The organism is Leifsonia sp. 21MFCrub1.1 (assembly GCF_900107895.1).
GTDB classification, from domain to species: Bacteria; Actinomycetota; Actinomycetes; order Actinomycetales; family Microbacteriaceae; genus Leifsonia; species Leifsonia soli.
This window is the reverse complement of sequence record NZ_LT629867.1, coordinates 114811-567872: the sequence shown is the minus strand read 5'-3', so window position 1 is coordinate 567872 and position 453062 is coordinate 114811. Positions and strand designations below refer to the sequence as shown.

The 453062-nt window shown below is 70.6% G+C and carries 416 protein-coding genes and 1 tRNA gene (2 of these 417 only partly in view); 198 read left to right on the top strand and 219 right to left on the bottom strand.

Annotation, left to right across the window (positions count from 1 at the left end; translation table 11 throughout):
- Nucleotides 1-282, top strand: partial view of an alpha/beta hydrolase gene (locus BLW09_RS02575; RefSeq protein WP_231947016.1) — the final stretch only. 1620 nt of this gene lie to the left of the window's left edge; 282 of the gene's 1902 nt are visible here — the last part of the coding sequence; its start codon lies beyond the left edge, outside the window; it ends in the stop codon at nt 280-282.
- An 89-nt stretch (nt 283-371) separates the two neighbouring features.
- Entirely contained in the window at nt 372-1091 is a 720-nt protein-coding gene (locus tag BLW09_RS02570; RefSeq protein ID WP_231947014.1) for a hypothetical protein, read from the top strand.
- A 214-nt stretch (nt 1092-1305) separates the two neighbouring features.
- Here BLW09_RS02570 and BLW09_RS02565 read toward each other — a convergent pair whose 3' ends face one another.
- Entirely contained in the window at nt 1306-2043 is a 738-nt protein-coding gene (locus tag BLW09_RS02565) for a C40 family peptidase (protein WP_231947013.1), read from the bottom strand.
- Between the two features lie 257 nt (nt 2044-2300).
- On the opposite strand from BLW09_RS02565, the gene BLW09_RS02560 reads away from it, so the two are divergent.
- The 4 genes from BLW09_RS02560 (at nt 2301) to BLW09_RS02545 (ending at nt 5629) form a co-directional block, all read left to right on the top strand.
- Nucleotides 2301-3125, top strand: coding sequence for a cytochrome c oxidase assembly protein (locus BLW09_RS02560; RefSeq protein ID WP_089908062.1), 825 nt, complete (start codon nt 2301-2303; stop codon nt 3123-3125).
- Nucleotides 3126-3193: 68 nt separating this feature from the next.
- A complete protein-coding gene (locus BLW09_RS02555) occupies nt 3194-4588 on the top strand; it encodes an LLM class flavin-dependent oxidoreductase (RefSeq protein ID WP_089908059.1) in 1395 nt (464 codons plus the stop codon).
- A 98-nt stretch (nt 4589-4686) separates the two neighbouring features.
- The gene (locus BLW09_RS02550) at nt 4687-5205 is read left to right on the top strand and encodes a hypothetical protein (RefSeq protein ID WP_089908056.1); all 519 of its coding nucleotides are present in this window, start codon (nt 4687-4689) and stop codon (nt 5203-5205) included.
- A gap of 22 nt (nt 5206-5227) precedes the next feature.
- A complete protein-coding gene (locus BLW09_RS02545; RefSeq protein WP_089908053.1) occupies nt 5228-5629 on the top strand; it encodes a VOC family protein in 402 nt (133 codons plus the stop codon).
- A gap of 22 nt (nt 5630-5651) precedes the next feature.
- Here BLW09_RS02545 and BLW09_RS02540 read toward each other — a convergent pair whose 3' ends face one another.
- A complete protein-coding gene (locus BLW09_RS02540; protein ID WP_089908050.1) occupies nt 5652-7436 on the bottom strand; it encodes a DHA2 family efflux MFS transporter permease subunit in 1785 nt (594 codons plus the stop codon).
- A 58-nt stretch (nt 7437-7494) separates the two neighbouring features.
- Here BLW09_RS02540 and BLW09_RS02535 point away from each other — a divergent pair, with 58 nt between their 5' ends.
- On the top strand, nt 7495-8259 hold the full coding sequence (locus tag BLW09_RS02535) for an alpha/beta hydrolase (RefSeq protein ID WP_089908048.1): 765 nt from the start codon (nt 7495-7497) through the stop codon (nt 8257-8259).
- Here BLW09_RS02535 and BLW09_RS02530 read toward each other — a convergent pair.
- Both BLW09_RS02530 and BLW09_RS02525 read right to left on the bottom strand, forming a co-directional pair.
- Nucleotides 8256-9101, bottom strand: a complete 846-nt coding sequence (locus BLW09_RS02530) for an MBL fold metallo-hydrolase (protein WP_089908045.1) — start codon at nt 9099-9101, stop codon at nt 8256-8258. The two genes, BLW09_RS02535 and BLW09_RS02530, sit on opposite strands and share 4 nt — an antisense overlap.
- Nucleotides 9102-9187: 86 nt before the next feature.
- Nucleotides 9188-9847, bottom strand: coding sequence for a fasciclin domain-containing protein (locus BLW09_RS02525; RefSeq protein ID WP_089908042.1), 660 nt, complete (start codon nt 9845-9847; stop codon nt 9188-9190).
- Nucleotides 9848-9974: 127 nt separating this feature from the next.
- Between BLW09_RS02525 and BLW09_RS02520 the strand changes: the two genes are divergently transcribed.
- A complete protein-coding gene (locus tag BLW09_RS02520) occupies nt 9975-11522 on the top strand; it encodes a molybdopterin-dependent oxidoreductase (protein ID WP_089908039.1) in 1548 nt (515 codons plus the stop codon).
- 43 nt (nt 11523-11565) lie between these two features.
- On the opposite strand, the gene BLW09_RS18860 is transcribed toward BLW09_RS02520, so the two are convergent.
- Nucleotides 11566-11730 (bottom strand): hypothetical protein, encoded by a 165-nt coding sequence (locus tag BLW09_RS18860; protein WP_157696892.1) that lies wholly within the window; start codon nt 11728-11730, stop codon nt 11566-11568.
- A gap of 116 nt (nt 11731-11846) precedes the next feature.
- A complete protein-coding gene (locus tag BLW09_RS02515; protein WP_089908036.1) occupies nt 11847-12404 on the bottom strand; it encodes a GNAT family N-acetyltransferase in 558 nt (185 codons plus the stop codon).
- Nucleotides 12405-12514: 110 nt separating this feature from the next.
- On the opposite strand from BLW09_RS02515, the gene BLW09_RS02510 reads away from it, so the two are divergent.
- From BLW09_RS02510 to BLW09_RS02490, 4 genes are all read left to right on the top strand, one after another.
- Complete coding sequence (locus BLW09_RS02510; RefSeq protein WP_089908033.1) at nt 12515-12895, top strand: ArsR/SmtB family transcription factor; 381 nt, start codon at nt 12515-12517, stop codon at nt 12893-12895.
- Nucleotides 12892-13893, top strand: coding sequence for a cation diffusion facilitator family transporter (locus BLW09_RS02505; protein ID WP_231947011.1), 1002 nt, complete (start codon nt 12892-12894; stop codon nt 13891-13893). Before BLW09_RS02510 ends, BLW09_RS02505 begins: the two co-directional genes overlap by 4 nt.
- A 7-nt stretch (nt 13894-13900) precedes the next feature.
- The gene (locus BLW09_RS02500) at nt 13901-14497 is read left to right on the top strand and encodes a cation transporter (RefSeq protein WP_089908030.1); all 597 of its coding nucleotides are present in this window, start codon (nt 13901-13903) and stop codon (nt 14495-14497) included.
- A gap of 244 nt (nt 14498-14741) precedes the next feature.
- Nucleotides 14742-15488, top strand: a complete 747-nt coding sequence (locus BLW09_RS02490) for a DedA family protein (protein ID WP_089908028.1) — start codon at nt 14742-14744, stop codon at nt 15486-15488.
- On the opposite strand, the gene BLW09_RS02485 is transcribed toward BLW09_RS02490, so the two are convergent.
- The 4 genes from BLW09_RS02485 to BLW09_RS02470 all read right to left on the bottom strand — a co-directional run bounded on the left by BLW09_RS02485 (nt 15447) and on the right by BLW09_RS02470 (nt 19360).
- A complete protein-coding gene (locus tag BLW09_RS02485; protein ID WP_089908025.1) occupies nt 15447-16304 on the bottom strand; it encodes a transglutaminase family protein in 858 nt (285 codons plus the stop codon). The genes BLW09_RS02490 and BLW09_RS02485 overlap by 42 nt on opposite strands.
- Nucleotides 16301-17227: an alpha-E domain-containing protein gene (locus BLW09_RS02480; protein WP_018192252.1), complete on the bottom strand. Its 927-nt coding sequence runs from the start codon at nt 17225-17227 to the stop codon at nt 16301-16303. Before BLW09_RS02480 ends, BLW09_RS02485 begins: the two co-directional genes overlap by 4 nt.
- Nucleotides 17221-18912 (bottom strand): circularly permuted type 2 ATP-grasp protein, encoded by a 1692-nt coding sequence (locus tag BLW09_RS02475; RefSeq protein WP_089908021.1) that lies wholly within the window; start codon nt 18910-18912, stop codon nt 17221-17223. Before BLW09_RS02475 ends, BLW09_RS02480 begins: the two co-directional genes overlap by 7 nt.
- A 76-nt stretch (nt 18913-18988) precedes the next feature.
- Nucleotides 18989-19360 (bottom strand): cupin domain-containing protein, encoded by a 372-nt coding sequence (locus tag BLW09_RS02470; protein WP_089908016.1) that lies wholly within the window; start codon nt 19358-19360, stop codon nt 18989-18991.
- Between the two features lie 58 nt (nt 19361-19418).
- Between BLW09_RS02470 and BLW09_RS02465 the strand changes: the two genes are divergently transcribed.
- A complete protein-coding gene (locus tag BLW09_RS02465; protein WP_089908013.1) occupies nt 19419-20942 on the top strand; it encodes an ATP-dependent DNA ligase in 1524 nt (507 codons plus the stop codon).
- A 273-nt stretch (nt 20943-21215) separates the two neighbouring features.
- On the opposite strand, the gene BLW09_RS02460 is transcribed toward BLW09_RS02465, so the two are convergent.
- From BLW09_RS02460 to BLW09_RS02430, 7 genes are read right to left on the bottom strand one after another with little or no spacing between them, the layout of a single operon-like run.
- Nucleotides 21216-22313 (bottom strand): Lrp/AsnC family transcriptional regulator, encoded by a 1098-nt coding sequence (locus BLW09_RS02460; protein WP_231947009.1) that lies wholly within the window; start codon nt 22311-22313, stop codon nt 21216-21218.
- Nucleotides 22244-23152 carry an alpha/beta fold hydrolase gene (locus BLW09_RS02455; protein ID WP_089908007.1) on the bottom strand — a complete coding sequence of 303 codons (909 nt, stop codon included), beginning with the start codon at nt 23150-23152 and terminating at the stop codon, nt 22244-22246. Before BLW09_RS02455 ends, BLW09_RS02460 begins: the two co-directional genes overlap by 70 nt.
- A gap of 37 nt (nt 23153-23189) precedes the next feature.
- Complete coding sequence (locus BLW09_RS02450; protein ID WP_089908004.1) at nt 23190-24362, bottom strand: M24 family metallopeptidase; 1173 nt, start codon at nt 24360-24362, stop codon at nt 23190-23192.
- A gap of 14 nt (nt 24363-24376) precedes the next feature.
- The gene (locus tag BLW09_RS02445; RefSeq protein WP_089908000.1) at nt 24377-25273 is read right to left on the bottom strand and encodes an ABC transporter permease; all 897 of its coding nucleotides are present in this window, start codon (nt 25271-25273) and stop codon (nt 24377-24379) included.
- Nucleotides 25270-26232, bottom strand: coding sequence for an ABC transporter permease (locus BLW09_RS02440; protein WP_018192260.1), 963 nt, complete (start codon nt 26230-26232; stop codon nt 25270-25272). The genes BLW09_RS02445 and BLW09_RS02440 overlap by 4 nt, the downstream gene beginning before the upstream one ends.
- Before the next feature lie 20 nt (nt 26233-26252).
- Entirely contained in the window at nt 26253-27869 is a 1617-nt protein-coding gene (locus tag BLW09_RS02435) for an ABC transporter substrate-binding protein (protein ID WP_089907997.1), read from the bottom strand.
- Complete coding sequence (locus BLW09_RS02430) at nt 27869-29077, bottom strand: dipeptidase (RefSeq protein ID WP_089907995.1); 1209 nt, start codon at nt 29075-29077, stop codon at nt 27869-27871. Before BLW09_RS02430 ends, BLW09_RS02435 begins: the two co-directional genes overlap by 1 nt.
- Before the next feature lie 164 nt (nt 29078-29241).
- Here BLW09_RS02430 and BLW09_RS02425 point away from each other — a divergent pair, with 164 nt between their 5' ends.
- The 6 genes from BLW09_RS02425 (at nt 29242) to BLW09_RS02400 (ending at nt 35283) form a co-directional block, all read left to right on the top strand.
- Nucleotides 29242-30249: an ABC transporter ATP-binding protein gene (locus BLW09_RS02425; protein ID WP_089907992.1), complete on the top strand. Its 1008-nt coding sequence runs from the start codon at nt 29242-29244 to the stop codon at nt 30247-30249.
- Nucleotides 30233-31300, top strand: a complete 1068-nt coding sequence (locus BLW09_RS02420; protein WP_089907989.1) for an ABC transporter ATP-binding protein — start codon at nt 30233-30235, stop codon at nt 31298-31300. Before BLW09_RS02425 ends, BLW09_RS02420 begins: the two co-directional genes overlap by 17 nt.
- A 199-nt stretch (nt 31301-31499) precedes the next feature.
- Complete coding sequence (locus BLW09_RS02415; protein WP_089907986.1) at nt 31500-32480, top strand: Gfo/Idh/MocA family protein; 981 nt, start codon at nt 31500-31502, stop codon at nt 32478-32480.
- A 120-nt stretch (nt 32481-32600) separates the two neighbouring features.
- On the top strand, nt 32601-33347 hold the full coding sequence (locus tag BLW09_RS02410) for a 3-hydroxybutyrate dehydrogenase (RefSeq protein ID WP_089907983.1): 747 nt from the start codon (nt 32601-32603) through the stop codon (nt 33345-33347).
- Nucleotides 33344-34234, top strand: a complete 891-nt coding sequence (locus tag BLW09_RS02405) for an alpha/beta hydrolase (RefSeq protein ID WP_231947008.1) — start codon at nt 33344-33346, stop codon at nt 34232-34234. Before BLW09_RS02410 ends, BLW09_RS02405 begins: the two co-directional genes overlap by 4 nt.
- Nucleotides 34231-35283 (top strand): alpha/beta hydrolase, encoded by a 1053-nt coding sequence (locus BLW09_RS02400; protein WP_089907977.1) that lies wholly within the window; start codon nt 34231-34233, stop codon nt 35281-35283. The genes BLW09_RS02405 and BLW09_RS02400 overlap by 4 nt, the downstream gene beginning before the upstream one ends.
- 115 nt (nt 35284-35398) lie before the next feature.
- Here the strand turns inward: BLW09_RS02400 and BLW09_RS02395 are convergent, their stop codons facing one another.
- The gene (locus BLW09_RS02395) at nt 35399-36007 is read right to left on the bottom strand and encodes a TetR/AcrR family transcriptional regulator (RefSeq protein WP_089907974.1); all 609 of its coding nucleotides are present in this window, start codon (nt 36005-36007) and stop codon (nt 35399-35401) included.
- A 78-nt stretch (nt 36008-36085) separates the two neighbouring features.
- On the opposite strand from BLW09_RS02395, the gene BLW09_RS02390 reads away from it, so the two are divergent.
- The 7 genes from BLW09_RS02390 to gap all read left to right on the top strand — a co-directional run bounded on the left by BLW09_RS02390 (nt 36086) and on the right by gap (nt 43752).
- Nucleotides 36086-37120 carry an agmatine deiminase family protein gene (locus tag BLW09_RS02390; protein ID WP_089907970.1) on the top strand — a complete coding sequence of 345 codons (1035 nt, stop codon included), beginning with the start codon at nt 36086-36088 and terminating at the stop codon, nt 37118-37120.
- Nucleotides 37117-38832 carry an amidase gene (locus BLW09_RS02385; RefSeq protein ID WP_089907967.1) on the top strand — a complete coding sequence of 572 codons (1716 nt, stop codon included), beginning with the start codon at nt 37117-37119 and terminating at the stop codon, nt 38830-38832. Before BLW09_RS02390 ends, BLW09_RS02385 begins: the two co-directional genes overlap by 4 nt.
- Before the next feature lie 219 nt (nt 38833-39051).
- Nucleotides 39052-39672: a M15 family metallopeptidase gene (locus BLW09_RS02380; RefSeq protein WP_089907964.1), complete on the top strand. Its 621-nt coding sequence runs from the start codon at nt 39052-39054 to the stop codon at nt 39670-39672.
- An 84-nt stretch (nt 39673-39756) separates the two neighbouring features.
- Nucleotides 39757-41190, top strand: a complete 1434-nt coding sequence (gene argG, locus BLW09_RS02375) for an argininosuccinate synthase (RefSeq protein WP_089907962.1) — start codon at nt 39757-39759, stop codon at nt 41188-41190.
- A gap of 45 nt (nt 41191-41235) precedes the next feature.
- On the top strand, nt 41236-41667 hold the full coding sequence (locus BLW09_RS02370; protein ID WP_089907959.1) for a MarR family winged helix-turn-helix transcriptional regulator: 432 nt from the start codon (nt 41236-41238) through the stop codon (nt 41665-41667).
- Nucleotides 41664-42608 carry a GlxA family transcriptional regulator gene (locus BLW09_RS02365; RefSeq protein WP_089907955.1) on the top strand — a complete coding sequence of 315 codons (945 nt, stop codon included), beginning with the start codon at nt 41664-41666 and terminating at the stop codon, nt 42606-42608. Before BLW09_RS02370 ends, BLW09_RS02365 begins: the two co-directional genes overlap by 4 nt.
- A 145-nt stretch (nt 42609-42753) precedes the next feature.
- A complete protein-coding gene (gene gap / locus BLW09_RS02360; RefSeq protein ID WP_089907953.1) occupies nt 42754-43752 on the top strand; it encodes a type I glyceraldehyde-3-phosphate dehydrogenase in 999 nt (332 codons plus the stop codon).
- A 21-nt stretch (nt 43753-43773) separates the two neighbouring features.
- Here gap and BLW09_RS02355 read toward each other — a convergent pair whose 3' ends face one another.
- Together BLW09_RS02355 and BLW09_RS02350 are read right to left on the bottom strand one after the other, a co-directional pair.
- Nucleotides 43774-44748: a diacylglycerol/lipid kinase family protein gene (locus BLW09_RS02355; RefSeq protein WP_231947007.1), complete on the bottom strand. Its 975-nt coding sequence runs from the start codon at nt 44746-44748 to the stop codon at nt 43774-43776.
- 48 nt (nt 44749-44796) lie between these two features.
- Nucleotides 44797-46116: a serine/threonine-protein kinase gene (locus tag BLW09_RS02350; protein WP_089907947.1), complete on the bottom strand. Its 1320-nt coding sequence runs from the start codon at nt 46114-46116 to the stop codon at nt 44797-44799.
- A 97-nt stretch (nt 46117-46213) separates the two neighbouring features.
- Here BLW09_RS02350 and BLW09_RS02345 point away from each other — a divergent pair, with 97 nt between their 5' ends.
- The 3 genes from BLW09_RS02345 (at nt 46214) to BLW09_RS02340 (ending at nt 47210) form a co-directional block, all read left to right on the top strand.
- Nucleotides 46214-46705: a MarR family winged helix-turn-helix transcriptional regulator gene (locus tag BLW09_RS02345; RefSeq protein WP_089907945.1), complete on the top strand. Its 492-nt coding sequence runs from the start codon at nt 46214-46216 to the stop codon at nt 46703-46705.
- A gap of 69 nt (nt 46706-46774) precedes the next feature.
- A complete protein-coding gene (locus tag BLW09_RS19030; protein WP_167552371.1) occupies nt 46775-46939 on the top strand; it encodes a hypothetical protein in 165 nt (54 codons plus the stop codon).
- A gap of 16 nt (nt 46940-46955) precedes the next feature.
- On the top strand, nt 46956-47210 hold the full coding sequence (locus BLW09_RS02340; protein ID WP_089907943.1) for a DUF6458 family protein: 255 nt from the start codon (nt 46956-46958) through the stop codon (nt 47208-47210).
- A 74-nt stretch (nt 47211-47284) separates the two neighbouring features.
- On the opposite strand, the gene BLW09_RS02335 is transcribed toward BLW09_RS02340, so the two are convergent.
- A complete protein-coding gene (locus BLW09_RS02335) occupies nt 47285-48682 on the bottom strand; it encodes an aminotransferase class V-fold PLP-dependent enzyme (protein ID WP_089907940.1) in 1398 nt (465 codons plus the stop codon).
- A gap of 122 nt (nt 48683-48804) precedes the next feature.
- Between BLW09_RS02335 and BLW09_RS02330 the strand changes: the two genes are divergently transcribed.
- A complete protein-coding gene (locus BLW09_RS02330; protein ID WP_089907936.1) occupies nt 48805-49680 on the top strand; it encodes a phosphotransferase in 876 nt (291 codons plus the stop codon).
- Nucleotides 49681-49737: 57 nt separating this feature from the next.
- Here BLW09_RS02330 and BLW09_RS02325 read toward each other — a convergent pair whose 3' ends face one another.
- From BLW09_RS02325 to BLW09_RS02310, 4 genes are all read right to left on the bottom strand, one after another.
- The gene (locus tag BLW09_RS02325; protein WP_089907933.1) at nt 49738-50517 is read right to left on the bottom strand and encodes a TRIC cation channel family protein; all 780 of its coding nucleotides are present in this window, start codon (nt 50515-50517) and stop codon (nt 49738-49740) included.
- A gap of 98 nt (nt 50518-50615) precedes the next feature.
- Nucleotides 50616-50948, bottom strand: coding sequence for a DUF7882 family protein (locus tag BLW09_RS02320; RefSeq protein ID WP_089907930.1), 333 nt, complete (start codon nt 50946-50948; stop codon nt 50616-50618).
- Between the two features lie 81 nt (nt 50949-51029).
- Complete coding sequence (locus BLW09_RS02315) at nt 51030-52121, bottom strand: fatty acid desaturase family protein (protein ID WP_089907927.1); 1092 nt, start codon at nt 52119-52121, stop codon at nt 51030-51032.
- Between the two features lie 164 nt (nt 52122-52285).
- Entirely contained in the window at nt 52286-52492 is a 207-nt protein-coding gene (locus tag BLW09_RS02310) for a cold-shock protein (RefSeq protein WP_018192289.1), read from the bottom strand.
- 440 nt (nt 52493-52932) lie between these two features.
- Here BLW09_RS02310 and BLW09_RS02305 point away from each other — a divergent pair, with 440 nt between their 5' ends.
- Complete coding sequence (locus tag BLW09_RS02305; RefSeq protein WP_089907923.1) at nt 52933-54186, top strand: hypothetical protein; 1254 nt, start codon at nt 52933-52935, stop codon at nt 54184-54186.
- Between the two features lie 126 nt (nt 54187-54312).
- On the opposite strand, the gene BLW09_RS02300 is transcribed toward BLW09_RS02305, so the two are convergent.
- The 10 genes from BLW09_RS02300 to essB form a co-directional block, all read right to left on the bottom strand.
- Nucleotides 54313-55683 (bottom strand): NAD-dependent succinate-semialdehyde dehydrogenase, encoded by a 1371-nt coding sequence (locus BLW09_RS02300; RefSeq protein ID WP_089907919.1) that lies wholly within the window; start codon nt 55681-55683, stop codon nt 54313-54315.
- Nucleotides 55684-55817: 134 nt separating this feature from the next.
- On the bottom strand, nt 55818-56393 hold the full coding sequence (locus BLW09_RS02295; protein ID WP_231947005.1) for a hypothetical protein: 576 nt from the start codon (nt 56391-56393) through the stop codon (nt 55818-55820).
- 89 nt (nt 56394-56482) lie between these two features.
- A complete protein-coding gene (locus BLW09_RS02290) occupies nt 56483-57058 on the bottom strand; it encodes a hypothetical protein (protein WP_231947003.1) in 576 nt (191 codons plus the stop codon).
- 73 nt (nt 57059-57131) lie between these two features.
- A complete protein-coding gene (locus BLW09_RS02285) occupies nt 57132-57698 on the bottom strand; it encodes a hypothetical protein (RefSeq protein ID WP_231947002.1) in 567 nt (188 codons plus the stop codon).
- Nucleotides 57695-59689: an alpha/beta hydrolase gene (locus BLW09_RS02280; RefSeq protein WP_231947200.1), complete on the bottom strand. Its 1995-nt coding sequence runs from the start codon at nt 59687-59689 to the stop codon at nt 57695-57697. The genes BLW09_RS02285 and BLW09_RS02280 overlap by 4 nt, the downstream gene beginning before the upstream one ends.
- Nucleotides 59686-60042, bottom strand: a complete 357-nt coding sequence (locus BLW09_RS02275) for a hypothetical protein (protein ID WP_089916541.1) — start codon at nt 60040-60042, stop codon at nt 59686-59688. The genes BLW09_RS02280 and BLW09_RS02275 overlap by 4 nt, the downstream gene beginning before the upstream one ends.
- Complete coding sequence (locus BLW09_RS02270) at nt 60039-60305, bottom strand: hypothetical protein (protein WP_089907910.1); 267 nt, start codon at nt 60303-60305, stop codon at nt 60039-60041. Before BLW09_RS02270 ends, BLW09_RS02275 begins: the two co-directional genes overlap by 4 nt.
- Nucleotides 60306-60465: 160 nt before the next feature.
- Nucleotides 60466-60921 carry a DUF4176 domain-containing protein gene (locus tag BLW09_RS02265; protein ID WP_231947000.1) on the bottom strand — a complete coding sequence of 152 codons (456 nt, stop codon included), beginning with the start codon at nt 60919-60921 and terminating at the stop codon, nt 60466-60468.
- A gap of 2 nt (nt 60922-60923) precedes the next feature.
- Nucleotides 60924-65393: a type VII secretion protein EssC gene (essC, locus tag BLW09_RS02260; protein ID WP_231946999.1), complete on the bottom strand. Its 4470-nt coding sequence runs from the start codon at nt 65391-65393 to the stop codon at nt 60924-60926.
- Nucleotides 65390-66523 carry a type VII secretion protein EssB gene (essB, locus tag BLW09_RS02255; RefSeq protein WP_089907904.1) on the bottom strand — a complete coding sequence of 378 codons (1134 nt, stop codon included), beginning with the start codon at nt 66521-66523 and terminating at the stop codon, nt 65390-65392. Before essB ends, essC begins: the two co-directional genes overlap by 4 nt.
- Before the next feature lie 102 nt (nt 66524-66625).
- Between essB and BLW09_RS02250 the strand changes: the two genes are divergently transcribed.
- Nucleotides 66626-69442, top strand: a complete 2817-nt coding sequence (locus BLW09_RS02250) for a hypothetical protein (RefSeq protein ID WP_089907900.1) — start codon at nt 66626-66628, stop codon at nt 69440-69442.
- A 42-nt stretch (nt 69443-69484) separates the two neighbouring features.
- On the opposite strand, the gene BLW09_RS02245 is transcribed toward BLW09_RS02250, so the two are convergent.
- From BLW09_RS02245 to BLW09_RS02235, 3 genes are read right to left on the bottom strand one after another with little or no spacing between them, the layout of a single operon-like run.
- Nucleotides 69485-69751: an EsaB/YukD family protein gene (locus BLW09_RS02245; protein ID WP_089907897.1), complete on the bottom strand. Its 267-nt coding sequence runs from the start codon at nt 69749-69751 to the stop codon at nt 69485-69487.
- A complete protein-coding gene (locus BLW09_RS02240) occupies nt 69744-70235 on the bottom strand; it encodes a hypothetical protein (RefSeq protein WP_157696890.1) in 492 nt (163 codons plus the stop codon). Before BLW09_RS02240 ends, BLW09_RS02245 begins: the two co-directional genes overlap by 8 nt.
- A 31-nt stretch (nt 70236-70266) precedes the next feature.
- Nucleotides 70267-70557 (bottom strand): WXG100 family type VII secretion target, encoded by a 291-nt coding sequence (locus BLW09_RS02235; protein WP_089907891.1) that lies wholly within the window; start codon nt 70555-70557, stop codon nt 70267-70269.
- A 188-nt stretch (nt 70558-70745) separates the two neighbouring features.
- Here BLW09_RS02235 and BLW09_RS02230 point away from each other — a divergent pair, with 188 nt between their 5' ends.
- Nucleotides 70746-70931 (top strand): hypothetical protein, encoded by a 186-nt coding sequence (locus BLW09_RS02230; RefSeq protein WP_089907888.1) that lies wholly within the window; start codon nt 70746-70748, stop codon nt 70929-70931.
- A gap of 235 nt (nt 70932-71166) precedes the next feature.
- Here BLW09_RS02230 and BLW09_RS02225 read toward each other — a convergent pair whose 3' ends face one another.
- Both BLW09_RS02225 and BLW09_RS02220 read right to left on the bottom strand, forming a co-directional pair.
- On the bottom strand, nt 71167-72168 hold the full coding sequence (locus BLW09_RS02225; RefSeq protein ID WP_157696889.1) for a hypothetical protein: 1002 nt from the start codon (nt 72166-72168) through the stop codon (nt 71167-71169).
- A 196-nt stretch (nt 72169-72364) separates the two neighbouring features.
- Nucleotides 72365-74407, bottom strand: a complete 2043-nt coding sequence (locus tag BLW09_RS02220; protein ID WP_089907882.1) for a DEAD/DEAH box helicase — start codon at nt 74405-74407, stop codon at nt 72365-72367.
- Between the two features lie 266 nt (nt 74408-74673).
- On the opposite strand from BLW09_RS02220, the gene BLW09_RS02215 reads away from it, so the two are divergent.
- Together BLW09_RS02215 and BLW09_RS02210 are read left to right on the top strand one after the other, a co-directional pair.
- On the top strand, nt 74674-76227 hold the full coding sequence (locus BLW09_RS02215) for a phytoene desaturase family protein (RefSeq protein ID WP_089907879.1): 1554 nt from the start codon (nt 74674-74676) through the stop codon (nt 76225-76227).
- Nucleotides 76228-76229: 2 nt separating this feature from the next.
- Nucleotides 76230-76670, top strand: a complete 441-nt coding sequence (locus tag BLW09_RS02210; protein ID WP_231946998.1) for an SRPBCC family protein — start codon at nt 76230-76232, stop codon at nt 76668-76670.
- A 37-nt stretch (nt 76671-76707) separates the two neighbouring features.
- Here BLW09_RS02210 and BLW09_RS02205 read toward each other — a convergent pair whose 3' ends face one another.
- A complete protein-coding gene (locus tag BLW09_RS02205; RefSeq protein ID WP_018192313.1) occupies nt 76708-77139 on the bottom strand; it encodes an Hsp20/alpha crystallin family protein in 432 nt (143 codons plus the stop codon).
- 182 nt (nt 77140-77321) lie between these two features.
- Here BLW09_RS02205 and BLW09_RS02200 point away from each other — a divergent pair, with 182 nt between their 5' ends.
- Complete coding sequence (locus BLW09_RS02200; protein ID WP_089907873.1) at nt 77322-77927, top strand: Dps family protein; 606 nt, start codon at nt 77322-77324, stop codon at nt 77925-77927.
- Between the two features lie 102 nt (nt 77928-78029).
- Complete coding sequence (locus tag BLW09_RS02195) at nt 78030-78524, top strand: GNAT family N-acetyltransferase (RefSeq protein ID WP_089907870.1); 495 nt, start codon at nt 78030-78032, stop codon at nt 78522-78524.
- A gap of 6 nt (nt 78525-78530) precedes the next feature.
- On the opposite strand, the gene BLW09_RS02190 is transcribed toward BLW09_RS02195, so the two are convergent.
- On the bottom strand, nt 78531-79289 hold the full coding sequence (locus BLW09_RS02190; protein ID WP_089907867.1) for an IclR family transcriptional regulator: 759 nt from the start codon (nt 79287-79289) through the stop codon (nt 78531-78533).
- A gap of 101 nt (nt 79290-79390) precedes the next feature.
- On the opposite strand from BLW09_RS02190, the gene hutH reads away from it, so the two are divergent.
- From hutH to hutI, 3 genes are all read left to right on the top strand, one after another.
- On the top strand, nt 79391-80923 hold the full coding sequence (gene hutH, locus BLW09_RS02185) for a histidine ammonia-lyase (RefSeq protein WP_089907864.1): 1533 nt from the start codon (nt 79391-79393) through the stop codon (nt 80921-80923).
- 93 nt (nt 80924-81016) lie between these two features.
- The gene (gene hutU, locus BLW09_RS02180) at nt 81017-82699 is read left to right on the top strand and encodes a urocanate hydratase (RefSeq protein WP_089907861.1); all 1683 of its coding nucleotides are present in this window, start codon (nt 81017-81019) and stop codon (nt 82697-82699) included.
- A complete protein-coding gene (gene hutI / locus BLW09_RS02175) occupies nt 82696-83853 on the top strand; it encodes an imidazolonepropionase (protein WP_089907858.1) in 1158 nt (385 codons plus the stop codon). The genes hutU and hutI overlap by 4 nt, the downstream gene beginning before the upstream one ends.
- Nucleotides 83854-83944: 91 nt before the next feature.
- On the opposite strand, the gene BLW09_RS02170 is transcribed toward hutI, so the two are convergent.
- The 3 genes from BLW09_RS02170 to yczR all read right to left on the bottom strand — a co-directional run bounded on the left by BLW09_RS02170 (nt 83945) and on the right by yczR (nt 89992).
- Nucleotides 83945-84841 (bottom strand): arginase family protein, encoded by an 897-nt coding sequence (locus BLW09_RS02170; protein WP_089907856.1) that lies wholly within the window; start codon nt 84839-84841, stop codon nt 83945-83947.
- A gap of 108 nt (nt 84842-84949) precedes the next feature.
- Nucleotides 84950-88363: an efflux RND transporter permease subunit gene (locus tag BLW09_RS02165; protein ID WP_089907853.1), complete on the bottom strand. Its 3414-nt coding sequence runs from the start codon at nt 88361-88363 to the stop codon at nt 84950-84952.
- A gap of 150 nt (nt 88364-88513) precedes the next feature.
- Complete coding sequence (gene yczR, locus BLW09_RS02160; protein ID WP_089907850.1) at nt 88514-89992, bottom strand: MocR-like transcription factor YczR; 1479 nt, start codon at nt 89990-89992, stop codon at nt 88514-88516.
- A gap of 64 nt (nt 89993-90056) precedes the next feature.
- Between yczR and yczE the strand changes: the two genes are divergently transcribed.
- Nucleotides 90057-90950: a membrane protein YczE gene (yczE, locus tag BLW09_RS02155; RefSeq protein ID WP_089907847.1), complete on the top strand. Its 894-nt coding sequence runs from the start codon at nt 90057-90059 to the stop codon at nt 90948-90950.
- An 80-nt stretch (nt 90951-91030) separates the two neighbouring features.
- On the opposite strand, the gene BLW09_RS02150 is transcribed toward yczE, so the two are convergent.
- Nucleotides 91031-91792, bottom strand: coding sequence for a MerR family transcriptional regulator (locus tag BLW09_RS02150; RefSeq protein WP_089907844.1), 762 nt, complete (start codon nt 91790-91792; stop codon nt 91031-91033).
- Between the two features lie 83 nt (nt 91793-91875).
- On the opposite strand from BLW09_RS02150, the gene BLW09_RS02145 reads away from it, so the two are divergent.
- On the top strand, nt 91876-92610 hold the full coding sequence (locus BLW09_RS02145) for an MBL fold metallo-hydrolase (RefSeq protein WP_089907841.1): 735 nt from the start codon (nt 91876-91878) through the stop codon (nt 92608-92610).
- A 33-nt stretch (nt 92611-92643) separates the two neighbouring features.
- Here the strand turns inward: BLW09_RS02145 and BLW09_RS02140 are convergent, their stop codons facing one another.
- The 4 genes from BLW09_RS02140 to BLW09_RS02125 form a co-directional block, all read right to left on the bottom strand.
- Entirely contained in the window at nt 92644-94806 is a 2163-nt protein-coding gene (locus tag BLW09_RS02140; RefSeq protein WP_089907839.1) for an APC family permease, read from the bottom strand.
- Between the two features lie 233 nt (nt 94807-95039).
- The gene (locus BLW09_RS02135; protein WP_089907836.1) at nt 95040-95669 is read right to left on the bottom strand and encodes a PadR family transcriptional regulator; all 630 of its coding nucleotides are present in this window, start codon (nt 95667-95669) and stop codon (nt 95040-95042) included.
- Complete coding sequence (locus BLW09_RS02130; RefSeq protein WP_089907832.1) at nt 95666-96499, bottom strand: DUF4097 family beta strand repeat-containing protein; 834 nt, start codon at nt 96497-96499, stop codon at nt 95666-95668. Before BLW09_RS02130 ends, BLW09_RS02135 begins: the two co-directional genes overlap by 4 nt.
- Before the next feature lie 314 nt (nt 96500-96813).
- On the bottom strand, nt 96814-97656 hold the full coding sequence (locus BLW09_RS02125; RefSeq protein WP_172824163.1) for a LysR family transcriptional regulator: 843 nt from the start codon (nt 97654-97656) through the stop codon (nt 96814-96816).
- A gap of 103 nt (nt 97657-97759) precedes the next feature.
- On the opposite strand from BLW09_RS02125, the gene BLW09_RS02120 reads away from it, so the two are divergent.
- Nucleotides 97760-98515 (top strand): SDR family oxidoreductase, encoded by a 756-nt coding sequence (locus BLW09_RS02120; protein ID WP_089907825.1) that lies wholly within the window; start codon nt 97760-97762, stop codon nt 98513-98515.
- A gap of 4 nt (nt 98516-98519) precedes the next feature.
- Complete coding sequence (locus tag BLW09_RS02115; protein WP_089907822.1) at nt 98520-99560, top strand: IS481 family transposase; 1041 nt, start codon at nt 98520-98522, stop codon at nt 99558-99560.
- Nucleotides 99561-99949: 389 nt separating this feature from the next.
- Here BLW09_RS02115 and BLW09_RS02105 read toward each other — a convergent pair whose 3' ends face one another.
- The 4 genes from BLW09_RS02105 to BLW09_RS02090 all read right to left on the bottom strand — a co-directional run bounded on the left by BLW09_RS02105 (nt 99950) and on the right by BLW09_RS02090 (nt 103267).
- Nucleotides 99950-100933, bottom strand: coding sequence for a hypothetical protein (locus tag BLW09_RS02105; protein WP_157696888.1), 984 nt, complete (start codon nt 100931-100933; stop codon nt 99950-99952).
- A gap of 253 nt (nt 100934-101186) precedes the next feature.
- Nucleotides 101187-101366, bottom strand: coding sequence for a hypothetical protein (locus BLW09_RS02100; RefSeq protein ID WP_089907816.1), 180 nt, complete (start codon nt 101364-101366; stop codon nt 101187-101189).
- Between the two features lie 184 nt (nt 101367-101550).
- Entirely contained in the window at nt 101551-102132 is a 582-nt protein-coding gene (locus BLW09_RS02095) for an antibiotic biosynthesis monooxygenase (protein ID WP_089907813.1), read from the bottom strand.
- 88 nt (nt 102133-102220) lie between these two features.
- Entirely contained in the window at nt 102221-103267 is a 1047-nt protein-coding gene (locus BLW09_RS02090; protein WP_089907810.1) for a LacI family DNA-binding transcriptional regulator, read from the bottom strand.
- Between the two features lie 324 nt (nt 103268-103591).
- Here BLW09_RS02090 and BLW09_RS02085 point away from each other — a divergent pair, with 324 nt between their 5' ends.
- Genes BLW09_RS02085 through BLW09_RS02065 form a run of 5 tightly spaced genes read left to right on the top strand, consistent with a single transcriptional unit; the run spans nt 103592 to nt 109899 of the window.
- On the top strand, nt 103592-104845 hold the full coding sequence (locus BLW09_RS02085) for a sugar ABC transporter substrate-binding protein (protein WP_089907807.1): 1254 nt from the start codon (nt 103592-103594) through the stop codon (nt 104843-104845).
- A 14-nt stretch (nt 104846-104859) separates the two neighbouring features.
- Nucleotides 104860-106020, top strand: a complete 1161-nt coding sequence (locus BLW09_RS02080) for a carbohydrate ABC transporter permease (protein ID WP_089907804.1) — start codon at nt 104860-104862, stop codon at nt 106018-106020.
- Nucleotides 106017-106928, top strand: coding sequence for a carbohydrate ABC transporter permease (locus tag BLW09_RS02075; RefSeq protein ID WP_089907801.1), 912 nt, complete (start codon nt 106017-106019; stop codon nt 106926-106928). The genes BLW09_RS02080 and BLW09_RS02075 overlap by 4 nt, the downstream gene beginning before the upstream one ends.
- A complete protein-coding gene (locus tag BLW09_RS02070) occupies nt 106925-107668 on the top strand; it encodes a peptidase E (protein WP_089907798.1) in 744 nt (247 codons plus the stop codon). The genes BLW09_RS02075 and BLW09_RS02070 overlap by 4 nt, the downstream gene beginning before the upstream one ends.
- Nucleotides 107665-109899, top strand: a complete 2235-nt coding sequence (locus BLW09_RS02065) for a glycogen debranching N-terminal domain-containing protein (protein ID WP_089907795.1) — start codon at nt 107665-107667, stop codon at nt 109897-109899. The genes BLW09_RS02070 and BLW09_RS02065 overlap by 4 nt, the downstream gene beginning before the upstream one ends.
- A gap of 77 nt (nt 109900-109976) precedes the next feature.
- On the opposite strand, the gene BLW09_RS02060 is transcribed toward BLW09_RS02065, so the two are convergent.
- On the bottom strand, nt 109977-111050 hold the full coding sequence (locus BLW09_RS02060) for an NAD(P)-binding domain-containing protein (protein WP_089907792.1): 1074 nt from the start codon (nt 111048-111050) through the stop codon (nt 109977-109979).
- A gap of 143 nt (nt 111051-111193) precedes the next feature.
- On the opposite strand from BLW09_RS02060, the gene BLW09_RS02055 reads away from it, so the two are divergent.
- On the top strand, nt 111194-111427 hold the full coding sequence (locus BLW09_RS02055; RefSeq protein ID WP_089907789.1) for a DUF3073 domain-containing protein: 234 nt from the start codon (nt 111194-111196) through the stop codon (nt 111425-111427).
- Nucleotides 111428-111519: 92 nt separating this feature from the next.
- Here the strand turns inward: BLW09_RS02055 and BLW09_RS02050 are convergent, their stop codons facing one another.
- The 8 genes from BLW09_RS02050 to BLW09_RS02015 all read right to left on the bottom strand — a co-directional run bounded on the left by BLW09_RS02050 (nt 111520) and on the right by BLW09_RS02015 (nt 119563).
- Nucleotides 111520-112134: a response regulator transcription factor gene (locus BLW09_RS02050; RefSeq protein ID WP_089907786.1), complete on the bottom strand. Its 615-nt coding sequence runs from the start codon at nt 112132-112134 to the stop codon at nt 111520-111522.
- Entirely contained in the window at nt 112131-113297 is a 1167-nt protein-coding gene (locus BLW09_RS02045; RefSeq protein WP_089907783.1) for a sensor histidine kinase, read from the bottom strand. Before BLW09_RS02045 ends, BLW09_RS02050 begins: the two co-directional genes overlap by 4 nt.
- A 31-nt stretch (nt 113298-113328) precedes the next feature.
- The gene (locus tag BLW09_RS02040; RefSeq protein ID WP_089907781.1) at nt 113329-114072 is read right to left on the bottom strand and encodes an ABC transporter permease; all 744 of its coding nucleotides are present in this window, start codon (nt 114070-114072) and stop codon (nt 113329-113331) included.
- Complete coding sequence (locus BLW09_RS02035; protein WP_089907778.1) at nt 114069-114992, bottom strand: ABC transporter ATP-binding protein; 924 nt, start codon at nt 114990-114992, stop codon at nt 114069-114071. Before BLW09_RS02035 ends, BLW09_RS02040 begins: the two co-directional genes overlap by 4 nt.
- A 68-nt stretch (nt 114993-115060) precedes the next feature.
- Entirely contained in the window at nt 115061-116317 is a 1257-nt protein-coding gene (locus BLW09_RS02030) for a Calx-beta domain-containing protein (RefSeq protein WP_089907775.1), read from the bottom strand.
- 60 nt (nt 116318-116377) lie between these two features.
- A complete protein-coding gene (gene purM, locus BLW09_RS02025) occupies nt 116378-117499 on the bottom strand; it encodes a phosphoribosylformylglycinamidine cyclo-ligase (RefSeq protein WP_089907772.1) in 1122 nt (373 codons plus the stop codon).
- A 43-nt stretch (nt 117500-117542) separates the two neighbouring features.
- Nucleotides 117543-119114 (bottom strand): amidophosphoribosyltransferase, encoded by a 1572-nt coding sequence (purF, locus tag BLW09_RS02020; protein WP_089907769.1) that lies wholly within the window; start codon nt 119112-119114, stop codon nt 117543-117545.
- A gap of 29 nt (nt 119115-119143) precedes the next feature.
- Complete coding sequence (locus BLW09_RS02015; RefSeq protein ID WP_089907766.1) at nt 119144-119563, bottom strand: hypothetical protein; 420 nt, start codon at nt 119561-119563, stop codon at nt 119144-119146.
- 100 nt (nt 119564-119663) lie between these two features.
- Between BLW09_RS02015 and BLW09_RS02010 the strand changes: the two genes are divergently transcribed.
- From BLW09_RS02010 to BLW09_RS01985, 6 genes are all read left to right on the top strand, one after another.
- The gene (locus BLW09_RS02010; RefSeq protein ID WP_231946997.1) at nt 119664-120062 is read left to right on the top strand and encodes a hypothetical protein; all 399 of its coding nucleotides are present in this window, start codon (nt 119664-119666) and stop codon (nt 120060-120062) included.
- A 44-nt stretch (nt 120063-120106) separates the two neighbouring features.
- Complete coding sequence (locus tag BLW09_RS02005; protein ID WP_231946996.1) at nt 120107-120472, top strand: hypothetical protein; 366 nt, start codon at nt 120107-120109, stop codon at nt 120470-120472.
- Nucleotides 120473-120498: 26 nt separating this feature from the next.
- Nucleotides 120499-120873 carry a hypothetical protein gene (locus BLW09_RS02000; RefSeq protein ID WP_231946995.1) on the top strand — a complete coding sequence of 125 codons (375 nt, stop codon included), beginning with the start codon at nt 120499-120501 and terminating at the stop codon, nt 120871-120873.
- A 137-nt stretch (nt 120874-121010) separates the two neighbouring features.
- On the top strand, nt 121011-122087 hold the full coding sequence (locus BLW09_RS01995) for an Mbeg1-like protein (RefSeq protein ID WP_089907759.1): 1077 nt from the start codon (nt 121011-121013) through the stop codon (nt 122085-122087).
- Nucleotides 122088-122106: 19 nt separating this feature from the next.
- Nucleotides 122107-122469, top strand: a complete 363-nt coding sequence (locus BLW09_RS01990; protein ID WP_089907756.1) for a hypothetical protein — start codon at nt 122107-122109, stop codon at nt 122467-122469.
- Nucleotides 122466-122813 (top strand): hypothetical protein, encoded by a 348-nt coding sequence (locus BLW09_RS01985; protein ID WP_089907753.1) that lies wholly within the window; start codon nt 122466-122468, stop codon nt 122811-122813. Before BLW09_RS01990 ends, BLW09_RS01985 begins: the two co-directional genes overlap by 4 nt.
- Here the strand turns inward: BLW09_RS01985 and BLW09_RS01980 are convergent.
- Nucleotides 122807-123163 (bottom strand): sterol carrier family protein, encoded by a 357-nt coding sequence (locus BLW09_RS01980; protein WP_089907750.1) that lies wholly within the window; start codon nt 123161-123163, stop codon nt 122807-122809. The two genes, BLW09_RS01985 and BLW09_RS01980, sit on opposite strands and share 7 nt — an antisense overlap.
- A gap of 68 nt (nt 123164-123231) precedes the next feature.
- On the opposite strand from BLW09_RS01980, the gene purD reads away from it, so the two are divergent.
- A complete protein-coding gene (gene purD, locus BLW09_RS01975; protein WP_089907747.1) occupies nt 123232-124488 on the top strand; it encodes a phosphoribosylamine--glycine ligase in 1257 nt (418 codons plus the stop codon).
- An 86-nt stretch (nt 124489-124574) separates the two neighbouring features.
- Here the strand turns inward: purD and BLW09_RS01970 are convergent, their stop codons facing one another.
- The gene (locus tag BLW09_RS01970; protein ID WP_089907745.1) at nt 124575-125819 is read right to left on the bottom strand and encodes an FAD-binding protein; all 1245 of its coding nucleotides are present in this window, start codon (nt 125817-125819) and stop codon (nt 124575-124577) included.
- A gap of 179 nt (nt 125820-125998) precedes the next feature.
- Here BLW09_RS01970 and BLW09_RS01965 point away from each other — a divergent pair, with 179 nt between their 5' ends.
- From BLW09_RS01965 to BLW09_RS01945, 5 genes are all read left to right on the top strand, one after another.
- On the top strand, nt 125999-126445 hold the full coding sequence (locus tag BLW09_RS01965) for a DUF6325 family protein (protein ID WP_089907742.1): 447 nt from the start codon (nt 125999-126001) through the stop codon (nt 126443-126445).
- Between the two features lie 10 nt (nt 126446-126455).
- Entirely contained in the window at nt 126456-126815 is a 360-nt protein-coding gene (locus tag BLW09_RS01960; protein WP_089907739.1) for an SHOCT domain-containing protein, read from the top strand.
- 43 nt (nt 126816-126858) lie between these two features.
- Nucleotides 126859-127761: a phosphoribosylaminoimidazolesuccinocarboxamide synthase gene (locus tag BLW09_RS01955; protein ID WP_089907736.1), complete on the top strand. Its 903-nt coding sequence runs from the start codon at nt 126859-126861 to the stop codon at nt 127759-127761.
- Between the two features lie 79 nt (nt 127762-127840).
- Nucleotides 127841-128539 carry an RraA family protein gene (locus BLW09_RS01950; protein WP_089907733.1) on the top strand — a complete coding sequence of 233 codons (699 nt, stop codon included), beginning with the start codon at nt 127841-127843 and terminating at the stop codon, nt 128537-128539.
- A gap of 64 nt (nt 128540-128603) precedes the next feature.
- Nucleotides 128604-129503, top strand: a complete 900-nt coding sequence (locus BLW09_RS01945) for a VOC family protein (RefSeq protein WP_197682049.1) — start codon at nt 128604-128606, stop codon at nt 129501-129503.
- A 79-nt stretch (nt 129504-129582) separates the two neighbouring features.
- Here the strand turns inward: BLW09_RS01945 and BLW09_RS01940 are convergent, their stop codons facing one another.
- On the bottom strand, nt 129583-131313 hold the full coding sequence (locus tag BLW09_RS01940; RefSeq protein WP_089907729.1) for a DHA2 family efflux MFS transporter permease subunit: 1731 nt from the start codon (nt 131311-131313) through the stop codon (nt 129583-129585).
- Between the two features lie 10 nt (nt 131314-131323).
- Nucleotides 131324-131902, bottom strand: coding sequence for a PadR family transcriptional regulator (locus BLW09_RS01935; protein WP_089907726.1), 579 nt, complete (start codon nt 131900-131902; stop codon nt 131324-131326).
- A 97-nt stretch (nt 131903-131999) separates the two neighbouring features.
- Between BLW09_RS01935 and BLW09_RS01930 the strand changes: the two genes are divergently transcribed.
- Nucleotides 132000-132521, top strand: coding sequence for a gamma carbonic anhydrase family protein (locus tag BLW09_RS01930; protein ID WP_089907723.1), 522 nt, complete (start codon nt 132000-132002; stop codon nt 132519-132521).
- 14 nt (nt 132522-132535) lie between these two features.
- On the opposite strand, the gene BLW09_RS01925 is transcribed toward BLW09_RS01930, so the two are convergent.
- From BLW09_RS01925 to BLW09_RS01910, 4 genes are read right to left on the bottom strand one after another with little or no spacing between them, the layout of a single operon-like run.
- On the bottom strand, nt 132536-133141 hold the full coding sequence (locus BLW09_RS01925) for a uracil-DNA glycosylase (RefSeq protein ID WP_231946994.1): 606 nt from the start codon (nt 133139-133141) through the stop codon (nt 132536-132538).
- A 9-nt stretch (nt 133142-133150) separates the two neighbouring features.
- Nucleotides 133151-134314, bottom strand: coding sequence for an alcohol dehydrogenase catalytic domain-containing protein (locus BLW09_RS01920; protein ID WP_089907718.1), 1164 nt, complete (start codon nt 134312-134314; stop codon nt 133151-133153).
- Nucleotides 134311-135222 (bottom strand): phosphonatase-like hydrolase, encoded by a 912-nt coding sequence (locus BLW09_RS01915; RefSeq protein WP_089907715.1) that lies wholly within the window; start codon nt 135220-135222, stop codon nt 134311-134313. Before BLW09_RS01915 ends, BLW09_RS01920 begins: the two co-directional genes overlap by 4 nt.
- Nucleotides 135223-135247: 25 nt before the next feature.
- Nucleotides 135248-136405, bottom strand: a complete 1158-nt coding sequence (locus BLW09_RS01910; protein WP_089907712.1) for a TIGR03364 family FAD-dependent oxidoreductase — start codon at nt 136403-136405, stop codon at nt 135248-135250.
- Between the two features lie 200 nt (nt 136406-136605).
- On the opposite strand from BLW09_RS01910, the gene kynA reads away from it, so the two are divergent.
- From kynA to purQ, 6 genes are read left to right on the top strand one after another with little or no spacing between them, the layout of a single operon-like run.
- Nucleotides 136606-137466, top strand: coding sequence for a tryptophan 2,3-dioxygenase (gene kynA, locus BLW09_RS01905; protein WP_089907709.1), 861 nt, complete (start codon nt 136606-136608; stop codon nt 137464-137466).
- The gene (locus tag BLW09_RS01900; RefSeq protein WP_089907706.1) at nt 137463-138548 is read left to right on the top strand and encodes a hypothetical protein; all 1086 of its coding nucleotides are present in this window, start codon (nt 137463-137465) and stop codon (nt 138546-138548) included. The genes kynA and BLW09_RS01900 overlap by 4 nt, the downstream gene beginning before the upstream one ends.
- Entirely contained in the window at nt 138545-139819 is a 1275-nt protein-coding gene (locus BLW09_RS01895; protein ID WP_089907703.1) for a kynureninase, read from the top strand. The genes BLW09_RS01900 and BLW09_RS01895 overlap by 4 nt, the downstream gene beginning before the upstream one ends.
- Nucleotides 139812-140699 (top strand): PaaX family transcriptional regulator, encoded by an 888-nt coding sequence (locus BLW09_RS01890; RefSeq protein WP_089907700.1) that lies wholly within the window; start codon nt 139812-139814, stop codon nt 140697-140699. The genes BLW09_RS01895 and BLW09_RS01890 overlap by 8 nt, the downstream gene beginning before the upstream one ends.
- Before the next feature lie 50 nt (nt 140700-140749).
- Nucleotides 140750-141010, top strand: coding sequence for a phosphoribosylformylglycinamidine synthase subunit PurS (purS, locus tag BLW09_RS01885; RefSeq protein ID WP_172824161.1), 261 nt, complete (start codon nt 140750-140752; stop codon nt 141008-141010).
- The gene (gene purQ, locus BLW09_RS01880; RefSeq protein ID WP_089907693.1) at nt 141010-141708 is read left to right on the top strand and encodes a phosphoribosylformylglycinamidine synthase subunit PurQ; all 699 of its coding nucleotides are present in this window, start codon (nt 141010-141012) and stop codon (nt 141706-141708) included. Before purS ends, purQ begins: the two co-directional genes overlap by 1 nt.
- A 2-nt stretch (nt 141709-141710) precedes the next feature.
- Here the strand turns inward: purQ and BLW09_RS01875 are convergent, their stop codons facing one another.
- From BLW09_RS01875 to BLW09_RS01865, 3 genes are all read right to left on the bottom strand, one after another.
- Complete coding sequence (locus tag BLW09_RS01875) at nt 141711-142076, bottom strand: TfoX/Sxy family protein (protein WP_089907690.1); 366 nt, start codon at nt 142074-142076, stop codon at nt 141711-141713.
- Nucleotides 142077-142151: 75 nt separating this feature from the next.
- Entirely contained in the window at nt 142152-144005 is a 1854-nt protein-coding gene (locus BLW09_RS01870; protein ID WP_089907687.1) for a glycoside hydrolase family 3 protein, read from the bottom strand.
- Nucleotides 144002-146239: a beta-galactosidase gene (locus tag BLW09_RS01865; protein ID WP_089907685.1), complete on the bottom strand. Its 2238-nt coding sequence runs from the start codon at nt 146237-146239 to the stop codon at nt 144002-144004. The genes BLW09_RS01870 and BLW09_RS01865 overlap by 4 nt, the downstream gene beginning before the upstream one ends.
- Before the next feature lie 165 nt (nt 146240-146404).
- Between BLW09_RS01865 and BLW09_RS01860 the strand changes: the two genes are divergently transcribed.
- The 9 genes from BLW09_RS01860 to BLW09_RS01820 all read left to right on the top strand — a co-directional run bounded on the left by BLW09_RS01860 (nt 146405) and on the right by BLW09_RS01820 (nt 157656).
- Nucleotides 146405-147430: a LacI family DNA-binding transcriptional regulator gene (locus BLW09_RS01860; protein ID WP_231946992.1), complete on the top strand. Its 1026-nt coding sequence runs from the start codon at nt 146405-146407 to the stop codon at nt 147428-147430.
- A 75-nt stretch (nt 147431-147505) separates the two neighbouring features.
- Nucleotides 147506-149182: an ABC transporter substrate-binding protein gene (locus BLW09_RS01855; RefSeq protein WP_089907679.1), complete on the top strand. Its 1677-nt coding sequence runs from the start codon at nt 147506-147508 to the stop codon at nt 149180-149182.
- 10 nt (nt 149183-149192) lie between these two features.
- Entirely contained in the window at nt 149193-150185 is a 993-nt protein-coding gene (locus BLW09_RS01850; protein ID WP_089907677.1) for an ABC transporter permease, read from the top strand.
- The gene (locus BLW09_RS01845) at nt 150182-151090 is read left to right on the top strand and encodes an ABC transporter permease (protein ID WP_089907674.1); all 909 of its coding nucleotides are present in this window, start codon (nt 150182-150184) and stop codon (nt 151088-151090) included. Before BLW09_RS01850 ends, BLW09_RS01845 begins: the two co-directional genes overlap by 4 nt.
- Nucleotides 151091-151092: 2 nt before the next feature.
- Nucleotides 151093-152709: an ABC transporter ATP-binding protein gene (locus BLW09_RS01840; protein WP_231946990.1), complete on the top strand. Its 1617-nt coding sequence runs from the start codon at nt 151093-151095 to the stop codon at nt 152707-152709.
- Between the two features lie 52 nt (nt 152710-152761).
- Nucleotides 152762-153325, top strand: a complete 564-nt coding sequence (locus BLW09_RS01835; RefSeq protein WP_231946988.1) for an RNA polymerase sigma factor — start codon at nt 152762-152764, stop codon at nt 153323-153325.
- Complete coding sequence (locus tag BLW09_RS01830) at nt 153322-154128, top strand: hypothetical protein (protein WP_089907665.1); 807 nt, start codon at nt 153322-153324, stop codon at nt 154126-154128. Before BLW09_RS01835 ends, BLW09_RS01830 begins: the two co-directional genes overlap by 4 nt.
- A gap of 66 nt (nt 154129-154194) precedes the next feature.
- A complete protein-coding gene (purL, locus tag BLW09_RS01825) occupies nt 154195-156513 on the top strand; it encodes a phosphoribosylformylglycinamidine synthase subunit PurL (protein ID WP_089907662.1) in 2319 nt (772 codons plus the stop codon).
- Nucleotides 156514-156609: 96 nt separating this feature from the next.
- Nucleotides 156610-157656: an alpha/beta hydrolase gene (locus BLW09_RS01820; RefSeq protein WP_089907659.1), complete on the top strand. Its 1047-nt coding sequence runs from the start codon at nt 156610-156612 to the stop codon at nt 157654-157656.
- A 12-nt stretch (nt 157657-157668) separates the two neighbouring features.
- Here the strand turns inward: BLW09_RS01820 and BLW09_RS01815 are convergent, their stop codons facing one another.
- The 3 genes from BLW09_RS01815 to BLW09_RS01805 form a co-directional block, all read right to left on the bottom strand.
- Nucleotides 157669-159432 carry a DUF4434 domain-containing protein gene (locus tag BLW09_RS01815; RefSeq protein ID WP_172824160.1) on the bottom strand — a complete coding sequence of 588 codons (1764 nt, stop codon included), beginning with the start codon at nt 159430-159432 and terminating at the stop codon, nt 157669-157671.
- Nucleotides 159433-159559: 127 nt separating this feature from the next.
- A complete protein-coding gene (locus BLW09_RS01810) occupies nt 159560-161062 on the bottom strand; it encodes a DUF4127 family protein (RefSeq protein WP_157696887.1) in 1503 nt (500 codons plus the stop codon).
- 13 nt (nt 161063-161075) lie between these two features.
- Nucleotides 161076-161858 (bottom strand): GntR family transcriptional regulator, encoded by a 783-nt coding sequence (locus tag BLW09_RS01805; protein ID WP_089907650.1) that lies wholly within the window; start codon nt 161856-161858, stop codon nt 161076-161078.
- A 111-nt stretch (nt 161859-161969) separates the two neighbouring features.
- Between BLW09_RS01805 and BLW09_RS01800 the strand changes: the two genes are divergently transcribed.
- From BLW09_RS01800 to BLW09_RS01780, 5 genes are read left to right on the top strand one after another with little or no spacing between them, the layout of a single operon-like run.
- Nucleotides 161970-163256 carry an ABC transporter substrate-binding protein gene (locus tag BLW09_RS01800; RefSeq protein WP_089907647.1) on the top strand — a complete coding sequence of 429 codons (1287 nt, stop codon included), beginning with the start codon at nt 161970-161972 and terminating at the stop codon, nt 163254-163256.
- A complete protein-coding gene (locus BLW09_RS01795) occupies nt 163256-164179 on the top strand; it encodes a carbohydrate ABC transporter permease (protein WP_089907644.1) in 924 nt (307 codons plus the stop codon). Before BLW09_RS01800 ends, BLW09_RS01795 begins: the two co-directional genes overlap by 1 nt.
- A complete protein-coding gene (locus tag BLW09_RS01790) occupies nt 164160-165062 on the top strand; it encodes a carbohydrate ABC transporter permease (protein WP_089907641.1) in 903 nt (300 codons plus the stop codon). Before BLW09_RS01795 ends, BLW09_RS01790 begins: the two co-directional genes overlap by 20 nt.
- A complete protein-coding gene (locus tag BLW09_RS01785) occupies nt 165043-165768 on the top strand; it encodes an N-acetylmannosamine-6-phosphate 2-epimerase (protein WP_197682048.1) in 726 nt (241 codons plus the stop codon). Before BLW09_RS01790 ends, BLW09_RS01785 begins: the two co-directional genes overlap by 20 nt.
- Entirely contained in the window at nt 165768-166712 is a 945-nt protein-coding gene (locus BLW09_RS01780; RefSeq protein WP_089907639.1) for an ROK family protein, read from the top strand. The genes BLW09_RS01785 and BLW09_RS01780 overlap by 1 nt, the downstream gene beginning before the upstream one ends.
- Here the strand turns inward: BLW09_RS01780 and BLW09_RS01775 are convergent.
- Complete coding sequence (locus tag BLW09_RS01775; RefSeq protein ID WP_089907636.1) at nt 166709-167629, bottom strand: DMT family transporter; 921 nt, start codon at nt 167627-167629, stop codon at nt 166709-166711. The two genes, BLW09_RS01780 and BLW09_RS01775, sit on opposite strands and share 4 nt — an antisense overlap.
- A 124-nt stretch (nt 167630-167753) precedes the next feature.
- On the opposite strand from BLW09_RS01775, the gene BLW09_RS01770 reads away from it, so the two are divergent.
- From BLW09_RS01770 to BLW09_RS01735, 8 genes are all read left to right on the top strand, one after another.
- Nucleotides 167754-168638, top strand: a complete 885-nt coding sequence (locus BLW09_RS01770) for a LysM peptidoglycan-binding domain-containing protein (protein ID WP_089907633.1) — start codon at nt 167754-167756, stop codon at nt 168636-168638.
- Nucleotides 168639-168749: 111 nt separating this feature from the next.
- Nucleotides 168750-169937: an LLM class flavin-dependent oxidoreductase gene (locus tag BLW09_RS01765; protein ID WP_018192380.1), complete on the top strand. Its 1188-nt coding sequence runs from the start codon at nt 168750-168752 to the stop codon at nt 169935-169937.
- Nucleotides 169938-169990: 53 nt separating this feature from the next.
- Nucleotides 169991-170683, top strand: a complete 693-nt coding sequence (locus BLW09_RS01760; RefSeq protein WP_089907630.1) for a CE1759 family FMN reductase — start codon at nt 169991-169993, stop codon at nt 170681-170683.
- Nucleotides 170684-170803: 120 nt separating this feature from the next.
- Nucleotides 170804-172282, top strand: a complete 1479-nt coding sequence (locus tag BLW09_RS01755) for a glycosyltransferase (RefSeq protein WP_089916530.1) — start codon at nt 170804-170806, stop codon at nt 172280-172282.
- 98 nt (nt 172283-172380) lie between these two features.
- On the top strand, nt 172381-173091 hold the full coding sequence (locus tag BLW09_RS01750) for an ABC transporter ATP-binding protein (protein ID WP_089907627.1): 711 nt from the start codon (nt 172381-172383) through the stop codon (nt 173089-173091).
- Nucleotides 173088-174419, top strand: a complete 1332-nt coding sequence (locus BLW09_RS01745) for an FtsX-like permease family protein (RefSeq protein WP_089907624.1) — start codon at nt 173088-173090, stop codon at nt 174417-174419. The genes BLW09_RS01750 and BLW09_RS01745 overlap by 4 nt, the downstream gene beginning before the upstream one ends.
- Before the next feature lie 143 nt (nt 174420-174562).
- Nucleotides 174563-176260: a glycan biosynthesis hexose transferase WsfD gene (gene wsfD / locus BLW09_RS01740; RefSeq protein WP_089907621.1), complete on the top strand. Its 1698-nt coding sequence runs from the start codon at nt 174563-174565 to the stop codon at nt 176258-176260.
- On the top strand, nt 176232-178490 hold the full coding sequence (locus BLW09_RS01735) for a LuxR C-terminal-related transcriptional regulator (protein WP_089907618.1): 2259 nt from the start codon (nt 176232-176234) through the stop codon (nt 178488-178490). The genes wsfD and BLW09_RS01735 overlap by 29 nt, the downstream gene beginning before the upstream one ends.
- A 25-nt stretch (nt 178491-178515) precedes the next feature.
- On the opposite strand, the gene BLW09_RS18850 is transcribed toward BLW09_RS01735, so the two are convergent.
- The 7 genes from BLW09_RS18850 to BLW09_RS18840 form a co-directional block, all read right to left on the bottom strand.
- Complete coding sequence (locus BLW09_RS18850) at nt 178516-178848, bottom strand: hypothetical protein (protein WP_157696886.1); 333 nt, start codon at nt 178846-178848, stop codon at nt 178516-178518.
- 191 nt (nt 178849-179039) lie between these two features.
- Nucleotides 179040-180116, bottom strand: coding sequence for a non-hydrolyzing UDP-N-acetylglucosamine 2-epimerase (gene wecB, locus BLW09_RS18845; protein WP_157696885.1), 1077 nt, complete (start codon nt 180114-180116; stop codon nt 179040-179042).
- Complete coding sequence (locus BLW09_RS01725) at nt 180113-180754, bottom strand: hypothetical protein (RefSeq protein ID WP_157696884.1); 642 nt, start codon at nt 180752-180754, stop codon at nt 180113-180115. The genes wecB and BLW09_RS01725 overlap by 4 nt, the downstream gene beginning before the upstream one ends.
- A gap of 117 nt (nt 180755-180871) precedes the next feature.
- Nucleotides 180872-181798, bottom strand: coding sequence for an Ig-like domain-containing protein (locus BLW09_RS01720; protein ID WP_089907613.1), 927 nt, complete (start codon nt 181796-181798; stop codon nt 180872-180874).
- Nucleotides 181791-183275, bottom strand: a complete 1485-nt coding sequence (locus tag BLW09_RS01715) for a glycosyltransferase family 2 protein (RefSeq protein WP_089907610.1) — start codon at nt 183273-183275, stop codon at nt 181791-181793. Before BLW09_RS01715 ends, BLW09_RS01720 begins: the two co-directional genes overlap by 8 nt.
- Nucleotides 183272-183913, bottom strand: a complete 642-nt coding sequence (locus BLW09_RS01710) for an exosortase/archaeosortase family protein (RefSeq protein ID WP_089907608.1) — start codon at nt 183911-183913, stop codon at nt 183272-183274. The genes BLW09_RS01715 and BLW09_RS01710 overlap by 4 nt, the downstream gene beginning before the upstream one ends.
- Nucleotides 183913-184107 (bottom strand): hypothetical protein, encoded by a 195-nt coding sequence (locus BLW09_RS18840; RefSeq protein ID WP_172824159.1) that lies wholly within the window; start codon nt 184105-184107, stop codon nt 183913-183915. Before BLW09_RS18840 ends, BLW09_RS01710 begins: the two co-directional genes overlap by 1 nt.
- Nucleotides 184108-184512: 405 nt before the next feature.
- Here BLW09_RS18840 and BLW09_RS01705 point away from each other — a divergent pair, with 405 nt between their 5' ends.
- The 4 genes from BLW09_RS01705 to BLW09_RS01690 all read left to right on the top strand — a co-directional run bounded on the left by BLW09_RS01705 (nt 184513) and on the right by BLW09_RS01690 (nt 191106).
- The gene (locus BLW09_RS01705) at nt 184513-187089 is read left to right on the top strand and encodes a helix-turn-helix transcriptional regulator (RefSeq protein WP_089907605.1); all 2577 of its coding nucleotides are present in this window, start codon (nt 184513-184515) and stop codon (nt 187087-187089) included.
- A gap of 87 nt (nt 187090-187176) precedes the next feature.
- Nucleotides 187177-189849, top strand: a complete 2673-nt coding sequence (locus BLW09_RS01700) for a helix-turn-helix transcriptional regulator (RefSeq protein WP_157696882.1) — start codon at nt 187177-187179, stop codon at nt 189847-189849.
- 17 nt (nt 189850-189866) lie between these two features.
- Nucleotides 189867-190181, top strand: coding sequence for a chorismate mutase (locus BLW09_RS01695; protein WP_089907599.1), 315 nt, complete (start codon nt 189867-189869; stop codon nt 190179-190181).
- Between the two features lie 4 nt (nt 190182-190185).
- A complete protein-coding gene (locus BLW09_RS01690) occupies nt 190186-191106 on the top strand; it encodes an SDR family NAD(P)-dependent oxidoreductase (RefSeq protein WP_089907596.1) in 921 nt (306 codons plus the stop codon).
- 73 nt (nt 191107-191179) lie between these two features.
- Here the strand turns inward: BLW09_RS01690 and BLW09_RS01685 are convergent, their stop codons facing one another.
- Nucleotides 191180-191473, bottom strand: coding sequence for a hypothetical protein (locus BLW09_RS01685; RefSeq protein ID WP_089907593.1), 294 nt, complete (start codon nt 191471-191473; stop codon nt 191180-191182).
- Nucleotides 191474-191564: 91 nt separating this feature from the next.
- Between BLW09_RS01685 and BLW09_RS01680 the strand changes: the two genes are divergently transcribed.
- Nucleotides 191565-192851 carry a GNAT family N-acetyltransferase gene (locus tag BLW09_RS01680; RefSeq protein WP_089907590.1) on the top strand — a complete coding sequence of 429 codons (1287 nt, stop codon included), beginning with the start codon at nt 191565-191567 and terminating at the stop codon, nt 192849-192851.
- Between the two features lie 67 nt (nt 192852-192918).
- Here BLW09_RS01680 and BLW09_RS01675 read toward each other — a convergent pair whose 3' ends face one another.
- Both BLW09_RS01675 and BLW09_RS01670 read right to left on the bottom strand, forming a co-directional pair.
- Entirely contained in the window at nt 192919-194271 is a 1353-nt protein-coding gene (locus tag BLW09_RS01675; RefSeq protein ID WP_089907587.1) for an MFS transporter, read from the bottom strand.
- A gap of 81 nt (nt 194272-194352) precedes the next feature.
- Entirely contained in the window at nt 194353-195639 is a 1287-nt protein-coding gene (locus BLW09_RS01670) for an adenylosuccinate synthase (protein WP_089907584.1), read from the bottom strand.
- Nucleotides 195640-195758: 119 nt separating this feature from the next.
- Between BLW09_RS01670 and BLW09_RS01665 the strand changes: the two genes are divergently transcribed.
- From BLW09_RS01665 to BLW09_RS01645, 6 genes are all read left to right on the top strand, one after another.
- Nucleotides 195759-196421, top strand: a complete 663-nt coding sequence (locus BLW09_RS01665; protein ID WP_089907580.1) for a TetR/AcrR family transcriptional regulator — start codon at nt 195759-195761, stop codon at nt 196419-196421.
- Nucleotides 196418-197116, top strand: a complete 699-nt coding sequence (locus tag BLW09_RS01660; RefSeq protein WP_089907577.1) for a hypothetical protein — start codon at nt 196418-196420, stop codon at nt 197114-197116. Before BLW09_RS01665 ends, BLW09_RS01660 begins: the two co-directional genes overlap by 4 nt.
- Nucleotides 197113-198966, top strand: coding sequence for a YhgE/Pip domain-containing protein (locus BLW09_RS01655; RefSeq protein WP_089907573.1), 1854 nt, complete (start codon nt 197113-197115; stop codon nt 198964-198966). The genes BLW09_RS01660 and BLW09_RS01655 overlap by 4 nt, the downstream gene beginning before the upstream one ends.
- 91 nt (nt 198967-199057) lie before the next feature.
- A complete protein-coding gene (locus BLW09_RS19025) occupies nt 199058-199222 on the top strand; it encodes a hypothetical protein (protein ID WP_172824158.1) in 165 nt (54 codons plus the stop codon).
- A 67-nt stretch (nt 199223-199289) separates the two neighbouring features.
- Nucleotides 199290-200129 (top strand): metallophosphoesterase family protein, encoded by an 840-nt coding sequence (locus tag BLW09_RS01650; RefSeq protein ID WP_089907570.1) that lies wholly within the window; start codon nt 199290-199292, stop codon nt 200127-200129.
- Nucleotides 200126-200527: a DUF3052 family protein gene (locus BLW09_RS01645; RefSeq protein WP_089907566.1), complete on the top strand. Its 402-nt coding sequence runs from the start codon at nt 200126-200128 to the stop codon at nt 200525-200527. Before BLW09_RS01650 ends, BLW09_RS01645 begins: the two co-directional genes overlap by 4 nt.
- Here the strand turns inward: BLW09_RS01645 and BLW09_RS01640 are convergent.
- Nucleotides 200524-201159, bottom strand: a complete 636-nt coding sequence (locus BLW09_RS01640; protein ID WP_089907563.1) for a TrmH family RNA methyltransferase — start codon at nt 201157-201159, stop codon at nt 200524-200526. The genes BLW09_RS01645 and BLW09_RS01640 overlap by 4 nt on opposite strands.
- 95 nt (nt 201160-201254) lie before the next feature.
- Between BLW09_RS01640 and BLW09_RS01635 the strand changes: the two genes are divergently transcribed.
- A complete protein-coding gene (locus tag BLW09_RS01635; RefSeq protein ID WP_018192399.1) occupies nt 201255-202052 on the top strand; it encodes an HAD-IIA family hydrolase in 798 nt (265 codons plus the stop codon).
- A 28-nt stretch (nt 202053-202080) separates the two neighbouring features.
- Nucleotides 202081-202632 (top strand): DUF4303 domain-containing protein, encoded by a 552-nt coding sequence (locus BLW09_RS01630; RefSeq protein WP_089907559.1) that lies wholly within the window; start codon nt 202081-202083, stop codon nt 202630-202632.
- 36 nt (nt 202633-202668) lie between these two features.
- On the opposite strand, the gene BLW09_RS01625 is transcribed toward BLW09_RS01630, so the two are convergent.
- Together BLW09_RS01625 and pyrE are read right to left on the bottom strand one after the other, a co-directional pair.
- A complete protein-coding gene (locus tag BLW09_RS01625; RefSeq protein WP_089907555.1) occupies nt 202669-205488 on the bottom strand; it encodes a hypothetical protein in 2820 nt (939 codons plus the stop codon).
- Nucleotides 205488-206042, bottom strand: a complete 555-nt coding sequence (gene pyrE / locus BLW09_RS01620; RefSeq protein WP_089907552.1) for an orotate phosphoribosyltransferase — start codon at nt 206040-206042, stop codon at nt 205488-205490. Before pyrE ends, BLW09_RS01625 begins: the two co-directional genes overlap by 1 nt.
- Nucleotides 206043-206153: 111 nt before the next feature.
- Here pyrE and BLW09_RS01615 point away from each other — a divergent pair, with 111 nt between their 5' ends.
- The 6 genes from BLW09_RS01615 to BLW09_RS01590 all read left to right on the top strand — a co-directional run bounded on the left by BLW09_RS01615 (nt 206154) and on the right by BLW09_RS01590 (nt 210994).
- Nucleotides 206154-207002: an exodeoxyribonuclease III gene (locus BLW09_RS01615; protein WP_089907549.1), complete on the top strand. Its 849-nt coding sequence runs from the start codon at nt 206154-206156 to the stop codon at nt 207000-207002.
- A gap of 13 nt (nt 207003-207015) precedes the next feature.
- Nucleotides 207016-207468 (top strand): DUF6264 family protein, encoded by a 453-nt coding sequence (locus BLW09_RS01610; RefSeq protein WP_231946987.1) that lies wholly within the window; start codon nt 207016-207018, stop codon nt 207466-207468.
- A 96-nt stretch (nt 207469-207564) separates the two neighbouring features.
- Nucleotides 207565-208446 (top strand): ABC transporter ATP-binding protein, encoded by an 882-nt coding sequence (locus BLW09_RS01605; RefSeq protein ID WP_089907546.1) that lies wholly within the window; start codon nt 207565-207567, stop codon nt 208444-208446.
- Nucleotides 208447-208558: 112 nt separating this feature from the next.
- Entirely contained in the window at nt 208559-209596 is a 1038-nt protein-coding gene (locus tag BLW09_RS01600; RefSeq protein ID WP_089907543.1) for an aliphatic sulfonate ABC transporter substrate-binding protein, read from the top strand.
- Between the two features lie 9 nt (nt 209597-209605).
- Nucleotides 209606-210418 (top strand): ABC transporter permease, encoded by an 813-nt coding sequence (locus BLW09_RS01595; RefSeq protein ID WP_089907540.1) that lies wholly within the window; start codon nt 209606-209608, stop codon nt 210416-210418.
- Between the two features lie 108 nt (nt 210419-210526).
- Nucleotides 210527-210994 (top strand): SRPBCC family protein, encoded by a 468-nt coding sequence (locus tag BLW09_RS01590; RefSeq protein ID WP_089907537.1) that lies wholly within the window; start codon nt 210527-210529, stop codon nt 210992-210994.
- A gap of 163 nt (nt 210995-211157) precedes the next feature.
- Here BLW09_RS01590 and BLW09_RS01585 read toward each other — a convergent pair whose 3' ends face one another.
- Both BLW09_RS01585 and BLW09_RS01580 read right to left on the bottom strand, forming a co-directional pair.
- Nucleotides 211158-212594, bottom strand: coding sequence for an APC family permease (locus BLW09_RS01585; protein ID WP_089907533.1), 1437 nt, complete (start codon nt 212592-212594; stop codon nt 211158-211160).
- A 75-nt stretch (nt 212595-212669) separates the two neighbouring features.
- Nucleotides 212670-213566 (bottom strand): SDR family NAD(P)-dependent oxidoreductase, encoded by an 897-nt coding sequence (locus tag BLW09_RS01580; RefSeq protein ID WP_089907530.1) that lies wholly within the window; start codon nt 213564-213566, stop codon nt 212670-212672.
- 286 nt (nt 213567-213852) lie between these two features.
- Here BLW09_RS01580 and BLW09_RS01575 point away from each other — a divergent pair, with 286 nt between their 5' ends.
- Genes BLW09_RS01575 through BLW09_RS01565 form a run of 3 tightly spaced genes read left to right on the top strand, consistent with a single transcriptional unit; the run spans nt 213853 to nt 217093 of the window.
- A complete protein-coding gene (locus BLW09_RS01575; protein ID WP_089907527.1) occupies nt 213853-215298 on the top strand; it encodes a DUF6421 family protein in 1446 nt (481 codons plus the stop codon).
- Complete coding sequence (locus BLW09_RS01570; protein ID WP_089907524.1) at nt 215295-216026, top strand: SDR family NAD(P)-dependent oxidoreductase; 732 nt, start codon at nt 215295-215297, stop codon at nt 216024-216026. Before BLW09_RS01575 ends, BLW09_RS01570 begins: the two co-directional genes overlap by 4 nt.
- Nucleotides 216023-217093: a threonine aldolase family protein gene (locus tag BLW09_RS01565; protein ID WP_089907521.1), complete on the top strand. Its 1071-nt coding sequence runs from the start codon at nt 216023-216025 to the stop codon at nt 217091-217093. The genes BLW09_RS01570 and BLW09_RS01565 overlap by 4 nt, the downstream gene beginning before the upstream one ends.
- A 188-nt stretch (nt 217094-217281) precedes the next feature.
- On the opposite strand, the gene BLW09_RS01560 is transcribed toward BLW09_RS01565, so the two are convergent.
- The 5 genes from BLW09_RS01560 to BLW09_RS01540 are packed head-to-tail and all read right to left on the bottom strand — an operon-like array spanning nt 217282 to nt 222364.
- On the bottom strand, nt 217282-218199 hold the full coding sequence (locus BLW09_RS01560; RefSeq protein ID WP_231946986.1) for a glycoside hydrolase family 43 protein: 918 nt from the start codon (nt 218197-218199) through the stop codon (nt 217282-217284).
- A 17-nt stretch (nt 218200-218216) separates the two neighbouring features.
- The gene (locus BLW09_RS01555; RefSeq protein ID WP_089907518.1) at nt 218217-219185 is read right to left on the bottom strand and encodes a glycoside hydrolase family 43 protein; all 969 of its coding nucleotides are present in this window, start codon (nt 219183-219185) and stop codon (nt 218217-218219) included.
- Between the two features lie 2 nt (nt 219186-219187).
- The gene (locus tag BLW09_RS01550) at nt 219188-220084 is read right to left on the bottom strand and encodes a carbohydrate ABC transporter permease (protein WP_089907516.1); all 897 of its coding nucleotides are present in this window, start codon (nt 220082-220084) and stop codon (nt 219188-219190) included.
- Nucleotides 220081-221058, bottom strand: a complete 978-nt coding sequence (locus tag BLW09_RS01545) for a carbohydrate ABC transporter permease (protein ID WP_089907513.1) — start codon at nt 221056-221058, stop codon at nt 220081-220083. Before BLW09_RS01545 ends, BLW09_RS01550 begins: the two co-directional genes overlap by 4 nt.
- The gene (locus tag BLW09_RS01540) at nt 221051-222364 is read right to left on the bottom strand and encodes an ABC transporter substrate-binding protein (protein ID WP_089907510.1); all 1314 of its coding nucleotides are present in this window, start codon (nt 222362-222364) and stop codon (nt 221051-221053) included. The genes BLW09_RS01545 and BLW09_RS01540 overlap by 8 nt, the downstream gene beginning before the upstream one ends.
- 206 nt (nt 222365-222570) lie before the next feature.
- On the opposite strand from BLW09_RS01540, the gene BLW09_RS01535 reads away from it, so the two are divergent.
- From BLW09_RS01535 to BLW09_RS01525, 3 genes are all read left to right on the top strand, one after another.
- Nucleotides 222571-223581: a LacI family DNA-binding transcriptional regulator gene (locus BLW09_RS01535; protein ID WP_089907505.1), complete on the top strand. Its 1011-nt coding sequence runs from the start codon at nt 222571-222573 to the stop codon at nt 223579-223581.
- A 51-nt stretch (nt 223582-223632) separates the two neighbouring features.
- The gene (locus BLW09_RS01530; RefSeq protein WP_089907502.1) at nt 223633-225420 is read left to right on the top strand and encodes a glycoside hydrolase family 2 protein; all 1788 of its coding nucleotides are present in this window, start codon (nt 223633-223635) and stop codon (nt 225418-225420) included.
- A gap of 75 nt (nt 225421-225495) precedes the next feature.
- Nucleotides 225496-225918: a hypothetical protein gene (locus BLW09_RS01525; protein WP_089907498.1), complete on the top strand. Its 423-nt coding sequence runs from the start codon at nt 225496-225498 to the stop codon at nt 225916-225918.
- Nucleotides 225919-225946: 28 nt separating this feature from the next.
- On the opposite strand, the gene BLW09_RS01520 is transcribed toward BLW09_RS01525, so the two are convergent.
- The 9 genes from BLW09_RS01520 to BLW09_RS01485 all read right to left on the bottom strand — a co-directional run bounded on the left by BLW09_RS01520 (nt 225947) and on the right by BLW09_RS01485 (nt 231932).
- Entirely contained in the window at nt 225947-226699 is a 753-nt protein-coding gene (locus BLW09_RS01520) for a GNAT family N-acetyltransferase (RefSeq protein ID WP_089907495.1), read from the bottom strand.
- A gap of 186 nt (nt 226700-226885) precedes the next feature.
- On the bottom strand, nt 226886-227923 hold the full coding sequence (locus tag BLW09_RS01510; protein ID WP_089907489.1) for a hypothetical protein: 1038 nt from the start codon (nt 227921-227923) through the stop codon (nt 226886-226888).
- Nucleotides 227910-228539 (bottom strand): ABC transporter ATP-binding protein, encoded by a 630-nt coding sequence (locus BLW09_RS01505; RefSeq protein WP_157696881.1) that lies wholly within the window; start codon nt 228537-228539, stop codon nt 227910-227912. The genes BLW09_RS01510 and BLW09_RS01505 overlap by 14 nt, the downstream gene beginning before the upstream one ends.
- A complete protein-coding gene (locus tag BLW09_RS01500) occupies nt 228527-229627 on the bottom strand; it encodes a peptidoglycan-binding domain-containing protein (RefSeq protein ID WP_157696880.1) in 1101 nt (366 codons plus the stop codon). Before BLW09_RS01500 ends, BLW09_RS01505 begins: the two co-directional genes overlap by 13 nt.
- A gap of 49 nt (nt 229628-229676) precedes the next feature.
- Nucleotides 229677-230159: a hypothetical protein gene (locus tag BLW09_RS18835; RefSeq protein WP_157696879.1), complete on the bottom strand. Its 483-nt coding sequence runs from the start codon at nt 230157-230159 to the stop codon at nt 229677-229679.
- Nucleotides 230156-230512 carry a hypothetical protein gene (locus BLW09_RS01495; protein ID WP_089907484.1) on the bottom strand — a complete coding sequence of 119 codons (357 nt, stop codon included), beginning with the start codon at nt 230510-230512 and terminating at the stop codon, nt 230156-230158. Before BLW09_RS01495 ends, BLW09_RS18835 begins: the two co-directional genes overlap by 4 nt.
- A 138-nt stretch (nt 230513-230650) precedes the next feature.
- Nucleotides 230651-231133: a hypothetical protein gene (locus BLW09_RS01490; protein ID WP_089907482.1), complete on the bottom strand. Its 483-nt coding sequence runs from the start codon at nt 231131-231133 to the stop codon at nt 230651-230653.
- Nucleotides 231130-231486 (bottom strand): hypothetical protein, encoded by a 357-nt coding sequence (locus BLW09_RS18830; RefSeq protein WP_157696878.1) that lies wholly within the window; start codon nt 231484-231486, stop codon nt 231130-231132. The genes BLW09_RS01490 and BLW09_RS18830 overlap by 4 nt, the downstream gene beginning before the upstream one ends.
- 98 nt (nt 231487-231584) lie before the next feature.
- Complete coding sequence (locus BLW09_RS01485) at nt 231585-231932, bottom strand: GNAT family N-acetyltransferase, cg3035/Rv0428c family (protein ID WP_197682047.1); 348 nt, start codon at nt 231930-231932, stop codon at nt 231585-231587.
- Between the two features lie 37 nt (nt 231933-231969).
- On the opposite strand from BLW09_RS01485, the gene BLW09_RS01480 reads away from it, so the two are divergent.
- Nucleotides 231970-232284: a hypothetical protein gene (locus BLW09_RS01480; protein WP_089907480.1), complete on the top strand. Its 315-nt coding sequence runs from the start codon at nt 231970-231972 to the stop codon at nt 232282-232284.
- A 98-nt stretch (nt 232285-232382) separates the two neighbouring features.
- Here BLW09_RS01480 and galU read toward each other — a convergent pair whose 3' ends face one another.
- The 5 genes from galU to BLW09_RS01455 form a co-directional block, all read right to left on the bottom strand.
- Nucleotides 232383-233453: a UTP--glucose-1-phosphate uridylyltransferase GalU gene (galU, locus tag BLW09_RS01475; RefSeq protein WP_089907478.1), complete on the bottom strand. Its 1071-nt coding sequence runs from the start codon at nt 233451-233453 to the stop codon at nt 232383-232385.
- Nucleotides 233454-233550: 97 nt separating this feature from the next.
- Nucleotides 233551-234951 carry a UDP-glucose dehydrogenase family protein gene (locus tag BLW09_RS01470; protein WP_089907476.1) on the bottom strand — a complete coding sequence of 467 codons (1401 nt, stop codon included), beginning with the start codon at nt 234949-234951 and terminating at the stop codon, nt 233551-233553.
- A gap of 21 nt (nt 234952-234972) precedes the next feature.
- Nucleotides 234973-236448 carry a glycoside hydrolase family 26 protein gene (locus BLW09_RS01465; RefSeq protein WP_089907474.1) on the bottom strand — a complete coding sequence of 492 codons (1476 nt, stop codon included), beginning with the start codon at nt 236446-236448 and terminating at the stop codon, nt 234973-234975.
- Nucleotides 236441-237973: a glycosyltransferase family 2 protein gene (locus BLW09_RS01460; RefSeq protein ID WP_089907472.1), complete on the bottom strand. Its 1533-nt coding sequence runs from the start codon at nt 237971-237973 to the stop codon at nt 236441-236443. Before BLW09_RS01460 ends, BLW09_RS01465 begins: the two co-directional genes overlap by 8 nt.
- 443 nt (nt 237974-238416) lie before the next feature.
- A complete protein-coding gene (locus BLW09_RS01455; protein ID WP_089907470.1) occupies nt 238417-238818 on the bottom strand; it encodes a DUF7144 family membrane protein in 402 nt (133 codons plus the stop codon).
- Between the two features lie 170 nt (nt 238819-238988).
- Between BLW09_RS01455 and BLW09_RS01450 the strand changes: the two genes are divergently transcribed.
- Nucleotides 238989-239579 (top strand): nitroreductase family protein, encoded by a 591-nt coding sequence (locus tag BLW09_RS01450; protein ID WP_089907468.1) that lies wholly within the window; start codon nt 238989-238991, stop codon nt 239577-239579.
- An 80-nt stretch (nt 239580-239659) separates the two neighbouring features.
- Here the strand turns inward: BLW09_RS01450 and BLW09_RS01445 are convergent, their stop codons facing one another.
- A complete protein-coding gene (locus tag BLW09_RS01445) occupies nt 239660-240724 on the bottom strand; it encodes a zinc-dependent alcohol dehydrogenase family protein (RefSeq protein ID WP_089907466.1) in 1065 nt (354 codons plus the stop codon).
- A gap of 70 nt (nt 240725-240794) precedes the next feature.
- Nucleotides 240795-242948 (bottom strand): ATP-dependent Clp protease ATP-binding subunit, encoded by a 2154-nt coding sequence (locus tag BLW09_RS01440; RefSeq protein ID WP_089907464.1) that lies wholly within the window; start codon nt 242946-242948, stop codon nt 240795-240797.
- A gap of 150 nt (nt 242949-243098) precedes the next feature.
- On the opposite strand from BLW09_RS01440, the gene BLW09_RS01435 reads away from it, so the two are divergent.
- Nucleotides 243099-243461, top strand: coding sequence for a hypothetical protein (locus tag BLW09_RS01435; protein ID WP_197682046.1), 363 nt, complete (start codon nt 243099-243101; stop codon nt 243459-243461).
- 9 nt (nt 243462-243470) lie between these two features.
- Nucleotides 243471-243815 (top strand): hypothetical protein, encoded by a 345-nt coding sequence (locus BLW09_RS01430; RefSeq protein WP_089907463.1) that lies wholly within the window; start codon nt 243471-243473, stop codon nt 243813-243815.
- Between the two features lie 31 nt (nt 243816-243846).
- Here BLW09_RS01430 and BLW09_RS01425 read toward each other — a convergent pair whose 3' ends face one another.
- Nucleotides 243847-244428 (bottom strand): dihydrofolate reductase family protein, encoded by a 582-nt coding sequence (locus tag BLW09_RS01425; protein ID WP_089907461.1) that lies wholly within the window; start codon nt 244426-244428, stop codon nt 243847-243849.
- A gap of 89 nt (nt 244429-244517) precedes the next feature.
- Here BLW09_RS01425 and BLW09_RS01420 point away from each other — a divergent pair, with 89 nt between their 5' ends.
- Both BLW09_RS01420 and BLW09_RS01415 read left to right on the top strand, forming a co-directional pair.
- On the top strand, nt 244518-245147 hold the full coding sequence (locus BLW09_RS01420; protein WP_089907460.1) for a MerR family transcriptional regulator: 630 nt from the start codon (nt 244518-244520) through the stop codon (nt 245145-245147).
- Nucleotides 245144-246085, top strand: coding sequence for a hypothetical protein (locus BLW09_RS01415; protein ID WP_089907458.1), 942 nt, complete (start codon nt 245144-245146; stop codon nt 246083-246085). The genes BLW09_RS01420 and BLW09_RS01415 overlap by 4 nt, the downstream gene beginning before the upstream one ends.
- Nucleotides 246086-246184: 99 nt before the next feature.
- On the opposite strand, the gene BLW09_RS01410 is transcribed toward BLW09_RS01415, so the two are convergent.
- Entirely contained in the window at nt 246185-247711 is a 1527-nt protein-coding gene (locus BLW09_RS01410; RefSeq protein WP_089907456.1) for an APC family permease, read from the bottom strand.
- Between the two features lie 258 nt (nt 247712-247969).
- On the opposite strand from BLW09_RS01410, the gene BLW09_RS01405 reads away from it, so the two are divergent.
- On the top strand, nt 247970-248875 hold the full coding sequence (locus tag BLW09_RS01405) for a glycerophosphodiester phosphodiesterase (protein WP_089907454.1): 906 nt from the start codon (nt 247970-247972) through the stop codon (nt 248873-248875).
- Nucleotides 248876-248888: 13 nt separating this feature from the next.
- On the opposite strand, the gene BLW09_RS01400 is transcribed toward BLW09_RS01405, so the two are convergent.
- The 3 genes from BLW09_RS01400 to BLW09_RS01390 all read right to left on the bottom strand — a co-directional run bounded on the left by BLW09_RS01400 (nt 248889) and on the right by BLW09_RS01390 (nt 253169).
- Nucleotides 248889-250025: a class I SAM-dependent methyltransferase gene (locus tag BLW09_RS01400; protein WP_089907452.1), complete on the bottom strand. Its 1137-nt coding sequence runs from the start codon at nt 250023-250025 to the stop codon at nt 248889-248891.
- 62 nt (nt 250026-250087) lie between these two features.
- On the bottom strand, nt 250088-251479 hold the full coding sequence (locus tag BLW09_RS01395) for an APC family permease (RefSeq protein WP_089907450.1): 1392 nt from the start codon (nt 251477-251479) through the stop codon (nt 250088-250090).
- 67 nt (nt 251480-251546) lie between these two features.
- Complete coding sequence (locus BLW09_RS01390) at nt 251547-253169, bottom strand: amidohydrolase (RefSeq protein WP_089907448.1); 1623 nt, start codon at nt 253167-253169, stop codon at nt 251547-251549.
- A gap of 83 nt (nt 253170-253252) precedes the next feature.
- On the opposite strand from BLW09_RS01390, the gene BLW09_RS01385 reads away from it, so the two are divergent.
- Nucleotides 253253-253933, top strand: coding sequence for a TetR/AcrR family transcriptional regulator C-terminal domain-containing protein (locus BLW09_RS01385; protein WP_089916520.1), 681 nt, complete (start codon nt 253253-253255; stop codon nt 253931-253933).
- A gap of 7 nt (nt 253934-253940) precedes the next feature.
- Here BLW09_RS01385 and corA read toward each other — a convergent pair whose 3' ends face one another.
- Nucleotides 253941-254912 carry a magnesium/cobalt transporter CorA gene (gene corA / locus BLW09_RS01380; protein ID WP_172824157.1) on the bottom strand — a complete coding sequence of 324 codons (972 nt, stop codon included), beginning with the start codon at nt 254910-254912 and terminating at the stop codon, nt 253941-253943.
- Nucleotides 254913-254989: 77 nt separating this feature from the next.
- Here corA and BLW09_RS01375 point away from each other — a divergent pair, with 77 nt between their 5' ends.
- Nucleotides 254990-256372: an alpha/beta hydrolase gene (locus BLW09_RS01375; protein ID WP_089907444.1), complete on the top strand. Its 1383-nt coding sequence runs from the start codon at nt 254990-254992 to the stop codon at nt 256370-256372.
- Between the two features lie 49 nt (nt 256373-256421).
- On the opposite strand, the gene BLW09_RS01370 is transcribed toward BLW09_RS01375, so the two are convergent.
- On the bottom strand, nt 256422-257609 hold the full coding sequence (locus tag BLW09_RS01370) for a glycine C-acetyltransferase (protein ID WP_089907442.1): 1188 nt from the start codon (nt 257607-257609) through the stop codon (nt 256422-256424).
- Nucleotides 257610-257611: 2 nt separating this feature from the next.
- Nucleotides 257612-258655 carry an L-threonine 3-dehydrogenase gene (gene tdh, locus BLW09_RS01365; protein ID WP_089907440.1) on the bottom strand — a complete coding sequence of 348 codons (1044 nt, stop codon included), beginning with the start codon at nt 258653-258655 and terminating at the stop codon, nt 257612-257614.
- Between the two features lie 273 nt (nt 258656-258928).
- Between tdh and BLW09_RS01360 the strand changes: the two genes are divergently transcribed.
- Complete coding sequence (locus BLW09_RS01360) at nt 258929-259666, top strand: cysteine hydrolase family protein (protein ID WP_089907438.1); 738 nt, start codon at nt 258929-258931, stop codon at nt 259664-259666.
- A gap of 216 nt (nt 259667-259882) precedes the next feature.
- A complete protein-coding gene (locus BLW09_RS01355; RefSeq protein WP_089907436.1) occupies nt 259883-261571 on the top strand; it encodes an alkaline phosphatase family protein in 1689 nt (562 codons plus the stop codon).
- 101 nt (nt 261572-261672) lie between these two features.
- Here BLW09_RS01355 and BLW09_RS01350 read toward each other — a convergent pair whose 3' ends face one another.
- The 11 genes from BLW09_RS01350 to BLW09_RS01300 form a co-directional block, all read right to left on the bottom strand.
- Entirely contained in the window at nt 261673-262086 is a 414-nt protein-coding gene (locus BLW09_RS01350; protein ID WP_018192448.1) for a heat shock protein transcriptional repressor HspR, read from the bottom strand.
- Between the two features lie 2 nt (nt 262087-262088).
- Nucleotides 262089-263081: a DnaJ C-terminal domain-containing protein gene (locus tag BLW09_RS01345; protein ID WP_089907434.1), complete on the bottom strand. Its 993-nt coding sequence runs from the start codon at nt 263079-263081 to the stop codon at nt 262089-262091.
- A gap of 126 nt (nt 263082-263207) precedes the next feature.
- Nucleotides 263208-263882 carry a nucleotide exchange factor GrpE gene (locus BLW09_RS01340; RefSeq protein WP_089907433.1) on the bottom strand — a complete coding sequence of 225 codons (675 nt, stop codon included), beginning with the start codon at nt 263880-263882 and terminating at the stop codon, nt 263208-263210.
- Nucleotides 263883-263884: 2 nt separating this feature from the next.
- A complete protein-coding gene (dnaK, locus tag BLW09_RS01335; RefSeq protein ID WP_089907431.1) occupies nt 263885-265747 on the bottom strand; it encodes a molecular chaperone DnaK in 1863 nt (620 codons plus the stop codon).
- Nucleotides 265748-265913: 166 nt separating this feature from the next.
- Complete coding sequence (locus BLW09_RS01330; protein ID WP_231946985.1) at nt 265914-266759, bottom strand: siderophore-interacting protein; 846 nt, start codon at nt 266757-266759, stop codon at nt 265914-265916.
- A gap of 51 nt (nt 266760-266810) precedes the next feature.
- A complete protein-coding gene (locus BLW09_RS01325) occupies nt 266811-267338 on the bottom strand; it encodes an AAA family ATPase (protein ID WP_089916515.1) in 528 nt (175 codons plus the stop codon).
- 17 nt (nt 267339-267355) lie between these two features.
- Nucleotides 267356-267985: a pyridoxal 5'-phosphate synthase gene (locus BLW09_RS01320; protein WP_089907429.1), complete on the bottom strand. Its 630-nt coding sequence runs from the start codon at nt 267983-267985 to the stop codon at nt 267356-267358.
- Nucleotides 267986-268051: 66 nt separating this feature from the next.
- Nucleotides 268052-269152 carry a hypothetical protein gene (locus tag BLW09_RS01315; RefSeq protein WP_089907427.1) on the bottom strand — a complete coding sequence of 367 codons (1101 nt, stop codon included), beginning with the start codon at nt 269150-269152 and terminating at the stop codon, nt 268052-268054.
- Nucleotides 269149-269751, bottom strand: a complete 603-nt coding sequence (locus BLW09_RS01310) for an ABC transporter ATP-binding protein (RefSeq protein WP_089916512.1) — start codon at nt 269749-269751, stop codon at nt 269149-269151. Before BLW09_RS01310 ends, BLW09_RS01315 begins: the two co-directional genes overlap by 4 nt.
- Nucleotides 269752-269762: 11 nt before the next feature.
- The gene (locus BLW09_RS01305; RefSeq protein WP_157696877.1) at nt 269763-270554 is read right to left on the bottom strand and encodes a peptidoglycan-binding domain-containing protein; all 792 of its coding nucleotides are present in this window, start codon (nt 270552-270554) and stop codon (nt 269763-269765) included.
- A gap of 297 nt (nt 270555-270851) precedes the next feature.
- Nucleotides 270852-271442, bottom strand: a complete 591-nt coding sequence (locus tag BLW09_RS01300; RefSeq protein ID WP_089907423.1) for a hypothetical protein — start codon at nt 271440-271442, stop codon at nt 270852-270854.
- A 504-nt stretch (nt 271443-271946) separates the two neighbouring features.
- On the opposite strand from BLW09_RS01300, the gene BLW09_RS01290 reads away from it, so the two are divergent.
- Complete coding sequence (locus BLW09_RS01290; RefSeq protein WP_089907420.1) at nt 271947-272678, top strand: GTP pyrophosphokinase; 732 nt, start codon at nt 271947-271949, stop codon at nt 272676-272678.
- 4 nt (nt 272679-272682) lie between these two features.
- Here BLW09_RS01290 and BLW09_RS01285 read toward each other — a convergent pair whose 3' ends face one another.
- The gene (locus BLW09_RS01285; RefSeq protein WP_089907418.1) at nt 272683-273648 is read right to left on the bottom strand and encodes a hypothetical protein; all 966 of its coding nucleotides are present in this window, start codon (nt 273646-273648) and stop codon (nt 272683-272685) included.
- Between the two features lie 146 nt (nt 273649-273794).
- On the opposite strand from BLW09_RS01285, the gene BLW09_RS01280 reads away from it, so the two are divergent.
- On the top strand, nt 273795-275225 hold the full coding sequence (locus BLW09_RS01280; RefSeq protein WP_089907416.1) for an MFS transporter: 1431 nt from the start codon (nt 273795-273797) through the stop codon (nt 275223-275225).
- A 6-nt stretch (nt 275226-275231) separates the two neighbouring features.
- Here BLW09_RS01280 and BLW09_RS01275 read toward each other — a convergent pair whose 3' ends face one another.
- From BLW09_RS01275 to BLW09_RS01265, 3 genes are all read right to left on the bottom strand, one after another.
- Nucleotides 275232-275591: a cupin domain-containing protein gene (locus BLW09_RS01275; RefSeq protein ID WP_089907414.1), complete on the bottom strand. Its 360-nt coding sequence runs from the start codon at nt 275589-275591 to the stop codon at nt 275232-275234.
- Nucleotides 275591-276316 (bottom strand): alpha/beta fold hydrolase, encoded by a 726-nt coding sequence (locus tag BLW09_RS01270; RefSeq protein WP_089907412.1) that lies wholly within the window; start codon nt 276314-276316, stop codon nt 275591-275593. The genes BLW09_RS01275 and BLW09_RS01270 overlap by 1 nt, the downstream gene beginning before the upstream one ends.
- A gap of 150 nt (nt 276317-276466) precedes the next feature.
- Nucleotides 276467-277165 carry a MarR family winged helix-turn-helix transcriptional regulator gene (locus tag BLW09_RS01265; RefSeq protein ID WP_231946983.1) on the bottom strand — a complete coding sequence of 233 codons (699 nt, stop codon included), beginning with the start codon at nt 277163-277165 and terminating at the stop codon, nt 276467-276469.
- Between the two features lie 55 nt (nt 277166-277220).
- On the opposite strand from BLW09_RS01265, the gene BLW09_RS01260 reads away from it, so the two are divergent.
- Complete coding sequence (locus tag BLW09_RS01260; RefSeq protein ID WP_089907411.1) at nt 277221-278126, top strand: MarR family winged helix-turn-helix transcriptional regulator; 906 nt, start codon at nt 277221-277223, stop codon at nt 278124-278126.
- Entirely contained in the window at nt 278123-278674 is a 552-nt protein-coding gene (idi, locus tag BLW09_RS01255) for an isopentenyl-diphosphate Delta-isomerase (protein ID WP_089907409.1), read from the top strand. The genes BLW09_RS01260 and idi overlap by 4 nt, the downstream gene beginning before the upstream one ends.
- An 87-nt stretch (nt 278675-278761) precedes the next feature.
- Here idi and BLW09_RS01250 read toward each other — a convergent pair whose 3' ends face one another.
- The 4 genes from BLW09_RS01250 to BLW09_RS01235 form a co-directional block, all read right to left on the bottom strand.
- Entirely contained in the window at nt 278762-279508 is a 747-nt protein-coding gene (locus BLW09_RS01250; protein WP_089907407.1) for a glycoside hydrolase family 16 protein, read from the bottom strand.
- A 10-nt stretch (nt 279509-279518) separates the two neighbouring features.
- Nucleotides 279519-280046, bottom strand: a complete 528-nt coding sequence (locus BLW09_RS01245; protein WP_089907405.1) for a hypothetical protein — start codon at nt 280044-280046, stop codon at nt 279519-279521.
- A gap of 26 nt (nt 280047-280072) precedes the next feature.
- Nucleotides 280073-280675, bottom strand: a complete 603-nt coding sequence (gene dcd, locus BLW09_RS01240) for a dCTP deaminase (protein ID WP_018192463.1) — start codon at nt 280673-280675, stop codon at nt 280073-280075.
- A gap of 66 nt (nt 280676-280741) precedes the next feature.
- Nucleotides 280742-281008 (bottom strand): hypothetical protein, encoded by a 267-nt coding sequence (locus BLW09_RS01235; RefSeq protein WP_089907404.1) that lies wholly within the window; start codon nt 281006-281008, stop codon nt 280742-280744.
- A 131-nt stretch (nt 281009-281139) separates the two neighbouring features.
- Between BLW09_RS01235 and BLW09_RS01230 the strand changes: the two genes are divergently transcribed.
- From BLW09_RS01230 to BLW09_RS01220, 3 genes are all read left to right on the top strand, one after another.
- On the top strand, nt 281140-281538 hold the full coding sequence (locus BLW09_RS01230) for a DUF7144 family membrane protein (RefSeq protein WP_089907402.1): 399 nt from the start codon (nt 281140-281142) through the stop codon (nt 281536-281538).
- A gap of 17 nt (nt 281539-281555) precedes the next feature.
- Nucleotides 281556-281822 (top strand): hypothetical protein, encoded by a 267-nt coding sequence (locus BLW09_RS01225; protein WP_089907399.1) that lies wholly within the window; start codon nt 281556-281558, stop codon nt 281820-281822.
- A gap of 74 nt (nt 281823-281896) precedes the next feature.
- Nucleotides 281897-282424, top strand: coding sequence for a DUF1269 domain-containing protein (locus BLW09_RS01220; protein ID WP_089907398.1), 528 nt, complete (start codon nt 281897-281899; stop codon nt 282422-282424).
- On the opposite strand, the gene BLW09_RS01215 is transcribed toward BLW09_RS01220, so the two are convergent.
- The 4 genes from BLW09_RS01215 to BLW09_RS18815 all read right to left on the bottom strand — a co-directional run bounded on the left by BLW09_RS01215 (nt 282406) and on the right by BLW09_RS18815 (nt 287185).
- Entirely contained in the window at nt 282406-283887 is a 1482-nt protein-coding gene (locus BLW09_RS01215) for a beta-propeller fold lactonase family protein (RefSeq protein ID WP_231946981.1), read from the bottom strand. The genes BLW09_RS01220 and BLW09_RS01215 overlap by 19 nt on opposite strands.
- Nucleotides 283888-284649: 762 nt before the next feature.
- On the bottom strand, nt 284650-285795 hold the full coding sequence (locus BLW09_RS18825) for a hypothetical protein (RefSeq protein WP_157696876.1): 1146 nt from the start codon (nt 285793-285795) through the stop codon (nt 284650-284652).
- A gap of 155 nt (nt 285796-285950) precedes the next feature.
- Entirely contained in the window at nt 285951-286127 is a 177-nt protein-coding gene (locus BLW09_RS18820; protein WP_157696875.1) for a hypothetical protein, read from the bottom strand.
- 428 nt (nt 286128-286555) lie between these two features.
- Nucleotides 286556-287185, bottom strand: a complete 630-nt coding sequence (locus tag BLW09_RS18815) for a hypothetical protein (RefSeq protein ID WP_157696874.1) — start codon at nt 287183-287185, stop codon at nt 286556-286558.
- 174 nt (nt 287186-287359) lie between these two features.
- Between BLW09_RS18815 and BLW09_RS01205 the strand changes: the two genes are divergently transcribed.
- Nucleotides 287360-287433: transfer RNA gene (locus BLW09_RS01205), tRNA-Gly, on the top strand.
- A gap of 92 nt (nt 287434-287525) precedes the next feature.
- On the opposite strand, the gene BLW09_RS01200 is transcribed toward BLW09_RS01205, so the two are convergent.
- The 3 genes from BLW09_RS01200 to BLW09_RS01190 all read right to left on the bottom strand — a co-directional run bounded on the left by BLW09_RS01200 (nt 287526) and on the right by BLW09_RS01190 (nt 289556).
- A complete protein-coding gene (locus BLW09_RS01200; protein WP_089907393.1) occupies nt 287526-288413 on the bottom strand; it encodes a hypothetical protein in 888 nt (295 codons plus the stop codon).
- Between the two features lie 133 nt (nt 288414-288546).
- Nucleotides 288547-289104 (bottom strand): GNAT family N-acetyltransferase, encoded by a 558-nt coding sequence (locus BLW09_RS01195; protein WP_089907391.1) that lies wholly within the window; start codon nt 289102-289104, stop codon nt 288547-288549.
- A gap of 26 nt (nt 289105-289130) precedes the next feature.
- The gene (locus tag BLW09_RS01190; RefSeq protein WP_089907389.1) at nt 289131-289556 is read right to left on the bottom strand and encodes a VOC family protein; all 426 of its coding nucleotides are present in this window, start codon (nt 289554-289556) and stop codon (nt 289131-289133) included.
- Between the two features lie 96 nt (nt 289557-289652).
- On the opposite strand from BLW09_RS01190, the gene BLW09_RS01185 reads away from it, so the two are divergent.
- Entirely contained in the window at nt 289653-291512 is a 1860-nt protein-coding gene (locus BLW09_RS01185; protein WP_231946979.1) for a DUF2207 domain-containing protein, read from the top strand.
- Here BLW09_RS01185 and BLW09_RS01180 read toward each other — a convergent pair.
- Entirely contained in the window at nt 291509-294337 is a 2829-nt protein-coding gene (locus tag BLW09_RS01180) for an HAD-IC family P-type ATPase (RefSeq protein ID WP_089907385.1), read from the bottom strand. The genes BLW09_RS01185 and BLW09_RS01180 overlap by 4 nt on opposite strands.
- A gap of 118 nt (nt 294338-294455) precedes the next feature.
- Between BLW09_RS01180 and BLW09_RS01175 the strand changes: the two genes are divergently transcribed.
- The 3 genes from BLW09_RS01175 (at nt 294456) to BLW09_RS01165 (ending at nt 296386) form a co-directional block, all read left to right on the top strand.
- On the top strand, nt 294456-294779 hold the full coding sequence (locus BLW09_RS01175) for an ArsR/SmtB family transcription factor (protein ID WP_089907383.1): 324 nt from the start codon (nt 294456-294458) through the stop codon (nt 294777-294779).
- On the top strand, nt 294776-295171 hold the full coding sequence (locus BLW09_RS01170) for an SRPBCC domain-containing protein (protein ID WP_089907380.1): 396 nt from the start codon (nt 294776-294778) through the stop codon (nt 295169-295171). The genes BLW09_RS01175 and BLW09_RS01170 overlap by 4 nt, the downstream gene beginning before the upstream one ends.
- 63 nt (nt 295172-295234) lie before the next feature.
- Nucleotides 295235-296386: a mandelate racemase/muconate lactonizing enzyme family protein gene (locus BLW09_RS01165; protein WP_089907378.1), complete on the top strand. Its 1152-nt coding sequence runs from the start codon at nt 295235-295237 to the stop codon at nt 296384-296386.
- Nucleotides 296387-297453: 1067 nt separating this feature from the next.
- On the opposite strand, the gene BLW09_RS01160 is transcribed toward BLW09_RS01165, so the two are convergent.
- The 8 genes from BLW09_RS01160 to BLW09_RS01125 form a co-directional block, all read right to left on the bottom strand.
- Nucleotides 297454-300159 carry an FAD-binding and (Fe-S)-binding domain-containing protein gene (locus BLW09_RS01160; RefSeq protein WP_089916506.1) on the bottom strand — a complete coding sequence of 902 codons (2706 nt, stop codon included), beginning with the start codon at nt 300157-300159 and terminating at the stop codon, nt 297454-297456.
- Nucleotides 300160-300259: 100 nt separating this feature from the next.
- Nucleotides 300260-301906 (bottom strand): ABC transporter ATP-binding protein, encoded by a 1647-nt coding sequence (locus tag BLW09_RS01155; protein ID WP_089907376.1) that lies wholly within the window; start codon nt 301904-301906, stop codon nt 300260-300262.
- The gene (locus tag BLW09_RS01150) at nt 301903-303078 is read right to left on the bottom strand and encodes a serine hydrolase domain-containing protein (RefSeq protein WP_089907375.1); all 1176 of its coding nucleotides are present in this window, start codon (nt 303076-303078) and stop codon (nt 301903-301905) included. Before BLW09_RS01150 ends, BLW09_RS01155 begins: the two co-directional genes overlap by 4 nt.
- Nucleotides 303075-304298, bottom strand: coding sequence for an anhydro-N-acetylmuramic acid kinase (locus BLW09_RS01145; protein WP_089907373.1), 1224 nt, complete (start codon nt 304296-304298; stop codon nt 303075-303077). Before BLW09_RS01145 ends, BLW09_RS01150 begins: the two co-directional genes overlap by 4 nt.
- The gene (gene murQ, locus BLW09_RS01140; protein ID WP_089907371.1) at nt 304298-305230 is read right to left on the bottom strand and encodes an N-acetylmuramic acid 6-phosphate etherase; all 933 of its coding nucleotides are present in this window, start codon (nt 305228-305230) and stop codon (nt 304298-304300) included. Before murQ ends, BLW09_RS01145 begins: the two co-directional genes overlap by 1 nt.
- A complete protein-coding gene (locus BLW09_RS01135; protein WP_231946977.1) occupies nt 305230-306123 on the bottom strand; it encodes an ABC transporter permease in 894 nt (297 codons plus the stop codon). Before BLW09_RS01135 ends, murQ begins: the two co-directional genes overlap by 1 nt.
- The gene (locus BLW09_RS01130; protein ID WP_089907369.1) at nt 306120-307097 is read right to left on the bottom strand and encodes an ABC transporter permease; all 978 of its coding nucleotides are present in this window, start codon (nt 307095-307097) and stop codon (nt 306120-306122) included. Before BLW09_RS01130 ends, BLW09_RS01135 begins: the two co-directional genes overlap by 4 nt.
- Nucleotides 307098-307152: 55 nt before the next feature.
- Complete coding sequence (locus BLW09_RS01125; protein WP_089907367.1) at nt 307153-308700, bottom strand: ABC transporter substrate-binding protein; 1548 nt, start codon at nt 308698-308700, stop codon at nt 307153-307155.
- Between the two features lie 227 nt (nt 308701-308927).
- Between BLW09_RS01125 and BLW09_RS01120 the strand changes: the two genes are divergently transcribed.
- Nucleotides 308928-309809 (top strand): MurR/RpiR family transcriptional regulator, encoded by an 882-nt coding sequence (locus BLW09_RS01120; RefSeq protein ID WP_089907366.1) that lies wholly within the window; start codon nt 308928-308930, stop codon nt 309807-309809.
- A 47-nt stretch (nt 309810-309856) separates the two neighbouring features.
- Here BLW09_RS01120 and BLW09_RS01115 read toward each other — a convergent pair whose 3' ends face one another.
- Nucleotides 309857-310345, bottom strand: coding sequence for a GNAT family N-acetyltransferase (locus BLW09_RS01115; protein ID WP_089907364.1), 489 nt, complete (start codon nt 310343-310345; stop codon nt 309857-309859).
- An 87-nt stretch (nt 310346-310432) separates the two neighbouring features.
- Here BLW09_RS01115 and BLW09_RS01110 point away from each other — a divergent pair, with 87 nt between their 5' ends.
- Nucleotides 310433-311233, top strand: coding sequence for a class I SAM-dependent methyltransferase (locus BLW09_RS01110; RefSeq protein ID WP_089907362.1), 801 nt, complete (start codon nt 310433-310435; stop codon nt 311231-311233).
- Between the two features lie 64 nt (nt 311234-311297).
- Here the strand turns inward: BLW09_RS01110 and BLW09_RS01105 are convergent, their stop codons facing one another.
- From BLW09_RS01105 to BLW09_RS01090, 4 genes are all read right to left on the bottom strand, one after another.
- Complete coding sequence (locus BLW09_RS01105; RefSeq protein ID WP_089907360.1) at nt 311298-315182, bottom strand: DUF7927 domain-containing protein; 3885 nt, start codon at nt 315180-315182, stop codon at nt 311298-311300.
- Nucleotides 315183-315381: 199 nt separating this feature from the next.
- Nucleotides 315382-315933, bottom strand: coding sequence for a VanZ family protein (locus tag BLW09_RS01100; RefSeq protein ID WP_089907358.1), 552 nt, complete (start codon nt 315931-315933; stop codon nt 315382-315384).
- Between the two features lie 84 nt (nt 315934-316017).
- A complete protein-coding gene (locus BLW09_RS01095; protein WP_089907356.1) occupies nt 316018-316419 on the bottom strand; it encodes a hypothetical protein in 402 nt (133 codons plus the stop codon).
- A 143-nt stretch (nt 316420-316562) separates the two neighbouring features.
- The gene (locus BLW09_RS01090) at nt 316563-317321 is read right to left on the bottom strand and encodes an SDR family oxidoreductase (protein WP_089907354.1); all 759 of its coding nucleotides are present in this window, start codon (nt 317319-317321) and stop codon (nt 316563-316565) included.
- A gap of 199 nt (nt 317322-317520) precedes the next feature.
- Between BLW09_RS01090 and BLW09_RS01085 the strand changes: the two genes are divergently transcribed.
- The 6 genes from BLW09_RS01085 (at nt 317521) to BLW09_RS01060 (ending at nt 324143) form a co-directional block, all read left to right on the top strand.
- Nucleotides 317521-318933: a DHA2 family efflux MFS transporter permease subunit gene (locus BLW09_RS01085; RefSeq protein WP_231946976.1), complete on the top strand. Its 1413-nt coding sequence runs from the start codon at nt 317521-317523 to the stop codon at nt 318931-318933.
- 91 nt (nt 318934-319024) lie between these two features.
- Nucleotides 319025-319786, top strand: coding sequence for an SDR family oxidoreductase (locus BLW09_RS01080; RefSeq protein ID WP_089907352.1), 762 nt, complete (start codon nt 319025-319027; stop codon nt 319784-319786).
- A gap of 9 nt (nt 319787-319795) precedes the next feature.
- Nucleotides 319796-320686 (top strand): RNA polymerase sigma-70 factor, encoded by an 891-nt coding sequence (locus BLW09_RS01075; RefSeq protein WP_089907350.1) that lies wholly within the window; start codon nt 319796-319798, stop codon nt 320684-320686.
- Between the two features lie 94 nt (nt 320687-320780).
- On the top strand, nt 320781-322130 hold the full coding sequence (locus tag BLW09_RS01070) for an NAD(P)/FAD-dependent oxidoreductase (protein ID WP_089907348.1): 1350 nt from the start codon (nt 320781-320783) through the stop codon (nt 322128-322130).
- Nucleotides 322130-323779, top strand: coding sequence for a cytochrome bc1 complex cytochrome b subunit (qcrB, locus tag BLW09_RS01065; protein WP_089907345.1), 1650 nt, complete (start codon nt 322130-322132; stop codon nt 323777-323779). Before BLW09_RS01070 ends, qcrB begins: the two co-directional genes overlap by 1 nt.
- Nucleotides 323733-324143 (top strand): siderophore-interacting protein, encoded by a 411-nt coding sequence (locus tag BLW09_RS01060; protein WP_157696873.1) that lies wholly within the window; start codon nt 323733-323735, stop codon nt 324141-324143. Before qcrB ends, BLW09_RS01060 begins: the two co-directional genes overlap by 47 nt.
- 71 nt (nt 324144-324214) lie before the next feature.
- Here the strand turns inward: BLW09_RS01060 and ykgO are convergent, their stop codons facing one another.
- A complete protein-coding gene (gene ykgO, locus BLW09_RS01055) occupies nt 324215-324337 on the bottom strand; it encodes a type B 50S ribosomal protein L36 (RefSeq protein WP_089907341.1) in 123 nt (40 codons plus the stop codon).
- Between the two features lie 65 nt (nt 324338-324402).
- A complete protein-coding gene (locus BLW09_RS01050; RefSeq protein WP_089907339.1) occupies nt 324403-326043 on the bottom strand; it encodes a helix-turn-helix transcriptional regulator in 1641 nt (546 codons plus the stop codon).
- A gap of 155 nt (nt 326044-326198) precedes the next feature.
- Between BLW09_RS01050 and BLW09_RS01045 the strand changes: the two genes are divergently transcribed.
- Nucleotides 326199-326930, top strand: a complete 732-nt coding sequence (locus BLW09_RS01045) for an alpha/beta fold hydrolase (protein ID WP_089907337.1) — start codon at nt 326199-326201, stop codon at nt 326928-326930.
- A gap of 75 nt (nt 326931-327005) precedes the next feature.
- Nucleotides 327006-327728, top strand: a complete 723-nt coding sequence (locus tag BLW09_RS01040) for an SDR family NAD(P)-dependent oxidoreductase (RefSeq protein WP_089907335.1) — start codon at nt 327006-327008, stop codon at nt 327726-327728.
- A gap of 78 nt (nt 327729-327806) precedes the next feature.
- On the opposite strand, the gene BLW09_RS01035 is transcribed toward BLW09_RS01040, so the two are convergent.
- The 6 genes from BLW09_RS01035 to BLW09_RS01010 are packed head-to-tail and all read right to left on the bottom strand — an operon-like array spanning nt 327807 to nt 330135.
- The gene (locus BLW09_RS01035; protein WP_089907333.1) at nt 327807-327977 is read right to left on the bottom strand and encodes a CsbD family protein; all 171 of its coding nucleotides are present in this window, start codon (nt 327975-327977) and stop codon (nt 327807-327809) included.
- A gap of 47 nt (nt 327978-328024) precedes the next feature.
- On the bottom strand, nt 328025-328654 hold the full coding sequence (locus BLW09_RS01030) for a hypothetical protein (protein WP_089907331.1): 630 nt from the start codon (nt 328652-328654) through the stop codon (nt 328025-328027).
- Entirely contained in the window at nt 328651-329223 is a 573-nt protein-coding gene (locus BLW09_RS01025) for a hypothetical protein (RefSeq protein WP_089907329.1), read from the bottom strand. Before BLW09_RS01025 ends, BLW09_RS01030 begins: the two co-directional genes overlap by 4 nt.
- The gene (locus BLW09_RS01020) at nt 329220-329537 is read right to left on the bottom strand and encodes a hypothetical protein (protein WP_089907328.1); all 318 of its coding nucleotides are present in this window, start codon (nt 329535-329537) and stop codon (nt 329220-329222) included. The genes BLW09_RS01025 and BLW09_RS01020 overlap by 4 nt, the downstream gene beginning before the upstream one ends.
- On the bottom strand, nt 329534-329725 hold the full coding sequence (locus BLW09_RS01015; RefSeq protein ID WP_089907326.1) for a hypothetical protein: 192 nt from the start codon (nt 329723-329725) through the stop codon (nt 329534-329536). The genes BLW09_RS01020 and BLW09_RS01015 overlap by 4 nt, the downstream gene beginning before the upstream one ends.
- The gene (locus BLW09_RS01010) at nt 329722-330135 is read right to left on the bottom strand and encodes an Asp23/Gls24 family envelope stress response protein (protein WP_089907324.1); all 414 of its coding nucleotides are present in this window, start codon (nt 330133-330135) and stop codon (nt 329722-329724) included. The genes BLW09_RS01015 and BLW09_RS01010 overlap by 4 nt, the downstream gene beginning before the upstream one ends.
- A 190-nt stretch (nt 330136-330325) precedes the next feature.
- Between BLW09_RS01010 and BLW09_RS01005 the strand changes: the two genes are divergently transcribed.
- The 5 genes from BLW09_RS01005 to BLW09_RS00985 all read left to right on the top strand — a co-directional run bounded on the left by BLW09_RS01005 (nt 330326) and on the right by BLW09_RS00985 (nt 334121).
- Nucleotides 330326-330889, top strand: coding sequence for an RNA polymerase sigma factor (locus tag BLW09_RS01005; protein WP_089907322.1), 564 nt, complete (start codon nt 330326-330328; stop codon nt 330887-330889).
- Complete coding sequence (locus BLW09_RS01000; RefSeq protein WP_089907320.1) at nt 330886-331482, top strand: Asp23/Gls24 family envelope stress response protein; 597 nt, start codon at nt 330886-330888, stop codon at nt 331480-331482. The genes BLW09_RS01005 and BLW09_RS01000 overlap by 4 nt, the downstream gene beginning before the upstream one ends.
- A complete protein-coding gene (locus BLW09_RS00995) occupies nt 331479-331835 on the top strand; it encodes a hypothetical protein (RefSeq protein WP_089907318.1) in 357 nt (118 codons plus the stop codon). Before BLW09_RS01000 ends, BLW09_RS00995 begins: the two co-directional genes overlap by 4 nt.
- A 157-nt stretch (nt 331836-331992) precedes the next feature.
- On the top strand, nt 331993-333021 hold the full coding sequence (locus BLW09_RS00990; RefSeq protein ID WP_231946975.1) for a TerC family protein: 1029 nt from the start codon (nt 331993-331995) through the stop codon (nt 333019-333021).
- 284 nt (nt 333022-333305) lie between these two features.
- Complete coding sequence (locus BLW09_RS00985) at nt 333306-334121, top strand: Abi family protein (protein ID WP_157696872.1); 816 nt, start codon at nt 333306-333308, stop codon at nt 334119-334121.
- Nucleotides 334122-334147: 26 nt separating this feature from the next.
- Here the strand turns inward: BLW09_RS00985 and BLW09_RS00980 are convergent, their stop codons facing one another.
- Nucleotides 334148-335491 (bottom strand): low temperature requirement protein A, encoded by a 1344-nt coding sequence (locus BLW09_RS00980; protein WP_089907314.1) that lies wholly within the window; start codon nt 335489-335491, stop codon nt 334148-334150.
- A gap of 57 nt (nt 335492-335548) precedes the next feature.
- Nucleotides 335549-336424 carry a LysR family transcriptional regulator gene (locus BLW09_RS00975; protein ID WP_089907312.1) on the bottom strand — a complete coding sequence of 292 codons (876 nt, stop codon included), beginning with the start codon at nt 336422-336424 and terminating at the stop codon, nt 335549-335551.
- A 93-nt stretch (nt 336425-336517) separates the two neighbouring features.
- Here BLW09_RS00975 and BLW09_RS00970 point away from each other — a divergent pair, with 93 nt between their 5' ends.
- Nucleotides 336518-337780 carry an MFS transporter gene (locus tag BLW09_RS00970; RefSeq protein ID WP_089916498.1) on the top strand — a complete coding sequence of 421 codons (1263 nt, stop codon included), beginning with the start codon at nt 336518-336520 and terminating at the stop codon, nt 337778-337780.
- A 9-nt stretch (nt 337781-337789) separates the two neighbouring features.
- Here BLW09_RS00970 and BLW09_RS00965 read toward each other — a convergent pair whose 3' ends face one another.
- Both BLW09_RS00965 and BLW09_RS00960 read right to left on the bottom strand, forming a co-directional pair.
- Entirely contained in the window at nt 337790-338839 is a 1050-nt protein-coding gene (locus BLW09_RS00965) for an LCP family protein (RefSeq protein ID WP_231946974.1), read from the bottom strand.
- Nucleotides 338840-339005: 166 nt separating this feature from the next.
- Entirely contained in the window at nt 339006-340055 is a 1050-nt protein-coding gene (locus BLW09_RS00960; RefSeq protein WP_089907308.1) for an aldo/keto reductase, read from the bottom strand.
- 85 nt (nt 340056-340140) lie between these two features.
- On the opposite strand from BLW09_RS00960, the gene BLW09_RS00955 reads away from it, so the two are divergent.
- Nucleotides 340141-340704 carry a TetR/AcrR family transcriptional regulator gene (locus tag BLW09_RS00955; RefSeq protein WP_089907307.1) on the top strand — a complete coding sequence of 188 codons (564 nt, stop codon included), beginning with the start codon at nt 340141-340143 and terminating at the stop codon, nt 340702-340704.
- Nucleotides 340705-340731: 27 nt separating this feature from the next.
- Here the strand turns inward: BLW09_RS00955 and araA are convergent, their stop codons facing one another.
- The 6 genes from araA to BLW09_RS00925 form a co-directional block, all read right to left on the bottom strand.
- Nucleotides 340732-342249 carry an L-arabinose isomerase gene (gene araA, locus BLW09_RS00950; protein ID WP_089907305.1) on the bottom strand — a complete coding sequence of 506 codons (1518 nt, stop codon included), beginning with the start codon at nt 342247-342249 and terminating at the stop codon, nt 340732-340734.
- Entirely contained in the window at nt 342249-342965 is a 717-nt protein-coding gene (locus BLW09_RS00945; RefSeq protein WP_089907303.1) for an L-ribulose-5-phosphate 4-epimerase, read from the bottom strand. Before BLW09_RS00945 ends, araA begins: the two co-directional genes overlap by 1 nt.
- Nucleotides 342962-344638 carry a xylulokinase gene (locus tag BLW09_RS00940; protein WP_089907301.1) on the bottom strand — a complete coding sequence of 559 codons (1677 nt, stop codon included), beginning with the start codon at nt 344636-344638 and terminating at the stop codon, nt 342962-342964. Before BLW09_RS00940 ends, BLW09_RS00945 begins: the two co-directional genes overlap by 4 nt.
- Nucleotides 344639-344842: 204 nt before the next feature.
- Complete coding sequence (locus tag BLW09_RS00935) at nt 344843-345856, bottom strand: LacI family DNA-binding transcriptional regulator (RefSeq protein WP_231946973.1); 1014 nt, start codon at nt 345854-345856, stop codon at nt 344843-344845.
- Between the two features lie 51 nt (nt 345857-345907).
- A complete protein-coding gene (locus BLW09_RS00930; RefSeq protein ID WP_157696871.1) occupies nt 345908-346300 on the bottom strand; it encodes a hypothetical protein in 393 nt (130 codons plus the stop codon).
- On the bottom strand, nt 346297-352368 hold the full coding sequence (locus BLW09_RS00925) for a DUF7507 domain-containing protein (RefSeq protein WP_157696870.1): 6072 nt from the start codon (nt 352366-352368) through the stop codon (nt 346297-346299). The genes BLW09_RS00930 and BLW09_RS00925 overlap by 4 nt, the downstream gene beginning before the upstream one ends.
- A gap of 205 nt (nt 352369-352573) precedes the next feature.
- Here BLW09_RS00925 and BLW09_RS00920 point away from each other — a divergent pair, with 205 nt between their 5' ends.
- The gene (locus BLW09_RS00920) at nt 352574-353320 is read left to right on the top strand and encodes an SDR family oxidoreductase (RefSeq protein ID WP_231946972.1); all 747 of its coding nucleotides are present in this window, start codon (nt 352574-352576) and stop codon (nt 353318-353320) included.
- A gap of 84 nt (nt 353321-353404) precedes the next feature.
- On the opposite strand, the gene BLW09_RS19235 is transcribed toward BLW09_RS00920, so the two are convergent.
- The gene (locus tag BLW09_RS19235; protein ID WP_269457902.1) at nt 353405-353530 is read right to left on the bottom strand and encodes a hypothetical protein; all 126 of its coding nucleotides are present in this window, start codon (nt 353528-353530) and stop codon (nt 353405-353407) included.
- A gap of 110 nt (nt 353531-353640) precedes the next feature.
- Between BLW09_RS19235 and BLW09_RS00915 the strand changes: the two genes are divergently transcribed.
- From BLW09_RS00915 to BLW09_RS00900, 4 genes are all read left to right on the top strand, one after another.
- The gene (locus tag BLW09_RS00915) at nt 353641-354927 is read left to right on the top strand and encodes an APC family permease (RefSeq protein ID WP_089907292.1); all 1287 of its coding nucleotides are present in this window, start codon (nt 353641-353643) and stop codon (nt 354925-354927) included.
- Nucleotides 354924-355289: a UBP-type zinc finger domain-containing protein gene (locus BLW09_RS00910; protein WP_089907290.1), complete on the top strand. Its 366-nt coding sequence runs from the start codon at nt 354924-354926 to the stop codon at nt 355287-355289. The genes BLW09_RS00915 and BLW09_RS00910 overlap by 4 nt, the downstream gene beginning before the upstream one ends.
- Before the next feature lie 67 nt (nt 355290-355356).
- Nucleotides 355357-356226 (top strand): hypothetical protein, encoded by an 870-nt coding sequence (locus BLW09_RS19135; RefSeq protein WP_089907288.1) that lies wholly within the window; start codon nt 355357-355359, stop codon nt 356224-356226.
- Nucleotides 356227-356445: 219 nt separating this feature from the next.
- Complete coding sequence (locus BLW09_RS00900) at nt 356446-358044, top strand: helix-turn-helix domain-containing protein (protein WP_089907286.1); 1599 nt, start codon at nt 356446-356448, stop codon at nt 358042-358044.
- Nucleotides 358045-358061: 17 nt separating this feature from the next.
- Here BLW09_RS00900 and BLW09_RS00895 read toward each other — a convergent pair whose 3' ends face one another.
- The gene (locus tag BLW09_RS00895) at nt 358062-358679 is read right to left on the bottom strand and encodes a hypothetical protein (protein WP_089907284.1); all 618 of its coding nucleotides are present in this window, start codon (nt 358677-358679) and stop codon (nt 358062-358064) included.
- A gap of 173 nt (nt 358680-358852) precedes the next feature.
- On the opposite strand from BLW09_RS00895, the gene BLW09_RS00890 reads away from it, so the two are divergent.
- The 4 genes from BLW09_RS00890 (at nt 358853) to BLW09_RS00875 (ending at nt 363901) form a co-directional block, all read left to right on the top strand.
- Entirely contained in the window at nt 358853-360454 is a 1602-nt protein-coding gene (locus BLW09_RS00890; protein WP_089907283.1) for a helix-turn-helix domain-containing protein, read from the top strand.
- 155 nt (nt 360455-360609) lie between these two features.
- Nucleotides 360610-361047, top strand: a complete 438-nt coding sequence (locus tag BLW09_RS00885; protein WP_089907281.1) for a hypothetical protein — start codon at nt 360610-360612, stop codon at nt 361045-361047.
- 221 nt (nt 361048-361268) lie between these two features.
- Entirely contained in the window at nt 361269-361736 is a 468-nt protein-coding gene (locus BLW09_RS00880; protein WP_089907279.1) for a hypothetical protein, read from the top strand.
- A 47-nt stretch (nt 361737-361783) separates the two neighbouring features.
- Nucleotides 361784-363901: a sigma-70 family RNA polymerase sigma factor gene (locus tag BLW09_RS00875; RefSeq protein ID WP_172824155.1), complete on the top strand. Its 2118-nt coding sequence runs from the start codon at nt 361784-361786 to the stop codon at nt 363899-363901.
- A gap of 1080 nt (nt 363902-364981) precedes the next feature.
- Here the strand turns inward: BLW09_RS00875 and BLW09_RS00870 are convergent.
- The 12 genes from BLW09_RS00870 to BLW09_RS00815 all read right to left on the bottom strand — a co-directional run bounded on the left by BLW09_RS00870 (nt 364982) and on the right by BLW09_RS00815 (nt 384974).
- Nucleotides 364982-372532: a DUF5979 domain-containing protein gene (locus BLW09_RS00870; protein ID WP_231946971.1), complete on the bottom strand. Its 7551-nt coding sequence runs from the start codon at nt 372530-372532 to the stop codon at nt 364982-364984.
- A 172-nt stretch (nt 372533-372704) separates the two neighbouring features.
- Nucleotides 372705-373496, bottom strand: coding sequence for an energy-coupling factor transporter transmembrane component T (locus tag BLW09_RS00865; protein ID WP_089907273.1), 792 nt, complete (start codon nt 373494-373496; stop codon nt 372705-372707).
- The gene (locus tag BLW09_RS00860; RefSeq protein ID WP_231946969.1) at nt 373493-375319 is read right to left on the bottom strand and encodes an ABC transporter ATP-binding protein; all 1827 of its coding nucleotides are present in this window, start codon (nt 375317-375319) and stop codon (nt 373493-373495) included. The genes BLW09_RS00865 and BLW09_RS00860 overlap by 4 nt, the downstream gene beginning before the upstream one ends.
- 285 nt (nt 375320-375604) lie before the next feature.
- Nucleotides 375605-376594, bottom strand: a complete 990-nt coding sequence (locus BLW09_RS00855; protein WP_089907269.1) for an NADP-dependent oxidoreductase — start codon at nt 376592-376594, stop codon at nt 375605-375607.
- 111 nt (nt 376595-376705) lie between these two features.
- The gene (locus tag BLW09_RS00850; RefSeq protein WP_089907267.1) at nt 376706-378130 is read right to left on the bottom strand and encodes an NtaA/DmoA family FMN-dependent monooxygenase; all 1425 of its coding nucleotides are present in this window, start codon (nt 378128-378130) and stop codon (nt 376706-376708) included.
- Nucleotides 378127-379842 (bottom strand): dipeptide ABC transporter ATP-binding protein, encoded by a 1716-nt coding sequence (locus BLW09_RS00845; RefSeq protein ID WP_231946968.1) that lies wholly within the window; start codon nt 379840-379842, stop codon nt 378127-378129. The genes BLW09_RS00850 and BLW09_RS00845 overlap by 4 nt, the downstream gene beginning before the upstream one ends.
- The gene (locus BLW09_RS00840) at nt 379839-380750 is read right to left on the bottom strand and encodes an ABC transporter permease (protein WP_089907265.1); all 912 of its coding nucleotides are present in this window, start codon (nt 380748-380750) and stop codon (nt 379839-379841) included. The genes BLW09_RS00845 and BLW09_RS00840 overlap by 4 nt, the downstream gene beginning before the upstream one ends.
- Nucleotides 380747-381784 (bottom strand): ABC transporter permease, encoded by a 1038-nt coding sequence (locus BLW09_RS00835; protein WP_089907263.1) that lies wholly within the window; start codon nt 381782-381784, stop codon nt 380747-380749. The genes BLW09_RS00840 and BLW09_RS00835 overlap by 4 nt, the downstream gene beginning before the upstream one ends.
- On the bottom strand, nt 381762-383402 hold the full coding sequence (locus BLW09_RS00830; protein WP_089907261.1) for an ABC transporter substrate-binding protein: 1641 nt from the start codon (nt 383400-383402) through the stop codon (nt 381762-381764). Before BLW09_RS00830 ends, BLW09_RS00835 begins: the two co-directional genes overlap by 23 nt.
- A gap of 183 nt (nt 383403-383585) precedes the next feature.
- Nucleotides 383586-384134 (bottom strand): hypothetical protein, encoded by a 549-nt coding sequence (locus tag BLW09_RS00825; RefSeq protein ID WP_089916491.1) that lies wholly within the window; start codon nt 384132-384134, stop codon nt 383586-383588.
- Between the two features lie 73 nt (nt 384135-384207).
- Nucleotides 384208-384522 carry a hypothetical protein gene (locus BLW09_RS00820; RefSeq protein WP_089916489.1) on the bottom strand — a complete coding sequence of 105 codons (315 nt, stop codon included), beginning with the start codon at nt 384520-384522 and terminating at the stop codon, nt 384208-384210.
- Between the two features lie 32 nt (nt 384523-384554).
- Complete coding sequence (locus tag BLW09_RS00815; protein ID WP_157696869.1) at nt 384555-384974, bottom strand: hypothetical protein; 420 nt, start codon at nt 384972-384974, stop codon at nt 384555-384557.
- A gap of 217 nt (nt 384975-385191) precedes the next feature.
- Between BLW09_RS00815 and ligD the strand changes: the two genes are divergently transcribed.
- Complete coding sequence (gene ligD / locus BLW09_RS00810) at nt 385192-386430, top strand: non-homologous end-joining DNA ligase (protein WP_089907258.1); 1239 nt, start codon at nt 385192-385194, stop codon at nt 386428-386430.
- 4 nt (nt 386431-386434) lie between these two features.
- Here the strand turns inward: ligD and BLW09_RS00805 are convergent, their stop codons facing one another.
- A complete protein-coding gene (locus tag BLW09_RS00805; RefSeq protein WP_089907256.1) occupies nt 386435-387889 on the bottom strand; it encodes an MFS transporter in 1455 nt (484 codons plus the stop codon).
- Nucleotides 387889-388326, bottom strand: coding sequence for a MarR family winged helix-turn-helix transcriptional regulator (locus BLW09_RS00800; protein ID WP_231946967.1), 438 nt, complete (start codon nt 388324-388326; stop codon nt 387889-387891). Before BLW09_RS00800 ends, BLW09_RS00805 begins: the two co-directional genes overlap by 1 nt.
- Nucleotides 388327-388378: 52 nt before the next feature.
- Here BLW09_RS00800 and BLW09_RS00795 point away from each other — a divergent pair, with 52 nt between their 5' ends.
- Both BLW09_RS00795 and BLW09_RS00790 read left to right on the top strand, forming a co-directional pair.
- The gene (locus BLW09_RS00795) at nt 388379-388933 is read left to right on the top strand and encodes a cysteine hydrolase family protein (protein ID WP_089907252.1); all 555 of its coding nucleotides are present in this window, start codon (nt 388379-388381) and stop codon (nt 388931-388933) included.
- 32 nt (nt 388934-388965) lie between these two features.
- Nucleotides 388966-389502, top strand: a complete 537-nt coding sequence (locus BLW09_RS00790) for an MOSC domain-containing protein (RefSeq protein WP_089907250.1) — start codon at nt 388966-388968, stop codon at nt 389500-389502.
- Between the two features lie 13 nt (nt 389503-389515).
- Here BLW09_RS00790 and BLW09_RS00785 read toward each other — a convergent pair whose 3' ends face one another.
- Entirely contained in the window at nt 389516-390421 is a 906-nt protein-coding gene (locus BLW09_RS00785) for an esterase/lipase family protein (RefSeq protein WP_089907248.1), read from the bottom strand.
- A gap of 80 nt (nt 390422-390501) precedes the next feature.
- The gene (locus BLW09_RS00780) at nt 390502-391527 is read right to left on the bottom strand and encodes an aldo/keto reductase (protein WP_089907247.1); all 1026 of its coding nucleotides are present in this window, start codon (nt 391525-391527) and stop codon (nt 390502-390504) included.
- A 158-nt stretch (nt 391528-391685) separates the two neighbouring features.
- On the opposite strand from BLW09_RS00780, the gene BLW09_RS00775 reads away from it, so the two are divergent.
- Nucleotides 391686-392324, top strand: coding sequence for a TetR/AcrR family transcriptional regulator (locus BLW09_RS00775; protein WP_089907245.1), 639 nt, complete (start codon nt 391686-391688; stop codon nt 392322-392324).
- Nucleotides 392325-392360: 36 nt separating this feature from the next.
- On the opposite strand, the gene BLW09_RS00770 is transcribed toward BLW09_RS00775, so the two are convergent.
- On the bottom strand, nt 392361-392741 hold the full coding sequence (locus tag BLW09_RS00770; protein WP_089907243.1) for a MerR family transcriptional regulator: 381 nt from the start codon (nt 392739-392741) through the stop codon (nt 392361-392363).
- A 57-nt stretch (nt 392742-392798) separates the two neighbouring features.
- Here BLW09_RS00770 and BLW09_RS00765 point away from each other — a divergent pair, with 57 nt between their 5' ends.
- Nucleotides 392799-394010 (top strand): MFS transporter, encoded by a 1212-nt coding sequence (locus BLW09_RS00765; protein WP_089907241.1) that lies wholly within the window; start codon nt 392799-392801, stop codon nt 394008-394010.
- 301 nt (nt 394011-394311) lie between these two features.
- Nucleotides 394312-395301 (top strand): diacylglycerol/lipid kinase family protein, encoded by a 990-nt coding sequence (locus BLW09_RS00760; protein ID WP_231946966.1) that lies wholly within the window; start codon nt 394312-394314, stop codon nt 395299-395301.
- Here the strand turns inward: BLW09_RS00760 and BLW09_RS00755 are convergent.
- A complete protein-coding gene (locus BLW09_RS00755; protein WP_089907235.1) occupies nt 395291-396301 on the bottom strand; it encodes a hydroxyacid dehydrogenase in 1011 nt (336 codons plus the stop codon). The two genes, BLW09_RS00760 and BLW09_RS00755, sit on opposite strands and share 11 nt — an antisense overlap.
- A 149-nt stretch (nt 396302-396450) precedes the next feature.
- On the opposite strand from BLW09_RS00755, the gene BLW09_RS00750 reads away from it, so the two are divergent.
- From BLW09_RS00750 to BLW09_RS00730, 5 genes are all read left to right on the top strand, one after another.
- On the top strand, nt 396451-398472 hold the full coding sequence (locus BLW09_RS00750; protein ID WP_157696868.1) for a heparinase II/III domain-containing protein: 2022 nt from the start codon (nt 396451-396453) through the stop codon (nt 398470-398472).
- Complete coding sequence (locus BLW09_RS00745; RefSeq protein WP_089907231.1) at nt 398469-399593, top strand: substrate-binding domain-containing protein; 1125 nt, start codon at nt 398469-398471, stop codon at nt 399591-399593. The genes BLW09_RS00750 and BLW09_RS00745 overlap by 4 nt, the downstream gene beginning before the upstream one ends.
- Nucleotides 399594-399623: 30 nt before the next feature.
- A complete protein-coding gene (locus BLW09_RS00740; RefSeq protein WP_231946965.1) occupies nt 399624-401636 on the top strand; it encodes a right-handed parallel beta-helix repeat-containing protein in 2013 nt (670 codons plus the stop codon).
- 134 nt (nt 401637-401770) lie between these two features.
- Nucleotides 401771-402433, top strand: coding sequence for an SGNH/GDSL hydrolase family protein (locus BLW09_RS00735; RefSeq protein WP_089916484.1), 663 nt, complete (start codon nt 401771-401773; stop codon nt 402431-402433).
- Nucleotides 402430-403107: a GntR family transcriptional regulator gene (locus BLW09_RS00730; protein ID WP_089907229.1), complete on the top strand. Its 678-nt coding sequence runs from the start codon at nt 402430-402432 to the stop codon at nt 403105-403107. The genes BLW09_RS00735 and BLW09_RS00730 overlap by 4 nt, the downstream gene beginning before the upstream one ends.
- Here the strand turns inward: BLW09_RS00730 and BLW09_RS00725 are convergent.
- The 8 genes from BLW09_RS00725 to BLW09_RS00690 all read right to left on the bottom strand — a co-directional run bounded on the left by BLW09_RS00725 (nt 403095) and on the right by BLW09_RS00690 (nt 411641).
- A complete protein-coding gene (locus tag BLW09_RS00725; protein ID WP_089907227.1) occupies nt 403095-403937 on the bottom strand; it encodes an amidohydrolase family protein in 843 nt (280 codons plus the stop codon). The genes BLW09_RS00730 and BLW09_RS00725 overlap by 13 nt on opposite strands.
- Complete coding sequence (locus BLW09_RS00720; protein WP_089907225.1) at nt 403913-404854, bottom strand: aldo/keto reductase; 942 nt, start codon at nt 404852-404854, stop codon at nt 403913-403915. The genes BLW09_RS00725 and BLW09_RS00720 overlap by 25 nt, the downstream gene beginning before the upstream one ends.
- Complete coding sequence (locus BLW09_RS00715) at nt 404824-405615, bottom strand: ribonuclease activity regulator RraA (protein WP_089907223.1); 792 nt, start codon at nt 405613-405615, stop codon at nt 404824-404826. The genes BLW09_RS00720 and BLW09_RS00715 overlap by 31 nt, the downstream gene beginning before the upstream one ends.
- On the bottom strand, nt 405612-407561 hold the full coding sequence (locus BLW09_RS00710) for a hypothetical protein (RefSeq protein WP_089907220.1): 1950 nt from the start codon (nt 407559-407561) through the stop codon (nt 405612-405614). The genes BLW09_RS00715 and BLW09_RS00710 overlap by 4 nt, the downstream gene beginning before the upstream one ends.
- A 2-nt stretch (nt 407562-407563) precedes the next feature.
- Nucleotides 407564-408520 (bottom strand): carbohydrate ABC transporter permease, encoded by a 957-nt coding sequence (locus tag BLW09_RS00705; protein ID WP_089907219.1) that lies wholly within the window; start codon nt 408518-408520, stop codon nt 407564-407566.
- Nucleotides 408520-409452, bottom strand: a complete 933-nt coding sequence (locus BLW09_RS00700) for a carbohydrate ABC transporter permease (protein WP_231946964.1) — start codon at nt 409450-409452, stop codon at nt 408520-408522. The genes BLW09_RS00705 and BLW09_RS00700 overlap by 1 nt, the downstream gene beginning before the upstream one ends.
- 25 nt (nt 409453-409477) lie before the next feature.
- Nucleotides 409478-410737 (bottom strand): ABC transporter substrate-binding protein, encoded by a 1260-nt coding sequence (locus tag BLW09_RS00695; protein ID WP_089907215.1) that lies wholly within the window; start codon nt 410735-410737, stop codon nt 409478-409480.
- 151 nt (nt 410738-410888) lie between these two features.
- The gene (locus tag BLW09_RS00690) at nt 410889-411641 is read right to left on the bottom strand and encodes a GntR family transcriptional regulator (RefSeq protein ID WP_197682045.1); all 753 of its coding nucleotides are present in this window, start codon (nt 411639-411641) and stop codon (nt 410889-410891) included.
- 196 nt (nt 411642-411837) lie between these two features.
- On the opposite strand from BLW09_RS00690, the gene BLW09_RS00685 reads away from it, so the two are divergent.
- The 15 genes from BLW09_RS00685 to BLW09_RS00615 all read left to right on the top strand — a co-directional run bounded on the left by BLW09_RS00685 (nt 411838) and on the right by BLW09_RS00615 (nt 429385).
- Nucleotides 411838-412917 (top strand): substrate-binding domain-containing protein, encoded by a 1080-nt coding sequence (locus BLW09_RS00685; RefSeq protein WP_089907213.1) that lies wholly within the window; start codon nt 411838-411840, stop codon nt 412915-412917.
- A 33-nt stretch (nt 412918-412950) separates the two neighbouring features.
- Nucleotides 412951-414459, top strand: coding sequence for a sugar ABC transporter ATP-binding protein (locus tag BLW09_RS00680; RefSeq protein ID WP_089907211.1), 1509 nt, complete (start codon nt 412951-412953; stop codon nt 414457-414459).
- The gene (locus tag BLW09_RS00675) at nt 414456-415463 is read left to right on the top strand and encodes an ABC transporter permease (RefSeq protein WP_089907209.1); all 1008 of its coding nucleotides are present in this window, start codon (nt 414456-414458) and stop codon (nt 415461-415463) included. The genes BLW09_RS00680 and BLW09_RS00675 overlap by 4 nt, the downstream gene beginning before the upstream one ends.
- The gene (locus BLW09_RS00670) at nt 415460-416506 is read left to right on the top strand and encodes an ABC transporter permease (RefSeq protein ID WP_089907208.1); all 1047 of its coding nucleotides are present in this window, start codon (nt 415460-415462) and stop codon (nt 416504-416506) included. Before BLW09_RS00675 ends, BLW09_RS00670 begins: the two co-directional genes overlap by 4 nt.
- Nucleotides 416499-417371, top strand: a complete 873-nt coding sequence (lsrF, locus tag BLW09_RS00665) for a 3-hydroxy-5-phosphonooxypentane-2,4-dione thiolase (RefSeq protein ID WP_089907206.1) — start codon at nt 416499-416501, stop codon at nt 417369-417371. Before BLW09_RS00670 ends, lsrF begins: the two co-directional genes overlap by 8 nt.
- A gap of 1 nt (nt 417372) precedes the next feature.
- Nucleotides 417373-419037: a glycerol-3-phosphate dehydrogenase/oxidase gene (locus BLW09_RS00660; protein WP_089907204.1), complete on the top strand. Its 1665-nt coding sequence runs from the start codon at nt 417373-417375 to the stop codon at nt 419035-419037.
- Nucleotides 419034-420527, top strand: coding sequence for an FGGY-family carbohydrate kinase (locus BLW09_RS00655; protein ID WP_089907202.1), 1494 nt, complete (start codon nt 419034-419036; stop codon nt 420525-420527). Before BLW09_RS00660 ends, BLW09_RS00655 begins: the two co-directional genes overlap by 4 nt.
- The gene (locus BLW09_RS00650) at nt 420524-422479 is read left to right on the top strand and encodes an SDR family NAD(P)-dependent oxidoreductase (RefSeq protein ID WP_089907200.1); all 1956 of its coding nucleotides are present in this window, start codon (nt 420524-420526) and stop codon (nt 422477-422479) included. Before BLW09_RS00655 ends, BLW09_RS00650 begins: the two co-directional genes overlap by 4 nt.
- Nucleotides 422480-422603: 124 nt before the next feature.
- Nucleotides 422604-423614 (top strand): aldo/keto reductase family protein, encoded by a 1011-nt coding sequence (locus tag BLW09_RS00645; protein ID WP_089907199.1) that lies wholly within the window; start codon nt 422604-422606, stop codon nt 423612-423614.
- Between the two features lie 373 nt (nt 423615-423987).
- Complete coding sequence (locus BLW09_RS00640; protein ID WP_089907197.1) at nt 423988-424323, top strand: DUF4190 domain-containing protein; 336 nt, start codon at nt 423988-423990, stop codon at nt 424321-424323.
- A 134-nt stretch (nt 424324-424457) separates the two neighbouring features.
- Complete coding sequence (locus BLW09_RS00635) at nt 424458-425909, top strand: basic amino acid/polyamine antiporter (RefSeq protein WP_331712808.1); 1452 nt, start codon at nt 424458-424460, stop codon at nt 425907-425909.
- Nucleotides 425910-425930: 21 nt separating this feature from the next.
- The gene (locus BLW09_RS00630; RefSeq protein ID WP_089907191.1) at nt 425931-427187 is read left to right on the top strand and encodes an arginine deiminase; all 1257 of its coding nucleotides are present in this window, start codon (nt 425931-425933) and stop codon (nt 427185-427187) included.
- A gap of 265 nt (nt 427188-427452) precedes the next feature.
- On the top strand, nt 427453-427908 hold the full coding sequence (locus BLW09_RS00625; RefSeq protein WP_089907189.1) for a hypothetical protein: 456 nt from the start codon (nt 427453-427455) through the stop codon (nt 427906-427908).
- 56 nt (nt 427909-427964) lie between these two features.
- The gene (locus BLW09_RS00620) at nt 427965-428405 is read left to right on the top strand and encodes a MerR family transcriptional regulator (protein WP_089907186.1); all 441 of its coding nucleotides are present in this window, start codon (nt 427965-427967) and stop codon (nt 428403-428405) included.
- Nucleotides 428402-429385 (top strand): NAD-dependent epimerase/dehydratase family protein, encoded by a 984-nt coding sequence (locus tag BLW09_RS00615; protein ID WP_089907184.1) that lies wholly within the window; start codon nt 428402-428404, stop codon nt 429383-429385. Before BLW09_RS00620 ends, BLW09_RS00615 begins: the two co-directional genes overlap by 4 nt.
- Nucleotides 429386-429425: 40 nt before the next feature.
- Here the strand turns inward: BLW09_RS00615 and BLW09_RS00610 are convergent, their stop codons facing one another.
- Nucleotides 429426-429986 (bottom strand): hypothetical protein, encoded by a 561-nt coding sequence (locus BLW09_RS00610; RefSeq protein WP_157696867.1) that lies wholly within the window; start codon nt 429984-429986, stop codon nt 429426-429428.
- Between the two features lie 129 nt (nt 429987-430115).
- On the opposite strand from BLW09_RS00610, the gene BLW09_RS00605 reads away from it, so the two are divergent.
- Nucleotides 430116-430661 (top strand): AAA family ATPase, encoded by a 546-nt coding sequence (locus tag BLW09_RS00605; protein ID WP_089907180.1) that lies wholly within the window; start codon nt 430116-430118, stop codon nt 430659-430661.
- Nucleotides 430662-430722: 61 nt separating this feature from the next.
- Here the strand turns inward: BLW09_RS00605 and BLW09_RS00600 are convergent, their stop codons facing one another.
- Complete coding sequence (locus BLW09_RS00600; RefSeq protein ID WP_089907178.1) at nt 430723-436782, bottom strand: DUF11 domain-containing protein; 6060 nt, start codon at nt 436780-436782, stop codon at nt 430723-430725.
- A gap of 187 nt (nt 436783-436969) precedes the next feature.
- Here BLW09_RS00600 and BLW09_RS00595 point away from each other — a divergent pair, with 187 nt between their 5' ends.
- The 3 genes from BLW09_RS00595 (at nt 436970) to BLW09_RS00585 (ending at nt 439832) form a co-directional block, all read left to right on the top strand.
- The gene (locus BLW09_RS00595) at nt 436970-437701 is read left to right on the top strand and encodes a hypothetical protein (RefSeq protein ID WP_157696866.1); all 732 of its coding nucleotides are present in this window, start codon (nt 436970-436972) and stop codon (nt 437699-437701) included.
- A 68-nt stretch (nt 437702-437769) separates the two neighbouring features.
- Nucleotides 437770-438237: a hypothetical protein gene (locus BLW09_RS00590; RefSeq protein ID WP_157696865.1), complete on the top strand. Its 468-nt coding sequence runs from the start codon at nt 437770-437772 to the stop codon at nt 438235-438237.
- 59 nt (nt 438238-438296) lie between these two features.
- A complete protein-coding gene (locus BLW09_RS00585; RefSeq protein ID WP_089907173.1) occupies nt 438297-439832 on the top strand; it encodes a sigma factor in 1536 nt (511 codons plus the stop codon).
- A gap of 481 nt (nt 439833-440313) precedes the next feature.
- On the opposite strand, the gene BLW09_RS19130 is transcribed toward BLW09_RS00585, so the two are convergent.
- Entirely contained in the window at nt 440314-441090 is a 777-nt protein-coding gene (locus BLW09_RS19130) for a YbhB/YbcL family Raf kinase inhibitor-like protein (protein WP_197682044.1), read from the bottom strand.
- A 342-nt stretch (nt 441091-441432) separates the two neighbouring features.
- Between BLW09_RS19130 and BLW09_RS00570 the strand changes: the two genes are divergently transcribed.
- The gene (locus BLW09_RS00570) at nt 441433-441705 is read left to right on the top strand and encodes a hypothetical protein (RefSeq protein WP_089907169.1); all 273 of its coding nucleotides are present in this window, start codon (nt 441433-441435) and stop codon (nt 441703-441705) included.
- A gap of 41 nt (nt 441706-441746) precedes the next feature.
- On the opposite strand, the gene BLW09_RS00565 is transcribed toward BLW09_RS00570, so the two are convergent.
- The 3 genes from BLW09_RS00565 to BLW09_RS00555 all read right to left on the bottom strand — a co-directional run bounded on the left by BLW09_RS00565 (nt 441747) and on the right by BLW09_RS00555 (nt 444175).
- The gene (locus BLW09_RS00565) at nt 441747-442196 is read right to left on the bottom strand and encodes a hypothetical protein (protein WP_157696864.1); all 450 of its coding nucleotides are present in this window, start codon (nt 442194-442196) and stop codon (nt 441747-441749) included.
- 30 nt (nt 442197-442226) lie between these two features.
- The gene (locus tag BLW09_RS00560; RefSeq protein WP_157696863.1) at nt 442227-443156 is read right to left on the bottom strand and encodes a L,D-transpeptidase; all 930 of its coding nucleotides are present in this window, start codon (nt 443154-443156) and stop codon (nt 442227-442229) included.
- Nucleotides 443157-443290: 134 nt separating this feature from the next.
- Nucleotides 443291-444175 carry an RNA polymerase sigma factor gene (locus tag BLW09_RS00555; protein WP_089907164.1) on the bottom strand — a complete coding sequence of 295 codons (885 nt, stop codon included), beginning with the start codon at nt 444173-444175 and terminating at the stop codon, nt 443291-443293.
- A gap of 213 nt (nt 444176-444388) precedes the next feature.
- Between BLW09_RS00555 and BLW09_RS00550 the strand changes: the two genes are divergently transcribed.
- Nucleotides 444389-447520: an HAD-IA family hydrolase gene (locus BLW09_RS00550; RefSeq protein ID WP_157696862.1), complete on the top strand. Its 3132-nt coding sequence runs from the start codon at nt 444389-444391 to the stop codon at nt 447518-447520.
- 75 nt (nt 447521-447595) lie between these two features.
- A complete protein-coding gene (locus BLW09_RS00545) occupies nt 447596-447784 on the top strand; it encodes a DUF1918 domain-containing protein (RefSeq protein WP_089907160.1) in 189 nt (62 codons plus the stop codon).
- A gap of 264 nt (nt 447785-448048) precedes the next feature.
- On the opposite strand, the gene bsh is transcribed toward BLW09_RS00545, so the two are convergent.
- The 5 genes from bsh to BLW09_RS00520 all read right to left on the bottom strand — a co-directional run.
- Entirely contained in the window at nt 448049-449026 is a 978-nt protein-coding gene (gene bsh / locus BLW09_RS00540; protein ID WP_089907158.1) for a choloylglycine hydrolase, read from the bottom strand.
- Nucleotides 449027-449127: 101 nt separating this feature from the next.
- Complete coding sequence (locus BLW09_RS00535) at nt 449128-449532, bottom strand: carboxymuconolactone decarboxylase family protein (protein WP_089907156.1); 405 nt, start codon at nt 449530-449532, stop codon at nt 449128-449130.
- Nucleotides 449523-450032, bottom strand: coding sequence for a MarR family winged helix-turn-helix transcriptional regulator (locus tag BLW09_RS00530; RefSeq protein WP_197682043.1), 510 nt, complete (start codon nt 450030-450032; stop codon nt 449523-449525). The genes BLW09_RS00535 and BLW09_RS00530 overlap by 10 nt, the downstream gene beginning before the upstream one ends.
- A 10-nt stretch (nt 450033-450042) precedes the next feature.
- Nucleotides 450043-450900, bottom strand: coding sequence for an MBL fold metallo-hydrolase (locus tag BLW09_RS00525; RefSeq protein ID WP_089907154.1), 858 nt, complete (start codon nt 450898-450900; stop codon nt 450043-450045).
- 43 nt (nt 450901-450943) lie between these two features.
- Nucleotides 450944-453062 carry the 3' portion of an alpha-galactosidase gene (locus BLW09_RS00520; RefSeq protein WP_089907152.1) on the bottom strand. 74 nt of this gene lie beyond the right edge of the window, so 2119 of the gene's 2193 nt are visible here — the last part of the coding sequence; the start codon falls outside the window, past its right edge; its stop codon occupies nt 450944-450946.

Here is a 453062-nt window from a genome sequence, read left to right as displayed (position 1 = left end):
GTCGCCTTCTCACCCGCCGGCACCCTGGCCCCGGCCGCGGTCATCCGCGGGGCCCAATCGTTCTCCTCCGAGGGCACAACCCTCCCCAACGGCGACCGGCTGAAGCAGACCAGGGGCCATAGCGCCCTCGGAGAAAACCACGACGGGTTCAACTTCCTCAACGGGTACGCCCCCGAAGGTCACGGCTACCTCGACCCCAAAACCGAGGCGCTCTACAACGCCGCGCTCACCACGACCGGCCACCCCGGCGAAGTCGTCGGCGGATTGAGGCCCACCCGATGACTCACGAAGCCAGCGCGATGAGTCGAATCGCGAGAATCTGCGCTGCCACGGCGATCGCCGCGGCAACCGTGTCATTGATAGGAGGATGCATGCCCATACCTGCGCTCAGTGGCCCGGCCCCACAATCACCGGGCGCCCCGCAGAAGACGATCACCCAATTGCTCACCCAATGGGCCGACCTCACCAACGCCGCCATCGCCGCCACCGGCGACACCCAGAACTGGAAGGAGGACGTCCCACTGGACAAGAGCCGCACCTGGGACCCCGCCGCCGAGAACGTGGGTCTCGCTCCATGCCACACCCGGGGATCGGACGACGCATCTCAAGTACAGGCGGTCGTCTACCACGCACCGTTCGAGCCTGACCCGCACCCGATCGCGGACACACTCACCGCCTACTGGGAAAGCCAGGGCTTCACCGTCACCAGAACCGTTGACTGGACCAACCCCAGCGGCGAGCAGTCCGTCCTCCTCCGTGCCGAACGACCTGACGGCGTCTTCTACGGACTCGACGCCTCCACCGGCCTCGTCGCCATCGACGTCTACACCGAATGCTCCGCCCACCCCTCGATCGATGCCTGGGCGGAGAAGCGGCTGCAGAAGCGGTTCGACCAACTGCACGACACGCCGACGCCCACCCCGTCGGCGTCGTCCCTCGGGCAGGGCTCAGCCGACAGGGGAAACCAGACGGCCGCCGCAACGATCAGCGACCCCTCAGACCTGTTGCGCGAACACCGCGACGACCCAGACAAAGACAGCTCTCCCCCGGCGACGGACCGCACCACGAACGACTACGGCTGGATGTGGTGACCGCCTTCACTACCGTCGGTCGCCCAGGCGATGTCACCGGCGGGCTGAGGCCCACCCGATGAACCACATATCCAACGGGTCAAGCCGCGGATGCCGAGCCCGCGGTGGCACGGTGATCAGCGCAGCGGCCGTGTCATTGAGCTAGGAAGAGGACCGCGAACGCGTGGCCGACGTCCTGCGCGCGCTCGGCATCGACGGCGGGACCTCCTGACCGTCAGGGCAGCAGGCGCGTGAAGTGGTGGGGGACGCCCTGCCAGACGGTCGTGATCTCGACCGGGCGGCCCTCCTCCGGCGCCTGGATGAGCACCCCGTCGCCGAGATAGATCGCGATGTGCTCCTCGTCGTCGAACACCACGAGGTCGCCCGGCTGCGCTTCGCTCTCGCTGATCGGGCGGCCCGCGTCGTCCTGCAGATGGACCAGGTGCCCGAGGGGGATGCCGACCGCCGCGTACGAGACCATCACCAGGCCCGAGCAGTCGATGCCCGAGTGGTCCGCGCCGTCGAGCACATACGGGTCGCCCAGATAGCTGAGCGCCGTCGCGACGATCTTCTCGCGCACGCCGCCGACGGCGAGCGCCGACACGATCGCTCCCGCCGCACGCTCGCCCGCCGCACCGCCGTGCCCGGCGATGATGCCGGCGACCGCCGAAGCGACCGGGTCGTCGCGATCGACGCGGGCGGAGGCGACGATCGCCGAGACGGTCATCGTCTGGTGGGACGCGCGACCGGATGCCGCCGCCGTCACGATGTCGATGGGCTCCGCCATGGCAGGCGGCGCCATGGCGATGCCGGCGAGGAGCGCGATGGTCGCACCGGAGGCGCCGAGCGCGACGCCGCGGCGCGAGTCTCCGCGGGAGGGCCGGGCGCCGACCGCCCGTCGGCGGCGTGAGCGCCCGGCGGTGCGCTCCGCGCGTTCCTGCTCCAGAGCCCGCCGTCGTTCGCCGCCCGTCATCCAGACCTCGCCCGTGTCACGACCCGCACCCCATCGCCCGATGTCCGCGCGACCGGGATCGAGCCTAGGTGGGCGCGCGGCGCCTCCCCCGGGAGTCCTCTGAGTCGGGCTGATGTTCCTCTCAGACGGAGCACACCGGGCGGAATGCCGGGCACGGCCGGGATGAGAATGGGCACGCCCGCCACCGATCGGAGCCGCTCACGCCCCCCGTCGCCGTCTTCCTCACCACCTGGTCGTTCGACCCTGCCGCAGCCGGCCTGCTCGCCGCTGCCGCGCTCCTCTACCTCGGCGGGGTCCTCCGCCTCCGCCGGAACGGCCGCCGCTGGCCGCTCCGGCTGACGGCGGCGTTCCTCGTCCTCGGCCTCGGGTCGTACGCGGTCATCTCGTTCGGGTTCCTCGGCGCCGAGAGCACCGACCTGCGCTGGGCGTTCACGACCAGGATCGCGCTGCTGCTCTTCGTCGTGCCTGCGTTCCTCGCGCTCGGCCGGCCCGTCGCCCTCGCGCGCGTGGCGCTCGGGCCGGCCGGGCGCCGGCGCACCGACCGGGTCATGCGATCCTGGCCGGTGCGCACGTTCGGCAACGCCATCGCCGCCCCGGTGTTCGCGTGCGCGGTGTTCCTCGTGTTCCTCACGCCCCTCGCCGCGGTCCTGCGCGACTCCGTCTGGTCCGAGTGGACGATCTCGGTCCTGACCCCGCTCGTCGGCCTGCTGCTGGTGCTGCCGATCGTCGCGCACTCCGTCGTCCGCACCGGTTTCTTCATCACCGTGGAGTTCCTGCTCGCTTTCGTCGAGCTGGTGCTGGACGCGATCCCCGGCCTGCTGCTGCGTCTCAACGACGGCATCCTGGATCACGCGCCGGCGATCGTCGCGCGGACGCCGTTCTGGTTCCCCTCCCCGCTCCACGACCAGCACCTCTCCGGCGACCTGCTCTGGTTCATCGCCGAGGTCGCCGACGTGCCCGTGCTGGTCCTGCTGTTCGTCCGGTGGATGCGCCTGGAGCGCACCGAAGGCAAGCGCTACGACGACCTCAGCGACGACGAGCTCGCGGAGCTGACCCGGCAGCACCTCCGCCAGAGGGGCTGAGCCGAGCCAGCGTTACGCCCGATGACGGACCGCGTGCGGCCCCGGCGCGGTTCGCTCATCCTGGACCCATGACCAGGCAGATCCGCTTCAACGCGTTCGACATGAACTGCGTCGCCCACCAGTCGTCCGGCATGTGGCGGCATCCCGAGGACCAGGCGTGGCGCTACAAGGACCTCACCTATTGGACCGAACTCGCGAAGCTGCTGGAGCGCGGGAACTTCGACGGCATCTTCATCGCGGACGTGCTGGGCACCTACGACGTGTACGGCGGCAGCAACGAGGCCGCCATCCGCCACGGCGCGCAGGTGCCGGTGAACGACCCGATCCTGCTGGTCTCCGCGATGGCGCTGGTGACCGAGAACCTCGGCTTCGGCATCACGGCGGGCACGGCCTACGAGCACCCCTACCCGTTCGCGCGGCGCATGTCGACGCTCGACCACCTGACCAACGGCCGCGTCGGCTGGAACGTCGTCACCGGTTACCTTCCCTCGGCCGCCCGCAACATGGGCCACGACGACCAGCTGCAGCACGACGACCGCTACGACCACGCCGACGAGTACCTCGAGGTGCTCTACAAGCTGTGGGAGGGCTCCTGGGAGGACGACGCGGTCATCCGCGACCGGGAGTCCGGTGTCTTCACCGACCCGTCGAAGGTGCACGAGATCGGCCACCGCGGCACGCACTTCACGGTGCCGGGCATCCACCTCTCCGAGCCGAGCCCGCAGCGCACGCCGGTCATCTACCAGGCCGGGGCGTCCAAGCGCGGGATCGCGTTCGCCGCAGAGAACGCGGAGGCGATCTTCGTCGCCGCCTCCACCAAGGAGGGCCTGAAGGCGACGGTCGGCAAGCTGCGCGATGCCCTGGAGGCGGCCGGCCGCGACCGCTACTCCGCCCGCATCTACACGCTGCTGACGATCATCACTGACGAGACCAGCGAGAAGGCGCAGGCGAAGTTCCAGGACTTCCTGCAGTACACCAGCGACGAGGGCGCGCTCGTCTTCATGTCCGGCTGGATGGGCGTCGACCTCTCGCAGTACGACCTGGACGAGCCGATCGGCAACGTCGACAGCAACGCCATCCAGTCGGCTGTGGCGAACTTCCAGCGGCCGAACGAGGACGGCGGCGAGTGGACGGTGCGCGACATCGGCCGTAACGGCGCCATCGGCGGGCTCGGGCCGTTCATCGTGGGGTCGGCCGTCGAGATCGCCGACCAGCTGCAGGAGTGGGTCGAGGAGACCGACGTCGACGGCTTCAACCTGGCCTACGCCATCACGCCGGGAACTTTCGAGGACATCGTCGAGTTCGTCATCCCGGAGCTGCGGAAGCGCGGCGCCTACCCGGAGGAGTACGCGCCGGGGACGCTGCGCAACAAGCTGCACGGCGCGGGCGACCGGCTGCCGGAGACGCACCGCGGAGCCCGGTACAAGGTGACCCCGTCGGTCCCCGCCTCCCCGGTCGTCTGAAGGTCAGGAGACCGTCGCTCCTCTAGCCTGGCTAGCGATAGGCTGAGATGGACACGCGGTCCCCCACCGCGCGCACGGTGGCGACCGAAAGGCGGGCCATGACGGACACTGCTGCGATCCAGGACCAGCTGCGCGAGCTGCTCGACGGCGAGCGCGGGCTGAAGGAGCTGCTCGGCGCGAACCCCGACTGGCTTCCCGTGCTGATCCGTCAGCTGGAGCTCGCCGTCGGCGACCACCGGATCATCTACCTGGGCGCCGCCATCGCGTCGGGTCTGTCCACCGTCACCCTGCGCGTCGGGATCTTCACCGATCACACCGTCGTCGCCGCCGAGGTCGTCGACGACAGCACACCGGGAGCGCAGGTCGTGACCCGCGTCGAGAGCCGCGCCGGACTGCTCCGCTTCGAGCTGTCCGGCGGGACGGAGAACGACAACAGCAACGAGTCGTCGTGGCAGGGCGGCTTCCGCGTCCGGGCGTTCTACCGCTCCGGTCTGGTCGTCACCGTTCCCGCCAACATCGTCGACACCGAGGCGAAGCGCGTCTCCGTGCACGCCGTGCTCGACGGCATCCGTGCCGACCTGCAGGCGCACCCGCCGTCGTCCGTGCAGGACGACTGAGCATCCCGGGCCGGGAGGAACCATGATCTCGTCAGCGGTCGCCCTCAGCTATCGCGACGCCCCGGCTGCGATCGCCTGGCTCGAAGCGCTCGGATTCGATGTCCTGCAACTGCAGTCCGGCGAGAACGGCTTCGTGCTGCACAGCGAACTGCGCTGGGCCGACACGGTCGTGATGGTGGCATCGAACGATGCGGCCTACCAGGTCCCCCCGCTCGTCGGGGTCTCCACCGGGATCGGCCTGTACCTCGTCACCCAGGACGTCGACGGGATGTTCGCGCGCGCCGTCGACGCCGGTGCGAGGGTGGTCTTCCCGCCCGAGGACACGGACTGGGGCAGCCGCCGCGCACGCGTGCTCGACCCCGGCGGCCGGGAGTGGAGCTTCGGGTCGTATCGCCCCGGCGAGCAGTGGAGCGCCTCCGCCTGAGCGGGGTCGCCCCGGGTGAGCGTCACCCCTGCGCGAGGTCGCGGAAGAACCGGGTCAGCAGCGCCCGCGAGCGGTGATCGAGCCGGGAGGCCACCGCGCGGGCGCCGTCCAGGTCGGGGTCCGCCTCCAGGGCGTCCGCGAGCTGCTGCACCATGAGGGCGATGTCGTCCGCGGTGTGCTCTGCCCGTGCGTCCGCATCGCCCGCCCCATCCGCCTCGGCCGCCTCTGTTCCGTCGCCCGGCCGCCGGGCGCCGCTGCCCAGGGACACCGTCGCCAGCAGGCCGACGACCAGGAACCCGGCCGCGGCGAATGCCGCCCATCGCGTGCCGTCGCTGAACGCCTCCTTCGCGTCCGCGGCGACGGGAGCCGTCCGCGGGTCCTGCTCCAGCCCGGCGATCGCGGCCCCGGAGCTGTCGACCACCGCCGACACGAGCTGGTCGCGCTGCGCGGCCGGAACACCCCGATCGTCGAGCCGGGCGTCGAACACCGCCGTCGCCGTGGCGAACAGCACGGTCCCGAGCACGGCGATGCCCAGGGCGGAGCCGATCTGGCGCGCGGTGCTCGTGGTGCCGGAGCCCTGCCCGCTCTGCTCGACCGGCACATCCCGTAGCACCACGCCCGTGAGCTGCGCGGTCGCGAGCCCGACGCCGAAGCCATAGACGAAGAGGAAGGGGATGAGCGCACCCCACGGGGTGGTGGACGAGATGACGAACCCGAGGCCGGCGACCCCGACGATCTCGGCGACCAGGCCGACGCGGACGATCGTCACGGGGGCGATCCTGTTGCCGAACGCGCCGGCGAAGCCGCTCGCGAGAAAGGACCCGATCGCGAGCGCGAGCAGGATGAGGCCGGTGTCGAGCGCGCTGTAGCCGAGCACGTTCTGCAACCAGATCGGGAGCGCCAGGATGATGCCGAACTCGCCGAGCGAGACGATCGTCGCGGCGATGTTGCCGTTGCGGAACGAGGGGATGCGGAAGAGGTCGAGCGCCAGCATGGTGCTGCGGCCCGCCCGGATGCGCGCGCGTCCCCGCAGGACGAACAGCACTCCCCCGAGGACCGCCACGGCGAAGGCGATCGGCACGGGCGAGAGGTCGAACGGCCAGCGCCAGTCGCCGATCTCCGGTCGCGTGTCCACGAGCCACCAGCCGTAGGTCCGCCCCTCGATGAGCCCGAAGACGAGGCTCGCGGAGGTGACGACCGAGAGCAGCGCGCCCACCCAGTCCACGCTGCGCGCCGCCCGGGTGTCGCGGGACTCCGGCACCGTCGCGAGCACGCCGACGACGATGAGGATCCCGAGCGGGATGTTGATGCCGAACGCCCAGCGCCACGAGAACGCCGTCGTCAGCCAGCCGCCGAGCAGCGGGCCGAGCGCCGTCATGCCGCCGATGGTCGACCCCCAGACCGCGAAGGCGATCGCGCGCTCCTTCCCGCGGAAGTTCGCGTTGATGAGGGAGAGGGTGGTCGGCAGGACCATCGCACCGCCGACGCCCTGCAGCAGCCGTGCCCCGATCAGGAAGGCGCCCGTCGGAGAGAAGGCCGCGGCCACCGAGGCCAGCGTGAAGATCGTCACACCGAGCAGCAGCATCCGACGGCGTCCGAACCGGTCGGCCAACGTCCCGAACACGAGCAGGAGGGCGGCGAACACGAGCGTGTACGACTCCTGCACCCACTGGACGCCGGTCGACCCGATGTGGAGCTCGTCGACGATGGAGGGGATGGCGACGTTGACGATCGTCGAGTCGACGATGATGAGCGCGACGCCGATGCTGATGAAGACCAGCCCGGCCCAGCGGGTACGTGGGGACATCAAAACTCCCTTGCCTGGAGATTAGTCAGCAAGCTTATGGTCAGGTTACGCTGGATTCGTGAGCCGGTCCAGCAGAACCCGTCATCGCGTCCGGAACGCCGTCGTCGCGGTGCTCGGCGTCGTCCTCCTCGTGGTGATCGGCTTCCTCGCCTGGGCGTCGACGCCGATGATGGGTGAGCGCTCAGCCGCGCTCATGGCCTGGCGCGACCCGGCCGTCCGCATCCACGACGCCGGCGACGCCGTCGTGATGGAGCCGACCGGAACGGCCTCTGGCGACGGCCTGGTCTTCGTCCCCGGCGCGCTCGTCGACCCGTACGCCTACCTGAACAAGCTCTCCGGCGCCGTCGCCGAGACGGGCCTCACCGTCGTCATCACCAAACCGACACTCAACCTGGCGTTCTTCGACCAGCGCCCGCTCTCGACGTTCACCCGGCACGCCCAGCAGGTGACCGACTGGTACGTGGGCGGCCACTCCCTCGGCGGGGTGCGCGCCTGCCAGCTGGCCGAGCAGCCGGGCGTGACCGGCCTCATCCTGTTCGGCTCGTACTGCGCGAACGACCTCAGCGGCACCGACCTGCGGGTGCTGTCGATCGGAGGCACTCGGGACGGTCTGAGCACCCCAGCCAAGATCGCGGCCGGTCGCCCGCTGCTGCCCGACGACGCCAGGATGGTGCAGATCGCGGGCATGGACCACGCCCAGTTCGGCGACTACGGCGAGCAGCCGGGCGACCGGCCGGCCACCATCGACGACGAGACGGCCCGCGCCCGGCTGACGCAGGCGCTCAGCGCCTTCCTGCGGGACGACGGATCGGGCGGCCGCTAACCGACGGGCGATCCGTCCGCCGACCACTCCGCCGACCACTCCCCGGCCACGACCCTCCCGCTCCGCAACTCGGGGAAGTGCGCGCCGACACCCGTCGTACCCGGTTCCGCCAGCTGGGCCCACAGGGCCTGACGCGTGCGCTCGGCGATGGCGGCGTCCACGTCGCCCATCGAGCGCCAGCCGTCCTCGGCCATCTGCTGCGGGATGGTGATGGAGTCGCCCAGCAGGAGCAGCCGCTCTCCGCCCGACTCGGCCACCACCGCCAGGTGACCGGGCGTGTGACCCGGCGCAGGGACGGCACGCACGCCGGGTGCGACCACGACGTCGGTCTCGACGGGACGCAGCGCCGGGGTTCCTTCGGCGGCCCGGAATCCGGCCTCGATGTGCGGGGCCATCTCGCCCGGGCCGTTCACGAAGTGCGCCCACTCGGCCGCCCCGAACCAGACCCGGGCGTTCGGGAAGATCGGCCGGGCGTCCCTGCCGAACAGCCAGCCGACGTGGTCCAGGTGGAAGTGCGTGATCACGACGTCGGTGATCTCCGCCGGGGCGACGCCCGCGGCGTGCAGACCGGTGAGCAGCTGACCGCCGACGAGCATCATCCCGTCCGGCATCGGGTCGAGCGCAGGGCCGAGGCCCGCATCCACCAGGACGACCGGTGCGGGAGCGTCGGTGCCGGTCTGCTCCTGCCGGATCAGGAAGCACCCGATCGGGAGCCACGCCGCCCCGTCGCGGTCGAAGACATCCGGCCGTTCGGTACCGGAGACATGGTCGCCGAAATAGCTCGGCCGCGCGACGAACGCGCCGTCGGAGATCGCATCCACTCGGAGTCCGCCTACCCGCATGGAGGCAGCTTACGGGGGCACGACAGACGACGCGGCCGTGCAGCGGGATGCTGCACGGCCGCGTCGGGACGGGCTGATGCCGGGACTTACTTGGCCGGGGGCATCAGGACCGAGTCGATCAGGTAGACGGTGGCGTTGGCCGTCTTGACGCCGCCGCAGATGACGTTGGCGTCGTTGACCTTCATCGAGTCGCCGGAGCCGCTGACAGTCACGTCAGAGCCCTCGACGGTCTTGTGGGTGCCGTCGATCTCGGAGGGCGAGAGCTGCCCGGGCACCACGTGGTACGTGAGGATCGAGGTCAGCGTGGCCGTGCCGGCGTCGGTCTTCAGCGTCTCGATCGTCGCGGGGTCGATCTTCTTGAACGCGTCGTCGACCGGGGCGAAGACGGTGAAGTCGCCGCCGTTCAGGGTGTCGACCAGGTTGACCTGGGGGTTGAGCTTGCCCGAGACGGCTGCGACGAGCGTCGTCAGCAGCGGGTTGTTGCTCGCCGCGGTGGCCACCGGGTCCTCGGCCATGCCGGAGACGGAGCCGGCGCCCGACGGGACCTGCTTGGCGTAGGCCGCGCAGCCGGGGCCGACGAGGTCGGCGGCCGGGTCCATCTTCGAGGCGGACGGGGTGGACGAGCTCATGGAGCCGGAGTCGCTCGAGCCGGAGCTGGAGCTGCCCGAACCCGAGGAACAGGCGGTGAGGGTGAGGGCGGCTGCGGCCAGGATGGCTGCCGCTGCGAGACGAGCTGTGGATCGCATGGTTCTTCTCCTTCGAGGGATGGTGACGATCGTTGCGGCCGCCGCGGGGCGGTCATCAGGGGTTCGGCCCCGGCGGCGAATCGGATTGGAAGCAATCCGCGGAGCCTCTCCGCCCCGAACTCCAGGCATGTCAGCGAAGAAGAGAATCGGCACCATCGCCCTGGCCGCACTCGCCGGGGCGGTGAGCGGTGGCGTGTTCCTCGGGGCGGCCGAACTGGTGGCTCTGCTGACGGTGCGCGACGCGAGCCCGATCGTCGCCGTCGGCTCGTTCGTGATCGACATCGTTCCGCGCTGGGCGAAGGAGCTGGCGATCGAGCTGTTCGGGTCGAACGACAAGCTGTTCCTGCTGGCGAGCCTCGGCTTCGCGGTGTTCGTCGCTGCCGCCGTCGCCGGTGTGCTGGAGCTGTGGCGGCGCGGGGTGGGTGTCGCGCTGTTCGCGGTCGCCGGTATCGCGGCCGTCGTCGCGACGCTGACGCGCGCGGGCGCCAGCCCGTTCGGCTTCCTGCCGTCCGCGGTGGGAGCGGTGGCGGGAGCCGTCGTGCTGCGGCTGCTGATCGGCCGGCTGCACGCCTGGCGCGGCGGCACCGCCGGGTCGGAGGCGGCGGGTGTCGACCGCCGCCGGTTCCTGGTGCTCACGTCGGTCGCAGCGGCAGGAGCGCTGGTCGCCGGGGTCGGCTCACGCCTGGGGTCCGCTGCCACGTCCTCCATCGCAGCGGTGCGCTCGGCGCTGCGGCTGCCGGCGCCGGCCTCCCGGCTGACGGTGCCCGCCGGGGCGGAGCTCGACGTCCCGGGGATCAGCCCGCTGTTCACCCCGAACACGGACTTCTACCGGGTGGACACGGCCCTCACGGTCCCGTCGGTCGACCCGGCGACCTGGCGTCTCACCATCGACGGGATGGTCGAGAAGCGCGTCGAACTGAGCTTCCAGGACCTCGTCGACATGCGCCCGTCGGAGTACGGCGTCACCCTCACCTGCGTGTCGAACGAGGTCGGCGGCAATCTCGTGGGCAACGCGCGCTGGCTGGGCGTCCCGGTGCGCGACATCCTTGCCCTCGCCCGGCCGCGACGGGGAGCCGACATGGTGCTGTCGCGCAGCGTCGACGGCTTCACCGCCAGCACGCCCCTCGACGCCCTCACCGATGACGGCCGCGATGCGATCCTCGCGATCGGCATGAACGGCGAGCCGCTGCCCCTCGAGCACGGCTTCCCGGTGCGGATGGTCGTCCCCGGTCTGTACGGCTACGTGTCGGCGACCAAGTGGCTGACCGAGCTGAAGGTGACGACGTTCGCCGCCGACCAGGCGTACTGGACCCCGCGCGGCTACAGCGCGAAGGCCCCGATCAAGCTCTCCAGCCGCATCGACACCCCGCGCGTGGACAAGCCCCTCTCCGCGGGCCCGACGAAGATCGCCGGTGTCGCCTGGGCGCAGACGGTCGGCATCCGCACCGTCGAGGTGCGGATCGACGGCGGCGACTGGCAGCAGGCGAAGCTCTCGACGCCGATCAACGCCGACACCTGGGTCCAGTGGTCCCTGGACTGGGACGCGACGGCGGGCAGCCACACGCTCGCCGTCCGCGCCACCGACCGGGCGGGCCGCGTGCAGGAGCAGAAGCGCACCCCGATCGCACCGGACGGATCGACGGGCTGGCAGCAGACGCTGGTGCGAGTGGCGTGAGCCCCGCCGGCCGCCGCCATTCCGCCGGGCACCCGCGCGCGGCCTAGGAGCGCCCGGTCTCCGGCGACGACGACGTCTGGATCAGCTGCGCAGGATCGTCGGAGGCGGCCATGGCGCGGTAGCGGACCCACGACGCGAGCTGATGGGCGGTCGGGGTCCGTCCTTCGTGGACGGCCGCAGCGATCTCGTTGGCGTAGAGATCCCGCATCTCCTCTGCCTGACGGCGAAGTGGCACTGTGTCCTCCCTGAGGTTCAGCCCGTCCGGGCCCGTCCGGTCGTGCCGTCGCACGAACCGCCTCCCCCTATCATCGCCGACGGGCGCGATCACCCCATCCGGCGTGGCTCGTCGTCCCAGGGAACGGGCGTCGTCGTGCCCTCCCGCCAGTCGTGACGGAGGATCGCGTAGGCGACGGAGGCGACGGGCCGCCCACCGGCCACCGGCCAGGCCTCGCGGTAGTGCGCTTCTTTGACCCACCCGCACCGGAGGAACACCCGCCGCATCGCGACGTTGTCCTCCCTCGTCTGGCCCTCCAGACGGTCCACGTCCGCCCTGGTGCCGAACACGTGGTCCGTCGTCGCGCGCAGGGCGAGCGTGCCGAGCCCCCGACCGCGTGCCCGCCCGTCGATCCGGAGATCGACCAGCGGCGTCGGGTCGCTCAGATCCTCCAAGCGGACGGTCCCGATCCGCTCGCCGCCCGGTCCTTCGAGCCAGAACGCCTCGTGGTCGTCATCGCCGTACGCGCCTGCATCGATCGCAGCGAGCACCGCCGCGCGATCGGGCCGCGTCACGACATGGAAGGGGAAGTCATTGCCCGTCAAGAAGCTGACGAGGGCCTCGCGATCCGGCCCGTACGGATCGAGCGGACGCAGCGAGACGGTCATCCGCGCACTCTATCGTCCGCGGCGGGAGGCCGCGCGACATGCGGACAGCTCATTGGGCCCGCTCGCCCGCGGAGCTTGACCGTCCGTCAGGCGCGGGCTTTAATCTGCATATGCATGCAGATAAGCCGATATGCGGGCGCCTTCCGGACAGTCAGTACGTCGAGCTCGCCGTCGAGGTGTTCGCCATGCTGGCGGACGCCACGCGCGTTCGGATCGTACTGGCGCTGCGGGATGCCGGCGAGCTGTCCGTGAACCATCTCGCGGACATCCTCGACAAGCAGCCCGCGGCGGTGTCTCAGCATCTGGCCAAGCTGCGGCTGGCCAGGATCGTCGCCACCCGGCAGGACGGCCAGCGCGTGTTCTACCGGCTGGAGAACGAGCACGTCAGCCGGCTCGTGAGCGATGCGATCTTCCAGGCCGAGCACTCGCTCGGGGGCATCCCGCGGCACCACCATCCGGCAGCGTCGGCAGAGGACGAGGCGACCGCATGACCTCCGAGACGCACACGCACCACGACCACGACCACGACCACCATCACCCGACCGGGTTCCGGGGCATTGTGCACGGCCTGTTCGTCCCGCACTCGCACGACGCGGCCGATTCGATCGACGACGCCATGGAGGCGAGCGTGGAGGGGGTCCGCGTCCTCAAGATCAGCCTGCTCGTGCTGCTCGCGACCACGCTGCTGCAGGCCGTCATCGTCGCGTTCAGCGGGTCGGTCGCCCTCCTGGCGGACACGGTGCACAACTTCTCGGACGCCCTGACCGCCGTCCCGCTCTGGGTCGCCTTCGTGCTCGGCCGTCGGGCCGCCTCCCGCCGCTACACCTACGGCTACGGGCGTGCGGAGGATCTGGCCGGGCTGTTCATCGTCGCCGTCGTCGCACTGTCCGCCGTCGTGGCCGCCTGGCAGTCGATCGACCGGCTGTTCCATCCGCATCCACTGGAGAACCTGGGCTGGGTGGTCGTCGCCGGTCTCATCGGGTTCGCCGGAAACGAGGCGGTCGCGGTCTATCGCATCCGGGTCGGCCGGCGCATCGGATCCGCGGCCCTGGTCGCCGACGGCGTCCACGCCAGGATCGATGGCTTCACATCCCTTGCGGTGGTCCTGGGCGCGCTGGGGGTGATGCTCGGCTTCCCCCTCGCCGACCCGATCGTCGGGGTGCTCATCTCGGCCGCGATCGTCGTCCTGCTCTGGGGCACCGTCCGCAGCATCGGCAGGAGGCTGCTCGACGGCATCGAGCCGCACCTGGTCGACCAGCTCGAGCACGCGCTGGCCGGGACGCCCGGCGTCGTCGCGGTGCCGCGCGTGCAGCTGCGCTGGATCGGCCATCGGCTGCACGGAAGCGCCGAGCTCGAGGTCGACGCGGTGAGCCTGAGCGACGCCCGGCGGATCGCGGAAGCGGCCCGCGCGCATGCCAGGGAGCACCTGGGCACCCTCGACGACCTTCACCTGCAGGTCGCGCCGGGCGGCGCGCCGGGACGGACGTGACCCGGCGATGAACACCACGGCGAACCCCGGCACCCGGACGGCGCTCGTCCGGGCGGGCATCGGCCTGGAGGCGGTCACCCTCGGCTGGAACATCGTCGGCGTGGTGGTCCTGGCCGCCGCGGCCTTCGCCAGCACGTCGGTCGCCCTGCTCGGGTTCGGCCTCGACAGCCTCATCGAGATCGGCGCCAGCATCGTGGTGATCTGGGAGCTCACCGGTTCCGCGGAGCGACGACGGCGCGTCGCCCTGCGGTCGATCGGCGTCGCGTTCGTGCTTCTCGGCGCCTATCTGCTCGTCCAGGCGATCGTGACGCTGGCGGCGGGTCACCGCGCCACACCGAGCCCGCTGGGCGTCGGCTGGACGGCCGCGACAGCGATCGTCATGTTCCTCCTGGCGTTCGGGAAGGCGCGGGTCGGCCGGCGCCTCGCCAACCCGGTGCTGATGGCCGAAGGGCGCGTCACGCTCGTCGACGGCATCCTGGCCACCAGCGTCCTGCTCGGCATCGGCCTCGACGGGCTGCTCGGCTGGTGGTGGGCCGACCCGGTCGCCTGCCTCGTCATCGTCGTCTACGCCGCGCGCGAGGCTGTCCACATCTTCCGGGAGTGACCGTGCCCGAGTGGATGTGGACCGTCATCGGAGTGCTCGTCGCGCTGGTCGCGATGTGGATCGCACTCGTCGTCGTCCTGCTCGTCCAGCACCGGCGGGCCTCGCGAGCCTCGTGGCTCTCGCGCGCGTGGCGCGCCCGCCCGCGCAGGAGCCGCCGGACCAGCACCCTCCGGCGTGACGCGCGGGCTGGGAGGCCGCCGCGCATCCACCCTTCTCCCACCACGTCACGGGTAGCCTCGTCGCCATGACAGGACAGCTCATCGCCCTGCCCGTCGGCGCGTCGCCGCTGCAGACGCAGACCGACCCCTCCGAGCTCGGCGGCATCGCCGGACTCGCCGCCCGGATCATGACCGCCCTCGGCGAGATCGGGGTCGGACTCTGCTCCCTGGCGGAGGTGGTGTTCCCGCCGATCCCGAGCGAGGTGATCCTGCCGTTCGCCGGGTTCCTCGCGTACCAGGGATCGCTGAACGTGGTGCTGGTGCTGCTCGCGGCGACACTGGGCAGCTTCGCAGGGGCCGCCCTCCTCTACGTCCTCGGGCGGCGAGTGGGCGAAGAGCGCGCCGTCCGGCTGCTGTCGCGGCTGCCGCTCGTCGAGGAGGAGGACTTCCGGAAGGCCGCCGACTGGCTCACCCGGCACGGACGCGGGGCCGTCTTCTTCGGCCGGCTCGTCCCGCTGGTCCGGAGCCTGATCTCGCTCCCGGCGGGTGCGACGCGGATGCCGTTCGGCCGGTTCGCCGCGTTCACCCTCGCGGGGACGCTGCTGTGGAACGCGCTCCTCGTGGGCGCCGGGTTCGCGCTCGGCACGCAGTACCACCTGGTCGAGCGCTACACCGAGTACATCGACATCGTGGTGTACGCCGCGGCCGGCCTGGTTCTCGGCTGGCTGGTGCTGCGCCGCATCCTGCGTCACCGCGGAACACGACGGGATGCCGGCCCGTCGCGCGCAGACTCACGCCTCGCGAGTGATGGAGACCGAGACGAACAGTTCTGACCCACTGCCGCCCGCGTAGACGCCCCGCAGGGGTGTGACGTCGGTGTAGTCCCGGCCGTGGCCGACGCGCACGTGACGGTCGCCGATGGGGATGCTGTTCGTCGGGTCGTAGCCGTGCCACCCGCCGCAGAACCACTCCACCCACGCGTGCGACTCCCCGACGACGGTCTCCCCGACGGCGGCGTCAGCCTGGGGATGCAGATAGCCCGAGACGTAGCGTGCGGGGATCCCCACCGAGCGGAGCGCCCCGACCGCGACGTGCGCGATGTCCTGGCAGACCCCGCTCCGCGCGTCCCAGGCCTCGGCGGCAGCGGTTCGAACGCCGGTCACTCCGCTCACGTACTCCATCTCGGACGACACTGCTGCGACGATCGCCTGGGCGGCGGCGCAGGGTCCGTCGACGTCGGGTCCCAGGCCTGCCACGACGGATCCGGCGAGCTCGGCGAGGGAGGGCGGCGGAGCGGTGAGCGCCGTCTGACGGAGCTGCTCGACGCACGCGGCGGACCTCGGGACGACGGCGGCGAGCTCCTCCCAGCCGACAGCCGAGGTGGGGTGCTCCGCCTCGAGCACCTCGACGAGACTGCTCGCCGTGATCGTCAGTTCGCTGTGCGGGGCGAGCACATCGAATGCCAGGACCCTGGTGCCCCAGTAGTCCGTGTACTGGTGGTGGGAGGAGACCGGCTGCACATCGAGGGACGAGTGGAGCACGAGCTGCCGGGAGCCGGAGACGGGGAGCATGCGCGCCTCGTTGTACGAGGCGGTCACGTCGCCGTCGTAGCGGTAGCCCGTCGAATGCACGATCCTGAGCCGTTTCACGCCCTGTCCCCCGTCCAGCTCGGCGCAACGCTCTCGGGGAAGTAGCGCATGGCGACCGCCGTCGTCGCCGCGCTCGTCGCGTCCTGGATGGCCGACATGAAGGCCGGGAGGTCGTCGAGAACGTCGGCCACCGGCCGGAACTCGAGCTCGCTCCGCACCTGCCCGAGCATCCGTGCCGCCTGATCGGAGACCCCGACCCGCTCGAGTCTCGGCTCGATCTCGCGCAGACTGTCCACCGCGCGCGCCACCGAGTAGAGGATCGATCGCGGGAAGAGCCTGTCGTGAAGGAGGAACTCCGCCGCGTTCCTCGCGGACGGCACTCCGCGATACGTCCGCAGGTACGCCTCGTAGGCGCCGCAGGAGCGCAGGAGGGTCGTCCAGCTCGGCCCGCTCGCCTCGGTCAGCGACCGGGTCGCGAGCAGGCGTGCCGTCATGTCTGCCCGCTCCAGGCTGCGGCCGAGGGTGAAGAAGTGCCAGGCCTCGTCGCGGCTCGCCCCGGACTCCATCAGCCCGACGGCGAGGGCCGCCCGCTCTCGCACCCAGCTGAAGAACTCGTGCACCTTGTCGCTGGTCACCCGTCGCGGCATCCGTGCGGTCGTGGTGTTGAGGCACTCCCAGAGTTCGGTCGAGATGATCTCGCGGGCGCGCCGGGCGTTCTCGCGCGCAGAGGCGAGCGAATAGACGATGGATGCGGGCGCCGCGCGGTCGACCGCCAGGATGCGGAGCACGTCCTCCCGGACGATCGCGGACTCCGGCGCCGGGCTGCCCATGACGCTGAGGAGCGATCGGCACGCGGTGTCCTCGTCGATCCACGGGTCTTCGAGGAGGAGTTGCAGGTGAACGTCGAGGATGCGGGCCGTGCCGTCGCTCCGCTCGATGTAGCGGCCGATCCAGAAGAGCGAGGAGGCGATGCGACTCAGCACGAGGTGACCTCCTCCGGGACGCCCTGCTGCTGCTGTTGCTGTTGTTGCTGCTGATCGGAGCGCGGCGCGTCCTCCGCGGAGTGGTCGGGCACGTGCTGAGCGGAGACACCCGGCCCCGCCGCCTGCTCGGCGACGATTCCCGCCACCCGGGAGGCCCCCTCCACCGCATCGCCGGGGCGCGGCTGACCCGAACGGTCGGCCGTCCCGTCGGCCACCGGGGCGCCGACCACCCAGGTATCCTTCGATCCGCCGCCCTGGCTGCTGTTGACGACCAGCTGGCCCTCGGCGAGGGCGACACGGGTGAGACCTCCCGGGAGGACCCAGATGTCTCGGCCGTCGTTGACGGCGAACGGGCGGAGGTCGACGTGCCGCGGACGCATCCCGTCGTCGACCAGAGTGGGGATGGTCGACAACTGCACGACCGGCTGGGCGATCCACCCGCGCGGGTCGGCGGCGAGACGTGCGCGGAGGTCGGCGAGCTCTGCGCGGGAGGCGTCCGGCCCGATCACGAGGCCCTTGCCGCCGGAGCCGTCGACCGGCTTGACGACGAGCTCGTCGAGCCGGTCGAGCACCTCGGCGAGCGACTCCGGTTCCTCCAGGCGCCAGGTGTCGACGTTGGGGAGCACCGGCTCCTCGGCGAGGTAGTAGCGGATGAGGTCGGGCAGGTACGTGTAGACGAGCTTGTCGTCGGCGACGCCGTTGCCGACGGCGTTGGCGATCGTCACATTCCCGAGGCGCGCGGCCAGCATCAGGCCCGGCGTGCCGAGGACGGAGTCGACGCGGAACTGAAGCGGATCGATGAAGTCGTCGTCGATCCGCCGGTAGATCACGTCGACCTTCTGGGGTCCCGACGTGGTGCGCATCCACACGTGACCCCCCGAGCAGAACAGGTCGCGCCCCTCGACCAGCTCGACCCCCATCAGCCGGGCGAGGAGGGTGTGCTCGAAGTAGGCGGAGTTGTAGACGCCGGGGGTCAGCACGACGACGTTCGGGTTCTCCATGCCGTCGGGGGCGCTCGCCCGGAGCGCCTGGAGCAGCCGATACGGATAGTCGCCGACCGGGCGCACCCTCATCGAGGTGAACAACTCGGGGAGCGTCTGGGCCATCACGCGCCGGTTCGAGATGACATAGCTGACGCCGCTCGGGATGCGGACGTTGTCCTCGAGAACGCGCCACGCTCCGACCTCGTCACGGATCAGGTCGATGCCCGACACCTGGATCCGGACGCCGTTGGCCGTCGTGATCCCGGCCGCCGCCCGATGGAAATGCGCCGACGAGGTGATCAGCCCCGCCGGGATGACGCCGTCACGGACAGCGTTCTGGTCGCCGTACACGTCGCTCAGGAATGCCTCGAGCGTGCGGACGCGTTGCCTGACTCCCGCCTCGACGTGGGCCCACTCGTCCTGCTCGATCACCCGCGGGACGGCATCAAGCGGGAACGGCCGCTCCTCGCCGGCGAAGTCGAAGGTCACGCCCTGCGCGAGGTACGACCTGGCCAGCGCCTCTGTCCGCCCCCGCAATTCCTCCTGGGTGAGCGAGGCAAGGGCCGCGAACAGCTCGCGATAGGCCGGGCGGATGCCGCCCTCGGATGCTGCCGTGTCCGCGAACATCTCGTCGAAGGGGGCGCTGCCGCCCTGACGCCTGCCGGACGCCGCGGTCGTGTATCCGCCGAACAGCTCGCCCATGGCCAGACGCTATCGGCGGCGCGTTTCGCCCGCGTTTCGGCGGTGTTGCGAGTGTTTCGACTCCGTCCGCGGCCGATCAGGCCTCGTCGGCGAGCTCGCGCAGCTCGACCGTCCGCTCGCCGGGCCGGTCCCCGGTGTTGACGGTGCCCTGCGGCTCCACCATGACGACGAGCGCGTCCTCGTCGGCCTTCGGGCAGTGCTCGACGCCGCGCGGCACCACGAACACGTCGCGTGGGCCGAGCTCCACATCCCCGTCGCGCAGCTGGATCGTGAGCCGTCCCTCGATCACGAGGAACAGCTCGTCCGTCTCGGGATGCGCGTGCCAGACGAACTCGCCGCGCAGCCGGGCGACCTTCACGTCGTAGTCGTTGACGCTCGCGAGGCGGTGCGGCTGCCACGGCTCCGGGATGAGGGCGAAGGCGGCGTCGAGGTTGTGGACCTGGTTCATGTCGTCAGCCTAGATCCGACCCGCCGGCGACGTCGGAGGCGGGTGGTTGGATGGGGGCGTGCTCCTCGACACGCTCGTCACGACGGCCGAGACCGTCGCATCCACGCGGTCCCGGCTGGCGAAGGTGGATGCGCTCGCGGCGCTGCTCACCCGCCTCGAACCGGACGAGATCGCACCGGCCGTCGGGTTCCTCGTCGGCAAGGCGCGGCAGGGGCGCGTCGGCGTCGGCTGGCGCGGGCTCGCCGGCGCGATGGGCGAACCCGCGGCGGAGGCCTCGCTGACCGTCGACGATCTGGATGCGCTGCTCGACCGGCTCGCCGCCCTGTCGGGATCCGGCTCGGCCGGGGAGCGCAACCGCATCCTCCGCGACTTCACCGCGCGGGCCACCGCGCGTGAGCAGGACTTCATCGCCCGCGTGCTCCTCGGCGAGATGCGGACCGGCGCGCTCGAAGGCGTGCTGACCGACGCGATCGCCCGCGCCGCCGACCGCCCCGGCGACAGCGTGCGCCGCGCGGCGATGCTGTCCGGAAGCCTGGGCGAGACCGCGCGGCTCGCGCTCACCGGCACCGCGGAGGAGCTCGACGCCGTCGGCCTCGTCGTGGGGCGCCCGGTGCTCCCGATGCTGGCGGCCTCCGCGCCCAGCGCCGCGGACGCCCTCGCCACCACCGGAGAGGCCTCGGTCGAGTACAAGCTGGACGGCGCGCGCATCCAGGTGCACCGGCACGGGGACGAGGTGCGCGTCTCCACCCGCAACCTGGCCGACATCACCCACCGCCTGCCCGACGTGGTCGAGGTGGCGCGCCGGCTGCCGGTCCGTGACGTGATCCTCGACGGGGAGACGCTGTCGCTGGATGAGGACGGTGCGCCCCGGCCCTTCCAGGAGACCATGTCGAGATTCGGCGCCGATGCCCTGCGGGAGACGGTGCTGCGCCCCTGGTTCTTCGACATCCTGCACGTCGACGGGCGCGACCTGCTCGACGAGCCGCTCTCGACGCGTCTGGCGGAACTGGAGCGCGTGGCTGTAGAGCACCGCATCCCCGGCGAGGTCACAGCCGACCCCGAGGAGGCGGAACGCGTGTCGCGCGAGGCCATCGCCGCCGGGCAGGAGGGCGTGGTCGTCAAGGCGATCGACTCCCCCTACGCGGCGGGTCGGCGCGGCTCCAGCTGGGTGAAGGTCAAGCCGGTGCACACGTACGACCTGGTCGTCCTCGCCGTGGAGTGGGGGTCGGGCCGGCGCCAGGGGCTGCTGTCGAACATCCACCTCGGCGCTCGCGATCCGGAGGGCGCGTTCGGCGAGCCGGGCGGCTTCGTGATGGTCGGGAAGACCTTCAAGGGCCTCACCGACAAGCTCCTGGCTTGGCAGACGGAGCACTTCCAGGAGATCGAGGTGCGCCGAACCGCCGGGACGGTCTGGGTCGCGCCGACGACCGTCTTCGAGATCGCGATCGACGGTGTGCAGCGCTCCAGCCGCTACCCCGGCGGCATCGCCCTGCGCTTCGCCCGCGTCAAGCGGTACCGCGACGACAAGGACGCCGGCGAGGCCGACACGATCGAGACGCTGCGGGGCCTGCTGCGGGAGTGACCGCCCCGCACGCACCTCACCCTCGGCCCGAAACGGAGGAGTTCCCGGTCCGATCGGCTCGGGAACTCCTCCGTTTCGTGGATTCCGCCGGAGTGTCGGACGGAAACTCCTCCGTTTCCCGCCACCTCGCGGACGGCCGTGGAAAGGGAGGAACTCCCACGGCGACGCGCGGCGTTTCGTCACGAACGGAGGATGCGCGGAGCCGGACGCGCGGGATGTCCTCCGTTTCAGCAGCACCGACGGAGCCGACCGCACTGGACGCAGACGCGAGGGTCACGCCCGCAGCCGCTCCGCCTCGTCGGCGTAGCCCACCTGCGCCCGCCACCACGGCGTCTCGATGAATCCGCGCTTGAGGTACAGCAGCTCCATCGCCCCCGTCCATCCTTCGACCCCGTCGAGCACAGACAGCGTGTGCGAGATGAACTGGTTCAGCTCTGCCACCGAGGGCGTGATGAGCTCGCAGAACAGGGAGTTGTCGTCGAGCAGCGAGGCCAGGTAGCGCACGGCGGGATAGCCGGACAGCTCCTGCGCGACCGCCTCCAGCCGGGACGGCGCGACTTTCACCAGCAGCAGCGTCTCCGCGCCCATCCCGAGCGCGGCAGCGGGGACGAGCGTCAGGATGTCGAGGCAGCGGTTCGCGCGCATGCGGTCGAAGCGGCGCCGCACGCTCGACTCGTTCATGCCCGTCCGGTCGCCGATGGCCTGGAAGGTGACGCGCCCGTCGTCCCGGAGGGCGGCGAGGATGCGGCGGTCGGCCTCGTCCAGGTGGTCCGGCTCGCACATCTCGGCGTCGACCAGCGACGCCTTCTCGTCCTCCTGCGGCAGCTTCATCGTCTCGGCGAAGAGCTGCCGGCTCCAGTCGTGCCGCACCTTGTGGACGTGCATGATCAGGTCGCTGCGCCAGCGCTTGATGCCCGCGATGGATTGCAGCTGCTGGATGAGCTGCGGGTAGTGCGCAGCCCCTCCGGTCACCACGACCTCGGCCATGATGTCGTACTGCCCGGTCACCAGCGTCAGGAAGCGGACGTCGGCGTGCTCCACGAGCGCCGCCGCGACCTCGAGCTGCGTGCCCGGCCGGCAGTTCAGGCGAACCAGGAAGGTGTCGACCTGGCCGGAGCTGCCCAGCGCCGGGACCACGGCGATCCGCACGACGCCGTCCTGCACCAGCTGCTGACCGCGACGGGCGACGGTGGCGGAGGAGCTGCCCACCATGTCGGCGATCGCCGTCCAGCTGGCGCGGCCGTCGTGCTGCAGCGCGACGATGATCCGGCGGTCGAGGTCGTCGAGGGTGTCGAGCGCCTTCACTCGGACGCCGCGCTCCGCACCGGCGGCACCACTTCGTGCAGGAATCCCCGCACCGTGTCCGTCCATGCCTCCGCCTCCTCGATCTGGGGGGAGTGACCCGATTTCTCGAAGATCGCCAGCCGCGCATCCGGGATGAGCGACGCGATCGTCTCCGAGCACGAGACCGGCGTGATCCAGTCGGTCCGCCCGACGGTCACCAGCGTGGGTGCGGTGATCCCCGGGAGCGCCCCCTTGAGATCATAGGTCGGAAGGTTCTTCGAGAAGGCGTAATTGTGCGCTTCGTACCGGTACGGGGTCGCCGCGACCTTCCGCTCGACGGCCTCCGGGTCGTAGACGAAGTCGTACAGCGGGAGGATCTCGCGCCAGCAGTCGCGGAGGTCGTCGTTGTCGCGCACGCGGCCCTCGTCGATGCGGTCGAACTTCTCCATGTCGACGGTCACGCGGTCGGAGGCGAGCGCGTTCTTCCGCGACAGCTCCGAGTGGGAGTTGTCGGCGGCGGTGTCGCGGAGCACCAGGGCGAGCACGCGGTCCGGGTAGCGCGTTGCGTACTCGAGCGACATGAAGCCGCCGTAGGAGCCGCCGGCCATGATGATCCGCTCCGCGCCGATCCACTCGCGGAGCGCGTCGATGTCGGCCGCCCACTGCTCGTGGCTGAACTCGCCGTTGCCCTCGCTCTCGCCCGACCCCCGCGCGTCGAACACGACGACGCGGTACTCGTCCGCCAGGCGTCCGAAGCTGGCGCGCGGCTCGGCGCGCGAGCCGAGGCCCGGCGCCCCGTGGTGGGTGATGATCACCGGCGCGCCCTCCGGTCCGAGCACCTCGACGGCGAGGCGATTGCCGTTGATCTCGACGAACTGCGCGGTGGTGGTCGCTGCGGCGAACTCGGGGGAGACGTCTGTTGTCACGGTGTTCCTTTCGATGGCGGTGCTGTCGTGCGGCGGTTCAGAGATCGATGGTGCAGTGGTCGAGGTCGCGGGGGAAGGATGTCAGCGGCCTCGCGCCGTCCTCCGTGACCAGCATGGAGTCCGAGATGCGGTAACCGGCGTGACCGGGGATGTAGATGCCCGGTTCGTTGGAGACGATCATGCCCGCCTCCAGCAGTGTCGGGTCGCCGTCCTCCAGCCACGGCGGCTCGTGCATCCCCAGCCCGATGCCGTGCCCCTGCCGATGGCGGAGGAACTCGCCGAGTCCCGCCTCGCGGATGACGTCGAGGCAGTCCGCGTTCGCCTGCCGGCATTCGCGGCCGGGCCGGATGGCGGAGGCACCGGTGGCCTGCGCGAGCCGGACGGCGTCGTGGTAGCGGCGCTGGTCGGCGGTCGGCTCGCCGAGGACGAAGGTGCGCTCCCCCTCGACGAAGCGGCCGCCGACCGCGCAGCCGAGCGACAGCATGAAGGTGTCGCCGGGCTGCAAGCGGTAGCCGGACGGCAGGCCGTGCGGGTACGCCGAGTTGGCTCCGGCGTAGACCAGGCCGCCCGCGAGCGGCGACACCACGACGACGTCGTCGTGCTCGGCGTACATCGTCGCGACGCCGACACCGCCGACGTGCGAGGCCAGCTCGGCCTCGCTCGGCAGTTCGCCGCCGGCCGCGACGCGTTCGCGGATGAGCGCGACGCCGGATTCGAGCATCCGGTCGGTGATGCGGGCGGCCTCGGCGTGGAGGGCGATCTCCTCGGGCAGCTTGACGTAGCGCGCCACCGTGACCAGCTCCGTCGGAACGGCCTCGGCCGCGTCGAGCTCGGCGAAGGCGGCGGACTGCCGCTCCCACGTCATCCCGGTCGAGAATCCGACCCGGCCGGCGCGGCCCACCCGGTCGGCGAGCGCGCGGAACGGCGGGACGACACCGGGGAACTCGGGGAACGAGACGACGTCGGCCCGGGCGGACTGGCGTTCCGCGTTCTCCCGCTCCAGTTCGGGGACGAGGAGGACGGTGTCGCCGTCGGCGTCCATCCACACGGCGACGGGCCGTTCGCTCGGGTGGTGGAAGAAGCCGGTCAGATACGCCACGTCCTCCGGCGAGTCGGTCAGCAGCGCGTCGAGCCCCTCGGCGGCGAGCCGCGAGCGGACGCGGTCCTGGATGCGGTCGAGCGCCTCGGCGGTCAGGCGGGTGCGGAACACGGGTCTCCTTCCGGTCAGCGGCGTCGCGACTTGGGGTTGCGCGCGTCGTTGTAGGCGATCGACAGCAGGGTCGCCGAGAGCACGAGCAGCAGGATCGCGATGGACGGGAACAGGGTCAGCCACCACGCGCTCGACATCGCGCCGGACTGCTGCGCCTCGTAGAGGATGCGTCCCCACGACCAGACGTTGGGATCGCCGAGCCCGAGGAACGCGAGCCCCGCCGCCGAGAGCACGGCGCGCGATGCGGTGACGACGACCGAGACGACGATGACGGGGGTGACCGCCGGGACCACGTGCCGCACGATGATCCAGAGCGGGGACGAGGTCATCAGCCGGGCGGCGTCGACGTACGGCAGGCGCACGACGGTCAGCGCCTGCGACCGCACGAGGCGGGTGACCTCCGGCCAGGAGAAGGCGGCGACGACGAGGATGATCGTGGTGGTGCTCGGGCCGACCAGCGCGGCGATCAGGATCATCAGCGGGAGGACGGGGAGCGAGAGCGTCAGGTCGACGACGACGCTGATGAAGCCGTCCAGCCGCCGGAAGTAGGCGCCCGCGACCGCGACGATCGTCCCGACGACGATGGCGATGGCGGACGCGGCCACCGCGACCAGGATGCTCTGCTGCGACCCCCAGACCACCTCGCCGAACACATCCCGGCCGAGGCTGTCGGTTCCGAACCAGTGGGCGCCGCTCGGCGGCGCGAGCACGGGGTCGCCGTAGCTCGGCGGATAGGGCGCGATGAGCGGTGCCGCGATCGCGACGATGGTGAGCACGATGAGCACGCCGAGCGCGAGCATCCCGAGCGGCTCGCGGCGGAACGCCCGCCAGGTCTGCGCGGCCGCACGGCCGTTCTCCAGCGCGACCGGCTCGATGCCGACCGCGGCCTCGGTGACTGCTGCCTGGGTCATGCCTTCTTCACTCTCGGGTCGAGGAATCCGTAGACGGTGTCGGTGATCATGTTCGCCACGACGACGGTGATGGCGAGCATCAGGAACGCGCCCTGCAGCACCGGGAAGTCGAGCTGCGTGACCGCCTCGTAGATCCCGCGGCCGATGCCCGGGTAGGCGAACACGGTCTCGGTGAGCACGGCGCCGCCGACCAGGAACCCGAGCTGGAGCCCGATCAGCGTCGTGGTGGGGAGCAGGGCGTTCCGCAGGGCGTGCTTCCAGAGCACGCGGCGGTACGGCAGCCCGTTGGCGCGGGCGAGGGTCGTGTAGTCCTCCCCCAGCGCGTCGATCAGGGTGGAGCGCATGGTCAGCACGTAGGAGCCGAGCTGCACCAGCATGAGCGAGACGGCGGGCAGGATGAGGTGGCTGGCGACCGAGCCGTACCAGGCCATCCCGTAGGCGTCCTGGTCGTAGGCACCGCCGATCGGCAGCCAGTGCAGCATCAGCCCGAACACGAACAGCAGCAGCACGCCGATGCTCGGCACGAAGATGGACTGGCCGGTCACCCCGACGATCTGCACGACCTTGTCGAGGAAGCGGCCGCGGTGGGAGGCCGCCAGCACCCCGAGCGGGATGCCGACGGCCACCGTGAGCACCAGTGCGGTGCCGGTGAGCAGCAGCGTCCACGGGAGTCGCTGCATCAGCACGTCGAGCACAGGAATCGACTGCGTGAACGAGACCCCCAGGTTTCCCTGGACGAGCTGCCACAGATAGATGCCGTACTGCACGATCAGGGGTTGATCGAGCCCGTACTGCTGGAGCAGGGCCGCCCGCGTGTCCTCGGTCATGTTCGGGCTGGCGACCGCCAGCGCCGGGTCTCCGGGCAGCAGACGCAGCAGGAGGAACGTCACGGTCACGGCGAACCAGATCGTGAGCACACCCCTCCCGAGCCTCGGGAGCAGGAACAGGAACCGGGACACGCGGGTCGGCCTCGCTTTCGTTACTTGCCGGTCGGGTGCGCGCTGGCGACCGAGACCGGGTTGACGATGGACAGCAGCTCGCTGGGCTTCGAGACGAACCCGGTCCACTTGGAGCTGGACGCGAAGTACAGGTTCTGCGTGTACATGATGTTGTCGTACACGTTGTCCCGCACGATCTTCGCGGCCTCCCGCATCAGCTTCACCTTCTCCTTCTTGTCGGTGGTCGCGGTGCCCTGGGCGATCAGATCGTTGAGCTTCGCGTCGTCGACGTAGGTGTAGTTGATGGCGCCTCCGGGGAGGTAGGCGAGCGTCATGTTCGTCACCGGGTCGTCCATGATGGCGAAGTTGCCGGCGTAGATGTCGAAGTCGCCCTTGTTGGTCATCGCCAGGTAGGTGTTCCGCTCGGTGCCCTGAAGCTCGATCGGGATGCCCGCCTTCGCCGCGCTGTCCTTGACGAGGGTCGCCCACTGGGAGGTGACGCTGTCCTGGAGGGAGTAGATCAGCCGGAACTTCACCGGGAACATCCCGTCGGAGCCTGCGGTGTAGCCCGCCTTCTCCATCAGCGAGCGCGCCTCGTCGGTGTCGAAGGAGTACTCCTTGATCGACTTGTCGTAGTAGTCCTTCAGCACCGGCATCAGCGGGCTCGACCCGGTCGAGACGGCCTGACCTTGCAGCACGACCTTGCGGATCGCGTCGTAGTCGACCGCGTGGGCGAGCGCCTGACGCACCTCGAGCTTCGCGAGCGCCGGGTTCTTCATGTTGTAGGTCATGTGGGCGTAGCCCAGTCCGACCGCCTCGGTGACCGTGATGCCGCTCGTCGACTTGAGCTTCGCGACCTGCGCCGGGGGCAGCGCGTTGGCGATCGCATCCACCTCGCCGCTCTGCAGCGCCAGGATCTCGGTGTTGACGTCCGGGAAGACCCGGTAGACGACCTTGGCGGAGAGCGGCGTTCCGCCCTCGACCAGGGGGTAGTCGTCGACGCGGTCGAGCGTGTAGCTCTGCCCCACCTGGACGGCCGACAGCTTGTACGGACCGGCGCTGACCCAGCCGCCGTCCTTGCCGTCGTTCGGGAAGGTGGCGACCGAGTCGGCCTTCTCGAAGACGTGCTTCGGGACGATGTTGCCCCAGAAGCCGATCTCGTCGACGATCGAGGAGTCCGGCTTGGTCAGGGTGAACTCGACCCGCGTCTTCGAGACGGCCTTCGCCGTGTCGAGGTTCGCGAGCTGGCCGTAGAAGGTGCCGGAGGGCTTGTCCTTCTTCACCGCGTTCATCGTCCACGCGACGTCCTCGGCGGTCAGCGGCTGGCCGTCGCTCCACTTCATGTCGTCGCGGATCTCGTAGTACCCGGTGGTGTCGTTGACGTAACCCCACTTGGTGGCGAGCTGAGGCTTCTTCGAGCCGTCGTTCGCGATCTCCAGCAGGTGCGGGTACATCAGGTTGGTGATCCAGTAGTCGCTCCGGCTGTTGCCGACGAGCGGGTTGTAGTTGACGACGTCGGTCGTCGTGGCGATCGTGAGCGTCGCCGAGCCGGCCGTAGCGGTGCTCGCCGCGGGCGGTGCGCTCGGCGCGCACGCGCTGAGCGTCAGGGCTGCGACGGCGAGAGTGGCCGCCGCGACCGCGATCTTCCGTGGGCGCATCAGACCCACACCTCCTTCAGGACCCGAAGAGTGTTGCCACCCACGACGGCGCGGATCTCGTCGTCGGAGTAGTCGTGCTTCACCAGCCAGCCGATGATGTTGTAGAACTCCTCGGCCGGGTTCTCGATCCCGTCGACGTACTCGACCTTCTCGTACTCGACGTGGCCGTGCGCCTGCCCGAGGGACAGGTTGGACGAGAAGGCGTCGTGCAGTCCGACGTGGTCGCCGAACAGGGTGTCCGGTCCGAAGCTGACGTGCTCCAGGCCGACGAGGTCGACGCAGTACTGGAAGTGGTCCATCACCGACTCCAGGGAGTGGCGCGGGTGCTCCGGCGACAGCGTCGTGTGCGGGGCCGCCTCGATGCCGATGACGCCGCCGCGCTTCGCGCACTCGACGATCGTCTCGTCGGTCTTCATGCGGTTGGTCGGCCAGACGCTGCGGGCGCCCGCGTGGGTGATGAAGACGGGCTTCGTGGAGGCCTTGATGGCATCCACCGCCGTCCGGTCGCCCGAGTGGGAGACGTCGATCGCGATGCCGAGCTTGTTCATCCGCTCGACCGCGCGCTCGCCGAAGTACGTGAGCCCGCCGTCGCCGCGCTCCTTGAGGCCGGAGCCGAGGGTGTTCGCCTCCGAGTAGGCGATGCCCATCTGGCGGACGCCGAAGCCGTACAGCACGTCGAGCCGGTCGACCTCGTTCTCGATCATGGTCGACGCCTCGAGCGCGAAGATGTGGGCGATCCGCCCGGTCTCGGCGGCGTACTCGATGTCCTTGATCGTCTCGCCCTTGATGACGAAGTCCTGGTGGGCCAGGTCGGCCATGCGGACGCCGAGGTCGAAGAGCACGTCCTGGTACTTCCAGCCGGCATCGCTCGAGATGCAGCAGGTGCCGTCCATCCCGTTGTCGAACACGGCGGTGAGGCCGGAGCGCGAGAGGCCCTGGTAGCCGGTTGGTTCGCGGCCCTGGCGGATGTGGTCGCGGAGCTGCGTCATGTCTTCGGGGAAGACCTGCACGTGGTCGTGCAGCGAGATGACCGTCGACTCGGCGAGGAGGCGCGTGGTGCGCTCCTTCTGCGCGTCGCTGAGGTCGAGGCCGGCGTACTCGGGCACCCGGTTGATCTGCTTGGCGTAGCGGAACTCGCGGTAGTCCTTGCCGGCCTCCAGGTAGTCGTAGGCCGTATAGCCGGTGTAGCGCGGGGAGGGGTCGAGCACGCTGTCTCCTTCGTCCTGGTGAGGGTTGGCCGCTGCGCAATCAGGCGCAACAGCAGCCAATCTCGCGGATATCCGGCAGCTGTGTCAACATTGATTTGAAAATTCGGCACGGATGTTTCCTGATTGAAACATTCCGGAAACGACTCACATGCGAGGATGTCGACGTGGACACATCGAACGCGCACAGCACCGACGTGCTGCAGGTACGCAATCTCTCCGTGGCCTTCACCGGCGGCGGCCCCGACATCCCCGCGGTCCGCGAGGTCGACCTCCGCGTCGGCCGGGGCGAGTTCGTCGCGCTCCTGGGCGAGTCCGGCTCCGGCAAGTCCGTCACGGCGCGGGCGATCATGGGGCTGGGCGAGGAGAACACCCGCGTCACGGCCGACGTGCTGCGGCTCGGGGACGTCGACCTGCTGTCCATCGGCGAGGAGGCGCGCAGGCGGCTCCGCGGCGAGCGCATCTCGCTCGTCCTGCAGGACGCCCTGTCGGCGCTCAACCCGGTGATGACGATCGGCGACCAGATCGGCGAGCTCTTCCGCGTGCACCGCGGCGCCGGCCGCAAGGAGGCGCGCGCCCGCGCAGCGGAACTCCTCGCGCTCGTCGGGATCCCCGCCCCGGAACGCCGGGTCAACGACTACCCGCACCAGTTCTCCGGCGGCATGCGCCAGCGCATCCTGATCGCCATGGCCATCGCCCTGGAGCCGGAGCTGCTCATCGCGGACGAGCCGACGACCGCGCTGGACGTGACGGTGCAGGCGCAGATCCTCGACCTGCTGGGATCGCTGCGCGACCGGCTCGGGATGGGCGTGCTCCTGATCACGCACGACCTGGGCGTCGTGATGGAGGTCGCCGACCGGGTGGCCGTGATGTACGCCGGGCGGATCGTGGAGTCCGGCGACGCCGACACCGTTTTCGCGCGCCCCGCGCACCCGTACACGGAGGCGCTGCTGCGGTCGGTTCCGCAGGCGGCGCAGCGCGGGTCGGATCTGCTCACCATCCCGGGATCCCCGCCCAGCCCGGCGCGCGTCCCCTCCGGCTGCTCGTTCCATCCCCGCTGCCATCTCGCCGTCGAGGCCTGCCGCAGCATCCGTCCCCCGCTCGAAGAGGTCGCCCCCGGTCGGCGAGCGGCCTGCATCCGATCCGAGGAGCTCATCGGTGAACTCGTCCGCTGACACCCGTTCCGTCATCGACCCGCTCGCCGAGCGCGGGGACGCCCCGGACGCCGAGGTCGTCCTCAGCGCGCAGGGCCTGGTGCGCCGCTTCGCGACAGGGTCGGCTCTGCGGCCCGCGACCGTCTCGGCGGTCGACGGCATCTCGCTCGACCTCCACGCCGGCGAGATCCTCGGCATCGTCGGGGAGTCGGGATGCGGCAAGTCGACGCTCGCGCGCATGCTCGTCGGGCTTGAGCGCCCCGACGGCGGCACCCTCTCGTACCGGGGCACCGACGTGAGCCGCGGACGTCGGCGCGACCGCAAGCGCCTCCGCGAGGGGGTTCAGATGATCTTCCAGGACCCGTACGCCTCCCTCGACCCGCGCATGACGGTGCTCGACATCGTCACGGAGCCGATCGCCGCGGCACACGCGATGAACCGCTCCGCTCGGCGCGCACGGGCCGTGGAGCTGCTGGAGCTGGTCGGGCTCGGCGAGGACATGCTCACCCGGTTCCCGCACCAGTTCTCCGGCGGCCAGCGCCAGCGCATCGGCATCGCGCGCGCCCTGGCGCTCGACCCGGACGTGCTGGTCTGCGACGAACCGGTGTCCGCGCTGGATGTGTCGGTGCAGGCGCAGGTGATCAACCTGCTGGGCGACATCCGCCGCCGGCTCGGAGTGTCGATCGTGTTCATCGCGCACGACCTGTCCGTCGTCCGTCACATCGCCGACCGCGTCGCCGTGATGTACCTCGGCCGCATCGCCGAACTCGGCGAGACCGACGTGCTCTACGAGAGCCCGTCGCACCCGTACACGCAGGCCCTGCTGTCGGCAACGCCGACCGCCACCCGCGAGGGCCGCGGCCGGCTGGCGCAGCGCCGCATCCTCGCCGGCGAGCCGCCGTCGCCGGTGGACCCGCCCTCCGGCTGCCGGTTCAACCCGCGCTGCTGGATGGCGACCGACGAGTGCCGGACGGCGGTCCCCCCGCTGCGCCCGCTGGACGGCCCGGGCATCCCGCTGCGCGAGGTGGCCTGCCACCACGCCGAGGAGGCGGTCGGCATCCCGGTCGCGTGACGCCGCACCATCTCGCACCGCCCCGTCCCCCCCTCCCGCGCCCCCTTCCCTAACCAGCGAGAAGCGGAGGTCCCTAAGCCCATCGCGGCCAGAAACTCCTCCGTTTCTGGCCTCCCAGCGGCGGGTCGCGCCGTTTCTCCTCCCTTCCTGCCGACCGCAGCGGCCGACCGACCGACCGACCCGTCGGTACGATGACCGCATGACGACCTCCTCCCCCGCGTGGGGCATCCTCGGAACCGGCGGCATCGCGGCCGCCATGACCCGCGACCTGCAGCTGGACGGCCACACCGTCGCCGCGGTCGGCTCCCGAACCCCGGAGGCGGCCGCACAGTTCGCCGCCGCGCACGCCGTCCCGCGCTCCCACGGCAGCTACGAAGACCTGGTCGCCGACCCCGACGTCGACGTCGTCTACATCGCGACGCCGCATCCCCAGCACGCCCCCAACGCCCTGCTCGCGCTGGCGGCCGGCAAGCACGTGCTCGTCGAGAAGCCGTTCACGATGAACCAGGCCGAGGCGCAGCGGATCGCGGACGCCGCGCACGCGGGCGGCCTCGTCGCGCTCGAGGCGATGTGGACGCGGTGGCTGCCCCACATGGAGCGCCTTCAGGAGATCATCAGCGACGGCACCCTCGGCGAGCTGCGCTCGGTGGTCGCCCACCACTCCCAGCTCACCAACCCCGACCCGGCCGGGCGGATGCTGAACCCGGCGCTCGGCGGCGGCGCGCTGCTCGACCTCGGCATCTACCCGGTGTCGTTCGCCTGGGATGTGCTGGGGGCGCCGACCCAGGTGCTCGCCCTCTCCACGCCGACCGCGACCGGCGTCGACCGGCAGACCTCCATCCTGCTCGGCTACGAGAGCGGGGCGCAGGCCGCGCTGACCACCGAGCTGGACGCGGCGGGCGACAACAGCGCAACCATCGTCGGGACGGACGCCCGCGTCGAACTCGCCGCGACCTTCTTCGCCTCCACCTCCTTCCGGGTCGTCGACGCGAAGGGCCACGTCATCGAGACGTACGAGTCGCGCATCGACGGACGCGGGATGCAGTACCAGGCGCGCGCGATCGAACGGCTGATCGCGGCGGGCGGCGGAGAGGATGTGCGCCTGCCGCTCTCGCAGTCGGTCGCGATCATGGGCACGCTCGACACCATCCGGGAGCGCATCGGCCTCGTCTACGGCTGAGGCGCGGCCGAGCCGACCGCCGCTCTTCCCCGTTCCCGACGCGCAGCGTTAGAGTGCGCGTGGAGCGCACGGCGATCCGCGGCCCGCGGGCCGCTGGCCCGGCGGGAAGGAGCGTCGACGATGACCGATCTCACGGGGAGGCGCGCGCTGGTCACCGGCGGCGCCAGCGGCATCGGGCTGGCCTGCGCCGAGGCGTTCGCCGCCGCCGGCGCCCGGGTGACGATCGCCGACCTGAACGGCGACGCGGCGCGCGCGGTCGCGGAGCGGCTCGGCGGCGACGCGTGGGAGGTCGACCTGTCGAAGACCGGCGAGCTGGCCGGGGCGGCGGTGGATGTCGACATCCTCGTGAACAACGCCGGCATCCAGCACGTCCGCCCGATCCCCGAGTTCGAGCCGGAGACGTTCGCCCTGATGCTGCGCATCATGGTGGAGGCGCCGTTCCTCCTCATCCGTGCGGCGCTGCCCGGGATGTACGAACGGGGTTTCGGCCGGATCGTCAACATCTCCAGCGTGCACGGACTGCGGGCGTCCGAGTTCAAGTCGGCGTACGTCACGGCCAAGCACGCCCTGGAGGGGCTCTCGAAGACGAGCGCGCTCGAAGGCGGGGCGCACGGCGTCACCTCCAACTGCATCAACCCCGGTTACGTCCGCACCCCGCTCGTGGAGAAGCAGATCTCCGACCAGGCGCGCCTCCACGGCATCCCGGAGGACGAGGTGGTCGAGAAGGTGATGCTGACGGAGGCGTCGATCAAGCGCCTGGTGGAACCGGCCGAGGTGGCCGGCCTGGCGCTGTGGCTCGCGGGAGACGACGCGGGGATGGTGACCGGCGCGAGCTACACGATGGACGGCGGGTGGAGCGCGCGGTGAGCACACGGGCGGGCTACGCGCCGTTCACGGTCCCGGTGGCCGGCGGCGACCTCGCCGGCGGTGTGTGGCACCCGGACGCCGAGGGGATGCCGATCCTCGCCGTCCACGGGATCACCGCCAGCCACCGTGCCTGGCTGCTGACCGCCGACCGCCTGCCGCACCGGCGCCTGATCGCGCCCGATCTGCGCGGGCGCGGGCGCAGCTCCGGCCTCCCCGGACCGTTCGGGCTCGTCCAGCACGCCGACGACCTGGCCCGGGTGCTGGATGCGCTCTCTCTCGACCGCGTCGTCGTCGCCGGCCACTCCATGGGCGCCTTCGTCGCTGTCCGCTTCGCCGAACGCCACCCGGACCGGGTCGAGCGGCTGGTGCTGATCGACGGCGGCCTGCCTCTCCCGCCTCCGGAGGGTGTCGCGCCCGAGGACGTGCCCGCCGTGGTGCTGGGCCCCGCGATCGAGCGCCTGCGGATGCGGTTCGCGTCGCCGGAGGAGTACGAGGCGTTCTGGCGGCGGCATCCGGCGATCGGTCCGTGGTGGAATCCCGCGATCGCCGACTACGTCGCCTACGACCTCGTCGGGGACGCCCCGGAGCTCCGGTCGAGCGCCGACGCCGAGGCCGTCTCCGTGAACGCGCTCGAACTCGACGGGTCCGCCGGCTACGCCGAGGCGCTCGCCTCCCTCCTGCTTCCGATCGACCTCGTGCGCGCGCCCCGCGGCCTGCTGGACGGACCGTCCCTCTACGACCCCGCCGTCGTCGCCGAGTGGCACGAGCGTCTGCCCGGGATGCGCATCCACGAGGCCGACGACGTGAACCACTACACGATCCTGATGACCGATGCCGGACTTCGGCAGGTCCTCCCCGTGCTCGACCCGAAGGAGACACCCCGATGAGTGGAACGCTGCTGCCCGGCATCGACGCCCGCGCCGTCCGCACCTCCCGCTACACCGCCAACGTCCTGGAACGCCCGGCCGCGGGCGACCCGCTCCGCACCGTGCTGTTCGTGCACGGCAACGTCTCGTCGTCGCTGTTCTGGCAGCCGCTCATGCTGTCGCTGCCGGAGGGCGTGCGCACGCTCGCGGTCGATCTCCGCGGGTTCGGCGACAGCGAGACCCTCCCGGTGGATGCGACCCGCGGCGTCCGCGACTTCTCCGACGATGTCGCGGCCGTCGCCGACCAGCTCGGCCTCGGCGCCGTGCACGTGGTCGGCTGGAGCCTCGGCGGCGGCGTGGTCATGCAGCTGCTGCTCGACCGGCCGGACCTCGTCGCGAGCCTGACCCTGGTCTCCCCCGTCTCGCCGTACGGCTTCGGCGGGACGGCCGCCGACGGCAGCCTGCTGAACGCGGATGCATCGGGCACGGGCGGCGGCGGGGCCAACCCGGACTTCGTGGCGCGTCTCGCCGCGGGCGACACCGGCGAGGAGGCGCCCACATCCCCGCGCGCCGTGTACCGCTCCTCGTACGTCGCGCCCGGCTTCGTCTCCGAGTACGAGGACCTCTGGGTGGAGTCGATGCTCTCCACGGCGACCGGGCCCGACAACTACCCGGGGGATTCGACGCCGTCCGAGCACTGGCCGGGGTTCGCGCCGGGCACCCGCGGCATCCTGAACACGCTGGCCCCGACGTACTTCGACACCTCGGGCATCGTGGATGCGCCGGCCAAGCCGCCCATCCTGTGGATCCACGGCGCGGCCGACGCGATCGTCGGCGACGCGTCGTTCTTCGACCTCAACCAGCTGGGCGCCGCAGGCATCATCCCGGGATGGCCGGGCGACCAGGTCGCGCCGCCGCAGCCGATGCTCGCGCAGACGCGGGCCGTGCTCGACCGCTACGCCGCGGCCGGGGGCACCACGCGCGAGGTCGTGTTCGAGGACTGCGGGCACTCCGCCCACATCGAGAAACCGGACGAGTTCCGCGCCGAGCTGCTGGCCTGGATCGGCTGACGCCCCCGTCCCTTCCCCAACCACTCGGCCCGAGTTCCGACATCATGTCACCACTCGGGGCGGATTCAGGCAACGAGTCACGACTCGGCGGCGCAGGGGATTCGGCGGAGCGGATTCAGGCGGCGAGCGTGCCGCGCCGGAGGCCGAGGAGGCCCTCGACGGCGTGCGCCAGGACGGGCCCGCGATCGCCGCCCGCGCCCCAGCGCACCAGGGCCTGCGCGTTGAGGCCGTCGATCATCCCGAGCAGCTGCCACGCGGCCTGCGCCGGGTCGTCCGCGTGGAAGACGCCGGCGGCGACCCCGCGCTCGACGACGTCGAGGAGGAGCGCCTGCCACGCGTCCATCTGGTCGCGCACCGCCGCGGCGAGCGCCTCGTTGCGCCGGCCGAGCGCCCACGCCTCGACCCACACGAGCGTGACGTCGTCGCGCGTGCCGTCCAGCAGCGTGCGCAGCAGCGCAGCGAGCCGGGCCGTCGGGTCGTCCTCGCGGCCGAGGAGGGCGCGCACCTCATCCAGCTCGGCGGCGACGACCGCGGTGAAGGCGGATGCGACCAGCTCGTCCATCACCGGGTGGTAGTGCGCGACCAGGGCGGGAGCGACCCCGGCGCGGCCGGCGACGCCCCGCATGGTCACCGCGATGAGCCCGTCGGCGAGCGCGAGGTCGCGCGCGGCGGCCGAGAGCTCGGCGCGGCGCTCCGCGGGCGGGCGGCGGGGTGCTCTTGACATGGTCCGCCCAGTATAGGTACGGTCGCCTCAGATATTGATCATTCGATCAACAATCGTCGCCGACCGCGGAGGACACCGATGACCTGGCGCATGCCCGCAGAGACCGCACCGCACGAGCGCACCTGGATGGCCTTCCCCCGCACCGGCCTCACGCTCGGCGATGACGCCGCATCGGCCGAGGAGGCGTACGCCGCGTGGACGGCCGTCGCCCACGCCGTCGCGGAGTTCGAGCCGGTCACGATGGTCGTCGACCCGAGCGAGCGCGACCGCGCCCGCCGGATGCTCGGCAGCGACATCGAGCAGGTCGAAGCTCCCCTCGACGAGTTCTGGATGCGCGACTTCGGCCCCACCTTCGTCGTCGACGACGACCGCCCCGGCGTGCTCGGAGCCGTCGACTGGACGTTCAACGGCTGGGGCGACCCCGAGTGGGCGGAGTGGCACAAGTCGGCCGAGATCGCCCGGTTCGTCGCCGAGCGCACCGGCGCCGAGCTGATCAGCTCGCTCCTCGTCAACGAGGGCGGCGGCATCCACGTCGACGGCGAGGGCACTGTGCTGCTGACCGAGACGGTCCAGCTCGACCCGCGGCGCAACCGCTACGCCGACAAGGAGCGTGTTGAGGCCGAGCTCGCCCGCACGATCGGCGCGACGCGCGCGATCTGGCTGCCGCGCGGCCTCACCCGCGACTACGACGACTTCGGGACGAACGGCCACGTCGACATCGTCGCCACCATCCCCGCCCCCGGCCGGCTGCTGCTGCACACCCAGCGCGACCCGGAGCACCCCGACCACCCGGTCTCGCGCGAGCTGCACGCCCTGCTCTCCGGCACGACCGACGCCGCCGGCCGCAGCTGGGACATCATCGACCTGCCCGCCCCCGCCACCCTCCGCGACGAGGAAGGCTTCGTCGACTGGAGCTACGTCAACCACCTCGTCGTCAACGACGGCATCGTCGCCTGCGGCTTCGGCGAGGAGCGCGCGGACGCCGAGGCGACGGAGATCCTCGAGGCGGCGTACCCCGGCCACCGGGTGACGATGGTCGACTCGCGCCCGATCTTCGCGCGCGGCGGCGGGATCCACTGCATCACCCAGCAGCAGCCCGCGGTGAGCGCATGACGTTCGATGTCGTGGAGGCGCCCATCGCCGAACTGCGGCGGGCGCTCGAGGCCGGGGACACCACCAGCGAGGAGCTGGTCACGGCGTACCTCGCACGGATCGATGCGTACGACGCGGCCGGCCCGCGCCTCAACGCGGTCGTGGTCCGCAACCCGGACGCCATCGCGGAGGCCCGCGCCTCCGATCTGCGGCGCTCGCGCGGCGAGACGCTCGGACCGCTCGACGGCATCCCGTACACGGCGAAGGACAGCTACCTGGCACGCGGGCTCACGGCGGCGGCGGGCTCACCGGCCTTCGAGCACCTGATCGCCCAGCGGGACGCGTTCACGATCGAGCGCCTGCGCGCCGGGGGCGCCATCCTGCTCGGGCTCACCAACATGCCGCCGATGGCGAACGGCGGCATGCAGCGCGGCGTGTACGGCCGCGCGGAATCTCCGTACAACGCCGACTACCTCACCGCCGCGTTCGGGTCGGGGTCGTCGAACGGCTCCGGCACGGCCACGGCGGCGAGCTTCGCGGCGTTCGGCCTCGGCGAGGAGACCTGGTCGTCGGGCCGGGCCCCCGCATCCAACAACGCCCTGTGCGCATACACGCCGTCCCGTGGCGTCATCTCGGTGCGCGGCAACTGGCCACTGGTGCCGACGATGGATGTGGTGGTGCCGCACACGCGCACGATGGCCGACCTTCTTGAAGTGCTCGACGTGATCGTGGCCGACGACCCGGAGACCCGCGGCGACTTCTGGCGCGCGCAGCCGTGGGTTCCGATCCCGCGCGCGTCGGAGCTGCGGCCCGTGTCGTACCCCGCTCTCGCCGGAAGCGTCCCGCTGGCGGGGCGGCGGTTCGGGGTGCCCCGGATGTACATCAACGCCGACCCGGAGGCCGGCACCGGCGAGGGCGGACCGGGCGGCCGCGGCGGCATCGGCGGCGCGACGGGCCGGCCGATCGAGACCCGCGCATCCGTCATCGCGCTGTGGGAACGCGCCCGCCGCGACCTGGAGGCGGCCGGGGCGACGGTCGTCGAGGTCGACTTCCCGGCGGTGACGAACTACGAGGGCGACCGGGCCGGCGCGCCGTCCATTGCGACCCGCGGCCTGGTGACCCCCGCGTTCCTCCGGCGCGAGATCGTGGACCTCTCCGCGTGGGCGTGGGACGACTTCCTCGCCGCCAACGGCGATCCGGCCCTCCGCACCCTGGCCGACGTCGACGGCGCACGCATCTTCCCGCACCCCGACGGCGCTCTGCCCGATCGGTACGACGGGTTCGAGGACGACATCGCCGACTACCCCGCCTGGGTGCGGGCGCATCCCGGAACGGCGCTGTCCGGCATCCCGGAGCTCGCCGACGGCCTGCGCGGACTCGAGCAGACCCGGCGCGTCGACCTGGAGGAGTGGATGGACGGGCTCGGTCTCAACGCCGTCGTCTTCCCCGCCGTCGCGGATGTGGGGCCGGCCGACATGGACGTGAACCCGGCGTCCGCCGACCTCGGCTGGCGGAACGGCGTCTGGGTCGCGAACGGGAACCTCGTCCCGCGTCATCTCGGCATCCCCACCGTCACCGTGCCGATGGGGACGATGGACGACATCGGGATGCCCGTCGGCCTCACCTTCGCCGGCCGCGCGTACGACGATTCGGCGTTGCTCGCGCTGGCGTCCGCCTTCGAGCGCCTCGCGCCGCGCCGCACCGCTCCCCCGCGCACGCCCCGCCTCCCTTAGCCGGATACCCTCGCGCGAGCCACTGCGCGAAACCCCGCGCCAGCCCGAGCGTCCTCCACCGCGCACATTCGTCACGAATGGTCGCCATTCGCGCCGAATGGCGACCATTCGTGACGAATGCGGACGGGATCGGCGGGGGCGCGAGGTCGTCCGCTGGGGGGACCCGGATGCGCCCCGAGACGGACGCGAGCGACCGCCCGGCACTGCGAGCGTTGAGGCATGCACCCAACAAAGCGCCTCGTCGGCGTCGCCTCCGCCCTCCTCCTCGCCGTCGCCCTCGCCGGATGCTCGACGACCGGCTCCGGCGCTCTGGCGCAGACGGTGGGCGCTCCGGCGACCGTGCCCGGAGGCGGATCCGCGGGGAGCGGCGGGAGCGGCGGTCCGGGAGCCGTCGGCCTCACCGACGCCGACGGCTACATCCCCGACGGAACCTCCCTCCCCCTCGAGAGCGACCGCCCCGCCGTCGCCCATCTCGACCCGGACCTGCTGGCGGCGCTCCGTCATGCGCAGTCCGCGATGCGGCAGGAGGGCGCCGGCTCCGCCATCACCATCGCCGACGGCTGGCGCTCCGAGCGCTACCAGGAGCACCTGTTCGCCCAGGCGGTGAAGCAGTACGGCAGCGAGGAGGAGGCCGAGAAGTGGGTGAAGCGCGGCAGCGACTCCGCCCACGTCCGTGGCGAGGCGGTCGACATCGCCGACGCCGGGGCGATGGACTACCTCAACCGCTTCGGGGCCGAGTGGGGACTCTGCCAGGTCTACGCGAACGAGGCCTGGCACTTCGAGCTGCGCACGGCGCCCGGCGGAACCTGCCCAGCGCAATCCCTCGACGGCCGCGGCTGACCCCGCCCGCCTCACGATTTGCGCCACATCGCGGTTAGCAGCGGGCGGAAGGGGGCGAGGGAGGCGCGCAGTAAGCTGGATGCCGTGTCCAAGGTTCTGAGCAGTCTGCCCGTCGGTGAACGAGTCGGCATCGCGTTCTCGGGAGGGCTCGACACCTCCTGCGCGGTCGCCTGGATGCGCGAGAAGGGGGCCGTGCCCTGCACGTACACGGCCGACATCGGCCAGTACGACGAGCCCGACATCGACGCCGTCCCCGGCCGCGCGAAGGAGTACGGCGCCGAGATCGCCCGCCTGGTCGACGCCAAGCGCGCCCTGGTCGAGGAGGGCCTGATCGCGCTGCAGTGCGGCGCCTTCCACATCCGCTCTGCGGGCAAGACCTACTTCAACACCACCCCGCTCGGCCGTGCGGTCACCGGCGTCCTGCTGGTGCGCGCGATGATGGAGGACGGGGTCGAGATCTGGGGCGACGGCTCCACCTACAAGGGCAACGACATCGAGCGGTTCTACCGCTACGGCCTCATCGCCAACCCGCGCCTGCGCATCTACAAGCCGTGGCTCGACGCCGCGTTCGTCGAGGAGCTCGGCGGCCGCACCGAGATGAGCGAGTGGCTGGTCGCGCGCGGCTTCCCGTACCGCGACCCGAGCGAGAAGGCGTACTCGACCGACGCGAACATCTGGGGAGCCACCCACGAGGCGAAGCGTCTCGAGGAGCTGGATGCCGGCCTCGACATCGTCGACCCGATCATGGGCGTCGCCGCGTGGCGCGACGACGTCGAGGTCGTCCCCGAGACGGTGTCCGTCCGCTTCGAGGCCGGCCGCCCGGTCGCCATCAACGGCGTGGAGTTCGACGACCCGGTGGCCCTGGTGCTGGAGGCGAACGCGATCGGCGGCCGCCACGGCCTCGGCGCGTCCGACCAGATCGAGAACCGCATCATCGAGGCCAAGAGCCGCGGCATCTACGAGGCGCCGGGCATGGCTCTGCTGCACATCGTCTACGAGCGGCTGCTCAACGCCATCCACAACGAGGACACGGTCGCGAACTACCACAACGAGGGCCGCCGCCTCGGCCGCCTGATGTACGAGGGCCGCTGGCTCGACCCGCAGTCCCTCATGCTGCGCGAGTCGCTGCAGCGCTGGGTCGGCTCGGCGATCACCGGCGAGGTCACCGTGCGCCTCCGCCGCGGCGACGACTACACGATCCTCGACACCACCGGGCCCGCGCTCAGCTACCACCCGGAGAAGCTGTCGATGGAGCGCGTCGGCAACTCCGCCTTCGGCCCCGGCGACCGCATCGGCCAGCTGACCATGCGCAACCTCGACATCGCCGACTCCCGCTCGCGGCTCGAGCAGTACGCGGCGGCCGGGCTCATCGGCGGCCCGACCGGCGCGCTGGTCGGCGAGCTGCAGGAGGGCAGCGCCCGCGCGATCCTCGAGGGCGTCGAGCCGGTGGATGCGGAGCTCTCGCGCGAGATCGACCTCAGCTCCGAGGGCGCAGCGTTCGACTCCGGCACCGACTGAGCGGCGGGCGCCGCGGTGGGCGCCCGACATCCGTACGATGAGGGTATGGATGCCAACCCGGCGGAAGCGGAGGAGCACCGCCCCGAGAACTGGCCGCTCGGCCGGCTGCTCGGCGCTGCCTCCCGTGCCGTCGAGCGCGCCTGGGCGGATGCCCTCGAGCAGCGCGGCCTCACGCACGCCGGCCTGATCGTGCTGCACCTGCTCGAACTCGGCTTCGACTCGCAGTCGGACCTCGCGCGGATGGCGCACGTCGAGCCGCAGACGATGTCGCGCACCGTCGACCGTTTGGAGCGCGAGGGCCTCGTCACCCGCGCTCCCGACCCGGGCGACCGGCGCCGCCATGTCCTCGCCATCACCGACGCCGGACGCTCGGCGTTCGAGGGCGTGCGCGGGCTCGAGGACGAGGTGTTCCCGGCGGTCGACGACCCGGCTGCATTCCGGGCGGCCCTGTTGCAGATCGTCACCGCGCGGCCGTGAGCGCCAACCACGTCGTCGCGGTGCTCGTGCTGGAGGGCGCGAAGCCGCTCGACGTCGGCATCCCGGCGCAGGTGTTCTCGAACCGGCCGAGCATGCCGTACGAGGTGCGGGTGTGCGGACCGGCACCGGGGCTGATCGCCGGCGGCGACGGGCTCTCGTATCACGTGGCGGAGGGCCTGGAGGCGCTGGAGCAGGCCGATACCGTCTTCGTCCCCGGCTATCGCACCCCGGCGACGACCGACCCTCCGGCCGCGGTGGTGGATGCGCTGCTCGCCGCCCACGAGCGCGGTGCACGCCTGGCGGCGATCTCGACCGGCGCGTTCGCCCTGGCGGCGACCGGCCTGCTCGACGGAAAGCGGGCCACGACGCACTGGCACTACACGCACCGGCTGGCCACGCGCTATCCGCTGGTGCGGGTGGATGAGAACGTCCTGTTCGTGGACGAGGGCGACATCCTCACCTCGGCCGGGGCCGCCTCCGGCATCGACCTCTGCCTGCATCTCGTCCGGCGCGATCACGGCGTCGGACTCTCCAACCGCGTCGCGCGCCGTCTGGTCGCCGCGCCGTATCGCAGCGGCGGCCAGGCGCAGTTCGTTCCGCGGAGCGTGCCGGAGCCGCTCGGCGACCTGTTCGCGGAGACGCGGGAGTGGGCGCTGGCGCACCTGGCCGAGCCGCTGACGCTGGAGGCGCTGGCCCGGAACGCGCGGGTGTCCGCCCGCACGTTCTCGCGGCGGTTCGTCGAGGACACCGGCTATACGCCCATGCAGTGGGTCCTCCGCGCCCGCGTCGATCTGGCGCGTGAGCTGCTGGAGCGGTCGGATCTGGGGGTCGACCAGATCGCGGCGCAGGTCGGTCTGGGCACGGCCGCCAACCTCCGGCTGCACTTCCAGCGCATCCTGGGGACATCGCCGACCGAGTACCGGCGCACCTTCTCGGCCTGAGGCCGTGGCGCCTCTGCGGCGTGGCGCGATCCTTGCGCATGCTGGCCTTCCTTCTGGCGGGATGCTTGCGCACCATGTCGTGCCAGCCACTTTCGACCGGCGCGACGAGCCCGGAACATGGATGCGGTCCCACGAAAGGAACAGCATGACCCGCATCGCCATCAACGGTTTCGGCCGCATCGGCCGCAACACCCTCCGCGCCCTCCTGGAGCGCGACTCCGACCTCGAGGTCGTCGCCATCAACGACCTGACCGCTCCGGCCACCCTCGCGCATCTCCTGAAGTACGACAGCTCCCTCGGACGCCTGGGCCGCACCGTCGAGGTCGACGGAGACGCCCTCGTCGTCGACGGCCGCCGCATCCGCGTGCTGGCCGAGCGCGAGCCCGCCGATCTGCCGTGGGGCGAGCTCGGCGTGGATGTCGTCCTCGAGTCCACCGGCCGCTTCACCTCGGCCGACGCCGCCCGTGCGCACATCACCGCCGGTGCGAAGCGCGTGCTGGTGAGCGCGCCCTCCGACGGGGCGGACGTGACCCTGGCCTACGGCGTCAACACCGACGCCTTCGACCCCGCGCAGCACGTCATCGTCTCCAACGCCTCCTGCACGACGAACGCGCTCGCACCGCTGGCGGCCGTCCTGGACGACCTCGCCGGCATCGAGCACGGCTTCATGACCACCGTCCACGCGTACACGCAGGAGCAGAACCTGCAGGACGGCCCGCACCGCGACCTGCGCCGCGCCCGTGCCGCCGCGGTCAACATCGTCCCGACCACGACCGGCGCCGCCAAGGCGATCGGCCTGGTGCTCCCGCAGCTCGACGGAAAGCTGTCGGGCGACTCCATCCGCGTGCCGGTCCCGGTCGGCTCGATCGTCGAGCTGAACACGACCGTCGAGCGCGACGTCACGCGCGACGAGGTGCTCGCCGCCTACCGTGCAGCCGCCGACGGACCGCTGCGCGGCATCCTCGACTACGCGGACGAGCCGCTGGTCTCCAGCGACATCACCGGGCAGCCGGCGTCGTCGATCTTCGACGCGGCGCTCACCCGCGTCGACGGGCGGCACGTCAAGGTCGTCGCCTGGTACGACAACGAGTGGGGCTTCTCCAACCGCGTCGTCGACACCCTGGAGCTCCTGGCCCGTTCCTGATCCCGGTGACGGTGCCGCCGGTCACGTGCCGCGCGGCACCTTCACCGTCAGGCTGGACGGGTCGATCCAGGTGCGGAGAGCCGAGGCGCGCCCGAACAGGTCGCCGTCCAGCTCCACCTCCTCGGCGCGGCTCAGCCGCATCACGAACTCGCGGCCCTTCAGGTAGTTCATCGCACGCACCTCGCGGTCGGCGCCCATGAACCGGCGTCCCACCGTCGTCCGCCGGAGCACGCCGTTCTCCCAGAAGACCTTGACGACGATCTGGAGCCAGCCGATGAACCCCTCCGGCCGCAGGATGACGATGTCGAACTCGCCGTCGTCGACCGCGGCGTCCGGGAGCAGCAGGATGTTCGCGGGCAACGATCCGCAGTTGCCGATGAGGACGGTGTGGGCCCGGGCAGAATGCACACCGGCGCCGTCGAGCCGGTAGCGGATGCGCAGCTCGTTCTTGTCGCGCAGCACCTTCCCCATCGCCTTCACATAGGCGAGCCAGCCGTGGCGCGCCTTGAGGTCGTCGTCGGTGGCGGCGATCATGCGCGCGTCGATGCCGACGCCGGCCATGACGAGGTAGGAATGCCGGCGGATCGGCTCGTCTCCGTTGCGCAGCTCGGCCACACCCACGTCGATGGAGCGGTCGTCGCCGTCCAACGCCGAGTCGAGCGCGTTCTCGACGTCGTCGAGCGTGAGGTCGAGGTTGCGGGCCAGCAGGTTCCCCGTGCCGGAGGGCAGGAGCGCCAGCGGCACACCGGTGCCCTGCAGGGTCTCCGCGACCGTGCGCACCGTGCCGTCGCCCCCGGCGGCGATCACCACGTCGACGCCGCGTCCCAGTGCCTCGCGCGCCTGACCGGTGCCCGGGTCGTCCTCCGTCGTCTCGAGCCAGAGCGTCTCGGCCCAGCCCCAGCGCTTCTCAGCGGCGGCGAGCGCCTCGCGCAGGGCGGGCGCGTCCACCTTCACCGGGTTCACGACGATCGCGGCGGTCCTCGTTTGCTCGGGCATCCCCCGACAGTACCGGCGGATGGGGGGCGGGGGAAGCGGGTCGGAGGGTCAGCCTTTGCCCTTTCCGTTTCCGCTGTTCTTGCCCGGGCCGCCGCCGGGGGTGTCCTTGCCCGGTCCCTTGTCCTTGCCCGGTCCTTTGTCGTTGCCCGGGCCCGCGTCCTCGCTCGGCGACGGCGTCGCGACCGGCTCGGTCGTCGTGGCCGGCGCGACCGTCGTCGGCGGCGCGGTCACGCTGGGCGTCGGACGCGGTGTCGTGTCCGTCTCGGGCTGAGCCGCCGGCGCCATCATCGTGCCGAGCGCGAGCGCCGACGCGGTCACCAGCACGGCGGCCGCCGCCACGCCGCCGGCCAGCAGCCCGCGCCGTCGCGTGCGGGAGGGGGTCGGCGCGCCTGCGCCCCGGGTCGGGAGGATGCGCGTCGGCGCGAGTCCCGCGTCAGCATCGCCTGCGGACGATGCGGCCGCGGGGACGGCCGCAGCGGGCGCGGCCGCAACGGTCGCATCCCCACCGATCGCCGCCGCCACGGTGGGCTCGTCCGGCTGCCAGTCCGCCAGCTGCGGGCCCAGCTCGCGCGCCATCACCGCGACCTCCCAGGCGGTGGGGCGGATCGCCGGGTCTCTCGCGGTCATGGCGGCGAGGAACCCGCGCCAGTCCTCCGGGAGCGACGCCGGGATGCGCGGATCGCGCGCCGAGCGGGCTGCCACCGCCTCCACGGGTGTGCCCGGGAACTCGCGGACGCCGGTCAGCGCTTCGAGCACCACGAGGCCGAGCGAGTAGATGTCGGCGGCCGGTCCCGGCTCCCCGCCGAAGATCTGCTCGGGGCTGAGATACCCGGCGGTCCCGATGACGGTGCCGACCGTGGTGATGCGCTCCGCGCCGATCAGGTGCGCGATGCCGAAGTCGGCGAGCTTCACGACGGAACGACCGCCCGGGACGCTGGCGTCGGACAGCAGGATGTTGCCGGGCTTGAGGTCGCGGTGGACCATGCCGGCTTCGTGGACGACCACGAGCGCCTCCGCGATGCCCACCGCGATCTCGACCGCCTCCTCCGGGGCGAGCGGTCCGCGTTCCAGCCGGCTGCGAAGGTCCTCGCCGTCGACGAGCTCCATCACCAGGAAGCTGGGGGTCGTGTCGCCGTCCGCCGCCAGGTGCGCGTCGTGCAGCGCCACCAGGTGCGGGTGACTCAGCCGCGCGAGCATCGTCGCCTCGGTGCGCCTCCGCGCATCGTCGACGGCTGCGCCGGAGGTGAAGACCTTGACGGCGACCTCGCGACCCAGGCGCCGGTCGTGCGCGCGGAACACGGTCGCCATGCCACCGCGGCCGAGCCTGTCCTCCAGCTCGTACCGGTCGAGAAGTACTCGTTCGTCCACTGCGCGAGCATACGCGCCCGATCCGTGGCCGTGAATCCGCCGACAGTCGGGTCCACCCCCATTGCGCGGAAGCGCGTGAAAGGCATGACTGGAGAAGGTGAAGCACGAACCGGAAACGCCGCGGCCGGACACGGCCGTGCTCGAGGCGTTGCAGGTCTACCGTGCGGCCGAGGCGGCCATGCGCCGCCGTACGGGGGCGGCCATGGGGATCGGCGAGAACGACCTGCTCGCTCTCCGGCTCATCCTCGACAACACGTCCGCCGGCCGTCCGACCTTCGCCAAGGACCTCAGCGCGTACCTGGGCGTCTCGAGCGCATCCACCACCCTGCTCATCGACCGCCTGGTCCGCGGCGGCTTCGTGGAGCGACGGCCGAGCACGGTCGACAAACGCTCCGTCGAGCTCGTCCCGACGCTCGCCGCGCAGGGCGACACCGGCCCGCTGCTGGCGGCAGCGCAGGAGCAGCTCGCGGCCGCGACCGCCGAGCTCAGCCCGGACGAAGCCGAGACGGTCACCCGGTTCCTCACCAAGATGCGGCAGACCGTGGATCGGATCACCGCTGAGCGCGCCGCTAGGCCGAAACGAACCTGAAGTCAAGGGGATTGCTAGGCAAGTGAAGCAGTTGTTGTGTGGAGCGCGTCAAGGAAAGGACACTTCTCCATGAACATCCTGCTCATCATCATCGCCATCATCGCGATCATCCTGCTGCTCACCGGAGGGTTCGTGCAGTCGCTGAACTTCCTCCTGTGGGTGGGAATCATCCTGCTCGTGCTGGCCGTGATCGTCTGGCTGGTGCGACTGCTCACCGGGAGCCGACGGGTCTAGGCCCGGAGGAAGCCGGATGAGCCTCGGCGCTGGCATCTTCCTGGTCGTGGTGGGCGCGATCCTCGCGTTCGCGCTCAACCTCCAGGTCGCCTGGATCGATCTCCACCTGGTGGGCTACATCCTGATGGTTGCCGGCGTCATCGGCATCATCATCGGGATCGTGCTGATCACCCGGCGTCGCACCTCCGTCGCCACCACCCGCACGGCCGTCGATCCTGCGACGGGCGAGCGTGTGACGCGCCGGACGGGCGAGTCGGACGACATCGTCTGACACCCTCCCTTCTGGAAACGACGAAAGACCCCGTGCCACCCGGCACGGGGTCTTTCGTCGTGTGCTGTGGGCGCTCACTCCATCGTGTCGAGGATGCCCACCAGGTTCTCGAAGGTGGTGAGCGGGTTCAGGATGGCGAACCGCGTGTTCGGGCGGCCGGCGTGCGAGCTCGGTGTGACGAATGCGCGCTGCTCCTCCAGCAGACGTGCCGACCAGAGGGAGTAGTCCTCCTTGGTCCAGCCGTCGCGCTCGAACACCACGACCGAGAGCTGCGGCTGCCGCACCAGGCGGAAGCCGTCACGGCGCTCGATCTCCTCGGCCACCCGCTCGGCCAGCCGGATGGATGCGGTCACCGCGTCCCGGTAGGCCGCCGCTCCGTGCGAGGCCAGCGAGAACCAGAACGGCAGCCCGCGGGCACGGCGGGTGAGGTGCGCGGCGTAGTCGGAGGGGCTCCACTCCGTCGTCTCGGTCAGGGTGTCCAGGTACTCGGCGTGCTGCGTGTGAGCGCGCCGCCCTGCCTCCGGGTCACGGTAGATGAGCGCGCACGCGTCGAAGGGCGCGAACAGCCACTTGTGCGGGTCGACGATCACCGAGTCCGCCTGCTCCACCCCGGCGAAACGATCGCGCGCCAGCGGGGACAGCATCCCGGCGAGGCCGTACGCGCCGTCGACGTGCAGCCAGAACGAGAAGTCGGACTTCAGGGCGGCGATCGACGCGATGTCGTCGACGATGCCGAAGTTAGTCGAGCCCCCGGTGGCCACCACCGCGAACACCGCGTCCCCGTACTCCTCGAGCGCAGGGCGCACCGCATCCCCGGTCAGCACGCCGCTCTCCCCCGGTGAGACCGCGACGACGTCGACGTCCATCACACGCGCGGCGGACGAGACGGACGAGTGCGCCTCGGAGCTGCAGACGATCACCCAGCGGCCGGCCGGGTTGCCGCGCTCGGTGCGGGCCGCGTCCCGTGCCGCGACGAGGGCGGAGAGGTTGCCGAGCGTCCCGCCCTGCACGAAGACGCCGCCGGCCGTCGCGGGCAGCCCGAACTCGGCCGCCAGCCAGGCCAGCACCTGGTTCTCGGCGTAGACCGCGCCGGATCCCTCCAGCCAGGATCCGCCGTAGACCGCGCTGGCCGAGACGACGAGGTCGAACGCCGTCGCCGCCTTCGTCGGGGCCGTGGGGATGAACGACAGGTAGCTCGGGTGGTCGGTGGTGATGCAGGCGGGCGCGAGCACGTGCTCGAACAGCGCGAGGGCGCGCTCGGCACCGATGCCGCTCTCCGAGACGGTCTGGCCGGCCAGACGGCGCAGCTCGTACTCCGGCAGCGGCTTGTCGAGCGGGGTGTCCTCGCTGAGGATGCGCCGACGGGAGTAGTCGAGCACCAGGTCGACGAGCTCACGGGTCTCCGGCGTCACCGCGTGCATGCGGTCGTGGGGCTGAGCGGACTGCTGAGTCATGAAACCTCCGGTGGCCATGCTTTCACAAAGAACCCGCATGAGTTTGGCGATGAACGCAACGTCCGTGCGCTTCGCTCTCGTTGACGACGATATCCCGCGTGCCGGCTCGCCGAGACGGGCGGACTGCTACGGTCGAGCGGGTGAGTGACACGCCCGCCGCCGACATCCCCACCGACGCGCAGCTCGTCGCCCGGCTGCTCGCGGAGCAGCATCCCGATCTCGACGGCGAACTCCGGCTCGTCAGCGACGGGTGGGACAACCAGTTGTACCGGCTCGGCGACCGGCTCGCGGTCCGCGTCCCACGGCGTGAGGCCGCCGCGCACCTCATCGAGCACGAGCAGCTCATGCTCCCCGGGATCGCGGAGCGGGTGAGCGTCCGCGTGCCGGTCCCGGTTCGCGTCGGCGTCCCGTCCGCGTCCTTTCCGTGGCCGTGGAGCGTCGTGGAGTGGTTCGAGGGCATCGACGGCGCCTCCGTCGGCGCCGCCGGCCGCGTCGGCCTGGCCGAGCCGCTCGCCCGCTTCATCGGAGAGCTCGCCGTGCCGGCACTCGAAGCGCCGCGCAACCCGGTCCGCGGCGTCCCGCTCGCCTCCCGCCGGGAGGTCGTGGCCACGCGCCTGCGCTCCCTGTCGGGTCGTATGGAGGTGGCCGACCTCGAGCAGGCCTGGCGCGAGGCGCTCGACGCTCCCGCCTGGGACGGGCCTCCCCTGCTGCTCCACGGCGACCTGCACCCCGGGAACCTGCTGCTCGGCCCGGACGGCGAGCTGACGGCCGTCGTGGACTTCGGCGACGTCACCTCCGGCGATCCCGCGACGGACCTCGCCACCGCGTGGCTGACCTTCGACCGGGAGGCGCGCGAGCGGTTCCGCCGGGCGCTCCCGACCACCCCGGACGCGGCGACCTGGGCGCGGGCGCGCGGCTGGGCGGTGGCGATGGCGTCCGCTCTGGCCACCGCCTCCGACGACAACCCGCGCATGGCCGCGCTCGCCCGGCACGCGCTCGCCCAGATCCCGGAGTGAGCACGGCTCCCCGAGTGAGCACGGCTCCCGGAGTGAGCGCCGAGTGGGTGCTCCGGATCAGCCGGCAGGCTCATCGTCGACCGTGAGCCCGAGCATCCTGAGCTCCTCCTGCGATCGACCCGACAGCTTTCGTCCGAGCAGCGGACGCCGGTCCGGGTGGACCTTGAGGCCCTTCGGCCCGCGCGCGAGCGGCTCCTCCCATCCCCGATAGAGTGCCAGCACCCGGAACGTGAACCCGACCAGGAACGCGGCCGCGACGCTCAGCCAGTACGGGACGCCCACCTCCGAGAGCACGATCCAGACGAGGCCGGTGCCGACCGCCGTGGCGACGAACCACTCCCCGCGCACGAACTGCTTGGGGGTGACGCCACTGGTCACGTCGATCAGGTAGCGGCCGGCGGTCGGCGCGATCACGGCGATCGCGAGCGCACCGACGATCGGGTAGCCCGCCTCCGTGGCCTTCTGCGCGCCGATGATGGCGTACCACGGCAGCGAGAACGAGGTCATGAACTGGAAGAGGCCCTCGCGGAACAGCTGGCCTTGCGCGTAGGCGAGCAGGTAGCCGACCACGCCGGCGGTGACGCTGAAGACGAGGTAGGCCGGGTTGACGAAGGCGGACGGCGTCTCGCCGAGGATCACATCCCGGGTGACACCGCCGGCGATCCCGCCGATGACCGCCATCAGCACGATGCCGACGAAGGTGTAGTTGCGGAAGTGGTCGGGCCGTCGGGCGAGCAGCGCGCCGTTCAGGGCGTTGGTGGTCGCCGCGATCAGGTCGATGAGCGTCCCGCCGCCGTACAGCGACCACGTGCCGAAAGAGAGCTCCGTCGGATGCATCCTCGTCCCCTGCCCGCGGCACCGAATGGCCGCAGGCACACGGTAGCGACGCGGGACGGTCGAGCGAGAGACAGCAATCCCCCGAGGCGTGGCCGGGGCTACAGCCCTCGCTCGTGCGTGGACCCGACGACCGGCTGGCCGTCCTCGTCCACCGCGATCAGGCCGGAGGAGCTCGCGGCGGCCGCCGCGAGGCGCTCGACCCAGTCGCGGTCGAGGGCGGGCGGCCGCGAACCGCTGAACCGGAAGCGCAGGGGGATGGACGGGTCGATCCACACGGTCGAGCGGCCGTCGCCGTTCTCGGGGGTCTCACGCCAGCTCAGCGCGAACGACTCCTTGCGGCGCAGCTTCGACACGATCACCACTTCGAGATGGGCGAGCACGCGATCCTCGAACGTGATCATCGTGCTGCTGTCGTACATCATGTATCCCATCGGGCACCTCCAGCCAACACCGTACGCCACGACGCCCGGCTGATGGACGCGCGATGCCCGACGGCACACCGCGCCGTGCGGTCAGGCCCGGCGGTACGCGCCTGCGGCAGGGCAGTCGAACGGGTCGCGGGCCGAGAGGCCGACGCGGTTCAGGTACTGGATGACGATCGTGTACGACCGGACGAGCGACGTCTCGGTGTACGGCACCTCGTTCGCCGCGCAGTGGGCGATGGTGAGCTCGCGAGCGCGCGCCAGGTGCGGGCGGGGCATGCTCGGGAAGAGGTGGTGCTCGACCTGGTGGTTGAGCCCGCCCATGAGGATGTTCATCCACCAGCCGCCGCGGATGTTGCGGGAGGTGCGCACCTGCTTGTCGAGGAAGCTGACGCGCGAGCCCTCGGGCAGCTGCGGCATGCCCTTGTGGTTGGGGGCGAACGAGGCGCCCATGTAGAGGCCGAAGACGGCGAGCTGCACGCCGAGGAACGCGAAGGCGACCCCGACCGGCATCAGCAGGAAGACGGCGCTCAGGTAGATGCCGAAGCGGATGAAGATGGCGGAGAGCTCACGGCCACGGCCCGGGACGGGCGCCTTGCCGAAGAGGGTCCGCAGGGACGTGAAGTGAAGGTTGACACCCTCGAGCAGCAGCAGCGGGAAGAAGAGGTAGCCCTGACGGCGCGTCACCGCGCGCAGGATGCCGGTGGCCCTGGCGGCGTCCGCCTCGGTGAACGAGATGGTGTCGCGGGCGATGTCGGGGTCTTTCCCGATGGTGTTGGGGTTGGCGTGGTGACGCGTGTGCTTCGTCATCCACCAGTGGTAGCTCATGCCGACCATCCAGGTGGCGAGGAACCGCCCGGCGCGGTCGTTGGCCGGGCCGGATTCGAACACCTGACGGTGCGAGGCCTCATGCGCGACGAAGGCGAGCTGGGTGAAGATGATGCCGAGTGCTCCGGCGATCAGCAGGACGAACCACGAGTCGCCCAGGAGGACGATCCCGGCGAACGCTCCGGCGAGAGCGAGGATGAGGACCGCGAACGTGGTGATGTAGAAGCCCCGGCGACGCTCGAGGAGACCCTCGCCGCGAACCTCCGTGAGGAGTTCGCTGTATGTGCTGGTCACTGACGGCCGGCCGGAACGGGGCTTGGTGGTCCGGATCGGACCGAGAAGGGTTGCGGTCACGCGTGACCTCCGCTGTGTCAGACGACTTCCCAGCCGAGGTGTTGGACGTTTCGCCCTAGATTCTCGAAGCATATGCGCCGTTCCTGGGCGCCAGCACCGAGATATGCCCGAAGGGGCTTGGGATCGATGCGGGGCCGGAGAACCGGCCCCGCATCGAGGACCGGTCAGACCGGTCGGATGTTGGATGCCTGGAGGCCCTTGGGGCCGCGGGTCACCTCGTACTCGACCTTCTGATTCTCGGCCAGGTTGCGGAACTCGCCCTGCGACGCGATCTCGCTGAAGTGGGCGAAGACGTCGGCCGTGCCGTCATCCGGGGCGATGAACCCGTAGCCCTTCTCCGTGCTGAACCATTTGACGGTACCTGTGGCCATCGTTTCTTCCTTCTTATTTGGTGTTGGGGACCATGACGGTCCCATTCGCCGCGCAGAGAGCGCGGACGGCTGAGAGAGCCACGACGGAGTAGACCGGTCGCGGCGATTCGACGGAGAGGGAGTGGCCCTCGCCGGAGAGGTGAACGGCTGATGCAGCCGGACGGAGGGTGAGATACTTTTCCTTTTTCGCGGCCGTGGCCGCGGGTACACATGCGCACACTCTCGCGGAGAGGTGCGCTCAATCGGCCCGGTGCGAGACGTCGTCGGCTGACCGGGTTCCCGCAAGACTACAGGACATCGGGCCGGAGTGCGCCAATCCCCCTATTCCGGTCAACGGCGGACTGGATAGTCGGCGGGAAACTGATATTCTTGAAAAGTTTCTGATCGATGCCCATGTCTGAAGCGGCATCCGATCGTCATCACATCATCGAGGGGGAATATTGAGCGACCCGACTGTGCCCGCGGACGACAACGACAAGGCTGCCGAGGGGGCACCGACAGCGCCTGAGCCGACGGCAGCGGAGCAGCCCGCGCCGCCCGCATCCGAGCAGCCCGCGTCGGAGCAGCCCGCACCGCCCGCACCGGAGCAGCCCGCACCGCCCGCACCGGAGCAGCCTGTACCGCCGGTTGCGCCGGAGCAGCAGCCCGCGTACGCCGGGGCGCCCGGCCCGCAGCAGCCGTACGCCGGCCAGCCGAATCCGTACGCACCGCCGGCGGGCGAGAAGAAGAAGCCGGCCGTCCCGCACTGGGTCTGGTGGGTCATCGGCGGCGCCGTCGCCTTCGCCGCCGTCGCGATCGTGGCGATCGTCGTGATCGCGAACCTTCTCGGCGGCGGCGGCGCGAAGGCCGTCGCGCAGGACTACCTGAACGACATCGCCAAGGGGAACGCGTCCGCCGCCAACAAGCTGGCGCGCGTCGACGCCTCCGAGGGGGAGAACTTCCTGCTCACCAACGCCGTTCTCGGCAAGGCGCAGCACATCACGGCGCCCGTCGTGAGCCGCACGCTGTCGAGCCGCAGCTCGGATCTCACCCAGGCGAGCGTGACCTACAAGCTCGCCGGCAAGACGTACCGGGGAACGATCGAGCTCGACAAGGACGACAAGGGCTGGTACGTCAGCCGCGGGCTGACCTACAACCTGCCGTTCGTCTCCTCGAGCATCCCGGGCTACTCGGTGCCCGGGGCCGAGCACTCGCTGACGTCGAAGGACTCCGAGGTCGTCGCCTACCCGGGCGTGTACAGCATCCAGGCGCCGAACAAGTATTACGAGCTGGCCGGCTCCCCGAAGCTGACCGTCGCCGCCGACTCCTACCAGGTGAAGGACCTCAAGCTGACCCCGTCGCAGGCCTACCTCGACGAGGTGCAGAAGCAGGTCGACGCCCACTACGCGGAGTGCGCCACCAAGACGGCGTACTACGACGTGGAGGACTGCGGCATCGACCTCAGCTACCCGAGCAACATGTCCGTGTCGAAGTCCACGGTCGCTGTGACGGTCGACGAGTCGCCGAAGGTCGAGATCAGCGACGATGCGGACTCGTACTACCAGTTCAAGATCGGCCCGGGGAAGTTCTCGGCTGTGATGACGGGCTCCGACTACAGCGGGAACCCCGCGAGCGAGAACCTCACCGGCCAGGCCGGTTACATCAGCGCCGACATCAAGATCGACGACGACAAGGTCGTGGTCACCTTCAACTGACCACGGACGATGAAGGGCCGGGCGTCTCGGACGCCCGGCCCTTTCTCGTTGGCTCTCGCCAGTCGCCTCACCGACCTCGGCGGCAGGCTCCTTCGGTGCGCGGTGGCGTGTCGCTCCGCGCCGCCCTCAGCTCCACTGGGCGCGGATCAGCTTCTTGTTGACGAACTCGTCGGCGCCGAACCGGCCCAGCTCGCGGCCGGACCCCGAGCGCTTCACGCCGCCGAAGGGCAGCTCGGCCCCGTCGGCGAGGACCACGTTGACGAACACCATCCCGGCCTCGATGCGGTCGGCGACGCGCGACGCCTGCTCCTTGTCGGTCGTGTAGAGGTAGGAGCCGAGGCCGAACGGGGTGTCGTTGGCGATGCGCACGGCGTCGTCCTCGTCCTTCGCGCGGTAGACCTGCGCGACCGGGCCGAAGAACTCCTCCTTGGAGGCCGGATTGTCCGGCGTCACGTCGGTGAGCACCGTCGTCTCGAAGAAGGCACCGTTGCGGCCTCCGCCGCGCACCAGCTTGGCGCCGTTGTCGACGGCGCGCTTCACCTGCTCGTCGAGGTTCTCCGCCGCCTTCAGCGACGACAGCGGGCCGAGGGCCGAGTCCTCGCTGGTCGGGTCGCTCGCCTCGACCTCGGAGAGCTTCGCGGTGAACTTCTCCAGGAACGGCTCGTAGAGCTCGTCGATGACGACGAACCGCTTCGCGGCGTTGCAGGACTGGCCGCTGTTGTCGAGGCGCGCGTCCACCGCGTTCTGCACCGCGGCATCCAGGTCGTCGGTCGAGAGCAGGATGAACGGGTCGGACCCGCCCAGCTCCAGCACGACCTTCTTGAGGTTGCGTCCGGCGATCTCGGCGACCTTCGCGCCGGCCCGCTCGGATCCGGTGAGCGAGACGCCCTGCACGCGCGGGTCTGCGATGACCGTCTCGATCTGCGCGTGGCTCGCGTAGATGTTGACGTACGCACCCTCGGGGAACCCGGCGTCGAGGAAGATCTGCTGGATGGCGGCGGCCGACTCCGGGCACTGCTCCGCGTGCTTCAGCAGGATGGTGTTGCCGATGACGAGGTTCGGTCCGGCGAAGCGGGCCACCTGGTAGTACGGGAAGTTCCACGGCATGATCCCGAGGAGCACGCCGAGCGGCGAGCGGCGGACCACGGCAGACCCGTCTCCGTCGAGCAGCTGGATCGGCTCGTCCTTCAGGAACTCGTCCGCGTGGTCCGCGTAGTACTCGTAGATGGCGCCGGCGAAGTCGACCTCACCCAGCGCCTGCTCGACCGGCTTCCCCATCTCGAGCACGATGATGTCGGCGAGCTGCTGCCGACGCTCGACGTGGAGTTCGCCGACGCGGCGGATCAGCGCTGCGCGCTCCTGCACGGTCGTCGACCGCGACCAGGTGCGGAACGTGGTGTCGGCGGCGGCGATCGCCGCCTCCAGGTCGGCGTCGCTGATGGTGTCGAAGGTCTTGACCGTCTCGCCGGTGGCGGGATTGGTCACGGCGTAGCTCATGGCGCTCCTCTTCTTCGCTGAAACGGGTCTGGCCCATCATGACAATACGGCTTCCGAATGGCCTGTGACCCGCCACATCGTCCACGCGCGAGGACGCAGGTCGACACGGCGTACAGCGGGTCTGGACGTACCGGTCACCAGTTCTTCGGCAGCACCGGGTCGTCCGGGTCGATCGGGGCACACCGGCTGTTGCCGTCGAAGTCGGCATAGTTCTCCCCGATCGTGAATACGATCCCGAAGCCGTCCTCGCGTTCCCCCGTCAGGTAGGGCGGGTACGACACGACCTTTCGGGGCGGGTAGATGTGGTTGTCCTCGACGACCTTCGTCGGGAACCCATAGTCCGTCCACAACTTCGCCACCCGCTCCGCCGTCTCCTCCGCACTGAACTTCGTCGGACCCTTGTACTGATTGAAAATGCCCCAGCTCTCCGACTCGGTGCCATCGGCATAGTCACCACACCCGTAGCCCCACCCCATCTCTGGTGCGTTCGGCCACGTATCGGCGACTAGAGCGGTCGCCTCGTCGTACAGGCGCTGGATCTCCAGTTGAACGGCTGCTCGATCGGCTCTATCTTGGTCTTCCACCTGCTGTATCTCCTTCGCGGTCTTCGGCTGTTGCGCGCACCCGACCAGAGTCCCCACGGCCACCAGCGCAGCCAGCGCCACCACGCGCATCACCATGCGATGGCAACGGGCGGTCGTGGGGATCATCGGTGCCCCCCGGGCGGCGTCGGGGACGGTAGCGGCTCCGGGTGCGGCACCCCCTATCCCTTCTAGCGACGCGCCGAGCGAAACACCCATCACCAGTTCTCGGGCCGCCGCGGGTCGTCCGGGTCGACCGGAGCACACCGGCTGTTCCCAACGAAGTCGGCGTAGTTCTCGCCGATCGTGAACTCGATCCCGAAACCGTCCTCGCGAACTCCCGTCAGATACGGCGGATAGGACACCACCTTCCGCGGCGGGTAGATGCGGTTGTCCTCCACCACCTTCGTCGGGAACCCATAGTCCGTCCACATCTTCGCCACCCGCTCCGCCGTCTCCTCCGGACTGGACTTCGTCGGACCCTTGTACTGATTGAAAATGTTCCAACTCTCCGACTCAGTGCCATCGGCATAGTCACCACACCCATAGCCCCACTCCATCTCTGGTGCGTTCGGCCAGGTGTCGGCGACCAACGCGGTGGCCTCGTCATAGAGACGCTGGATCTCGTGTTCGACCGCGGCACGGTCGGCTCTGTCGCTGTCTTCCACCTGTTGGATCTCCTTCACGGTCTTCGGCTGCGGCGCACACCCGACCAAAACCCCCACCGCCAGCAGCGCAGCCAGCGCCACCACGCGCATCACCATGCGATGGCAACGGGCGGTCGTGGGGGTCATCGGCGCCCTCCGGACGGCGTCGGGGAGAGCGGTTCCTTCTCACGGCCCGGCAAAGCGCCGAACAGACCACCGCTCACCAGTTCTTCGGCAGGACCGGGTCGTCCGGGTCGATCGGGGCACACCGGCTGTTGCCGTCGAAGTCGGCGTAGTTCTCCCCGATCGTGAATACGATCCCGAAGCCGTCCTCGCGAACTCCCGTCAGATAGGGCGGGTAGGACACCACCTTCCGCGGCGGGTAGATGCGGTTGTCCTCGACCACCTTTGTCGGGAACCCATAGTCCGTCCACATCTTCGCCACGCGCTCCGCCGTCTCCTCCGGACTGGACTTGGTGGGACCGAAGTACTGGTTGAAGATGCTCCAGGTCTCCGATGGGGTGCCGTCGGCATAGTCACCACACCCGGTCTGCCAGCTCTTGTCAGGCACCGTCGGCCAAGTGTCGGCCACCAGGACCGTCGCCTCGTCATAAAGACGCTGGATTTCGTGTTCGACCGCGGCACGGTCGGCTCTGTCGCTGTCTTCCACCTGCTGGATCTCCTTCGCAGTCTTCGGCTGTGGCACGCACCCGCTCAGCGCCCCTACGACAAGCAGGGCAGCCACGGTGGCACCACGCAGCACAGCGCGGCTGAGCGCGGCGGTCATCGTGCCCCCAACGGAGTAGGGCTCGGGAGCGGTTGCGGGTTCGGCAGGGTCGCGCGGTCCTGCGGGGCACCGCCGGCAGGGATCTCCTGCCCGCGCCCCATCGTCGCCATCGCCGTCGCGTACTGAGCCGAGGTGAGGTTGTCGAGGTAGCTGTAGGAATCAGGATCCCTAGGATCGTTGCCGAAAGGACCGTGCTTCGTGATCCCCTTGAGCTCAACACCGTCGAGAGTGGTGCTCTCGGCTGTGAACGTGTGGGCGCCGAACCCGGGACTGGTGGGGTCGGTGCGCCCGGAGAGGAGCCGCCCGGTGGCGGCCCACTCATCCCGGACGCCCTCGGCCGCATACACTTCCCCGGCTGGCACGTGCAACGCGGCCGCCGACGGGATACTCCCGGCGACACCCGCAGACCCGAGAAGCACCACGTGTCCTGCCGATACGCTTGCCTTCGTGAGGGCGAGGGTGGCGACGTTGGTTCCGTAGGAGTGGGCCACGACCGAGAGCCCGGCCGCGTTCGCCGGCCAGTCCTTCACAGCGGTCAACCCGCGGAGGGTGCTCGCCAAGCGTTCCGCCCCTGCCTTGGCGAGGTCGTTCCGGATGACTCCCAACACATCCAGACTGCCGGGCGGCTCGTAGTCCAGCCAGGACAACACCGCGATCTTGTCGCGGGGGACACCTGATGCTTTCGACTGCTGCTTCCGCATGTTCTCGGCGGCGTTGCCGTATTGTCCGATGTCGTTGGCCGTGGTCCCCATCCCGGGCACCACGACACTGATGTGGTCGGCGGTTTCGAGCAGCCCGGTGCTGATGGCCACCTTCGTACGCTCGCCCGGCTGGTACACGTACAGCTCGCGCGGCGGGGTTCCCGTCGGCCCCTTCCCATAGGCCTTGTCGATCCGGGACAGCGTCTCGGTCAGCTGCTGCGCGGCGGCGAGGCGACTCAGCGCGAGCTGGCGAATCCCGTCGATCGAGGATGTGAGTCCCGGGTCCGCCTTGGCATCGCTCAGGCGCTTCTTCGCGTCCTTGAGGTCGGCGACCAGGCACGTGCGGTTGGCGTCGGACCGCACCCGCGGCGGGACGCCGTCGAGGTTGCCGATCAAGCGCGGAACCGCCTTCGCCCATTCGGTCCGCTGTTTCGCGTCGAGCTTCTTCCACCACGCGGCCGTCTTCTCCGGCGCCGGCGGGTTGTCCCAGAACCGCTGCAGCAGCTCCGGGTGCGCCGCCAGCACCGTCTTCATCTGCGACGGGGACAGATCCTTCAACAGCGATGACAGCTCCTCGGGCGTCGCGGATGTCCAGTCCTTCGACGACAGCGCCGACAGGTAACCGAGAAGCCTCCTCCTGGCCGCCAGCCCCGCTCCGGCACCCACGCCGCTGATCGTGAAGCCGCCCGTGCCGTCGAGCTGGTGCAGGAGGGCGACGGTGTCGCCGATGGCGGACGCGAGCCTCGCGGTGCTGTCCCGGAACAGACCCCGGGTCGCGGAGGCGAAAGCGTGCAGTGCGGTCAGCCGCTCCTCGATCTCGCGAATGTCCTTCTCAAGCTGACCGAGCACCAGCTCCAGCTGACGGCTCTTCACCTCCATCGCATCGCTCCATCCGGGCACCGCGATCGGCAACGTCGCCGCCCGGTCGGTGATCTCGATCAAGCGCTCGGTCGCGTCGCGTTGGTTCGTGGCCGCGGTGAGCTGCGTGGTGAGTTCGGCCTCTTTCAGCACGCCGTACCGGCTGACCTTCGAGTCCTCCCAGATGTACCTGTCGAGGTCTCCCCGAATGGCATCGATCTCCCTCACCGCCGCGGCGATGCAGGGTGCGATGATCTCGGCGAACAACGCGCCGACCGCGGAATAGCCCTTTCCCGACAGCTCTCCGGTATTCAGTCCGGCGAGCAGACGGTCGGACGCTGTCTCCATCGTGTCCAGCACGGATGAAGCGGCCGCGAGATTCGCCGACAGCGCGGCCTTCACGCTGTTCGAGTCGTCCGAGCGGTAGATCATGCCCACGGTGCACCCGCTTTCTCGCGTCTCAGGCGTTCCGACTCCGCCTCCGCGGCCGAACGGATCACCCGGGCGGCCTCTTCTACGAACTCCGATTGCTCCTGGGCGAGTTGTCCGACATAGCGATCGAGCTCGCGATGCGCCGCCAGGCGTTTCTGCACGTCGGGGAGATCAACGCCCAGAGCGACGCCGGCGTCTTCGAACACGAGAGCGTTCTGCCGGATCAGCTGCCGATACTCGTCCCAGTGCTCGTCCACCCGGCTCACCGCCGCCACGTCGTCTGCCATCGCGGCTTCGTGAGCCCTGATCTTCTGCTCCACCTCGATCTGGTGCGGACTCGGGTCCGGCGTCACGCTTCGCCCCACCCTGTTGCGTCTCGCCTGTCGCGACTCTCGATCTCGGCGGCCAGCACAGTCACGTTGCCGCCCTGCCTTCTCACCAGGGACGCCAGGTCGGAGATGCTCGTGAGAACGGCGTTCGCGATGCGCGCTCCGTCGTGCATGCTCGTGACCGTGCTCGATCCGACGATCGCGTGCTGCCCTCTCGCGCTCGTCTCGATGTCAGCGAACGAGGAGACGGCCGCGTGCGCGGCACCGATGTTCGACGCGACCTTCACGAGACCTCCTCTCCGTGATGCTCCGGGACCGGCCCGCGAAGGTCGACGACTCGCCGCTGGGCCTTGCCGAGAAATTCTGCATCGACCGCATCAGTGTAGCAATGATGAACACCAGTATGAATGTCAGTGGCCGGAATCGATGATGCCCCCGACGAGACCGTCACGACACACCGTTACGGCCGGTCGGGTGAACCAAGGCACGGAGTTCGTGGAACGGATCCGCGCGAGACCGTGCCGCTGCGTCACTCTCCTCGACGGCCGAGGCCTCGGGAATGGTCGTGAGCCCTTCGGCGAAGTGACGGGCGCGCGTCATCGGACGTCGGCCGTTCTCCATCTGATCCAAGAGATCTGCGAGAAATCCGGCATCGGCGGCATCGGTGTAGCCGTGATGAACGACGCTCTGGATGTCAGTGGCCAGAACAGGGAAGGTCTCCCGGTCGGGTGCCTCCCCGTACGGATGCGGACCCACCAGATACTTGGGCACGACCTCGTTCCTGGCGTTGTCCGGCCGGAATGCTCCTCGCGCGAGCACCACGTGCAGACCCGTTCCGGTGTCGTCGCCCAATCGGACGATGGAGCCCAAACCGAGGAACTCCTGTGTCATCTCGAGGGTCATCGTCACCCTTCCCCGCGCTGCGCGGTCGGGATGACCACCTGGAACAGTTCGTCATCGGTGAGCGAATACAACACGTTCTTGCCAAGCGACTGCTTTCGCACCGCGAGAGGCAGATTCTCGACGAACCGCTGCGTGGCCAGGTCGCCGCCGAAGAGGATCTGGTCCACGCTCTCCTTCAGGGGCGCTATCAGGGAGAAGCTCCCACTCACCTTCGAGACGTGGTCCAACAGGATCAACTGGACGGTGTCGCTGCCGGTGCCGAGAAGCTCTCTGACCTGATCGGGCGAGAGCATGAGCCTGTCCAGGACATCGATCGCACCGCTGAGTACGATGCACCGACGCTTCTGTGTTCCGTGCTCCACCAGATCCGTGATGGCTCTCTTCACCGCCTCGGCATGCCTTCTCACTTCGGCCTTGCCGACATAGAGACACTCCGTGGCGGAGAGAAGCGGCTTCAGCGCGTCATGGGTGTCGAGGATCACGAGGTCTGAGGGATCGACAGCATTCACGAGACTGTCGATCACGAATGGGTAGATCAGGGCGGCCTGCTTGGCGGTCCCCGGGAAGACAGCCAAGCTCTTGCCCTCGAACAGCCCGAAGCTCTCCGGCTCGGCCGTGCTCTTGTTCAGCCCCAAGAAGAGCGTGTCCCGCGAGGCTCGCTCCGAGACCGTCCCGAACGCCTCCACCGTCAACTCCGCCGGCACCATCGGGATCCGCTCCGGCCGGACACCCGTCCATGCCGCGTCGATCGCGCCGACCTCGCGCTCGAGGGCGTCCAGCACCGCCGCGTCGTCGGCGCCCTCGCACGGCAGGAAGAACTGGATCGCGGTGGGGGTCTCCCGCTGCAGCTGGCCGCGGCCGAGGATCTCGCTCTGCACGACGCGGTCGCGGCCGAACAGCGTCGCGACCTCGTTCTCGTCGTTCAGGTAGAGCGCGATCGCGTTCGGGATGGTGCTGCTCATGTTCATCCGGATCGAGTTGGCCCGATTCGCGGTGAGCACCAGGTAGACGCCCAACGCCGCGCCCTCCCGGAGCACCTGGAGGAGCTGCGTGTCGATGGCCTCCTTGCGCTTGTCCTGCGCCAGCGCGTCGTACCTGTCGACCACGTTCAGGATGGTCGGGAGCGACTCGCCCGTCTTGACCTCGTACTGGGCCCGGGTCGCGACCCCGGCCGAGCGCAGGCGACGCCTGCGGCCGGCGAGCTCGGCGGCGATCCGGTCCATCGCCTTCTGCAGCTTCTCCTCTTCCTCCAGCGTCACGATGTCCGCGACGTGCGGGAGCGGCGCCAGCGGGAGCAATCCGTTGGTGCCGAAATCCAGCAACAGGAACTGCATCTGCTCCGGAGTCTTCTGCCGCGCCAGGTTCAGCACCATCGTCTGCAGCAGCGTCGACGCACCGTAACCCGGGCTGCCGAAGACCGCGGTGTGCCCGGCATCGTCGAGCGCGAACCGGTAGATCTCCTGCGCCTGCCGGCCCGGGATGTCGAGCAGACCGAGCGGGATGCCCGGGCCGGCACCGACCGGCGGGGTCGCGATCCGGCTCCCGAGCGGAGGCAGCCACGGTCTGTCCGGGAGCACGGCGGCGGCCTCCCGCGCGACCCCGGCGATGTGGTCGACCACCGCCTCGAGCTCGCTCACCGTCTCGGCGCGGGACTCCACGGCCGCCTCGTCGCCCGAAAGGTCCTGCGTCCACAGGTCGTATTGGCCGAAGCCGTTGATCAGGTAGATGCGCTCGTCCACCGTCTCCACGTCGGTCCTGTCCGGCTCGTAGGCCGCCCCCGACCACGCCGACTGGAAGAGTTCGTAGATCTCGTTGTTCCCGACCTGGAGGTAGGCGCGGCCCGGCTCGACGATGCTCGCCGCGTCCGGTGTCTTGATGATCTCGTTCGAATCGGAGGCGTCGGCGACCTTGAGAGCGAGCTTGAAGCGGCTGTTCGACCAGATCTGGTCGTTGACCACCCCGCTCGGCTTCTGGGTCGCCAGGATGAGGTGCACCCCGAGTGAGCGGCCGATGCGGGCGGTCGACACCAGCTCGTCCATGAACTCCGGCTGGTTGGCCTTCAGCTCTGCGAACTCGTCGGAGACCAGGAACAGGTGCGCGAGCGGCTTCGTGGGGTACGCGCGGCCGTCTGCACGCACTCCCCCGGCCTTCCCCTGCTTGTAGAGCCGGGTGTAGCCGTTGATGTGGTTCACCTCGAACTGCGCGAAGAGCCGCTGACGCTTCTGGAGTTCCGCCCGGATCGATGCGAGAGCCCTGGCGGACGCGGCGCCGTCGAGGTTCGTGATCGAGCCGAGGAGGTGCGGGAGGCCGGCGAGCAGGTTCGCCATGCCGCCGCCCTTGAAGTCGATGGGGAGGAACCCGACGTCCTCCGGTGCGAAGTTCACCGCCAGCGACAGCAGGAACGACTGGACGATCTCCGACTTGCCCGAACCCGTGGTGCCGGCGACCAGCCCGTGCGGGCCGTGTGCACGCTCGTGCAGGTTGAGTTCGACGATGTCGTCCTTCCCCCGGAGCCCGAGCGGCACCGCGAGGGTCTTCGAGGTGTCCGCGGCCGCCCAGCGCTCCCCCACGCCGAGGTCGCCGACGTCCGTCACGCCGTACAGCTCGAGGAAGGTGACGGCGGTGGGCACGGCGTTCTTCTGCACCTCGACGTGCCGGAGGTTGGAGAGCCGACGAAGCGCACGCTCCAGTCCGTCCGGCGTCTCATACGGCACGAACTCCCGGTCGACGTAGTCCCCCTCGTCATTGACGAGCGTCCCGGCGCTCCGGTTCGCGTAGTCGACCAGGGCGGTCACCGTCTCCGGAAGGAGCTTTCGGTCCTCCGTGCCCCAGATGACGGTCACGCCGAGCTCGCTCAGGTCTTCTGCCAGGTACTCGTTGATCCCGTGTCCGCTGAGGTGCGAGCCATCGAGCACAGTGAACACGTAGTGCGGGAAGAACGCCGGCGTCTCCCGGCCCGCCTGCCGAAGGGACTGCCTCCGCTGCGCGAGGATCTGGGCGAAGCTGTTCAGGACCAGGTCGCGGGTCCTCGCGTCGTGAACGAGCCCGCGGATGTTCAGGCCGTGAAGCGTGACGTGGGGGAGGAACCGCCACCGCCGCCAGTCCGCGCGATAGGACTCCTCGGAGACCAGCGCGATCAGGTTCACCTCGCGGTAGGAGTGGAAGACCGCGGCCTGGAACAGCAGATTCTGCACCGCGGCGGTCACCGTGTCGCCGGACCCGACCAGGCCCACGGTCTGGGCCCGCAGGTTCACCGGCACCGGCACTCCCCGCTGCGTGGCGAACCGTTCGGCCAGCGCGATGACCCGCCGGGCGTCCTCCCCGTCGTCGCGTTCGTCCACGTCGGCCGTGACCGCGACCGCGGAGGGGGCGTCGCCCGTGCCGAGGGAGACCCGCAGGAAGTCTTTGTTGTGCGGCAGCCTCTCGTAGATGCGCGGGTCGTATCGATCGGCCAGCTCCACCAGCGCTGCCGGACTCGGCGCCGCGTAGTCGAGCACCTCCCGCTCCCGCGACGCGTTCCGAGAGAGCGAGGCCGCGACGTTCAGCAGGTAGCGCTCGTACTCGTCGCGCCTCGCCCCGTCGCGCTTGCGACGCTCGCGCCGCTCGCCGATGAACTGGGACAGGGTGAAGCTCGCGGTCAGGAGGCTCAGGATGCCCATCCCCATCATGAGCAGCGGGTTGCGGCCGGAGACCACGCTCGTCACGACGCCCACCGCGACCATGCCGAGCGGCGGGAGGAGCGCTTTCAGGATGCTGTTCTTGTCCGGCTTCTCCGGCGGGTCGATCTTCCGGATGCGGACGGTGCCCGACGGCGGCTCCATCGTGATCCGGGGACTCCGGCGGTAGTCGGGGAAGTCGGGCGGGAACTCCGCCGCCTGCTCCTGGAGGAGGAAAGCCGCTTGGTCGAACTCGACCCGATCCGCGAAGGAGGTCAGCCTCCACTGATCCGGGCGCTTCTCGAGCAGGTACTCCGACGTCAGGACGGCGTCGCCGACACTCGCCCGCCGCACGGCGCCGGCCGCGGGGACGCGTCGGGCGCCGAAATACATCAGGTCGTCGGCGGGCACGAGGGTGAGCTCGTCGCCACGGACCACGACGGTACCGGCGTTCTTCACTCGGGCACCCGCCGAGCCGCTGTCCCCGATCAGGAAGGACGCCCCGCGGTCGAAGACGAGATGCCTGGTCGTGGCGCTGCGCGCATCCACCACCAGGAGGCGGCGGCCGTCGATCTCCGTGACTCCCGCCGGGACGGTACCGCCGTTGACGAACAGCCGGTCGCCGACCACACCGAGCATCAGGTCGTCGCAGACGGCGGACGGACGGTCGGTCGTGAGCGTGATCCGGCCGAACTCCTCGTCGAGCAGGTACACCGTGAAGAGCACGGTCCGCGGGTCGAACCGGTCGTCGACCGGACGCAGCTCGTCATCTTCCTCGACGTCCTCACCGAACGGCGCGTTCGTCACAACGCTCACGGAGTGCTGCCCAGCTCTGCGCTCAGCTCTGCGATCTTCTTGGCGTACTCCGCAAGCAGCTTCTGCTTCTGCGCACCGTCCATCGCGGTGTTGAGCTTCGTGGCCTGGTAGAGGTCGGTGTACGCGAGGAGGGTGAGCTGGTCGTCGCCGACGTTCTGGGCGAGGTTCAGCGCCCGTTCGAGATCGCCCCGCTCCAGGGAGATCCAGTAGTCGAGGGTGTTGTCGTCGGTCTTGGTCGAGATGTTGTTGAGGACCGCCTCCTTCTGAGCGGCGGACAGGTCGGCGAGCTTGACCGAGCTCACAGCGAGGACATACCGCGCGGACTTCGGCAGCTCGGCGGCGGGGTAGTCCCTCAGGTCGGTCAGGGCCTGGCCGTAGTCGCCCACCACGAAGCTGGACTGGGCCGCGATGACGGCCTCGTGCTTCGGGATCGCGACGGCGTACGACGACCAGGTGAACCCCGCGAGGACGACGGCCGTGACGACAGCGGCCGCCCCCAGCATCGTCGTCACCCGGTACCGCCGCCGCGGGAGGCTCAGTGTCCGGCGCGCGGACTCGGCGGCCTCTGCTTCGGCCTCCGCGTCCACCAAGGCGACCACCTCGCCCACGGTCCCGCACGCGACGATCCGCTCACTGAGCGGGTCGCGGAGGGTCGAGGAGCCGTCCACGAGCTTCTCGTAGGGCAGCCGCGGATGGAGGACGCTCAGCACGAGGGCCTTGTAGCCGCGCAGGAAGAGGTCGTCGTCGAAACCCATCGGAGCGAGGATGCCGACAAGCCCGGAGTGGACGGACACCGCTCCCGCTCCGGTCAGTACGACGTTCTCCGGGTGCAGGAACGGCACCGCGAAGCGGTCCGCCGCGGTGCTCAGCGCAGCGAGCCGCTGCGCCGCCTGCAGCTTCGCGAGCCGGGTCTTCGCTTCGCTCGCGACCCGTCGCACGGTACGTGCGCCGGCAGGAACGGTGTAGCTGAGGGCGGCCTGATACTCCTCGGGGCAGTCGTCGGACACCGCGACATGCTGTCGCACGACATCGACCGCCGCCGTCCGGATCTGCGCACCGGTCAGCAAGACCGTCACCTGGTCGCCTGCGCGCTCGAACACCAGGCTGTCCCGCCCGTCGAAAAGTCTCATTCGCCACTCCTCAGGATTGGTCTGTATCCTAGTATAGGGACTGACATACTGCGCTCTGCATGGTTGTTCCAGGCGGTCTCCTCGCTCGATTCCGGAGGTACGGTGCTCAAGAAGATCCTGATCGGACTGGCGACGCTGGGCGTCGCCGGCCTCCTGATCGCCTCCTCCAGCTCGGTCGGTGCGCCCGGCACGAGCGCGGGCCGGAGCGCGCCCGCGATCGCGCTCGTCAACGAGGATGAGCCGGCATCCTTCAACGGCACCGAGTACCTGTTCGGCACGGAGTTCGTCGGTCTCGTCTCGAACGACAGCCGCTACAACTGGCAGGTGGTGTCGCGCGGAGTCGCCGAGAGAGCGTACTCCGACGGGGCGGTGAGCGCGGTCATCGTCCTGCCGCGGTCGTTCACCCACGACATCCTCACCCTGCAGGACATCGACCCCACCCGGGCCGTCATCGACTACCGCGTCTCCCCCGGCGACCAGCTGGCCCGGCAGCGCCTGCAGAACGAGGTCTCCACGATCCTGCACGACTTCAACACTCGGGTGGTGGAGATGTACTTCGCCAGCGTCGCCGCCAATATCTCTGCGGCCCAGGCCGGCATGGAATCGGTCGTCGGACGCTACTCCACGCTCGTCGGGACGCTGGGGAACGACGTCCGACCGCAGCTCACCACGACAAGCGAAGGCCACAAGCGGAGCGAGAGTCTCGCCCAGATCCTGCGCTCGATGAACTCGGCGTGGATCCAGGCGCAGAACGGCTTCACCACATCGACGACCGGCACGCTCACCTCGATCAGCGGGTCGCTCGCCGCCCGGCAGCCCGAGCTCTCGGACTACTTCTCGCTCCAGGAGCAGATCGCGAAGACGAACGTGCTCAACGGCAACACGGCGATCGGCGACCAGGCGACGTCGGACCGGGACTACTACGACCAGGCGTTCGCGGAGCACATCCGGGTGCTGCGATCCGGCGACGGGACCTGGTCGGGTCTCGACGGCCTGTCCTCGGCGGACGCCGGCGGCACACGGACCGGCGCCCTCGCCGAGCTGCAGAAGGCGGTGGCGGGGTACGACGCGCTCGCGGGCGCCTACAACGCGGATGTCGCAGAAATCGCCGGATCGCTCGAGCAGCAGAAGCAGGCCCTCGAGGCGTCCTCCACCCGACTGGCCGAGCTGACGACCCGCCTGTTCTTCGAGTACTTCGGCATCACGGTCGCCATCGACGGCGGGAACTACACGGGGATCGACCCTGCGACCCTCTCGACCGACGCACTCGCGCGGACGGCACTCGCCGAAAGAATCAGCAGGTCCTTCGCGGCGGAATCGTCGACCGCGAGCACCCGGGGTACGTACGAGCAGGAGATCGCAGCACTCGTCTCCCACATCTCCACCGACCAGGCCGCGTACACGCAACTGTTCGAAACGCTGGGGTCAGCCACCGACCTCGATCCGACACTGTACGAGAACCGGCTGGAGCTGATCGAGAGGTACGCATCCGCCAACGGCATCGCCGGCCCGGCGCTCACCGTCCTCCGGACCGCCCCGTCCGAGACCGAGCAGATCGTGACCAAGACCCTTCCCGTCACCGTCCCGGCGGGCCAGAGCGAGCAGGTGGAGATCCAGCTGCCGAACACACTTACGCCGTCGGATGTCACGGTGAGGGTCGCCTCGCCGAGCGCCTCGGAGCCGGGCGCCGACCGGACGACGATCGACCCGACGACGGACGTCGTCACCATCGACAACACGCAGAGGTCGGAGCCGGTCACCGTCGAGCTCGGCTACACCATCGACCTCCACGACCTCGAGGGGGACACGCTCCTGGAGTACACGGCGAAGGACACCGAGACCCGGCCCTCCCCCGAGGTCCGCAGCCTCGGAAGCGATCGCTACCTCCTCATGCCCGCGAGCGCCGCGGCCGGCGCTGTCGCCGCCGACTACCAGGCCACCACGTCGTACCTCTCCGACATCACGGCGGCGGCGAACCTCCTGCGTTTCCTCTACGGGGCGCCCGGCGAGAGCGAGACGGCCTTCGGCGCCGCCGTGCTCGCCGACGGGGAGTTCCGCGACCACAGCGCCGATTCGGTGTACAAGCGCTACGGGGTCGTCCCGGCCGCGACGATCGAGGATCGACTCGACGACCAGGACGTGTCGGATTACCGGGCCCTCGGAATCGACAACATCAACGCCGTCCTGAAACAACTCGGCACCGTGGCGACGGCGCGCGCGGCGATCGACCGGGACAGCACGCGCCTCTCGCAGCTGAACGTGACGCCGTCGTACTTCACCAGCGCGCTCCAGCAGCTCGAGGCCTGGTACGCGGCGGCTCGCACCAGCGTCGACGCCGCCCCGGATCTCTGGGCGCAGAAGTCGAACACCGTCATCCAGCTCACCACCACCGCATGGGACGGCCAGAAGCCCGGCCTGTCGGAGCTGTACCTCGACGAGAAGACAGGTCCGGCGCTCTACAAGACCCTCACCCAGCTCGTCGAGACGTCGAGTCGCAACGCGGAGGCCGTCGCCGCCAGCGCCCGCGCCATCGACGACAACTCGGCGCAGTTCGACGACCTCATCGCCGGGGTGCAGCGCACGCAGGCGGAGACGAACACGCTGCTCGGCACCATGGACGGCACCATCGCCGCCGATAACGACGGTGTCGCGCAGAGCAGTGCGTTCAGCAGCCGCTTCTCCACCGTGCTCGCCAACACCCGGGCGAGCGGCGCGGATCCGGCGAAGATCTACGAGACCTTCGCCAACCCGGTCGCGGTCAAAGACAGCACACCCGCTGCCAACGCCGACCGCGGAGAGGCGTTCGACTACCGGTGGATCGCGATCTTCCTGGCCGGGTCCTTGATCGGCGGCCTCGTCGCGGCGCTCGTGGCGCGGCGGAAGCGCAACCCGAGGAGATCGGAGAACGCCGGGCCGTGAGGGTTGCAGCGCGCAGTCATCGAACGCAGCGCGCTGCCCCCGTCAGTGGAGGCCGGCTGCCGCGGTGACGACCACTTCGAACACGTCGCCGTCGCCGACCGGGAAGTCGCCGATGACGTCGTGCTCACCGAGCGCGATCGGCTTGTCCTTGAGGCGCAGGCGCCACTCCGGGGGCATACGGATGCCGCGCTCGGTGAGCACGGCGTGGATGAGGTCGGACAGGCGCGCGAGGGTCACCGCGGTCGGAACCCGCAGGTCGAGCTGCTGCCCGGTGAACTCGAGGCTGATGTCGATGTGCCGGTCAGGCATGCCTGCTCGCTCTCCGTGACGACCGTCTGAGGCCGAGAAAGGCTGCGAGCCCCGCGAGGGGGGTGGCCGCCACGACGAGAACGACGAGCCAGACATCCGCACCCTGAGGTGCGCTGCGACGTTCGGCGCCAGGAATGGCCTGGTGGGAGTAGTCCTGAAACAGCCGTCCACGCGTTTCGGCGAACTGCTCGGTCGTCGCGGGGCCGGTCGTGCGGTCGAAGGCGAGCTTCTCGCCGGCGCGCGCCAGTGCGTCCTTCGACTGCTCCGCCTGACGGGCTCGGTCCTCCACTTCGGGGAGGAACAGCCGCCCCGTGACGGGGAAGTCCGCGTGTCCCCCCGCACTGATCCCTTCGTTGGAGATGACCTCCGGAATGAGGCGGAGGCTTCCATCGCCTGTGCCGCCGGCACCGGAGCCCGTGTCGGCGCCAGCGCCCGTGGCCGTGCAGGCGAACAGGCCGAGGCCCCCAGCGACGCTGAGGGCCACGGCCGCCGCCCGCATCCGACGGGGCGGACGCTCAGAAGCCGAAACTCTGCGCATCCTGGGCATCGCGCTCCGCAACCGTGTCCGCGTACGAGTTGAGCTGCGTGTGGATGCTCTCGAGGAGCTGCTCGAACTGCTGCACGTTCGTGTAGAGCTGGTCGTACTGGGTCAGGTAGGCCTCGAACGCCGCACCCTTCCACTCCTCGGCGATGGTGCTGTTCATGCTGTTGACCTTCTGAAGCGCGGACTCGATCTCATCCTTCGCAGCGAGATACACCTGCGCCTGACTCTTCAGCTGCTCGGGAGTGACACTGATAATCGCCATGATGGCACCTTTCCTCTGGAACTCATGTTCCGATGCAGAATATCAAGACACCACCGTGACCTCACGGCCGTCTGACCGCAATGAGAACGCACAGAGCTCCCGGGAGTGTCGCTTACTGCGCGAGGGTGAAGAGCACGTCGTCGCCGGGGCGGCCGGCACGACGTCGGCCTCGATCTCGGCGCGGCCGGATGCTGGTGGAGCGCGTCATCGGCCACCGGCGCCAGGCGATCGCGGACGTGCTGGCTGCGATGCCGCCCTCGGAGCGGGCCGCCGCCGCGCAGGCCTTCGGAGCCTTCGCGCGCGCCGCCATCGCCGACCCCGGCGACGACGGGCGCTTCACGCTGCTGCAGCCGGGAGGGCGGCTGCGGAGCTAGCCGTCCTTCCGAAGGGAATGCAACATCACTGACTCTCTATCGACGCGCACTCTTACTCCGGCGGACGCGGCGTAGTCGCTGGCCCAGAAAGTATGCTCCGGGGGCACCCAATGCTGTGGCGAGCACAGCCCTGGGCTCCGCGGAGATCATCACGAGCACAGCCGCAGAGGAGCAGCCGACGAGGACCGCAACGATGAAGTCCTCGATGAGGTAGAACAGCGGTCCCTTGACCTTCTCAGCACTTGACGTCATACATGAGCCCCAGTCCCACGTACGGAATATTCAGCTGAATGCATCGCCCCGCTCTCAGCGCATTCTGTGCCGCGTTCTTGACGATCTGCAGGCCGAGATTCGCGACGGTCGTGCATGCGGCACCCGCAAGACCACCGACGATGCAAAGGTAGGAGAACATCTGTGCCGAATCGGTGAAACGGACGACCTCCTGGGTCTCAGCCTTGCTGTACTTGACCGTGCGTCCCCACAACAGCCAGGTGACAGCAGGATCCGCAACGACGGGGAACGCCGTGGATGGGGTGAAATCGACAACCTGGGTCAGAGTGTCACCCTGGACCTCGTAATGCGTCGGGACGGGATTGCCGAGAGAGTCTTTCGCCCACGGTGCCGCGATGACAGCGCTCAGCCCCCCTGCATCGTCGCCAACGATGGCAGCCCCACTTGCCAGTAGTCGTAGCGAATGCCCTTCCGGAACGCGAATCGGGTAGTCATATCGCTGCGGCGCTGTAGCCGCACTGATGACCGTGTTGATGAGCACCGTGCCATCGCGTTGGACGACCGGGACGGTGGTAGACCCGTTGTTGTTGTCAAACGACACCACACCCGGCTGCTCGACGATTGCGTGATCGGCTCCCCGAGCGAACGGCAAGCCGATGGACATCGCTCGTTCACCCATACCAAGGGTGATACCTGCCGCCGGATCGACCGGCACAGTGACCGCCGTTGTACCTGCCGTGGAATCGATCGCGTTGACCCCTGTGCCCGTCGTCGAGACGCTCGCCGCGGCGGCGACCGTTCCAGGGGCCACTGCCCGCACCACGTCCAGCGGATCTGCTTCTATCGCATCAGCCGGTGCAACGCTCGTGAGAACCACCGCGACTGTGCTCAGCACCGCCGCACCAGCGCCGACAAGGTTTCGTACTCTCATGAGACTCTTCCCGTTCATCATCGAACGGCGACGACTCAGAAGCCTGTCCTCCACCCGGCACACCGGAGAGGTCATTCGTCGTCGATCCGGAGAGAAAACTTCTCTCACCCATTCAGACGCAGGCATCGTCTGAACGTGACGCGTCGCTGTCCGTATCACCGTGACAGGGACGGCGACGCCGTCAATCGGCGGCTCGCGCCCTAACGGACTCCGCCCACCGCGGCCCCACGAATTCGTGGAGTCGACGGTGGGCGGGGGGAAGCCCGCGCGCTTACTGCCCGAGGGTGAGGAGCACGTCGTCGCCGGGGGCGGCCGGCACGAACTCGGCCTCGATCTCGGCGCGGCCGAGGAGGTCGTTCATGCGGCGCTGGCGCTGCTTCGGGATGAGGGTGACGACGGTGCCCTGCTTGCCGGCGCGGCCGGTGCGGCCGGAGCGGTGCAGGTACGTCTTGTACTCGTCCGGAGCATCGGCCTGGATGACCAGGTCGATGTCGTCGACGTGGATGCCGCGCGCAGCCACATCCGTCGCGACCAGAACGTTCACGCGGCCGCTGGTGAGCTGCGCGAGGTTGCGGGTGCGGCGGGACTGGTTCAGGTCGCCGTGGAGGCTGACGGCGGGGATGCCGGCATCCTCCAGCTGGTCGGCCAGCATCTCGGCGAAGGCGCGGGTGCGGGCGAAGACCAGGGTCTTGCCGTCGCGGTCGGCCAGCTGCTCGATGATGGCGCCCTTGTCGCGGTGCTCGATCACGAGCACGCGGTGGTCGATGGTCGAGGACGCCTGGTCCTCGCCCGCGACCTCGTGGACGGCCGGGTCGACGAGGAACTCGTCCACCAGCTTCGCGACGCCCGAGTCGAGGGTCGCCGAGAAGAGCAGCTTCTGGCCACCCTCGGCCGTGTGGCGCAGGATGCGCTGGACCGGCTCGAGGAAGCCGAGGTCGCACATGTGGTCGGCCTCGTCGAGGACGGTGATCTGCACCTCGCTGAGGTCCAGACGTCCCTGCTCGACCAGGTCCTCGATGCGGCCGGGGGTGCCGATCACGATGTCGACGCCGCGCTGCAGCGCACCCACCTGACGACCCTGCGGCACGCCGCCGTAGATCTGGGTGGTGAAGAGGCCGACGCTGCGGGCGATGGGCTGGACGGTGCGGTCGATCTGCAGGGCGAGCTCGCGCGTCGGCGCCAGGATGAGGGCGCGGGGCGCGCGGCCGAGCTGGCGCTTGCCGCCGGACTTGCCGGACTCGGCCCACAGCTGCATGAGGCGCTCCGCGAGCGGCGCACCGAACGCGATGGTCTTGCCGGAGCCGGTTCGGCCGCGGCCGAGCACATCCTTGCCTGCGAGCACGTCGGGAAGGGTCGCCGCCTGGATCGGGAACGGCTTGTCGGCGCCGAGCTCGGCAAGGGCACGCACGATGTTGCCGCCGAGGCCCAGGTCGCCGAAGGTCACACCGTCGACGTCCTCCGCCTGGATGGCGTCCGCCTCGAGGCGCTCGAGAACGACGTCGTCGGTCGGCACGAAGGCCGGCTTCTCGTCGCGCGACGGGTAGAAGTCCGAATCGCGGCGCGGACGCTCGGCCCGGTCGTCGAACTGACGACGCGGGCGGTCGGAGCGGTCGCCGAAGTCGCGACGCGGACGGTCGTCGTACTCACGACGCGGACGCTCGGTCCGGTCGCCGAAGTCGCGACGCGGACGGTCGGAGCGGTCGCCGAAGTCGCGACGCGGACGGTCGTCGTACTCACGACGCGGACGCTCGGCCCGGTCGCCGAAGTCACGACGTGGACGGTCGTCGTACTCACGACGCGGACGCTCCGTGCGGTCGCCGAAGTCGCGACGCGGACGGTCGGTCCGGTCGCCGAAATCACGGCGCGGACGGTCGGTGCGCTCCGTGCGGTCGCCGAAGTCCCGACGCGGACGGTCGTCGTACTCACGACGCGGACGCTCGGTCCGGTCGCCGAAATCACGGCGCGGACGGTCGGCACGGTCGTCGAAGGAGCGGCGCGGGCGGTCGTCGCCGTCGCGGCGGGGACGGTCCTGACGCGGAGCGCGCTCCTCCCACACCCGCTCGGTGCGGCGCGCATCCTTGCCGCGGGGCTCCCAGTTGGGTCGCTCGCCGCGGCCGCGGCCTGCGCTGTCGTCACGGGTGCCGTACGTGGAGCGGCCGCGTGCGGCGCGCTCGTCGGCGCTCCAGCGGGGCTTCTTGCCCGCGGCGGGCTCCTCGGCGCGGTAGCCGCGGTGCTTGGGGCTGGGGTTGCTGCTCTTGGGCGCAGCGCCGCGGGACGGCTTCTGCGATCGTCGGTCGTTGTTGTATCCGGGCATGGATGTTCTTCCTGGGTTCATGTCGAGTGCGCGGCGGCACGCCGCAGCGCACCGGATGAATCCCGGGCGAACTGTGTCCGGGGCCGTTCACGATTGTGTGATCCCTGCCACTGATCGGGGAGGGAACCGGCCCGCTTGACTTACAAACCCATCTGCGCAGATCGCGCAGTGTCAAGAGCCGACTTGTCAACGATAGTGCATGGATGCTGAGAACGGGCTGCCGATCGCCCTCCGTGCGCGTCGAGGGGCGGGGTATACAGGGAGGTATGACAGCCCCCTCCGCGACAAGGCCCTCCGCGAACAGCCTCGACGCCGTCGTGATCGGGTCGGGCCCGAACGGCCTGTCCGCTGCTGTGACGCTCGCCCGCGCCGGCCTCTCCGTGCGCGTCTACGAGCGCAACGCGACCGTGGGCGGCGGCCTGCGCACGGAGGAGCTGACGCTCCCCGGCTTCCGCCATGATGTCTGTTCCGCCGTGCATCCCCTCGCTCTCGCCTCCGGCTTCTTCCGTCGGTTCGGGCTGGAGAAGCGCGTGCCCTTCGTCGTGCCGACCGCGTCGTACGGCAACCCGCTGGCGGGCGGCCGCGTCGCGATGGCGTACCGGGACCTGGAGCGAACCGCCGATGCTCTGGGGGTCGACGGTCCGGCCTGGCGTGCGCTGCTCGGACCGCTGGTCGCCAACGCGGACGCCGTCGCCCAGTTCACCGGATCGCAGTTGCTTCAGCTTCCCCGGCATCCGTTCGTGGCCGCCCGGTTCGGGCTGACCGCCATCGCCCAGGGCGGGCCGTGGTGGGACCTTCCATTCCGGACCGAGGCGCCCGGCGCTCTGCTCTCGGGTGTCTTCGCCCATACGACCGTGCCCCTGCCGAGCGTCGCCGGCGCGGCCGCCGGGCTCACCCTCGCGACCTACGCGCACGCCCGCGGCTGGCCCCTCCCGGTCGGCGGCAGCCAGGCGATCGCCGACGCGATGGTCGCCGACATCGTGGCCAACGGTGGCGAGATCGTGACCGACACCCCGGTCGCGTCGCTCGCCGAGCTCCCGGACTCGCGGATCGTCGTCTTCGACACCCACGTGAAGTCCGCGGTCGACCTGGCCGCCGACCGGCTGCCCGGCAGCTACCTGCGGCGCATCTCCCGGTTCCGCGACGGCAACGGCGTCTTCAAGGCCGACTTCGCGCTCTCCGGCCCGGTGCCGTGGGCGAACCCGGAGCTGAACGAGACGGCCACCGTGCACCTAGGCGGATCGCGTCGCGAGGTCGCTCGTGCGGAGAACGCCGTCGCGTCGGGCCGGACCAGCGATGCTCCGTACGTGCTCGTCTCCCAGCCGTCGCTCTTCGACGGGACGCGGGCGCCCGCGGGGAAGCACGTGCTGTGGACGTACACGCACGTCCCGCGCGGTTCGACCGAGGACCAGACCGAGGCGATCATCCGCCGCATCGAGGAGTTCGCTCCGGGCTTCCGCGATCTCATCCTCGGGACGGCGACCAAGAACGCGGTGCAGATGGAGCAGCACGACCCCAACTACATCGGCGGGGACATCTCCGCGGGCGCGCCGGACTTCGGCCAGCTGGTGGCCCGTCCCGTCCTGTCGGCCGATCCCTGGCGGATGCCGGGTCGCGGGCTGTACCTGGCCTCCTCCTCCGCGGCTCCCGGACCGGGCGTCCACGGCCTCGGCGGCTACTACGCCGCGCGCAGCGCCCTGCGGCACGAGTTCGGCTTCACCCGGATGCCGGACCTCGCCCCCGGGCCCGGCCAGACCATCGCACGGCCCGTCGACGCCCTGCCCGACCCCGCCCATCCCCACGAGCTTCCGGAGCAGTGAACATGTCTGTCAACGTCCGCCGCATGGCCTGCACGCCCGACGAGGTCTTCGCCGTCCTCGCCGACCCCTGGGTGTACCCGACGTGGGTCGTCGGAGCGTCGCGCCTGCGCGCGGCCGACAGCCGGTATCCGGCCGTCGGATCGCGCCTCCACCACTCCATCGGGGTCTGGCCGCTCGTGCTCAACGACGAGACGCGCGTCGACGAGTGGGATCCGCCGCGACGGATGGTGCTCGAGGCGAAGACGCGCCCGTTCGGCTCCGAGCGCGTGATCATCGACGTCAAGCCGCGCGGCGTTGGCTGCGTCGTGCGGATGGAGGAGTTCCCGGACTCGGGGCCGGTGACCCTCATCCCGGACGCCCTGGCCGACGCCATCCTCCACGTGCGCAACGCGGAGGCTCTGCGCCGCCTGGAGTGGGCGGCGCGAGGGCGCGCCGTGCAGTGACGGCGCGCCCTCCTCTCCGGCGCTGACACCGGCCGGATCAGCCGGCCGACACCGCCTTCGTCTCGCTGGAGCCCGACGACTCCACGGCGATCTTGCGCGGCTTCGCCCGCTCGGCCACCGGGATGATGACGCTGAGCACTCCGTTGTCGTACGACGCGGTGATGCCGTCGGGATCGACGTCGTCGCCGATCGTGAACTGCCGCATGTAGGCGCCGTACGGGCGCTCCTGGGCGAGCCAGCGGGCGCCGTCGCGGTCGGCCGCGCTGCGCACCGCCCGGATGGTGAGCAGGTGCCCGTCGACGTCGACGTCGACCGACGCCGGATCGGCGCCGGGGAGGTCGGCGTTCAGGATGTAACGCTCACCCTCGCGGAACAGATCGACCGGCATGATGCGCGGCTGACGGCTGGTGTCGAAGATGCTCTGCGCGATCCGGTCCAGCTGGGAGAAAGGATCGAACGACATGGCCATTGGATGTACCCCTTTCTTCTGGATCACCTGGTGAGAGGCCCTTTGCACTCTCTTTTCGACCACAGATTTTAGCACTCTCCCCCAGGGAGTGCCAAGGTGCTCCGACCCTGTCAACCCGCTTCCGCAGGCTCCGGCATCGGCCTACCGTCCGGGACGTCCGATCGAACGGAAGGGACCCCATCGTGGCCGTTAGCCAGTCCAAGACGAGCACCAAGAGCACCGCGAGCACCAAGAGCACCGCGAAGAAGAGCACCCAGAAGACAGCGCCCGTGCGCCGGACCGCCGCCGTCGGCGTCGCCCCGACCCGCCGTGAGCACGCCGAGCACGGCTTCGTCGCCTCCGCGGAGCTGGCGCGGAACCTCCAGCGCGTGCACGTCGACCTGATCGAGCTGCACCTGCAGGGCAAGCAGGCGCACTGGAACGTGGTCGGACGCAACTTCCGCGACCTGCACCTCCAGCTCGACGAGATCGTCGAAGCGGCGCGTGAGTTCAGCGATGTCATCGCCGAGCGCCTGCGCGCCCTCCACGCGACCCCGGACGGGCGGAGCGCGACGGTGGCGGAGCAGACCAGCCTCCCCGAGTTCCCCAACGGAGAGGTCGACACGACCGAGACCGTCGACCTGATCACCGAGCGCCTCGAAGCGGTCGTCCGCACCATGCGCGACGTGCACGACGACGTGGACGAGGAGGACCCGACCTCCGCGGACCTCCTCCACGCGATCATCGAGCGCCTCGAGCAGTACGCCTGGATGGTGAGCGCCGAGAACCGGACGCCCAGCCGGGTCTGATCGCCGCGCTGGGGCGGGTCGCCGGCCGGGGCGGGTCGCCGGCCGGCCCGCCCTGCGGACACCGGAAACACCGGCGACACACGCCGCCGCTAGCATCGACGCATGCCGATCGAGATCCGCCCGGAGCCGGCGCGCCAGCCGGAGGTCGAGGAGCTGCTGCGGCTGAGCGACGAGTTCGCCTTCGCGCTGTACCCGGCCGAGAGCTGCCACCTGCTGGATGTGTCCGAGCTCGAGCGTCCGGGCGTCACGGTCTTCGTCGCGCGCGTCGACGGGCGTGCGCTGGGGATCGCCGCGCTGGTCGCCGGCGCCCGGCCCGACGCCCTGGCCGATGCCGGTGCCCGCGCCGAGCTGAAGCGGATGTTCGTGCACGAGGACGCGCGGGGTCAGGGGCTCGCGCGCAGCCTCCTCGGCGCGGTCGAGGCCGCGGCCGCCGATGCGGAGATCGCCGAGCTGCGCTTGGAGACCGGTCCGCTGCAGCACGCGGCGATCGCGCTGTACGAGCGCTCGGGCTACGCGCGCATCCCCAACTTCGGGGCCTACGTCGACGATCCGTGGTCGGTCTGCTACGCCAAATCGCTCGCGGTTCCCACCCGCTAGCGGCCGTCAGGTGCCGCGGATGCGGCGCGACAGCTCGGCCGCGGCCTCGCGCACCCGGGCGGCGAGCGCATCCCATCCCTCCTCCGGGACGTTCTCCCGCGGGAAGGTGACCGCGATGCCCGCAGCGGGCCAGCCGGCGTGGTCGCGCACCGACACCGCCACGGAGGCGAAGCCCGGCGTGACGTCGCCGTCCTCCGTCGCGTATCCCCGCTCGCGTGCCTCGGTCACGACGCGTCGCAGCTCGGCGTAGGAGTGCGGGCCGGCGCCCGTGCGGTCCTCGAACGCGCCGGAGTCCGGGTACAGGGCGCGCAACTGCTCGCGCGGAAGGGTCGCCAGCAGCGCCCGCCCGCTCGCCGTGAGGTGGGCGGGCAGCCGCACGCCGACATCCGTCACCAACCGCGGCCGACGCGGCGCCCGCTCCTCCACGATGTAGACGACGTCGCGGCCGTGGAGCACGGCCACATGACCGGACTCGCCGATCGCATCCACCAGCGCGGCCACGATGGGCCGGCCGAGCCTGCTGAGCGGTTGCTGCCGCGAGAACGCGCTCGACAGCTCGTACGCGGCCACGCCCAGTCCGTACCGCCGCGCCTCGGGGAAGTGCAGCACGAAGCCGTGCTCGGTCAGCACGGCGAGCAGGTGGTAGACCGTCGAGCGCGGCAGCCCCAGTGCGGCGGCGATGGCGGCGGCCGGGGCCGGACCGCGCTGGGCTCCGAGGTAGGCGAGCACACGCAGGGTGTTTTCCGCGGCGGGGACCTTGCTCACGCATCCACCCCCGCTCGCGGTCGTCGTCATGTCTGGGATACCGGACACCGAGCAGCCTACAGCTGGAGCGCGAATACCCGGCCCGGGGCGAGGATCGGACCATGCTCCAGACCCAGACCGCAGTCACCGTCGGCGCCGGACCGCTCACCATCGACGACGTGGTCGCCGTCGCCCGTCACGACGCCCGCGTCGAGCTCGACGGCGACGCCCTCTCCGGGGTCGCCGCCTCCCGCGCCATCGTCGACGCCCTCGCCGACGACACCGAGCCGCACTACGGCATCTCGACCGGCTTCGGCGCGCTCGCGACAACGTTCATCCCCGCCGATCGCCGTGCCCAGCTGCAGGCGAGCCTGGTGCGCTCCCATGCGGCAGGCTCCGGTCCGGAGGTCGAGCGCGAGGTGGTCCGCGCCCTCATGCTGCTGCGCCTGTCCACGCTGATGACGGCGCGGACGGGCGCACGCCCGCAGACCGTGGAGACCTACGCGGCGCTGCTCAACGCCGGGATCACGCCCGTCGTCCACGAGTACGGCTCGCTCGGCTGCTCCGGCGACCTCGCGCCGCTCGCGCACTGCGCGCTGGCCGCGATGGGCGAGGGGCACGTTCGGGTCGACGGCGAGCTGGTCGATGCGGCCGACGCCCTCGCCGCCGCGGGGATCGAGCCGGTGGTCCTGGCCGAGAAGGAAGGGCTCGCGCTCATCAACGGCACCGACGGGATGCTCGGGATGCTCGCGCTCGCCATCCACGACCTCCACGGTCTGCTGACCGACGCGGACATCGCTGCGGCGATGAGCGTGGAGGCCCTGCTCGGCACCGACGCGGTGTTCGCCGCCGACCTGCAGCGGCTGCGGCCGCAGGCCGGCCAGGCGATCAGCGCCGCCAACCTGCGCGCCCTGCTCGCCGGCTCCCCGATCGTCGCGAGCCACAAGGGGCCGGAGTGCACGCGGGTGCAGGACGCGTACTCGCTCCGCTGCTCGCCGCAGGTGCACGGCGCGGCACGCGACACGGTCGCGCACGCCGAGCTGGTCGCCGGACGCGAGCTGGCGTCCGCCGTCGACAACCCGGTGCTCACGCTCGACGGGCGGGTCGAGTCGAACGGCAACTTCCACGGAGCACCGGTCGCGTACGTGCTCGACTTCCTGGCAATTGCCGTCGCCGACGTCGCCAGCATGTCCGAACGCCGTACCGACCGCTTCCTCGACCCGGCGCGCAACCAGGGCCTCCCGCCGTTCCTGGCCCACGAGGTCGGCGTCGACTCCGGTCTGATGATCGCGCAGTACACGGCCGCGGGCATCGTCTCCGAGCTGAAGCGGCTGGCCGCACCCGCATCGGTGGACAGCATCCCCTCGTCGGCCATGCAGGAGGACCACGTGTCGATGGGCTGGGCGGCCGCTCGCAAGCTGCGGCGGGCCATCGACGGGCTCGCGCGCGTGATCGCCATCGAGGTGATGACCGCCGCGCGCGGAGCCGACCTGCGCGCTCCGCTGCAGCCCGGCCCCGCGACGGGAGCAGTGATCGCCGCGCTGCGGACCGCCGTCCCCGGTCCCGGCCCCGACCGCCACCTCTCCCCCGAGATCGAGGCCGCCTACGCCCTCGTGACCTCCGGCGCCCTCCGCGCCGCCGCCCACCTCCCGTAACCCCCACCGTCGAGTACGCACAAACTGCACGAAATCAGCGCCGAAACCGTCAGTCTTTGCGGACTCGACGGGGCAACGAAAGGAACGAGAACCATGGATGGAGCCCGACCGGTGCGCGCGGCGCGCGGAGCAGAGCTCAGCGCGAAGAGCTGGCAGACCGAGGCGCCGCTGCGGATGCTGATGAACAACCTCGACCCGGAGGTCGCCGAGCGTCCGGACGACCTGGTCGTCTACGGCGGCACCGGGCGCGCCGCCCGCAGCTGGGAGGCGTTCGACGCGATCGTCCGCACCCTCCGCGACCTCGAGGCCGACGAGACGCTGCTGGTGCAGTCCGGGAAGCCGGTCGGCGTGTTCCGTACGCACGAGTGGGCTCCGCGCGTCCTCATCGCCAACTCGAACCTCGTCGGAGACTGGGCGACGTGGCCCGAGTTCCGCCGGCTGGAGGCGCTCGGCCTGACCATGTACGGCCAGATGACCGCCGGCTCGTGGATCTACATCGGCTCGCAGGGCATCCTGCAGGGCACATACGAGACCTTCGGCGCGGTGGCCCGGAAGCGCTTCGGCGGCTCGCTGGCCGGAACGCTCACCCTGACCGGCGGATGCGGCGGGATGGGCGGCGCGCAGCCGCTCGCCGTCACCATGAACGGCGGCGCCGTGCTCATCGTGGATGTCGACAAGACCCGTCTTCAGCGCCGCGTCGACCACGGCTACCTCGACGTGCTCGCGGACGACCTCGATGACGCGGTCGCGCAGGCGCTGGCCGCGAAGGACGAGCACCGGGCGCTCTCCGTCGGGGTGGTCGGCAATGCCGCAGAGGTCTTCCCCGAGCTGCTCCGCCGTGGCGTGCCGATCGACATCGTGACCGACCAGACCAGCGCCCACGACCCGCTCAGCTACCTCCCGATCGGCTACACCGTCGACGAGTGGCACGAGCGCGCCGCCTCCGATCCCGAACGCTTCACCGACGACGCGCGCCGTTCGATGGCCGCGCAGGTGGAGGCGATGGTCGGCTTCCAGGACGCCGGCTCCGAGGTCTTCGACTACGGCAACTCGATCCGTACGGAGGCGCAGCTGGGCGGCTACGACCGGGCGTTCGACTTCCCCGGGTTCGTGCCTGCGTACATCCGCCCGCTCTTCGCCGAGGGCAAGGGCCCGTTCCGCTGGGCGGCGCTCTCCGGCGACCCGGCCGACATCGCCGCCACCGACCGTGCCGTGCTCGACCTGTTCCCCGACGACGAGCACCTGCGCCGCTGGATCACCCAGGCGGGAGAGAAGGTGCATTTTGAAGGGCTCCCCGCGCGGATCTGCTGGCTGGGATACAAGGAGCGCCACCTGGCCGGACTCCGGTTCAACGAGATGGTGGCGTCGGGCGAGCTGTCCGCCCCGGTCGTGATCGGGCGCGACCACCTCGACTCCGGCTCGGTCGCCTCCCCGTACCGGGAGACCGAGTCGATGGCGGACGGATCGGACGCCATCGCGGACTGGCCCCTCCTCAACGCCCTGCTGAACACGGCGTCCGGTGCGACCTGGGTGTCGATCCACCACGGCGGCGGCGTGGGGATCGGCCGCAGCATCCACGCCGGTCAGGTCGTCGTCGCCGACGGGACACCGCTCGCCGCGGAGAAGATCGAGCGGGTCTTGACGAACGATCCGGGGACGGGCGTCATGCGGCACGTGGACGCTGGCTACGAGCGCGCCGTCGAGGTCGCGGAGGAGCGCGGGTTGCGCATCCCGATGCGCGAGGGTGCGGCCGAGCAGGCGGCGCCGGGCCGATGACCGCGACGCTGGTCACCAGCATCGGCGAGCTGACGACGTTCGACCCGGCGCACCCCGGTCCTCTCGGCCTGGTCCGGGACGCGGCCGTCCTCGCCGTCGACGGCCGGATCGCGTGGACGGGTGCGTCCTCTGCGGCGCCCCGATCGGATGCGGACGCGGTGGTCGACGTCGCGGGTGCTGCCGTGATCCCGGGGTTCGTGGACGCGCACACGCACCTCGTGTTCGCGGGTGACCGGGCGCACGAGTTCGAGGCGCGCATGGCCGGGCGGCCGTATACCGCCGGCGGCATACGGTCTACCGTGGCGGCGACCAGGGAGGCGACCGAGGATGCGTTGCGGACGCGACTGGCCTGGCTCGTGGCGGAGCTGCACGCGCAGGGCACGACGACATTCGAGGTGAAGAGCGGCTACGGCCTGACCGTCGCCGACGAGGAGCGGCTGCTCCGCCTCGCGCGCGAGGTGACCGACGAGACCACGTTCCTGGGTGCGCACGTCGTGCCGGCGGAGTACGCCGACGACGCCGACGCGTACGTGGATCTCGTCACCGGTCCCATGCTCGATGCCTGCGCACCGCACGCCCGCTGGATCGACGTGTTCTGCGAGACCGGAGCGTTCAGCGTCGAGCAGTCGGAGCGCATTCTGCGGGCGGGAGCGGAGCGTGGGCTGGGCGTCCGCGTGCACGCAGCGCAGCTGGGCCCCGGAGGCGGCGTCGCCCTCGCGGTGGAGCTGGATGCGGCGAGCGTCGACCACTGCACCTACCTCACCGACGAGGACGTGGAGCGGCTGGCCGCCTCCCGGACCGTCGCGACGCTGCTGCCGGGCGTCGAGTTCTCGACGCGGCATCCCTACCCGTCCGGACGTCGGCTGCTCGACGCCGGAGCGACCGTCGCGCTGGCCAGCGACTGCAACCCGGGATCGTCGTTCACGTCATCGATGCCGTTCTGCATCGCCCTCGCCGTGCGCGAGCTGGGTCTGACTCCAGCCGAGGCGCTGCGGGCGGCGACACTGGGCGGGGCCGCAGCGCTCCGCCGTGACGACGTCGGCCACCTCCGGCCCGGCGCGCGCGCCGACCTCGCGGTCCTCCGTGCCCCCAGCCACATCCACCTCGCCTACCGCCCCGGCGTCCCGCTCATCGAGTGCACCCTCCGCCTCTGACTCCCGCCCCCACCGTCGAGTCCGCAATCTTTGCACACGACACGCCGCGCCGGCGTCCAAAGTTTGCGGACTCGACGGTGGGGCGGTGGGGTCAGCGAGCGGCGAGGCCGGCGGCGGCCTCGAGGACGAGGAGCGCGGCGAGACGGACGGTGCGCTGGTCGGGGGCGTCGGCGGTCGCATCCACCTCGGCGATGTCGAGCGAGCGGACCAGCGGGGATGCGGCGGCCAGCCGCGCGAAGCGACGCAGCTCCCACGCCGAGAGTCCCCCGGGAACGGACGCCGGGCACCCCGGCGCCACCGAGCGGTCGCAGACGTCCACGTCCAGATCGACGTGGATCGGACCTCCGGCGGCCCCGGCGATCTCCAGCGCCTCCGCCATGATGTCGTCCAGCGGGCGGGTGTGCAGCTCGTCGCGCAGGATCACGGTGATGCCGTAGTCCGCGGCGCGGCGGGCGTACGCGGCCGAGTTGGCGAAGTCGGCGATGCCGATCTGCACGATCCGCCGGCCGTCCAGCCCGGCCTCGATGAGCTCCCGGACCGGGGAGCCGTTCGAGGTGCCGTCCCGCAGGTCGTGATGGGCATCGAGCGTGATGAGTCCCGCCCGGCCGAGGTCGCCACCGACGGACCCGAGCGCGGCCGGAACGGTCAGCGCGTTGTCTCCGCCGACCGCGACCGTCAGCCGCGACCGGGCCGCCGCCTCCGCCATCGCCGCTGTGGCGCGCGCGCGTCCCTCCGGGCCGTCGGGAGAGGGCACATCGCCCGCGTCCGCGAACCGGAGCCCCTCGACCGGCGTGCCCGGCGCGAACGTCGAGTAGCGGCGCAGGGCGTCGCGCACGGCCGCGGGGGTCGCGCCGGCGCCGGTCGCAGAAAGCGAGGTCTCCTGCGTCGGGATGCCGATCAGCGTCAGGTCCGCACCGTCCGGTCCGAGCGGAGGCCAGTCGCCGGCGCGCGGCCACAGCGGGTCGACGGAGAGTCCGAGTGCGCTCATACCCGCGACCCTAGCGACGACCGACACGGATGCCGTGGCCGCCTCAGGCATCCCCGTCTGGGATCCCGGACGGGGACCCCAGACGCGCGTGCCGGACGCGAGCGGCGGTCAGACCTGCGAGCCCCCGGCCGGCCGGGTGAAGACAGGCGGCTGCGGGGCGGAGGACGCATCGGTGCCGCCGGAGCGATCCGGCCCGGCGGGCGCGGGAGTCACAGGCGCGCCACCGCCGCCCTCACCACCCTCGCCGTCGCCCGGGCCGCCACCGGCCGCGGCCTTCGCCGCCTTCCGCGCCGCCTTCCGCTCGCGCCGCCCCTCGACCAGGTTGTAGAGGGTCGGCAGCACGACCAGCGTCAGCACGGTGGACGAGATCAGTCCGCCGATGACGACGATCGCGAGCGGCTGCGAGATGAACCCGCCGTGCCCGGTGAGTCCGATCGCCATCGGGGTCAGGGCCGCGATCGTGGCCAGCGCCGTCATCAGGATGGGCCGGAGTCGTCGCGACGCGCCATGTGCCACGGCGTCCGCCACCGCGAGACCGCGCCGTCGGTACTGGTTCACCAGATCGATGAGCACGATCGCGTTGGTGACGACGATGCCGACGAGCATCAGCAGACCGATCAGCGACGCGACGCCGAGCGGGATGCCCGAGGCCAGCTGCAGCAGGATGGCGCCCGTCGCCGCGAACGGCACCGACACGAGCAGCAGCAGCGGCTGCCGCAGCGAGCGGAACGTCGCCACCATGACGATGTACACGATGAGGATCGCCGCGAGGAGCGCGAGGCCCAGCTGCTGGAACGCGTCGGACTGACTCGACGAGACACCGCCGATCTTCGCGCTCGCCCCGGTGGGGAGCTTCGCGGCCTTCAGCGCGGCGGTCACGTCGGCGTTCGCCGTGGTCAGGTTGTCCGTGGCCGGCGTCGCCGTCACCGATGCGGTCCGGAGTCCGCGCTGGGTGGTGACCGTCGCCGGGCCCTTGACCTCCTTCACGCTGGCGAGCGTGTCGAGCGGCACGACACCGGCCGCCGTCGGGATGGACAGCTGCGCGAGCCCGGCGACGGTGGTCGGCGGGTTGTCGCTCTGCAGGTAGATCTTCAGGGTGGTGTCGTCGATCGCGACGGATCCCGCCTGCGTCGGCTGGACCGCCTGCGAGACGATCGTGCCGACGGCCACCTCGCTGAGTCCTGCGGCCGCGGCCTTGGAACGGTCGACATCCACCGAGACGTAGGGCAGGGAGGCGCTGAGGTTGTCGGTCACCTGCTTCAGCGACGACTTCTTCCGCAGCTGGGCGACCACCGCATCCGTCGCCTTCTGCAGGTCGGCGTTGCTGCTGGCCGAGATGTCCACCTGGATGTCGGTCGATCCGCCGAAGCCGCTCGACGCCGAGAGGGTGATCTCGCCCTGGTCCTTGATGGCGGCCAGCTCGTCCTCGATGGTGTTCTGCAGCTTCTCCTGATCGGCATCCGGGTCGGTCGTGATCGAGAAGGTCGTCCCGCCTCCGCCGCCGGTGAAGGCATCGCGCAGCGAGGAGCCGCTGGAGCCGATGGAGACCTGGACCGTCTTCACGCCCGTGGTGTCGAGCAGCTTCTTCTCGACGACCTTCGCCGCGTCGTCCTTGGCCTGGAGGCTGGCCCCTGGTTCGAGGGTCTGCGTGACGGTGAGGGAGTTCTGGCCGCTCGACCCGAGGAAGTTCGTCTTCAGGAACGGCACGGACAGGAACGTCAGCACCAGCACGACCACCGCAGCGATGATGGTCAGTCCCGAGTGCTTCAGCGTCCACCGGATGATGGGCAGGTAGCCGGCCTGCAACCGCGAGGGATGCTCGAGCTCGTCGACCCCGGACGCGGCCGCCTCCTCCACCGACAGGCCGGCGGCCTCGACGTCCTGACCGCCCTCGTGCTTGTGCGCCTTCGGAGCGCGGAGGAACCAGTAGGCGAGCACCGGCACGATCGTCAGGGCGACGAGCAGCGACGACAGCAGGGCGATCGTGACGGTCAGCGCGAACGGCCGGAACAGCTCACCGGTCACATCCCCCACGAACGCGAGCGGGAGGAAGACGGCGACCGTCGTGATCGTGGATGCGGTGATCGCGCCGGCGACCTCGCGCACGGCCCGGACGATGGTCACCGCCCGGTCCGCACCGGGCACGAGCTGACGTTTGATGTTCTCGATCACCACGATGGAGTCGTCCACCACGCGTCCGATCGCGATCGTCAGAGCACCCAGCGTGATGATGTTGAGGGTGTAGCCGGTCGCCCACATGACGATGAAGGTGATCAGCACGCTGGTGGGGATGGAGATCGCGGTGACGAGCGTCGACCGCACCGACAGCAGGAACACCAGGATGACGATGACCGCCATCGCGAGGCCGAGCAGGCCCTCCTCGGTGAGCGAGTTGATCGACTGCGTGATGAACGGCGCCTGGTCGAAGACGACGGTGATCTTCGTGCCGGAGCCGAGCTTCTTCTCCAGGCTCGGGATGAGGTCGTTGACCGCGTGCGAGACCTCGACCGTGTTGGCGGACGGAAGCTTGGTGACGGCGATCGTCAGGGCGGGCTTGCCGTCGACGCGGGAGAGCGTGGTGGTGGGGTCGTCCGTCTCGGCGACGGTGGCGACGTCGCCGATCGTCGGCGGGGTCGCGGTGGCCGACGCCGCCGCGGCCGCTGCGCCCGTGGCGCCCGCCGCTCCGGCCGCTCCCGCAGCACCGGAGGCGCCCGTCGCGCCGGCAGCGCCGCCCGCACCCACCGCGGCAGCGCCGCTCGACCCTGCCCCGGCCGCACCGGCCGAACGGATCAGCGGCAGCGCGGCGATGTCCTCCACCGACGACAGCTGCGTCCCGGACTGCACGGACAGCGTCTGCCCGTTCTCGGTGATGTCGCCGCCCGGGATGAGCACGCCGTTCTGCTGCAGCGCATCCTTGATCGCGGACGATGAGACGCCGGCCGCGGCGAGCTTCGCCGGGTCCGGCGTGATGGCGATGCGGCGGCCCAATTCGCCGACCAGCTGCGCGTCGTTGACGCCCTTCACATCCTTCACGTCGGGGAGGACGAGCTTCGTGATGTCGTCGCCGAGGGCGCGCTGGTCCGACTTCCCGGTGACCGCGAGCTGGATGACGGGAAGGTCGTCGATGCTGCCGGAGAGCACCTGCGGCTCGACGCCGGACGGCAGCGTCGACTTGATCCGGTTGACCGCCTGATCGATCTTCTGCTCGGCCGTGGCGAGGTCGGTCCCGTAGGTGAACTTCGCGGTGATGATGGACTGGTTGGTGCTGCTGACCGCGCTCGTGCTGTCGAGGTCCGGGACGCCCTGGATGGCGGCCTCGACCGGCGTGCTGACGTCGTTGTTCACGACCTCCGGCGACGCGCCGGGGTAGCTGGAGAGCACCACCAGCTGCGGGAACGAGATCGACGGCGCGAGCTCCTGCTTGAGGTTGGTCAGGGCGAGTCCGCCGAAGACCGCGGCGACGATCGTGACGAGCGCGATCAGGGCACGGTTCTTCATGCTCAGGACAGCGAGGAAGTGCACAGGGTTCCCCTCGGGGACGACGGTTTCAGGACCGCGCCGACGCTGGCGCAGAGGAAGTATGACATCGCGGGGTGGGCGGTTTCTTCATGCCTGGGTACGACATCCCGCTACTCCGCCGGGAGTCCCCGGGCGGAGGGCCCTCGGCCGCGCTCAGACGACGCTGGGGAGCGCCCCGGAGTCGAAGTAGGGCACCGGCTCGTTGGCGGCGACCGCCCAGGCCCGGGCGAGTGCCGTGAACGCGCGCGCGTACTCGTCGGCGGTGTATGTGATCGGGATACGGAGGAAGCGCTCGAACGCCCCGTCGATGCCGAACCGCGGCCCCGCCGCGATAAGCAGACCGTGGCTGCGCGCTGCCAGGGCGAGCGCCGAGCTGACCGGAGCGCCGATCCCGACCCAGGCCGTGAGACCGCCGTGCTGCACGGGCATCGTCCAGTCGGGGAACGTCTCCGCGACCAGCCGCCGGACGGTGTCGCGGCCCTGCCGGAGCTGCTCGCGCCGCTCCTCCATGATCTCGGGCAGCTGCGGGATCATCCGCGCGACGACCAGCTGCTCGAGCACCGGCGTGCCGAGGTCGGTGGACGGCTTCGCGGCGATGAGGCGCTGGATGTGCGAGCGCTCGGCGCGGATCCAGCCGATGCGCAGCCCGCCCCAGAGGGTCTTGCTGGCCGAGCCGATCATGATCACCGGGGCCCCGGTCGCGGCGGAGTCGGCGTAGGCCGGCATCGGCAGGAACTCGCCGATCCGGTCGATGTCGAGCTCCGCCGTCGTCTCGTCGGCGACCACGATCGCACCGTGGCCGGCCGCTGCCGCGAGCACCCGCTCCCGCGTCTCCGGCGACATCGTCGCGCCGGTCGGGTTGTGGAAGTCGGGAATGAGGTACGCCAGCGCCGGATTCGCGCGGCGGAAGGTCTGCTCGATGGCCTCCACATCCCAGCCGTCGGGCTGGTCCTCGATGCGGTGCGGGCCGGACTCCGGCGTGGAGACCGTGATCGGGACGAGGCGTGCGCCCGCCAGGCGGATCGCCTCGATGGCGTGCGGATACGTGGGCACCTCGATGACGACGCGGTCTCCGCGCCCGAGGAACGTGCGGGCGATCAGGGCGATGGCCTGCTGGGCTCCGACCGTCACCAGGATCTGGTCGGCGGTCGTCGGCAGACCGCGCGCGGTGTACCGCTCCGCGATCTCGGCGCGCAGGTGCGGGAGCCCCACCGGGTCGTAGCCCGGGTCCGGCAGGAAGCGCGGCAGCTCCTCGGCGGCCGCACGCGCCGCCGCCGCCAGCGGTGATGCGGCCGGGAGCGACGCCTTGGTGAAGTCCAGCATCCCCTCGCCGCCCACCGCGGGCAGCGGAAGCGCCGGGCCGGGGAGGCGGGCGACACTGCCGGAGCCCCGGACGCTGTCGATGAAGCCGGCCTCGCGCAGCTGCCGGTAGGCGGCCGCGACGGTCGTGCGGCTCAGCTCGAGCTTGCCGGCCAGGTCGCGCTCGGCGGGCAGCCGCGTGCCGATCGGGATGCGGCCGTCCAGCACGAGGAGGCGGATGCGGTCGGCGAGCGCCTGGTAGCCGGCTGCTCCCGTCCGCCAGGTTCCGAGAAGGTGCTCCAGCGAGCGCGCGGTGAGTTGGGCATCCGACATGCAGGCCACTTTAGTCGGATTGGCATCTTGTTGCGAGTCCAATCACTGCGATTGGATTGTGCCCATGGCCGCCCGACTTCTCCTCACCCGCCGCCTCGTGCAGCTGCTGATCGGACTCTTCCTCTATGGGATCGCGATCGCGCTCATGGTGCGCGCCGGCATCGGGCTGTCGCCGTGGGACGTGCTCGCCCAGGGGCTCTCCCTCAAGACCGGGATCCCGTTCGGCTTCGTGACCAACCTCGTCGGTCTCGTCGTCCTGGCGTTCTGGATCCCGCTGCGCCAGCGACCGGGACTCGGCACCGTCCTCAACGTCCTGCTGGTGGGTCCGAGCGCGCAGCTGGGCCTCGACCTGCTGCCGCAGCAGACGGAACTGTGGGCGCAGGTGCTGTTCTTCGTGGCCGGCCTCGCGCTGCTCGCCGTCGCCACCGGCCTGTACATCGGCCCGCGGCTGGGCCCCGGCCCGCGCGACGGCCTGATGACCGGGTTGCACGCCCGCACCGGCCGGCCGATCTGGATGGTGCGCACCGCCATCGAGGTGACCGTGCTGATCGTCGGGTGGGTGCTCGGCGGGAATGTCGGGATCGGGACGCTCGCGTTCGCGCTCCTGGTCGGCCCGCTGTGCAGCGTCACCCTCCCCTTCTTCGCGATCCGCCTGCCGCAGGACGCTGCAACGACTGCGGCACGGCTGGAGAGCGAGCTCGAGGGAACGGCCGAGCAGTCGGCCGGCCTCGAGGACGAGCAGGATGCCGTCCGTTTCGACGTGCGCGACGGCATCCTGCTCGAATCCGACCGGGCGGCGCACGACCGCTTCGCGCGGGCCGACTCGCCGTTCGTCCAGGGTCCGCAGCCCGACCGCGCACCGCGCACGCCGCGCACGCCGGACGCATCCCGTCCGTCGCGCATCGTCGCCGCCCACTGGCTCGACGACCGCATCACGCGCCGCCCCCGCCACCCCTGACCCCCCTCCGTCGAGTCCGCACAAATTGCACGCCGAAGGGGCGCAAAGCGGTAAGTCTTCGCGGACTCGACGGTGGGGGCTTAGGCGAGGTGGGTGGTGGCGTAGAGGCGGAGGGCGTCGCGCACGAAGGTCGCGTTGTCGGCGCCGCCATAGGTGGCGGCGAAGCGCTCGTCGGCGACGTACATCTCGCCCAGACCGGTCAGGTAGGCGGCTGTCGGCGCGCCCGTGCCGTACCCCGGGGTTCCCGGGATGTCCGCCAGCCACTCGGCGTGACGCTTCGCGAGCGCCTGCGCCTCGTCCGATCCGGGCTCGACGCCGGAGGACGCGGTGGCCTGCCAGTCGGCCGCGAGCCGCGCCTGCCGGGCCTGCCAGTCGGCGCGCTCTTCGGCGGTCTTGCTGCGCCACCAGCGGTCCGACGCCGCGTAGGCGTCCTTCCCCCAGCGCTGCTCCACCTCGTCCTTGTATTGCGTGTGATCGAATCCGTCGAACATCTGCTCGGCCACGATCTCCGCTCCTTCCTCCACAGCGTGGATCGTCGACTCGACCGACGCGATCTGCCGCGCCAGCCGTTCCCGCTCCGCCTGCAACCACGCCAGGTGGTCGCGCAGTGCGGGCACCGCATCCGTGCGGTCGTCGAGCACCCGGCCGACGGCTTCGAGGCCGAGGCCGAGCTCCCGGAGAAGCAGGATGCGCTGCAGCCGCACGAGGGAGTCGCGGTCGTAGTACCGGTAGCCGTTGCCGCCGACGCGGCTCGGCTTCAGCAGCCCGATGGCGTCGTAGTGGCGCAGCGTGCGGCTGGTGGTGCCGGCGATCCGCGCGATGTCCTGGATGGACCAGTCCATGTCTTCCTCCTCTCGTGCGGTGCGTCATCCACGCTAGGAGTTGACGTTACGTCAAGGTCAAGGGGCCCGGCTAGGGTGATCGGGTGCACAGCATCCGTTCGACCACACGGGTCGCTCCCGGCATCCTGTTCGTCGAGGGACCGCTCTCGAACTGGACCGTCTTCCACGGCGGCGGGGCGGTCGAGCTGGTCGACTGCGGCTACCCGGTCGACCGCCCGCTCGTCGAGGAGTCCATCCGCCTCGCGGGGGCCGACCCGGCCGACCTGAAGCGCATCCTGATCACGCACGGGCACTCGGACCACCTCGGGGCGAGCGCGCAGTTCGCCGGCGAGCGCGGCGTGGTCGTCGCGGCCGCGCCGGCCGAGCTCCCGAACGTGCGTCGCGACGTCACAGAGCAGGTGACCGTCGCCGACCTGCTGCCCTCTGTGCTGAAGCGCGGCACCGTGCGCTGGGCGATCGCGGCCGTGCGTGCCGGTGGCCTCGGCGATGTCGGGGTGCGCGATGCGGTCGCGCTGGAGGGCGATGCCGTCGCCCTGAGCACGGGTCACACGCTCCGGCTCGTCCCGTCTCCCGGTCACACGTCGGGCAGCGTCTGCTTCTTCGAGCCGGAGTCGCGCGCCCTGCTGACCGGCGATGCCATCGTGACGGGACACCCGCTGCTGCGCGAGAGCGGCGAGCTGCAGCAGCTTCCCGCGTTCTTCCAGCACGACGCCGACGAGGCCGCGCTCAGCGCCCGGCGCCTCGTGCTGTGCGACGCGGCCGTGGTGCTGCCCGGTCACGGACAGATGATCGCGTTCCCGGCGGGCGCCCGGCCCTGAGGCAGAGGCGGCTGCGCACTCGGCGCCGCACGATCAGCGTTTGGCGCGCGCCGGCACCTTCTTCTGCGCGGGAGCCGCCGCGCCCGTCCCGGCCGGCCGCTGGCCGCCATCTGGCTGGGGTTCCGGGATCGTCCCGGCGACCGTCTCCGCGCTCTCCTGCGGCTCCCCGATCGTGATCGGCACCGAGTGGATGTGGATGCGCGTGTGCGCCTTCGACGCCGGGACGAGGGGCCGGCGGGCGACGGGCCGCACCGGCTCGCCGCGGCGGTCCTGACCGGGGAGCGGGCGCGAGCGACGGCCGTAGATGAGCGAGGACGAGTCGAGCAGCCACGGGACGAGGGCGACGGTCACGCCGTGGCAGAGCATGAGCTGCTTGCTGATGCGGCGGGCGCGGTGGTTGTGCAGCAGCGCCTCCCACCAGTGGCCGACGATGTACTGCGGCAGGTACACGGTCACGACTTCGGAGCCGTGCTCCTCGCGTCGGTGCTTCAGGTACTTGATGAGCGGAACGCCGAACTCGCGGTAGGGCGACTCGATGATCGTCAGCGGCACATGGATGTTCTGGTCCACCCACTGGCGCTGCAGCTTCTGCGTCGCCTCCTCATCGATGGAGACGTGCACCGCCTCGATCGAGTCGTGCCGCGCGGCGATCGCGTAGTCGAGGGCCTTCAGCGCCGGCTTCTGCATCTTGCCGATGAGGACGATGGCGTGGTCGCCGACGCTTCCGAACGTCGTCACCGGGTCGACCTCGACCTCTTTCTCGACGTCACGGTAGTAGCGGTTCACGCCGAGCATCAGGAACCACAGGATCGGCATGAAGATGAAGACGAGGTAGGCGCCGTGCGTGAACTTCGTGATCGTGACGACGATGAGCACGATCGCGGTGAGGCAGGCGCCGAACGCGTTGATGCAGAGAGACCGGATGATGCCGGTGCGTTCTCGGCCGGTCTGCCCGCCGGACCGCAGCAGCGTGATCCAGTGCTTGACCATCCCGGACTGCCCGAGCGTGAACGAGACGAAGACGCCGATGATGTACAGCTGGATGAGCTGGGTCAGGTTCGCCTGGTAGACGACCAGCAGGACCGTGGCGGCCAGCGCCAGGATGATCATGCCGTTCGAGTAGACCAGGCGGTCGCCGCGGGTGTTGAGAGCCTTCGGGGCGTACGAGTCGCGGGCGAGCACCGAGCCGAGCAGCGGGAAACCGTTGAAGGCGGTGTTGGCCGCGAGCAGCAGCACGACCGCGGTCGCGGCCTGCACCAGGAAGAAGAAGAACGTGTTGTTGCCGAACGTCGCCGCGGCGATCTGGGCGATGAGGCTGCGCTGCGGCTGGGTGGCGCACTGCGCCCATCCCTGCAGGTCGCAGGGGTTCTCGGCGTAGTGGACGCCGCTGATCAGCGCGGTGGCGGTCAGGCCGGCGAACAGCGTGATCGCGATGCCGCCCATGAGGCCGAGGGTGATGCGGGCGTTGCGGATCTTGGGGGTGCGGAAGGCGGGCACGCCGTTCGCGACGGCCTCGACACCCGTCAGAGCCGAACATCCACTCGAGAAGGCGCGCAGCAGGAGCAGCACGACGGCGGCCTGGGTGAGCGAGTCGGCGTGCACCTGGTAGCCGGCGGACTCCGCGACCGGGGCGTTGCCGAGCACGGTGCGGACGAGGGCCGTCACGACCATCAGGGCGATGCTCCCGATGAAGATGTAGGTCGGCAGCGCGAACGCCTTCGACGACTCCCGCACGCCGCGCAGGTTGATGGCCGCGATGATGATGACGCAGAGGATGGCCAGCTCGACGCGCCAGGGTGCCAGGAACGGCAGCGCGGAGATGACGTTGTCGACGCCGGACGCGACGGACACCGCCACGGTGAGCACGTAGTCGACGAGGAGCGCGGAGGCGACGATCAGCCCCGCCTTCTCGCCGAGGTTCTTGTGAGCGACCTCATAGTCGCCGCCACCGGAGGGATACGCCTTCACGAGCTGGCGGTAGCTGAGGACGACCGTGATGAGGAGCACGACGACGGCCGCTGCGACCCACGGAGCGAAGGTCAGGAACGCGAGCCCGCCGAGCAGCAGGATCATCAGGAGTTCCTGGGGAGCGTACGCGACACTCGACAGCGCATCGGAGGCGAAGATGGGTAGCGCGAGGTGCTTCGGGAGCAGCTGCCCTTCGAGCTTTTCACTCGGAAGCGGGTCGCCGATCAACCAGCGCTTCGGGGATCTCCCCTCATTTGTCACGAGTGGCGAGCATACTCGCTGGCAATCCACTGTCAAGTCGGCGCGTCGGCGCCTCCGAACCCTGTCGTTCTGCAAAGACTGGGGCCCGCTCCTCCCGGGGGCGCTCCCCCGCGGATTGCCGCGGCGGAACGACCCGAAGAGGTCTCACTGGGAGCCGGATGAGCATTTACTGACTCTTTCCCCAAGTGGACGAATCGCGGTCAGCGTCGGCCGATCGCCTCGATGAGCACGCGCCGGACACGGTTCAGCTCGTCCGTGAGAAGCGGGACGATGTCCGCTGGGAGCGCGCCGCGAGCGGCCTGGTAGCGGAGGTCCGTCCGGAGCTGCTGACGGAACTCGTTCAGCACCGCCTCCGCCTCGCGGGCGGCCGCGTTGCCGGCGGCGCGCGCATCCCGCCCGGCGTCCCGAGCCTCCTGACGGGGATCGACCCGGGAGCCGTTGCGCTTCGCCTCGCGGGCGGCGGAGGCGAGCTCGGCCCGCAGCGTCCGCATGGCATCGTTCACTCCGGCGCGCACCTCGTCGGCCAGGCGGCGCACCGAGTCGGTGACCTCGTCCTCGATCGCGTCGAGCTCGGGTCTGCGGGCCTCCAGCTCGGCGCGGCCGGCATCGGTGATCTGGTACACCGTCTTCCGGCCGTCGACCGCCTTGGTGACGAGGCCCTCCTCCTCCAGCTTCGCCAGCCGGGGATAGATGGTCCCTGCGCTCGGGCTGTAGGTGCCGCCGAACCGCTCGGTGAGGGCCTGGATGAGTTCGTAGCCGTGGCGCGGCGCCTCGTCCAGCAGGCTCAGCAGGTACAGCCGGAGGCTCCCGTGCGAGAACACGGGAGTCACGCCGATGCCTCCGCACCGTGCGCGGCGCCTGCACTGCGGAGCACCGCGGCGTCGCCGGAGACCGAGTTGATGCTGATCTCGACCCAGGTGCCGTCGAGCGTGCCTGCTGTGCCGGTGTATCCCTTGCCCATCCCGCCGACGACGGTCATGTTGTCGAGCTGCACCTTTCCGGAGACCGTGTTGACGCGGTAGCGGGCGCCGACGGCCTCCGGGATGCGGATGGTGGTGTCGCCGGAGACCGTGTTGACGGCGATCTCGTCGGGCGTTCCCGTGACGTCGATCATGACATCCCCCGAGACCCCGTCGGCCGAGAACCGGCGGATGGCCCCGGTCGCCGTCACGTCGCCCGAGACGGTGTGGGCGACGATGCGCCCGGAGTGATCGCGGACCGACAACTCGCCGCTGACCGAGTTGAGCTCGATGTCACCGGTGAGGCCGTCGGCGACCACGTCGCCGGAGACGGTGCTGAGGCGCGCGTCCGTGTGGAGGCCGGAGACCAGCGCGGTCGCCGACACCACGCCGAACGTGAGCGCGACGTCCCGCGGCACGAGGATGCTGACGTCGGCCCGCGCGCTGGAGCGCATGGACTTGAAGACCTCGATGAAGTTGTCCCAGCGCAGCTGCGGATGGTCGATCTCGAGACGGTCGCCGTCCACCACGATCTTGAGGTCGCGCCCGGTGACGGAGTGCACCTCGATGCGCGCGCCGGGGTCGTCGTGACCGACGATGTCGATCTGTCCGCCGAGGAACCCGACCTTGAGGGCGCGGACGACCTCCACGTCGATCGTGCGGCTCTCGCCCGGCTGGATCAGCCACTTCTCCTGTGCCATGCTTCCTGCTCCTTGCTTCTCCGGCCCGTGCCGGGGCCGTCGGTGACTCGCGTTATATCGCGACTGTTGACGGGATCACGATATATCGCGAGTGACGAGGATGCAAGGCCTTCTCGACCCGATTGACGGGATTCAGGGCGACGTCAGGGACAACCCTGACCGGACGGCGAACATTGCCTCTCCCGGTTGAGCTCCACGCCGTGAAGCTGTGCGAGGTCAGCCTGGTCCGTGTATGGGCTATCAGGACAGCAGCGTGCTCGCCGGGGCTGTGGTGCGCGGGATGGATGCGAATGACAGACACCCCGTGGGTTGATCTAGTTGTTGCTGGCCATGACGTTATGCGCAGCGAGGGCAGCAGCGATAACGCCGGCAACCAGGGCTGTGTCCTGATTGGCGTGGTGGAGGGCGAGGACCGGGGTGGGCGGTGCGTCGGTGACGGGGATGAAGGTCACGTCTGGGTGGCGATACCGCTGTCCGACGAGGGACGGCACGAGATGCACGTTGTTGCTGCCTGCGAGGAAGTCGAGACGGTCGTCGGCGTCGCGGAGCTTTCGTCCGCTGTGGTCCGCTGAGTCGAAGCGTGCGCGGTCGAAGGGTGCCAGATCCCCAAGTGTCAATGTCGGTCTCTGTGTTAGTGCATGGGTCGCTGACAGGGCGACCATGGTGGGTTCCTCCCAGAGCACGGTCGAGGTGACACCGTCGGGTGGCGTGAGGAGACAGACCACGGCGACATCGACCGCGCCCGACATCACCGCATGAGTCTCTTGGCCGTGGTCGAGTGGTACGACCGTCACATCGACGGCAGGATGCGCGCGTTGGAATGCCTGGACCATCCGGCGGACTGAAACAGCGCGATGGTGTCCGATGGTGAGGCCGAGGGTTCCGGTTGCGAGGCTACGTACGTCCTCGGACAGGCGCGTCGCTGCGGTAAGAAGACGTCGCCCATCTGTGAGGAGCTTCTTCCCTGCTGGTGTCAGTTCCAGTCGGCGCGGGTGGCGGATGAACAGCGAGCCGCCGAGTTCGTGTTCCAGCTCCTTGATCTGGCGGCTGAGCACTGGCTGGGCGATGTGCAGGGAGAGTGCCGCACGCGTGAAGTTCCCTTCTTCGGCCACGGCAACGAAATAGCGCAACTTCCTCAGGTCAAACTCGCGCGCCATACCTGCAGGGTATTGCACCAGGTCCGAAGAGGTCTTGGACTCACGCGACCCATGACGGAGAAAGTGGACGTATTCGGTCCATCTCACAGAAGGCGCACCTCCCATGACGAATGCTGCTCTACGCCCACGGCCCGTGGGAAATGAACTCACCGATCAGCGGGTGATCGTGATCGGTGGGACCTCGGGCATCGGTTTAGCCACGGCGCAGCGGTCCGCCGCGCTCGGTGCAGAGATTGTCGTCGCGTCCCGCAACGCCGAATCGGTCGCTACCGCACTCACCCAGTTGCCCGAATCGAGCACGGGGCACGCGCTTGACGTGCGCGACCCGGACATGGTGCGGGAGTTCTTTGACCTCGTCGGCCCACACGATCACCTTGCATACACCGCAGGCGATGAACTGAGCTTCGGCGCACTCGCAGACAACGACATCGAGACGATGCGGAGCTTCCTCAACGTGCGTCTCTGGGGTGCAGTCGCCGCAGTCCGTGCCGCGCTGCCTTACGTGCGCCGTTCGATCACGCTGAGCGGCGGAGCCGGCATGCTGCGGCCTACCCCCGGCTTCACCACAGCAGCCATCGCGCTCGGGGCGATCGAAGCGTTCACACGGGCTGCCGCCAGTGAGCTCGCACCAGTACGAGTCAACGCGGTCTATCCTGGCGTTGTCCGCAGTCCACTCTGGCGAGGAATGTCTGCAGAGGAACAGGATATGTTCTTCGCCGAGACTGCCGCGAGCATCCCCGTGGGCCGGGTGGGCGAGAGCGAAGACATCGCCGGAGCGTTCACCCACCTGATGATCAACGACTACACCACCGGCCAAACACTCGTCGCCGACGGCGGAGCGACGATCGGTGCACGGTAGATCCATGCCCGACTGCCCATCCTCGACGCGAGGGCAATCCGTCCGTCTGCACCGCAACGCGCCCCTCTCGCCAGAAGGTCGACGTCGACTGGTTGAACGTTGTCGCACGAGACCGATCTCTCATGTCGCCGCGGAAATGGGGATTTCGCGTGCGACCGCCTCGAAATGGGTCAATCGGTACCGCCAGTTCGGTGAACGAGGTCTCGTTGATCACTCGTCGGCCCCGGCGCACCAACCCACTGCCACACCAGGCCGATTGGTGGAGCGGATTGAAGCGATGCGCCGGGAACACAAGTGGTCGGCCTCGCGGATCGCGTTCGAGCTTCACCAGGTCGGCACGCCGGTCAGTCGTCGAACGATCACCCGGCTGTTGGCGCAGCTCGGCTTGAACCGGCGGAGGTTCATTGACCCGAACGGTGAGACTAACCGAGAACCGCGGAAGATCATCGCCCAGAGGCCTGGACACATGGTGCATATCGATGTGAAGAAGACCGGCCGCATTCCAGACGGCGGCGGCTGGCGCGTGCACGGCAAGAACAGCGCGGAAGCCAAGGCGGTTGCGCGCACGAAGACACGCGGGGCGAAGACCGGTTACGTTTTCCTGCACTCGGCGATCGACGGATACTCAAGACTCGCCTACACCGAGGCGTTACCCGACGAGAAGGCCGTCACCGCCGTCGCGTTCCTCCACCGAGCACGATCCTGGTTCGCCGCCCACGGCATTGCCCAGATCGAACGAATCGTGACCGACAACGGCCCCTGCTACCGAGCAGGCGCGTTCGCTGACGCGATGGGTGAGAGCCGGCACCAACGGATCACCCCCTACACGCCCAGACACAACGGGAAGATCGAGCGTTACAACCGCATCCTCGCCGAAGAGTTCCTCTACGCCCGAATCTGGGACTCCGAACAGGAGCGCGCCGCCGCGCTCAAGGTCTGGAACCGGCACTACAACTACCACCGACCCCACGGCGTGCACGACGGACAACCTCCGGCCTCGGCGATGCCGTCACGCGTCAACAACGTCTTGGCCTCCTACATCTAGTCGTCACTCCTCGGGTGAAGGGTTGGCGACCGGGGTTTGGTTTGCCGCGACCCAGCTCCCGGCCAACACGGTCGCCATGGCGACTATCGTCGACGCCAACGCCGGCCAACCGCTGGAGCCGGGAGCGAGCACCGTGACCACCATCAGCGCGGACACCAAGACAGCCGCCAAGACGGCGAGATATACGCGAACGGCGGCGGTCAGTGGCGACGGAAAGACCGGACCCCTGGCGCGACTCCACACTCGATCAACGGCCACACACAGAAGCGCTCCCGCCGTTAGCGCCATCCCACCCCACGGCTGCGGGAGGAGCGAGGCGCCCAGCAATGTGCCCCCCACGACGAGAGCCGTTGAAGCAAAGTAGGCGAAGTGCCGAGGCCGCGTCGTCATCAAAACCCTTTACAACTTCCGGCGATTCCCGCCGCCGCGAATGCACTGGTCACCACCCAGGCGGTAACCCCGGCAGGCGGGAACCACACCAGTGCGACCGCCGCTCCACCGAGGGCGAGGATGCATCCGCTCTTCCAGGTGACCTTTGTGTAAGCACCGCCATGGTAGACGAGGCCGAGCGACTGAACCATGCGGCCGTTGATGTACTTCTGGAGGTAGCTCCCCTTGCAGTTCGTAAGGTTCTCGTTCGGCTTCATGAAATAGCTGCTGCCGTTCGGGTTCACACAGTTGTACGAATACACCCCGGTCGTCGTCGGATCAGCGACGACGGGGAAGGTGGTGTGCTCCGTGAAGTCGACAACCTGCGTGAGCATGTTGCCACGCAACTCGTAGTGGGTCGGCACAGCTTCCCCGTTGGCGTCCTTCGCCCATGGTTCACCGAAGACGCGCAGCGGCGACCCGTCCGCTTCGACCACCGCAACAGTGCCGTTCGCGTCCTGGGTGAGCGACGCGTCGGTGGGAACGTCGATCGGGTAGTCGTACCGTTTGGGGGCGCTGGCGTTCTCGATCACCGTGTTGATCTGCACGGCACCATCCGCCTTGATGAGCGGGACTGTGGTCGAGCCGTTGTTGTTGTCGAACGCCACCACGCCCGAAAGCTGTGAATCCGCGGCGTCGGACGCCTGCTGAGCAAACGGCAACCCGATCTGAACCGAGCCACCCAGCGAGACGCCGTCGGCAGGGTCAACCGGGACTTCCACCCTGCCGCCCTCGAGTGTAACTGCCGCCGCAGCAGTGTCGCTATCACCGCTAACCGCGGCCACGCCTGAAAGCGACTCGGGCGCAACGCCTTGGATCGCGGCTACGGCATCTACCGCGTTGACTTCCTCCGCGTCCAGCGCGGCGAAACCGGTCAGGCTCGCTCCGATGACGCAGGCTCCTGCCAGCGTCGCGGCCGACCTTATTACACGAGATTTCTTCACTGAGGTCTCCCTCTCGTTCTCACGTGGAACGAAGTGGACACACACCCATTACCCGGCAAGCCGGAACGGTCTTTGTCCACTACCCGCAAACGCAAAGCGCTGTTCTACCTACTTCGACGCAGCAACCACGGCGCCATGACGCGGCACGTGAAACTCGTGGTCGGCAGGCTGGCGCTCGGCATCCGCAGCACGGGTTCGCGGCGGGCCACGTCCCCGCGCGCGCGAGCCCAGCAACGCGCGTTGTCACCGTGAATCAGGCGTCGGAGCCGAGAACCCTGCCCTCGCCGAGCCGGAGGTCGGAATGAGACGCGGATTTCTCGCTCTCGCGCAGCTCGGCGACATCCTCGGCCCTCTGTCGCGTGGGCACGTCAGGAAAATGGCCACCGTTGAGTTCGAGGGCGCGAGCCGGGCCAGCGAGGACCTGGAAGGTCACCTGATTTTCCGTTCTGCATGCCGCAGGGCTAGCGCCTGGACCTAGACGCTCGGGGCGTTTGCATTTCGGGGTATAGCCACTGTGGTGAAGCCCCGCGAGACGCCGGAACTGTTCACCTCACGACCGCCCCCCCATCGTCGCCCTGGAGATGCAGCGTGTCTTGTGGGGACGGGATTCCGCCCCGCTAGCGCCGGAGCCACGGCTGCAGCAACCGCGTGACGAACGGCAGGAGCAGGTACGTCATCGTCGGCGTCAGGCACAGCGTGGTGATCAGCACCGTCGCGATCGGCCACAGCTCGTGCCAGCCCGGGACGAAGGAGGTGACGAGGGTCGTGAAGAGCAGCGACAGCGGGAAGAAGCCCAGCCAGATGGTCACGGCCTGCTTCCACCGTGGCGGCGCCGCAGGGACCCCCGGCTGCGGCGCATCGAACCAACCCTCGATGCCCGTGCGGCGCTCCACTCGGGCCACTTCCACCAGCTCGCGACCCTCGTACAGCCAGTCAGCGCGGTCGTCCGAGGCCTCCCAGGCCTCCAGCGTGTCGGCGTCCGCGAAGCGGTAGAGCATGTGCCACTCGTCCGAGTCGGCGTGGGCGCGCACCCAGCCGGACCCGAGGAACCCGTCGTAGCCGTTCGCGATGTTGACCCCGGACTGGACCCACCTGGTCACTTCGGCGAGGCGGCTGCCGTCGACACGGCGGGTGATGGAGACGGTGACGGGAAGGCGACGCGCTCGTGACGCATCCAGAAGCGGCTCTTGTGGAGACATGCCTCCATTGTCTCCACGGCGCGTTACGCGCGGATTTCGGGCCGCTCCGTGCCCGAAGGTCGATGCCGCCGGGTCAGCGTCCGCCGGGTCAGCGCGGCCCGATCAGCGGCGGCCCGTCCCTAACAACGAGCCGGGGCGCGACCAGCCGGTGGCGCGGGTCGGCGACATCCTCGCCCGGGCGGACCCGGCCGCCGTGCGCGCCGGTGAGCAGCTCCAGCACGCCGGCCGCCACTTCGTCGAGCGGCTGGGCCACGCTGGAGAAGCCGAGGGAGGCCGCGACAGGTGTGTCGTCGTAGCCCACGACGGGGATGCGTCCGCCGGCGACCGTGAGCACCCCGAGGGCCAGGGAGTCGGAGGTGCACACCACGCCGTCGACCGGCCCGGCCTGTGCCTCCAGCCGGCGGATCGCGTCGGCGCCGAACGGCACGCGGTCCTCGGCCGCGACCTCGAGCAGACGCAGCTCGTCGTCCGCCAGCCCGCTGCGCTCGCGCATCGCCTCGAGCCAGCCCTCCCGGCGGTCGTCGCCGGTGCCGGATCCCGCGGGCCAGCCGATGAACCCGATGCGCCTGCGGCCCTGGGAGAGCAGGTGCGCGGTGGCGTCGCGGAGCCCGGAGCGGCCGTCCACGTCGACCCAGAGGTGCTCCGGATCGGTCATGTCGTCGATCCCCCACGGCCGGCCGAAGGTCACGAAGGACTGCCCGTGCTCGATCAGCCACTCCGTCCGAGGGTCGCCGTGGAAGGTGGAGGTGAGGACGAACGCGTCCACGTCCGCGGCGTCCGAGAGCCGGCGGAACTGCTCGATCTCGTCGTCCGGCCCTGCGGCCGTGAACAGCAGCATCCGCAGGCCCTGGCGGTCGGCGCGCTCGGTGAGCGCGTGCAGGAAGCGGTCGAGGATGCTGCCCGAGATGCCGTCCTGTGTGATCGGGTCGAGCCGGATGCCGATGGTCGAGCTCTTCTGGGTGCGCAGGCGCCGGGCGGAGGCGTGGGGGCGGTAGCCGAGCGAGTGGATGGCGGCCTGGACGCGCTCGCGCGTCTCGGGGCGGACGAGTTCCGGGGCGTTGAGGACGTTCGAGACCGTCTGGCGCGACACCCCGGCGACCCCGGCGACATCGCTGACGGTCGGCTGCGAACCCATCGCGACTCCCTCCTCCGGCGGCTGGATATGACCCTACTGGTCTGCTTGACACCCCGTGAACGTCGTGATTAGTGTGACAAGCATCCCGCTTTGATCGTTCAAAGTCACCGTAGCAGGTGAAAATTTGATCGATCAAACCACGGGAAGGACGGACCAGGCACGGACGAGGAGGTCACAATGCACGCATTGCTGCGTCGCATCGGCGCCTCCGCCGTGCGCCGAGTCGTCCACAACCAGCACCATCCCCGGGTTGTCCACGACCTCCCCCACCCTGCACGCGTGCGCCCCCTCCGGCGGGCACACTCACATCAAGGAGAGACACGAATGCGCAAGATCACCCATCGCTGGCTCGCGGGCGGCGCCGTCGCCGCCGCGGCTGCGCTCACCCTCACGGCCTGCGGCTCCGGCTTCAGCGGCGGAAGCACCGGCGGCGACACCGGAAAGCTGACGTCGTCCGACAAGGCGCTCAGCGTCATGATCGGCTCGTCCGGCGACGCGGAGACGGCCGCGGTCAAGTCCGCTGTCGCCGACTGGTCGAAGAGCTCCGGCACCAAGGCGTCCGTCGTCGCCGCGAGCGACCTCAACCAGCAGCTCTCGCAGGGCTTCGCGGCGAAGAAGCCGGCCGATGTCTTCTACCTCTCCACCGACGCTCTGGCCGGGTACGCCTCCAACGGCTCGCTGCTCGCCTACGGCGACCAGCTGAGCAACAAGAGCGACTTCTACCCGAGCCTGGTCAAGTCGTTCACCTACGACGGCAAGTTCTACTGCGCCCCGAAGGACTTCTCGACGCTGCAGCTCATCATCAACACCGACGCGTGGAAGGCCGCGGGCCTCACCGACGCCGACATCCCCACGACATGGGACCAGCTGGAGTCGGTCTCCAAGAAGCTCACCACCGGCAGCCAGGTCGGCCTCGGCATCTCGGGCGAGTACGCCCGTGTCGGGTCGTTCATGGTCCAGGCCGGCGGCAACCTGATGAACGACGACAGCACGAAGGCCACCGCGAACAGCGACGCCAACGTGCAGGCGCTCGACTTCGTGAAGAAGATGCTCGACGGCGGCGAGCTCAAGTACGCGAAGGACCTCGGCGCCGGCTGGGGCGGCGAGGCGTTCGGCAAGGGCCTCGCGGCCATGACGATCGAGGGCAACTGGATCACCGGAGCCCTGAAGTCCGACTTCCCGAACATCAAGTACAAGGTCGCGGAGCTCCCGAAGGGCCCGGCCGGGCAGGGCACCCTCCAGTTCACCAACTGCTGGGGCATCGCCGCCGACAGCCCCAACCAGGCCGCAGCGCTGAAGCTCGTCGAGAAGCTCACCAGCAAGGACGACCAGCTCGCCTTCTCGAAGGCCTTCGGTCCGATGCCGTCGATCAAGTCGGCCGCCGACGAGTGGAAGTCCGCCAACCCTGACCTCGTGCCCTTCCTGAACGCGGCCGACTACGCCAAGGGCGTTCCGACCGCGAAGGGGGCCGCCGACGTCGTGACCGACCTCAACAGCAAGCTCGAGTCGCTGGCGACCGGTGACCCGAAGGCGATCCTCGACGCCACGCAGAAGAACCTCGAAGCTCTGCTGAAGTAAGGAACCCACCCGTCATGTCCACAACCACGAGTCGGTCTCGTCGCACCGGTCTGCGGCGCGGCGAGGCCGCCTCGGGGTGGTTGTTCACCGCCCCGGTCATCCTGCTGCTCGGCGTCTTCCTGGTCATCCCGGTGCTCATGGCGCTGTGGGTCAGCTTCTCCGACTGGGGCGGCCGGGGCAGTCCGTTCTCCTCGGACGTGAACTTCGTCGGCTTCGACAACTACGCGAAGCTCCTCTCCGGCGGCGGCCTCGCCGAGCAGGACTTCGGCATGTCGCTGAAGAACAACGCCTGGTACGTGGTGCTCGTCGTGCCGATCCAGACCGCGGTGTCGCTCGGGCTGGCCGTGCTCGTGAACCGGGCGATCCTCCGCGGCCGCGGGTTCTTCCGGACGGCGTTCTACTTCCCGTCCGTGACGAGCTCCGTCGCCATCACCGTGCTGTGGCTCTTCCTTTTCAGCACCAGCGGCGCGGTCAACAAGGTGCTGTCGTGGGTCGGCATCCACGGCCCGAACTGGTTCAACGACCCGTCGGGCATCATCCACGACCTGCTCGCCGTCTTCGGCGTGACGCAGGGGCCGGCAGCGCTCACGCAGAACACGGCACTCGGCGTCTCCTGGTGGGACTGGCTGGGCGGGCCGTCGGTGGCCATGACGGCGTACATCATCATGGCCGTCTTCACCACGAGCGGCACGTTCATGCTGCTCTTCCTGGCCGCGCTGCAGAACCTCGGCGGCGACATCACGGAGGCGGCGATGATGGACGGCGCGAACGGCTGGCAGCGGTTCTGGCGCATCACCCTCCCGCAGCTGCGCCCGACGTTGTTCACCGTCCTCACCCTCGGCCTCATCGGCTGCTGGCAGGTGTTCGACCAGATCTACACCGGCACCCGGGGCGCGCCCGGCAAGACGACGCTGACCCCTGCTTTCCTCTCCTATCAGACCTCGTTCGTCAACCAGGAGTGGGGTCAGGGCGCCGCGATCGCCTTCATCCTGTTCGTCATCATCGTCGTGTTCACCCTGCTGCAGCGGTGGATCCTGCGCGAGCGCTCGGTCTCCAAAAGGCGGATGCGGCTCTACCAGCCGGCGCTCGCGGCCGACACCGGTGCGGCGGGTGCGCCGAGCAGCGTGCCGTCCTCGAGCAGCGACGACTCCGAGCGGAAGGGAGCGAACCGATGAGCTCCACCACGATCCAGGCGGAACAGCGGTCCACCGCTCCCGCCCCGACGCCTCCGCCGCGGCAGCGACGCCGGCGCTCGACGGCGACGATCGTCGCGACCTCCGTCACGTACGCGGTCCTGATCGCGCTGGCGGTGGTGTACATCATGCCGTTCCTCATCCAGGTGGCCACGTCGTTCAAGACGGATGCCGAGGCGACGGCCAACCCGGTGGCGCTCATCCCGCAGACCTTCACCACCGCGGCGTACACGAAGCTCTTCGTCAACTCCGACTTCCCGGTGTGGTTCGCCAACTCCGCGGTGGTGACCGTCTTCGTCACCCTGGGCAGGGTCTTCTTCGACTCGCTCGCGGGCTACGCGCTCGCCCGGCTGCACTTCCGTGGCCGGACGATCGTGTTCGCCGCACTGGTCGCCGTGATGTCCGTGCCGATGGTCGTGCTCCTCATCCCCAAGTTCCTCGTCATCAACCAGTTGGGCATCTACGACTCCTACACGGGCATGATCCTGCCGCTGCTGACGGACGCCGCCGGGGTCTTCATCATGAAGAACTTCTTCGAGTCCATCCCCGCGAGCGTCGAGGAGCAGGCGCGCATCGACGGAGCCGGCACCTTCCGGGTGTTCTGGTCGATCGTGCTCCCGATGGCGCGTCCGGCCCTCATCACGATCATCATCCTGTCGTTCCAGGGATCGTGGAACGAGCTCGCCCACTTCATCGTCTCGACGCAGAGCCCGTCGCTCACGACGCTGACCAAGGGCGTCGCCGGGCTGGCCAGCGGCCAGCTGAGCCAGGGCAGTCAGTACCCGCTCAAACTGGCGGCGGCCGCGATCATGACCATCCCCGTCGCGGTGCTCTTCTTCATCTTCCAGCGACGGATCATGAACTCGAGCGAGGGGGCGGTGAAGGAATGACCGCGACGGAACCGACCATTCTCGCCACGTGCGGCGGGCTGAACGGCGGCGAGTGGACCGACTCGGTGTACGGTCCGCTGCTGCACCACGCCATCGACCTGGCGCAGGTGCACGGACGCGCGCCGCGCGTCACCCACATCAACACGGCGGGCGGCGACCAGCGCCACATCGAGGGCGCCGAGCTCGAGGCGGCCCGGGCCGCCGGGGTCGAGGCGACGCACCTCCGGCTGTTCCCGCATCCCAACATCGCCGACCTGCGGACGCACCTCCTGACGCAGGACGTCGTCTGGGTGAGCGGCGGCAGTCTCGTGAACCTGCTGGCCGTCTGGCGCGCTCACGGCCTCGACCGGCTGCTGGCCGAGGCGTGGCGGAGCGGCGTCGTGCTCGCCGGGGGATCGGCGGGCGCGCTGTGCTGGCACGAGGGCGGCACCACCTCCTCCTTCGGCCCCGGGATCTCGGCTGTCCGCGACGGGATCGGCCTGGTGCCCGGCTCGCTCGCCGTACACTACGACTCCGACCCGAAGCGACGTCCGGCGCACCAGCGTGCCGTGGCAGACGGCACCCTTCCCGACGGGTACGCCCTCGACGAAGGGGTCGGCCTCGTCTATCGGGGCAGCTCGCTGGTCGACATCGTCGCCGAGCGACCGGGCGCCTCCGCCTGGCGCGTCACCCGCGCGGGCGACGGCGTGCGCGAGGAACGCCTCGAACCCCGCCTGCTCGCCGAGGAGGCCGCCGCATGACCCGCGCCACCGGGACGGACCGCGAGCCGGCCGGAACTCCCCTGGCGGGAACCGCAGCCGCTCCCGTCCCCGCATCCACCCCCGCTTCCCCGTCCACCTCGGCTTCCCCATCCACCCCCGCTTCCCCATCCAACTCGGCTTCCCCGTCCACCCCCTCCGACGACCGAACGACCGAACAGCACGCCGGCGCCCCGCAAGCGCCCGGCGACGACCACGAAGGCACGACCCTGACGATGACCCAGCCCCTCCAGCCGCTCCTCCACGACAGCGTCGTGGTGCTGACCGCCCCCTCCCAGGCCTGGTCGGCCGCCGACGGGCGGATCGACGGGCACGGCATCCACGGCTTCTACCACTCCGACATCCGGGTGCTCGATCGCGCCCTTCTCGCGGTCAGCGGTGCAACGCCCGAGCACATCGCCACGGCTTCGCCCGCCGCCGCGTCGACGGTCTTCACCGCACTCGCGCGCGGCATCGACGACGCCACGGCGGACCCCCGCGTGCGCATCGACCAGCGACGGACCGTGGACGCCGGAGCGCTCGGCGAGCGCATCGTCGTTCGCAACGCGCTGGGCGACGACCTCCGCACCACCGTCGAGGTGGACCTGCGCGCCGACTTCACCCCCATGCAGAAGGTCAAGGCCGGGCTGACCGGGAGCGAGCATCCGGTGACCCTCGAGCGTTCCGAGAACGACACGGTCGTGATCGGCAGCGGCCCGGTCACGGCCCGCGTGTCGGCCGCCGGCGCCGCCATCGCCATCGACGGACTGCGCGTGACCCTGCGCTGGGAGATCGAGGTGCCCGCGCACGGAGACGCCGTCGTGGAGTGGAGCACCACCGTCGACGACCCATCGGCCGTCGTGGCCGGTGCGGAGCCGTCGCAGGAATGGTCCGCCTTCCGCGCGTCGACCGGCGACTCCCGGCTGTCGTCCTGGCTCGATCGCGCGATCGCCGACCTGCAGGCGCTGCGGATGTCGACCGTCGAGCACCCGGACGACGTCTTCCTCGCCGCGGGAGCCCCCTGGTTCTTCACGCTGTTCGGGCGCGATTCGATCTGGGCGGCACGCATGCTGCTGCCGCTCGGCCACGAGATCGCGGCGTCGACGCTGCGGGTGCTCGCCCAGTACCAGGGCACGGAGACGGTCGCCGAGACCGCGGAGCAGCCCGGCAAGATCATGCACGAACTGCGGCCGGGGGCACTGGTGATCCCCGGCGAAGGCGTCGTCCTGCCGCCCCTGTACTACGGCACCGTCGACGCGACGGCCCTGTGGGTCTGCCTCCTGCACGACGCGTGGCGCTGGGGCATGCCCCGACACGAGGTCGAGGCGCTGCTCCCCCACCTGGAGGCGGCCCTCGCCTGGATGCGCGACGACGGGGACAGCGACGGCGACGGCTTCCTCGAATACATCGACACGACCGGGCACGGCCTCGCCAACCAGGGCTGGAAGGACTCCGGCGACTCCATCCAATGGCGGGACGGCACACTCGCGGACGGCCCCATCGCCCTGTGCGAGGTGCAGGGGTACGCCTACGAGGCCGCTGTCGGCGGCGCGGCGCTGCTCGACGCCTTCGGCCGCCCGGGCGGCGACGACTGGCGCCTCTGGGCCGCCGAGCTGAAGCAGCGATTCGCGGACGAGTTCTGGATCGCCGACCCCGCGGGCGCCTACCCCGCGGTCGCACTCGACGCGGCCAAGCGCAAGGTCGACACCGTAACGAGCAACATCGGTCACCTCCTCGGCACCGGCATCCTCGACGAGGAGCAGGCGGCTCTGGTGGCGCGCCGCCTCGTCTCGCCGGAGCTCTCCTCCGGCTACGGTCTGCGCACCATGGCGACGGACTCGGGCGGCTACTGGCCGCTCAGCTACCACGGCGGCTCGGTCTGGGCCCACGACACGGCCATCGCGATCACAGGGCTCGCGCGCGACGGATTCCGCACGGAGGCCGCCCAGCTCTCGGACGGGCTGCTCGCCGCGGCAGCCGGCTTCGGTTACCGAATGCCGGAGCTGCACTCGGGCGACAGCGCCGCGGAGAGCAGCGCGCCCATCCCCTACCCGGCGGCCTGCCGGCCGCAGGCGTGGTCGGCGGCGGCAGCCGTGGCCGTGCTGAGCGCCCGGCTCGGGCTGCGCGCGGACGCCCCCGAAGGACACTTCGACGTGCGTCCGGACGCCTCGGCGGGCGGCATCCGTGTGGACGGCCTCCGTTTCAACGGCGAGTCCCGGTCCGTCACCGTCTGACGCACGATCGAGCCGTGAGTCGTCGCCGATATCGGCGCCGAGTGGCGACATCATGTCGCACCTCGGCGCCAGGTCGGTCAGAGCTGCGCCATGATCTGGCGCGCGATGATCCGGCCGGCGCGGTTCGCGCCGATCGTCGACGCCTGCGGGCCATACCCGGCGAGGAATATGCGGGAGTCCTGCCAGGATGCTCCGGACGCGACGGTCAGGCCGCCGGTCTTCTCCCGCAGGTGCAACGGGGCGAGATGACGCAGCTCGGGACGGAAGCCGGTCGCCCAGATGATCGCGTCGGCGCGGGTGAACGAGCCGCCCGGCCAGCGCACGCCGTGCTTCTCGATGCGGGTGAACATCGGCCGCTCTGTCAGGACGCCGCGCTCGACGCCCGCGGCGATCCGGCGGGTCCGCGGCACGCCCGTCCCGCTCACGATGGACGGGAGCGCCTGCCCGGCGCGCGCCGCAGCGTCCTGCATGGCCACGGCCGCGACCCCGCCCTCGATCGTGAGCTCCGACTCGTCGCGGAAGTCGACCGGCCGCCGGGTGGCCCACGCCAGCGACTCCGCGACGCCCTCCAGCTCGAGCAGGAAGCCGATCGCGCTCGTGCCGCCGCCCACGACGACCACCGACTGGCCGGCGAACTCATCGGCCGACCGATACGTGGAGGTGTGGACGTGACGCCCGGCGAAGTCGTTCATCCCCGGGTAGTACGGCACGAACGGCGAGCCCCAGGTTCCGGAGGCGTTCACCACGATGCGCGTCGCCGTCTCGCCTGCGCTGTGCTCGACGACGAGGTCGGCGCCCCGGTCGGACACGCTGCGCACGGAGACCGGTCGCTGCACCTGCAGCCCGAAGTGGTCCTCGTAGCGGCGGTAGTAGCCGGCGACGATGTCGCGGGCCGGGAGCGAGCGGTCGGCCGTCTCGAAGCTGAGACCGAGCTCCGACATCCCGGGCAGATCGTTCACGTGATGGGCGCTGCCGAGCTTGAGCGCATCCCATCGGTGCTGCCAGGCTCCGCCGGTCAGGGGACCGCGGTCGTACACGATGAAATCGACGCCGGGGGTCAGCTCGAACCGCCGCAGATAGTAGGCGACTGCGAGGCCTGCCTGGCCCGCGCCGATGACCACCACCTGGGTCTCGGTCCTGGTCGTGCTCACACGCTCATCCCATCACTTCTCGCTGTGCGGGAACTCGGGGGTCCGTGATGTCCGCATGCTAAACTCCATGCTAGTTTTCACTGTTTCTATTCGATCCCCGGGGAGCCTCTCTCGCCCGGGCTGGGACCAAAAGGGGGTCACGCATGGGGCGCGGCCGTCAGAAGGCAAAACACACCAAGATCGCACGGCAGTTGAAGTCGTTCAGTCCCAATGTGAACTACGACGCTTTGGAGCGTGAGCTGACCGGCCACGCCCACGGCGACGACGAGCAGTATGCGAAGTGGGCCGAGTACGAGGCGGAGGACGAGACCGAGTCCGAGGACGCCTACGCGTACGAAGACGAGGACGAGGAGACAGGCACTCCGAAGCGCGCCTGAGCGCTGACCGGCCGACCGACCCCAGGTACGGAGCCTCAGAAACCGAGCCTCCCGCACGGAGCCCGCCCCGGCTCCCCGCTCCGGGCCTCGCCTCAGAGCCATCCCTGGCGCGTCGCGATCGAGACGGCCTCCGAACGATTGCGGGCGCCCGTCTTGCCGATCGCGCTGGACAGGTGGTTGCGCACGGTCCCGTCGCTGAGGTGCAGCCGCCGGGCGATGTCCGAGATCGTCCCGCCCTCCGCGGCCACCTCCAGCACCTCGGCCTCCCGCAGCGTCAACGGCGATGCGCCCGAGGCGAGCGACTCCGCCGCGAGCGCGGGGTCGACAACCCGCAGCCCGGAGGCGACCCGGCGCACGGCGTCCGCCAGCTGGCCCGACGGGGTGTCCTTGACCACGAACCCGGAGGCGCCGGCCTCCATCGCCCGCCGGAGGTATCCCGGCCGGCCGAACGTGGTGACGATCAGCGACCGGCAGGCGGGGACCGCGGCTCGCAGCAGCGCAGCCGCCTGGATGCCGTCCGCGCCGGGCATCTCGACATCCAGCAGCGCGACCTGCGCCCCTGACGCGCGCGCCGCATCCACCACCTCGTCGCCCCTCCCCACCTGCGCGACGACCTCGAGGTCCGGTTCGAGGTCGAGCAGGGCGGCGAGCGCGCCGCGCACCAAGGCTTGATCGTCGGCCAGCAACAGCCGGATGGTGTCGGTCACGTCGCCCTCCGCACGCTCAGCAGCGTGCCTCCGCGCGGCCCGGCTCCGACCGCGATCCTGGCGCCGACCAGGGCGGCGCGGGCACTCAGCCCGGCGAGCCCGGAGCCCCCGTCGGCGACGCGCGAGACGTCCGCCCCCACCGGCGCCGGTTCCTGGGCGCTCCCCTGCGGGCCACGCCCGTCGTCTTCGATGTCGAGACTCTCCGGCCCGACGGTCACCCAGCAGTTGCGTGAGCCGGAATGGCGGATGACATTGGTGACGCCCTCCCGGAGCACCCAGCCGAACAGCTCGCGCAGTTCTGGCTCGACCTCCTCGCCGTTGCGGGGAAGGTGCGCCTGAATGTCCGCCGCGGCGAGGCCGGCCTGCGCCGCGGCCAGCTCGGTCGACAGACTCATCTCGCGGTACCCGGCGACGGCGGCGCGCAGGTCGGCCAGTGCCGAGCGGCTGAGGCGCTCGATGTCGGCGATCTCCTCCACGGCGCGGTCCGGGTCGGTGGGGATGAGTCTGCGCGCCAGCTCCGACTTCACCGTCACGACGGTGAGCGAGTGGCCGAGCACGTCGTGCATATCGCGCGAGAACCGGGCCCGCTCTTCGATGACGGCGAGCCGAGCGATCTCGCCCTGGGCGTTGCGCAGACGCCGGAGGGCGTCGAGCTGCCGGGCGAACGCGCTCATCATCACACCGATGGACACGGTGACCAGCGCGATGAACCAGTCGTCCTCCACGGTGCCGACGACGGTGAAGACGATGAGCTGCAGAGCGCCGAGGGAGCCGATGATCGTCAGGGCGATCGGGGTGCGCGCGATCACCATCCCGACCGCGCACGCCACGTAGACCCAGGTCCAGCAGGCGACGACCCCGATCACCGGGAAGAGCGTCAGCGTCAGCGCGAAGTAGAGCCCGACGCCGATGTACCGCCTCCGCTCGCTCTCCCACCAGAGGAGCGGCGGGAGCACGAGGAAGGCCACGTAGACGACGGCGAGCAGGGCCGTGGTGCCCAGCTTCTCGCCGACCGTGCCCGACGAGTTCCACAGGGCGATGAGGACGGAGACCTGGTAGAGGAGGCCGATCATCGCTCCGGGGTACCAGCGGTACGCCGCCGGGTGGGTGAGCCGGGCGCGCCATCCGACCGGACGGACCTCCAGCATCTCGCGCGAGAACACGTTGCTACCTTAGCCAGCGGCCCAGCGCCGCTCAGCCCCGCGCCGCATCCCGCCGGTAGCGCCACACGATGAGCGCGCCGAGCGCGAGCGCCCACGCCGTGAGCACGATCGCCGGCGTGAGCGCGTCGCCGCTCTGCAGCGCGCCGAGCTGACCGACGCGGTTGAGCCAGTACGACGGGACCGCCTTCGCCACATCCGCCACCCAGGCCGGGAAGAGCTGGAGGGGGATCCACAGGCCGCCGAGCACGGCCATGCCCATGAACACCGCCATGAACAGCGGCTGCGCGAACTCGGGCTTCGCCAGCTGCCCGATCAGGATGCCGAGCAGCGCGAACGGGACGACGCCGCACCAGATCGCCAGCGCCGCGAGAATCCAGCTGCCCGCGGAGAGGTGGGGATGGTAGAGCGCGATGGAGACGCCGATGATGACGACGATGCTGAACAGGGCGAGCGCCAGCGCGGCAACGAGCTTCGACACCAGGTAGCCCGTGCCGGTCAGCGGGGTGATGCGCAGCTGGCGGTTCCACCCGATCGAACGCTCGGTGACGATCTGGAACGCCTGTGAGAGGGCGGACATCATCCCGCCGTACGCAGCGACCTGGATGGTCGTGACCGCGATCCAGGGGAGGTGCGTCGCCGCATCCACCTGCCCCGCGCCGCCGAAGGTGCCGCCGAAGGCGAAGAGCATCACCAGCGGCACGGCGAGGGTGAAGATCATCGCGCGCATGTTCTTCAGCTGACGGAGGGACTCGCGCCCCAGGTAGGCGATGCTCATGAGAGGGCTCCTTCCGTGTCGCGCGCCTCGGTGAGAGCGAGGAAGGCCTCGTCCATGGTGTGCGCGGTCACTTCGATGTCGTGGATGTCGTCGTGCGCGGCGAGCAGGGCCCGCAGGGTGGCGTCGGAGTCGTCGCTGATGAGGGTCAGCACGTCGCCGCGCCGGTCGGCGCTTCGGACCCCGGGGAGCGCGACGAGCGCGGCGGTGCTCTCCGGCGTCTCCGCGAAGGCGGCGGTGGCACGGATGCGACGGCCGGAGACGACCGCCTTGACCTCGGCGGGCGTGCCGTCGGCGACGATCCGTCCGCGCGCCATCATCACGATGCGGTCGGCGTACTCGTCCGCCTCGTCGAGGTAGTGGGTGGCGAACACGACGGTGCGCCCGGCGGCCGTGAACGCGCGCATCGACTGCCAGAAGGTGCGGCGCGCCTCCACATCCATCGCCGCCGTCGGCTCGTCGAGGAACAGCAGGTCCGGATCGGAGACCACGGCGACCGCGAACCGGGCGCGCTGCAGCTGCCCGCCGGACAGCTTCGAGACCCGCTGGCGCGCGATCTCGGTGCACCGCGCCCGGTCGAGAGCCTCGGCGACGCTGAGCGGGTGCCGGTGCGCGGCGGCGACGAGCGCCACCGACTCTGCCACCGTCAACGTCGGCAGCAGCGCGCCGCCCTGGAGCATGGCGCCGACCCGACCGGCGGCGACGGCGTCGCGCGGAGGAGCGCCGAACAGCTCGACGCCGCCCGCGGTCGGTCGCGCGAGCCCGAGTGCCAGGTCGATGGTCGTGGACTTGCCGGCACCGTTGGGGCCCAGCAGGGCGACGACCTCACCCGGGCGGATGCTCAGGTCGACGCCGTCGACGGCCGTGAGCGCGCCGAAGGTCTTGCGCAGGCCGGACAGATGGATGGCGGGTGTCTCGTTCACCTCTCCAGGCTGCCGCCGACCGCCCGGCGACGAGCAGAGCGGGTGTCAGGATCTGCGGGTGACGTTTGTCATGCCCGCGCTTCGCGCATCCCCGCGGCACGGACGAGCCCGAGGACGCCGAGGATGCCGCCGGCGGTCAGCAGGATGCCGCCGAACAGCAGGGCGAGGTCCTGTCCGGTCGCCGCCGTCGCGCCGGGCCCCGCCGTCGGGTCGTCCGGCGGGAGCACCGAGGAGACCGCGACCGCAGCGTCCGCGTTCGTCTTGCCCGCTGCGGACGCGGGGGTCGCGGCGGGGACGGCGGGCAGCGCCACCGTCGCCGAAGCGGTGGTCACCGCGGTGGATGCGCGCTGCAGGAGCACGAAGAAGGTCGCGGCGGCCGAACCGGCCGGCCGGGAGGCGAGCGGCACCCGGACGGTCGCCGACGTCTGACCGTCGGCCAGTGCGACCGTCGTGGCGACGGCCGTATAGTCGGCACCCGCGCGGGCGGTGCCGTCTGCGGTCATGACGTCCACCGTGGCGTCGCCGACCGTGGAGGAGCGGGCGACGGTGACGAGCACGCTGGTGCTCCCGGCGACGACGGAGTCGGTGGCGACGGTCAGGGGAGCACTCGGCGCCGTCGCCGTGAACGCGGCCGTTCCCACTGCGGCGAGGAGGCCGGTTCCCTGCTCGGGCTGGAAAGCCGCCGTGACGGTGTGCGCGCCCGCGGCCGAGACCGGGAGGTCGGCGCGGGCGACCCCGCCGGCGGAGACCGCTGCCACGACCGGCGCGCCGCCGTCGAGGGCGAACGCGACGGTCCCGGAGCCCGGGGCGGCGAGCAGCATCCGCGTGACGGTGGCCGAGACCGAGGCGGTGGCGCCGGCCGTCACGCGCGTCGGCGTGCTGATGGTGACGGCGGTCGCCGCCGTGCACGCGGGGGCTGAGGTGAAGTCGGTCGTCGTCGCGCCCAGCCGCCAGGCGAGCGCGGGCTCTGCTGCGGCATCCAGGGTCAGCAGCCAGACGCCGTGGTGCTCACCCGGGTCGAAGCTGGACGGCTGCCCGCGGTCGGCAGCGCCCGAGGTGAGGTCGTTGGCTCCGCTCCCCGCCGGGACCGAGACGGGCGCGGAGGCGGTCGAACGGTAGCCGAGCACGACCGTGCGGGCGGCGACCGCACCGAGCGGCGCATCCTGCACGCAGTCGACGAGCGGCGTGAGGGCATCGGACGGCGCCGGCTGTGCGGCGACCGATTGCGCCGCCAGGGCCGGGGAGGCCGCCGCGATCCCGAGGCCGGAGAAGACCGCCAGGGTGAGCGCCGACGCCAGGCGGAAGCGGGCGTGCGGTCGGCTCACACGCGTCACTCTAGCGGGGGGACGCCCGGTCGCGCTCCGACCAAAAAGGGTGACGTGCGGTCAGCCGGCGTAGGAGCCGACGAGGCGGACGGCGCCGCCGTCGACGCCCTTGGCGCCCTGCTCGAAGCCGGTCAGGTCACGTGCGGCGGTCGAGACGGTGCCAGCGCGCCAGGTCGGGATGCCGTCGGCCGTGATCGCCGCGGCCACCGCGTCCGCCGCCTCCGGGGCGACGACGGCGAACATCCCGATGCCGAGGTTCCAGGTGCCCTCGCTCGACTCGAGCGTGTTGCCCGCCAGGTCGCTCAGGATGCGGAAGACCGGCGTCGGCGACCAGGTGGAGCGGTCGATCTCGACCCACGAGCCGACCGGGAGCACCCGGGCGAGGTTCGCGGCGATGCCGCCGCCGGTGACATGGCTGAGGGAGTGGACGGCTCCGGTCAGGGCCGGGTCCTGCAGCACACGCAGCAGCGGCGCGGTGTAGAGACGCGTCGGCTCCAGCAGGGTCTCGCCGACAACGCCGCCGAACTCGGCCGACCGGTCGGTGAAACCGATGCCGCGGGCCGCGAGGATGTGGCGGACGAGCGAGAAGCCGTTGGAGTGGAGACCGGACGAGGCCATCGCGAGCACGACGTCGCCGTCACGGACGCGGTCGGCGCCGAGCACCGCATCCGCCTCGACCGCGCCGACCGCGGCGCCCGCGACGTCGTAGTCGTCCGGCCCCAGGAGGCCAGGGTGCTCGGCGGTCTCACCGCCGACGAGGGCGGTGCCGGTCTGGGCGCATGCGGTCGCGATGCCCGCGACGATCGCGGCGATCCGCTCCGGGACCACCTTGCCGCACGCGATGTAGTCCGTCATGAAGAGCGGACGGGCTCCCACGACGACGATGTCGTCGACGACCATCCCGACCAGGTCCTGTCCGATCGTGTCGTGCTTGTCGAGCGCCTGCGCGATGGCGACCTTCGTGCCGACGCCGTCGGTCGAGGTGGCCAGCAGCGGGCGGTCGAAGTCCTTGAGGAACGAGACATCGAACAGCCCGGCGAACCCGCCGACCCCGCCCAGCACCTCGGGACCGTGGGTGCGGCCGACGGCGGCCTTCATCAGCTCGACGGCCCGGTCGCCCGCTGCAGTGTCGACGCCGGCGGCGGCGTAGGAGGCGGACGAGGAGGCGGAGGAGTCGGTCACCGCTCCATCGTATCCGTGGCCCGCCGGCACCGGAAAAGCGGTCCTACTCCTGGCGTCCGGGGTCGCCGAAGCTCAGCAGCGGCTCCAATTCGGAGTCAGGGCCGGGCTCGCAGCCGTCGGACGTCGCGTCGGAGCCGTCGTCCGTTTCGGCGACGTCCGGGCGCTCCAGCAGGTTCTTGCCGAGGTGGTGCGCATCCGGAAGCTCGATCGGGTACTTGCCGGTGAAGCAGGCGGTGCACAGCAGCTCGCGCGGCTGCTCGGTCGCGTCGATCATGCCGTCCTCGGAGAGGTAGCCGAGGCTGTCGGCGCCGATCGACTGGCGCACCTCGTCCACCCCGAGGCCGGTGGCGATGAGCTCGGCGCGGGAGGCGAAGTCGATGCCGTAGAAGCACGGCCAGGTGATGGGCGGGCTCGAGATGCGCACGTGCACCTCGGCCGCGCCGGCCTCGCGGAGCATCGACACCAGGGCGCGCTGCGTGTTGCCGCGCACGATGGAGTCGTCGACCACGATCAGGCGCTTGCCCTTGATGACCTCCTTCAGCGGGTTCAGCTTCAGCTTGATTCCGCGCTGGCGGATGGTCTGCGACGGCTGGATGAACGTGCGGCCGACGTACGAGTTCTTGACGAGGCCCTGACCGAACGGGATGCCGGACGCCTGCGCGTAGCCGATCGCCGCGGGGGTGCCGGACTCGGGGGTCGGGATGACCAGGTCGGCCTCGACCGCGTGCTCGCGCGCGAGCTGGCGGCCCATCTCGACGCGGGCCTCGTAGACGCCGCGGCCGGAGATCGTGGTGTCGGGGCGCGCCAGGTAGACGTACTCGAAGACGCATCCCGCGCGCTTCTCGCTGGCGAAGCGCTTGCTGCGGAGGCCGTTCTCGTCGATGGCGATCAGCTCGCCCGGCTCGACCTCGCGGACGAAGCTCGCGCCGACGATGTCGAGGGCCGCGGTCTCCGAGGCGACGACCCAGCCGCGCTCCAGACGACCGAGCACGAGCGGGCGGACTCCCTGCGGGTCGCGCGCCGCGTAGAGGGTGTGCTCGTCCATGAAGACCAGGCAGAAGGCGCCGCGCAGTCGCGGCAGCACCTCCAGGGCGGTCGACTCGAGCGTGTGGTCCAGGTCGCCCGTGAGCAGCGCGGTGACCACTGCGGTGTCGGTCGTGTTGCCCCGGCTGAGCTCTCCGTCGTGCTGCGGGTACCGCTCGTGGACCAGCTGCATCAGCTCGGCCGTGTTGGTCAGGTTGCCGTTGTGGCCGAGGGCGACGGTGCCGCTCGCCGTCGAGCCGAGCGTCGGCTGCGCGTTCTGCCAGCTGGATGCGCCGGTGGTGGAGTAGCGCGTGTGGCCGACGGCGATATGGCCGGGCAGCGAGTTCAGCGCGTTCTCGTTGAACACCTGCGAGACGAGGCCCATGTCCTTGTAGATCAGGATCTTGTCGCCGTCGCTCGTCGCGATGCCCGCCGACTCCTGGCCGCGGTGCTGGAGCGCGTAGAGCCCGAAGTAGCTGAGCTTGGCGACCTCCTCACCGGGGGCCCAGACGCCGAAGACGCCGCAGGCGTCCTGCGGTCCCTTCTCGCCGGGTAGCAGATCGTGACTGAGAAGACCGTCGCCTCCGGCCACAGCGGACCCCTTTCAGGATGTCGGGATGTTCAGCTCTGGGTGTCGCTCGTGCTGGTGTCGTTCGTGCCGGGCTCCGGCTGCGAGCCCTCACGCCGCGCGGGCGACGACCCGGGCTCGGGGACGCGCACATCGATTCTATCCGCCTGGACGCTGCGCGCTCGACGGGCGGTCACCCGGTCGAGCACCAGGGCGACGATCGCGCCGACGGCGACCCCCACGGCCACGCCGATCGCGAGCAGGAAGCCGAAGACGGAACCGCGGTCGTAGGTCGGGTTCTCGGGGAACGAGAAGGTGAGGATGAGCGCCACGATCGCGAACAGGACGGCGCCGGTGATCATGAACCGGAAGTAGCGCGGCGACCGGCGCACGCGGACCTCGGCGGGCGTGACGGTCTCCTCGATCCCGTCCGGCTCCGGCGTCTGCTCCGGGTCGGCCGGACTGTCATTCATGCATCCATTTTCACAGATCGAAACTGAACGACCGTCGGGCGTCATGGATGCGGGGATGGTGCGTCTTTAGGTGTGAGAGGCGTTGGAAGGGGGTGCGGGCGTGGCGAGGTATCGACGGGTCGTCGTTGCGGTGCTCGTCGTCACGCTTGCCACGGGCGTCACGGCGGGACTGGGCGGGTGCTCGGTCTTTCGCGGAGTGGTGAACCAGCAGCTGACCACGGAGGAGAACCTGGCGAATCAGAAGAAGGTGGCGCTGCAGACCATGCGCGACTACCCGAATCCGGCGCTTGAGTCGATCCGGTTCACCAGTGAAGGTCACGTTGACGGCGGGGGCGACTGGAGTGCCAACGCCACTGTCACGATCGACGGCAAGGACTACCGGGAGATCCTCGGGATTCTTACGTCTGTCGGGGAGGTATTTCCAAAGCCGTCACCCGGATCAACACCCGGGGCCGTAACCGTCATCTACAGCGACGACACGTCGGAGGTCCTGAAGTGACGCACTATCGACGCTTCAGGCGAATCATCGCGGCAGCACTTGCCGTGACCATCGCCGCAGGAACCACAGCAGGCCTGAGCGGCTGCTCGATCTTTGGAGGAATCGTGAACCAGCAGCTCTCGACCGAGGACAACCTCGCGAACCAGCGCAAGGTCGCCGAGCAGACCATCCGCGACTACCCCCACCCAGCGTTGGAGTCCATCAGATTTACGTCCGAGGGCCACGTCAACGGGGCGGGCGACTGGAACGCCGATGCCGTCCTCACGATTGACGGAGAGGAATACCAGGAGCTCCTCGGAATCCTTCTCTCTGGGGGTGACGGCGTTCCTACCGTGCCGCCGGGATCATCCTCACCGCACGGTCCGGTCAAGGTCATATACAGCGATGGAACAAGTGAGGTGCTGAAATGACGCTGCACCCCCGATTGCATAGACCAGTGGCCAGGGCAGCGCTCGTCACGGTGATTGCGGCAGCAATCACGACCGGCTTGGGTGGCTGTTCAATCGATGGAGGAAAAATGAATCACCAGCATTCGACGAATCTGGCGAATCAACGCAAAGCTGCGATCGAGTTCATTGGCTCTCACCCTGAAGTCGAGGCAATCGCCTTCACCCGGGAGGGCAGCGTCAGCGGCAGCGGGACATGGGCTGCCAATGCTCTCGTGTCCGTGGGTCAGGTCGAATACCAAGCGATTCTGGGCATCGGAATCGGTTCGACCTCTTGGGAGCCCTGGCCAACCGGGGTTCCTGCTCCTACCCCGATGCGCGTAGCTCTCACGTACAGCGATGGCACGTCCGAGATCGTCAAATGACTTCTGACTCCGACGACGCAGCAATCGCGAACGAGGTGTATTCCGCGGACCCCGGCTGGACAAATCCGCCCATTGCCAAGGGCAGACATTTCACCGACGGCCAAGGCGGCACCATATTCGAAGTCATCGACGAGCCCGTGAACGACCCGGTGACGGGGTTTCAGGCGATCACGGTCGCGCCCCTGGTCGACGGCACGCCGGACCTCTCCCGCCTGTACGTCTCGTACGCCGGGACGAACCCCGCCCACCACGGCGACCTGAACACGGATGCGCAGACGGTCATCGCGGGCAGAGTGACGGCGACACAGACCGAGCAGGCTGTGAAGTACGCCACGGAGATGCAGGCCAAGCACCCCGGCGCGAGCTTCACCGCCGTCGGCCACTCGTTGGGCGGGTACCTGGCGATGTATGTCGCGGCGGAGAAGCACTGGTCGTGCACCAGCTTCAACGGCCCCGACCCGTGGGAGCACCTGTCCCCGCAGGCACGGAAATGGGTCGAGCAGCAGCACGCTGCCGGAAAGAATCCGCTCCGCAACTTCCTGAACGAGTGGGATGCCATCGGCAACGCGCACGGCAACGGCACCGGCGCAGCCATCTACGTCACAGGCAAACCGTTCCAGGGCCTCCTCACCAACCACAACCTCTCCACCGGCTTCCGCTTCGACGGCAGCGGTCGGATCGAAGGCGCCGGAGTTCCCGCCCGCAACTCGTACCAGATCACGGAGAACCTCCTGCACGCGGTCCCGCCGATGCTGCGGGAGCCGCTGGCCGTGCTGGTCGCCGGCGCCATGACCGCCCTCCAGGTGCCCGTGATCGGGGAATCCGTGGGCCGGACCGCCTCCACGGTCATGGTCATGATGGACACACTGGCGGCCACCTCTCTGGCCTCCAACATCTTCAGCGCCGCCGACATCCTGACCACCATCAAATCCGTGAACGAAGGGCTCGCCGCGCGGATGCACCTGGACCTGCTCGAGGCCAAGAACAGCGCCTTCACGATCCCCTTCCTCACCCAGGCGGACATCGAGGACTGCGTGGTCACCGAACGGCTGCGGGTGGAGGACAACATCGACGAGCACGCCGTCCAGGCGGTCAACCGCCGCATCGACGACCACGTCGACACCATCCACTCGCTCTACAACGGCATCAGCAACGCCGTCGTCCACGCCGGCGAACAAGACGCCCGATGGGCGTCGGCGTTCGCCGGCCGGTGAGCAGACGAAGGAGCGAGCCGTGTCCGAATACTTCTCGAACCAGCGCGGTCAGAACCTCGAGGATCTGATCGCGGGGATCGGCGAGGGTCTGGAAGGCGCCGCCGAGGCCGTACAGGCGGCGATCGACGACATGATCCACTCCGCCGCCGTCGGGCTCCTGCACTCGATGCTGCCGCCGATGGTGCACGTCAAGAACGCGACGACGAGAGCCACCGCCTGGACGACGGTGCAGGGGCTCTCCGCGGAGGTCTTCCTCACCGTGACCGGTGCCCGCGTGGACACCGCCGTCCTCGCCGGTCAGGTCGCCCAGAAGGTGGAGCAGGGAGTCGGCCGAATCACCGCGAACCTCGACTACACGGGCGGGGTGAACAGCATCACATGACCGAATTCCACAGCATCGGGGAACTCGAAGACGCCCACGAACGCGAGGCGTCGGCCGCACGCGACCGGATCGAGCAGGCGGAAGAGCACATCCACTACTACCGCTCCCAGATGATCCGCATGCAGGAGCACTTCTACGGGGTCGCCCGTTCGGCGGGTGTTCAGGACGACCCCGGCTTCCAGTACGAACTGCGGCGGGTCACCGCACGCATCGACGAGGACGTATCCGCGGCGACCCGGGTGGTCATCCGCTTCGACGACGAACTCACGGACCTGGGCGCGCGCCAGCGCCGAGAGCGCGAGGACCTCCAGCAGCGTCTGCGCCGGACCGGCGCGGGTCAGTAGCGCAGCGGGACGAGTCCCTCCAGCGACGCGCGCTGGCCGGACGCGTGGACGGCGCCGGAGGCGAGCCCTTCGTCCCACGCCATCGACCCGGAGGCGAGGGCCAGCCAGGTGGCGGCATCCGTCTCGATCACGTTCGGGGGCGTCCCGCGGGTGTGACGCGGACCGGGGATGCACTGCACCGCGCCGAACGGAGGGACCCGCACCTCGACCGTGTTGCCCGGGGCGCGCTCCGCCAGGAGCTGCAGCAGGTACCGCACCGCCGTCGCCGTGGTGTTGCGGTCGGCGCCCCCCGCGACGGCCGTGCGGACGGCCGGGCCGCCGACCTCGTCCGCGATCTTCGCTCTCGCCATGGCATCCATCCTTCCACCGCGGCGACACGAGGCCGGAGTGCCGCATCCACTCCCTCTAGCATGGTGGCGTGAAGATTCTCGTCCTCGGTTCCGGTGCCCGTGAGCACGCCATCATCACCGCGCTGCTCGCCGAGGAGGCGCGCCACGACATCGTGGCCGCGCCCGGCAACGCCGGCATCGCGCAGGACGTGCGCGTGGAGCCGTCGCTCGATCCGCTCGACGGCGTCGCGGTCACCGAGTACGCGCTCGAGCACGGCATCGAACTGGTCGTCATCGGCCCGGAGGCGCCGCTCGTCGCCGGCGTCGCCGACCCGCTGCGCACCCGCGGCATCCCCGTCTTCGGCCCGGGCAAGGCGGCGGCCCAGCTGGAGGGGTCGAAGGCGTACGCGAAGCGGATCATGGATGCGGCCGGCGTTCCGACCGGCCGCGCCGTCCGCGCGGAGACGCTCGCCGAGGCCGAGCGGGCGCTCGACGAGTTCGGCGCGCCCTACGTCGTCAAGGCCGACGGCCTGGCCGCGGGCAAGGGCGTGCTCGTCACCGAGGAGCGCGAAGCGGCCGTCGAGCACGCGGCGCACTGGCTCCGGCACGGCGGAGTGCTGATCGAGGAGTTCCTCGACGGGCAGGAGGTCTCGCTGTTCCTGCTCAGCGACGGCCACGACGTGCTCCCGCTCTCACCCGCGCAGGACTACAAGCGGCTGCTCGATGGCGACGCCGGCCCCAACACCGGCGGGATGGGCGCGTACTCGCCGCTGCCCTGGCTGCCGGAGGGCTTCGTGGACGAGGTCATCGACACGATCGCGCTGCCGACCGTGCGCACGATGGCGCGCGAGCAGACGCCGTTCATCGGCCTGCTGTACTGCGGGCTGATCCTGACCGACCGCGGCATCCGCGTGATCGAGTTCAATGCCCGGTTCGGCGACCCGGAGACGCAGGTCGTGCTCCCCCGGCTCGTCACGCCGCTGTCCACGCTGCTGCACGCGGCGGCGACGGGCGGCCTCGGCGGTCTGCCCCGGCCCGAGTTCGCCCTGGACACGGCCGTGACCGTCGTGCTGGCCAGCGAGGGGTACCCCGAGGCGCCGCAGACCGGTCGGCCGATCACCGGTCTCGGCGAGGCGGCCGCCGTGCCCGAGGTGACGATCGCGCACGCGGCGACCGTTCTCGACGAGGCGACCGGGGAGCTGCTCGCGACCGGCGGACGCGTGCTGTCGGTCGTCGCGCGCGGCACCGGCTTCGCCGAGGCGCGCTCGCGTGCCTACGCGGCGCTCGACCGCATCCACCTCGAGGGCGCCCAGTACCGCACCGACATCGCCGCCCGCGTCTCCTGACCCCGCCCCACCCACCGTCGAGTACGCAAAAACTGCACGCCCCAGCGGCGTTTCGTGTGCAATTTGTGCGGACTCGACGGTGGGGGTCAGGGGAGGAGGCGGGTGAGGAAGGGGTTGCGGAAGCGCGCGGCGGGGTCGAAGCGGGCGGCGAGGGCCGCGAAGTCGGCGAGGCGCGGGTAGAGGGACGGGACGACGCGGTCGCGGTCGACGTAGAGCTTGCCCCAGTGCGGACGCGCGCCGAGCGGCAGCAGCGCCGCCTCGAGCTGCGGGAGCACGGCCTCGACGCCGGCCTGATCGCGGAACCACGTGAAGTGCAGACCCACCACATCCGTCCCGTACGCGCTGGACAGCCAGAGGTCGTCGGCCGCGACGGTGCGGATCTCCGAGATCTGCAGCAGCGGGGCCACCACCGGCGCGAGCGCGCGGACGGCCTCGATCGCCTCGACGGCGCGAGCCCGCGGCACCAGGTACTCCGACTGGATCTCCTCGCCGTTCGACGGGGTGAACTCGAAGCGGAAGTGCGCCAGCCGCTCGCTCCACGGGCCGACGACCCCGAGCTGCTCGGTGGTGTTGCGCACATCCATCGTCTGGATCATGTGCCGCGGCTCGGTGAGCGCGGGCGCTCCGAAGAAGTCGTCCTCGATCAGCGAGTCGACCCCATCCAGCTCCTTCAGCCAGGCGAGTGAGACGGCCTCCTCGTCCCACGTCGTGAAGAGGCTCACGCTGTAGGCGGAGGAGGTGACCTCGTCGAACCGGTCGATCACGGCCTCCCACGGCACGCCGCCGAACAGCCGCTGACGCGCGTCGTACGTCGGCCGGATGTCGAGGGTCACCTCCGTGACAACGCCGAGCGCCCCGAGGCCGACGACGGCGCCATCGAATCCCTCGTCGCCGCGCCGCACGTCGACGAGCTCCCCCGTCCCGGTCAGGATGCGCAGGCCCGCGACGGCCGTGGCCAGGTTGCCGTTGCGGTCGCCCGAGCCGTGCGTCGCCGTGGCGATGGCGCCGGCGACCGAGATGTGCGGAAGGGACGCGAGGTTGTGCAGCGCCCATCCCGCGTCCTGCAGCACGCGCGCGAGGTCGCCGTAGCGGACGCCGCCGCCGACGGTGACCGTACGTGCGGCCTCGTCGATGCGGACATCGCCCGGCAGTCCGGCGGTGCTGATGAGAAGCCCCGGGGTGTCGGCGAGGTCGTTGAAGGAGTGCCTGCTGCCGAGGGCGCGCACCGCGGGGGCGCTCAGCACCAGCTCCCGGAGTTCGTCGATCGTGTCCGGCCGGGCGATCCGCTCCGCCTGGTACTCGTAGTTGCCCGCCCAGTTCTTCTCGGCCATCGAGGTCCTCCCGGTTGGTCGTCGGGCGGCCATCCGCTCCGATCGACATCCCCATTCTAGGAATGTGACCGGGCACATGACGCCGCTCCCCGATCCGCGAAACTGCTGCATTGCCGGGCCGCTCACCGCCGCAGTATGGTGCGCGTGACAGCGGGGTGGGCCGCGGAGAAGAGGATGAAATGGCCGAATTCGAGTACGGTCCGGCGGAGTTCATGGTCGCTCAGTTCGACACCGACCGGCCGTCTCCCGGCGTCGTCGAGGCGATCCTCGACCTGGTCGAGAACGGCACGGTGCGACTGCTCGACCTGGTGTTCGTCGAACGCCACGACGACGGGAGCGTCGACATCATCGAGCTCGAGGAGATCGGGGACGAGATCGGGTTGACCGACATCTCGCTCGACGCCACCGGGCTCGCCGGGGACGAGGACGTGCAGCAGATCGCGGAGCTCCTGGAGCCGGGATCGACCGGGGCGATCCTCGTGATCGAGCACCTCTGGGCGAAGGATCTGGCGAACCGGTTCTTCCAGTCGGGCGGCGTCGTGCTGCACAGCGAGCGCATCCCGGCGCCCGTGCTCAACGCGGTCGCCGCGGACGCCTTCGACGAGCTCGAGACCACGGAAGGCTGAGGAGGACACCATGCCATTGAGACGATTCGGACGCCCGGGACTGATCGGGATGGCGGCGCGCACAGCGGTCGTCGCCGGAACCGCCACGGCGGTCGCCGGCGGTGTGCAGCACCACCAGCAGCAGAAGTACCAGAACCAGTACGAGCAGGAGCAGTACGAGCAGCAGCAGGCGGCACAGCAGGCCCAGGAGGCCCAGGCGCAGCAGCAGGCGGCCGCGCAGCAGGCCGCAGCACAGCAGGCCGCAGCACAGCAGCAGGCGGCTCCGGAGGACGACATGATGACCCGGCTGCAGCAGCTGGCGACGCTCCACACGCAGGGAGTGCTCACCGACGAGGAGTTCTCGGCCGCCAAGGCCAAACTGCTCACCTAGCGGCCCCGCCCGGGAGGTTCGCCGCTCGCCCTACGATGGACGGGTGAGCGAACTTCCGGGATGGGTCCACGTCTACTCAGGCAAGGTCCGCGACCTGTACGTGCCGGAAGGCGCGTCCGGCCTCCACGATGCGGACAGCGTGCTCGTGGTCGCCAGCGACCGGGTGAGCGCGTTCGACCACGTGCTGGAGCCGGGCATCCCCGCCAAGGGCGAGCTGCTCACGACGCTGAGCCTGTGGTGGTTCGACCAATTGGACGACATGCCGAACCACCTGATCCCCGATCACACGCTGGTGGGCGACACCGTCGTCGAGCGCATCCCCGCCGCGGTCGCCGGGCGGTCGATGCTGGTGAAGCCGCTCGACATGTTCCCGGTCGAGTGCGTCGTCCGCGGCTACCTGACGGGCAGCGGCTGGGCCGAGTACCGCGCATCGCAGAGCGTGTGCGGCATCCCGCTGCCGGCCGGCCTGCGGAACGGCGACCGGCTTCCCGAGCCGCTGTACACGCCCGCGTGGAAGGCTCCGCTCGGGCAGCACGACGAGAACATCAGCTTCGAGCGCACGGTCGAGCTGGTCGGGGCGGATGTGGCGGAGGAGCTGCGGCGCCTCTCGCTGCACGTCTACGAGCGCGGCTCCGCGATCGCCGAGGCGCGGGGCATCATCATCGCCGACACCAAGTTCGAGTTCGGCGCCGACCGGACCACGGGCGAGATCACGCTCGCGGACGAGGTGCTGACCAGCGACTCCAGCCGGTATTGGGATGCGGCCGTCTACGCGTCGGCGCCGACGCCGGAGGAGCGCATGGCCAGTTTCGACAAGCAGATCGTCCGTGACTGGCTGGCCGCGAACTGGGACAAGACCGGGACGCCGCCCGAACTCCCCGCCGACATCGTCGAGCGCACGGCGGCGCGGTATCGCGAGCTGCTGGAGCGGCTCACCGGGGCGTGACGCCCGCCGCGCGCCCGCCGTGGGCCCCGGCGCGGCACGCATGCCGCAGCGCGCATGCCGCGCGGTATAGCGTCGCGTCATGGACGCTGCAGCCACCTCCGCTCCGCCTCCCGCGACGGCCGCCGTCGCCGACGCCGCCGTGCGTCTCGGCCTCGCTGTCGGGACCGCGCCGGTCGACCTGGTCGCCCTCCTTCCCGGCCGACCCTTCCAGGGTCCGGCCGCTCCGGTCACCCACCTCGGCAGCGTCGACGTGCTGCTGGAGACGATCGACGACGCTCCCCCGGGAGCGGTGCTCGTCGTCGACAACGGCGGTCGCGACGATGAGGCGTGCGTCGGCGACCTGATGCTGCTGGAGGCGGCGACAGCCGGGATGTCGGGTGCGGTCATCTGGGGACGCCACCGCGACACCGCACAGCTGCGCGAGATCGGGCTGCCCCTGTTCAGCCGCGGGTCGCATCCCTTCGGGCCCCGCCGTGTGCCGCCCGCGGGAACGGCGATGCGGTCGGCGTTCCTCGACGGCGTCGCGGTCTCTTCGGAGCACTGGATCGTCGCCGACGACGATGGCGTGCTCGTGATCCGCGCCGACGACCGGGAGGTGCTGTTCGCCGAGGCGGCGCGCATCCAGTCGGTCGAGGGCGCTCAGGCGGAGCGGATGCGGTCGGGCGCCTCCCTGCGCAGCCAGCTCGACTTCGCCCGCTACCGGCGGATGCAGTCCGCCGACCCCGCCCTCACGCTGCGCCGCTACCTGGCCGAGACCGGCGGCGCGATCGAGACCTGACGCCGAGGGCGCCCTCCGCCCAGGGTCGAGAAATACCGCGGTGACCTGGGGCGTTGTGTCTGGCATGACAGACCTCCTCCCCGCAGACTCCGCGATGGGCGCGGTGACCCTCCGCGTCGCCGACCTCGACCGGATGACCGCGTACTACCGCGACGCCGTCACCCTGAGCGTCCTCGCCGCCGAGGGCGGACGGGTGGTGCTGGGCCGCGGAGCGACACCGGCGGTCGTGCTGGAGCACGCGCCGGAGCTGAAGCACGCGGGCCCGGGTGAGGCGGGGCTGTTCCACACCGCGATCGTGTTCGACACCCCCGAGACGCTGGCGGCCGCCGTCTACTCGGTCGCGCGCCGCGCGCCGGGGACCTTCACCGGAAGCGCCGACCACCTGGTCAGCACGGCGTTCTACTTCACCGACCCGGAGGGCAACGGCGTCGAGCTGTACTGGGACCGCGACCGCTCGCTGTGGAGCTGGACGCACGGCCAGGTCGAGATGGACACGCTGTACCTCGACCCCAACGCCTTCCTGTCGGAGCACCTGACGGAGCGCGGGGTCGCGCTCGCGGAGGCGACGCAGGCCGCGACGACCCTGTTCGGCGACGCCTCCGTCGGGCACGTCCACCTCTCGGTCGGAGACGTCGCGACGGCCCGCGAGTTCTACGTCGACCGGCTCGGGTTCGAGGCCACCGCATCCCTCGGCGGTTCGGCCCTGTTCGTCAGCGCCGGGGGCTACCACCACCACATGGCCATGAACACGTGGAACAGCCGCGGCGCCGGCCGCCGCCGCCTGGCCCTCGGCCTCGGCGAGGTGCAGCTGAAATTGCCGTCGTCCGACGATGTCGGTGCTCTGGCCGAGCGGATGCGGCACTACGGCGTTCAGACCCGTGAGGACGGCCGGTCGCTTGGCTTCGACGATCCGTGGTCCAACGCGGTGCGCGTGGTGACGGAAGCGGAGGAGTTCTCGGCCTGAGCCGCCGCGAGGAACGCGAAAGGGAGGAGGTCGCAGCCGGGGTGGCTGCGACCTCCTCCCTTTTTCGTGTCGGTCGGCGTCAGTCGGTGACGGGCGCGGCGTGGAGGCCGTGCGGCGGCTCGTCGCCGGGCGCGAGATCCGTCGCGGGCGGCGCCGGAGCGGCATGAGCACCGTGGGTGGTCGCATCCACCGGGACCGGGGCGGCGTGGGCGCCGTGCGTGGCGGCCTCAGAGGACTCAGCCGTCGCACCCGCGGCGACCGGCGCATCGGCCGGCGCACCCTCGGCGGCCGGGGCGCCGGCAGCTGCGGCACCCGCACCGGCCCCGGCTCCACCGGCCTGGCGCGCCCACGCGGGCGGCTTCGGCCGCTCCCACCAGACGACGACCAGCGCGCCCAGGAAGGCGACGGCCGCCGGAAGCAGGAGGGACTCCGCCATCGCCTGGGTGAAGCCGGCGTGCAGGATCTGCGGCAGCTCGGTGCCTGCGGCGGCCTCGCTGGCGTTCGCGGCTCCGCCCGGGACCTTCGGCAGGTCGACGGCGAGACGCCCCTCGATGAGGGCGGCGATGGACGCGCTGCCCAGCACCGCGCCGATCTGACGGGTGGTGTTGAACACGCCCGATCCCGCTCCCGCCTGGTTCATCGGCAGGTTGCGCGTCGCCGTGGTGGAGATCGGCCCCCACACGCCCGACATCGCGATGCCCATCAGGGCGCTCGGGATGAGCAGCAGGAAGATGTTCACGTCCGGGGACAGCATCCGCGAGTAGAGGAACAGCGCGAAGGCGAACAGCACCAGCGCGGGGGTGGCGATGTTGCGCGGGTTCACCTTGTCGATCAGCCGGCCGACGAACGGCGCGAGCACTCCCGAGAAGATGGCGGTCGGCGCGAGCATCAGAGCGGACTCGGTCGGCGTGAGACCGCGCACGGTCTGGAAGTAGAACACCAGCGGCAGCGCCATACAGGTCACGGCGAAGCCGACCGTGGTGATCGCGCCGTTCGACAGCGAGAAGTTGCGGTCGCGGAACAGCGGAAGGGGGAGCAGCGGCTCCTTCCTGTTGAACGCCTGCCAGACGACGAACGCGGCGAGCACGACGATCCCGGCGATGATGAGGCCCCAGACCGAGATCGGGCCCCAGATGACGCCCCAGTCGTAGGTGCTGCCCTCCTGGATGCCGAACACCAGCAGGAACATGCCGACGCCGGACAGGATGACGCCGAGAATGTCGAAGCTGTGCGAGTGCGTGGGGAGCTTCGGGACGAGACGCATCGCGAGGATGAACGCCACGACGCCGACCGGGACGTTGATGAAGAAGATCCACTCCCATCCCAGGCTGTCGACGAGCACGCCGCCGAGCAGCGGGCCGATCAGCGTGGCGACGCCGGCGACGGCACCCCAGAGGCCCATGGCCGCGCCGCGGCGCTCCGGCGGGAAGATGCGGGTGATGACGGCCATGGTCTGCGGCGTCATCAGGGCGGCGCCGAGTCCCTGCACGACGCGCGCGGCGATCAGGAAGCCGATGGACCCGGCGAACCCGCACCAGGCGGACGCCAGGGTGAACACCACCAGGCCGACGAGGTAGAGGTTCTTCGGGCCGAACCGGTCGCCGAGGCGGCCGGTGATGAGCAGCGGCACCGCGTAGGCGAGCAGGTATGCGCTCGTCACCCAGATGACGGCGTTGTAGTCGGTGCCGAGGTTCAGCCCCTTCATGATCGACGGGTTGGCGACCGACACGATGGTGGTGTCGATCAGGATCATGAAGAACCCGATGACGAGCGCCCAGAGGGCGGGCCACGGCTTCAGTTGACGTTCCATTGGTCTTCTCTCAATGCTTTTCTTCGGACCACGACACGGCGCCCGATTGGAGGTCTGCGATCAGGGTCTCGAGCACGTCCGCCTCGGTGGCGGCGATGGCTCGCTGGTAGCGCACGTCCAGCCAGTACTTCGCGGGCACCCCCCGCAGCGTCAGGTCGGCGATGGCGCCATCCAGCACCCCGGTGTCGGCGCGGATCAAGCCCACGCGCTTGCGGAGCAGCGCGATCACGGTGTCGACGGGGAGGTTGTGCGCCTCGCCGAGGCCGAGCGGGAACTCCGGGTACTCGTTGGTGGGCGTTCCGATGATCTCGGTGATGCGCTCGCCGAGTGCTCGGGTGCCCGCGTCGGTGATCTCGTAGGTGGTGCGCTCCGGCCGGTTGCCTTCGCGCTCGGTGCCGGTGGCGCGCACGAAGCCGTGCGCCTCCATCCGGTCGACGGTGTGGTACAGCGAGCCCGGGCGCACCTTGACCAGCCGGTCCTCCGAGCGCTGCATGAGCGTCTGGTACATCTCGTAGGGATGCGACGGGCCCTCGGCGAGCAGCGCGAGCGCGGCGACGGCGAGGGGGGTGAGGGTGCGAGGTTCGGACATGCTCTCAATGTTTTCGAGTTGATTATTCCATGAGGAATATACGGCATGGGTGAATGGTCGTCAAGTACCGTGGGGAACACGGCCGGAAGGAGATCCCATGCTCTTCGCCCTCCCCGACGGAGGCTCACCGCAGGTCGCCGACGACGCCTGGGTGGCGCCCGGCGCGACCGTCGTCGGCGACGTCACGCTGAATCCCCGCGCGAGCGTCTGGTACGGAGCGGTCGTCCGCGCCGACAACGCGCCGATCGTCATCGGCAGCGACTCCAACCTGCAGGACAACGTCTCGGCCCACGTCGACCCCGCCTACCCGCTGACGGTGGGCGACCGCGTCTCCGTCGGCCACAACGCCGTGCTCCACGGCTGCACGATCGAGGACGACGTGCTCATCGGGATGAGCGCCACCATCCTCAACGGCGCCCGGATCGGCGCGGGTTCCCTCGTCGCAGCGGGCGCCGTGGTCACCCAGGGCGCCGAGATCCCTCCGCGCTCGCTCGTCGCCGGCGTTCCCGCCAAGGTGCGCCGCGAGCTGACCGACGACGAGGTCCGCGGCATCGCCGAGAACGCGGCCGGGTATCTCGACAAGACCCGGCAGCACCGCGAGGCGGTTGCGCTCGACTGAGCGGGTGGATGCGCTCAGCCGGCGTCGAGCATCGCGCGGTTGAGCGCGATCAGCTGCTCGGAGAACATCCGCGCACCGCCCTGCGCGGGATGCCGGACGGCGGGCGCCTCGATGCCCGCCTCCGCGAGCGCGCCCTGCGCCTTGCGGCCGACCGCGACGATCGTCTCGACGCCGAGCTCCCGGATCAGCTCCAGCGCAACGGGCCCCCCCTCCCGCACCTCCGACGAACGCGGAGTGCGGTTCGTCTGCGGGCGGCCGGCGACGAACGGATGGTGCGGGTAGATCGGCCAAGACAAGGGAAGCGGGCCCCGCCATTCGCGCATCGTCTCCCAGACGACGCGGCTGGATGCCTCCCACGGCGCCTGCGGCTCCGGCGGGAACTCGAGGCCGGGAAGCACGCCCGCCTCCACCTCGCGGACGGAGGTGAAGGGCACACCGGTCACCGTCATCCCCCGCCAGCCCGGAGCCTCGCCGAGCAGCAGGACGGGCGCGTGCGGAACGGCGAGGTAGCGTCGCAGATTGCGCTCGCGGAGCCGGCCCAGCTCGTCGTCGCCGTACAGCAGCTCGGCGTCGTCCGGCACGGGAACCGCGCGGATCAGGTCGAAGAAGCGGTCGAACACCACCCCAGGCTACGGCCGGACCGCGACCCGCGGGTGCGTGCGTGCGGCGAGCGCCGCATCCACGTCGGCCAGGGCGAACGTCTCGCCGACCTGCTCGGCGAACGGGTAGCGCTGCCACGCGTCGCTCAGGAACCGCACGGCCTGCTCCAGGTGCCGGGCGGCGTAGTTGTGGACGCCGCGGATCGTGATCAGCCGGCGGATCAGGGCCTCCGGCGCGACGCCGAGGTCCGGCCCGGGGGCCGACTGGCCGACCAGCACCAGCACCCCGCCGACGTCGACGGCGTCGAGCAGCGAGCGGGCCGCTGCCGGGTTCCCGGAGAGCTCCAGCGCGATGGTCGGGGCCGGAGCGCGACCGCCCGCCTTCGCGAGCACCGCGGCCAGCCCGGTCGAAGAGCCGGCGGGAGCGGCAGGGTCGGCGGCGCCCGCTGCGCCGAAGGCGAGCGCGGACTCGCGGCGTTCCGGGATCGGCTCGCTCACGACGACGCGGGCGCCCGCCTCGACCGCCATCGCCGTCGCCGTCAGCCCGAGCATCCCCGCGCCCGCGATCAGCACGAAGGCGCCGTCCAGCGGGACGAGTTCTGCCGCCGCCTCGATCGCCGCCGCCACCGACGCGGTCGCGCACGACGCGGGCGCGAGCACCGCGGCCGGGATGTCCTCCGGGACGCGCACCAGCGGCGTGCCGTCGAGGATGTGGGTGTGCGTGGCGAAGCCGCCCGACAGCTCCCAGCCGCGCCGCATCCGCTCGTGGCCGTACTTCTGGAGGCTCAGGCACTGCTGCTGCAGCCCGCGGCGGCAGCGCACGCAGCGCCCGCACGGGACGGCGGCGGACCACACGATCCGCTCCCCCAGCGAGACGCGATGACCGTCCGTCGTCTTCGCGCCGCCGCGGCCGAGCGCGACGACGCGGCCGACCTGCTCGTGGCCGAGCACCAGCGGCGCCTGCGTGCGGCGATGGCCGAGCACCGCCTCCACGTCCGTGCCGCACACGGTCGCCAGCTCGACCTCGACCAGGACGTCGCCCGGAGCCAGACGGACCCCGGGCACCGCCACCGCCTCATGCGTGTGCGCGTCGCCCGGCCACACCATGGCCGTGGCCGACGGGTACACGCTGACCCCCATCCCCAGGCGCGCCGGCGGCTCGACGACGCGCGGGGTCACCGCCTTGATCGTCACCGGATGCCGTGTCCCGCAGCGGCGCCGCCGTCGGCCTCGTAGCCCAGCAGATCGGGCAGGTCGGCGACGCTGGGGAGCACCGCGTCCGCTCCGGCGTCGAGCAGAGTCTGCTCGTCGTGCGCGCCCGTCAGCACGCCGACGACCAGGCCGGCGCCCGCCGCGATGCCGGAGGCGATGTCGCTCGCCGTGTCGCCGACCACGACCATGCCCTCGACGCTGGATGCGCCCGTGCGCAGCAGTGCGGTGAGGGGCAGATCGGGGAACGGGCGGCCGCGGCCCGCCTCCTCCGGTGTCAGCGTGACGTCCGCCAGGTCGTGCCAGCCGAGGGCGTCGAGGACGATGTCGCACGTCCTCCGCGAGAAGCCGGTGGTCAGTGCGACGGTGACGCCCGTCGCCCGCAGTCGGCGGATGAGGTCCTCGGCGCCGGGGACCGGCCGAAGGCCCCCATCGGCCACGAGCTCGGCGTACGTGGACTCGAAGACGGCGTCCGCGTGCTGCGCCTGGTCATCGTCGGCGCTCAGCGAGCGGAACACGGCCAACTTCGCCTGTCCCATCGTCTCGTGAACGAAAGCCAGGACGGCAGCGCGCTCGTCCGCGGAGGACGCGAGACCCGCGGCGTCCACCGCGCGCTCGAACGCACGCTGCACCAGGCCGTCGTCGAGGACGGTCGTCCCCGCCAGGTCGAGCACGACGAGTTCCAGATCGGCGAGGTCGTCCTCGTCGCGGTCGTCGACGTCGCCCTCGTCGAGCGCGTCCTCCCGCTCGTCCAGGTCGTCGAGGTCGTCCCACTCCTCGTCGGTGAGCCCCGCCGCCGACGGGATGCCGCCCCGGACCGGCCCGACGCCGACGGTGACATCGTCGACGGTGACATCGTCGAACTCGCTGGTGATGCGTCCGTCTGGGGTCACGATGGTGCCTTTCGTTGCGGTAGTGCTAGCGCACGCGGGCGGCGCCCGCGGGGATCAGGGCGCCGGGGGCGTCGGAGAACAGCTCGTCGACGACGCGGTCGGCGAGGCCGAGCCCGGTGGTCATCCCGATGCCGGTGGTGACGGAGACGACGCGGACGCCGGGGGCCGGCGCGGCGACAAGGAACTCGTCCGGCGCGGCCGCGTAGACGCCCTGCCAGCGCTCCCGGACGCGCAGGTCGGCGACGCCGAACAGCTCGCGCGTCTGCTCCAGCAGCAGGGCGAACGCCTCCTCGTGCTGGAACGGGGACGCGTCCGCACCGCGCGCGTGGGTGTCGCCGACGATCAGGGTGCCGTCGGGGCGCTGGGCGAACATGAGGTTCACGTCCAGCGCCGCCAGGGCCGGCTGCTCGGCCGCGAGGCGTTCGCGCAGCGCCGCAGCGCTGGGGGTGCGGGCGAAGCCGGAGTAGCGGACGAGGGACCAGCCGGTCAGCACCGGCGTCGCCAGCGGCAGCTCGAGGGCCGCCTCCACGAGCATCATGTCCAGCCCGCAGCGCTCGATGCCGTGCGCCTCGGCGATCCCGGGGAACAGGTGGTCGACGTCGTGCCCGACGGCGACGACGACCGCGTCGGCCGCGACCCGTCCGCGGGGCGTGCGCACCAGTCCGGGCTCCACACCCGAGACCGCGGTCTGCCAGAAGAAGTCGACGCCGTGGGCGTCCAGCCAGCGGGCGATCGCCGCGGCGGCCTCGCGCGGGTCGATCTGCAGGTCGGAGGGCAGCAGGGCGCCGCCCACTGCGACGCCGTCGGCGACCGGGACGCTCTCGCGCACCTCGGCGGGGGTGAGGAGCCGGACGTCGTGGCCTCCGCGCCGCTCGCGGAACTCCTCCAGCACGGCGAGTTCGTCGTCCGCCCGCGCGACGACGATGCTCCCCGACTCGCGCAGCCAGAAGCCGGCCTCGGGAGCCAGGGTCAGCCACAGCTCGCGGGCGAGCTCGGAGTACGCGCGCGCCTCGCCCTCCTGCCCGGTGATGCCGAGGTGGCCGAAGTTGCGGACCGACGCCCCCTGCACGCCGGAGGCGCGGTCGATCACGGCCACCGTCAGTCCTCGCCGGAGGGCGGCGACGGCATGCCCGAGCCCGACGATCCCGGCGCCGACCACTGCGAGGTCGTAGTGCCTGCCCATCCGGAGCCTCCCTGCGTCCCCGCTCACCGCGTGCCTTGTTCGTGGGTCAGTGCGCCACGCTATGAGCCCGGTGCGACGGTGGTCGCAACTGGAGGTAACGCCAGGGTGAACGGAGCGAGGACGGCGGGTGCCGCCATCGTCGGGGAACAGTACCCATACCGGCTGTTGCAGTATTGCGGCGGTCGGCGCAGAATTGCAGCATGGCCGACGGCGACAACACCCGCGAGTTCGATCCCGACATCGTCACCGACTTCCGCGAGCGGATGTCGTACGGCTCCTACCTGGAGCTCGACACGCTGCTCAGCGCTCAGCGCCCGGTGAGCCGCCCGGAACACCACGACGAGCTGCTGTTCATCATCCAGCACCAGACGACGGAGCTCTGGCTGAAGCTCGTCCTCCACGAGCTGGAGTCCGCCCGCGACCTCCTGCGCGCCGACGACCTCTCGCCCGCACTCAAGCGCATCGCCCGCGTGAAGCACATCCAGCGCACCCTCACCGAGCAGTGGTCGGTGCTCGCCACGCTCACGCCGACGGAGTACGCGGAGTTCCGCGGCTTCCTGGGAAACTCGTCCGGCTTCCAGTCGTACCAGTACCGCGCCGTCGAGTTCGTGCTCGGCAATAAGAACCGCCGCATGCTCAGCGTGTTCGAGAGCGACCCGGCCGCCCACGCGCTCCTCGCCGCCCTGCTGGATGCGCCCAGCATCTACGACGAGTTCCTGCGGTACCTGGCGCGGGCCGGTTTCGCCGTTCCGGCCTCGCTGCTGGAGCGGGACGTCACGCAGGCGCACGTCTTCACCCCGGAGCTGGTGCCGGTCTTCCGCGAGATCTACGAGCACGCCACGGACCACTGGCCCGAGTACGAGGCCTGCGAGGAGTTCGTCGACCTGGAGGACAACTTCCAGCTCTGGCGGTTCCGTCACCTGAAGACGGTGCAGCGCACCATCGGGATGAAGACCGGCACCGGCGGATCCACCGGCGCCGCGTTCCTGCAGAAGGCGCTCGAACTGACCTTCTTCCCCGAGCTCTACGCCGTCCGCACCGAGATCGGAGCACCCGCATGAGCGACGACGCCTACCTCACCGTCGATGCCGTGTGGAACGGCCATCGGTTCTTCGGTACGACGACCTTCCGCAGCGACGGCGAGCGCCTCCACGCGGTGGACGACATCCCTTCGCACGCCCGGCACGAGCACCTCGGCGGCACGATCTTCCCGCGCCTCACCGACCACCACACCCACGTCGGGCTGACCGACCAGCACGCCGTCTTCTCGGGCGGCATCACGCACGCGATCGACCTCGGCTGGGTGCCGGCCGTGGCCGCCGGATGGCTGACCGACGACCTCACGCGTCCGTCCGTCGCGATCGTCGGCTCGCTCATCACCTGCGAGGGCGGCTACCCGGTGAACGCCGGATGGGGACCTCCCGGCTCCTCGACGGAGGTCGGCGGCGAGCGCGAGGCGCGGCTGGCGGTGCGGGCGAACATCATGATGGGAGCCTCCCTCATCAAGGTCACGCTCAACACCGAGGCCGGTGAAACTGTGGACGATCACGTTCTCCACAGCATCGTCGCGGAATCCCACGCGCAGGGGGCGCCGGTCACGGTCCACGTCCAGGGCGCCGGGCAGACCGCCCGCGCCGTCCGCGCGGGGGCCGACCAGCTCGCGCACACCCCGTTCACCGAGCGGGTCGACGACGACCTCATCGCCGAGTGCGTCCGCCGCGGCATGAGCTGGGTCAGCACCCTCGACATCCACGGCTGGGGAGACCCCACCGAGCAGCATGCCGTCGCGTCGGAGAACCTGGGCCGCTTCGCCCGCGCCGGCGGCCGGGTGCTCTACGGAACGGATCTGGGGAACGGGCCGCTCGCGGTGGGCGTCAACGAGCGCGAGCTGCGCGGGATGCTCGAGGCGGGCGTCCACCCGGACCACCTGATCCGCTCGATCGCCGGCCTGCGCCGCCCGGACGACGACCAGGCGCCGACCGTCGGCCCCCGCCTGGCCTGGGCACCGGCCGCACCGCCGACCGACCCCGACGCGCTGCCCGCCTGGCTCGCCACCGCGCGCGGACTCACCGCTCGTGCCCTCACCGCATCCGACCGTTTCACCGCATCCGACCGTCCGACCGCCCCGGAGGACCCCGCATGACCGACTTCGACACGGCACCTCCAGCCGCCCTGTCCCCCGACCCGCTGAGTGCGGCACGCGCCCTCGACGCCGCCGACCCGCTCGCCGCCTTCCGCAGCCGGTTCGCCGGGATCGACGACGGCAGCGGCGCCGTGACCGCCTACTTCGACGGCAACTCCCTCGGCCGGCCGACGCGGGCGAGCATCGACCGCATCCAGCGGTTCCTCGTCGAGGGCTGGGGCGATCGGCTGATCCGCGGCTGGGACGAGGAGTGGATGGAGCTGCCGTTCGCGATCGGCGACGACCTGGGCCGCGCGGCCCTCGGCGCGGCTGCCGGGCAGACCTTCATCGGCGACTCGACCACGGTCCTCCTGTACAAGCTGGCGCGCGCGGCCGTCGACAGCCTCCCCGAGCGCAGCGAGATCGTGCTCGACACGGACAACTTCCCGACCGACCGCTACCTGCTCGACGGCATCGCCCGCGAGCGCGGCCTGCGCCTGGTGTGGATCGAGGCGGACACCGAGGCGGGTGTGACGGCGGAGCAGGTGGCCGCGGTCGTCGGGCCGCAGACAGCCCTCGTCGTGCTCAGCCACGTCGCCTACCGCTCCGGCTTCCTGGCCGACCTGCACACCATCACGCGCATCGTCCACGACGCGGGCGCCCTTGTGCTGTGGGACCTGTGCCACTCGGCAGGGTCGGTGCCCGTGGAGCTGGACGCCGCGGACGTGGACCTCGCCGTCGGCTGCACCTACAAGTACCTGAACGGCGGCCCGGGGTCGCCCGCCTTCGGCTACGTGAACGCGCGGCTCATCCCGCACATCGCGCAGCCGGTCCAGGGCTGGATGGGCGCTCGCGACGTCTTCCTGATGGGCCCGGAGTACGTGCCGGCCGACAGTATCCGGCGCTTCCTCAGCGGAACGCCTCCCATCGTCGGGATGCTGGCGATGCGCGACACCATCGCGATGATCGAGGAGGCCGGCATCGCGGCGGTGCGGGCCAAGTCGATCGCGCTGACGGAGTTCGCCGTCGCTCTCGCCGACGAGTGGCTGACCCCGCTCGGCGTCACCCTCGCATCGCCGCGCGACCCCGAGCGCCGCGGCGGCCACATCACGCTCAGCCACCCGGCCATGCGCGAGGTCACGGCGCTGCTGTGGCAGCGCGACGTCATCCCCGACTACCGCGACCCGGACGGCCTGCGCGTCGGACTGTCGCCGCTCAGCACCGGCTTCGAGGAGGTCTGCACCGGGATGGCCGCGGTGCGCGACGCCCTCGGCGAGCTCACGCATGACTGAGGCCGGCGTCGCCTCGCGCACCGACGCACGCGTCGTGCGCGATGATCCCGAGGCCGCCAGCGGTAGCGCGACCGCGCTGCTGCGGACCGTGGTGGGCAGCGTCCTCCGCCCGATCGGCGGGTGGATGAGCGCCGCGGGCGCCGTCCGCCTCATGGATGCGCTCGGCGTGCCCGCGGCGACCGCGCGTTCCAGCCTGGTGCGGCTGTGCGCGCGGGGCGTCCTCCGGCGAGAGCCCCGAGACGGAGTCGCCGGCTACGCGCTCGACCCGGCAGCGGTGCCGATGCTGGAGCGCGGGGACGCGCGCATCTTCGGCGAGCGGGTGGAGGCGTCGCGCTGGCTGCTGCTGTCCCTCTCGTTCCCGGAGCATGCCCGCGGCTCGCGCGACCGGTTGCGTCGCCGCCTCGCCGCGCTCGGCTGCGGAACGGTGGCCGACGGCCTGTGGATCGCGCCGTCGGCGCTGGAGGCGGAGCTGGCCGCCGCCGTCACGGAGAGCGCGTCGGACGACCACCGCGCCGGCCGCCCGGTCGTCGCGATGTTCGCGGACGCGTCCCCGCGCGGCGACCTCTCCGCCGGGCTCGCGCGCTGGTACGACCTCGCCGTCATCCGCACGGCGCACGAGTCCTTCCTCTCCCGGTTCGGCGAGCTGCCGCATCCCCTGGACGACGCCCGGGCCTTCGCCACGTGGATCCGCGCCCTCGACGAGTGGCGGGTGATCCCGTACCGCGACCCCGGGCTCCCCGCCGCTGCCCTTCCCGCCGACTGGCCGGGGACCGCGTCCGCTCGGCTGTTCCAGCAGTTGCGGGCACAGCTGGAGGAGCGCGCGATCGCCCACGCCGCCGCTGTGGCGGCGCCGGACCGCATCCCCGCGCCCGCACGGTAGAATCGACGCGAAACCCCCACCCTTTGCGCCCGAGTGAGCGGAGTGTCCCCGTGCCGACGATCGTTGTTGAAGTGATGCCCAAGGCCGAGCTGCTCGACCCACAGGGGAAGGCGGTCGCCGGTGCGCTCGCCCGCACCGGTCGCGGCGTCGTCACCGGAGTGCGCGTCGGGAAGCGCTTCGAGCTGACCGTGGACGGCCCCATCGACGACGAGGTGCGCGCGACGGTCGCGGAGATCGCGGGCGAGATCCTCTCCAACTCCGTGATCGAGGACGTGGTGGGCATCCACTACCCGGCCGAGGTCGACGCCTGATGCGCATCGGCGTCATCACCTTCCCCGGTTCCCTGGACGACCGCGACGCCCTGCGCGCGGTGCGCATGGCGGGCGCCGAGCCCGTCGCGCTGTGGCACGGCGAGCACGACCTGCAGGGCGTCGACGCCCTCGTGCTGCCCGGCGGATTCTCGTACGGCGACTATCTGCGCTGCGGCGCCATCGCCTCCCTCTCGCCGATCATGACCGAGGTCGTGGATGCGGCGGAGAAGGGGATGCCCGTGCTCGGCATCTGCAACGGGTTCCAGATGCTGGCGGAGGCGCACCTGGTCGCCGGCGGCCTGATCCGCAACGACCACGGCACCTTCATCCGCCGCGACCAGCACCTGACGGTCGAGAACACGCAGACGCCGTGGACGAACGGCTTCGAGCAGGGCCAGGAGATCGTCATCCCGCTGAAGAACGGCGAGGGCGGCTTCATCGCGTCGGCCGAGGAGCTGGCGCGGCTCGAAGGCGAGGGCCTCGTGGTCTTCCGCTACGCGGGCGTCAACCCGAATGGCTCGCTCGACGACATCGCGGGCGTCCGCAACGAGCGCGGCAACGTGGTCGGCCTCATGCCGCACCCGGAGCACGCGGTCGAGCCCGGCTTCGGCCCGGACACCCCGGACGCGATGCGCTCGGGGACGGACGGCCTCACGTTCTTCACCTCCGTCATCCGCTCGGCGCTCGTCGAGGCGTAGCGCTAGCCGGCCTTCCGCGGCTTCGCCGGTTTCGGCGGCATCCGGGCGACCTGCTCCAACGCGACCGCGATCCATTCGCGCAGCCGGTCGGGGTCGTCCTTCCATGCCTCGGGCAGCGAGACGTACGCGGCCATCCGCCGTCCGGGCGGACCGTACGGTCCGGTGCCCTCGACCGCGCGCAGCTCCGCGCGCGTCCCCTCATCGGGAAGGCGCACTCCGATGCTGTCGCCGAACAGCCCGGCGAACATCGTGCCGTTGACGAACGCGCACAGGTTCGCGAACATCGGCCGCACGCTCACACCGGGCGCCTCCGGCACCACCGAGCGGAACAGCTCCTCGGTCTCCTTCGACGGGCGCGGGACATGCATGGCGGCCTCCTCGCGCTCACCCTAGCGCGGGGCGCCGTCGCGGAGACAGGGGCGGCGGCGCCCCCCGGCTCGCGGCTAGATGGTGCGCGCGGTCGCGAGCACCAGCCCGTGGCCGAGCGGGAACAGCGGGTCGGCCGAGCCGCCCGGCTCGTCCGGCGCGTGCGCCTCGACGGCAGCCATCGAGGACGGAAGCTCGAACGGGAGGCGGCCGCGCGGCGGGATGCGACCGGTCAGCGCATCCAGCACGGCGGCGTCGCTCGCCCCGTAGACGCCGGCCAGCGCGGCGATCCCGGGCATGTCGGCGAACGGCGTCAGGATGGCCGCCCGGTCGAGCGTCACCACGAGGATGACCGGCACCTGGTCCGCGATCGCCCGGATGCGCGACACCTCCGCCTCCGGGAACTCGAGCGAGCCCTGGTGGAACCACGCCTCCAGGAACAGGTCGTCGCGGTGCTCCCACGGCGCGGCGACGCGGACGATCGCGACATCGGCCGCGGCCGGCTCCTGCACGACGGCGCCGTAGCGCGAAGCCACCGCAGCATCCACGCCGTCGACGTAGAGCCGGATGCCGTCCGGCAGCGGCAGGGCCTCGTCCGCCGCCTGCAGAAGCGTCAGCGACTCGGCCTGCGCGCGATGGCCCGCCTGCTGGAAGTCGTCGCGGCCGACGATGCGCTCGGCGGCGTCCTCGTCGACGTACGGGTCGTCGAAGAGCCCGAGCTGGAACTTGACGGCGAGCAGCCGGCGCGCGGACTCGTCGATGCGCTCCTCGGAGACCCTCCCGGCGCGGACCAGACCGAGCAGCAGGTCGACGCACTCCTCGCCGCCGAACTGGTCTGCACCCGCGTCGAGGATGCGCAGCATGCGCTCCTCCGGCCCCAGCTCCTCCACGCCCCAGGCACGCGCGGGCAGCACCTGGTCGCCGACGTGGTTGTCGTTGACGAGCTCCCAGTCGGTGACGACGACGCCGTCGTATCCCAGCTTCTCGCGCAGCAGCCCGGTCACGATCTGCTTGTTGTAGCCGAACCCGACCTCCTCGACCGGTTCGCCGTCGAGTTCCAGGCCGACGGGCATGCCGTAGTAGGGCATGATCGCGCTCGTCCGCCGGGCGATGGCCAGGCGGAACGGCTCCAGGTGATCCTCGAAGCGACCCGCCGTGTAGGTCTGCTCGCGGCCGTAGGGGAAGTGCGCGTCCTCGCCGTCCTTCTGCGGGCCGCCCCCGGGGAAGTGCTTGGTGGTGCAGGCGACCGACTGCGGCCCCAGCTCCGGCCCCTGCAGCCCGTCGAGGTAGGCGCCGGCCAGCCGGGTCACCAGCTCCGGGTCCGCCCCGAGCGTGCCGGGCAGCCGCGCCCAGCGGGGCTCGGTGGCGAGGTCGACGGTCGGGTGGAGCGCAGCGCGGATGCCGATCGCCGTGTACTCCTGCCGGACGATGTCCGCGAAGCGGCGGACCGCGTCCTCGTCCCCGATCGCACCGAGACCCAGCGGCTCCGGCCACTGCGAGAGGTGGCCTGCCGAGAACGAGACGCCCGAGTTCTCGACGAACGCGTGGCGTGGATCGGTCGAGACGGTGACCGGGATGCCGTGCGGCGTCCGCTCCGCCAGCTTCTGCAGTGCGTTGCTCCACCGGGCGGAGAGCCGGGCACCGGGCAGCTGGTGGACGTTGAAGTGGTTCATCCGCTTGCCCACGACGACCGTGGAGGTCGGCGACTTCGAGATGGCGCCGGCGGTCTCGATGAGCGTGCCGTCCTGCCCGGCCTCGATGACGGTCTGGAACATCAGACCGACCTTCTCCTCCAGGCTGAGCCGCCCGAGGAGGTCGGCGACGCGATCCTCCACGCTCCGGCGGGGATCCTCGTAGGGGTCCATCCGCCCGTTGCCGTTGAGGTCGCGGTAGAGCACTCCGTCGTCGGATGTGCGGTAGTCGGGGGTCACGCGAAGGTCTCCGTTCGGTCGGGGGTGGGGGCGGTGCGCCGGGCGTCGGGGAGGGGCAGGATGCGGTGGCCGCGCGGGGGCAGGAGCACGGGCTCGGCGGGCAGCGGCGCCCCGTCGAACGCGGGCGCCACCGTGACCGGGTAGGGGGCGACGTTGATCGCAACGATGGCCGCCTCGCCGTCCGCCGCCACCGGGACGGCGACCACCCCTGGGCGGTCCCCGTTCAGCTCCAGGCGCGGTCGCGCTCCGGCGAGCGCCAGGAGATCGCGCCAGAAGCCCGCATGCACCGGGTAGTCGGCACCCAGCAGCACCGCGACGCCGCCGCCGTCCAGGGTGACGCGCACCGCCGCCGGCCGGCCGGTCCCGCGCTCGCGCAGCAGCTCCTCGCCGGCGCCCGCGAAGAGCTGGGCGCCGCCGACGCGGACCTCTCGCACGCCGTGGTCCGCGAGGGGTCCGACCGCTCGCACCGTCGGGTGGTACTCGCTGTCCGCGTCTACCCGCTCCTGAGTATGGCCGGCGCTCGTCACTCCGAGGGCGTCGGCCAGCGTCGTGCACGGCGTTCCGTCGGCGTCGTGGGCGGGCAGATCGCCGACGAGCAGCAGCCGGCCGCCGGTCCGCACGTGCCGGGCGAGGAACTCCTGCACGCCGCGACCGAGCTCCGCGCCGGTCGCGAGGACGATGAGCTCGCGGTCGCGCCCGTCGCGGTCGTCGCCCGGCATGCCCGCGCTCCAGGCGGGGTCGGTTCCCGCGGCCGCCTGCAGGTCGAGCGCGCCGAAGCTCCAGCCGCCGAGCACGAGCGCGCGGACGAGCGTCTGACGGGCGCCGAATCCGCGATGCCGCTCCAGGTCGCGCACCTGCTGCTGCCGGCGACGAGCCGCGGGATGCGCGTACTCGGTCAGGTAGTGGTCGGCGACGAAGCCGAGCACCAGATCGTCGGTGACCTGGGTGCCCACGGCGAACAGCCGCTCGTGCTCCCGCACCGCGGCCGTCGCCTGCGCGACACCGTCGAGGGACGGCGACCGCTCCCCCTCCGGACCGATCGGGGCGGCGAAGCCGTGGCGTTCGCCGGTGAAGCCGATGCGGTCGTCCCCGTCGCCGACCGGGGCGTCGAGCAGCGGGTTGATCCCGCCCGCGAACAGGTAGTAGTTGATCCCTCTGACGCCCTGGGCGGCATCCAGCAGCGTCTTCAGCACGGTGGCCTCCGGCGAGGTCAGTGCGGCCAGGTCCTCTCCGTAGTCGCCGTCGCCCGCGTCGAACTCGAGGGCGGTCAGCGGCTGATCGGCACCGTGCACGGAGGCGGTGATCGCGTTGCCGAGGTACAGATCCGCGACGTTCTCGACGGTGAGCTCTCCCAGGTACATGTCCGTGCCGCCGGTGAGCCCCGCGCGGCCGCGGTAGGCGGGCGCCAGCTGGCTCACCCCGATGGGATACGTGAGCCCGCGCCCGCCGCCGGTGCCGTGGATGTTGACGAGCAGCGGAGCGGTGATCCCCCGGTCGCGCGCCCAGGCCTCCAGCGTCTGGAGGTAGCGCGCGAAGCGTGTCCGCGTGAAGCGGCCGAGCGCCGCATGGAGGGCCAGCTCGTCGTCCGTCCCCGCCGCGCCGCCGCGGGGGTCGAGGGCGATCCCGGACGCCGCGGAGAACTCCCGGACCGCCTGATCGGTCAGCGTCGGGGTGTTGGAGACCCAGTCCAGCATGCCGACCTCGTTGTCCAGCTGGACCGCGATGACCGGGCCGCCGTGCTCGCGCTGGCGCTCGGCGAGCGGGGCGAGCACGGCGTCGTACCAGCGCTCGGCCTCGGCGAGGAAGGCGGGAGCCAGGTAGTCGACCGTGCGTGTGGAGGCAGGGGCGCCGTCCCAGCCCACGGGGTGGATCTCGGGATGCTCGCGGCGAAGCCGGTGGGGCAGACCCTCGTTCTTCAGCTCGGCCATCTGGAAGGGGCCGGGGCGGGCGATGAACCAGAGCCCGTGCTCGGCGCACAGGTCGATGAACGCCCCGAGGTCCCGCTCCGGGCGGCTCTCGCCGGTGACGTCGATCGTGCCGTCGGGGAGTTCGTGCCAGATCCAGGGGATGTAGCTGGCGACCGCGTTCAGGCCGGCGTCGACGGCCGCGCGGATGCGGTCCTCCCAGTCCGCGCGGGCCAGCCGGAAGTAGTGGATCTCGCCGGCGAGCACCATGCGCGGCTCGCCGTCGATCACGATGCGCGCGCGTTCGAGTCGTGTGGGGATGGACATCATCGGCCTTCCTCGGAGGGGTTGTGATCTGACGACCTGGGGCTTATTGTCGCTGTAACCGATTACTGCAACCGGTTACTGGCGAGCGTACCAAATCGTCCGCGGAGGACAACCCCTCCCGGCCGGCGAAGTCGCCCGGCGGTCCCCGGCACCGACGAAGGAGTGGATGTGAGCAGCGGCAAGCGCGAGGGCGACCGTCTCAACGTGCGCCAGATCGCCGAGCTGGCGGGCGTCTCGACGGCCACGGTCTCGCGCGTCTACCGGGGGATCGGCCAGGTCTCGCCGGAGATGCGGGAACGCGTCTCGCGGGCCATCGCCGAGCACGGCTACCGCCCCAGCCACTTCGGCACGGCCCTGGCCAACCGCCGCAACGGCACCCTCGGCATCGTCTTCCCCGGCCTCAGCGGCCCCTACTTCGGCGAACTGATCGAAGGCTTCGACCGCGCGGCCATCGCGGCCGGGGTGAGCGTCAACATCCTCGGCACCCACGCCCTGCGCAACACCGCCGCCGACCTGGAAGCCATGACCGAGCGGGTGGACGGGCTGGCCGTGCACGCCGGCGTCGTCGACGAGGAGACGCTCCGCCGTCTCGCCGACCTCGTCCCGGTGGTCGTGATCGGCGGCGACTCGGGCGGGTCGGGCATCCCGGACGGCGCGCTCCAGGTGCGCAGCGACCACTCCCACATGCGCGAGCTGGTCGCCCACCTCATCCACGACCACGGACGCACCCGGCTGGCCTTCCTCGGCCGCCCGAGCGACTCGCCGGACATCCAGTCCCGGTACGACAACTACGCCGCGGCCCTCCGCGACGCCGGGCTCGAACCGGCCGCGCCCATCCACGCGTGGCTGGCCCAGGCCGACGGCGTGCTCGCCGCTCCGCGCATCCTCGACCTGCTGCGCGCCGGCGAGATCGACGGCGTCGTCGCCGCCAACGACGAGCTCGCCCTCGGCCTCATGTTCGCCCTCCTCAGCGAAGGAGTGACCGTCGGTCGCGACCTCGCCCTCACCGGCGTGGACGACGTGCCGATGTCGTCGCTCGTCAGTCCCGGCCTCACCACGCTCGCGCGGCCCCTCCGCGACCTCTCCGGCATCGCCGCCGACCTCCTCCTCGACCTGATCGCCGGCCGGCCCGCCCAGAGCGCCGTCGTGCCGTCCCAGGTGATCCGCCGCGGCAGCTGCGGCTGCCCCTCGTAGCGCGGATCGCACCCCGTCCCCCATCCACCTCTCGCACAGAACCACCCCATCCCCCGACACAAGGAGGTGTCCACCATGGACCGACCACGCCCGATCTCGAAGACGCGCAGAAGGCTCACGACCGTCCTCGCGGCGACTGCTGTCGCCGCCCTCGCCCTGACCGGATGCTCCGGCGCAGGCGACTCGAGCGCCGCAGGGACCGACGGCCGCATCCCCGTGCTCAACTTCGGCGGCTTCGGCGGAGGCTCGAACCCCAAGGAGAACTACAACCCCTACCTGGCGACGGCCCTCAGCGTCGGCAACTACCTCTACGAGCCGCTGATGATGCTCAACGAGTACTCCTGCGTCTACGAGCCCTGGCTCGCGACGAAGATGGAGTGGGCGGATCCGTCGACGCTGGAGTACACCCTCCGCGACGGCGTGAAGTTCTCGGACGGGAAGCCATTCACCGCCGACGACGTCGTCTTCACCTTCGACATGCTCAAGAAGTACCCGGCTCTGGACACGCGCGGCGCGTGGGCCTCCCTGAAGTCGGTCGAGAAGACGGCGGACGACGCGGTCACCTTCCACTTCGACGGCCCGGGATCGAGCAGCCTCGTGGCCGTCAACAGCGTGCTGATCGTGCCGAAGCACATCTGGTCGAAGGTCGCCGACCCGACCACGTACACCAACACGAAGCCGGTCGGCACCGGACCGATGACGACCGAGAGCTTCACGCCGACGAAGCTCGTGCTCAAGCGCAACCCCGACTACTGGCAGGCCTCGAGCATCCGGGTCGACAAGATCCAGTTCAACAACTCCGACCAGGGCCAGGTGGAGCAGCTGAAGCTGGCTCGCGGCGACTACGACTCCAACGCGATGTACATCCCCGACATCGACAAGTCGTATGTGGCGAAGGACCCGAAGCACAACAAGTACTGGTTCCCGGCCGGGTCGCCGATCAGCCTCTACATGAACCTCGACAAGAAGCCGTTCGACGACGAGGCGTTCCGCGACGCGGTCGCCCAGGCGATGGACAAGGACTCGATCGTCGAGGATGCGCAGCAGGGCTACGTCAAGGCGGCCAGCCAGACCAGCCTGGTGCTGCCGAACGCCAAGGACTGGCTCCCGTCAGGCATCCCCGACGACGGGTACATCTCGTACGACGTGAAGGCCGCCAAGGCGGCGCTCGACGAGGCCGGCTACCGGCTGGACTCCGACGGCAAGCGCCTCGGAAAGGACGGGAAGCCGATGAGCTTCTCCATCCAGATCCCCGGCGGCTGGAACGACTGGATCCAGGCGGGGAAGATCGTGCAGAAGGACTTCGCCGCGCTCGGCATCACGGTCGACATGCAGAACCCGACGCCCGAGGTCCAGGGCCAGAACCGCCTCACCGGCCAGTACGATCTGACCTTCGGCGTGCGCGGCGGCAGCTGCGACATGTACCGGAACTTCCTCGAGCCGCTCGCCAGCAGCGAGACCGCACCGATCGGCGAGGCCGCGAAGACCAACGAGGTCCGCTGGCGCGACGGCACGACGGACGCCCTGATCGATCAGCTCCGGCAGGAGTCCGACCCGGCGGCCCAGAAGAAGACCGTCGGCGAGCTCGCGACCATCATGTACGACAAGAAGCCGTACATCCCCCTCTGGTACGGCGCGAGCTGGTTCGAGTACTCGACGAAGCGCGCGGTCGGCTGGCCGAGCGCGAGCGATCCGTACGCGAAGCCGAGCAACATGCCGATCATCCTCACCCACCTGAAGCCGGCGAAGTAGGAGCCCGGCCATGCGGTACTTCCTCCGGAGAGCGGGGTTCTTCGTCGCCACCCTGTGGGCGGCGATCACCCTCAACTTCCTGATCCCCCGGCTGCAGCCGGGGGATCCGGCGGAGGCCATCGTGCGCAAGCTGGTCGGCCGGAACGCCTCCATCGACCCGGCCCAGCTGCACTCGGTGCGTCTCATGCTCGGCGTGAGCGACAAGAACCTGTTCCAGCAGTACCTCGACTACCTCGGGGCGATCGTCCGCGGCGACTTCGGGGTCTCGTTCACCTACTTCCCCTACAAGGTCACCGACGTGATCGCGCAGGCGATGCCGTGGACGATCGTGCTGGTCGGTGTGACGACGATCGTGTCGTTCGTCATCGGCACGCTGCTCGGGTCGTGGGCCGCCTACCGCCGCGGCTCGCGGGTCGACTCGGTCCTCACGCTCGGGTCGACGTTCCTCGGGACGCTGCCCTTCTTCTGGATCGCGCTGATGCTGATCTTCCTGTTCTGCTTCACCTGGCAGGTCTTCCCGGAGTCGGGCGGCTACGGCGACACCGTGCCGGGATGGAACTGGCCGTTCATCGGCGACGCGATCTCCCACGCGGCGCTGCCGATGATCGCGCTGCTCATCACCGGGCCGCTCGGCTGGATCCTCGCGATGCGCAACAACATGGTGCAGACGCTCGGTGAGGACTACTCGCGCCTGGCGAAGGCGAAGGGCCTCGGCGAGCGCACCATCGCCCTCTCCTACGGGGCGCGCATCGCCATCCTGCCCTCGGTGACCGGCTTCGCGCTGGCGCTGGGCGGCCTGCTGGGCGGCACCATCCTGGTCGAGACGATCTTCAACTACCCGGGCCTCGGACGCCTGCTGTTCGAGGCGGTCGGCAACAGCGACTACCCGCTGCTGCAGGCGATCTTCCTCCTGACGACCGTCGGCGTTCTCGTCGCGAATCTCGCGGCGGACATGCTCTACGGCGTCCTCGACCCCCGAGTCCGAAAGGCGGCAACCGCATGAGCGCGGCGACGAGCCTCCCGGCCGCAACGGCGGCCGTGCAGCCCATCGGGACCGAGCGCGGGCGTGGTCCGCGCTGGTACGTCCTCCTCTGGCGCGATCCGAAGTGCCGCATCGGCCTCATCCTGCTGGGCGTCTTCCTGCTGACGGCGCTCCTCGCTCCGTGGATCGCACCCTACGATCCACGCGCCGCGGTAGGCGGTCCGAGCGAAGGACCGAGCGCCCAGCACTGGCTGGGCACGACGGACAGCGGGGAGGACGTGTTCAGCCAGCTGATCTGGGGCGCGCGCACCTCACTGCTCGTCGGACTGGTGGCGGGCCTGATCTCCACCGTCATCGGGCTCATCATCGGCCTGGTGTCCGGCTACAGCCAGGGCGTGGTCGACGACATCCTCTCGTTCCTCACCAACCTGGCCCTCGTGGTGCCTGTGCTCCCCCTCATCGTGACGCTCGCGTCCTACTCGCCGGTGCGCGGCATCGGGATGATCATCTTCGTCATCAGCATCACCGGATGGGCGTACGGTGCGCGGATCAAGCGCTCGCAGGTGATCTCCCTCCGCACCCGCGACTACGTCGCCGCGGCGAAGCTGGCCGGCGACAGCACCCCGCGCATCATCCTCCGGGAGATCATGCCCAACATGACCTCGCTCATCGTGGTCGGCTTCATGGGCGCTGCGCTCGGCGCGATCGGCGGGGAGGCGGGCCTCTCGTTCCTCGGCCTCGGCGACCCGCAGACCGTCAGCTGGGGCGGGATGCTCAACCAGGCCAACATCGGCGGCGCCCTCCTTACCGGCCAGTTCGCCTGGCTCGTGGCGCCCGGCCTCGCGCTCGCCCTGCTCATCACGAGCTTCACCCTGATCAATTTCGGCATCGACACACTCAGCAATCCGCAGCTGAGGGAGGGATGACCATGGCGCTCCTCGAGGTCACCGACCTGTCCGTCGTCTACCGTCCGCGCGACCACGCCGCGCACCAGGCGGTCAAGCACGTCGGGTTCACCATCGACGACGGCGAGTTCGTCGGGCTGGTCGGCGAGTCCGGCTCCGGCAAGTCCACGCTCGGCAACGCCGTGCTCCAGCTGCTCAGTCGCCCGGCCTACCAGGAGGGCGGGTCCATCGTCTTCGACGGCCGCCGCCTCGACGGCCTGAGCGACGACGAGCTGCGCGGGATCCGCTGGGTCTCCCTCTCGACGGTGTTCCAGTCGTCGATGAACTCGCTCAACCCGGTGCTGACCGTCGCGGCGCAGTTCAAGGACACCTTCAGCGCGCACAAGCTCCCTGCCTCACGCGACCGGGCCGCCGAGCTGCTGCGGATGGTCGACCTCGACCCGGAGGTGCTCGACAGCTACCCGCACGAGCTCTCCGGCGGGATGAAGCAGCGCGTCGCCCTCGCCCTCGCGCTCGCCCTCCGGCCGAAGCTGGTGGTGCTCGACGAGCCGACCACCGGCCTCGACGTGCTGGTGCAGCGCCGCATCCTGGACCGCCTGCGCGACCTGCAGGCGCAGCTCGGCTTCGCGGTGCTGTTCATCAGCCACGACATGGGCACGGTGCTCGAGCTGAGCGACCGCGTCATGGTCATGCTCGACGGCGAGCTGGTCGAGCAGGGCAGGCCCGCGGAGCTGCTGGCCGGCGCCCAGCACCCGTACACCGAGATGCTGCTGGATGCGTACCGCGTCAGCTCGGGCGGCGTCGCGAAGGCGCAGACCGGGACGACCGAGGCTCCCATCCTCTCCATGGAGTCGGTCGGCAAGACGTACCGTGTCGGCCGCGGCCGCACCAAGCGCAGCGTCACCGCGCTGCAGGACGTGTCGCTGACTCTGCGGCAGCGCACGGTCTCGGCCCTGGTCGGTCAGTCCGGCTCGGGCAAGTCGACGATCGCGCGGCTGCTGCTCGGGATGGAGCGGCCGGACAGCGGCACCATCACGCTGACCGCGCCCGGGGCTTCGCCGGTGTCGGTCGGAGCGTTGCGCGGCGCCCGCCTGCGTGCCTACCGGGCGACGACGCAGCTGGTCTTCCAGGACCCCTTCTCGTCGCTCAACCCCGCCAGCACGGTCGCATACACACTGTCGCGGCCGCTGCGGAACTACGGCGGCGTCGCGCGCGGCGAGGTGCGGGAACGGACGCTCGCGCTGCTCGAACAGGTCGGACTCACGCCGGCCGAGCGCTTCATCGACAAGCTGCCGCACCAGCTGTCCGGCGGCCAGCGGCAGCGCGTGGTCATCGCTCGGGCCCTCGCCGCCGACCCGATGGTGCTGATCGCCGACGAACCGGTGTCGATGCTGGACGTGTCCATCCGCGCCGAGGTCCTCGAGCTGCTGAAGCGCCTGGTCGCCGACCGCGGCATCGCCATGCTCTACATCACCCACGACCTGCTCTCGGCCCGCGCCCTGGCCGACGACGTCACGGTGCTGGAGGGCGGCCGGGTGATGGAGCAGGGCCCGGCGTCACAGGTGATCGACAATGCGACCCACCCCTACACGCAGGAGCTGCTGGCGGCCATCCCGGACCCGTTCTCGCGCGTCGGCTGACGGGGGTCGCCGAGTTTGGGAACCACTCGCCCTGCCCGGGACACTACAGAGTGTGAGGGGAATCCAACTCGATGAGCCGGCGGTGCTCGAACGCGTGAACGCCGGTGATGCGGACGCGTTCGGCGCACTGTTCGACCTGCATCATGACCGCGTGTTCCGGCAGGCGATGCGGCTGACCGCGTCACTGCACGACGCCGAGGACATCGTTGCCGTGGTCTTCCTGGAGGCCTGGCGCCGCCGGGATGCGATGCGCGTCGTCGACGGCTCGGTGGTCGCGTGGCTGCTGGTCACGACGAACTTCGTGTTCCGCAACTACGCACGGGCGTCACGGCGCTACCGGGAAGGGCTGCAGCAGCTTCCCCCTCCGGAGCACGCACCCGACCACGCCGACTCCGTAGACGACCGCATCGACCGCGACGCGCGCCGCGCCTCCCTGCGTGCCGCGCTCGCGCAGCTGCCCAAGCGCGACCAGGACATCCTCACCCTCTGCGTGCTGGAGGAGCTCAGCACCGCCGAGGCCGCCACCGCGCTCGGCGTGGCCTCCGGCACCGTGAAGTCGCGCCTCTCCCGCGCCAAGTCCCGACTCGCAGAACTGATGAACGGAGGCGAGCGATGAGCGACGAGCCCACCTTCGACCCGCGCCGCAAGGCGGCGATCCGCGACCTCGTGGTCGACAACGCGGCCGCCCACCCCGGACGCGCCGGCGGCCGCAAGCGCACCGCGCTCGTCGCGACGCTCGTGGTGCTCGCCCTGACCATCTCCGGCGGGTCGGTCGCCTACGCGCTCGGCACCGGACTGCTCAACCCTGCACCCGTCGCGGCGCCCACCCCGACGCCGACCGTGACGCCGACACCGACCCCCACACCGACGCCCACCCCCCTCACCCCGACCGCCTCGACAGAAGACCCAGCCGATCCCTCGACGTGGGTCATCCGATTCGATGGCGTCGGACCGTTGTCGCTGAATCAGCCTCTCACCGTGCTCCAGAGCCGCCTTCCCTCGAGCTTCACCGACGAAACAGAGTCGCTCTGCTATGAATCGCAGAGGACAGCTCGATCGCCGTCGGGGCTCTATTTCTATATCCACGGCCCGGTCGACGGCTCGGATCGAACAGCAACCATCGAGATCACCACCTTGGGCGCGCCAGGCGCGGACCCTCGGGATACGCCGAGAACCCCGGAGGACATCGGTATCGGCTCGACCTTCGACGAGCTCCTCGGCGCTTACCCGTCGATGGAGAAGACGTACGAAAGCCCGAAAGGGTGGACGCAATACGCCGTCACGGACGGTCGAGGCGGCTGGATCGTCTTCTCGGTGAAAGACGGAGTGGTCGACGGCTTCCAGGTCGGGAACGAGATGCTCCGACCCCTGGGGATGACGACAGTAAGAGTCATGCCGAAGGAGCACTGCCCGGCCTGACCGTCTCCGTAGCCCGGTAGACTGGAGCACATCCCCGCCCAGCCCCGCCCAGCCTGGAGTGCCCGCGTGACCGACACCGCCACCGCCCACGTCGTCGACACCGTCGCGAACGCGATCGAGACCCCGGAGCGGGAGCAGCCGTTCGCGGCGCTCGGGCTCAAGGAGGACGAGTACGCGAAGATCCGCGAGATCCTCGGCCGCCGCCCGACCAGCGGCGAGCTGGCGATGTACTCGGTGATGTGGTCGGAGCACTGCTCCTACAAGTCGTCGAAGATCTACCTGCGGCAGTTCGGGCAGAAGGTCAGCCCGGCCATGAAGAAGAACCTCATGGTCGGCATGGGCGAGAACGCCGGCGTCGTGGATGTCGGCGAGGGCTGGGCGGTCACCTTCAAGGTGGAGTCGCACAACCACCCCTCCTACATCGAGCCGTTCCAGGGCGCCGCGACCGGCGTCGGCGGCATCGTCCGCGACATCATCTCGATGGGCGCGCGCCCGGTCGCCGTCATGGACCAACTGCGCTTCGGCGCCATCGACAGCCCGGACACCGCGCGCGTCGTGCACGGCGTCGTCTCGGGCATCTCGTTCTACGGCAACTGCCTGGGCCTCCCGAACATCGGCGGCGAGACCTACTTCGACCCGGTGTACCAGGGCAACCCGCTGGTGAACGCCCTCTCGGTCGGCGTCCTGCGCCACGAAGACCTGCACCTGGCGAACGCGTCCGGGGCCGGCAACAAGGTCGTGCTGTTCGGTGCGCGCACCGGCGGCGACGGGATCGGCGGCGCCAGCATCCTCGCGTCCGACACGTTCTCCGCGGGCGGCCCGACCAAGCGTCCGGCCGTGCAGGTCGGCGACCCGTTCGCCGAGAAGGTGCTCATCGAGTGCTGCCTGGAGCTGTTCCGCGACAAGCTGGTCGAGGGCATCCAGGATCTGGGCGCCGCCGGCATCTCGTGCGCGACCAGCGAGCTGGCCTCCAACGGCGACGGCGGGATGTTCATCGAGCTCGACAAGGTGCTCCTGCGCGACCCGAGCCTCACGGCGGAGGAGATCCTCATGTCGGAGAGCCAGGAGCGCATGATGGCGGTCGTCAAGCCGGAGCTGCTCGACGCCTTCCTCGCCGTCACCGCCAAGTGGGATGTCGAGACCAGCGTGCTCGGCGAGGTCACCGAGACCGGCCGCCTCGTCATCAACTGGAACGGCGAGGAGATCGTCAACGTCGACCCGCGCACGGTCGCGGTCGACGGCCCGGTCTACGAGCGCCCCGTCGCCTACCCGGCCTGGATCGACGCCCTCCAGGACGACTCGGCCTCCGTGCTCGCCCGCCCGGCCACCGGCGACGCGCTGCGCGAGCAGACGCTCGCCCTGCTCGGCAGCGCCAACCTGGCCGACAAGGGCTGGATCACCGACCAGTACGACTACTTCGTCGGCGGCAACACCGCGCTCGCCTTCCCCGACGACGCCGGCATGATCCGCGTCGACGAGGAGTCCGGCCTCGGCTTCGCCATCGCCACCGACGCCAACGGCCGCTACTGCCAGCTCGACCCGAAGCAGGGCGCGAAGCTGGCGCTGGCCGAGGCGTACCGCAACGTCGCCGCGTCCGGCGCCGTCCCGGTCGCGGTCACCGACTGCCTCAACTTCGGCAGCCCGGAGAATCCCGAGGTCATGTGGCAGTTCTCGCAGGCCGTCGAGGGCCTGTCTGACGCCTGCCTGGAGCTCGAGATCCCGGTCACCGGCGGCAACGTCTCCTTCTACAATCAGACCGGCGACACCCCGATCTTCCCGACCCCGGTGGTCGGCGTCCTCGGTGTGATCGACGACGTCGCCCGGCGCATCCCGAGCGGCTGGCAGGACGAGGGCGAGAACATCTACCTCCTCGGCATCACCCGCGAGGAGCTGGACGGCTCGGCGTGGGCCGGCACCATCCACGGCCACCTCGGCGGCCACCCGCCGGCGGTCGACCTCGACGCCGAGCGCTCGCTCGCCCAGACGCTGCACGCGGCCTCCCTCGAGGGGCTGGTGTCCTCGGCCCACGACCTCGCCGACGGCGGCCTCGCGCAGGCCCTCGCCGAGAGCGTCATCCGCTTCGGCGTCGGCGCCCGCGTCTGGCTCACCGAGATCGAGGAGCGCGACGGCGTGGATGCGGCGACCGCGCTGTTCTCGGAGTCGACGGCCCGCGTCCTGGTCACCGTCCCGCGCGAGGACGACGTCAAGTTCCGCGGCCTGTGCGCGGGGCGCAACATCCCGGCCCTCCGCATCGGCGTGACCGACGCCGAGGTCGGCGCCCAGCCGGTGCTCGAGGTGCAGGACCTCTTCACCATCGGCCTCGAGGAGCTCCGCGGCGTCCACCGCTCCACCCTCCCCGAGCACTTCGGCCCAACGGTCGCGTAACTCCCCCACCGTCCGCTCCGGAGTTTTTCGCCCCCGACACGCGGTCGGAGGGCGAAAACCTCCGGAGCCGGTGGTCGGTGTCGCTACGGTGAGGGCATGACCCGTGCCCGCGCCGACGAGCTGCCGACGCCTCCACTTCTCTCGCGGCGGGCCCGCCGCGTCGTGTCCGTCACCGCGATCGTGCTGCTCTGCCTGCTCATCCTGGGCAGTCTGGCGTCGTCGTCACCGTGGCCGTCCGCCCTGACGATCCGCAGCGTCTTCGCGAAGGGCGCGGCCGAGACCGTCGCCGAGATGCAGCCGTTCGTGCCGACCAGTGGAGTGACAGCGCAGACCGGCCTCCGCTACGCGCCGGGCTCGCCGGACACGACCTTCGACATCTTCCGCCCGGAGAGCGCCACGGACCCGCTGCCGACCGTGGTGTGGATCCACGGCGGCGCGTGGATCTCGGGCGTCAGCTCCGACGTCGACCCCTACCTGCGCATCCTGGCCGATCAGGGCTTCACGACCGTCGGGCTCAACTACACCGTCGGGCCGGAGGCGACCTACCCGACCGCGGTCCGGCAGCTCAACGACGCCCTCGCCTACCTCGACGCGCACGCGGAGACGCTCGGCATCGACCCGAGCCGCATCATCCTGGCCGGGGACTCCGCCGGATCGCAGCTCGCCAGCCAGCTGGCCGTGATGACCACCAGCCCCGAGTACGCGAACCTGCTCGGCATCGCGCCGGCGCTCCAGCCCGACCAGCTGTCGGCCGTCGTGCTCAACTGCGGCGTCTACGACCTCACCGCCCTCGCCAGCCTCACCGGCGTCGACGGCTGGGGCTTCAAGACGGCGCTCTGGTCGTACAGCGGCACGAAGGACTGGTCGCAGACCTACGTCGGGTCGACCATGTCGACCATCCAGCACGTCACCGCCGCCTTCCCGCCGACCTACATCTCCGGCGGAAACGGCGACGGCCTCACCTGGACCCAGTCCGTGCCGATGGCGGCGGCGCTGCGCGCGAAGGGCGTCGACGTGACCGAGCTGTTCTGGCCCGCCGACCACGAGCCCGCACTGCCGCACGAGTACCAGTTCCACCTCAAGTTCGCTGAGGCGCACACGGCACTGGATGCGACCATCGCCTTCCTCCGCGCACACAGCTAGCGCGTCGCGGCGTCACAGCCCCCGGACGGTCGCCTCGTCCACGAACGACCAGGCACTGCTTGCGGGGGTGACGGTGAATCGGATGTAACGCCCCGAGCCGGAGAGCCCGTATGCCGCGTAGGTGTACCGCTGGTCGGCATCACTCACATTCGGTGCGGGCATGGTCACCAGAGGCGTGAAGGTCGAGCCGCTGGTCGACACCGAGACCTGGATGCTGGACGGCAGGAAGATGTAAACGGATTTCGTCTGCAGCCACGACGTCCCCACCTGGGTGATGGTCTTGGTCGAGCCGAGGTCGATCGTGAAGCTGTAGGCGCTTCCCGTATTCCGGCCCTGCCACGCTGCGTCGGAATAGCTCGTCGTGCCCGTGACGCCGTTCGTCAGCTCCGCTGCGCCCGTGTCCGGATAGCCCGGGTCCGCGCCAACGGACGTCGTGTACGAACGGCCCGAGGAGATCAGAGGGTTCGCTGCGGGTGCCGAGGACGTCGTCGCCGTCGCCGTCGTGCTCTGGGCGGACACGTTGCCGGCGGCATCGAAAGCGGCCAGCTTGTAGCTGTAGGTCGTCGCGGGGCTGAGACCGGCATCCGTGAAGCCGGTCACTGCGCCCTGGATCACTTTCACGAGCGCCCCTCCGCGATAGACGCGGTATCCGGCGATGCCGATGTTGTCGGTGGACGCCGTCCAGGCCAGATTCACCGAAGTGACGCCGCCCGCCGTCGCTGTCAGACCTGTCGGCGTGGTCGGGGCCGACGACTCCACAGCACCGGTGGACAGGTAGTTCCGGTAGGTGGTGTCGTACACGGCGGGGACCGTCAGCGGGCTGTCGTAGTGGTCGTACGAGAACGACAGGGTCTTGGTCACGTACGGCGCAACGGCGTTCAGGTCGGCGATCAGCTGGGAGGTCGACATCGGCGTGAAGTCCGGGTTGAAGGTCTCGCTGTCCGCCCAGAGCTGGGTGGCCGGGCGGGAGCTGGTGATCGCGCTCTTGGTTGCCGAGAACCACGTGGCCAACTGCGCGGTCGTCGCATGACCGGCACCGACCCCGTCCTGCAGGGCGATCACATCGATCGGAGCGGAGGCGAGGATGCTCGACCACATGCTCGTCCACTGGGTGCTGGTCTGACCTCCGGACGTGTTGTAGAACGGGCTGATGATCACGGGCTTGCCCGGGGTGAGCGCATGCAGATGGTTCGCGATCGTCGTATAGAACGTCGCCATGGCGGTCCAGGACGAGGTCGAGGTGAAGTTCCAGTTGTCGACCTCGAACGGAAGGTACCAGCCGGCGAAGGACGTGTGCGTCCCATACCGGGCATAGAGATCGTCGGCCAGGGCGTTCGCCGCCGTCGCCTGGCCGTTCAGCCAGGTGGTGTCGTTGGCATAGGTGTTCCACCAGTCGTCGTTCGTCTGCAACCCCAGGTACTCGGCGACCCCGGCGCTGTCCGCCGCCGTGAGAACACGGGAGACCACATCCGTCGACGTGCTCTGCGTGTACCCGCTGAGCCCACTCGGGTAGACGGTGGTCGACGCTTTCGTGTCCGCCGTCCACTGGATCACCTGGCTGGTGATGCACGCATTGGTCAAGGTACCGAGCTCGGAGGAGAGCTGGGTGGCGCTCCAGCCGTCGACGAGTGCCGGCTGGATGAAGCTGCCGTCGATGCGCGGGGAGGTGGTGCAGGTCGGTGTGGCGGCGGCCGGCGTCGCTGGAACGACCAGGGCCGCGGCCAGGGCAGCCCCGGCGATCAGGGACGCGAGACGCGACCCGGTGCGGTGACTCATACCTACTCCTTCGAGTGAGCGGTCCCGACGCCAGTGCCGAGACTCGTAAATGGTATAGCCCATTTAAGATCGTCTCGGCAACAACTTCCTTTAATTATCAGTAGTCATCACCCAATGGATGACACCATTACCCTTGCCGAAGGGCGATTTCGATCTCGAAGCTCCTCGCCCACGGCAGGGTCACCCGGTCGATCCGCCAAGCCTCACCCTCCGGGAGGATGCTGCTCAGATAGTCGCCGAGCTCACGGGCGATCCTGGCTACGGCCACCCGCTGCCGATCGGCGTCGACCGGGCTGATGCTGCCCCCGAACTCGGCCGCATGCATCGCGAGACGCGTTCCGCTCTGGTAGGCCCGATCGTCCAGGACACGGGTGAGCAGCGCCTCCCTCGCCGCGGTCTCATCTGCGTTACCGGTCGCACGCCCGGCCCACAGAGCGGTCGCCTGCGCCACGGCTCCCCCGATCGAGTTGCCCGCGGTGTTCCAGCCTCCGTAGGACGCGAGCTGGAGCAGGAGGCCTTCGGCCGCCAGCCGATCGACCAGGTCGGGATCGCCTCCGTTGCTGAACCGCACATCGGCGAGCGCGACGATAGAGCCTCCCGCCAGAGCCGTTCGCACGGCAGCCACGGTGGCCTCGGTGGCGGCCGGGTCGGAAGCCGGCCGTGTTCCGAAGAAGTCCCCCCGGGAGGGATCCGGCGCGTGCGCCACCACGACCAGATCGGCGGACTCCTCCGGCTCGGCGAGGCGCCCTCCTGCGGCGACGATCTGCCGGGCCAGGCTCTCGCGCAGCGCCGCATTCTCGAAGCTCGGAACCCGGTCGAGACCGTCCGGCTCACCACAGACGATCCGCCACGACGGGACGCCGACGTCGGAGGTGAGGGCACGAGCGACCAGAACCGCTCCCACCTCGTCGGCACCCGGATACATCAGGACATCGCCGCCGCCGGGCAACGCGCGCGCCCAATGCCGGAGCCACACCTGTTCGGCCGAACCGGCCGAGTACGGAGCGGTGTCGTCCGCCGTCAGCGTCAGCGTGTCGATCGTGCCTTCCTCGTGGAGCGCGAGGGCCGCGAGATTGATCGTGTGGTTACGGAGGCGGCGAAGCTCGAAATCGCTGCGGACGCCGTCGGGGACAGTCGTGGCGAGCGGCTCGACGGCGCCTTCGCCCTCCACGATGTCCGCTTCCAGCGCTCGATGGAGGTCTCCGCCCAGAGCGTGCAGTTCGCGGCCCCAGTTCTCCCAATACGCAGGCTCCTCGACCGACGAATAGGAGTCGCTCGCCCGCATGATCAGGGAGGCTGCCGTGATGCGCAGTGCCGGGGCGACAGCTTTGAGTTCGCGGAGCAGATCGAGGCGTGCCAACGCCGTGGTCGTCGTGTCGGAGGTGATGCGCGCCGGGATGATGCCGCCATGCACGAGCGTGTCGACGCACACCACGAGACTGTCGACCCCCTTCGATCGCACGAGCCCGCGCAGCCAGTCGTGGAGCGTCGCGATATCGGCCGGCCTCCGGAAGTCGGGCATCGCGTCCGCCGGCGGCAGGATCAGATCGGCGCCCGCGATCGCCGCGACCTGGCGCGGGAGCTGGACGTTCACAGGGCGTTCATCCAACGGGACGAGTGCGATGCGCATGGGTCTCCTCGGTTCAGCGCGTGCGGTGGATCTGGAGCTCGTAGTGATAGCGGTCGCCCCGATACGTCGATTCGGCGTATTCGACCGGTCGGTCCTGGGCATCGAAACTGGTGCGGGTCACGTAGAAGGCCGGAGAGAAGGGCGGAGCGCTCAGCAGCTGCGCCTCCTCCGGCTCGAGCACACTGGCATGGATGCTCTGCTCGGCCCATTCGATCTTCATCCCGTACTCGGTTTCGAGGATCTGGTAGAGCGATTCGCTGCCGATGTTGTCGATCAGGCCGGGAAACAGCCGCGGATTGAGGTACGTGTCCTCGAGAGCCATCGGCTCACCGTCCGCGGTGCGCGCCCGCCGGATGTGGAACACGTCGTCCGACGGGCTGACCCTCAGCTTGGCGCCGAGCCGGGCGCCGGCGGAGATGGTCTCGGTGACCAGCACCGAGGAGCCGGGGACGAGACCGCGGGCGCGCATGTCCTCGCTGAACGAGGTCAGCTCGACGGACTTGGTGATCCGCGGGGCGGCGACGAACGTGCCGGCGCCTTGCACCCGGTAGACGAGACCCTCGTGCTCGAGACGGTCGAGCGCCCGCCGCACGGTCAGTCGGCTGACGTCGAACTCAGAGGCGAGATCGCGCTCGGTCGGCAGCTTGGAGTGCGGTTCGAGCCCCTGGTCGATGACGTCGACGAGGTGCTGACGCAGCCGCTCGGACTTCGTGTGCTGCTCCGCCATGATCTCCTCCGCGATGCATCCGGCCCGGTGTCGGATTGGTGAGAACCATTTTAGGGAGATCGAGACCATCCATCGCAACTATTCCGCAATTTCCGCGAATCTGTTGACACCGTTCGAGCGAATGGAGTACACCAATTGACAAGCACTCCCATCCGACCCCTGACACCCGTAAGGAAGCCCATGGAAACCAGGATCACGAGACGGCGGCCCCTGCTGCGCACCGTCGCGCTCACCGGCGTCGCCGCCGTCGCCGTCGCCTTGAGCGGATGCTCCGGGGCCGCGTCCTCCGGCCCCACCACCATCACCTTCTCCTACCTCTGGGGAGGAGAAGAGGCGAAGGCGCTCGAGAAGGTCATCGCCGACTTCAACAAGAGCCAGTCCGAGATCAAGGTGGTCGGCGTCTCCAGCCCTGACGCGCAGAAGCAGCTCACCTCGATGTCGTCCAGCAACGGCAGCTTCGACATCTCCGACAACTTCGGGAACACCGTCGGCTCGTGGGCGTCGAAGGGAATCCTGGCGCCGCTCGACGACTACCTGAAGACCGAGAAGGTCGACCTCGACGGGTTCGCCCCCGCCGCGCTGGACCAGATGAAGTACGAGGGGAAGACGTACGCACTGCCGATCGCCGTGCACACCCAGCAGCTCATGTACAACAAGGACCTGCTCGACAAGGCGGGCGTGCAGCCGCCGACGACCATGGACGAGCTGGCGGACGCGGTCAAGAAGCTCACCGTCACCGACGCGAACGGCGCGATCACGCAGATCGGCCTCGGCAACCCCTCGACGTCGACGCTCTTCACCACCCTCGGCTATGCGTTCGGCGGCACCTGGGACGGCAAGAACGGGAAGACCCCGACGCCGGACGACCCCAAGAACGTCGAGGCGCTCGACTGGTACGCCAAGACCCTCACCGATACGTACGGCGCGGACAAGATCGCGACCTTCACCTCGGGTCTCGGGCAGTACATGTCGGCGCAGGACCCGTTCTACACCGGGAAGGAGGCCATGGTGATCGACGGCGAGTGGCAGGCCATCAACATCCCGAAGGTGGCGCCGAACCTCAACTGGGGCGTCGTGGACATCCCCGCGGCGAGCCCGGAGCTCGCCGGCACGACCCAGGTGACGACGAGCACGCTGTTCATCCCCAGCAACTCGAAGCACAAGGCCGAGGCGGCGAAGTTCCTGGCCTACATCGTCGGGGACAAGCCGATGACGGACTTCACACTGGCGCTGGGCAACCTGCCGTCCAAGACGTCCCTGCTGACGGCTTCCGCGTACGGCGACATTCCGCACTTCGACTCCTGGCTGAAGGCTCTGACAAGCAAGAACGCGAAGTCGCTGGCGTCCCAGCCGTACAGCGCGCAGTACTCGACCGACCTCGCCACAGCCTTCGACGACGTCGTGCGCGGGGTCGCCTCGCCCGAGAAGGCGCTCTCCTCGGTCGCGGACAAGGCGCGCTCCTACTGATGTCCCTGATGACTGCCAAGCGCGGTGCGCGACGCCAGACCCTGCTGGGTCTGGCGTTCGCGTCGCCGTTCATCATCGGGGCGGCGGTGTTCATCGTCTGGCCGGTGCTCGCCTCGGCCGGCTACAGCTTCACCGACTTCAACCTCTTCCAGGCGCCGTCCTGGGTCGGGCTCGACAACTACGCCCACATGCTTCAGGACTCCACATTCTGGAAGGCATTGGCGAACACGCTGTTCCTCACCGTCACCGGGGTGCCTCTGACGATCGCCATCTCGATCCTCGGAGCTCACTTCCTCAATCTCCCGGTGCGCGGTCAGCCGCTCTACCGGGCCCTGGTGTACCTCCCGACCATCGTCCCGATCGTCGTCGGAGGCTATCTCTGGCGATGGCTGCTGAACACCCAGTACGGCTTCGTGAACTACTTCCTCGGCCTCCTCCACCTCCCCCAGCCGGAGTGGCTCGAGCAGCCTGCGTGGGGCAAGCCGGCCATCCTGCTCATGTGCCTCTGGACCATCGGCGGCACCATGATCATCTATCTGGCCGCGATCAAGGACGTCCCGACGGAGCTCTACGAGGCAGCCGAGCTCGACGGCGCCGGCTGGTGGGGCCGCTTCCGGTTCATCACCTGGCCGACGATCTCGCCCGTGACCCTGTTCCAGGTGATCGTGACGGTGATCGCCTATCTGCAGATCTTCACCCAGCCCTACCTGCTCACCCAGACACGACTCAATGAGGCGAGCGGAGGGCCGGGGCAATCGATGATCAGCTACGCGATGTACCTGTACCAGAACGCGTTCGTCTTCCTGAAGATGGGCTACGCCTCGGCGATGGCCTGGGTGCTCTTCCTGATCACGCTGGTGATCACCCTGCTGCTGCTCTGGTCGTCCAAGAAATGGGTTCACTATGGTTCTGAACGCAATTGAGAAGCCGCAGGCGCCGAGCCGAGCCCCGTGGACCGACAGCGAGGGCGAACCGCGCCGGCGCCGGCGGCGGCCAGCGCGAACCGCGGGCCGCTACGCACTCGTCTGGGGGCTGACCCTCCTCTTCGTCTTCCCGTTCCTTGCGATGCTCAGCACCGCATTCAAGCTCCCGGCGGACATCTTCAGCTCGCCGCCGGCACTCTGGCCGAAGGAGTGGACACTCGACAACTTCGTGGCGGTGTTCGAGGAGATCCCGTTCTGGCAGTACCTGTGGAACACCGTCGTCATCGCAGCCCTCTCGGTGCTCGGGATGCTGATCGCGTCGCCGCTCGTCGCGTACTCCCTCTCGAAGATCGGGTGGCGGGGGCAGCGTCCGCTCCTCGTGATCGTGATGGCGACCATGATGTTGCCGCCACAGGTGACGATGATCCCGCTCTTCCTGATGTGGAACGGTCTGCAAGCGACGAACACGATCATCCCGCTCGTGGCCCCGGCGTTCTTCGGAACCCCGTTCCTGATCTTCATGCTGCGCCAGTTCCTGATGTCGGTGCCCGATGAGCTGATCCAGGCCGCTCGGATCGACGGCGCTTCGGAATTCCGCATCTACTGGTCGATCGTGCTCCCGCAAGCGCGGCCCGCCCTGATCACCGCGGTGATCTTCCAGTTCGTCTGGGCGTGGACCGACTTCCTGAATCCGTTGATCTACCTCAACGACGCCTCCAAATACACGTTGTCCATCGGCCTGTACTCCTTCTTCGGGGAGCACAACGTCGAATGGGGTCCGCTGATGGCGGCATCCGTCTTGTTCACCATTCCAGCGCTGGCGCTCTTCGTCGTCTTCCAGCGCTACTTCGTAGGGGGTATCAGTGCAGGCGCACTCAAGTAGCAGCGAGGGAGCCCTCGCCCGCACCGCGGACGGTCGGCTCGGCGCTCTCGCGGCGATCGAAGGAGGGCTCGTCGTCTCGTGCCAGGCCCAGCAGGGCTCGCCGATGCGCGACACGGCGACGATCGCACGGCTCGCGGCGAGCGCGCTGCAGGGCGGTGCGGTCGCCCTGCGCGTCAACGGGCCGGACGATGTGTCGGCCGTCCGGCCGTTGACGGATGTCCCGGTCATCGGGCTCGACAAGCGGATGGGCCCCCGGCGCAACATCATCACCCACACCGACGAGCAGGTCATCGCGCTCGCCGCGGCGGGGGCCGACGTCGTCGCGGTCGACGCCACCGCCGAGGTCGCCGGGGATGTCGCCTCGCGGGTCCGTTCCGCCGTCCTGGCGGTGCCGGTGCCGATCATGGCCGACGTGTCGACCCTCGACGAGGGGCTGACGGCGTGGGACGCGGGTGCGACGTTCGTGGGGACCACCCTCTCCGGTTACACGCCGTACTCGCGGATGGACCCCGGCCCGGACATCGAACTCGTGGCGGAGCTCGCCTCACGCGGGGTTCGCGTACTGGCGGAAGGACGCTTCCAGACCCCGGAGCAGGTCTCCCGCGCCTTCGACGCCGGCGCGTTCGCCGTCGTCGTCGGCGGAGCCATCACCGACCCCATCGCCATCACCCGGCGATTCGCGGCCGCGACGCCGCGCGGCACCTGATGCCGGCACGTGGACCCGTCGTCGTCGGCATCGACATCGGCGGGACGAAGACGGCCGCCGCTGTGGTTCGGCCGGATGGGAGCCTGGCACATCGCGCCGAGACGCCCACGCCGGCGCAGGCGGGCCCGCAGGTCGTGCTGGACACCGCCGCCGCCCTGGTCGCGACCATCGCCGAACGAACGGGGATCACGCCGGATGCTTTCGGCGTCGGCAGCGCGGGGGCGTTCGACGAGCACGGCGTCGTCGTCCATTCCACCGACCATCTGGCGGGCTGGAGCGGAACCGACGTGGCCGGCGGCCTACGCTCGCGACTCGGGGCGCCCGTGGTGGTCGTGAACGATGTCCATGCGGCGGCGACGGGCGAGCGGACGACGTCGGGCCTGGAGCGTTTCCTGTTCGTCGCCGTCGGGACGGGCATCGGCGGCGCCGTGGTCACCGATGGCATGGTGCTGCTCGGAGCGTCGGGCATGGCGGGCTCGGTAGGGCACGTCCGCATCCCCTCGGCACGGCACCGCGTGTGCTCGTGCGGGGGAGCCGATCACGTCGAGGCCTTCGCCAGCGGCCCGGGCATCGAGCTCACCTACGCCGAGTTCACCGGCCGCGCGCGCGATCTGCGTTCGATCGGACGGCTGGCGGCGGAAGGCGACGTCATCGCAGCGCAGGTGATCCGGGTCGCGGCCGAGGACCTGGGCGAATCGCTCGCCTCCGCAGTCGTGACGGTCGACCCCGGCACCGTGCTGCTCGGAGGAGGAGTGTCGGGCCTTGGTGCCCTGTTCATCGATCCGCTCGCTGAACGGCTCCGCGCGTCGTTGCGGCCGCCCTTCGCGGATGTGCGGGTCGAGGCTGCCCGATCGGGACCCGACGCCGCGCTCATCGGTGCAGGCCGGCTCGCGTTGGAGTCCCTTCCGGCGACGGAGGCAGACGGGTCTCCGGCGCACAGCTAGCGCGCCGCGGCCGCCTGGGCGGCGAGCTCGGCCTGCCGCCGGGTGAACAGCCGGACGCGCTGCTGGGTGAGCAGGATGCCCGCGAGCACGATCACGGCACCCACCGGTTCGTTCCAGGTCAGGTGCTCGCCGAGCACGAGGATGCCGAGGGCGACCCCGACAACGGGCGTGACGTAGGTGACCCCGGATGTCGCGGTCGGCCCCCACGCGCGCAGCACGTTCATGTTCCAGATGTAGACGACACCGGTGCCGAGGGCGCCGAGCGCCAGGAGCGACAGCAGCACCGGCCAGCTGAAGGTGATCGGGTGCCACGCGACCACGGGCGTCAGGAGGATCATGATGACCGCCGCCAAGCCGATGTTGAGGAACGCGCTCGTGGTCGCAGACACCGCCCGCGGGCTGATGAACTTACGGATGTAGCCGAAGCTGAACCCGTAGCAGGTGACGGCTCCGAGGCAGGCGAGCTGGCCCCACAGGCTGCCGCCCAGCGCATCCACCGCCCACGGCCCGACCACCACGACCACGCCGACGACGCCGATCAGCACGCCGAGCACCTGGTCGCGGTTCAGCTTCTCGACCCGGAACGCGGCCGTGACGAGGATCGCCGTCGTGATCGGCGTGACGGCGTTGTAGATGCTCGCGAGGCTGGACGACACGTACTGCTCCGCCCAGGCGAACAGCAGGAACGGGATGACGCAGTAGGTCACAGCGACGACCGCGAAGTGCAGCCAGACGATCGGCTCGCGCGGCAGCCGCACCCGCATGACGAGGGCGATGATGCCGAGGGTCAGAGCTCCGAACACCAGTCGCGCCCAGGCGACCTGCCCGAAGCTCACACCGCCGAGAGCCACCTTCATGAACAGGAAGCTGGCGCCCCAGACGAGACCCATGGCGACGAACTGCACAGCGACCTTCACCCCTCGACGCTAGCGGGTGGCGTCGGGCGAGCGCGTGCGGAAATCGGACACGGATGGATGAGATCCGGCCACCCGGTATTTGATAGCGTTCCCGGCGGGGGGAATGATGAACCGTCACCGGAGAATGCACCGTCGTGCTGCGGCGGCTGTCGCAGCCGTCGTGCTGCTGGGAGCGCTCACAGGATGCGCGCTGTTCGCGGGCGCATCGCCGCAACGGCCCGTGTCGCAGCAGACGCACAAACCGACGCCGACGCCCAAGCGCACGCCGGTCGGACCGGGCACGGGCGTCCTGTCGGGGTCGCCGACGCCGACTCCGTCGCCCACGACGCCGCCTCCGCCGCCGCCCACGCTCGTCCCGGTCCCGCAGGGCACCGTGGTGGCCGAGGGGAACGTCGCGTCGCCGAAGGGCAGCATCCACTTCCACTACCGGATGGTGTCGAACGGCGACAACACCTACTCGGCGCAGTACTCGAACTTCACCTCGACCGTGCCGGTGCCGATCTCTGTCACGCTGATCGATGTGCCGCCGAACGTCGGGGACGGCCTGACCTATCACGGCGTCGGAGACCACCCGCTCGGCGGGCCGACGACGGCGGCGGCCCCGCCCTCGTCCGCTCCGCTCGGGCGCATCGGCAACCCGCCGAGCCTCACCACCCTGCTCACATACTCGTCGGCGGCGTCGGCGGACGGCATCCCCGTCGAGCTCGGGCCGAACAAGATCCTCGCGGTGAACTCGGTGCGCTGGTCCATCCCGGCGCGGCAGACGAACGTGCACCCGGTCGACCACGGCGCCGCGCCGAACGCCCAGGGCACCGTGACGGAGACCACCCCCTCCGGCGCCCCGGCCAGCTACGTCGTCGCCCCCGGCGACACGACGGCCCGCGTCGCGGAGCGCTTCGGCATCCCGGTGGAGTATCTGCGCTGGCTGAACCCGAGCGGACAGGCGTTCGACAGCACGGGGGCCGTGTACGAGTCGACGACGCTGAACCTCGATCCCGAGGCGCTCTGACGGTCATCGATTCCCCCTGAGCGCCTCCCGCGCCAGGATGGGAATACCTCGTCGCCTTTCGCGTTGTATGCGTTTGCATAGAAACGGCGAGAACAACAAGAGGAGCCAGTCATGCAGTACGGAATCTTCTCCGTCAGCGACATCACCCGCGACCCCGTGTCCGGTGAGACGCCGAGCGAGGCGGAGCGCATCGATGCGATCGTGAAGATCGCGAAGCACGCAGAGGAGGTCGGGCTGGACGTCTTCGCCATCGGCGAGCACCACAACCCGCCGTTCTTCTCGTCGTCCCCCACGACGCTGCTGGCCCACATCGCCGCCCTCACCGAGCGGCTGACGGTCACCACATCCACCACCCTGATCACCACGAACGACCCGGTGCGCATCGCCGAGGAGTACGCGATGCTCCAGCACCTGTCCAAGGGCCGCATGGACCTGATGGTCGGGCGCGGCAACACCGGCCCGGTGTACCCGTGGTTCGGCCAGGACATCCGCCAGAGCCTGCCGCTCGCGCTCGAGAACTACAACCTCCTGCACCGGCTGTGGCGCGAGGACGTCGTCGACTGGGAGGGACGCTTCCGCACCCCGCTGCAGGGCTTCACCTCCACGCCGCGCCCCCTCGACGACGTTCCGCCGTTCGTCTGGCACGCCAGCATCCGTACCCCGGAGATCGCCGAGCAGGCCGCCTTCTACGGCAACGGGTTCTTCGCCAACAACATCTTCTGGCCGAAGGAGCACTTCCAGCGCCTGATCGCGTTCTACCGTGAGCGCTTCGAGCACTACGGCCACGGCACCGCGAAGGAGGCGATCGTCGGACTCGGCGGCCAGGCCTTCATCGCGAAGAACTCGCAGGACGCGAAGAACCAGTTCCGTCCCTACTTCAACGAGGCCCCGGTCTACGGCAACGGCCCGACGATGGAGGAGTTCACGGACGCCACCCCTCTGACCGTCGGCAGCCCGCAGGAGGTCATCGACAAGACGCTGACCTTCCGCGAGTGGGCGGGCGACTACCAGCGCCAGCTGTTCCTGATGGACCACGCCGGCCTGCCGCTCAAGACCGTCCTGGAGCAGCTCGACCTGCTGGGCGAGCACGTCATCCCCGTCCTCCGCAAGGAGACCGAGGCGCGCAAGGACCCGGAGACCCCGGACGCCCCCACCCACGCGTCGCTGGTGAAGGCCAAGTACGGAGACGCCGACCCGCGCCAGCCGCGCCCGAACGCGAACCGCGGCGACAACGTCACCGGCGCATCGCCCTACCAGGACACCGACGAGCAGGTCGAGGTGAGCTACCCGGCGCTCTGACGCCGGGCAGCATCCACCGATCACCGACCCATCGATCGAGACAAGGACAGACCATGAACACATCAGACCTGCGGCCGTTCCGCGTCGTCGTGGTGAATGCGGGCGTCAGCGACCCGTCGTCCACCAAGATGCTCGCCGACCGCCTCGCCCTCCGCGTGGAGGCCGCCGCCCAGCGCGACGGCCGCACGGTCGAGACGCTCAACCTCGACCTGCGTGAGCTCCTCCCGGAACTGGGCGCCGCACTGGCGTCCGGCCACCTGGGGCCGAAGTTCACCAAGGCCATCGAGGCGCTGAAGTCGGCCGACGGCATCATCGCCACCGCCCCGGTCTACAAGGCAGGACCGAGCGGGCTGTTCACCTCGTTCTTCCAGGTGCTCGACAACGACCTGCTGATCGCGAAGCCGGTCGTGCTCGGGGCGACCGCCGGCACGGCCCGCCACGCGCTGGTCGTCGACGGCGAGATGCGGTCGCTGTTCGCCTTCCTGCGGACCATGACGACGCCGACCTCCGTCTTCGCCTCCACCGAGGACTGGCAGGACAAGGCCCTCGGCAAGCGCATCGACCGCGCGGCGCGCGAACTGGTCGTGCTGATGGAGTCCGAGGTCGAGGCCAAGATCACGGACACCTCCTGGGACAGCTACCAGCACGAGTTCGGCTCGGCCGGCGGCAACGAGCTCGGCATCGACCTCGGCTCCGACCTGATGCGCCTCGCGGCGGGCGGAACGCTGCCGGGCGGCCGTAAGTAGCGCAGCAGAACGGAACGACGGGCCCCGGGCGACCGGGGCCCGTCGTCGTATCCGCCGCGAACTGCCAGCACGATATGGTCGGGGGTGAACAGGGAGGTCTCGGGGTTGGACATTCTCAGCGTGCTGCACGCGATCGGGGTGGTCGTCTGCCTCGTCCTCGCGCTCACCGGGCTCATCCCGGTCATCGCCGCCGCCGCGACGTTCGTGGTCATCCCGTTCCACGCGTGGATCAACCACTACGGGAAGGCGGCACCCTACCTCCCGCGCGTGGCGATCATCGTCCCGGCCTGGAACGAGGGCGCGGTCATCGGCGCCTCCATCGACCGGCTGATGAAGCTCGACTATCCGCGCGAATCGCTGCGCATCTACGTGGTCGACGACGCGAGCACCGACGACACCCCGGATGTGGTCCGCGACCGGGCGGAGCAGTACCCCGGCAACGTCTACCTGCTCCGACGCGAGCACGGCGGCCAGGGCAAGGCGCACACGCTCAACCACGGCATCGCGAAGGTGCTCGAGGACGACTGGATGGAAGCGCTCCTGATCATGGACGCCGACGTCATCTACACCCCCGAGTCGCTGCGCCGGATGACCCGCCACCTGGCCGACCCCGACGTCGGCGCCGTGTCGGCGTACATCAGCGAGGGCAGCCGCGACCGCAACTACCTCACCAAGTTCGTCAGCGTCGAGTACGTGCTGTCGCAGCCCGCCGCGCGCCGAGCGCAGAACGTCCTCGGGGCGCAGGCCTGCCTCGCGGGCGGCGCGCAGCTCCACACCCGCGAGAACCTGCTCGCGATCGGCGGCCGCATCGACACCTCGTCGCTGGCGGAGGACACGATCACCACGTTCGAGACGCAGCTGCTGGGCAAGAAGGTCGTCTTCGAGCCGCACGCGCGCGTGCTCGCCGAGGAGCCCCGAACGGTGGATGCGCTGTGGAAGCAGCGGCTGCGCTGGGCGCGCGGCAACGTCACGGTGACGGCGCGCTACTCGAAGGTGTGGTTCCGCCCGTCCCGCCTCCACCACCTCGGCGGAATCAGCTTCGGCATCGTCTGGTTCAGCCTGTGGCTACTCCCGCTCATCATGATCCTGTCGTCGGTCGGCCTCGCCGGCCTGTTGTTCCTGCAGGATGAGATCGCCACGACGGTCTTCCGCGTGCTCTGGATCACTGCGGCCCTCGCCTACCTGTTCGTCCTCATCCTCGGCTCGCAGACCGACGGCAAGACCACGAGGCACGAGCTGGGCAACGTCCTGCTGTTCCCCGGCATCATCAACATGCTGGTCATGCTCACCGCCCTCTTCCCGCCGGTGATGCTGGTGTGGCTGCCCGGGCTGTTCGGCGTGACCCTCAGCGAACCGGCCCTGTTCGCGATCACGCTGGCGATCTACATCTGGATCCCGTTCTCGATGGTGGTCGCCTGGCTGGCACGGAAGGCAGAGAAGGTGCGCGCCGGCCGCTGGCTGTCACCCGCCCTGATCTACCTCGCCGGGTACGGCTCCCTGCTCTGCGCGATCACCTTCGACTCCTACCTCAAGGAGCTCGCCGGCGCCGAGGCGCGCTGGGACAAGACGGAGAAGGTCGGCCGGGTCGCCGCCGGCTGAGGTGGTACCGCGGGATGACATCCTGCGGATGACGCGCCCGCCCGGCGATGAGCCTCCCGGCCGATGCCCGCGCGGCGCCACGCGGGCAGGGTGGGATCATGACCTCAGCTCCCCCGGCAGCGCCCCCGGCCATCGTCGCCAGCGCGCTCACCAAGACCTATGGCCCCTCCGTCGCCCTCGCCGGCGTCGACTTCCGCATCGCGCCCGGCGAGTCGGTCGCCATCATGGGCGCCTCCGGCTCGGGCAAGACCACCCTGCTGCACTGCCTGGCCGGTATCGTCGCGCCGGACAGCGGGTCGGTGTCGCTGGCGACCGCGACCGGCCCGCTCGAGATCACCGCACTCGATGAGGCGGGCCGTTCCCGTCTGCGGCGCGAGGCGTTCGGGTTCGTGTTCCAGCAGGGGCTGCTGCTGCCCGAGCTGACGGCCGTGGAGAACGTCGCGCTCCCGCTCATGCTGACCGGGGTGGACCGTCGTGCCGCGGAGCAGACCGCGGCCATGTGGCTCGCCGCGCTCGGTCTCGCCGGCTACGAGACCCGCCGCATCGGCCAGCTCTCCGGGGGCCAGGCGCAGCGCGTGGCGATCGCCCGAGCACAGACCACGAGCGCCGCCGTCGTGTTCGCCGACGAGCCGACGGGGGCTCTCGACTCGCAGACGTCGGCGGAGGTGATGGATGCGCTGATCCGGTCGACGACGGAACGCGGGCGGTCGCTGGTCGTGGTCACGCACGATGAGACGGTCGCCGCCCGGTGCTCGCGCGTTCTGCGTCTCGCGGACGGACGCATCGTGGACGAGGTGAGCACGCGATGACCACCCTGCGACTCGCCTGGCTGTTCGGCCGGCGCAGTGTCTCCGCCCGCTCCACCGTCGTGCTGCCGGTCGTCGCGTTCGCGGTCGTGACGGCGCTGCTGCTCATCGTCGCGGGCGGAGCACAGGCGTTCTTCTCGTGGACCGACGACATCGCCGGCCTCTACCAGGTGCTCGCGGTCATCGCGCTGTCGCTGCTGGTGGTTCCGCTGGTCGCGCTCGGCGGCTCGGCGGCCCGGCTGTCGGCGCGACGGAGGGACGATCGGCTCGCCAGTCTCCGTCTGCTCGGCGCGACTCCCGGCCTGGTGACCGCACTGACGGTCATCGAGTCGACCGTGCTGGCCGTGGCCGGCGCGATCGCCGGCGTCGTGCTGGCCCTCCTGGCGTCTCCGCTGGTCGCGCTCATCCCGTTCCGCGGTGAGCCGCTCGGAATGTCCATCCTGCTGTCGCCGCTGTGGATGGCGGTCACCGTCGCTGCGGTCGGGGCACTGGCGGCCCTGAGCGCCGTCGTCGGGCTGCGCGGTGTCATCCTGTCGCCGCTCGGCGTCCGGACGCGTCAGCAGGCGCCACGCGTGCACTGGGTCCGCGCCCTGATCGCGATCGGAGTCGTGGTGCTCGTCGCCGTCGCCATGACAGCACTGCGTGCCGCGGCCGACATCGGGATCGTCATGGTCGTCCTCGCGGTCGGATTCGGCGGGAGCATCGCCGTCCTGAACCTCGTGGGGCCGTGGGTGCTTCGGGTGGCCGCCACCGGTCAGGCCCGCCGGGCGCGGACCGCCCGCCGGCTCCTGGCCGCCCGGGCGGTGCTCGAATCGCCGAAGGCCGCCTGGCGGCAGGTGTCCGGGGTCGCGATGACGAGCTTCATGGCCGTCTTCGCCGGGGTCGGGGTCGCGCTCATGGATGCGGCGGGCGACTCGGGCGACCCGCAGTCGCGGCTGCTGGTCGGCGACATCCGCACCGGCGTGCTCATCACGGTCATCGCGTCGTTCCTGATGGTCGCCTGCTCTGCGGGCGTGAACCAGGCGGCCGCCATCCTCGACCGCCGCGACCTCTACGTGAGCCTCGACCGGATCGGCATGCCCGTCGGCGAGATGAACGCCGCGAGGAGCCGCGCCGTGATGTCCCCGCTGCGGGTGACCGCGATCGGGTCGGCGGTGACGGCGGCCGTCGTGGTGTTCCCGCTGACCGGGGCGAGCCTCCTGCTGTCTCCCCTCACCCTGGTGAGCGTCGCGGCGTGTCTCGCCGCGGGCGTGCTCCTCGTGTGGGCGGCGCTGCGCGCGACGCGGCCCGTGCTGAGACGGGTGCTCGCGGAGCCGTCGCCGAGCCTCTGAGGACGGAGTTCACCTCGGTACTACTCAGCGCGCCGGGCTGGACCGCGGAACGGTCGGGCGTTTCTACTCAAGTGCACGATCTTCGCTACGGCACTGAAGAGAGACCCGATCGCTCCGGGAAAGTCGGTACCTAGAGTACGCAAGTGTCGAACATCGCCGCCGCCCAACCGACCCCCGAGCCCTCCGAGCCGCCGGACATGATGGCGACGCCGGACATGATGGCGACTCCGGGCCCGGTGGCCGAGACCCGCCGCCCGCGCGACCGTCGGTCTCGAAGCGGGCGGCGCGATCCCAGCCCGCGCGACGGACTCCCGGGCGGCGACCGCAGCCGCAACCCCTTCCGCAGCCCGGCGCTGGGCAGCCTTCTCATCGGTGTGATCGCCTGGCTGCTCACCGTGCTCCGCACGCTCTGGCCCACGGTGACCGGGCTGGCGGACAACGGCGACGGCCAGCGCTACGTGTGCCAGTTGGGCCTGGTGCCCACCGACGCGTCCGTGCCGCGGGCGTGGTCGTTCGCCATCCTCGATTGGATGCCGGGCGCGGTGAAGGACTGCGTCGCCTATCCGTCCAGCCAGGTGTGGCTCCTGCGGGCGAATCGCTGGCTGACGGAGGCGCTCGGCGGTGTGCCGGGGCATGTCGACCTGCGCTGGACCATCCTCGGCTACACGGTGGTGATGGGCGCTCTCGTCGGGGCGTTCGCCTTCGCGGTACGCCGCGGCGCGCTGTCCCGGGTCCTGCTCGCCGGCGCTTTCTGGCTGGTGCTCACCGACCCGGCCTGGGCGAACTACGCCGGAAGCAACTTCGGCGAGTTCCCGGGCATCCTCGGGGTCGGCATCATCTCCGTCGGTGCGGTGCTCGTCGGCACGAGCGGTCTGAAGCAGTATGTCGGGCTGGCGATGGTCGGGGTCGGGTCGCTCCTCGCGGTCACCTCCAAGACGCAGGGGGTCACGCTGCTCGTCCCCCTCGCCGTCTTCCTGTTGTGCGTCACCCTGCGCTGGCGGCCGCCGAACGGCGGGGTGCGCTGGTGGCGTCCGGCGCGGCTGGCCGGCGCCGGCGTGGGGCGAGTCCTCGGCATCGCGCTGGCGGCGGCGCTCCTCGCTCCTGTCGGGTGGATGCTGGCCAACAACCCGAAGGAGTTCCAGGCCATCAATCCGTGGGAGGTCATCTCCGTCGGGATCCTGGGCGCCAGCGACGATCCCGCGAAGGATCTCCGCGAGATGGGTCTCCCCGAGGAGCTCTCGAAATACGCCGGCGACTCCGTGTGGGTGAAGGACAGCATCATGCAGTCTCCGGAGTGGGAGAAGTACAAGCACCTCATGACCTACGAGGTGGCGGCACGATTCCTGCTGGCGCATCCCGACCGCGCGTATTCGATCGCGCAGAAGGCGGCTGTCGACTTCTGGAAGGCGCGACCCGGCTACCTCGGCAGCTACACCGCCGACAGCGGTCATGCGGCGCAGTCCATGGACGTCTCGCCGGTCGCGGAATTCTCGCGAGCGTTGTCGTGGGGCGGGCTCCCGCTGCTCGCCCTGGTCTGGATCGCCCTCGCCGTGATCGACGTCCGGCTCATCGTCCGGAGTACGCCGGGGTCACCACGTCGCGCCTTCGCCTCCGCCGCCGTCCTCATGGTGTCCTTCGCGATCGTGCAGTTCTTCACGGCCGCGTTCGGTGAGGCGATCGAGAACACCAAGCACATGGTCTACGGAGTCCAAGCGCAGTCGATCGCAACGGTCTTCCTCGTCGCGAGCGCCCTGCATCTGCCCGACGTCCCTCTGCCTGTCGGCCGTAGACGCGCCGCTTTAGACTCCCCGCATGGAGGAGACGCACCCCCGCCCGAGTGATTCGGGGGTGGCGGACGCCTCACGGAGAGACGCGCCGATCTCCTCCTTCGGAGCGCCCGCGGACTGGTCCGCGATCATCCGTCGCGGGCGCCCTCCGATGTCCGCCGTGTCGGTGGTGGCGCCCGCGGGCTACGGCAAGACGGTGCTGCTGGAGCAGTGGGCCGGACGGGATGGCCGGCTCGGCATCCCGGTGCCGCTCTCGGCCGCCGATGCCGACCCCGCGACCCTGACCGCGTCGGTCGCGGCCGCGTTCGCGCGGGCGCTCGTGAACGAGGCCGGGGCCGCTGACGGGCTCGGTGTGCACGTCGAGTTCGCGTCGATCGCCGCGCATCCGGGGTCGGGGCGGAGCGTCCTCGCCCGCACCGCTGTCCGGCTGCAGGCGCTGATCGCCGCCATCGATCGCCCTTTCGTGGTCCTCGTCGACGACGCGGACCACGCGGCGGCCGACGCCTGCCAAGACGTCTTGGAGGTGGCTTTCGCGCGCATCCCGCCGGGGTCACTGCTCGTGGTGGCCGGTCGCATCCGGCAGCCGTTCCTGTCCCGCCTCCGCGTCGCCGGTCGCGTCGCGGATGTGGGGGCTGCCGATCTCGCGCTCGACGCCGTCGAGGTGCGGCGCGTCTTCGACGGCGCGGGCGCGCCGACACCCTCGGAGGCCGACGCGCTGCGCCTCCGGGAGCGTACGGAGGGGTGGGCCGCCGGCATCGCGCTCGCCGCCATCATCGCTCGGGACGGTGGCGACCCGCTGGGGGTTCTGGGGGATGACGGCCCGGTCGCGGAGTTCCTGCAGCGCGCGGTCGTCGCGTCGCTGAGTGCAGACGAGTTGTCGTTCGCGCGCGAGTCCGCCGTCTTCGACCCGATCGTCCCGGCCGAGTGCGACGCCGTGCTCGGCCGGACGGATTCGGCCGAGCGGTTGCGCGCCCTGGAGTCGCGGGGGCTTCTGCTCGCGCCGTTGGACGTCCGCCGCACCGCGTACCGCTACCATCCGCTGTTCCGCGAGTTCCTGCTCGGCGGGCTGGCACGCTCCGAGCCGTCGCGCGAACGCGAGCTGCAGCGGGCGGCCGCCCGCCGGTGCGAGGACGGTGGCCGTCTTCCTCCGGCGATCGATCACCTGCTCGCGGCAGGCGATCTCGAGCATGCGGCGCGTCTGGTGGCCGAGTGCGCATTCCGTTCGGGCGAGTCGGGCGATCGCGCGGCGGTCGACCGCTGGCTGGGCGAGCTGGGCGACGCGGCCATCGCGGCGTTCCCTCCGTTGATGGTGGTCGCCGGCTGGTGGGCCGCTCTCGATGGCCGCCCGCGTGAGGCCGACCGGTGGGACGATCTGCTGGGGAGCCGGACCTTCGCGGGGCCGACGGTTCCCGGGTTTCCGCCGTTCGCGTCGGCGCGCGCGCTGCTGCGGGTCCTGCTCTGGCGGCACGGTCTCGGTGGCGCCGTGCACGACGCCACGTGCGCTCTGCAACGTGAGCCGATGTCGGGCGAGTGGCGGGATCATGCGCTGCTGCTGCACGGTTGGACGCTTCGCCTCGGCGGCGACCCGGCCGGGGCGCTCGCCGAGTTCGAGGAGGCGTGCCGGCTGGCGGCGGTTGCCGGACACGCGACGACGCTCGTGCTGAGTGCTTCGGAGTTGGCGCGGTTCGCGTTCGACGCCGGTGCTCGCGCCGACGTCGACCGCCACCTCGACCGGGCTCTGAGTGCGGTGGACGCGGCTGGGCTGGACGGCACCGCTGCCGCGTGCTTGGCGCGGGCGGTTGGGGCGCGCCGCGCGCTGCGCAGGTACGACCGCTCTGCCGCCGAACGGCTGGTGACGGCCGCCATGCGGGACCGCGGGGTGTGCACCTACGCGGTGCCGGTGCTCGCGGTGGAGGTGCGCATCGAGCTGTGCCGCGCGCACCTGGCGCTGGGGGATTCCGCAGCCGCCGCGCATCTGCTGCACGAGATCGACGACGTGCTGTGGCTCCGGCCGGGGCTGGGTGCGCTGGAGGGCGCTGTCGACGATCTGCGTGACGACGTGCGCCGCAATTCCGCGGTGCTCGGCCCATCCCCGCTGACGCCGGCGGAGTTGCGGGTGCTCCCGCTCCTGCAGACGCACCTGACGATCGCGGAGATCGCTGCGCGCCTGTTCGTCAGCCGCAATACGGCAGGGACCCAGATCGGTGCGATCTACCGGAAGCTCGGCGTGACGACGCGCAGCGCGGCCGTGGAGCGGGCCGCAGAGGTCGGTCTGCTCGGCTGAGCTCCGGCCGGGGCGCCGGATGGTCCTAGGCGTCGGCGGGAGCGCCGAGGTCGTCGTCGGGGTCGAGGGCGACGAGGAGGTGCTGGGCCGCGGACACGGCTCTGGGCAGGCCCACGGTCGGTGTGATGGCCAGCAGGGCGTCCGCGAGCTCGAGCACCGTGAGCTGCGCGCTGATGGCCTCGTCGACGGCGGCCGAGAAGGACGCGCTGCTTGCTCCGGTGGCGACGGTGGCGGCGAAGCGGGCGAGCGCCGCGTCCCGTTGCGACAGTGGTGTCTCGGCCGGGTCTCGTGCGAGCGCATCGCTCAAGACACCCGGGTCGTGGATGGCCAGCCGCCGCAGGATGTCGCTGTGTTCCACGGAGTCGCTCCTCACGATCTGCGGGCGGCGGGGGCCGCCTGTCGCCTTTCATTCCACCGCGGACCCGGCAGGGGCGCATCACGAGGATCGGATGACGTCGGGTTCGGCCGCGGGTGCATCTTACGGTCGGTGGTGGACCACCGGCCAGGGCTGCCCGAAGCCTGGCCGGTGGGGTCGGTGGGGTCGGTGGGTCAGCCGGCGGCGAGGCGGCGCGCGAGTTCGGCGATCCGCCGGCCCGCTGCGCCGTCGCCATAGGGTGACGGCGTCTCCTGCAACCGGGTGAGCAGGTCCGGGTTGCCGAGCATCCGGTGTGCCGCGGCTTCGATCGACTCGTCCGGTTTCACGAGCACCGCGAAGCCGGAGTGGATGGATTCGGGCCGCTCTGTCGACTTGCGGACCACCAGCAGCGGTTTCTTGAGCACAGTGACCTCCTCCTGGATGCCACCCGAGTCGGAGACGACCAGGGATGCGCGCTGGGCCAGGTGCAGGAATTGCGTGTGGCTGACCGACTCGAGCAGGTCGACTCCGTTCAGCCAGTCGCTCAGTTCGAAGCGGAGGGCCGCCGCGATCGTCCGCGGGTGCGCCACGAAGACCGCGGGGAGCGGCAGCTGGGTGAGGGCGCGCAGGATGCGGAGCAGGGCGGCCGGATCGTCCGTGTTCTCCGGACGGTGGATGGTGGCCAGGATGAACGGCCCGTCGGTCTGCAGGTCGATCTGCGGGGCCGACTGCTGCAGCGCTCGGTGGGTGGCCTCGACGACGGTGTTGCCGGTGATCTCGATACGGTCGGCGTCGACGCCTTCGGAGAGCAGGTTGGCCGCGTTGTGCGGGGTCGCCGCGCAGTGGATGTCGGCGACCGCTCCGACGACGAGCCGGTTGATCTCCTCCGGCATGTCGCGGTCGCGCGAGCGGAGGCCCGCCTCCACATGGATCACCGGGATCCCGAGGTAGTTGCCGGTCTGCGCGCCGATGGACGTGCTGTTGGTGTCGCCCTGCACGATTATGGCGCGGGGCCGGCGCTCCTGGAACGCCATCGCCAGCTGCCCGATCCCCGCGGCGATCTGGACGACGCGCGGGTCGCCCCCGATGCCGGTGAGGTGCTCGATGCGTTCCGGAAGGCCCTGCTCGCGCAGGTGCTGGCCGGACATCGTGTCGTCCCAGTGCTGCCCGGTGTGGATGACGCGGGCGCGGCGTCCCAGCTCGCGGACCACCGGACCCAGCTTGATGATCTCGGGTCGGGTGCCGAGCACGACGGCGATGTCGTCGCTCATCGCGCCCTCCGATCGCGGTAGACGGTGCCGCCCGTGAGGACGTCGGGGCCGGCGACGAGGAAGATCATCGTGAAGAATCGGCCGCAGACCACGAATCCGACCTCGAACAGGAGCAGGCCGACCAGCAGCCCGTTGCTCAGCCAGAGCTCGTTGGTGATGACGAAGCCGGCCATCCCGGCGGCGGTGGGGATGAGGTGGAGGATCCACCGGCCGGTGCTCGCCATGAGGATGCCGATGATCGCGGACACCACGGACGACGCCGCGACGAACAGCGAAGCGAAGGCCGCCACCCACCCCGAGAAGTAGAGCCCGGTCAGCAGGTAGAAGGCGACCAGCAGTGCGACTCCCGCACTGAGCGCGATGACGGCGACGAGCGTCGCCGTCATCTCGGACGCCCGCGACAGCCGGTGCAGGAGCACCGTCGCGAGGGCGTGGAGGAGCGCGCAGCAGAAGAAGATCACGGTGAGCTGCGTGCCGTCCCCCGTGATCACCGTGGTCCCGGCGGTCAGCCACAGCATGGTGGCGCCGAGCGCGACCACCGCCGCGTTGGCGAGGGTGCTGCCGACGGCCAGCGCCGTCTTCGTCGCGTGGTGCGCGAGACGGTGTGCGCCGCGGGGCGCCGGTCGCAACGTTGTCACGTCTGTCACCTCCGCAGTGGTTCTCATCGGCTGTCGTGGGTACTGCCGGGCTGTGGGATCAGGGATGGTGCGCCCCCTGCGAGACGCACCATCCCCGTGCCCGATCCTGGGGACGGATCAGGCCGTCACACGGGACCGGCGGAAGAGGCGGACGCCTCCGAAGCCGAGACCCGCGAGCGCGATCGCACCCGCAGCGACCACACCGTTCATGACAGGCAGCGGAGCCGTGTTGAACTCGATCGGCGCGCTGACGTCGGTGCCGACCTTCTGCGTGATCGACAGCGGCGGGGTGACGCCGCTGGGGATGGTCGCCGACCAGTTGCCGTTGGCGTCAGCCGTAGTCGTGCCGACGGTCGAACCCGTCGAGTCCTTCACCGTGATCTCAGCACCCGGCTGGGCGGTGCCCGTCAGGGTGTAGTCACCGTTCGCGTCCGGACCCGTCGCACCGGTCGCCGTGAACCCGGAGCCCGCTCCCGGAATCTGCGACTGCGGCAGGGTCGCCGAGCCGGCAGCGGTCGTCAGGCCGGTGTACGGCGTGAATGTGGCGGTCACGTTGCCCGAGATGATTCCCGTCGACTGGATCGGCAAGTCACGAGTAGTTGCGGAATAGTCTGTGGTGTCGATGAGGGCAGGATCCGTGGGACCAATCACGATGGAGTTGGACGTGGTCTGGGTGCGTCCATCCGCAGAGATGGTGCACGTGTAGGTGGCCGTGTTTGGAGCACAGGCCGCCGGGAGGAACTTGAGCCCTGCCGGGAGCGTGAACGAGCGGCCGGCGGTCGAGGTCGTTCCGGGAGCGAAGGTCGCCGTCTTGGTCGCCGTCCCATCGCCCGTGTTGAATCGAAGCACCCCGTTGGTTCCCGGAGTGGCGAAGGAGGTTGCGGGTGACGTCGGAATCACCTGGAGGTTCGTCACGCCCGCGTTCATGCCGCCGGTTGCGGCATTCGCGGCCGTGGCGGCACCCAGGACCATGGCGATCGACGCGACGCCGATGGCCGCGCCGGCCAGGACCTTGCGGCCCGTCTTCTTCTTTGAGTTATGCATGAGTCTTTTCTCCTGTTGTTGCGGAATGAGCGGGCAGAATTCGGGTCTGCCCGTGCGGGTGAGCACTATGGGCCCCCCTCCCCGGAGTCGCGTTGGGCGAGCTCCCGGAGGCTGTGTGGCGCCCGCGCCGGGTTCGCGTCTCTGCGAGGCGGGGTGCACGATGGTGTTCTCCGTTGCGGCGGGTCTTGGCCCACCCGGAGCGGTTCATGGCCACCCGGGCGAAGGCTCGCGTCGAGCTGGCCCAGGTGTAGAAGCTGTAGATCCAGGAGCCGAGCCCCCAGCCGATGGCCTGCGCCCACGATGCGTCGGGCTCGCAGAACTTGCGATACACCGGTCCCCAGACACCGAACGGCGCGACGCCGACGACGAGGTAGACGCCGACGAGCCACCAGTTGTCGGCCAGCCAGAGCCCGGGGCCACCCGGGTAGCCCGCGATGCCGCTGATGATCGCGATGCCGAGCAGCACCCAGGTGACGAAGCCGAGCAGCTGCAGGAACGGGAGCAGCAGGTAGTACGCCGACTCGATCGCACCGCCCGGCCCGAAATGCGGCGAGCGGAGGATATCCCTCAGATACCGGGAGCACTGGATGTTTCCCTGCGCCCACCGCGTGCGCTGGGTCAGGAAGCGCCGGAGGTCGACCAAGCCCTCCTGCTCGACGTAGGTGTCGTGGATGTGCCGGATCTCATAACCGGCGAGCAGCACATGCACGCCGAGCTCGTAGTCCTCGAGCAGGGAGCCGTGCCACGGCTGTCCCTTCTCGCGGTCGATCGCGTCGAGCGTGGCCAGCCGGGTGAACTGGCCGTTGCCGCCGAGACCCACCGTGCGGGTCTGACCGCGGAGCGTCTGCATCGCCGCGATGATCGTGCGGAATTCGAGGTCTTGCATGCGGACGAGGAAGCGGGACAGCCGCGGCAGCGGTGTGCCGTCGGCGGCCTTCGTGTCGTTGCGGTTCTTCATCCGGACCGTCACCTGCGCCGCACCCACCTGCGGATCCCCGAACACGGTGTTCCCGGCGGCCTGCGCCAGGGCGTTCTCGGCGAGCTCCCCGTCGGCGTCGATCACGCACACGATGGTGCGATCCATATCGGCACTCGAGGGCAGCCAGTCGCGGAAGACGCGGTAGGCGGAGTTGAGCGCCGGCCCCTTGCCCGTGCGCGCGTCCGGACGGACGCGTCGCACGAGGTGCACCATGTCGTCGCGGGTCGCACGAGACTCGACGATGGACGCTGTCGCGTCGTCGCTGTCGTCATCGATCACCCAGACATGCGCATCCGGGAAGCGGCTGCGGAGACGGTCGATCGTGGCGTCGACGACCGCTTCCTCGTCACGGCAGGGCACGAAGAAGTGCCAGTCGTACCGATCCGGATCGCCGGGCTCTTCCGGCGTGCGCTTGATGAACGGCACCAGGATGAGCGTGACGTAGCTGAGGAAGGAGATCACCAGCGCGGTCGACGCGACACTGAGGAAGAGGGTCATGACGACACCTGCTCGGCGCCGGGACCGCTGGTCTTCTTCTTCCCGGCCTTCGGAGACCGGCGTCGGGGGCCGTTCATGATGCGCAGCATCAGGAGGGCTGCTCCGACCAGACCGAGGAGAGCGACGAGCGTGCCGATGAGGATGTGCGACCACTCGTAGCCCGCTTCGTCCCACCACAGGGTCGAGAAGGCGATGAGAGCGATCCGGATCGCGTTGACCACCGCAACGATCGCGAAGCCGATGACCGTCGCGAGCACCCAGCGCGGCCAGGTGACCCGGGTGAACATGAGCACCGCGGCCGAGAACAGCAGCATCGGGGTGAGCAGGACGAGCGTCGTGCACTCGACGGTGATCTGGAGACCCAGGTAGTGCAGCGAGTCGAGCTTGATCACGAACTGGTCGGCGAACTGGAAGACGCCGGCACCCAGGAACGGCTTGAGCAGCGCGGTGACCACCGCGGCCTCCAGGGAGCGGAACTGCTCCTGGATGATGATGAAATAGGCGCCGGCGGCGAGCAGCCCCAGGCCCACCAGGTAGCGGAACACGCGGTTCAGCGTGCCGAGCGGGCGCAGGCTGTTCTGCCGCACCCGCGCAGCGCGCCGGGTGACGGACGCGCCTCCCACGGTGGCGCCGGTCATCAGCGTGCCTCTCGCTGGGCGCGGCGCCTCTGGGCGATGCGGAGCAGGAGGATGCCTCCGAGGGCGGCGCTGAGGGCGATGATGGCGAGACCCACCACCTGGAACGGCGGAACGCCGGTCGAGGCGAGCACTCCGCCTGCACCCAGTCCACTGGGGGGCAACGTGTTGTACATGAGCAGGGAAACCTTTCTCACCGGCCGGCCTGATTCGGGTGTTTGCGGGTGGTGCTCTGGATCGGGTGTGGCCAGCCGGGATGAACGAGTGAAACCCTAGGCAGGCGGTTTCGCGGCGCCCGGCGGGTTGATCGGCAGTTCAGTAGGGGGTGCCGGGCAATGGAGTGGGTGTCGATGCGCGTTCAGTAACGAGGTGCGGGCGTCTGCGTGGAGGTGGCGCTCGACACCGAGGTCGTTGCGGGCGAACGCCAGGGCGCGTCCCGTTTTGGCCGCCGACGCGCAATGGTGATGTGGGACTACCTAACCTCTGCCCATCCGATACGTAAAACTGCCGAGTATCAGCGTGAGCGCCTCGTGCGCGCGCTAACGTCTCACTCCAGCGGCCTCTTACCAGACCGCCTTGTACACCCTTGGGGAGGGCCATCCGTGTCGCTACGTCGAGCCGAGACCGAGATCGCCATCGCCGCAATCGGCGATGGCATTTCGCTCGAGATCGTCGGCGGCCACGGCAGCGGCCGCACGACATTCCTGAACTCGCTGGGGATGCAGCTCGCAAGCCGGTCCTTCCACGTGGTCTCCCTGCATGGCGTGCGCCCCCTCTCGTCCCGGCCGCTCGCCGCCCTCAACGTCGCGGGCTACGCGGCCAGGGCCGACGGCCGCCCCTCCGGCATCGACACCGTGCTCGCAGAGCTCGTCGACCGGCTCCCGCAAGGCTCCTCGCTGATCACGGTCGACGACGGCGACTACCTCGACGAGATGAGCTGGGGCGTCCTGGCCGCCCTGCACGCCCGGCACCGGGTGCCCATCGCGTTCACGCGCCTCGCCCGGCCGGCCTGCTCGGCCATCACCAGCTCGTTCGGCCTCGGCGAGGTGTCGACGCTCGAGCTGCGTCCCCTGCGCTTCGACGAGCTCGCCACAGCGCTCGAGAGCCAGCACGGCGGCCCGCTCGACGCGAGCACCCTGTCCCAGCTCTATGCCCGATCGGCCGGCAACATCGGCCTGGCGTGCGCGATGCTCGAGTCGGGCCTGCGCGAAGGCCGCATCGAGACCCGCAACGGGGTCATCACCACGGATCAGTCGCTGTGGGCGCCATCGCTGGTCCAGGCGGTGGAGCGCCTGATCGACCCGCTGACGCCCGAGCAGCGCGGACTCCTCGAACTGCTCGCCTTCGTCGGGGTGCTCGACGTCGAGACCGCCGACCTGCTCGGCACGTCGCGCGACCTGGAGCAGCTGGAGGACCTCGATCTGGTCAAGCTGCTCCCCTCGGGCGACCGGCAGCTGGTCAGCGTCAGCCCGCCGCTCGTCGTCGACTACTTCCGTCACTTCGTCCGACCGGCACGCCGGCTGCGCCTCATCAGGACGCTGCGGCAGACACTCGACCCGGCAGGGCGCGTCGTGTTGCCGCCGGCACGCGTCCAGGCGGGAGAGTCGGCCGCACAGCTCGTGCACCTCATCCACGAGCGCCAGGAGACGCGGGCGGTCATCGCCCGCAGCGAGTGGGATCGCAGCCGGACACTCCGGTCGGCGATCCCGTACATCGAGGCCCTGTCGGAGGCGACGCGCGCGACCGCCGACATCGACGCCGCCTTCGAGGAGTCGGCGCCGCTGGTGGATGCCGAGGCGCCGGATCGCGCGCCCGACGACCTGCGCGCCGCCTGGCACGCACTGCGCGCGGTCCACGATGCCTACAACCACCACAAGCCGGAGGAGGCGGTGCGCCGACTGCGTGCGGACGCCGCGACGGCCGGCGCCTACGCGGGAATCATGCTCGCGTGCGCGGTCGAGATCGAGCTGGAGCTCATCGGGCCGGTCGACGACTCCGGGCTGCCTGATCCCGATGGGGACGACGAGATGCGCTCGGCCGTGCGGATCGCCATCCACCGCGCCCGGGCGCTCGTCGCGCTCGTCCGCGGCGAGCTGGCGGCATCGGAGCGGCACCTGGCGGCGATCCGCGAGATCAGCGGAGAGGAACTCGACCTGGTGTGCTCCGCACTCGTCGCAATGATCCTCGCGCTCCGCAGCCGCACGACGGAGGCGCTTGCCCTGGCCCGCGCCGGGATCGAGTCGAGTCGCCTCCGCTTCGACGCCGTCGGGATGCAGACCTTCGCGGCCATCGCGAGCTTCTGCCGGATGGCAGACGGCAACTACGGCGAGGTGGAGGAGATCCTCGACGAGATGATGAGCCTCGGCGACTCCTCCGGCCGGGCGCCGCTCACTCCCTTCGCCCACCTCTCCCTCACGATCATGTCCAGCGTCACCTCGTCACGGCGTGGACGCCGAGCGGTCGCGGACCAGCGCGATGCCGAACTGTTGCGGATGCGGACGCCCGACGGGCCGTATCCGACGACCCAGCGCTCGTGGGCCTTCGGGCAGAGTCTGGCCAGCCGCGGCGAGTTCCCGGAGGCCGCGGACGAGTTCTCCCGCTGCGGAGACCTGCTCTGGGCGCGCGGAGCCCGCCTCTCCGCGGCACTCGCCTACAACTCGGCCCTCGAGATCGACCCCTCCACGGAGCGGCTGGCGCGGCACGCCTCCCGCATCGAGCCGGTGGAGGGAGCTCTCGTGCAGGACACGTTCGAGCACGTGACCGCCGTCGTCCACTCGGACGGACCGGCCCTGCTGGCCAACGCCGACCGGTTCGCCGACGGGGGCAGGTACGGCCTGGCCCTGGCATCCCTCTCCGCGGCGGCGAAGAGCTTCGCGGAGGCGGGCGACGACGCGTCGGCGGCGCGCGCCCGCGACCGGCACCGCCGCCTCCGCGACACACTGCAGCCGGACACGTTCGACGCGGACCGGTTCCGCACCACCTACGTGGAGCTCACGGCGCGGGAGCTCGAGGTCGCCCGCTACGCGGCGGCCGGGCTGACGAACCAGCAGATCGCCGACGAGCTCGTCCTCTCGGTGCGGACGGTCGAGAGCCACCTGCACCGCGTGATGCGGAAGACCGGCGTCGAACGTCGACACCACCTCAAGAAGGTGATCGGGTCGGCCGGAGCCGGAACCTAGCCGAATGTCCGATGTCATGCAGATGAGGTGATGCCCGGCGGGGAGGCGCCCGCCATCCTGAGAGTGCAGCGGGGAAAGCGGGGGAACATGCACGCCTCGGGCATAGCCGCGGTCGGCGGCGGCGTCCGCGTCGATCTCGGCCAGGAAGCACGCGCGCAGCAGGTGGCGCACGCGGTCGACGCGGTCGAGCACGGGACCTCGGTGGAAGTCAGCGGGCCGGCGGGAAGCGGGCGCACCGCCTTTCTCCATGCCGTGGGAAGCCGGCTGGAGGGGCACGGCTGGACGGTGCTCGCGGTCGCCGGAATCCCGGCGCTGCTCGCACGGCCGCTCGGCGCGCTCGGCGCCCTCGGCGCGATCTCGGCCGCGACGGCTCACTCGGGCGATGTGCACGCTGCCGTGGACGAGCTCGCCGACCGCCTGCCTCCCCGGCGGGCCGTCGTCGTCGTGGACGACGGCGACGATCTCGACGACGATTCGTGGGGAGCATTGTGTGCGCTGCGATCGGCACGGCGGACCCCCGTTCTCTGGGCGCGGCGGATCGGGGCGGAGGATGCGGTGAGCTCCGGCGGCCCCTGGAGCGCTTCGACTGGTTCGCTCGAGGCGGCAGCGCTGCCGGGCGCCGGAGCGAGACCGACGGGCAGCGCAAGCGGACTCCACGGCGTCTCCAGCATCCAGCTCGGCGGCCTGCGCTACGACGAGTTCGTCACGCTGCTGAACACGCGGTTGGAGCATCCCGTCGACTCGTCCACTGCGGCACGCGTGTTCGCCCAGACGGCCGGCCGGCCAGGACTCGCCCTCGCCGCCGCCGAGACGGCGCTGCGGGAGCGTCGGCTCCTCGCCGACGGACAGGGGGTCAGCGGAGTCGGCAGCCTGTGGTCGCCGGCACTCGCCCGCCCGCTGCGTGCACTCGTCGAACCGCTCGACCGGCGGCAGCACGATGTCGTCGCGCTGCTCGCGCTGCTCGGCGAGACGGGCATCGAGACCGCTGAGGCGCTGGCGACGGACGACGAACTCGACGGACTCGAGGCGCGGGCGCTCATCCGCATCCGCGAATCCGGCGGCGAGATGCTCGTCAGCGTCGACCCGCCCCTGCTCGCCGACTACCTGCGCGGCACGACGAGGCCGGCACGACGTCGCCGGCTTCTCCAACGGGCCCGGGATGCGGCATCGGTCGCCACGACCGACGCACCGGACCCCGGATATTCCGAGAGCGCCGCCCAGCTCGTGCAGAGTCTGCACGACGCGGAGAAGGCGCGGGTCGCCCAGGCGGCTCGCGCCTGGGAGGCCGGGCGGACCATGGAGGCGGCCATCGCGTACGTGCGCACCCTGGCGCGCTCCGCCGGCGCCGTCGACCCGCGGATCGACGACGTGCTGCACGCCTCGTCGACGCTGCCGGTCGGCGACGAGGGTCGTGCCGCCTGGGCGATCGAGAACGCGTACAACACGGCGTACCGGCACGGCGAGCCGGAGCGGGCCGTGGCAGACCTGCGCTCGGCCGCGGACGGATTCGGACGGCACGCCGGGCTGGTGCACGCCCGCGCGGCGGAGATCGAGATCGAACTCGTCGGCGAACCGGACCTCTCCCTGCTCCTGGATCCGGACGACGTCGGACTCCGTCCGGAGGTCGCAGCGGCCGCCCACCGCGCACTCGGCTACGGCCTGCTCGTCGGCGGCCGGGTGGGCGAAGCGGTGCGCCATCTCAACGCCGCACGCGCGGTCGGCGCAGAAGATCCGGTGGTCGATCACCTGGAGGCCTTCGCCCGGCTGGTCCGAGGCGATGTCGGGGCGGCCACCGGCGAGGCGAGGGCCCGATTCCTGGAGTCCCGGGCCGCGCTCGATCCGGTCGGGATGCGGCTGCACGGCAGCATCCTGACCTTCGGCTCCCTGGCATCCGGGGTGCACGGCGACCTCGACGACGTGCTCGCCGAGGTCGCGATGCTCGGCGGTCCCGCCGGGCCCCCGCCGGTGGGGCCGTCGACGGCGCTGTCGAACACGGTCATGGCGCTCGTCGTGGCCTCTCGGACGGGACGCCGCGCCGGCGCCGGCCATCACGACGCCGACCTGCAGGCGAGCATCCTGCCCGACGGTCCGCTGCCCGGGATGCAGCGCGCGTGGGCGCAGGCCCAGGCTGAGCTGTGCGCGGGCGAGACGGGTACGGCGGCGCGGACCATGGGAGAGGCAGCGGATGCCCTGTGGAAACGAGGCGCGCGACTGGCGGCCGCGTTCGCGTACCTCATCGCGATCGAGATCGAGCCGACGCGCGAGCGGTACGACGGCGCCGCCGCGCGCATCCGGTCGGTCGACGGTGAGCTGATCGGCTCGAGCCTGCGCTATGCGGCCGGACTGGTGGAGGGGTCGCCGGAGACGCTGGTCGCACTCGGCGACGCCTTCATCGGCGAGCGGCGGTACTCCCTCGCCCTGGCGGCCTACGCCCGCGCGGCCGACCTCCACACCGACGCGCAGCGCCCGGCGGACGCGGCCGCTGCCCGCGCCCGCGGCGACGAGCTGGAGCGGACCGTCGGCATCGGGCGGTTCGACCCGCACCGGTTCGTCAGCACCCGGGCCGAACTCACCGCGCGGGAGCTGGAGGTCGCGCGGCTCGCGAGCACCGGGCTGACCAATCGGCAGATCGCGGAAGAGCTGGTGCTGTCGACGCGGACCGTCGAGAGCCACCTGCACCGGGTCATGCGCAAGCTGCGCGTCGAGCGGCGATCCCAGTTGAAGGAGCGGATGGAGGGCGCACCGGACGAGTGGCGCTGACCCGATAGGGTCGGAGCATGCCCGAGAACAGTGACGTGGCGGCGGCACTCCAGCAGCTGCACAGCATCCGTCAGAGCATCGACAACATCGATGCGGCGGTCATTCACATGCTCGCGGAACGGTTCAAGTTCACGCAGCAGGTCGGTGCGCTGAAAGCCGAGCACGGCCTCCCGCCCGCGGATCCGGAGCGCGAGAAGGAGCAGATCCTGCGCCTGCGCGCGCTGGCCGAGGAGAGCCACCTCGACCCGGCGTTCGCGGAGAAGTTCCTGACCTTCATCGTCGCCGAGGTCATCCACCACCACGAGCGCATCGCCGGCGAGAACGGCAGATAGCGGGATGGGCTGGGATGCGTCGGCGCTGCCGGACGCGCACGGGCGCACGGTCGTCGTCACGGGAGCGAACGCGGGCGTCGGCTACTTCACTTCGGAGCAGTTGGCACGCGCCGGTGCGCGAGTGGTGCTCGGCTGCCGCGATCCGGAGCGCGCGGAGGCCGCGGTGTCGGCGATCCGCCGACGGGTGCCCGGCGCCAACGTGGAGGCGCTGCCGCTGGATGTGACGGACCGGAGGTCGATCGACGCGGCCGCGGACGCCCTCCTCGCCGTCGAGCGGGTGGATGCGCTGGTGCTGAACGCGGGCATCGTGCACCCGCCGCGCACCCGGCACACGGACGAGTACGGCAACGAGCTCGTGCTGGCCACCAACGTGCTCGGCCACTTCCGGCTGGTCGCGCGCAGCATCCCGGCGCTGCAGCGAACGCCCGGGTCGCGGATCGTGACGTTGGGGTCGATGGCGTCGCGCCTCGGGCGCGTGCGCGCCGACGACCTCCAGCTGGAGCGCTCGTACACCGCGTGGCGGGCGTATGCGGCTTCGAAGATCGCGGCGCAGGTGTTCGGGTTCGAGCTCGACCGCCGGCTGCGCGCAGCGGGATCGGACGTGCAGAGCATCGTCGTGCACCCCGGCTACTCGACCTCCGGACGCACCCCGGGCATCCGCGGCGTCAACCAGCCGTCCAGGCTCAAGCGGTTCGCCGACAATCTGCAGGCCGCGTGGACGCAGGGCAAGGACGAGGGAGCGCACGTTCCGGTGCGCGCGGTGCTCGACCCGGCGATCGAGGGCGGCGACTACCTCGGCCCGGCCGCGTGGACGAAGGGCGCCCCCGTGCACACGCCGGCGACCCGCGCATCCCGCTCACCGCGCCTCGGCGCCGCCCTGTGGCCGCTGTTCGAGCGCGCCGCCGACCAGCCGTTCCCCGTCTGACGCACGAACAGCTCCTGAGTTTTTCGCACGAATCGTCGCGGTTCGTGCGAAAAACTCAGGAGCTGTCGGTGTGTCAGGGCAGGACGACGGTGGAGAGCAGGAGGTGCGTCGAGGGCACCTGGGAGCGCAGGGCATCCCGGGCGGCGGCGTAGTCCGAGCCTTCGGCCTCGATCTCCTCGACGGCGGACGGCCGGATGACGGCCGTTGCGATGACCCGGCCTCCGCGGGGCATCGCGTTGTGGACCTGCACCAGGTCGAACCCGTCGGGCACCTGCTCCTCGATGAGCGCGCGGGCCGACGCCGCGTCGTCCGCCTCGGCGGTGAGCTCCCGCGTCTCGCTGCTCTGGATGAGACCGCGCACCTTCATGCTTCAACGCTACCCGACCGCTGACCGGATCCTGTCCGCATCGAGGGGGCGGCCCCTCCCGTGCCGCCGGGCCGCCCGATACGGTGAAGGGATGGACTTCCTCACTCAGCCCATCGATCCGACCTCCGAGCGCGACCTGGCCGCGGGAGGCCTGCGCCTGACCCTCGTGGACACGAGCGACGCCGCGGCCTTCGACGGGTGGATCCGCGCCGACTTCCGCGGGTTCCACAGCGGCCGGCCGAAGGACGACGTGCTGGAGGAGGCCCGCGGCTACCTGGCCGGCCGCCGCACCACCGGCGTGTACGACGACGCCATCCCGTCTGGGGAGCCCGTCGGCACCGTCAACTCGTGGGTCGCCCCGCTGACCGTTCCCGGCGGTGGCCGGGTGGACGCCTGGGCCATCAGCTCGGTCACCGTCGCGCCGACCCACCGCCGGCGCCGCATCGCCACGGCGCTGCTCGGCGGCGAGCTGCGCACCGCCCACGCGCTCGGTGTCCCCCTCGCCATCCTGACCGTCTCCGAGTCGGTCATCTACGGCCGCTGGGGATTCGGACCGGCGACCTTCGCGACCGCGTGGAGCATCGACACCAAGCGCGTGCGCTGGGCCGGCGCGGAGACCACCGGCCGGCTGTCGTTCACCGACGCGGAGGAGTACCGCGAGACCGGCGAGCGCGTGCTCGACCGGGTAATGGCGGCCCGCGCCGGCGAGATCGCGCTCGAGCCCTACCTCGCCCACCGGCTGATCGGTCCGCTCAAGGGCGACCCGGATGCGGAGAAGTACCGGCTGGTGCGCTACGACTCCCCGGAAGGCGAGCCGGAGGGCTTCGTCTCGTACACGGTCAAGGACGACGAGGCGGACGACTTCACGCGCCACACGGTGGAGGTGAACTACCTGGCGGCGGCGACCGACGAGGCGCTCACAGCACTCTGGCGGTATCTCTTCGAGCTCGACCTGGTCGCCCGCGTGAAGATCTGGACCCGCGGGGTCGACGAGCCGCTCCCGGCCCTCGTCTCGGACATCCGCGGTGCGACCGTCACAGACGTCGAGGACCACCTGTGGGTGCGCATCCTGGATGTCCCTGCGGCTCTGCAGGCGCGCTCGTACGAGCGAGACGGGTCGCTGGTGCTCGACGTCGCCGACGACCTCGGGATCGCCGCCGGACGCTACCGGATCACGGTGGCGGACGGCCGCGCGGAGGTGGTGACGACGGGCGACGCGGCGGACGTGAGCCTGCCGGTCAGCGCGCTGGGCAGCGTGTACCTCGGGCACGACACCGCGCGCGGGCTGGCGGTGGCGGGACGCATCCACGGCGACGTCGCGGCGCTCGACCGGATCTTCCGCACGGCGGTGCCCCCGCGGCTCAGCACCTGGTTCTGAACACGCAGCGGACTGAGCGAATGACCGCCCCAGGCCGGCCGAGGTTCGGCCGGCCCGAGGCGGGGTCTCAGCGGGCGACCAGGTCGGGCTCGCTCGTGGTGGTCTCCGGCTGGTCGAGCATCGTCGAGGGACGGTTGCTGAGAGCGAAGACGTAGACGATCAGGCTCGCCGCGATGACGACCGTCACGTAGCCGATGAACAGGGTCAGTTCACCCGCCTCCTTCGCGGCGCTGAACAGCAGCGGCGCCGTTCCGCCGAAGACCGAGTTGGCGACGGCGTAGCCGAAGCCCACGCCGAGGGCGCGGATGTTCGACGGGAAGAGCTCCGCCTTCACGATCGCGTTGATCGAGGTGTAGCCGGTGAGGATGATGAACCCGCCGAACAGGATCGCGAACGCGGTGAACGGGGTCGTCGCCGACGGGAGCGCGGTGTAGAGGAACCAGGTGTACGCGACACCTCCGATGCCGAAGAACACCAGCAGCGGCTTGCGGCCGATGCGGTCGCTCAGCCAGCCGCCGAGCGGCTGCAGCAGCATGAGCCCGACGAGGGCGGCCAGGTTGACCAGCGTGCTCTGGACGACACTCGAGGTGCCGAGGCCCGCCTGGATGATCTTCGGACCGTTGACCGTGTACGCGTAGAAGGCGAGCGTGCCGCCCATGGTGATCAGGAAGCACAGGATCAGCGGCTTGGTGTTGTTCCGGAACAGCTCGCGCAGCGTGCCGGCGGAGCTGCGCTGCCCGGTGCGGACCGCGGCGATCGCGACCGTGCTGAGCGACTCGTCCATCGACCTGCGCAGCCAGAACACCACCACGGCCGCGACGCCGCCGATCGCGAACGCCACACGCCAGCCCCACGACTCGATCGCCGGGGTCGGCAGCGTCACCACCATGACGAGCAGAGTGGCCTGCGCGAGGACATGCCCGCCCACCAGAGTGACGTACTGGAACGACGAGAAGAATCCGCGCCGGCCCGCCGGGGCCGCCTCGGACATGTACGTCGCGCTCGCGCCGTACTCGCCGCCGGTCGCCATGCCCTGCGCGAGCCGGAAGACCACAAGCGCCACCGCCGCCCAGACGCCGATCACGTCGTGCGTGGGGATGAGCGCCACCCCGAGCGAACAGCACGCCATCAGGGTGATGGATGCGGTGAGCGCCGTCCGGCGCCCGTAGCGGTCGGCGATCCGACCGAAGACGAGCGAGCCGACCGGACGCATCAGGAAGGTGACGGCGAAGATCGCCCACACGTAGAGCTGGGAGCCGGATTGCTGCGGTGAGAAGAACTGCTTCTCGAAGTAGACCGCGAACACCGAGTAGACGTAGACGTCGTACCACTCGACGAGGTTGCCGGCCGAGCCTTTCAGTGTGTTCGAGATCGCCCGCCGAAGCGTCTGCGGTCGGATGACAGGGGTATTGCTGGACATTGCGTCTCCATCGGCACAAATAGAACGGTTGTACCTACGAAGACGGACGGCCGGCACGCATCATGACGCGCCGACGGGAAATCAGTCGATCAGGTCGTGACGCACCACGATCTGATCGCGCGCAGGCCCGACGCCGATCGCGGAGATCCGGGCGCCGGAAAGGCTCTCCAGTGCCAGCACGTAATCCTGCGCGTTCTTCGGGAGATCCTCGAACGTGCGGGCGCCGCTGATGTCCTCGGTCCAGCCGGGGAACTCCTCGTAGATGGGCGTCGCGTGGTGGAAGTCGCTCTGCGAGGCGGGCACCTCGTCGTGGCGGACGCCGTCGACGTCGTAGGCGACCGCGACCGGGATGCGCTCGATGCCGGTGAGGGTGTCCAGCTTGGTCAGCACGAAGTCCGTCACGCCGTTCACACGCGCGGTGTACCGGGCGACGGGAGCGTCGTACCAGCCGGTGCGTCGTGGGCGACCCGTCGTGGTGCCGAACTCGAACCCGCGCTCGCGCAGGAACTCGCCCCACTCGTCGAACAGCTCGGTCGGGAACGGGCCGGCCCCGACCCTCGTCGTGTACGCCTTGACGATGCCGATGACGCGGTCGATCCGGTTGGGGCCGATGCCCGAGCCGGTCGCGGCGCCGCCGGCGGTGGAGTTGGAGGAGGTGACGAACGGGTAGGTGCCGTGGTCCACATCCAGCATCGTCGCCTGGCCGCCCTCGAAGAGCACGTACTTGCCCTCCTCGAGTGCCTGGTTCAGCAGGAGGGAGCTGTCGACGACCATCGGGCGCAGGCGCTCGGAGTACTCGAGCAGCTGCTCGACGACCTCGTCGACCGTGATCGCCCGGCGGTTGTAGACCTTCACCAGCAGGTGGTTCTTCTGGTCGAGGGCTCCCTCGACCTTCTGCCGGAGGATGTTCTCGTCGAAGAGGTCCTGGATGCGGATGCCGACGCGGTTGATCTTGTCGGCGTACGTCGGCCCGATCCCGCGGCCGGTGGTGCCGATCTGGCGCTTGCCGAGAAAGCGCTCCGTCACCTTGTCGATCGTGCGGTGGTACGAGGTGATGACGTGGGCGTTCGAGCTGACCTTGAGGCGCGAGACGTCGACGCCGCGGGCGATCAGGGCGTCGAGCTCCTCGAACAGGACCTCGATGTCGACGACGACGCCGTTCGCGATGACGGGCGTGACGCCCTCGGTGAGTATGCCGGAGGGCAGCAGGTGCAAGGCGTACTTCTCATTGCCGACGACGACGGTGTGGCCGGCGTTGTTGCCGCCATTGAACTTGACGACGTAGTCGATGCGGCTTCCCAGGACGTCGGTCGCCTTGCCTTTGCCTTCGTCACCCCACTGGGCGCCGATGATCACGATCGCGGGCACGTTTCACGTCCTCTCGGTGGTTGGAACACGTCGGCGCCACGCGGACGACCGTCGCACTCGATCCTATCGCGACCCACGAAGTTGCACACAACTGTGCAAGAAGGGCGTACACTGGATGCATGCCCACCCCATCCACCCGCGCACCGCGCCGCGACGCCACGGCCAACCGCGAGGCCATCCTCGGTGCGGCCGCCATCGCCCTCAACGAGGACATCGACGCGTCGCTCGAGAACATCGCCGCCCGCGCCGGCCTGAGTCGCCGCGCCGTCTACGGGCACTTCGCCACGCGCGACGAGCTGCTCGTCGAGGTGTTCACGCGCGGCGCCCGCCGCCTCGCCGCCCTGCTCGACCCGGTGTCGCATCCCGACCCGCTCGTCGAGATCGCGCTGTTCGGCGCGACGCTCTGGGCCGAGGTCGAGCACGTCCGCGTCAGTGCGGCCCTCGCGGTGCGCGGCCCGCACCGCGAGATGGTCGGCACCGCGCTCGACCCCGCGCGGGAGCGCCTGCGCGACACCGTGCGTCGCGGGATGGAGTCCGGCCGCATCCGCACCGACCTCGACCGCGAGACCACGACGCGGCTCATCGAGAACGCCGCCGTCTCGGTGCTCGACGAGGCCACCCGCGCCCGTCTCAGCCCCGAGGCCGGCCACCGCCTGGTGATGCTGGCCGGGCTCGGCGCCGCCGGGATGGGCTGGCGCGAGGCCGGCGAGCTGATCGCATCCACCCCCGAACTGGCGTTCACGGCCCCCGCGGACACGACAGAGGACGAGGCGGAGCGATGAAGGTCGTCCTGGACCAGGTCGCCAAGGGCGCGGCGCTCCCACCGACGTCGGCGACGTTCGAGAGCGGACGCGCATCCCTCGCCCGCGCCGAGACGGAGCAGCGACCGACCGTCCTCGGGCTGATCGCCTCCGGGCGGATGCGCCCCGACGCGGGCGGCGTCACCATCGACGGCAGCACCGACTACGCGGCGATGCGCCGCCGGATCGCCCTCGTCGACGCCCCCGACGTCTCCGAGCCCGCGTCGGACGTGACCGTCGCCGGCATCGTCGCAGAAGAGCTGATGTTCGCGGGGCGCGCGTCGCATCCCGTCGCCGTCGGGCGCTGCCTGCGCGACCTCGGCGCCTCCGAATGGGCCCGCTCCGCGATCGGAACCGTGCCGCCCACCGTGCGCATCCGGCTGCTGGCCGAGCTCGCGCTCCTCCGGAAAGGGGTGGATGCGCTCGTCATCGTCTCCCCCGACCGGCACGGCGGCGACCCCGTCGAATGGTGGCGGTTCGCCCGCGAGCTGGCCGGCCGCGACACGGCGGTGCTGGTCGTCGCCGGCGACGCGTCCGCCGCGGCCATCGCCGCCGCGTCCCTGGTCGAGCGTTTCGACGAGACCGCTCAGAACACCTTCGACGAAGACCCCGGCCGGGACGACACCGACGAGCTCCCCGACCTGATCATGACCCAGCCGAACGAAGAAGGCGCATGAAGATCCCGCAGATGATCGCGGCGGAGTTCCGCCGTCTCACCGCCAGCCCGATGTCGATCGTGGCGCTCATCGCCCTGATGTGCGTCCCCGTGCTCTACGGAGGCCTCTACCTGTGGGCCAACCAGAACCCGTACGCGAACCTGGACCGCATCCCGGCGGCCATCGTGGTGGACGACGCGGGCACGACCGTCGACGGGAAGACCGTGAACTACGGCGACGACGTGGCCGACCAGCTGATCACCGACGGCTCGTTCCAGTGGCACCGGGTGGAGAAGAGCTCGGCGGCGAGCGGGGTCGACGACTCGAAGTACGACTTCAGCATCACGTTCCCGAAGGACTTCTCCTCGGCCCTGGCCTCCGCCTCCGGCACCGCGCCGCACCGCGCCGTCGTCACGCTGACGACGAACGACACCAACAGCTACCTCGCCTCCACCATCGGAACGCAGGCGGCGGAGAAGATCCGCACCTCGATCGTGAAGCAGGTGAATGAGCAGGCGGCGAAGCAGTTCCTCGTCGGGCTCGCCGACATCCGCTCCAACCTGGTCACCGCCGTCGACGGCGCGAACCAGCTGGTCGACGGCAGTGCGACCGCACAGTCCGGCGCATCGCAGCTCGCCGACGGCACCGCGCAGCTCTCCTCGGGCTCGCAGGAGCTCGCGGGCAAGCTCGGCGAGCTGGCCTCCGGCGCCCAGCAGGTGAGCGACGGAGCTGCGCAGGTGGCCTCGGGCAACCAGCAGCTGGCGGCGAAGGCGGATGAGGCCGCAGCCGCGGCATCGCAGATCGCCGCGGCCGCGCCCGCCGCGCAGCAGGACCTGCTGAACCGGCTCGCGGCCGCGGGGGCGACCGAGGCCCAGCTCGCCCAGGTGAAGGCGGTGCTCGGCGACCTCGACACGAAGGTGCAGTCGGGCAACACGCAGATCCAGAGCGCTGTCGGGCAGATCAACCAGCTCTCCGCAGGCGCGGGCCAGGTCGCAAGTGGGGCATCCCAGGTCGCCTCCGGGTCGCAGCAGGCCGCCGCCGGCGCGTCGCAGCTGGCGTCCGGCGCGTCGACCGCCGCGAGCGGCGCCGCCCAGCTGCGCGACGGCCTGACCACCCTGCACGACGGCACCACCCAGCTGCGCGACGGGCTGAAGTCGGGGGTCGACCGCATCCCGGACAACTCCCCCAGCCTGCAGAAGAAGCAGGCGTCCACGATCGCCGACCCGGTGAACCTGAAGAACGACTCGATCACCTCCGCCGGCACGTACGGCGCCGGCCTCGCGCCCTTCTTCGTCGCCCTGGCCGCGTGGATCGGCATCTACGCGCTCTTCCTCATCGTCAAGCCGGTCTCGCGCCGGGCGATCACCGCCCTGCACTCGCCCATCAAGATCACGCTCGCGGGCTGGCTCACCCCCGGCCTGCTCGGTGCCATCCAGATGATCGGGCTGTTCGCGATCGTCTCCGGCGCCCTCGGCTTCCGCATCGACAACCCGGTCGGGATGTACGGGCTGATGGGGCTGGCGTCCGTCACGTTCGCGGCGATCATCCTCGCGCTCAACGTGTGGCTCGGCAGCGTCGGGCAGTTCCTCGGACTCGTGCTGATGGTGCTGCAGCTCGTCACCGCGGGGGGCACGTTCCCGTGGCAGACCCTCCCCGGCCCGCTCGCGTCGCTGCACCATGTGCTGCCGATGTCGTACGCGGTGGACGGCATCCGCCAGCTGATGTACGGCGGCAACCCGGCCACGGCCTGGGCGGATGCGGGAGTGCTGGCGCTGTGGATGCTGATCGCCCTGCTCATCGCGGCGATCGGAGTGACGCGGATGACGCACTTCCGGACCCTGCGCGACCTCCGCCCGTCGCTCATCGGGTAGGCGGAGCGCGGAAGGCCACACGGCTCTGGTGGTCGGGCCGCCGCCCGCACTAGGGTGGCGGCAGACAGCACCCGCAACCGAGGAGGACGACATGGCCGATCTCGAAGTCCAGGCAGCGCTCGCGCAGGCCCGGCAGTCGGCGAGCGCCGCCAGCTACGACATCCAGAAGCTGCCGGAGGACTCGATCGAGCGCCAGGCGCTGCACAACCTCATCACGGCGGTCGACTCCCTCATCCAGGCGCTCGACACCGAGTGACCGGCGGTCCCGCGCGGCGGGACGGGCGACGACCTCCGGCGACGGTGGCCGGCGCTAGGGTGGCGGCGTGACCGATACGCTGCGCATCCTCCACCTCTCCGACACGCATCTGTACGGCGACGGTCGGCTGCACTACGGGATCGTGGACACGCTGGCCGCGCTCGATCGGGTGCTCGCCCGGGCGGCGTCCCTGGCGGAGGTCGACCTCATCGTCGCCTCCGGCGACCTCTCGGACGACGGGACGGCGGCCTCCTACCGGAAACTGAAGGCGACGCTCGAGCCGTGGGCGGCCGAGCGCGGGGCGGCGGTGGTCTACGCGATGGGCAACCACGACCTCCCCGACGGGTTCGAGGAGGTGCTCGGCGCCCGCGAGACCGAGACGACCGTTCGCGGCTTCCGGGTGGTGACCGTGGACACGAGCGTGCCGCTCGCCGGCTACGGCCGGGTGGAGGAGGCGCAGCTCGACCGGCTGCGCGATCTGCTCGCCACGCCGTCCGAGAGCGGGACGGTCGTGGTGCTCCACCATCCGCCGGTCGCGCCCACCACGGTGCTGTTCGAGTCCCTCCGCCTCATCGACTCCCAGCCGCTGCTCGACACGCTCAGCGAAGGGGATGTGCGCCTCGTCCTCGCCGGGCACTACCACCACGGTCTGGTGACGGAGGCGGGTCCGGCCGGCATCCCCGTCGTCGTCGCGCCCGCGGTCGCGAACACCACCGATGTGCTGTGGCCGGCGCCGCGGGAACGCGCAGTGCGCGGTGCGGGCTTCGCGTGGGTGCAGCTGCCCGACGACGGTCCGGCCCGGGCGCACCTCGTGTCCGCACCGGCGCCGGACGACGGCGAGACCGTCTACGACCTGGATGCCGCGGGCGTCCAGCGCATCGCCGACGACGCCGGCTGGCGCGGATGACGCCCGCCGGGTACTCGGGCACCCCGCTCTGGAAGAAGCTGGGGCTGAAGCCCGGCATGCGCGTGAGCGTGCTCCACGCCGACCGCGGGTGGAGCATCCCCCTCGACGGCGCGCCCGAGGTCGAGTGGACCGACAGCGGCCAGAGCGGGCTCATCCTCGCGTTCTACCGCGAGGCGGCGGCGTTCCTCTCCGAGCTCGACGAGCTGGGGCAGCGCATCCGCCCCGACGGGATGGTGTGGGCGGCCTGGCCGCGCAAGGCGGCAGGGCACGTGAGCGACCTCACCGAGAACCTGATCCGCGATGCGGCGCTCGAACGCGGGCTCGTCGATGTGAAGGTGGCTGCCGTGGACGAGGACTGGTCGGGGCTCAAGCTCGTCTGGCGGCGGGAGAACCGCTAGCCGAAGGCGACGTGCTGGCGGATCCACCCGTGCATGGCGACGGCCGCCGCCGCGGAGGCGTTGATCGAGCGCGTCGAACCGAACTGCGAGATCTCGACAACGGCATCCGCCGCCGTCAGTGCATCCGTCGACAGGCCGGGTCCCTCCTGGCCGAACAGCAGGACGCACGAGCGCGGGAATGAGAAGGTCTCGATCCTGACCGAGCCCGGGACGTTGTCGATCGCGATGAGGGGAAGGCCCTCGCTGCGCGCCCAGGCCACGAACCCGGCGACGTCGTCGTGGTGCACCACGTGCTGGTAGCGGTCGGTGACCATGGCGCCGCGCTTGTTCCAGCGACGCCGGCCGATGATGTGGACGGTGTCGGCCGCGAACGCGTTGGCGCTGCGCACGATCGACCCGATGTTCATGTCGTGCTGCCAGTTCTCGATGGCGACGTGGAACGGGTGGCGGTGCTGGTCCAGGTCGGCGACGATCGCCTCCATCGTCCAGTAGCGGTAGCGGTCGATCACATTGCGCGTGTCGCCGTGGCGCAGGAGGTCGGTGTCGTAGCGCGGGTCGTCCGGCCATTCGCCCGGCCACGGCCCGACGCCGTTGGTCGTCAGCTCGTGCGTCGGGTTCGCCGTCTCATCCACAGCTTCAGCGTATCCACCGCCGGTGTCCGCCTCACCGCGCGCGGGGTGCGGCCCCTAAGCTGGAAGCATCCGCCTCCCGGTGAAAGGGGTCCCACGTGACGCGTCGCGACGAGATCGAATGCTGGCTCACCGACATGGACGGCGTCCTCGTCCACGAGAACCAGGCCCTCCCCGGCGCGTCCGACCTCATCCAGCAGTGGCGCGACCAGGGCACGCCCTTCCTGGTGCTCACCAACAACTCCATCTTCACGCCGCGCGACCTGGCGGCCCGGCTGCGCACCTCCGGCCTCGACGTGCCCGAGGAGTCCATCTGGACCTCGGCGCTGGCGACCGCCGACTTCCTCAAGTCGCAGATGCCCGGCGGCACCGCCTACGTGATCGGCGAGGCCGGGCTCACCACCGCGCTGCACGAGGCCGGCTTCATCATGACGGACACCAACCCGGACTACGTCGTCGTCGGCGAGACGCGCAGCTACTCCTTCGATGCGATCACCAAGGCCATCCGCCTCATCGGCAAGGGCGCGCGGTTCATCTCCACGAACCCCGACGCGACCGGCCCGAGCGCGGAAGGCCCCCTGCCGGCGACGGGCGCGGTCACGGCGATGATCACCAAGGCGACCGGCCGCGACCCGTACGTGGTCGGCAAGCCGAACCCGATGATGTTCCGGTCGGCGATGAACCGCATCGGCGCTCACTCGGAGAACACGGCCATGATCGGCGACCGGATGGACACGGACGTCGTGGCCGGCATCGAGGCGGGGCTGCACACCATCCTCGTGCTCACCGGTATCAGCGACCGCAGCGAGATCGAGCGGTACCCGTTCCGCCCGGACGAGGTGCTCCGCGGCGTCGACGAGCTGGTCGTGCGGGAGCCCATCGAGACCGAGCTCTGAAGCGCCGGGCACGGACCCGGGCCGCACGGTGGACGACGTCGCGCAGATCCGCTCGGCGCTCCGCTGTGCGGCCCGTTCGGCGTGGACCGCTCTCCGCGCTGAGCGTCCCGACGAGACCTTCTACTACTTCGGTCTCTGGACGACACCGCTCGCCCACCGCCCGGCCCCGACGGCCTGCTCGTTCGAGGGGCTGGAGCGGGCGGTCGAGCACTGCCGCGCCGAGGGCGTCGAGGTGGCTGCCGACGAGCTGCGCTGGGCCGTGAACGACTCCCCCTACGACCTCTACGGCGACTCCCTGTTCGTGGAGGTCGAGCTGCTGTTCGACGCGTTCGATGGTCCGTACGATCGCACGCCCGAACTCACGGCCGCCCTGCTGGACGCCATGATCGGAGCGCTCGCCGACCTGGACGCGGAAGGGTTCTTCGGCGGCGGGGCCGCCCGCGACGCCGTCGTGCTGAACGTCACGACGCCGGGTCACGACACGGATGTCGACCTGCTCGCGTCGGCGCGACGGATCAACCCACCGACCGCCCTCGTCCGTTACGAGAGCGACGTGGCGCCGGACGGCGGTGTCGGCTGACGGACGACGCGCCGACGCATCGACGCCATCGAACGGTCAGGCGGCAGGGCCGGGGCCGGCCACCGACGAGGTGAGCGGCTCACCGCCCGCGCGGGATGCGAAGCAGTAGTACGACCGCTGGCCGGACTTCCACTGTGCCTCCGTCGCGGGGAAGGAGCCGACGACCTGAAGGTCGGGGTAGGCGGCCGCCGCGCCCAGGTCGATGACGCCCCCGGCGGTGCAGAGGCCCGGAATCTGCTGCGCCAGGGCGTCCGCGCCCGGGTACGGCGCCGCGGGGTCGGCGGAGAGCAGGTTCGTGTAGACGAGCTGCGCGGTGTGCGGAGCGGTGCAGTCGACGACCGTGAACTCCTCCGCCCACACCGTGGTGAACGGCTGGACGCACTCGCCGCCGCCCAGTGCATCCCAGGGATGCGTCCCCGGCCCGACGGCAGCGGCCGGTTTGGGCGTCACCGTCGGAACGGGAGTGGGCGTCGGGGTGGGAGTGGCGCTCGCCCGTGCGGAGGCCGGTGCGGACGCGGCAGGGGCGGGCGCGCCTGCGCCGAGCCACGACGGGATGCGCGTGCCGATGGCGAAGAGCCCGATGAGGACGAGCAGGATCGCGACGGCACCGGCGACGGTGAAGAGGATGCGGTTGTTGCGCGAACCCCAGAGGCCGCCTCCGGTCGGGGCGGCGGGAGGCGCCGTGCCGTCGCCCGTCGCCGCGGCTGCGGACGCCGCTTCGGCGCCGGCCGTCGCTGAGCCGGCTGCTGCGGAGGCGCCGGCGGCCGTGGACGCCGCCGGCTCTGCTGTCCGCGGCATCGGCGCGGTCGGGGCGGAAGGCACGTCCTGCGCGAACGTGAACGGAGTGGTCGCGGCCAGCTGCGGCCCTTCGACAGCGGCTGCGGGTTCGGGTGCTTCGTCGAACGGCTCGCGCGGGTTCTCGTCCGCGGGCACTTCCGATCCGAGATCCGCGGGCCTGCCGGCGTCGCTCTGGGGCTCAGCGTCGCTCGTGAGCTCGGCGTCAGCATCCGGCTCTTCCGCCACGTCGCCGAACAGCTCGGCCAGCCCGTTCGACTCCTCCGCCTCGATGTCGTCGGGCTCGAGTGCCGGCGGCTCAGGAGCGAAGAGCTCCGGCTCCGAGGCGCTCGCGATGCTCTCCGCGTCGATGGGGCTCGTCGCCGGCGACGGCAGGCCGCCCATCGCCAGCTCGGCCTCCGCGGCCGGGAAGGCGGGAGAAGGCGGGAGCGGCGCAACAGGCTCGTCGCGCAGCAGCGCGGCGATCTCGGAGGTGTCGAGCTGCTGCGTCGGAACATCGACCGCGTCCGGACCGTCGGTCGGGGTCGCAGCGACCGAAGCCGCGACCTCCGGCTCTTCGATCGGCGGCCAGGCGGGCGGCGTGGTGAGCGCGGGCTCCTCGTGCGGCGCGCGCAGCAGGTCGGCGATCTCGGCCGCGTCCTGCCGCTGCGCCGGCGTCTCGATGGGCGGCTCGAAGAGCGCGGCGGCATCGATCGGCGGAAGGACCGGCTGGTGGAAGGGCGCGGGCGAGTCCCCGGGGGTTTCGTCCCCGGGGGACGGGGCCGGAGGCAGGATGGCGTCGCCGATGGGGGTCGCGGGCGGCTCGGCGGGCGCGGGGGGCCGCGTGAACGCGGACGGGTCGATCGGGATGACGCTCGTCGTGTCGCCGATGACGGACCGACCGGACGGAGCATCCGATTCCGGTGCGCCGAAGCCCAGCAGAGCGGCCAGGCCGTGGCCCTCCTGCTCGTCCGCATCCACGTCGTCGGCGGCGGGGATCTCGGGCGCGTCGAAGATGGTCCGCGGCTTCTCCGGCTCGGGGGCCCGTGCCGGTGCCGGGAGCGCCGGTTCGATCACCCAGGACCGGACCGCCGCAGGCGGCTCCTCGTCCTCGATCGGCTCGGGCGTCGACGGCTCCTCTGGGGTGACGGACGGCGCGAAGATGCCTGCCGAGCCGGGGGCCGCCGGCTCGACGAACGTGGACCGGAAGACGGGAGGGATGAGCGGCGGCTCGGCGTCGGGCTCCGGCTCCGGCTCCGGCTCCACCGAGGGAGCGGCTGCGACGGGCGCCGTGGGCCCCTCGGCCGACGGCTCGACAGCGGACGGCTCGACACCGGTCGGCGCGATGGGCGACGGCGCGATGGGCGACGGCTCGACACCGACCGGTTCATCGGCGACCGCCTCGACGCCCACCGGCTCGACGTCCACCGGCTCCCCGCCGACCGGCACGAAGAGGGCGGTGGGCGTGGGATCGGCCGGAGTCGAATCGGTCTGCTCGGCGTCCGCTGCCGCGGGCGGCGGCGGGCCGGCGGGCTCCTCCTTCTCGACCAGGGGATCGGCGCCGACACCGGGCGTGAGGTTCCAGCTGAAGGCGACAGGGAACTCGGTCGGCGACTCCTCCGCGGCCTCCGGCTCCTCGATCGCGCTCCCCAGCAGTTCGTCGAACGGCGCCGGCTGGTCCGGCCGAGCCGGCTCGGCGGGTGCGGGCGCGGCAGGCTCGGCGTCCGACGGCGCGACGGGCGGAGCGAACGGCCATGCGGCCTGCTCCGCAGCCGAAGACGCGGGGCCGGGCTCGGCCGCTGCGGGTTCCGCCTCGACCTCATGTCCCGTGTGTTCGCTCGGAGCGCCGTCCGCGGGGGCGCCGTCTGTGTCGCCCGCGTCGTCTGTGTCGCCGGCGTCGTCTGTGTCGCCGGCGTCATCCGGGCGATCGACGTGACGACCGCCGGTCAGCTGCTGCAGCAGCCAGTCGGCGCTGCCGAACTCGGGCTCCGCCGCATCCGGCTGTTCCGGCGGGACGGGGGTATCCCGTTCTTCGCGCGGACGTCCGTCGTCCGCAGCGCCCCTCCCGCGCTCGTCGGACACTACGCCAGCCCCAGGTCCTTCAGGCCGATGGCGGCGTAGTACGGGTAGCCGGCGGCCTCGATGGCCTCGCGGGCCCCGGTGTCGCGGTCGACCACGACGGCGACGGCCGCGATCTCTGCGCCGACCGCGCGCAGCGCCTCGGCCGCCTTGAGCGGCGAGCCACCGGTGGTGGAGGTGTCTTCGAGCACGATCACGCGCTTGCCCTCGAGGTCCGGGCCCTCGACCTGCTTGCCGCGCCCGTGGTCCTTCGGCTCTTTGCGCACCACGAAGGCGTCGTAGCCGAGACCCTGAGCCGCCCCCTGGTGCAGGATGGCCGCGGCCACGGGGTCGGCGCCCATCGTCATGCCGCCGACGGCGAAGACGTCGGGGATGTCACGGATGAGGTCGATCATCACCTGGCCGATGAGGGGTGCAACGCGGTGGTCGAGGCTGACCTTGCGCAGGTCGACGTAGTAGCTCGCCTTCTTGCCGCTGGTGAGCGTGAAGTCGCCGTGGAAGACGGCCTCGGCGGCGATGTAGTCGATGAGCTGCTGTCGTGCGTCGGTCACATCCATGATTCTAGAGGGGAACCCACCGACCCCCGGGAGTTCTCCACAGGCTGTCGGCGTTCCCACCGGCACCCGAGCGGCTCCGGGGACGTCGGCGGCGGCCGATACGATCGGAGCATGCGCGTCGCGACCTGGAATGTGAACTCGATCCGCACCCGCGTGGGCCGCGTCGTCGACTGGATGGTCCGCGAAGACGTGGATGTGCTCGCCATGCAGGAGATCAAGTGCAAGCCGGAGCAGTTCCCGTACCAGCCGTTCGAGGACGCGGGCTACGAAGTCGTCCTGCACGGCCTGAACCAGTGGAACGGCGTCGCCATCGCCAGCCGCCTGCCGCTGGAGGACGTCGCCATCGGGTTCCCCGACATGCCGGGGTTCCTCAAAGACCACGACGGTCCCGACCTCCCGAAGGAGGCGCGCGCGATCGGGGCGACGGTGGAGGGCATCCGCCTCTGGAGCCTGTACGTGCCCAACGGCCGGTCGCTCGCCGATCCGCACTACGTCTACAAGCTCGACTGGCTCGCCACCCTCGCCGCCGACACTCAGCGCTGGCTCGCCGACGACCCCGGTCTGCAGCTCGCACTCATGGGCGACTGGAACGTCGCGCCCCTCGACTCCGATGTCGGCGACCCCAGCCTGGTGCCCGGCGTCTCGACCCACATCTCGCCGCCCGAGCGCACGGCGTTCGCCGCGTTCGAGAAGGTCGGGCTGACCGACGTCGTCCGCCCCATCGTGCCGGACGGCTACACATACTGGGACTACAAGCAGCTGCGGTTCCCGCGCAACGAAGGCCTGCGCATCGACTTCATCCTCGGCTCCCGCGCCTTCGCCGACCGCGTGGTGGATGCGAGCATCCACCGCAACGAGCGGAAGGGAGACGCCCCCAGCGACCACGTCCCCGTTCTCGTCGAGCTGGCGCCCATCGCGGCGACGGACGACGACGACGACCGACCGATGATCTTCGGCTGACAGGCAGGAACCGATGAGCACGCCGCCTCCCCCGCCCGGATACCCCGGCCACGCCGGTCACCCCGGCTCCCCGGCGCCGCAGCCGGGCTTCCCGCAGCCGGGCTTCCCGCAGCCACGCGCACGCCGGCCGGTGATCGTCTGGGATCTGGTGACGTCGATCATCCTGCTCGTCATCGCCATCGTGATCGCCGCCATCCTCACCTTCGCCGCGTTCTTCCTCGCGTTCGCGAGCGACCCGTGCGGGGCATCGACGGTGTGCGACACCGAACGCATGGGGGCCGGCTTCTTCATCGCGCTCTTCGGACCCGCCGTGGTCACGCTGATCGCCGTCGTCGCGACCGTCGTGCTGCTGATCGTGCGCCGCATCAGCTTCTGGGTTCCCATCGCCGGCATCCTGCTCGCGGTGGGCGTCTGGGTCGGCGGCGCGGCACTGGTCATCTCAGGCGTGCCGGGGTCGTCCCTCTAGCCTGTCGCCTCCCGGACGACGCTGCATCAACTTTCGTTACGAAGCGTTGCGCCGGGCCAGCGGGCGCGGCGCACTCGTCGGTAGCGTCGGAGCACCATGACCGACTCGTCCTCCGCCTACCCCGTCGAGTTCTCGGACGTCGCGCGTTCGTTCCCGGCGCCGGAGCGGCCTTCCGGACGACGTCGCGCTGCGGACCGGGAGCAGGAGGCCTCCGCTGCGGGCGAGCGCGCCGTGCTGCGGGATGTGTCCCTCAAGATCCGCGCGGGCGAGGTCGTCGCGATCCTGGGCCCGAGCGGATGCGGCAAGTCGACCCTCCTGCGCATCGCCGGCGGCCTGGACACCCCCACCGGCGGAGCCGCCCTCATCGACGGGAGCGCCGTCACCGGATTCGATGCCCGCTGCGCCGTGGGGTTCCAGGAGCCGCGGCTGCTGCCCTGGCGCTCGATCGCCGACAACGTCGCGCTCGGTCTTCCCCGCGGCCTCGACCGCGCCGACGGACGGCAGCGGGTGGCCCAGCTGCTCGACCTCGTCGGGCTGACGGCGTCCGCGACGCTGCGACCGCGCGAGGTGTCGGGCGGCATGGCGCAGCGCGCGTCGCTGGCCCGCGCTCTCGCCCGCAACCCCGGAGTGCTGCTGCTCGACGAGCCGTTCGGCGCTCTCGACGCCCTGACACGGCTGAAGATGCAGGACCTCCTCCTCGACATCCACGCCGCCGCGCCCGCCACCATCCTGCTGGTCACGCACGACGTCGACGAGGCCCTGCAGCTCGCGGACCGTGTGGTCCTCCTGGGCGGCGAGGACGGCCGGCCGGGCTCGACCATCCGCAGCGTCACGACCGTCCCCGGAACCCGTCCACGGGACCGCGGGTCGGCCGAACTCGCGGAGCTGCGAGCCGACCTGCTCGACGGCCTCGGTATCGACCGCCACGGCCGCGCCCGCGATGAGCAGCGGACAACCGTCCCCGTCTTCCCGTACTGAACAGCGCCACCTGCACCGCCGCACCACCCGCACCACCCGCACAGCCGCACCACCCGCACCGCCGCACCACCCACGCAGCCGCACCCCCGCACAGACATCCGAAAGAGGCATCATGCGCCGCAGACCCACCATCCTGACCGCCGCCGCCGGCATCGTCGCGGCGGCCAGTCTCCTGCTCACCGGCTGCGTCGCCGGCGAGGGCTCCGCCTCCGGCGCCACCAACTCGGCCGGAGTGACGAAGGGCGGGACCCTCACCATCGACTTCGCGACCTACAACCCGCTCAGCCTGGTCATCAAGAAGGAGGGCTGGCTGGAGAAGGCGCTGAAGAAGCAGGACATCACCGTCAACTGGGTGCAGTCCGCCGGCTCCAACAAGGCGAACGAGGCGCTCCGCTCCGGCGCGATCGACGTCGGCTCGACCGCCGGCTCCGCCGCGCTGCTCGCCCGCTCGAACGGATCGCCGATCAAGACGATCGACATCTTCTCGCAGCCCGAGTGGTCGGCCATCGTCGTCGGCCCGAACTCGACCATCACCTCGGTCAAGGACCTCAAGGGCAAGCAGGTCGCCGCCACCAAGGGCACGGACCCGTACTTCTTCCTGCTGCAGGCGCTCGAGGCCAACGGGCTCTCGGCGAAGGACGTGACCATCCAGAACCTCCAGCACGCCGACGGCTGGGCCGCCCTGCAGAACGGCTCGGTCGACGCGTGGAGCGGGCTCGACCCGATCATGGCGAACGCCGAGAAGTCGGGCGCCAAGCTCATCTACCGCAACGTGAAGTTCAACACCTACGGCTTCCTGAACGCCACCGAGTCGTTCATCGAGTCGAAGCCGGATGTCGCGCAGACCGTCGTGAACACCTACGAGTACGCCCGTGCCTGGGCCGAGAAGCACCCCGACGAGACGGCGAAGATCCTCTCCGACGTCGCCGGGATCGACCCCGCCGTCGCCACCACGGTGATCACCGAGCGCACCAACCTCGACGTCTCGAACGTCCCCGGTGCCGCGCAGCTCGCCGTGCTCAAGAAGGTCGGCCCGATCTTCGTCGAGTCCAACGATGTGAAGTCGCAGTCGGACATCGACAAGGCGCTCGACTCCCTGCTCGACCCGTCCTTCGCGAAGAAGGCCGACCCGAGCGCCATCGGAGGCTGACGCATCCCGATGACGGTTCACAACGCACCGGAGGTCGTCGCGACGACGGCCGTACGCACGCCCGTCCTGTCGCGTCGCGGGGTGAGGATCGCCGCCGGCTTCGTCCTCCCCGTTGTCCTGCTCGCGGTCTGGCAGCTCGCGTCGACCTCCGGTGCCTTCACGTCGTCGCAGCTGCCGTCGCCCGCGATGGTGTGGGAGGCCGCGGTCGACCTCGCCCAGCGGGGGCTCCTGGGTCAGTACGTCGCCATCTCGACACAGCGCGTGCTCATCGGATTCGCGATCGGCGCGGCCCTCGGGCTCCTGCTCGGAGCCCTCGTCGGGCTGTCGCGCTGGTCCGACGTGCTGTTCAGCCCGACGCTCGCGGCCATCCGGGCCGTGCCCTCCCTCGCCTGGGTACCGCTGCTGATCCTGTGGTTCAAGATCGGCGAGGACTCGAAGATCATCCTGATCGCGATCGGGGCGTTCTTCCCCGTCTACACCACCGTCGCCGCCGCGCTGAAACACGTCGACCGCCACCTGGTGGAGGCGGGACGCGCATTCGGGCTGAACGGCGTCCGGCTCTTGACCACGGTGCAGCTGCCCGCTGTCTTGCCATCGGTCACCTCCGGGCTCCGGCTCGCGATGGCGCAGTCGTGGCTGTTCCTGGTTGCCGCCGAGCTGATCGCCTCGTCGATGGGGCTCGGCTTCCTGCTCAACGACTCGCAGAACAACGGCCGGACGGACCGCCTCTTCCTGGCGATCATCCTGCTGGCGATCCTGGGCATCATCACCGACTCGCTGCTCGGGCTGTTCGAGCGGTGGTCGGCCCGGCGCTGGGGCTGAACCGCCTCCGGCTGCCGCACGATCCGCCTGGGAAGTCCAGGCCCTATACCCGCCCTGCGCCCGGCCTACCGTCGACTGCGAAACCAGAAGGCAGTGAAAGGAGCCGTAATGGCTGCAGTGACCAAGTCCATCGACGTGAACGTGCCGGTCTCGACGGCGTACAACCAGTGGACCCAGTTCGAGTCCTTCCCGCACTTCCTCGACGAGGTCGAGGAGATCCGCCAGGTCGACGACACCACCAACCACTGGCGCGTGAAGATCGGTGGCGCGGAGCGTCAGTTCGACACCGTGATAACCGAGCAGCTCCCGGACGAGCGCGTCGCGTGGAAGTCCGTCGCGGGAGACACCGAGCACGCCGGTGTCGTCACGTTCCACCGCCTGTCCGACACCGAGACGAAGGTGACGGTGCAGCTGGAATGGGCCCCGTCCGACGCGCTCGAGAAGATCGGCGCCGCATTCGGCCTGGACGACCACGCCGTCAAGAAGGACCTCGAGAACTTCAAGAAGTTCATCGAGTCGCAGGGCACCGAGACGGGTGCCTGGCGCGGCGAGGTCGACCGCGGAGACACGGTCTGATCCTCCTCGACCCAGAACCACGAGGACGGCGCCGGTGCGATTCGCACCGGCGCCGTTCTCGTGTGTCACACACCGTCGGAGATCACACGCACGCTCGGGCTCAACTCCATCCGCACCGCGCCGCGTCGGAGATGTGAACGTTCCGTACCGACGATGCCTCGCGTCAGCGCGCCGAATCGACCTTCTCGGGGGTGGACCGCCGGCGTGCGGCCGCGGAGTAGATCCGTTCGACGATCCACAGCAGGATGCCGATGCCCAGCAGCCCGAGCGCGATCGTGTACTGGCCGACCGGCCGACCGGACGTCCACGGGAACACCAGGTATAGGCACGTGATGGCGCCGACAATGGGCAGCACGGTGGGCGAGCGGAAGTGCTTGTGGTCCACCGGCTGCTTGCGCAGCACCAGCACCGCCACGTTGACCACCGCGAACACGGCCAGCAGGAGCAGGGAGGTCGTACCGCCGAGCAGGGCGACGATCGACCCCTTCGGGTCGAGCGAGACGTAGATGATGAGGGCGACGGCGAGGGCCGTCGTGAACAGGATGGCCGTCCACGGCGTCCGGCGCTTCGGCGACACCTTCGCCAGGAAGGGCGGCAGCACGCTCTGGCGGCTCATGCCGTAGAGCAGCCGGCTCGCCATCATCATGTTGATGAGGGCCGTGTTGGCAACCGCGAACATCGAGATGAACGGCAGCAGGTCGTTGATCGGGAAGCCCGGAGCTGCCGCCTCCACCGCCGCGACCAGGGGCGTCTCACTGCCGGCCAGCTCCCCGATCGGGACGAGGGCGACGACGGTGATCGAGACCAGCACGTAGATCACCGCGGCGATGCCGAGGCCGCTCAGCATCATCTTCGGGAAGATGCGACTCGGGTTCTTGGTCTCCTCCGCCATGTTGACCGAGTCCTCGAACCCCACCATCGCGAAGAACGCGAGCGACGTCGCCGTGCTCACCGCCAGCAGCACGCCCTTGTCCTCCGGCGTCTCGAACGCCACCACCTGTGACCAGTTCGCGTTGCCGCCGCCGATCGCCCACAGGCCGATGAAGATCACGAGCAGCAGACCGGAGAGCTCCACGAGGGTCAGCACCACGTTCAGCCATACGCTCTCGGAGACCCCGCGCAGATTCACCAGCATGATGAGCACGATGAAGCCGAGGGCGATGAGCAGTGTCGTGAGGTTGTCATCCGGGATGCCGAAGCCGACCGTCAGGTTCACGGCGAACGCGCGCGACGCCGTCGATGCCGACGTGATGCCGGAGGTCATGACGATGAAGCACACGATGAACGTGAAGAAGTGGATGCCGAACGCCTTGTGCGTGTACAGCGCGGCTCCGGCCGCCTGAGGATACTTGGTCACCAGCTCCAGGTAGGAGAAGGCGGTCACGGTCGCCACGGCGAACGCCAGCAGGAACGGCAGCCACGCCGCCCCACCCACCTCGGCCGCGACCTGGCCGGTGAGGGCGTAGACGCCCGTCCCCAGGATGTCGCCGACGATGAAGAGGAGCAGGAGCCCCGGCCCGAGGGCCCGTTTCAGCTCCGGCTGCTCGGACTTGTCCGGATCGACGGTCTTGACCACCTGGGTCCAGGACGGATCGCTCACGTTGGGCTCCCTTCGACGTTCGCTCGGGGAGCCACTGTATGTGAGTTCGTACAGAAAAGGGAGTCCCGGCGGCCGCTATTGCCGCCCGGTGAACCCCTCCATAGAGTCGTACACGCCGAAAACGCGGCCCGCGACGACGTCCCAGGCGCGCGTCGGGAGGACGCCGCGGAGCGTCCGGGCCAGCCCGACCGTCCACGGCAGCATCAGCATCGGGCGTCCGGCGAGCATCGCGCGCCAGACCCGGTCGACCACGTACTCGGGGCGCATCACCGGGGTCAGGAGCGGCCCGCGGGCGCCCTCGAACATCCCGGTGTCGATGTAGCTCGGGGCGACCGTCGTCACCTTCACGTGGCCGAAGCCCTGCTGCTGCAATTCGAGGCGGACGCTGTCGCTCCAGCCGATCACCGCCCACTTGCTGGCGGCGTAGACGCTCATCCGCGGGTTCGCGATCGTCCCGGCTGCGGAGGCGATGTTGACGATGCGGGCCTCGCGGGGGCTGCGCTGCATCCCGGGCAGGAACTCGCGCGTGACGTACATCGGGGCGAGAGCGTTGACCTGCATCGTGGGACGGGTGTCGTCGCCGTTGTCATGCTCCCAGAAGTACTTGCCCCGGACGATGCCCGCGTTGTTGATGAGCACGTCGATGCCGCCGATCTCCTTGCGCACCGCCTGCGCGGTCTGCGCGATCGCGCCGAGCTCGGCGAGGTCGACGACGTAGGGCAGCACGCTCGTCGCCGCTCGTCCGGCCGCGGAACTCGGCGATCGCGGGGGCGCGCCCCAGGCCGCCGCGGTGCGTCCGGCGAGCACCTCGCGGCGCAGTCGATGGGTCAGCTCGGCGAGCGCCGCTTCGTCCCGGTCCCAGAGCACGACCGCTCGCGCGCCCTCGAGCACGGCGCGCTCGGCGTACAGCCGCCCCATGCCGGAGGCCGCCCCGGTGATGAGCACGCGCGCACCGCGAACCGTTCTCGCCATGCCCCCATCATCGCAGCGTCCACACCCCTGCGGCCTCCCCGCGCTCTCCGCCCACCGTCGAGTACGCGAACTTTGCACGCCCCAACGGCGTTTCGCGTGCAATCTGTGCGGACTCGACGGCGGGCGGAGAGCCAGGGAGCGGACGGGAGGGTTTGTTGCGCTCTGAGCGCGGAGGGCGCAGTTTTCCGCCGGGATGGGCAACAAAACGCTCGCGATCCCCGGATAGGCTCGATTCATCCACACGACTGCCGCGTGCGAGCGGCCGACCAGCGACGGGAGGTTCGTCATGTCTCAATTCGTCCAGCACTTCACCGCAGACGCCATTGTCGGGGAGCCCGAGGTCGTCGAGGACGCCCGCCCGGTCCGCGAGGTGGCGAACGACCCCGCCTGGCTGCGCCTCAAGGACGCCGCCGTCGCACTGCAGGCGCTTCAGGTGAAGGACGGCTCGGTCGAGCAGGAGTCCGACCGCCCGGCCGCCGCAGAGCACGTCCGCACCATCGTCGACTCGATCGCCGCACTCGCACCGGCGTTCCCGCACGACGCGTCCTACCTGGCGGCGCTGCAGCGCGACTTCACGCGCTGGGCGGACGAGGGCTTCGGTGTGCCCGACTTCCTCGACGCACTCAACGAGTTCCAGCCGCAGCAGCACCGCGTGGATGGACTGGGTCACCTGGTCGTGTTCCCGATGTACACACAGAACGGCAGCGCCGACCGTCACGTCGAGGCGCTCCTGGTCGAGGTGATCTGGCCGGAGTTCGTGGCGGAGCTGGAGGCGGGCGACTACGGCAACAAGCTGTTCGTCGCCCTGCGCTTCGTCGACTTCACGCCGGGCTACGACACCAACTCGGCCGTGCTCTTCCCCGAGACCGTCGCCATGCGCGAGATCCCGGCCTTCACCTGGGGCGCGATCTTCCAGGACCGCGAGGCCGCACGGTACCGCCGGGTCGTGCGCGCGGCCGCGGAGATCACGAAGCTGGAGCTCCCGGGCGACGCGGCCGCGATGCTGGACGACCAGCACCTCACGGAGGAGACCTTCGTGATGTGGGACATCATCCACGACCGCAGCCACATGCGCGGCGACCTGCCGTTCGACCCGTTCATGATCAAGCAGCGGATGCCGTTCTTCCTCTACTCGCTGGAGGAGCTGCGGTGCGACCTGACCGCGTTCCGCGAGTCGGTGAAGCTGGAGCGCGAGCTCAGCGCCCTGCCCGACGCCGAGCTCTCGGAGGCGCAGCGTGCCATCCGCGACCACGCGCACCTCGTGCAGTACGCGGTGATCTTCGACCGCATCTTCCGCTTCGCGATCACCGGCAGCCGCGTCCGCAACTACGACGGGCTCGGCGGTCAGCTGCTGTTCGCGTGGATGCACCAGCACGACGTTCTGCACTGGACGGACACCCAGCTCACCATCGACTGGGAGAACGTGCCGGACGTGGTCGTCGCCCTGAGCGACCGGATCAACGACCTGTACTGGCGTTCGATCGACCGCCCGAAGGTGGCGCACTGGCTGGCTGCCTACGAGATGCTCACCGAGACCCTCACCCCGCATCCCGCCTCCAACTGGGCGCGTGGACTGCCGGACGAGGTGCTGGCCGGGCCGCCGAAGGGCTACACCGACCAGGTGCTGGACGACGAGTTCCCGCTCTCGATGTTCTATGAGGCGCTGAACAAGAAGATGGCCGCCGTCATCGAGTCGACGGCCGGCATCACCGGGACGACAGACGCCGCATGACGGACGCCCCCTCGGCCGACCAGGCGGCCCGGCCCTCTTCGGAGGCCGGGCCGCTGGACGCGGACTCCGCGCGCGGTCGTCTCGTGCTGATCGCCGGCGCCACCAGCGCCTCGGGCGAAGCCGTCGCCCGTGCGCTGGTCGCGGCCGGCGCGACCGTTCTCGCCGTCGGAACGCGGGAGGAGGCGCTGGATGCGCTGGCCGCGGCCGTCCCGGGCGTCGAGACCCGCGCGTGCGACCTCGCCGACTGGCACGCCGTCACCGAACTGGCCATGCGCATCCACCTGAAGTTCGGTCGCATCGACGGCCTCATCCACCTCGTCGGCGGCTGGCGCGGCGGCGGAGGGATCGAGGGCCAGAGCGACGAGGACTGGGAGTTCCTGGAGCGGAGCTTCCGCACCCTCCGGAACACCAGCCGCATCTTCTTCGACGACCTCACCGCCTCCCCCGCCGGCCGGCTGGCGATCGTCTCGTCGACCGCGGTCGAGAAGCCGTACCCGGGCGGCGCGAACTACGCTGCGGCGAAGGCGGCGGCGGATGCGTGGGTGCGCGCGATCGCGCAGGGCTTCGCCAAGCAGGCGCCGCAGTCGGCGGCAACCGTCTTCGTGGTGAAGACGCTCGAGGGCCTCGAGTCGCGGCTCGGTGACGAGGTCGTGCGCCTGTGGGAGCAGGACGCGGCGGCGGTCAACGGCCGACGCATCCCCCTGGAGCCTGCGAGGATGGAGTCGTGACGCTTCAACTCCACGACCTCACCCTCCGCGGCTTCGCCTCCGACAACTACGCGGGTGTCCACCCCGAGGTCCTCGACGCCATCGCGGCCGCGAACAACGGCCACCAGATCGCCTACGGCGAGGACGTCTACACGGCCCGCCTGCACGAGGTGTTCGCCGAGCACTTCGGCGAGGGCGTCGAGGTGTACCCGGTGTTCAACGGCACCGGGGCGAACGTCGTCGGTCTGCAGTCGATGCTGCCCCGCTGGGGCGCCGTGGTCTGCGCGAAGACCGCCCACATCAACACCGACGAGGCCGGTGCGCCCGAGAAGGTGGGCGGCATCAAGCTGCTCCCGGTGGAGACGACCGACGGCAAGCTGACCCCGGAGCTCATCGACCGCGAGGCGTGGGGCTGGGGCGACGAGCACCGCGCCCAGCCGCTGGTGGTGTCGATCACGCAGACGACCGAGCTGGGCACGGCCTACACCGTTGAGGAGGTGCGGGCGATCGCCGAGCACGTCCACGCGCGCGGCATGAAGCTGCACATGGACGGCTCCCGGATCTCGAATGCAGCCGCGACCCTCGGCGTGCCGCTGCGGGCGTTCACCACGGACGCCGGCGTCGACGTCCTCAGCTTCGGCGGGACCAAGAACGGCATGCTCTACGGCGAGGCCGTCGTCGTGCTGAACCCGCAGGCGTCGGAGGGGATGATCTACCTCCGCAAGCTGAACATGCAGCTGGCGTCGAAGATGCGCTTCATCTCCGCACAGCTCATCGCCCTGCTGACCGACGACCTGTACCTGCGCTCCGCCGCGCACGCGAACGCGATGGCGACGCGGTTGCGCACGGCGCTCGAGGCGGGCATCGCCGATGGCAGCATCCAGGGTGTCGGATTCAGCCAGAAGACGGAGGCCAACGGCGTCTTCGCGACCCTGCCGACCGGTGTCGCCGACCGGCTGCGTCAGCACTTCCGGTTCTACGACTGGGATGCGGCCAACAACGAGGTCCGCTGGATGTGCGCGTTCGACACCACGGAGGAGGACATCGACGCCTTCGTGGCGGCGCTGGTCCAGGAGCTCGGGGCCTGAGAGGGCTCACCCTCGCACTGGGGGCAGACCGGGGTACAAAATTGTCCTCCATTTGACCCACATAAATGCGACTTTTGCTGTAGTCTCAAAGAGCGGCGGAGGAACCCGAATATCCATCCGGCGTAACCCCGAAACGTATGCCGGGCCGTGTGAAGAACCCTAGTCTTCCCACAGCCCGGCATCGTGGGTTAACGGCGGATGCTCGGCTCCACGCGGACATCGCGCTCCACCCGCAGCGCGCCCAGGTGCAGCTGGCGCGCCGTCGCACTCTCGTTCCAGGAGTGGAAGGCGATCACGTCCGTGCCGTCCGGTGCGACAGTGAGCGAGTTGTGGCCGGGACCGCGCAGGTCGCCGCCGCTCGCCAGCAGCGCCGGCTGGTGGACGTGTTTCCACGGGCCGAGGGGATGCGCGGAGCTCGCGACGCCGACGGCGTAGCCGGGGCCGGTCCACGCACCGCCGGAGTACGTCAGCCAGTACCGGTCGCCGCGACGCAGCACCGCCGGCCCTTCGAGCGTGTGCCAGTCGAAGCGGCGGCCGTGGATGAGGCGGTCGCGCTCGTACAGCTGCCAGTCGGCATCCGGGGCGAGCACCGGGACGGGCGGGCCGGCCAGGGACGTCATCCCCTCGGCCAGCGGCGCGACGGCGAGGTGAGTGCCCGGGCGCTCGTGGTCGAGCACATCGCGCGCGAAGAAGAGGTACCAGCGTCCGTCGTCGTCCTGGAACGGGTGCGCGTCGATGGCGAACAGCTCGTCCGGTGTCAGGTCGACGCCGAGGTCGCGGAACGGCCCGACCGGCGACTCCGCGTGCGCCACCCGCAGGTGGTGGCCGTCGATCCCGCGTCCGACGGAGTAGTACATCCAGTAGGCGCCGTGCGCGCAGGCGACTTCGGGGGCCCAGTAGTCGGCCCCGAGCCGATCGTCGACACGGTCCAGCACGGCCCCTGCGCTCTCCCACCTGACCAGGTCGGGGGAGCGCAGCGCTTCGAACACGCGGTCGGCCTCGCTGCCCGGGTGGGTGCCGTACGCGACATACCCGCCGTCGGGGAGGCGCAGCACGAACGGGTCGGCGAAGTACCCCTCCCAGACCGGGCCCCAGTGCCGGGTCACGCGGAGACCGTCACCGGTCACGGCGCGAGCTCCGGCAGGCCGTCCTTCCACGTGACCGCGACGGCGTGCATGCCGCGATAGGCGAACGCTTCGTCCCACGAGTGGAACAGCATCCAGTCGCGGCCGCGGAAGGTCACGAGATCCTCGCCCCCGGGGCCGAGGTAGCGGCCCTTCGACCCGGGAGTGGAGAGCAACGGCTCCTTCTGCTTCGTGTACGGACCGAGCAGGCTCTTCGCCGTGGCGACGCCCGTGACGTACGAGGAGTCGGCGTAGTCGTTGGCCGAATAGAGCAGCACGTACTCGTCGTCGTGCCGCACGATCACGGGCGCCTCGACGAGCGTGCCCTCCCACGATTCGGTCTGCTTGATCAGCCGCGTCGGCTGTCCGGTCAGAGCGGCGCCGTCGGCCGACAGCGGCTGAGCGGAGATCCACGTGTCGTAGCCGCAGCAGTTGCCGTCGTTCTTCCACACGAGGTACCGCTGACCTGTCCCGTCGGCGGCCACACTGGCGTCGATCGCGCCGCCCTCGTCCACCGGGCAGACGAGGGGCTTGTCGGCCGTGGAGGCGAACGGGCCCTCCGGGCGGTCGGCGAAGGCGACGCCGATGCACTGGAACCTGCTGGCCGCATCCGATGCCGTGAAGTAGAGGGCGAAGCGCCCGTCGGCGAGTTGGGCGGGGCCGGGGGCCCAGGTCTTGCCCTTCACGGCCCACGACGGCAGCTGGGGCAGCGCATCCTGCTCGCTCAGGGTCCAGGTCTTCATGTCGGAGGAGGTGGCGACCTGGACGTTCACGGCCGCGGTGTTCGTCGCGTACGCGTACACGCGATCCCCCACGACGAGCGCGCCGGGATCGGGGAAGTCGCTGTCGATCTGGAACGGAGCGACCTCCGTCGACGGCGACGCGCTCGGCCCGGATCCCGCCGAACATCCGGCGAGCGCCGCCGCGAGAGCGATGACCGCGGTCGCGGCGGCGGCCGTTCGGCGCATCCTCACCCCTTGACCCCGCTGGTGGCGACGCTCTCGACGATCTGCTTCTGCGCGAAGAAGAACAGGATGAGCACCGGCACCGACGCGATCACCGCGCCCGCCATGACGATGGCGTAGTGGGTGGAGTACGCGCCCTGCAGTTGCGACAGTCCGGGCTGCAGGGTCAGGTTCTCGGGGCTCAGCAGCACGTAGACGGGCCACAGGAAGTCGTTCCAGTTCGCGAGGAAGCTCAGCACCGCGAGCGTCGCGAGCGCCGGTCGCGCCAGCGGCAGGACGATCTGCAGGAAGATGCGGAAGTCCCCTGCTCCATCGATCCGCGCCGCCTCCTCGATCTCCGCCGGAAGGCCCACGAAGAACTGCCGGAGGAAGAACACGCCGAACGCGCTGGCCGCGCCCGGGATGGTGATCGCCCAGATCGTGTCGAGCCAGCCGAGGTTCTGCACGATCAGGTAGTTCGGGATGAGGAAGATGACCGGCGGCACGAGCAGCGTCGCGACGATCAGGCCGAAGACGATCCGCTTGCCCCAGAACTCGAGCCGGGCCAGCGCGTACGCGGCCATGGAGGCGGTCACCAGGATGATGATCGTCTGCAGCGCCGCCGCCGCGAGGCTGTTGAGGAACCAACGGAACACCGGCTGCTGCCCGCTGGACAGCGTGGTGTACGCGTCGAACGAGAACGGGTTCGGCAGAGCCGAGTACGGGTTCCGGATCGCGTCGCCGTCCGTCTTGAACGACGTGAGCAGGATCCACAGCAGCGGCAGGATCACGACGAGCGCGAGCACGATCAGGACGGCGTAGAGCACGCTCTTGCGGAGCGCGACCTGCGGCGTCTGCTTGCGCCGGGCGCGCACCGGGGCCGGTCGCTGCTCGGTCTGCTTCTCGGGGGCGGTCGTCGTCATGAGGCGCTCTTCTCTGCCCGCTCCCGCTGAAGCCGGAAGTTGACGATGCTGATGATCGCCAGGAACGCGAAGAGCACGTAGCTCATCGCCGAGGCGGCGGCCATGTTGTTCTGCGAGAGACCCTGGTCTGCGATGTACATGATCGCCGTGCGCGTCTCGTTGCCCGGGCCGCCCTTCGTGATGATGAACGACTGACCGAACATGTTGGCGCTTGCCAAGATGGTGATCGTGATGACGAAGGTCATCACCGGGCGGAGGCCGGGGAGCGTCACGCTGAAGAACTGGCGGACGGCACCCGCGCCGTCGAGCGCTGCGGCCTCGTAGAGGTCGGGGCTGATGCCTTTGAGCCCCGCCAGGATGATGACGGTGTTGAAGCCCATCGTCCACCAGACCGTCACGCCCGCCAGCGTGACCCAGACCCAGGGCGTGTCGACCGTCCACGGCAGGTTGTCGGGCAGGCCGATCATCCCGAGCAGGTGGTTGATGATGCCGGACTGGGTGTCGAGGAGGTACTTCCAGATCACGCCGATGACGGCGACGCCGAGCACGTACGGCGCGAAGAAGACGCCGCGGAAGAACGCGCCGGCACGGATGCGCTGGTTGAGCAGCACGGCGACCAGCAGCGGGATGACGAGCAGGAACGGCACGCTCGCCAGCGTGAAGATGCCGGTGGCCGACATCGACTGCCAGAAGTCGCCGGAGGTGGCGCTGCCGGGGGTGAAGAGGTCGAGGTAGTTCTTCAGCCCGACGAAGGACTGGGTGACCCGGAACGGGCTCCAGTTGGTGAGGCTGATCCACAGGCCGAAGACGGCGGGCGCCAGAACGAAGACGACGAACAGGATGAGGAACGGCGCCAGGAACAGGTAGGCGACACCCGTGCGGCGCGGAGCGCCGGGGCGCCGGGCACGGCCCGAGCGGAGCGGGCGTGGCGCCCCGGTCTCCCGGGGCGCCACGATCGAAGCGGTGTCAGTCACCGTACTTCTCTTTGTTCTGCTTCAGCAGCGTGTCGGCCTTCGCCACAGCGTCGTCCAGCGCCTGCTTCGGGTCCTTCTTGCCGGTGATGGCTTCGTTCACCGCGGTGGTGATGGTCGCCTCGACCGTGGTGATGCCGGGGGCGATCGGCTCGTAGTGCGCGTACTTCAGCTCGTCCAGGAACGGCTTCAGGTTCGGGTAGTCCTGCACCAGCTTCGGGTCATCGCGGACCGAGTTCTTGGCGGGGAGCTCACCGGTCTGCGGCCAGTCGGCGGAGTTGTCGTTCATCCACTTGACGAACGTCGCGGCGGCCGCGGTCTTGTTCTTGTCCTGACCCTTGTTGTTCATGAACATCCAGTGGGTCGAGCTCGACCAGACGGCCTTCTGGTCACCGATCTGCGGCACCGCGACGGCCTGCCACTTCAGCTTGTCGAACGCGGTGTTCGTGGTCTGCCAGACCCCGTTCCAGTTGAACGCGGTCTTGCCGGCGATGAGGGCGTTGATGTTGCCGTCCTGCGCGACGTCGGCCGGGCTGTAGCCCTGCTTGATGAGGTCGGTCATCCAGGTCAGGGCCTTGACTCCCGCCTCGGAGTTGAACGTCGCCTTGGTGACGTCCTTGTCGAAGAGGTCGCCGCCGAACTGCCACAGCAGGCTCTCGAACTCGAAGGTGCCGGTGAAGACGTAGCCGTCGACCCATTCGCCCTGGACGCCCGCCGCCTTCAGCTTCTCGAGCGCCGCCAGGTAGGAGTCCTTGTCCTGCGGGATCGTGTTCGGGTCGACGCCTGCCGCCGACAGCACGTCCTTGTTGACGTAGAGGCCGAGCGGGGTGACGCTCCACGGAACGGCGTACTGACCGCCGTTGTACTTGCCCGCGTCGAGGAGGCCCTCCGGGAAGTCGCTCGCCTGGTAGCCGAGGGACTTCACGATCGAGTCGGCCTTGAGGACGAGACCCTGAGCCGCGTAGGTGGCGATGTCGTCGCCGTGTCCGACCGCGACGTCCGGGCCCTTCCCGGCCTTGACCGCGAGCGGCATCTTGCGGGCGATGTCCGCCCACTCCATCGGGACGTCCTTGACGACGATGTTCTTGTGCTCGGAGTTGAACTTGTCGATGAGCTTCGGCACCAGCACGGGGGCTGCGCCGCCCGTCCAGCCGTTCCAGAAGCTGATGGTGACCTTCGGCCCGTCGTAGGTGCCGGAGGAGACTTCCGCTCCCCCTGACCCGGCGCTGCTTCCGCAGGCCGTCAGCGCGAGCCCGAGGCCCGCGGTGACCGCCACCGCGATCGCGCGTGCGGCGAATCGCTTCTTCATGTGATCTCTCCCTTGAGTGAGCCTTTCACGCAGCCCTTCCGTCGGGGCGGCGGCGTGATCGGTGGTGCTGGAGCCGGTACTCTCGGCGTGCTTGGCGAATTTACAGCGCTGAACACGGCGTGTCAACCTCACGATGCCTGCATTGGATGGGTCCCTGTAGAGTGACCCCGCGAGGAACCGATCGCCGACGCGGAGGGAGAGGTGCCATGGCCGTCAGGCTGCAGGATGTGGCGGAGCACGCGGGCGTGTCCATGAAGACCGTCTCCAACGTCGTCCGCAACTACGCGCACGTCAGCCCGGCCATGCGGGAGCGCGTGCAGCGCGCGATCGACGAGCTCGGCTACCGCCCCAACATCATGGGGCGACGGCTCGCCACCGGCCGCACCGGCCTGCTCGCGCTGGCCTTCGCCGACGTGACGCTGCCGTACTTCGCCGAACTCGCCCGCGTGGTCGCCGACGAGGCGGAGCGACGCGGCTACCGCGTCCTGCTCGAGCAGACCGAGGGGACGATCGAGGGCGAGCGCGCGGTCGTCTCCGCCGGCGAGTCCGGGCTGGTCGACGGCATGATCTTCCAGCCGAGCGTCATGAACTCCGCCGAGCTGGCGCAGTCGCGCACCGACATCCCGCTGGTGGTGCTGGGCGAGAACGCCGCACCATTGACCGTCGATCGCATCATGATCGACAACGTGGAGGCCGCCAAGGCGGCGACGGAGCACCTCCTGGCGCTCGGGCGGCGACGCATCGCGTTCGCCGGGCACGAGAGCGCACGGCCGACGCGGACCTCGAAGCTCCGCATCGCCGGCTATCAGCAGGCCCTGGAGGACGCGGGCATCACCGCGGAGCCGGAGCTGCTGATCTCGAGCATCTCGGTCTCGGCGGGCAACGCCGTGCGCGCGGTGGGCGCGGCCCTCGACGCCGGGCTGCGGTTCGACGGCCTGGTCTGCCGCGACGACCTCGCTGCGATCGGCGCCCTGCGCGCCCTGCAGGAGCGCGGCATCCGCGTGCCCGACGATGTCGCGGTGACGGGATGGGACAACACGCCGATGACGGCCGTCACCTACCCGTCGATCACCTCGGTCGCGCCTGACATGCGGGGCCTGGCGTCGCGTGCGGTGGAGATGCTGCTCGAGCGCGTCGGCGGTTTCGACGGCATGGGCCGCCACGAGCTCGCGCCCTTCTCGCTCGTCACGCGCGAGAGCGCGCCCGCCCTCCCCTGACGGTCGGTTTTCCGACTTTACAGCGCTGCATGAATCGTGCATGCTAATGGGATGCTCACCGAGGAACGCCGCACGGACGCGGCCACCGCCCAGGACGGCCGCTACCCGCGGCCGCAGCTCGTCCGGGCCGACTGGCTCGACCTCTCCGGTCCGTGGACGTTCGCGTTCGACGACGACGACCGCGGCCGGCGCGAGCACTGGGAGTCGTCCCGCTCGCTGCCCGGTGTCATCCAGGTGCCGTTCCCGTTCGAGTCCGAGGCGTCCGGCGTGGGCGACACCGGCTTCCATCCGGTGGTCTGGTACCAGCGCACCGTGCTGAGAGACGAGATCCCGGCCGGCGAACGGCTGCTGCTCAACCTCGGCGCGGTCGACCACGCGTGCGAGGTCTGGGTCGACGGGCGCTCCGCCGGAAGCCACGAGGGCGGCTCGACCCCTTTCGTCCTCGACATCACCGACCTCGCCGGAGACGGCGACGTCTCGATCACGGTCCGCGCCCAGGACGACCCGGCCGATGTGGCGCAACCGCGCGGCAAGCAGGACTGGCGGCATCACCCGCACTCCATCTGGTACCACCGCACGACCGGGATCTGGCAGCCCGTCTGGCTGGAGGCGGCGCCCGAGCTGCGGATCGAGCAGCTGCACTGGCTGACCGACGTGCCGGCGGGAGAGGTCACAGCACAGCTCCGTCTGAGCCGCCCCGCCCCGACGGGCACGACCGCGACGATCACGGTGGAGCTGGGAGGAGAACGGCTCGCGAGCATCCGGACCGCGATCGACGGACGCGAGGTGGAGATCCCGTTCCGCATCCACCGCCAGACCAACGGGCAGGCCTACGAGGAGCTGCTCTGGTCGCCATCCCATCCCACGCTCATCGATGCGACGGTGACGCTGAGCGGCCCTGCGGGCGCCGACGATGTCGTCGCGTCGTACTTCGGGCTGCGGTCGACCGCCGTCGAGGGCGGGCGCTTCCTGCTCAACGATCGTCCCCTCTACCTGCGCTCTGTGCTGAACCAGGGGTACTGGCCGGCGTCGCACTCGGCGGCGCCGAGCGCGGACGCCCTGCGCGCCGAGGCCCAGCTCATCCTCGACCTGGGGTTCAACGCCACCCGCCTGCACCAGAAGTACGAAGACCCGCGGTTCCTGTTCTGGGCCGACAAGCTGGGCCTGCTCGTCTGGGGCGAGGCGCCCGCAGCGTACGCGTTCAGCCCGGAGGCCGTTCGGCGCAGCGTCGCGGAGTGGTCGGCGATCCTGGACCGCGACCGGTCGCATCCCTCGATCGTCACCTGGGTGCCCCTCAACGAGAGCTGGGGCGTGCAGCACCTCGCCCACGACCCGCGGATGGTGTCCTACGCCAAGGCGCTCGTGCACCTGACCAAGACGGTCGACCCGAGCCGGCCGGTCATCTCCAACGACGGCTGGGAGCACGCGGCGTCCGACATCCTGTCGATCCACGACTACGACCACGACCCGGAGCGGGTCCGCGAGCGGTACGCGACGCGGGACGGCATCCTCGCTGCACCCTTCACGCTTCCCGGCCGCCGTCTGGTCGTCGATGCGGAACAGCGGCTCGACGTCCCCATCATGCTGACCGAGTTCGGCGGCATCTCCTACACCGAAGACGGTCCGGAGGATGCCTGGGGCTACTCCACTGCGAGCAGCGCGACGGAGCTCGTGGAGCGGCTGCGCGCCCTCGTCGGCGCCGTGCGCTCGTCCACCGCTCTGGCGGGCTACTGCTACACGCAGCTGGCTGACACCGGCCAGGAGACCAACGGGCTCGTCTTCGAGGACCGCCGCCCGAAGGCGCCGATCGAGGAACTGCGGGCCATCTTCGGAGCGTGAGCACCCTGGTGCGGCGGGGCGATGGGAGAGCAGAATGACGCCGTCGCCGTAACCGTCTCTCCTCGAGGAGCGCCCATGTCTGCATCCGCCGCGGTGAGCCCCGCCGCGCACCTCCGTCGCCGCTCCCGGGAGGCGCTGGCGGCTCTGGCCGTCCAATACCTGCTCGGCATGGCGGCCAACCTCATCGGCGAGCCGGACAGCACGTTCCTCCGCGTCGTCGACGCGATCATCATCATCCTGCACGTGCTGATCGCGATCGGCCTGGTGGTCGTCAGCGTCCGCGTGCTGCTCGCGGCCCGGGCGGCCGGAGTCGGCGAGCGGCTGGCCGTGTGGGGCCTGGTGGTGATGGTGATCAGCTTCCTGGCGGGCGTCCTCACGATCTCGATCGGCAGCGACTGGGCGTCCTACGTGATGGCCGCGGGCTTCCTCGTCGCCGCCGCGCTGTACGCCGGGACGTTCCTGGCGTCGTACCGACTGGATCGCGCGGCGTCCGCGTAGCGGCGCACATTCGTGCCGAATGTGCGGGTCACGACCAGTAGGCGTAGCGCGATGCCGGCCGGAAGCCGAGCGACGCGTAGAGGGCGTGCGCCGCCGTGTTGCCGGCGAGCACCTGGAGCCACAGGCCGTCGACGCCGTGCTCGGCGGATGCGGTGGCCAGCGCCTGGACGAGCGCGCGGGCCAGCCCGCGGCGCCGGGCCGAGGGGCGCGTCGCGACGGCGAACAGGCCTCCCCATCCGTCGACGATGGCCAGCCGAGCGACCACGTCCGGTGCGGCGGGGTCGCCGTGGGCGGCGTAGAGCGCGGGACCACCGCGGAGGATGCGCGCGGCGACGGCGCGCTCGGCGGCTCCGCCGCGGCCGTCGACGGACCACCAGGTGTCGAGCCACGCGTCGTCGGGGTGGTCGGCGATGCGCACTGGCGCGGCGGTTGCCGGGGCGGCGGCAGCCGGGCCGCCGGCGACCGTCTCCCGGTCGGCGACCAGGATGTCGGTCTGCGAGTGCTCGCGGTACCCGCGCTCGGCGAGGACGCCGCCCAGCTCGGGCGACGATGCAGGACTCACCTGGAACACCGCGGGCAGCGACCGTGCCGCGTACCACCGCTCGGCGGCATCCACCGCGGCGCCCGGGTCATCGACGGGACCGGAGGTGAGCACCGAGTTCGCGCGGTTCGTGACACCGGATGCGGCGCGCAAGGTCCACCCCTCCAGGCCCTCGCGCTCCAGCGCGGGCCAGCCGCGGTCGGCGAGGCGGTCCAGGGCGGCGGCATCAGGCAGGTGCACCTGTCGACGCTAACGCAGGCGGCGGCCCCAGCATCCCGATCTCGATCGACGAGATCGAGATCGACCCGGATCACAGCGAGAAGCACATGCTCAAGCGGCTCGGCCTCGACGAGCGCGAGTTGCGACATCCGGTCACCACTCGGCCCGAGCTGCAGGCGGTCTTCGGTTCGTAGCGCCAGCGCGAGTTCACCGGTCTCGCGCGAGCGCGAGAACAGGGACGGCAAGAGCTCGCCCGATGCCGATCGACGCGACGACACACCAGAGGGATGCCCCGGCACACGCCCAGAGCGCGGCCTCGGGAACGCTCAGCAGCTGGGGGGCCACCACGCAGGTCGCCCCCGCCGCGGCCGCGGCGAACAGCCCGCCGCGTAGCGCCTCCTCGCCGAGAAGGATGAGCGCGAGCGACGACCGTGAGGTGCCGGACATCCGGTAGGCCGCGAGTTCGCTCGACCGGGCGAAAGCGAAGAGCGCACTCGTGAGGCCACCGACGCCCGCACACAGAAGGATCACCCATTGCCCCGGTCGTTCGGTCCACTCGTGCAGCGGGTCGCTGGTCAACTGCAAGGAGGGGATCGCCGAGACGGCACCCCCGCTGACGTCGAGCTGCGCGGAGATGAGAGGGCCGGCCTCTTTCGGGTCGACCCCACGGTGGAGCACGACGATGCAGGCCTCCGCGGTGCCCACGTGTGAAGCCAGCGGGACGAGAATCGATCCGTTCGTCGGGATGCCCTCGGGTTGGACTCCTGCGGGGATCGCCCGTCGCGGAACACCCTCTCCCAGCTGCACGAACCTGCCATACTGCGCTGGTTCGAGGCGGCTGCCCACCAGAGCGTCGGCGCGATGCAACCCGGGAAAGAGACTCGTACTCGCCGCGAATACGGGCACACGTGCCCCAAGCTCCGGGATGGACCGGTCGCCTTCTTCGACGAGAATGCCCGAGCGCTCGACGTCGGAGCGCAGCGAAAGCGCCTCACAGGAGTCCCGGGTCACGGAAACGGCCGCCCGAGGATTGGACGCTCCGAGGTGGAGCACGGCGCTTCCCCGCGCCTCGAGAGCTGCGACGTCTCGGCGGAAGTCCTCGGCTTCAGCGGCCAGAACAGCGGGGCCGGCCGACCCGAGCAGACCGGCCACTGCGACGAGGACGACGGCCCTGGCGCTGCGCGAGAACGTGTTGTGGAGCGCTTCACGGGCGATCAGGAGCAGACGCCAGCTAGACGGTCTCATCGGTCGGCCTCAACTCGACGAGCAGATCGGACGCGGCCATGAGCAGCGGGTCGTGCGTGGCGACCACGACGACCGCCGCGCTTCGCAGGTCGACGAGAAGGCGTGCGATCGTCCTGGTGTTGGCCGCGTCCAGGCTCGCCGAAGGCTCGTCGGCCAGGATGATGGGCCGCGAACTGGCCAGAGCACGAGCGAACGTGACCCGCTGCTTCTCTCCGCCGGAGAGTGCGCGCGCCGGAAAGGAGGCAGCCTCGGCCATCCCGACCATGTCCAGTGCCTCCATGGCGCGCCGTCGGGAAGCCGCGAGGTCTGCTCCTTCGCTCAGTGCGCCGATCGCCGCATTGTCCAGGACCGTCCGCGAGCGCAAGAGGTGCGCCTCCTGCGCTACCCAGGCGACATCGCTCATCCTCGGAGTACGGCGCGCGCCGCCGACCTCGAGCCAGACGGCGCCGCGAGTGAGCCGTTGTGCGCCCGCCAACACGTTGAGGACAGTCGACTTGCCGCTGCCGGACGGCCCGACGAGGGCCGACACACTACCTGCCGGAAAGCATCCCTGGAATCCCGCGAACACCTCCCTGCCGCGAAAGCACACGGCCCCGTCTTCGATCAGGATGCGCATCGGGCTCTTACCTCGCGCGGCAGCGAACCGGCGTCGCGCGCAACGACGCGGGAGCGCAGCGCGCCGTCGACCAGGGTGACCCCGAGCTCCGTTGGATCGGCGTCGGCGAAAACCAATCGTTCGACCCGGGAGCCCCGCTCCGCCCACCCGCGCGTCGATCCGCTGGCGAAGACGCATCGTGTCCCGTCGGGGCCGAGGAGCACGGCGCTCGACGGGACCGTTCCCCGGGCCTCGCCGACCGATGAGACGAGAGCGGCGCCGCTGTAGGTCGTCGTTCGCGGTGACTCACCCTCGCTCACGGGTGGGTTCAGGCTGCCGCTCCGGACTCCGGCGACCAGGAGGTCGCGAAGGGGAGCCAGCTGATCCGCTCCCACCGCCAGAGTCGGCAACGCCAGCGAACCATCGCCGACATCGAGGGTGGACTCCGCCCCGCTCTGCACGGCGGGTTCCTGCTGGGACCCGCTGCGCACCAGCCGAGCCGACAGGACTGGACGCGAACCGACGGCGACGACCCGATCCGCCGCCAAGACATCGCCGAGCACGAGTCTCACCGAATCGATCGCGCCGAATCCCGGCGGGACGAACAAGACGTAGGAGCGCCGGAAGACGCCGTCCGGGTCATACCCGGCTGCGCGCTGGAAGCTCTTGACACCAGCGGCGACCCGTGGGCCGAACCGTCCATCCGTCATGTCGCGCGAAAGCAGGCCGCGGTCGGCGAGGAACGCCTGGAGCGCCTGGACGTCAGCCCCGAACGCGCCGTCGCCGAGATCTCTGTGAAGGGGTACCCCACCCGACATGGCGAACACCGGGTGGCCATCGACCGAGAACAACTCGGCACCGGACCCGATCACCTGCGTGGGCGCGAACGTGATGCCGGTGACCGTTCCCGACAGCTGACTGCGCAATTCGGACTCCGGCCCTTCGTCGAGGATCACGTCGACCGGCTGGCGCTGCTGAGGTTGTCTGGACCCGACGGTCACCACGCTCGGCGACGGACCCTCCACGGAGCGCTTCTGCTCGGCCTTCGCTCCGTGCGTCGCGGTGACGAATACGGCGACCGGGCTCGCCCACAGCACGACGACCAGCATGATGCCGACGATCCCGCTCCACACCGGGCGACGCCCCGGTCGTCTCGACTCACTCCTCAAGCGTCGGACAGTCTGTGAGTTCGATGCCGTTGGCCTTGAGAAGGTCCGCGTTATCCGCCTTCTTCTCCTTCGGCGTGATCCCCTTGCTTCGCAGGCAGTTCGCGAGCCAGCGGGCCGTGTATGACACATCGTCGTGCGCGACCTGCCAGTTCCCGTCGACCTGACCCCAGTAGTAGTCGTAGCATTCGGCATCGATTCCGGCATTTACGGCCGCGCCCGGGATACCGCCTTCGATCAGGTAGCCGTTGCGCCGTTTGTCGACGATCGGGTAACCCCGATCCGCCATGCACGCCTCGAATGCGTTGTAGCCGGCCTCGTACTCGTCCCAGGTGACCTCGCCGTCGGCAAGTGCCGCCGCCTGTTGCGGAGAGATGCTGGGACCGGCCGAGGCCGCGGGCGCCGTTGCGGAGCATCCCGCTAGCGAGAGCGCAGTCGCCAAAGTGGCCGCATGCAGAAATGCGCGCAGGCTCATGTGCGGATGAGGGGATTCCCGATGGACGCGTCGGTAACGGTGTGCTCTCCCCCGAACACGCGATAGCCGACGGCAGGCTGGGTGACCTGCCCGTCGCCCTTCTTCCAGAACGTCCACTGCGCCGAGCCGCCCGAGACGTTGTAGCCCACGCGGATCTTCACCTCACCACACAGGCGCTTCTCACCCGCCGTGAAGCTGTTGCCCGTGGCCGAGCTATAGCCGACGAATGAGTCGTACCACGTGCACTTACCGTTCACCGTCCCGACAGCATGCGCGGGCGCCGCCGTGACGACCGATACTGCACTCAGCACGACCGCGAACGCAGCTCCGATACTGGCCTTCTTGAACCGCATCTCTCCTCCTCGAAAAGACTCTCGTAGAGTTGAAATTAGCGTTTCTCGTTCCTTATTTGAATACGTCCGTCCTGTTATAAAGGTATTGCGATTGGCACGGTCCCACTCCACGACCAACGGCGCCGCAATTGCCTCGGTTCACTCTTCAAGGACCGGACAGTCCTTCAGGTCGATACCGTTCGCCTTGATCAGTTCCTCGTTGTCTGCCTTCTTCTCCTTCGGAGTGATGCCGTTACTCCGAAGGCAGTTGGCGAGCCACTGTGCAGTCTCGGACACGTCGTCGTGGGCTACCTGCCATTTCCCGTCGACCTGTCCCCAGTAGTGGTCGTAACACCGAGCGTCGTCACCGGAGTCCACAGCCGCGGCCGGCACCCCGAAATCCATCAGATAGTCCTTGCGCTTTGGCTGGTACAGGGTGAACCCGGCCCTCTCCAGACATGAACGATAAGCGTCGAAGCCTGCCTTGTACTCGTCCCACGTGATAGCGCCGTCAGCAAGAGCCGCTGCCTGCTCCTTCCAGATCGATGCGGGCGGCGTCGGAGCGCTCCCGCTACTTGTTCCGGCACATCCGCTCATAGCCACGAGGACGAGCAAGACCGCCGGCGCTCTGAGCGCTCTCATGTGCGGATCAGCGGGTTTCCGATAGAAGCGTCTGTCACGGTGTGTTCTCCACCGAAGACCCGATAGCCCACGGGACCTTGCTTGACCATTCCTGATGCCTGCTTCCAGGGTGTGTAAAGGGCTGTTCCGCCAGAGACGTTGTAGCCCACCCGGATACGGACGTTGCCACAGAGGCGCTGCTCCCCTGAAGTGAAGCTGTCCCCAGTAGCCGAACTCGTGCCGACGAACGAGTCGTACCACGTGCACTTGCCGTTGACCGTGCCGACGGCGTTGGCGGGTGCCGCTGTGGCAACCGACGCTGCAGCCAGAACGACAGCGAGCGCCGCTCCGATGGTGGCCTTCTTGAACCGCATCTCTCCTCCTCGAAGTAGCTTCGTAGAGTTGAAATTAGCGTTTCTCGTGCCTTATTTGAATACGTCCGTCTTGTTATAAAAGCACTCGCTCGGAGAGGTCAGCGCGAGGCGCGCGCATCCACCGACGGCACCTCGGCCCGCTCGGTGACGAGGACGTCCGTCTGCGATTGCTCCCGGTAGCGCTCCCCCAAGACAGCGTGCAGCCCCGGGGGGCTCGCCGGGCTCACCTGGAAGACCGCGGGCAGCGGCCGTGCCGCGTACCACCGCTCGGCGGCGTCCACCGCCGCAACGGCGTCGGCGACCGGTCCCGCGGTGAGCACCGAGTTCGCGCGGTTGGTGACACCGGTCGAGGCCCGGAGCGTCCAGGCGCCGAGCGGTTCGCGCTCCAGCGCGGGCCAGCCGCGGTCGGCGAGGCGGTCCAGGGCGGCGGCATCAGGCAGGTGCACCTGTCGACGCTAGCGCAGGCGGCGTACCGTGCCTGCCATGACCGATACCCGAACCGCCGCAACGGAAGCGCTGACCGAGAGCGAGATCGCCGGACTGAGCGCCAAGACCGTCGCCCATGTCATCCACTACCGGCGCAAGACCTACGTCACCAAGCCGTCCGAGGGCTACGCCCTGCTCAAACGCGTCCGCACGCTACTGCGCGACGGGACGACGGATCTCGTCCCGCTGGTCCACCGCGACGGCTTCGTCTGGCTGGCGATCGGCCCCAGCATCCCGATCTCGATCGACGAGATCGAGACCGACCCGGGTCACAGCGAGAAGCACACGCTCAAGCGGCTCGGCCTCGACTAGCGCGAGTTGCGACACCATGTCACCACTCGGCCCGAGTCGTGACATCATGTCGCGACTCGGGCCGGAGGCCGGGCGGGGGCCGGATGGGGCGTGAGGCGTCAGGCGCCGGCGGCGGGGACGAGCTCGCGGGGAGGAGCCACCGTGTCGGCCGCGGGGGCGACCTTCGCGGCGGCGGCCTTCGCCCGGGGCTTGGCAGGCGTCGAGGCGGCGGCCGGCGCAGGCGCCGGGACGGCGACCGGGAGTGCCGGGAACGTCGGGATGGGCGCGGTCTCGGCCGGGCCGGCGTTCGTGGCGAACTCCTTCAGCCACGGCAGGAGCTCCGGACCGAGATCCTCCCGGGCGACCGCCATCTGCACGATCGCCTTCAGGTAGTCGAGCCGGTCGCCCGTGTCGTAGCGGCGCCCGCGGAAGATGACGCCGTGCACGCCGCCCGTCCAGGCGGGAGCGGTCGCGAGGCCCTCGAGCGCATCCGTGAGCTGGATCTCGCCGCCCTTGCCCGGTTCCGTCTTCTCCAGGATGTCGAAGATCTCCGGCCGCAGGACGTACCGCCCGATGACCGCGTAGTTCGACGGCGCGTTCTCGCGGCTGGGCTTCTCGACCAGGCCGGTGATGCGCACCACGTCCTCGTCATCGGTCTCCACCACCGCGGCGGCGCCGTAGAGGTGGATGGACTCCGGCGGCACCTCCATCAGCGCGACGACCGTCGTGTTGAGCGCGTGCTGCACCTCCAGCATGCGGGAGAGCAGCGGGTCGCGGGCGTCGATGATGTCGTCGCCGAGGAGCACGGCGAACGGCTCGTGCCCGATGTGCATCTTGGCGCGGAGCACCGCGTGGCCGAGGCCCTTCGGGTCGCCCTGTCGCACATAGTGCATGTCGGCCAGGGAGGTGGAGTAGCTGACCTTGAGGAGCTTGTCGCGGTCGCCCTTCTTCTCGAGGGCGTCCTCCAGCTCGGCGTTGCGGTCGAAGTGGTTCTCGAGCGCGTTCTTGTTGCGTCCGGTGATGAGGAGTACGTCGTTGAGGCCGGAGGTGACGGCCTCCTCGACGACGTACTGGATGGCCGGCTTGTCGACCACCGGGAGCATCTCCTTCGGCATGGCTTTGGTCGCGGGCAGGAAGCGGGTCCCCAATCCCGCCGCGGGGATGACGGCCTTCGTCACGTAACTGGTCACGGTCTTCTCCTTGCAGTGGGGTGCCGAGGTGCCCGTAGGTGTCGCCGACACGCGGTGCGGGAGCGCACCTGCGAGCACCTCGGCGAAGAGGGATGGGTCAGCGGACGGGGGCGAGGGCGGCGAGGTCGTCGGCCAGCGGGGCCAGCTCGGGCACGGTGCCCATGGCGAGCACGCTCCAGCCGGCGCGGTTCCACGCGGCGGCGTCGAGGCAGTTGCGACCGTCGATGACTGTCCGGCCCCGGACCAGCTCACGCAGACCCGCCGGGTCGGCGGTCGTGAACTCGTCCCACTCTGTCAGCACGACCGTCAGATCGGCTCCGGTCAGCGCCTCCTCCATCGAGTCGGCATAGCCGAGGGTCGGATAGAGCCGCTGGGCGGTCTCGCGGGCCTGCGGGTCGTAGACGACGACCTGCGCACCGCGCAGGTGCAGCGCCGCCGCTACGTTCAGCGCCGGCGAGTCGCGGACGTCGTCGGTGTGCGGCTTGAAGGCGGCGCCCAGCACGCCGATGCGGCGGTTGAGCACCGATCCGCCGAGCGCCTTCAGCGCGAGGTCGATCACGCGCTGGCGGCGGCCCATGTTGATCTCGTCCACCTGCTGGAGCAGGCCGACCGCCGCGTGGGCGCCCAGCTCGTTGGAGCGGTACATGAGAGCGCGGATGTCCTTGGGCAGGCACCCGCCTCCGAAACCGAGGCCGGCGTTGAGGAACTGGCGGCCGATCCGCACATCGTGGCCGAGGGCGTCCGCGAGAAGCGATACGTCCGCCCCGGCTGCGTCGCACACCTCGGCGATCGCGTTGATGAACGAGATCTTCGTGGCGAGGAACGCATTGGCGCTGACCTTGACCAGCTCGGCCGTCGGCAGGTCGGCCACGAGGACCGGGCAGCCCTCGGAGATCGGCTTCTCGTAGATGCGTCGGAGGGTGGCCTCCGCCTTCGCGGAGGTTCCGCCGAACACGAGGCGATCGGGCGAGAGGGTGTCGTCCACCGCCTTGCCTTCGCGCAGGAACTCGGGGTTCCAGACGAGCTCGACGTCGATCCCTGCGGGTACGGCGTCCGCGATGATCGCACGGAGCCGCGCGCCCGTCCCGACCGGAACCGTCGACTTGCCCACGATGAGCCCGTCGTGCGTGAGGTTCTCCGCGATCCCGCGCGCCGCGGCCTCCACGTAGGAGAGGTTCGCCGCGAAGGAGCCGGACTGCTGAGGCGTCCCGACGCAGATGAAGTGCACGTCGGAGACGGCGACCGCCTCGGCGAGGTCGGTCGTGAAGGTGAGGCGTCCGGCGGCGACGTTCCGGCGGATGAGCTCGGGCAGGCCGGGCTCGAAGAACGGCGCGCGTCCCTCCTTGAGCTCCTCGACCTTGCGCGGGTCGGTGTCGACGCCGACGACGTCGAAGCCGAGCTCGGCCATGGCGGCCGCGTGGGTGGCGCCGAGGTAGCCGGTGCCGATCACGCTGATGCGGGGAGCGGGCTGGTCCTTGGACTTCTTGGGAGCGGTCATGACGATCGTCCTTTCTGGTGGTCAGGGAGCGGGAGTGAGGGCGAAGTCGTCCTCGGGTCTGGTGAGGCCGGTGATGAAGGCGGAGAGGGAGTCCGCCCGGGAGTCGATGCGCCAGTCGTTGGTGGCGCGGACGCCTTCGACGTAGCTGGTCACCGCGAGGTTGAACCACGAGAAGCCGATGATGTCGTCGTTCTCCGGTTTGGCGAGGGCCTCGAAGAAGGATGTGATCCAGGCGGCCTTGTGCCCTTCCGTCTCCGACGCCCCGACCTCGGCGAGCATGATCGGCTTGCTCGTGATCGAGCGCAGCTTGTCGAGGCTCGCCTTGAACGTGTAGTCGAAGCTGAAGTCGTTGTCGGCCTTGTAGGGCGGCCGAAGGTAGCCGGAGAGCCCCACCCAGTCGACGTACCCGTCACCGGGGTACAGCGACTCGAGGTAGCCGGGAACCTTGTGGGAGGCGGGGAGGTTGTTGACGATGTTCGGCGCCCAGACCCACACGACCAGGTTGTTGGCGCCCTCCTGCTGGAAGATGTCGTGGACGTGCCGCCACATCTTCACGTAGTCGCCCGCGCTGTTGCCGTTGATCGAATTGCCCTGGCCGTCGGTCTCCGCCCACGGGTACCAGATGCCGTTCATCTCGTGGTCGAGCCGGATCCCCAGCGGGAGGCCGGTGGCGACGATGTCCTTGGCGTACTGGTGCAGGTAGGCGTCGAAGTCGCCGCGGATGATGTTCGGCAGCGAGTACGCCGGCTCGTCGACGGTGTCGTTGCCCGCGTCGATCGGACGCGACTCCCAGGTCATCATCGGCATCCGGCCCTGCTGCCAGGAGCGGGTGACGGCGTTGGCGCGGAAGGTCTCATCCCAGCCGCTGAAGTAGCCGACCATGTTGGGCGAGACGCCGACCTTCGCGCTCGTGGAGTCGAAGGTCGCCCAGTTGAACGGCGCCTGCTCGGTGTACATGCCGTAGAAGCGCTTGGCGGGGTTCACCAGGTCGGCGCGGGCGGGAGCGGTGATCGGCGCAGCGGCGTTCCCGCCGGACGAACCGGAGCCATGGTTTCCCGCGGCCGTCGAGCCCGACGTCGAGCCGGAGGTGCCCTTGGCCTGGGCGGCGGACAGCTGCGCCTTCACGCTCGCGAGCTGGCTCTCGGCCGCCGCGGCCTTCTGCTGGGCGGTCGCGAGCTGCTTGGCCGCGGCCGCCTGGGCGGCGAGGGTCGCCTTCTGCAGCGCAGTCAGCTTGCCCTTCTGGGAGGCGATCGTCTCGGTCGCCCTGTCGAGGTTGCGCTTCAGCTCGGCGTTCTGGGCCGCGAAGGGCGTGACCACTTCGGCGGCCTGGTCGACGGCCTTGCGGAGGGGGGCGCCGGTCGGCGACACCCAGACGTAGGCCGAGATCCCGACCAGCACGGCGGTGAGGACGATGGCCGCGACGGCGGTCGCCTGCGAGCGGGACTTGGACTGGGACCACCAGGCGGCGGCCCCGGTGGGGGCGGTCTGGTCAGACAAGGAAGAGAGCCTCCAGGGTCAGGATCGCGATTCCGATCAGGTACGGGATGGCGGCGAGCGGGTTGAGCCGGCGGCGGGCGGCCTTCGTGGGCTTGGCTGCAGGAGCGGTGGCTGCCGCCTTGACCTCGGCCCGCGTGGCGAGCTGCGTACGGGTGGCCAGCGCCGTCGCGGTGGTCATTCCGCCGACGGAGTCCGGCAGCACCGCGGGCGTGTGACCCGACGGAGCGCCCGCGGTGGAGTGCGCCGCGATCTCCTCGTCGGAGCTGATCTCGGCGGGACCGCCGGCGTAGGCGCCGGCGCGGGTGCCCCATCCACTGGCGTGCGCCATCCGGAAGAACCCGATCAGGCGGATCGGCATGAGGAAGAACGTCGAGACGATGATGAAGACCGGCAGGCGGAAGAAGTCGCTGGGCTTCTCGGAGAGGTGGCGGATCTGCCGGATGGACATGCTGATCACCGAGGAAGCGACCATCAAGGCCACGACGGTGAGGATGCCGCCCTCGATCCCGTAGGACTTCAGGAAGCCCTCGTAGAAGTTGTAGCCGCCGCCGGTGATCGAGCGGTAGATCCAGCCGCCGATGACGCCGGCCAGCATGAACGGAAGGATGATGTCCATCACGAAGAAGAACGCCAGCACCGGAGCGTGCCCGAGCATCCACGGGAGCATGCGGAGGGTGTTGTACTGGCTGCCGCGCGCCCAGCGGAGCTGCTGCTTGAAGAGCTTCTTCACCTTCAGCGGGGCGTCGGTGTAGACGAGGCTGGTGTGCTGGTAGACGGTGCGGTAGCCCTCCTTCAGCGTCAGGTTCGTCAGCGTCCGGTCGTCGGAGACCTCGAGGAAGACGCCGAGGAACTTCTCGGTCATGAACTTGTCCATGACCCGCATCAGGATCGAGCGGCGGAAGGCGATGGTCCGGCCGGGGAGGCAGCCGATCTGGCCGACGACGCTCTGCGCGGGCATCGAGTAGAGGGCCCGCGAGTTCTCCAGCCAGTCCGCCCAGCGGGTGATCCAGCTGCGGGTGGGCTCCAGGATGCGCTGCTTGGTGGTCACGCCGCCGACGCGGTCGTCCGCGAACGGCTTGACGAGCTCCGACAGCGTGCCCTCCGTCCAGATCGTGTCCGAGTCGACGAGGACGGTGATCTCGCCTGTCGACATCTTGGTGCCGATCATCACTGCGTTCCGCTTGCCGGGGATGGGCGTGTGGACCCAGCGCACCAGCGGTGCGAACTCCTCGCACACCTCGGCGAGCTCGGGGTTGGGGGCGCCGTTGATGACGACGATGATCTCGCCCGGCTTCTGCTCGACCATGCGGCCGAGGACGTCGCGGAAGAGGTCGAGGGGCTCGTCGACGACGGGCACGACGACACTGGTCGTGCCGTGGAACTCGCCGGTGTAGCCGCGGTAGCGGCGGGACATGAGCACTTTGACGATCCAGATGACCCAGATCAGCGCCGAGTAGATCGCGAAGAGGTAGAACTCGGGATGCCCGCCCAGCATGTGGCGGAGCTGCAACAGGAAGATGAACACGGACGGGACCTCTCACGGTGGGGTGGGGGTGCGGCATCCACAGCACTGGGGATCTGGTCGGGTTCGGGTGTGCTCAGTTCTACGTGGCGGTGCGGGGCACCCGCAAGTGGGGGTGGAACGGGCATCCTCAGCGTGTCGCGGCGTCCCCCTCCCTGCGGTGTCCGCAGACACGCGGACACCCGGAGAGGCGCCTGGAACGGGGCTGATACCGCGGGGGGTGCGGAGGAGACCGGCTGGTCAGGGCCGAGAAATGCGTTCCCACCCGATTCACCCCAGGGTGAAGCGCGGCACGCCCGGGACGCTCGAATCGTGTACCCCGGAAGAGGGTCCTTGGGGGACTCTGGGAATGTTACGAACTTTTACACGTGCGACATGTGCCGTTCACACGGAACGCCCGTCGGCACGTCTGCGCCGACGGGCGTTCGCCCCCTGTCTTCCCCGATTCAGTCGCGCCGCAGCTCCCTGCCGTGGACGGTCACCGCGTAGATGATGAGGAGGTCGATCGTCACCATCGCGATCGACCACCAGGGCTGCGCCGGGAACGCGATCAGCTGCCCGATGGCGTGCAGCGCCGCGACGAAGACGGCGAAGATGCGGGCCCACAGCGCTCCGCGCATGAGGGAGAGGCCGGCGATCAGCATCAACAGCCCGAGCACGATCGACCACCAGCCCCACGCCGTGAGACTGAAGGTCTGGATGCCCGACGACGAGACGAAGTAGCCGGTCGACGGGCCGAACAGGGCGACGATCCCGTAGAACACATCGAGGATCGCGGCGATGAGCAGGAGCACGGCCGCGAACAGCGCCCACCCCACCCATCCGGAACGGACTTGCACCTCGGACATCGCATCCACCTCTCGGTCTGGACCACCCAACCTGCGGTCGAGCACAGCATCCCGTGCACGGAGTCGTCGCGGATAGACAGCGGGAATTTCCCCGAATCCGATGCGTTTACATGCGTATAGCCAGGCAATGGAGCCGGTAGACCCCCACGCAACCACCCCGGAGGAGTTCCATGTCCATCGCCGAAGCAGCCGCCCGCGCCGCCGACACGTCCGCGCCCCTGCTCCCCACGCTCGCCGAGCGCTGGAGCCCCCGAGCGTTCGACCCGACCATCGAGGTCGACGACGTCACACTCCGTTCCGCCCTCGAGGCGGCACGCTGGTCGCCGTCGGCGGCCAACACCCAGCCGTGGCGCTTCATCGTCGCCCGGCGCGGCACCGCCGCCTTCGACACGATCGTCGCCAAGCTGGCCGGCTTCAACACCGTCTGGGCCGGCTCAGCGGCCGTGCTGATCGTCGCCGCCGCCGAGGTGGTCGACGAACAGGGCGCCGAGCGCCGCTGGGCGACCTACGACCTCGGTCAGGCCGTCGCGCACCTGACCATCCAGGCGCACCACGACGGACTCCACGCCCACCAGATGGGCGGATTCGACGCCGCCGCGCTGCAGGAGGCCTTCGGTCTGGGCGAGCGCTTCGTCCCGGTCTCCGTCACCGCGCTGGGCGTCCTCGGAGACGCCGAGTCGCTCCCCGAGCCGCTGCGGACCCGGGAGGCCGCGCCGCGCACCCGCCGGCCGCTCGACGAGATCGCCGAGCTGCACGGCTGATCCGCACAGGACACCGACACGGCGCCCGCCGGGATGCTCATCCCCGGCGGGCGCCGTCGTGTTTCTTGGGAACGCCGCCGCTACGGGCGCACGAGCGTCTTGATCGCGCGGCGCTCGTCCATCGCCGCGTACGCCTCGGCGATGTCGGTCAGCGGGACCTCGAGGTCGAACACCCGACCGGGCTCGATGGCCCCCGACCAGACGTCCTGCAGCAGATCCTCCACGTAGTTCCGCACGGGGGCGACGCCGCCGTTGACGCCGATGTTGCTCTGGAACAGCGGGCGGACGGGCAGCTCCGGGCCGCCGTTCGGCACGCCGACGTAGCCGACCATGCCGCCGGGACGGGCCGACCGGATGGCCTGGTCCATCGACTCCTTCGTTCCGACAGCCTCGAGCACGCAGTCCGCGCCGATCCCGTCGAACAGCTCCTTCACCGCCGCGACGCCGGCGTCGCCGCGCTCGGCGACGATGTCGGTCGCGCCGAACTCGCGCGCCAGCGCCTGACGGCTCTCGTGCCGCGACATCGCCACGATCCGCGACGCGCCCAGGCGGGCGGAGGCGAGGACGGCGCACAGCCCGACCGCTCCGTCGCCGACGACGACGACCGTGCTCCCCTCGGTGACTCCGGCCGAGACCGCGGCGTGATGCCCGGTGCCCATCACATCCGACAGGGTCAGCAGGCTCGGGATGAGCTCGGCGCGCGGGTACTCGGGGGTGGCGACCAGCGAGCCGTCGGCGTGCGGCACGCGGACGTACTCGCCCTGGCCGCCGTCCGCGAAGCCGCCGATGCGGTCCTCCGAACCCCACCAGCCGCCGTGCAGACACGAGGTGCTGACGCCGTTGCGGCAGTTCACGCAGGTCATGTCGCAGTCGTAGAAGGGCGCGATGACGAAGTCGCCCGGACGGATGGTGCGGACGTTCTCACCCACCTCCTCGACGACTCCGACGAACTCGTGGCCGATCCGGCGCGGTTCGTTCGTGGGGGTCACACCGCGGTACGGCCACAGGTCGCTGCCGCAGACGCAGGCGGCGACGACGCGGACAACGGCATCGAGGCCGTCGGAACCGGAGCCGGTGTAGAGGGTGGGGGTGGGGACGTCTTCGAGGCGCACATCGCGCTCTCCATGGATGACAGCAGCACGCATGCTTCGAGCCTACGCGCACGAAGGCCCCCTCCCGATCGCCCGATCGGGAGGGGGCCTTCGTCGCGCCGGGTTACTCGCGGACGGCCTCGACCGTCAGGTGGTCTTCCTCGCGATCCAGATCCACCCGGACCAGGTCGCCGTCGCGCACCTCTCCGGCCAGCAGCGCCGTGGCGAGACGGTCCTCGATCTCGCGCTGCATCAGCCGGCGGAGCGGACGGGCGCCGTAGATGGGGTCGTACCCGCGCTCGGCGAGCCAGGCCCGCGCATCCGGGGTGACCGCCAGCTCCAGCCGCCGCTCGGTGAGGCGCTGCATCAGGTGGTCGATGCCCAGCTCGACGATCTCGCCCAGCTCCTCCTGCGTGAGCGCGGAGAACACGACGATGTCGTCGAGACGGTTCACGAACTCCGGCTTGAACGCCTGCCGCACCATCTGCAGCACGGCCTCCTCGCGCTCGGTCGGGGTCAGCGTCGGGTCGACGAGGTACTGGCTGCCGAGGTTCGAGGTGAGCACCAGGATGGTGTTGCGGAAGTCGACCGTCCGGCCCTGGCCGTCGGTCAGCCTGCCGTCGTCGAGCACCTGCAGCAGAACGTCGAAGACCTCGGGATGGGCCTTCTCGACCTCGTCGAGCAGGATCACCGAGTACGGACGCCGGCGAACGGCCTCGGTCAGCTGACCGCCCTGCTCGTAGCCGACGTACCCGGGAGGCGCACCGACCAGACGCGAGACGGAGAACTTCTCGCCGTACTCGCTCATGTCGATGCGGACCATGGCCTTCTCGTCGTCGAACAGGAACGCGGCGAGCGCCTTCGCCAGCTCCGTCTTGCCGACACCGGTCGGCCCGAGGAACAGGAAGGAGCCGGTCGGCCGGCTGGGGTCGGAGATGCCGGCGCGCGTGCGGCGCACCGCATCCGCCACCGCCTGCACGGCCTTCTTCTGGCCGATGATGCGGCGGCCCAGCTCGTGCTCGAGGTTGAGCAGCTTCTCGGTCTCGCCCTGGGTGAGGCGGTCGACCGGGATGCCGGTCCACGCCGCGACGACGGCGGCGATGTCGTCGGCCGTGACCTGCTCGTTCACCATGCGCGGGTGCTCGTGCTCGGCCTGCTCGGCCTCCGCGAGCTCCCGCTCGATGCCCGGGATGGTCTCGTACTCGATGCGCGAGGCCTCCTGGTAGCGGCCGTCGCGCAGCGCGACGTCACGCCGGGTCTTGGCCTCCTCCAGCTGAGACCGGAGCTCGCCGACGCGGTTCAGGGACGCCTTCTCGGCACGCCACCTGGCCTGCAGCTCCTCCAGCTCGTCCTCCTGCTGGCGCAGACGCTCGCGGAGCTGGGCGAGGCGCTCCTTGCTGGCGTCGTCCTTCTCCTTCTTGAGGGCGAACTCCTCCAGCTTCATGCGCTCGACCTGGCGCTGGAGGGTGTCGATCTCGACCGGGGCCGAGTCGATCTCCATCTTCAGGCGGGACGCGGCCTCGTCGATCAGGTCGATCGCCTTGTCCGGCAGCTGCCGGGCGGTGATGTAACGGTTCGAGAGGGATGCGGCGGCCACCAGGGCGGAGTCCTCGATGGTCACGCCGTGGTGCGCCTCGTAGCGGCCCTTCAGCCCGCGGAGGATCGCGACGGTGTCCTCCACCGACGGCTCGCCGACGTAGACCTGCTGGAACCGGCGCTCGAGGGCCGCATCCTTCTCGATGAACTCGCGGTACTCGTTGAGCGTCGTCGCACCGATCAGCCGCAGCTCACCGCGGGCGAGCATGGGCTTCAGCATGTTGGAGGCCGCGACGGACCCCTCCCCGCCGCCGGCGCCCATCAGGATGTGCAGCTCGTCGACGAAGGTGATGATCTGGCCCTCGGCGTCGTTGATCTCCTTGAGGACGGCCTTCAGCCGCTCCTCGAACTGGCCGCGGTACATCGCGCCCGCGACGAGCGCCGACAGGTCGAGCGCGACCAGCTGCTTCCCCTTGAGGGAATCGGCCACATCCCCCGCGACGATGCGCTGGGCGAGGCCTTCGACGACCGCGGTCTTTCCCACGCCGGGCTCGCCGATGAGCACGGGGTTGTTCTTGGTGCGCCGGGTCAGCACCTGGCTGACGCGACGGATCTCGGCATCCCGCCCGATGACCGGGTCGAGCTTGCCGCTCTTGGCGATCTCCGTGAGGTTCACGCCGTACTGTTCGAGAGCGCTCTTCGCCTCCTCCTGAGTGGAGGGCGCACCCTGCATGTTCGCCATGTGGTTCCTTTCCCATTTCTCTGTGGGCAAACTTGAGTCTACTAGGCTCAACTTTATTCCGGGAGGGGTAATTCCCGGATCCGCGGACGAATTCGGCCGGCGTGGAACTCCATCCAGCGGCTTGCTGCTATTGAGACGTACCCTATTGGTATGTCGGATGCAATGACCTACGACTTCACCCTCCTTCACGGGGATACGGCTGCGGCACTGTCGCAGATCCTTCCGCTGCTGCTCCTCGCCCTCATCGTCGAGGTGCGGAGAGCGCGGCCCGGTTGGTGCCGACGCATCCGGACGCGGGCGATGGTCACGTGCTTCCTGCTCTGCTTCGGCGTGATCGAGACCCTGTTCGTCGTCTCGATCGACGGGTCGCTCCTGCCCTACCGGTGGAGCGACCTGCTCGCAGCGCTCAGCATCTTCGTTCTCCTCGCGATCCTCTGCGTGTTCGCGCTCTCGAACCCGTGGAGCGAGACCCGGGCCGAACCGCCGCCGCGCGGCTCCCACGAGGAGCGGTAGCCTGTCGCCATGGTGGATCCGGCCGACCTGCGCGTGGTGCTGATGGACAGCCAGACGGCCGCGACACTCGCGCAGGTGCTGCCGCTGCTGCTGCTGACGCTGATGGTGGAGCTGCGACGGGTGGAGGTGCACCGCCGCGGGCACAGCATCCGGACCACCCGCGTGCTGCTCGGTCTGTTCTTCATCGCGTTCGGCGTCGTCGAGACGGTGTTCGTGCTCTCGATCGACGGTGCGCTCATCCCGTTCACCTGGAGCGACCTCATCTCAGCGCTCAGCATCTTCGCCCTTCTGGCGCTGCTGTTCGTGCTGTCGCTGCTCGACTCGCCGTCGCGCCGCAAGCACGACGAGGCCTGAGAGCGGTACGCACCCGGGCGTCAGCGCGCGCTCAGCGGCGCACCCGGTAGCGCAGGTGCAGCACGCCGTCTCCCTGGATGACCTCCTCCGGTCCCTCCAGCAGCTGCGGCCCGCGGACGGACCCGAAGTACCGCTTGCCTGACCCGAACACGACCGGTGCGACCTCCATCCGCACCTCGTCGATCAGCCCGGCGGCCAGCGCCTGACCGCCGACGTCCCCGGCGGCGACCTCGACGACACGGTCGCCCGCGAGCTCCTGGGCGGCACGCATGGCGGCTTCGATGCCGTCGACGAACGAGAACGGCGCCTCGGGGAACCATCCTTCCGGCCGGCCGCGGTGGGTCACCACGACCACGTGCTCGACGCCGGCGGGCGGCGTCCCCTCCCAGCCGTCCGTCATGTCGAAGACGTGGCGCCCGACGATCGTCACGCCGATCTCATCCCAGTACGGGCGGACGTAGTCATAGGACGCCCGCGACACCGTCAGCACGCCGCCGTCGTCCAGCGGAACGTCGCCGTTCAGCAGCCAGTCGAACAGCGGGCCGGGCTGGTCGTCCTCGTCGGCGATGAAGCCGTCCAGCGACACCGACCCGTACAGCACCGTCCTCCCCACAGGACCACCTCCTCGTCCGCGCCCCACGCTAGCGGGTGGGCACAATCCGTACTGGTAGTGACGCTACCGGTAGTGCTACTATCACCAACGTGCTCATCACCGAACTCGCCGAACGCTCCGCCACTCCCGCCGCCACGATCAAGTACTACGTGCGGGAAGGGCTCCTGCCCGCGGGGGAACGGGTGGGAGGCAACCGCACCCTCTACGGCGAGGAGCACGAGCGCCGGCTGCGGCTGATCCGCGCCATGCTCGAGGTCGGCAAGCTCTCGATCGCCTCGGTCAAGAGCATCCTCGCCGCACTGGATGAGCCGGGCGCCCCCATCGCCCACACCTTCGACGTCGCCCAGCAGGCGCTCTCGCGGTCCGCCGTCCCCGACGTCGCCGACCCCACCCCCGAGGCTCTCGCGCGGGTGGATGCGGTGGCCGCGCGCGCCGGATGGGCCGACTGCGACGACAACATCGGCCGCGAGATCGCCGCGCGCGTCATCGACGCGTTCGCCGGCGCGGGGTATCCGCTGCCGGACGACTACCTCGACCGCTACGCGGCGGCGGCGCGGATCCACGCCGAGGCCGATCTGGGCGCGGTCGCCGCCCTGCCGGACCCGTCGCGCATGACCGAGCTCATGGTGATCGGCACCGTGCTCGGCGACACCCTCTCCCTCGGCCTGCGTCGCATGGCCCAAGCCGTCGTCACCGAAGAAAGAAGAAGAAGCTCATGAAGGCCGTCTTCGCCTGGCACCGTCCGCTGATGACGGTGGCCGCCCTGATGATCGTCAGCACGATCGTCTGCCTCGTCGGGCTGCTGGTCGACCCGCGCCAGATCACCGGGGTGGACGCGTGGGCCAAGCCGCTCAAGTTCTCGCTGTCCATCCTGCTGTACAGCGTGACCTGGGCCTGGCTGATCGCCCACCTGCCGCGATGGCGCCGGATCGCCCACGCCGCCGGGACGGTCGTCGCCGTCGCCCTCATCGTCGAGCAGGTGCTGATCGTCGGCGCCGCGGCCGCGGGGACGACCAGCCACTTCAACGTCTCGAGCCCGCTCGCGAGCGCGATCTGGGGAGTCATGGCGATCTCCATCACCACGCTCTATGTGTGCACGTTCGTCACGACGATCGCGGTGTTCTTCCTCCGGCTGAGCACCCGGTCGACGACGATCGCCGTGCGCGCCGGCGCGGTGATCGCGCTGGCCGGGCTGGGGCTCGCGTACCTGATGACCGGGCCCACCACGGCGCAGCTGGCCGACTTCCGCGGCATCGTCGGGGCGCACACGGTCGGCCTGGCCGACGGAGGGCCCGGCCTCCCCGTGCTCGGCTGGAGCACGGTCGGCGGCGACCTCCGCATCCCGCACTTCATCGGGATGCACGCGCTGCAGCTGCTCCCGCTGTTCGCCGTGCTGCTCGGGTGGGCGGGACGTCGCTGGCGTCCACTGGCCGACGACCGCGTGCGCACGCGCCTCGTGGTCGTGGCGACCGTCGCCTACGCGGCAGGGCTCGCGCTCGTCACCGTGCAGGCGCTCGCGGGTCAGTCGATCGTCCGCCCCGATGGCGTCTTCCTCGCCGCCGGCTGGGCCATCGTCCTCGCAGCGCTCGTGGCCGCCGCCGCCATCCTCACCTTCCGCCCGCGTCCCATCCCGTCCCCAACCCTCGCCCACGCCTAACCCCCGCCCCAAGCCAACAGCTCCTGAGTTTTTCGCCCGTTTGGCGACCAAAAGGCGGAAAAACTCAGGAGCTGTTGGCTTGTGACGGTGGGTCGGGGGTCAGCGGGCGGCGGGGTCGCGGTCGTCGATGTTGGGGGGTGCCGCGGCGTCGAGCTCCTCGGGGAGCTCGAGCGGACGACGCGTGTAGTACTCCCGCGCCTTGCGGTAGAAGATCGCGATCGGCACCACGCCGAGGACGATCAGCCCGAGCCCGAGGATGTTGACGACGATCGCGTCGCCCTGGAAGTTCTGCACGATCCCGACCACGAAGATCACGCCCATGAACACCGCGCCGACCGCCGGCCAGAGTCCGATGAGGATGAAGTTCTTCACCGACTTCAGCAGCACCCGACGGTACGCGACCACGACGGCCACCCCGGCGAGCGTGTAGTAGAACGCGATCTGGATGCCGATCGAGGCGATGGCGCTGCCCATGATGTCGCCGACGTTGCCGATGAAGTTCGACCCGACGAACAGGACGATCGAGACGCCGACGACGACCAGCGTCGCGAAGGCGGGCGTGCGCCACTTCGGGTGGATGCGGCCGAACGCCTTCGGGATGGTGTGGTCGCGTCCCATCGAGAACAGCGTGCGCGTCACCTGGATCAGCGTCGTCTCCAGCGTCGCGATGGTCGACAGCGCGACGGCGATCACGAGGAGCTTTCCGCCGATGCCGGGCCACACGGCGTCGCCGAGCACGGAGAGCACGTTGGCGCTGTTCGCCTCGATCGTCTTGGCCGGGAGGATGACGAGGGTGGCGATGGTGAAGATCTCGAACAGCAGGAAGACGATGATCACGCCGATGATGCCGGCCGAGCCGGCGCTCCGGTGGCCGTCCTTCGTCTCCTCATTGAGGTTGGCGGCCACATCCCAGCCCCAGAAGTAGAACGCGGCGATCAGCGCGGCCGAAACGAAGACGCCCTGCCCGGTGAGGTGCTGGAAGCCCAGCCAGTCCCAGGAGAACGACGGGCCGGCGTGGGCGGAGGTCGCCGCACGCACGATCATCAGCACCGCGAAGAGCACGAGGATGCCGACCTCGATGACCGACATGATCCACTGCGCCCGCGCGGTGACGTGCACGCCGAACAGAACGCACGCCGCCATGACGAGGAACCAGAGCGCCCCGATCCCGGTGATCAGCGGAACGTTGCCGGCCTGCTCCGGCGCGAACAGCGTGACGGTCATCGCGCCGGCCGGCAGGGCCCCAGCGACCATGAAGATCGTCGCCGAGATCACCAGCGCCCAGCCGGAGAGGAAGCCGAGGATGGGGTGCAGCGCGCGCGCGACCCACGAGTACGCGGCGCCGGCGTTGACGTCGAGCCGCCCGAGGTAGAGGAACGCCCACGCGATGCCGAGCATCGGGATGCCGCACCACAGCAGGGCGGCGGGGGCCCCGAGCGCGGCGGCGCCGACGAGCGTCGCGGTGGTGGCGGCGATCGAGTAGGCGGGCGCGCTGCCCGCGACGGCCATCACGATGGAGCCGGCGGCGCTCACGCCGTCGGCGGCGAGGGCGTGGTGGTGCTCTCCCCGGCTCTGTTCGGCGCCGCCTCCGTGCGGGGCGTCCGGCCGGGAACTGGTCTGCGTCATTGCTCTCCCTGGCTTCGAGGGTCGCGTGTCGGCGGCACGAGGCGCGACGTCGGTGTGCGACAGGGGGACGTTAGCAACATCCGGCCGGGAGGACAAGAGGATTTCGACGGATTCCGTTGCCGATTCGCTGATTGCCTCCTGAAAACGTTGTGAATATCCATATCGACGACGGAACGGGTGGCGGGTCATCTGCAGCCCGGCGCTCCACCCCCGAGCGGGTCGCTTGATCGGCGACCCGAGAGATGCCTAGGGTTGCGCATGCCCGACGACGCGGAGACCGCCGCCCCGCCGCCCCGCCGACGCATCTCGCGGCGCACCCTCATCGGCGGCGTCGTCGGCGGCGTGATCGGCGCTGCGGCGCTCGCAGGCGGCGGCGCGTACCTCCTGCCCCGGCTGCTGGACGGACCGGAGGACGGGCTCCTCGTCGACCGCCTCCTGAAGCGCCCTGGCTTCACCGTCGCCCATCGCGGCGGCTCGCTCGACTGGCCGGAGATGTCGATGGAGGCGTACCGCAACGCGGTGTCGGCCGGGGTCAACGCCCTCGAGATCTCGCTGGCCCGCACGTCGGACGGCGTCTGGTTCGGGCTGCACGACGAGACGCTCGACCGCACATCGGGAACCTCCGGCTTCGTCGCCGCTGAGCACACCTGGAAGGAGGTCGGGCAGCATCGCATCTCGGCCGCCGAGACGAACGATCCGCGCCAGGCGCCGCAGCCGTACCTCCGCTTCGAGGAGCTCGTCGCCGCCTACGGATCGACGCACACCATCTTCGTCGATCCGAAGGTGGTGCCACCCGAGCACTTCGGCGAGCTCTTCGCTCTGATGGCGACGGTCGACCATCCGACGAACACGTTCGTCGCCAAGGGCTACTGCACCGCTCGCGAATGGCCGGTGGATGCGCGGGGCCGCGGATACCGCACCTGGGGCTACTATTACGGCGCCGAGCTGGCCTCCGACCCGGCCCTGTTCGCCTCCACGCGGGATCGCTGGAGCTGGCTGGGCCTCGACTACAACGGCGGCGAGGAGGCGTGGCGCACCCTCACCGCGAGCGGAAGTCCGGTGCTCGCCCACATCGTCCCGTCCCGCGCGGCTGCGGATCAGGCACTCCGGCTGGGCGCGGACGGGATGGTCGTCTCCGGCGTGCGCGAGGTCCTGCACCCCTGACGCAGGCGGCGCCTCAGACCGGCTTGCGCGACGCCGTGACCGTGAACTTCGGGTTGCGGGCGATCTGCCGGGTCGGCCCGACCGTGCGCTCGAGCGCCGCGCGGTAGCCGAGGTGCGAGTTCCACACCGTCCACAGCTCGCCGCCCGGCACGAGCACCCGCCCGGCGTCCGCGAAGAGGCGGTGCGCGATCCCGGTGTGGACGGCTCCGCCGATGTGGAAGGGCGGATTGAGCACCACCAGCTCGGCGGAGGCGTCCGGCTGCGACGACAGCCCGTCGTCCCGGACCACCGTGACCCGTTCCGAGACGCCGTTCGCCGTCGCGGTCGCCGCGGCCGATGCGACGGCGGCGGCGGACTGGTCGGTGGCGATGACCTGGACGCCGGGGCGGGTCGCGGCGAGGGCCGAGGCGATCACGCCTGTCCCGCAACCGAGGTCGATCGCCGTGCGCGCATCCGGCACCGCCTGGTCGAGCACGCCGAGCAGGAAGCGGGTGCCGATGTCGATCGAGGTCCCCGCGAACGCCGCGCCGTGCGCGCACACCCACAAGCCCGTCTCGGCATCCCGGGAACGCTCCGGCCAGCGGTCAAGCACCGTCGCGGCGGCGGGATGCGGCTCCCGTGCGGTCAGGACGCGCGCCTTCTGGCGGGCGAGCGACGCCTCCACGGAGCCGAACACCTCGCCGAGCACGCCGTTCATGGCCGTGGTCATGTGCTTGAGCATCCCGCCCGCGTGCACGACGACGTCGGCGCGGGCGTGCTCGGCGATCAGCGTCGCGATCTCGGCGAGGGCGTCGAGACTGCGCGGGAGGCGGAGCAGCACGGTGCGCGCTCCGCGGACGAGCGCCTCGTCGAGCGGCCGGTGCTCGAACGCTCCGACGAGCCCCAGCTCGGCGGCATTGGCGTCGAGCGCGCGCTCGCCGGTCAGCGCATCCTGGTGGACGCGGATGTCACGGGCGCCGCGCGCGGCGGCGGCCAACGTCAGCGCACCGTATGCGTCTCCGATCACCACCAGACCCGGCTGCAGAACAGCATCGCCGGCGATGTCGGCCAGGAGGCGGTCCGCCGCGTCGGCCGCGAACAGGTTCGGCGCCTCGACGTCCGGCCGCCGCCGGAGGCGGTCGTAGGGGAAGCCGGGCGCAGCGGGGGTCACGCCCCCAGTCAACCAGAGGGCGACAGGAGGGCGTGACCCGCACGGATGCGGCGCGGGGGCGGTCAGGAGGCCCGGGCGGCCTCCTCCTCCAGCTCCTCCTTCTCGGAGAAGTCCATCGTCGGCGGCCTGCGGCGGAACCCGCGGGTCAGCACGGCGAGGTAGATCACGCCGACGAGCATCCACGACAGCCCGACGATGAATGTCGTGGCGGTGAGCGACGTCCACAGCCAGACCGTCAGGACGAAGCCGATCGCGGGGAGCACGCCGTAGCGCACCCACTCGCCGGCCGACGGCGCGGTACGGCCGCCCTTGGGGAACAGGTGGTGCTTGATGACCGAGAGGTTGACCATCGAGAACGCCGCCAGCGCACCGAAGGAGATCATGGTCGCCGCCTGGTCGAGCGTCAGCACGAGAGCGAGCAGCGACACCACCGAGACCGCGACCGCGGCCACCCACGGGGTGCGGAACCGCGTGTGAAGGGTGCCGAAGATGCGCGGCAGGACGCCGTCCCGGCCCATCGAGTAGATGATGCGCGAGACGCTGACCTGGGTCGTCATCCCCGATCCGAAGGCGCCGACGACATAGACGGCGACGAAGAACGATGTCAGGAACGTGCCTCCGACCTTGGCCATGAGGTCGACGCCGGCCGAGTCGACCTCGGCGAAGTCGCGCCAGTCCGGGTACACCAGGGCGCCGAGCCAGGAGACGACGATGAAGATCGCGCCGCCGATGAGCGTGGTCAGCACGATGGCCCGGGGGATGTCGCGCTTCGGGTTCTTCGCCTCCTCCGAGAGCGTGGAGACCGCGTCGAAGCCCAGGAACGAGAGGGCGAGGACGGCCGCGCCCGCGAAGACCGGCCCGAGACCACCCTTTCCGGGCAGGAACGGCTCGATCAGGCTCGGGGTCTCCGACGACGGGTTCGTCAGCAGCTCCTTGATCGCGAGCACCGCGAACACGACCACGAGCAGCACCGACAGGGCGACGATCGCGACGTTGAGCCGGTTGACCAGCGTGATGCCGAGAACGTTGAAGACCAGCACTAGGAGTAGCGAGGCCAGGGCGAACACCCACCCCGGGATGTCCGGGAACTGCGTGTTCAGGTACAGCCCGATCAGCAGGAAGTTGATCATCGGCAGGAACAGGTAGTCGAGCATCAGCGTCCACCCGGTCAGGAAACCGACGTGGCCGCCGAACGTCTGCTGGGTGTACGTGTAGGCCGAACCGGACACCGGGAACGCGCGCGCCATCGCGCCGTAGCTCAGCGCCGTGAACAGCATCGCCACGAGCGCGACGACGTACGCGGACGGGAGGTGGTTGTCGGTCGACTGGGTCACGATCCCGTAGGTCGTGAAGACGGTGACGGGCGCGAGGTAGGTGAGCCCGAACAGCACGAGGGCCGTCGGGCCGAGGGCCCTCTTGAGCCGCGGCTGGGGCGGCAGATCGGTCGTGGTCATGTGGTGCTGCCTCTCTGATTCGAGTGGTGCAGGGGTCGAGTGGTGCAGGGGCTAGTGGTGCAGGGGGCTAGTGGTGCACGGGTGCGGGCGCCCGGCGGACGCCGGCGACCCAGGTTCCGAGCACGCGGACGGATCGCAGATCGTGCGGGTCCACGTGGCGCGGGTCGGTGTCGAGCCAGACCAGGTCGGGGGCGGACCCCGGCCGCAGTTCGCCGCGCGCGGCGGCGAAGGCCTGGTGGGCGACGCCGGAGGAGTAGGCCTCCAGCGCGTCGGTGAGCGGGATGCGCTCGGCGGGGGTCCATCCGGCCTCCGGCACGCGGTCGTCCGTCTGGCGGGTGACCGCCGTCGCGACGCCGGGGCGCCAGTCGGGGCTGCTGACCGGCCAGTCGCTCCCGAAAGAGACGCGCGCCGACGCGAGCAGTGTGCGGATGGGGTACTGCAGTCGTTCGCGCTCCGGTCCGAGGCGCGGGAGGGTGAGGGCGACCATCATCGGGTCGAGCTGGGCCCACAGCGGCTCGAAGTTGGCGATCACGCCGAGGGCGGCGAAGCGAGGCAGGTCGACCGGGTCGACGACCTGGACGTGCGCGATCACCGGGCGCCGGTCGCGCACGCCGTTGGCGCTCTCGACCGCCTCGAAGACGTCGAGCGCGGTCCGCGCCGCGGCGTCGCCGATCGCGTGCAGGTGCAGCTGGAAGCCGAGCTTGTCGAAGGTGACGGCGGCCGCGGTGAGCTCGGCCGCATCCCAGTTGGGGAGTCCGCGGTCGCCCGGGGTGTCGGTGTAGTCCGCGAGCATGGCGGCGGTGTGGTTCTCGATCACGCCGTCCACGAAGACCTTCACGGTGCCGGCCGTCAGCAGCGGGTCGCCGAGCTCCTCCACGCGCCGCCGCGCCTCGACGAAGCCGGGGACCTGGTCGCGCCACCGCACCGGGTCGGCGCGCAGGGCCAGATTCACGCGCGTCGACAGCAGTCCGCGCGTCGACGCCTCCAGGTACGCCTCCACCTCCGCCGGCTCGACCCAGGCGTCCTGCACCCAGGCGATCCCGAGCTCGGCGTACTCCGCGGTCGCGCGTCGCAGGGCCTCGACGCGCTCCTCGTGCGTGCGTCCCGGCTCGTGCGGGAGCAGCAGGTCGACCGCTCCCGGCTCCTGGAGGATGCCGAGCGGCGACCCGTCGTGCCGGCGCGGGATGCGGCCGAGCGGCGGCTCCGGAGTGCTCGCGTCGATCCCGGCCCGGCGAAGCGCTTCGGAGTTCACCCACAACGTGTGGTAGTCCCACGCCCGCAGCACGACCGGCCGATCGGGCACGGCGGCGTCGAGCCAGCGCGCGTCGAACATCCCGTCGGGGGCGAGGGTCGCGTCGTAGCTGGCGCCGTAGATCCACTCCTGCTCGGGATGCGCGTCCGCCCACTCCTTGACGCACGCGACGATCTCGTCCACCGACGCGCAGGACCGCACCTGCGGTCCGAGCCTCTCCATCCCGGCCTGCAGGGGGTGCGCATGCCCGTCGCCGAACGCGGGTGCGAGCACGCCGTCGAGGAGGTCGACCGTCTCGGCCGCCGAGGCGCGCAGGGCCAGCGCGTCGGCTCCTGTGGCGATCACCCGCCCGTCCTCGACGGCGACGGCGGTGTGCTCGTCGGCGTCTGCGCGATAACTGCTCAGGATGGTGCCACCGGTGAAGACGGTCGTGCTCATGCAGCCTCCGTGTTACAGATAAATGAACGACGTTCTTTTATTTCGTCAGATACTAGGGTGTGATCGAGCCGGAGGGGAAGAGCATGGCCGAGATCGATCGCCCGGCGCGTCGGGTCGGGCGCCCCCGGACCGCCGTGCTGACGCGGGAGCTGATCGCCGAGGCGGCGCTCCGGCTCCTCGACGAGTCCGGCGCGGACGGGTTCACCATGGCGCGGCTCGCGCAGGCGCTCCGCGTGCGGCCCAGCGCCCTCTACAACCACGTCGACGGCAAGGAGGACGTGATCGCGGGCGTCCGCGAGCTCGTCTCCGACCGCATCGACGTCAGCGCGTTCGAGACGCAACCCTGGGACGCGGCGATGCGGGTGTGGGCGCACTCCTATCGCGTCGCGTTCGCCGCGCATCCGCCGACGGTCGCCCTGCTCGCCACCCTGCCGCTCACCGGCGCGCTCCGCACGATGCAGATGTACGACACGGTCGTCGCGGCGATGGTCCGCGCCGGGTGGCCCGAGCCGGAGGTGCTGCCGACGATCGTCGCCGTCGAGTCGTTCATCCTCGGCTCGGCTCTCGACGCCATCGCCCCTGCCGACATGTTCGACCCGTCCGGAGCGGAGGACACGGTGCCGGCCTTCGCGTCGGCGTACGAAGCCCGCATCGCCTCCCTCGGCGCGGTGCCGCCCGCCGATGCCGCGTTCGAGACCGGGCTCGCCGCGCTCCTCGACGGCCTGCGCGTGCGCTACGAGCGGGTGCGGGTGGCGGCGTCGTGACGCGCGGCTAGATCCAGCCCTTGCGTTTGAACACCACGTAGAGCCCGACGCCCATCGCGAGCATCAGCAGGAGCGCGAACGGATAGCCGAACGCCCAGTGCAGCTCGGGCATCACGCGGAAGTTCATGCCGTAGATCGTGCCGACGAGGGTCGGGGTGAACAGGATGGCGGCCCAGCCCGAGATCTTCTTCACCTCGTCGTTCTGCTGCTGGCCCACCAGTGCCGTGTGGACGGTGAGGGCGTTCTGCAGGATCTGACGGAAACCGTCGGCGCGCTCGGTGACCCGGATGACGTGGTCCTCGATGTCGCGGAACGCATCGCGCAGCCCCTCGTCCTCCTCGCGGGCGATCAGGCCATCGCGCAGGCTGCGCAGCACATCCTTCAGCGGGTCCACCGCCCGCTGGAAGTGCATCACCTCGGTGGACAGCTCGAAGATGCGCCGCGACACCCCGCGGTCGCCGGAGAACAGCTGGTCCTCGATCTCGTCGATGTCGTCCTCGAGACCGGCGACGACGGGCGCGTACTCGTCGACGATCTCGTCGAGGATGCCGTAGAGCGCCGCGATCGGACCGTGGGCCAGCAGGGCCGCATCCCCCTCCAGCCGTTTGCGGACCCGCGCCAGATCGGGCGTCTCGAAGTGCCGGACCGTGATGACGAAGTCCTCGCCGAGGAAGAGGTGCACCTCGCCGAACTCGACCTTCTCGGTCTCGTCGACGTAGCTCGCCGGCCGCAGCACGACGAACAGCATGTCGCCGTACTTCTCGAGCTTCGCGCGCTGGTGACCGGAGAGGGCGTCCTCCACGGCGAGCGCCGGGAGCTCGAACTCCTTCGCCACAGCGGACAGCTCGTCCTCGGTGGGGCGGTACAGCCCGATCCAGGCGAAGCCTCCGCGGTCGCGAACGGTCTCGCTGGTCTCCTCGAGCGACGGCGGCTCGGTGCGGATGCCGTCCACGTACACGGCGTTGTCGACGATCATCACGCCTCCTCAGGGAGCAACGCTACGCCCTCCTCCGCCGCCTCCCCGCCGCGCGGATGCGGACCCCTAGACTGACGGGGATGTCCGCGTTCGCCTGGCTCGCCGCCGCCCTCGTCCTGGTCGGCGCGTACCCCGCCTACCGGTTCGCACGCCGGGCCTGGCGGTTCCGGGCGACCGCGACCGTGATCGCGGTGATCACCGGCCAGATCGTCGCCCTCGTCCTGGTCGGACTCGGCGTCGCCCTGCTCCCCCGGCCGGACCTCGTCGGAGCGGGATGGTTCGTCCTCGTCCTGGCGGCCACGGTCCTTCCGCTGGCGATCGGCGACCTCATCCAGTCGGCGGGCGCGCGCGCCGTGCGTGCGGTCGTCGCGGGCGTCGCCGGAGTGCTCACGATCGTGGCCGTCGGCGTGGCGGCGGCACCGGCCTTCGCCCAGCCGACCCTCGCGGGGCGCAGCATCCCGGTCACCGCGAAGACGCTCGCAGACGGATACCAGCTGGCGGTCCGCATCCCGGCGACCGCCTCGGGATTCGTCGCCCGCGACGCCCACCTGTTCGTGCCGCCGGGCTGGCTGCGCGACCCCTCTGGCACGCGCCCCGTCGTCGAGATGATGATGGGCCAGCCGGGCAATCCGACCCTCGGGGCGACCCTCGATGCGCTGCACAGCCTGGGCGACGACCGGCTCAACCAGGCCCCGTTCGTGCTCGTGGTCGACCAGCTCGGCGCGGTGGACAAGAACCCGCCATGCGCGGACACGTCGGCGGGGAACCTCGACACCTACCTGTCGCAGGATGTTCCGGCCTGGATCGACGCGAACCTCCCGGTGTCGGAGGATCGCGCCGACCGGGTGATCGCCGGGTTCTCGCACGGAGGCGAATGCGCGGCGTACCTCGGCGCGAAGCACCCCGACACGTGGGGTGCGGTGATCGACATCTCCGGGCCCGACAAGCCGGGCGAGTACCGGCCGACGGTGACGCGCGACAAGTACTTCGGCGGCCACCAGGTCGCATACGAGAAGACCTGGCCCGCCAACATCCTCGCGGCGAACGACTACCCCCATCCCCTGGTCGGGATCTTCGTCGCCGGCGCGGAGGACCCGCACTTCCGCCAGCAGGTCGAGGACACGGCGACCGCCGCCGAGAAGGCCGGATGGAAGGTCACCTACTGGGCCGTCCCCGGCGAGGGCCACTCCGGGCCGACGCTGGTCAAGGGCCTGGCCACCGGCTACAACCAGCTGATCGGATCGTGGCTGAAGACGGGTGCGACGGGCGCAGGGGACCGTTTCCTCTGCGCAGCGGACCAGACGGCGCAGGCGTGCGGGCTGACGCAGGCCGCCGCCGTCGCCGGAACCGTCGCGATCGTCGATCTCTCGGCCCTCGCGGTGTTCCTCGTCATCGCGCTCGGGCTGTTCTTCGCCCGCCAGGGCGTGACGCTGCGCCGGGCGCGCGCCTCGGTCGACGACTGATCCGGCGTCGCTCCCGCTCCCTGACGATGTGAGAGCGCGGGCGGAGGCGCTAGGCGGCGACGGCGGCGCGCGACGCGATGAACGCGTCGACGCAGCGACGTATCTCCTCCTCCGTGTGCGCCGCCGACAGCTGCACGCGGATGCGCGCGCGGCCCTTCGGGACCACGGGGTACGAGAAGGCGGTCACGTAGACGCCCTGGCGCTGCATCTCGTCGGCCATCCGGGCGGTGAGCGCCGCATCCCCGAACATGACCGGAACGATGGGATGCGCTCCCGGCAGCAGGTCGAAGCCGGCCTCGGTCATGAGCCGCCGGAACAGCTCCGCGTTGGTCACGAGCTGCTCGCGCAGGTGGTCGGACTGCTCCAGCAGATCGAGCGCCGCGAGGGTGCCGGCGACGATGGACGGCGCGAGCGTGTTCGAGAACAGGTACGGTCGCGAGCGCTGGCGCAGCAGATCGACGATCTCGCGGCGGCTCGAGACGTAGCCGCCGGAGGCGCCGCCGAGCGCCTTGCCGAAGGTCCCCGTGTAGATGTCCACGCGGTCGGACACCCCGCAGAACTCGGGTGTTCCGCGGCCGTGCTCTCCGACGAAACCGACCGCGTGCGAGTCGTCGACGAACACCAGCGCGCCGAACTCGTCCGCCAGATCGCAGATCTCGGCGAGCGGGGCGATGTAGCCGTCCATCGAGAAGACGCCGTCGGTGACGATGACCGTGAAGCGCGCCCCCGCATCCCGCGCCGCCTCCAGCTGCGCGCGCAGGTCGGCCAGGTCGCGGTTCTTGTAGCGGTACCGCTGCGCCTTCGAGAGACGGATGCCATCGATGATGGACGCGTGGTTCAGCTCGTCCGAGACGATGGCGTCCTCCGCGCCGAACAGCGTCTCGAAGACGCCGCCGTTCGCGTCGAAGCACGAGGAGAACAGGATGGTCGCCTCGGTGCCGAGGAACCGCGACACCCGCCGCTCCAGCTCGAGGTGCTGCTCCTGCGTCCCGCAGATGAAGCGCACGGACGCCATGCCGTAGCCCCAGTCGTCCAGGGCGGTCTTGGCGGCATCCCGGAGTGCGGGGTGGTCGGCGAGGCCGAGGTAGTTGTTGGCGCAGAAGTTGAGCACCTCCTGGCCGTCGGCGGTGATCAGCGCCGACTGCGGACCGTGGATGCTGCGCTCCCGTTTGGTGAGCCCGGCCTCCTCGATCTCCTGCAGCTGCGTCGCGATGTGCTCCCGGAAGCTCCCGTACACGTTCAGACCTCCGTCCAGTCGAGGATGACCTTGCCTCCGCCTGCGGACGCTGCGGCGGCGAACCCCTTCTCCCACTCGCGGGCGGGGAAGCGGTCCGAGACGATCGACGCGATCGCGTCGTGCAGCTCGGCCGAGGTCTGCAGCATGGCGCCCATGGCGTTCCAGGTCTCGAACATCTCGCGGCCGTAGATGCCCTTCAGCGTCAGCATGTGCGTCACGACGATGCCCCAGTCGACCGCGATCGGCTGAGCAGGGAGGCCGAGCATGGCGATCCGGCCGCCGTGGTTCATGTTCTCGATCATCGAGGGCAGTGCCGTCGGGGCGCCGCTCATCTCGAAGCCGACATCGAAGCCCTCGCGCATCCCGAGCGCCTTCTGCGCCTCGTGGATGTCGTGCTGCGACACGTCGACGGTGAAGTCGGCGCCCATCCCGCGCGCGAGCTCGAGCCGCTGCGCGCTGATGTCGGTGCCGACGATGAAGCGCGCGCCGACGTGACGGGCGACGGCGATGGCCATCAGCCCGATGGGACCGCATCCCGTGACCAGCACGTCCTCGCCGACGACGGGAAAGGCGAGCGCGGTGTGGACGGCGTTGCCGAGCGGGTCGAACAGCGCGCCGACCTCGGGCTCGATGGCGCTGTGGTGCACCCACACGTTGGTCGCGGGGAGGACGAGCTGCTCGGCGAATGCGCCGTCGCGCTGCACGCCGACGCCCTGGGTGCGGATGCACATCTGGCGGCGTCCGGCTCGGCAGTTGCGGCACGTTCCGCAGACGATGTGCCCTTCGCCCGACACCAGGTCGCCCACCTCGACGTCGCGGACCAGCTCCCCCGTCTCGACGACCTCGCCGAAGAACTCGTGGCCGGGGATGAGCGGGGCCTTCACGGCCGATGCCGCCCAGTCGTCCCAGCGCTGGATGTGCAGGTCGGTGCCGCAGATGCCGGTGCGCAGGACGCGGATCCGGACATCCTCCGGCCCCATCGCGGGCTCGGGGACGTCGACCAGCTGGAGGCCGTGCCCGGCCTCGCTCTTGAACAGGGCTTTCATCGTCGCTTCCTCGTGGGAGTCGGTGTGCTTCGTCGCGCGGGTGCCCCGCCTTGTGGGCGAACGCATCCTCGAGCACCAGCCTAGGAGATCCGGGGGCGGATCGGGTGCTCCGTGACGGCGCACCGGCTGAGCTCAGGAGGCTCAGCTCCGGCGGATGAGCCTGACATTGCCGGAGAGCCAGAATCCGTGCAGCACGTTGAGGACGCTGTACACGCCGGGCATCGCATGCGCACTGCCTCGAAACCGCTGACCGCAATTCACTAGAGTTCACGCATGAAGCGCGCGCTGATCGTCATCGACCTGCAGAACGAGTACGTCACCGGCAAGCTGAAGATCTGCCATCCGGACCTCATGACCTCGATCCCCAACATCGAGGTGGCCTGGGACGCCGCAGACGACCACGGCGTTCCTGTCGTCGCGGTGCAGCACATCGAGGACGAGGACTCGCCGGTGTTCGCCCGCGGCTCGGACGGCGCAGCTCTGCACGAGACGATCATCGACAGGAAGCCGGCGCACCTGGTCACGAAGGGGAGCGTCTCGGCGTTCCCCGGCACCGACCTGGAGCAGTGGCTGCGCGCCAACGACATCGACACGGTCACCATCGCCGGCTACATGACGCAGCACTGCTGCGCGGGGACGGCGCGGGATGCGGCGGAGCTCGGGTTCACGGTCGAGTTCCTGTCGGATGCCACGGGGACGCTCGACCTCGTCAACGAGGCCGGCGCGATCTCGGCGGACGCCCTCCACCGGAGCGTGCTGGTGACGATGCAGTCCGAGTTCGCCGCCGTCGCGACGACGGAGGAGTGGACGCTCGCGGTGGAGGCCGGGGACACGCTGCCGGTCTCGAACCTGTGGGACAGCACCGGTCACGCGCGGCTGCCGGAGAAGCACGCCGAGCTGCACAAGCTCATGCGCGAGGTGCGGGCCGGCATCGACGGCGACATCGCGGCGACCGAGGCGCACAACATCCAGAACACCCTCTACGTCGGGCAGGGCGTCTCGTCGCTCTGAGAGCACGCCCTCTGAGCAGGCTCACATGAGTACACCCACAGCGTCGCTCCTCCCTGCCTGAGAGCAGGCTCGGAGCTGTCCCCCGCGCGGTGAATGCAGCGTGAACCCTCATTGACCAGTTCCGATTGGACCCCGCGCCGGCGCGGGCGAGCGATCAGGATCGAGCCGGGTAGACGCACCCCCGATCGGGGGTGGACCCTCTCGAAAGGAATGCTGATGCTCTCCACCAGACGGACGGCCGGTTCCCGTGCCCTCGTCGTCGGCGTCGCGCTCGCCGGCGGCGCCATCCTCACCGGCGCTTTCGCAGCACCGTCGCTCGCCGACGAGGGGAACGGAAGGGGCGGCCACGGCCATGACGCGGAGGCCAAGCACGTCCTCCTGATCTCGGTCGACGGCCTGCACCAGAAGGATCTGGACACGTACGTCCATGCCCACCCGACCTCGGCCATGGCCTCCCTGACGCGCCAGGGGACGGACTACTCCAACGCGGTCACGCCAGTCCCGTCTGACTCGTTCCCCGGGATGGTCGCCCAGGTCACAGGAGGCAACCCCGGCACGACCGGTGTGTACTACGACGACACCTACAACCGTGCGCTGCTTCCCGCGGGCACCACCGACTGCGCGACGGCCAAGCCGGGCGCGGAGGTGGCATACACCGAGGCTGCCGACAAGAACCAGAACAGCATCGACGCCGGCCAGGGACTCTCGGGGCTTCCGGCGAGCATCCTGTCGCTGACCGGGAACGCCGCGTCCCTGCTCAATCCGGCGGCCCTTCCGGTCGACCCGGCCACGTGCAAGCCTGTCTTCCCGCACCAGTACCTTAACGTGAACACGGTGTTCGAGGTGGCGAAGCATGCCGGCCTTAGGACCGCCTGGAGCGACAAGCACCCCGCCTACGACATCCTCAACGGACCGTCAGGCACGGGGATCGATGACCTCTTCACGCCGGAGATCAACAGCATCGCGAGTGCGCCGTTCATCGGCGACTGGACCAAGGACAACGCCGCCACGCAGCAGTACGACAGCTACAAGGTCGCGGCCGTGCTGAACGAGATCGACGGCAAGGATCACTCCGGAAGCACTGCCGCGTCGGTGCCGGCGATCTTCGGGATGAACTTCCAGACGGTGTCGACCGCGCAGAAGCTGCCCACCTCGGATGGCCTCACCGGCGGGTACCTCGCTGATGGCAAGACCCCCGGCGCGCTGCTAAACAAGGCACTCGGATTCGTGGACGCCTCGCTCGCGAAGTTCACCGCCGAGCTGAAGAAGACCGGGCACGACCGCGACACGACGATCATCCTGTCGGCCAAGCACGGCCAGTCGCCGACCGACCCGGCTGCACTGAAGCGGATCGATGATGGTCCAATCATCGCGGGCCTGAACGCCGCGTGGGCGGCGGCGCACCCGGGATCCGGCGCGCTGGTGGCATTCTCGACGGACGACGACATCATGCAGCTGTGGCTCGCTCAGCACACGCAGGCCGCGGCCGACTTCGCCAAGCAGTATCTGGCGACGCACACGGGCTCGGGGACCACGTACACGAAGGCGCCGGTGACGGTCGGCGCGTCCGGCCTGACCACCATCTACGCTGGCGCAGGCGTCGCCAAGTACTTCGGTGCCTCGGCGACGGACGCGCGCATCCCGGACATCCTGGGCATCGCGCAGACCGGCGTCGTCTACACGGGCGGCACGTCGAAGATCGCCGAGCACGGGGGCGCCTCGGCGGACGACCGCAACGTGCCCATCGTCGTCGCGACGCCGGACGCCCGCCACGCGAAGCGGATCGAGGCCCCGGTGGAGACGACGCAGATCGCGCCGACCATCCTCGCCCAGCTCGGCCTCGACCCCCGCGCCCTCCGGGCCGTCAGGATCGAGGGCACGAAGGCGCTGCCGTCCGATCGCTGACGCATCACCTGTACTGAGGTGCTCGTAGTTGCCGCCGACACGCCGCGTCGGAGCGCAACTGCGAGCACCTCGCGCGAAGCCGGGGAAAGAGCGGGCGGAGGTCAGCGCTCGAGGGGGCGCCAGACGACGAGCTGGTTGCTGCGGCGGACGCGCGTGCCTGCGCGCATCGAGACGACCTCGCCCTCGGAGCCTGCCGCGAAGACGCGGCGGCCGGGGCGGTTCAGGAGCTCGTCCGCGAGGGCGCTCTCCAGCTCCCGCACGCGACCGCGCAGCTCGCCCACCTGATCCTCCAGTTCGAGGATGCGGCGGATGCCCTCCAGGCTGACGCCCTCCGAGCCGAGGCGGGCGATCTCCTGCAGCTTCTCGATGTCGCGCATCGAGTAGCGGCGCGACTTGCCGGCCGTCCGGCTGGGGCTGACGAGTCCGAGCCGGTCGTACTGGCGGAGCGTCTGCGGGTGCATGCCCGCGAGCTCCGCCGCGATCGAGATCACGAAGACCTGGCTGTGCTCGTCCATCGTCAGCTCCGGGCCTTGGCCAGGATGTCCTCGCGCGGGTTCTCGTCGGGGAGCTTCGCGGCGAACGCCTCGAGCGCCTCCTTCGCCTCACCGGACAGGTGCGACGGGACGGCGACCTGGACGACCGCGAGCAGGTCGCCGGTGCCCTTGCTGGTCTCGACGCCGCGGCCCTTCACGCGCAGCACACGGCCGCTCGGGGTCCCCGGCGCGACGCGCAGCTTGACGGGATCGCCGCCGAGGGTCGGCACCTCGATGGTCGCGCCGAGCGCGGCCTCCGCGAAGGTGACCGGCACGTTCACGCGCAGGTTGAGGCCGTCGCGCTCGAAGACGGGGTGCTTGCGCACCGAGACGGTGAGCACGATGTCGCCCGCCTCTCCGCCGTCGGGGCTGGGCTGGCCTTTGCCGCGCAGCTTGATCTTCTGCCCGTCGGCGACGCCGGCCGGGATCTTGACCTTGATGGGCTTGCCGTCGGACGCCTGCAGAGTGATGGTCTCGCCGCGGGTCGCCGTCACGAAGTCGATGGTGGTGTGGGCGGTCACATCGCGGCCGCGGGTCGGGCCGCCGTAACCACGGAAGCCGCCGGTCGTCGTGCCGAACCGGCCGTTGCCGAAGAGCCCGCCGAAGACGTCGTCGAAGTCGCCGCCGCCCTGCTGGAACGTGTAGTGCTGGCCGCCCGCTCCGCCCTGGCCGAACATCCCGCCGAAGACGTCGTCGAAGCCGCCCTGGGCTCCCGAGCCGGGAGCGGTGAAGCGGGCGCCGGTCCCCATGGCGCGGATCTGGTCGTACTCCTTGCGCTCCTCGGGATCGCTGAGCACCGAGTAGGCCTCGCTGATCTCCTTGAACTTCGCCTCCGCGGCGGCGTCGCCGGGGTTGGAGTCGGGGTGGTACTTGCGGGCGAGCTTGCGGTAGGTCTTCTTGAGGTCCGCTTCGCTGACGTCCTTGGAGACGCCAAGGACCTTGTAGAAGTCCTTGTCGAACCAGTCTTGGCTAGCCACGGGCGCCTCCTCTCAAGTCGTTGTTGTTCGTGGATGAAGTCTGCATGAATCGAGCGCGCACGGGCCGAGCGGAGCGGCGGGAACCATTCCCCGCCGCTCCGCCATGCCGTGCGCCGTTCCGCCGGGTCAGGCCGGCACCGCGACGACGACCTTCGCCACCCGGACGGTGGTGGAGCCCAGCCGGTAGCCGGTCTCGACCACCTCGGCGACGGTGTCCGCCGTCACGCCGGGGGTGGGCTGCTGGAAGATCGCCTCGTGGATCTGCGGGTCGAAGGGCTCGCCCTTCTCGCCGTACGGGGTGAGGCCGAGGCGCTCGACCGCGGTCCGGAGCTTCGCGGCGATGGTGAAGAACGCGCTGCCCTCCCCCAGATCGCCGTGCTTCTCCGCGCGCTCGAGGTCGTCGAGCACGGGGATGAGCCCCTTCACGGCGTCGCCGACCGCGCGCTCGCGCTCGATCTCGCGGTTGGCCTCGGTGCGCTTGCGGTAGTTCGCGTACTCCGCGGTCACCCGCTGGAGGTCGGCGAGACGCTCCGCCGCGAGCTGCTCGGCCGTCGTCTGGCCGGACAGGATGTCGAGGTCGTCATCGCTCAGGATGGGCCCCTCCTCCTGCGTCTCGGCCGGTCCGACGTCGACGAGCTCCTCGTGCGCGAGGTCGTGCTCGCCGGCGTCGGTACCCTCGTCGGCCTTCTGCTCGCCCTCGGGCTGCCGGACCTTCCCGGTCTCGGGGTCGATCCTCCGCTTGTCGCGGATGACCGGCTCCTCGTGTTCTGGCTCCGGGGAGCCGCCGTTCTGGTCCGACATGATTACTTCTTCTCCTCGTCCTCGACGACCTCGGCGTCGATGACGTCCTCATCGTCGGAGGAGGACGCGCCGGCCTGCTGGCCATCGGCCGCCTCGCCGGCCGGGGTCTCGGTCGGCTGCGCCGAGGAGTAGATCGCCTCGCCGAGCTTCTGCTGGCTGGAGCTGAGCTTCTCGTGGGCGGTCTTCACCGCCTCGTCGTCGTCGCCGGCCAGAGCGGCCTTCAGGCTGTCCACGTCGCCCTGGACCTCGTTCTTGACGTCCTCGGGGAGCTTGTCCTCGTTGTCCTTGATCAGCTTCTCGATCGAGTAGACGAGCTGCTCGGCCTGGTTGCGGGTCTCGGCGGACTCGCGGCGCTTCTTGTCCTCCGCCGCGTGCTCCTCGGCCTCGCGCACCATGCGGTCGATGTCCTCCTTCGGCAGGCTGGACCCGCCGGTGATCGTCATCGACTGCTCCTTGCCGGTGCCCTTGTCCTTGGCGGACACGTGCACGATGCCGTTGGCGTCGATGTCGAAGGTGACCTCGATCTGCGGGATGCCGCGGGGAGCCGGGGCGATGCCGGTCAGCTCGAAAGTGCCCAGCGGCTTGTTGTCGCGGGTGAACTCGCGCTCGCCCTGGAAGACCTGGATCGCGACGGACGGCTGGTTGTCGTCGGCCGTGGTGAAGGTCTCGCTGCGCTTGGTCGGGATGGCCGTGTTGCGCTCGATGAGCTTGGTCATGATCCCGCCCTTGGTCTCGATGCCGAGGGACAGCGGGGTGACGTCGATGAGCAGGACGTCCTTGCGCTCGCCCTTCAGGACGCCGGCCTGCAGGGCGGCGCCGACGGCGACGACCTCGTCCGGGTTCACGCCCTTGTTGGGCTCCTTGCCGGTCTCCTGCTTCACGAGCTCGGAGACGGCGGGCATACGGGTCGATCCGCCGACGAGCACGACGTGCGCGATGTCGCCGACCTTGATGCCGGCCTCACGGATGACGTCCTGGAACGGCTTCTTGGTGCGGTCGAGGAGGTCGCTGGTCATCTGCTCGAACTGGGCGCGGGTGAGCGTCTCGTCGAGGTTGGCCGGGCCGTTCTCGGTGAGCGACAGGTAGGGCAGCTGGATGCTGGTCGACATGCTCGACGACAGCTCCTTCTTGGCCTGCTCCGCCGCCTCCTTCAGGCGCTGCAGCGCGATCTTGTCCTTGGAGACGTCGACACCGGTGGAGTCCTTGAAGCGCTTGATCAGCCACTCCACGATCCGCTGGTCCCAGTCGTCGCCGCCGAGCCGGTTGTCACCGGCGGTGGAGCGCACCTGGATGGTCGAGAAGTCGTCGTCCTTGCCCACCTCGAGCAGCGAGACGTCGAAGGTGCCGCCACCGAGGTCGAAGACGAGGATGAGCTCGTCCTCCTTGCCCTTGTCGAGGCCGTACGCGAGTGCGGCAGCGGTGGGCTCGTTGATGATGCGGAGCACGTTGAGGCCCGCGATCTCACCGGCCTCCTTGGTGGCCTGACGCTCGGCGTCGTTGAAGTACGCCGGGACCGTGATGACCGCGTCGGTCACCGTGTCGCCCAGGTACTGCTCCGCGTCGCGCTTGAGCTTCTGCAGGATGCGCGCCGAGATCTCCTGAGCGGTGTACTTCTTGCCGTCGATCTCGGTGGTCCACGTGGTACCCATGTGGCGCTTGACGGACGAGATCGTGCGGTCGACGTTGGTGACCGCCTGTCGCTTGGCGGTCTCGCCGACGAGGACCTCGCCGTCCTTGGTGAAGGCGACCACCGACGGGGTGGTGCGGAAGCCCTCCGCGTTCGCGATGACCGTGGGCTCGCCACCCTCGAGCACCGAGACGACGGAGTTGGTGGTTCCGAGGTCGATTCCTACTGCACGTGACATGTGTGCTTCTCTCCTTTGTTGCTGGCTTGTGGCCGTGAAAGTCTGGGGTCAAGACTTGAGCCTCGACGACTCAAGACTGTCACCCGCGAGGGGATGCTGTCAAGACGTCGGACCCAAAACTTGAGTACACCAGACTCAACTTTGGAGAAGAGGCGGGTATTCCCCGTCAGTGCCGCGATTTCCAGTACCCGCAGAACACGATGTCGGCCTTCGCCGTGCCGGTGGAGATCCAGTGCCTGCGCATCCCGACCGCCAGCTCCGACTCGCCCACCACCCAGCCGTACGAGCGCACCGCCGGCACCGCGAGCGACCGCGCGGCCTCGGCGGCGAGCGCGCCCGGCACACCACCGCGCCCGCGCCGGACAGCCCAGCGCACGTCCATCCCCGCCGGTGCGATGAGCTCCTGCACGTCGTCCGGATCCGGGACCTCGATGACGGCAGTGCCCTCGACGCCGGACGAGCCGCTCGATCGCTCGGCGAGAGAGGCCAGGATTCCGGCCACAGCGGGAAGCCCGGTCTCGTCGGCCACGATCCGCAGGTGCGCGATCTCCGCCGCCGGAGCGAAGGTGCGGCCCTCGTCGATGATGGCGACCGCGTCGCCTCGCGCACATCCCTCCGCCCAGGCCGCAGCGGGACCGCTAGAGCCGTCGGCCGCCCGATGCAGGACGAAGTCGACGTCGAGCTCTGGACCTTCCGGACCATCGGGCCGGAAAGCACGGACGGTGTAGTTGCGCAGCACCGGGCGCACGGCCTTCGAGATGGCGAGGTAGCGGGCGTAGGCCAGGGCGTCGAGCTTCGTGGGGAGCCGATCGAGGCTCGAGTCGTCGCCCACCGGGATGAAGAGCCGGAACCACTGGTCGTACCCCAGGGGCACGAACCGCTCGATATCTCCGCCGCCGAGCGTCACGCGGACGAATCCGGACGAGATCCGCTCGCGGCGGAGCACATGCAGAACGAGCAACTCGGAGCGCTCCGGCTTCACGCGTGTCGCCTGCATGTTCGTCCGTGCCATCGGAGCTCCCGTCGCAAGATTAGGTAAGGCTTACCTTACCGGGCGGGGCGATCACGATCCACCCGTGTGCACGATGCAGCGGTCGAACAGCGCGAGTTCCGCGGCATCGGGAGCCTCGAACCTCTGCACCGACTCATCGAGCAGCTCTCGCGTGATCGGTACCTCACCACGGCCGGGACGCTCGTTGCGCCTTTCGAGTCGTCGCCACAGCTCCTCGACGGGGATGTCGAAGACGTGCAGCTCGGTGATCGCCCCGGAACGCCGCGCGGCCCGCCGGAGCTCGTCGCGTTCGGTCCGCGTCCACGACCCGTCCTCGAGAATCACGCTCAGCCCGCGTTCGAGCAGCTGCCGCCACAACCGGTCGAGCCGCGCCTGCACGCGATCGCGCAGCGGATCGAAGTAGTCGAGGCCCAGCTCGGCCATCCACTCGTCGGTGCTGAAACGGATGGGGCTGAACCGGATGGCGCCGGTCTCGCGTTCCCGCTCGCGCGCTGCTGTCGTTTTGCCGGCTCCCGGCAGCGCGCAGTACAGGATGAGGACCGGCCGGGCCGTTGCATCCACCGCTTCGTCCCCGTCCACCGCTTCGCCCCCGACCACTACGGCTGCACGCGGGAGACCGTCCACGCGCCGCCGTCGCCCCGCACGTAGCGGAGGCGGCGGTGCAGGCGGTCCGGACTGCCGTGCCAGAACTCGATCAGCTCGGGAACCACGCGGTACGCGTACCAGCGCTCCGGACGGCCGATCGGGCCGTCGGCGGACAGGAGGTCGCGCGCGGCGTCGCGCAGCCGGTCGAGGTCGTCGAGCGGGGCATCCTGCTCGCTCACCATGGTGGCGGCCTGCGCCTCGCGCGTGCGGCGCGCGAACAGGTCGTCCGACTCCGCCTCGCCGAGCCGCTCGACGCGTCCGGTAACCCGCAGCTGCTGCAGGAGCTCGCGCCAGTACAGCACGACGGCCGCACGCGGGTCGGCGGCGAGCTGGCGTCCCTTCCGACTGTCCGACGATGTGCCGAACTCGACGCCGTCGCCCGTGAGCCGCCGCAGAGCGACCGTGCGGGCGTCGGGCTCGCCGCCCTCTCCGATGGTCGCCAGCGTCGCGGCGAGCGCCTCGCGCACCCCGCGCTCCTTCGCCCGGTGGACCCACTCGTCGAGCAGGCCGCCCGGCTCGGCGGGCGGGTCGTCGAACTCCGGCAGGAACAGGTCCGCGTCTCCCGTGAGCGTGTTGGCCATAGCGTCACCCTAGGCCCGGCACCGCGTGGGCCGCAGTGATTCACACCGGCCGCACAAGCACCGTCGCTATCTCGCCTTGAAATAGGCGAAGAGGTGCGCTTCCCTGATAGTCGCTGCGCGAGCGAATGCCCCGAGGGCAGGCGCCATCAGAGTGACGATCAGCACACGGGCCGCTACACCACACAGGACATCGGGCGACGAGGAGCCGCCGGTCGCTATGACCAGCGAGAGGAGAGACAGCGCGACGAATGCCCCCATGGCCGCCCACACCAGCGTCTCTAGGACCAGCTGGAGACTAGAGGCCGTGGCACTCACACCGGCGTGACGACCGCTGGCTAGTTCCAGCTTCCGACGGCCGACAGACACTGCTCCCAGCACGAAGCCCACGAAACCGAGCACTGCGGTGCTCATTCGTGTAACACGTGTCTCGAAAGCGACGGCGCCGTCGAATCTGCTGCCGTGGGAGGCGTTCAGCTGCTGAAGCTGGGGGCCCCGCGTGTCGTCGCTGGAAGCGGTTGGAGCGCTTCGAGCGCCAACCAGGGCAGTAGGCATCACAGCGAGGAGCCGGTCTGAAACGGGCCACGCTTCGACCCAGCACTCGTCGTAGGGCGCGAGCACATCCGACGGGACGAAGATCGCATAGCCGTAGCCTGGCCTTCGGCCATCATTCGGATACGAGAAGACCCCCGTGACCCGCGGGCGGCCATCTGTGAGATGCAGCACGGTGCCGACGCTCGCGCCCGTCGTTTCGGCCACGTCCTCCGAGATGAGTACCCCGGCGCCCGAGGCCTCATCGCGGAGAGCCGTGAAGCCGCCGAATGCCGGGGAGACGTCGAACGTGGGGATCGGCTCACGCGGCAGCGCAGCTGGAGTGTACCCGCGCTCGCGCTGCCGAACGGCTCCAGCGGCGGCCACACCGTCGACAGAGCGCAGACCATCGCATGCCGCCCCGTCGATGCCCTGCGGGAACCGGTAGATGATCGTCGACCCGCCATCCTTGCGGAATCGGTCTGCTTCGTGCTCAATCGATGCGATGGCCACCAGATCGCTTCCACCTAGTACTGCGGCCACCGCACCGAGCACCAGCGCGAAGAGCCCCGCTCGCGCCGTCCCCGATCGGACATTGAGAAGGGCCTCACGCACGATCGTGGGAAGCCGCATCGTCATCCGAGCCGTATAACGCTCGTACACGCGTCACGCGTCCGTTGATCGTGCGTCGCGACGACGACGATCGCGCCCTGATCGGCCAAGGAATGGATTGCGGTATTCACGGTATCGGCCGTCACCGGATCGAGCTGCGCCGTCGGCTCATCGACGAGCAGAAGGTGAGGGTTCGAGGCCAATCCGCGTGCGAGCATCAAGCGCTGTGCCTCGCCGCCTGACAGCTCGCTGAACCGCGCCAACGCTCGTCCAGCCAGCCCGACCGCCGCCAACCTCTCGCGGGCCTCGCATCGTGCGTCGCCGTGCGCGCGACCCCGCGCCAGGAGAGGGAGCGCGACGTGATCCTCCGCTGTCCGAGCGGCGACACCGTGGGGATTCTGAAATACCCAGGCGATCGATTCGATGTTCACCCGCTCTATGTCTCCCGATGTCGGTTGGGTCCAGCCCGCGAGGATGCTGAGGAGGGTGCTCTTACCCGAACCCGATGGTCCCGTCAGCGCATAGACCTCATTCGGCTGCAACCGGAAGCTCAGCGAGGAGAACAGAGGCGGTGATGTCCCGAACGCATGCGATAGCCCGGTCGCGGTGATATTCCGCGGAACCATGTCGCGCGACCTCACCGGCACGGCGGCGCCTGCGACGTCTTCAAGGACACCTCCGCTATCGATTGGGACGCCTCAGGCTGGATCAGCGTTTGGCCGAACTGGGACGAAGCTATGGTCACAGCGGCCGGCTTGCCATCGGCGACAACGCAGGCGCTTCGACCTCGAGCAGCGTAGACCGCGGCCGCCGGAACGGAGTAGACACTCAGCCCCCGCGCCAGACGGAAGGTCACAGGAACCCCTCCGGCCGCACCGTTTCGCTGAAGGTCGGACCCGCCCTGCGAGGCCTGCGGCGCGGTGGCGCCCGCCGCGTACGCCGCATATGCCGGCGATGCCGCAAGTCTTGCGAGATCGTCTGGGGACGCTACGTTGCCCGAGTCATCGACGGGCAGGACGAGGTCACCGACGACCACGACTCGTTCGCCTGGCACGACATCGCGCGGCTCGGGCGAAAGCCGCGCGCTCTCGATGCCGGGCGGCAGTACCGCCACCGCGTCACCGGCGACGACCTGGTCGCCGACTTGGAGGGAGCACGTCATGGTTTCGACTGTCGGAGCCGGCAACCACGCGAATCGTGACACGGGAAAGCTTGTCCAGGTGCGCACATCCGCGACTCCCGCATTCTTGGCCAATGCGATGACGGATCTCAGCGTGTCTGGTCCGAAACGTCCGTCCGCGCGAACGCTGTGACCCAGTCGACGGAGTTCATCCTGAAGGGATTGGACGTCAGGACCGTGATCCCCTGCCATCAGGTCGCGCCAGAGCGGAGTCGGCGTCGAAAGATAGATGATGGGAACATCGTTCACCGCCAGACCTGACTGCCCGGACTCGGCCCGCCCACCCGCTGTGCACGAGGTGGCCGTCAACGTCCCCGATACGTTCACCACTAGTTTCCGCTCTGGGCCCGCGGTGATGGCGAGGGTCGCAGCCTGGTCGTCGGTGATGTCAAGCTGCTTCGCCGACGCAGATGACACATTCGCGGTTGCGACGATTCCCTGTGGAGGCGAGAGAGGAAGGACGAATGCACCGGCAAGTGCTCCCGCCGCGAGGAGGAGGAAGGCTAGAAGACCCCCCACCGGCCCTGAGATCCGAATCACGATGTCCTAGTCACCCGAGAGGCCCAGCGGATCCCTGGCGCATCGTGTGAACTCCGCGTCGTCCATCGAGAACGGAAACGTCTGCGACTCCAGATTCGACTCGTACTCCTTCGCCGTGTAGCTCTGGGGCACCACACCATTGGCGACAAGGCAGGCCACGACGATCTCGTTCTCGTCGAGATTCTGAGGATTGCGGAGGATGCTTCCACGTAGCGAAGCGATAATCGCGAAGTCGCCATTGCATGCCTCGTCTGCCTTCAGACTGTCCTCTCCGCCATCAATCTCAGCCTCGCCCCCAGGCCCCGTAACACGCGTGGGAAACCCCTTGTTGGCCATGCACCGCTCATATTCAGCGCTGACTTCGGCGTAATCCCGATCCGTGATCGAGCCTTTGGCGAGAATCTCATGGACAGCGTCGCTGTTCGTCGAGCGGTAGGCCTGTTCGAATTCAGACGCCCACGGCCCGGTGAATGACGGAACCGGCCCCTGGAAGGCCGGGGACGACGCTCCGGAGGACGGGTGTCCGGCCGAAGCGCACCCCCCGAGCGCGGCGACCACGATTGTGGCCGCCGCGCCGACGATGACGAAGACCCGCATGCGGACGTTCCTTATCGTCCAGTGACCCCGTACGACGTGACACCGGCGTAGCTCAGACCCTGGTCCGACCACACGCCAGGCCTGGCCCAATTCGCAACGATGGTCTTCCCTTGCGCGCACACATAGTGCCGGATCTCACCGAACGAGTCAGCGTAGTGATAGATCTTGCTCGAGTACAGCACGCCTACGTGCTGGTAGGGCAACGGAGCCGCGCTGGCCGGAGCCACCGATGTCGCGACCCCGCAGGTCAGAGCCATAGTCGCCCCAGCGACCATGAGCGCGCGGGCCTTTCGGCCGATCTTCTTCGAAGCTTCGCTCCCGTACGTGCGTGCATCCATCCGCATGATCTCCCTATTGATCACCCCGCCGGCGAGCGCCGACGATTCGTACGCACAATGTAGCAGAAATTGGAACTGAAGTACGAATTAATACAACAATATCAATAAATGCCGGCCCGCAGTGATTCACACCGGCCGCACAAGCACCGTCGCTAGCGTCGAGATCATGGAAACGGATCCCGCCGCCGCCCCGCTTCTCTCCACGCGCGCCATCGAGGCGCTGCAGAACATCGACCCCGCCACCCTCAGCGAGGTGCAGGCGTTCCGGGACGATTTCGCGCGGTTCATCATGCCGTACAAGTTCGGCATCGACGAGATCTCGACCAAGGTGAGCATCCTCCGCGAGGAGTTCGCCGAGCTCCACGACTACAACCCGATCGAGCACATCTCGAGCCGCCTCAAATCGCCGGAGAGCATCGAGCAGAAGGTGATCCGCAAGAACTGCGAGCCCAGCTTCGACGCGATCCGCGAGGCGATCACCGACATCGCCGGCATCCGCATCGTCTGCAGCTTCGTCTCCGACGTCTACCGGGTGTTCGACCTGCTCACCGCTCAGGACGACGTGCGCGTCCTGCGGGTCAAGGACTACATCGCGCACCCGAAGCCGAACGGCTACAAGAGCCTGCATGTGATCGTCGAGGTGCCCGTCTTCCTCAGCGAGGGGCCGGTGCTGGTGCCGGTCGAAGTGCAGCTGCGGACGGTCGCGATGGACTTCTGGGCCAGCCTCGAGCACAAGATCTACTACAAGTACGACGGCGAGGTCCCCGCCGGCCTGCTGCGCGACCTGACCGCCGCGGCGGGCACGGCGAGCCAGCTCGACCTGACGATGGAGGACCTGCACCGGCAGGTGCGCGGCGACGACCGCGGAACCGTCTACAGCCTGCCGGCGTCGCGCTGAGCGATCAGTAGCCGACGACCCCCGTGAAGTCGGGGGTGCCGTCCGGCCGTGCGGGAAGCGGCTGGCCGTTGATGTAGCGCGGCCATTCCAGCCGCAGGCCGCCGGAGGCGTCCAGGCGCGGGTAGGCCGACGCGGGTGCTGCGGCCGTCCCGGGCGCTCCGGCAGGCGTCGGAGGTGGGGCCGGCGTCCAGCCGGGAGCAGCAGCCGGCGCCGCGGGCGGCGCGACCGCCGGGCCCGGGGTGGGAGCCTGCATCGGCGGCTGCGCGTACGGCATCGCGCCCGGACCGGCAAAGGGCGCCGGCGCCGCATACGCGGACGGGGCGGGACGCACCGCCTTCGGCCCGAACAGCGAGTAGGTGAGCGGGATGAGCACCGTGCCGAGCGCATCCAGGATCGCGACGACCGCCACCAGCCGCCAGTAGGTCTCGCCGAAGTCGACGCGCGTCCAGATCAGCGGAAGCGACAGCCCGGCGGTCAGCAGCCCGACCAGCACGAGGGTCGCGACCGTCACCTTGCTCATGATCGGCCCGGTGAACCGGCGCTGCGTGTTGAGCACCAGGTGGATGTGGAGCAGGCCGATGCGCGTCACCAGCACCAGCAGGAACCAGGAGAACGGCTGCCACCACGGGTCGTAACCGTCGGAGCCGTACAGGCCGTCGACCGGCTGCACGTTCGGGACCCACACCTTCCACAGCCCGATCCCGAACAGGTACACCGAGGTGACGACGCTGACCGCGCCGAACCACGGCGCCCTGCGGGCCGAGACATCGGCGTCGTACCAGGAGACCAGGGCGAAGAAGACGAACAGGGCGATGGTGCCGATCAGCCGCCAGCAGGTGTCGTCGAACCGCCCGAGGATGACGGCGTACACGCCGACGAGGGCGGCGGCGATCAGCGCGCCGATCACCACGCGGGGGAGCAGATGCCGCACCCAGGCGTACGGGTTCGGAGCGGACGAGACGGTGCTCACGATGGAACCTCCACGGGTCGGATGCTCGTCACGATACCGGTGTGCCGCTGCGCCCCTGAATCCGTGCGGCCACCCAAAAGCGCACCGTGCGGTCGCGGAGCCGCGCCGTTCACCGGCCGTTCCCCGCCACGCCCTACGCTGTGGCTATGACAGGTGCCGACCCCCGCGGCGTCGACGGCGACGCCCTGGTGACGACCGCGAGCCCGCTCTTCGCCGACAGCGCGACCGACCGCCGAATCCCGCGCGGGTGGGTGGTCGCATGGGCCGCCTGGGACTGGGGCGGCGCCGCCTTCAACGCGGTCATCACGACCTTCGTCTTCACGGTCTACCTGACCAGCAGCCTCTTCGTCTCGCCCTCGATCGTGGCCGCCCGGGATGCCGAGACGAGCGGCTCGGGGCCGGCGCACGCCGCCTACGACGCCGCTGTCGCCGTGCTGTCGAGCGGGCTCGCGTGGGGCGTCGGGCTGGCGGGCGCCGTCGTCGCGCTGCTCGCGCCCGTGCTCGGCCAGCGGACGGACGGCTCCGGACGCCGCAAGCTGTGGCTGGGCGTCAACACCGGCGTCGTCGTGCTGGTCACCGCCTCCATGTTCTTCGTGGTCGGCGAGCCGTCGTACTTCCTGCTCGGCGTCGCGCTCGTCGCGATCGGGACGGTGTTCTACGAGATCGCGACCGTCAACTACAACGCCATGCTCGTGCAGGTGTCGACGCCGAAGACGGTCGGCCGCGTCAGCGGGTTTGGCTGGGGCGCCGGCTACCTGGGCGGGATCGTCCTGCTCCTCATCGTCTACTTCGGGATGGTGACCGGGTCGGGCGGTCTGCTGCACGTCCCAACAGAGGACGGCCTGAACATCCGCATCATCGCGCTGATCGCGGCGGCCTGGACGCTGATCTTCTCGCTCCCCGTGCTGTTCGTCGTTCCCGAGATCCCGCCGAACGCCCGCACCCCGCGCGTCGGCTTCTTCCGCTCGTACGCGGTGCTGGTGCGCGACATCGGCCGGCTCTGGAAGGAGAGCCGCAACACGGTCCTGTTCCTGATCGCGTCGGCCTTGTTCCGCGACGGCCTGGTCGGCGTCTTCACGTTCGGCGGCATCCTCGCGCAGGGCACCTTCGGGTTCACCAGCGGACAGGTCATCATCTTCGCCATCGCGGCGAACGTCGTCGCGGGGGTCAGCACGCTGCTGTCCGGCCGGCTGGACGACCGTTTCGGGCCGAAGTCGGTCATCGTGACCTCGCTCATCGGGCTCATCGTCGCCGGCCTCGCGGTGTTCTTCACGCACGACCTCGGCGCCGCCGCCTTCTGGGTGGGCGGCCTGGTGCTCTGCCTCTTCGTCGGGCCGGCGCAGTCGGCCAGCCGCACGTTCCTGGCCCGGGTCACGCCGGCCGGACGCGAAGGCGAGGTGTTCGGGCTGTACGCGACGACCGGGCGCGCGGTGTCGTTCCTGGCGCCGACCCTGTTCGCGGTGTTCGTGGCGGTCGGCGGAGCGCAGTACTGGGGCATCCTGGCGATCGTGCTCGTGCTGGCGGCGGGGCTCGCGCTGCTGCTGCCAGTGCAGGCTCCGCGCCGCTCAGCTGCCTGACGCGGCTCAGTCGGTGACCGGGTCGCCCTCGTCCACGAAGACGGCGAGCGGCTCCCCCACCTCCACGATGTACGTCGAGAGCATCTCGCCCGTGCCGGGCCCGACATCCCGCGCATTGTGCGGGGTGCCGGGCGGGATGAGGAACCCGTCGCCCGCCGTCAGGTGCAGGGTCGGGCGATCGTGGATGCGCATCTCGACCGCACCGGCGACGATGTAGCCCACCTCTTCGCCGGGGTGGATGTGCCAGCCCGACTCCACCCCCTCCGGGATCTCGGTCAGCACCTGCACGATCTCGCGCCCGGGGATCGACGACGGCTCGTGCTGCACCTCCGTCCGCCGGAGCCGGCCGGCCAGCGCATCCGACATCAGGAGACCGCTCTGAGCGCCCGGAGGATGTGGTCGGTCACCGCCCGCGGCTGCGAGATCATGATCACGTGCGAGCCTTCGAGCTCGATCGCGTCGGCGCCCGCCCGTTCGGCCATGGAGCGGATCACGTCGGCGCCGGCGGCCTTGTCGCCGGAGGCGACGACCGCCCACGATGGCAGGCCCTTCCACGCAGGAGACCCGGTCTTCTCGGCGAAGGCCGCCGCGGCGACCGGCCGCTGCGACGCTCCGAGCACGGCCGACTGATCCGGCGGCAGATCGCTGGCGAACGCCTCGTGGAACCGCGCGGGGTCGACGTAGAGCTCGGGCGCCTGTCCTCCGTCGGTCGGATACATCGCCGGTTTGAGCGCCGAGTTCAGCACGCTGTCGGTCGAGCCGGCCTCGACATCCCCCAGCGCCTCGCCCTCGTCCGGCGCGAACGCGGCCACGTAGACGAGGCCGCGCACGTTCGCGAGACCCGTCGCTGCGTTGGTGATCACGGCGCCGCCGTAGGAGTGGCCGACGGCCAGCACCGGCCCGTCGATCTGCTCGATCACGCTGCGGATGTAGGCGGCGTCGGCGGTCAGCCCGCGCAGCGGATTCGCGGGCGCCAGCACCTTCGCGCCCTCGGCGAGCAGGAGTTCGACCACCCCCGCCCAGCTGCCCGCGTCGGCGAAGGCGCCGTGCACGAGCACGACGGTGGGGGTGGATGCGGCGTCATCGGTCATCGGAGGTCTCGTTCCTGAGCACCCCGGCCACTCGACGACCTTCGTCAGCGAAGCGAGGTGAGGCGGTTCCTGCGACCGGGTGCGCCGTCGCCCGCGAGCCGGGAGGGCCCCAGGATAGGGAGCGGCCGAGGCCGCGGCAAGAGGGGCCGGTCAGCTCTCAGACTCGGTCTCGCCGGGGCGCGGCCAGGCCCGGACGAAGCGGTCGAACAGCTCCGCGAAGGTGCGCGCCTCCTCCGGGGTGAACGCCGACAGCGCGGCCTCGACGGCGGAGCGGCGGTGCGACCGGAGCTCGCTCAGCTGTGCCCGGCCAGAGCTCGTCAGCTGGATGAGCGCACGGCGCGCGTCGGACGGGTCAGGGACCCGGCGCACCAGACCGCGCTCCACCCCCTCCTGCACCAGGCGGCTCGCGCGCGGCTGGTCCACGCCGATCGCGGCGGCCACCCCGCTCACGGACAGGTTGCGGTCGTCGGCCTCGGCCGCCTCCAGCGCCTCGAGCATCCGCACCCGGGCGATGCGGCCGAGCGAGCCGTCGCGGCCCCGGCGACCGGGACCGGGACGAGCGGAGTCTCCGAACGGCGCGCCGCCGGGCGCACCGGGACCACCCGGGGTCGCGCCCGAACCGCCGGACTCGGGGACGAAGGGACCCGCGCCGAACGCACCGGCACCGAAGGGACCGCCCCAGTGACCGCCGCGGCCCCCGTGGTGGCCGTGCCCGTGCGGCATCCCCTCTCCCCAGGGCGGTCGCCGGCGCGACTGATCGCGCCGCACGGCCAGGAGGGCGTTCTCGACCAGGGCCACGATGTCCGCTTCCGGCGGAATCGGCGCATCCTCTTGACGTCCATCGCTCATGCATGTAACTATACATTTACTTGTAACAGTACATACATCGAAAGGAGAGTCAGCGATGACGAAGATCGACGACTCCATACAGACGCCGCCCGGATACTGGTTCGGCGTGATCGAAGGCCGGCTGCACGAACGCATGCGCGAGGCGCTGGCCGACCTCGGACTGCGCCGCGGAAGCTGGCGCATCCTCCACACCCTCGCCGACGGGCCGGCAACACCCGACGAGCTCGCCGAGCGGCTGCCCCACGGCGGCCGGCGCGATCGACGGGAGAACGCCGGAGGCCGCGGCTTCGCCCACGGCCACGGATACCACCCCGGCTGGCGCGGCCAGGAGCCGCGGGACGAGCGGCCGGCCGGCGCCTCCCCCGACGATGGCGACGAGCGCCGGCACCACGGCGACCGGCACCACGACGAGCACGCCCACCACGGCGAGCACGAGCACCACGAGCACCAGCACCACGAGCACAACGGCCTCCCGAACGCCTTCGAGCGCGGCTACGAGCGCGGTTTCGACCGCGGCTTCGCCTTCGGCGCCGTCCGCGCCGGCCACCCGTTCGGCCCGTACGCACCCCACGCCGGCGGGCCCTTCCCCGGCGGATACCCGTTCCCCGGTCCCGCTCGAGGGTTCGGCGGACCGTGGGGCCACCATCACCACCCGTTCGACCGCGACGGTCGCGCCGAGCGCCGTGGGGCGCACCGCGCCCGCCGGGTCCTCGCCGAGTTCGTCGAGCGCGGCTGGGTCTGGTTCGACGGCGACCGCGCCACGCTGACCGACGAGGGACGCGCTGCGCACGACGAGGCGTTCGCCCGCGTCCAGGCCGTCCGGGCCGAGCTGGCGAACGGCATCTCGGAGCAGGACTACGCGACCACGATGAGCACGCTGGAGACCATGGCGCGCAACCTCGGCTGGCAGCAGGGACGCCCGGCGGGGTCGCAGGATGGCGCGCCTAGTATGGACGCATGACCCCACCCCGCGAAGAGGTCGTGCTGCTCGCCGAGGACGGCACGCCCATCGGCACGGCGGACAAGGCGACGGTGCACACGGAGTCCACTCCCCTGCACCTCGCCTTCTCCTGCCACCTCTTCGACGGAGAGGGCCGCATCCTCGTCACCCGCCGCGCTTTGAGTAAGGCGACGTGGCCGGGAGTGTGGACCAACTCGTTCTGCGGGCACCCCGGCCCCGGCGAGGCGATCGAGGAGGCCGTCCGCCGCCGCGCGCAGGACGAGCTCGGCGCCCGCATCGACAACCTGACGATCGCGCTCCCCGACTTCCGGTACCGCGCGGTCGACGCCGCGGGCATCGTCGAGTACGAGGTGTGCCCGGTCTACACGGCCACCGTCGTCGGCGAACTGGCGCCCGCCGCGAGCGAGGTCGCCGAATGGGCATGGGCCGACCCGCGCTCGCTGCTCTCCGCCGTCGACGCGACGCCGTGGGCCTTCAGCCCCTGGCTGACCCTCCAGCTCCCCGCCCTCTACGCCGACCGGAGCCTCGAAGCTTCGGGTCAGCTGTGAGTCGTGCTCATTATTTTCCACCTGTGAAATTGACTGTGGATAACTAGGTTCCCGTCATGCCCGGAGGGGCATCCGTGCGGGCACGAATCAGTTCGCCCACGCCCGGTCGACCGACAGGGTCGGCACGAACGCGCTCCCGCCGGAGCGCTCGTCCGGCCACTCCGGGAAGTCGAAGACCGCGAGCATCAGCTGCAGCGGGTACTGCGGCGGCGCATCCAGGAGCCGGACCACCCGGCCGTCGACCCGGAAGCTCGCCTCGTCCCCATCCCAGCGCGCTTCGTAGGCATGCGGCTCGGTGACGTCGATCGGAAGCCGGACGCGCTCGAAGTCCTCGGCGAGGCGCGGGTCGCGGAAGGCATGGAAACCAATCCCGACCAGCGCCGCGTCCTCCTCGACGTCGCGGCCGAACACCTCCATCACGCACAGCTCACCGCTTCGCTCCGGTTCGTCTTCGAACCCGACCAGCCAGAGCGACGCCATCGATCGCGGGCCGAGGTAGAGGGAGGCGCGCATCCCGACCGTGCCGCGCTCGACCAGGCAGCCGCGGAATTCCTCCTGCGCCTCGCGCACCCGCAGGCCTTCGCGGAACGGCTGCTGCCCGATCGTCGAGCCGACCGGCCCGGAGAAATTGCCGGTCTGCAGCCCGGAGACCCGCAGCGGAGGCTGGTGCTCCTCCCCGCACCACAACCCCTGATCGGGCGGGATGCTCAGCTCCAGGCGGGAGTCGTGGATCAGGTAGTCGGCGCGCGTCTCGGCGAGCGAGCTCCACGCGGGAAGGTAGTGCGGCAGCCAGACCGCGCGGTCGAGCTGCGGTTCGTCGAAGTCGTCGAACACCGCGCGCCCCTCATCCGGTGCGGGTGGCGTCGATGTGCTGCTCGAGCCACCAGGTGCGGCCCTCGTCGTCGGAGACCCAGCCGTCCCACTCGAACGACTCGTCGGTGATGCTGGAGAAGTTCCAGCGGATGGGGCGGCCGTCGGTCTGCGTGCCGTCCTGCCGGATGCCGTCACGGCGGTGCGGCGTCGCGACGAGCGTGCAGAAGTCGCCCGTCGCCGCCCCGAACCAGCTGACCCGCCAGGCACCGAGGGCGGTGTCGTACACGCGGACGGTCGACCCGCGCCCGCGGGTGCCCTCCGGGTCGGTCTCGTCGCGGATGACGAGGACGTCCTGCACCGCGCGACCGCCGAGCGTGTAGGCGAAGATCCACTCCTCGGCGGACTCGGTCCACACCCCGGTCCGCTCGTCCAGGCGACGGACGTCGGCACTCCAGCTGCCGACCAGCCGGCCGAACAGGTGCATCCGCTGCGGGTTCTCCGCCATCGGCCCCGAACTGATCAGAGCCCGTGCGAAGGCCGCGTCGGTGGTCTCGCTCATGGTGCCCCTCTCGGTCGGCGTGCGGGTCAGGCGGGTCGCCCCGCCTCGGTGGTGGAGACGTCGGTGCGGTGGAAGTTGAGATACGACCGGGACGCCGTCGGCCCGCGCTGCCCCTGATACCGGGACGAGTACTCCGCCGATCCGTACGGCCGCTCGGCCGCCGACGACAGACGGAAGAAGCACATCTGGCCGATCTTCATGCCCGGCCACAGCTTGATCGGGAGCGTCGCCACGTTGCTCAGCTCGAGGGTCACGTGACCCGAGAACCCCGGGTCGATGAACCCGGCGGTGGAGTGGGTCAGCAGTCCCAGCCGACCGAGCGAGCTCTTGCCCTCCAGGCGCGCCGCGACGTCGTCGGGCAGGCTCACCAGCTCGAACGTGGAGCCCAGGACGAACTCGCCGGGGTGCAGGATGAACGGCTGATCCGCGTCCACTTCGACGAACCGGGTCAGCTCGGGCTGGTCCTCGGCCGGGTCGATGAACGGGTACTTGTGGTTGTCGAACAGCCGGAAGAACCGGTCGAGCCGCACGTCGATGCTCGACGGCTGGACCATCTCCGCCTCGAACGGCTCCAGAGAGATCCGCCCGGCACCCAGCTCGGCCTTGATGTCGCGATCGGAGAGAAGCACGGGGCCAGCCTATCGGGTGGGAATGGTCGCGCACCCGTCGTCGTCCGCAGGCGGTGCTCGCGTGCGTCAGTCGCGGCGGAATCCCTGCGTCGCGTCGTCGTAGGTGGTGTGCGGCCGGGTGATCGGGCCGGCCGCGGGCGGCGGCGCGGCGGCACGCGAGAGGGCGTGGAGCACGAGGTCCTCCACCATCCGCGCCGCCGTCGTCCGCCGGTGCTGGGCGATGCGCACCAGGGCGGCGTACGCCGGTTCGTCGAGATGGATCTTCAACGGCATCCCGCCGGGGACCCGGCCCGGGCCGAGCGTGGTGGGCGCCGTGATGTCGGCTTCACTCATGGCGGAAGTGTGCCCCGACGAGGGCGCCGCGGCTAGACACCACGTGCGAAGCCGTATCCGCAGAAGTGGTGCATAGCCAGGAGCCCCCTCGGGGGCGCACCATTCCGCCAACAGGATCTGGGAGGTGCGAGATGTCGGATGCCAGAACCACCGGCTGGGTCGGGTGGGCCTATTTCGCGGCGGTCATGCTGTTCATCGGGGCGGCGATCGACCTGTTCTACGGGATCATGGCGATCATCGGCCCGAATACGGCCTACTTCGTCGGCTCCGGGGGCGGGGTGGCGTCGTTCAACGTCGCGGCGTGGGGGTGGTGGTCGGTGATCGTGGGCGTGCTCCTGCTGCTGGCCGGCCTCTTCCTGCTCCGGGGGGCGATGTGGGCGCGCGTCGTGGCGGTGGTGATCGCCGCGGTCAGCGCCGTCTCCCACGTGATGTCGCTTCCGGCGCAACCGTGGTGGTCGGCCATCGCGATCACGCTCGACGTGCTGGTGATCTACGCGGTCACGGTGCACGGACGAGAACTTCGCCGCTAGCCGCCGGGAGATGTCGCGTGAGCGCGGGGACGTACCGGGCCCTCTTCCTGCACCCGGATGAGGACGAGGACGATTTCAGCGCCCAGCTCCCGGTGCTGAGCGAGACGCCGCCCGCGCTGATCCGCGCCGCGACGACGTTCGCGGGCGCGCAGGCGGTGGCGGTGTACCGGCTGGCGGAGGCGAGCTCGTGGCCGGAGGCGGCTGCCTTCCTCTACGAGAAGACCGTTCCTGGCACGATGCCGGGCGGCGCCCGGCTCGAGCAGGTCGCGACTCCGGACGACTGACCGTCGGCCGGCGGCTCCCCGGGAGCAGCAATCGTCGGCGCGCCAGCGCCGACTTCCAGAAAGGTGAAGGAAAAATGACCGATCAACCCTATGTGGCGATCGCCGCACAGTACGCGAGCGAGGACGAGGCGGTGGCGGACTTCGACCGTCTCCACGCCCACTACAAGGAGCGCGGCCACCATGCGGCGTTCGACGCGGCGGTGGTGGTCCGCGACACGGAGGGGAAGGTCTCGATCCCGAAGCGGGACGACGGCGGCAAGCACCACGGCGGCCGCAAGGGACTCGCCATCGGGCTCGCCGGCGGACTGGTCGTCGCGCTGTTCCCGGCCGTCGCGCTCGGAGGCGCCCTCCTGGCCGGCGGCGCCGGCGGGGCGGGCATCGGCGCGCTCGCGGGCCACATCTCCAAGAAGTCGTCCGCCGAGGACCTCAAGGCGATCAGCGAGACCCTGCACGCGGGGAGCTCGGGCATCGTGGTGGTCGTCGACCCCAGCGAGGCGGACGAGATCGAGCGGCTGCTGACCAACGCGACAGGCATCACCAAGAAGCAGATCGCCGTCGACGAGGAGAAGCTGGAGAACGAGGTTCAGGACGCGGCGGACTGACGTCGTCCCACGGCGCCGCGGGTGCGGCGGCGGGCGACACCCGCGAGCGCACCCGCGGCGATCAGGCCGAGCGCGGCCAGCAGCGGGCCGGCGACGTCGGTTCCGGTGTCGGCCAGCTCGCTCCCCGCGTCGGGTGTGCCGGTGGGCGTGACCGCGGCAGGCACGGCGACCGCGGCGACGACGAGTGTGTACGTGCGCGAGGCAGTCGCCGGGATGCCGCTGACGGTGCTGCTCGCGGTGAGGGTGAAGGTGTACGTGCCGGCAGCGGTGGGCCTGCCGCTCACGACCCCGCCGCTGAGGGTCAGTCCCGGAGGCAGGGCCCCCGCGCTCACGGCCAGCGTGGGCGCGGGGGCTCCGGTCGCTGCGACGCCGGCCGAGTACGCGGATCCGTTCGTCCCGCCCGGGAGAGTCGCCGTCGTGATCGCCGGGAAGGTGTCGAGGCCGATGACGGAGACCGAGTCCGACGCCGTGTTCGCGACGTAGGCCACGGCGCCGTCCGGGGAGAGGACGATGGTGCGCGGCGCGGCGCCGACCGGGAGGGTGGACACGATGGCTCCCGTCGACGTGTCGATCACCGAAACGGTGTTGGCGGTGGAGTCCGTCACGTAGAGCCGGGTGCCGTCCGGCGTGAGGGCGACGTCGCACGCTCCGGCGCCGGCGGAGAGCGTGGCCTTCACCGTGCCCGTCGCCGTGTCGACCTCCCGGACGACGCCCGTGCCGGAGCTGGCGGCGTAGAGCGTGCCGCCGTCGGCCGAGATCGCGAACCCGGTCGCGGCGTCGATCAACGAGGCGAGCGGGATGGTGCCGCTGACGGTCGCGGTGGCCGTGCTGATGACGGAGATATTGCGGGACGTCGGAGACGCGTGAGCGACGTAGAGGCGGCTGCCGTCCGGCGACACGATCATCGAGCGCGGCGCCGCCGAGTCGGCGATGCTCGTCACGACGGTGTTCGTGGCGGTGTCGATGACGGACACGGCGGTCGTCCCGGTCCCACCGGCGTTGCTGACGTAGACCCGCGAACCGTCGGGAGAGACCGCCACTCCCGCGGGAGAGGAGCCGACGGAGATGGACGCGACGATGGCACGCGTGGCGGTGTTGACGACGACCAGCGCATTCGTCGGGTTCGTGGACACCACATAGAGGCGAGAGCCATCCGGCGAGACCGCGACCCCGACCGGACTGGAGACGCCCACCGCCGCGGTCACCGTCCTGCTCGCCGTGTCGACGACGGACACCGTGCCGGAGGCGGTGTCGGCGACGTACAGTCGCGAGCCATCGGGCGACACCGCCATGGTCGGCGTCACCGCGAGAGCCGTCGGGCCAACCGGGATCGTGGCTACCACGGTGTCGGCGGCCGCTCCGAGCGGTGCACCCAGGCTCAGCAGGGCCGCGCCAACGACCGCGGCGACGACCGCACTCCACCGAGCGGGCGCGGCCCGACCATCCATCGTCCGAGAGCGCACGCTCGTCCCCTTCGCCCAGGAGCCGTGACGTCGCTGCGAGTGCGTGATGACGTCCAGTCCTGTGCGAGTCTTTCGGAACCCGCACGCCGAGCGCAACGCCGCCGACCGGCTTTCACCCCGGCTTCACCCTTCTGCGGGCGGGTGGGTTTGGCCAAGAACCATTGACCGGGTAGTCTGGGCGGCAGCCTCACTTCCCAGTGTTTTACTGGGATTCCGGGCCGCGCGAGTGTAGTTCAATGGTAGAACCTCAGCTTCTCCTACTCTGGATATTAAAAAGCCACGCGCGGTATAGAGAGCTCCGATGATCGGGGCTTTTCCCATTATTGACGTACTCGTGTGATCCCAACGCCACGCCGTGGATCACACTCAAAGCGGTGAGTAAACGGAGCTACGCGAGTCCGGGGGCGGAATCACCGCGCAAAATAAGGCGTTCGAGGATCGCCGCACTGACGCACCGTAAATCGTCCAGTCGATCTCCGACGACCGCGACCGGCGTACCTCCTGCGAACTCGGCTGAGGCCCCCAAACGACGCGCCGAAACCCAATATCGCGTGGCGCCGACACCGAGGGGTGAGACGGTGCGGCGCTCGACGCGAACGGACGCAACGCCTAAGGTACCCGAGCGCCGAGCACGTACGGACAAGAAATCAATCCCACGCTGGCGAAACACGGACCTTCCGGACGCGTCCCTGTTCCGTTCATGCTCACACGATCTGACGCGGCTCCGCACCAGAGTGCGAGCAATCACGTCCGTTGGCGCGACTACGTGAGCCGAAGGGAGTAATCCGGCGCCAGCTCACAGATTCCGTTTTCAACCAGGTATTTGAGTACTGCGTGTACTTGAGAAAGATCTTGGCGCTGATTGTAGAGAGCGCCACTCAATTCGACATCCGAGTATTGGTCGATGCGGCATCCCTCCCCGACGAGGTGCGCCACGAGGTCTCCATCGACACGCAACTGCCAGTCATCGACCATGCCCGAGACGGGTGTATCCAGATGCACCCAATCCGCGGGCACGGGTTCGTTGTCCGAGAGAAGTACAGGTTGCCTAATGAACATCACAGCGATGAAACCGCGAACGGTGCTCCACGGAAGAGCCTTGCCCTGCGAAAGGAGATAGTCCTTACCCTTGGCGTGCGCAGCCTCCACGTCGTGTCTCACCTTTTGCACCGCGCCGTCGAGAAGTTCTCCCACGGTAATCGATGTCGACCTAGTTATCTTGCGTTCGATCTCTCGATACACGGCCGTTCGAACCTGCTGGAACGGCCCGAGGGCAGCAGCCTTGAGCAGTCCTAGATAGCGATCGCTTTCCCTGGCGTTCGCGTCTTTGAGTGCGGTAGCGGCGGCTTGCGGCGGGCTCAGCGGCTCCACCAAGGAAATGTACGGATTGGAGGCAGGCCCAGACTGAGTTACAAGTCCAGCTTTCTCTGCGGCCCGAACGAGAGCGCCCCAAATGCCAACGACGTTGAGCGGATTCTGAGGATTTGCATCCTTGGCAAATCGCGGGTCTACTCTGCCCATCGCCGGACGAAGGTTTGTCATGCGCATCTTCGAATCCGAGCGCTGCAGAGCAGTTGTGAGAGTCCGAAATGCAAGCTCCAGCGGGACGGCCTTGCCAGGCCACTGCACTGCGGGTTTGGGGTTATAGGTCCGCAAGTCCTCAACAGCTAGCAGAGGATCTCCTCCGAACCGACTCTTGACCAGCGCGTGAACTTCCGAGTCGAACGAGGCCAGTTTTGCGGGCTCCCCTTTTGCCAACGTCACGAACTGCTCAATGGCCCGTTCGAGCTGGGTCCACCGCTCCCCTGGATTGCCATCGATCCACACTATTCCGGACCTTGAGTTCACTGATCCGGCTGGAGCTGTGATCGTTAACTTTTGATTCGTGTCGTCATCGTTCCCGGCCACGAAGCGGTCCAGCCAAATCTGATGCTGGCCGGCGCCAACACCGGTCAAGTCCAAAAGCGCTTGCATTGCACCCCTCAATTTAAGCCGGGAAAAGGGACTATGGCTGCAAGCAACCATAGTCCCTTCCGCGAAGCCATGAATTGTGCTTTGACTGCCTACCCCTTCGGGGTGCGTCGGCCGAGGCCAACGAAGAAGGAGATGGCGATCTCAAGCGCGAGTACCACCGCGGTATGCGTGGCGAACGTCAGCGCTTCGTCGGCCCAATTGTGTCCGATCCAGATCGCAGCAGTCAGCAACAAGACGAGGCCCAAGGCCTGGATCTTTTCTGACATTTACTTTCTCATTTCGAGAGTCCCCGATCTACGGGGTTCGAGTAGCAGAAAGCGTAAGGAATATTGAATTGTGGCTTGAAGCTAAAGGCATTCAGCGTGAGGCCTAAGGCAAAAGGCAAAAGGCGTAAAGAAAAAGGCGTCAAGCATAAGGAAAGAAGGCTTAAAGCGTAAAGAATAAGGCGTTAGGCATGGTCAAACCGCGAGAGACGCATCTCTACAGGAAAAAGAATAGTGGTGAACGCTCCAACTCGCAAGCTAGAGCACAGATAGGGGCTCTCAGCTGACCGGGGCGACGACGGCAGAACCCATCATATCCCAGCGCGGGCGGCCGTCGACGATCATCAGCCGTTATGAGGCACTCAACCCCGAGGGGTCTTGCCAGGGCACCTTTCGTCCAAAGGTGGGCGGCGGTTAGGAACGAGAGTGAGTCAAGCCATCGACTCGTCGCTTAGCCCCTTCGATCGAAGCGCCTCGAGCACTTCGATCCCGAAGTCAGTTATTCCGTTCGCCCTATACGGCGCTTGCTGCGCGGTAAGCATCTGAGGCGCGGACTTCCCCGCTGCCGTTCTAATGAGAACGGCACGAATTGGCTCAGGCAGTGTCCTCCAAACCTCGCTAATGCCAAGGGTCACGCCGCTTTCGCCTCGCGCATCGTTCCATTCCGACTCGAGCCTTGCCAGCGCGCGCACGTGCTGCACGTCCAGTTCCCGCAACGCTCCCACGACGAGTTCAGAGTGATCTGTTCTAGAAGGATCTACCGATGCGTCCGCTACTGCCTGCGCAAGCACTTTTCGTTTGGCGTCAATGGAAGTACGGATCGCGGATTCAACGGCGTCCACGAATAGTCCTTCTAAGCGTGGATCGGAGGAAACTCGCCGAATGAAGCTCTCCTCACCGGCGACTTCCTCGATGTCCGCCACAAGGGCACGCACCTTCGTCACTCGGCGGTCGCGGACGTCCGAGAGAAGAACCTCCAGGGGGCCGCCGACGAGCGGGATGGCCGAAGCACCCGCGCGGATCAGGGTGTCTACCCACTTCGGCGCGTCTCCATCGACCATCTTCGGATTCTAATTCCGTCCATATCCACCCGTCCGCGACTAGCGCTGCAGACGCACACTGCGGAACCAAATCCCAAAGCGGTGAGTAACCGGTGGGTTTGGCCAAAAAACCGTTGACCGGGTAGTCTGGGCGGCAGCCTCACTTCCCAGTGTTTTACTGGGATTCCGGGCCGCGCGAGTGTAGTTCAATGGTAGAACCTCAGCTTCCCAAGCTGATAGCGCGGGTTCGATTCCCGTCACTCGCTCCAGTCGTCCGACGTGCTGTCCATTCGGAATCGGACGTTCTCACGCCGACTCCGCACCCACTGTCGCCGTCTGCTGTTGGCTCGTCATCGCGCCGTCAACCCGCTGGCGGCAGGTAGCTGAACAGGACATCGAGCGCGTGCCTGTTGGCGTCGGCCAGGTCGATGCGTGCGTCGTCGTCGATCGCCGCGCCGGCGATGAGGCGATCGCCGATACTGACGAGCCGGATCAAACCGGCTCCGAATTGCGCGCTGAACATGGACTGTCCTTCTCGACGCTGGTCGAGAAGGTCCCAGACCATCGGCGTGTACTCGATCTGCTGTTCGAGTCCGCGGGACTGGGCGAGGTCGCGTGTGCCGGCCTCGACGGCTATCCGTTCGAGTTTGAGGGCGTCGATGTCGATCTCGTCGGGGACGAGGTACCACCACCGCGGACGGGGCTCGATGATGTCGACTTCGAGAATCGTCTGGACGTCTTCGGCATGGATGGTGTCTCGGAGCTGTTCCGTCGCCTTCTCGTCGATGGGGATCTCTTGGATGCTGAGGGACCCGATTTGGATGCCGTAGTAACCGAGTCGGATGCGTTGCCATGCCGCTCCGGCGAGGAAGGCGAAGGCGAGCGCTGCGAGGAGTTGCAGGAGAAGGGTGGTTGCAGGGTTGCGGAACAGCTGCCCGAGGAAGGACTGGTCTCCATCCGTGGTGACCACCGTCGTCTCCTGCCCGGGGGTGGTGGTCTGCTCCCCGTCGGTCTTCGAGGTCGGCGCCGGACTCGGTGTGCTGTCGCTCTTCGTTTCGTTGGTGTTCGTCGTGGTGGGTTCTTTGGTCACGACGGTGGTGGTTGTCGAGGTGGCACCGTCGGGTGACCATGTCGTGGCGTAGCCGATGATGAGCAGGAGCGCGGCGAGTATGAACGCCCCGATGGCGACGCCGAACGCCTCTCGTGTGGCTTGCTGCCGGCGTTGATGCTCGTTCTCCGGTGGGCTCATACCCATCCCCTTATGGTGAGTGTTCCTCAGTTATAGGGGAGAGTGCACCGCGGCGGCAATGCTGCGTTCGACGAACCGGTGATCGATCGCCTCTGCGTGCCGCCGCCACCCGAGGACCGGAGGCCGTCGCACGTCAGGATCGGGTGGACAGTCGCCGCCATTCCGATGCGAGCAGCGACCACACCTGCTTGTCGTGGAAGATGTCGCCGACCGGCCACGCCTCACGGAGCACGCCGTCCAGCGTCATCCCGAGGCGGCGAGCCACCGCGGAGCTGCGGTCGTTGTCGCTGCGGCACCGCCATTCCGCCCGGTGCATGCCGCGGACATCGAACGCGTACGCGAGGAGCTCCCGCACGGCACTGGTGATGTGGCCCCTTCCCTCCGCGCCCGGCTCGAGCCAGCATCCGACCTCGAACGAGCCGGTCGCGGCCGAGAACTCGACGAACATGACGCCGCCGACCAGGATGCCGTCGGCCCAGATCCCGTAGATGCCCGCGCCGTCGCGCGCCGCCCGCTCGGCGTACCGGTCGAGCGTCGCGCGCGCACCGGGGACGTCGACGGTGACGAACGACGGACCCACCCACGGGCGGATGTGCTCGCGGGCGCGATCCAGGTGCGCAGCGAACTCCTCGGCACGCCACGGTTCCAGCGGGCGGAGCTCGCCGCCCGAGGCCAGGGTCTTCGAGAACATGGGCACACGCTACCGATACCCGGCGGTCACTGCAGGCAGAACTCGTTCCCCTCGGGATCCTGCAGCTGGTAGTAGTACTCGGCAGCCGGGCCCCAGCGCTGGTCGACGAGCCGGACGACGCGCGCTCCGAGCGCCACCAGCCGGTCCTTCTCGGCCTCGAGTTCCTCCGGCGTCGGTTTGCGTCCCTCGACGGCCTGGACGTCGAGATGCAGCCGGTTGCGTCCCGCCTTCGGGGCGTTCGCGTGATGGAAGAAGAGCCGCGGTCCGCTGCCGTCGGCGCTCGCCGCGAGTGCGCGCTTCGCCAGATCGTGCTCCGTCAGACCGCTCGCGAGGAGCATCTCGCGGAACTCCCCATCGAACCGCTGCGGCGGATAGCGGAACACTCCCGCCCAGAAGTCCGACAGGGCCTGCGGATCGTCGGCGTAGAACACGATGTTGCCCAGGGTGGCCATGCGGGTTCCTTTCATGGAGGCTCGACTCGACGTCCATCCTGCCCCTCCGCGCACGCCGGGAGCACCCCGTGTCGGACGCCGTGACAGGATGGGAGCGTGGGAGTCCGGGTTCGGCGCATGACCGCGGCCGCGGTCGCCGTGGCCCTGTCCTCGCTGTTCGTGACGGCGGGGGTGCTGAGCGCATCCACCCCGCCCGCGCAGGCGCACGTGCCGGCCCCGGCACCGGTCGCCGCGCCCGCCGGCGTCGACGACTTCACCTTCGCGAGCTTCGACGCGGACTACCGGCTCGGCCGCGATGCGGAGGGGCACTCGACGCTCACCACCGTCGAGACGCTCGTCGCGCGCTTCCCCGAGATCGACCAGAACCACGGCATCCGGCGCGAGCTGGTCGAGGACTACGACGGGCACCCGACCGACCTGCAGGTCGTGTCGGTGACCGACCAGAACGGCACACCGCGCCCGTACAGCAGCGACTCCTCCGACGGGATCCTGTCGCTGACGATCGCGGCGAAGGACTACGTCCACGGCGACCAGACCTACGTCATCACGTACCGGCAGACGAACGTCACCCGCCACTTCGCCGACACCGACGACGACGAGTTCTACTGGGACACCAACGGGACCGCGTGGGCGCAGCCCTTCGACCGGGTGACGGCGACCGTCCACCTGGGCTCCGGCCTGGCCGAAGCCCTCAAGGGCACGACGTCCGCGTACCGCGGCGCGCAGGGCTCCTCTGAGCCCGCGACCGTCGAACGCACCGCCGACGGGTTCCGCTTCAGCGCCGACCGGCTCGGCCCGCGCGAGAACCTGACGTTCGCGATCGGGTTCGCGCCCGGCACGTTCGTGGCGCGCGCCGACGGGCTGTTCGACACCGGCTGGGGGTACGTGGCCGTGGCCGGGCTGCTGCTCGGCATCCTCGCCCTGATCGGCGCGATCGTGGTGCGCATCCGTCTGCTGCGCGACGCTCCGGGACGCGGCACGATCATCCCGGAGTACGTCCCGCCGAAGGAAGGACTCCTGCTCACGGCGGATCTGACGAGGCGCACCAGCAAGGCGGTGGCGGCGCAGACCCTCGATCTGGCGGTGTCCGGACGGGTGCGCGTGCTGCAGACCACGGGATTCCTCGGCCGGCCCTCCTACACGCTGGAGCTCGTCTCCACCGAGGCGACCGGTCGCCAGGCACTGCGCGACCCGCGCCCGACCACCGACGAACTGGAGACCCTGCGCGCCCTGTTCGGCGACGCGCTCGCTCCGGGCACGACGCTGACGCTGGGGAAGTCCAACCCGCGCGTCGCCCGGGCGGTCTCCGCTGTGCAGAAGCGGGTGCACAAGGATGCGACCGGCTACGGCTACCGCACGACGGGGCCGCGCGGACCGGTCCGCGCGGTGTTCTTCACGGCGCTGGGCGCGACCCTGCTCGCCGTGGTCGGCTCTGTGGTCACCATGGCCGGCGAGTACGGCGGGGCGGCGCCGTTCGGCATCCTGTTCGGCTCGGTCGTGCTCTTCGTCGCCGCCGCCGTCCTGGTGGCGCGGTCGCCGCTGACCAGCGCGGGCACGACCCTCCGCGAATACGCCGACGGCCTGCGGATGTACGTGGAGCTCGCCGAAGCCGACCGCATCCGGTACCTGCAGTCGCCCCAGGGCGCGGAGCGGGTGCCGGTCGCCGTGAACGATCCGCGCGAGATGCTGAAGCTCACGGAGCGCCTCCTGCCCTGGGCCGTCCTGTTCGGCGAGGAGAAGAAGTGGCTGGCCGAGCTGGGCCGGTTCTACGAGGAGACCGGGCAGACGCCCACCTGGTACGCCGGCCAGACGGCCTTCAACGCCGCCGTGCTCTTTCAGATGGTCAGCGGGATCTCGTCCAGCACGACGATCGCGAGCAGCTCGTCGTCCGGCGGCACCGGAGGGGGTGGGTTCTCCGGCGGCGGGGGCGGAGGCGGCGGCGGCGGAGGCGTCTAAGACCGTCGGGGGCCGTGCCGCGTGCCGCGGAAGAACCGTGCCGTGCGGCCGGTCCACAGCACGACGATGACGGCCAGGCTGACGGCCAGGTCGACGAGCCGGAACACGGTCACGCTGCCGTCCGTGATGATGACGATCGCGCCGAGGAGCAGGGAAATGCCGAAGAGGCCCGTCAGCAGCACCCGCGCATCCCGTCTCGCCCGGGTGAGCCCGGAGCCCAGCGAGATCACGAGCAGTCCGAGCATGATCGTGGCGGCCCCGACGACGGTGATGACCGTTCGCTCGAGGCTGCTGAGGCCGTCCCCGTAGCGGACGAACAGCAGGACGATGCCCGCGAGGATCTCGAGCACTCCCGCGATGTAGCAGATCACCACGGCGCCGAGCAGCTCGGCCGGGGGACGCACCCGCTCGTCGTCCGCGTCCGCCCGGGCGGTCACGGGCGAGTGCGCGGCGGTGTGCCGGTGGACGAAGCGCCGATGGACGAACCGGACGATCTCGATGAGTCCGACGCACAGGGCCGAGAAGACCAGGACGAGCAGGGCGGTGACCACCGAGACCTCGGTGAACTCCAGGAAATCGCGCACGAGCGGGACGGTGTAGACGACCACCAGGCCGATCATCATCGAGCCGATGATGAGCACCTTCCAGCCGTCGATCGGGCGTGAGAGGACGGTCAGCACCCAGAGGCCCACGATGGTCAGGATCAGCGTTGACCCGGTGCGCAGCTCCGGCTGGCCCACGCCGGCCGACCCCGCCGACCACGAGTAGAGGAACAGGGTGAGGGCGATCACCGCTCCGGCCGGGACCGCGAAGGAGAGCGAGCGGGCGAGGAACCCGGGCACATACCTCCGCGCGTTCGGCATGAGCGCCAGGAAGAAGCTGGGGAGCCCGATGGTCAGGCCGTCGATGACCGAGAGCTGACGCGGCAGGAAGGGGAACTGCAGCACGAAGGCGCCGAACAGCACAGCGAGCGCCGTCGCGTACGCGGTCTTGGTCAGGAACAGCATCGAAACGCGCTCGATGTTGGCGATCACCTGCCGCCCCTCCGCGACGACGCTCGGGAGGTGGGAGAACCTGCCGTCCAGCAGGACGATCCGGGCGACCGCCTTCGTCGCGGCGGCGCCCGACTCCATCGCGATGCCGATGTCGGCCTCCTTGATCGCGAGCGCGTCGTTGACGCCGTCGCCGGTCATCGCCACGGTGTGGCCGGCCGACTTGAGGGCGACGACGATCGCCTTCTTCTGGTCGGGCGTGACCCGGCCGAAGACGACGTTGTCCTCGACCACCCGCGCCAGCTCGGCCGGGTCGGACGGCAGCTCGCGCGCGTCGAACCCGGTCGGCGCGTCCAGCCCCACCTGGCGGGCGATCGCAGCGACGGTCTGCGGGTTGTCGCCCGAGATCACACGTACCGCCACCCCCTGCCCGGCGAAGTACGTCAGCGTCTCGGCCGCATCCGACCGGATCCGCTCGCGGAAGGTCAGCAGGGCGACGGGTCGGAGCCCATCCGGCAGGCGCTCCTCGTCCGGGAGGGGCAGCGGCGAGTGTGCAAGCACAAGCGTCCGGCGACCGGATGCCGCCAGCTGCGCCGTCCGCTCCGCCAGCCGGTCGTCGGCGAACACCATCTCCGGTCCGCCGAGCACCCAGGTGCCGGGTGCGGCGTCGCCGAACGACACCGCGCTCCACTTGCGCGCCGACGAGAACGGGATGCGCCCGGTCGGCTCGGACGCGACCGTCCGCGTGTACGGCACGGCCAGACAGCGCGCGGTGGCGTTCGCGTCGGGCTCCGCTCCGTACCAGGCGAGCACCTCCCGCCAGCCGTCCGGCTGGTCCGCGAGGGGATGCTCGGCGTCGAACTCGATGTCGCCCTCGGTCAGCGTCCCCGTCTTGTCCAGACACACCAGGTCGACGCGCGCCAGTCCCTCCACCGCCGCCAGCTCCTGCACCAGCACCTGCTGCCGCGCCAGCTTCACCGCGCCGACGGCGAAGGCGATGCTGGTCATCAGCACCAGCCCGAGCGGGATCATCGCCACGACCGCGGCGATCGTGTTGACGGCGGCCTGCCGCCACGAGCCGCTCGAGATCGTGTCGTCCCAGCCGCCCAGAGCGATGACCTGCGCGTTGAACACCAGGAGGGCGATCGGGCCGACCACCCAGGTCACCCAGCGCAGCACCCGGTCGATGGAGGAGCGCAGCTCGCTCGCCACGAGCGAGAACTTCTTGGCCTGCGCCGAGAGCGTGTTGGCGAAGGATGCGGCCCCCACCCGGTCGACCGTGGCCAGACCTTCGCCGCCGACCACGACCGAGCCGGACAGCACCTCGTCCCCCGGCGACTTGTCGACAGGATCGGACTCGCCGGTCAGCAGCGACTCGTCGAGCTGCAGGTGCCCGGCCGAGACGACCTTCGCATCCGCCGGCACCTGGTCGCCCGCGCGCAGCACCAGGAGGTCGTCCATCACGACCTCGGCGACATCGATCTGCGCGTCGGCGCCGTCGCGGATCACCCGCGCGTGGGGCGCGTGCAGCACCGCCAGCCGGTCGAGCGCGGCCTTCGCCCGGAACTCCTGCGCCGACCCGATGATCGTGTTCGCGAGGGCGCTCAAGCCGAACAGGGCGTCCTGCCAGCGGCCCAGGAGAAGCAGCACGAGGAAGCACGCCGCGATGATGCCGTTGAACAGGGTGAGCGCGTTCGCCCGCAGGATGCTGCCGACGCTCCGGCTGGCATCCTGCCGGAAGGCGTTCGTCTGCCCGTCCGCCACCCGCCGGGCGACCTCGGACGACGAGAGGCCGTCAGCCCTGCCGGGAGCAGCGGTCGTGGTGTCGGTCATGTCGCAGCGCTCCCCATGCGGACAACCTAGCGACATCTCCCGAGCCGAGCCAGGATCGCCGGGCCGCGGCACGCATCCACCATTGACAGGTGACTGTACGGTCACCTAATCTGTCGTCGTGAGCACGGACGACGTCATCCACGCGATCGCGGATCCCACCCGGCGACGCCTCCTCGACGCACTGCGCGCCGAGGACGGGCAGCCGATCGCCGCCCTCACCGAGCACGTCGCGCCGCTCGGGCGCCATGTCGTGCTCAAGCACATCCGCGTGCTCGAAGCGGCCGACCTGGTCGTCACCCGCAAGGTCGGGCGGCAGCGGCTGTGCTACCTCAACGCGGTGCCGATCGTCCAGCTCGCCGAACGCTGGATCGATGACTTCGGCGCGCGCGCCGGAGCCGGGCTCTCCGCGCTCAAGAAGGAGTTGGAAGGGAAGAGACCATGACAGAGGACCGCGTCTACCGCGTCCGGATCGACGCACCGCCCGAGGCGGCCTGGGCGGCGATCACCGACCCCGCCCAGACCGCGAAGTGGTACTTCGACTCGGAGGTGCGCACGACCTGGACGGTCGGCGAACTGATCGAGTACTACGCCGACGACGAGCTCCAGATCACCGGCCGCCTGCTCGCCTACGACCCGCCGCGCTCCTACACGCACGAGTTCATCGCGGCGTGGGACGGCGGACGCGAGGACCAGGGAACCCTCACCTGGACGGTCGAGCCCGATGGCGACGGCTGCACGGTGACCCTCGTGCACTCCGGCGGTCACGGGCAGGAGACGGTCGACGGCTCGCGGCACATCATCGACGCACTGAGGGCATACCTCGAAGCGGCGTGACGCCCGGTACGCTATTTACCGAACAGATACGACTTCGGTAAATTCTTCACACGAGGGGCTCGCATGGCACAGATCGAGAGCGTCATCGTCCACCGCCGGAGCGTCCCCCTCGTGCGGCCGTTCGTGACCTCCGTGCGGCGCGCGGATACGGTGGACGCCCTCCTCGTCGAGGTCCGGGATGCGGACGGACGGAGCGGATGGGGCGAGGCCCCCACGAGCTGGCGGGTGACCGGCGAGAGCCACGAGAGCGTCGCGAGCGCCGTGGCGGGACCGCTCACCGCATCCACCGTCGGGATGCCGTCCGACGATCCCCGGGAGGCGTCCGCCCGGCTGGCCCGCGCCGTCGTCGGCAACCCGTCCGCGCGGATGGGCGTGGAGTGCGCGATCTGGGATCTGGCCGCGCGGACCGCGGGTCTCCCCCTGCACCGGTACCTCGGCGGCAGGGCCGACCGCATCGAGTCCGACATGACCCTGTCCGCCGCCGTGACCGCCGACGACGCGGAGGACCTCATCCGGACCGCGCTCGAGCACGTCAGCAACGGCTTCACGACGCTCAAGGTGAAGACCGGTGCCGGTGGCGACGACGACGCGATCGTCCGACGCATGCGCGCGGCCGTCGGCGACGCGATCGCGATCCGCGTGGATGCGAACCAGGGCTGGACGCCGGACGAAGCGGTGCGGATCGTCAACGGCTGGCGGGACGACGCGGTCGGGGTCGAGCTGGTCGAGCAGCCCGTGCACCGCGACGACATCGCCGGGCTGGCGTACGTCAGCGAGCGGACGACGACACCGGTCGTCGCGGACGAGTCGGTCTGGAACACGCGCCAGCTGCGCGAGGTGCTGGCCAGCCGCGCGGTGTCGCGGATCAACATCAAGCTGGCGAAGACGGGCGGCATCGCGGAGGCGCTGGCCCTGGCGGAGCTCGCCCGGCAGCGGGACGTCTCGGTGTTCGTCGGGTGCATGTCGGAGAGCCACGTCGGCATCGCGAGCGCGGCGGCCGTCGCGTCCGCGCTCGCCGAGACCGGAGCCCTGCACGGCGCACAGGACCTCGACGCCGGGCTGTGGCTGGCGTCGAGCCCGGTGGAGGGCGGGGTCAGCTATCGCGGGCCGTGGATCCGGCTGTCGGACGCGCCGGGGACGGGGATCGCGTCGCTCGCGACGAGCGCAGCGGAGCCAGGGACAGCAGCGCGCATCCCGCCAGCAGCCCGGCGATGACGAGCAGCACTCCCGCGGGCGCCGACCCGACGGTGACGGCGACCGCGAAGGAGATCGCCGACCCTCCGGCCGAGCCCACCGCCACGAGGATGCTCGCCGTGCGGTCGGCACCCTCACGCGTCGTGGCGGCGAGCGCCGACCCGAGCAGCAGCGCGTAACCCGGGGCGACCAGCAGGACGACGGCGCCGATCAGGAGCGCCGTGCCGACACCCTGCCCGACGATGGCCGACAGCACCGCCACGACGGACGCTGCCCCGACGGCGGCCGGGAGGTACACCCGCGCGGGAACCCCACGGGCCACGACCGCCGCACAGGCGAAGCGGCCGACGGCCATCAGCGTCCAGAACGCCGTCGTCCCCACCGCCGCCGTCGCGCCGGCGAGACCGAACAGCGATTGGGACAGCGTGCTCGACCAGCCCGCGAGCACGGTCTCGGCGCCGACGAACAGGAACAGCGCCGCGCCGACCGGCCAGAGCCGCCGTCCGGCGCCCCTCTGCACCCGCGGCGGAGGCGCCGATCCCTCCGCCGCGCCGGGCCAGGTCGCGCGCGCGACCGCGGCGAGCACGGCCCCAGCGGCCGGAACCAGCGCGAGCGCCGCGACCGGCGCCCACAGGGCGGCTGCGGGCACGAACGCGATGAGGAGGGGAGCTCCCGCCGCCGCGACGGCCGACGCACCGTTCAGGACGGTCAGCCGGACGGGGGTGCCCTCGGAGGAGCGCGCCCGAGAGAGGGCGGTGGCGCTCGCCTCGACGAGCCCGAAACCCAGCCCGGTCACGGTCGCAGCCAGAAAGAAAAGAGGAGCGGAGGTCGCGCAGGCGACGAGTGCGAGGCCGGCGACCTGGAGGGCGGAACCGACCGGGAGCAGCGTCCTGGCGCGTCCCCGGCGCGGCACGGCCGTGACCAGCACACCGGCGAAGAGGCCGAGGAACAGCAGCGAGACGCTGGGGAGGAGCTCCTCCGGGGCGACGCCGGTTCGCTCGGCGACCGCCGGGATCGACGCGGGGATCACCGCACCGACGGCCCCGAGCGCGACGAAGCCGAGGATCAGCGCGCCGTCCTGGACGGACTCAGGTCCGCGTCGCGTCATCGAGCAGCTCGAGGATGTGCCGGTACGGCTTGCCCGTCGCGCGCGTCATGCCCAGCTCGCAGGTGCGGTTCGCGGAGGCGTACGCGGCGAACTCCCGGCCGGCGAGCTCGGCGGACTCGGCGCGGGTGGCGGACGCGGTCAGCTCGGGATGCAGCATCCCCCGGTCGCCGGCGAACGCGCAGCAGCCCCAGTCGACGGGCACGACGACATCGTCGCTGATCGCCGACGCCACCCGGACCATCGGGTCGGTCACGCCGAGGTGGGTGGACGAGCAGGTGGGATGCACCGCGATGGACGCGAACGGGGCGCGGACCGACAGCGCGGGCAGCACCTCTCTCTCCACGAACGCGACGGCGTCGATCACCGTGAGACCGCTGCCGGCGGCCAGGTTCAGGAAGCCCTCCGTGCAGGAGACCCCGTCGGAGATGACCGGCAGCTCTCCCCCGCGCGTGGCCTCGTGGAGGGCGGGCAGGACGTTCGCCGCCATCGTGCGGTGGCCGGCGTGGTTGCCCTTCGACGTCCACGGCGTCCCGCAGCACATCGATTCGACGCCCTCCGGGATCGTCACGGCGACGCCCGCCCGCTCGCACAGCGCGAGGAAGGCGTCCCGGACCCCCTGGGACGCGTCGGCCGGCCCGAACATCGAGCCGATGCACGACGGAACGTAGACGGCGACCGCGTCGGCGGTCGCTCTGGCGCGCCGCGGGGTGCCGCCGCGCGGGAGGCCGCCGTCGTAGCGCGGCACATCGTCCGCCCCCAGCAGCGCCCGGCCCAGATCGGTGACGGCGGTCACGAGCGGAGCGGGGAGCAGCTTCGCGGTCGTCATCGCCGTCGCGCCGGCCCGCGTGACCGTCCCCCAGTGCTTCGCCGCGGCATCCCAGCCGGCACCCGCCACGGGATGGTCGTGCTCGGCGCGGAGCCTCTTCACCAGCTTGCCGGTGTCGATGCGCACGGGGCAGGCCGTCTGACACATCCCGTCGGCGGCGCAGGTGTCGAGGCCGTCGTAGCCGTAGTCGCGGTCCAGCTCGGCGACCAGCTCCGCATCGCCTGCCAGCCGGGCGCGCTCGCGCTCCCGGCGCAGCACGATGCGCTGCCGGGGCGTCACGGTGAGGTCCTTGGACGGGCAGACCGGCTCGCAGTAGCCGCACTCGACGCAGCGGTCGACCTCGGCCTCGACCGTCGGGGTGAGCTTCAGATGCTGAAGGGGGCCGTCCGGATCCTCGTTGAGGAGGACTCCGGGATTGAGCAGCCCGCGGGGATCGGCGAGTTCCTTCACCCGCAGCATCACGCCATAGAGGTCGTCGCCGAACTGGCGGCGGACGTAGGGCGCCATGATCCGCCCGGTGCCGTGCTCCGCCTTCAGCGTCCCGCCGTTGCGCAGGACGAGCGCGACCATCTCCTCGGTGAACTCCGCGTAGCGCTGCGTCGAGCCCGGGTCGTCGAAGCGCTCGGTGAGCATGAAGTGGATGTTGCCGTCCTTGGCGTGCCCGAAGATCACGCTGTCCTCGTAGCCGTGACGGTCGAACAGTGCGGTCAGGCCCTCGCAGGTCTCGCGGAGAGCGGCGACGGGGACCGCGATGTCCTCCAGCATCGCCGTGGTGCCCGACGGCCGGTTGCCTGCGACGGTCGCATACAGGTCCTTGCGGATGTGCCAGAGGGCGTCGCGCCGGCGGGGGTCCTGTGTGAGCGTGGCCGGCTGGACGAGCGGGAGGACCGTCACGAGTTCCGGCCAGGCGGCGAGCCGGGAGGCGAGCGCATCGGCGTCGGCCTCCTGGTACTCGACGAGCAGCGCCGCGTGCCGGTCGACGCGCAGCGGGAGGAGCTCGTCGTCCGCACCCGGATCGCGCTGCGCCACCCGCAGCGAGGTGGCGTCGAGGAGCTCGACGGTGGCGAGACCGGAGGCCACGAGCGCGGGCAGCGCGCCGGTCGCGTCCGCGAGGGTCGGGAAGTACAGCATCCCTGTCGCGGTGTGCGCGCGGACGGGCAGGGTGCGGAAGGTGGCCTCGGCGACGAAAGCCAGCGTCCCCTCGCTCCCGACGACCAGATGGAGCAGGAGCTGCACCGGCGAATCGTGGTCGAGGAAGGCGTTGACGCCGTAGCCCATCGTGTTCTTGATGGCGTACTGGCGGCGGATGGTCTCCACCATCGCCGGATCGGAGCGCACCCGATCGCGCAGTTCGGCGAGCCCGTGCCAGAGCGCGGGGGCCGCCTCCCTCATCCGCTCGTCCGCGTCCGGGGCGGCCGTGTCGAGCACGGTGCCGTCGGCCAGCACCAGCACCGCCGACTCGATCGTGTTGTAGGTGTTGAACTCGGTGCCGCACGACATGCCGCTGGAGTTGTTCGCGACGACCCCGCCGACGGTGCAGGCGGCCTCGCTCGCCGGGTCGGGGCCCAGCTTGCGCGTGTGCCGGGCGAGCCGCGCGTTGACCTGACGGACCGTCGCACCGGGCTGGACGCGGACGCGCGCACCGCCGTCGAGCACCTCGATGGCGCGGAAGTTCCTGCGGGTGTCCAGCAGCAGCCCCTCGGTCGACGCCTGCCCGGAGAGGCTGGTGCCGCCGGAGCGGAACGCGATCGGGGTGCCGGACGAGCCGGAGAGCCGGAGCAGCGCGGCGAGATGCGCAGTGTCGCGCACGGTCACGACGCCGAGCGGCGTCATCAGGTAGTGCGAGGCGTCGTGCGCCATCGCCAGACGGTCGATCGCGCGGTCGCGCACCGTTCCGGGAGCGAGCCGTTCGAGCCGCTCGGCCAGTTCCACTGAGGGGGCCACCGATGGACCTTTCGTGTCAGGCGACCGCGAGCGACGTGCCGGGGATCGCGGCGATCAGCTGGCGCGTGTACTCCTGCTGCGGCGCCTCGAAGATCGCATCCGGCTCTCCGCTCTCGACGACCGTGCCCGCGCGCATCACGTAGACCTGGTGGGCGACCAGGCGCACCACGGCGAGGTCGTGACTGATGAAGAGGTAGGAGAGCCCGAGCTCGCGCTGGAGCGACACCATCAGGTCGAGGATCTGCTCCTGCACCAGGACGTCCAGGGCGCTGACCGCCTCGTCCATGACGACGAGCTCGGGGTTGAGCGCCAGGGCGCGCGCGATGGCGACGCGCTGGCGCTGCCCGCCGGACAGTTCGTGCGGATACCGGTCGGCGAAGGACGCGGGCAGCGCGACCTTGTCGAGGAGGTCGGCGACCGCCTTCCTGCGGCCGGCGGCATCCCCGATCCTGTGCACCCGCAGCGGTTCCGCCACCACCTGCTCGATGGTGTACCTGGGGTCGAGCGACGCGTACGGGTTCTGGAACACGGGCTGCACCGAGCGGCGGAACTCCAGCAGACGGCGGCCGGACAGGGTGGAGACGTCCACACCGCGGAAGGAGACGGTTCCGCCGTCGGGGTCCTCCAGCTTCAGCGCGAGACGTGCGGTGGTCGACTTGCCCGAGCCGGACTCGCCGACGATGGCCACGGTCTGCCCGCGCGGAACCTGCAGGCTCACTCCGTCGATCGCGAGGAAGGGCTCCGACCGGCCGCGGATGCGGTACTTCTTCACCGCGCCCGCGATGTCGAGGAGGATCTCCGGTTCCGCGCCGTCGGCTGCCGCCTCCACCACGGGGGCGACCTTCGCGCTGGCCATCCCCGGCGCTGCGGCCAGCAGACGCCGCGTGTACTCGTGCCGTGGATGCGCGACGAGTTCGGCCGCCGGCCCGGTCTCGACGATCTCGCCGCGGAACATCACCGCGACCCGGTCGGCGCGCTCGGCGGCGAGCGCCAGGTCGTGCGTGATGAGGAGCACGGCCGCGCCGAGCTCGGACGCGAGCTGGCCCATCTGGTCGAGGACCAGGCGCTGGACGGTCACGTCGAGTGCGGAGGTGGGCTCGTCGGCGAGCAGCACCTCCGGGCGGCAGGCCAGCGCCATGGCGATCAGGACGCGCTGCCGCATCCCGCCGGAGAACTCGTGCGGGTACTGGTTGAACCGGGCGGGGGCGTCGGCGATGCCGGCCCGCTCGAGCAGCCGGATGGCCTCCTGCTTCGCCGCCTGCCCCGTGGCCCGTCCGTGGACCTGGAGCGCTTCGACGATCTGCGCGCCGATCTTCATCACCGGGTTCAGATTGGTCATCGGGTCCTGCGGCACAAGCCCGATGCGGTTGCCGCGGATGGACGTCATCGCCTTCTCCGGGGCGGCCGTGATGTCGAGCTCCTTGAGCAGGATGGTGCCCGACGAGATCCTGCCGTTCTCCGCGAGCAGCCGGTTGACGCACGCGGCGAGCGTCGACTTCCCGGAGCCGGACTCGCCGACGATGGCGACGGTCTCGCCGGCCGCGACATCGAGACTGACGTGCTTGACCGCCTCCACCTCGCCGCGCGAGGTCGTGAAGGTGACCGAGAGGTCCCGGATGCTCAGGACGGGCTCGCGGACGGTCTGCTGGTTGTCGCTGTTCATCGTTCCTCGGCGTTCGTCGTGACGGGAGAGGCTTCGGCCGCCAGCGCCGCTGCGGCGGCGTCGAGCAGCACGGACTGGATGGCGTCGCCGGTCACCGGCGCCGGGCGCGTGTTGTTGTCGGCGTCCCGGGGCAGCGGTCCGGTCGTCCCGACGAGCCGCATCGCCGCACCCGCGACGACGACGTCGGCGTCGAGCCCGAAGCCGAACCAGGTCCCGGTGAAGCCGCCGTGCCCGAGCAGGGTGACGGATCGGCCGCCGGCCGCGATCGTGCTGAGACGGAAGCCCACCGCCTGCTCGGGGTCGACCGCCGAGGGCCGGCTGAACGCGTGCAGCACGTCGTCCGACACGAAGCCGTCGCGGAGGGCAGCGCCCAGGGCGAGCAGGTCATCGACCGTCGAGAACAGACCGGCATGACCGGAGACGCCGCCGAGGGCGTGCGCGGCGTTGCCGTCGTCGACCTCGCCGCGGATCGGGCCGCCGCGCCAGCCGTCGAACCCGTCCGGCCGGAACGGCACCGGGAACGGCGTGCCGGTGGCGATCATCCGGAACTCGTAGGCGTCGCTGTCCGCGCTGGTGACCGCGGACGCGGCGGGAACCGGCCCGTATGCACTGGTGAGCCCGAGCGGTTCGGCGACCATCGCCCGGTAGGCATCGCGCAGCGGTCGACCGGTCACTCGCTCGACCACCGCCCCGGCGAGGATGAGGCCGAGGTCGGAGTACCGCCACTCCGTGCCCGGGGCGCTCGCCAGCGGAAGCTCCTGGGCGCGGGCGATCGCGGCGTCGCGATCGGTGGTCTCCAGATACAGCGGCCACCACGGCTGGAGACCGGCCGTATGGGTGAGCAGCTGCTCCAGTGTGACGCCGTCCTTGTCGCCGCCGCGGAACGTGGGGAGGTGCTCGCGGACGGGATCGTCGAGGCGGAGGCGACCCTCTTCGACGAGGCGCATGACCATGACCGTGGTGGCGGCGACCTTGGTGACCGACGCGAGGTCGAGCAGCAGGTCCCTGCTCATCGGGACGGCCTCCGCCCCCTCATCGCTCGGAGCGGCCCAGCCGCCGCATCCCACCTGCACGCCGGCCGCGGTGCGCACGCCGACGATGGCGCTGGCGGGATGCGTCCCGGGCTCGCCGAGGCCCAGCAGGCGATCGACGTACGTCTGGAGGCCGCTCACCGGCGCACCTCCTCCGCGTCGCGACGGAACTCGACGCGCGGCCACTCCCTCAGCGCCTCGCCCCGCGGAAGCGGAGCGCCGGGCGCCGGGGTCATCCGGCCGAGGACCCGGGGACCCGAGGCGCCCGTGCAGCTGGGGACGTTCGCGGGGAGCCCGTTCGCCGTCGCCCAGCCGATCAGGGCGAAGGCGACGGCCTCCTTGTCGTCGGACGGGACGCTGAGGGCGTCGCTCGTGCGCACATCCACGCCGGGCAGCAGCTCCTCGATGCGCCGGAGCAGCACCGGGTTGCGCACACCGCCGCCCGAGACGATCAGCACCTCGACCCCGGCGGTGCGGATCGCGTCCGCCACCGTTCGGGCGGTCAGCTCGGTGAGGGTGGCGACCAGGTCGGGGAGGGAGAGGTCGCGGGAGGTGCGGCTCAGCTGCTCGAGCACATAGTCGAGGTGGAACAGCTCCTTCCCCGTGCTCTTCGGGGTGGGGAGCGCGTAGTAGGGCTCGGCGAGGAACTGCCGCAGGACCGCCTCGTCCACGGTCCCCGCCGACGCCAGGCGGCCGTCGCGGTCGAAGCTCTCCGGCGTCTCCGTCGAGTGCGTGACCACGGCGTCGACGAGCGCGTTCGCCGGCCCGATGTCCCACGCGACCGGGTCCTCACCCGCGGCGACGACGGTGACGTTGGAGATGCCGCCGAGGTTCAGCGCGCCGGCGCGGACGCCGTCGGCGCCGAGTCCGCGCAGCAGGATCGTGTCGAGGATGGGCACCAGCGGAGCGCCCTGGCCGCCGGCGGCGATGTCGGCTGCGCGCAGGTCGGACACCACCGGGAGCCCGGTCGCCTCGGCGATCCACGCCGGCTCGCCGAGCTGGAGCGTCCCGCGGGCCCGGCCGTCTTCGATCCAGTGGAACACCGTCTGCCCGTGCGAGCAGACGAGGTCCACCGGGCCGAACCCGCCATCGGCGTGAGCGCGGAGCGCCGCCCGGGCGGCCTCCCCGAACTCCTGGCCGATGGCCGTGTCCAGCTCGCAGGCGACGTCGAATCCGACCGCGGCGGGGGGCAGTGCCGCGAGCAGGCGCGCCCGTAGACCGGCGGAGTACGGCGTGGACGTCGTGTACTCGATGGTCGCGGTCGCCGAGGCGACGGCGCCGTCGCCGGCGCCGTCGATGTCGACGATCGCGATGTCGATCCCGTCGTGCGAGGTTCCGGAGATCATGCCGAGGACGCGCATCAGATCTCTGCCTTCGGGGCAGAGGCGACGACGGTGCGCAGCACGCCGGAGGCCGCGTCGAGCGCGCTCCGGGCGTCCTCGACGCTCATCCCGGTGACGATCGTCGCGATGGCGAGCTTGGCGTTCCAGTCCGCGGCGTCGAGCGCGACCCGTGCCGTCTCGTCGTCCGTGCCGGTGGCCAGTGTGACGATCCGCACGGCCCGGCGCAGCAGCTTCGCGTTGGTCGCCTTCACATCCACCATCAACGTCTTATAGGTCTTGCCGAGCCGGATCATGCTGATGGTGGAGATCATGTTGAGCACCAGCTTCGTCGCCGTGCCCGCCCCGAGCCGGGTCGAGCCGGTCACGACCTCCGGCCCGACGGCGATCTCGATGCCGTGACGTGAGATCGCGGAGATCGGGGTGTCCACGTTGCACGAGAGCCCCACGGTCAGCGCTCCGCTCTCGTTCGCGAGACGCAGCGCGCCGAGCACGTACGGGGTTCGGCCGCTGGAGGCGATGCCGACGACCGTGTCGAGTGGACCGGGCGCGACGTTCCCCAGATCGGCGCGGCCAGTCTCCTCGCTGTCCTCCGCGGACTCGATGGAGCTGACCAGGGCGGTCGGGCCCCCGGCGATCAGCCCGAGCACGATGTCCCCGTCCGTTCCGAAGGTCGGCGGGATCTCGGAGGCGTCCAGCACTCCCAGCCGGCCGCTGGTGCCGGCGCCGACGTAGATGATCCGTCCGCCCGCGCGGACGCGCTCGGAGGTGTCCTCGATGGCCGCGATGATGGTCGGCAGTGCGTCACGCACCGCCCCCGGGATCCGGGAGTCGCGATCGTTCATCAGCGTGACCAGCTCCGCGACGCTGAGCTCGTCCAGCATCAGGTCGTCGTCGGCCACCGCCTCCGTCATCAGTTCGTCGAGTTCGGCGTCGGGCGAGTTCGTAGCCATCAACGGCCTCCGGTCTTGGGGTCGAGGGCGGCGCGCAGGCCGTCGCCGAGAAGGTTCAGCCCGATGACGGCGCAGATCAGCGCGGCGCCCGGGAAGAGCAGCATCCACGGGGCGACGCTGGTCAGCGCCTGCGCCTCGTAGACCATGCCTCCGAGCGATGCGGCGGGCGGCGGCGTCCCGAAGCCGAGGAAGCTCAGCGCCGCCTCGGTCAGGATCGCCCACGAGAGCGAAAGCGTGACCTGCACCACCAGGATCCCGCGCATGTTCGGCAGGACGTGCGTGAACAGGGTCGAGAACCGGCTGCGGCCGATGGCGGTCGACGCCGCGACGTACTCGGTGGTGCGCAGCGTGAGGACCGGCCCGCGGGCGACGCGCGCGAAGATCGGCATGTAGACCACGGCGATCGCGATGGCCACCGTGAGCCAGCTCCGCTGCAGCGTGGCGGCCAGCGCCAGCGCGAGCAGCAGCGACGGGAAGGCGAAGAGCACGTTGGTGACGATCCCGACCACCCGGTCGGTCACGCCGAGGAAGAAGCCGGCGAGCACGCCGATCAGGGTTCCGACCACGGCGGCCGCCGCGACGGAGACGAGCGCGATGAGCAGCGAGTTCGCGAGCCCGGCCGCGACGCGGGAGAACGTGTCCCGCCCGAACTGGTCGGTGCCGAACCAGTGCGTGCCGCTCGGCGGGTTCAGTGCCTGCGAGACGTCCTGGTGGGCGGGGTTGTACGGGGTCAGACCGAAGGCCGCCATCAGGGCGAGCACGATCACGATGCCCATCAGGACCAGCCCGGTGATGCCGGGCACCGAGCGGAAGGCGGCGACCCAGGCGCGGGAGCGGCGGCTGGAGTCGATGGCGACGTCGGGGACGTTGCTCATGCCGGTCGCGGCGCTCATCGGACACGCACCTTCGGGTCGACGACACGGTAGACCATGTCGGTGAGGAGGTTCACCAGCACGAACATCGTCGCGATGAGGAGGACCGTGCTCTGGACCACGGCGTACTCCTTCTGGTTCAGCCCGAGGAGGACCTGGCGTCCGATCCCGGGGATCGCGAAGATCTGCTCGGCCACCAGCGCGCCGCCCAGGAGGAAGCCGAACTGGAGGCCCGTCATGGTCACCACGGGGATGAGCGCGTTCCTGAGCACGTGCCGCACGCGGAGCCTGCGCTCCGGAACGCCCTTGGCCCGCGCGGTCCGGATGTAGTCCTCCGCGCGGATGGACAGGATCGCCGTCCGGGTGGTCTGCAGCACGGGCGGCGCGATGCTGATCCCGAGCACGAGCGCCGGCAGGATCATCTGCTGCAGGTTGAGCCCCGGATTCTGCAGCAGCGTCTTGTACCCCTCGCCGTTCGGGTACCAGCCGAACGAGTTCGCCAGCCAGGTCGCGAGCACGGTCGCCAGCAGGAACGACGGGATGGAGAGCGCGAGCAGACTCCCGAACTGGGTGACGTTGTCGCCGAACCGGCCGGGACGGTTGGCCGCGAACACCCCGCCCGGGATGCCGAGCAGCAGGCCGATGATGATCGAGAACACGGCAAGCTCGATCGTGTTCGGGAGCGCCTGGGCCGTCATCTGCACGACGCTCTGGTGCGAGGTGGTGTTGATCCCGAGGTTCCCGGTCAGCACGCCGCCGAGCCAGTCGAAATACTGCACGATCAGCGGTTTGTCGATGCCGTAGTACGCCTCGAGCTGGCGGATTTGATCCTGCGTCAGGTCGCCGGCGGCGGTGCCGTACGCGGCCGTGATCTGGTTGCCCGGGACGACCCGGAGGATGACGAAGGTGAGGATGGACACTCCCACGAGGGTGAGGAGCGCTTCGCCGATCCGCCGGGTGACGGGATGGCGGAGGACGTGCAGGAATCGAGTCATGAGAGCCCGGAGGGTCGGACGCCGGGGCGGGCGCGCGGCCCGCCCCGACGGGCGGTCAGGAGAGGGAGGCCTTCCACAGCGTGGACACGTCGGCGTCGTAGCGCGCTTCGAAGCCGGTCACGCTCGAGTTGAGCACGATGTATTCCTTCGGGGTGAAGAGCCAGACCCACGCCGCGTTGTCGACGAGCTCCTTGGAGAGCTGGGTGTAGACGGTCTTGCGCTTGGCCGTGTCGGTCGTGGCGATGCCGTCGGCGAACAGCTTGTCCAGCTCCGGCGAGCTGTAGCCGGCCACCTTGTTGTAGGTGCCCCCGGAGGTGAAGTACCGGGCGTACATGGTGTTCGGGTCGGCGCTGCCCGCGTTCTGCGCGATCGCCGCGTCGAAGTCGCCCGCGAGCCACTTCTGCACGTAGGCGTTGGAGTCGAGGGCCTGCACGTTGACCTTGATGCCGACCTTGCCGAGCTGCGCCTGGACGTTCTGCGCCTCATCCACTGCGGTGGAGTAGAGACCCTGCGACGTCATGACGTTGAGGGTGAAGCCGTCGGGGGTGCCCGCCTTCTGCAGGTACTCCTTCGCCTTCTTCAGGTCCTGCTTGGCGCACGGCTGCGCCTTCGGGTCGGAGCGGTACTCGGGCGAGGTGATCGGGCCCGTCACCGTGCCGGAGCCCAGTGCCGCCGTGTCGATGACGTCCTGCCGCGAGATGGCGCACTGGATGGCCAGGCGCGAGTTCACGTTGGAGAGCACCGGGGACGCCGCTCGGAGCTGGAGCACGTGGTACTGCAGCGAGGCGGCTTCCATCGACTTGGTCTTGTTCGACACCGCCGTCTTCGCGGTGACGGGGTTGTCGAAGATCGCCACGTCGACCGAGCCGGTCTTGAGCGCGGAGACCATGGACTGGTCGTCGGGGATGATCCGGAACTCGACCTTGGCGGCGCCCGGCTTCCCTGCGAAGAAGTCGGGGTTGCGCTCCAGCGAGATCGACTCGTTGGCGACGCGTCCCGCCCACTTGTACGGGCCGGAGCCGACCGGGGTGGTCTGGAGGCTGTCCACGGAGACGTCGGACGGGACGATGCCGGTGTTCACGGCGGTGAGGCCGGAGGGGAACGACGCATCCGGCTTGCTGAGGTGCACGACGACCGTGGTCGGCGACGGAGTGTCGATGGAGGCGACGGAGGCGAGGTACGAGCGCGAGCTGGCCTTGGACGCCGGGTCCATGATCTTCTCGTACGTGTACTTCACGTCGGCCGAGTCCAGCGCGGAGCCGTTGCTGAACTTCAGGCCGTCCTTGAGCGTGAACGTGTAGGTGAGCCCGTCGGAGGACACCTTGGGCAGGTCGGCGAGGTTCGCGACCGGCTGGTCGTCCTTGTTGGTGGTGAGGAGCGGGCTGTAGATCTGGGACAGCACCTGCACCGACTGCTCGGAGGTCGTCGTCCAGGGGATCGTCTGGGTCGGATCCGCGGTGATCCCGAAGACGAGCGTTGCGTTCGGGTCGGCGGACGCGGTGGGGGAACTGCTGGTGCCGGTGCATCCTGCGAGCAGCATGGATGCGGTGGCAACCGCGGCGCCGGCGACGATCGCCTGACGCCCGAAGCGGTTGACCTTCATTTCGGGCCTCCTTGGTAGGTGTTGCGCCTGCTGTGAGCGACGACGTCGGCGACGTTGCCGGGATAAACGTTAGGGGAATAATATTCCTCTTGCGTTTCCAAGTTGTAAATTTTTTAGCACGGACGACGCGCGAAGTCCAACGACTTCGTTTCCCCGGCCGTGACCGCAGGCGCTGCGCGAACGCCGGGCCCGCTACGGTAAAGCAGAACGACCGCGAGGAGACGGCGATGACCGAGGACATCTTGGTGCGGCTGCGTCAGGCCCTGCCCCGGCTGCGCCGCAGCGAGCAGCTGATCGCGCAGGAGGCGCTCGCCGAGCCGGCGGAGGTCGCGAACCTCAGCATCACCGAGCTCGCCGCGCGCTGCGGCACCTCGACGGCGACGGTGGCGCGATTCTGCCGCAGCGTCGGATTCGACGGCTACAAGGGCTTCTGCCTCGCCCTCGCCCGGGCGGCTGTCGACGAGAGCGGCCGACGCTACCAGTTCGGCGTCTCCGAGGGCGACATCGACCCGGCGGACTCGACCCGCGACGTGGTCCGCAAGCTGGCCTTCCAGGAGGCGCGGGCGGTCGAGGAGACGGCCGAGATGCTCGACCTCGACGAGGTGGACCGCGTGGTCAGCGCCATCATCGACGCGCCGATCACCGACGTGTACGGGTCGGCGTCGAGCGGGCTGGCGGCGCAGGATCTCGGCCAGAAGCTGCGCAGGATCGGCTACTTCGCCAACGCGTGGACGGATGCGCACCTCGCGCTGACGAGCGCGGCCGTGCTCCGGCCGGGGTCCGTCGCGATCGCGTTCTCGCACTCCGGCGAGACGGAGGAGGCGCTCTCCGCCATCGAGACCGCGCACCGCGCAGGCGCGTTCACGGTCGCTGTGACGAACTTCCCCGAGTCGCCTCTGGCGCAGATGGCCGACGCCGTGCTCACCACCGCGTCCCGGGAGACCCGGTTCCGCTACGGAGCGATGTCGAGCAGGATGGCGCAGCTGATGATCGTGGACGTCATCTTCATGGGCGTCGCCCAGCGGCGCCCGGACGTCGTGGCCGACGCGCTGGCCGCATCCCTCGCCGCCGTCGAGGGACGCCGACGGCCGCGCCGCAGCACGCCCTGATCCGCATCGGGTCTGATCCGCGGGCCAGCCCAGCCCTGCAGGCCCGCTCAGAGCCGTTTGGCCATCCCCACCTGCGGCTGCCCCCACTCCGGCAGGGTCTCCCTGGTGCCGTCGAGCGCCCATCCCGACCTCTCGTAGAACCGCCGGGAGGGCTCGTTCTGCTCGAAGACCCAGAGCCGGGCGGTCGCCGCGCCGAGGTCGCGCAGCTCCTCCTCCGCCGCGGAGAGAAGCCGGCGGCCGTATCCCCCGCCCTGAGCGTGCGGTGAGACGTACAGCGAGCTGACGTACCCCGCATCCGGGCCGGCGAGCCGGAAGCCGACGAAGCCGACGAGCGTGCCGTCGTCGTCCTCCGCCGCGAGGTACCGTTCGCCGCCGCCGGCGAGCGCCCGCTGCCAGAGGGCCGCGGCACTGTCGGGGGTCATCCGCTCGACCAGCTCCGCCGGCATGGTCCGGCTGTAGCTCAGGTGCCAGCAGTCGAGGAAGACCGTCGTGAATGCCGCAGCATCGTCGGCGGTCGCGGTGCGCAGTCCTGCCATGGGTCACAGCGTACGACGGACGGCCCCCTCCGCCGTCGCTCCGGATGCGGGCTCCCCGAATCGGGCGGGCGGCGGTACCCTTCGACCGTGGATGACGACGCCACGCGGTTCCAGGGCTCCATCCCCGAGTTCTACGATTCGGGGCTCGGGCCCGTGCTCTTCCGCCACTACGCCGACGTGCTCGGCGCCGCGGTTTCGTCGACCGCGCCGCGGCGCATCCTCGAAGTCGCCGCCGGCACCGGGATCTCGTCCGCCGGGATCGTCGCGCACAACGGCGGAGCGGAGCTGGTCCTCACCGACCTGAACGAGGCGATGCTGCTGCGGGCCGCCGCCAAGGTGCCGGAGGGGACCCGCATGCAGGTCGCCGACGCCCAGGCGCTGCCGTTCGAGGACGGCGGCTTCGACGCGGTGGTGTGCCAGTTCGGCATCATGTTCGTGCCCGATGTCGGCGCGGCGTTCCGTGAAGCCCGTCGCGTTCTCGCGCCCGGCGGCGTCTTCGTGTTCAGCGTCTGGGACAGCCACGACCGCAACCGGTTCGCGGCGATCGTCGACGGACTGCTGGCCGAGACGTTCCCCGACGACCCTCCGCCGTTCTACCGCGTCCCGTTCGGGATGAGCGACATCGAGCGGTTGCGGAGGCTGGCGCAGGACAGCGGATTCGGCCGGCTCCGCATCGACGTCCTGCCGCACGACGCGCCTGTCGCCTCCTGGCGGGCGTTCGCGGACGGCCTGATCCGCGGCAACCCGGTCTCCGACCAGGTGCGTGCACGGTCCGGCGATCTGGATGCGCTCGTCCGCACCGTCGCAGAGCGGCTGTCGGCGGAGTACGGGCCGGCGCCGACGACCATCCCGGTGCAGACGATCCTGTTCCGCGCCTGGGCCGTCTGATCAGGGCGGCCGGGTGCCACGAAGGCCGCCGAGCAACGCCCGGCGGCCTCCGTAGCGGTGCCCGCTAGGTGGTACGGATTCGGCGACGGCGCAGCAGGAGCAGCACCCCGCCGGCGGCGAGGAGGATGCCCCCCAGCCCGCCTACGCCCCAGCCGATGGTGGAGCCGGTCGAGGCGAGGCCCGCGGTGCCTGCCGGGTCGTCGACGCGGTGGCTGGTGGCGCAGTCCGGGTTCTGGTCGGGAGCGGGCACGCAGACCGCGTCGTTGTCCGGGCTGGTGACCACGTTGGCGATCCGCTTGTCCCCATTGCCCGTGACGAGCACCGAGTAGGTGACGGTGACGACCTGACCGACAGCGAGATCACCGGTCCAGGTCAGGGTCGTGCCGGTGCGGGTCACGGTCCCCGAGGTCGCCTTCTGGTCGCCGGCCCAGGTCGCGTCGTCCAGCACCTTGCTCAGGTCGTCGACGACGGTCCCCTTCGCCGGAGCGGCGCCGGACTGAGCGATGGTGAGGGTGTACGTGATGCGGTCGCCGGCCTTCACCGCGTGTCCCGACGCCGGGTCGGACGTCTTGGAGAAGGTGTAGTTGCCGTACTCGTGCAGCGTCTCGCAGTCGGAGGCGGAAGCGCAGCCGGCGGAGGTCACGACGTTGTCGAGCCTGCCGTCGCCGATCGAGCGCGCATCCTTGACCGTCACCGAGTAGGTGACCGTGGCCACCGCACCGACGCCCAGGGTCCCCGACCAGGCGATCGAGGTCCCGGTCACGGTGGCCGTGCCCGCATCCGCGGCGATGTCGCCGTTGTAGGTGGCGTCGTCGGCGACCTGGGCGAGGTCGTCGGTGAACGACGCCGCCGCCGGCACCGGGCCGCGCTGGGTGACCGTCACCGTGTAGTGGATGACGTCGCCCGAGTGGACGACCGTTCCGGGCGCCGGGTCCGCGGTCTTCACGACCGAGTACCCCGCGATGTCGATCCCCGCCGGGTCGCACGGGATGGTCGGGGCGACACCCGAGTCCGCCGGAGTGTCGGCGGTGGCGCAGGCGGTGTTGACGAACGCGCCGCCGGGGAGGGTCTCGTCGAGGACCAGCTGGTACTCGTGCGACTCCGAAGCGCCCGGCGCGAGCGAGGCGATGTGGAACGCGCCGGCCGTCGGGCTCTTGTCGTCGGCCACATCCAGGTTCGTCAGGGTTCCCTGGCCCGTGTTCGTCACGGTGACGCGGTAGTGGACGGTATCGCCGTAGTGGAACGCCGGGTAGTCGATCGCGTTGTTCGCGTCGTGCCAGGTGCCGTCGGCCGCTTGCACCTCCTTGAGGATGGTCGCCGAGTAGAAGTTGGCCACGGAGAGGGCGGCGGAGGTGCGCATCACCAGAGCGGTGTGGCCCGCGATCGACTGCGCCCGGTTCACGAGCGTGTCTCCGCCCTTCACGCCGTCGGTGGTGATGTGGACGCCGAACTGCTGAGTGGCGCCCGGGGCGAGGCTGCCGCCGATCACGCGGATGGCCGTGGGGTTCGCGGGCATCGTCGTCGACCAGCCCGCGGTGTTGCCGGTCGGGTCGCCCGGTGCCGCGCCGTTCTGCGCGCTGGACGGGTCGTCCGACAGGGTGGTCGGGTCCGCCGTCGTGTAGTAGACGGTCGCACCCAGCGGGGCGTTCACCGAGGTCAGCGTGTACGACCCGGAGAACGCGGTGCCGCGTCCGTCGCCGTTGTACGGGAGGATGTCGATCGTGTCCGTGAACGGCTGCGTGATCGGGTCGTAGGACTTCACGGTGACCGTCCACGACCCCGTGCCCGTCCCGTCGCCGTTCACGTTCGGGATGAAGGGCGCGTCGGCGGTCTTCACCACGGTGGTGTAGCCGTCGGTGGCCACGGTGACCTGCGCGGCGGCGGCCTTCGAGATCCCGCCATAACTGGCCGTGACCGAGTTGACCAGAGCGGAGCCCGGCGTGACGGTGCTGTCGGCCACGGCCTGGTAGGTGAGGGCGTGGTCGGCGTTCGTCGTGACGCCGTTCAGCGTCCAGGTCAGCACCTGCTGTCCGGAGCCGTTGGTCGACACCGCGGGCTCGGGTGAGGCCGTCCCTGCCACGTAGGTGACGCCCGCGGGCAGCGTGTCGACCAGCTGGTAGCCGTCGACGGTCGCCGGGATGGCGCCGGCGCCGTTCGCCGAGTAGGTCAGCGTGTAGACGGCCGGGTCGCCGGGGCTGACGACCGAGCTGTCGGCCGACTTGGCGATGGCGGGCGTGGCGGTCACGACACGGAGCACGTCGCGGAAGCCGGTGGTGCAGGGGTAGCGCGAGCCCGCGGTGGGCGTGATGCAGCCCGTGCCGTTCCACCAGTTGTTGAGGGGCACGTCCACCACGCCGGAGAAGAACGACCAGATGTCGGTCCCGGCCGGGACGTTCGCGTTGATCTTCTGGTAGACGACCGCGGTGACATTGGACTGGGCGGAGAGCTGCTCGAACTGGCCCTGGGTAGCGGTGATGCGCATGGCCTTGACCGTGGTGAGGTCGGTCGGCTGGACCGTCGTCCAACCGCCCGTGGACCCGCAGTCGAACGCATTCGGGTCGTAGGAGGCACTGGTCGGGTCGACCGTGGGGTCGTTGCCCACGTAGTACTCGGCCGTTGCGCCGATCGTGTTGTCCGTCACCGGCTGGGCCCAACCCCAGCCCGCATAGGTGACATACCGAGTGTCAAGGGCGGAGCACATACCCACGATGCGGTCGTCCGGGCGGTCGGTGTGCAGCTGCATCCCGGAGTCCATGTACTGACCGACGGTCGTTCCTGCGGACACGCGATAGGTGTCATCCCACTGGGTTCCGCCGGAGTTGGTGTAGCCGCGGCCCCAGCCGGAGGAGTACAGGCCCGGGGTCGTCCACGCCTTGGACTCCGCATTGTTCGACGGGTCGTCCTGCGCGGTCTGACCGGTGACCGAGGTGTAGGTCGGAGCGTTGGAGTTCAGAACGACCGAGCCGGAGGCGGCCGTGTTGACGCGGATCCAGATGGAGCCGGACGCCAGCGCCACCTGATCGACAGGGAGCCGGTTGCCCGCGGAATCGAGCGTCGGCGGGTTCGCCGGAGAGTAGTCGATCCCCGTGATCGTCATCTGGAACGTGTTCGCCCCGGTCTGCGAGATGGTGCAGGTTCCGGCCGGAACGGTGAGCTGAGTCGCCGGGTGTGTTCCTCCGGACCAGGGGTGGCCGTCCGCGGCGCCGGGACCGGTGAACGGGGAGCATGCCTTCGCGTCGACGGAGACTGCCGAACCCTGCGGCGAAGCGATGTTGAGGTTGTAGGTGATCGACTGCGGGCCGGCCTCGCTTCCGAGGGCCTTGCTCAGCGTCCACTCGTAGTCGACCAGGAAGCCGCCGGCGCCGGACGAGAAGTTCGGCGAACCGACACCCCAGCGGATGTCCATCCCGAACGCGTTGGTGATGGCGATCGGGCTCAGCGTCGCGGTCGCCCCGCCGATGCTGCCGTCCGCGGTGATCTGGTCGCCGGTGGCGCCGTCTGCGACGATCGGCGCCTGCAGCACAACGGCGGTGCCCTGGTCGCGCGTCCCGAGGTTGCAGACGAGGGTGTGGCCGTCGGCGGAGATGCTCGAGGCCGGGGTGACACCGGTGGTGAGGCACAGCGAGGGAAGGGCCGTGTACCGCCCGCTCTGCGCGGCGATCGTGACCGTCACGTTGTCCACCGGGGCGTTGGACGGCGCCTCGGCGTCATCGTTGACATTGATGCGCCAGACGCCGGTGACCACGTCGCCGCTCTTGACGGTCGTCGGGGTTCCCGGTGCCCATGCGGCCTCGATCTGATAGACCGGCGCGGCCATGGCGGGCGCTCCGACAAGGGCGGCGGCGAGCGCCAGAGTTCCGGCGACCAGCGCGGCCAGCCAGCGCCACGGCGAGGCCAGCGCGATTCTTCCGTCGCGGCGGCGGCCGCGCCCATCCTGGTGTGCAGACACAGCAGTATCCCCTTCGTCCTGCGTCATGGAGCGGCGGTGCACCACCGAGACCGGTGCCCGCCGCGCCACACGCTAGCTGCGCGCGAATCGGCCCCGACCGGATTTCACCCCGCTTTCACCCGCAGTCCGACCAGATGACCCCCGAACGAGGGACACGCTCCGTCTCCCCGATGTCCGCGGCGTCAGCGGTTCAGAGACGTCAGCGGTGCAGCGGCGGCAGCGAATGGAGCGGCACCCCGAGGAGGGACGCTCCCCACAGCGCAGCGGCGACCGTGACGACGAAGCACAGCCAGAACACGGCGGCGACGGCACGGCCCCGCGACGCCCGGCGGAGGACCGACAGGACGAGGAATCCCGCGACGGCTCCCGACGTGTTGAGGATGACATCCGTGACGTCCGAGCTCCCGGACGCGAGCACGTACTGGAGCCCCTCGAGGATGCAGCTGGCCAGCGCCGCCAGCGCGGCGACCGGGCCGACGCGCCAGCGCGGCGCGAGCACACCGAGATAGACGCCGAACGGCACGAACAGCGCGACGTTCGCCAGCATCTCGGAGAGCCGGTTGGCCCCGAACCCCTCACTCGCGACGAACGGCACCAGTTTCACGGCGCGCACGCCGTCGCCGCTGAGGTCGGGCACGTGGAACTTCCACAGCACGGCCCACACCAGCAGGATGAGGTACACGCCGAACAGCACGGCCGGAAGGGTGCGCGGCGCCGTGCGCGCGGGTCGGAGGGAGAGGGATGCGGTCACCTTCTCGACGCTAGGTGTCGCGCGCCCGACGCGAATCAGCCGCAGGTCGCGACGGCCTACGACCTGCGGAGGATCGCCGCGCCGTCAGACGGGAAGCACGGTGTTGCCGCGTCGCAGCGCGGGCGCGCCGAGTCGCACCCAGACGAGACTGACCAGACCGGCGGTCACATCGACGGCGATCGTGGCGGTCGGACGCCCGTCGCGCGAGAGCAGGAGGCCGGGACGCCCGTTGACCGGACGCTCGACCACCTCCCGTCCGCGCTGGGCGCCGAGGCCGTAGGCGAGCAGGAGCGCGGCGTCCTCCACCCCGCGCACCACGCGGATCCGCGTGCGGTCGTGCTCCCCCGCATCAACGACGACCGCGACATCCGGGTCGAGCAGGCGGCGCAGCCGCCGAGCGTCGCAAGCGGCCGTGGCGGCCCGCAGCTCGCCGACGAGCTGACGCCTGCGGGTGAGCACAGAGGGCAGCCACGCTGTCATCGACATAGGAGCGCCTTTCTCGTCGAAGTGCGAAGGTCCGGCGGCGGGAGGGACCAGCCGTGGTCTGCTTGGCGCATGCCCCGGGGAGTGGGCCGCCTGAAACCCGGTGTTCCCGCTCTTACCTCACGGCTCGGCCGGACCGGACCAGGTCACCGCGACGCGGCGACCTGGGCGTCCAGCCAGTCGGCGAACGTGGTGGCGAAGACCTCCGCGTCCGGCCCGGGCACGAGCTCGCGGTCGCTCAGGTGGGCGCCGAAGTAGCGCGCATCGGGGTCCTCGACGACCTGACGCGCGTCGCCACGCGCTCCCAGCCCGCGCGCGATCAGCTCGGTCAGCCGGAACTCCTCCGGACCGCTCACCTCGAGCACTCCTCCGAGGGGAGAGCCGGCCGCGGTGCGGGCGACGGCCGTTGCGACGTCCTCCGCCGCGATCGGCGTGATGACGACAGGCGCGAGGCGCACCGTGTCCCCCTCGGTCGCCGCGTCCGCGATCGCTTTCACGAACTCGAAGAACTGCGTGGCATGCACGAGGGAGAACGGGATGCCGGACTCGCGGATGAGCAGCTCCTGAGCCACCTTCGCGCGCATGTACCCGCTGTCCGTCATCCGCTCGGTGCCGACGACCGACAGGGCGACGTGGTGTCGCACCCCGGCCTTCCTCTCGGCCGCGATGAGCGTGTTCGTGGATGTGGTGAAGAAGTCCATCACCGCGTCGTCGGCGAAGGACGGCGAGTTGGAGACGTCGACGACGACGTCCGCTCCGGCGAGCGCCGCATCCACCCCCTCGCCGGTGAGCGTGTTCACGCCCGAGTTCGGGGAGGCGGCGATCGCCTCGTGCCCGTGGGCGGCCAGCAGGGCGACCACCTTCGAACCGATCAGGCCGGTCCCGCCGATGACGACGATCTTCATGTCCGTGTCTCCTCGAATCCTGTATCCGACGGCGGTCGTGCACCGCCCGTCACCCACTACGACCGGGCAGGACGCGCGGATGTGACAGGTCGCGGAATCCGGGCACCCGTCACAGATCGGCGCCGCGATCGGTCAGAGCGGGAGCCGGGACCTCCCCGGGGACGACGAGGAATGGACGACGAGGAATGGACGACGACGAATGACCGGATGGATGACGGCGCAGCAGCGGACGGTACTGGCGGTGGCCGTCCTGGCGACCTTCATCGCCTTCCTCGACGGCAGCGTGGTGACGGTGGCCCTCCCCGCGATCGGCCGGGAGCTGGGCGGCGGGCTCGCCGTCCAGCAGTGGGTGGTGGATGCGTACCTCCTGACCCTCGGATCGGTCATCCTGCTCGCCGGGTCGCTCTCCGACCTGTTCGGGCGCCGACGGGTGCTGCTCTGGGGTCTCGCCGGCTTCGCCGTCGCCTCGGCGCTGTGCGCTCTCGCACCGACCGCCGGCATCCTCGTGCTCGCCCGTGGGCTCCAGGGCGTCGCCGGAGCACTGCTCGTGCCGAGTTCCCTCGCGCTGATCCTCGGCACGTTCAGCGGAGCGGGCCGGCCGCGGGCGATCGGCGTCTGGACGGCCATCACCTCCCTCGCCAGCATCGCAGGGCCGGTGCTCGGCGGCGTGCTGGTCGACGCCCTGTCGTGGCGGTGGGTGTTCGCCGTCAACCTCCTCCCGATCGCGGTCGCGCTGCTGCTCGTGCGGGCGCTCCCACGGGACGCGGCGCCGAGCACCCGCGCCCGCGTCGACGGCATCGGGGCTGGTCTCGGCGTGCTCGGACTCGGGCTTCCCGTGTTCGCGCTGATCGAGCATCCCCGGTTCGGATGGGGCTCGCCCCTGATCGCCGGATCGATCGTGATCGGCGCGGTGGCGCTCGTGGCCTTCGTGATCCGCGAACGCCGGGCCGCGCACCCGATGCTGCCGCTCGGGATCTTCCGCGCACGCGACTTCACCGTCGGCAACGTGGCGACGGCATTCATCTACGGCGGGGTCGCCGTCGGCACGTTCGCGCTCGCGCTGTTCCTGCAGCAGGGGGCCGGGTACAGCGCGACCCTGGCCGGGTTCGCCCTGGTGCCGTCGAGCATCGTGCTGATCGCCCTCTCGGCGTACTTCGGCCGCCTCAGCGGACGGGTCGGACCCCGGGTGATGATGACGGTCGGGCCGGTGATCGCCGGAGGCGGTTTCGCCCTCATGCTCCGGATCTCCCGGGAGGCCGACTACCTGACCGAGGTGCTGCCCGCCGTTGTGGTCTTCGGGCTGGGCATGGCCATCACGGTCGCCCCGCTGACGGCGACCATCCTGGGCGCGGTCGACCCGGCACGGTCCGGGATCGCGTCGGCAGTCAACAACGCGGTGTCCCGCGTCGCCGGCCTCGTCGCGGTCGCACTGGCCGGCTCGGCAGGGGCGACGATGTCGGCGGTCGCGGGTTTCCACGAGCTGGCCGGCGCAGCGGCCGTCGCCCTCGCGGCGGGCGGGATCATCTCGGCCGTCGGCATCCGGAACCCGCGCGGGGTCGGCGGCGACGCGGCCGAGACGGAGGTGTCGGGGCACCACGCCCTGCTCCGCTGACCGGGAATTCGCGCTCGGCTGTCACATCCGGGACCCGTCGCCGGTCAGAAGTGATGGGTGCGCGGAGAGACCGCGCAGAACGGAGCAGCACATGAAGATCGTCGTCATCGGCGGAACCGGCCTGATCGGCCGGGGCGTCGTCGCGCATCTGCAGGAGCAGGGCCACGAGGTGGTCGCGGCCTCGCCGTCGACCGGCGTGGACGCGGTCACCGGCACCGGCCTCGCCGCCGCCCTGGAGGGTGCGGATGTCGTCGTCGACACCCCCAACGCGCCCTCGTTCGAAGACGGCCCGGTGCACGAGTTCTTCGAGCGGTCCACGACCAACCTGGTCGCGGCCGAGAAGACCGCAGGGGTGCGCCACCACGTCGTGCTGTCCATCGTGGGGGCCGACCGCATGCCCGACATCGGCTACATGCGCGCGAAGCTGACGCAGGAGCGCATCGTGCGCGAGAGCGGCGTGCCGTTCACCATCCTCCGTGCGACGCAGTTCTTCGAGTTCATCGGCGCGCTCGCCGACGGGGCGACGCACGACGGCACCGCGACCCTGTCGGATGTGCTGATGCAGCCGATCGCGGCGGCGGACGTGTCGGCGGCCCTCGCGGAGGTCGCCGTCGCCGACCCGTCGAACGGGATCGTGGAGATCGCCGGCCCGGAGCCCCTGCGGTTGGACGACCTCGCGCGCCGGCTGCTCTCCGCCTCGGGCGACCCGCGGACCGTCGTCACCGATCCGGACGCCGGGTACTTCGGCGGCCGCGTCGACGACCGCTCGCTCACTCCGGGCAACGACCCGGCGATCACCGACCACCGGTACGGCGGGACGACGTTCTCCCGCTGGCTGGAGGAGCGCCGCTAGCATTCGACCATGACGGGGGCAGCGGAGCAGGACGACCTCGACACCGCCGCGGCGACGTTCGCGGCGGTGCGGCCGCGCCTGTTCGGCATCGCCTACCGGATGCTCGGGACCGTCGCGGACGCGGAGGACATCGTCCAAGACACCTGGGAGCGCTGGCAGCGCACCGACCGCTCGGCCGTGCGCGAGCCGGCGGCGTTCCTGGCGACCGCGGCGACCCGGCTGGCGATCAACCACGCGCAGTCGGCGCGCGTGAAGCGCGAGACGTACATCGGGCCGTGGCTCCCCGAGCCCGTCGACACGAGTGCCGACCCGTCCCTCGGCGCCGAGCGCGGGGAGGCGCTGGAGTTCGCCGTGCTCGTCCTGCTCGAGAAGCTGACGCCGACCGAGCGCGCCGCGTACGTGCTGCGGGAGGCCTTCGACTATCCGTACGCGCAGATCGCGGAGATCATCCAGGGCTCCGAGGCCTCCGCGCGGCAGCTGGTCAGCCGCGCGCGGAAGCACCTCGCGGAGGAGCGGCACGTGCGCGAGGTCGACCACGCCCAGCAGAAGCGGATGCTGGAGGCCTTCCTCGAGGCCGCGCAGTCCGGCGACATCGCCGAGCTGGAGCGGATGTTCACGGCCGACATCGTCAGCTACTCCGACGGGGGCGGGCTGGCTCGCGCGTCGCGCATCCCCGTCTTCACCCGGGAGACGGTGGCGAAGTACGTGCAGGCGTTCTCCGGCCGGTTCTGGGACGGGACCGTCCATCTCGTCGAGGCCAACGGCGCCCCGGCCGCCGTGCTGGTGCGCGGCGGCGCCGTCGTCGCCTTCGTCGCGCTGGACGTCACCGCCGACGGCATCCGCCGCCTGCAGTGGGTGCTCAACCCGCAGAAGCTGGAGCGCATCCCCGTCCCGGCGTGACGCACACCTCGATGTGCGCCCCGATGTCACAGATCGGGGTGCTGTCCGGTCATAGCGGGTGAAGGCACATTCATCGGCCGGACAGGAGGCACTCATGCGCCGGATCCTCGTGGTGGGCGGCGGTTACGCCGGTTTCTACACCGCATGGAAGCTCGAGAAGAGGCTGCGGAGGGACGAGGCCGAGATCGTCGTCATCGATCCCCGGCCGTACATGACGTACCAGCCGTTCCTCCCCGAGGTCGCAGCGGGGTCGATCGAGGCGCGGCACGCGGCCATCTCCCTCCGCAGCCACCTGAAGCGTGCGCGGCTCATCCACGCCGCGGTGACCCGGATCGATCACGCATCGAAGACGGTTTCGGTGCTCCCGCAGGACGGCGAGCCGTTCGAGCTCGGCTACGACATCATCGTGGTCACCGCCGGCGCGGTCACCCGCACGTTCCCCATCCCCGGGATCACGGAGAACGCCATCGGCATGAAGCACGTCGAGGAGGCCGTCGCGATCCGGGACCGGCTGCTCGACGCCTTCGACCGCGCGTCGGTGCTGCCACCGGGACCGGAGCGCAGCCGCCTGCTCACGGTCGCCTTCGTGGGCGGCGGGTTCTCCGGCGTCGAGGGCTTCGGCGAGACGCTCTCGCTGGCGACCGCGCTGCTGAAGTCGTATCCCGAGCTGACCTTCTCCGACCTGTCGTTCCACCTGATCGAGGCGCGCGACCGCATCCTCCCCGAGGTCACCGACGAGCCGGGGCGCTGGGTGGTGCGTGCGCTGGAGCGCCGTGGGGCGCGCATCCATCTGGAGGCGCAGCTCGTCTCGGCCGAGGGCGGCCACCTGGTGCTCTCGACCGGTGAGGAGTTCGACGCGCACACCATCGTGTGGACAGCCGGGAACGGCGCCAACCCGGTCGTCGCGAACCACACCGACCTGCCGGTCACGGCGCGGGGATCGGTCATGGTCCGCGCCGACCTGCGGGTGGGGACACCGGAGGCGGTCGTGCCGGACGCCTGGGCGGCCGGCGACGACGCGGCGGTGCCGGACCTGGCATCCCCGATCGACGGGTCGATCACGGTGCCGAACGCGCAGCACGCGGTCCGGCAGGCCAAGCGGCTGGCGAAGAACATCGTCGCGACCCTGCGCGGGGAGCAGCCGAAGGACTACGTGCACCACAGCCTCGGCGTCGTCGCGACGCTGGGCCTCGGCCGCGGCATCTTCCAGTGGCGCGGCATCGTCATCACCGGCTTCGTCGCCTGGGTGATGCACCGCGGCTATCACGTCCTCGCGATCCCGACGTGGGAGCGCAAAGTGCGCGTACTGCTGGTCTGGGCGAGCGCCCTGCTCTTCGGACGCGACATCGTCTCGCTGCTCTCGGTGCAGCATCCGCGGCGGGCGTTCGTCGGCGGCGGGGTGCCCGAGCGGGATGCGCGAGAGCTCGCCGGGAGGGCCGCCTGATGCCCGTCGATCGCCGGCGGAGACGTTCCGTCACAGCCAGGCTCGCCGGGGTCGTCTCGGTCAGCGCCGCCGGTCGACGGGCCGCCGCGCTGCGCGACGAGCTCCGCGCCCGTCGGGTGCCGCTGCACTGGACGAACATGTTCGGGGTCATCGCCTTCGCGTGCGTCCTCGTGCTGTTCGTCAGCGGCTTCCTCCTGATGTTCGCCTACACGCCCTCGGGCACGCGGGTGACCTACGACGGCCCGTACGCACCGCTCGCCGGTGCCGAGATGTCGAAGGCGCTGCAGTCGACCCTCGCGATCACGTTCGAGGTGCCGGGCGGCCTGCTCGTCCGGCAGGCGCACCACTGGGCGGGCCTCCTCCTCCCGGCCGCGATCCTGCTGCAGCTGGCGGTGTCGTTCTTCACCGGCGCGTTCCGCCGCCCCCGCCGGTTGTCGTGGGTCCTGCTGTTCGGCCTGCTGATCACCGCCCTCCTCGGCGGGTGGAGTGGGTACGCCCTCCCCGACGACATGCTCTCCGGCACCGGGCTGCGGATCGTGGAGGGGATCGTCCTCGGCATCCCGGTGGTCGGCACCTGGCTGTCGGCGCTGCTGTTCGGCGGCGAGTTCCCGGGACGGATCATCGAGAACCTCTACCCCATCCATGTCGCGGTCGTGCCTGCCCTCCTGGTGCTGCTGCTCGCTGCGCGGGCTCGACGCGCGTACACCGAGAAGCCGGCGCAGTTCGCCGGGCCGGGGCGCACGGAGGAGCGGATCGTCGGGGTCCCGGTGCTGCCGGAGCTGGCGGCCCGGGCGGGCGGCCTTCTCGCGATCGCGACCGGAGTGATCGTCCTCCTCGCCGCCACGGTCACGATCAGCCCGATCTGGCTGTACGGACCCTCCTCCCCCGGCGACGCCTCCGCCGGCAGCCAGCCCGACTGGTACACCGGCTTCCTCGACGGAGCGCTCCGCCTCGTCCCGCCCGACTGGGAGTTCGAGTGGCTCGGCCGCACCTGGACGCTCGCGATCCTCATCCCGCTCGCGGTCGTCGGACTCTACCTGGTCGCCATCGCGGTGTACCCGTTCGTCGAGGAGTGGGTGACCGGCGACCACCGCGATCACCACCTCCTCGACCGCCCGCGCAACGAGCCGACCCGCACCGGCCTGGGCGTCTCGGCCATCGTCTTCTACGCATCCCTGTGGGGCGCGGGCAGCGCCGACCTCGTGGCCACGCACTTCCACCTCGCGGTCGAGTCGGTGGTGGCCGGCTACCAGGTGCTGGTCGTGGTGGGCCCGGTCGCGGCCTTCCTCGTCACGCGACGGGTGTGCCTGGCTTTGCAGAAGCGCGACCGCGACATCCTGCTGCACGGGTACGAGACCGGGCGGATCGTCCGGCTGCCGGGCGGCGAGTACGTGGAGGTGCACGGCGCGGTGGATGCGGCCGAGCGGTACCGTCTCGCCGGACCGGCCGCCATGGACCCGGTCGACGCGCGGCCGGACGAGGACGGGCGGCTGCGTCTCTCGGAGCGGCTCAGGACGACCCTCGCCCGAGTGTTCTTCGAGGACAGGCTGGAGCCGGTGGACTCCCAGACCCGCGACGAGGCCGTCGCCGGAGGACGAGTGGATGAGGCGATCACGGAACCAGAGGAGACGCGGGCGGGCGCGGCGTGACGCGGAGGCGGCCGTCGCGGCCACTGCTCTGACGGCGTTGCTGGGCGACGCATACCTCGCCGGCGACGGTGCGGCCCTGGCGCGGCTGCTCGGGCCGGACGTCCACCTGGTGGTCGACCGCGGAGGCGGCGGGGCGGCGCTCCCGGTCGCGGCCGGACCGGCCTGCGCGGTCGCGCTGCTGCGCTGCGTGCTGGGCGAACCGTCGACACTCCGGCTGGAAGCTCGACCGATGAACGGGCGCTCCGGCCTCGTCGCGTCCCGCGGCGGACAGGTGGTCGCCGTCGCGGTGCCCTCCGGAACCGCCGGCGCCGTCGACCACCTGTGGGTCGTCGCGGACCCCGCCAAGCTGCGTCATTGGGGGTAGTGCCTCCGACGTGGCTCAGACGACGGAGGGCGCAGGGTCGTTCGACCCTGCGCCCTTCGTCCGCGTCGTGCTCAGCCCTGACGGGCCTTCATCCGCGGGTTCTTCTTGTTGATGATGAACGTGCGGCCCCGGCGGCGCACCACCTGGGCGCCGGGCATCGCCTTGAGCGAGCTCAGTGAGTTGCGTACCTTCATGACGGACCTCCCTTGTTGAAATCTATTCTCAATAACAACGGAGAGGCGCGGTTTATTCGCCGACGTCAGTCCTGCGGTCGCACCAGGTGCCGGTCGAGAGCGACGGCGATCGCCTCATCGCGGTTCGACACGTCCAGCTTCCGGTAGATGCTGCGGATCTGCGACTTCACCGTGTTCACGGAGACCCCCAGCTCCTGCGCGACCTCGGGGACGCGGGAGGTCCGCAGGTAGACCTCGAGCACGGCGAGCTCGCGCGGGCTGAGCGGTTCGCCTTCGGGCCGCGGCAGCAGCAGGGACCGGGCGGGAACCCCCTCGAGCACGTCGCCGAAGCCCGCTCCCGCGAGCGCATCGACGAGGCCGGGGAAGTCGTCGACGGGCACGAGTGCGACGGCGAGCCGTTGACCGCTCGCGCGCAGGAGCTCCCCCAGTTCCTCCACGGCCGTTCTCCGGCGCGGACCGCCGGCGAATCGGAGGAGCGCGGCGGACTCCAGCGACAGCGCCTCCGCGCGCACGCGGGAGTCCATCAGCTCTCCGGCGACCCGGCGCAGCTGCTGGAGCGCCGCGCCCGTCCGGCCGAGCGCCAGTTCGACACGCGCCTGCCCGACGTGACGGTGCACGCTGCCCGAATCGAGCTGACGGAGCACGGCCGTCGCGGTCGTGAGGTCGCCGAGCGCGATGTGCAGCAGCGCCCGGGACGGCGCGAGCTCGCGGCGGGCTGCCGCCCCGCGCCCCTCCGCACCCCGCAGGGCGGCGAACGCGTCCATCCCGGCGAGCCCCGCGGAGGGCCGGCCGTCGACCAGCTCGACGAACGCCTCGGTGACGGCGATCGCCCGCCAGTGCTCGATGGTCCGGCGGTCGTGGGTCATCGCCGCCAGCTGCTCCCGCGCCGTCGGGGCGTCGAACCGTTCCAGCGCCACGACCGCCTCGGCGATGCGGTAGAACGTCCCCGGATACCAGGAGCGCTGCATGGCCGTCCACTGCTCGTCCTGGGCCAGCTCGATGTAGGCCATCGCCTCGTGGATGTCGCCCCGGAGCGCGTGGATGCCGGCCGCCATCGCGACGTTGGCGAAGCCGGAGGAGTACCCGGTGGGCGGAGACTCGGCCAGGCCCTTCTCGAAGGTCTCCAGGGCCAGCTCGACCTCGCCCGCGTAGTACTGGGTCGTGCCGACGTGCGCGTAGATGCGGGAGAGCGCCTGAACGGAGGCGCGCTGGTCCAGCGGCAGCCCGTCGAGCGCCGCGACCGCCTTCCGTGCCGCCGCGCCGCCGAGTCGCGGTCGCCCGATCAGGCGGTACGCAGCGCTCTCGCTGACGAGGATGAGCGCGCGGTCGACGGGTCCCATCCGGTCGACCCCCTGCCGAGCGGCGCGAGCCGCCCCGACGAAGTACCGCAGCCCCTTCATCCGGCGATGCGGCTGCAGGTTGTAGGCGATGCCGAGCATCATCATGAGCAGCGGACGCGTGTGCAGCTCGGACGCCGGTATCCGCTCGGCGACCTGCGCGAACCCCTGCCGGATCCCGATGACGACGTCGAACCAGTGGTCCCGGACGACGGCGGTCGCCGTGTCGTAGTCGGCAGCGTCCACCGCATCCTGGAACTGCCGGAGCACATCCCGGTCGAACGTCAGCCGGATGTCGTCGGCACCCTCGGGCTCCGGGTCGGCGCCCGCGGAGAACGAGCGCGCGGACTCGTCCGAGAACGTGCTCATGGCGGCTCCAGGGTCGGCGGAAAAGGGGGCGTCGACTTCATCGTAATGACGGCCCGGCGCATCGCCCACGATCGCCGGCCTGTCACGCGAGACCGCGCCCGCCGGTCCTAGCTGACGTGCGTCGGCATGGCGCACCCGAACGGAAGGACATCACCATGACAGACCAGACACCCACCGTCGTCCTCGTGCACGGCGCATTCGCCGACGCCTCCAGCTGGAATGGCGTCATCGAGCGCCTGCACCGGCAGTCGATCCCCGTCGTCGCGGCAGCGAACCCGCTGCGCAGCCTGACCGGCGACGCCGCCTACCTCCGCGACGTGATCGCCGCGGTCGAGGGCCCGGTCGTCCTCGTCGGGCACTCCTACGGCGGCCTCGTCATCTCGGAGGCCGGATCCGCGAACGACCGCGTCGTCGCCCTGGTCTACGTCAATGCGTTCGTCCCGGAGCACGGCCAGACCGCGTTCGACCTGTCGTCGGAGTTCCCGGGCAGCACCCTCGGGGACGCCCTCGACGCGCATCCGCTGTCGTCGGGCGGGGCCGACCTCGTCATCAGCCCGGACGCCTTCCACCACCAGTTCGCCGCCGACGTGGACGAGCGCACGGCCGGTCTGATGGCGGCGACGCAGCGTCCCGTCACGCAGGCAGCACTCACGGAGGCGCTCCCGACCAGCACGCCGGCCTGGGCGACGACACCCGCATGGTGCGTGTTCGGCGACGCCGACCTCAACATCCCCGTCGCCGAGCACCGGGCCGGCGCAGAACGCGCGAAGGCCCGCGGGGTCCGCGAGGTCGCGGGTGGTTCGCACGCCCTGCCGGTCTCGCAGCCGGATGCGGTGGCCGAGACGATCGTGGACGCCGTCCGTGCGGTGAGCGCGCTCGCCGCCTGAGCCAGGGGCTCCCTGTCAGAACGCCCCGACTCCCCGCGCGCGGTCGTAGCGTAGGGGAGGACGAGGAGGCGCGAGATGGCGAGAGTTCTGGTGACCGGCGCGGGGAGCGGACTGGGCTTCGGTGCCGCGCGGGAGCTGGCCGAGCACGGTCACACTGTGGTCGGCCACGTCCGCAGCGTGGACAGGGCGGGAGCGCTGCGGGAGGCGCTCGGCGATGACGGGATCATCCTGGCCGCGGAGCTCTCCGACGAGGAACAGGTGCGGGCGCTCGCCGGCGACGTGGCGGACGCCGGAGGGGTGGATGCGGTGATCCACAACGCCGGCGTGATCGACGGCCCCGCCCTCCTCCCGGTCAACGTGGTCGCGCCCTACCTGGTGACGGCCCTGGTCCCCGCCGAACGCTACGTGTTCCTCAGCAGCGGGATGCATCGCGGCGGACGCGCGACCCTCGACGGGCTCGACTGGTCGGGTCGCACGCGCACCGCGTCGTACTCCGACAGCAAGCTGATCGTGACCGCCCTCGCGGCCGCGCTCCCCCGCTTCCGTGCCGGCGTCTTCAGCAACGCGGTCGACCCCGGCTGGGTGCCGACGCGGATGGGCGGGCGCAACGCCCCCGACGACCTCGAGCTCGGTCACCGCACGCAGGTCTGGCTCGCCGAGGGCGAAGACCCGGAGACCCGCACGTCGGCGTACTGGCACCACCAGCGACAGCAGCGACCGCATCCCGCCGTCGCCGACCTGGCGTTCCAGGATGCGGTCGTCGCGGCGCTGCGGGCGCACACCGGCACCAGCCTCTGACGGCGACCGCCGCCGGGACGACGAAGCGCCGCGGCATTGGACCGCGGCGCTTCCGAGCTCTCCGAGCTCGGCGTCGGCTTACTTGAAGGCGTCCTTGATGTCCTCGCCGACGTTCTTCGCCTTGGCGGCGGCCTGGTCGGCCTTGCCCTCCGCGACCTTCTTGTCGTCGTCGGTGAGCTTGCCGATGGCCTCCTCGGCCTTGCCCTTCAGCTCCTGAGCGGTGTTCTTGATCTTGTCGGCAGCACTCATGGCTGTCTCCTTCCTTCTTGTGGTTGGGATGGGGTGTTTCGGGTGCCTCACGAGGGCCGGGCGGCGCTCGTGGACGTGTCGACCCGCGTCGCCGCCTGGAGCCGGGAGCGGAAGCCGCCGACCAGCTGGGCGAAGACGGGAAGCGTTGTGCCGAGGGCGGCGTCGAGGAGCGTCACCGCTTCATCCACCGCGTCCGTCACCTCGCGCGGGGATGCGCCGCGGCGGCAGCGGACCGTCACCTTCAGCGCCGGCGTGCGCCGCACCCGGTAGGCGCTCACCGCCACCCCGGCGACGCCCGGCACGGGCTTCAGCTGCTCGGAGAGCAGGGTCGCGGGGACCGCCGTGTCGAGCTCGACGGAGCCGTCCGGCGTCTGCAGCGTGAGGACCGTGGAGGTCGAGCCGTGACCTGCCCGGAGGATCAGGGCGATCAGCAGCACCACGAACAGGACGGCCACGACGAGGGCGACGAGCGCGGCAAGACTGATCGTCGTCCCGGGCCACAGCGGCTGCCCGAAGGCGGCGTCGGCCGTCGTCGTCGCGGAGCGGCCGACGCCGCGCCAGATCCGTCCCGCGTCGGGGACGAGGAGGAGGGCCACGGCGAGCGCCGCGACGACGAGGGCGATGAGCCCGGTGACGGCGAGCAGCAGCCGGTTGATGACGCGGTTGGTGTCGTTCACGATCCGACCTTTCCTGTGGGGGAGACGAGGATGCTGAACCGCATGGGACCTGTCGTGCGGGCGAGGGCGAACTCCTCCGAGACGGCGGTCCGCACCTCGTCGCGGTCCACGCGCATCCCGCTGACGGGCACGATGCGCACCACCCCGGTGCGGCGTCCGAGGCTCACGGTCACCGAGTCGGGCGACACCGCCGCGGCACGGGAGGCGCGCCGGGCGAGGGCGGAGGCGAGCATCTCGTCGTCGGCGACGACGGCCGCGCGGTCGCCGAGGACCACCCGGCGGGCACGCCGCCCGGGGAGCAGCGCCAGCGCGAGGAGGATCACCCCGGCCACACCGGCGACGATCGCGACGGCGACGAGCAGGGGCGCCCCCGCGGACGGCGCCGCGGCGACAGCGGCGAGCTGTGCACGCGGGGCCAGCAGCAGCGGGCGCAGCCCGAGCAGATGGAGCACGCCCTCGGTCGCCAGCCACGCGACGGCGACGACGAGGACGACGGCGACGACCGCGGCGGCGACCGTGCGCGGGGAGTGGGTCTCGCGGCGCACGATGCGCGCCTCCAGCCGGTTCATCGCACTCTCCTCTCCGTGATGACGGCCCCGGTCGCCCGGAGGTCGACGCGGGCCACCTCGAGACCGGTGAGCTCTGCGAGGCGCTCCCGGATGCGGGTGCCGGCGTCGGTCAGCCGGGCAGCCAGGGGCTCACCGGCCCCCGACCGGAGCGACCGCACCGCGACCGGCGTCGTGAGCCGGACGGCCAGCGCGCCGGATTCGTCGCGCACGCGGGCCGAGATGTCGGTCGCGCCGACCCCGAGAGCGTCGGCGGCGACCGCACGGGCGAGGTGCTCGAGGGCGATCCGCTCGAACCGGTCGCGCCCGGCGGTCATGACGACGAGCGCCGGCCGCGCAGGGCGTCGGCCAGGCGGGCCAGGTCGACCTCGCCGCCGAGGACGCGCGCCACCAGGTACCCGACCAGCGCGGCAGCGGCCACGCCGACGAAGACCCAGAAGCCGAACGCCGCCCAGACGACGGCCAGGCCGCCTCCGATGAGGGCGCCGAAGCGGGCGGCGGTCACTGGACCCGGGCTTCCTGATCGTCGTCGTCGCTCGGCAGGTGCACGTCGTTGATGGTCACGTTGACCTCGGTGACCTCCAGCCCGACGATCCGCTCGATCGCCTGGACGATCGCGGAGCGCACATCGGCGGCGACCTTCTGCAGCGACACCGGGTACTCGGCGACGATGGTCACGTCCGCGGCGACCTGCTTCTCGCCGACCTCGACGCTGATGCCCTGGCCGTGGTCGGTCGCGTTGATCGCCTCGCGCAGAGCGCCGAGGGCACGGGCCGCTCCGCCTCCGAGCGCGTGGACGCCGGGGACCTCGCGCGCCGCGATGCCGGCGACCTTCGCCACGACGGCGTCGCTGATCACGGTCTTGCCGGTGGCGGGCTCCGCCGGAACCGCGGTGGTGGATGTGGTGGTTGCCATGTCCTGTCCTTCCGATCCGTTTCGTGCGGCCCATTCGTGTGGGTCGCACTCCTGTGACGGAGCGGCGGCGCCGTTCGTCACGCCGAGAACCTGAGAAATCGCTCAATCGTCTCGCCTGGCTAGTTACTACCCGTTCTAGCAGAACCCGGCCTACACTCAAGGGGTGGACCGAGTCGCGGAAGGGGGCAGGGTGACGCGGACAAGCCTGCACGACCTCCTCGACGCCGGTGACGACACGCTCGCGGGCCGCGCTGCGGACGGCGACACGGTCGCCTTCGAGGTGCTCGTCCGCCGCCACGGACCTCTGATGCGGGCGTACGCAGCGCGCATGCTCGGGTCGACCTACGAATCGGACGACGTGGTGCAGGAGACCTTCGTCACGGCATGGCGCCGGCTCGGGGAGCTGCACGAGGGGGCGGCCGTCAAGTCGTGGCTCATGCGCATCCTGAGCCGCCGCTGCATCGACCGCATCCGCGCTCGGCACGAGTACGACGACGTGACCGAGCTGGACGCTCCGGCGCCCGCGGCCGCCGGTCCGGAGCACGTGACGGAGGTCCGCACCGCGAACGAAGCCCTCGGCCGCGCCCTGGACGCGCTGCCCGAGCTGCAGAGGAGATGCTGGGTGCTCCGCGAAGTGGGACAGTACAGTTACGACGAGATCGCGCAGGAGCTCGACATCCCGGTATCGACCGTCCGCGGCCAGCTCGCTCGCGGAAGAAGACGACTGCTCGAGGCGATGGAGGACTGGCGATGACCGACCCGTACCTCCCCGGCGACGAGCTCATCGACGGGCACACGCTCGACGAGCTGAGCGACTACCTGGCCCGCGGCCGGACGCCCGCGGACCCCTCGATCGACGGCTCCCCGGAGTGCCGCGCCGCGCTGGCCTCCCTCGAACGACTCAGCCGCACGACGATGGAGCTGATGGAGGTCGAGGCCGAGCGCTCCCCGACCGACGACGGATGGGTGAGCCGCATCCTCGACGGCATCCGGCTGGATGTGCAATCCGGCCGGCGCGTTCCCCTCTCGCACCCCGACGAGACCGCCGACCTGGCGCTGACGGAAGGCGCCGTGCGGGCGCTGGTGCGCGACGTCGGCGACGGCATCGATGGCGTGATCGTGGGCCGCTGCCGGCTCGACGGCGACCTCGAGACGCTCGGATCGCCGGTCGCGGTGCACGTCGAGATCTCCGTCCGGTACGGCGACCCGCTCGAGGCCGTCGCCGCCGAAGTGCGTGCCGCGGTCGCGGCGGAGCTCGCGGCCCACGCCGAACTGAACGTCGCGTCGGTGGATGTGACGGTGACGGATGTGCGCGCCGGACGCGCCCAGGACGGAGGACCCGCATGAGCGCGACGGACGCCTCACCCGCGGCCGAGCTCGCCGCCCTGATCGGCGGAGTGCCCGGGGTGGCCCGCCTCTACCCCGCCGCCGGCCTGGTCGGCCGGGTCACCGGAGCGGTGGCCGCAGCGGTCGGGGGCGCCCCTGCGGACGACATCGCCGTCGCCCCCGACCGCATCGCGATCCGGATCGGGGTCGGCACGGAGCGGCCAGCGGCCGCGGTCTGCCGCGACGTGTACACGGCGGCGCGCGCGTGGGCGGCCGTCGCGGGCATCCCGGACGCCGTGATCGAGGTCACGGCGGCGTCGATCGAGACGGTTGACACCGATTTGCCAGCACTTCCCCAGCCCGCTCGCCGCTAGGATCGAGGACAACAAGGGGAGTACTCCCGCCCGCAGTGAGCCCGTCATTACGGATGCGCCATCGCATCCCGGGCCGCTGGTCCCGAACCGAGATCGTCGATCCGGTCGGGGCGGAGGAGACCTTGGCGAGACGTTCCGCCTACCCCTTGGAGTCCCGGTGCAGGTCACCCCGCTCATCTGGATCATCACGATCGCCGTCACGATCGCGTTCTTCGTCTACGAGTTCTTCGCGCACGTGCGGAAGCCGCATGAGCCGACCATCGGCGAATCGGCGCGCTGGTCCGCCTTCTACATCGGACTCGCGCTGCTGTTCGGCGTCGGAATCGGCATGGTCTCCGGCTGGACGTACGGCGGCGAGTACTTCGCCGGCTACCTGACCGAGAAGGTCCTCTCGGTCGACAACCTCTTCGTCTTCCTGCTGCTGATCTCGGCGTTCGCCGTGCCGAAGGCGTACCAGCAGAAGGTGCTGATGATCGGCATCCTCATCGCCCTGGTGCTGCGCGGCGCGTTCATCGCCGTCGGCGCCGGGCTCATCGAGAACTACTCGTGGGTGTTCTACCTGTTCGGCGCCCTCCTGCTCTTCCTGGCGTGGCGGCAGGCGTTCGCCTCGCACGAGTCCGACCCGTCCGACAACCGGGTGATGCGGTTCATCAGACGGCACCTGCCCGTCACCGACGAGTACAACCGCGACCGGCTGACGGTGAAGAAGGACGGACGCCGCTTCGTCACCCCGATGCTGCTGACCATCATCGCGATCAGCCTCATCGACGTGGTCTTCGCCGTCGACTCCATCCCGGCGATCTACGGGCTCACCAGCGAGGCCTACATCGTCTTCACCGCCAACGCGTTCGCCCTGATGGGACTCCGCCAGCTGTACTTCCTGATCGGCGGGCTCCTCGAACGGCTGGTCTACCTGTCGCAGGGTCTCGCGGTCATCCTCGGCTTCATCGGGGTCAAGCTCGTCTTCCACGCGCTGCACGTCAACGAGCTCCCGTTCATCAACGGGGGCCGCCCGGTCGAGTGGATCCCCGAGATCCCGACCTGGCTGTCGCTGCTGTTCATCGGAACGACGATCGCCGTCGCCGCGGCCGCCAGCCTCCTCAAGACGCGCGGCGATCGGGCCGCCGAGGGCAGCGAGGGCCAGGACGAGCCGGAGCTCAGTCCGGACGCGCGTCCGCAGCGGTGAGCGGTGAGGTCGACTGCGAGTCCGTGTTGTCTCAATGGACTGGCGCACCGTGGGGTCCCCCGCTGCGCGCAGCAACCTGGAGTACACGATTAACCGCTCGATATGCGGGGAATGTGTTATCCTTATCTCAACATTCGGACCCATTCAGCCCTCGGGCTGGGTGGGTTCTTCGTTTAATGCTCGATTGGTCAGACGTGAAGCAATGGATCGACCTGACCGCGCAAGTCCAGCGACACCTGGACCGCGGGTTGTACTTAGGAAACGTTAGTGCAGACAGATTTGCCATGTTCCTGTACTCCAGCAACTACTACCGCGTGAGCGGCTATGCTCGATGCTTCTACGATCCGATCAGCTCTTCCGAGCGGTATCGCGAGGGAACCAGCGCTGCTGATTTGATGGAGGTCTACGACCTTGACCGCGCGCTTCGAAACGCCATTCTTGATGGCGTCTCAGTGGTTGAACCAACGTTGCGAAGCAGAGTGGCATACCACCTGGCGAGGGTCGTCGGGGCCGGGGATTCGTACCTGGACGAGAACTTCTATCTCCCGGTGGAGGCGCCTCCCAGCCTGGAGGATCCTGGGTTCAGTCGATGGCAGAAACAGCTCAAGAATCGAGGGACGGTCCTCGGAGACCTCAAGGCCGTCCAAGGACGCGACGAGATATTCATTAAGCATCACATCGATCGAGGTGAACCGGTGCCCTTCTGGGCAGCTGTGGAGGTCATCTCCATAGGGACGTTCTCGCGCCTACTGCGGGCTCTCAGGGATAAGACCCTACTCGAGCCCATCGCGAAATCTGTGAACATCGGCGACGTACCGAAGTTGCTTCAAGCGGTCCAAAATGTCACGTTTCTACGCAACATTGCCGCGCACCACGGGCGTCTATGGAACAGAAGATTCGACGGAAACGTCACGCTCCCTGATATCGCACTGAATATCAAGAGGGCATACCTCCATCCCAAGACACCAGCCGCCGGAATCACTCTCCTGGCGAGCCTTGTGGACCAGATCGAAGGTAGTACCGACTACTCGAAACACATTCTTGATTTGGTACATTCAGTTCCCGGCCTTGAGATTGGCTACTACCACCCCACTCTGTGAGCCCTTGGCCCGGGACGAGCCGGAGCTCAGTCCGGACGCGCGTCCGCAGCGGTGAGCGGGGCGGCGGATGTGTCGCTCCGCCACGCCCGCAGCGTGTGGCTGAACCCGACGAGCTCGTGTCCGACCACCTCGATGACGGCTCCGAGCGCGACCAGCCCGATCACGACGCTCAGGGTGGTGAGCTGCCCCGGCTGGTCCAGGTCGATGGGCTGACCGGGATGCGTCACGGCGCCGACCACGACGGCGGCGGCCAGCGGCGCGAGCGTGATCAGCAGCAGCGGCAGGTGCGTGAGGTCGAACGAGCGCAGCAGAACGCTCCAGATCAGGAAGATCAGCACGATCGTGGCGGCCAGCGGCACGGTCAGGGCGATGGCGACCCCGAGCAGCGAGACGCCCCCGTTCACGACGGCGATGGTGGCCAGGTGCAGGCCGGCGCCGATCGCGGCGATCGTCCCGAACAGCGCGAGATGGGCGTACCGCCACCCGAACGCCCGCTCCGGCCGCCGCTCCAGCACCAGCCGCGACGGCACGAGGAAGTAGCTCCACCACACGGCGGCGGCCATCACCAGGCCGGAGGAGGCGATCAGCACGGCCTCGACCGACCAGCCCGCCTCCTGGGTCAGCGCGCCGACGGCGGCGGTCGTCGCGGCGATGACCTCGCCGATCGTGATCAGCGTCAGCAGCGCGAAGCGCTCGGCGAGGTGGCCCGGATTCCACGGCGAGAAGCCGAAGATCCGGGTCGCCACCAGGGGAGCCACCATCTCGGCGAGCGCGAGCACCACGATGGCGACCACCGTCACCTCGGCGGGCATCGGGACGATCGCCGTCAGCAGCCAGCCGACCTGCGCCACCGAGATGATGACCACGTACGAGAGCGCGTTCGGCCGATGGCCAGGATCGGAGCGCGCCGCCCGCAGCCACAGTGCGATCAACGGCACGCGCATGATGATGTATCCGATCACCATGAGCAGGTTGTTCGGGCTCTCGCCGTGCGCGGCGGCCTCGAAGCTGACCGGGAGCCCGTACGTGAGCACGATCACCCCGATCATCTGGACGATGGTCGCCAGGCGGATGAGCACATCGTCGTTGCCGTAGGCCGACGAGAACCAGGTGAAGTTGAGCCAGGCCCAGCTGACCGCCCACACCGCGAACACGTAGGCGCCGAGCGCCGGCCAGACGTCGCCGTGGGCGAGCTGCTCGGCCAGCTGATCCGACGCGGCGGCGAAGGCGACGACGTAGGTCAGGTCGTACAGCAGCTCGAGCGGGGTCGTGGTGCGCCCGCGCTCCTTCGGGTTCCTGCCGGGCATCGGTCGGATGCGATGCCGCAGTTCCAGCCGCAACTGGTCCGTGAAGTCCAATTCGCCGCCCACGAGGCCTCCCTCGTCTGAGTCTGGCCCATGCGGTGCGACGGAGGGTAGCCTTCGCCGTCAGGAAGACCCGATCCGTTCGGTGAGCAGGTCGAGCAGGGCCTCCGCCGCACGGCCGGGCCGCTTCCGGGCGATGGCGCTGAGCCGCCAGTCCACCGGCCTGCTGAGCGGGCGCAGCACGGTGCCGGCGGCGGGGATGATGGTCAGCTCGGGCAACGCCGCCACCCCTAGTCCGGCCGCCACGAAGCGGGGGATCTCGCCGAGGTCGGCCAGCTCGGTGGGCACGCGGCGGCTCAGGCCGAGCGCTTGGAACGCGCGGTCGAGGGTGACCCGGTTGCCGAAGCCCGCGCGCGAGTCCACCCAGGCCTCATCCGCGAGGTCGGCGAGGGCGACCGAGGAGCGGCCGGCGAGACGATGACCCTCGGGCAGCACGACGAGGAAGGGCGAGTCGACGAGGGGTCGCGTGACGAGGTCGGGGACGGCGTCGGGGAGTCCGTGGAACGCGATGTCGAGCCGCCCCTGGCGCACGTCCTCCACCAGTCCGGTCGACCCGCTCGGGGAGGGGCCGAGGCGCAGGTCCACGTATGGATGCCGCCGGTGGAACTCGCCCATGATCCCGGGCAGGTCGACGGTCGTCAGGTTCGTGAAGATGCCGACCCGGACCGTGCCGCGCAGCGGACCGTGCTCGTCGGTGAGCTCGCGCATCCTCTCCACGGCCTCGATCGCACCGCGCGCCTCGGGGAGCACCGACCGGCCGGCCTCGGTCAGGCGGACGCCGTGCGCATCCCGCTCGAACAGGGTCGCTCCGAGCTCGGTCTCCAGGCTGCGGATGCCCGCGGAGACGGTCGACTGCGCCGCGAAGACGCGCGCGGCGGCGCGGGTGAAGTTGAGCTCGTCCGCCACAGCGACGAGGTACTCGAGCTGGCGCGTGTCCACGCTCGCAGCCTACCGCTGACGATCGTCCGAGTCGATCGTCAGCATCGGCTATTTCCGTTGGACTCGATGGGCGAGGAGGAGCACTATCGAACCATGACCAGCACGCTCGACTCCTCCGCCCCCACCGGATCCTCCCCTCGCCTGGGGACCGCTCCGGGTCGCGCCCGGCGTTCCTTCCGCCTGCGCCACGGCGCCGGCTTCTGGGTCATCGCCGCGGCGTTCCTCGCCGTCATGGCCTTCTCGACCGTCCCGACCCCGCTGTACGCGTTCTACCAGGCGCGCGACGGCTTCCCGACCTGGGTGGTCACCGTCATCTTCGCCGCGTACGCGGTCGGCGTCATCGCCAGCCTCTTCCTGATCGGCCACCTGAGCGACATCGCCGGGCGGCGCAGGATGGTGCTCATCGCCGTGCTCGTCGAGATCGTCTCCGCCGCCCTGTTCCTGGTCTGGAACGACGTCACCGGCCTCATCGTCGCGCGCACCCTCTCCGGGATCGGCGTCGGCGCCCTCACCGCGAGCGCCACAGCGCACCTCAGCGAGCTCCGCGCGGTCGCGCGCCCCGACGAGGGCCCGGCGACCGCCGGAACCGTCTCCACGGTCGTGAACACGGGCGGACTCGCCCTCGGCCCGCTGATCGGCGGCGCGTTCGCGCAGCTCCTCCCCGAGCCCCTGCTCCTCCCGTACGCCGTGTTCCTCATCCTGCTCGCGGTCGCGGCCGTCGCCGTCGCCCTCGTCCCCGAGACAGTGGAGCGCGCCGAGGAGCGCCCGGCCTACCGCCCGCAGCGCATCTCGCTGCCCGCCGAGGCGCGCGGCGCCTTCTCCGCCGCGGCCGTCGCCGCCTTCGCCGGCTTCGCGGTGTTCGGGCTGTTCACGTCGCTCGCGCCGAGCGTGCTCGTCGTCACCCTCCACCAGACATCGCACCTGCTGGCCGGGTTCGTGCCCTTCGCGGTCTTCGCGGCATCGGCGGTCTCGCAGATCGTCTTCGGACGCCTCTCCGCCCGCGCCCAGCTGATCCTGGCTCTCGTGCTGATGCTCGTGGGGCTCGCGGGCCTCGCGACCGGTGTGCTGATCGCTTCGTTCGCGGTGTTCCTGGTCAGCGGCGTGCTGGCGGGCGCGGGCGTCGGACTGCAGTTCCGCTCCGCGATCGCCGCCGCCGCCTCCCTGGCCGCGCCGGAGCGCCGCGGCGAGGTGCTGGCCGCGATCTTCCTGATCGCGTACATCGGCCTGGCCGTCCCCGTGCTGCTCGTCGGCGTCGCGCTCATCGTGTGGCCGCTCGTCCCGGTGCTGGTGGTGTTCGTCGCCGCCGTCGCCGCGCTGTCGGTGCCCGCCGGGCTGCGGATGCTGCGCCGCGCCTGACCCGGGCCGTCAGCGCACCGACGTGAAGGTCCCGAGCGCATCGTCGGAGAGCGCCGAGCGCAGAGCCGGAAGCGAGCCCTCGTCCACCCTGACGATCGACTGACCGTCGGGCGAGGTCCCGGTTCCGGCCGTCGGCATCGTGAAGGCGTGGATGCTGGAGGCGCCGGAGAGGCGCATGCTCGCCGCCAGGCCGATCATCGTCGGGAGGTCGAACTGGGCGTCGACCTTCAGGTACCGGCCCACCGCGCCGGCGAAGGACGTGACGGCGGCCGGATCCGTCAGCGTGCCGCTGCTGAGGAGCTTGTGGACGATGGCCTGCAGCAGGGCCTGCTGGTTCGCCACCCGCTGGTAGTCGGCGGTCGGGAAGGCGTAGCGCTCCCGCGCGAAGGCCAGGGCCTGCGCTCCGTCGAGGTGGTTGAGCCCCTTCACGAACGTGTAGTGCGGCTTCTTCGACGAGGTGAAGCCGACCGGGCTGTCCACATCCACCCCGCCGAGGGCGTCGGTCATCCCTTCGAGCCCCTGGAAGTCGATGATCGCGACGTGGTCGATGTGCGTTCCGAGGAGCTGCTCGACGGTCTGGATCGCCAGCGGCGTCCCTCCCCAGGCGAGTGCCGCGTTGATCTTCGCCGTGCCCTTCCCCGGGATCGGGACCCACAGGTCGCGCATGATCGACATGACGTAGACGTCTTTGCGGTCGGCGTCGATGTGCACGAGCATCATCGTGTCGGAGCGCTGGTTGGACGTGGTGGCCTGCCCGACCGTGGTCGGGTCGCCCCGCGAGTCCGACCCGATGAGCAGGATGTTCATGGCGCCGGTGGAGACGGGGGTCGGCCGAGAGGCGGCCTCCGGGAAGGCGCGCGGGATGTGAGTCACGGCCGAGTTGAAGGTCGACGCGACGCTTCCGGCGTAGAAGAGGCCTCCGCCGACCACGCTGCCCGCCACGACGGTGGCGATGGCGAGGAGCGTGGTCAGCACGACGGAGACCCGGGAGCGGCGGTGCGGAGCCGTGGACGGGCGGCGGTTCCTGCGGTGGTGCGAGTGTGCGGTCTGCGCGATCATGATGGCCGTCTCCGGCACTCCCCCAGGAGCGTCTCATCCGACTCCGCCCGAGCTTCGAGCGAGATGAGGATTTCTCATCTGTAATCGAGGCTACGTCCGCCGCCTGGAAAAGTCCTCGTTAATGAGGACGTAATTTGTACCCCGGTTACCCCCAGTTCGTGGGGGATCAGGACAGCGCCATTCCGGGCACGCGTCGGCGGATGGCCTCCATGGTCGCTTCATCCGAGACGCCCTGGAAGTCGTACCGCGGCGTGTAGGGGGCGATCAGGGCGGTGACCTCGTCGTCCGTGAGCTCCACCTCGAGCGAGGCGATGGCGTCGTCGATCTGCTCGATGGAACCCGCGCCGACGAGCGGGGCCGTCACCACCGGCTGGCGGCGGAGCCAGGCCAGGGCGATCGCCGCCCGGCTCACTCCGTGCGCGGCGGCGACCTCCCCGACCGCGTTCACGATGGCGCGGTTGGACTCCTCCTCGGCCGGCGAGTACAGCAGGTCGGCGTAGGCGCCGTCCGTCTCCGAGCGCGCCGTCGCCCGTGCGTCGCCCCACGCGCGGGCGAGGCGGCCGCGGGCGAGCGGGCTCCAGATGATGGTGCCGACGCCCTCATCGAGGCAGAGCGGGATCATCTCGCGCTCCTCTTCCCGGGCGAGCAGGTTGTAGTGGTCCTGCATCGAGACGAAGCGCGCCCAGCCGTGCTGCTTCTGCAGATTGAGGGCCTTCGCGAACTCCCACGCGAACATCGAGGACGCCCCGAGGTAGCGCACCTTGCCCGCCTTCACGACGTCGTTCAGCGCCTCGAGGGTCTCCTCCCACGGGGTCGAGTGGTCGTTGCGGTGGATCTGGTAGAGGTCGATGTAGTCGGTCCCGAGTCGCTGCAGGGAGTGGTCCACCTCGGCCAGGATCGCCTTGCGCGACAGCCCGCGGCCGTTCGGCCCGTGCCGCATCGGATGACGCACCTTGGTGGCGATGACGACCTCGTCGCGGTCGGCGAAGTCGCGCAGTGCCCGCCCGAGGATCTCCTCGCTGGAGCCGTTCGAGTACATGTTGGCGGTGTCGAAGAAGTTGATCCCCGCCTCCAGCGCGTGCTTGATGAGGGGACGGGCCTCCTCCTCGCCCTTCGACCAGACGGGATGCCCGCGGTCGGGCTCGCCGTAGCTCATGGCGCCGATGGCGATGGGCGACACGTCGAGGCCGGTCGTCCCGAGCTTGCGATACTGCATGAGATCTCCTTGAATAGACGTGGCGGAGAACTCTCCGCTTCGTCCATCACGGTAACGGAGAATTCTCCGTTTAGCAAGGAGACGCATGCCGGACGCCCCCAGAGCCGACGCCCAGCGCAATCGGGCGCGCATCCTCAACGTCGCGGCGACGGCGTTCCGGGAGAACCCCGACATCTCGCTCAACCAGATCGGCAAGCTCGCGGGCGTCGGCGCCGGCACCCTCTACCGGCACTTCCCCACCCGGGAGGCGCTGCTGCTCGCCGTCTACGCGACCGAGATCGACGCGCTGGAGGCCGCCGTCGACGGACTGCTCGCGGAGGAGAGCCCGCTCGACGCGTTCCGCAGCTGGTCACGGCAGCTCGCCGAGCTGGTGCGCCTCAAGCACGGACTCGGGGAGGCACTGGCGACCCCGTCGGCGCAGGCGATGATCGACGCCACCTACGCGCCCGTGACGCGCGCCATCGGACGGCTGCTGGATGCGGCGGTCGCGCACGGCGACATCGGCCCGGGAGCGGACCCCGGCGACATCCTGCTGCTTCTCAGCGCGCTCTGGCGCGTCCCGTCCGGACCGGGCGGCCTCGTACAGGCCGACCGGCTGCTGGAGATGGTGGTCGCGTCGCTTCCCGCGCCCGGCGGCGGCCGGGGCTGACGACCGGCCCCGACCGTCCTGGGCGGGTCAGATGCCTCGGGCGAGGCGGTAGTAGGCGGCGTTCGCGTCGAGGTCGCGACGGACCGAACGGAGCGTCGTCGTGTCGTCGATGACGATCAGCTCGGTGCGGAGCATGCGCGCGAAGTCCTCGAAGACCTCGACGCCGACCGCGGTGCTCATCACCGTGTGGTGCGCCGCCCCGGCCTCCAGCCAGGCGGTCGCCGACGTCGTGAAGTCGGGCTGCGGCTTCCACACCGCGCGGCCGACCGGCAGCTTGGGCAGGGGAGCGGACGGCTCGACGACCTCGACGACGTTCGCGACCAGACGGAACCGGTCGCGAACATCCGACAGCGCCACGACGACCGCGGGGCCGGGGTCGGCGGTGAAGACCAGCCGGACCGGGTCGTCCTTGCCGCCGATGCCCAGCGGGTGCACCTCCAGCGTCGGGGTGGCCGAGCTGAGCGACGGGCTGACTTCGAGCATGTGCGCGCCGAGGATGCGCTCGTCGCCGGGCGTCAGGTCGTACGTGTAGTCCTCCATGAGGGAGGCGCCGCCCGGCAGGCCGGCGCCCATCACGTTCGCCGCACGGACCAGGACGGCCGTCTTCCAGTCGCCCTCCGCGCCGAATCCGTAGCCCTCGGCCATGAGCCGCTGGACGGCGAGGCCGGGCAGCTGCTTCAGTGCGCCCAGGTCCTCGAAGCTGGTGGTGAACGCGCCGAACCCGCCCTCCTCCAGGAAGGAGCGCAGGCCCAGCTCGATGGCGGCACCGTCGCGGAGCGATTGGTGGCGGTCGCCGCCGCGGCGCAGCTCGGGCGCGACGTCGTAGAGCTCCTCGTACTCGGCTACCAGGGCGTCGACGGCGTCCGACGGTGCCGCGGCGACCGCGTCGGCGAGGTCGTTGACGCCCCACGTGTTCACCTGCACCCCGAAGACGTGCTCCGCCTCGGTCTTGTCGCCCTCCGTGACGGCGACGAAGCGCATGTTGTCGCCGAAGCGGGCGAGCTTCAGCGCCCTGGTCGCGGCGCGGCCGGCCGCCGCGCGCATCCACGTGCCCACCCGCGCCGAGACGACCGGATTCGAGACGTGCCCCGCGACCGTGGTGCGCGGGACGCCGAGACGCGTGAGGATGTAGCCGAACTCGCGGTCGCCGTGCGCGGCCTGGTTGAGGTTCATGAAGTCGAAGTCGATGTCGGCCCACGGCAGCTCGACGTTGGCCTGCGTGTGGAGGTGCAGCAGCGGCTTCTGCAGCGCGTCGAGACCGGCGATCCACATCTTCGCAGGGCTGAACGTGTGCATCCACGAGATCACGCCGATGACGCGGTCGTCGGCGTTCGCCTCGAGCATGATGCGGCGGATGGCGTCGGCGTCGGTGAGGACCGGCTTCCAGACGATCCGCACCGGGACGTCGGGCGACGCGCCCAGCTCGTCGGCGATGGCGCGGGACTGGTCGGCGACCTGGGCGAGGGTCTCCGGGCCGTACAGGTGCTGGCTGCCGGTGAGGAACCAGACCTCGTAGCCGTCGAGAGAGGTGGTGAGCTTCGGCATCAGTGGATGGATCCTTCCGGGTTCTGTCCGTACACGTTCTGGTAGCGGTCGAAGAGGCTGTCGATGGCCTCCTGCGGGATGGGGACGATGTCGCCGCCCTGGCGGGCGATGTGCATGGTGCGGGCGACGTCCTCCGCCATGACGGCGGCCTTGACGGCGTCACGCGCGTCGGAGCCGATGGTGAAGACGCCGTGGTTCTGCATGAGGACCGCGCGGCTCCGGTGGCCGCTGAGCGTCTGCACGATCCCGCGGCCGATGGAGTCGTCGCCGATGATGGCGAACGGCCCGACCGGGATATCGCCGCCGAACTCGTCGGCCATGGCGGTGATCGCGCACGGGATGGGCTCGGCGCGCGCCGCCCAGGCCGTCGCGTACGTGGAGTGCGTGTGCACGACGCCGCCGACCTCGGGCATCGCGCGGTACACGAAGGCGTGGGCGGCGGTGTCGGACGACGGCGACCGCTCGGAGCCGAGTGAGCCGGGGACGACCTCGCCGTCGAGGGTGCAGAGGATCATGTTCTCCGGCGCGAGGTCGTCGTAGTCGACGCCGCTCGGCTTGATGACGAACAGGTCCTCCCCCGGCACCCGGCCGGAGATGTTCCCGCCCGTCCAGACGACGAGCTGATACCGGACGAGTTCGGCGTGCAGCGCGGCGACGCGCTCACGGACGGCGCGGACGGCCGGGGACTCGGGGGCCGGGGCCTGGGCGTCGGTCACTGTTCGGATCCTTCCGTTGGTCCCGCCGAAGCGGTGGTGTCGGGCAGGGCGGAGACGGCCGCCCGCTCCACGGCGAGACCGGCGTCGTAGCGGTCGAGGTAGGCGGCGAACCCTGTGACGTCCTCGGGCCGCGGCTCGGCGGTCTCGAAGACGACGTCGCGGAACACCCGCTCGCGCAGGTAGGTGTCGAGGTCGTGGCCGTCCTCGGCGCGTGCCCGGAGGTAGGCGGCGAGGACGGCGATCCCCCACGCGCCTCCCTCGGATGCGGTGTGCGCGACGGAGACGGGAGCGTCCAGGGCGCCGGCCAGGAAGCGCTGGGCCACGCCGGCGGTGCGGAACACGCCTCCGTGCGCGAGCATCCGGTCGAGCGCGACGCCCTCTGCAGCGAGGACGCGCATCCCGAGCGCCAGGGTCGCGAACACGCCGTAGACCTCGGCGCGCATGAGGTTGCCCAGGCTGAAGCGGCTGCCCGGCGTGCGGACGAGCAGCGGACGACCCTCGGTGAGTCCGGCGATGGGCTCGCCCGCGAGGTGGTTGTAGGCGAGCAGGCCGCCGGCGTCGTCGTCTCCGGTCAGCGCCTCCCGCAGCAGGGTGTCGAACACGGCGTCCGGATCGGCGGGCCGGCCGGACGCGGCGGCGAAGCGGCCGAAGAGCCCGGCCCATTCGGCGAGCTCGCTCGCGCCGTTGTTGCAGTGCACCATCGCGACCGGGTCACCGGCGGGAGTGGTCACCACATCCAGCTCGTCGTGCACCTCGGCCAGGGGGCGCTCGAGCACGACCATGGCGAAGATGCTGGTGCCTGCGCTTACATTGCCGGTGCGCGGGGCGACGGATGCGGTCGCGACCATCCCGGTCCCCGCGTCGCCCTCCGGCGGGCAGAGCGGCGCTCCGGGCCGCAGCGTTCCGGACAGGTCGAGGAGGGCGGCGCCCTCTACGGTCAGGTCGCCCGCGGGCTCTCCGGCGGAGAGCACCTCGGGCAGCAGCTCGCGGAGCGGCGGGATGCGGCCGCCGGCCAGCCGGTCGTAGCGGCCGACGAGGTCTGCGTCATAGTCGCCGGTCGCCGGGTCGATCGGGAACATGCCGGACGCATCCCCCACGCCCAGCACGTGACGGCCGGTGAGCCTCCGGTGCACGTAACCGGCGAGCGTGGTGACCGAACGGAGACGAGGGAGGTGCGGCTCGGCGTCGAGGACGGCCTGGTGCAGGTGGGCGATGGACCAGCGGAGCGGGATGTTCACGCCGAGCAGATCGGTCAGCTCGCGCGCGGCCGGGCCGGTGTTCGTGTTGCGCCAGGTGCGGAACGGTACGAGCAGCTCGCCCGCCTCATCGAAGGCGAGGTAGCCGTGCATCATCGCCGAGACTCCGAGGGCGCCGACGGTGGTCGGAGCGACGCCGTGGCGCGCCTCCGCGTCGGCGGCGAGGGCGGCGTAGGCCTCCTGCAGGCCGGTCCAGACCTCGTCGAGCGGGTACGTCCAGAGGCGGTCGACGTAGGAGTTCTCCCATTCGTGGGATCCGACGGCGAGGACGACCGCCGGATCGTCGGCGTCCACGAGGCAGGCCTTGATGCGCGTCGAGCCGAACTCGATGCCGAGCGCGGTGCGGCCCGCGGCGATGGCGTCCCGGGCGCGGGCGCTGTTTACGGGAGCCGCGTCGGCGTCGTCGGCTGGCACCATGGTGCATCCACTCCTTTGTGACCGGTCACATTGACGGTCCGAGCATACGACACGCACCGCCGCTACGCCACTCCGTGCCCGCGACGCGCACCGGGCCGGGCGCACATTCGGCACGAATCTGCGACACGGTGAGCACGACGCGAGACGCAGATTTGGCGCAAATGTGTCGCGGCGGGAGGCGCGCGAGGCGCGTGGAGCGGCGGGTCAGGCGGAGTCGCGGACGACCAGGACAGGAGCCACGGGCTCCTCGAACGCGAGGTCGCCGCCCTCCAGCAGCGCGACCAAGCGGGCGACGCAGCGGCGGCCGAGTTCGGCGAACTCCTGCCGGACGGTGGTCAGCGGCGGGGCGAAGAACGCGGCCTCGGGGATGTCGTCGAAGCCGACGACGGCCAGATCGCCGGGGACCGAACGTCCCGCGACCCGCGCAGCGTGCAGCACGCCGAGGGCCAACTGGTCGTTCGAGGCGAAGACGGCCTGGATGGAGCGGTCGGCCACGAGCTCCGCACCGATCGCCGCGCCGGAGGCCGCGGTCCAGTCCCCCTCGCGGGACACCACGGCATCGGCCCCCGCGACGGCCATCTCGGCGAGGAAGCCGTCGCGCCGGGCGCGCGCCTCCGTCCAGTCGCCCGGTCCGCTCAGGTGCGCGACGCGGCGGTGCCCGGCCGCCAGCAGGTGACGCGTGGCGAGGCGCGCGCCGAGTTCCTGATCCACGAAGACACCCTCGTCGGAAGCGCCGCCCGCGCCGTGCAGCGTCACGGACGGCAGGGAGAGCGAGAACTGGCCCATCGCATCCTGAACCCGCTGTTGCGGCGCGATCACCACGATGCCCTCGACGGCCTGCTCGCGCAGGTGCCCGATGGCCGCCTGCAGGTCGGCCGGGTCGAGCGACGCGGCGTGGGCCACGGTGACGGTGTACCCGGCGGCGCGGCCGGCGTTCTCGACGGCGTCGATGCTCGAGGCGGGGCCGAAGAGCGAGGACGCCGAGGCGGCCAGCACCCCGATGGTCCGCGACCGCGCAGTGGTCAGCATGCGGGCGGCACGGTTCGGACGGAAGTCGAGATCGGCCATCGCGGCGAGCACGCGGGCGCGGGTCTCGGGCCGGATGCTCGGGTGATCGTTGAGCACGCGGGACACGGTCTGGCGCGAGACACCGGCGGCGGCGGCGACCTCGCGCACGCCCGGGGCGCGCGCCCCCTCATTCACCCGAACCTCCGGCACACCGCCACACTAGGGGACGACGAACGCGGAGGCTGGATGAATGCCGTGGGATCAGCCGAAGGCACAGGTGATGGACTCCCCCACGCGCCCGTTGCGGACGACCAGCATCGAGCGGTTGCTCCGGTCGACGATGGCGCAGTGCGCGGTCGCCGCGTCGCCCGGTGTCACCGTGAGCCCGACCCGGGGGCCGCCGCGGACCGAGTGGACCCAGCTGGACGCGGTGACCCCCGCCCCGGCCTGTCTGCTGCGGCCCAATTCGTCGACGTACGAGTACTCGACGGATCCCACCGCGCCGGCGTCGACCCAGGCGAGGTACTCCAGATCGCGGACGTCTCCGGCGGAGGCACAGCCGGCGAGGGCGAGACCGCCCGCGGCGAGGGCCAGAGCGGTTCCCGCTCTGACCACCCGCCGCGAGGCGTCTGCTCGCGTGCGCGCCCTTCTCACGGGCGCCGCGCGTCCTCTCCTCGCCGCCGGCGAACCACGAGGAGGACGAGGCCCGCCGCCAACGAAAGGGCAGCGAGTGTCGCTCCATAGGCGAGCTGCGCTCCCGTACTGGCGAGCGCACGGGCCGTCGCGTCGATCGCGTCGGCCAGTGCCGGCGGGATCGGGATCGCCGCGGTGGGGAGCACGAAGGTGTCCTCCGCCGTCGCGCCGCGATCGCTGGTGACCGTTGCCGTGTTGGTGACGGAACCGGCACTGATATCGGCCGCGGTCAGGGTGTAGGTGGCCGTCGCCCTCAGCACCGCGTCGGGAGCCAGCGTGCCGTCGTCCTCGGGGTCCGGATACTCGACCTCGGAGAGACCCGGCATCGCATCGGCGATCGCGATGTCGTTCAGGGTGACGTTTCCGGTATTCGTCACCTCGAACGTGTACGCCACCGTGTCACCGACCGCCGCACCGAGCACCGACCCGGATCGCGCCCCGGTCTTGACGAGGGCGACCGACGGAGCCTGGAGGAGCAGGACCGTCGAACTGTCGTCGTCGGTGACCACCCGCCCGTCCGGGGCGATTCCGTTCACGGTCGACTCGTGCTGGACCGACCCGGCGTCGATGTCCGCCTGCGTCAGGTGGTATTCCTCCGACACCCCGAACTCCTCCATCGGCGCGAGCGTGCGCGGCGACGCGTCCGCGACCGCCGCCTTCGACACGGCTGGATCGATCAGGACGTTGTGAAGAGTGACGTCGCCGACGTTGGTCACGCCGTACCGGTACTCGACGACGTCGCCGGCGCGCGGGGCGCCCGTGGACTTCAGCGTCGCCTTCTCGACGATCTGGATGGCGGCGGTGGTGGGCGTCGTAGCGGGCGCGGACGCTTCATCGCTTACCGTGGTCCCATCCGGCGCGGTGCCGTTCACGGTGGCGTGATTCACCACGCCGGTCAGCGCATCGACATCGGCCTGAGTGATCGTGTACTCGGCGGTCGCGGTCGCGAACTGACCCGGCAGGAGCACATTCTTCTCGGCCGGCCAGGTGTCGTCGATGTCAGACAGCCCGGGCAGCTCGTCCACGATGTCTACGTCGCTCAACGTCACGTTTCCCGTGTTGGCGATCGTGAAGGAGTAGAGCAGCCGGTCACCGACCGCGCCGCGCGTGCCCTCCTCATGAGCGACCCGCTTCTCGAGCGAGATCCCGGGCTTCCGGTCGATCAGATCGGTCACCTCGTCCTCGGCCGTGACCGACGCACCGACCAGCGGCGTGCCGGAGGCGGTCGCGCTGTTCACCACCCGGCCCGCGTCGACATCGGACTGGCGGACCGTGTAGCTCGCCGTCGCGGTCGCCTTCGTCCCGGGCGCGAGGGTGTTCGGTTTCCCCGGCCAGCTGAACTTCGGCTCCGACAGCCCTGGCATCACATCGGTCACCGTGACGTCGTGAAGCGTGACTCCGCCGTCGTTCTCGACGGTGAACGTGTAGGAGATGACGTCTCCCGCCTTGGTCGGGGTGCCCGAGGAGGACTTGTCGAAGAGGAGGTGAGCGGACGCGACGCCGGGAAGCGTGTGCGTCACCGACTTCTCGACCGCCGATCCGTCGGGCGCCTCGCCCGTCGCCGTTGCCGTGTTCACCAGAGTGCCCGCATCGATGTCGTCCTGCGTCGTCAGGTACGTGGCGCTGGCCGTCGCCGATTCGCCCGGCGCCAGCACGCCGGACGTGGTCGGCCACGTCGGCTTCACCGGAGTGAGGCCGGGGAGCGGGTCATCCAGTTCGATGTCGCGAATAGTGACGTCGCCGGAGTTGCGCACGGTGAACTGGTAGGTGATGACCTGGCCGGCGGCGCCGAACTCCTTCTGCACCGAGTCTTTGACGACTGACAGCTCCGGTCGTGTCATCACTCGGTCGCGGTCCTCGCCCGTGCCCGTGATCGTCACGTTGCTTCCCGGCACAGGGTCGGGCGCGGTTCCGCGGGCCGTGTTCACCATCTCCTTCGTGCCGATGGTGGGAAGCACCCGCAGGGTGACGCTGCGGACGATCTGCCCGCCGGCCGGGATCTCGGGCAGGCTCCATGACACCGTTCCACCGCTGTTCGAGCCCCCGTCTGAGGCGGAGATGAACTCGGTGTCGGCCGGGAGTTCATCTGTCAGCTCGACACCGGGTAGCGCCTCGTACGCGAGGGGATTGCGCACGGTGATCGTGTAGGTCAGCTCCTGGCCGGGGGCCGCCTGCGCCACGCCGTCGTTCTTGGAGACGGGAAGTCCGCTCACGGCGCCGACCGGCTTGAGTGCGACCTCAGCGACATTGTTCGTGAGGTCGCCGTCGTGGATCTGGCCAGCGACCTCGGCGCTCACCGTGAACGAGGGCGACGTGGGGATCACCGGGATATCGAGCGCGACCGGAGCGTCCATGGTGAACGCCGCTCCCGGCTGACAGGTCAGCGTGGCCGGGCCGACCGCCGTGCCGAAGGCGGGATCGCCCGCACCGTCGACGGCAGTGCAGGTCCACCCTGCCGGGGCGAGATCGGTTACGGTGACGCCCTTCGGGATGGTGACCACGACCTTGCCCATGGCGGAGGGAGCGCCACCCAGGTTGCTGACCGTGAACGGCAGCACCCCTGGACGACCCACCTGCAGATCGGTCGGTTCCGCGGCGATGCGCAGGTCCGTCTCCTGAATCGTCGCGCAGACAGCGGCAGGCTCGGAGACCGTGGCCAGGCTGCCCGCCTTGACGGCGAAGGAGTTGCAGGCGATCGCCCCGTTGGCGGGCGCATCGTGCACAGCGCCCGTGTACTCGACCGAGATCCGCTGCCCCGGGGCCAAGTCTCCTTGCCTGGAGAGTCGGATCGACTGTGCGCCGTCGGATGTGGCACTCCAGTCGTCCGCGCACCCTGGCACGGCAGCATCCACCTCGGAGCGGCAGGGCTGCGTCGATGTCGAGAACTCGACCTCGGAGCCGTTCGTCGGAGACGTGACCGACTTCACCGAAAGGCGGAACGTGCTCCCGCGCTGGATCGCGGCGGTCTGGTCGCTCGTCCCGGTGTCTCCCGGGTAGGGCAGAACGTCATAGCCGACGACATCCCCGAGCGTCGCGTTGCCGATGTTCGTGATCGACAAGCGGTACTTGATGCTCGTGGAGTTCGGAGCGACACCCACCGGGTGCCGGGGATCGGCAATCCACTCGCAGCCGTCAGCTGCACCCCGGTCGGGCAGGCAGATCTCCTTCAGGACCTGCAATCCGGGCTGGAGGGCGACCGTCGTGCCGGCACCGGCATTGTTCGCCCTCGCGAACCGCTCGGTCGTGTCGCCGTCGCGATCGACGTCCGGCGCATCGACCAGCGGCGTGGCGAACACGTCGGTGCTGACCGGGTCTCCCGAGTTGCCGATGAACGCGTCCGGTCTGCTGAGCGTCCCGGTCGGGACCAGTACGCCCGGCCGGGCCGCGACCGTCATGGCGGGGAGGCCGGCGTTCTTCGCGGTGGCCGTTCCGGCCGGCCACTCGGCTACGACCGCCTGGCGCGCGACGCCGTCCAGTGTCACCGTCCGGTAGGAGAACTGGACGCCGACCGGTACCGTGCCTGGCGCGAACGAGGCCGAACCGGGCACGATCACCCAGCCTTCCGGCGCGACGAAAACGTACTGCGACGTGATCGTGCGGCCGGCCGGGACCCCGGACGTGCTTCCCGACACCCTGTACGTCACCGTTGTGGCCGGCCCGGCGGACGTGGCGCCGCCGGGAAGCGCCTGACGGACGACGGAGGCGTTGAACGTGGAGATGGCGCCCACGAGACGGACGGTCGCCGACACCTCCTTCGAGATGTCATCGAGCGACGGGTGGTCCGGATACGTCATGGTGACCGTGGCCGTGTTCTTCCAGACGGCGTCCGGTTGGGCTGTGGCGGGTATGACATAGCCGAAGTTCGCGCGGAAAATCGTTTGATCGTTCTTCTCCGGATCGGAATTGCGAGCCGCCAGCTCGGGTGAGGTGATCCGCGCCGAGGCGAGAGCCCGGCCAGCCGGCGCCGCGAAGGTCTGTCCTGCGGCGACGTCCGCCGTTCCCTTGGTTCCATCGTCGAGGGTGTACTCGAGAGCGAAGGCGGATCCCACCCACGCGCTCCCGTTGTGGTACCCGCCCGCGACGGTCGTCACGGGCAGGCCGCCAGGGCCGCGGAGCACATCCTCCTGGATGACGGCCCTGCCCGGCACGTTTCCGCGGTTGTGCGCGTCGACCGACCAGTTCGCCACGGCGGTTCCCACCGTGGGGATGGTGTACCGGTACTCGCCGTCGGTCAGCGTCCCCACCGATGAGGCCTTCGCGGCCTCGGCCTTACCGAACGGCTTCGCGAACCGAATCGTGTGCGACGGCACCTTCAGCGCGATGTCGTCGACCGTGGAGTCGCTCGGATAGGTCATGACCGCGGAGGCCTCGTTGGTGCGGCGCTCCCCCGGGGGCGCCGTCGACGATACGCGGTACTTGTAGACGACGCTGAAGTTCGTGCGCTTCGCCTGGGCCGACGTCGTGTTCGGCCCGGCCAGTGACGGCGAGGTGACCACCGCCGAAGCGAAACGGAAGCCGGCGGGCGCATCCACCGGGGAGGCTGATGTGCCGGAGACGGTCTCGGTGCCGTTCGTCGCCGTCCAGGCAACGCTCGCTCCGGCCGGCGTCGTCTCGATGCGGTGCACCGGAGCGTCCGGGAGGTCGAGCTTGTCATCGGTGACGACCGCCACTCCCGGGATGTTCGCCTGGTTGCCGACGGTGACCTGCCACTGCTTCTCGTTGTCCGCTTCGCCGGGACGCGGTACGACGATCGGCGAATCTCCGTCGGACAGTCGAGCCGTTCCGTCGAATGTGGACGTCTTCGCGTCCGCCACCGCCTTGCCGAACGGGCTCGCGGGCTCCGAAGTGCAGCGCACGGTCGTCGGGCCGCCGCCCATCGTCGAATTCTTCACGACGCCCTCCTCACCGGGCATGCCGATGTAGCCGACGGTGAGGTCGGTCCGCCAGGCACCGGTCGCCGCCGTGAAGTCGCAGTCCTTCCCCGCCGGGGCGAAGCTCGTGCTGGGGAAGCGCACGGTCACCGTGCGCGGCGAGGCGGCGTTGTCCTCGTTCCTGGAGGACAGCGACTGCCACCCGGGCTCCGCATTGTCGGTGGGAGCCCAATCCGAGCGGTCGCGCTGCCAGGTGAGGACGAACCCGTCGTCGATCGATCCGGACACGGCGGGGTCGCCCGATGCCGCGACCAACTGGACGCCCGCCGGAATGCGGTGGACCACCTCGTACTTCTCGGCGCAGAGGCTCTCGAGCGACGCGACGACCGAGCCCCAGGCGCCGTTGTACACGCGGGAAGTGCATCCGCTCGCCATGTAGAGCTTGTAGGTGTAGTCGGTGTCGGTCGCGTACTGACCCGCGATACCGGACTGCGCGAGGCCGGGGGTCGGGACGGTGTTCTCCCACAGCACCGGCTCGGACGAGTGGCTCAGCGGACCGGCGGACGTCGTGGCGTCGCCCGTCACCCGCTGGACGATGGGGAAACCGATCGGGAAGTTCGCCACCGCCCACCCGTTGTAGTGCCCGTCGCGCCGCGCGAGGTGGTCGCCGGGGCGGGCGGCCTGCGTGTATTCGACCGTGAACGAACCGGACTGCCCCGCCGCGAGGTCCCCGAGCGCCACGGTGTACCCCGCCGCAGCCGAGCCGCTGATCGTCGCACCCATCGTCGGGGGGACGAAACCGGACTGGTTCAGCAATCGGTAGTGGTTGAGGTTCGGGTCGAGCTGAGTCGGGTCGAGCCTGACGGTCGCGCCGGCGCACTCGGCGACGAGACACGAGAAGTCGACCTTGAAGCCGACCTTTCCGCCGTATCGGCCGGGACCCGTCGTGGAGATCGCCGCTCCGGTCGCAGGATCGATCGCCGTGGCGACAACCTGCAGACGCGCGTCGCCCGCTGCAGACGCGGGGCTGGCGCCGACCACGACGGCCGTGACCGCGAGCACGAGGGAGAGGACGGCCGCGCAGGCGGCGCGCCATCGGCTTCGACGACGACATGGCGCGTCGTTCTCCAGGGGGGACAGGCCAATCAGACCATTCACGCTTTCGACTTCCTTGCTCCACGAGACGGGTTCGGCGGGCCGGTGCCGTGTGCGGGGGCCCACTAATGGAGACGTGGAAGATCACCGGTTCATTACGAGTGGCTTGACTATTGGAATTCCAATAGACGCATTACGCGCAGGCGTGACCGGCCGTCGCCACCTGGCGGCTCCGCATCGTTCGAGCATCGGCCGTAAGGTCGAAGGCATGGCAGGACACCCAGCGACGCTTCCTTCGGCGCACTCCGCCGGGCCGCCCGAGCCGCCCCTGCGGCCGAAGGCTCTGATCACCGGAGGAACGCGCGGCATCGGCCGGGCCATCGCCGTCGAGCTCGGGCGTACGCACCACATCCTGGTCGGCGGGCGGGATGCCGCTGCGGTGGATGCCGTGGTCGCCGAGCTGCCGTCGGCGGAGCCGTACGTGGCCGATCTGGTCGCCGACCTGTCCGGCACGTCCCTTCCGCCGCTGCCCGAGCGACTCGACGTGCTCGTGCACTCGGCGGGCGTGGAGGACGGCGGCACGATCGAGGAGACGGACGCGGAGGTGTGGCGACACGTGTTCGAGGTGAACGTCTTCGCGGTCGCCGCTCTCACGCGGCGCGCGCTTCCGGCTCTGCGGGCAGCGCATGGGCTGGTGGTCGCCATCAACAGCGGATCAGGGCTTTCGAGCGGCCCGGGCGGCGGGGTCTACGCCGGATCCAAGTTCGCGTTGCGCGCACTCACCGACGCCCTGCGCGAGGAGGAGCGTCCGTACGGCGTGCGGGTCAGCAGCATCCACCCGGGTCGGGTCGACACCGACATGCAGCGTGCGCTCGTGGCGCGCGAGGGTCTCGACTACGACACGACCTACACGATCACGCCCGAGATGGTCGCGGCGACCGTCCGCACCGCCGTCGACCTTCCCCCCACCGGCACCGTCGAGTCCCTCAGCGTGCGCCCCGTCCACCGCCGCTGACGCACCCCCGTCGAGTACGCACAAACTGCACGCCGGAGGGCTCCAAGGCGTGCAGTTTGTGCGTACTCGACGGGGGCGGGAGGGTCAGTGGGAGGGGTCCTCGGCGCCTCCGCCGGAAGTGGTGTCCTCGCCGGGCTCGGGGGAGCTGCCGTCGGAGCCGGAGCCGTCCGGCAGATCGTCCGCATCGGGACGGTTCTTCTCGTCGCTCATGTGCGTTGTCCTTCCGTTTCTGTGCTGACCGCGCGACGGTACGCCCTTCCGCTGTCGAGGTCCATCGGGGCCGTTCCTTCCCCGTCACACGCCTCCCGTACACTGCGACCGTGACCGCCGCACCCCGCCAGGATCGAGGAGGCGCCCTCGCCCGGCGGCTCACCCTGGGCGACGCCATCAGCATCGGCCTCGGCTCGATGATCGGCGCCGGCGTGTTCGCCGCCTTCGCCCCCGCTGCCGCCGCCGCGGGGGCCGGGCTGCTCGTCGGACTCGTGATCGCCGGGTTCATCGCCTTCTGCAACGCGACCTCGTCGGCACAGCTCGCCGCCCAGTACCCCACCTCGGGCGGGACGTACGTGTACGGGCGCGAGCGCCTCGGCGCGTGGGCCGGGTTCTTCGCGGGGTGGTCGTTCGTCGTCGGGAAGACGGCGAGCTCGGCGGCGATGGCGCTGACGTTCGCCACCTACGCCGTGCCCGGTCCGTGGGTGAAGCCGGTCGCCATCGCGGCGGTCGCGGTGCTCACCCTCGTCAACAGCGTCGGCGTGACGCGGACGGCGCTGCTCACGCGCATCCTCGTCGCCATCGCGCTCGTCGCCCTCACCGTCGCGGTCGTCATCGGGTTCACGCACACCGCGGCGAGCGCCTCGCAACCCGGGCCGCAGGTCACCGGCTACGGCGTCCTCCAGTCGGCCGGGTTCCTGTTCTTCGCGTTCGCGGGATACGCCCGCATCGCCACCATGGGCGAGGAGGTGGTGGAGCCGGAGCGCACCATCCCACGGGCCATCGTGACCGCCCTCGGCATCACGCTGGTCGTCTACGCGCTGGTCGCGGTCCCGACGCTGCACGCGCTCGGCGCTGCGGGACTGGCGGACGTCGCCGCGCCGCTCGGAGCGGTGGCCGACACGAGCGGTGCAGCGTGGCCGGGCGTCGTCATCCGGATCGGAGCGGCTGCCGCAGCCCTCGGCGCCCTCCTCGCGATGATCGCGGGCATCGGGCGGACGAGCCTCGCGATGGCCCGCGAGAGCGACCTACCCCGCTGGTTCGCGGCCGTGCACCCGCGCTTCCGGGTTCCGTACCGCGCCGAGCTCGCGGTCGGGCTGGTCGTCTGCGTGCTCGTCGCGGTGACGGACATGCGCGGCGCCATCGGCTTCTCGTCGTTCGGGGTGCTGCTCTACTACCTGATCGCCAACGCGTCCGCCTGGACGCAGGACCGCGCCCACCGCCGGTACCCGCGCCTCCTCGCCGTGGCGGGCGCCGTCGGATGCGTCGTGCTCGTCGCCACCCTCCCGGTTCCGGCGATCGTCGCCGGGATCGTGGTGATCGCCATCGGGATCGGCTACCGTTTCGTCCGACTGCGAGTGGCCCGGCGACCGCCGCGCGAAGAGGAGATCCCATGACCGACCATGCCAGCACGCACCCCATCGACCCGAGCGTCCCGCCGTCGGGTCCGGGATGCGTCGAGTGCACGCAGACCGGCAGCTGGTGGCTGCACCTCCGCCGATGCGCCGCCTGCGGTCATATCGGCTGCTGCGACGACTCGCTGAACACCCACGCGACGAAGCACGCGGAGGCGACCGGGCATCCCATCATCCGCAGTTACGAACCCGGCGAGGACTGGTTCTGGGACTACCGCCGCCAGGCGTTCGTGGGTGGCCCGACGCTCGCACCGCCGCTCAGCCACCCGGAGGACCAGGGCGTGCCCGGGCCGACGCAGCGCGTCCCGCACGACTGGGAGCGCCAGCTGCAGCAGCGCGGCTAGCCGGATTCCACCGCGACGGGATCATATTCGCTATAGTCCCGATCAGCGACGAGCGAAGGGGGGATCGGTGACCGACCTGGTCGAATCCCTTCCGCGTGCTGCCGCCGGCTCCCGCCGGAGCGTGCTGCGGCTCGCCCTGCTCGGGCTCGCGGGCGCGGGGCTGCTCACCGCTCTCGGGCTGCTGTTCCAGACCGCTCCCGCCTCCGCGGACGAGGGCCCGCCGCCCCAGGGTTCGCTTCTCGGCTCGGTCGTCCACGGGACGGTCGGGGCCCTGCTTTCCGGCGACGCCTCCCCCCAGACCAGCGGCTCGGGATCGTCGAGCGGCGGACTCGTCGGCTCGGTGCTCGCGCCGGTGACGGGCGCCGTGGATCCCGTGGTCACCTCGCTGCCCGTCGTGGGCGGCGTGGTCGACACGCTGCTCGGACCGACTCCGACCGGATCGGTCGTCGGCGCGGTCGACGGCGTGCTCGGCGGAGTCACCGGCACCGGCGGAACGACGTCTCCGTCCGCTCCGCCGCCGCCCGTCGAGCCGGGTCCTCCGGCCGCCACGCCCGCTCCCGCCGCAGGAGAGCCGGCAGACCCGGCGGCCGCACCGGCCCCCGCACCGGCACCGCCGGCGGCGGCAACGACGCCGACGGACTCCGACGCGGAGCAGGCGACCGCATCCACCCTCCCCGCCGCGACTCCCGCCCCCTCCTCGGCCGCCGCTTCCACCGTCGCGACGCCGGGCGACGCCCCCGTGCACGGGCCCGCCTTCGGCCCCGCCGCCTCCTCCGAAGGCGTGCTGACGTCCGGGGGCTCCGGTGGCCCGGGGTCCGCAGCGGAGCCCGTCGACTCCTGGATGCCGCCCCCGGCCCTGCATGACACGTCCTGCGCCGCGCGCTCGACGCGACCCTCCTCCGCCCCGCCGGGCGACCACGACGTCAGCCCCGGCTGATTCCCCTCCTCCGGAGGGAGGCACGCCGCCTCCCCTCACAGCAGCGGCCCGAACCTGTTTCGGTGTCGCGCCGGTTCGAATGGCGCCCGCCCTGGGCGTGAGCCGACGCGCCGACCCGCGCTGCTGAGACCCGGAGAAGGGCGGCCCCTCTGCGCGGGCGCCCGGATCCTCCCGGGCTCGGCCGCGCGGACGCGCGTCCTGATCTTCGGAGGACAGCTCGTGGAACGAGCAGAAAGCACAACGGAAGCACGCCCGACCGACCCCGGAGAGCGCACGCTCTTCGATCAGGCCTGGTCCGAACTGGATGACGCCCTCGCGTCGTCCGGACCCGACGACGCGACGGAGGTGGCCCGTCGCCGCTGGTTCGACCTGGTGGCCGGGCCGGTCCCGCATCGCGCAACGGCGCTCCGGCGCCTGCCCCCTGACGTGCTCGGCGAACGGCCGCTGCTCGCCCTGCTGGCCGGACACGACGATCCGACCGAGCTCCCGCACCGCATCGGCGGTCTGCGGCGCGTCGGCGAGACGGCGGAGGTGCTCGGCGATCGGGGCCGCGAGTTGCGGCGGATCGACCGGGCCATCATGCTGGCCGACCAGTCCCAGGCGCACCTCGCACTCGGCCGTGCCCAGAGCGCGGCGGCCGCAGCCCGCGGCGCGGCGACCGAACTGGAGCAGCTGAGCGCCGCCGACATGAGGAACATCGACACGGTGGGCGGCCTCCACGCGCAGGCCGGAATCAGCCTGCTCTACACCGGCAACAGCGCGGAGGCGCTGACCGCGTTCGAGCGCGGCCTGGCGCACGCGCATCCGCTTTCGGGAGGGCCGGCGCTCGGCAACGTGGTCATGCTGGCGCTGCTGCACGCCAGGAACGGCGACGGAGGAGAGGCGAGGGAGCACATCCGCACGGCCCGCTCGTCCGCTCCGCGGCTGCGTCACGACGACGCCATGCTGCTGAGCGTCGCCGAGGCGATCCTCGCGCTGGACGACCTGGATCAGGACGCGGCGCGCGAGCACCTCGCCGACGCGGCGGTCGACCTGCGGACCACACCGCACTGGATGCCGTACGTCGTGACGGCGGCGAGCCTGGAGCTCGTCGCCGGTCACCCGGGCCGGGGCCTCGCCCATCTCGACCAGTCGATGGCGGCCCGAGGCACCGAGGGCCGTGCAGCGGCCGTGCGCGCGGCGCTCGCGCCCGCGCGATCGGTGCTCGAACTGGCTCTCGGGCATCCCGAAGCCGCCGAAGCTGTGCTCGAACGCGACGCCGGGGAGGTCGACAGGCGCATCGGATCGGCAAGGACGCAGCTCTGGCTCGGCCGGCACGGCGCAGCGCTGCAGCAGCTGCGGCCCCTCGCGGACGCGGTGCTGTCGACGCGGCGGCGGGCCGAGGCGGTCGCCCTGGAGGCCGCCGCTCTTCTGCGCTTCTCGGACGAGGACCGCGCGCGATCGGTCGTCGACCACCTCGGTGCGATCGTCGAGCGGAGCGGCCTGCTGCTGGCGGCGGCGCTGCTGCCCGCGGCGGATGTGGCCCGCGTGACGCACGCGCTGGCCGCACTGGGGTACGGCGAGGCGCTCGCGCTCGACCGGGTCGTCGCTCTGGTGCACCCGACGGGGCCAGAGGTCCCGCTGACTCCGCGCGAGACCGCCGTCCTCGCGACGCTGATGCGGCATTCATCGCACAGCGCGATCGCGGAGGAGCTCACCGTGTCGGTGAACACCGTGAAGTCGCAGCTGCGGAGCGTCTACCGCAAGCTCCGGGTCTCCACCCGCGACGAGGCCATCGCGATCGCCGTCGACCGCAACCTGCTCGTGGAGCGGGAGTGACCGCCGTGCGCCGGCCCTCAGGGATGCAGCACGGGCTCCCCGCCGTCGCCGCGCTCGCCCGCTGGCGCCCGCATGATGCCGGCACGGAGCACACGGTCGCCGAGCAGCCAGGCGATGCCGGCAGCGGCGAGCTGCCCCGCGATCCGTCCGAGCAGGGTGAGCAGCAGGATCGGCACGGCGAGGTCGTCCGGCGACATGACCGGCAGCGAGACCAGGAAGAGCAGCACCGCCGTGACCAGCGCCCCCGCCACGTAGTGCCAGGGCCGGAGGGGTCCGCGACGCCCCAGCACGAGCAGCGTGACGTCGAACCCGGCACCCCCGACGACGAGGGGGACGAGGATGAGCGCGCCGAGCGGTGTGAAGCCGATCGCCAGGAGACCCACCAGGGAGAAGGCGATGGTGGTCGCCCACGGGAAGCCGACCAGCCGTCTCGCCAGGAACGGCAGGATGCTGTGCACGCCCGCCGCGACCGCGTAGGCCGGGGGGAAGAGCGCTGCCAGGATGGCGGTGACCGGCGCGACCAGGATGAGCAGGAGCGCGCCCAGCGCGCCGAACGCCGCGATGATGAGGAGTGTGCGCGTGCTGAGCCGCCGCGCCCCCGGCCGCCCCGGCCGTCGGCTCGGTTCCGTCGCCATGGTGCCTCCCTCTCGAATGCAGGCATTTCATCTTGCCCGTTTTCCGGCCGGCCCGTCGGGCTCGACCGCTCGATCGGCGAATACAGAAGGATGGTGGACGCGTTGCGTACATCGAGGTGGCCCAGCGGCGCGACGCGCCCGGCACGGGGTGAATGATGGACTCAGGAGGATCAGTGGGCGACGAGATGGACGGCGACGCGGCGTCCGAGCGGTCGTCCGTCGACCGGGCGGCGCTCGAGGGGCTCGCGGAAGCGATCGACGCCCGCGATTGGGATGCCGCGACGGCGGCCGTCCGCACCGGATGGTTCCAGCTGCTCAGCGCGCACGGCGAGGCCACCCGCCTGCTGCTGGAGCGCATCCCCGCCTCCGAGCTCCGGGGGCATCCGCTGCTCGCCATGCTGCTCGGCATCGCCTACAACGGGCTCGGCTTCCATCGCGTTCGCGCGTTGCGCTACTTCGTGACGGCCGTGCGCTCGGCCCGGGCTCCGCGCAACGCCGCGGTGAGCCCGGTCGACCGCGCCCTCATCCGGTCGGCGGAGGCGAGCGCCTACCGGCTCATCGGACGTCCGGGCCTCGCAGTCGGACCGGCGACGGCCGCCGTCGCGACGCTCGACCGCCTCAGCGACGACGACCGCCAGCAGCTCACCGAGCTTCCGCGGATCTACTCGCAGGTCGGCGTCTCCCTGTACTACGCCGGCCAGGTGGAACAGGCGATGGAGACGTTCTCGAAGGGACTCGCCGCCTCCCCGACGACGGCGCCCTCCCCCGGGTTCAGCAACCTGGCGATGCTCGCCGGCATCCACGCGTTCCAGGGCGACCTCCCCGAAGCCCGGGCGCACGTCGAATACGCGCGGACCGGCCCGTGGACGGATCGCCAGCGGAGGACGTACATCGGCACGTTCTACCGTCTCGCGGAGGCGATGCTGGCGCTCGAGCAGATGGACGCCGACACGGCGCGGGTCCATCTCGCCGCGATGGAACACGATCGGCGGACCATCGAGCACTGGGTGGCCGGGGCGCAGGTCGAAGCGCTGGCGCTGCTGGTCGACGGCAAGCCCGGCGAGGCCCTGGCCGGGCTCGAGGCATACGCGTCGATGAGGGCAGGAGAGGCGCGGTCGCCCGCCGTGCGCAGCGAACTGGGACGGATGCGAGCCCTCCAGCAGCTCGCCCTCGGCAATCCCGACGCCGCGTGGGTGATCGTCGAGCGGGACACGGTCGCGGGCGCCGACCAGCACATCGCCCGAGCGCGCGTCCACGTCTCCCTCGGCCGGAACGGCTCGGCGCTGACCGAGCTCCGTGCTGCGGTCCGCGGGCCGCTCACCGCGCGGCAGACGGCCGACGCGGCGGCTCTGGAGGCGGCTGTGCTGCTCCGGCTCGCCCCGACCTCCCGGACGCGGGGCGTCGTGGAGCATCTGGGCGCCCTCCTGGAGCGGACCGAGCAGCGGCTGGCGCTCGCGCTGCTGCCGGAGGACGACCTGGACCGGGTCGCCGCCGCCCTCGACGATGTCGGCTACGGGCGCGTGACGCGGGATGTTCCACTGCGCTCCCTCCTGCCCGTCGCCGAGCCCGAGCTGCTGCTCACCGACCGCGAACTCGCCGTGCTCGGGCAGCTGCTGACGACCGGGTCCGTCGCGGAGATCGCGGCGACGCTCGTGGTGTCGGCGAACACCGTGAAGTCGCAGCTGCGGAGCGTCTACCGCAAGCTCGGGGTCAACAACCGGGAGGACGCCATCGCCGTGGCGCTGACCCGCAATCTGCTCGTCGAGCGCGACTGACGCGGGGTGGGCAGGGTGAACAGGGTGCGCGGGGTGAGCAGGGCGAGCAGGGTGAGCGCGGGGTGAGTGCAGGGTGAAAACGCTCCGACGGCGCCGCCCGGCCACGTAGCGTTCCCTTGCACCCCCGCTCACCCCTCCCGGACCCGAGGAACCACATGACCATCGACGAGAGCGCCCCCACTCTGCGTCACCCCGGATTCGACGCGTCGTCCGCAGCGCGCTGGCACCGGACGCTGCCGGACCATCTGGCCGTCCTCCTCCGCAACGCGCATGCCGACGAGCAGGAGGCGCTCGGCCCGCACCTGCGCGCCGCCTATCTCCTCACTCGCCAGGTCATCAGCGCCCTGCTGCGCGCCGGGTACCCGGCCCGCCTCCTGGCGGCCGAGCACGGTGTGCGCAGCGAGACGATCCGGACACGCGCCCAAGCCGGATGGATGCACCTCGGCGACATCGCCGCGCTCGCCGGCATCGACGAGGACGAACTGGCCCGGCGCTGCGCGGCGGACGGCGCGGTGGTGGAGGACGGTCGCCTGCACAGCGACGATCTCACGCGCATCCTGTCCGCACCGGCCACCACGAGGGACGGCCAATGACGGGAAGAATTTTCGCGAACCGGCGTCATGATTCCGGATTCTCGCGATCTCTTAGGTGGTGCATGACCCGAACATGCGCCGCCGGCGGCGACCCGAAACGCTGCCGCGCAGATCGACGCCGATCGAACGGTGCCGAATCCGGGAGACCCGAACCCCGATCGACGCCGAGAGCGCCCGCGACCCGACGGGTGCTCTCGGCGTGCACACAGAAAGCCCCTGTCATGCCCGACCCGTTCACGCCGCCGATGAGCGGCGCCCTGCTCGCCCTGCTCGACGACCTCCGGCCCGGAGACTGGCTCGCCATCGCCTCCGCCAACGCCCCGCTGCTGGAGAGGACGCGGTCGCTGACCGTCGACGTCTCGCCGGAGGAGGCTGCTGCGGCCGTCTTCGCCATCCTCCCGATCAGCCGCGACACCCGCCGGCCGCTCGCCGGCTGGGCCGTCGAGGAGGACGATCCGCGGTTCGCCGACCTCGCCGTCGCCGTCCAGGGTCTCGCGACCGACGGCTCCGGCCGCCGCCTGGAGCTCCACCCGCTCCCCGACGACGTGCTGGTTGACAGCGCCGACGGCGTCTCGAGCAGCATCCGCGTGCCGTGGGATGGCGCCCCGTTCCTCTTCCTCGTCTGCGTCGGCGGAGCACGTCACGAACCGACCGACCTCCGGCGGCGGGCACTCGCCGGAGTCTGCTGACCGGCCCGCGCGAGCACAGCGTGCACGACGACGATCAGAGAGATTCCGTGTCCGGCCGTTCGGACACGGATCTCGTCGCGTTCGCGCGCGCGGGCGACGACGACGCGTTCGCGGAACTGTGGCGTCGCCATGCGTCCGCGGGGCGCACCGTCGCGCGCTCGTTCAGCACCGAGGACCCGGACGACGTGGTCGCCGAGGCGTACGTCCGCATCCTGAAAGCGGTGCGCGACGGCCGCGGGCCCTCCGCCGGCTTCCGCCCGTACCTCTTCACCACGATCCGCAATGTCGCCGCGGCCTGGGGCGGTGCCCGGCGTGACCTGCCGATCGAAGACGCCACCACGATCGAGGACCCGGAGACGACCGAGGCCGCCAGCATGGATGCACTGGACCGGTCGCTGACCGCCCGCGCCTTCCGCTCGCTGCCGCAGCGCTGGCAGGAGGTGCTCTGGTACAGCGAGGTGGAGGGGATGAGCCCCGCGACCGTCGCGCCCTTGCTCGGCCTGACCGCGAACGGCACGGCCGCGCTCGCCTACCGGGCGCGCGAAGGACTCCGCCAGGCGTGGATCCAGGCGCACATCGCGGCGAGCCCGGAAGGATCGGACTGCCGATGGGCCACCGAGCGTCTCGGCGCCTACAGCCGCGGCGGGCTCGGAAAGCGCGAGACCGCGCGCCTCGAACGCCACCTGGCCGAATGCGCCAAGTGCTCGATCGTCGCGGCGGAGGCACGCACCGTCGGCTCGCGGCTGACGCTCGTGCTGCTGCCTCTGCTCCTCGGCATCGGCGGGGCGGCGGCGTACGCGGCGAGCCTGCACCCCGGGGCGGCGGTTGCGGCGGGGTCCGGCGGGGCGGCCGGGGCGGCCGGGGGTTCGCCGGGGTCCGGCGGCGGCGGGGGTGCTGCGGCCGGGGGCGGTGGTCCTTCCGGCGGGACGGCTCCGGCGGGGCGCACGGCTCGCGGGGCGCGGAGCGGAACGCAGGGGACCGCCTTCGGCGTCGGCGCGACCATCGTCGGAGTGGCGGCGGCGGCCGGTGTCGTCGGCGCGGTCGTCCTCGGGCCGCAGCTCTTCGCATCCCCTCGACAGGATGTGACGGCCGGCCAGCCACAGAAGGCCCCGTCGGCGACGGCTCCGCGGGAGCCCGGTGCGTCGGCCGGTGGTGCGCCCGTGGAGCAGGCGCCTGTGACCTCGCCGGCGCCGGTCGTCCCGGACGCCCCCGAACCCGATCCGGCGCCGGATGGCACCTCGCGCCCGTCGACGCCGGCCGAGCCGCCGGTGCCGGCCGTGTCCGTTCCGGTCGTCGCGCCTCCCGCGGTTCCGCCCGTGACGCCGCCGGCTGTCCCTCCTGCGGCGCCGGTCATCGCCTCGACGTTCCCGTCCGGCCGGGCGACCGCCGCGACGACGCTGCCTCTCGCCGGGACCGGCGAGGCGGGAGCGACGATCGCGGTCACCGGATCGGCCGCCGACTCGAGCAGCCCGCGCGCCTCCTCCCCCGCGCCGGTTCTGGGACGCACGACGGTCGGATCGGACGGGAGCTGGGCCCTCGACGCCGACCTGAGCGCCCTCGCCGACGGCGCGTGGAACCTCTCCGTCACGCAGACGCGTGCGGGCCTCACCTCGGCGCCCGCGTCCGTGCGGATCGCGGTCGACCGCACCGCGCTGCCCCCGGTCATCATCGGCGCCGATACCGGGTCCGGTGCCCTCGCCGACCGCCTCGCACCCATCCTGACCGGGACGGCCGAGCCCGGCGCGACGGTCGTGGTGTCCGACCACGGCGTCGCCGTCGCGACCGTCACGGCCGACGCGAGCGGCGCATGGACATCGCCGGAGCTCATCGCGATCTCCCCCGACTACAGCCTGTCGGCCCGGCAGACGGACGTGCTGGGCAACGTCTCCGCCGAGTCCGTGCCGCTCGTGGGCGCTGCGATCGTCGCCTCCGTCACGGCTGCGGGGTCGCCCGGCACCGTGGCGATCACCGTGCACGGCATCCCCGGCACCACGGTTCAGGTGTGGGCCGACGGGGAGCCGTCGCCGTACACGCTCACGCTCGATGGCGCGGGGGATGCGTCGCAGCTGTACGGCTGGACCGCCGGCGATCACCGCATCGGCGTCGTGTACCTCGTCGGCGGCCGCCACGGCGTCCTCAGCGACGTGCCCGTCACCCTCCCCTGACCCGCCTCCGTCTCCCTTCCCGACCGCGACAGGAACGGAGGAGATCCGCGGCGCTCGCCAGAAGCGCGCGGGAAACGGAGGAGCTCCCGGTCCGTCTCCCTGCGATCCCCTCCGTTCCCCGCGGCGACGCGGCGCGGCGGCCACCGCAACCTCCCTTCCCGCCTGCGACAGGAACGGAGGAGATCCGAAGCCTCACGCCGGCAGCGCGCGGCGAACGGAGGAGCTCCCGAGCCGCCGCCCTGCAATCCCCTCCGTTTCCGGCGGGGACGCGGCGCGGCGACCCCCGCAACCTCCCTTCCCGCCGCGACAGGAAACGGAGGAGATCCGAACCGGCATGCCGCCAGAGTGCGAGAAACGGAGGAGTTCCCGGGCCGTCGTAACGGGGTCCCCTCCGTTCCCCGCGGGAAGGCGGCGCGGCGACCCCCGCAACCTCCCTTCCCGACCGCGACAGGAACGGAGGAGATCCGAAACGACACTCCGGCAGCGCGCGGGAAACGGAGGAATTCCCGCGTCGTTGTACCGGGATCCCCTCCGTTCCCCGCGGGAAGGCGGCGCGGCGGCCACCGTAACCTCCCTTCCCGACCGCGACAGGAAACGGAGGAGATCCGGAACGGCACGCCGGCGGAGTGCGAGAAACGGAGGAGGTCCCCGGGCGTAGTAACGGGATCCCCTCCGTTTCCGGCGGGGACGCGGCGCGGCGGCCCCCGCAACCTCCCTTCCCGGCCGCGACAGGGACGGAGGAGATCCGAAGCGGCACGCCGGCGGAGTGCGGGGAACGGAGGAGGTCCCGGGCCGTTGTGACGGGATCTCCTCCGTGTCGGCGGAGCGGGTGGCGGTGGGCCGGGCCGGGAAACCCGGCCCACCGCGAGCGCACGCGCGGCGCCGCGGGCCGGCGGGCCGAATACGCCGACGTCACGGGCCCCCTTGCGCGACCCCGCTTAAGAGATTGCCGACGGGCCGGATCATGACGCCGGTTCGGAAATAAAGTGCGGCGGGGAGGTTCCCGTCCTCCCCGCCGCGCGACGGAGAGGGCTTACCCAGCCTCTCCCTCGGCCGGTCGCTTGCCAGAACGGGTCTGGCTCATCGCTTCCGGATCCTCGGCCGACGGCGCAGCAGCAGCAGGGCGGCACCGGCGATGAGCGCGGCCAGGGCCGTCATCGCCCAGGCCAGCGACCCGAGCAGGTCGCTGCCGGTGCTCGCCAGCCCGTGGACGGGCGGGTCGATCACCGTCGCGCACGCTGTGGCGGTGTCGCCGCACCGCTCGTCGCCGGAGGACGGATCCCACGGGCCGGCCGGCGTCTCGACGCTGGCGCGGTTGGTGGTGTCCTGCGGTGCGATGAGCTTCGCGGCGACGGTGATGGTCGCCTTCGCGCCGACGGCGATGCCCGGGATCACCCAGTGCAGCTCGCCGTCCGTCACCGTCGTCGTGGCGGGCTGGGCCCCGACCACCTGGAGGCCGGCGGGGAGGTGGTCGGTCACGGCCACATCCTTGGCGTCGATCTGCCCGTCGTTGGTGACCGTGATCGTGTAGACGATCGTGTCGCCGACCGTGGCCGTCGACCGGTCCGCCGTCTTCGCGATGGTGAGGTGCCCCACATCGAAGCGGTTGGTCACGGTCACGGTCGCGGCGGCGCCCGCTGCGATCGTCACGGTGCCGTCTGCCGGGTCCATCGTGGTGGCGGTCGCCAGTCCGGCGTCCGTCTCCTCGACGGCGCAGGACGCGCCGGCGATCAGGCCGTCGATGCTGGCCGTGTAGCCGTTCGCCTTCGACAGGACCACCGTGCCGTCGCTGCCGAGGTCGATCGGCGTGACCACCCCGTCCACCTCGTAGGTGCAGGTGACCTGCATGGTGAAGGGGCCGGCACCGAAGGAGGCGACGCCGTCACCGATCCGCTTCTTGTCGATGACGAGGGAGCCGGTGTCGAACGTGTTCGTGATCGTCACCTCGGCCGGCGCTCCCGCCGGGACGGAGACGCCGGCGCTCGGCGCGATCGACACGCCGGTGGCACCGCCGGTCGCCGTCTCGGTCACGTCGCAGTGGGCGCGCTGGATCAGGCCGGTCACCGTCGCCGTGTAGCCGTTGGAATCGTCGAGGGTGACGACGCCCGCGTCCGGCAGCGGAATGGTGAGCGTCTGGCCGTCCTTCTGCCAGGTGCAGACGAGCTGGGCCGTGAACGGGCCGGCGCCGTAGCGCGCGACGCCGTCGCCGACGCGCTGCTTCACGATGGTGACGCTGCCCGCCGAGAACGTGTTCGTCACGCTCACGGTGACCGTCGGCACGGAGCCGTCGGCCGCTCCCGGGATGGTGACGGTCGGCGTGTCCACCGTGCTGCCCGTCGCACCGCCGTCCGAGGTCTCCACCACGGAGCACTCGGTGCCGGCCGGGTAGACGCCCGGCACGGTCAGGGTCTGACCGCCCACGATGGAGAGGTCTCCGTCGAACAGCGTCTGGTCTCCGGCGTACACGCAGGTCGCGTGGACCGTGAACGGTCCGTCACCGTATCCGGCCGCGGCGTCGCCGTCGACGATCTTGGTGATCGCGAGAGCACCGGCCGCGTAGTGGTTCGTGATGGCGGCGGTCGTCGCCTGGGGTCCGGTGCCGAGGACCACCGTCGCCTGCGCGCCGTCGGTCGCCTGCGCGCCGTCGACCGAGATGGCGACGTGGTTCGGCGCGGTGGCCGCGCCGTCCGCATCCGTCTCCGTCACGACACAGCTGGAGCGCGCGGGCAGACCGCTGATCGTGTGCGATCCGCCGTCCTGGAGGGTGAAGGCGGCATCTCCGGCAGCGAGCGGGATGCTCTGGCCGAGCGGAGCGGTGCAGACCACGCTCACACCGAACGGCCCGAAGGAGCCGGCCGTCGCAGCGGTGTCGACGTGCTTCGTCACCGTGAGGTCGGTCGTGCCGTACTCGTTGACGATCGAGACCTTCTGGGCATCCGGCACCGGTGCGCTGGAGTCCGCCGCGGCGATCGAGACCGACCCGGGCGTGACGGTCCGGCTCGCCTCGCCGTACGATCCGTCGGCTCCGTGCTCCGTGACCGCGCACTGGGCGCCGGTCGGGATGCCGTCGATCCGCGCGGTGTACTGGTTCGCCGCGCTCAGCGTCACCGCCGCGTTCGCCCCGAGGTCGACGGCGACGCCGTCGACCGTGCAGGACACGTCCGCCTGGAAGCTGGTCGGCGCGTACTGCGCCGCCGGCCCGGTGACGGTCTTGGTGATCTGCAGCGGGCCGCCCGTCAGGATGACGCCCGCCTTGATCGGCTCCTGCGGCCCGGCCGGCTGCGAGCCCGACGCGTAGGTCGGGTAGAAGCCGAACGAGTTCCAGGCACGGACAGCCGTGACGGGGGCGCTCACCGGAGCGCGGTGGTCGCCGGCCGTCGTGGTCGGGACGTTCGTGCTGGTGTACGTCACCTTCACCGCGGCGCCGGCCGCGAGCGTACCAGAGGCGGTGCCGCTGAAGTCGAAGACCATCTTCACGCCGGTCACCTGGGCCGCCTGGATGGTCGAGCCGATCCGGCTCGACGGCACCCACGCACCGGCCGGGCAGGAGGAGCCCGGGGTGATGTCGGCGGCACAGGGCTTCGCGTCCGTCGTCACGTACCAGGTCATCACGGCGCCGGCGGCGTCACCGGTCGGCTGGAACGTGAGGTCGCCGGTGAACTCCGGCGAGTACACGGAGCCGCGGGCTGACGAGTCGACCACACCGGTGTCGCCCGGGTACGGGAAGACGTCGACCGCGGTCAGCGTCTTCGCCGCGACGTTTCCGCCGTTCACCATCTCGAGCTTCCAGTCGTCCGTCGCGCCGATCGCGCTGACCGCTGCGCACGGGTAGCGGTAGTAGCCGTCCGCGTCGGCCGTGCAGGGCAGCGCCGGGTTGACGACGTTCTGCGCCAGCCCGGTGGAGGACCGCACGCCCTTGGATGCGGTGAACGAGCCCTGCGACAGCGTGGTCACGACGTTGCTGGTCGAGCACGTGTTGCCCGCGAACGTCACCGCCCGCCCGTTGCCCGGGTTGAGCGCGGTGCAGTCCGCGCTGGTCAGCTGGCGGTCGGTCGACACCCCGAAGGTGTTGACGGCCGTCTTGGCCGGAGCCAGTCCCGGCTTGATCTGCAGCCCGATGGTGATGCTGTAGGTCTCGCCCGGCGCGAGCTGCGAGCCGGCCGGCCAGGTGAACCGGATCGTTCCCGCCGTCGCGTCGTAGGTGCGCGTGATCGCCGCGCCGTCGACGGGCAGGGTGCCCCCGGTGGATGTGCTGAAGGTCGGCACGTTGGTCGGCACGTAAAGCAGCGATCCGTCCGCGGGGAGGGTGTCCGTCACGACAGGGTTGGCGAGGCTGCCCGTTCCGTTGTTCTTGAACCGCAGCGTCCAGTTCACCTCGCGTCCGGAGGCGGCCTGACCGGGGCTCGTCTTCTCCACCTGGAGCTTCGCGGTGCCCGGGTCGACGGTGAAGGCCGCGCTCGCGCTCGCCTGGGTGGCGTGCACGTCGTTGTAGGACGCGTCGGCGGTGACGGTGTCGGAGATGGTGCCCGCCGCCGTCTCGCCCGGCATGGGCTGAGCGACGACCGTCGAGGTCACCGGGCCGCTGCCGTCGCGCAGCGTGGAGCGGAGCGAGACGTTCAGCCGGACGTCGTCCTTGTCCTCCGAGGCGGAGAAGGCCGCGCCGTCGGCACGCGTGTAGGTGTAGCGCAGGCCGGTCACATCCGCGGCGGAGACGCCGGACGGGAGGGCCGCCGAGCCGATCGCCGTCGGCGTTCCGGACACCCATTGGGCGCTTGCGCCCTGGCCCGTGCGCGCATCCACCTGCACCCGGTCGGCGCCGGTCGGCGTGTTGGGCAGGGTGAACGACTTCAGGGTGAAGGCGTTCCAGAAACTGTCGTCCGCGTCCTCGATGACGAGGACCTTCGGCGACAGCGTCCCGGTCGACCGCGCCCGCAGGTTCACCTGGATGGGGTCTACCGGGTTGGCCTGCAGAGTGCTCGTCGGGGTGAAGGTCTTCCCGGTTGTGACCTGCAGGTTGCCGTTCTGGAGCGTCACCGTGACGCCCTGCTCGTCGGCGGCCTGCACAGCCGGGTAGACGTCGTCGTGGAGGGTGGCGTGCGCGTTGTTGACGATCGTGCTGGGCACCGGAGCGGTGCCACCCGTGCGAGTCGTCTTGCGCAGCTGCGCCGTGAGCGAGAGGCCGACCTTCTGCTGGGGGGCGATCGTGCCGCCCGTCCCATCCGCGCCCTGCGCGTTCGTGCCCCGCAGGAGCGCGCTCACCGCGACGACGTCGCTGAGGTCCGCCGGTGTCATGGCCGCGGCCTGCGCGAGCGTGACCGTCTGGGTGGTGGTGGTCCCGTCTCCAGCCAGGTGGAGCAGCGAGACGCTGGAGGCGCTCGTCTGGACCCCCGGCGCCTGGGTCAGGTCGACGACGATCTTCGTCAGATTCAGCTGCTCGAACGGGTTCGACGCGGCGTCGTAGGGCGCGAACACGCACGGGTCGGACGTTGCGGCGTTCACACACTCCGTCGGGTCGGAGAGGCGCAGCTGCCAGGTCTTGCTCGTCGACGTGTTGGTGGCCGTCGTCGCGTACGTCGTGCTCGGGTACGCCGAGGCCGGGACATCGGGCTGCGGGATGACGAGCGTCTGCGGGGAGGCGGTCTTCGTCACCTTCGTGGTGAACGTCGGGTCGATGATCGTGACATGGTCGTTCGCGTCGCGGCTGACCGGGTCGCCGTCGAACGGCTGGGCGCCGACGCGCACCGTGTTGTCCACGGCCCCCGGCGATCCGCCGAGGTTGTAGGTGCGGGTGCCGGTCACCCAGTCGGTGGCCGTCCCGCCCCGGAGGGTGTTGCGCACGGCGAGGTCGAGGTGCATCGTCCGGCCGTTCGGCTGGGCGCTCGCGCTCACGGCGGCGACCCCGCTCCCGACGGCAGGCGCGGTCGGGTCGCCGGTCGACTGGATGCGCGCGGCGCGGTTCGGGCTCTCGATCACGGTCAGCCGCACGCCCTGGGTGCTGGCGCGCTGCGCGGCGGTGAGCGTGTAGCCGGGGAAGACGCCGTCACAGGCGTTGGCGCTCGTGCAGGCGGAGGATGTGATGTCGTTCCACTGCGTCCCGTCGAAGAGCTCGACCTTGGAGACCTTGTCCCAGCGGATCTGCGGGTCGAGGGTCGCGCCCGCGGTGGAGGTGGGCGTGATCGCGTCGATGCGGACCAGGTCGAACGCCTGGAAGACGCTGCCGGCGATCGGGCTCGGCACGGCCGGGTCCTGGATGGTCATCGACTGCATCCCGCTGACCTGGCTGCCCCAGCCGAGCGTCACGCCGGTGGTGGCGCCGGACTGCGCCTGGACGACCTTGGTGCCGTCCCAGCTCTTGGCCGCGAGCAGCGGGCCGGGGCCGCCCTGCGTGGCCTGGACGCCGACGGTGGCGCAGTCGGCGACGGGCTGGCTGGTGATGCCGGATCCGGCGACCGTTCCGGACGCCTGGCTGAGGGCGCAGTTCTGGTACGGGGTGACGGTCGGGTAGGCGCCCGGGTTGGTCGGGCCGCTGTTGTCGCGGAGCTGGCCGCGGGCGGTGAAGGTGATCGCCGGCTTGACGTTGGTCGCCTGGCCGAAGCCGTCGGCGTCCTGGAAGGTGAAGCGCAGGCCGCGGAGGTCGGAGTGCGTCGTCCCGTTCGGCAGCACGCTGTCGAGGGTGGCCGAGTAGGTCTTGGATGCGGCCGTCGCGTCGACGACGGTGAGCGTCTTCCAGGTGGTGCCGTCGGTGGTGTACTCGATGGTCAGCTTCGAGCCGAACGGCACCCCGGTCGGAGCGATCGCGGTGGCGTCGAAGGCGTTCCAGTACGGCGCGCTCGCGGTGTCCTGCGGCTCGCTGATCACGATGGTGTCCGGCCGGACGGAGCTGGTGCCGGTCGGCGTCTGCGCCGACAGCTGGACCAGGCTCGTCCCGCCCGGGATGACCGTGCTGGGCGTGATGGTCTTGTCGAGGGTGAGCTTGACCTCGGGGAAGTACACGTCGAGGGTGGCGTTCGCGGTGTCGGTCGCGGTCCCCGCCGGGTTGGCGCCCTCGACCGTCGCGGTGTTCGGGTAGCTGACGAAGCCGGAGCCGGCCGGGCCCGCATCCGTCGTCGTGTTCACGGTGAAGGGGATGCTCGCCGTCGCTCCGGGGGCGATCGACCCGGTGTAGACGATCTGGAAGCCCGTCAGGTACTGGCCGCCCGCAAGCGTGGGGGCATCCGGAAGACCGGAGGCCTGGTCGACGGTCGAGTCGGCAGGTGCAGCGCCCGAGTTGACGAGCCAGTGGACGGTGGCGCCGGTCGCGCCCTGCGGCCATGCGGCGGCGGCGGTGAAGCCGCCGAAGGTCACCTTGTTCGTGAAGAACGTTCCGGAGCCGGGCTCGGTCACCGTCAGGCTGGTGAGCGGTCCGGTCGAGGTGTTCTTCGCGGTGACGGTCGCGACGGAGGAGTGGCCCGCGGGGATCTGCGGGTCGACGAACGACTTGTCGGCGGAGACCGAGACGGTGAGCGGTGCGACGACCTGCTGGGCGGACGCGACCGGCGCCTGCCCGTCGCCGCTCGGCGTGCTGACGGTCGCGCCGACCTGGTTGGTGCGGGTTCCGCCGGTCACCAGGCTCGCGCCTCCGGTGCGGGCCGTCGCGCGCTGCGTCAGGGTCAGAGCGACCGATCCGGCGGCGCCGCCGGCCTCGATGCTGTCGCCCGTGCTCGACGAGAAGACGAAACGCAGACCGGTGACGTCGCCCGGCTGCACGCCGGCCGGGAGCTGCGGAGTGGCGCCGACGGGTCCGTCGACACTGCCGCCCGCGGTGAGGGCGACGACCTGGACCTGGTCCGCGCCCGCGGGGAAGGTCACGGCGCCGAAGCCCGCGAGGTCGTAGTACTGGAACGTGCTTCCGGCGGCCGACGGATCGGCAGGCTCGGCCACCGTCAGGCTGGTGGCCGCGATGTTGGACGTGTTCTTCACGGTCAGAGCGACCTGCGAGGTCTCGCCGGGGTTGTACTGGGTCGAGCCCGGGGTCCAGGTCTTCGAGACGGAGGCGGTGATCACGTCGGGGACGCGCACCGTGACCGGCACCGAGCCGCTCACGGTCGCCGCGTTGGTCGCGGTGAAGGTGGCGGTGTTGGTCAGCTGGGTGCCGTCGAGCGACTTGTCGACGTTCTGCGGCATGGTGACCTGGATCTGCACCGACCCGGTCGTCCCCGCGGCGAGGCCCGTGCTCGCCGGGACGGTGTTGGGGACGCTGTCGGCGAAGGCCACGGTGACCGTGTTGCCGTTGACCGTCGTGGTGGCGCTGCCCGCACCGACCACCGTCGGCTTTCCGACGATCTGCAGCGGAGCGGGGACGGGGTCGCTCAGGACGGCGTTCACACATCCGGTCGTCGTCGACGAGCAGCCGTAGTTGAGCGTATAGAGGAAGCTCTGGCCGGGGGTGACCTCGGCGACATTCGCCGTCTTGGCGAGGTTGAGCACGCCAGAGCCCAGGTCGTCGGCGTTGGCCGCGGGAGCTCCGACGGCCACCGCCCCGATCAGGGCGAGCACGATGCCCGCGGCCACGCTGGCCGGGGCGCGAAGCGTACGGCGGCGGGCGTGGGCGCCGCGGGCAGGCAGGAACAACGAACGGAATCGGGTAAGCAAGACGTGGTCCTTCGGGCAGAACAGTCGGGAAGATCGCGGAGGTGCGGGAACACGCAGCGCGTCGGGTACTGCCCGGAGTCTTTCGGAATCGCGGGGGGAGATGAGCGTTTTTCACCCCGGGTTCACCCTGCTGGAGGGCCGTCTTCCCCTGTACTGGGGGCAGAAGGAGGAGTCAGAGCAGGATGAGAGCCGCAGCCGTGCCCGCCCACAGCGCGACGACGAACACGGTGTCGCGCACGCGCCACTGCGGCGGGGTGCGCTCGGTGCGACGCGGATGTGCTCCGAACGCGCGGGACTCCATGGTGAGCGCGACGCGGTCGGCGTGCCGGATGCTGGACGCCAGCAGGGGCACCACCATCGCGCCGGCACGACGCGCGGCGGCGACCGGTCCGCGTCCCGGCGCGACGCCGCGCACCCGCATCGCCCGCCGGAGGGAGGCCAGCTCGGCCGCGAAGCGCGGCACGAACCGGTAGGCGGCCACGGCGGTGTAGGCGAAGCGGTACGGGACGCGCAGCTGCGCGGTCAGGGCGCGGGCCAGATCCGGGCCGGTCGTGGTGAGTCCGCCGACGAGCGCGAGCGTCACGACGGCGGCGAGCCGCAACGCGGTCGTCAGCCCGATGAGCAGGGCCCCGACCGTGAACCGGTACGAGCCGACCGCGACCAGCACCGTCGGGTCCGCGATCCTGTCCGGGGCCGCCCACACGCCGAAGCCGATCGCCATCACGAGGACGCCGGCCGGCATCCCGACCAGGAGCGCCACGACGGTTCCGGCGCGGAGGCGCGCGCCGACCAGCAGCAGGACGACCGCCCCGATCAGCAGCACGAGCGGCACGGCCGCGTCCCGGGTGACGAGGAGCCCGATCCATGCCGGGACGACGGCCGCTATCGGGGCCAGCGGGTTGAGGCGCGAGAGGAAGCCGGGGGGCCGCTCCGCCAGGCGGAGGGCGGTGGACGCGGCGGTCATCGCGGGCCCGGGAGGTCGGCGAGGCGGGTGACCCCGCGCAGCGGCTCGGGCACAGCGGGGTCGGCGAGGGCGCGTGCCAGGGCGGGCTGGCGGAGTCCATGCGCTTCGAGCAGCGCGGGGTCGCCGAGGATGCGGGTGGTCTCGCGCACGACCGGCACCCGGCCGCCCTCGACGATCGCCACGTGCGACGCGTACTCGCCGATCAGTCCCAGGTCGTGCGTCACGGCGATCACCGTCGTTCCGCCGCGGTTCAGCTCGGCGAGCAGCCCGAGCAATTCGGTCGCGCTGGCGCGATCCTGGCCGAAAGTGGGCTCGTCGAGCACGAGCACCGGCGCGCCCTCGATGAGCGCCGTCCCCACCGAGAGCCGCCGCTTCTGGCCGCCGGAGAGCAGGAAGGGATGCGCCGAGCGGTGCCCGGTGAGCCCCAGCGTCGCGAGCATCGCATCCACGCGTTCTGCGATCTCGGCCGGGGGCCGCCGACGCTGCCGCAGTCCGAAGGCCAGCTCGTCCTCGACGCTGTGGGTGACGAACTGGTGCTCGGGATTCTGGAAGACGAACCCGACGGTCTCGCGCAGGGCGCGGACGGAGGCGCGGGCCGGGTCGAGCCCGAGGACGTCGATGGTCGAGCGCGGGGCGCGGGCGACCCCGGCGAGCGCTTGCACGAGCGTCGTCTTCCCCGCGCCGTTGGGGCCGACGATCGCGAGGAAGTCGCCGCGCCCGACGCGCAGCGAGACGTCCTCCAGCACCGCCCGTCCCCCGCGCCGGACCGTGAGCCCCGAGACCTCGACCGCCCACCGTCGAGTCCGCGAACTTTGCACGCCTGGGGCCTCGCGAGCGTGCAAAGTTTGCGGACTCGACGGTGGGGGGATCTCGGCGTGGGAGAGGGCGCGCGTGAGTTCGGCGGGGGTGAGCGGGAGCGGATCGAGGGGGACGCCCGCCGCGCGCAGGCGCAACGCCGCGGTCGTCGGGGTGGGCAGCCAGACGCCGAGCGCATCCAGCTCGTCCGCGCGCTCGCGCAGCACGTCGCGCGCCGGGCCGGAGGCGAACGGGCGGCCCGACCCGTCCAGTACCAGGACGGTGTCGGCGATGGTCAGAGCACGATCGAGGTCGTGCTCGATCAGCACGACGGAGTGCGTCGAACCGGGTCCGGTGAGCCGTCCGAGCACCCGGTAGACCTCCTCCGCACCGGCGGGATCGAGGTTGGATGTCGGCTCGTCGAGCACGAGCAACGGCGCGTCGAGCGCCAGCGCGCAGGCGATCGCGAGCCGTTGCCGCCCACCGCCGGAGAGCGTGTCGGGGTCGTCGTCGCGCCGCTCCCACAGCCCGACGGCCCGCAGCGCGGACTCGGCCCTGGCCTCGACCTCGCCGACCGGGACGAGCCGGTTCTCCGGCCCGAAGCACACCTCATCCAGCACGGTGCGCGCGACGAGCTGGGCGTCCGGGTCCTGGAACACCATCCCGGTGTGCTCGCTGAGCTCGGCCACTGTCGCATCCCGCGTCAGCACGCCGCCCACCCTCACCGACCCCTCCACCTCGGCGGGGACGGCGTGCGGCACGAGCCCGTTCAGCGTCAGCGCGAACGTCGACTTGCCGCATCCACTCGGGCCCAGCACGAGGAGGACTTCGCCCGGCGCGACGGTCACGTCGATGCCGTCGGGCGTCCACGCCGAGGCGCCGTCGTGCCGGACCCGGACCTGGCTCGCCTCGGCCGCGGGCACGGTCGGGGACGCGGAGAGGGCGGTCTCGGCAGCGGTGGTCTCGGCGGCGGTCTCGGCGGGCGCGGATGCCGACGGAACGGCGTCCACGGACCTCCGATCGCCCACGGACCCTCTCCTCTCGCCGACCCGCCCCACGCTACGGCACGCGCCGCGACGGCGCGAAGGCCCGCGCGGGAGGACGTCCGCGCCTCACGCGACCGCGTCCCCTCCGTTCCGCGCCGGTGGCCGGCATGTCGGCACGGATCGCCTCCCTCTCCGCAGGCCGTCGGAAACGGAGGAGTCTGTGGGGCGCGCCGCGTCCTGGCGTGAAACGGAAGCGGACCGGGCAGATCACCGCCGCAGATCCTCCGTTTCGCGCACGGCGCACGGGAGCACGGGAGGGGATGCGGCTCAGCCCCGCGCCTCCTGCACGTCGCGGGTCTTGAGGGTCCAGTAGGTCGTGACGGGATGCGTCCCGAGCACGATCTTGCCGCGCGAGTGCAGGTTCTGCAGGTCGTCGTAGGCGTACTTGATGTCGGAGAGCGGATAGAAGCCGGAGATCAGCAGGGTGAACGCGCGTTCGTCGGCGAGCTGCGCGAGCCTCCCCAGCTGCGCGGTGCCGTGCGCCACCGTCTCGGGGTCGTCCTGGAGCAGCCGCAGCTCGGTGTCGCGGCGGTCCTCGCTCGACCGGTACCTCGACGGCGGGACGCCGAGCGCCTCCGCCAGGGCCCGGCCGTCCTGCCCGAAGTTGTCGATCAGCGCGGTGACCCCCGTTGGCGCTTCGGCGCGGATGCGCTCCTCGATCGCGTCGCCATAGCGCACCGGCCGGATGCCCAGCTGCCGCAGGTAGTCGAAGTTGCGGTCCCCGCACGTTCCGATGACCCGGGCGCCCCGATGCTTGGCCAGCTGCGCCTCGATGCTGCCGACGCCGCCCGCCGCCGCGGAGATGACGACCGTGTCGTCCGGGCCGATGCGGAGGTCGTCGAGCGTGTCGAGAGCGGTCACTCCCGCGAGGTACAGGCCGCCGGCCACCTCCCACGGCACGTGCGGCGGCTTCGGGACGAGGGCCGCGACGGGCACGACGATGTACTCGGCGTGCGCCCCGACACGGACGTGCCCGATCACCTCCGCGCCCTTCCGGAACCGGCCGGCGGCGTCGCCGGTGACGACGATGCCGGCGAAGTCGCTGCCCGAGCGCCGGGGGAACGGCTCATCCGCCCAGGCCGTCTCCCGGCCGGTGCGGATGAAGCCGTCGATGTGGTTGATCCCGGTGGCGATCACCTCGACGAGCACCTCGTCCGGGCCAGGCGTCGCCAACGGCCGTGTGCGTTTCTGGAGGACGTCGACATCCCCGTTGCCGTCGTACTCGAAGACCATGGTCTCCCCGGGCGTCTTCGCCATGGGATGCTCCTCCCGCCGCCGATCGCTTGATCGTGACGTCAGGATATACCTAGCTTGGCTAGAAACTCTACTGTCTACCGTTACCCGTCGCCGCCGCGACGAGCACACGCGTCAGAACGACGCCGCGTGCTCGAAGTGCAGCTGGAGCGGCTCGACAGGCACATCGAGGTTCGCTCCGCCGCGGTACCGGGCGCCGATGTGACGTTCGGGGAGGTGGGAGCGACCCGCGCCGAACAGGCGCTCGCGCAGCGTGCCCGATGAGGAGCCCTCGTCGGGCAGGCGGCCACGACGGCGCAGCTCGGGCACCACCAGCTCGGCGAAGTCGCGGGCCGTGTCGAAGGAGTGGTACTGCCGCAGGTTGATGCCGTCCAGCCCGTCCTCGTCCAGCCAGCGCTCGATCTCGTCGGCGACGGTCTTCGGGTCGCCGACCACGAGGAACCGCTCGTCGCGGCCCACCTTGATGAAGTCGAGCGCCTGGCCGACCGTGCTGTCGAGCGGAAGGTACGGCACCTTCGAGGCCGGGAAGTCGGCGCGCGCCAGCGCCTCCCGCACGGTGATGTCGCGCGGGAACGCGGTCAGGTCGACCGGCAGGCTACTGTGCGCGAGGATGCCGTCGAGGCTCGCCCGCTCCCGGTACAGCCGCCACTTGTCCTCGGCCTCCTCCTGCGTCCGTCCGACGATGACTCCGGCCATCGCGATGAAGCGGATGTCGTCGCGCTCGCGCCCGTGCCGCACGGCCGCCTCGCGCATCCCGTCGGCATTGCGCCGGAACTCCTCGCTGGTGCGGCCGCCGGTGAAGACGACCTCGGCGTGACGCCCGGCGAACTCGATGCCCGCCGGCGATCCGGTCGCCTGGAACAGCGTCGGCGTCCGCTGCACCGACGGGTGGACGATGTGCGGCCCGGCGACGCGGAACCGCTCGCCGACGTGGTCGATGTACCGCACCTTCGACGGGTCGGTGAACACCCCGGCCGCCCGGTCGGCGACGACGGCGTCGTCATCCCACGAGCCCTCCCACAGCTTGTAGAGCACGTCGAGGTACTCGTCGGCGTACCGGTAGCGCTCGTCGTGCGGCACCTCGCCGTCGAGGCCGAAGTTGCGCGCGGCGTTCGGGAGGTAGGACGTGACGATGTTCCAGCCGATGCGACCCTTGGTCAGGTGGTCGAGCGTCGACATCCGGCGGGCGAACGCGAACGGCGGTTCGTAGGTGGTCGAGAAGGTCACGCCGAAGCCGAGCCGCTCGGTCACCGCAGCCATCGCCGGGACGAGCAGCAGCGGGTCGAGGTTCGGGCTCTGCAGCCCCTCGCGCAGCGCCGTCTCCGGGCCGCCGCGGAACACGTCGTACGCGCCGATCACGTCCGCGAGGAAGATGCCGTCGAAGCCGCCGTGCTCGAGCAGTTGCGCCAGCTCCAGCCAGTAGTCGAGGTCGGCGAACCGCTCCCGGTTGTTGCCCGGCAGCGTCCACAGGCCGTGCGTGATGTGGCTCACGCAGGCCATCTCGAACAGGTTCACGAAGAGCTGCTTCGGTTCGCTCATGCGGCGGTCTCGCTTTCAGGGGTGGCGGCGGCTCGCGCGGCCGGGTCGAACTCCGGGATGGCGGCGATCAGGGCACGAGTGTACGGGTGCGCGGGCCGTTCGAAGACATCATCCGGCGACCCCTCCTCCACCACCACCCCGTCCTTCATGACGAGGACGCGGTCGCTGAGATGGCTGATGACGCCGAGGTCGTGCGAGATGAACAGGTAGGCGACGCCCGACTCGCGCTGCAACTCGGCGAGCAGGTCGAGGATCTGGGCCTGGATGGTGACGTCGAGCGCCGAGACGGCCTCGTCCAGCACGATCACGTCCGGACGGGGCGCGAGCGCGCGGGCGATGGCCACGCGCTGGCGCATCCCGCCCGACAGCTTGAGCGGGAAGCGCGGGAGCACGCTCGCGGGCAGGCCGACCTGCTGCAGCAGTTCGAGCACCCGTTCGCGCCGCTCCCCGGCCGAGGCGAACCGTTCCGAGCGCAGGGCGTCGAGCAGGATGCGCTCCACGTTCCAGCGCGGATCGAACGAGCTCAGCGGGTCCTGGTAGACCACGGCGATGCGGCTGCGCAGACCGCGCCGCCTGCTCTCCGCGAGCGGCGCCCAGGGCTGACCGAGCAGCCGCACGGCGCCGCCGTCGAGCGACTCCAGCCCGAGAGCGAGGCGTGCGGTCGTGCTCTTGCCCGATCCGGACTCCCCGACGATGCCGAGGGTCTCCCCGGCCCGGAGCGAGAACGAGACCCGGTCGACCGCCGTGGTGACCGTCCCGTCGGAGGTGTGGAAGCGCTTCACGAGCTCGGTCGCCTCCAGCACGACCGCCCCGGCCGGCGGCTTGGCCGGCACCGGTGCGGCCCCCGGCGTGAGGGCGTGGCCGCGGGTCGCCTCGCCCGGCACGGCGGCGATCAGGGCACGTGTGTACTCATGGGAGGGCGCGCCGAGCACCTGGTCCGCCCGGCCCTGCTCCAGCACGTCGCCCCCGCGCATCACCAGGATGTGGTCGGCGAGCCGGGCGACGACCGACAGGTCGTGGCTGATCAGGATCACGGAGGCGCCGCGCTCTTTCATCCGCTCCAGCTGGTCGAGCACCTGCGCCTGCACGGTCACGTCGAGCGCCGTCGTGGGTTCGTCGGCGATCACGATGTCGGGATCGAGCGCGATGGCGGACGCGATCAGCGCGCGCTGCCGCAGACCGCCCGAGAGCTGGTCGGGCCGCTGCTTGGCACGGACGGCCGGGAACGGCACTCCCACCCGCGTGAGCAGGTCGAGCACGCGCTCCCGCCGCGCCCGGCGGCCGCCCCAGCCGTGCAGCCGGAGCGCCTCCTCGATCTCGCGCCCGACCGCGCGCAACGGGTCGAGCGACACCAGCGCATCCTGCAGCACGAACCCGATGTCGCGGCCGCGGATGCGCTTCCACTCCCGCGGCCCGAAGGCGCGGACGTCCTCGTGGTGGATGGTCAGCTCGTCCGCCTCGACGACCGCCGACCGGCCCGCGAGGCCGACCAGGGAGCGGGCCGTCACCGACTTGCCCGAGCCGGACTCGCCGACGATCGCGACGCACTCGCCCGGCCGCAGGTCGAAGCTCACCCCGTGGACGACCGGCCGCAGCACGCCATCCACCCGGAACGCGGTGCGGAGGTTGCGCACCCGCAGCCGGGTCGCCGGCCAGTCCAGCTCCTCGACGATGCCGTCGGTCTCCGTGCTGTCGTGCTCGACGATGCTCACGACCGCTCTCCCTTCTCCAGGCGCGCCTGGATGTGCCGTCCGATGGTCGTCGCGGCGAGCGCCACGGCGACGATCACGAGTCCGGGGATGACGACGAGCCACCACGCCGTCGTCAGGTACTGCCGCCCCGCATCCAGCAGTGCGCCCCACTCCGAGGCGGGCGGGGCGACGCCGAGGCCGAGGAACGAGAGGCTCGACGCCCAGACGATCGACTGCCCGATCGACAGTGCGAACACCGCGACGAGCGGCCGCAGCGCGTTCGGCAGGATGTGCGCACGCAGGATGCGCCACCGCGAATGGCCGAGCGCGGTCGCCGCCTCGACGTATCCCGATTCGCGCGCTCCGAGGATCTGCCCGCGGATCATCCGGGCGTACCCCGGCGCGGTGCCGATGCCGACTGCGAAGACCTGCGTCGCGGCGCTCGGCCCGGCGATCGCGATCAGCAGCAGGGCGAGCAGCAGGGCGGGGAAGGCGAACAGGATCTCCACGAACCGGTCGATCACCACGGCCACCGGCTTCACGCCGAGGGCCGCGAGCGTTCCCAGCACCAGAGCCAGGCCGACGCCGACGGCCGCGGCGCCCAGACCGATGGTCAGCGAGTCGCGGGCGCCCCAGACGACGCGGGTGTAGAGGTCGCGGCCCGACTCGTTCGTGCCGAAGGGATGCGCGAGGCTCGGCGGCTGCAGGGCCGCCTGGTAGTCGATCGCGGTGGGCAGATGCGTCGTCAGCGCCTGCGGAGCGATCACCGCGACCAGCAGGAGGACGGCGAAGGCCACGGCGGCGACGAGCCCCCACGGCGTGCGACCGAGTCGCGCGGCGAGCGTCGGGCGGACCGCGGCCGCTGTGGAGGCGGCGGTGGGGGCGGCGGCGGGAGCGGTGCTGGCGGGAGGGGTGCCGAGGGCGGTCATGTCAGCTCCAGGCGGGGATCGATGAGGGTGTAGACGACGTCCACGATGAGGTTGGCGGCCACATAGACGACCGCCACCAGGGTGACGATGCCGGTGACCACGGGGAGGTCCTGCGCGTTGACCGCGCCGACCAGCGCCGAGCCGATGCCCGGGCGCGAGAAGATCGACTCCACGATCACGGCGCCGGAGAGGGTCGCGCCGAGCGCCCAGCCCGACAGGGTCACGGCGGGGATGATGGCGTGCCGGAGCACGTGACGCAGCCGGATGCCCCACTCGCCCATCCCGCGCATCCGTGCCGACAGCACGAACGGCTGATCGAGCGAGCGCTCGAATTCGGTGCGGACGCTCTGCGCCATGAACCCGGCGAGCGGGATGGCCAGCGTCAGCGCGGGCAGCACGATCCCCGCGGGCGACGAGCCGCTGATGATCGGGAACCAGTGCAGCCCGAGGCCGAACACCAGGAGCAGGATGATGCCGAGCCAGTAGGCGGGGAGCCCGGCCGTCACCACATCCACCGTCGACCCGAAGCCCGACAGCCGGGGCCCGCGTCCGGCGGTCAGCGTGACCCAGACCACCATGATCAGCCACGCGAACGCGATGGCGGTCAGCGAGAGCGTGAGCGTGCTGCCCAGCTGCTCGCCGATCACGGCGGTGACGGGCCGGTACTGCAGGTACGACGTGCCGAAGTCGCCGGCCACCAGGCCGCGGAGGTAGTCGAGGTACTGCACGATCACGGGCTTCGTGAGCCCGTACTGCTGGTTGATCTGCGCCAGCTCCTCCGGGGTCCGGGCCTGCGCCTGGCCTGCGCGGATGTTGAGGATGGTCGTCGCGCGGTCGCCGGGCAGCGCCAGCTGCGCGAAGAAGGCGACGGTCGCAGCCCCCCACAGCACCACGAGTGCGGCGCCGACCTTGCGCAGCAGGGTGATCGCGACCGCGCGGCCCCGGCGGGGCCGGATCGCGTTCTGCGCGATCGGCCCCGCCGCGGCGCCCTGCTCCGGCGCGGCGGTCAGCTCACTTGACGAAGTAGGCGTCATAGAACGTCGGTCCTCCCTGTGCGTGCTCCTGCCACACCCCGCGGAGCTTCGGTGCGACGGCGAGCGTGCTCAGCCGGTCGTAGACGCCGATCGAGAGCGCGTGCTCGGCGATGTAGTCCTGCGCCTTCTCGTAGGCGGGGTTCTGCGCCTCCACCGTCGGGGCCGAGTTGCCGTCGAGGATGTACTGCTCGAGCGTCGGGTCGTTGTAGAACGCGGCGTTGGAGTAGTTGGGGTGGTCCGGGGTGGACGGGCGCCAGTTGATGTAGAGGATGCCCGCGGTGACGGCCGTCCAGTAGCCGGCGGCCAGGTCGTGGGTGTCGGGTCCGGCGTACTTCCCGGAGAAGAACTCGCTCTGCGGAACCGGGACGAGCTTCACGTCGAAGCCGACTTTCGCCGCCTGCTCCTTGACCCCCTGGAGGATGGCCGCGCCGTCCGCGTTGATGATCGAGCCGGCGCCGTACGGCAGCGAGACGGTGAGCTTCGCGCCGTCCTTCTCCCGGACGCCGCTGTCGCCCTGACGGGTCCATCCGGCGGAGTCGAGGAGCGCGTCGGCCTTTTTGAGGTCCTGGCTGTACCAGCCCGCCGCCTTCTCGCTGTAGCCGGGCGTCGCCTGGCTGACGCCGCCGTTGCCCTCGAACGGGATGACTCCCCGGCCGATGGTGTCGACGATCTGCTTGCGGTCGAGGCTGTACGCGAACGCCTGGCGCACCTTCTCGTCGGTGAACGGACCCTGCTGCGTGTTGAACGAGATCTGCTGCGGCCGGCCGGGGGTCACATACTTCTCCAGCTGATAGCCGCCGGACTTCAGCGTGTTCCACTGGACAGCGGGGACGTCGTAGATCGCATTCACCTGTCCGCCCTGCAGGGCGGCGACGCGGGTAGTCGGGTCGGCGACGAACTTCCAGTCGATCTCGTCGACGTAGGCCGGGCCGGTGTGCTTCGCGTTCGCCGGCGGCGACGTGTAGTTCTTGTTCTTCTTCAGGATGATGTCCTGACCGCGGTTCCACCTGTCGACGATGAACGCGCCCGACCCGATCGGGGCCTCGCAGTTCTGCTCCTTGCTGCGGGTCTCCAGCGCGTGCTGCGACTGGATGCCGAAGTAGCCCTGGGTCAGGTTGTCGGCCAGCCGCGGGTAGGGGCGGGAGAGGTCGATCTGGAGGGTCGTGTCGTCGACGGCCTTCGCATCCTTGTAGTAGCCGTCGAGCCAGACCTTCGCGGTGCTGTTGCCGCCCTGCACCCAGTAGTCGAAGTTGTAGGCGACGGCCGCGGCGGTCAGCGGCGTCCCGTCGGTGAACGTCACGCCCTTCTTCAGGTCGAAGGTCCAGGTGAGACCGTCGTCGGACTGCTTCCACGAGGTCGCGAGCCACGGGACCACCTTGTGGTCCTCATCCAGCGAGGTCAGGTTGTCGAGCACCTGGTACGAGAGGTAGGCCTGCTCGATCCAGCCGCCGAACACGCAGGCCGGCTCCTGCTGGTGGGCGTAGACGATGGTGCCGCCGGCGACCTTCGTGCCGGAGCCTGCTGCGGCGTCGGAACCGGAGGCGCAGGCGGACAGCGCCAGCGCGCCGGTCAGGACGACGGCGGCGGCGCCGAGGGAACGGGGGGAACGGGAACGCATGAGGACTCCTCTGGCATCGGGGATGCGCATCAGGATGCGGGAGTCCGCAAGCGCCGTCGATGCCGCGTGTCCTTCTGTTTCACCGCCGTCACAGGGCGTCACGCACGCTTCCGCGCGGGCCTCTGCGGCGTTATGCGTGCGCGCGCGTCAGGGCAACAGGAGCGATCAGTGCCACAGGAGCGATCAGTGCGACAGGAACGACTTGAGCAGGATGACGACGACGCCGAACAGGCCCGTCACCACCGCCCCGACCAGGCACGCCCACACACCCCGCCCGCGCACATGGAAGACCAGGAAGCCGAGCAGGGCCAGCAGCAGGACGCACAGCCACAGCGCCAGCGAGACGCCGAGGTCGGCGGGGAGGATGCGCAGAGAGGCCAGGAGCAGCGGGATGCTCGGGATGACCGCGGCCTCCAGCATCCCGCTCGACTCGAACAGGGCGTGCCGCAGCGAGTCGCGCATCCGGTCGCTCAGCCGGTCGGCGTCGCCATGGAACCCGAGCGCGTCGGAGTACACGTGCGCCAGCCAGAACACCACGATGCTGACCAGGCTGAACACGAGGATCTGCACGGCCGAGCCGCTGTCCTCGTTGTCGACCGCCGTCGCCGCGATCACGCTCGCGTAGACGATGGTCCCGTAGATCGCGGCAGGCGTTCCCCAGTGCCGCCAGAGCGCGCGGTGGACCCGGACGTCGTCGCGCTCGACCGGCGGGTTGAGGTCCATGGATCCCATGGCACCCATTGTGTCCGACGCGGGCGCTGTGCGCCCCTGTGGATCGTGCCGGGACGGTGCGGCGTGGCGGGGATCAGGTCCCGCCGCTGAGCGGACAGGCCCGGAGCTCGCCGTCCGCCGAGACGACGATGCCATCCGGCAGGTCGAACCCGCCGGGCGCGTAGATCACACCGCCGCCGATCGTTCGTCCCCGGGGCTCGAGCCCCTTCAGAGCGTCCGGGCCGACGTCGTCCCTTCTCGGGTCGTCGCCGCAGGTGAAGTTGCGGTCGTCGTACTGCACCCGGGTCGGGATGGCCCGCGGCCACCAGTCGGCCGTCGCGGCGTGCACCTGCACGAAGACGGTCACGACGCCCCCGATCGCGACGCAGCAGGCCAGTACGATCAGCACCGCCGGCCAGCGTCGGCGAACGCGACGCCCGTTCACCGGTCCGTTCCGCGTGGCACCTGGCGCACCCAGGTCGAGAGGACGGCCCCGCCGGGCTTCGGGGTGTCGATGAACCCGTTGAGGTTCGCCTCGAACTCGTCGCCGCCCGGCACGCCGGCCCGCACCCAGGTCCCGCCGGAGCACGACGCGCCCGACCGCTCCGGCGTGCCGTCGGTATAGGCGAGACAGACGCCGAACGGATGCGTGCCGCGCAGGAGGTAGAGGTCCCAGCCGTCGGCGCTGCCCTGGTACCGCGAGGTCGACAGGTCGCCGCCGTCGACCCGGGGGATGAGGTCGGTGGGCACCCGATCCTGCGCGGTGCGCTCGCCGTCGAACGGGGACGGCGGTGACACGCACCCGCTCAGCCCCATCGCGACCACCGCCGTCATCGCCGCCGCGCACATCCACCGTCGCATCGCTTACCCCCCGACGGCACGCTAGCAGCAGCGCGCGCCGCGGCCCAGAGCCGTCGGCGGTCGCGGAAAGGGAGGTGATCCCGGGCGGCGCGCGGCGGAGTGGCGGGGAAGGGAGGGGGCTCGCCGCGCGGGCAGCGGGATGTCCTCCGTTTCTGTTGCAGGCAGTGGGCGGGGACGGGCCTGGCCCGGCGGGGCGGGCACGGCTACCGTGGCGGGCATGAGCCCGTCGAAGAAGTCCGAGACGTTCCTCGAGGTGGCGGGGCACGAGGTCCGCATCTCGAGCCCCGACAAGGTCGTCTTCCCCGAGCCGGGACTGACGAAGCTCGACCTCGCGCGCTACTACGTCGCGGTCGCGGACGGCGCGCTGCGCGGAGCCGGCGGCCGGCCGATGGTGCTGAAGCGGTTCGTGAAGGGGCTGTCGCAGGAGCCGTTCTTCCAGAAGCGGGTGCCGGAGGGCCACCCCGACTTCATCGACACGGCGACACTGCACTACGCCAGCGGGACGTCCGCCGAGGAGGCCGTGGTGCGGGATGCGGCCGGGCTCGCGTGGGTGTCCAACCTGGGGTGCCTCGACCTCAACCCGCATGCGGTCCGCGCGGAGGACCTCGAGCATCCCGACGAGCTGCGCGTCGACCTGGACCCGATGCCCGGGGTCGACTGGTCGCAGATCGTCGATGTCGCCCTCGTCGCCCGCGAGGTGCTGGACGACAACGGGCTGGTCGGCTGGCCGAAGACGAGCGGGTCGCGCGGCCTGCACATCCTGGTCCGCATCGCTCCGACGTGGGGGTTCGCGGACGTCCGGCTCGCCGCCGAGACGCTGGCGCGCGAGGTCGAGAACCGCGCCCCTGGGCTCGCCACGGCCCGCTGGTGGAAGGAGGAGCGCGGCGAGAGCGTCTTCGTCGATTTCAACCAGAACGCGAAAGATCGCACGGTGGCCTCCGCGTACTCCATCCGGCCGCTCCCCGACGCGCGGGTCTCCACCCCGCTGGACTGGGACGAGGTGCGCGAACGGCGCCCCGAGGAGTTCACCGTCCGGACCGTGCTCGACCGCTTCGCGGAGCGCGGCGACCCCCACGACGGCATCGACGAGGCCATCGGATCGTTGGGCTCCCTCCTCGCCCTCGCGCGGACGCTGGGGCCGGCGGAGAAGCCCCCGCGGAGCGGTGACGGCGCCGGCCGGCGCGTGTCGCAGATGCCCCTCATCGAGGTCGCCCGCACGAAGACGAAGCCCGAGGCGCTCGACGCTCTCGAGCAGTGGAAGGCCGCCCACCGGGATGTCGCGGCCCGCCTGCACCCGGCGGACGAGCTGGTCGACGGGATGCGCGGCTCCAGCTCGCTCTGGTACCGCGTCCGGGTGAACCTGCAGCACGTCCCCGAGCCCGAGCGCCCGGCGCAGGAGCCCCTGATCGCCGACTACGACCCGTGGGCGGGCCGGCAGTGGCCCGGCCGCGGGTGACCGCTCACGACCGAGGCTGTTCGCCGGACCGCGCAGGTTCGGGCTGACGCGCATCCGAGGCGGACCCGCCCGACGCTTCCCGGCCGATGGAGCGGAGGCTGCGGTCGAGCGCGGTGATGAGCAGGAACACCGCGGAGATGCCGACGACGACCCAGCCCAGCACGTGCAGGCCGCCGGTGCTGGCGTGGGCTCCGTAGACGTTGCCGTAGACGACGGAGGCGACGATCGCACCGAGGTAGAAGAAGGTGCGGAGCAGACCGGCGGAGGACGCGATCCGCTCCGGCTCGGCCTGGTGGTACAGCGTGTTCTGGATCGCGAGGTTGTTGAGGCCTTGCGGGATGCCGAGCACGAGCATGGTGACGACGAGGAACCAGATGGGCGTCGTGCCGCCCATGAACAGCACGAGGATGCCGGCCGCGAGCTGAGCGATCGACCCGATGAGGAGCTTCCAGAGCACCTCCGGGCGACGGCCGAACGCGAGCGCCACGCCGATCCCCGCGGCGAACACCGGCAGCAGCACGAGGCCCGCCGCGGTCGGGCTCAGCGCCCTCCCCTCCTCCAGCCACTGGGTGAACCCGTAGACGAAGGTGTACGAGATCGTCGCGGTGAGGAGCGAGCGCGTGTACGTGAGCAGCAGCGGCCCGTTGCCGCCGAGCACCCGCAGGTCGATGAACGGCGCCTCCACCCGGAGCTCCCACCAGACCAGGGCGGCACCCGCGACCAGCGCGACCGCCAGCATCCAGAGGGTCGCCACCGCGATGTTCTGCAGGAAGACCAGCAGCGCCAGCATCGTGACAGCGAAGAACAGGATGCCGAGACCGTCGATGCGCGGCCGCTGGTCGCGCGGCGGCTCCAGGCCGGTCGTGCGGGGCAGCAGGATCCAGCCGAGGATGACGCTGGCGACCCCCAGCGGGAGGTTCACGGCGAACGTCGCACGCCACCCCCACGCTCCGATGAGCAGGCCGCCGAGGGTCGGGCCGATGACCGCGACCGTCTGCGTCGTCACCGAGAGGACGGTGAGGATGACGGCCGGCGATGCCACGCCCGTCCTCTGCCCCTCGGCGCGGATCATGTGCATCGCCGCCGGATAGCCGGCGCAGGTGCCGAGGCCCAGCACGACCCGCGCGGCGACGAGCCACCAGATGCTGTCGTGCGACGCCGGGATGACCAGGCCGATCGCGCCGGCGACCGCGACCAGGGCACCTCCCGCGAGGAACAGCCGCTTCACCCCGTAGATGTCGACCAGCCGGCCGACCAGGGGCTGGCCGATGGCGGTGGCGAGGTAGAGGGCGGAGACCAGCCAGACCGTCTCGGACGCGGGCGCCCCCAGCGCGATGCCGATCGGTGCGAGTGCAACGGCGATGACGGCGGTGTTGATGGGATTGAGGACGGCGCCGAGCATCATCGGCGCGAGCAGCCGCCGATCGAAGCGGCCGGGCGGCGGAGGCTTCAGCGCCATCAGTCGAGGACCCGCTCGAGGATGGCGGTCGCCGCGGCGAGCGTGATCAGCTCGGCCTTCGAGACCTGCTGCGACAGTGCCTCGTCCAGCCAGGCCAGGCCGGCCTCCTTCTGGCCGGCGACCTGCGCCCATCCCGCCTCGGTCAGGTCGACGATCTGCCGGCGACCGTCGTTCGGGTCCTGGCTGCGGGTGACGAAGCCCATCCCCTCCAGGGCCTCGACGATCGCCGCCATCGACTGCGGGCGGACGCGCTCGGCCATCGCGAGGGCGCTCACCGTGGAGACGCCGCCCTTGCTCAGCCGGGAGAGCGCGGACGCCTGCGAGGGGGTGATCGCGTCGGCCGTCGCCTCACGCAGCTTGCGGAGCAGCCGCGCGAGGACGGCCCGGAGGTCGACGGCGATCTGCTGGGGTGTCACATCGGGTTGCCCGGAAGTCATATCGACAGTCTAGACTGCACAGTTGTACCTGTCTAGATTCGAGAGGACCCCGATGACCACCGCCCTGCTGCTGATGGACTTCCAGAACGGCATCGCCGGCCGCCCCGGATTCGAGCCGACGGTCGAGGCCGCCGCCCGCGCGCTCACCGCCGCGCGCGACCACGGCATCCCGCCGGTCTTCGTCCGCGTCGCCTTCCGCCCCGGCTACCCGGAGGTCGCCGCCTCCAACCTCGCCTTCGGCGGGCGCGCGGCGGCCGCCGGCGACGCCATGCTGGTCGACCGTCCCGGCACCCAGATCATCGACGACCTCGCGCCGCGCGGCGAGGAGCCGGTCGTGGTGAAGAAGCGCGTCTCCGCCTTCGCGGGCAGCGACCTGGACGTGCTGCTGCGCGGCCTCCGCGCCGACGAGCTCGTGCTGACCGGCATCGCGACCGGCGGCGTCGTGCTCTCCACCATCCGCCAGGCCGCCGACCTCGACTTCCGGCTCACCGTCCTCTCCGACGCGTGCGGCGACCCCGACCCGGAGGTGCACCGCGTGCTCACCGAGAAGATCTTCCCCCGCCAGGCCGCCGTCACGACCGTCGACGAGTGGGCCGCGGCGCTCTGACCCTGTCGCCGCACATGCGGCACGATGGGGGGATGACGACCGCACGCGTGATCTCGGTGAGCAGCGACGGCTCGCACCGCTTCTCGAAGCCGACCCGGGAGTCCATCACGCTGGTGGCCGGGCTCGGCGTCGAAGGGGATGCGCACTTCGGCGCGACGGTCCAGCACCTCTCCCGCGTACGGCGCGACCCGACGCAGCCGAACCTGCGCCAGGTCCACCTGATCCACCGCGAGCTGTTCGACGAGGTGACGGCCGACCTCGCGCCCGGGCAGCTCGGCGAGAACGTCACGACCGACGGGCTCGATCTGCTCGGGCTCCCGCGCGGCACGCGCCTGCGCCTCGGCGAGGAGGCCGTCATCGAGCTGACCGGCCTGCGCAACCCGTGCGTCCAGATCGACCGGTTCGAGCCCGGCCTGCTCAAGCAGGTCGTCGGCACGGACGCCGACGGCGCCACCGTCCGCAAGGCGGGCGTGATGGCCGTCGTCGTCACCGGCGGCGTGGTGCGGCCGGGCGACCCGATCGAGGTGCGACTCCCGGCGGAGCCGTTCTCCGCGCTCGCTCCGGTCTGAGCCTGCCGGCCGGTCAGCTCGTCGCTGCGCGAACCACCAGATCGAGCACGACCGGATCCCAGGTGAGCGCCGCCTCCCACTCCAGTCCGGCGGCGTCCGCGAAGAAGATGCTGTGCACATCCGGCCGGAGCACCCGGTCGACATGAGGCAGCACGCCCTCCGGCACATCGACCGCCGAGGCGCTGCGGGTCGCCACCAGCCCGTCGTGCGGCCAGAGGCTCTCGGGCTCGGCGAACTCCGCGAACCGGTCGCCCGCGACCACGGTCACCGGGATGCCGTCGAGCACGCCCGCCTGGCGCGCGTTCCATCCCTCGACCCCGGTCAGGTAGCCGATCGCGACCTCGTCGGCCGCCCCCTGCGAGTTGTCGCGGGCGAACTGCGCCGACCGGGTCAGCACCTCGGTGGTGAAGGCGTCGCCGTGCGCGTCCTCGAGGGTGATGGCCCCGGTCACGTAGTCGCCGAGGAGCGAGCCGGTCCACGGCGTTCCGAGTGTGATCAGGCCGCGTGGAGCGATCGGCACCTCACCCTCGTGGAGCTGCCGCACAGCGGACCGGCAGAACAGACCGCCCATCGAGTGCCCGACCAGCAGCACGTCCGTCATCCCGTACTCGTCGGCGAGGTGGCCGAGGAACCGGCACAGCGACGCACCCGCGTCGTCGATCGAGCCGACGGCGTTGATGGTCCACTCCGCCGGGAGGACGGTCGGCACGTCGCCGAAGCCCTGCCAGCCCGGGTCCTCCGTGACGGCGCCCTGGCCGATGCCGGCCGGGGCCGTGAAGACGCGGACGCCCGCGTCCAGCAGCGCCTGCCGCAGCGCGGTCAGGGAGTTCCCGGCGGCCAGCCCGGACCGGGCGGCCAGCTCGGGCGTCGTGAACGGCGACACGGCGGCCCCACCCGAGACCAGCACCACATCGGTCATACCGAATCCTTCCGACGGCAGACCGGAGCCACCTCCGGCGCGACGACAGCCTAGCCGCCGGGGCCGACCCGGAAGCGGAGCTACGCCGCCGACCGTGCGGCGAAGGGACGCCGGCGGAGCGCCGCGTCCGCGACCTCCGGACCGCGGTAGACCATGTCCATCGCCCCGATGCTCTCGCCGGGAGGCACGATCGCGTCGATCCGGTCCAGGACCTCGTCGGACAGCGAGACGTCCACGCCGGCGAGGGTGTCCTCCAGCTGCTCCATCGTGCGCGGTCCGGCGATCGCCGAGGTGACGCCGGGATGCGCGATCACGAAGGCCATCGCCAGGTGGGTGAGCTTCACGCCCACCTCGTCGGAGAGGTCGATGAGCTGCTCGACGGCCGCGAGCCGGCGCTCGTCGCGGAAGTGCCGCATCCCCGTGCGCGTCGAGCGGAAGTTGTCGTTCTCGCCGCCCGCCCGGTAGCGGCCGGTGAGGGTGCCGCCGGCGAGCGGGCTGTAGACGAGCGTCCCCATGCCGTAGCGCTGGGCGACCGGGAGGATCTCGCGCTCGATCTCGCGGTCGAGGATGGAGTAGTTCGGCTGCTCGGTGCGGAACCGCTCGAACCCGCGACGCTCCGACATCCACTGCGCCTCCACGATCTCGGAGCCGCGCATCGACGACGAGCCGATCGCCCGCACCTTCCCCTGGCGGACCAGATCGGTGAGCGCCGAGAGCGTCTCGTCGATGTCCGTGTCGGGGTCGGGCCGGTGCAGCTGGTACAGGTCGATGTGGTCCGTCCGGAGGTTCCGGAGGGACCGCTCGACGGCCTGCATGATCCAGCGGCGGGATGCGCCGCGGTGGTTGATGTCGTCGTCGACCGGACCCCAGAACTTGGTGGCGAGCACCACGTCGTCGCGGCGCCCCGCGATCGCCTCGCCGACGACCTCCTCCGAGTCGCCGTACCGGTCCGCGGTGTCGATGACGTTGATGCCGCCGTCCAGTGCCCGGTGGATGATGCGGACGCCCTCCGCGCGATCGGGGTTGCCGAGGGACCCGAGCATCATCGCGCCGAGCGCGTACGGGGTGACCTTGATGCCGGTGCGGCCGAGTGTTCGATACTGCATTGCTTCTGCTCCAGACCTGGTGTGACCGTGGCACGGCCGGCGGCCGTGCCCTACAATTCGGAGAAGCGGAACGTCACTCCGGATATCTCGAACTGTACCGGAACACTGTTCCACTTACAACACCCTCGCTTCCGCCTGCCCACCCGAGGAGCCCGCCCATGGCCGCCAGCACCCGCACTCCGGCGAGCGCGATCGCGAGCACGGACACGAGCACGGACGCCGCCCCGGGCCGCGCCCAGCGCTCCGACGCCCGGCAGAACGTCACCGCCCTGATCGCCGCCGCGAAGTCCGTCTTCGCCGAATCCGGGGTCGAGGCGCCCGTGCGCGCCATCGCCGAGCGGGCCGGGGTCGGCGTCGGAACGCTCTACCGCCACTTCCCCCTGCGCTCCGACCTCATCTCCGCCGTCTTCCGCGCCGAGATCGACGCCTGCGCCGCTGCGGCGACCGAGATCGAGGCCGCCTCCCCACCGGGCGAGGCCCTCGATCGCTGGATCATGCGGTACACGCAGTTCGTCGGGACGAAGCGCGGTCTGGCCGCGGCGCTCCACTCCGGCGACCCCGCCTACGAGCCGCTGGCCGACTACTTCTCGACCCACCTCGCCCCGACGCTCGAGCGACTCCTGGCCTCCGCGCGCTCCGCCGGCGACATCGAGCAGGAGGTGGATGCGGTGGAGCTCCTGGGCGCCGTCGCGAACCTCTGCCACGGCGCCGGACCGCACGGCGGGGTCTCGCCGCGCGCGGACAGGATGGTGCGCATCCTGCTGGCCGGGCTGCGGGCGCCCGCCGACGATGTCTGAGCAGCCGACGCGGCAGACGACCGACAGACGGACCCGTCAGGCCGGTTCGGCGAGGAGTTCGGCGTAGCCGGCCGATGTCAGCCACTCACGCATGGTGGCGCGGCTCTGCGAAAGGCAGCGCAGTCGCTCCTCCACGCGGGCGAGTTCCTCGGCGACCTCGGCGGCGACCGTCCGGTTGCACTGGGCGGCTGACACGGTTCCGCGGACGCCCTCCATGTCGAGGAGCATACGGATGAGCCGGGTCGTCATCCCCGAGGCGAGGAGGCCTCGGATCCGCAGGACGGTCTCGACGTCCCTTTCGGCATAATCCCGATATCCATTGGGCGACCGCGTCGACGCGAGCAGCCCCTGCTCCTCGTAGTAGCGCAGGAGACGGGTGGCGACACCCGTGCGCCGGGAGAGCTCACCGATTCTCATGCCATTCCTTCCGATGCTCTTGACCTTCTCATCGATGTCAATGTTTACGGTACGAGCATGACAGCATCTCCGGCAAGCATCGGCTCTCCTCCGTCCGCCCGCGGACGGACGCCCCTTCTGCTCGGTCTCGGGCTCGCCGTGTTCGCGTCCGTCAGCACCGAGCTCCTCCCTCCCGCCCTCATCCTCGGAATGTCTTCGACCCTCGGTGTCGACGCCCCAGCGGTCGGTTCGCTGGTCGCGGTGTGGGCGGTGACGATCGTCGTCGGAACCGTGCCGGCCGTGCGGGTGACCCGGCACGTGCCGCGCAAGCCGCTGCTGGTCGTATCTCTCGTCGTGCTCGCGGTCGCGACGGCCGTCGTCGCCGTCGTCCCTGTCTTCGGGGTCGTTCTCGCGGCTCGCCTGGTCTCAGCTCTCGCGGCCGCCGTGTCGTGGTCGGTCGTCTTCGCATACGTTCCGACCCTGGTCCCCCCGGCGCGATTGGGCCGCGCCATGGCCATCGTGCTCGGAGGCGGAACCCTCGCATCCGTCCTCGGAGTTCCGGTCGGGGCCGCCCTCGCCGCGGCGGGTGCGTGGCAGTGGGCCTTCCTCGGCGCGGCCGGCGTCCTGCTGACCTCCGCTCTCGTGCTCGCCGTCGGACTGCCCGGGCTGGCGGGAGCGCGGAACGGAGGAACCCGGACCCGCGACATCGATCGCACGGCGATCCCCGTGGCCGCGCTCCTGTCGGCAGGAGCCCTCCTGCTCACCGGGTACATGACGCTGTACGCGTACATCGTGCCGGTGCTGGGCGCTGCCCGGATCGGTCCGGACGGCGTCGGCGCCGTGCTGCTGGTGGCCGGCGTCGCCGGCGGCCTCGCGCTCCTCCTCGGCGGAGCACTGAGCGACCGGTATCCGGCGACCGCCCTCCTCGTCCTCGTCGCGGCCATCCCCACTGGGGTCCTGCTCGCCGCCCTCGCGCCGGGATCCGTGCTCCCTCAGCCGCTGGCCGCAGCGGGAACCGCCCTCATCGGGTTCGGGATCGGCGGCCTGCCTCCCGTGCTGCAGGCTCGGGTGGCGAGGACGGCGTCCGCGACCTTCCGCCCCCTGGCCACCAGCCTCTTCGTCGTGATCCTGAACATCGGGATCGCTGCAGGCTCGGCGCTCGGCGGCTCGCTCATGGCGACCGCGGGTCGCGGGGCCGTCGCGCCGGTCGCCCTCCTGCTGACGGGAGCCGCCTTGGCCGCATTCGCCGCCCTGATCGCCCGTGCAGGGCACAGGCATTCCTGCCTCTAGCGGTGCCGCGGGATCGGTGCGAACATATGGGGGTTCGCCCCAGACCCCGGCGATGCTGTCTCCGAATTCTTTCGGCGCATCACCCGGGTCAGGCCCGGGTGATCGCCGGTCGGGTACGCCTCCCCCCGGGTCCCGCCGCGGCAGGCGTACCAACAGGGGATGCGACGCACCCGAGCTGTCGCAGACCAGGGAGCCGCACGGCTCTCGCGAGACGGGGGCCCGGTGACCCGACACCGGGCCCCCGTCGATGCTCGCGGACCTCGATCGCTTCCCACCGCCCGCTTCCGCGTACGGTGGTCCAGTGAGCTCTGAACTGATCCCGTCGACGCCGGATCGGCGAGCGGCGATCGTGTTCAACCCGAGCAAGGTGCAGGTCGCCGCCCTGCGGACCGCCGTCGCCGCGGAGGAAGCCGCGGCCGGATGGGCGGAGTCCGCCTGGTTCGAGACCAGCGCCACCGACGACGGGCGGGGCGCCGTTCAGGATGCTGCGGCGACCGGCCCGGACCTGATCGTCGTCGCGGGCGGCGACGGCACCCTTCGCGCCGCCGCGGAGGCGCTGGAGGGGACGGGCATCCCGATCGGCCTCCTCCCGTCGGGGACCGGCAACCTGTTCGCCCGCGAGCTGGGCCTGCCGCTGAACAACCTGCGGGCGGCGGTGACGGTCGCCTTCACCGGCCGCGACCGGCCGGTCGACCTGGGGCACGCGACCCTCGAGCGGCCGGACGGCGACGTCGTCGAGAGCGCGTTCCTCGTCATGGCCGGGATCGGCCTGGACGCCCAGATGGCCGCGAAGACGAATCAGAAGCTGAAGAAGCGGATCGGCTGGCTCGCCTACTCGGACCCGATCGCCCGCAGCATCCTCGGCAACCGGCAGTTCGACCTCACCTTCCGTCTGGACGACGAGCCGGAGGTGTCCACGCGCGCCCACACGGTCATCGTCGGCAACTCGGGCAGCCTCACGGCCGGCCTCCTGCTCATCCCGGCCGCGACGATCGACGACGGGTTGCTGGACGCCGTCATCCTGCGGCCGGGACGCGGCGGCGGCTGGACCAACATCGGCTACCGGCTCACGTTCAACCGGCTGCTGCACCGGACCGGTTTCGGCCGGTTCGTCGGCCGCCTCACCCCGGAACCGCGTGCGATCCGCTACGCCCAGGCCCGGAAGCTGCAGGTGCGGTTCACCGAGCCGCAGGACATCCAGCTCGACGGCGACCCGAACGGCTCGGTGATCGCGGCGACCCTCACCGTGACGCACCACGCGCTGACGCTGCGGGTGCGGCTCAAGCACTGAGAAGAAGGTCGTCCCTCATCACCTCGGCCCGGAAGGGGCGGCCGCCCGCGAACCGCTCCAGCTCGTCGAGTGCGGCGTCGGTCATCCGTTTCAGCTCCGACCCGAGCGATCCGGCGAGATGCGGCGTGACCAGGACGTTCGGAAGGCGGAGCAGCACCGAATCGTGCGGCAGCGGCTCCGGGTCCGTGACGTCGAGGATCGCGTTGAGCCGGCCGGACGCGCACTCGCGTTCGAGCGCGGCCGTGTCGACGAGACTCCCGCGGGCCGTGTTGATCAGCGTCGCGTGCGTGCGCAGCGCCGCAAGCCGGGGACCATCGATCAGGTGCCGGGTGGCCGGGAGCTCCGGCGCGTGCAGGGAGAGCACATCCACCCGGGGAAGAAGCTCGTCCAGGGCGACGGGGGTCGCGCCGGCCGCTCTGACCTCCGCAGGGTCGGCGAACGGATCGGCGACGAGGCAAGTGACGTCGCCGAGCTGCTGGACGAGATCGACGACGCGTCTCCCGACCCGGCTGAACCCGACCACGCCGATCGTCCGGCCGAGGTTGGAGAGTTCGCCGTATCGCGTGATGTGGAGGCCGTGGTCCGCGTGCGTCGATCGGTCCGCCGCGATGAAGGGCGCCTTCTTGCCCGCGAAGATGATCGCTGCGAACGTGAACTCGGCCACCGGCGCGGCGTTCACTTCGGCCGCCGAGGTGGCTCTGATGCCGCGTTTCCAGAACTCCTCCGTCACCTGAGGACGCACGCTTCCCGCACAGTGCAGCATGGCCCGCAGCCTCGGCATCCGGTCGAGGAGTGCGGCGTCCAGCCGGGGCGCACCCCACCCGGTGAGCAGCACGTCGACGGCGGTCAGGCGCCCGGCGACGGCCGGATCGTCCAGGTCGTCCGCGAAGACGGGGTCCGGCACGCGAGCGAGCCGGCGGAGCCGCGCCACCCGGGCGGCGTCGAACTGGCGCTCGAAGACGTCCCGCGCCATGACGACGAGCGCCTGCGGAGAGTCCATCGTCGTGATCCGTCCTCCCTCTCCCGGCGATGGCGCGGGTGTTGCGCGGTCGCCAGCACCAGTACATACTCATGCCCGTCTCATACGAACAGAACGATCACAGTCGAACACGAACACTCACGATGAGACGCTCGAGGAGGAGTCCGCCAGTGAATCGCCCCCCGACCGCGGCAGAGCCCCATCCGGACGTCCTGGCTCGCGTGAGCGCCCATACGTCACCCCCGGACGGCGTCCACGCCACCCCGTTCGCCGGGCCGTTGTGGCAGCAGTGGGGCGACCGCATGCGCGAGCCGGCACTCCGCGCGCGCTTCGTCCGCGCCGGGACGGAGGAGCTGCGGCGCCGGAGCGGCATCCCGGAGGCTGGCGACCGAAGCGTCTGGGCCGCGGCCGACCCGTCGACGATCACGACACTCCGCGACGCGGCGGAGGACGATCTCCGTCGGCCGTGGCCCGACGCGACCGCGACGCTCTTCGCCCGCTTCGTTCGCGACGGAGATCGCTCCCAGTACGAGCGGGCCGTCGCCGCGCGCCAGCAGCGGCTCACCCGGGCCGTGGTCCTCGCGGCGTCGACCCGGGAGCCGGAGTGGATCGACGAAGCGGCCGACGGCGCCGTCCTGCTCTGCGAGCAGAGCACCTGGTGCCTCCCCGCTCACGACGATGCGCACGCACGACGCGGCTTCGCCGTGCCCGATACCGCGGCGCCGTACCTCGACCTCGCGGCGGGCGAGGTCGTCGCCCAGCTCGCGGTCGCCGATCGCGTGCTCGGAGCGGACTGGGCGCGGTCGTGGCCCGGGCTGCGGGAGCGCATCCGCCGGGAGGCCGAGACCCGGGTCTTCACCCCCTTCGAGACGCGCGACGACCTCTGGTGGCTCGGCTACTGGCGCGAGGTCAACAACTGGAACCCGTGGATCCTCGGCAACGTGCTGCTGGCCGCGGTGCTCCTGCTCGACGATCCCGAGCGCGTGGCGAGGATGTCCGCGCGCGCTCTCGACAGCCTCGACCGCTACGTCGCGACCCTGCCGCCGGACGGCGCGATCGACGAGGGCGTCGCCTACTGGTGGAACGGCGCCGGCCGGATGCTGGAGCTTCTCGCCCTGATCGCGCAGCTCACCGACGGCGACCTCGAGGCCGGCGGGATGCCGCTCATCGGCGAGGTGCTGCGCTTCCCGATGCGGATGCAGCTCGGCGACGACTGGTACGTGAACGTCGCGGACGGCTGGGCCCGGAGCCGCCGCGAGGAGCCCTGGCAGCTGCCCTTCCGCTGGGCACTGCGCACCGGTGACCATCGGGTCGCCGACTGGGCGCGGGGAGGGCGCCGGCCCGGCTCGCCCGTCGCGCCCGTCACGGGCGGACTCCCGCGGCTGGTCCGCGCCGTCGCCGACCGGGAATGGCGCGACGCCGTGGCGGCCGGGGCGCCGCTGCCCCGCTGCGTGTGGCTCCCGTCCGTCCAGGTGCTGGTCCGCCGGGAGCGGGCCGGGGACTCCTCCGGGCTCGCCCTCGCCGCCAAGGGCGGGACGAACGACGAGAACCACAACCACAAGGACCTCGGCTCGTTCATCGTCGCCTCCGGCGGCAGGCCACTGCTGGTCGACATCGGCAAGCCGACGTACACCCGCGAGACGTTCAGTGCGGATCGGTATCGCATCCGTGCGATGCAGAGCGGCTGGCACAACGCGCCGTCGCCCCACGGGCTCGAGCAGGGGGAGGGACCGGGATTCCGGGCGCGGGTCGCGGGAGCGGCCCCGGCGGGCGAGCCGGGAGGCGAGACCGCCGGCTCCGCCCCGCCGATCGACCTGGAGCTCGACCTCTCGACGGCGTACCCGCTCGGAGCGGACGAGTCGTGGCGGCGCCGGTTCCGCTTCGTCTCCTCCCGCCGGATCGAGGTCACGGACACCTGGCGGCTCACCTCTGCGGCGGACGGCTCCGCGACCGCGCTGCATCTGATCGCGGCCGGCGACGTGCGGCTGGTGGACGGCCGGGTCGTCGTGCGGGCCGACGGCCAGGGCATCGCCGTCCGCGTCGAGGGAGAGGGAGCCGCGCCGGCGCTCGAGGTCTGGCCGCTCGACGATCCCGAGCTCCGCGCGGTGTGGGGACCCTCGCTCACACGGATCACGTACGACCTCCCGTGGGCGGCCGGAACCGTCACCACCGTGGTCGAGGAGATCGGATGACCGGCAGGGAACCGCTCTACGCCATCCAGCGGCGGGAACGGATCATGGATGAGCTCCGCGCCCGCGGCGCCGTGAGCGTCAGCGTCCTGGCGGGCCGGCTCGGCGTCAGCGAGCTGACCGTGCGCCGCGACATCAACGCGCTCGCGCAGCAGGGCCTCCTCACCCGGGTGCACGGCGGCGCGACCCTGCGCAGCGCCGTGGATGCGGGACGCCCCGCCGCTCTCGTGCCACTGCCCGCGAAGTACACGCTCGGCATGGTGGTGCCGTCGCTCGACTACTACTGGCCCGCGATCGTGCACGGTGCGCGTGCTCAGGCCGCCCAGCAGCGCGCCTCGCTCCTGCTGCGGGCGTCCACCTACGACCCTCGGGACAACCGTCGCCAGGTCGAGGCCCTGCTGGCGATGCCCGGTCTGCACGGCCTGATCGTCGCCCCGGAGACGTCCGGCGAGGACGCCACGGCGACCCTCCGCTGGCTCGACTCGCTGCCGGTCCCCGTCGTGCTCGCCGAACGGCGGGTGCGCACGGCGGAGGCCCCGCACCTCGACAGCGTCGCCTCCGACCACGCGGCGGGCGCGGCGCTGGCCGTGCAGCATCTGCACGAGGTCGGGCACACCCGAATCGGCCTGTTCCTGGAGAGCGACAGCCCGACCGGACGCTACGTCCGCCTCGGCTGGCGCGCCGCGCTCGGCTCGCTGGGCCTGCCGACGGACGTCGCGACGCTCGACGGCATCCGGTTCGACGCACCGGGCCGGGAGCGGGCGATGGATGACGCCATCGACCTCATCCGGAGCACCGGCACCACGGCGGTGATCGTCCTCCCCGACCCGCAGGCCATCGCGCTGGAGCAGCACGCCATCGACCGCGGCGTGCGCGTTCCCCACGACCTGGCGATCGTCGCATACGACGACGACGTCGCCCGGTTCGGCGACCCGCCCATCACCGCGGTCCGGCCGCCCAAGGAGTACGTGGGGCGCGAGGCGGTCGACCTGCTCATCGCCCGGCTGGAGGGCGGCCCCGGGCGTCCGGCGCACCGGATGAAACTCAGCCCTGAACTGCAGATCCGGGCGTCGTCCCTCCCGGCATCGATCGCGCCTCTTGACCCGGACTCCGAGGAATCATAGATTATCGATTACTCACAATCGATTGGAGCAATGATGCTCGGATTCACTCGTGCCCGCTCACGGAATGCCGGTCTCGCCGGCGCCGGAGCCACCGCGACGGCCCTCATACTCGCCATCGCGACCGCCGCCTCTCCCGCGTCGGCGACTCCCCCGCCCGGCCACCATCACGGACACGGCGCGACCCTGTACGTCTCCGAGGGCGCCGCCCGCGTCGGCAACGGCCGATCGCCGCAGACACCGCTGCCCAGCATCCAGGAGTGCGCCGATCAGGCGCAGCCCGGCGACACCTGCGTCATTCAGTCGGGCACCTACGAGGAGACGGTCACGCCTCCCCGCTCCGGCACGAGCACGCAGCCCATCACGTTCGCGGCCGCGCCGGGCGCCGAGGTCGTGGTCAGCGGCGCCGAGCAGCTCACCGGGTTCACGCCCGTCGGCCAGACGCAACTGGATGCCGTGGTCGCCACCGACCCGTTCGCGGCGAACTCGCTGTTCAGCCAGGCGGTCGGCGCCGGCAAGATCTACAGCGTCGCCGCCGATCTCGGAGACGCCGGAGGCGAAGCCCAGGTCTTCACCGACGGGACGATGGACATCGAGGCCTCCTACCCGTTCCCCGGAACGGACCTGCTCGACCCGACGGTGGAGCGGGCGGATGCTGGCACGGCCGACGCGACCATCGTCGACTCCACGCTGACCCGTCCGGCCGGCTACTGGAACGGGGCCCGCGCGCTCACGTCGTACTGGTACGTCACGGCCACGGGGACGGTCGCGAGCTCGGCCGTCGGGTCCGTCACGCTCACGACGGCTCCGCCCTGCGTCCACAAGGTCGTGCCGACGGACACCTGGTTCCGTCTCTCGGGGAAGATCGGCGAGCTCGGGCATCCCGGATCGTACTTCTACGACGCGCAGGCCAAGCGTCTGTACGTCTACAGCAGCGACGACCCGAACGGCCACCGCATCGAGGCGAAGACGCGTGACCTCGCGTTCGACCTCTCCGCGGTGAGCAACGTCCACGTGAAGGGGATCGGGCTGTTCGGCGCCACCATCCGCACCGGCGACAGCAGCACCGGAGTGGTGCTCGACGACATCGACGGCAAATACCTCAGCCACTATTGGGACGTCACCCAGGGCGCGACCGACTGCGGCGCGAACGTGACGCGCGGCGTCACGACGAGCGGCATCATCATCAAGGGCACCGGCAACACGATCAAGAACAGCCACCTGCAGTACAGCGCGGGCAACGGCATCTCGCTGGGAGGCTACGGGAACACCGCCATCGACAATGTGATCACCGACGTGGATTACGCCGGGACGTACGCGGCCGGAGTCGCCGTCCAGGGCCACAGCCAGACCGTGACCCACAACACGATGGCCCGGACGGGCCGGAGCGGCATCAACCTGCAGTGGAACGGCGTCGCGGGCACGACCGCCGGCCCCGACCGGATCGCCCACAACGACATCTCCGGCCACGCGACGCTCAGCGTGGACACGGCGGCGATCTACTCGTGCTGCTCGTCGCACATGGAGGGGACCCGCATCGACCACAACGTCCTCCACGATCCGGATCCGCGTCCGGGCGGCGTGTACCCGTTCGGGATCTCGGGCATCTACGCGGACAACGGGATGAGCGATCTCCAGATCGACAACAACGTCGGGTGGGGCAATCACGAAGGGACCGTCGAACTGAACGGCCTCGGCACCGGATCGCACGACAACCTCGTCTACAACAACACGGGCGGCATGACCCTCTTCTACGTGAAGGAGGCGGGCCAGTCGACCGGGACGAAGATCGTCAACAACATCGGGCCGATCACCGGCCTCGCCGGTGCGACCGACGGCGGCCTCGTGCTGTCGAACAACCTGATCGACGGTGATCCGCTGTTCGTGGATGCGGCAGCGCACGACTACCGGCTGCAGGCGGGCTCCCCGGCCCGCAACGCGGCGATCGCGCTGCCGGGCGTGAACGACGGATCGACCGATCCCACCCCGAGCCTCGGGGCGTTCCAGTACGGCGCGGCGCCGTGGACGGCGGGCGCGCGCCCCTGATCGGCATCGAGCGGGGGCCGCGCTGAGCGCGGTCCCCGCTCTCCGACGACGGGCGCTCTCGCGCCACGCGATTCCAGCGATTATCGATTATGCTGGACGGACGCGCACGGCAGCGCGTCGATCGAAGGGACGACATGACGCAACGACTGGTCTTCGCAGGCGACTCGATCACGGATGCGGGGCGCGACCGCTCCGACGACCGGTCGCTCGGCGACGGCTACGTGGCGATGATCGCGGCGGAACTCGCGGCACAGGGGGCCGATGCCGTCGTGATCAACCGGGGGATCGCTGGAGATCGTGCCGCCGACCTGGAACGGCGGTGGGAGCGGGACGTCCTGGCCGAGCACCCCGACGTCCTGACCGTCTACGTCGGGGTGAACGACATGTGGCGCCGCTTCGACAGCGACGACCCGACGACGGCCGCCGCCTTCGAGGCGACCTACCGCCGCCTGCTCGAAACGCTGGCGGCCGGTCCGCTGGCGGCCGGTCCGCTGGCGGCCGGTCCGCTGGTGCTCATCGAGCCGTACTTCGTCCCCGTCCATGCCGAGCAGCGCGGATGGCTCGACGACCTGGACGAGAAGCGGGCCGTGGTGGCCCGGTTGGCGCGCGAGACCGGCGCACGGCTGGTCCCGCTGCACGACCGGATGACACGCGCGGCCGACGAGAACGGCACGGCCGCCATCGTCCCGGACGGCGTCCACCCCACGCCCGCCGGCTCCCGGATCATCGCGGACGCCTGGCTCGCCGCCTTCGCGGACGTCTCCCCCGCCGGGACGCAGGCGGGGGCACGGCGATGACCGATCCGTTCACGTCGCTCGCCGGCCTCAAGCGCGGGCTGCTCTCCGACCAGATCTACGAGCTGATGAAGTCGATGATCAAAGACGGGACCCTCCCCCCGGGCGAACAGCTGGTCGAGTCGCAGCTCGCCAAGCGCATGCAGGTGAGTCAGGCCCCGGTGCGCGAAGCCCTGAAGCAACTCGCGCACGAGGGCCTGGTCTCGCACGTGCGGCACCTCGGCAACTTCGTCGCGAGCTACTCCGAGGAGGAGTTCATGCAGGCGAGGGCCGCGCGGGCGGAGCTGGAGGCGATCGCCGGCAGGCTCGCGTGCGGCACCCTGTCCCCGGCCGTCCACGCCCACCTCGCCGCCCTGATCGAGCAGATGCACGCAGCGGCGGACTCCGGCGACCTCGACGCGTTCCGCGAGCTGGACTTCACGTTCCACCGCTCGGTCGTCGAGGCGAGCGGCAACAGCTATCTGCCGCGGATGTGGGACATCATCGAACCGGGGCTCCGGTCGATGCACGTGCTCGGCGACCCCAGCTTCGAGGGCGACTGGCACGAGGTGGCCGACTGGCACCGCAGCCTGCTGGACCTGCTGGACGGGGACGACCCCGCCGCAGCATCCGCCCTGTTCCGCGCGCACGCGGCGGGGACGCTGCTCGAGGATCCCCCGGCGGATCAGACCCGGTAGAGGGCACGGGCGGTTCCGCCCCAGAACGCGGCATCGCCCGCAGCGCCGAGGGCGGGGAGAGCGGCGGCCGTCCGAGCGACGATCTCGTCGTAGGGGGCGATGCGGGCGGACATCGGCCAATCGCTGCCGAAGAGCAGGCGCTGCGCGCCGAAACCGTCCACCGCCACGGACAGAGCACGGCGCAGTCGCCGGTCGGCGCGCCCGGTGACCACCCCGGACGCCTTGGCCGCGAGGTTCGGCCGGCCCGCCGCGGCGGCGAGAGCCGCCGCCCAGCTTTCATCCGGCTCGGCCGCACCGAGTCCGAGATGGCAGACCACGAACGTCGTCGCCGGATGACGCGAGGCCACGACGCCGACGGCCGGGAGCTGCTCGGGACGGACGAGGAACTCCACGACCCCGCCGTCGGCGCCGATCCGCTCGCAGAGCTCGTCGAGCCCGGCGACATCGGCCAGGTCGGCACGCCGCCCGGGGACCGCGACGCGGACGCCCCGGACGACCCCGCTCCGCTCGACACCCGCAGGCGCCGATCCGGGGGCGGCGACGGGGTCGTACTGGACGACGACGCCCGCGACCAGGGGATGCCGCAGAGCGGTGAGCCAGCGCACCTCGTCCGTCGTATCGGCCGCCTGCACCGCGATGGCGGCCGCGATCGGGCCGACCGGGCTGGTGGCGCGCGCCGATCGCTCCGCGAAATCGGCGGCATCCGCCACCTCCGGCAGGCCGAGTTCCGACCGGAACCACGCGAGCGAGAACCGGCCGGTGTCCCACAGGTGGACGTGCGCGTCGACGGCCCCGCCGGAGGCGATCACGCCGCTGCCAGCTCCGCCCACAGCTCCTCAGGAATCGGCGCCGTCTCGGAGCGGGCGAACGCCGCGACCTCGTCCGGTGTCCGTGCGCCGATCACGACGCCCTCGACACCGGGCCGGCGGAGGGGATAGCGCGCCGCGGCGTCGGCGAGCCAGACGCCGCGGGCCCTGCAGATGTCCCGCAGCCGCAGGGCCCGGTCCTGCATCTCCGGCGTCGCCTGCCGGTAGTCGAAGAAGGGCGTGCCCTCGGGGTCGGCGAGGATGCCCGAGTTGAAGACCCCGGCCGCGATCACGCCGACGCCGCGCTCCGCGGCAGCCGGCAGCAGCTCGGCCTCGGCGGATCGGTCGAGCAGGGTGATCCGGCCGGCGATCATCACGACATCGAGCCCCGCCTCGCGCACGAGGCGCGTCAGCGGCCCCGGCCACACCATCCCGGCCCCGATCGCGCGGACGACGCCCTGCTCGCGGAGCGCGACCATGGCCGGGATCGTGACACGGAGGGCCTCGTCGATGTCCATCGGGTCGTGGAGGTGGAGCAGATCGATGCGGTCGGTGCCGAGGCGCAGCAGACTGCCTTCGACACTGCGGAGCACGCCGTCGGCACTGAGATCGCCGACGGTGTCGACACCGGTCGCCCCGGCCGCGACGGACGCCCCGGCGGAGTCGACGATCCGGCGGCCGACCTTGGTCGCTATCGATACGGAGTCCCGGTCGACGCCGCGGAGCGCGCGGCCCAGGCGGAGCTCGCTCGCCCCGGCGCCGTAGTGCGGAGCGGTGTCGAAGAAGCGGATGCCGTGGGCGAGCGCCGCCCGGACCGTCGCCGTCGCGTCCTCGTCCGCGACCTCCGCGTAGAGGTTGCCGATCGGCGCGCAGCCGAGCCCGAACGTTCCCGAGGCTCCCGGCGTCGCCGTCAGAGGGCCAACGGCTGGGCGGAACGCCACTGCTCGTACTCCTGTCGCGTGTCGGGCGTGAGCGGGTAGTAGTCGCTCAGGCGCGCCCCTTCGTCGAGGCGGTGGCGGCTGAAGATCTCCCACTCCTCGTGGTCGCGGGCGGCTTCGATCACGTCGGCGGACATCGCCTGGGGGACGATCACCGGTCCGTCGTCGTCCGCGATGACGACATCGCCGGGCATGCAGAGGGCGCCTCCCACCGCGACCGGGACGTCGTACCCCCACGGGAACAGCTCCGTCTGCGAGGCGTAGTGCGGTGTCGTGCCCGTCGACCAGACCGGCAGGCCGAGCTCGCGGATGCGTCCGGCGTCGCGGATGCGGCCGTCGACCACGATCCCGGCCCCGCCCTTGCGCAGGAAGTACCGGGCGAGGATGTCGCCGATGCACCCCGAGAACCGGCTGCCGTACGCCTGGATGACCAGCACGTCGCCCGGCTTCACCTCTTCCAGGACGGCCCAGAGTGCGGTGTGGCGCTCGACGTACTCCTGCCCCAGACCGGACGCGAGGTCTTCCCGCTGCGGCATGAACTGGAGGGTGATGGCCGACCCGACGACCCGCTGACCCGGGTTCAGGGGAACCGGTCCGTCGACATACGAACGCGTGATGCCCATCCCGTGCAGCTTGGCGCACGCGGTCGCCGATGTGATGGTGTCGAAGCCGGCGATGGTCTCGGCGTCGGGGCGCCGATACGCGCCGCCCCGGACGGGGAGCGTGAAGTCGGGGTGCGGGAGCGTGCCCGGGAGGTCGGTCATAGTCGTTCCTTCGTGTGTTCGATCCGATCGAGGTCCGCAGCACCGCGATGGCGGGCGGGAGAGGGCGATGGCACGGTGATCAGCTCCAGCTGGAGTCGGTGCGCCGGCGGCAGGACCACCTCGACACCGTCGGCGTCGGTGTCGGTGTCGATGTGCCGCTCGACCACGGTGCCCCGTGTCGCCGCGTATGCCGTGCTCGGACCCGGGTAGTCGGCGCCCTGTTCGGTGCGGAAGCGCACGCCCGCGAGCCGGGCGGTTCCGAACCGGGAGGGCCGGACGATCACCCGGCGGGTGTGCAGCGGCGAGACGTTCACCAGTTCCAGTCCGATCCGATCCCGGTCGAGGCCGGTCACGAGCGCCGCCACATCGGCGGGCAGCCCGGGGCGCGCGGCGTCCGCATCCTCGTAGTCCACGGCGACGAACGGCAGGCCGCCGTTGTAGAGCACCTGCGGCGCCCCGGAGACCAGCTGGGTCAGCACCTCGGTGACCACCGGGTTCACCCGCTGCCAGAAGTGGAGGTGCACGGTCGCCGGATCGCTGTCGTCCGCCCGGATCAGTGCGATCCGGCGAGCGACCTGCCCGAGCGCCATGGAGAGCGCCTGCTCGGGATAGTCCGGGAGGCGGCCGTCGAGGTAGTCCAGCCAGGGCGCTTCGTGCCCGGCCTCGGCCTTGTCGCGGAAGGCCTTCACGGGCCGGCCGCCGGAGGGCAGCCCCGCCCGCACCCGGTCGAGCCTGGCGCGATCGGCGTCGCTCCGCGACCACCACCACAGCCACGTGGGCAGCTCCAACGGCATCGGCGCGTAGTCGAACCAGCCGTCCCGGCCGAATCGGTGCGGCACCAGCAGCGCGGGCTCGTCCGCGTCGGCGCCCAGGCGTGCGAGCCAGCCGCCCTTCAGGCTGTACGGGGTCTCGGCGACCGATGCCACCACCGCGTGGTCGAGCACCGTGTCCAGCACCCGCCGTGCGGTGTCGAGCCGGCGGTCGTCGCCGGTGACCAGCGCGGCGTTGAGCCCGGAGACGACCGTGGCCATCCCGACCGAGGGGAGGCCGTGCGGCCAGGTCCAGCCGTAGTGGCCGCCGAACCACCGCCCTCCGTGCAGGCCGCCGACGGTGCCGTCCGGCGCGACGTTGTCGGGAACGAGCCCGTCGTTCGCGCGGGCGCGCTCCTCCCATCCTCCGACGTAGCGGACGATCCAGCCGGCCGCCTCGGGGTCGCCGTCGTAGAGCCAGCGGTTCGCGACGAGGCTGGTGGCCGCGAGGTCGACCACGACGTCGCCCTGCGCCGCGCGCTGCATCGCCTCGCCCATCGCGAGCGCCTTCGCCGGATCGGCGAGGTCGTCCCAGCTCTCGATGCCCGGGACGTCCTCGAGCGGCAACCCGTAACGCCGCATCTCGGCGAACGACGCGGAGTACGGCTGGACGATATCGTTCAGCCCCGGGCGCGCGCCGAGCGAACCGTTGTGGGGCGCACGGATGATGTTGCGCTCCCGGTCGTAGTTGCCGGCGGCCGGGTCGGTGTAGAGCTCGGCGAACCGCCGGGCGCGCCGCGCGAAGGCGACGTCGCCGGGGTCGGCGGCGCACAGCCCGTAGAAGAACAGGAGGGACTCCCCCTGGTGGAACCAGTCGTACCCGTTCTCGTACTCGTCGGTCAGCATCCCGGCGGACTCGAGCTGCGCAGTGACGCCCTCCCAGTGGCGTTTCGCCGCGGCGAGCACCTCGTCGCTTCCGCCCAGCAGGTAGAAGGCCGGCCAGTTGAAGAACGGCTCGTAGAGGTCGTCGACGCCGTCGCGGTCGGTGAAGACGGCGGGGAACCGGATGCCTCCGTCCTCCCGCGTGTAGCGTCGCGAGAACAGGCGCCAGCCGTCCTCGATGTCGGCGAAGAGCCGGCGTTCCAGCACCGCCCAGGCCGGGACGGCGTCGAGCGGCACTCCTCGGATGATCTCCACGGTCAGCCTTTCGTCGCTCCGGCGACCAGGCCGCCGATGATGTGCCGTTGCATGATGATGAAGAAGACGACGATCGGCGCGATCGCCAGCAGCAGCGTCGGGAACACCACGGTGTAGTCCGTGGAGAACTCGCCGACGGCCGCGTAGACGCCTGTCGTGACCGTGTAGATCCCGGAGCCGGGCCCCAGGATGATCTGCGGACTGACGAAGTCGTTCCACACCCCGATCGAGTTGAGGACGACGACCGTCGCCACCACGGGCCGCATGATCGGGAAGACGCACGACCAGAAGATCCGGATGCGACCCGCCCCGTCGAGGGCCGCCGCCTCGTCGATGTCCCGCGGGACCGTGCGCAGGTACGCGCTGAACAGGAAGATCGTGACGGGGAGCGTCGCCGCCGTCTCGAACAGGATGAAGCCGGGGATGGTGTTGATGAGACCGAGCACCCGCAGCACGAACACGACCGGGATCAGCGTGACCTGGCCGGGGATGAACAGTCCGGAGACGAAGAGCAGCAGCAGCGCCATGTGCCACTTCCTGCGTCCCCGGGCGATCACGTACGCGACCGGGGCCGAGAGCAGGATGCAGAACAGGTTCACGAGGGCCACGAACAGCAGGGTGATGCCGTACGCCGAGATGACGTTGAACTTGCTGCTGGTGATCGCGTTCCAGAGGAACTCGAACGTGAAGGTGCCCGGCGAGATCTCCAGCGGGTGCCGCACGATCTCCTCCTGCGGCTTGAAGGCGCTGATCACCAGCACGTACAGCGGCACCAGCATGACGAGGGCCGTCGCGCCGAGCGCGATCCAGCGCACGACGGCGGCGAGCGGCGAGCGGCGCTCGCTCGCCGCGGTGCGCGAGCGCCGGCGGGGGGTCCGTGCGCCGGGGCGTGACGGCTCCGGACCGGCGAGGAGCGCCTCGGCGCCGAGGTTCGGCGTGTCCTGAAGGGGTGTCGTCATCAGTCGGTCACCTTCCGTTCTGCGCCGCGGCGGGCGAGGGTCACCGCGAGCCCGATCGCCGCGGTGATGACCAGCAGCACCACCGACTGAGCGGCGCCGAGCCCGAGCCGCGACTGGGCGAACGAGTCCTTGAGGATCTGGTAGACGATCGTCTGCGTGGATGCGGCGGGTCCGCCGTCCGTCAGAGCGAGCACGACGTCGTAGACCTTCAGCAGCCCGACCAGCGTGAGCACCAGGTTCACGGTGACCACCGGCGCGATCATGGGGACGGTGACGCTGCGGAACTGCTGCCAGCGGCTCGCTCCGTCGACGGTCGCCGCCTCGTAGTACTCCGTCGGGACCGACTTGATGCCGGCGATGTAGAGGATCATGTTGAACCCGAAGTGCGCCCACACGATGGTCAGGATGACGGTCGCCTTCGCGAACGACGGGTCGGTCAGGAACGGCACGGGAGGCACGCCGACCGCCCCGAGCAGGCCGTTGACCGCCCCATGCGGCGAGAGCAGCGCCGACCACAGGAATCCGATGATCAGCGCGCTGATGATGTACGGGTAGAAGAAGATCGTGCGAAGGACCGTGTTCGCCCGGCCCGGCCCCGAGATCAGCGCGGCGAGCGCCAGCCCGACGGCGTTGCACAGGATCGTCCCCGTCACCGCGATGACCGCGGTGAAGACGGCCGCGTCGATCGTGCGCGGATTGCGGAAGGCGAAGCGGTAGTTCTCGAACCCGATGAAGTCGAACCGGAGGCTGTACCCGTTCCAGTCGGTCAGGCTCAGCACGAACGCGAGGATCATCGGCACGATGAACATCGCGATGAACACGATGACCGCGGGAGCCGCCATCACCACGCCGGCGAGCCGGTCGCCCCAGCGGGCGCTGGGGCGACGGCTCCCGGCGTCGCGCGCACCCGCCCGCAGGGGGGTGGACGCCACGTTGTCGGTCAGCATCGGTCGGAGCTCAGTGGGCGTTCGCGGTGAACCAGTCGTCCATCGCCTTGTTCACATCGGCGGCGGACGTCCCGCCCAGGAGCGCCTGGGTCTGTGCGTTGATCTCCGTCGAGTAGCCGGTCGGCAGCGTCCTCTCGCCGTAGCCCTGGCCGGTCGGCGTGTAGGCGGAGTCCGGGGTGTCGGTGACGATCTTCAGCAGCTCGGCGCCGAGATCGCCCATCTCGTAGTCGTATCCCGCCCGGTAGTTGCCGTCGACCTTCAGCTGGTCGAGGATGGCCGTCTTGTCGGTCACCAGGTACTTGACGAGTTCGGCCGCGGCGTCCTGGTGCTTCGACTCCTTCATGATCACGTACGGGCTCGCGATGTTGGCCCCCATGGCCGGCTGTTTCGTGCCGGAGAACGCGGGCGCCCGGAACACCCCGATGTTCGCCGGGGACTTCGCGGCGGCCTCGCTCGCGACGAACCAGCTGCCCATGGGATAGAGGGCCGCTTTGCCGGAGAGGAAGTTCTGCTCGGCGTCGGCGTACTTGATCCCGAGGGCGTCGTCGTTCACGTAGCCCTTCGCGATCCAGTCGGCGTACTCGCGGACGGAGTCGCCGTAGGTCTTGCTGAACGTCAGCGTGCCGTCGCTCATCTTCTGGTACCAGTCGTGGTTGTCGGCGATGACGGTCGGCAGCGCGACGGTCTGGAGTGCGTAGCTCGACATCCAGTCCCCACCGGTCTGGATGCCCGTCCAGCCGGCCTTCTTGAGCTTCGCGAGGTCGTCGGACAGCTGCTCGACCGTCGTGGGCGTCTCGGTGATGCCCGCGGCGGCGAAGGCGTCCTTGTTGTAGAACCACAGGCTCTGCACCTGCAGCCCGATGCCGGCCATGTAGTACTTGCCGTCGATCGTGTACTGCTCGGCAAGCGGAGCCTTGGTCGCCCAGTCGTACTTCGACAGGTCGACGAGTTCGGGGGCGAGCTCGGTGGAGGGCGGCAGCGACTCGACGACGTCGGGCGCCTCGCCCGCTGCCAGGAGACGCGGCACCGCCGCGGCGACACCCTCCGCCCCAGGGTTCTGGATCTTCACGTCGATGTCGGGGTGGGCCTTCTCGAACGGCTTGACGAGCGCGTTCCACCAGTCCTCGGTGAGATTCGGGGTCACGTTGACGAGCAGGCTGACGGTCTGCTTTCCGCCGCTCTGCGCCGCCCCTCCGGTCGCGCAGCCGCTCAGCCCCAGGCCGATGGCAGCGAGCGCGCCGACCGCGATCAGTGTTCGCCTCTTGATCATCGTTGATCCTCTCCTGCGCACGACCTCCGTGGCGCGGTCGCTACGATAATCGATAATCGCTTATGGCGCAACGACGCGTCGTGCATCGCCAAAGGAACCCCTGGTCAGGGGAGAGGAATCAGGGCAGGTGCCGCGGCCGGTCCGGCCGGAATCAGCGCACGCCGACGTAGAACCGCGACTCATCGCTACGGTGCAGCGCGTGGTAGTACTCGAACGGCACGCCGTCCTCGTCCCACGCGACCGAGACGATGTCGAGGGCCGGGGCACCGGCGGGCAGCTCGAGCAGCGACGCCTCCTCCGGTGAGGGGATGATCGCCTTCAGCCAGCGGTCGGCTCCGGCCGGCGCGACCCCGTAGGTGCGGCGCAGGTGGTCGTAGAGCGACCGGTTCTCGAGGTGGGCTTTGAGCAACCCGGCGAACCGGTCGCGCGGCAGGGTCGTCTGCACCAGCAGCCACGGCGTGCCGTCGACCGTTCGCAGCCGGCGCATCCGGATGACGGCCGTACCCTCCGGGACGCGCAGGGCGGCGGCCTCCTGCTCGTCCGCCTCACCATCGTCGAGCGAGAGGATGCGGGTCGCGACCGTTCGCCCCGTTCCCGCGAGGTCCTCCGAGGAGCCCGCGTTCGATCCGATGAACGAGAGGTCGCGTCGCGGCGGCGCGACGAACGAGCCCTTGGCGCGGATCTTGTAGATCTGGCCGCGGCGGACCAGTTCGGCCAGCGCCTCACGGACCACCGTGCGCGAGACGCCGTACCGGTCGATGAGGTCGGCTTCGGAGGGGAGGGCCTGGTCGGGTGCGAGCACGCCGCTCTCGATCGCGTCGCGCAGCACGGCGACGAGCTGCTGCCAGAGCGGTTCTTTCGCGTCCCGGTCGAGCCGCGCGTCGCTCAGTGCAGTGGCGGGCATCCCATCCCCCTTCGATCCGCCGGCTCCCTCGTCGGCTCGGGCCTCGCTTGACACTCCGTCAGGCTACTGTCTAAGGTCTTGTCACTACAAGCTTGTCATGATGAGTTAGACGTGACAAGTTGACCGAAAGCAAGCACCTGGCAGTCCCCGAACACGATCCGTTTCGCAGAGAAGCGAAACCCCTGGAGGCAGAACAATGTCGTTTGAATCCTGGCGCCGCATCGGCGTCGTCGCCGCCGTCGCGGCGGCCCTCACCCTGACCGGCTGCTCGGCCGGCGCGGCCGGAGACGGCGGAGACGGAGCGGGCAAGACGTCCGGCATCTCCGTCGCGCTGAGCAACGGCTTCGTCAACGGCTGGCGGCTCACCCTGATCGACAAGTTCGAGAAGGAGGCCGACAAGCTCAAGAAGGACGGGGTCGTCTCCAAGTACACGACCGTCAACGCGCCCGGCGAGAACAGCGCGACCGAGCAGGCGTCCCAGATCCGCAGCCTGGTGCTGCAGAAGCCCGACATGCTCATCGTCATCCCCGCGTCCTCCACCGCCCTCGTTCCGGCCGTGGAGGAGGCCTGCACGGCCGGCATCACGGTGCTCGTGCTCGACGCCGACATGAAGGCGCCGTGCGCGCACATCGTCCGCAACGACTACGCCAAGTGGGGCGAGGTCTCCCTCGTCCCCGCTCTGAAGGCGATCGACGGCAAGGGCGACATCATCATCAACCGCGGCGTGATCGGCTCGCAGCCCGAGGAGGAGTTCAACAAGCGTCAGCACGAGATCCTCAAGGAGTACCCGGACGTCAAGGTCGCCGCAGAAGTCAACGGCTACTGCGACGGATCGACCGCCCAGAAGGAGATCGTGTCGGTGCTCGGCTCGCTGCCGCCGATCGCGGCCGTGCCCGGCTGCATCGGCGGGATGGGCGTGGTCCAGGCGTTCGAGTCGGCCGGCCGGCCCGACCCGGTCGTCGTCTTCGACACCGACGGGAAGTCGCTGAAGTTCTGGAAGGACAGCGGCATCACGAACGGCTCGTTCGCCGCGCTGACCGACCCGGGGCAGGGTGTCGCCGCCCTCTACGTCGGCCTCGAGCTCCTCGCCGGCAAGAAGGTCCCGTCGACCGTCGTGCTCCCGCTGCTCGAGATCGGACAGGACGACCTCGACTACTGGGCGGGCAAGCTCTCCGCCGACGAGTACGCCGCGTACCCGTGGGACAAGAAGAGCGTCGACGCCGCCATCGCGGCCGTCGCGGACGGCAAGGACGCCGAGGCGCCCGCGCTCAAGTAGAGCGAAGCGACCGGCGAGTTCGAAGGAGCATCGATGCCCACGACGATCACACAGACGCCCACGGACGTGTCCGCCGGCTCGGCGACGGAGGCCGCCGCGCTCGGCGCAGCCACCACCATCGCCGCCCGCGGGGTGACGAAGCGCTACGGGAGCACCCGTGCGCTGACCGGGGTCGACCTGCACGTCGAGCGCGGGGAGATCCTCGGGCTCGTCGGTCACAACGGCGCAGGGAAGAGCACCCTGATGCGCATCCTCGCCGGGCGCGAGCAGCCCGACGATGGTGCGGTCATGGCCAGGGGCGCGACCCCCGGCCGGCCCTGGGATGCCGCGGCGGCCGCCGCCGCAGGCGTCCGCATGGTCTACCAGGAGCTCGCGCTCTGCCCCGACCTCACCGTCGCGGAGAACGCGTACCTCTCCGACCGCCGCGGCGGGTCCCCCTTCGGGTGGAGGGGCCGCGCGGAACGCCGGATCGGCGAGGTGCTGGACACCGTGTTCCCCGGGCACGGGATCGCGGTGGTCCGGCGCGTGGGCGAACTCACCCTGGCCCAGCGCCAGATGGTCGAGATCGCCCGCGCCCTCTGCACCGAGCGACTCGGCCTCCTGATCCTGGACGAACCGACCGAGTCGCTCGGTGTGGATGCGGCCGACCAGCTGTACGCGCATCTGCACCGGCTCACGGCGGACGGCGTCAGCGTGCTGCTCATCTCGCACCGCATGGCCGAGATCATCGCGCACAGCGACCGGGTCGCCGTGATGCGCGACGGCGCGGTCGCCGGGGTCTTCGCCGAGGCCGACGAGCGCTCGCTGCTGCAGGCGATGGGCGGCGACGTCCACGCGCCGGCGGCCGTCGAGGCCGAAGCCGACGCGCGCCCCGCCGGAGAGGTCGTCGCGGCCATCCGCGGGGACGGCATCCCCTTCGAGGTGCGCGCCGGCGAGATCGTCGGACTGGCAGGCCTCGCCGGGCAGGGCCAGGAGCGGATGCTCGGGCGGCTCTGGGCGGCAGGAGCACTCACCCGCGGAGTGAGCGCCCCGCGGCGCCGTGCCTACGTGCCGGGCGACCGGCAGACCTCCGGCATCCTCCCGCTCTGGAGCGTCGCCCAGAACCTCACCATCGCCGCCCTGCGCGGCATCAGCACCGCCGGAGTGGTCGACGGCCGCGCCAAGCGCGCGCTCGCCGCCCGCTGGATCGACGCGCTGAGCATCCGCGGCGCCGCCGCGACGCCGATCACCGCCCTCAGCGGCGGCAACCAGCAGAAGGTCCTGGTCGCCAGGGCCTTCGCGACGGATGCCGCGCTCGTGCTGCTGGACGATCCGTTCCGCGGCGTCGACGTCGCCACGAAGAGCGAGCTCTACACGCTCATGAAGTCGGAGGCCGCGGCCGGCCGCGCCATCGTCTGGTACTCCACCGAGAACGCCGAGATGGCCCACTGCGACCGCGTCTACGTGCTGCGCGCCGGCCGGATCGTCTCGGAGCTCGCTGGCGACAGCAACACCGAGGAGCGGATCATCGCCGACTCCTTCGAGGAAGGGACCGTCCGATGACCACCGCCACCACCGCCTCCACCCGGCCGAAGGGCGCCGGCACGAGCGCAGGACGTCCGGCGCCGGCGGTCCGCCTGCGCGCCGGTCTCGCCCACGGCTCGCCCGCGCTCCTCGCGCTCGTCGCCCTGGCCGTGATCGTGGCGATCGCCGCCGCCATCCAGCCGGGCATCCTCTCGGTCACCGGGCTCAGCCTCATGCTGATGTCGGCGGTGCCTCTCGCCTTCGCCGCCCAGGCGCAGATGATCATCATGTCGGTCGGCGACATCGACCTCGGCATCGGCAACCTGGTCGGGCTGGTGACCGTCATCGCCGCGACGCTGCTCGCGACCGACCCGCTGCTGGGCTTCGGGATGCTGGCCGGGGTCCTCGTCGTCTACGCCCTGCTCGCCGTGATCGTGCAGAAGCGCGGCGTCCCGTCGATCATCGTCACGCTCGGGATGTCGTTCGTCTGGCTCGGCATCGGCCTGCAGCTGCTGCCGACCCCGGGCGGCGCCACTCCGGAATGGCTGACCGCCATCGGGTCGTGGCGCAGCACAGTCGTCCCGCCTCCGCTGGTCTTCGTCGCCCTCGCGGCCCTCGCCGGCTGGTGGATCACGCGTCGGACGCGCGCCGGCGCCCGCATGCGGGCACTGGGCTCCAGCGCCGCGACGCTGGACAAAGCCGGATGGTCGGCGACCCGCACCCGCATGACCGCGTACGTGCTCGCCGCCGTGCTCATCCTGGTCTCCGGCCTCCTCCTCGCGGCGCAGACCCGGTCGGGCGACATCAACTCGGCGAGCAACTTCACCCTCACCACTATCGCCGCGGTCATCCTCGGCGGCGGCACGTTCTCCGGCGGCCGCGCCCTCCCCGTCGGCACCGCGCTCGGCGCCGTCACCCTCGGACTGATCTCCGTGCTGCTCAGCCTCGTCGCGCTCCCGTCGAGCATGCAGGCGGGCGCTCAGGGCGTGATCGTCCTCGCGGTCCTCGCCGGCCGCATCGTCACCGAGAGGTTCAGCCGATGACCACGTCCACTCCGACGCCCACCCTGTCGACGCCCGTCGTCGAGCCGCGCACCCGCTTCCACTGGCCCGCCTGGGGCTGGTCCCTGATCGGCGTGCTCGCCGTCTGGCTGTGCATCGTGGCCGTCCGGCCGGCGCAGCCGTTCGATCCGCTGGCCCAGGCCCTCTCGCTCGCCCCGTTCCTCGTGCTGGTCGCCCTCGGGCAGATGCTCGTCATCACGCTCGGCCCCGGCAACATCGACGTCTCCGTCGGCACCGTCGTCTCGATGGCGTCGTACGTCTCCGTCGGCGTTGGAGCGGCGGCCGGGCCGGTGCTCGGGATCGCGGCCGCGGCCGGCGCCGGACTCGCGGCCGGTCTGATCAGCGTCGTCGCCATCCTCGTGCTGCGGGTGCCTCCCATCATCGCGACGCTGGCCACCAGCCTGATCGTGCAGTCCGCGACGCTGCTGCTCGCGGACGCGAACCGCGCCTCCGCCGCGGCCGCCCTGCGCGGCTTCGTCAACGCGAAGGTCCTCGGCATCCCCGTCATCGCGCTGGTCGTGGCCGTCATCACCGTCGTCGTCGCCCTGGTCCTCTCGCGCACCCGGTTCGGCCTCTCGGTGCTCGCCGTCGGGCAGAGCCCGCGGGCCGCGGAGCGCGCGGGCATCCGCGTCTGGCGGGTGACCGCGATCACGTATCTCGTGAGCGGCGGCCTCGCCGGTCTCGCCGGGGGACTGCTCGCGGCCTTCATCTCGCCGAGCACGGTGCTCGGCTCCTCGTACATGCTCGACTCGGTCGCCGTGGTGGTGATCGGCGGAACGCTCATCTCCGGCGGCCGCGCGGTGCCCGTCGGCGCCTGGACCGGCGCGCTGTTCTTCGTGCTGCTGTCGGGCCTCCTCAACCTCGTCGGCTGGAGCGTCGGCGCCCAGAACATCCTCAAGGGCGTCCTCGTCGTCGCCGTCGTGGTGGTCTCCGCCGCCGCGACCGGCACCGGCCGTTCCAGCCTGGGGCGCCTGCGCGCCTCCCTGACCATGACCGCCAAGAAGAAAAGGAACACCCATGGCTGACCTCGAAGACCTCCGCGAAGGCACCGACTTCACCGGAGCCGCAGCTCCGGCGAGCGACACCGCCCTCAAGGGCGCCGCCGGGCTCGACTGGGGGATGCGCGCGCGACTCTCGCGCGTCTTCGACCCCGCAGACGGCAAGACGGTCATGCTCGCCTTCGACCACGGCTACTTCCAGGGCCCGACCTCCGGCCTGGAGCGGCTGGACCGCTCCATCGTCCCGCTCATCCCCCAGGCCGACGCCCTGATGTGCACGCGCGGCGCACTGCGCACCACCGTCCCGTCGAACGCGGGCAAGGGCGTCGTGCTGCGTGCGAGCGGCGGCCCCAGCGTGCTCGGCGACCTCAGCCAGGAGGACCTGGCCGTGAGCATCGACGACGCCGTGCGGCTGGACGCCGCCGCCCTCGCGGTGCAGGTCTTCGTCGGTGCGGAGAACGAGAGCAGGTCGGTGAAGAACCTGACGACGCTCGTCGACCAGGGACAGGCCGCCGGCATCCCGGTGCTCGCCGTCACCGCGGTCGGACGCGAGATGGTGCGCGACGCCCGCTACTTCCGGCTGGCGACGCGGATCTCGGCCGAGCTCGGAGCCGCCTTCGTGAAGACGTACTACGTCGAGGAGGGGTTCGAGACCGTCACCAGCGCCTGCCCGGTGCCGATCGTGATCGCCGGAGGCAAGAAGGTGGAGGAGAGGGAGGCGCTGCGGATCGCGTACCGCGCCATCCAGGAGGGCGCGGCGGGCGTCGACATGGGCCGCAACGTCTTCCAGTCCGAGCACCCGGCCGCGATGCTCGCCGCCGTGCGCGGGGTCGTCCACGACGGCCTCACCGCCGACGACGCGTACGCCCTCTACGAGCAGCTCTCCCACTGACATGCCCGCACTCACCACCTACACCCCCGAGATCCCGGCCGTCGACGTCGCGGTGATCGGCGCGGGCATCAACGGCCTCGCGGTCGCCCGGGAGGCCGCGGCGCGCGGGATGAGCGTCGCGCTCTTCGACCAGGACGACCTCGCCGCCCGCACCTCCGCGATCTCGACCCGGCTCATCCACGGCGGGCTGAAGTACCTGGAGCGGTTCGAGCTCAACCTCGTCTACGAGTCCATCCGCGAGCGCAACATCCTGCTCGCGAAGGCCCCGCACCTGGTGCACCCGTACCCGATGCTCATCCCGTTCTCGAAGCAGCAGAGCCGGCCCGGCTGGCTGCTCGCCTGCGGCCTGATGCTGCACGACGTGCTCTCGCTGGGCAAGCCGCTGCCGTTGAACCGGGTCGTGTTCCGCAAGCGGCTGCAGCGCGACTGGCCGGCTCTCGCCGACGCTGGTCTGCGCTGGGGCGGGCTGTTCCACGACGCCAACGTCCCGGTCACCGAGCGCCTCGCCGTCGAGCTGGCGGTGGACGCGCAGCGCCACGGCGCGATCGTGTCCACCCACTCCCGCGTGGAGTCGCTGGTCCGCACCGGCGGGCGCATCACCGGCCTGCGCTACCGCGACCGCGAGACCGGCGAGACGCGCACGGTTCCCGCGCGGGTGACCGTGAACGCGGCCGGCCCGTGGGTCGACCGCGTTCTCGACCTGGCCGGCGCCCACGACCGCCGCATGGGCCCGACCAAGGGCAGCCACCTGATCGTGGATGCGTTCCCCGGCGCCCCGGACACGTGCATCTTCTTCGAGTCGCCCGACGACGCCCGGCCCATGTTCGTGCTGCCGTGGGAGGACAAGTACATGATCGGGACGACCGACCTCCCGTACGACGGCTCGATCGACGACATCGTCATGGACGACGACGAGACCGCCTACCTGCTCGGAGCCGTCAACGCGCTCATCCCGCAGGCGGGGCTCACCCCGGGCGACGTGCTGTGGTCGTACTCGGGAGTGCGCCCGCTGCCGTACGTCGGCGAGCTGGACGACCCGTCGAAGGTCAGCCGCGACCACGAGATCGTCGTGCACACCGGTGCGGACGCCGGACTCGTGACCATCATCGGAGGCAAGCTCACCACGCACCGCGCGCTCGGCGAGCTCGTGGCGCGGAGGCTGGAGCGCGAGCTCGGGCGGCGACCGGGACCCTCACCGACCCGGGATGCGCGGCTCCCCGGCGCCCCAGACGGCGACTGGGCGCGGTTCCGGGCGGACTACCTCCGCCGCACTGCCCTGCCCGAGCGGAGCGCGGAACGCCTCGTCGACACCTACGGCACCGTCGCGACCGAGATCGAACGGCTGACGGTGGAGACCCCCGCGCTCGCGCAGGTCGTCGACCCGGACACCGGCGCCATCGCCGCCGAGGCGGTCCACGCCGTGCGCGAGGAGGGCGCCCTCACCCTGGAGGATGTCGTCCTGCGGCGCACGGCCGTCGCCCTCAACCGCGACGTCGGCCTCGCCGCAGCGCCCGCGATCGCCGCGGTGCTCGTCGCCCACTGCGGCTGGAGCGAAGAACAGGCGGAGGGCGAGCTTGACCGCTACCGCGCCGCGATGCGACGCTTCAAACCGCGCGCCCTGACCGCCGAGCGCGAGGCCGGAACCATGCGAGGAAGCACGGAATGAAGCACTGCCTGATCGGGATCGACGTCGGCCTCACCGCCGCGAAGGCCGCCGCCTTCGACGAGGACGGGCGCGAACTGCGCACGGTCTCTGCGGCGAACCCGCGCGTCGCGGTCGCCGCCGACCGGCAGGAGATCGACATGGCGGCGCTGTGGGAGGTCGTCGCCGGTGTGCTCTCCGACCTGACGGCCTGGCTGGACGCCGAGGGGTGGACCGTCGGCGGCGTCGGCGCGACCGGTCACGGCAACGGCCTCTACCTCGTCGACGACGCGCTGCGTCCCATCCGGCCGGCCTTCGCCTCCACCGACAGCCGCAGCGAGCGGATCGTCGCCGGGCTGGACGCCGAGGAGGTCGAGCGCGTCCGCCGGGTCACCGGCTCTGTGCCGTGGGCCGGCCAGCCCGGCGTGCTCCTGCGCTGGCTGCGGGACAACGAGCCGGACACCCTCGCCCGGGCCCGCTGGGCGCTCAGCTGCAAGGACTGGATCGTCGCCTGCCTCACCGCGACGGCGAGCGCCGACTACTCCGACGCGTCGGCCTGCGGTCTGGTGAACCTCGCCGAGCGGACGTATGAGCCTGCCGTGTTCGACCTGCTCGGCCTCCCCCGCACGCTCCGGTCCCTGCTGCCACCGCTCTCCCGTTCCGACGAGGTCGTCGGACGGGTCACCGGGCCGGCGGCCTCCGTCACCGGGCTGCCCGAGGGCACCCCGGTCGTGGCCGGCTGCATGGACTGCATCGCCAGCCCCATCGGCGCCGGGTCGACCGCACCGGGCGATGTCACCGTGATCGTCGGCACCTGGGCGATCAACTCCGTCGTGGTGCCCGCCGACTCGGAGCCGCCGCGCGTGACCCTCAACGCCCTGCTGCCCGACCCCCGCTACATGCTCGCTCAGGAGGTCGCCCCCACCTCCGCGGCGAGCGTCGAGTGGTTCTCCTCGCTCATGTCCTCCGTGGCCGTGGATGCGGTGAGCCCGCGCGACCTGCTCCACGCCGCCTCCACGGTCCCCGCCGGAGCCGAGGGGCTGCTGTTCCTCCCGTTCGTCCACGGGGCCCCGGAGCACCTCGGCGCCTCCGGCACGCTCCTCGGCGTGAAGGACAAGCACGGCTACCGCGAGATCGCCCGGGCCGTCGCCGAGGGCATCACCCAGTACCACCGCGTCCAGCTGGACAAGGTGCGGGTCAGCGGAGCGAACGTCTCCTCCGAGCCGTGGACGCTGGCCGGCGGCGGGGCCAAGAACCCGTTCTGGGCGCAGATGTTCGCGGACATCATCGGCCACCCGGTCCGCCGTCAGCTCGGCACCGAGCTCGGGGCGCGCGGCGTCGCCTCCCTCGCCGCGGCCGGCGTCGGCATCGACACCGCATCCTGGCGTGTCGACCCCGACCCGGCGCTGGTCGTGTCTCCCGGGGAGGAGCGCGCGGTGTACCGGGTGCAGGCCGACCGGTTCGATCGCACGCTCGCCGCGATGGGTGCCGTCTGGACGGAGGCGGCCCGATGACGCTCCCCCTCAGCGAACCCGGCGGCCTCGGCGCCGATGTGGATGCCGCCCTCGCCGACATCACCCGCGTCTCCCGTGCCCTGGGCGCCGACCCGGCGCTCGTGCTGCACGGCGGCGGGAACACCTCGATCAAGGCCGTCGGCCGGGACATCACCGGAGACCAGGTCGAGCTTGTCCTCGTGAAGGGCAGCGGCTGGGACCTCGGCAGCATCGAGCCGGCGGGATTCGCGCCGCTCCGCCGGGAGCGGCTGCTGCGCCTGCTCGCTCTCGACGAGCTGAGCGACAGCCGGATGGTCAACGAGGTGCGTCAGGCCTCGCTGGACGCGTCGGCCCCGACGGCGTCCATCGAGGCGCTGCTGCACGCCCACCTCCCTGCGCGCGTCGTGCTCCACTCCCACGCCGACGCGATCGTCGCGCTGACCGACCAGCCCGACGGCGTCCGGCACGCCGCCGAGGTGCTGGGCGACGGCGTCCACGTCCTCCCGTATGTGATGCCCGGCTTCCCGCTCGCACGCGCGGTCGCGGATGCTCCCCTGCACGGCGTGGATGCGCTCGTGCTCGCGAATCACGGACTGTTCACCTTCGCCGACGACCCCGACGACGCGCTCCGGCGGCACCGTGAGCTGGTGGCCCGCGCTTCGGCATCGTTCGGCGACCCCGCGTGGGGAGACGCCGGGCCGGCGGAGGAGCGAGCCGGATCGCCGCTCGAGCTGGCCGCTCTGCGCCGCGACGTCTCGCGCGCTGCCGGGCGCCCCCTGGTCGTGCGGCAGTCGCCCTCCTCCCGGGCACACCGGTACGCGCGGCGCTCCGATCTGGCCGCGGTGACCGGCCGCGGCACGGCGACGCCCGAGCACGTCATCCGCACCAAGCGGGTCCCCCTCCTCGGCCGGGATGTCGACGCCTACGCATCCGCCTACCGCGCCTACGTCGACGCACACAGGCACCGCGCCCCGGGCGACCTGGAGCCGATCGATCCGGCGCCCCGCGTCATCCTGGACCCCGAGCTCGGCCTCCTGACCGCCGGCGTCTCGCGGGCCGCCGCCGACGCGGTGCACGATATCGCGCTGCACACCATGGACATCGTCGAGGCGGCCGACCGCCAGGGCGGGTACCGCTCGCTCGACGACCCCCTCACCTTCGACATCGAGTACTGGGAGCTGGAGCAGGCGCGTCTGCGGTCCGGCGCCTCCGGCCGGCCGCTGGACGGCGAGGTCGCGCTGGTGACCGGCGCGGCCTCGGGGATCGGCAAGGCCACCGCCGCCGCGCTCCTCGCCCAGGGCGCGTCGGTGGTCGGTGTCGACCTCAGCCCGGGCGTGGTGGATGCGTTCGCCGGGCCCGCCTGGCGCGGTGTCGTCGGCGATGTCTCCGACGCCGACGTGATCGACCGCGCCATCGCGTCCGCCGCGCGCGAGTTCGGAGGGCTGGACATCCTCGTCGTCGCGGCCGGGATCTTCCCGTCCGCCGAACCCCTCTCCGGGTTCGGCGACGACGTCTGGGAGCGGTCGCTGCGGGTCAACACGACGGCCGTCGCCCGGGCACTGCGCGCCGCGCATCCCCTCCTCGCCGTCGCGCCGCGTGGAGGCCGCGTCGTGCTGGTGTCGACCAAGAACGTCGCGGCGCCGGGCCCGGGGGCGGCCGCCTACTCCGCGAGCAAGGCGGCCGCCGCGCAGCTGGCCCGCGTCGCCGCGCTGGAGTGGGCGGCCGACGGCATCCGCGTCAACCAGGTCGAGCCGGACGGCGTCTTCGACACGGCCATCTGGACTCCGGAACTGCTGGCCGACCGCGCCGCCCGCTACGGCCTCACCGTGGAGGAGTACCGCACCCGCAACCTCCTCGGCGTCGAGGTGACGAGCGCGGTCGTCGCGGAGGCGGTGCTGGTCTTCGCCGGCGGCCTGGCGGCCACGACGGGAGCGCATCTCTCGGTCGACGGAGGCAACGACCGCGTCGTGTAGCGCAGCTGTCGCGCCATTCATCGACGGGTGGAGTCAATCCGAGAAGATTCTCCTGTTGGATTCGTGCAATGGAAGCGGCCTAGCATCGCGGTGACCACGCTTCAGCGGTGCGAAAGGAACGACAGTGCAGTTCAGGTACCTGGGAAACTCCGGCTTCAAGATCTCCGAGATCACCTACGGCAATTGGCTGACCCACGGCTCCCAGGTGGAGAACGACACGGCCGCCGCGTGCGTCCGCGCGGCCCTCGACTCGGGGATCTCGACCTTCGACACGGCGGACGTCTACGCGAACACGATGGCCGAGACGGTCCTGGGCGAGGCCCTCGCGGGCGAGCGCCGTGCCTCGCTGGAGATCTTCACCAAGGTGTTCGGACCGACCGGGCCGAAAGGCCACAACGATGTCGGCCTCTCGCGCAAGCACATCTTCGAGTCGATCGACGGCTCCCTCTCCCGCCTGCAGACGGACTACGTGGACCTGTATCAGGCCCACCGGTACGACCACGAGACCCCGCTGGAGGAGACGATGCAGGCGTTCGCCGACGTCGTCCGCGCGGGCAAGGCGCTCTACATCGGCGTCAGCGAGTGGACGGCCGACCAGCTCCGGGCGGGACACGCGCTCGCGAAGGAGCTCAACATCCAGCTGATCTCGAACCAGCCGGAGTACTCGGCGCTGTGGCGCGTGATCGAGGCCGAGGTCGTGCCGACCTCGAAGGAGCTCGGCATCTCGCAGGTGGTCTGGTCGCCGGTCGCGCAGGGCGTGCTGAGCGGCAAGTACCGCCCGGGCGCCCCGCTGCCCGAGGGCAGCCGCGCCACGGACGAGAAGGGCGGGGCGGGAGCCGTCAAGCGCTGGCTGACGGACGACGTGCTCACCCGCGTGCAGGAGCTGACCCCGATCGCGCAGGAGCTCGACCTCACCCCCGCGCAGCTCTCCGTCGCCTGGGTGCTGCAGAACGACAACGTGGCGACCGCGATCATCGGCGCCTCCCGCCCCGAGCAGGTCGTGGAGAACGTGAAAGCCTCCGGCGTCACCATCCCCTCCGAGTTGCTCGCCCGCATCGACGAGGTGCTGGGCGACGTCGTCGAGCGCGACCCCTCGCACACGCACGAGCGGTCGCCCAAGACCCGGGAGGCCTGAGCCGCGGGTCGGCCGCGGCGCACGCGCTAGCGGAACGCGACGCTGAGGTTCAGGCTCGTGTCGCGCAGGAGCATCGTGTCGCCGCGGCGCAGTGCATCCCACCATCAGAGCGCCGAGGAGAGCGAGCGCCGCCCCGGCTGCCGGCGTCCTCCGACGCATCCCCCGCATCACAGCTACACGCTGCCGGGTGCACCGCGCGAACGCAATGGCCGACCCGCTCGTCCGGTGACTGGGTGAGAGCATTCGCAGACGCCGACCCGACCGGAAAGACACGGGGCGAAGCACTGCGTGGCTACGCTGTCCACGCCTGCCAGGCTCACACCGCCGGGTACACCTCCCCTCGGGGCGCCATCACGAGAAGGACAGGTCGACCATGACCGACGAGACTCCGTCGTTTCCGCCCGACGGCACGCCGCGCGACGATCAGCCGACGCTGCCCCCGCCCTTCCCGGGCGCCCTCCCGGGGATCCCTGCGCCCGAACGGCTGCCCTTCAGCAAGCCGGCGATCTGGGGCTTCGTCATCGCCTGCGTCAGCCTGTTCGTCTTCGGCTTCATCGGAGCCCTCGGTGCTGCCATCTCCGCACGCGGCTTCCGTGCCGCCCGGCAGGGGATCGTCCGTGGCCGCGGGCTCGCGATCGCCGGCATGATCATCGGGACGGTCGGATTCCTGTACTACGCGGTCGTCTTCATTCTGACGCGCTTCCACTAGGGCCCGGAGCCCAGCCCCGATTTCCGTCCTTGCCAGCCGTCGGCCCGGCGAGTTGAATGTGCGCGTCCAACCGTGTGGCGAGGAACGTGCTCACCTCCCCGCCAGACGGCGGAGCGCACCCCTGGGGAGGGTCGGTGACGAGAACAGACGAGACAGCACCGCGGGAGGCCGCACCCGTCGCGAAACTGTCCATGCTGACGATGACCGGGATGGTCGTCGGGTCGATGGTCGGAGCTGGCGTGTTCTCGCTCCCGCGTCGGTTCGCGCAGGAGACCGGAGTCGCCGGCTCGTTGATCGCCTGGTCCATCGCGGGCGTCGGGATGCTGATGCTCGCCTTCGTGTTCCAGATGCTCGCCAACCGGAAACCGGAGCTCGACGCCGGCGTGTACGCGTACGCGAAAGCCGGCTTCGGCCAGTTCCTCGGCTTCTTCTCCGCGATCGGCTACTGGGCGAGCGCCGGGATGGGACTCGTCTTCTACTGGGTCTTCATCATGTCGACCATCGGCGCGGTCGCCCCTGCCCTGGGTGACGGTGACAGCCTCCTCGCGATCGGGATCTCATCGATCGGGCTCTGGGGATTCTTCTTCCTGATCCGCCGCGGCATCAAGGAAGCGGCGGTCATCAACCGCATCGTGACCGTGGCGAAGCTCGTCCCGATCATCGTCTTCATCCTGCTCTGCCTGTTCGTGCTCAAGCCGGAGGTGTTCGCCGAGAACTGGGGAGGGGCCGACTATGCCGGGTCGCTGTTCGACCAGGTGACCGGCACCATGCTGGTGACCGTCTTCGTCTTCCTCGGCGTGGAGGGGGCGAGCGTCTACTCCCGTCACGCCAAGCGGCGCGCCGACGTCGGCAAGGCGACGATCCTCGGGTTCCTCAGCGTCTTCGCCATCTTCGCGTCGGTGACCCTCGTGTCGTACGGCGTGCTGCCGATGGGCGAGATCGCGCAGCTGCGGCAGCCGTCGATGGCCGGCGTGCTGGCCGCCGCCGTGGGCCCGTGGGGCGCGTGGTTCGTCAGCATCGGACTCGTCGTCTCGGTGCTGGGCGCCTACCTGGCCTGGTCGCTCATGGCGGCGGAGGTGCTGTTCGTCGCCGCCAAGGACAACGACATGCCGCGCTTCCTCTCGCGCTCGAACGCGGCCGACGTGCCCGTGCCCGCCCTGCTGATGACGGCGATCTTCGTGCAGGTGATCCTGGTGATCACCTACTTCTCGCACGACGCCTTCAACCTGGCACTCGATCTCACCAGCGCGCTGACGCTCATCCCCTTCTTCCTGGTCGCCTGTTACGCGTTGAAGCTGGTCATCACGAGGGAGACCTACGGCGACGCCCCGCGAGGCTGGGGGCGCGAGACGACCATCGCCGTGCTCGCGACCCTCTACGCGGCGTACCTCATCTTCGCGGCCGGCGTGACCTTCGTGCTGCTCTCGTTCATCATCTACGCGCCGGCGACGGTGCTGTTCGTCATGGCGCGCCGTGAGCAGGGGCGGCGCGTCTTCACCGGTCGAGAGCTGATCATCGTCGCCGTCGCGGTCATCGGCGCGGTGACGGGCATCGTCGCTCTCGCCGCCGGCTGGATCAGCATCTGAGGTATCACCCAAGGAGGAACGATGACGGATTCATCCCCAGCGCGCACGTACGGCGTCCATTCCGAGGTCGGCCGCCTGCGGAAGGTGCTGGTCTGCTCGCCCGGGCTCGCCCACCACCGGCTGACGCCGAGCAACGCCGACGACCTGCTCTTCGACGACGTGATGTGGGTGGACAACGCCATCCGGGATCACGCCGCATTCGTCACCGACCTGCGCTCGAACGACGTCGAGGTGGTGGAGTTGCACGACCTCCTCGCCGAGACGGTCAGCGACCCGGACGCGAAGTCCTGGCTGCTCGACCGCAAGATCGTCGCGGGCGAGGTCGGCCTCGGCCTCATCGAGGGGACGCGCGCGTACCTCGACTCGCTCGCTCCCTCCGAACTCGCCCGCTACCTGATCGGCGGACTGGCCACCTCCGACCTTCCCGACGACTACCGGACGGACTACGTCGCCCTCGCCCGGGAGTCCACCGGCGTCCGCGAATACCTGATGCCTCCCCTGCCGAACACGCTGTACACCCGCGACACCACCTGCTGGATCTATGGCGGAGTGACGCTCAACCCCCTGTACTGGCCGGCTCGTCACGACGAGACGCTGCTGATGAAGGCCGTCTACGGCTTCCACCCGGACTTCCGCGACGCCACCGCCTGGTGGGGCGACCCGGAGGCGGATTGGGGGCAGGCGACCCTCGAAGGCGGCGACGTCATGCCGGTCGGCAACGGCGTCGTCCTGATCGGGATGAGTGAGCGCACGTCCCGGCACGCGATCACGCAGGCGGCCGCAGCGCTCTTCGCGCAGGGCGCCGCGACGCAGGTCATCGTCGCCGGGATGCCGAAGCTCCGCGCAGCCATGCACCTGGACACCGTATTCACCTTCGCCGACCGCGACATCGTCACCCTCTACCCGAAGATCATGGATGCCGTTCACACGTTCACCCTCGTCCCGGACGACGCCCCTCCCGGCCTCCGGGTTATCGACCACGGCGACCGCGCCTTCGTGGACGTCGTCGCGGAGGCGCTCGGCCTTCCCCGGCTGCACGTCATCGAGACCGCCGGCGACAACTACGAATCGGAACGCCAGCAGTGGGACAGCGGCAACAACGCCGTCGCTCTGCGCCCGGGCGTGGTCTACGCGTACGACCGGAACACGGCCACCAACGCGCTCCTGCGCGACGCAGGTGTCGAGGTCATCCCGATCGTCGGAGCGGAGCTCGGCCGGGGACGCGGCGGCGGCCACTGCATGACGTGCCCGATCATCCGCGATCCGGTGGAGTTCTGACCCCGGTAAGAGGCGCGCGCGATGGCGAGACCCTCGTCCGAAGGGGGACAAATGACCCCCGTTTTGGTGTCCGCACGTTGGAGGACATGCGGGTAGTTTTGGGCTACCGGTGAACCCGAATCACCGGCCGCGAACGCATGAGGCCGCCAACCCGACATCCCGGTGGCCCACGCGAGCGCCTTCACAACGCGTCCCCGAAACCGCGCGTGGCCCGACACCACGCCGGCCCCTTCGAGACGCCGTAACGGAAAGTACCCGAACTTCCATGTTGCGCAATATCAGCTCCACCGTTCCCAGCCGCCTTCTCACCCGTCTGACCACGCTCACCAGCGGGCAGTGGATCGCCATCACCTCGCGCCCGGTCCCGAACCGCGCGGACAGCGTGACGGTGGACTCGTCGCTCGATGAGACGATCTCGGCGATCTTCACCGCGCTGCCCGTCAGCGACGCCACCGACACTCCGCTTGTCGGCTGGCTCGGCGACCCGGCCAACGACGCCGGCCTCGACGCCTTCTTCACCGTCCAGGGGCTCGCCCGCGACATCGAGCGCCGCCCACTCGAGATGGGTCGCCTGCAGGACCTGCCGGACGACCCGTGGCAGAACGTCGCCGCCGTCGTCACGGTCCCCGCAGCGACGGACTTCGTCTTCTTCGTCTGCATCGGCCACGGCGAGCAGGTCCCGGTGACGCTGTTCGACACCCGCCGACACCTGGCCGCCTGACCCCGCTGCGACGAAGCGCTTGACTTCAAGCGCTTGAGGTCTGTTCTGATGGGGACATGACCACGTTGACCATCCAGGACGTCTCCCGTCAGAGCGGGCTGAGCGAGCCGACGCTGCGCTACTACGAGGACGTCGGCCTGCTCGGCCCCATCGCGCGCGACGAGCGGAGCGGGCACCGGCGCTACGCCGAGGGCGACCTCGACGCCGCGCAGGTGCTCGCCTGCCTGCGCGCCATGGGCGTCGGGATCGAGGACATGCGCACGTACCAGGCGAACCGGCGGCGCGGCCGCGAGGCGGCACGCGAGCAGCGGGACATCCTGCTGCGCCACGCCGAACGCGTCGAGGAGCAGATCGCCACGCTGCGTGTGCATCTCGACTACCTGCGGGTGAAGGCCGCCCTGTGGGATGCGCGGGACCAGGCCGACGCCGTGGCCGAAGCTCAGGCGCACGCCGAGCTCGAATCCGTCCTCCCCCGACTCGAGGAGACCTTCCGATGACCTCAGACGCCCCCACCATCCTCGTCACCGGCGGCACCGGCTACCTCGGCACGCGGCTGCTGGCCGACCTGCTCGCGTCCGGCGCCGCGGTGCGCACGACGGTCCGCTCGCTCGATCGGGCGGACGAGGTCCGCGCCGCCGTCCGCCGGGCGGGCGTCGACGACACGGGACTGTCGTTCGCCGCCGCCTCCCTCACCGACGACGACGGCTGGGCCGACGCGCTCGCGGGCATCGAGGAGGTGCACCACACCGCGTCGCCGATGATCCAGACCGCCGTGCCCGACGAGGTCGTCGTCCCCGCCCGCGACGGAGCACTCCGCGTGCTGCGCGCCGCCCGCGACGCCGGTGCGCGCCGTGTCGTGCTGACGTCGTCGTTCGCCGCCGTCGGCTACTCGCCGAAGCCCGTGCGCGACTACGACGAGTCCGACTGGACCGACCCCGCCACGCCGGGTCTTCCCGCATACCCGCTCTCGAAGGCGGTCGCCGAGCGCGCCGCGTGGGACTTCGTCGAGCGCGAGGGCGGCGGTCTCGAACTGGTCGCCCTCAATCCGACGTGGATCGCCGGCCCGACCCTGACCGCCTCCGCGCGCTCGTCGCTCGCCGTCTTCACCGGGATGCTCGACGGCACGATGACGGCCGTGCCGCGACAGCGCTTCGGCCTGGCGGACGTGCGCGACGTCTCGGCGGCCCACCTCGCCGCCATGTCCAGCCCGGGCGCCGCGGGCAACCGCTATCTGGTGCTCGCCGAAGGCCCGACGATGACGTTCCTCGACGTCGCGACCGTGCTGCGCGAGCGCCTCGGCGACCTCGCCGCCGCCGCGCCCACCGAGGAGCTGCCGGGCGACGAGCCCGCACCCCTCGTCATCCACAACGATCGCGCGAAGCGGGAGCTCGGCCTCCGTCCGCGGGCCGCCGTCGACACGATCGTGGAGACCGCCGAGAGCCTGCGCGACCTCGGGCTGCTGGCCGACCGGTCCTGAGGTCGGTAGCACTCTCTTCCCGGAGCCGACGGCGTTCTGTCTACTGGCCGGGAGCGAGCGTGAAGTAGCGGGTATCGGTCGGGTAGACGTCCGTGCTCCACGCCGTGGCGATGTACTTCTTGCCGTTGTACTGCGTCCAGTCGTTCACGTTGAAGTACAGGTGTGCTCCGATCGTGAAGTATCCACGGTCGAAGCCCACGCGCGTGGAGGTCCCGAGGAAGGTCCAGACACCGGTCTGATAGCGCTGCTGGCTGAACGTCCTCCCGTCGATCGTCACGGTCGAGAACCGTTCCGGCGCCAGGTTCCACGCCCAGGCCGGGTCGCCGAGAACGCCGTTGTCGCGGTAGCTCTGGTAGGCGGCCGCCCCCGCGGCGGTCAGCGCGTAGTCGCTGTCGTTGAAGGAGACGACGGCGCCCGCTGTGTACTTCGTGGAGCTGTTCCAGAACGGCTGGGTGTTGGTGCCGGGGAATCTGTCGCCGGCCACGACCGCGATGTCGACGTTCCCGTCGGTGGCGGCGGCGGCCGGCGCCGCGAGGGCTCCCCCGAAGACGGCCGCGCTCAGGGCGGCGATCGCGGCGGCGGCGATGTACTTCATACGCACGTTCGTTCCTTACTGTGTGATCGGTTCGGGCGAATGTGGTCACCCGTAAGAAGAGACGATGCGAACGCCCAGGTATGACGGCATCCGAACGATGCCTCGGAGCGCCGGTGCCCGCGCTAGCATCGCGTCATGCGGATCGTCGTCTCGGGCACACACGCGAGCGGAAAGAGCACGCTGATCTCCGACTTCGCGCTCCGCCACCCCGACTTCACCGTGCTGCCCGACCCTTTCGACCTCATCGACGAGGCCTGGGATCAACCGAGCGAGACCGCGTTCGCACGGCAGCTGCGCGTCGCGGCGCAGCGGCTCGCTCCTGACGAGGTCGCGGGGAACGTCATCGCGGAGCGTGGGCCACTCGACTTCCTCGCCTACATGCTGGCACTCCACGAGGTGACGGGCGCACCCGGCTCCTCTGAACTCATCGAGCGCTCCGCGATCGTCACCGCGGAGGCGCTCGCCCACGTCGACCTGCTCGTCGTGCTGCCGCTCGACTCCGCCGATGCGATCGACGTCGGCGCCGATGAAGACCCGGAGTTGAGGAGCGCGATGAACGACGTGCTGATGGAGCTGGTCGATGACCCCGATCTCGTCGGTTCACGGCTGAAGGTGGCGGAGGTCGTCGGGAGCCCGAGCGACCGCCTCCGCCAGCTCGAAGCGCTCGTCAGCGAGTCCTGATCCCGGCCGCGCGCGGACTCGACGATCGACCTCACGCATCAGCAGAGGCCGGAGACACGCCCTAGCCGCTGACGACGGGGAGCATCACCGACGGCGGTGTCGCGGGCAGCGACAGTGTGGATCCGTCGCTGACGACCGGATCCCCGTTCGCGCTGGTCCCGCCGGCGGTCGCCGAATCCGTGAGCGCTCTGTTGGACAGATCGGCGGCGGTCGCGACGTAGACGGCGGAGCAGGTGACGCTCTGCCCCGCGGCCAACGAGGTGACCGGGCAGACGACCGGGGACAGGTTCGCCTGCACCGACGGCGCCCACACGGTGTCCGTCACCGAGACATCGTGGATCGTCTGGTTGCCCGTGTTGGTCACCACGAAGGTGTACGCGACCTGCTGGCCCACCACGGTGACGGACGTCGTCGAGGAGTTCTTGTCGATGGCCAGCCCGGCGCGCGCCGTGACCGGGATCGTGACTGCGGACGGGTCCGACACGACCGGCTGCGGATCAGGGTCTACCGCCGTGGGTGCCGGCGTGCCGGCGGCGGTGGCGTGATCCGAGACCGAACCGTTGTCCAGGTCCGCCTGGGTCGTCGTGTATGTCGCCGTGCACCTCACCGTCTCGCCCGGCGCCACCGCGCCTGTCGGGCACGACACCACGGAGAGGTTCGACTGCGTCGACGGGGCCTCGACCGTGTCCGTGACGGCGATGCCCGTCAGGGACACGTTGCCCTCGTTCGTCACGTCGAAGGTGTACGGGATCCGCTCGCCGACCTTCGTGATCGCCGTCGTGGTCGACGCCTTGACGACCGAGACGGACGGGGCCTGTCCCACCGGGATGGTCACGGCCGACGGGGGCGAGGTGATCGGCGTGGGAGTCGGGTCGCCGGCGGCCGCGGCCGGGACCGCGGTCGCGGTCGCCTGGTCCGACACCGAGCCGGCGTCGAGATCGGCCTGCGTGACCGTATAGGTCGCCGTGCAGGTGGTGGACTCACCGGGAATCAGGATGTCCAGCGGGCAGCTGATCGCGGACAGGTCCGCCGGAGAGGACGGAGCCGTCAGCACATCCGTCACAGAGACGCTCGCCAGCGTGACATTGCCGGAGTTGTGCACGTCGAACGTGTACGGGATCTGCTGTCCGACCTCGGTCGCCAGCGTCGTCGTGGAACTCTTGACCACCTCGATCGACGGGGCCCGCTCGGCGGGGATCGTCAGCTCGTCCTCCGGGGAGGTCACGACCGGTGTATCCGGGTCGGCGGAGTGCGCCGTGGCGACGGCCTTGTCCGAGACCGCGCCGTTGTCGACGTCGGCCTGGGTCACCGAGTACGTCGCTGTGCAGATCGTCTGCTCGCCGGGAGCCAGCGGCCCGGTCGGGCACGTCACGGTCGAGAGGCTCGCCTGGCTGGCGGGCGCGATCTGCGTGTCCGTCACCGACACGGTGTCGACGGTCAGGTTGCCGGTGTTGCGGACCAGGAAGTCGTACTGGATCTGCTGACCGACGGCCGTCGGGGGCGTCGACACCTGCGGCGACGACTTGTCGACGGTCAGAGCGGGAGCCGCGGTGACCGGGATCGTGAGCGGCGACGGCTGCGAGACCACCGGCTCGGGGTTCGGGGTGGCCTGCGTGGCCGGAGGTGTTCCGGCCGCAGTCGCCTGATCCGAGATCGACAGGTGGTCCAGGTCCGCCTGGGTCGTCGTGTACGTCGCCGTGCACGTCACCGTCGCGCCCGGCGCCACAGCGCCGGTCGGGCACGACACCGCGGTGAGGTTCGCCTGCGTCGACGGGGCGCCGACCGTGTCCGTGACCGAGACGTTCGACAGCGGCACGTTGCCGGTGTTCTTCACCTCGAAGGTGTACGGGACCTGCTGGCCGACGCGCGTCACCGCCGTGGTCGTCGATGCCTTCGTGACCTCGAGCGACGGAGCCGGGAAGAAGAGCAGGTCGGTGTCGTCGCCGCTCCCCGTCAGCGTGGCGGTCGAATCCGCCGGATCGGGCGCGGACACAGTCGCCGTGTTGACGATCGAGGCGCCCGTGATCGAGGACAGCACCTTCACCGTCACCGACACGGTCGTCGATCCACCTGCGGGCAGGTCTGCGAGGTTCCACGTGACCACACCGGATGCCGCCGTGCCTCCGTTGGATGCCGACACGAACGACAGACCGGCCGGAAGGGTGTCCGTCACCACGGCTCCGGGGAGGACCTCGGTCGCGAGCGGATTGGTCACCGCGATCGAGTAGGTGAGCGTGTCGCCCGGGGAGGCCTGGCTCACCCCGTCGTCCTTGACCACGCCGATGTCGCCGGGCGCGGCCAACGGGCTGATGGACATGGTGTCCTCGTTGTTCGCGGTGTTCCCGTCGTAGAGGAGGCCCTTGACGTCGGCGGTGGAGCTCATCGCACTGGTGGTGGTGGCTTCGACCGGAACGTTGAGCGCGACGGGGGTGTTCAGCAGCAGCGGATCGGTGGGAGTACAGGTGAGTGTGGCCGCACCCACCGCCGTGCCGTAGACGGCGCTGCCGTCCTTCGTGGCCGTGCACGTCCATCCCGTCGGCGAGAAGTTCGTCGCCGTCAGCCCGGCCGGGATGGAGACGGACACCGTTCCGCGTGTGCTTGCCGCGCCACCCAGGTTGGTGACGGTGTACGGCAGCACGCCCGGGCGCCCCTTCTGCAGCTTCGGCGTGCCCGCGACGACCCGCAGGTCGGTCTCGGCGACGGTCGCGCACACCGGAGCCGGCTCGGACACCGTGCTCAGCCCGGTGACCTTCACCGCGAACGAGTTGCACGCGATCGCGCCGTTCGCTGGCGCGTTGAGAACCGCCGCGGTGTACTGCATCGAGAAGCTCGCTCCCGCGGCGAAGCTGCCCGCGCGGGCGAGGCGGATCGCTTGAGCGCCGGACGACGCGGAGGACCAGTTGCTCGCGCACCCGGGAACCGTCGAGTCGACTTCCGATCGGCACGGCTGGGTCGACGGCGAGTAGGTCGCGGTCGCGCTGTTCGTGGGGGTCCCGACCGACTGGAGGGTCTCGCGGAAGGTGCTGCCGCGGGCCGTGCTCCCGGTCGCGTCGCTCGTTCCGGTGTCGCCGATGTACGGCAGCACGTCGTAGCCGACCACGTCCGAGAGGGTCGTGTTGCCGGTGTTCGTCACCGTCAGGCGGTACTTGATCGACGTCGAGTTCGGCGGGACGCCGACCGAGTTGGACGGGTCCGAATACCAGTTGCAGCCGTCGGCCTGGGAGGAATCGGGCTGGCAGATCTCCTTCAGCACCTGGAGGCCGGGAACGGCCGCGACCGTCGTGCCCGTTCCGGCGTTGTTGGCCGTCGCGAACTGCTCGGTGGTGTTGGAGTCCGCGTCCATGTCGGGCGCATCGGTGAACGGAGTGACGAAGTTGTCGTTCGCCACCGGGGTGCCCGTGTTGCCGATGTAGGCCGACGGGGTTCCCACGGTGCCTGCGGTGACGGATGTCCCGGGGTGCGCCACCACCGACATCGTCGGCAGCGTCGTGTTCTTTCCGAACACCGTGCCGGCGGGCCAGCTGGCCACGACGATCTGTCGGGCGACGCCGCTGATCGTCACGGTCCGGTAGGAGTAGGTCACCCCGACCGGAACCGATCCGGCGGGGAACGCCGCGGAGCCGGGCGTGATCTGCCAGCCGACCGGCGCCACGAACACGTACTGGGGGGTGATGTCGCGGTCGGTGGGCACGGAGGCGGTCGAGCCGCCCACGCGGAACGTCACGTTCGTGTTCGGGCCGGCCGTCGTCTGGCCCGCGGGCAGCGCGTCACGAGTGATGGTGGCGCGGAACACCGCGGGAACGACGACCGGGGGGTCCTGGATGAAACGCACCGTGGCGGAAGCGGTTCCGGTGACCGTGGTGAGGCTCGGGAAGCCGGGGTAGGCGATACTGCCCGACGCCGTGTTGGTCCAGGGTCCAGGGGTGGAGGCCCCCTTCGTTGCGTCGAAGGTCGGCTGCATGCTCAGAGCGCACCCACCGGTGTTGGGTTGGTCGACGCGGAAGCTCGCCGGAACTCCGGGCGCGATCGCGGTGGCCGCCACGATCTTGCGACCCGCGGGAGCCGTGTAGGACGCCGAGTATCCCGCGGAGACCACGGAGCCGGTCGTGCCGTCGTCCAGCGTGTAGTTGATGGTGACCCGAGACGCGGATGCGGGAGTCTCACATCCACTGACGAAGGTGGTGCCCGCGTCGATCTTGTAGACCGGGAAAGGACCGCTCGCGAGGTCGCTCTCCGTCACCGTGAGGGTTGCGGGATTGTTGCCGGTGTTGGACGCGCTGACGTTCCACTTGCCCGTCGCCGCACCGGTGTCCGGGATGTGCTGAACCCACTTCGCGGTGCCGTCTCCTCCCCAGGTTCCCGAGCCTCCGTACGACTTCTCGACACGTCCACGAGCGAACGGACCGTTGAAGACGATCGACTTCGGTGCGATCGTGAGCGGGATGTCCGCCACGTTCGGGTAGCCGGGATACGTCATGACCGCCGACGCCGTGTTGGTGCGCTTCTCTCCACCCGGCGCCTCCGACGTGACGCGGTACAGGTACTGGACCACGAAGTTCGTCCGCGCGGTCGCGGCGTCCGGGTACTGATTCGGAGCGGCCAGGGAGGTCGACGTCACTTTCGACGTCACGAATCGGTAGCCTGCCGGCGCACTGACGGGCGTGGTGGAGGTGCCGGAGATGGTGTTCGTGCCGTTGGTCGCGGTCCAGACCACGGTCGCCCCGGTCGGGATGGACTTGATCTGGTACACGGGTGCATTCGCCTGGTCGAGCGCGTTGTCGGTGACGACCGCGACGCCGGGGACGTTCGCCTGGTTGCCGACCGTGACCTGCCAGTACTTCAGGTTCTCGGAGCCTGCCGCCGGGACGGTGATGAGCGAATCGCCGTTGGTGAGGGCCGAATCCTGAGTGGATGACTTGGGATCGGCCACGGCCTTACCGAACGGATCCCAGCACGACACCTCCGTCGTGCCGCTGGTGGCCGTCGCGGAGCGTTTCTCGCCCGGGGTCCCCGGCATGCTGAGATAGGTGACATCGACCTTGGTGGTCCATTTGCCCGACTGCGCGTCGAAGTTGCAGGTCGTGCCGGCCGGAGCATAAGAACTCGCCGGGAAGGACACGGTGACCGTGCGGGTGTTGCCCTTGATCGTGTTCAGGAGCCAGCCCGCTTCGGGGTTCACGACGTAGTTGTTGTACGTCGTCGCCGCCCAGGCCGGGGAGTTCCACACGAGATCCCATCCGGTCGCGACCGAACCGGTGACGGTGGGGTTGCCCGCCGCGGAGACGAACTGAACACCCGCGGGAATGTGGTGGGTCACCGTGTACGAGTCGGCACACACGTGGGCGTTCCCCGTGACATAGTTCGCGCTCGCCTGCGTGCACCAGTTGCCCATGGCGACGTTGTAGGTGTAGTTCGTGCCGACGTTGGCACGACCGGGAAGGTTGAGCGTCGCGGCGGCCGGGTCGGCGGCCGTGATGTTCCACCGCACCGGAGACGACGTCGCGCTGATGGGCGCGGACGCGGTGTCGGCGTTTCCGGTCGCCTTGAGGCTGATCTGGAAGCCATCCGGGAAGTTCTCGGCGAGCCACGGGCTCACCTCGTTGGCGTAGGCGACGTAGGTCCCGTTGTTGGGCTGCGAGTACTGGAACGTGAACGAGCCCGACTGCCCGGCGGTCAGGTTGCCCAGCGACACCGTGTATCCCGTGGCATCCGTGCCCGAGTAGGTGCCTCCCGTCAGCGGTGCGGTGAACCCGATGGGAGCGACCAGCAGCCGGTACTGGTTGTGGATCGGGTCGAGCTGTGTCGGGTCGAGCTTCACTGTCGCGTTGGTGCAGGCCGCCGACAGGCACGAGAAGTCCACGCGGAACGCGACCTTCGATCCGTATTGCCCAGGTGACGTGCTGGTGATCGGGGTGCCCGTCGTCGGGTCGACCGCCGTGACCGACACGGAGACCTGCGCCGACCCCGCTGCCGCGGCGGGCGCGGCGAACCCGCCTGCCACCAGCGAACCGGCGAGCAGGAGGACCGCCGCGAGCGCCGACACGAAGGAGGACAGGCGGCGTCGGGTGCGGCCGATCGGTGAAGACGTGCTGCGTGAGCGTCGCGCGGCGGCGAAATCCATGACATCCCCTTGAGAGGTGAAACGGCGTCCGGGCGACGCCTGTCTCCAGATAGAGAGTGGGCAGCGGGGCGGTGAATGACGCGGTGGCGATTCTTCGTAGAAAATCTGGCCGCTTCCTGGCCGCGAGGATGGTGTGCCGCCGCTGCGTCACATCTGCGGTGCCGCGCGGCTCTCCTGAAGCATGGACGTGACGCGCGAACAGGGACGGACATCGTCGATCTTCATCGGTTGGCGGGAGCGGAGCACCCGCTCCGCTCGTATCCCGCAGTGGCACACGCCCGCGGTGGATGCGGTCTGCACGGCCCTCGAGAGCGGCGACACCCCCCTCGAGGCTCTCCGGCAGCTCGGTGCAGAGCGGGCGCTCGCCGACACCGACCTGGACGCCGCCCTGGGCGACATGGACGACCTGTGCGACACGCTGGGCCTGGTCGCTCCGCCCAGCGCGATCGTGCGAGCGGTGGCGTCGGGCTGGGCCGACGGCTTCCAGTCCGTTGCGACCAGGAGGACGTGCGTCGATCCGTTGACGGGACTTCCGACGGCCGACTACCTCTCTGTGCGATTGGGAGAGATCCTGGCGTCGTCGACGACCGAGTGGCCACCCTTTCCAGAGCCCCTCGCCCTCCTGTTCTGCACCGGCCCCCACGGCCGGGCTCCCCGCTCCTTCGCCGACCGGATGGTCGCCGGGGTCCGCTGGGGTTCGCACTTCTCCCGTACCCACTGCCTGACCACCGCCATCCTTCCGAACAGCGTGATGGTCGCGATCGTCGCCGCCGACGGCGCGCTCGACGCGAAGGTCATCGCCGCTTCGGACGCGATGAATTCCTCGACAGCCGCCCGGCGGTACGAGGTGCACGCGCTCGACCTCCCCGGCGACGCCGCGGACGCCCGTTCCCTCGTCTCGAATCTCTCGCGGTCCTGATCGGCATCCCCGTCGTTCTCGGGACACTCCGGGTCCCCCTTCACACATCGAGACGAAAGGTCACGCACATGGATCGATTCGATGCGACCAGGTCGGTGCTGCCAGGTGCGGTGGCGACGGCACGACGTTCGACGACAGTGACGAGCGAGTGGTCGGCCAGCGTCCTCTGGATGCTCCTGACCGATCTCTCTCCGTATGCGGATTGGACTCCCTCCCTCACCTCCGTGGACGGGATCGTGGAACCGCACGAGCGCGTCGACCTGACCACGCGCGACGGCGCCCGCTACCGATTCCGCGTGGGACGGGTCGAGCACTACGGCGGCTTCAGCCTCTATGGCGCAGGCATCCGGAGGGACGTCTCCACCCGGGTCCTCGCCGACTCGAGCATCCGGGTCTCTGTCCGGGACCACTGGTGGCGGATCCGCCGTCCTGCGGTTCTCGCGGTCTGGCCCGCACAGAGCATCCTCGACCGGCTCGCCGACGACGGACTCGGGGCGTCCGCACACGAAATCGGGTCTGCGCGTCATTCGGGGTGACCTTCGCCGCTCTCCTCCAGGAGCTACTTCTTCACCCGGCCGACCCGGAGCGTACCCGAATGCACCCCGACGATCTCCTCTCTTCGCCCGACGACGCTGCGACGGTCGGCGACGCCGACCTGATCCTGAGCGTCCGGCAAGGTGACGGTCGCGCCTTCGCGCAGCTGCACCACCGGCACTACAGCGCCGCCCTGCGCGTTGCGCTGATCTACGCGAACTCGCATCACTCGGCGGAGGAGATCACCGCAGAGGCGTTCGCCCGGATGTACTCGACTCTGCGGAACGACGCCGGACCGGCCGAGAACTTCCGCGCCTACCTCTTCACCATCATCAGGCGCATCGCCCAGGGTGTGAACACCAAGACGGCCCCCGAGCACCTGACCGACGACTTCGGCCCGTTCGAACACTCCCACCTCAGCTACCGTCCGGTCGGCGACGAGTTCGGTGCCGGCATGGTCGGCGACGCCTTCTTCTCCCTTCCGCCTCGCTGGCAGACCGCCCTCTGGTACGTGGACGTGGAGGCCATCCCCACCGCCGAGGCGGCGACCCTGCTCGGACTCACACCGAATGCGACGGCCGCGCTCGTCTACCGCGCTCGCGAGGGCCTCCGCTCGGCCTTCCTTCAGCAGCACGCCGTCGGCGGTGTCAGCGCGGGCTGCGAGCCCTACCGCGGCAAGCTCGCCGCCTACGTCCGCGGCACCCTGAGCAAGCGGGAACTGACGGCGGTCGCCGAGCACCTCGCGACGTGCACGGAGTGCTCCGCCATCCGCGAGGACCTCTCCCACGTCAACGTCCGCCTGCGCAGCGTGCTCCTCCCGCTCGCGCTCGGGGGCGGGGCCGCCACCGCCTTCCTCGCCCAGACGGCGACCCCGGCTCCCGCGTCGGCTGCCGAACACGTCGCGAGCCACCTGGGTCGTGTGACCCGCATCGCCGTCCCCGTCGCCGTCGCCGCGCTCATCGTGGGACTCGTGAGCGCGGGCATCGTGATCTCGGCCCGGCATGATGTCGTCGTGGACGCCGCCGCGCCGAGACAGGAGCTCACCGCCCCACCCACGGGCGCGGCGCCGGCCCCGCCGAGCTCCCCCTCCGCCTCGCCGTCGCCGGCACCCACCGCGACGCCGGCCCCGGCGCCGGTCGGTGGGCCGCAGCCGGACACGGCCGCCCCGATCGCCGCTCCGGCGCCCGCTTCCCGATCAGACGCGCCTGTCGTCCCGGCTCCGCCCGCCGCGGTGCCACCCGGCCCCACGCCGAAACCCACTCCCCCGAGCCCCGCGCCGGTCGCACAGGTCTACCCCGTCGGATCGGCCGGCGCCCGCAGCCTGTCCGTGAGCGTCGACGGCACGGCGGATCGGTACACGTTCAGGGTCACGGCCCCCGACACGGTGACCTTCGGTTCGCCTTCAGCGCCGAGCACGGGCGCACTCACCTGCACCCCGCAGGCGCCGAACCGGCTCACGTGCGAGCTCAGCGGCGTGGCCGGCAGCACGGCACGGTTCACGCTGCCCTACGCGACCGTTGCGGCCGCAGGGGCGTACGGGTCCATCGAGACCAGCGGGTCGCTCCCCTATCAGTTCTCGACGACCCTTCCGAACTGACCATCCGCACGTCGCCCGGGCGGCGTCATCGATCGCCGCGACAGCGCATCTCATCCTTCAGAGCGGGCGCACTCCGCGCCCGCGTTGGGAGGACTGCGGTGAACGCATCGGAACTCGTGAACGGCCGGTCGCGAGCCAGTGGACGGGACATGCTGGCGCTGGCACAGAGGCCGGGCACCGAGCGCGAGGACCGCGCATGACCGGGCGGCGCGATGAGACGAGTCGGACCACCTCGCCGAGCTCCTTCGGCACGCACGCCGAACTGTACGTGAGCGTGCGGACCCAGGAGCCCATCCGCGTCGCATGCGAGTGCGCGATCGGGCACACGCACACGTACGACGACCGGGTGGAGCGTTCGCAACCACGCTCGCACGCGTCGTCCTGACCTGTGCACCGCGGCCCTGTCGCGCCCGCAACGCCGTTCGGCCCCGGTCTGACTGACAGACCGGGGCCGAACGGCGGATCGGGCGAAGCCCTCCGGCTACTGCCGGTACGTGCTCGTCAGCTGCGCCTGGCCGAGCGTGGTGGCCGCGATATCGGCATCGCCGGTCACCGTCCGCGAGAGCGCGAAGACCGTGAGCGTGTAGTGGTGGGTGCTGCCTGGCGGCGGGCACGGTCCGCCGTATCCGGACCGCCCGAAGTCATTGGTGAGCTCTGAGGCGGGCGCGGTGATGCTCCCCGAGGCGCCCGCCGCCAGCGACGTCGTGCCCGCCGGGAGGTTGAGGACCTCCCAGTGCAGGAAGTTCGCGTCGGTGTCGAAGATCTTCACCGCGTAGCCGACCGTGCCAGCAGGCGGATCGCTCCACGAGACGGCAGGGGATCGCCCGGATCCGGGGGCGAAGCGGCTCGTGCAGGCGTCCTGGGCGGGAATCGTGGCCTGTGACCAGTCGGCCGACGCGATCGAGAACGCGGCGGCCGGGGGCTCCGTCGGCGTCGGGACCGGCGTCGGAGTGGTGGTCGGCGTCGCGGTGGGAGCGGCCGTCGAGGTCGTTCCCGACGCGGGCGCCCCCGGATCCTGGGCCGGGCCGCCGGGATCGGCACTGCACGACGACCCTGCGGCGTAGGAGCTCTCCGGCGCCTGGATGGTCAGGCCGAGCCCGACCACGAGCGCCAGCACCATCATTCCTCCGGCCGCTGCGCGACGCGACCGCCATGCCCGCACCCGGAGCAGGACGACCCCGGTCACGATCAGCGCGAACGCGATCACGACCGGTACCACCCACTCCAGCTCACTCCCCGTGGATGCCAGACAATCCATCACAGAACTCCTCGTGTTCATCTCCTGGTGAAGACGCTCGCGCGCCCCTGTACGAGATGAGAGCCGCGCCGCGGCCGTTCGATGACGGCCCGGCCTGTCACATCTGGACGGTGGGGGGTCGGCCCGAAAATGACCCCCCACCGCTGGGAGCTACCACGTTCCCGCGTGGCAGAGCATGGACGCGACGTTCCGTGCTGCTTTAAGAGAGCGCGACCGGGCCCTCAGGATGACGCTGCGACGGAACCCGATCGGCGTCATCCGTGCGCCTTCGGCGCGCTCGCATGGAGTGGAGGGTCGCGATCGGCCATCCCATCCCATCCCGTTCGTCCAGGAGTAGCCACGATGACCACACAACCCGTCGAGCTCGCACCCCCCACGGGCCCCGTCGTCGTCGCCCAGCCCGTGCACCGCTGGACGCTCGCCGAGCTGCGAGCCTTCACCAGGGTGGTCCCGCGCGCGACGCGGGGGCGCGTCCTTCCGGCGGCCCTCCAGTTCGTGCTGGTCAGCGTGCTCGCGTCGGTGGTCGTGCTCGGCTCGATCGCGGCGCTGCTGGCTGCCTTCGTGGCGTGGTACGGCCCCGTCCTCGCCCCTGCTCTCCGCGCTCTGGGCCTCTGAGATGCGGCAGGAACCGGTCCCGACCGTGAGCGCCGGCCGGGTCAGCCGACTCCGCGGAGGATGCACCGGGTGTCGGGCGCAGGGGTGAGCCTGGAGCTCACGGTCCACTCACGGGTTGCGCCGGCGGAGACGGTGACCTTCGTCTTCCCCGTGCCGATGACCGTGCCCTTGTCGGTGGTGAAGAAGATGGAGATCGTATAGGTCACGTCCGCCTTCGTGGGGTTCTTCGCCGTGCCGACGGCCTTCCACCCTCCGTCACTGCTCGCGCAGGTGTCGATGGCGACGTTCCGGCGCAGCGCGGGCGTGTTCGGGACATCGGACGGGACGCTCGTCGCCTGCCGGACCCCCGACGGGAGCCCGAAGGCCTGCGCGGGTGCGGCTGTCGGGCCGCTCTCCGAGCTCGGGGTGCACGCCGCGAGGAGGCCCACCGACAGCACAGCTGCGAGGGTCGCGAGCATCCGGCGGTGATGTGAGGTGGCATGGATGGTCATCGTCGTACTCTCTGCATTCTTCCGGGGCGGTCAGGTCGTGATCGTGATCGGGGTGCCGAGCGGGAGGCTGTCGACGGCCGTGATCGCGTCCTCCGCCAGCCGCAGACACCCGTGCGAGACGGCTCCGACGCTGGCGCGGTTGTAGTGGATGCCGATCAGGCCGCCATCGTTCCCTCCGTACGGCTCGTCCTGCGCGGAAGCGTGCAACGACGTCAGCTGGATCGGGAAGACGGTCTGGCCCTGTCTCGGGTCCAGGTAGCGCTGCTGGAGGTAGCCGGTCACCCCGGTCGGGGTGGGGGTGCCCGGTGTGCCGACACCGACCGCGAACCGGGAGACGACGGAGCCGTCGTGGAGGATCGACAGCTTCTGCTCGGAGACGCTGACGACGATGCGGTCGTGGAGGGCGCCCGCGCGCTCCAGTGCCGAACCGGCGACCCATCCGGCGCTCTGGGCCGGCGCGTTGCCCCGGCTGGCCGAGGGCAGGACGATCCGCGCCGGCGTCAGCACGAGCGACCATGGCCCCTCGCGCTTCACCACGACGACGGTGGTCGACGCACCGACGAAGTCCTTGGCGCTGAGCCGGGCAACCGGAATCCGTCGATCCGCGCCGAAGACCGGGACATCGGAGGAGATCCGATACGACTCCGTGATCGCTCCGGCGTCCCCGGTGTAGGGCAGCAGGCCGCCGATCACGGCGTCGTATCTCGCCTCCGGGAGCCGACGCAGCGCATCCGCCGGGACGGTGGGGACCGGGATGTCCTGCGCCTGGGCGGCGGATGCGCGAGCCGGCTTCTGCGGAGGGAGGCCGGTCGCGGATGGTATCGCCTGCAGAATCCAGACCGCGACGGCCGCCGTCACGATGACGACCGTCCCGGCGGCGAGCGACACCCAGAGTCGCCGGCCCCGGCGGGTCTGCGGGAGCCGCGGCCGGGTTCCGGTGTTCCCCAGCGGATCAGTCACGATGGTGTTCCTTCTGTTCGTCGAGGCCCGCGTTCGGTCTTCCGCGTACCGGCAGAGTCGCTCTGTATGTGAGCGCGGACGGACGGCGAGAATGACGCCGGCCGTCGGATTTCCTGATGGTCGGCGCGGGCCGCTCATCCGGCGATGGCCCGAAAGGCGCCGACTCCGAACCGTTCGTCCCATTCGGCGAAGGTGTGATCCCGACCGAGCGGGCATTCGCAGGCGACGAACAGCGGCGCCTCCAATTCCGCCCGGGTGAACCGTTCCCGATGGGGGGTGGGCCATTCCGCCGAAGACGACTTCGCAGCCAGATCTGCGATCGACATTTTCCATCCTTTCGTCGGCACGGACGTCGAACGGGTGACGTCCGTGATCTCTGCACGGCGGACCGCGCCTCCTTCTGCGGACACGTCGCGCAGGTGTCGCGGTGCGGTCGGGCGGGTGTCGCCATCTTCGGGTCCAGCCTGGAGCCACGCCTTCCGCAGGGCCTTTCTGCCGCGCAGGGCGAGCACGGCGGCGGCATTGGAGGAGATCCCCAACATGGGTGCGAGCTCCGTCGGAGTGAACCCTTCGACGATCGTGTACCAGAGGACGCTGCGCGTGCGGACGGGGAGGGAGGTGAAGGCGGCCACCATCCGCGGGTCCCGCTCGAGCGCGGCCAGCCCGTCGACCGGCGGAGGCGGCGCGGCCTGGTAGGGGTCTTCGAGGACGATCTCCATCTGCCGCGACCCCCATTTCGCCGACATGTTCCGCACCACGGTCATGAGGTACACACGGAACGCGTGGTCCGGACCCTGGCCGTTGCGGATGGCGGAGAGCACGGTGAGGAAGGCTTCCGACGCGAGATCTTCCGGGTCGAACCGCGACGTCGACCGTCGCGCGACGCGGACGGCGAGCGGGAAATAGCGGCGCCACAGTTCGGCGTAGGCGTCGGAATCGCCGTTCCGGACGCGCAGAATCAGTTCGTCGTCCGGCTGGTCGGCGTACTGCGCCGCCGCAGCGACAGGGGTCGCACTCATGGTCGGGCCCTTCAGGGGAGGATGTCGCGAGGCTCGGTTGTCTCTCGCTGGAGGACACGTTAGAAATCCGCGGATTTTTCGGCTTCACCCGGTTGGGGTGATCTTTCGCGTCAGCGCCATCGGCAGGGTCCCCGTGCCGGCCTCCGGGGGACCTTCGACTCTGATCCCGTCGCAACCGTCCGCTAGCGTTCCCCCGTCGAGAGGAGACGGCGCGTGGAACCGCTTCCGCGGACCCCTGCTGCAGCGGTGGTCCTCGACATGGACGGGGTGGTGACGGACACCCGGGCCTTCCATCTGCGTGCCTGGACCCAGCTGTTCGACGAGGAACTCGGTGCCATCTCGGCGGAGGCGCCGGCCTTCACGACCGGGGACTACGAGCGCTCGGTCGACGGCAGGAGCCGCGAGAGCGGGATCCGCGCCTTCCTCGCCAGCCGCCGGATTCCGGAGTCGGCGATCACTCCGGAACTCGTCTCCCGGCTGGCGGAGCGCAAGCAGCACATCTTCGAGCAGCTCATCGCGGCGCACGGCACGACGACGCTCCCCGGCGCATCGAGGGTGATCCGCGCGCTCCACTCCGCCGGTGTCCGGCTCGCCCTCGCGACCGCCAGCAGGAACGTCGGTCTCGTCCTCGAGAGCACGGGGATCCTGCCGCTGTTCGACGCCGTCGTCGACGGCGCCGTCGCCGCAGATCTCTCCCTGCCGTCGAAGCCGGACCCCGCCCTCTTCGTGGAGGCCTGCCGACGACTCGGAGTCGCCCCGGCCCACGCGATGCTCGTGGAGGACTCGGAGGCGGGCATCGAGGCGGCGGCGGCCGCCGGATTCGGACTCGTGATGGGGATCGCCCCGGACCCTCGACGCGCCGCGGCGCTGCGACGCGCCGATGCCGACGTCGTCGTTCCCGGCCTGGACGCGCTCGAGATCGGACCATCGGGCGAGATCTTCGTGACGGGCGCACCCGATCCGTGGGTGCTCGGGTTCGACGGCTTCGACCCGGAGGCGGAGCCGACGCGCGAGAGCATCTGCGCTCTCGCGAACGGGTACTGGGGAACCCGCGCCGCCGCCGAGGACGGCGCCTCCTGGGCGGGCCGCTCGCCCGGAACCTACTTCGCAGGGGTCTACGACGCCGTCGTCGACGGTCCGTCGACCGGCGACGAGATCGTGAACGCACCCGACTGGCTGCCCCTCGCGCTCCGGCCGGCGGACGGCGGATGGCTCACCCTCGACGGCGAGGACCTCATCGCCTTCCGGCAGGAGCTCGATCTGCGCCAGGCGGTGCTGCGTCGCACGCTCACGTATCACGACCGCTCGGGGCGCGAGACCAGGGTCCGCTTCCGCCGGATCGTCTCGCAGGCCGACCCGAGGATGAGCGCCCTCCAGGCCACGGTCGTCGCCGTCGACTGGTCAGGGCCTCTGACGATCCGCACCGGGATCGACGCGGGGACGCTCAACACGATCACGGACACCGCGACCCCCGGGAGCGGACCCGGCCCGCGCAGGCATGTCGCCATCAGGGAGAGCAGGGAGCTGTCGCCCGACGCGATCCTCGTCGAGGTGGAGACCCTCGTCTCCCACGTCCACATCTCCGTCGCCGAGCGCACCCGCGTCCACCACGGTGACGCGACGCTGGCGCCCGAGCGGGAGTTCGCGACGAAGGACGCCGCCGCCTCCCACGAGTTCACCATCGACCTCGAACAGGGCCGGCCGGTCGTCATCGAGAAGATCGTCGCGGTCGCCACGTCGCGCGACCGGGCGATCCTCTCCCCCTCGCACTCCGCCACGACCCGCCTGGCACGGGCACCGCGATTCGCGGACCTCCTCGCCGACCACGCCCAGCGGTGGGAGGCCCTCTGGCCGTACTTCTCGACCTCGGTCGAACCGGCAGCCGACCTCGGCCTCGCCGTGAACGTGAACACCTTCCACCTGCTGCAGACGCTGGCCGGAGTGACCACGGAGCTCGATGTCGGCGTTCCCGCGCGGGGGCTGCACGGCGAGGGGTACGGCGGGCGTGTGTTCTGGGACGAGCTCTTCGTCTACCCGGTGCTCACGCTGCGCCGGCCCGACATCAGCCGCACCCTGCTCGGCTACCGCCACCGCCGCCTCCCCGAGGCCGAGCACGCCGCTGCCGAGGCGGCCCGTGACGGCGCGATGTTCCCGTGGCAGAGCGCCACGACCGGGGCGGACGTGACCCCGGACCGCCTGTTCAACCCCCTGACGGGTCGTTGGATGGCCGACCACTCGCACCTGCAACGGCACGTCGGCCTCGGGATCGCCTACAGCGCATGGGAGTTCTACGAGACGACGGGCGACACCGAGTACCTCGCCGAAGAGGGAGCCGAGCTGATCGTCGGCGTCGCCCGCTTCTTCGCGTCGCTCGCCGACTGGGATCAGAGCACGGGCCGCTACTCCATCCGCGGGGTGATGGGACCGGACGAGTTCCACGACGGCCCTCCCGGCGCCCCCGGCCACGGGGTGACGGACAACGTCTACACGAACGTGATGACCGCGTGGGTCCTGCTGCGGGCCGCCGACACCGCACGTCTGCTCTCCTCGCGACCCGATCGCGGCCCGTACCAGGCACTCGGGATCACGTCCGACGAACTCGACCGCTGGGCCCACATTGCGAAGAACCTGCGGATCGTCTTCAACGCCGACGGCACGCTCTCCCAGTTCGACGGGTACGACGCGCTCGAGCCGATCGACCTCGACCGCTACCGCTCCCGCTATCCGACCGAGGGGCGGCTCGACCTGGTGCTGGACGCCGAAGGGGACTCGACGAACCGCTACCAGGTCTCCAAGCAGCCGGACTCGCTCATGCTGCTGTACCTGCTCTCGGCCGAGGAGCTCCGCGAACTGCTCGGGCACATGGGGTACCCGCTCAGCGCCGACGCGGTCGTCCGCACCGTCGAGCGGTACTCCCGCTCGTCCACCTACGGTTCGACCCTCTCGAACGTCGTCCACTCCTGGCTCGAGGCACGGCGCGACCGCGAGCGGTCCTGGGCGTTCCTCGAGCGCGCCCTGCAGAGCGACATCGCGGACATCCAGGGCGGCACCACCCGGTACGGGATCCACCTCGCGGCGATGGCGGGATCGGTCGACCTGCTCACCCGCTGCTACACCGGGATCGAGACCCGCGCGGACATGCTGTGGTTCCATCCCCTGCTGCCCGCCGAGATCGACCGCCTGGAGTTCACGATCAGCTACCGCGCGCACCGGCTCTCGGTCTCGATCACGCACGAGTCCCTCGGCATCGTCTCGGCCGACGGCTACGCGGACCCCATCCACATCGTCGTCGAGGGCGAGCCCGCCCTGCTGCACACCGGCGAGACCCGCACATTCGAGCTCTGAGGGACTTTCGGCCCGGGTCGACGCGCCCGTCTGCGATTAGGGTCGGGCCATTCGGACAGGAGTGGAGGCGCGGCGATGAAGGCGAAGACGGGAGACTTCCTGGTGATCGCGTCGAACCACCTCGACGAGCCACCGAGGGTCGGCTACATCGAGGAGGTCCACGGCGAGGACGGCGCGCCGCCGTACGTCGTGAAGTGGGAGGACGACGGCCGGACGACGATCGTCTTCCCGGGCTCGGACGCGCACGTCGAGCAGCGGGGCTAGCCCGGCGGAAGCCGTCGCCCCGATCACCCGGCAGATCCAGCACTCACGCAGGTGCCGGTCGGATCTATCGTGTGCACGAAACCGAACACCGATCGCAGGGATCGAGCGTCACCGGTGAGCGCCCCGGACCGCAAGCGAGACGGGACGGACGAAGACGCCGCGGTGACCGGCTCGTGGCACGCAACGGGGGTTCCGTGCCACGAGCCTTTTCTGGTGAGCGCTCGCTCGTGAGCGCTCGCTCGTGAGCGCTCGCCGCGCGTCCGCTCAGTTCTGCATGCTGATCCGCTGCCCCTTCACCAGGGGATAGTCGACCACCTCGCTGGAGTCCAGATCCTCCTTGTGCATGTCGACACCGGTGATCTGGCTGTTCTCGTAGGTCGTGTAGTAGTAGACCCCGGTGTCGGTGTTGCAGCAGGACGAGTAGATCGTGATCTCGTACTTGTCGTCGCCGCCGACGTGCACGCACCCGCGCTGCTGCGCCACCGATCCGAGGATGTGGAAGAACTGGCTGATGGACTCCGACTCCGAATCCCCGGCGACGGAGTTCATCCGGGTGAACACGGCCTTGGCGAAGCGAGAAGCCGAAGACAGGTCTCCCGGGAGACCGATGGCGCCCATTCCCCGGCTGTAGGTGTCGAACGCGATGTCCTTCGAGAAGTGGTTCTCCGGCGGGTAGGTCGACAGGTGCATGTAGTCGTTGAGCCGGAACGTCTGGATGTCGAACGTCGGGTTGTTGGTGAGAACGCCGAAGGGGTTGTCGTACACCCGCAGGCCCTCCTTCACGCTCTCGACCGTGATCGACCGGTTCTTGTCGGCGATGATCCAGTGCAAGGGTGACAGCGGGAATTCTTCGCTGAAGGAGATGTCGACGAGGGTGACGTCGTTCAGGGCGGCCACCACCTGATCGACCGTCTCGAACCGTCCGAGCACCCACGGGATGAACTCGAACGGGGTGACGTTCGTCGTGCCGGCGGCCTCGGGCTTGTAGTCCGCGTTCTCCGGGAAGTTGAGGCCGGCCATACCGAGACCTCGTTCGTTGACCGCGTCGTAGTACAACGGATAGCCGTCCGAGATCGTCGCGATGCCGACGATGGCGTGGTGACGGGGCAACGCTTCGGTCTTCCGGAACTCGAACGGGAAGTTCCGGGGTGTGACCGCAACCGTCTCGTGGTACGAGAACTCGAGGTCCAGATTCCTTCCGAAGTAGTGATCCTTGGTGGTGTAGCTGACTCCTGTGCACATGATGTGTTTCCCCCATCGGTGAGTCGGGTTGTCTCGTGCTCTCCTCCGGGACGGTCTAGCAGCCCGAGCGCGCCGGCACCAGGGGGGTCGACCGGCGCAGCTCACGCCGACCGGTGGGGGTCCTGTTCGGCGGTTGCGCGGATCGCGGCCATCGCGGCCGATGGAGCGGGCTGCCCGAGGTAGGCGGTGAGCAGCACCATCAGCTCGGCCAGTCCCTGTTCCGTGACGCCGGCGCTGCGCGCTCCGTTCAGGTAGGTGGTGAGCCGCTGATCGGTGACGTGCTGACCGACGAGTGCGGCGATGACGGCGATGGTGCGGTCGCGGTCCGTGAGGTCGGTCCCGTTCCATCCGGGCCCTCCCGCCGCCAGGAACGCCTCGTTCGCGTACTGCTCGCCGGCGCGGTCGGAGAGCATGCTCTGGGCCTCGTCCGGAGTGACGCCGAGGTTTCTGGCATAGACCGCCCGCCCGGCCGCCACGCGCTGGTCGAGGGGGTCGTTCAGATGCATGATCCGGGATCCTCCGTCGAGCCGATGATGGCGTAGAGGACCTCTTTGAGCGGCCCGAGCAATGCGGGGTCGACGACGTCGACGGCGGCATGCTCTGCGGCGGTGGCGTCGGCGGCGATCTCAGCACGGAGCCGGTCTCCGGCCGGGGTGAGGAAGGGGATGCGAGCGCGTCGATCGCGGGAGTCCACGGCTCGGCCGATGAGGCCGGCCTTCTCGAGGCGGTCGAGTTCGGCGACCAGGGTCGTCTTGTCGACTCCCAGGGCCTGACCGAGCTCGATCTGGGTGAGGCCCTGCGTCTTGTCGAGCGCGCTGAGCACGATGTGGTCCCGCAGCGTGGCACCGTGGCGTGCCGCTGCGGCTCCGACCGCCGCGTGCATCCGCTGCGCCGCCCGATGGAGGAGCCAGGTGAGCTCCGAATCGGGACCGGGCCCGAGCGTGACGCTCCCGGGGGAGCTCGTCGTGTGCCCGCCGCTCGACCCCGTCGCCTGGTTCGTGCTCATGGCCACATTCTCACGCATCGGCAGGGGCGAATCGCGCCGGCAGCGGAGGGATGGATTCGTAGGCGGCCAGATCGTGGGAGGGCACGATCCGCATCACACTGCTGAGCGCACTGCTCCGACGCAGACCGCTGCGCACCGCGTCCGCGTCGACATCGGCCATGCGGCGCAGCAGCCACGGCCGCTCCAGCCCGCGGGTGACGCCGTCGAGCTGCCAGGTGAGATCGCCGATGAAGCCGTAGCGCTGCCCGTCGGGCAGGGTGACGAACACCACAACGGAACCGGAGGTGTGCCCGCCGGCCAGGGCGACCACGACCGACCCGTCTCCGTGGATGTCCAGACTCCGGGAGAAACCCAGGTACTCGGGCCCGTCCAGCGCATACTCATGGATGGGGAGCCCGGCCGAGACCGCGCGGTAGACGGCGCCGTGTGCATCGGTGGCGGCATACCGCGCTTCCTCCGGGTTGATCCAGACCGGCACGCGCAGGGAGTCGAGGCCGCTGACATGGTCCCAGTGGACATGCGTCAGCAGCACCCCGAGGAGCCGCGAACGGTCGTACCCGGAGTCGTCCAGCTGCTGTGCGACGGTCCGCCCCAGGGTGAAGGGCGCGCGCTCCATCCTGTTGAGCATCCGGACGTGGTCGGCCACCCGGGCGCCGAAGCCCGCGTCGATCAGCAGGTCGCCACGCGGGTGCCGGACGAGGACCGAGGTCGCCGCGAAGTGCCTCTTGTCCCGCCACGCTCCGCCCGTGACGGCGAGCGCGGCGCGGGTCACATAGGTGCCGGTCGGCAGTCGGTAGATCGCCATACCGGCGGGAGGGGTCGCGGCCGGGAGAGGGTCGACCCAGGGAGTCGGTTCGGTTGTGGGCATGCAGCAATAGTATCAACTCGGATCATCCGAGTCCATACTATTTTCATCCGGCGATACGGGAGGCGTGCAGCACGACCACGCGCTCGGGAAGCGACAGGGGCAGCTGAAGGCCGGCGGTTGCGAGAACCCGGCCGGTCAGGACGGTCCCCGTGCCGTCTCCGTACCACCGCGGATCGGTGCGTCCGGGGTCGGCGGCCCCGACCGTCACGGGCCTGACGCGGTAGGGAGCGTCCCCGTCGAGGCCCGGCAGTGTGAAGCGGCCGTGCGGGGATTCGTTCGGCCGGCCCAGGAAGGCGAGGAAGAACAGCGCCTCCGAGCCGTCCGGCGCGACGGATCCGTACACCTGGAAGGCGGGGTCGACCTGGTCGGCCCGGACCAGGTCGCCACCGTGGAGGAGCTCGCGATGGCGGATGTGGAAGTCCACCCACTCGGTCAGGTCGTCCAGGTCGGCGTCCGTCGCCCGTGCGAGATCCCACTCGATCCCGAAGTGCCCGAAGACGGCGGTGCCGGCCCGGAACGAGAGCGCGAGGTCGCGGCCGGTCGTGTGATTGACCGGCGAGCCCACGTGCGACCCGAGGAGCTCGGGCGGCAGCAGCTGCATGGTCCAGCGGTTCATCTGCTGGCGTTCGAGCGGGTCGACGCAGTCGCTGACCCAGACGCGGTCGGTGCGTTCCAGCACTCCGAGGTCGACGCGCGCCCCGCCTGAGGAGCAGGATTCGATCTCCAGCCCGGGGAACCTGGCCTTCAGCGCGTCCATCAGCCGGTACGCGGCGAGGGTCTGCTCGTGCACGCCGGCTCTGCCGGTCGGAGGGGTCCCGGCGTCGATGAGGTCGCGGTTGTGGTCCCACTTGATGTAGGCGATGTCGTACTCGGCGAGGATCGCCGACATGCGTTCGAGGATGTGCTCGTACGCCGCCGCGATGCCGAGATCGAGCACCTGCTGATGGCGCGAGCGGAGCGGCAGGCGGCCGCCGGTCTGCATGATCCAATCGGGATGCGCGCGAGCCAGCTCGCTGTCCTCGCTGACCATCTCGGGCTCGAACCAGAGGCCGAACTCCATCCCGAGCCCGCGGACGTGGTCGATCAGCGGTCCGAGCCCGTCCGGCCAGACGTCTCGGTCGACCGTCCAGTCGCCGAGGCCGCGTGTGTCGTCGCGGCGTCCCGCGAACCAGCCGTCGTCGAGCACGAAGCGTTCGACGCCGACGGCGGCCGCCCGGTCGGCAAGCACGATCAGCCGGTCCAGGTCGTGGTCGAAGTAGACGGCCTCCCACACGTTGAGGGTCACCGGTCGCGGACGCCGAGGGTGCGTGGGCCGCGCGCGGAGGTAGCGGTGGAACCGGTGCGCCTGGTCGTCCAGCCCGTCGCCGTAGGACGCGTAGACCCAGGGCCCGAGATAGCTCTGCCCCTCACCGAGCAGGATCTCGCCCGCCAGGAGCAGCTCTCCTCCTCCGACCACCTGCGCCCCCGTGGACAACCGCTCGGCGTAGTGGCGATGATTGCCGCTGAACGCGACGTGCACGCCCCACACCTCGCCCTGCCGGAACCCGAACCCGGGAACCCCGACGCTCAGCACGGTCGCGGCGTCCGGCCCGGTACGTCCCTTCCGGCCCTCGCGGAGGTGGCTCCCGACGACCAGCTCCCGCCGCTGCGGGATGCGCTCCTTGCTCCAGCGACCGGCGAAGTCGAGGATCTCCCTGGCGCGCGTCGGAAGCGGAAGCGCGACGTTCAGCTCCGACACCTCGTAGACGCCGCTCCCGACGTTCGTGACCGCGGCGCGGGTGCGCACGAGCCCGCCGGCCAGCAGTTCGACCTCCAGGGCGAGGTCGACGCCTCCGATCTCGTCGCGAGCGCGGAACGTCACAGCGGCCGGTCCCGTCTCGACCAGGCGCCCGTCCTGCCGGAGACCGCCCTCCGCCTCGACGTCGATGGACGCGACCGTGAACAGCAGCGACCAGTCCGCACCGCCGCGGTGGCCGACGACACCGGGCCGTCCCTCCCAGCCGGCGTGGTGCTCGGGCAGGAGGGCGACCCGGACGGCCTGGTCGACCACGTTGCCCGCCGCGGGTTCTTCGGCGGCGACGGTCAGCGCGTCGACGCTGTCAGCGGTCTGCGCTTCCAGCGATGCACCCCAGTGCACGACCGCGGGAAGGCGGCCCGCCGTG

What these genes read in the sequence shown, in the direction of transcription:
- BLW09_RS01355 (WP_089907436.1), top strand. Translation starts at nt 259,883, where the DNA reads ATGCTCTCCACCAGACGGACGGCCGGTTCCCGTGCCCTCGTCGTCGGC.
- BLW09_RS02085 (WP_089907807.1), top strand. Translation starts at nt 103,592, where the DNA reads ATGCGCAAGATCACCCATCGCTGGCTCGCGGGCGGCGCCGTCGCCGCC.
- BLW09_RS02460 (WP_231947009.1), bottom strand. Translation starts at nt 22,313, where the DNA reads ATGGACGGACACGGTGCGGGGATTCCTGCACGAAGTGGTGCCGCCGGT.
- BLW09_RS01330 (WP_231946985.1), bottom strand. Translation starts at nt 266,759, where the DNA reads ATGGCACGGACGAACATGCAGGCGACACGCGTGAAGCCGGAGCGCTCC.
- BLW09_RS02470 (WP_089908016.1), bottom strand. Translation starts at nt 19,360, where the DNA reads ATGAACCAGGTCCACAACCTCGACGCCGCCTTCGCCCTCATCCCGGAG.
- BLW09_RS00655 (WP_089907202.1), top strand. Translation starts at nt 419,034, where the DNA reads ATGAAGCACTGCCTGATCGGGATCGACGTCGGCCTCACCGCCGCGAAG.
- BLW09_RS00790 (WP_089907250.1), top strand. Translation starts at nt 388,966, where the DNA reads ATGACGACCGCACGCGTGATCTCGGTGAGCAGCGACGGCTCGCACCGC.
- BLW09_RS02220 (WP_089907882.1), bottom strand. Translation starts at nt 74,407, where the DNA reads ATGCCCGGATACAACAACGACCGACGATCGCAGAAGCCGTCCCGCGGC.
- BLW09_RS00745 (WP_089907231.1), top strand. Translation starts at nt 398,469, where the DNA reads ATGACCGGCAGGGAACCGCTCTACGCCATCCAGCGGCGGGAACGGATC.
- BLW09_RS00625 (WP_089907189.1), top strand. Translation starts at nt 427,453, where the DNA reads ATGTTGCGCAATATCAGCTCCACCGTTCCCAGCCGCCTTCTCACCCGT.
- BLW09_RS02075 (WP_089907801.1), top strand. Translation starts at nt 106,017, where the DNA reads ATGAGCTCCACCACGATCCAGGCGGAACAGCGGTCCACCGCTCCCGCC.
- BLW09_RS02410 (WP_089907983.1), top strand. Translation starts at nt 32,601, where the DNA reads ATGACCGATCTCACGGGGAGGCGCGCGCTGGTCACCGGCGGCGCCAGC.
- BLW09_RS00995 (WP_089907318.1), top strand. Translation starts at nt 331,479, where the DNA reads ATGAGCGCGACGGACGCCTCACCCGCGGCCGAGCTCGCCGCCCTGATC.
- yczE (WP_089907847.1), top strand. Translation starts at nt 90,057, where the DNA reads ATGGCCGCCCGACTTCTCCTCACCCGCCGCCTCGTGCAGCTGCTGATC.
- BLW09_RS02055 (WP_089907789.1), top strand. Translation starts at nt 111,194, where the DNA reads ATGGGGCGCGGCCGTCAGAAGGCAAAACACACCAAGATCGCACGGCAG.
- BLW09_RS01010 (WP_089907324.1), bottom strand. Translation starts at nt 330,135, where the DNA reads ATGGCAACCACCACATCCACCACCGCGGTTCCGGCGGAGCCCGCCACC.
- BLW09_RS18835 (WP_157696879.1), bottom strand. Translation starts at nt 230,159, where the DNA reads ATGAGCCTGCGCGCATTTCTGCATGCGGCCACTTTGGCGACTGCGCTC.
- BLW09_RS00590 (WP_157696865.1), top strand. Translation starts at nt 437,770, where the DNA reads ATGGATCGATTCGATGCGACCAGGTCGGTGCTGCCAGGTGCGGTGGCG.
- BLW09_RS01850 (WP_089907677.1), top strand. Translation starts at nt 149,193, where the DNA reads ATGCGGTACTTCCTCCGGAGAGCGGGGTTCTTCGTCGCCACCCTGTGG.
- BLW09_RS00795 (WP_089907252.1), top strand. Translation starts at nt 388,379, where the DNA reads ATGACCACCGCCCTGCTGCTGATGGACTTCCAGAACGGCATCGCCGGC.
- BLW09_RS01495 (WP_089907484.1), bottom strand. Translation starts at nt 230,512, where the DNA reads ATGCGGTTCAAGAAGGCCAGTATCGGAGCTGCGTTCGCGGTCGTGCTG.
- BLW09_RS00640 (WP_089907197.1), top strand. Translation starts at nt 423,988, where the DNA reads ATGACCGACGAGACTCCGTCGTTTCCGCCCGACGGCACGCCGCGCGAC.
- BLW09_RS01735 (WP_089907618.1), top strand. Translation starts at nt 176,232, where the DNA reads ATGGAGGAGACGCACCCCCGCCCGAGTGATTCGGGGGTGGCGGACGCC.
- BLW09_RS01090 (WP_089907354.1), bottom strand. Translation starts at nt 317,321, where the DNA reads ATGAAGATCGTCGTCATCGGCGGGACCGGCCTGATCGGTTCGAAGGTG.
- BLW09_RS02090 (WP_089907810.1), bottom strand. Translation starts at nt 103,267, where the DNA reads ATGGGTTCGCAGCCGACCGTCAGCGATGTCGCCGGGGTCGCCGGGGTG.
- BLW09_RS01605 (WP_089907546.1), top strand. Translation starts at nt 207,565, where the DNA reads ATGACCGACTCGTCCTCCGCCTACCCCGTCGAGTTCTCGGACGTCGCG.
- BLW09_RS01590 (WP_089907537.1), top strand. Translation starts at nt 210,527, where the DNA reads ATGGCTGCAGTGACCAAGTCCATCGACGTGAACGTGCCGGTCTCGACG.
- BLW09_RS02320 (WP_089907930.1), bottom strand. Translation starts at nt 50,948, where the DNA reads ATGGGATACATGATGTACGACAGCAGCACGATGATCACGTTCGAGGAT.
- BLW09_RS01600 (WP_089907543.1), top strand. Translation starts at nt 208,559, where the DNA reads ATGCGCCGCAGACCCACCATCCTGACCGCCGCCGCCGGCATCGTCGCG.
- BLW09_RS01340 (WP_089907433.1), bottom strand. Translation starts at nt 263,882, where the DNA reads ATGTCGGACCAGAACGGCGGCTCCCCGGAGCCAGAACACGAGGAGCCG.
- hutI (WP_089907858.1), top strand. Translation starts at nt 82,696, where the DNA reads ATGACCGCGACGCTGGTCACCAGCATCGGCGAGCTGACGACGTTCGAC.
- BLW09_RS01395 (WP_089907450.1), bottom strand. Translation starts at nt 251,479, where the DNA reads ATGACCACGACCGATCTGCCGCCCCAGCCGCGGCTCAAGAGGGCCCTC.
- BLW09_RS02310 (WP_018192289.1), bottom strand. Translation starts at nt 52,492, where the DNA reads ATGGCCACAGGTACCGTCAAATGGTTCAGCACGGAGAAGGGCTACGGG.
- BLW09_RS01160 (WP_089916506.1), bottom strand. Translation starts at nt 300,159, where the DNA reads ATGGCGCACGACGCCTCGCACTACCTGATGACGCCGCTCGGCGTCGTG.
- BLW09_RS01385 (WP_089916520.1), top strand. Translation starts at nt 253,253, where the DNA reads ATGGCCGAGATCGATCGCCCGGCGCGTCGGGTCGGGCGCCCCCGGACC.
- BLW09_RS00920 (WP_231946972.1), top strand. Translation starts at nt 352,574, where the DNA reads ATGGCAGGACACCCAGCGACGCTTCCTTCGGCGCACTCCGCCGGGCCG.
- BLW09_RS01645 (WP_089907566.1), top strand. Translation starts at nt 200,126, where the DNA reads ATGACGCCCGCCGGGTACTCGGGCACCCCGCTCTGGAAGAAGCTGGGG.
- BLW09_RS01750 (WP_089907627.1), top strand. Translation starts at nt 172,381, where the DNA reads ATGACCTCAGCTCCCCCGGCAGCGCCCCCGGCCATCGTCGCCAGCGCG.
- BLW09_RS01025 (WP_089907329.1), bottom strand. Translation starts at nt 329,223, where the DNA reads ATGAACCGGCTGGAGGCGCGCATCGTGCGCCGCGAGACCCACTCCCCG.
- BLW09_RS00690 (WP_197682045.1), bottom strand. Translation starts at nt 411,641, where the DNA reads ATGCCCGCCACTGCACTGAGCGACGCGCGGCTCGACCGGGACGCGAAA.
- BLW09_RS02445 (WP_089908000.1), bottom strand. Translation starts at nt 25,273, where the DNA reads ATGACCCAGGCAGCAGTCACCGAGGCCGCGGTCGGCATCGAGCCGGTC.
- BLW09_RS01060 (WP_157696873.1), top strand. Translation starts at nt 323,733, where the DNA reads ATGAGGCGATCACGGAACCAGAGGAGACGCGGGCGGGCGCGGCGTGAC.
- BLW09_RS00620 (WP_089907186.1), top strand. Translation starts at nt 427,965, where the DNA reads ATGACCACGTTGACCATCCAGGACGTCTCCCGTCAGAGCGGGCTGAGC.
- bsh (WP_089907158.1), bottom strand. Translation starts at nt 449,026, where the DNA reads ATGTGCACAGGAGTCAGCTACACCACCAAGGATCACTACTTCGGAAGG.
- BLW09_RS01980 (WP_089907750.1), bottom strand. Translation starts at nt 123,163, where the DNA reads ATGGCGAGAGCGAAGATCGCGGACGAGGTCGGCGGCCCGGCCGTCCGC.
- BLW09_RS00605 (WP_089907180.1), top strand. Translation starts at nt 430,116, where the DNA reads ATGCGGATCGTCGTCTCGGGCACACACGCGAGCGGAAAGAGCACGCTG.
- BLW09_RS01555 (WP_089907518.1), bottom strand. Translation starts at nt 219,185, where the DNA reads ATGCGCCGAACGGCCGCCGCCGCGACCGCGGTCATCGCTCTCGCGGCG.
- BLW09_RS01435 (WP_197682046.1), top strand. Translation starts at nt 243,099, where the DNA reads ATGTCGGATGCAATGACCTACGACTTCACCCTCCTTCACGGGGATACG.
- BLW09_RS00565 (WP_157696864.1), bottom strand. Translation starts at nt 442,196, where the DNA reads ATGACCATCCATGCCACCTCACATCACCGCCGGATGCTCGCGACCCTC.
- BLW09_RS01570 (WP_089907524.1), top strand. Translation starts at nt 215,295, where the DNA reads ATGACGGACGCCCCCTCGGCCGACCAGGCGGCCCGGCCCTCTTCGGAG.
- BLW09_RS01655 (WP_089907573.1), top strand. Translation starts at nt 197,113, where the DNA reads ATGAAGATCCCGCAGATGATCGCGGCGGAGTTCCGCCGTCTCACCGCC.
- araA (WP_089907305.1), bottom strand. Translation starts at nt 342,249, where the DNA reads ATGCCGAAGCTCACCACCTCTCTCGACGGCTACGAGGTCTGGTTCCTC.
- gap (WP_089907953.1), top strand. Translation starts at nt 42,754, where the DNA reads ATGACCCGCATCGCCATCAACGGTTTCGGCCGCATCGGCCGCAACACC.
- BLW09_RS00600 (WP_089907178.1), bottom strand. Translation starts at nt 436,782, where the DNA reads ATGGATTTCGCCGCCGCGCGACGCTCACGCAGCACGTCTTCACCGATC.
- BLW09_RS01765 (WP_018192380.1), top strand. Translation starts at nt 168,750, where the DNA reads ATGCAGTACGGAATCTTCTCCGTCAGCGACATCACCCGCGACCCCGTG.
- ligD (WP_089907258.1), top strand. Translation starts at nt 385,192, where the DNA reads ATGAGCCCGTCGAAGAAGTCCGAGACGTTCCTCGAGGTGGCGGGGCAC.
- BLW09_RS02215 (WP_089907879.1), top strand. Translation starts at nt 74,674, where the DNA reads ATGACAGCCCCCTCCGCGACAAGGCCCTCCGCGAACAGCCTCGACGCC.
- BLW09_RS01965 (WP_089907742.1), top strand. Translation starts at nt 125,999, where the DNA reads ATGGCCGAATTCGAGTACGGTCCGGCGGAGTTCATGGTCGCTCAGTTC.
- BLW09_RS01535 (WP_089907505.1), top strand. Translation starts at nt 222,571, where the DNA reads ATGGCCGTCAGGCTGCAGGATGTGGCGGAGCACGCGGGCGTGTCCATG.
- BLW09_RS00615 (WP_089907184.1), top strand. Translation starts at nt 428,402, where the DNA reads ATGACCTCAGACGCCCCCACCATCCTCGTCACCGGCGGCACCGGCTAC.
- wecB (WP_157696885.1), bottom strand. Translation starts at nt 180,116, where the DNA reads ATGAGCGACGACATCGCCGTCGTGCTCGGCACCCGACCCGAGATCATC.
- BLW09_RS01430 (WP_089907463.1), top strand. Translation starts at nt 243,471, where the DNA reads ATGGTGGATCCGGCCGACCTGCGCGTGGTGCTGATGGACAGCCAGACG.
- BLW09_RS02040 (WP_089907781.1), bottom strand. Translation starts at nt 114,072, where the DNA reads ATGAGCATCGCCTACCTGGGGCGCGAGTCCCTCCGTCAGCTGAAGAAC.
- BLW09_RS01120 (WP_089907366.1), top strand. Translation starts at nt 308,928, where the DNA reads ATGACCGAGGACATCTTGGTGCGGCTGCGTCAGGCCCTGCCCCGGCTG.
- BLW09_RS01690 (WP_089907596.1), top strand. Translation starts at nt 190,186, where the DNA reads ATGGGCTGGGATGCGTCGGCGCTGCCGGACGCGCACGGGCGCACGGTC.
- BLW09_RS00545 (WP_089907160.1), top strand. Translation starts at nt 447,596, where the DNA reads ATGAAGGCGAAGACGGGAGACTTCCTGGTGATCGCGTCGAACCACCTC.
- BLW09_RS01710 (WP_089907608.1), bottom strand. Translation starts at nt 183,913, where the DNA reads ATGACCGGCGCCACCGTGGGAGGCGCGTCCGTCACCCGGCGCGCTGCG.
- BLW09_RS02300 (WP_089907919.1), bottom strand. Translation starts at nt 55,683, where the DNA reads ATGAGCTACGCCGTGACCAATCCCGCCACCGGCGAGACGGTCAAGACC.
- hutH (WP_089907864.1), top strand. Translation starts at nt 79,391, where the DNA reads ATGCTCCAGACCCAGACCGCAGTCACCGTCGGCGCCGGACCGCTCACC.
- BLW09_RS02230 (WP_089907888.1), top strand. Translation starts at nt 70,746, where the DNA reads ATGCTGGTGGAGCGCGTCATCGGCCACCGGCGCCAGGCGATCGCGGAC.
- BLW09_RS00555 (WP_089907164.1), bottom strand. Translation starts at nt 444,175, where the DNA reads ATGAGTGCGACCCCTGTCGCTGCGGCGGCGCAGTACGCCGACCAGCCG.
- BLW09_RS02280 (WP_231947200.1), bottom strand. Translation starts at nt 59,689, where the DNA reads ATGATCTACCGCTCGGACGACTCGAACAGCGTGAAGGCCGCGCTGTCG.
- BLW09_RS02120 (WP_089907825.1), top strand. Translation starts at nt 97,760, where the DNA reads ATGACGAATGCTGCTCTACGCCCACGGCCCGTGGGAAATGAACTCACC.
- BLW09_RS02390 (WP_089907970.1), top strand. Translation starts at nt 36,086, where the DNA reads ATGACCTGGCGCATGCCCGCAGAGACCGCACCGCACGAGCGCACCTGG.
- BLW09_RS01505 (WP_157696881.1), bottom strand. Translation starts at nt 228,539, where the DNA reads ATGCGCATCCTGATCGAAGACGGGGCCGTGTGCTTTCGCGGCAGGGAG.
- BLW09_RS00650 (WP_089907200.1), top strand. Translation starts at nt 420,524, where the DNA reads ATGACGCTCCCCCTCAGCGAACCCGGCGGCCTCGGCGCCGATGTGGAT.
- BLW09_RS01155 (WP_089907376.1), bottom strand. Translation starts at nt 301,906, where the DNA reads ATGAACAGCGACAACCAGCAGACCGTCCGCGAGCCCGTCCTGAGCATC.
- BLW09_RS00755 (WP_089907235.1), bottom strand. Translation starts at nt 396,301, where the DNA reads ATGGACTCTCCGCAGGCGCTCGTCGTCATGGCGCGGGACGTCTTCGAG.
- BLW09_RS01070 (WP_089907348.1), top strand. Translation starts at nt 320,781, where the DNA reads ATGCGCCGGATCCTCGTGGTGGGCGGCGGTTACGCCGGTTTCTACACC.
- BLW09_RS01390 (WP_089907448.1), bottom strand. Translation starts at nt 253,169, where the DNA reads ATGAGCACGACCGTCTTCACCGGTGGCACCATCCTGAGCAGTTATCGC.
- BLW09_RS18815 (WP_157696874.1), bottom strand. Translation starts at nt 287,185, where the DNA reads ATGGTCGATGGAGACGCGCCGAAGTGGGTAGACACCCTGATCCGCGCG.
- BLW09_RS02205 (WP_018192313.1), bottom strand. Translation starts at nt 77,139, where the DNA reads ATGGCCATGTCGTTCGATCCTTTCTCCCAGCTGGACCGGATCGCGCAG.
- BLW09_RS01095 (WP_089907356.1), bottom strand. Translation starts at nt 316,419, where the DNA reads ATGTCGATGACAGCGTGGCTGCCCTCTGTGCTCACCCGCAGGCGTCAG.
- BLW09_RS01445 (WP_089907466.1), bottom strand. Translation starts at nt 240,724, where the DNA reads ATGCGTGCTGCTGTCATCCATGGAGAGCGCGATGTGCGCCTCGAAGAC.
- BLW09_RS02565 (WP_231947013.1), bottom strand. Translation starts at nt 2,043, where the DNA reads ATGACGGGCGGCGAACGACGGCGGGCTCTGGAGCAGGAACGCGCGGAG.
- BLW09_RS01675 (WP_089907587.1), bottom strand. Translation starts at nt 194,271, where the DNA reads ATGTCCAGCAATACCCCTGTCATCCGACCGCAGACGCTTCGGCGGGCG.
- BLW09_RS00685 (WP_089907213.1), top strand. Translation starts at nt 411,838, where the DNA reads ATGTCGTTTGAATCCTGGCGCCGCATCGGCGTCGTCGCCGCCGTCGCG.
- BLW09_RS18820 (WP_157696875.1), bottom strand. Translation starts at nt 286,127, where the DNA reads ATGTCAGAAAAGATCCAGGCCTTGGGCCTCGTCTTGTTGCTGACTGCT.
- BLW09_RS01950 (WP_089907733.1), top strand. Translation starts at nt 127,841, where the DNA reads ATGGACGCTGCAGCCACCTCCGCTCCGCCTCCCGCGACGGCCGCCGTC.
- BLW09_RS01945 (WP_197682049.1), top strand. Translation starts at nt 128,604, where the DNA reads ATGACAGACCTCCTCCCCGCAGACTCCGCGATGGGCGCGGTGACCCTC.
- BLW09_RS02325 (WP_089907933.1), bottom strand. Translation starts at nt 50,517, where the DNA reads ATGCATCCGACGGAGCTCTCTTTCGGCACGTGGTCGCTGTACGGCGGC.
- essB (WP_089907904.1), bottom strand. Translation starts at nt 66,523, where the DNA reads ATGAGACTTTTCGACGGGCGGGACAGCCTGGTGTTCGAGCGCGCAGGC.
- BLW09_RS01800 (WP_089907647.1), top strand. Translation starts at nt 161,970, where the DNA reads ATGGAAACCAGGATCACGAGACGGCGGCCCCTGCTGCGCACCGTCGCG.
- BLW09_RS01770 (WP_089907633.1), top strand. Translation starts at nt 167,754, where the DNA reads ATGCACCGTCGTGCTGCGGCGGCTGTCGCAGCCGTCGTGCTGCTGGGA.
- BLW09_RS00815 (WP_157696869.1), bottom strand. Translation starts at nt 384,974, where the DNA reads ATGCGACGGTGGATGTGCGCGGCGGCGATGACGGCGGTGGTCGCGATG.
- BLW09_RS00570 (WP_089907169.1), top strand. Translation starts at nt 441,433, where the DNA reads ATGACCACACAACCCGTCGAGCTCGCACCCCCCACGGGCCCCGTCGTC.
- BLW09_RS01405 (WP_089907454.1), top strand. Translation starts at nt 247,970, where the DNA reads ATGCCCGACGACGCGGAGACCGCCGCCCCGCCGCCCCGCCGACGCATC.
- BLW09_RS01795 (WP_089907644.1), top strand. Translation starts at nt 163,256, where the DNA reads ATGTCCCTGATGACTGCCAAGCGCGGTGCGCGACGCCAGACCCTGCTG.
- BLW09_RS01830 (WP_089907665.1), top strand. Translation starts at nt 153,322, where the DNA reads ATGAGCGACGAGCCCACCTTCGACCCGCGCCGCAAGGCGGCGATCCGC.
- BLW09_RS01820 (WP_089907659.1), top strand. Translation starts at nt 156,610, where the DNA reads ATGACCCGTGCCCGCGCCGACGAGCTGCCGACGCCTCCACTTCTCTCG.
- BLW09_RS01715 (WP_089907610.1), bottom strand. Translation starts at nt 183,275, where the DNA reads ATGACCCTCTTCCTCAGTGTCGCGTCGACCGCGCTGGTGATCTCCTTC.
- BLW09_RS01540 (WP_089907510.1), bottom strand. Translation starts at nt 222,364, where the DNA reads ATGAAGAAGCGATTCGCCGCACGCGCGATCGCGGTGGCGGTCACCGCG.
- BLW09_RS00740 (WP_231946965.1), top strand. Translation starts at nt 399,624, where the DNA reads ATGATGCTCGGATTCACTCGTGCCCGCTCACGGAATGCCGGTCTCGCC.
- BLW09_RS02395 (WP_089907974.1), bottom strand. Translation starts at nt 36,007, where the DNA reads ATGTCAAGAGCACCCCGCCGCCCGCCCGCGGAGCGCCGCGCCGAGCTC.
- BLW09_RS19130 (WP_197682044.1), bottom strand. Translation starts at nt 441,090, where the DNA reads ATGGATTGTCTGGCATCCACGGGGAGTGAGCTGGAGTGGGTGGTACCG.
- BLW09_RS02265 (WP_231947000.1), bottom strand. Translation starts at nt 60,921, where the DNA reads ATGACCCTCGAGATGACACAGGAGTTCCTCGGTTTGGGCTCCATCGTC.
- BLW09_RS02490 (WP_089908028.1), top strand. Translation starts at nt 14,742, where the DNA reads ATGACAGGACAGCTCATCGCCCTGCCCGTCGGCGCGTCGCCGCTGCAG.
- BLW09_RS00840 (WP_089907265.1), bottom strand. Translation starts at nt 380,750, where the DNA reads ATGACCGCCCTCGGCACCCCTCCCGCCAGCACCGCTCCCGCCGCCGCC.
- BLW09_RS02510 (WP_089908033.1), top strand. Translation starts at nt 12,515, where the DNA reads ATGCATGCAGATAAGCCGATATGCGGGCGCCTTCCGGACAGTCAGTAC.
- BLW09_RS00715 (WP_089907223.1), bottom strand. Translation starts at nt 405,615, where the DNA reads ATGACCGACCTCCCGGGCACGCTCCCGCACCCCGACTTCACGCTCCCC.
- BLW09_RS18830 (WP_157696878.1), bottom strand. Translation starts at nt 231,486, where the DNA reads ATGCGGTTCAAGAAGGCCACCATCGGAGCGGCGCTCGCTGTCGTTCTG.
- BLW09_RS01615 (WP_089907549.1), top strand. Translation starts at nt 206,154, where the DNA reads ATGCGCGTCGCGACCTGGAATGTGAACTCGATCCGCACCCGCGTGGGC.
- lsrF (WP_089907206.1), top strand. Translation starts at nt 416,499, where the DNA reads ATGGCTGACCTCGAAGACCTCCGCGAAGGCACCGACTTCACCGGAGCC.
- BLW09_RS00910 (WP_089907290.1), top strand. Translation starts at nt 354,924, where the DNA reads ATGACCGACCATGCCAGCACGCACCCCATCGACCCGAGCGTCCCGCCG.
- BLW09_RS01810 (WP_157696887.1), bottom strand. Translation starts at nt 161,062, where the DNA reads ATGCGCATCGCACTCGTCCCGTTGGATGAACGCCCTGTGAACGTCCAG.
- BLW09_RS00785 (WP_089907248.1), bottom strand. Translation starts at nt 390,421, where the DNA reads ATGACCGATGTGGTGCTGGTCTCGGGTGGGGCCGCCGTGTCGCCGTTC.
- BLW09_RS01230 (WP_089907402.1), top strand. Translation starts at nt 281,140, where the DNA reads ATGTCGGATGCCAGAACCACCGGCTGGGTCGGGTGGGCCTATTTCGCG.
- BLW09_RS00660 (WP_089907204.1), top strand. Translation starts at nt 417,373, where the DNA reads ATGCCCGCACTCACCACCTACACCCCCGAGATCCCGGCCGTCGACGTC.
- BLW09_RS01935 (WP_089907726.1), bottom strand. Translation starts at nt 131,902, where the DNA reads ATGTCCGAACCTCGCACCCTCACCCCCCTCGCCGTCGCCGCGCTCGCG.
- BLW09_RS02015 (WP_089907766.1), bottom strand. Translation starts at nt 119,563, where the DNA reads ATGAATGACAGTCCGGCCGACCCGGAGCAGACGCCGGAGCCGGACGGG.
- BLW09_RS02540 (WP_089908050.1), bottom strand. Translation starts at nt 7,436, where the DNA reads ATGTCCCCACGTACCCGCTGGGCCGGGCTGGTCTTCATCAGCATCGGC.
- BLW09_RS01265 (WP_231946983.1), bottom strand. Translation starts at nt 277,165, where the DNA reads ATGAGCGATGGACGTCAAGAGGATGCGCCGATTCCGCCGGAAGCGGAC.
- BLW09_RS02570 (WP_231947014.1), top strand. Translation starts at nt 372, where the DNA reads ATGCCCATACCTGCGCTCAGTGGCCCGGCCCCACAATCACCGGGCGCC.
- BLW09_RS01170 (WP_089907380.1), top strand. Translation starts at nt 294,776, where the DNA reads ATGACAGAGGACCGCGTCTACCGCGTCCGGATCGACGCACCGCCCGAG.
- BLW09_RS01260 (WP_089907411.1), top strand. Translation starts at nt 277,221, where the DNA reads ATGACGAAGATCGACGACTCCATACAGACGCCGCCCGGATACTGGTTC.
- BLW09_RS02130 (WP_089907832.1), bottom strand. Translation starts at nt 96,499, where the DNA reads ATGGCACAGGAGAAGTGGCTGATCCAGCCGGGCGAGAGCCGCACGATC.
- BLW09_RS01290 (WP_089907420.1), top strand. Translation starts at nt 271,947, where the DNA reads ATGGAAACGGATCCCGCCGCCGCCCCGCTTCTCTCCACGCGCGCCATC.
- BLW09_RS01320 (WP_089907429.1), bottom strand. Translation starts at nt 267,985, where the DNA reads ATGGCCAACACGCTCACGGGAGACGCGGACCTGTTCCTGCCGGAGTTC.
- BLW09_RS01985 (WP_089907753.1), top strand. Translation starts at nt 122,466, where the DNA reads ATGACCGAATTCCACAGCATCGGGGAACTCGAAGACGCCCACGAACGC.
- BLW09_RS00585 (WP_089907173.1), top strand. Translation starts at nt 438,297, where the DNA reads ATGCACCCCGACGATCTCCTCTCTTCGCCCGACGACGCTGCGACGGTC.
- BLW09_RS01610 (WP_231946987.1), top strand. Translation starts at nt 207,016, where the DNA reads ATGAGCACGCCGCCTCCCCCGCCCGGATACCCCGGCCACGCCGGTCAC.
- BLW09_RS01415 (WP_089907458.1), top strand. Translation starts at nt 245,144, where the DNA reads ATGAAGGCCGTCTTCGCCTGGCACCGTCCGCTGATGACGGTGGCCGCC.
- BLW09_RS01695 (WP_089907599.1), top strand. Translation starts at nt 189,867, where the DNA reads ATGCCCGAGAACAGTGACGTGGCGGCGGCACTCCAGCAGCTGCACAGC.
- BLW09_RS01450 (WP_089907468.1), top strand. Translation starts at nt 238,989, where the DNA reads ATGTCCATCGCCGAAGCAGCCGCCCGCGCCGCCGACACGTCCGCGCCC.
- BLW09_RS01315 (WP_089907427.1), bottom strand. Translation starts at nt 269,152, where the DNA reads ATGACGATGCGGCTTCCCACGATCGTGCGTGAGGCCCTTCTCAATGTC.
- ykgO (WP_089907341.1), bottom strand. Translation starts at nt 324,337, where the DNA reads ATGAAGGTACGCAACTCACTGAGCTCGCTCAAGGCGATGCCCGGCGCC.
- BLW09_RS01440 (WP_089907464.1), bottom strand. Translation starts at nt 242,948, where the DNA reads ATGGCGAACATGCAGGGTGCGCCCTCCACTCAGGAGGAGGCGAAGAGC.
- BLW09_RS02525 (WP_089908042.1), bottom strand. Translation starts at nt 9,847, where the DNA reads ATGCGATCCACAGCTCGTCTCGCAGCGGCAGCCATCCTGGCCGCAGCC.
- BLW09_RS02080 (WP_089907804.1), top strand. Translation starts at nt 104,860, where the DNA reads ATGTCCACAACCACGAGTCGGTCTCGTCGCACCGGTCTGCGGCGCGGC.
- BLW09_RS02545 (WP_089908053.1), top strand. Translation starts at nt 5,228, where the DNA reads ATGATCTCGTCAGCGGTCGCCCTCAGCTATCGCGACGCCCCGGCTGCG.
- BLW09_RS00695 (WP_089907215.1), bottom strand. Translation starts at nt 410,737, where the DNA reads ATGATCAAGAGGCGAACACTGATCGCGGTCGGCGCGCTCGCTGCCATC.
- BLW09_RS02065 (WP_089907795.1), top strand. Translation starts at nt 107,665, where the DNA reads ATGACCCGCGCCACCGGGACGGACCGCGAGCCGGCCGGAACTCCCCTG.
- BLW09_RS00960 (WP_089907308.1), bottom strand. Translation starts at nt 340,055, where the DNA reads ATGCAGTATCGCAAGCTCGGGACGACCGGCCTCGACGTGTCGCCCATC.
- BLW09_RS00630 (WP_089907191.1), top strand. Translation starts at nt 425,931, where the DNA reads ATGACGGATTCATCCCCAGCGCGCACGTACGGCGTCCATTCCGAGGTC.
- BLW09_RS01700 (WP_157696882.1), top strand. Translation starts at nt 187,177, where the DNA reads ATGCACGCCTCGGGCATAGCCGCGGTCGGCGGCGGCGTCCGCGTCGAT.
- yczR (WP_089907850.1), bottom strand. Translation starts at nt 89,992, where the DNA reads ATGTCGGATGCCCAACTCACCGCGCGCTCGCTGGAGCACCTTCTCGGA.
- BLW09_RS01135 (WP_231946977.1), bottom strand. Translation starts at nt 306,123, where the DNA reads ATGAGCGCCGCGACCGGCATGAGCAACGTCCCCGACGTCGCCATCGAC.
- BLW09_RS01190 (WP_089907389.1), bottom strand. Translation starts at nt 289,556, where the DNA reads ATGGCCACCCTGGGCAACATCGTGTTCTACGCCGACGATCCGCAGGCC.
- BLW09_RS01720 (WP_089907613.1), bottom strand. Translation starts at nt 181,798, where the DNA reads ATGCATAACTCAAAGAAGAAGACGGGCCGCAAGGTCCTGGCCGGCGCG.
- BLW09_RS01760 (WP_089907630.1), top strand. Translation starts at nt 169,991, where the DNA reads ATGAACACATCAGACCTGCGGCCGTTCCGCGTCGTCGTGGTGAATGCG.
- BLW09_RS01855 (WP_089907679.1), top strand. Translation starts at nt 147,506, where the DNA reads ATGGACCGACCACGCCCGATCTCGAAGACGCGCAGAAGGCTCACGACC.
- BLW09_RS00675 (WP_089907209.1), top strand. Translation starts at nt 414,456, where the DNA reads ATGACCACCGCCACCACCGCCTCCACCCGGCCGAAGGGCGCCGGCACG.
- BLW09_RS01780 (WP_089907639.1), top strand. Translation starts at nt 165,768, where the DNA reads ATGCCGGCACGTGGACCCGTCGTCGTCGGCATCGACATCGGCGGGACG.
- BLW09_RS01840 (WP_231946990.1), top strand. Translation starts at nt 151,093, where the DNA reads ATGGCGCTCCTCGAGGTCACCGACCTGTCCGTCGTCTACCGTCCGCGC.
- BLW09_RS01575 (WP_089907527.1), top strand. Translation starts at nt 213,853, where the DNA reads ATGTCTCAATTCGTCCAGCACTTCACCGCAGACGCCATTGTCGGGGAG.
- BLW09_RS01300 (WP_089907423.1), bottom strand. Translation starts at nt 271,442, where the DNA reads ATGCGGGTCTTCGTCATCGTCGGCGCGGCGGCCACAATCGTGGTCGCC.
- BLW09_RS00530 (WP_197682043.1), bottom strand. Translation starts at nt 450,032, where the DNA reads ATGAGCACGAACCAGGCGACGGGGTCGAGCGGCGGGCACACGACGAGC.
- BLW09_RS00940 (WP_089907301.1), bottom strand. Translation starts at nt 344,638, where the DNA reads ATGGTGCCAGCCGACGACGCCGACGCGGCTCCCGTAAACAGCGCCCGC.
- BLW09_RS02290 (WP_231947003.1), bottom strand. Translation starts at nt 57,058, where the DNA reads ATGACCCCCACGACCGCCCGTTGCCATCGCATGGTGATGCGCGTGGTG.
- BLW09_RS01595 (WP_089907540.1), top strand. Translation starts at nt 209,606, where the DNA reads ATGACGGTTCACAACGCACCGGAGGTCGTCGCGACGACGGCCGTACGC.
- BLW09_RS00775 (WP_089907245.1), top strand. Translation starts at nt 391,686, where the DNA reads ATGGCCGCCAGCACCCGCACTCCGGCGAGCGCGATCGCGAGCACGGAC.
- BLW09_RS01035 (WP_089907333.1), bottom strand. Translation starts at nt 327,977, where the DNA reads ATGAGTGCTGCCGACAAGATCAAGAACACCGCTCAGGAGCTGAAGGGC.
- idi (WP_089907409.1), top strand. Translation starts at nt 278,123, where the DNA reads ATGACCCCACCCCGCGAAGAGGTCGTGCTGCTCGCCGAGGACGGCACG.
- BLW09_RS01660 (WP_089907577.1), top strand. Translation starts at nt 196,418, where the DNA reads ATGAAGGTCGTCCTGGACCAGGTCGCCAAGGGCGCGGCGCTCCCACCG.
- BLW09_RS01685 (WP_089907593.1), bottom strand. Translation starts at nt 191,473, where the DNA reads ATGAAGGTGCGCGGTCTCATCCAGAGCAGCGAGACGCGGGAGCTCACC.
- BLW09_RS00970 (WP_089916498.1), top strand. Translation starts at nt 336,518, where the DNA reads ATGACCAGCACGCTCGACTCCTCCGCCCCCACCGGATCCTCCCCTCGC.
- BLW09_RS01500 (WP_157696880.1), bottom strand. Translation starts at nt 229,627, where the DNA reads ATGCTGGTCGTCGTGCTGTGGGCGAGCCCGGTCGCCGTATTCGTCACC.
- BLW09_RS19030 (WP_167552371.1), top strand. Translation starts at nt 46,775, where the DNA reads ATGAACATCCTGCTCATCATCATCGCCATCATCGCGATCATCCTGCTG.
- tdh (WP_089907440.1), bottom strand. Translation starts at nt 258,655, where the DNA reads ATGAAAGCCCTGTTCAAGAGCGAGGCCGGGCACGGCCTCCAGCTGGTC.
- BLW09_RS01745 (WP_089907624.1), top strand. Translation starts at nt 173,088, where the DNA reads ATGACCACCCTGCGACTCGCCTGGCTGTTCGGCCGGCGCAGTGTCTCC.
- BLW09_RS01195 (WP_089907391.1), bottom strand. Translation starts at nt 289,104, where the DNA reads ATGTTCTCGAAGACCCTGGCCTCGGGCGGCGAGCTCCGCCCGCTGGAA.
- BLW09_RS00680 (WP_089907211.1), top strand. Translation starts at nt 412,951, where the DNA reads ATGCCCACGACGATCACACAGACGCCCACGGACGTGTCCGCCGGCTCG.
- BLW09_RS01040 (WP_089907335.1), top strand. Translation starts at nt 327,006, where the DNA reads ATGGCGAGAGTTCTGGTGACCGGCGCGGGGAGCGGACTGGGCTTCGGT.
- BLW09_RS01550 (WP_089907516.1), bottom strand. Translation starts at nt 220,084, where the DNA reads ATGACGACGACCGCCCCCGAGAAGCAGACCGAGCAGCGACCGGCCCCG.
- BLW09_RS02355 (WP_231947007.1), bottom strand. Translation starts at nt 44,748, where the DNA reads ATGCCCGAGCAAACGAGGACCGCCGCGATCGTCGTGAACCCGGTGAAG.
- BLW09_RS01020 (WP_089907328.1), bottom strand. Translation starts at nt 329,537, where the DNA reads ATGACCGCCGGGCGCGACCGGTTCGAGCGGATCGCCCTCGAGCACCTC.
- BLW09_RS02170 (WP_089907856.1), bottom strand. Translation starts at nt 84,841, where the DNA reads ATGAGCGCACTCGGACTCTCCGTCGACCCGCTGTGGCCGCGCGCCGGC.
- BLW09_RS02115 (WP_089907822.1), top strand. Translation starts at nt 98,520, where the DNA reads ATGCCCGACTGCCCATCCTCGACGCGAGGGCAATCCGTCCGTCTGCAC.
- BLW09_RS02530 (WP_089908045.1), bottom strand. Translation starts at nt 9,101, where the DNA reads ATGCGGGTAGGCGGACTCCGAGTGGATGCGATCTCCGACGGCGCGTTC.
- BLW09_RS00835 (WP_089907263.1), bottom strand. Translation starts at nt 381,784, where the DNA reads ATGACGCCTACTTCGTCAAGTGAGCTGACCGCCGCGCCGGAGCAGGGC.
- BLW09_RS01350 (WP_018192448.1), bottom strand. Translation starts at nt 262,086, where the DNA reads ATGGACGAGCACAGCCAGGTCTTCGTGATCTCGATCGCGGCGGAGCTC.
- BLW09_RS00670 (WP_089907208.1), top strand. Translation starts at nt 415,460, where the DNA reads ATGACCACGTCCACTCCGACGCCCACCCTGTCGACGCCCGTCGTCGAG.
- BLW09_RS01680 (WP_089907590.1), top strand. Translation starts at nt 191,565, where the DNA reads ATGGACTTCCTCACTCAGCCCATCGATCCGACCTCCGAGCGCGACCTG.
- BLW09_RS01075 (WP_089907350.1), top strand. Translation starts at nt 319,796, where the DNA reads ATGACGGGGGCAGCGGAGCAGGACGACCTCGACACCGCCGCGGCGACG.
- qcrB (WP_089907345.1), top strand. Translation starts at nt 322,130, where the DNA reads ATGCCCGTCGATCGCCGGCGGAGACGTTCCGTCACAGCCAGGCTCGCC.
- BLW09_RS19025 (WP_172824158.1), top strand. Translation starts at nt 199,058, where the DNA reads ATGGCCGATCTCGAAGTCCAGGCAGCGCTCGCGCAGGCCCGGCAGTCG.
- BLW09_RS18860 (WP_157696892.1), bottom strand. Translation starts at nt 11,730, where the DNA reads ATGCGGGATCTCTACGCCAACGAGATCGCTGCGGCCGTCCACGAAGGA.
- BLW09_RS00730 (WP_089907229.1), top strand. Translation starts at nt 402,430, where the DNA reads ATGACCGATCCGTTCACGTCGCTCGCCGGCCTCAAGCGCGGGCTGCTC.
- BLW09_RS01865 (WP_089907685.1), bottom strand. Translation starts at nt 146,239, where the DNA reads ATGATGTCCATCCCCACACGACTCGAACGCGCGCGCATCGTGATCGAC.
- kynA (WP_089907709.1), top strand. Translation starts at nt 136,606, where the DNA reads ATGGCCGACGGCGACAACACCCGCGAGTTCGATCCCGACATCGTCACC.
- BLW09_RS01510 (WP_089907489.1), bottom strand. Translation starts at nt 227,923, where the DNA reads ATGAGACCGTCTAGCTGGCGTCTGCTCCTGATCGCCCGTGAAGCGCTC.
- BLW09_RS02070 (WP_089907798.1), top strand. Translation starts at nt 106,925, where the DNA reads ATGACCGCGACGGAACCGACCATTCTCGCCACGTGCGGCGGGCTGAAC.
- BLW09_RS01525 (WP_089907498.1), top strand. Translation starts at nt 225,496, where the DNA reads ATGTCTGCATCCGCCGCGGTGAGCCCCGCCGCGCACCTCCGTCGCCGC.
- BLW09_RS01930 (WP_089907723.1), top strand. Translation starts at nt 132,000, where the DNA reads ATGCTCTTCGCCCTCCCCGACGGAGGCTCACCGCAGGTCGCCGACGAC.
- BLW09_RS01480 (WP_089907480.1), top strand. Translation starts at nt 231,970, where the DNA reads ATGACCGATACCCGAACCGCCGCAACGGAAGCGCTGACCGAGAGCGAG.
- BLW09_RS02210 (WP_231946998.1), top strand. Translation starts at nt 76,230, where the DNA reads ATGTCTGTCAACGTCCGCCGCATGGCCTGCACGCCCGACGAGGTCTTC.
- BLW09_RS01200 (WP_089907393.1), bottom strand. Translation starts at nt 288,413, where the DNA reads ATGAGCCCACCGGAGAACGAGCATCAACGCCGGCAGCAAGCCACACGA.
- BLW09_RS00780 (WP_089907247.1), bottom strand. Translation starts at nt 391,527, where the DNA reads ATGCAGTATCGAACACTCGGCCGCACCGGCATCAAGGTCACCCCGTAC.
- BLW09_RS01970 (WP_089907745.1), bottom strand. Translation starts at nt 125,819, where the DNA reads ATGGCCGAGAAGAACTGGGCGGGCAACTACGAGTACCAGGCGGAGCGG.
- BLW09_RS01490 (WP_089907482.1), bottom strand. Translation starts at nt 231,133, where the DNA reads ATGAGAGCGCTCAGAGCGCCGGCGGTCTTGCTCGTCCTCGTGGCTATG.
- BLW09_RS02435 (WP_089907997.1), bottom strand. Translation starts at nt 27,869, where the DNA reads ATGCGCCCACGGAAGATCGCGGTCGCGGCGGCCACTCTCGCCGTCGCA.
- hutU (WP_089907861.1), top strand. Translation starts at nt 81,017, where the DNA reads ATGGATGGAGCCCGACCGGTGCGCGCGGCGCGCGGAGCAGAGCTCAGC.
- BLW09_RS01455 (WP_089907470.1), bottom strand. Translation starts at nt 238,818, where the DNA reads ATGTCCGAGGTGCAAGTCCGTTCCGGATGGGTGGGGTGGGCGCTGTTC.
- BLW09_RS00965 (WP_231946974.1), bottom strand. Translation starts at nt 338,839, where the DNA reads ATGATCGCGCAGACCGCACACTCGCACCACCGCAGGAACCGCCGCCCG.
- BLW09_RS01805 (WP_089907650.1), bottom strand. Translation starts at nt 161,858, where the DNA reads ATGGTCTCGATCTCCCTAAAATGGTTCTCACCAATCCGACACCGGGCC.
- BLW09_RS02195 (WP_089907870.1), top strand. Translation starts at nt 78,030, where the DNA reads ATGCCGATCGAGATCCGCCCGGAGCCGGCGCGCCAGCCGGAGGTCGAG.
- BLW09_RS00825 (WP_089916491.1), bottom strand. Translation starts at nt 384,134, where the DNA reads ATGGGATCCATGGACCTCAACCCGCCGGTCGAGCGCGACGACGTCCGG.
- BLW09_RS02380 (WP_089907964.1), top strand. Translation starts at nt 39,052, where the DNA reads ATGCACCCAACAAAGCGCCTCGTCGGCGTCGCCTCCGCCCTCCTCCTC.
- BLW09_RS01375 (WP_089907444.1), top strand. Translation starts at nt 254,990, where the DNA reads ATGTCCGCGTTCGCCTGGCTCGCCGCCGCCCTCGTCCTGGTCGGCGCG.
- BLW09_RS01875 (WP_089907690.1), bottom strand. Translation starts at nt 142,076, where the DNA reads ATGCATGTCCCGCGCCCGTCGAAGGAGACCGAGGAGCTGTTCCGCTCG.
- BLW09_RS01125 (WP_089907367.1), bottom strand. Translation starts at nt 308,700, where the DNA reads ATGAAGGTCAACCGCTTCGGGCGTCAGGCGATCGTCGCCGGCGCCGCG.
- BLW09_RS01815 (WP_172824160.1), bottom strand. Translation starts at nt 159,432, where the DNA reads ATGAGTCACCGCACCGGGTCGCGTCTCGCGTCCCTGATCGCCGGGGCT.
- BLW09_RS01115 (WP_089907364.1), bottom strand. Translation starts at nt 310,345, where the DNA reads ATGGCAGGACTGCGCACCGCGACCGCCGACGATGCTGCGGCATTCACG.
- BLW09_RS02550 (WP_089908056.1), top strand. Translation starts at nt 4,687, where the DNA reads ATGACGGACACTGCTGCGATCCAGGACCAGCTGCGCGAGCTGCTCGAC.
- BLW09_RS01045 (WP_089907337.1), top strand. Translation starts at nt 326,199, where the DNA reads ATGACAGACCAGACACCCACCGTCGTCCTCGTGCACGGCGCATTCGCC.
- BLW09_RS02520 (WP_089908039.1), top strand. Translation starts at nt 9,975, where the DNA reads ATGTCAGCGAAGAAGAGAATCGGCACCATCGCCCTGGCCGCACTCGCC.
- BLW09_RS00535 (WP_089907156.1), bottom strand. Translation starts at nt 449,532, where the DNA reads ATGCATCTGAACGACCCCCTCGACCAGCGCGTGGCGGCCGGGCGGGCG.
- BLW09_RS02515 (WP_089908036.1), bottom strand. Translation starts at nt 12,404, where the DNA reads ATGACCGTCTCGCTGCGTCCGCTCGATCCGTACGGGCCGGATCGCGAG.
- BLW09_RS00805 (WP_089907256.1), bottom strand. Translation starts at nt 387,889, where the DNA reads ATGGCGCTGAAGCCTCCGCCGCCCGGCCGCTTCGATCGGCGGCTGCTC.
- BLW09_RS01895 (WP_089907703.1), top strand. Translation starts at nt 138,545, where the DNA reads ATGACCGACTTCGACACGGCACCTCCAGCCGCCCTGTCCCCCGACCCG.
- BLW09_RS02500 (WP_089908030.1), top strand. Translation starts at nt 13,901, where the DNA reads ATGAACACCACGGCGAACCCCGGCACCCGGACGGCGCTCGTCCGGGCG.
- BLW09_RS01580 (WP_089907530.1), bottom strand. Translation starts at nt 213,566, where the DNA reads ATGGCGAGAACGGTTCGCGGTGCGCGCGTGCTCATCACCGGGGCGGCC.
- murQ (WP_089907371.1), bottom strand. Translation starts at nt 305,230, where the DNA reads ATGGCTACGAACTCGCCCGACGCCGAACTCGACGAACTGATGACGGAG.
- BLW09_RS01165 (WP_089907378.1), top strand. Translation starts at nt 295,235, where the DNA reads ATGGCACAGATCGAGAGCGTCATCGTCCACCGCCGGAGCGTCCCCCTC.
- BLW09_RS02225 (WP_157696889.1), bottom strand. Translation starts at nt 72,168, where the DNA reads ATGACCTCTCCGGTGTGCCGGGTGGAGGACAGGCTTCTGAGTCGTCGC.
- BLW09_RS00705 (WP_089907219.1), bottom strand. Translation starts at nt 408,520, where the DNA reads ATGACGACACCCCTTCAGGACACGCCGAACCTCGGCGCCGAGGCGCTC.
- BLW09_RS02295 (WP_231947005.1), bottom strand. Translation starts at nt 56,393, where the DNA reads ATGATCCCCACGACCGCCCGTTGCCATCGCATGGTGATGCGCGTGGTG.
- BLW09_RS01410 (WP_089907456.1), bottom strand. Translation starts at nt 247,711, where the DNA reads ATGACGCAGACCAGTTCCCGGCCGGACGCCCCGCACGGAGGCGGCGCC.
- BLW09_RS00895 (WP_089907284.1), bottom strand. Translation starts at nt 358,679, where the DNA reads ATGGCGACGGAACCGAGCCGACGGCCGGGGCGGCCGGGGGCGCGGCGG.
- BLW09_RS01310 (WP_089916512.1), bottom strand. Translation starts at nt 269,751, where the DNA reads ATGGTTCCGCGGAATATCACCGCGACCGGGCTATCGCATGCGTTCGGG.
- BLW09_RS00865 (WP_089907273.1), bottom strand. Translation starts at nt 373,496, where the DNA reads ATGACCGCCGCGTCCACCGCCCTCCGCCTGGCGGAGCGGCCCCCCGGC.
- BLW09_RS02285 (WP_231947002.1), bottom strand. Translation starts at nt 57,698, where the DNA reads ATGACCGCCGCGCTCAGCCGCGCTGTGCTGCGTGGTGCCACCGTGGCT.
- BLW09_RS01180 (WP_089907385.1), bottom strand. Translation starts at nt 294,337, where the DNA reads ATGACCGACACCACGACCGCTGCTCCCGGCAGGGCTGACGGCCTCTCG.
- BLW09_RS00735 (WP_089916484.1), top strand. Translation starts at nt 401,771, where the DNA reads ATGACGCAACGACTGGTCTTCGCAGGCGACTCGATCACGGATGCGGGG.
- BLW09_RS01000 (WP_089907320.1), top strand. Translation starts at nt 330,886, where the DNA reads ATGACCGACCCGTACCTCCCCGGCGACGAGCTCATCGACGGGCACACG.
- BLW09_RS02385 (WP_089907967.1), top strand. Translation starts at nt 37,117, where the DNA reads ATGACGTTCGATGTCGTGGAGGCGCCCATCGCCGAACTGCGGCGGGCG.
- BLW09_RS01130 (WP_089907369.1), bottom strand. Translation starts at nt 307,097, where the DNA reads ATGACTCGATTCCTGCACGTCCTCCGCCATCCCGTCACCCGGCGGATC.
- BLW09_RS01940 (WP_089907729.1), bottom strand. Translation starts at nt 131,313, where the DNA reads ATGGAACGTCAACTGAAGCCGTGGCCCGCCCTCTGGGCGCTCGTCATC.
- BLW09_RS01845 (WP_089907674.1), top strand. Translation starts at nt 150,182, where the DNA reads ATGAGCGCGGCGACGAGCCTCCCGGCCGCAACGGCGGCCGTGCAGCCC.
- BLW09_RS01270 (WP_089907412.1), bottom strand. Translation starts at nt 276,316, where the DNA reads ATGACCGATGACGCCGCATCCACCCCCACCGTCGTGCTCGTGCACGGC.
- BLW09_RS00985 (WP_157696872.1), top strand. Translation starts at nt 333,306, where the DNA reads ATGTTCCTGTACTCCAGCAACTACTACCGCGTGAGCGGCTATGCTCGA.
- BLW09_RS00525 (WP_089907154.1), bottom strand. Translation starts at nt 450,900, where the DNA reads ATGCCCACAACCGAACCGACTCCCTGGGTCGACCCTCTCCCGGCCGCG.
- BLW09_RS01080 (WP_089907352.1), top strand. Translation starts at nt 319,025, where the DNA reads ATGAAGATCGTCGTCATCGGCGGAACCGGCCTGATCGGCCGGGGCGTC.
- BLW09_RS02125 (WP_172824163.1), bottom strand. Translation starts at nt 97,656, where the DNA reads ATGGCGCGCGAGTTTGACCTGAGGAAGTTGCGCTATTTCGTTGCCGTG.
- BLW09_RS01145 (WP_089907373.1), bottom strand. Translation starts at nt 304,298, where the DNA reads ATGCGCGTCCTCGGCATGATCTCCGGAACCTCGCACGACGGGATCGAC.
- BLW09_RS01665 (WP_089907580.1), top strand. Translation starts at nt 195,759, where the DNA reads ATGCCCACCCCATCCACCCGCGCACCGCGCCGCGACGCCACGGCCAAC.
- BLW09_RS00850 (WP_089907267.1), bottom strand. Translation starts at nt 378,130, where the DNA reads ATGAGCGAACCGAAGCAGCTCTTCGTGAACCTGTTCGAGATGGCCTGC.
- BLW09_RS01050 (WP_089907339.1), bottom strand. Translation starts at nt 326,043, where the DNA reads ATGAGCACGTTCTCGGACGAGTCCGCGCGCTCGTTCTCCGCGGGCGCC.
- BLW09_RS01910 (WP_089907712.1), bottom strand. Translation starts at nt 136,405, where the DNA reads ATGGGCAGGCACTACGACCTCGCAGTGGTCGGCGCCGGGATCGTCGGG.
- BLW09_RS02095 (WP_089907813.1), bottom strand. Translation starts at nt 102,132, where the DNA reads ATGTCTCCACAAGAGCCGCTTCTGGATGCGTCACGAGCGCGTCGCCTT.
- BLW09_RS02370 (WP_089907959.1), top strand. Translation starts at nt 41,236, where the DNA reads ATGGATGCCAACCCGGCGGAAGCGGAGGAGCACCGCCCCGAGAACTGG.
- BLW09_RS00770 (WP_089907243.1), bottom strand. Translation starts at nt 392,741, where the DNA reads ATGAGAATCGGTGAGCTCTCCCGGCGCACGGGTGTCGCCACCCGTCTC.
- BLW09_RS02475 (WP_089908021.1), bottom strand. Translation starts at nt 18,912, where the DNA reads ATGGGCGAGCTGTTCGGCGGATACACGACCGCGGCGTCCGGCAGGCGT.
- purQ (WP_089907693.1), top strand. Translation starts at nt 141,010, where the DNA reads ATGCGCATCGGCGTCATCACCTTCCCCGGTTCCCTGGACGACCGCGAC.
- BLW09_RS01280 (WP_089907416.1), top strand. Translation starts at nt 273,795, where the DNA reads ATGACAGGTGCCGACCCCCGCGGCGTCGACGGCGACGCCCTGGTGACG.
- BLW09_RS02245 (WP_089907897.1), bottom strand. Translation starts at nt 69,751, where the DNA reads ATGCCTGACCGGCACATCGACATCAGCCTCGAGTTCACCGGGCAGCAG.
- BLW09_RS02335 (WP_089907940.1), bottom strand. Translation starts at nt 48,682, where the DNA reads ATGGCCACCGGAGGTTTCATGACTCAGCAGTCCGCTCAGCCCCACGAC.
- BLW09_RS00855 (WP_089907269.1), bottom strand. Translation starts at nt 376,594, where the DNA reads ATGGCGAAGACGCCCGGGGAGACCATGGTCTTCGAGTACGACGGCAAC.
- BLW09_RS00765 (WP_089907241.1), top strand. Translation starts at nt 392,799, where the DNA reads ATGACAGCATCTCCGGCAAGCATCGGCTCTCCTCCGTCCGCCCGCGGA.
- BLW09_RS00830 (WP_089907261.1), bottom strand. Translation starts at nt 383,402, where the DNA reads ATGCGTTCCCGTTCCCCCCGTTCCCTCGGCGCCGCCGCCGTCGTCCTG.
- BLW09_RS01890 (WP_089907700.1), top strand. Translation starts at nt 139,812, where the DNA reads ATGACTGAGGCCGGCGTCGCCTCGCGCACCGACGCACGCGTCGTGCGC.
- BLW09_RS02415 (WP_089907986.1), top strand. Translation starts at nt 31,500, where the DNA reads ATGACGACCTCCTCCCCCGCGTGGGGCATCCTCGGAACCGGCGGCATC.
- BLW09_RS02555 (WP_089908059.1), top strand. Translation starts at nt 3,194, where the DNA reads ATGACCAGGCAGATCCGCTTCAACGCGTTCGACATGAACTGCGTCGCC.
- BLW09_RS19235 (WP_269457902.1), bottom strand. Translation starts at nt 353,530, where the DNA reads ATGAGCGACGAGAAGAACCGTCCCGATGCGGACGATCTGCCGGACGGC.
- BLW09_RS02505 (WP_231947011.1), top strand. Translation starts at nt 12,892, where the DNA reads ATGACCTCCGAGACGCACACGCACCACGACCACGACCACGACCACCAT.
- BLW09_RS00800 (WP_231946967.1), bottom strand. Translation starts at nt 388,326, where the DNA reads ATGACTTCCGGGCAACCCGATGTGACACCCCAGCAGATCGCCGTCGAC.
- BLW09_RS02340 (WP_089907943.1), top strand. Translation starts at nt 46,956, where the DNA reads ATGAGCCTCGGCGCTGGCATCTTCCTGGTCGTGGTGGGCGCGATCCTC.
- dnaK (WP_089907431.1), bottom strand. Translation starts at nt 265,747, where the DNA reads ATGTCACGTGCAGTAGGAATCGACCTCGGAACCACCAACTCCGTCGTC.
- BLW09_RS00885 (WP_089907281.1), top strand. Translation starts at nt 360,610, where the DNA reads ATGACCATCGACGAGAGCGCCCCCACTCTGCGTCACCCCGGATTCGAC.
- BLW09_RS00955 (WP_089907307.1), top strand. Translation starts at nt 340,141, where the DNA reads ATGCCGGACGCCCCCAGAGCCGACGCCCAGCGCAATCGGGCGCGCATC.
- BLW09_RS02150 (WP_089907844.1), bottom strand. Translation starts at nt 91,792, where the DNA reads ATGGACTGGTCCATCCAGGACATCGCGCGGATCGCCGGCACCACCAGC.
- BLW09_RS01085 (WP_231946976.1), top strand. Translation starts at nt 317,521, where the DNA reads ATGACCGGATGGATGACGGCGCAGCAGCGGACGGTACTGGCGGTGGCC.
- BLW09_RS00880 (WP_089907279.1), top strand. Translation starts at nt 361,269, where the DNA reads ATGCCCGACCCGTTCACGCCGCCGATGAGCGGCGCCCTGCTCGCCCTG.
- BLW09_RS01360 (WP_089907438.1), top strand. Translation starts at nt 258,929, where the DNA reads ATGAAGCGCGCGCTGATCGTCATCGACCTGCAGAACGAGTACGTCACC.
- BLW09_RS01960 (WP_089907739.1), top strand. Translation starts at nt 126,456, where the DNA reads ATGCCATTGAGACGATTCGGACGCCCGGGACTGATCGGGATGGCGGCG.
- BLW09_RS01530 (WP_089907502.1), top strand. Translation starts at nt 223,633, where the DNA reads ATGCTCACCGAGGAACGCCGCACGGACGCGGCCACCGCCCAGGACGGC.
- BLW09_RS01900 (WP_089907706.1), top strand. Translation starts at nt 137,463, where the DNA reads ATGAGCGACGACGCCTACCTCACCGTCGATGCCGTGTGGAACGGCCAT.
- pyrE (WP_089907552.1), bottom strand. Translation starts at nt 206,042, where the DNA reads ATGGATGTGACCGACGCACGACAGCAGCTCATCGACTACATCGCCGCC.
- BLW09_RS01235 (WP_089907404.1), bottom strand. Translation starts at nt 281,008, where the DNA reads ATGAGTGAAGCCGACATCACGGCGCCCACCACGCTCGGCCCGGGCCGG.
- BLW09_RS02235 (WP_089907891.1), bottom strand. Translation starts at nt 70,557, where the DNA reads ATGGCGATTATCAGTGTCACTCCCGAGCAGCTGAAGAGTCAGGCGCAG.
- BLW09_RS02400 (WP_089907977.1), top strand. Translation starts at nt 34,231, where the DNA reads ATGAGTGGAACGCTGCTGCCCGGCATCGACGCCCGCGCCGTCCGCACC.
- BLW09_RS01790 (WP_089907641.1), top strand. Translation starts at nt 164,160, where the DNA reads ATGGTTCTGAACGCAATTGAGAAGCCGCAGGCGCCGAGCCGAGCCCCG.
- BLW09_RS01275 (WP_089907414.1), bottom strand. Translation starts at nt 275,591, where the DNA reads ATGTCGGATGCGCTGGCCGGCCGGCTCCGGCGGACGGAGGTGCAGCAC.
- BLW09_RS01245 (WP_089907405.1), bottom strand. Translation starts at nt 280,046, where the DNA reads ATGAGCGAGACCACCGACGCGGCCTTCGCACGGGCTCTGATCAGTTCG.
- BLW09_RS01470 (WP_089907476.1), bottom strand. Translation starts at nt 234,951, where the DNA reads ATGACCGCTCCCAAGAAGTCCAAGGACCAGCCCGCTCCCCGCATCAGC.
- BLW09_RS01220 (WP_089907398.1), top strand. Translation starts at nt 281,897, where the DNA reads ATGACCGATCAACCCTATGTGGCGATCGCCGCACAGTACGCGAGCGAG.